Source organism: Ruminococcus sp. NATIVEDY160, assembly GCF_045819885.1.
In the GTDB taxonomy this organism is placed as follows: Bacteria; Bacillota; Clostridia; order Oscillospirales; family Acutalibacteraceae; genus Ruminococcoides.
Map to the genome: position 1 here is coordinate 745054 of NZ_CP162391.1, position 461373 is coordinate 1206426.

Annotated in this window: 444 protein-coding genes, 19 tRNA genes, 2 other RNA genes, 8 pseudogenes and 2 riboswitches (2 of these 475 cut by a window edge); of the genes and pseudogenes, 332 read left to right on the forward strand and 141 right to left on the reverse strand. The window is 48.0% G+C overall.

All coding sequences use genetic code 11. The features are described 5' to 3' along the window. From dxs to AB1I49_RS03700, 26 genes are all read left to right on the forward strand, one after another. On the forward strand, positions 1-852 hold the final stretch of the coding sequence (dxs, locus tag AB1I49_RS03575) for a 1-deoxy-D-xylulose-5-phosphate synthase (RefSeq protein WP_316609973.1). It extends 1044 nt beyond the left edge of the window; the window shows 852 of its 1896 coding nt (coding positions 1045-1896); the start codon falls outside the window, past its left edge; it ends in the stop codon at positions 850-852. Next, on the forward strand, positions 821-1624 hold the full coding sequence (locus AB1I49_RS03580) for a TlyA family RNA methyltransferase (RefSeq protein WP_186834148.1): 804 nt from the start codon (positions 821-823) through the stop codon (positions 1622-1624). The genes dxs and AB1I49_RS03580 overlap by 32 nt, the downstream gene beginning before the upstream one ends. 8 nt (positions 1625-1632) lie before the next feature. After that, complete coding sequence (locus tag AB1I49_RS03585) at positions 1633-2493, forward strand: NAD(+)/NADH kinase (protein WP_186834147.1); 861 nt, start codon at positions 1633-1635, stop codon at positions 2491-2493. Further along, positions 2490-2939: an arginine repressor gene (argR, locus tag AB1I49_RS03590; protein WP_316611399.1), complete on the forward strand. Its 450-nt coding sequence runs from the start codon at positions 2490-2492 to the stop codon at positions 2937-2939. Before AB1I49_RS03585 ends, argR begins: the two co-directional genes overlap by 4 nt. Before the next feature lie 18 nt (positions 2940-2957). Continuing rightward, a complete protein-coding gene (recN, locus tag AB1I49_RS03595; RefSeq protein WP_407721381.1) occupies positions 2958-4619 on the forward strand; it encodes a DNA repair protein RecN in 1662 nt (553 codons plus the stop codon). 17 nt (positions 4620-4636) lie between these two features. Further along, positions 4637-6682 (forward strand): single-stranded-DNA-specific exonuclease RecJ, encoded by a 2046-nt coding sequence (gene recJ / locus AB1I49_RS03600; RefSeq protein ID WP_407721382.1) that lies wholly within the window; start codon positions 4637-4639, stop codon positions 6680-6682. Continuing rightward, complete coding sequence (locus tag AB1I49_RS03605; protein WP_186834144.1) at positions 6679-8874, forward strand: RelA/SpoT family protein; 2196 nt, start codon at positions 6679-6681, stop codon at positions 8872-8874. Before recJ ends, AB1I49_RS03605 begins: the two co-directional genes overlap by 4 nt. 10 nt (positions 8875-8884) lie before the next feature. Further along, a complete protein-coding gene (dtd, locus tag AB1I49_RS03610) occupies positions 8885-9340 on the forward strand; it encodes a D-aminoacyl-tRNA deacylase (protein ID WP_407721383.1) in 456 nt (151 codons plus the stop codon). Further along, positions 9337-9963, forward strand: coding sequence for an MBL fold metallo-hydrolase (locus AB1I49_RS03615; protein WP_407721384.1), 627 nt, complete (start codon positions 9337-9339; stop codon positions 9961-9963). The genes dtd and AB1I49_RS03615 overlap by 4 nt, the downstream gene beginning before the upstream one ends. Before the next feature lies 1 nt (position 9964). After that, complete coding sequence (gene hemZ / locus AB1I49_RS03620; protein WP_407721385.1) at positions 9965-11416, forward strand: coproporphyrinogen dehydrogenase HemZ; 1452 nt, start codon at positions 9965-9967, stop codon at positions 11414-11416. Positions 11417-11494: 78 nt separating this feature from the next. Further along, positions 11495-11971 carry a hypothetical protein gene (locus AB1I49_RS03625; protein ID WP_407721386.1) on the forward strand — a complete coding sequence of 159 codons (477 nt, stop codon included), beginning with the start codon at positions 11495-11497 and terminating at the stop codon, positions 11969-11971. A 28-nt stretch (positions 11972-11999) separates the two neighbouring features. After that, positions 12000-13808 (forward strand): putative polysaccharide biosynthesis protein, encoded by a 1809-nt coding sequence (locus tag AB1I49_RS03630; RefSeq protein WP_186834139.1) that lies wholly within the window; start codon positions 12000-12002, stop codon positions 13806-13808. 46 nt (positions 13809-13854) lie between these two features. Next, positions 13855-14673 carry a nucleoside triphosphate pyrophosphohydrolase gene (mazG, locus tag AB1I49_RS03635; RefSeq protein WP_330055443.1) on the forward strand — a complete coding sequence of 273 codons (819 nt, stop codon included), beginning with the start codon at positions 13855-13857 and terminating at the stop codon, positions 14671-14673. Positions 14674-14675: 2 nt separating this feature from the next. After that, entirely contained in the window at positions 14676-14951 is a 276-nt protein-coding gene (locus AB1I49_RS03640) for an HU family DNA-binding protein (protein ID WP_186834137.1), read from the forward strand. A gap of 50 nt (positions 14952-15001) precedes the next feature. Beyond that, complete coding sequence (locus AB1I49_RS03645) at positions 15002-15244, forward strand: RNA-binding S4 domain-containing protein (protein WP_186834136.1); 243 nt, start codon at positions 15002-15004, stop codon at positions 15242-15244. 54 nt (positions 15245-15298) lie between these two features. Then, complete coding sequence (gene yabP, locus AB1I49_RS03650; protein WP_186834135.1) at positions 15299-15565, forward strand: sporulation protein YabP; 267 nt, start codon at positions 15299-15301, stop codon at positions 15563-15565. A 2-nt stretch (positions 15566-15567) separates the two neighbouring features. After that, positions 15568-16089: a spore cortex biosynthesis protein YabQ gene (gene yabQ, locus AB1I49_RS03655; protein WP_186834134.1), complete on the forward strand. Its 522-nt coding sequence runs from the start codon at positions 15568-15570 to the stop codon at positions 16087-16089. Beyond that, positions 16016-16408, forward strand: a complete 393-nt coding sequence (locus AB1I49_RS03660; protein ID WP_186834133.1) for a septum formation initiator family protein — start codon at positions 16016-16018, stop codon at positions 16406-16408. Before yabQ ends, AB1I49_RS03660 begins: the two co-directional genes overlap by 74 nt. Before the next feature lie 35 nt (positions 16409-16443). Continuing rightward, the gene (locus AB1I49_RS03665; RefSeq protein ID WP_186834132.1) at positions 16444-16938 is read left to right on the forward strand and encodes a S1 RNA-binding domain-containing protein; all 495 of its coding nucleotides are present in this window, start codon (positions 16444-16446) and stop codon (positions 16936-16938) included. 60 nt (positions 16939-16998) lie between these two features. Then, complete coding sequence (gene hpf, locus AB1I49_RS03670; RefSeq protein WP_186834131.1) at positions 16999-17529, forward strand: ribosome hibernation-promoting factor, HPF/YfiA family; 531 nt, start codon at positions 16999-17001, stop codon at positions 17527-17529. Between the two features lie 60 nt (positions 17530-17589). Next, positions 17590-18705, forward strand: coding sequence for a THUMP domain-containing class I SAM-dependent RNA methyltransferase (locus AB1I49_RS03675; protein WP_186834130.1), 1116 nt, complete (start codon positions 17590-17592; stop codon positions 18703-18705). A gap of 206 nt (positions 18706-18911) precedes the next feature. Next, on the forward strand, positions 18912-20417 hold the full coding sequence (locus AB1I49_RS03680) for an AMP-binding protein (protein ID WP_186834129.1): 1506 nt from the start codon (positions 18912-18914) through the stop codon (positions 20415-20417). 23 nt (positions 20418-20440) lie between these two features. Next, on the forward strand, positions 20441-20671 hold the full coding sequence (locus AB1I49_RS03685; RefSeq protein WP_399552655.1) for a phosphopantetheine-binding protein: 231 nt from the start codon (positions 20441-20443) through the stop codon (positions 20669-20671). A gap of 1 nt (position 20672) precedes the next feature. After that, positions 20673-21854 carry a diaminopimelate decarboxylase family protein gene (locus AB1I49_RS03690; RefSeq protein ID WP_186834128.1) on the forward strand — a complete coding sequence of 394 codons (1182 nt, stop codon included), beginning with the start codon at positions 20673-20675 and terminating at the stop codon, positions 21852-21854. 82 nt (positions 21855-21936) lie between these two features. Further along, positions 21937-23562 (forward strand): MBOAT family O-acyltransferase, encoded by a 1626-nt coding sequence (locus AB1I49_RS03695; protein WP_407721387.1) that lies wholly within the window; start codon positions 21937-21939, stop codon positions 23560-23562. 61 nt (positions 23563-23623) lie between these two features. Then, a complete protein-coding gene (locus tag AB1I49_RS03700) occupies positions 23624-24787 on the forward strand; it encodes a hypothetical protein (RefSeq protein ID WP_186834126.1) in 1164 nt (387 codons plus the stop codon). 13 nt (positions 24788-24800) lie between these two features. Here the strand turns inward: AB1I49_RS03700 and AB1I49_RS03705 are convergent, their stop codons facing one another. Genes AB1I49_RS03705 through AB1I49_RS03720 form a run of 4 tightly spaced genes read right to left on the reverse strand, consistent with a single transcriptional unit; the run spans position 24801 to position 30806 of the window. Beyond that, complete coding sequence (locus tag AB1I49_RS03705) at positions 24801-26987, reverse strand: ComEC/Rec2 family competence protein (protein WP_407721388.1); 2187 nt, start codon at positions 26985-26987, stop codon at positions 24801-24803. 20 nt (positions 26988-27007) lie between these two features. Beyond that, the gene (locus tag AB1I49_RS03710; protein ID WP_186834124.1) at positions 27008-27643 is read right to left on the reverse strand and encodes a redox-sensing transcriptional repressor Rex; all 636 of its coding nucleotides are present in this window, start codon (positions 27641-27643) and stop codon (positions 27008-27010) included. A 23-nt stretch (positions 27644-27666) separates the two neighbouring features. Further along, on the reverse strand, positions 27667-28875 hold the full coding sequence (locus AB1I49_RS03715) for an NADP-dependent isocitrate dehydrogenase (protein ID WP_407721389.1): 1209 nt from the start codon (positions 28873-28875) through the stop codon (positions 27667-27669). After that, positions 28875-30806 (reverse strand): aconitate hydratase, encoded by a 1932-nt coding sequence (locus AB1I49_RS03720; RefSeq protein ID WP_407721390.1) that lies wholly within the window; start codon positions 30804-30806, stop codon positions 28875-28877. The genes AB1I49_RS03715 and AB1I49_RS03720 overlap by 1 nt, the downstream gene beginning before the upstream one ends. A gap of 264 nt (positions 30807-31070) precedes the next feature. Between AB1I49_RS03720 and typA the strand changes: the two genes are divergently transcribed. The 9 genes from typA (at position 31071) to AB1I49_RS03765 (ending at position 43927) form a co-directional block, all read left to right on the forward strand. After that, entirely contained in the window at positions 31071-32891 is a 1821-nt protein-coding gene (typA, locus tag AB1I49_RS03725; protein ID WP_407721391.1) for a translational GTPase TypA, read from the forward strand. Then, positions 32888-33784, forward strand: coding sequence for a 3'-5' exonuclease (locus AB1I49_RS03730; RefSeq protein ID WP_407721392.1), 897 nt, complete (start codon positions 32888-32890; stop codon positions 33782-33784). The genes typA and AB1I49_RS03730 overlap by 4 nt, the downstream gene beginning before the upstream one ends. Positions 33785-34087: 303 nt before the next feature. Further along, positions 34088-34240: a hypothetical protein gene (locus AB1I49_RS03735; protein WP_186834119.1), complete on the forward strand. Its 153-nt coding sequence runs from the start codon at positions 34088-34090 to the stop codon at positions 34238-34240. 174 nt (positions 34241-34414) lie between these two features. Continuing rightward, positions 34415-35032 carry a hypothetical protein gene (locus AB1I49_RS03740; protein WP_316611102.1) on the forward strand — a complete coding sequence of 206 codons (618 nt, stop codon included), beginning with the start codon at positions 34415-34417 and terminating at the stop codon, positions 35030-35032. A gap of 75 nt (positions 35033-35107) precedes the next feature. Next, positions 35108-37483, forward strand: coding sequence for an HD domain-containing phosphohydrolase (locus AB1I49_RS03745; RefSeq protein ID WP_407721393.1), 2376 nt, complete (start codon positions 35108-35110; stop codon positions 37481-37483). A gap of 208 nt (positions 37484-37691) precedes the next feature. Then, a complete protein-coding gene (locus AB1I49_RS03750) occupies positions 37692-38600 on the forward strand; it encodes a leucine-rich repeat protein (protein ID WP_407721394.1) in 909 nt (302 codons plus the stop codon). 57 nt (positions 38601-38657) lie between these two features. Beyond that, complete coding sequence (locus AB1I49_RS03755; protein ID WP_316610788.1) at positions 38658-39233, forward strand: TetR/AcrR family transcriptional regulator; 576 nt, start codon at positions 38658-38660, stop codon at positions 39231-39233. A gap of 173 nt (positions 39234-39406) precedes the next feature. Further along, on the forward strand, positions 39407-41482 hold the full coding sequence (locus tag AB1I49_RS03760) for an efflux RND transporter permease subunit (protein WP_407721395.1): 2076 nt from the start codon (positions 39407-39409) through the stop codon (positions 41480-41482). Between the two features lie 15 nt (positions 41483-41497). After that, positions 41498-43927, forward strand: coding sequence for a hypothetical protein (locus AB1I49_RS03765; protein ID WP_407721396.1), 2430 nt, complete (start codon positions 41498-41500; stop codon positions 43925-43927). A gap of 58 nt (positions 43928-43985) precedes the next feature. On the opposite strand, the pseudogene AB1I49_RS03770 reads toward AB1I49_RS03765, so the two are convergent. The 3 genes and pseudogenes from AB1I49_RS03770 to AB1I49_RS03780 all read right to left on the reverse strand — a co-directional run. Next, positions 43986-44354 (reverse strand): annotated as a pseudogene (locus tag AB1I49_RS03770) (alpha/beta hydrolase-fold protein); the annotation flags it as partial. 195 nt (positions 44355-44549) lie between these two features. Further along, on the reverse strand, positions 44550-45938 hold the full coding sequence (gene ltrA, locus AB1I49_RS03775; protein ID WP_186834113.1) for a group II intron reverse transcriptase/maturase: 1389 nt from the start codon (positions 45936-45938) through the stop codon (positions 44550-44552). A 479-nt stretch (positions 45939-46417) separates the two neighbouring features. Continuing rightward, the gene (locus tag AB1I49_RS03780; protein ID WP_407721397.1) at positions 46418-50722 is read right to left on the reverse strand and encodes a leucine-rich repeat protein; all 4305 of its coding nucleotides are present in this window, start codon (positions 50720-50722) and stop codon (positions 46418-46420) included. 315 nt (positions 50723-51037) lie between these two features. On the opposite strand from AB1I49_RS03780, the gene AB1I49_RS03785 reads away from it, so the two are divergent. The 3 genes from AB1I49_RS03785 to AB1I49_RS03795 all read left to right on the forward strand — a co-directional run bounded on the left by AB1I49_RS03785 (position 51038) and on the right by AB1I49_RS03795 (position 57612). Beyond that, positions 51038-53224 carry a fibronectin type III domain-containing protein gene (locus tag AB1I49_RS03785; RefSeq protein ID WP_407721398.1) on the forward strand — a complete coding sequence of 729 codons (2187 nt, stop codon included), beginning with the start codon at positions 51038-51040 and terminating at the stop codon, positions 53222-53224. A 38-nt stretch (positions 53225-53262) separates the two neighbouring features. Further along, positions 53263-56181: a transglutaminase domain-containing protein gene (locus AB1I49_RS03790; RefSeq protein ID WP_316609409.1), complete on the forward strand. Its 2919-nt coding sequence runs from the start codon at positions 53263-53265 to the stop codon at positions 56179-56181. Positions 56182-56331: 150 nt separating this feature from the next. Then, complete coding sequence (locus AB1I49_RS03795) at positions 56332-57612, forward strand: carbohydrate-binding domain-containing protein (RefSeq protein WP_407721399.1); 1281 nt, start codon at positions 56332-56334, stop codon at positions 57610-57612. Between the two features lie 53 nt (positions 57613-57665). On the opposite strand, the gene AB1I49_RS03800 is transcribed toward AB1I49_RS03795, so the two are convergent. Then, complete coding sequence (locus AB1I49_RS03800) at positions 57666-58496, reverse strand: pyridoxamine kinase (protein ID WP_316609411.1); 831 nt, start codon at positions 58494-58496, stop codon at positions 57666-57668. A 175-nt stretch (positions 58497-58671) separates the two neighbouring features. Between AB1I49_RS03800 and AB1I49_RS03805 the strand changes: the two genes are divergently transcribed. The 12 genes and pseudogenes from AB1I49_RS03805 to AB1I49_RS03860 all read left to right on the forward strand — a co-directional run. Continuing rightward, positions 58672-59421 carry a GDSL-type esterase/lipase family protein gene (locus AB1I49_RS03805; protein ID WP_316612395.1) on the forward strand — a complete coding sequence of 250 codons (750 nt, stop codon included), beginning with the start codon at positions 58672-58674 and terminating at the stop codon, positions 59419-59421. Between the two features lie 9 nt (positions 59422-59430). Beyond that, the gene (locus tag AB1I49_RS03810) at positions 59431-59898 is read left to right on the forward strand and encodes a DUF4358 domain-containing protein (RefSeq protein ID WP_316609413.1); all 468 of its coding nucleotides are present in this window, start codon (positions 59431-59433) and stop codon (positions 59896-59898) included. Positions 59899-60038: 140 nt separating this feature from the next. Next, positions 60039-60854 carry a hypothetical protein gene (locus tag AB1I49_RS03815; RefSeq protein ID WP_407721400.1) on the forward strand — a complete coding sequence of 272 codons (816 nt, stop codon included), beginning with the start codon at positions 60039-60041 and terminating at the stop codon, positions 60852-60854. Positions 60855-60876: 22 nt separating this feature from the next. Beyond that, positions 60877-61050: a DUF4250 domain-containing protein gene (locus AB1I49_RS03820; RefSeq protein ID WP_316609417.1), complete on the forward strand. Its 174-nt coding sequence runs from the start codon at positions 60877-60879 to the stop codon at positions 61048-61050. 8 nt (positions 61051-61058) lie between these two features. Further along, positions 61059-61769, forward strand: coding sequence for a hypothetical protein (locus AB1I49_RS03825; protein ID WP_316609418.1), 711 nt, complete (start codon positions 61059-61061; stop codon positions 61767-61769). Between the two features lie 10 nt (positions 61770-61779). Further along, positions 61780-62040, forward strand: a complete 261-nt coding sequence (locus tag AB1I49_RS03830; protein ID WP_316609419.1) for a PqqD family protein — start codon at positions 61780-61782, stop codon at positions 62038-62040. Beyond that, complete coding sequence (locus tag AB1I49_RS03835) at positions 62040-62483, forward strand: S24/S26 family peptidase (RefSeq protein WP_316612399.1); 444 nt, start codon at positions 62040-62042, stop codon at positions 62481-62483. The genes AB1I49_RS03830 and AB1I49_RS03835 overlap by 1 nt, the downstream gene beginning before the upstream one ends. 71 nt (positions 62484-62554) lie before the next feature. Further along, positions 62555-64024 carry a Y-family DNA polymerase gene (locus AB1I49_RS03840; RefSeq protein ID WP_316609423.1) on the forward strand — a complete coding sequence of 490 codons (1470 nt, stop codon included), beginning with the start codon at positions 62555-62557 and terminating at the stop codon, positions 64022-64024. 13 nt (positions 64025-64037) lie between these two features. Beyond that, positions 64038-64217: a hypothetical protein gene (locus AB1I49_RS03845; RefSeq protein ID WP_405317901.1), complete on the forward strand. Its 180-nt coding sequence runs from the start codon at positions 64038-64040 to the stop codon at positions 64215-64217. A 118-nt stretch (positions 64218-64335) separates the two neighbouring features. Continuing rightward, entirely contained in the window at positions 64336-64533 is a 198-nt protein-coding gene (locus tag AB1I49_RS03850; RefSeq protein WP_316609424.1) for a spore coat associated protein CotJA, read from the forward strand. Continuing rightward, entirely contained in the window at positions 64530-64784 is a 255-nt protein-coding gene (locus AB1I49_RS03855) for a spore coat protein CotJB (protein WP_316609425.1), read from the forward strand. The genes AB1I49_RS03850 and AB1I49_RS03855 overlap by 4 nt, the downstream gene beginning before the upstream one ends. Next, a pseudogene (locus AB1I49_RS03860) lies at positions 64784-64975 on the forward strand (manganese catalase family protein); the annotation flags it as partial. The gene AB1I49_RS03855 and the pseudogene AB1I49_RS03860, both read left to right, overlap by 1 nt. Here AB1I49_RS03860 and AB1I49_RS03865 read toward each other — a convergent pair. The 3 genes from AB1I49_RS03865 to AB1I49_RS03875 form a co-directional block, all read right to left on the reverse strand. After that, the gene (locus AB1I49_RS03865; RefSeq protein WP_407721401.1) at positions 64915-66600 is read right to left on the reverse strand and encodes a recombinase family protein; all 1686 of its coding nucleotides are present in this window, start codon (positions 66598-66600) and stop codon (positions 64915-64917) included. The pseudogene AB1I49_RS03860 and the gene AB1I49_RS03865 sit on opposite strands and share 61 nt — an antisense overlap. Before the next feature lie 93 nt (positions 66601-66693). Then, positions 66694-66846, reverse strand: coding sequence for a hypothetical protein (locus AB1I49_RS03870; protein ID WP_330058382.1), 153 nt, complete (start codon positions 66844-66846; stop codon positions 66694-66696). Positions 66847-66993: 147 nt separating this feature from the next. Further along, positions 66994-67668, reverse strand: a complete 675-nt coding sequence (locus AB1I49_RS03875) for a relaxase/mobilization nuclease domain-containing protein (protein ID WP_407721627.1) — start codon at positions 67666-67668, stop codon at positions 66994-66996. 355 nt (positions 67669-68023) lie between these two features. Between AB1I49_RS03875 and AB1I49_RS03880 the strand changes: the two genes are divergently transcribed. Beyond that, positions 68024-68986 (forward strand): toll/interleukin-1 receptor domain-containing protein, encoded by a 963-nt coding sequence (locus AB1I49_RS03880; protein WP_407721402.1) that lies wholly within the window; start codon positions 68024-68026, stop codon positions 68984-68986. 685 nt (positions 68987-69671) lie between these two features. Here the strand turns inward: AB1I49_RS03880 and istA are convergent. Next, positions 69672-70892 carry an IS21 family transposase gene (istA, locus tag AB1I49_RS03885; protein WP_407721403.1) on the reverse strand — a complete coding sequence of 407 codons (1221 nt, stop codon included), beginning with the start codon at positions 70890-70892 and terminating at the stop codon, positions 69672-69674. A gap of 84 nt (positions 70893-70976) precedes the next feature. Between istA and AB1I49_RS03890 the strand changes: the two genes are divergently transcribed. Further along, on the forward strand, positions 70977-71321 hold the full coding sequence (locus AB1I49_RS03890) for a hypothetical protein (RefSeq protein ID WP_407721404.1): 345 nt from the start codon (positions 70977-70979) through the stop codon (positions 71319-71321). A gap of 336 nt (positions 71322-71657) precedes the next feature. Here AB1I49_RS03890 and mobQ read toward each other — a convergent pair whose 3' ends face one another. The 6 genes from mobQ to AB1I49_RS03920 all read right to left on the reverse strand — a co-directional run bounded on the left by mobQ (position 71658) and on the right by AB1I49_RS03920 (position 76544). After that, on the reverse strand, positions 71658-73352 hold the full coding sequence (mobQ, locus tag AB1I49_RS03895; protein WP_407721405.1) for a MobQ family relaxase: 1695 nt from the start codon (positions 73350-73352) through the stop codon (positions 71658-71660). 9 nt (positions 73353-73361) lie between these two features. Continuing rightward, positions 73362-73682 (reverse strand): hypothetical protein, encoded by a 321-nt coding sequence (locus AB1I49_RS03900; RefSeq protein ID WP_407721406.1) that lies wholly within the window; start codon positions 73680-73682, stop codon positions 73362-73364. Then, the gene (locus AB1I49_RS03905; protein WP_407721629.1) at positions 73664-73861 is read right to left on the reverse strand and encodes a DUF3847 domain-containing protein; all 198 of its coding nucleotides are present in this window, start codon (positions 73859-73861) and stop codon (positions 73664-73666) included. Before AB1I49_RS03905 ends, AB1I49_RS03900 begins: the two co-directional genes overlap by 19 nt. Positions 73862-73924: 63 nt before the next feature. Further along, positions 73925-75826, reverse strand: a complete 1902-nt coding sequence (locus AB1I49_RS03910) for a DUF4368 domain-containing protein (protein ID WP_407721407.1) — start codon at positions 75824-75826, stop codon at positions 73925-73927. Between the two features lies 1 nt (position 75827). Continuing rightward, positions 75828-76040, reverse strand: coding sequence for a transposon-encoded TnpW family protein (locus AB1I49_RS03915; RefSeq protein ID WP_399552728.1), 213 nt, complete (start codon positions 76038-76040; stop codon positions 75828-75830). 147 nt (positions 76041-76187) lie between these two features. Beyond that, complete coding sequence (locus AB1I49_RS03920; protein ID WP_407721408.1) at positions 76188-76544, reverse strand: cysteine-rich VLP protein; 357 nt, start codon at positions 76542-76544, stop codon at positions 76188-76190. 141 nt (positions 76545-76685) lie between these two features. Between AB1I49_RS03920 and AB1I49_RS03925 the strand changes: the two genes are divergently transcribed. The 8 genes from AB1I49_RS03925 (at position 76686) to AB1I49_RS03960 (ending at position 85396) form a co-directional block, all read left to right on the forward strand. Further along, on the forward strand, positions 76686-77402 hold the full coding sequence (locus AB1I49_RS03925; protein WP_407721409.1) for a hypothetical protein: 717 nt from the start codon (positions 76686-76688) through the stop codon (positions 77400-77402). A gap of 60 nt (positions 77403-77462) precedes the next feature. After that, positions 77463-77735 carry a DUF6429 family protein gene (locus tag AB1I49_RS03930; RefSeq protein ID WP_407721410.1) on the forward strand — a complete coding sequence of 91 codons (273 nt, stop codon included), beginning with the start codon at positions 77463-77465 and terminating at the stop codon, positions 77733-77735. A gap of 6 nt (positions 77736-77741) precedes the next feature. After that, the gene (locus AB1I49_RS03935; protein ID WP_407721411.1) at positions 77742-78662 is read left to right on the forward strand and encodes a hypothetical protein; all 921 of its coding nucleotides are present in this window, start codon (positions 77742-77744) and stop codon (positions 78660-78662) included. A gap of 18 nt (positions 78663-78680) precedes the next feature. Then, a complete protein-coding gene (locus AB1I49_RS03940) occupies positions 78681-79700 on the forward strand; it encodes a PDDEXK nuclease domain-containing protein (protein ID WP_407721412.1) in 1020 nt (339 codons plus the stop codon). A 479-nt stretch (positions 79701-80179) separates the two neighbouring features. After that, positions 80180-82021, forward strand: coding sequence for an HAD-IIA family hydrolase (locus AB1I49_RS03945; RefSeq protein ID WP_407721413.1), 1842 nt, complete (start codon positions 80180-80182; stop codon positions 82019-82021). Further along, positions 82005-82577: a flavin reductase family protein gene (locus tag AB1I49_RS03950; protein WP_407721414.1), complete on the forward strand. Its 573-nt coding sequence runs from the start codon at positions 82005-82007 to the stop codon at positions 82575-82577. The genes AB1I49_RS03945 and AB1I49_RS03950 overlap by 17 nt, the downstream gene beginning before the upstream one ends. Continuing rightward, the gene (locus tag AB1I49_RS03955; protein WP_407721415.1) at positions 82578-84320 is read left to right on the forward strand and encodes a RuBisCO large subunit C-terminal-like domain-containing protein; all 1743 of its coding nucleotides are present in this window, start codon (positions 82578-82580) and stop codon (positions 84318-84320) included. After that, positions 84317-85396 (forward strand): alkaline phosphatase family protein, encoded by a 1080-nt coding sequence (locus AB1I49_RS03960; RefSeq protein WP_407721416.1) that lies wholly within the window; start codon positions 84317-84319, stop codon positions 85394-85396. The genes AB1I49_RS03955 and AB1I49_RS03960 overlap by 4 nt, the downstream gene beginning before the upstream one ends. Positions 85397-85696: 300 nt before the next feature. Here AB1I49_RS03960 and AB1I49_RS03965 read toward each other — a convergent pair whose 3' ends face one another. From AB1I49_RS03965 to AB1I49_RS03995, 7 genes and pseudogenes are all read right to left on the reverse strand, one after another. Then, positions 85697-85906 (reverse strand): HNH endonuclease signature motif containing protein, encoded by a 210-nt coding sequence (locus AB1I49_RS03965; protein ID WP_407721417.1) that lies wholly within the window; start codon positions 85904-85906, stop codon positions 85697-85699. 113 nt (positions 85907-86019) lie between these two features. After that, positions 86020-86664: pseudogene (locus AB1I49_RS03970) on the reverse strand (reverse transcriptase N-terminal domain-containing protein); the annotation flags it as partial. 52 nt (positions 86665-86716) lie between these two features. Next, entirely contained in the window at positions 86717-86848 is a 132-nt protein-coding gene (locus tag AB1I49_RS03975; RefSeq protein WP_407721418.1) for a hypothetical protein, read from the reverse strand. 351 nt (positions 86849-87199) lie between these two features. Then, a complete protein-coding gene (locus AB1I49_RS03980; protein WP_407721419.1) occupies positions 87200-87532 on the reverse strand; it encodes a TnpV protein in 333 nt (110 codons plus the stop codon). Positions 87533-87652: 120 nt separating this feature from the next. Continuing rightward, a complete protein-coding gene (locus AB1I49_RS03985; protein WP_407721420.1) occupies positions 87653-87991 on the reverse strand; it encodes a relaxase/mobilization nuclease domain-containing protein in 339 nt (112 codons plus the stop codon). Further along, the gene (locus AB1I49_RS03990) at positions 87952-88269 is read right to left on the reverse strand and encodes a plasmid mobilization protein (RefSeq protein WP_407721421.1); all 318 of its coding nucleotides are present in this window, start codon (positions 88267-88269) and stop codon (positions 87952-87954) included. The genes AB1I49_RS03985 and AB1I49_RS03990 overlap by 40 nt, the downstream gene beginning before the upstream one ends. A 501-nt stretch (positions 88270-88770) precedes the next feature. Beyond that, positions 88771-90540, reverse strand: a complete 1770-nt coding sequence (locus AB1I49_RS03995; RefSeq protein WP_407721422.1) for a hypothetical protein — start codon at positions 90538-90540, stop codon at positions 88771-88773. Positions 90541-90789: 249 nt separating this feature from the next. Here AB1I49_RS03995 and AB1I49_RS04000 point away from each other — a divergent pair, with 249 nt between their 5' ends. The 5 genes from AB1I49_RS04000 to AB1I49_RS04020 all read left to right on the forward strand — a co-directional run bounded on the left by AB1I49_RS04000 (position 90790) and on the right by AB1I49_RS04020 (position 93958). Then, positions 90790-91965: a DUF6076 domain-containing protein gene (locus AB1I49_RS04000; RefSeq protein WP_407721423.1), complete on the forward strand. Its 1176-nt coding sequence runs from the start codon at positions 90790-90792 to the stop codon at positions 91963-91965. Continuing rightward, positions 91934-92770, forward strand: coding sequence for a hypothetical protein (locus tag AB1I49_RS04005; protein WP_407721425.1), 837 nt, complete (start codon positions 91934-91936; stop codon positions 92768-92770). Before AB1I49_RS04000 ends, AB1I49_RS04005 begins: the two co-directional genes overlap by 32 nt. 229 nt (positions 92771-92999) lie before the next feature. Then, positions 93000-93299: a type II toxin-antitoxin system RelB/DinJ family antitoxin gene (locus AB1I49_RS04010; protein ID WP_407721426.1), complete on the forward strand. Its 300-nt coding sequence runs from the start codon at positions 93000-93002 to the stop codon at positions 93297-93299. 128 nt (positions 93300-93427) lie between these two features. Next, positions 93428-93625, forward strand: coding sequence for a type II toxin-antitoxin system RelE/ParE family toxin (locus tag AB1I49_RS04015; protein ID WP_407721630.1), 198 nt, complete (start codon positions 93428-93430; stop codon positions 93623-93625). Between the two features lie 246 nt (positions 93626-93871). Further along, positions 93872-93958, forward strand: a tRNA-Leu gene (locus AB1I49_RS04020). A gap of 73 nt (positions 93959-94031) precedes the next feature. Here the strand turns inward: AB1I49_RS04020 and AB1I49_RS04025 are convergent. Further along, complete coding sequence (locus AB1I49_RS04025) at positions 94032-95477, reverse strand: hypothetical protein (protein ID WP_201427562.1); 1446 nt, start codon at positions 95475-95477, stop codon at positions 94032-94034. Next, positions 95467-96042: a hypothetical protein gene (locus AB1I49_RS04030; protein WP_201427563.1), complete on the reverse strand. Its 576-nt coding sequence runs from the start codon at positions 96040-96042 to the stop codon at positions 95467-95469. Before AB1I49_RS04030 ends, AB1I49_RS04025 begins: the two co-directional genes overlap by 11 nt. Positions 96043-96488: 446 nt before the next feature. On the opposite strand from AB1I49_RS04030, the gene AB1I49_RS04035 reads away from it, so the two are divergent. The 38 genes and pseudogenes from AB1I49_RS04035 (at position 96489) to AB1I49_RS04220 (ending at position 130438) form a co-directional block, all read left to right on the forward strand. Further along, positions 96489-96983 (forward strand): sigma-70 RNA polymerase sigma factor region 4 domain-containing protein, encoded by a 495-nt coding sequence (locus AB1I49_RS04035; RefSeq protein ID WP_407721427.1) that lies wholly within the window; start codon positions 96489-96491, stop codon positions 96981-96983. A 414-nt stretch (positions 96984-97397) separates the two neighbouring features. Further along, on the forward strand, positions 97398-98003 hold the full coding sequence (locus AB1I49_RS04040) for a sugar transferase (RefSeq protein ID WP_407721428.1): 606 nt from the start codon (positions 97398-97400) through the stop codon (positions 98001-98003). Positions 98004-98012: 9 nt separating this feature from the next. Continuing rightward, positions 98013-98690, forward strand: a complete 678-nt coding sequence (locus AB1I49_RS04045) for an aldolase/citrate lyase family protein (protein WP_407721429.1) — start codon at positions 98013-98015, stop codon at positions 98688-98690. After that, positions 98683-98841, forward strand: a complete 159-nt coding sequence (locus AB1I49_RS04050; RefSeq protein ID WP_407721430.1) for a hypothetical protein — start codon at positions 98683-98685, stop codon at positions 98839-98841. The genes AB1I49_RS04045 and AB1I49_RS04050 overlap by 8 nt, the downstream gene beginning before the upstream one ends. Positions 98842-98844: 3 nt before the next feature. Beyond that, positions 98845-99789 carry a D-2-hydroxyacid dehydrogenase gene (locus AB1I49_RS04055; protein ID WP_407721431.1) on the forward strand — a complete coding sequence of 315 codons (945 nt, stop codon included), beginning with the start codon at positions 98845-98847 and terminating at the stop codon, positions 99787-99789. Then, the gene (locus AB1I49_RS04060) at positions 99779-101383 is read left to right on the forward strand and encodes an asparagine synthase-related protein (RefSeq protein WP_407721432.1); all 1605 of its coding nucleotides are present in this window, start codon (positions 99779-99781) and stop codon (positions 101381-101383) included. The genes AB1I49_RS04055 and AB1I49_RS04060 overlap by 11 nt, the downstream gene beginning before the upstream one ends. A 7-nt stretch (positions 101384-101390) precedes the next feature. Continuing rightward, entirely contained in the window at positions 101391-102509 is a 1119-nt protein-coding gene (locus AB1I49_RS04065; protein WP_407721433.1) for a glycosyltransferase family 4 protein, read from the forward strand. Positions 102510-102523: 14 nt separating this feature from the next. Beyond that, on the forward strand, positions 102524-103579 hold the full coding sequence (locus AB1I49_RS04070; protein ID WP_407721434.1) for an EpsG family protein: 1056 nt from the start codon (positions 102524-102526) through the stop codon (positions 103577-103579). Between the two features lies 1 nt (position 103580). Further along, complete coding sequence (locus AB1I49_RS04075; protein WP_407721435.1) at positions 103581-104549, forward strand: glycosyltransferase family 2 protein; 969 nt, start codon at positions 103581-103583, stop codon at positions 104547-104549. 9 nt (positions 104550-104558) lie between these two features. Continuing rightward, entirely contained in the window at positions 104559-105467 is a 909-nt protein-coding gene (locus tag AB1I49_RS04080; protein WP_407721436.1) for a glycosyltransferase family 2 protein, read from the forward strand. After that, positions 105464-106576 carry a glycosyltransferase gene (locus tag AB1I49_RS04085; protein WP_407721437.1) on the forward strand — a complete coding sequence of 371 codons (1113 nt, stop codon included), beginning with the start codon at positions 105464-105466 and terminating at the stop codon, positions 106574-106576. The genes AB1I49_RS04080 and AB1I49_RS04085 overlap by 4 nt, the downstream gene beginning before the upstream one ends. A 12-nt stretch (positions 106577-106588) precedes the next feature. Then, entirely contained in the window at positions 106589-107671 is a 1083-nt protein-coding gene (locus AB1I49_RS04090) for a glycosyltransferase family 2 protein (protein WP_407721438.1), read from the forward strand. Positions 107672-107675: 4 nt separating this feature from the next. Continuing rightward, positions 107676-107984, forward strand: a complete 309-nt coding sequence (locus AB1I49_RS04095; RefSeq protein WP_407721439.1) for a hypothetical protein — start codon at positions 107676-107678, stop codon at positions 107982-107984. Beyond that, positions 107909-108637 (forward strand): glycosyltransferase, encoded by a 729-nt coding sequence (locus AB1I49_RS04100; RefSeq protein WP_407721440.1) that lies wholly within the window; start codon positions 107909-107911, stop codon positions 108635-108637. The genes AB1I49_RS04095 and AB1I49_RS04100 overlap by 76 nt, the downstream gene beginning before the upstream one ends. Before the next feature lie 14 nt (positions 108638-108651). Beyond that, positions 108652-109446: a glycosyltransferase family 32 protein gene (locus AB1I49_RS04105; protein ID WP_407721631.1), complete on the forward strand. Its 795-nt coding sequence runs from the start codon at positions 108652-108654 to the stop codon at positions 109444-109446. Positions 109447-109580: 134 nt separating this feature from the next. After that, positions 109581-110123, forward strand: coding sequence for a DapH/DapD/GlmU-related protein (locus AB1I49_RS04110; protein WP_407721441.1), 543 nt, complete (start codon positions 109581-109583; stop codon positions 110121-110123). Further along, a complete protein-coding gene (locus tag AB1I49_RS04115) occupies positions 110123-111133 on the forward strand; it encodes a glycosyltransferase family 2 protein (protein ID WP_407721442.1) in 1011 nt (336 codons plus the stop codon). Before AB1I49_RS04110 ends, AB1I49_RS04115 begins: the two co-directional genes overlap by 1 nt. Positions 111134-111136: 3 nt before the next feature. Then, positions 111137-112096, forward strand: coding sequence for a glycosyltransferase (locus AB1I49_RS04120; RefSeq protein WP_407721443.1), 960 nt, complete (start codon positions 111137-111139; stop codon positions 112094-112096). 17 nt (positions 112097-112113) lie between these two features. Beyond that, positions 112114-113091, forward strand: coding sequence for a capsular polysaccharide synthesis protein (locus AB1I49_RS04125; protein ID WP_407721444.1), 978 nt, complete (start codon positions 112114-112116; stop codon positions 113089-113091). A 78-nt stretch (positions 113092-113169) separates the two neighbouring features. Then, entirely contained in the window at positions 113170-113769 is a 600-nt protein-coding gene (locus AB1I49_RS04130; protein ID WP_407721445.1) for an acyltransferase, read from the forward strand. A gap of 6 nt (positions 113770-113775) precedes the next feature. After that, positions 113776-114774: a glycosyltransferase family 2 protein gene (locus AB1I49_RS04135; protein ID WP_407721446.1), complete on the forward strand. Its 999-nt coding sequence runs from the start codon at positions 113776-113778 to the stop codon at positions 114772-114774. Positions 114775-114776: 2 nt separating this feature from the next. Continuing rightward, positions 114777-115556 carry a 6-hydroxymethylpterin diphosphokinase MptE-like protein gene (locus tag AB1I49_RS04140; RefSeq protein ID WP_407721447.1) on the forward strand — a complete coding sequence of 260 codons (780 nt, stop codon included), beginning with the start codon at positions 114777-114779 and terminating at the stop codon, positions 115554-115556. Between the two features lie 5 nt (positions 115557-115561). Beyond that, the gene (locus AB1I49_RS04145; RefSeq protein ID WP_407721448.1) at positions 115562-117100 is read left to right on the forward strand and encodes an oligosaccharide flippase family protein; all 1539 of its coding nucleotides are present in this window, start codon (positions 115562-115564) and stop codon (positions 117098-117100) included. Continuing rightward, positions 117097-117834, forward strand: coding sequence for a 3-deoxy-manno-octulosonate cytidylyltransferase (locus tag AB1I49_RS04150; RefSeq protein ID WP_407721449.1), 738 nt, complete (start codon positions 117097-117099; stop codon positions 117832-117834). Before AB1I49_RS04145 ends, AB1I49_RS04150 begins: the two co-directional genes overlap by 4 nt. Before the next feature lie 7 nt (positions 117835-117841). Next, positions 117842-118615: a 3-deoxy-8-phosphooctulonate synthase gene (gene kdsA / locus AB1I49_RS04155; RefSeq protein ID WP_407721450.1), complete on the forward strand. Its 774-nt coding sequence runs from the start codon at positions 117842-117844 to the stop codon at positions 118613-118615. Then, complete coding sequence (locus AB1I49_RS04160) at positions 118615-119592, forward strand: KpsF/GutQ family sugar-phosphate isomerase (RefSeq protein ID WP_407721451.1); 978 nt, start codon at positions 118615-118617, stop codon at positions 119590-119592. Before kdsA ends, AB1I49_RS04160 begins: the two co-directional genes overlap by 1 nt. Next, a complete protein-coding gene (locus tag AB1I49_RS04165) occupies positions 119589-120065 on the forward strand; it encodes a KdsC family phosphatase (RefSeq protein ID WP_407721452.1) in 477 nt (158 codons plus the stop codon). The genes AB1I49_RS04160 and AB1I49_RS04165 overlap by 4 nt, the downstream gene beginning before the upstream one ends. Before the next feature lie 12 nt (positions 120066-120077). Further along, on the forward strand, positions 120078-120347 hold the full coding sequence (locus AB1I49_RS04170) for a hypothetical protein (RefSeq protein WP_407721453.1): 270 nt from the start codon (positions 120078-120080) through the stop codon (positions 120345-120347). Beyond that, positions 120344-120787, forward strand: a complete 444-nt coding sequence (locus AB1I49_RS04175; protein ID WP_407721455.1) for a hypothetical protein — start codon at positions 120344-120346, stop codon at positions 120785-120787. The genes AB1I49_RS04170 and AB1I49_RS04175 overlap by 4 nt, the downstream gene beginning before the upstream one ends. 94 nt (positions 120788-120881) lie before the next feature. Then, positions 120882-121946: an acyltransferase family protein gene (locus AB1I49_RS04180; RefSeq protein ID WP_407721456.1), complete on the forward strand. Its 1065-nt coding sequence runs from the start codon at positions 120882-120884 to the stop codon at positions 121944-121946. Between the two features lie 116 nt (positions 121947-122062). Next, positions 122063-123304 (forward strand): glycosyltransferase 61 family protein, encoded by a 1242-nt coding sequence (locus tag AB1I49_RS04185; protein WP_407721457.1) that lies wholly within the window; start codon positions 122063-122065, stop codon positions 123302-123304. 285 nt (positions 123305-123589) lie between these two features. Beyond that, positions 123590-124882, forward strand: coding sequence for a glycosyltransferase family 61 protein (locus tag AB1I49_RS04190; protein WP_407721458.1), 1293 nt, complete (start codon positions 123590-123592; stop codon positions 124880-124882). A 9-nt stretch (positions 124883-124891) separates the two neighbouring features. After that, entirely contained in the window at positions 124892-125767 is an 876-nt protein-coding gene (gene rfbD, locus AB1I49_RS04195; RefSeq protein WP_407721459.1) for a dTDP-4-dehydrorhamnose reductase, read from the forward strand. Then, positions 125767-126369 (forward strand): dTDP-4-dehydrorhamnose 3,5-epimerase, encoded by a 603-nt coding sequence (rfbC, locus tag AB1I49_RS04200; protein ID WP_407721460.1) that lies wholly within the window; start codon positions 125767-125769, stop codon positions 126367-126369. Before rfbD ends, rfbC begins: the two co-directional genes overlap by 1 nt. 87 nt (positions 126370-126456) lie before the next feature. Beyond that, the gene (locus tag AB1I49_RS04205; RefSeq protein ID WP_407721461.1) at positions 126457-128076 is read left to right on the forward strand and encodes an MBOAT family O-acyltransferase; all 1620 of its coding nucleotides are present in this window, start codon (positions 126457-126459) and stop codon (positions 128074-128076) included. 14 nt (positions 128077-128090) lie between these two features. Beyond that, complete coding sequence (locus tag AB1I49_RS04210; RefSeq protein WP_407721462.1) at positions 128091-129218, forward strand: hypothetical protein; 1128 nt, start codon at positions 128091-128093, stop codon at positions 129216-129218. Between the two features lie 46 nt (positions 129219-129264). Continuing rightward, positions 129265-129939 (forward strand): annotated as a pseudogene (locus tag AB1I49_RS04215) (DUF1919 domain-containing protein). Next, entirely contained in the window at positions 129896-130438 is a 543-nt protein-coding gene (locus tag AB1I49_RS04220) for an acyltransferase family protein (protein ID WP_407721463.1), read from the forward strand. The pseudogene AB1I49_RS04215 and the gene AB1I49_RS04220 overlap by 44 nt, the downstream one beginning before the upstream one ends. On the opposite strand, the gene AB1I49_RS04225 is transcribed toward AB1I49_RS04220, so the two are convergent. Further along, the gene (locus tag AB1I49_RS04225; RefSeq protein ID WP_407721464.1) at positions 130404-131408 is read right to left on the reverse strand and encodes a hypothetical protein; all 1005 of its coding nucleotides are present in this window, start codon (positions 131406-131408) and stop codon (positions 130404-130406) included. The genes AB1I49_RS04220 and AB1I49_RS04225 overlap by 35 nt on opposite strands. Before the next feature lie 87 nt (positions 131409-131495). On the opposite strand from AB1I49_RS04225, the gene AB1I49_RS04230 reads away from it, so the two are divergent. The 9 genes and pseudogenes from AB1I49_RS04230 (at position 131496) to AB1I49_RS04270 (ending at position 139581) form a co-directional block, all read left to right on the forward strand. Then, the gene (locus tag AB1I49_RS04230; RefSeq protein ID WP_407721465.1) at positions 131496-132032 is read left to right on the forward strand and encodes a hypothetical protein; all 537 of its coding nucleotides are present in this window, start codon (positions 131496-131498) and stop codon (positions 132030-132032) included. A gap of 541 nt (positions 132033-132573) precedes the next feature. Beyond that, on the forward strand, positions 132574-132798 hold the full coding sequence (locus AB1I49_RS04235; RefSeq protein WP_407721466.1) for a hypothetical protein: 225 nt from the start codon (positions 132574-132576) through the stop codon (positions 132796-132798). Positions 132799-132823: 25 nt separating this feature from the next. Beyond that, complete coding sequence (locus AB1I49_RS04240; RefSeq protein ID WP_407721467.1) at positions 132824-132994, forward strand: hypothetical protein; 171 nt, start codon at positions 132824-132826, stop codon at positions 132992-132994. A 237-nt stretch (positions 132995-133231) separates the two neighbouring features. After that, complete coding sequence (locus tag AB1I49_RS04245; protein ID WP_407721468.1) at positions 133232-134521, forward strand: ATP-binding protein; 1290 nt, start codon at positions 133232-133234, stop codon at positions 134519-134521. Positions 134522-134690: 169 nt separating this feature from the next. Beyond that, positions 134691-135482: a phosphocholine cytidylyltransferase family protein gene (locus AB1I49_RS04250; RefSeq protein WP_407721470.1), complete on the forward strand. Its 792-nt coding sequence runs from the start codon at positions 134691-134693 to the stop codon at positions 135480-135482. 2 nt (positions 135483-135484) lie between these two features. Then, complete coding sequence (aepY, locus tag AB1I49_RS04255; RefSeq protein ID WP_407721471.1) at positions 135485-136441, forward strand: phosphonopyruvate decarboxylase; 957 nt, start codon at positions 135485-135487, stop codon at positions 136439-136441. A 265-nt stretch (positions 136442-136706) separates the two neighbouring features. Continuing rightward, positions 136707-137777: a glycosyltransferase family 2 protein gene (locus tag AB1I49_RS04260; RefSeq protein WP_407721472.1), complete on the forward strand. Its 1071-nt coding sequence runs from the start codon at positions 136707-136709 to the stop codon at positions 137775-137777. A 35-nt stretch (positions 137778-137812) separates the two neighbouring features. Continuing rightward, a pseudogene (locus AB1I49_RS04265) lies at positions 137813-138031 on the forward strand (dTDP-4-dehydrorhamnose 3,5-epimerase family protein); the annotation flags it as partial. Between the two features lie 281 nt (positions 138032-138312). Continuing rightward, the gene (locus AB1I49_RS04270; protein ID WP_407721473.1) at positions 138313-139581 is read left to right on the forward strand and encodes an FRG domain-containing protein; all 1269 of its coding nucleotides are present in this window, start codon (positions 138313-138315) and stop codon (positions 139579-139581) included. 96 nt (positions 139582-139677) lie between these two features. Here the strand turns inward: AB1I49_RS04270 and AB1I49_RS04275 are convergent, their stop codons facing one another. After that, positions 139678-139962: a DUF6809 family protein gene (locus tag AB1I49_RS04275; RefSeq protein WP_407721474.1), complete on the reverse strand. Its 285-nt coding sequence runs from the start codon at positions 139960-139962 to the stop codon at positions 139678-139680. 231 nt (positions 139963-140193) lie between these two features. Here AB1I49_RS04275 and AB1I49_RS04280 point away from each other — a divergent pair, with 231 nt between their 5' ends. Beyond that, positions 140194-140253: a hypothetical protein gene (locus tag AB1I49_RS04280; RefSeq protein WP_330058408.1), complete on the forward strand. Its 60-nt coding sequence runs from the start codon at positions 140194-140196 to the stop codon at positions 140251-140253. Between the two features lie 138 nt (positions 140254-140391). On the opposite strand, the gene tnpC is transcribed toward AB1I49_RS04280, so the two are convergent. The 9 genes from tnpC to AB1I49_RS04325 all read right to left on the reverse strand — a co-directional run bounded on the left by tnpC (position 140392) and on the right by AB1I49_RS04325 (position 146622). Continuing rightward, positions 140392-141924, reverse strand: coding sequence for an IS66 family transposase (gene tnpC / locus AB1I49_RS04285; RefSeq protein ID WP_407721475.1), 1533 nt, complete (start codon positions 141922-141924; stop codon positions 140392-140394). 58 nt (positions 141925-141982) lie between these two features. Further along, complete coding sequence (gene tnpB / locus AB1I49_RS04290) at positions 141983-142339, reverse strand: IS66 family insertion sequence element accessory protein TnpB (protein ID WP_316611039.1); 357 nt, start codon at positions 142337-142339, stop codon at positions 141983-141985. Then, complete coding sequence (gene tnpA / locus AB1I49_RS04295) at positions 142333-142662, reverse strand: IS66 family insertion sequence element accessory protein TnpA (RefSeq protein ID WP_316611038.1); 330 nt, start codon at positions 142660-142662, stop codon at positions 142333-142335. The genes tnpB and tnpA overlap by 7 nt, the downstream gene beginning before the upstream one ends. A gap of 170 nt (positions 142663-142832) precedes the next feature. Next, a complete protein-coding gene (locus AB1I49_RS04300; RefSeq protein WP_407721476.1) occupies positions 142833-143414 on the reverse strand; it encodes a flavin reductase family protein in 582 nt (193 codons plus the stop codon). Then, the gene (locus AB1I49_RS04305) at positions 143411-144088 is read right to left on the reverse strand and encodes a cytochrome b/b6 domain-containing protein (RefSeq protein ID WP_407721477.1); all 678 of its coding nucleotides are present in this window, start codon (positions 144086-144088) and stop codon (positions 143411-143413) included. The genes AB1I49_RS04300 and AB1I49_RS04305 overlap by 4 nt, the downstream gene beginning before the upstream one ends. Continuing rightward, entirely contained in the window at positions 144081-144938 is an 858-nt protein-coding gene (locus tag AB1I49_RS04310) for an aldo/keto reductase (RefSeq protein WP_407721479.1), read from the reverse strand. Before AB1I49_RS04310 ends, AB1I49_RS04305 begins: the two co-directional genes overlap by 8 nt. A 23-nt stretch (positions 144939-144961) precedes the next feature. After that, entirely contained in the window at positions 144962-145597 is a 636-nt protein-coding gene (locus AB1I49_RS04315; RefSeq protein WP_407721480.1) for a flavodoxin, read from the reverse strand. A 16-nt stretch (positions 145598-145613) separates the two neighbouring features. Beyond that, on the reverse strand, positions 145614-146126 hold the full coding sequence (locus tag AB1I49_RS04320) for a flavodoxin (RefSeq protein WP_407721481.1): 513 nt from the start codon (positions 146124-146126) through the stop codon (positions 145614-145616). A gap of 10 nt (positions 146127-146136) precedes the next feature. Then, a complete protein-coding gene (locus tag AB1I49_RS04325) occupies positions 146137-146622 on the reverse strand; it encodes a flavodoxin (protein WP_407721482.1) in 486 nt (161 codons plus the stop codon). Between the two features lie 131 nt (positions 146623-146753). Here AB1I49_RS04325 and AB1I49_RS04330 point away from each other — a divergent pair, with 131 nt between their 5' ends. Beyond that, positions 146754-147614, forward strand: coding sequence for a LysR family transcriptional regulator (locus AB1I49_RS04330; RefSeq protein ID WP_216523799.1), 861 nt, complete (start codon positions 146754-146756; stop codon positions 147612-147614). Positions 147615-147665: 51 nt separating this feature from the next. Here AB1I49_RS04330 and AB1I49_RS04335 read toward each other — a convergent pair whose 3' ends face one another. The 13 genes and pseudogenes from AB1I49_RS04335 to acgA all read right to left on the reverse strand — a co-directional run bounded on the left by AB1I49_RS04335 (position 147666) and on the right by acgA (position 157108). Further along, positions 147666-147992 carry a putative quinol monooxygenase gene (locus tag AB1I49_RS04335; protein WP_407721483.1) on the reverse strand — a complete coding sequence of 109 codons (327 nt, stop codon included), beginning with the start codon at positions 147990-147992 and terminating at the stop codon, positions 147666-147668. Between the two features lie 28 nt (positions 147993-148020). Beyond that, positions 148021-148464, reverse strand: coding sequence for a GNAT family N-acetyltransferase (locus AB1I49_RS04340; RefSeq protein ID WP_216523821.1), 444 nt, complete (start codon positions 148462-148464; stop codon positions 148021-148023). Positions 148465-148516: 52 nt separating this feature from the next. Continuing rightward, a complete protein-coding gene (locus AB1I49_RS04345) occupies positions 148517-149674 on the reverse strand; it encodes a low temperature requirement protein A (protein ID WP_407721484.1) in 1158 nt (385 codons plus the stop codon). A 30-nt stretch (positions 149675-149704) separates the two neighbouring features. Continuing rightward, the gene (locus AB1I49_RS04350) at positions 149705-150322 is read right to left on the reverse strand and encodes a flavodoxin family protein (RefSeq protein ID WP_092968860.1); all 618 of its coding nucleotides are present in this window, start codon (positions 150320-150322) and stop codon (positions 149705-149707) included. A 1-nt stretch (position 150323) separates the two neighbouring features. Continuing rightward, positions 150324-151220, reverse strand: coding sequence for a DMT family transporter (locus tag AB1I49_RS04355; protein WP_407721485.1), 897 nt, complete (start codon positions 151218-151220; stop codon positions 150324-150326). A gap of 39 nt (positions 151221-151259) precedes the next feature. Further along, a complete protein-coding gene (locus AB1I49_RS04360; RefSeq protein ID WP_407721486.1) occupies positions 151260-151589 on the reverse strand; it encodes a cupin domain-containing protein in 330 nt (109 codons plus the stop codon). 6 nt (positions 151590-151595) lie between these two features. Beyond that, positions 151596-152234 (reverse strand): annotated as a pseudogene (locus AB1I49_RS04365) (sugar O-acetyltransferase). Between the two features lie 101 nt (positions 152235-152335). Next, positions 152336-153211: a DUF5131 family protein gene (locus tag AB1I49_RS04370; protein WP_407721487.1), complete on the reverse strand. Its 876-nt coding sequence runs from the start codon at positions 153209-153211 to the stop codon at positions 152336-152338. A gap of 33 nt (positions 153212-153244) precedes the next feature. Continuing rightward, on the reverse strand, positions 153245-154120 hold the full coding sequence (locus AB1I49_RS04375; protein ID WP_407721488.1) for an SIR2 family NAD-dependent protein deacylase: 876 nt from the start codon (positions 154118-154120) through the stop codon (positions 153245-153247). After that, the gene (locus AB1I49_RS04380; protein ID WP_407721489.1) at positions 154065-154832 is read right to left on the reverse strand and encodes a protein-ADP-ribose hydrolase; all 768 of its coding nucleotides are present in this window, start codon (positions 154830-154832) and stop codon (positions 154065-154067) included. Before AB1I49_RS04380 ends, AB1I49_RS04375 begins: the two co-directional genes overlap by 56 nt. Before the next feature lie 12 nt (positions 154833-154844). Continuing rightward, a complete protein-coding gene (locus AB1I49_RS04385) occupies positions 154845-155798 on the reverse strand; it encodes an alcohol dehydrogenase catalytic domain-containing protein (protein ID WP_407721490.1) in 954 nt (317 codons plus the stop codon). Next, complete coding sequence (gene acgM / locus AB1I49_RS04390) at positions 155795-156859, reverse strand: radical SAM/SPASM domain protein, ACGX system (protein WP_407721491.1); 1065 nt, start codon at positions 156857-156859, stop codon at positions 155795-155797. The genes AB1I49_RS04385 and acgM overlap by 4 nt, the downstream gene beginning before the upstream one ends. Positions 156860-156943: 84 nt before the next feature. Then, positions 156944-157108 (reverse strand): ACGX-repeat peptide, encoded by a 165-nt coding sequence (gene acgA / locus AB1I49_RS04395; protein ID WP_092976524.1) that lies wholly within the window; start codon positions 157106-157108, stop codon positions 156944-156946. Between the two features lie 197 nt (positions 157109-157305). Here acgA and AB1I49_RS04400 point away from each other — a divergent pair, with 197 nt between their 5' ends. Further along, complete coding sequence (locus AB1I49_RS04400; RefSeq protein ID WP_407721492.1) at positions 157306-157635, forward strand: winged helix-turn-helix transcriptional regulator; 330 nt, start codon at positions 157306-157308, stop codon at positions 157633-157635. A gap of 51 nt (positions 157636-157686) precedes the next feature. Here the strand turns inward: AB1I49_RS04400 and AB1I49_RS04405 are convergent, their stop codons facing one another. Next, the gene (locus tag AB1I49_RS04405; protein ID WP_216523807.1) at positions 157687-157848 is read right to left on the reverse strand and encodes a type II toxin-antitoxin system antitoxin; all 162 of its coding nucleotides are present in this window, start codon (positions 157846-157848) and stop codon (positions 157687-157689) included. Positions 157849-157959: 111 nt separating this feature from the next. Here AB1I49_RS04405 and AB1I49_RS04410 point away from each other — a divergent pair, with 111 nt between their 5' ends. After that, positions 157960-158397 (forward strand): DUF1273 domain-containing protein, encoded by a 438-nt coding sequence (locus AB1I49_RS04410; RefSeq protein ID WP_407721493.1) that lies wholly within the window; start codon positions 157960-157962, stop codon positions 158395-158397. A 453-nt stretch (positions 158398-158850) separates the two neighbouring features. Here the strand turns inward: AB1I49_RS04410 and AB1I49_RS04415 are convergent, their stop codons facing one another. Genes AB1I49_RS04415 through AB1I49_RS04425 form a run of 3 tightly spaced genes read right to left on the reverse strand, consistent with a single transcriptional unit; the run spans position 158851 to position 159610 of the window. Continuing rightward, the gene (locus AB1I49_RS04415) at positions 158851-159129 is read right to left on the reverse strand and encodes a DUF4160 domain-containing protein (RefSeq protein WP_186833338.1); all 279 of its coding nucleotides are present in this window, start codon (positions 159127-159129) and stop codon (positions 158851-158853) included. 3 nt (positions 159130-159132) lie between these two features. Next, positions 159133-159351 carry a DUF7723 family protein gene (locus tag AB1I49_RS04420; RefSeq protein WP_186833337.1) on the reverse strand — a complete coding sequence of 73 codons (219 nt, stop codon included), beginning with the start codon at positions 159349-159351 and terminating at the stop codon, positions 159133-159135. Continuing rightward, the gene (locus AB1I49_RS04425) at positions 159344-159610 is read right to left on the reverse strand and encodes a DUF7724 family protein (protein ID WP_186833336.1); all 267 of its coding nucleotides are present in this window, start codon (positions 159608-159610) and stop codon (positions 159344-159346) included. The genes AB1I49_RS04420 and AB1I49_RS04425 overlap by 8 nt, the downstream gene beginning before the upstream one ends. 272 nt (positions 159611-159882) lie before the next feature. Here AB1I49_RS04425 and AB1I49_RS04430 point away from each other — a divergent pair. Then, a pseudogene (locus AB1I49_RS04430) lies at positions 159883-160128 on the forward strand (manganese catalase family protein); the annotation flags it as partial. 41 nt (positions 160129-160169) lie between these two features. Here AB1I49_RS04430 and AB1I49_RS04435 read toward each other — a convergent pair. Continuing rightward, on the reverse strand, positions 160170-161621 hold the full coding sequence (locus tag AB1I49_RS04435) for a recombinase family protein (RefSeq protein ID WP_407721494.1): 1452 nt from the start codon (positions 161619-161621) through the stop codon (positions 160170-160172). A gap of 6 nt (positions 161622-161627) precedes the next feature. Here AB1I49_RS04435 and AB1I49_RS04440 point away from each other — a divergent pair, with 6 nt between their 5' ends. The 4 genes and pseudogenes from AB1I49_RS04440 (at position 161628) to AB1I49_RS04455 (ending at position 164236) form a co-directional block, all read left to right on the forward strand. Continuing rightward, on the forward strand, positions 161628-162503 hold the full coding sequence (locus AB1I49_RS04440) for a GH25 family lysozyme (RefSeq protein WP_407721495.1): 876 nt from the start codon (positions 161628-161630) through the stop codon (positions 162501-162503). A gap of 169 nt (positions 162504-162672) precedes the next feature. Further along, positions 162673-162885, forward strand: a pseudogene (locus AB1I49_RS04445) (manganese catalase family protein); the annotation flags it as partial. A gap of 96 nt (positions 162886-162981) precedes the next feature. After that, positions 162982-163557: a TetR/AcrR family transcriptional regulator gene (locus AB1I49_RS04450; RefSeq protein ID WP_316612149.1), complete on the forward strand. Its 576-nt coding sequence runs from the start codon at positions 162982-162984 to the stop codon at positions 163555-163557. Positions 163558-163570: 13 nt separating this feature from the next. Continuing rightward, positions 163571-164236, forward strand: coding sequence for a cytidylate kinase-like family protein (locus AB1I49_RS04455; protein WP_316610059.1), 666 nt, complete (start codon positions 163571-163573; stop codon positions 164234-164236). 50 nt (positions 164237-164286) lie between these two features. Here AB1I49_RS04455 and AB1I49_RS04460 read toward each other — a convergent pair whose 3' ends face one another. Further along, the gene (locus tag AB1I49_RS04460; protein WP_316612147.1) at positions 164287-164937 is read right to left on the reverse strand and encodes a hypothetical protein; all 651 of its coding nucleotides are present in this window, start codon (positions 164935-164937) and stop codon (positions 164287-164289) included. 172 nt (positions 164938-165109) lie between these two features. Here AB1I49_RS04460 and AB1I49_RS04465 point away from each other — a divergent pair, with 172 nt between their 5' ends. Genes AB1I49_RS04465 through AB1I49_RS04490 form a run of 6 tightly spaced genes read left to right on the forward strand, consistent with a single transcriptional unit; the run spans position 165110 to position 173836 of the window. Further along, on the forward strand, positions 165110-166678 hold the full coding sequence (locus tag AB1I49_RS04465) for a PP2C family protein-serine/threonine phosphatase (protein WP_316610063.1): 1569 nt from the start codon (positions 165110-165112) through the stop codon (positions 166676-166678). Beyond that, positions 166656-167069, forward strand: coding sequence for an ATP-binding protein (locus tag AB1I49_RS04470; RefSeq protein WP_407721496.1), 414 nt, complete (start codon positions 166656-166658; stop codon positions 167067-167069). The genes AB1I49_RS04465 and AB1I49_RS04470 overlap by 23 nt, the downstream gene beginning before the upstream one ends. Before the next feature lie 18 nt (positions 167070-167087). Beyond that, positions 167088-168857 carry an MATE family efflux transporter gene (locus AB1I49_RS04475; protein WP_407721497.1) on the forward strand — a complete coding sequence of 590 codons (1770 nt, stop codon included), beginning with the start codon at positions 167088-167090 and terminating at the stop codon, positions 168855-168857. Positions 168858-168870: 13 nt separating this feature from the next. Next, a complete protein-coding gene (locus AB1I49_RS04480; protein ID WP_186833329.1) occupies positions 168871-169176 on the forward strand; it encodes an STAS domain-containing protein in 306 nt (101 codons plus the stop codon). Between the two features lie 2 nt (positions 169177-169178). Then, entirely contained in the window at positions 169179-172166 is a 2988-nt protein-coding gene (locus AB1I49_RS04485) for an AMP-binding protein (protein WP_407721498.1), read from the forward strand. Continuing rightward, positions 172163-173836 carry a carboxylesterase/lipase family protein gene (locus AB1I49_RS04490; RefSeq protein ID WP_407721499.1) on the forward strand — a complete coding sequence of 558 codons (1674 nt, stop codon included), beginning with the start codon at positions 172163-172165 and terminating at the stop codon, positions 173834-173836. Before AB1I49_RS04485 ends, AB1I49_RS04490 begins: the two co-directional genes overlap by 4 nt. A 145-nt stretch (positions 173837-173981) precedes the next feature. Here AB1I49_RS04490 and AB1I49_RS04495 read toward each other — a convergent pair whose 3' ends face one another. The 9 genes from AB1I49_RS04495 to AB1I49_RS04535 all read right to left on the reverse strand — a co-directional run bounded on the left by AB1I49_RS04495 (position 173982) and on the right by AB1I49_RS04535 (position 184693). Next, the gene (locus AB1I49_RS04495) at positions 173982-174953 is read right to left on the reverse strand and encodes a helix-turn-helix domain-containing protein (RefSeq protein WP_407721500.1); all 972 of its coding nucleotides are present in this window, start codon (positions 174951-174953) and stop codon (positions 173982-173984) included. A 228-nt stretch (positions 174954-175181) separates the two neighbouring features. Then, positions 175182-176864, reverse strand: coding sequence for a vWA domain-containing protein (locus AB1I49_RS04500; RefSeq protein ID WP_407721501.1), 1683 nt, complete (start codon positions 176862-176864; stop codon positions 175182-175184). Continuing rightward, entirely contained in the window at positions 176851-177591 is a 741-nt protein-coding gene (locus AB1I49_RS04505) for a hypothetical protein (protein ID WP_186833324.1), read from the reverse strand. Before AB1I49_RS04505 ends, AB1I49_RS04500 begins: the two co-directional genes overlap by 14 nt. A gap of 34 nt (positions 177592-177625) precedes the next feature. Next, positions 177626-178765, reverse strand: coding sequence for a toxic anion resistance protein (locus AB1I49_RS04510; RefSeq protein WP_186833323.1), 1140 nt, complete (start codon positions 178763-178765; stop codon positions 177626-177628). A 154-nt stretch (positions 178766-178919) separates the two neighbouring features. Then, positions 178920-180620, reverse strand: coding sequence for a phosphoenolpyruvate--protein phosphotransferase (gene ptsP, locus AB1I49_RS04515; protein WP_186833322.1), 1701 nt, complete (start codon positions 180618-180620; stop codon positions 178920-178922). Positions 180621-180690: 70 nt separating this feature from the next. Next, on the reverse strand, positions 180691-180954 hold the full coding sequence (locus tag AB1I49_RS04520) for an HPr family phosphocarrier protein (protein WP_186833321.1): 264 nt from the start codon (positions 180952-180954) through the stop codon (positions 180691-180693). Positions 180955-181036: 82 nt separating this feature from the next. After that, positions 181037-182974 carry a PTS fructose transporter subunit IIABC gene (locus tag AB1I49_RS04525; protein WP_186833320.1) on the reverse strand — a complete coding sequence of 646 codons (1938 nt, stop codon included), beginning with the start codon at positions 182972-182974 and terminating at the stop codon, positions 181037-181039. A gap of 49 nt (positions 182975-183023) precedes the next feature. Next, the gene (pfkB, locus tag AB1I49_RS04530; protein ID WP_316609739.1) at positions 183024-183947 is read right to left on the reverse strand and encodes a 1-phosphofructokinase; all 924 of its coding nucleotides are present in this window, start codon (positions 183945-183947) and stop codon (positions 183024-183026) included. After that, complete coding sequence (locus AB1I49_RS04535) at positions 183944-184693, reverse strand: DeoR/GlpR family DNA-binding transcription regulator (RefSeq protein WP_407721503.1); 750 nt, start codon at positions 184691-184693, stop codon at positions 183944-183946. Before AB1I49_RS04535 ends, pfkB begins: the two co-directional genes overlap by 4 nt. Before the next feature lie 196 nt (positions 184694-184889). Here AB1I49_RS04535 and ybeY point away from each other — a divergent pair, with 196 nt between their 5' ends. Continuing rightward, positions 184890-185345 carry an rRNA maturation RNase YbeY gene (gene ybeY, locus AB1I49_RS04540; RefSeq protein ID WP_186833317.1) on the forward strand — a complete coding sequence of 152 codons (456 nt, stop codon included), beginning with the start codon at positions 184890-184892 and terminating at the stop codon, positions 185343-185345. Positions 185346-185420: 75 nt separating this feature from the next. Here ybeY and AB1I49_RS04545 read toward each other — a convergent pair whose 3' ends face one another. Next, a complete protein-coding gene (locus AB1I49_RS04545; protein WP_407721504.1) occupies positions 185421-186338 on the reverse strand; it encodes an aldo/keto reductase in 918 nt (305 codons plus the stop codon). Positions 186339-186679: 341 nt separating this feature from the next. Here AB1I49_RS04545 and AB1I49_RS04550 point away from each other — a divergent pair, with 341 nt between their 5' ends. The 14 genes from AB1I49_RS04550 (at position 186680) to AB1I49_RS04615 (ending at position 196693) form a co-directional block, all read left to right on the forward strand. Beyond that, positions 186680-186892 (forward strand): FeoA family protein, encoded by a 213-nt coding sequence (locus AB1I49_RS04550; RefSeq protein ID WP_186833315.1) that lies wholly within the window; start codon positions 186680-186682, stop codon positions 186890-186892. Between the two features lie 12 nt (positions 186893-186904). Further along, positions 186905-187126 carry a FeoA family protein gene (locus tag AB1I49_RS04555; RefSeq protein WP_186833314.1) on the forward strand — a complete coding sequence of 74 codons (222 nt, stop codon included), beginning with the start codon at positions 186905-186907 and terminating at the stop codon, positions 187124-187126. A gap of 33 nt (positions 187127-187159) precedes the next feature. Continuing rightward, entirely contained in the window at positions 187160-189583 is a 2424-nt protein-coding gene (locus tag AB1I49_RS04560; RefSeq protein ID WP_186833313.1) for a ferrous iron transporter B, read from the forward strand. 7 nt (positions 189584-189590) lie between these two features. Next, a complete protein-coding gene (locus AB1I49_RS04565; protein ID WP_186833312.1) occupies positions 189591-189752 on the forward strand; it encodes a FeoB-associated Cys-rich membrane protein in 162 nt (53 codons plus the stop codon). Between the two features lie 113 nt (positions 189753-189865). Further along, a complete protein-coding gene (locus AB1I49_RS04570) occupies positions 189866-191341 on the forward strand; it encodes a glycosyl hydrolase 53 family protein (protein ID WP_407721506.1) in 1476 nt (491 codons plus the stop codon). Between the two features lie 13 nt (positions 191342-191354). Further along, complete coding sequence (locus AB1I49_RS04575; protein WP_407721507.1) at positions 191355-191945, forward strand: HdeD family acid-resistance protein; 591 nt, start codon at positions 191355-191357, stop codon at positions 191943-191945. Positions 191946-191971: 26 nt separating this feature from the next. Beyond that, on the forward strand, positions 191972-192364 hold the full coding sequence (locus tag AB1I49_RS04580) for a DUF1893 domain-containing protein (protein WP_186833309.1): 393 nt from the start codon (positions 191972-191974) through the stop codon (positions 192362-192364). Between the two features lie 48 nt (positions 192365-192412). Then, positions 192413-193366 (forward strand): L-lactate dehydrogenase, encoded by a 954-nt coding sequence (locus AB1I49_RS04585; protein ID WP_186833308.1) that lies wholly within the window; start codon positions 192413-192415, stop codon positions 193364-193366. A gap of 146 nt (positions 193367-193512) precedes the next feature. After that, positions 193513-193588 (forward strand) — tRNA-Val (locus AB1I49_RS04590). Between the two features lie 5 nt (positions 193589-193593). After that, positions 193594-193670: transfer RNA gene (locus AB1I49_RS04595), tRNA-Asp, on the forward strand. A 5-nt stretch (positions 193671-193675) separates the two neighbouring features. Further along, positions 193676-193751, forward strand: a tRNA-Phe gene (locus AB1I49_RS04600). Positions 193752-193758: 7 nt separating this feature from the next. Further along, a tRNA-Gly gene (locus AB1I49_RS04605) sits at positions 193759-193834 on the forward strand. 157 nt (positions 193835-193991) lie between these two features. Then, on the forward strand, positions 193992-195914 hold the full coding sequence (locus tag AB1I49_RS04610; RefSeq protein WP_407721508.1) for a sensor histidine kinase: 1923 nt from the start codon (positions 193992-193994) through the stop codon (positions 195912-195914). Next, positions 195911-196693, forward strand: coding sequence for a response regulator (locus AB1I49_RS04615; RefSeq protein WP_407721509.1), 783 nt, complete (start codon positions 195911-195913; stop codon positions 196691-196693). Before AB1I49_RS04610 ends, AB1I49_RS04615 begins: the two co-directional genes overlap by 4 nt. 44 nt (positions 196694-196737) lie before the next feature. Here AB1I49_RS04615 and AB1I49_RS04620 read toward each other — a convergent pair whose 3' ends face one another. The 9 genes from AB1I49_RS04620 to AB1I49_RS04660 form a co-directional block, all read right to left on the reverse strand. Then, positions 196738-197280, reverse strand: coding sequence for a DUF308 domain-containing protein (locus AB1I49_RS04620; protein WP_407721510.1), 543 nt, complete (start codon positions 197278-197280; stop codon positions 196738-196740). Then, on the reverse strand, positions 197273-198442 hold the full coding sequence (locus tag AB1I49_RS04625; protein WP_407721511.1) for a DUF6765 family protein: 1170 nt from the start codon (positions 198440-198442) through the stop codon (positions 197273-197275). Before AB1I49_RS04625 ends, AB1I49_RS04620 begins: the two co-directional genes overlap by 8 nt. Next, positions 198435-198917, reverse strand: coding sequence for a hypothetical protein (locus AB1I49_RS04630; protein WP_201428908.1), 483 nt, complete (start codon positions 198915-198917; stop codon positions 198435-198437). Before AB1I49_RS04630 ends, AB1I49_RS04625 begins: the two co-directional genes overlap by 8 nt. A gap of 11 nt (positions 198918-198928) precedes the next feature. Continuing rightward, the gene (rpe, locus tag AB1I49_RS04635) at positions 198929-199573 is read right to left on the reverse strand and encodes a ribulose-phosphate 3-epimerase (RefSeq protein ID WP_316612737.1); all 645 of its coding nucleotides are present in this window, start codon (positions 199571-199573) and stop codon (positions 198929-198931) included. A gap of 17 nt (positions 199574-199590) precedes the next feature. Further along, entirely contained in the window at positions 199591-202254 is a 2664-nt protein-coding gene (locus AB1I49_RS04640; protein ID WP_407721512.1) for an HAD family hydrolase, read from the reverse strand. A gap of 18 nt (positions 202255-202272) precedes the next feature. Next, on the reverse strand, positions 202273-203022 hold the full coding sequence (rlmB, locus tag AB1I49_RS04645) for a 23S rRNA (guanosine(2251)-2'-O)-methyltransferase RlmB (protein ID WP_407721513.1): 750 nt from the start codon (positions 203020-203022) through the stop codon (positions 202273-202275). A gap of 80 nt (positions 203023-203102) precedes the next feature. Further along, positions 203103-203681: a DUF6512 family protein gene (locus AB1I49_RS04650; protein ID WP_407721514.1), complete on the reverse strand. Its 579-nt coding sequence runs from the start codon at positions 203679-203681 to the stop codon at positions 203103-203105. A gap of 325 nt (positions 203682-204006) precedes the next feature. After that, complete coding sequence (locus AB1I49_RS04655) at positions 204007-204516, reverse strand: spore maturation protein (RefSeq protein WP_316612225.1); 510 nt, start codon at positions 204514-204516, stop codon at positions 204007-204009. A gap of 1 nt (position 204517) precedes the next feature. Beyond that, complete coding sequence (locus AB1I49_RS04660; protein ID WP_407721515.1) at positions 204518-205102, reverse strand: nucleoside recognition domain-containing protein; 585 nt, start codon at positions 205100-205102, stop codon at positions 204518-204520. Positions 205103-205247: 145 nt separating this feature from the next. On the opposite strand from AB1I49_RS04660, the gene AB1I49_RS04665 reads away from it, so the two are divergent. Further along, positions 205248-205490 carry an AbrB/MazE/SpoVT family DNA-binding domain-containing protein gene (locus tag AB1I49_RS04665; RefSeq protein ID WP_316610125.1) on the forward strand — a complete coding sequence of 81 codons (243 nt, stop codon included), beginning with the start codon at positions 205248-205250 and terminating at the stop codon, positions 205488-205490. Between the two features lie 24 nt (positions 205491-205514). Further along, positions 205515-206114, forward strand: coding sequence for a 4'-phosphopantetheinyl transferase family protein (locus tag AB1I49_RS04670; protein WP_407721516.1), 600 nt, complete (start codon positions 205515-205517; stop codon positions 206112-206114). Positions 206115-206149: 35 nt separating this feature from the next. Here AB1I49_RS04670 and AB1I49_RS04675 read toward each other — a convergent pair whose 3' ends face one another. Next, positions 206150-206479, reverse strand: a complete 330-nt coding sequence (locus AB1I49_RS04675; protein ID WP_201428899.1) for a cupin domain-containing protein — start codon at positions 206477-206479, stop codon at positions 206150-206152. A 125-nt stretch (positions 206480-206604) separates the two neighbouring features. Further along, a riboswitch (SAM riboswitch) is annotated at positions 206605-206701 on the forward strand. 53 nt (positions 206702-206754) lie between these two features. Here AB1I49_RS04675 and metK point away from each other — a divergent pair. After that, the gene (gene metK, locus AB1I49_RS04680) at positions 206755-207939 is read left to right on the forward strand and encodes a methionine adenosyltransferase (protein ID WP_207752219.1); all 1185 of its coding nucleotides are present in this window, start codon (positions 206755-206757) and stop codon (positions 207937-207939) included. A gap of 42 nt (positions 207940-207981) precedes the next feature. Here metK and AB1I49_RS04685 read toward each other — a convergent pair whose 3' ends face one another. The 9 genes from AB1I49_RS04685 to AB1I49_RS04725 all read right to left on the reverse strand — a co-directional run bounded on the left by AB1I49_RS04685 (position 207982) and on the right by AB1I49_RS04725 (position 214611). Beyond that, positions 207982-208329 (reverse strand): type II toxin-antitoxin system PemK/MazF family toxin, encoded by a 348-nt coding sequence (locus AB1I49_RS04685; RefSeq protein WP_201428898.1) that lies wholly within the window; start codon positions 208327-208329, stop codon positions 207982-207984. Positions 208330-208447: 118 nt separating this feature from the next. Continuing rightward, positions 208448-208933 (reverse strand): hypothetical protein, encoded by a 486-nt coding sequence (locus tag AB1I49_RS04690; RefSeq protein WP_407721517.1) that lies wholly within the window; start codon positions 208931-208933, stop codon positions 208448-208450. A gap of 39 nt (positions 208934-208972) precedes the next feature. After that, complete coding sequence (locus AB1I49_RS04695; RefSeq protein WP_201428896.1) at positions 208973-209848, reverse strand: NAD(P)H-hydrate dehydratase; 876 nt, start codon at positions 209846-209848, stop codon at positions 208973-208975. 1 nt (position 209849) lies between these two features. Beyond that, a complete protein-coding gene (locus AB1I49_RS04700) occupies positions 209850-210395 on the reverse strand; it encodes a DUF6106 family protein (RefSeq protein ID WP_316610132.1) in 546 nt (181 codons plus the stop codon). 81 nt (positions 210396-210476) lie between these two features. After that, on the reverse strand, positions 210477-211277 hold the full coding sequence (locus tag AB1I49_RS04705) for a prolipoprotein diacylglyceryl transferase (protein WP_407721518.1): 801 nt from the start codon (positions 211275-211277) through the stop codon (positions 210477-210479). 72 nt (positions 211278-211349) lie between these two features. Further along, complete coding sequence (locus AB1I49_RS04710; RefSeq protein WP_201428893.1) at positions 211350-211685, reverse strand: hypothetical protein; 336 nt, start codon at positions 211683-211685, stop codon at positions 211350-211352. Between the two features lie 491 nt (positions 211686-212176). Continuing rightward, a tRNA-Arg gene (locus AB1I49_RS04715) sits at positions 212177-212253 on the reverse strand. Positions 212254-212311: 58 nt separating this feature from the next. Further along, a complete protein-coding gene (gene abc-f / locus AB1I49_RS04720; protein ID WP_407721519.1) occupies positions 212312-214213 on the reverse strand; it encodes a ribosomal protection-like ABC-F family protein in 1902 nt (633 codons plus the stop codon). Between the two features lie 41 nt (positions 214214-214254). Then, entirely contained in the window at positions 214255-214611 is a 357-nt protein-coding gene (locus AB1I49_RS04725; protein ID WP_407721520.1) for a DUF5658 family protein, read from the reverse strand. A gap of 128 nt (positions 214612-214739) precedes the next feature. Here AB1I49_RS04725 and AB1I49_RS04730 point away from each other — a divergent pair, with 128 nt between their 5' ends. From AB1I49_RS04730 to AB1I49_RS04765, 8 genes are all read left to right on the forward strand, one after another. Further along, positions 214740-215441, forward strand: coding sequence for an ABC transporter ATP-binding protein (locus AB1I49_RS04730; protein WP_201428784.1), 702 nt, complete (start codon positions 214740-214742; stop codon positions 215439-215441). A gap of 34 nt (positions 215442-215475) precedes the next feature. Next, positions 215476-219036 carry an FtsX-like permease family protein gene (locus tag AB1I49_RS04735; RefSeq protein ID WP_407721521.1) on the forward strand — a complete coding sequence of 1187 codons (3561 nt, stop codon included), beginning with the start codon at positions 215476-215478 and terminating at the stop codon, positions 219034-219036. A 127-nt stretch (positions 219037-219163) separates the two neighbouring features. Next, entirely contained in the window at positions 219164-222178 is a 3015-nt protein-coding gene (locus AB1I49_RS04740) for a fibronectin type III domain-containing protein (protein WP_407721522.1), read from the forward strand. A gap of 18 nt (positions 222179-222196) precedes the next feature. Continuing rightward, on the forward strand, positions 222197-223624 hold the full coding sequence (locus tag AB1I49_RS04745; protein ID WP_407721523.1) for an MBOAT family O-acyltransferase: 1428 nt from the start codon (positions 222197-222199) through the stop codon (positions 223622-223624). Positions 223625-223638: 14 nt separating this feature from the next. After that, positions 223639-225036: an alginate O-acetyltransferase AlgX-related protein gene (locus AB1I49_RS04750; RefSeq protein ID WP_407721524.1), complete on the forward strand. Its 1398-nt coding sequence runs from the start codon at positions 223639-223641 to the stop codon at positions 225034-225036. A 15-nt stretch (positions 225037-225051) separates the two neighbouring features. Then, a complete protein-coding gene (locus tag AB1I49_RS04755) occupies positions 225052-226068 on the forward strand; it encodes a resuscitation-promoting factor (RefSeq protein WP_201428789.1) in 1017 nt (338 codons plus the stop codon). A gap of 96 nt (positions 226069-226164) precedes the next feature. Next, entirely contained in the window at positions 226165-228738 is a 2574-nt protein-coding gene (locus AB1I49_RS04760; protein WP_407721525.1) for an NYN domain-containing protein, read from the forward strand. Between the two features lie 87 nt (positions 228739-228825). After that, the gene (locus AB1I49_RS04765) at positions 228826-230040 is read left to right on the forward strand and encodes an alpha/beta hydrolase fold domain-containing protein (protein ID WP_407721526.1); all 1215 of its coding nucleotides are present in this window, start codon (positions 228826-228828) and stop codon (positions 230038-230040) included. Between the two features lie 43 nt (positions 230041-230083). Here AB1I49_RS04765 and AB1I49_RS04770 read toward each other — a convergent pair whose 3' ends face one another. Then, positions 230084-230914 (reverse strand): tRNA lysidine(34) synthetase, encoded by an 831-nt coding sequence (locus AB1I49_RS04770; protein WP_316610115.1) that lies wholly within the window; start codon positions 230912-230914, stop codon positions 230084-230086. A gap of 190 nt (positions 230915-231104) precedes the next feature. Between AB1I49_RS04770 and AB1I49_RS04775 the strand changes: the two genes are divergently transcribed. Next, on the forward strand, positions 231105-232421 hold the full coding sequence (locus tag AB1I49_RS04775; RefSeq protein ID WP_407721527.1) for a GGDEF domain-containing protein: 1317 nt from the start codon (positions 231105-231107) through the stop codon (positions 232419-232421). A 77-nt stretch (positions 232422-232498) separates the two neighbouring features. Next, a complete protein-coding gene (gene spoVAD, locus AB1I49_RS04780; protein WP_407721528.1) occupies positions 232499-233515 on the forward strand; it encodes a stage V sporulation protein AD in 1017 nt (338 codons plus the stop codon). A gap of 25 nt (positions 233516-233540) precedes the next feature. Here spoVAD and AB1I49_RS04785 read toward each other — a convergent pair whose 3' ends face one another. From AB1I49_RS04785 to AB1I49_RS04795, 3 genes are all read right to left on the reverse strand, one after another. After that, complete coding sequence (locus AB1I49_RS04785; protein WP_316620484.1) at positions 233541-233669, reverse strand: DUF6774 domain-containing protein; 129 nt, start codon at positions 233667-233669, stop codon at positions 233541-233543. A 178-nt stretch (positions 233670-233847) separates the two neighbouring features. Further along, a complete protein-coding gene (locus AB1I49_RS04790; RefSeq protein WP_407721529.1) occupies positions 233848-235071 on the reverse strand; it encodes a nucleotidyltransferase domain-containing protein in 1224 nt (407 codons plus the stop codon). After that, positions 235047-235598, reverse strand: coding sequence for a VanZ family protein (locus AB1I49_RS04795; protein WP_407721530.1), 552 nt, complete (start codon positions 235596-235598; stop codon positions 235047-235049). The genes AB1I49_RS04790 and AB1I49_RS04795 overlap by 25 nt, the downstream gene beginning before the upstream one ends. A gap of 148 nt (positions 235599-235746) precedes the next feature. Here AB1I49_RS04795 and AB1I49_RS04800 point away from each other — a divergent pair, with 148 nt between their 5' ends. Then, complete coding sequence (locus AB1I49_RS04800) at positions 235747-236127, forward strand: DUF4339 domain-containing protein (RefSeq protein WP_316609857.1); 381 nt, start codon at positions 235747-235749, stop codon at positions 236125-236127. A 56-nt stretch (positions 236128-236183) separates the two neighbouring features. Here the strand turns inward: AB1I49_RS04800 and AB1I49_RS04805 are convergent, their stop codons facing one another. The 4 genes from AB1I49_RS04805 to hisH are packed head-to-tail and all read right to left on the reverse strand — an operon-like array spanning position 236184 to position 239993. Continuing rightward, complete coding sequence (locus AB1I49_RS04805) at positions 236184-236990, reverse strand: TPM domain-containing protein (RefSeq protein ID WP_407721531.1); 807 nt, start codon at positions 236988-236990, stop codon at positions 236184-236186. Further along, the gene (locus tag AB1I49_RS04810) at positions 236980-238605 is read right to left on the reverse strand and encodes a TFIIB-type zinc ribbon-containing protein (protein WP_407721532.1); all 1626 of its coding nucleotides are present in this window, start codon (positions 238603-238605) and stop codon (positions 236980-236982) included. Before AB1I49_RS04810 ends, AB1I49_RS04805 begins: the two co-directional genes overlap by 11 nt. A 15-nt stretch (positions 238606-238620) precedes the next feature. Further along, positions 238621-239376 (reverse strand): imidazole glycerol phosphate synthase subunit HisF, encoded by a 756-nt coding sequence (gene hisF / locus AB1I49_RS04815; RefSeq protein WP_316609862.1) that lies wholly within the window; start codon positions 239374-239376, stop codon positions 238621-238623. Between the two features lie 2 nt (positions 239377-239378). Beyond that, positions 239379-239993, reverse strand: a complete 615-nt coding sequence (gene hisH / locus AB1I49_RS04820; RefSeq protein ID WP_316609863.1) for an imidazole glycerol phosphate synthase subunit HisH — start codon at positions 239991-239993, stop codon at positions 239379-239381. A 185-nt stretch (positions 239994-240178) separates the two neighbouring features. Here hisH and AB1I49_RS04825 point away from each other — a divergent pair, with 185 nt between their 5' ends. The 27 genes from AB1I49_RS04825 to AB1I49_RS04955 all read left to right on the forward strand — a co-directional run bounded on the left by AB1I49_RS04825 (position 240179) and on the right by AB1I49_RS04955 (position 266526). After that, a complete protein-coding gene (locus AB1I49_RS04825) occupies positions 240179-241063 on the forward strand; it encodes a MurR/RpiR family transcriptional regulator (protein ID WP_316609864.1) in 885 nt (294 codons plus the stop codon). Further along, entirely contained in the window at positions 241053-242288 is a 1236-nt protein-coding gene (locus AB1I49_RS04830) for a BaiN/RdsA family NAD(P)/FAD-dependent oxidoreductase (RefSeq protein WP_316609865.1), read from the forward strand. Before AB1I49_RS04825 ends, AB1I49_RS04830 begins: the two co-directional genes overlap by 11 nt. Positions 242289-242302: 14 nt before the next feature. Next, positions 242303-242971, forward strand: a complete 669-nt coding sequence (cmk, locus tag AB1I49_RS04835; protein WP_407721533.1) for a (d)CMP kinase — start codon at positions 242303-242305, stop codon at positions 242969-242971. Beyond that, entirely contained in the window at positions 242971-243603 is a 633-nt protein-coding gene (locus AB1I49_RS04840) for a lysophospholipid acyltransferase family protein (RefSeq protein ID WP_407721534.1), read from the forward strand. Before cmk ends, AB1I49_RS04840 begins: the two co-directional genes overlap by 1 nt. Then, entirely contained in the window at positions 243584-245605 is a 2022-nt protein-coding gene (locus AB1I49_RS04845) for a bifunctional 4-hydroxy-3-methylbut-2-enyl diphosphate reductase/30S ribosomal protein S1 (RefSeq protein WP_407721535.1), read from the forward strand. The genes AB1I49_RS04840 and AB1I49_RS04845 overlap by 20 nt, the downstream gene beginning before the upstream one ends. A gap of 81 nt (positions 245606-245686) precedes the next feature. After that, on the forward strand, positions 245687-246259 hold the full coding sequence (locus AB1I49_RS04850; protein ID WP_316610204.1) for a hydrolase: 573 nt from the start codon (positions 245687-245689) through the stop codon (positions 246257-246259). 43 nt (positions 246260-246302) lie between these two features. Beyond that, positions 246303-248282: an NAD-dependent DNA ligase LigA gene (ligA, locus tag AB1I49_RS04855; protein WP_316610206.1), complete on the forward strand. Its 1980-nt coding sequence runs from the start codon at positions 246303-246305 to the stop codon at positions 248280-248282. Positions 248283-248367: 85 nt separating this feature from the next. Beyond that, positions 248368-249279: an ATPase, T2SS/T4P/T4SS family gene (locus AB1I49_RS04860; protein ID WP_316610208.1), complete on the forward strand. Its 912-nt coding sequence runs from the start codon at positions 248368-248370 to the stop codon at positions 249277-249279. Then, a complete protein-coding gene (locus AB1I49_RS04865) occupies positions 249269-249760 on the forward strand; it encodes a stage III sporulation protein AB (protein WP_316611796.1) in 492 nt (163 codons plus the stop codon). Before AB1I49_RS04860 ends, AB1I49_RS04865 begins: the two co-directional genes overlap by 11 nt. Positions 249761-249768: 8 nt before the next feature. Further along, the gene (spoIIIAC, locus tag AB1I49_RS04870) at positions 249769-249963 is read left to right on the forward strand and encodes a stage III sporulation protein AC (protein WP_316610237.1); all 195 of its coding nucleotides are present in this window, start codon (positions 249769-249771) and stop codon (positions 249961-249963) included. Continuing rightward, positions 249963-250355, forward strand: a complete 393-nt coding sequence (locus AB1I49_RS04875; protein ID WP_316611795.1) for a SpoIIIAC/SpoIIIAD family protein — start codon at positions 249963-249965, stop codon at positions 250353-250355. The genes spoIIIAC and AB1I49_RS04875 overlap by 1 nt, the downstream gene beginning before the upstream one ends. Further along, complete coding sequence (locus AB1I49_RS04880; RefSeq protein ID WP_407721536.1) at positions 250352-251458, forward strand: stage III sporulation protein AE; 1107 nt, start codon at positions 250352-250354, stop codon at positions 251456-251458. Before AB1I49_RS04875 ends, AB1I49_RS04880 begins: the two co-directional genes overlap by 4 nt. Then, positions 251455-251937 (forward strand): hypothetical protein, encoded by a 483-nt coding sequence (locus AB1I49_RS04885; RefSeq protein ID WP_407721537.1) that lies wholly within the window; start codon positions 251455-251457, stop codon positions 251935-251937. Before AB1I49_RS04880 ends, AB1I49_RS04885 begins: the two co-directional genes overlap by 4 nt. Continuing rightward, the gene (locus AB1I49_RS04890) at positions 251930-252379 is read left to right on the forward strand and encodes a SpoIIIAG-related protein (protein ID WP_316610217.1); all 450 of its coding nucleotides are present in this window, start codon (positions 251930-251932) and stop codon (positions 252377-252379) included. The genes AB1I49_RS04885 and AB1I49_RS04890 overlap by 8 nt, the downstream gene beginning before the upstream one ends. 14 nt (positions 252380-252393) lie before the next feature. Further along, positions 252394-252933: a SpoIIIAH-like family protein gene (locus AB1I49_RS04895; RefSeq protein ID WP_407721538.1), complete on the forward strand. Its 540-nt coding sequence runs from the start codon at positions 252394-252396 to the stop codon at positions 252931-252933. A 96-nt stretch (positions 252934-253029) separates the two neighbouring features. Further along, positions 253030-253464, forward strand: coding sequence for a transcription antitermination factor NusB (nusB, locus tag AB1I49_RS04900; protein WP_316610220.1), 435 nt, complete (start codon positions 253030-253032; stop codon positions 253462-253464). Beyond that, the gene (locus AB1I49_RS04905) at positions 253461-254405 is read left to right on the forward strand and encodes a tRNA (adenosine(37)-N6)-threonylcarbamoyltransferase complex transferase subunit TsaD (RefSeq protein ID WP_316610222.1); all 945 of its coding nucleotides are present in this window, start codon (positions 253461-253463) and stop codon (positions 254403-254405) included. The genes nusB and AB1I49_RS04905 overlap by 4 nt, the downstream gene beginning before the upstream one ends. Continuing rightward, positions 254392-255609 (forward strand): exodeoxyribonuclease VII large subunit, encoded by a 1218-nt coding sequence (gene xseA / locus AB1I49_RS04910; protein ID WP_407721539.1) that lies wholly within the window; start codon positions 254392-254394, stop codon positions 255607-255609. The genes AB1I49_RS04905 and xseA overlap by 14 nt, the downstream gene beginning before the upstream one ends. Positions 255610-255612: 3 nt before the next feature. Beyond that, positions 255613-259152, forward strand: a complete 3540-nt coding sequence (locus AB1I49_RS04915; protein WP_407721540.1) for a DNA polymerase III subunit alpha — start codon at positions 255613-255615, stop codon at positions 259150-259152. 113 nt (positions 259153-259265) lie between these two features. Then, positions 259266-261002, forward strand: a complete 1737-nt coding sequence (gene iorA / locus AB1I49_RS04920) for an indolepyruvate ferredoxin oxidoreductase subunit alpha (protein ID WP_407721541.1) — start codon at positions 259266-259268, stop codon at positions 261000-261002. A 1-nt stretch (position 261003) separates the two neighbouring features. Beyond that, positions 261004-261576, forward strand: a complete 573-nt coding sequence (locus AB1I49_RS04925) for an indolepyruvate oxidoreductase subunit beta (RefSeq protein WP_316610230.1) — start codon at positions 261004-261006, stop codon at positions 261574-261576. A gap of 86 nt (positions 261577-261662) precedes the next feature. Continuing rightward, entirely contained in the window at positions 261663-262970 is a 1308-nt protein-coding gene (locus AB1I49_RS04930) for a phenylacetate--CoA ligase family protein (RefSeq protein ID WP_407721542.1), read from the forward strand. A 26-nt stretch (positions 262971-262996) separates the two neighbouring features. Then, positions 262997-263425 carry an ACT domain-containing protein gene (locus AB1I49_RS04935; RefSeq protein WP_316610235.1) on the forward strand — a complete coding sequence of 143 codons (429 nt, stop codon included), beginning with the start codon at positions 262997-262999 and terminating at the stop codon, positions 263423-263425. Between the two features lie 345 nt (positions 263426-263770). Beyond that, positions 263771-264055, forward strand: coding sequence for a co-chaperone GroES (gene groES / locus AB1I49_RS04940; protein ID WP_216523128.1), 285 nt, complete (start codon positions 263771-263773; stop codon positions 264053-264055). A gap of 18 nt (positions 264056-264073) precedes the next feature. After that, positions 264074-265699 (forward strand): chaperonin GroEL, encoded by a 1626-nt coding sequence (gene groL, locus AB1I49_RS04945; RefSeq protein ID WP_407721543.1) that lies wholly within the window; start codon positions 264074-264076, stop codon positions 265697-265699. An 85-nt stretch (positions 265700-265784) separates the two neighbouring features. Then, positions 265785-266048: a PqqD family protein gene (locus AB1I49_RS04950; RefSeq protein WP_407721544.1), complete on the forward strand. Its 264-nt coding sequence runs from the start codon at positions 265785-265787 to the stop codon at positions 266046-266048. Continuing rightward, positions 266041-266526 (forward strand): S24/S26 family peptidase, encoded by a 486-nt coding sequence (locus AB1I49_RS04955; protein WP_316610999.1) that lies wholly within the window; start codon positions 266041-266043, stop codon positions 266524-266526. The genes AB1I49_RS04950 and AB1I49_RS04955 overlap by 8 nt, the downstream gene beginning before the upstream one ends. Before the next feature lie 25 nt (positions 266527-266551). Here AB1I49_RS04955 and AB1I49_RS04960 read toward each other — a convergent pair whose 3' ends face one another. The 3 genes from AB1I49_RS04960 to ssrS all read right to left on the reverse strand — a co-directional run bounded on the left by AB1I49_RS04960 (position 266552) and on the right by ssrS (position 269563). Continuing rightward, positions 266552-268357, reverse strand: a complete 1806-nt coding sequence (locus AB1I49_RS04960) for an ArnT family glycosyltransferase (RefSeq protein WP_407721545.1) — start codon at positions 268355-268357, stop codon at positions 266552-266554. After that, positions 268358-269326 carry an NAD(P)H-dependent glycerol-3-phosphate dehydrogenase gene (locus AB1I49_RS04965; RefSeq protein WP_316610618.1) on the reverse strand — a complete coding sequence of 323 codons (969 nt, stop codon included), beginning with the start codon at positions 269324-269326 and terminating at the stop codon, positions 268358-268360. Between the two features lie 47 nt (positions 269327-269373). Then, positions 269374-269563: non-coding RNA, 6S RNA (ssrS, locus tag AB1I49_RS04970), on the reverse strand. A 377-nt stretch (positions 269564-269940) separates the two neighbouring features. Between ssrS and AB1I49_RS04975 the strand changes: the two genes are divergently transcribed. The 14 genes from AB1I49_RS04975 to AB1I49_RS05040 all read left to right on the forward strand — a co-directional run bounded on the left by AB1I49_RS04975 (position 269941) and on the right by AB1I49_RS05040 (position 286930). Next, positions 269941-270621 carry a sugar transferase gene (locus AB1I49_RS04975; RefSeq protein WP_316611915.1) on the forward strand — a complete coding sequence of 227 codons (681 nt, stop codon included), beginning with the start codon at positions 269941-269943 and terminating at the stop codon, positions 270619-270621. 14 nt (positions 270622-270635) lie between these two features. Then, entirely contained in the window at positions 270636-272114 is a 1479-nt protein-coding gene (locus AB1I49_RS04980) for an O-antigen ligase family protein (protein ID WP_407721546.1), read from the forward strand. A 246-nt stretch (positions 272115-272360) separates the two neighbouring features. After that, on the forward strand, positions 272361-272843 hold the full coding sequence (locus tag AB1I49_RS04985; protein WP_316610621.1) for an LURP-one-related family protein: 483 nt from the start codon (positions 272361-272363) through the stop codon (positions 272841-272843). A gap of 14 nt (positions 272844-272857) precedes the next feature. Next, positions 272858-273343 carry an Lrp/AsnC family transcriptional regulator gene (locus AB1I49_RS04990; RefSeq protein ID WP_407721547.1) on the forward strand — a complete coding sequence of 162 codons (486 nt, stop codon included), beginning with the start codon at positions 272858-272860 and terminating at the stop codon, positions 273341-273343. After that, on the forward strand, positions 273343-274521 hold the full coding sequence (locus tag AB1I49_RS04995) for a pyridoxal phosphate-dependent aminotransferase (RefSeq protein WP_316611918.1): 1179 nt from the start codon (positions 273343-273345) through the stop codon (positions 274519-274521). Before AB1I49_RS04990 ends, AB1I49_RS04995 begins: the two co-directional genes overlap by 1 nt. Next, positions 274511-275380 carry a 4-(cytidine 5'-diphospho)-2-C-methyl-D-erythritol kinase gene (ispE, locus tag AB1I49_RS05000; protein WP_407721548.1) on the forward strand — a complete coding sequence of 290 codons (870 nt, stop codon included), beginning with the start codon at positions 274511-274513 and terminating at the stop codon, positions 275378-275380. Before AB1I49_RS04995 ends, ispE begins: the two co-directional genes overlap by 11 nt. A gap of 47 nt (positions 275381-275427) precedes the next feature. Then, the gene (gene spoIIR, locus AB1I49_RS05005; protein ID WP_316611920.1) at positions 275428-276024 is read left to right on the forward strand and encodes a stage II sporulation protein R; all 597 of its coding nucleotides are present in this window, start codon (positions 275428-275430) and stop codon (positions 276022-276024) included. A gap of 23 nt (positions 276025-276047) precedes the next feature. Next, positions 276048-279416 (forward strand): PD-(D/E)XK nuclease family protein, encoded by a 3369-nt coding sequence (locus AB1I49_RS05010; protein WP_407721549.1) that lies wholly within the window; start codon positions 276048-276050, stop codon positions 279414-279416. Then, complete coding sequence (addA, locus tag AB1I49_RS05015; RefSeq protein WP_407721550.1) at positions 279409-282993, forward strand: helicase-exonuclease AddAB subunit AddA; 3585 nt, start codon at positions 279409-279411, stop codon at positions 282991-282993. Before AB1I49_RS05010 ends, addA begins: the two co-directional genes overlap by 8 nt. An 86-nt stretch (positions 282994-283079) precedes the next feature. Then, positions 283080-283223 carry a hypothetical protein gene (locus tag AB1I49_RS05020; protein ID WP_316612072.1) on the forward strand — a complete coding sequence of 48 codons (144 nt, stop codon included), beginning with the start codon at positions 283080-283082 and terminating at the stop codon, positions 283221-283223. Between the two features lie 149 nt (positions 283224-283372). Beyond that, positions 283373-283603 carry a putative Se/S carrier protein gene (locus AB1I49_RS05025; protein ID WP_405317757.1) on the forward strand — a complete coding sequence of 77 codons (231 nt, stop codon included), beginning with the start codon at positions 283373-283375 and terminating at the stop codon, positions 283601-283603. Beyond that, positions 283600-284772, forward strand: a complete 1173-nt coding sequence (locus AB1I49_RS05030; RefSeq protein WP_316612075.1) for an aminotransferase class V-fold PLP-dependent enzyme — start codon at positions 283600-283602, stop codon at positions 284770-284772. Before AB1I49_RS05025 ends, AB1I49_RS05030 begins: the two co-directional genes overlap by 4 nt. Before the next feature lie 41 nt (positions 284773-284813). Beyond that, a complete protein-coding gene (cdaA, locus tag AB1I49_RS05035) occupies positions 284814-285680 on the forward strand; it encodes a diadenylate cyclase CdaA (RefSeq protein WP_407721551.1) in 867 nt (288 codons plus the stop codon). Continuing rightward, positions 285677-286930, forward strand: coding sequence for a CdaR family protein (locus AB1I49_RS05040; RefSeq protein WP_316610473.1), 1254 nt, complete (start codon positions 285677-285679; stop codon positions 286928-286930). The genes cdaA and AB1I49_RS05040 overlap by 4 nt, the downstream gene beginning before the upstream one ends. Before the next feature lie 44 nt (positions 286931-286974). On the opposite strand, the gene AB1I49_RS05045 is transcribed toward AB1I49_RS05040, so the two are convergent. Continuing rightward, complete coding sequence (locus tag AB1I49_RS05045) at positions 286975-288078, reverse strand: FtsW/RodA/SpoVE family cell cycle protein (protein WP_316610471.1); 1104 nt, start codon at positions 288076-288078, stop codon at positions 286975-286977. 128 nt (positions 288079-288206) lie between these two features. Here AB1I49_RS05045 and AB1I49_RS05050 point away from each other — a divergent pair, with 128 nt between their 5' ends. The 5 genes from AB1I49_RS05050 to AB1I49_RS05070 all read left to right on the forward strand — a co-directional run bounded on the left by AB1I49_RS05050 (position 288207) and on the right by AB1I49_RS05070 (position 292458). Then, positions 288207-289874 carry a formate--tetrahydrofolate ligase gene (locus tag AB1I49_RS05050; RefSeq protein WP_316612080.1) on the forward strand — a complete coding sequence of 556 codons (1668 nt, stop codon included), beginning with the start codon at positions 288207-288209 and terminating at the stop codon, positions 289872-289874. Further along, positions 289874-290311 (forward strand): tRNA (adenosine(37)-N6)-threonylcarbamoyltransferase complex ATPase subunit type 1 TsaE, encoded by a 438-nt coding sequence (tsaE, locus tag AB1I49_RS05055; protein ID WP_316612082.1) that lies wholly within the window; start codon positions 289874-289876, stop codon positions 290309-290311. The genes AB1I49_RS05050 and tsaE overlap by 1 nt, the downstream gene beginning before the upstream one ends. After that, on the forward strand, positions 290292-291011 hold the full coding sequence (gene tsaB / locus AB1I49_RS05060) for a tRNA (adenosine(37)-N6)-threonylcarbamoyltransferase complex dimerization subunit type 1 TsaB (protein WP_316610464.1): 720 nt from the start codon (positions 290292-290294) through the stop codon (positions 291009-291011). Before tsaE ends, tsaB begins: the two co-directional genes overlap by 20 nt. A 37-nt stretch (positions 291012-291048) precedes the next feature. Beyond that, the gene (gene rpiB / locus AB1I49_RS05065; RefSeq protein WP_316610463.1) at positions 291049-291501 is read left to right on the forward strand and encodes a ribose 5-phosphate isomerase B; all 453 of its coding nucleotides are present in this window, start codon (positions 291049-291051) and stop codon (positions 291499-291501) included. Between the two features lie 702 nt (positions 291502-292203). Further along, the gene (locus tag AB1I49_RS05070) at positions 292204-292458 is read left to right on the forward strand and encodes a helix-turn-helix domain-containing protein (protein ID WP_316618010.1); all 255 of its coding nucleotides are present in this window, start codon (positions 292204-292206) and stop codon (positions 292456-292458) included. A 945-nt stretch (positions 292459-293403) separates the two neighbouring features. Here the strand turns inward: AB1I49_RS05070 and pyrB are convergent. Further along, the gene (pyrB, locus tag AB1I49_RS05075; RefSeq protein WP_407721552.1) at positions 293404-294471 is read right to left on the reverse strand and encodes an aspartate carbamoyltransferase; all 1068 of its coding nucleotides are present in this window, start codon (positions 294469-294471) and stop codon (positions 293404-293406) included. 194 nt (positions 294472-294665) lie between these two features. Here pyrB and AB1I49_RS05080 point away from each other — a divergent pair, with 194 nt between their 5' ends. Beyond that, on the forward strand, positions 294666-294908 hold the full coding sequence (locus AB1I49_RS05080; protein WP_407721553.1) for a DUF4368 domain-containing protein: 243 nt from the start codon (positions 294666-294668) through the stop codon (positions 294906-294908). 104 nt (positions 294909-295012) lie between these two features. On the opposite strand, the gene AB1I49_RS05085 is transcribed toward AB1I49_RS05080, so the two are convergent. From AB1I49_RS05085 to AB1I49_RS05095, 3 genes are all read right to left on the reverse strand, one after another. Then, positions 295013-295099, reverse strand: a tRNA-Leu gene (locus AB1I49_RS05085). 42 nt (positions 295100-295141) lie between these two features. Then, positions 295142-295216 (reverse strand) — tRNA-Glu (locus AB1I49_RS05090). A 2-nt stretch (positions 295217-295218) separates the two neighbouring features. Further along, positions 295219-295295: transfer RNA gene (locus AB1I49_RS05095), tRNA-Met, on the reverse strand. Positions 295296-295472: 177 nt separating this feature from the next. On the opposite strand from AB1I49_RS05095, the gene AB1I49_RS05100 reads away from it, so the two are divergent. The 6 genes from AB1I49_RS05100 (at position 295473) to AB1I49_RS05125 (ending at position 303350) form a co-directional block, all read left to right on the forward strand. Further along, positions 295473-295548, forward strand: a tRNA-Thr gene (locus AB1I49_RS05100). Positions 295549-295561: 13 nt separating this feature from the next. Beyond that, positions 295562-295646 (forward strand) — tRNA-Tyr (locus AB1I49_RS05105). A gap of 469 nt (positions 295647-296115) precedes the next feature. Continuing rightward, positions 296116-301083, forward strand: a complete 4968-nt coding sequence (locus AB1I49_RS05110; protein ID WP_407721554.1) for a leucine-rich repeat protein — start codon at positions 296116-296118, stop codon at positions 301081-301083. Then, entirely contained in the window at positions 301080-301754 is a 675-nt protein-coding gene (locus tag AB1I49_RS05115) for a dockerin type I domain-containing protein (RefSeq protein ID WP_407721555.1), read from the forward strand. Before AB1I49_RS05110 ends, AB1I49_RS05115 begins: the two co-directional genes overlap by 4 nt. Before the next feature lie 103 nt (positions 301755-301857). Next, the gene (locus AB1I49_RS05120) at positions 301858-302130 is read left to right on the forward strand and encodes a DUF6809 family protein (RefSeq protein WP_407721556.1); all 273 of its coding nucleotides are present in this window, start codon (positions 301858-301860) and stop codon (positions 302128-302130) included. 482 nt (positions 302131-302612) lie between these two features. Continuing rightward, complete coding sequence (locus tag AB1I49_RS05125; RefSeq protein WP_407721557.1) at positions 302613-303350, forward strand: DUF4368 domain-containing protein; 738 nt, start codon at positions 302613-302615, stop codon at positions 303348-303350. Positions 303351-303431: 81 nt separating this feature from the next. Here the strand turns inward: AB1I49_RS05125 and AB1I49_RS05130 are convergent. Beyond that, positions 303432-303505 (reverse strand) — tRNA-Gly (locus AB1I49_RS05130). 144 nt (positions 303506-303649) lie between these two features. On the opposite strand from AB1I49_RS05130, the gene AB1I49_RS05135 reads away from it, so the two are divergent. Next, positions 303650-304108 (forward strand): TspO/MBR family protein, encoded by a 459-nt coding sequence (locus tag AB1I49_RS05135; protein ID WP_316609687.1) that lies wholly within the window; start codon positions 303650-303652, stop codon positions 304106-304108. A gap of 36 nt (positions 304109-304144) precedes the next feature. Here the strand turns inward: AB1I49_RS05135 and AB1I49_RS05140 are convergent, their stop codons facing one another. From AB1I49_RS05140 to AB1I49_RS05170, 7 genes are all read right to left on the reverse strand, one after another. Then, positions 304145-305071: a SufB/SufD family protein gene (locus tag AB1I49_RS05140; RefSeq protein WP_316609686.1), complete on the reverse strand. Its 927-nt coding sequence runs from the start codon at positions 305069-305071 to the stop codon at positions 304145-304147. Between the two features lie 12 nt (positions 305072-305083). Continuing rightward, positions 305084-305812 (reverse strand): ABC transporter ATP-binding protein, encoded by a 729-nt coding sequence (locus tag AB1I49_RS05145; RefSeq protein WP_316609685.1) that lies wholly within the window; start codon positions 305810-305812, stop codon positions 305084-305086. 162 nt (positions 305813-305974) lie between these two features. Next, positions 305975-306715 (reverse strand): ABC transporter ATP-binding protein, encoded by a 741-nt coding sequence (locus AB1I49_RS05150; protein ID WP_407721558.1) that lies wholly within the window; start codon positions 306713-306715, stop codon positions 305975-305977. Then, the gene (locus AB1I49_RS05155) at positions 306716-307750 is read right to left on the reverse strand and encodes an ABC transporter substrate-binding protein (protein WP_316609683.1); all 1035 of its coding nucleotides are present in this window, start codon (positions 307748-307750) and stop codon (positions 306716-306718) included. A 17-nt stretch (positions 307751-307767) separates the two neighbouring features. Further along, on the reverse strand, positions 307768-308538 hold the full coding sequence (locus AB1I49_RS05160; RefSeq protein WP_407721559.1) for an ABC transporter permease: 771 nt from the start codon (positions 308536-308538) through the stop codon (positions 307768-307770). Continuing rightward, positions 308507-308803 (reverse strand): thiamine-binding protein, encoded by a 297-nt coding sequence (locus AB1I49_RS05165; RefSeq protein ID WP_316609681.1) that lies wholly within the window; start codon positions 308801-308803, stop codon positions 308507-308509. The genes AB1I49_RS05160 and AB1I49_RS05165 overlap by 32 nt, the downstream gene beginning before the upstream one ends. Before the next feature lie 62 nt (positions 308804-308865). After that, a riboswitch (TPP riboswitch) is annotated at positions 308866-308976 on the reverse strand. 32 nt (positions 308977-309008) lie between these two features. Beyond that, positions 309009-309551 carry a hypothetical protein gene (locus tag AB1I49_RS05170; protein WP_316609680.1) on the reverse strand — a complete coding sequence of 181 codons (543 nt, stop codon included), beginning with the start codon at positions 309549-309551 and terminating at the stop codon, positions 309009-309011. 166 nt (positions 309552-309717) lie between these two features. On the opposite strand from AB1I49_RS05170, the gene AB1I49_RS05175 reads away from it, so the two are divergent. The 9 genes from AB1I49_RS05175 to pulA (AB1I49_RS05215) all read left to right on the forward strand — a co-directional run bounded on the left by AB1I49_RS05175 (position 309718) and on the right by pulA (AB1I49_RS05215) (position 323993). Next, positions 309718-311076 carry a hypothetical protein gene (locus AB1I49_RS05175; protein ID WP_407721560.1) on the forward strand — a complete coding sequence of 453 codons (1359 nt, stop codon included), beginning with the start codon at positions 309718-309720 and terminating at the stop codon, positions 311074-311076. A 307-nt stretch (positions 311077-311383) separates the two neighbouring features. Further along, positions 311384-313327: a threonine--tRNA ligase gene (gene thrS / locus AB1I49_RS05180; RefSeq protein WP_316609678.1), complete on the forward strand. Its 1944-nt coding sequence runs from the start codon at positions 311384-311386 to the stop codon at positions 313325-313327. A gap of 91 nt (positions 313328-313418) precedes the next feature. Then, positions 313419-313622 carry a 50S ribosomal protein L31 gene (gene rpmE, locus AB1I49_RS05185; RefSeq protein WP_092968808.1) on the forward strand — a complete coding sequence of 68 codons (204 nt, stop codon included), beginning with the start codon at positions 313419-313421 and terminating at the stop codon, positions 313620-313622. 66 nt (positions 313623-313688) lie between these two features. Continuing rightward, a complete protein-coding gene (locus AB1I49_RS05190; protein ID WP_316613003.1) occupies positions 313689-314324 on the forward strand; it encodes a YigZ family protein in 636 nt (211 codons plus the stop codon). Between the two features lie 98 nt (positions 314325-314422). Continuing rightward, positions 314423-316183 carry a DNA primase gene (gene dnaG, locus AB1I49_RS05195; protein WP_407721561.1) on the forward strand — a complete coding sequence of 587 codons (1761 nt, stop codon included), beginning with the start codon at positions 314423-314425 and terminating at the stop codon, positions 316181-316183. Between the two features lie 24 nt (positions 316184-316207). Then, positions 316208-317311: an RNA polymerase sigma factor RpoD gene (rpoD, locus tag AB1I49_RS05200; protein ID WP_399552656.1), complete on the forward strand. Its 1104-nt coding sequence runs from the start codon at positions 316208-316210 to the stop codon at positions 317309-317311. A 17-nt stretch (positions 317312-317328) separates the two neighbouring features. Continuing rightward, a complete protein-coding gene (locus tag AB1I49_RS05205) occupies positions 317329-317712 on the forward strand; it encodes a metallopeptidase family protein (protein WP_316609671.1) in 384 nt (127 codons plus the stop codon). A gap of 218 nt (positions 317713-317930) precedes the next feature. Continuing rightward, a complete protein-coding gene (pulA, locus tag AB1I49_RS05210) occupies positions 317931-320750 on the forward strand; it encodes a type I pullulanase (protein ID WP_407721562.1) in 2820 nt (939 codons plus the stop codon). A gap of 57 nt (positions 320751-320807) precedes the next feature. Next, positions 320808-323993: a type I pullulanase gene (gene pulA, locus AB1I49_RS05215; protein ID WP_407721563.1), complete on the forward strand. Its 3186-nt coding sequence runs from the start codon at positions 320808-320810 to the stop codon at positions 323991-323993. Between the two features lie 53 nt (positions 323994-324046). On the opposite strand, the gene AB1I49_RS05220 is transcribed toward pulA (AB1I49_RS05215), so the two are convergent. Together AB1I49_RS05220 and AB1I49_RS05225 are read right to left on the reverse strand one after the other, a co-directional pair. Beyond that, positions 324047-325336, reverse strand: a complete 1290-nt coding sequence (locus AB1I49_RS05220; RefSeq protein ID WP_316609232.1) for a sensor histidine kinase — start codon at positions 325334-325336, stop codon at positions 324047-324049. Then, entirely contained in the window at positions 325333-326007 is a 675-nt protein-coding gene (locus tag AB1I49_RS05225) for a response regulator transcription factor (RefSeq protein WP_316609230.1), read from the reverse strand. The genes AB1I49_RS05220 and AB1I49_RS05225 overlap by 4 nt, the downstream gene beginning before the upstream one ends. Positions 326008-326260: 253 nt before the next feature. Here AB1I49_RS05225 and AB1I49_RS05230 point away from each other — a divergent pair, with 253 nt between their 5' ends. The 3 genes from AB1I49_RS05230 to AB1I49_RS05240 all read left to right on the forward strand — a co-directional run bounded on the left by AB1I49_RS05230 (position 326261) and on the right by AB1I49_RS05240 (position 329633). Beyond that, entirely contained in the window at positions 326261-326980 is a 720-nt protein-coding gene (locus AB1I49_RS05230) for a polyphosphate polymerase domain-containing protein (protein ID WP_316617285.1), read from the forward strand. Next, positions 326973-327650: a DUF4956 domain-containing protein gene (locus AB1I49_RS05235; protein WP_316609227.1), complete on the forward strand. Its 678-nt coding sequence runs from the start codon at positions 326973-326975 to the stop codon at positions 327648-327650. The genes AB1I49_RS05230 and AB1I49_RS05235 overlap by 8 nt, the downstream gene beginning before the upstream one ends. 75 nt (positions 327651-327725) lie before the next feature. After that, complete coding sequence (locus AB1I49_RS05240; protein ID WP_407721564.1) at positions 327726-329633, forward strand: carbohydrate-binding domain-containing protein; 1908 nt, start codon at positions 327726-327728, stop codon at positions 329631-329633. A 130-nt stretch (positions 329634-329763) separates the two neighbouring features. Here the strand turns inward: AB1I49_RS05240 and AB1I49_RS05245 are convergent, their stop codons facing one another. Beyond that, positions 329764-330429 (reverse strand): helix-turn-helix domain-containing protein, encoded by a 666-nt coding sequence (locus tag AB1I49_RS05245; RefSeq protein ID WP_201428475.1) that lies wholly within the window; start codon positions 330427-330429, stop codon positions 329764-329766. A 133-nt stretch (positions 330430-330562) separates the two neighbouring features. Between AB1I49_RS05245 and AB1I49_RS05250 the strand changes: the two genes are divergently transcribed. From AB1I49_RS05250 to AB1I49_RS05315, 14 genes are all read left to right on the forward strand, one after another. After that, on the forward strand, positions 330563-331189 hold the full coding sequence (locus tag AB1I49_RS05250) for a histidine phosphatase family protein (protein WP_201428476.1): 627 nt from the start codon (positions 330563-330565) through the stop codon (positions 331187-331189). 30 nt (positions 331190-331219) lie between these two features. Continuing rightward, positions 331220-332278 carry a 3-isopropylmalate dehydrogenase gene (gene leuB / locus AB1I49_RS05255; protein WP_201428477.1) on the forward strand — a complete coding sequence of 353 codons (1059 nt, stop codon included), beginning with the start codon at positions 331220-331222 and terminating at the stop codon, positions 332276-332278. Positions 332279-332290: 12 nt separating this feature from the next. Further along, entirely contained in the window at positions 332291-333019 is a 729-nt protein-coding gene (locus AB1I49_RS05260) for a CpsB/CapC family capsule biosynthesis tyrosine phosphatase (protein ID WP_201428478.1), read from the forward strand. Between the two features lie 113 nt (positions 333020-333132). Further along, positions 333133-334413, forward strand: coding sequence for an EF-P 5-aminopentanol modification-associated protein YfmF (gene yfmF / locus AB1I49_RS05265; protein ID WP_407721565.1), 1281 nt, complete (start codon positions 333133-333135; stop codon positions 334411-334413). Then, complete coding sequence (gene yfmH, locus AB1I49_RS05270; protein ID WP_407721566.1) at positions 334410-335687, forward strand: EF-P 5-aminopentanol modification-associated protein YfmH; 1278 nt, start codon at positions 334410-334412, stop codon at positions 335685-335687. Before yfmF ends, yfmH begins: the two co-directional genes overlap by 4 nt. A gap of 1 nt (position 335688) precedes the next feature. Then, positions 335689-336579 (forward strand): prolipoprotein diacylglyceryl transferase, encoded by an 891-nt coding sequence (gene lgt / locus AB1I49_RS05275; RefSeq protein WP_201428481.1) that lies wholly within the window; start codon positions 335689-335691, stop codon positions 336577-336579. Continuing rightward, positions 336500-337354: a bifunctional methylenetetrahydrofolate dehydrogenase/methenyltetrahydrofolate cyclohydrolase FolD gene (gene folD / locus AB1I49_RS05280; protein WP_201428482.1), complete on the forward strand. Its 855-nt coding sequence runs from the start codon at positions 336500-336502 to the stop codon at positions 337352-337354. Before lgt ends, folD begins: the two co-directional genes overlap by 80 nt. Positions 337355-337498: 144 nt before the next feature. Beyond that, positions 337499-337807 carry a 50S ribosomal protein L21 gene (gene rplU, locus AB1I49_RS05285; RefSeq protein WP_316609218.1) on the forward strand — a complete coding sequence of 103 codons (309 nt, stop codon included), beginning with the start codon at positions 337499-337501 and terminating at the stop codon, positions 337805-337807. Beyond that, a complete protein-coding gene (locus AB1I49_RS05290; RefSeq protein ID WP_316609217.1) occupies positions 337807-338124 on the forward strand; it encodes a ribosomal-processing cysteine protease Prp in 318 nt (105 codons plus the stop codon). Before rplU ends, AB1I49_RS05290 begins: the two co-directional genes overlap by 1 nt. 4 nt (positions 338125-338128) lie before the next feature. Then, entirely contained in the window at positions 338129-338413 is a 285-nt protein-coding gene (rpmA, locus tag AB1I49_RS05295; protein ID WP_216523004.1) for a 50S ribosomal protein L27, read from the forward strand. A gap of 62 nt (positions 338414-338475) precedes the next feature. Next, positions 338476-339747: a GTPase ObgE gene (gene obgE, locus AB1I49_RS05300; protein ID WP_316609216.1), complete on the forward strand. Its 1272-nt coding sequence runs from the start codon at positions 338476-338478 to the stop codon at positions 339745-339747. 9 nt (positions 339748-339756) lie between these two features. Beyond that, positions 339757-340155, forward strand: a complete 399-nt coding sequence (locus AB1I49_RS05305; protein ID WP_316609214.1) for a Mini-ribonuclease 3 — start codon at positions 339757-339759, stop codon at positions 340153-340155. Positions 340156-340277: 122 nt separating this feature from the next. After that, the gene (locus AB1I49_RS05310) at positions 340278-342284 is read left to right on the forward strand and encodes a starch-binding protein (RefSeq protein WP_316609212.1); all 2007 of its coding nucleotides are present in this window, start codon (positions 340278-340280) and stop codon (positions 342282-342284) included. Between the two features lie 3 nt (positions 342285-342287). Next, a complete protein-coding gene (locus AB1I49_RS05315; RefSeq protein ID WP_316609211.1) occupies positions 342288-343103 on the forward strand; it encodes an enhanced serine sensitivity protein SseB in 816 nt (271 codons plus the stop codon). A 60-nt stretch (positions 343104-343163) separates the two neighbouring features. On the opposite strand, the gene AB1I49_RS05320 is transcribed toward AB1I49_RS05315, so the two are convergent. Beyond that, complete coding sequence (locus AB1I49_RS05320) at positions 343164-344627, reverse strand: DUF6937 domain-containing protein (RefSeq protein ID WP_316611346.1); 1464 nt, start codon at positions 344625-344627, stop codon at positions 343164-343166. Between the two features lie 217 nt (positions 344628-344844). On the opposite strand from AB1I49_RS05320, the gene AB1I49_RS05325 reads away from it, so the two are divergent. The 3 genes from AB1I49_RS05325 (at position 344845) to sigG (ending at position 346903) form a co-directional block, all read left to right on the forward strand. After that, positions 344845-345432 carry a hypothetical protein gene (locus tag AB1I49_RS05325; RefSeq protein ID WP_407721567.1) on the forward strand — a complete coding sequence of 196 codons (588 nt, stop codon included), beginning with the start codon at positions 344845-344847 and terminating at the stop codon, positions 345430-345432. A gap of 82 nt (positions 345433-345514) precedes the next feature. Beyond that, positions 345515-346048 (forward strand): phosphatase PAP2 family protein, encoded by a 534-nt coding sequence (locus AB1I49_RS05330; protein WP_316609207.1) that lies wholly within the window; start codon positions 345515-345517, stop codon positions 346046-346048. A 72-nt stretch (positions 346049-346120) separates the two neighbouring features. After that, positions 346121-346903 (forward strand): RNA polymerase sporulation sigma factor SigG, encoded by a 783-nt coding sequence (gene sigG / locus AB1I49_RS05335; RefSeq protein ID WP_316609206.1) that lies wholly within the window; start codon positions 346121-346123, stop codon positions 346901-346903. Positions 346904-346958: 55 nt separating this feature from the next. Here sigG and AB1I49_RS05340 read toward each other — a convergent pair whose 3' ends face one another. Continuing rightward, on the reverse strand, positions 346959-347747 hold the full coding sequence (locus AB1I49_RS05340) for an alpha/beta hydrolase (RefSeq protein ID WP_316609205.1): 789 nt from the start codon (positions 347745-347747) through the stop codon (positions 346959-346961). Positions 347748-347925: 178 nt separating this feature from the next. Between AB1I49_RS05340 and AB1I49_RS05345 the strand changes: the two genes are divergently transcribed. From AB1I49_RS05345 to AB1I49_RS05365, 5 genes are all read left to right on the forward strand, one after another. Continuing rightward, complete coding sequence (locus AB1I49_RS05345) at positions 347926-348849, forward strand: diacylglycerol/lipid kinase family protein (RefSeq protein ID WP_316611345.1); 924 nt, start codon at positions 347926-347928, stop codon at positions 348847-348849. A gap of 60 nt (positions 348850-348909) precedes the next feature. Next, complete coding sequence (locus AB1I49_RS05350; protein WP_316609202.1) at positions 348910-349365, forward strand: DUF4358 domain-containing protein; 456 nt, start codon at positions 348910-348912, stop codon at positions 349363-349365. Between the two features lie 96 nt (positions 349366-349461). Then, positions 349462-351672: an ATP-dependent helicase gene (locus AB1I49_RS05355; RefSeq protein WP_407721568.1), complete on the forward strand. Its 2211-nt coding sequence runs from the start codon at positions 349462-349464 to the stop codon at positions 351670-351672. Between the two features lie 12 nt (positions 351673-351684). Further along, complete coding sequence (locus tag AB1I49_RS05360; RefSeq protein WP_407721569.1) at positions 351685-352881, forward strand: serine hydrolase domain-containing protein; 1197 nt, start codon at positions 351685-351687, stop codon at positions 352879-352881. 72 nt (positions 352882-352953) lie between these two features. Further along, complete coding sequence (locus tag AB1I49_RS05365) at positions 352954-353796, forward strand: hypothetical protein (protein ID WP_316620034.1); 843 nt, start codon at positions 352954-352956, stop codon at positions 353794-353796. Positions 353797-353821: 25 nt separating this feature from the next. Here AB1I49_RS05365 and AB1I49_RS05370 read toward each other — a convergent pair whose 3' ends face one another. Continuing rightward, positions 353822-354394 (reverse strand): HAD-IB family phosphatase, encoded by a 573-nt coding sequence (locus AB1I49_RS05370; RefSeq protein WP_407721570.1) that lies wholly within the window; start codon positions 354392-354394, stop codon positions 353822-353824. A gap of 148 nt (positions 354395-354542) precedes the next feature. On the opposite strand from AB1I49_RS05370, the gene AB1I49_RS05375 reads away from it, so the two are divergent. From AB1I49_RS05375 to AB1I49_RS05420, 10 genes are all read left to right on the forward strand, one after another. Further along, positions 354543-355406, forward strand: coding sequence for a DUF5685 family protein (locus AB1I49_RS05375; protein WP_316611341.1), 864 nt, complete (start codon positions 354543-354545; stop codon positions 355404-355406). Further along, positions 355390-356013, forward strand: a complete 624-nt coding sequence (locus AB1I49_RS05380) for a J domain-containing protein (protein ID WP_316609196.1) — start codon at positions 355390-355392, stop codon at positions 356011-356013. The genes AB1I49_RS05375 and AB1I49_RS05380 overlap by 17 nt, the downstream gene beginning before the upstream one ends. A gap of 1 nt (position 356014) precedes the next feature. After that, on the forward strand, positions 356015-356566 hold the full coding sequence (locus tag AB1I49_RS05385; RefSeq protein WP_407721571.1) for a hypothetical protein: 552 nt from the start codon (positions 356015-356017) through the stop codon (positions 356564-356566). Positions 356567-356647: 81 nt separating this feature from the next. Next, on the forward strand, positions 356648-359101 hold the full coding sequence (locus tag AB1I49_RS05390; protein ID WP_407721572.1) for an SH3 domain-containing protein: 2454 nt from the start codon (positions 356648-356650) through the stop codon (positions 359099-359101). Positions 359102-359120: 19 nt separating this feature from the next. Next, the gene (gene proC / locus AB1I49_RS05395) at positions 359121-359918 is read left to right on the forward strand and encodes a pyrroline-5-carboxylate reductase (protein WP_316609192.1); all 798 of its coding nucleotides are present in this window, start codon (positions 359121-359123) and stop codon (positions 359916-359918) included. A 61-nt stretch (positions 359919-359979) separates the two neighbouring features. Beyond that, a complete protein-coding gene (locus AB1I49_RS05400) occupies positions 359980-360645 on the forward strand; it encodes a stage II sporulation protein M (RefSeq protein ID WP_316609189.1) in 666 nt (221 codons plus the stop codon). A gap of 21 nt (positions 360646-360666) precedes the next feature. Then, complete coding sequence (locus tag AB1I49_RS05405; RefSeq protein ID WP_407721573.1) at positions 360667-361629, forward strand: DUF624 domain-containing protein; 963 nt, start codon at positions 360667-360669, stop codon at positions 361627-361629. Next, positions 361630-362274 (forward strand): hypothetical protein, encoded by a 645-nt coding sequence (locus AB1I49_RS05410; RefSeq protein WP_316611336.1) that lies wholly within the window; start codon positions 361630-361632, stop codon positions 362272-362274. Positions 362275-362283: 9 nt separating this feature from the next. Beyond that, positions 362284-362688: a lipocalin-like domain-containing protein gene (locus AB1I49_RS05415; protein WP_316611334.1), complete on the forward strand. Its 405-nt coding sequence runs from the start codon at positions 362284-362286 to the stop codon at positions 362686-362688. A gap of 12 nt (positions 362689-362700) precedes the next feature. Then, a complete protein-coding gene (locus AB1I49_RS05420; protein WP_407721574.1) occupies positions 362701-363753 on the forward strand; it encodes an acyltransferase family protein in 1053 nt (350 codons plus the stop codon). Between the two features lie 32 nt (positions 363754-363785). On the opposite strand, the gene AB1I49_RS05425 is transcribed toward AB1I49_RS05420, so the two are convergent. Next, complete coding sequence (locus AB1I49_RS05425) at positions 363786-364016, reverse strand: hypothetical protein (RefSeq protein ID WP_316609182.1); 231 nt, start codon at positions 364014-364016, stop codon at positions 363786-363788. A gap of 228 nt (positions 364017-364244) precedes the next feature. Here AB1I49_RS05425 and pyrE point away from each other — a divergent pair, with 228 nt between their 5' ends. From pyrE to AB1I49_RS05460, 7 genes are all read left to right on the forward strand, one after another. Further along, positions 364245-364919 (forward strand): orotate phosphoribosyltransferase, encoded by a 675-nt coding sequence (gene pyrE, locus AB1I49_RS05430; RefSeq protein WP_316609181.1) that lies wholly within the window; start codon positions 364245-364247, stop codon positions 364917-364919. A 17-nt stretch (positions 364920-364936) separates the two neighbouring features. Further along, positions 364937-365620, forward strand: a complete 684-nt coding sequence (locus AB1I49_RS05435; protein ID WP_316609180.1) for a JAB domain-containing protein — start codon at positions 364937-364939, stop codon at positions 365618-365620. Positions 365621-365623: 3 nt separating this feature from the next. Next, entirely contained in the window at positions 365624-367576 is a 1953-nt protein-coding gene (gene uvrB, locus AB1I49_RS05440; protein ID WP_407721575.1) for an excinuclease ABC subunit UvrB, read from the forward strand. A gap of 125 nt (positions 367577-367701) precedes the next feature. Next, positions 367702-369687 carry a DNA gyrase/topoisomerase IV subunit B gene (locus AB1I49_RS05445; RefSeq protein ID WP_407721576.1) on the forward strand — a complete coding sequence of 662 codons (1986 nt, stop codon included), beginning with the start codon at positions 367702-367704 and terminating at the stop codon, positions 369685-369687. A gap of 13 nt (positions 369688-369700) precedes the next feature. Then, entirely contained in the window at positions 369701-371938 is a 2238-nt protein-coding gene (locus AB1I49_RS05450; protein ID WP_407721577.1) for a DNA gyrase subunit A, read from the forward strand. A gap of 105 nt (positions 371939-372043) precedes the next feature. Then, on the forward strand, positions 372044-372298 hold the full coding sequence (secG, locus tag AB1I49_RS05455) for a preprotein translocase subunit SecG (protein ID WP_216524123.1): 255 nt from the start codon (positions 372044-372046) through the stop codon (positions 372296-372298). A 98-nt stretch (positions 372299-372396) separates the two neighbouring features. Further along, complete coding sequence (locus AB1I49_RS05460) at positions 372397-372657, forward strand: pro-sigmaK processing inhibitor BofA family protein (protein WP_316610749.1); 261 nt, start codon at positions 372397-372399, stop codon at positions 372655-372657. Here the strand turns inward: AB1I49_RS05460 and AB1I49_RS05465 are convergent. Further along, entirely contained in the window at positions 372654-373256 is a 603-nt protein-coding gene (locus tag AB1I49_RS05465) for a DUF4364 family protein (protein WP_316610750.1), read from the reverse strand. The genes AB1I49_RS05460 and AB1I49_RS05465 overlap by 4 nt on opposite strands. Before the next feature lie 140 nt (positions 373257-373396). On the opposite strand from AB1I49_RS05465, the gene AB1I49_RS05470 reads away from it, so the two are divergent. The 10 genes from AB1I49_RS05470 to purD all read left to right on the forward strand — a co-directional run bounded on the left by AB1I49_RS05470 (position 373397) and on the right by purD (position 383190). Beyond that, positions 373397-373834, forward strand: coding sequence for an NfeD family protein (locus AB1I49_RS05470; protein ID WP_407721578.1), 438 nt, complete (start codon positions 373397-373399; stop codon positions 373832-373834). A 3-nt stretch (positions 373835-373837) separates the two neighbouring features. Beyond that, complete coding sequence (locus tag AB1I49_RS05475) at positions 373838-374743, forward strand: SPFH domain-containing protein (protein ID WP_316611449.1); 906 nt, start codon at positions 373838-373840, stop codon at positions 374741-374743. Between the two features lie 52 nt (positions 374744-374795). After that, positions 374796-376250, forward strand: a complete 1455-nt coding sequence (locus tag AB1I49_RS05480) for a putative ABC transporter permease (RefSeq protein ID WP_316609942.1) — start codon at positions 374796-374798, stop codon at positions 376248-376250. 131 nt (positions 376251-376381) lie between these two features. Next, positions 376382-376879: a 5-(carboxyamino)imidazole ribonucleotide mutase gene (gene purE / locus AB1I49_RS05485; protein ID WP_316609944.1), complete on the forward strand. Its 498-nt coding sequence runs from the start codon at positions 376382-376384 to the stop codon at positions 376877-376879. Continuing rightward, positions 376879-378321 carry an amidophosphoribosyltransferase gene (gene purF / locus AB1I49_RS05490; protein ID WP_407721634.1) on the forward strand — a complete coding sequence of 481 codons (1443 nt, stop codon included), beginning with the start codon at positions 376879-376881 and terminating at the stop codon, positions 378319-378321. Before purE ends, purF begins: the two co-directional genes overlap by 1 nt. A gap of 12 nt (positions 378322-378333) precedes the next feature. Next, positions 378334-379368: a phosphoribosylformylglycinamidine cyclo-ligase gene (gene purM / locus AB1I49_RS05495; protein ID WP_316609946.1), complete on the forward strand. Its 1035-nt coding sequence runs from the start codon at positions 378334-378336 to the stop codon at positions 379366-379368. Further along, on the forward strand, positions 379368-379994 hold the full coding sequence (gene purN, locus AB1I49_RS05500) for a phosphoribosylglycinamide formyltransferase (RefSeq protein ID WP_316609948.1): 627 nt from the start codon (positions 379368-379370) through the stop codon (positions 379992-379994). The genes purM and purN overlap by 1 nt, the downstream gene beginning before the upstream one ends. A gap of 12 nt (positions 379995-380006) precedes the next feature. Further along, positions 380007-380723, forward strand: coding sequence for an IMP cyclohydrolase (locus AB1I49_RS05505; RefSeq protein WP_316609950.1), 717 nt, complete (start codon positions 380007-380009; stop codon positions 380721-380723). Positions 380724-380735: 12 nt separating this feature from the next. Then, complete coding sequence (locus AB1I49_RS05510; RefSeq protein ID WP_186833165.1) at positions 380736-381914, forward strand: phosphoribosylaminoimidazolecarboxamide formyltransferase; 1179 nt, start codon at positions 380736-380738, stop codon at positions 381912-381914. Positions 381915-381924: 10 nt separating this feature from the next. Then, entirely contained in the window at positions 381925-383190 is a 1266-nt protein-coding gene (purD, locus tag AB1I49_RS05515) for a phosphoribosylamine--glycine ligase (RefSeq protein WP_316609951.1), read from the forward strand. A 44-nt stretch (positions 383191-383234) separates the two neighbouring features. Here the strand turns inward: purD and spo0A are convergent, their stop codons facing one another. Both spo0A and spoIVB read right to left on the reverse strand, forming a co-directional pair. Then, on the reverse strand, positions 383235-384005 hold the full coding sequence (gene spo0A, locus AB1I49_RS05520; protein ID WP_186833163.1) for a sporulation transcription factor Spo0A: 771 nt from the start codon (positions 384003-384005) through the stop codon (positions 383235-383237). A gap of 156 nt (positions 384006-384161) precedes the next feature. Continuing rightward, a complete protein-coding gene (gene spoIVB, locus AB1I49_RS05525; RefSeq protein WP_407721579.1) occupies positions 384162-385163 on the reverse strand; it encodes a SpoIVB peptidase in 1002 nt (333 codons plus the stop codon). 173 nt (positions 385164-385336) lie between these two features. Here spoIVB and AB1I49_RS05530 point away from each other — a divergent pair, with 173 nt between their 5' ends. Beyond that, positions 385337-387679, forward strand: a complete 2343-nt coding sequence (locus AB1I49_RS05530; protein ID WP_407721580.1) for an HAD-IC family P-type ATPase — start codon at positions 385337-385339, stop codon at positions 387677-387679. 1 nt (position 387680) lies between these two features. Next, the gene (locus AB1I49_RS05535; protein WP_186833160.1) at positions 387681-389015 is read left to right on the forward strand and encodes a CCA tRNA nucleotidyltransferase; all 1335 of its coding nucleotides are present in this window, start codon (positions 387681-387683) and stop codon (positions 389013-389015) included. Positions 389016-389051: 36 nt separating this feature from the next. Here AB1I49_RS05535 and AB1I49_RS05540 read toward each other — a convergent pair whose 3' ends face one another. Beyond that, positions 389052-390224 carry an NAD(P)-dependent malic enzyme gene (locus tag AB1I49_RS05540; protein ID WP_316611453.1) on the reverse strand — a complete coding sequence of 391 codons (1173 nt, stop codon included), beginning with the start codon at positions 390222-390224 and terminating at the stop codon, positions 389052-389054. A gap of 109 nt (positions 390225-390333) precedes the next feature. Between AB1I49_RS05540 and rnpB the strand changes: the two genes are divergently transcribed. Beyond that, positions 390334-390681: RNase P RNA component class A (gene rnpB / locus AB1I49_RS05545), an RNA gene on the forward strand. Positions 390682-390705: 24 nt separating this feature from the next. Here rnpB and AB1I49_RS05550 read toward each other — a convergent pair. Genes AB1I49_RS05550 through AB1I49_RS05560 form a run of 3 tightly spaced genes read right to left on the reverse strand, consistent with a single transcriptional unit; the run spans position 390706 to position 394048 of the window. Continuing rightward, complete coding sequence (locus tag AB1I49_RS05550; RefSeq protein WP_407721581.1) at positions 390706-392289, reverse strand: NAD(P)/FAD-dependent oxidoreductase; 1584 nt, start codon at positions 392287-392289, stop codon at positions 390706-390708. Beyond that, the gene (locus AB1I49_RS05555) at positions 392286-393491 is read right to left on the reverse strand and encodes an aminoacetone oxidase family FAD-binding enzyme (RefSeq protein WP_407721582.1); all 1206 of its coding nucleotides are present in this window, start codon (positions 393489-393491) and stop codon (positions 392286-392288) included. The genes AB1I49_RS05550 and AB1I49_RS05555 overlap by 4 nt, the downstream gene beginning before the upstream one ends. A 53-nt stretch (positions 393492-393544) precedes the next feature. Continuing rightward, positions 393545-394048, reverse strand: a complete 504-nt coding sequence (locus AB1I49_RS05560; protein ID WP_186833156.1) for a COG2426 family protein — start codon at positions 394046-394048, stop codon at positions 393545-393547. Between the two features lie 188 nt (positions 394049-394236). On the opposite strand from AB1I49_RS05560, the gene AB1I49_RS05565 reads away from it, so the two are divergent. The 30 genes from AB1I49_RS05565 to hisE all read left to right on the forward strand — a co-directional run bounded on the left by AB1I49_RS05565 (position 394237) and on the right by hisE (position 423508). After that, positions 394237-394716, forward strand: coding sequence for a VanZ family protein (locus tag AB1I49_RS05565; RefSeq protein WP_316609959.1), 480 nt, complete (start codon positions 394237-394239; stop codon positions 394714-394716). After that, on the forward strand, positions 394709-396073 hold the full coding sequence (locus AB1I49_RS05570; RefSeq protein WP_186833154.1) for an MATE family efflux transporter: 1365 nt from the start codon (positions 394709-394711) through the stop codon (positions 396071-396073). Before AB1I49_RS05565 ends, AB1I49_RS05570 begins: the two co-directional genes overlap by 8 nt. 44 nt (positions 396074-396117) lie before the next feature. Further along, entirely contained in the window at positions 396118-396456 is a 339-nt protein-coding gene (locus tag AB1I49_RS05575; RefSeq protein ID WP_186833153.1) for a hypothetical protein, read from the forward strand. 235 nt (positions 396457-396691) lie between these two features. Further along, on the forward strand, positions 396692-397054 hold the full coding sequence (locus AB1I49_RS05580; protein WP_407721583.1) for a site-2 protease family protein: 363 nt from the start codon (positions 396692-396694) through the stop codon (positions 397052-397054). A gap of 11 nt (positions 397055-397065) precedes the next feature. After that, the gene (locus AB1I49_RS05585; RefSeq protein ID WP_407721584.1) at positions 397066-398922 is read left to right on the forward strand and encodes a TIGR03960 family B12-binding radical SAM protein; all 1857 of its coding nucleotides are present in this window, start codon (positions 397066-397068) and stop codon (positions 398920-398922) included. After that, positions 398897-399556 carry a TIGR03936 family radical SAM-associated protein gene (locus tag AB1I49_RS05590; RefSeq protein WP_186833150.1) on the forward strand — a complete coding sequence of 220 codons (660 nt, stop codon included), beginning with the start codon at positions 398897-398899 and terminating at the stop codon, positions 399554-399556. Before AB1I49_RS05585 ends, AB1I49_RS05590 begins: the two co-directional genes overlap by 26 nt. A gap of 4 nt (positions 399557-399560) precedes the next feature. Further along, positions 399561-400238, forward strand: a complete 678-nt coding sequence (locus AB1I49_RS05595; RefSeq protein WP_407721585.1) for a hypothetical protein — start codon at positions 399561-399563, stop codon at positions 400236-400238. Between the two features lie 200 nt (positions 400239-400438). Further along, entirely contained in the window at positions 400439-401371 is a 933-nt protein-coding gene (locus AB1I49_RS05600; protein WP_407721586.1) for a tRNA modification radical SAM protein MnmL/YtqA, read from the forward strand. A gap of 26 nt (positions 401372-401397) precedes the next feature. Further along, positions 401398-401490: transfer RNA gene (locus AB1I49_RS05605), tRNA-Ser, on the forward strand. Between the two features lie 62 nt (positions 401491-401552). Continuing rightward, on the forward strand, positions 401553-402338 hold the full coding sequence (locus AB1I49_RS05610) for a cohesin domain-containing protein (protein ID WP_407721587.1): 786 nt from the start codon (positions 401553-401555) through the stop codon (positions 402336-402338). A 100-nt stretch (positions 402339-402438) separates the two neighbouring features. After that, the gene (locus AB1I49_RS05615; RefSeq protein WP_407721588.1) at positions 402439-403215 is read left to right on the forward strand and encodes a basic amino acid ABC transporter substrate-binding protein; all 777 of its coding nucleotides are present in this window, start codon (positions 402439-402441) and stop codon (positions 403213-403215) included. A 65-nt stretch (positions 403216-403280) separates the two neighbouring features. Next, on the forward strand, positions 403281-404009 hold the full coding sequence (locus tag AB1I49_RS05620) for an amino acid ABC transporter permease (RefSeq protein WP_407721589.1): 729 nt from the start codon (positions 403281-403283) through the stop codon (positions 404007-404009). Positions 404010-404016: 7 nt separating this feature from the next. Continuing rightward, the gene (locus tag AB1I49_RS05625) at positions 404017-404739 is read left to right on the forward strand and encodes an amino acid ABC transporter ATP-binding protein (protein WP_407721636.1); all 723 of its coding nucleotides are present in this window, start codon (positions 404017-404019) and stop codon (positions 404737-404739) included. 166 nt (positions 404740-404905) lie between these two features. Then, entirely contained in the window at positions 404906-405619 is a 714-nt protein-coding gene (pyrH, locus tag AB1I49_RS05630) for a UMP kinase (RefSeq protein ID WP_407721590.1), read from the forward strand. Positions 405620-405661: 42 nt separating this feature from the next. Continuing rightward, positions 405662-406216: a ribosome recycling factor gene (gene frr / locus AB1I49_RS05635; protein WP_186833143.1), complete on the forward strand. Its 555-nt coding sequence runs from the start codon at positions 405662-405664 to the stop codon at positions 406214-406216. Position 406217: 1 nt separating this feature from the next. Next, on the forward strand, positions 406218-406961 hold the full coding sequence (locus tag AB1I49_RS05640) for an undecaprenyl pyrophosphate synthase (protein WP_405318198.1): 744 nt from the start codon (positions 406218-406220) through the stop codon (positions 406959-406961). A gap of 28 nt (positions 406962-406989) precedes the next feature. Next, the gene (locus AB1I49_RS05645; RefSeq protein WP_186833141.1) at positions 406990-407820 is read left to right on the forward strand and encodes a phosphatidate cytidylyltransferase; all 831 of its coding nucleotides are present in this window, start codon (positions 406990-406992) and stop codon (positions 407818-407820) included. A gap of 4 nt (positions 407821-407824) precedes the next feature. Next, entirely contained in the window at positions 407825-408970 is a 1146-nt protein-coding gene (locus tag AB1I49_RS05650; protein ID WP_407721591.1) for a 1-deoxy-D-xylulose-5-phosphate reductoisomerase, read from the forward strand. Between the two features lie 58 nt (positions 408971-409028). After that, complete coding sequence (rseP, locus tag AB1I49_RS05655) at positions 409029-410441, forward strand: RIP metalloprotease RseP (protein WP_316619690.1); 1413 nt, start codon at positions 409029-409031, stop codon at positions 410439-410441. A gap of 8 nt (positions 410442-410449) precedes the next feature. Next, positions 410450-411493 (forward strand): flavodoxin-dependent (E)-4-hydroxy-3-methylbut-2-enyl-diphosphate synthase, encoded by a 1044-nt coding sequence (gene ispG / locus AB1I49_RS05660; RefSeq protein ID WP_186833138.1) that lies wholly within the window; start codon positions 410450-410452, stop codon positions 411491-411493. A gap of 9 nt (positions 411494-411502) precedes the next feature. Further along, entirely contained in the window at positions 411503-415864 is a 4362-nt protein-coding gene (locus tag AB1I49_RS05665; RefSeq protein WP_407721592.1) for a PolC-type DNA polymerase III, read from the forward strand. Between the two features lie 13 nt (positions 415865-415877). Continuing rightward, positions 415878-417245 carry an AI-2E family transporter gene (locus AB1I49_RS05670; RefSeq protein WP_407721593.1) on the forward strand — a complete coding sequence of 456 codons (1368 nt, stop codon included), beginning with the start codon at positions 415878-415880 and terminating at the stop codon, positions 417243-417245. Between the two features lie 148 nt (positions 417246-417393). Beyond that, positions 417394-418575, forward strand: a complete 1182-nt coding sequence (gene hisZ, locus AB1I49_RS05675) for an ATP phosphoribosyltransferase regulatory subunit (protein ID WP_407721594.1) — start codon at positions 417394-417396, stop codon at positions 418573-418575. Further along, on the forward strand, positions 418572-419201 hold the full coding sequence (gene hisG / locus AB1I49_RS05680) for an ATP phosphoribosyltransferase (protein WP_186833134.1): 630 nt from the start codon (positions 418572-418574) through the stop codon (positions 419199-419201). The genes hisZ and hisG overlap by 4 nt, the downstream gene beginning before the upstream one ends. After that, positions 419198-420490 carry a histidinol dehydrogenase gene (gene hisD / locus AB1I49_RS05685; RefSeq protein ID WP_316611467.1) on the forward strand — a complete coding sequence of 431 codons (1293 nt, stop codon included), beginning with the start codon at positions 419198-419200 and terminating at the stop codon, positions 420488-420490. The genes hisG and hisD overlap by 4 nt, the downstream gene beginning before the upstream one ends. Positions 420491-420502: 12 nt before the next feature. Further along, the gene (locus AB1I49_RS05690; RefSeq protein ID WP_186833132.1) at positions 420503-421558 is read left to right on the forward strand and encodes a pyridoxal phosphate-dependent aminotransferase; all 1056 of its coding nucleotides are present in this window, start codon (positions 420503-420505) and stop codon (positions 421556-421558) included. Beyond that, positions 421555-422133, forward strand: a complete 579-nt coding sequence (hisB, locus tag AB1I49_RS05695; RefSeq protein WP_186833131.1) for an imidazoleglycerol-phosphate dehydratase HisB — start codon at positions 421555-421557, stop codon at positions 422131-422133. The genes AB1I49_RS05690 and hisB overlap by 4 nt, the downstream gene beginning before the upstream one ends. Beyond that, positions 422134-422853, forward strand: coding sequence for a 1-(5-phosphoribosyl)-5-[(5-phosphoribosylamino)methylideneamino]imidazole-4-carboxamide isomerase (gene hisA / locus AB1I49_RS05700; protein ID WP_186833130.1), 720 nt, complete (start codon positions 422134-422136; stop codon positions 422851-422853). Further along, positions 422853-423167, forward strand: a complete 315-nt coding sequence (gene hisI / locus AB1I49_RS05705) for a phosphoribosyl-AMP cyclohydrolase (RefSeq protein ID WP_316609477.1) — start codon at positions 422853-422855, stop codon at positions 423165-423167. Before hisA ends, hisI begins: the two co-directional genes overlap by 1 nt. A gap of 8 nt (positions 423168-423175) precedes the next feature. Then, complete coding sequence (gene hisE, locus AB1I49_RS05710) at positions 423176-423508, forward strand: phosphoribosyl-ATP diphosphatase (RefSeq protein WP_186833129.1); 333 nt, start codon at positions 423176-423178, stop codon at positions 423506-423508. Between the two features lie 56 nt (positions 423509-423564). Here the strand turns inward: hisE and AB1I49_RS05715 are convergent, their stop codons facing one another. Next, positions 423565-423804: a hypothetical protein gene (locus tag AB1I49_RS05715; protein ID WP_316611470.1), complete on the reverse strand. Its 240-nt coding sequence runs from the start codon at positions 423802-423804 to the stop codon at positions 423565-423567. 136 nt (positions 423805-423940) lie between these two features. Here AB1I49_RS05715 and mtaB point away from each other — a divergent pair, with 136 nt between their 5' ends. Further along, positions 423941-425236: a tRNA (N(6)-L-threonylcarbamoyladenosine(37)-C(2))-methylthiotransferase MtaB gene (gene mtaB / locus AB1I49_RS05720; protein ID WP_407721595.1), complete on the forward strand. Its 1296-nt coding sequence runs from the start codon at positions 423941-423943 to the stop codon at positions 425234-425236. Here the strand turns inward: mtaB and AB1I49_RS05725 are convergent. Further along, a complete protein-coding gene (locus AB1I49_RS05725; RefSeq protein WP_407721596.1) occupies positions 425228-426436 on the reverse strand; it encodes a glycoside hydrolase family 10-like protein in 1209 nt (402 codons plus the stop codon). The genes mtaB and AB1I49_RS05725 overlap by 9 nt on opposite strands. A 22-nt stretch (positions 426437-426458) precedes the next feature. On the opposite strand from AB1I49_RS05725, the gene AB1I49_RS05730 reads away from it, so the two are divergent. Together AB1I49_RS05730 and AB1I49_RS05735 are read left to right on the forward strand one after the other, a co-directional pair. Further along, a complete protein-coding gene (locus AB1I49_RS05730) occupies positions 426459-426731 on the forward strand; it encodes a DUF1294 domain-containing protein (RefSeq protein WP_186833126.1) in 273 nt (90 codons plus the stop codon). Continuing rightward, entirely contained in the window at positions 426724-427605 is an 882-nt protein-coding gene (locus AB1I49_RS05735) for an RluA family pseudouridine synthase (protein WP_407721598.1), read from the forward strand. Before AB1I49_RS05730 ends, AB1I49_RS05735 begins: the two co-directional genes overlap by 8 nt. 39 nt (positions 427606-427644) lie before the next feature. Here AB1I49_RS05735 and AB1I49_RS05740 read toward each other — a convergent pair whose 3' ends face one another. The 6 genes from AB1I49_RS05740 to queA form a co-directional block, all read right to left on the reverse strand. Beyond that, on the reverse strand, positions 427645-429372 hold the full coding sequence (locus AB1I49_RS05740) for a hypothetical protein (RefSeq protein WP_186833124.1): 1728 nt from the start codon (positions 429370-429372) through the stop codon (positions 427645-427647). A gap of 2 nt (positions 429373-429374) precedes the next feature. Next, the gene (locus AB1I49_RS05745) at positions 429375-431483 is read right to left on the reverse strand and encodes a YARHG domain-containing protein (protein ID WP_407721599.1); all 2109 of its coding nucleotides are present in this window, start codon (positions 431481-431483) and stop codon (positions 429375-429377) included. A gap of 189 nt (positions 431484-431672) precedes the next feature. Beyond that, positions 431673-432056, reverse strand: a complete 384-nt coding sequence (locus AB1I49_RS05750; protein WP_186833122.1) for a TIGR04086 family membrane protein — start codon at positions 432054-432056, stop codon at positions 431673-431675. A 52-nt stretch (positions 432057-432108) separates the two neighbouring features. Next, positions 432109-432513 carry a preprotein translocase subunit YajC gene (gene yajC, locus AB1I49_RS05755; protein WP_407721600.1) on the reverse strand — a complete coding sequence of 135 codons (405 nt, stop codon included), beginning with the start codon at positions 432511-432513 and terminating at the stop codon, positions 432109-432111. A 78-nt stretch (positions 432514-432591) separates the two neighbouring features. Further along, positions 432592-433722, reverse strand: coding sequence for a tRNA guanosine(34) transglycosylase Tgt (gene tgt, locus AB1I49_RS05760; protein WP_186833121.1), 1131 nt, complete (start codon positions 433720-433722; stop codon positions 432592-432594). Positions 433723-433763: 41 nt separating this feature from the next. Next, positions 433764-434789 carry a tRNA preQ1(34) S-adenosylmethionine ribosyltransferase-isomerase QueA gene (gene queA, locus AB1I49_RS05765; RefSeq protein WP_186833169.1) on the reverse strand — a complete coding sequence of 342 codons (1026 nt, stop codon included), beginning with the start codon at positions 434787-434789 and terminating at the stop codon, positions 433764-433766. A 225-nt stretch (positions 434790-435014) separates the two neighbouring features. On the opposite strand from queA, the gene asd reads away from it, so the two are divergent. The 3 genes from asd to dapB all read left to right on the forward strand — a co-directional run bounded on the left by asd (position 435015) and on the right by dapB (position 437844). Beyond that, entirely contained in the window at positions 435015-436100 is a 1086-nt protein-coding gene (gene asd / locus AB1I49_RS05770) for an aspartate-semialdehyde dehydrogenase (protein WP_186833120.1), read from the forward strand. A 16-nt stretch (positions 436101-436116) separates the two neighbouring features. Then, a complete protein-coding gene (dapA, locus tag AB1I49_RS05775) occupies positions 436117-437013 on the forward strand; it encodes a 4-hydroxy-tetrahydrodipicolinate synthase (RefSeq protein WP_186833119.1) in 897 nt (298 codons plus the stop codon). 69 nt (positions 437014-437082) lie between these two features. Next, positions 437083-437844 (forward strand): 4-hydroxy-tetrahydrodipicolinate reductase, encoded by a 762-nt coding sequence (gene dapB / locus AB1I49_RS05780; RefSeq protein WP_186833118.1) that lies wholly within the window; start codon positions 437083-437085, stop codon positions 437842-437844. 89 nt (positions 437845-437933) lie between these two features. On the opposite strand, the gene AB1I49_RS05785 is transcribed toward dapB, so the two are convergent. The 6 genes from AB1I49_RS05785 to AB1I49_RS05810 form a co-directional block, all read right to left on the reverse strand. Beyond that, positions 437934-438010, reverse strand: a tRNA-Pro gene (locus AB1I49_RS05785). Between the two features lie 31 nt (positions 438011-438041). Then, a tRNA-Gln gene (locus tag AB1I49_RS05790) sits at positions 438042-438115 on the reverse strand. A gap of 74 nt (positions 438116-438189) precedes the next feature. Next, complete coding sequence (locus AB1I49_RS05795) at positions 438190-439182, reverse strand: ATP-binding protein (RefSeq protein WP_186833117.1); 993 nt, start codon at positions 439180-439182, stop codon at positions 438190-438192. Between the two features lie 14 nt (positions 439183-439196). Next, complete coding sequence (locus tag AB1I49_RS05800; RefSeq protein ID WP_201427525.1) at positions 439197-440213, reverse strand: DnaD domain protein; 1017 nt, start codon at positions 440211-440213, stop codon at positions 439197-439199. Positions 440214-440349: 136 nt separating this feature from the next. Next, positions 440350-441216, reverse strand: a complete 867-nt coding sequence (locus tag AB1I49_RS05805) for a Bax inhibitor-1/YccA family membrane protein (protein WP_407721601.1) — start codon at positions 441214-441216, stop codon at positions 440350-440352. Between the two features lie 14 nt (positions 441217-441230). Continuing rightward, positions 441231-442712, reverse strand: coding sequence for a DUF1846 domain-containing protein (locus AB1I49_RS05810; protein WP_201427527.1), 1482 nt, complete (start codon positions 442710-442712; stop codon positions 441231-441233). 196 nt (positions 442713-442908) lie between these two features. Here AB1I49_RS05810 and AB1I49_RS05815 point away from each other — a divergent pair, with 196 nt between their 5' ends. The 6 genes from AB1I49_RS05815 (at position 442909) to queF (ending at position 446686) form a co-directional block, all read left to right on the forward strand. Further along, a complete protein-coding gene (locus AB1I49_RS05815; protein WP_201427528.1) occupies positions 442909-443703 on the forward strand; it encodes a hypothetical protein in 795 nt (264 codons plus the stop codon). A gap of 181 nt (positions 443704-443884) precedes the next feature. Continuing rightward, positions 443885-444319: a 6-carboxytetrahydropterin synthase QueD gene (queD, locus tag AB1I49_RS05820; RefSeq protein ID WP_407721602.1), complete on the forward strand. Its 435-nt coding sequence runs from the start codon at positions 443885-443887 to the stop codon at positions 444317-444319. Further along, the gene (queE, locus tag AB1I49_RS05825) at positions 444307-444960 is read left to right on the forward strand and encodes a putative 7-carboxy-7-deazaguanine synthase QueE (RefSeq protein WP_186833111.1); all 654 of its coding nucleotides are present in this window, start codon (positions 444307-444309) and stop codon (positions 444958-444960) included. Before queD ends, queE begins: the two co-directional genes overlap by 13 nt. A 1-nt stretch (position 444961) precedes the next feature. Continuing rightward, positions 444962-445525 carry a GTP cyclohydrolase I gene (gene folE / locus AB1I49_RS05830; protein WP_407721603.1) on the forward strand — a complete coding sequence of 188 codons (564 nt, stop codon included), beginning with the start codon at positions 444962-444964 and terminating at the stop codon, positions 445523-445525. A 10-nt stretch (positions 445526-445535) separates the two neighbouring features. Then, positions 445536-446210 (forward strand): 7-cyano-7-deazaguanine synthase QueC, encoded by a 675-nt coding sequence (gene queC, locus AB1I49_RS05835; RefSeq protein ID WP_201427531.1) that lies wholly within the window; start codon positions 445536-445538, stop codon positions 446208-446210. Further along, positions 446207-446686 (forward strand): preQ(1) synthase, encoded by a 480-nt coding sequence (gene queF / locus AB1I49_RS05840; protein ID WP_186833108.1) that lies wholly within the window; start codon positions 446207-446209, stop codon positions 446684-446686. The genes queC and queF overlap by 4 nt, the downstream gene beginning before the upstream one ends. Before the next feature lie 28 nt (positions 446687-446714). On the opposite strand, the gene AB1I49_RS05845 is transcribed toward queF, so the two are convergent. Next, positions 446715-447194, reverse strand: coding sequence for a hypothetical protein (locus AB1I49_RS05845; protein WP_316611236.1), 480 nt, complete (start codon positions 447192-447194; stop codon positions 446715-446717). 68 nt (positions 447195-447262) lie between these two features. On the opposite strand from AB1I49_RS05845, the gene AB1I49_RS05850 reads away from it, so the two are divergent. Then, the gene (locus tag AB1I49_RS05850; protein ID WP_186833106.1) at positions 447263-447568 is read left to right on the forward strand and encodes a hypothetical protein; all 306 of its coding nucleotides are present in this window, start codon (positions 447263-447265) and stop codon (positions 447566-447568) included. Between the two features lie 18 nt (positions 447569-447586). Here the strand turns inward: AB1I49_RS05850 and AB1I49_RS05855 are convergent, their stop codons facing one another. Together AB1I49_RS05855 and AB1I49_RS05860 are read right to left on the reverse strand one after the other, a co-directional pair. Further along, complete coding sequence (locus AB1I49_RS05855) at positions 447587-448036, reverse strand: nucleoside deaminase (protein WP_186833105.1); 450 nt, start codon at positions 448034-448036, stop codon at positions 447587-447589. A 2-nt stretch (positions 448037-448038) separates the two neighbouring features. Further along, the gene (locus AB1I49_RS05860; RefSeq protein WP_316611237.1) at positions 448039-449076 is read right to left on the reverse strand and encodes a CPBP family intramembrane glutamic endopeptidase; all 1038 of its coding nucleotides are present in this window, start codon (positions 449074-449076) and stop codon (positions 448039-448041) included. A 141-nt stretch (positions 449077-449217) separates the two neighbouring features. Between AB1I49_RS05860 and AB1I49_RS05865 the strand changes: the two genes are divergently transcribed. The 15 genes from AB1I49_RS05865 to AB1I49_RS05935 form a co-directional block, all read left to right on the forward strand. Continuing rightward, positions 449218-449958 (forward strand): IspD/TarI family cytidylyltransferase, encoded by a 741-nt coding sequence (locus AB1I49_RS05865; RefSeq protein WP_186833103.1) that lies wholly within the window; start codon positions 449218-449220, stop codon positions 449956-449958. Then, positions 449948-451033: an NAD-dependent epimerase/dehydratase family protein gene (locus AB1I49_RS05870; RefSeq protein WP_407721604.1), complete on the forward strand. Its 1086-nt coding sequence runs from the start codon at positions 449948-449950 to the stop codon at positions 451031-451033. Before AB1I49_RS05865 ends, AB1I49_RS05870 begins: the two co-directional genes overlap by 11 nt. A gap of 147 nt (positions 451034-451180) precedes the next feature. Then, positions 451181-451876, forward strand: coding sequence for an IspD/TarI family cytidylyltransferase (locus AB1I49_RS05875; protein WP_316609022.1), 696 nt, complete (start codon positions 451181-451183; stop codon positions 451874-451876). A 1-nt stretch (position 451877) separates the two neighbouring features. Continuing rightward, positions 451878-452927 (forward strand): galactitol-1-phosphate 5-dehydrogenase, encoded by a 1050-nt coding sequence (locus AB1I49_RS05880; RefSeq protein ID WP_186833100.1) that lies wholly within the window; start codon positions 451878-451880, stop codon positions 452925-452927. Between the two features lie 12 nt (positions 452928-452939). Further along, the gene (locus AB1I49_RS05885) at positions 452940-453605 is read left to right on the forward strand and encodes a ribulose-phosphate 3-epimerase (protein WP_407721605.1); all 666 of its coding nucleotides are present in this window, start codon (positions 452940-452942) and stop codon (positions 453603-453605) included. A gap of 18 nt (positions 453606-453623) precedes the next feature. After that, positions 453624-455399 (forward strand): CDP-glycerol glycerophosphotransferase family protein, encoded by a 1776-nt coding sequence (locus AB1I49_RS05890; protein ID WP_407721606.1) that lies wholly within the window; start codon positions 453624-453626, stop codon positions 455397-455399. 68 nt (positions 455400-455467) lie between these two features. After that, positions 455468-455544 (forward strand) — tRNA-Arg (locus AB1I49_RS05895). A gap of 216 nt (positions 455545-455760) precedes the next feature. Beyond that, positions 455761-455837 (forward strand) — tRNA-His (locus tag AB1I49_RS05900). A 3-nt stretch (positions 455838-455840) separates the two neighbouring features. Continuing rightward, positions 455841-455916: transfer RNA gene (locus AB1I49_RS05905), tRNA-Lys, on the forward strand. Between the two features lie 68 nt (positions 455917-455984). Further along, positions 455985-456059, forward strand: a tRNA-Gln gene (locus AB1I49_RS05910). A 270-nt stretch (positions 456060-456329) separates the two neighbouring features. After that, complete coding sequence (locus AB1I49_RS05915; RefSeq protein ID WP_407721607.1) at positions 456330-457034, forward strand: hypothetical protein; 705 nt, start codon at positions 456330-456332, stop codon at positions 457032-457034. Then, entirely contained in the window at positions 457031-457840 is an 810-nt protein-coding gene (locus AB1I49_RS05920; protein ID WP_407721608.1) for a class C sortase, read from the forward strand. The genes AB1I49_RS05915 and AB1I49_RS05920 overlap by 4 nt, the downstream gene beginning before the upstream one ends. A gap of 2 nt (positions 457841-457842) precedes the next feature. Then, positions 457843-460290, forward strand: a complete 2448-nt coding sequence (locus AB1I49_RS05925; protein WP_407721609.1) for a type IV secretory system conjugative DNA transfer family protein — start codon at positions 457843-457845, stop codon at positions 460288-460290. A 19-nt stretch (positions 460291-460309) separates the two neighbouring features. Continuing rightward, entirely contained in the window at positions 460310-460537 is a 228-nt protein-coding gene (locus tag AB1I49_RS05930) for a helix-turn-helix domain-containing protein (protein WP_407721638.1), read from the forward strand. A gap of 549 nt (positions 460538-461086) precedes the next feature. Next, positions 461087-461373 carry the 5' end (the start) of a P-loop NTPase family protein gene (locus tag AB1I49_RS05935; protein ID WP_407721610.1) on the forward strand. 775 nt of this gene lie beyond the right edge of the window, so the window shows 287 of its 1062 coding nt (coding positions 1-287); its start codon is at positions 461087-461089; its stop codon lies beyond the right edge, outside the window.

Sequence of the window (461373 nt, forward strand, 5' to 3'; positions counted from 1 at the left end):
CTTACGGAATTCTCAAAGCAGTACAGGAACCGTTTCTTCGACGTAGGTATCGCCGAGGAGCACGCCGTCACCTTTGGCTGCGGCCTCGCCTCAAAGGGAATGCGGCCTGTTTTCGCGGTTTATTCTACCTTCCTGCAGCGCGCCTACGACCAGCTTATCCACGATGCGGCGCTCGGCAACAACCACCTCGTTCTCGCGGTTGACCGCGCGGGAATTGTCGGCAGCGACGGCGAGACTCATCAGGGCGTATTCGACGTTTCAATGCTCAATTCAATTCCGCAAACGACGATTTACTCTCCGACCTATTTCGATGGCTTAAAATCCGCGCTGAAATCAGCGATATATGTTGACGACGGACTTGTTTCCGTTCGCTATCCGCGCGGCGGCGAGCTTTACAGACCCGATGATTTTACGCACGAGAGCGTGGATTTTGACATTTACGGCAGCGAGGACTGCGATATGCTGATCGTCACCTACGGCAGACTTTTCTCCTACGCGCTGCGCGCAAAAGAGCGGCTTGCCAATGAGGGTATCGAGGTATGCATTCTAAAGCTGTGCCGCATAAAGCCCATAAACCGAAAGGCGATCGATTTTGCCGCGGGCTTCGGAAAGGTGTGGTTCTTCGAGGAGGGTATCCTCAACGGCGGCATCGCCCGTACCTTCTCGGATATGCTCAATCTGTGCGGCTTTGAAGGCAGCTACCATATTCGCGCTATCCGCGACGGCTTTGTAAAGCAGATGTCCGTCGACGAGGCGCTCCACATGCTCAGGCTTGATTCCGACGGCATGGTGGAAAACATCAAAAAAAGGAATTCTGTTCATGAAAAAAAGACTGGATATACTGGTATATGAAAAGGGCTTTGCCGAGAGCCGCGAGAAGGCAAAGGCGATAATCATGGCGGGCTTGGTCTACGCCGATAATCAGAAGGCGGACAAGTGCGGCACCTCTTATGACGAGAATGTCAGCCTAGAGGTGCGCGGCAGCGTACTTTCCTACGTAAGCAGGGGCGGTCTTAAACTCGAAAAGGCTATCAAAAACTTTGATCTCGACCTCAACGGAAAAATTGCAATGGACATAGGAGCCTCAACGGGCGGTTTTACCGACTGCATGCTCCAGAACGGCGCAAAGAAGGTATACTCGATCGACGTGGGTTACGGACAGCTCGCGTGGAAGCTACGCACCGACGAGCGCGTAGTAAATCTCGAGCGCACCAATATGCGCAAGGTCACCCGCGAGCAGGTGCCCGACGATATCAATTTCTTTTCCGTCGACGTGTCGTTCATTTCGCTCAGACTGATATTGCCCGTTGCGAGGGAGCTTCTCAGCGAAAATGCCGAGGCTGTGTGCCTGATAAAGCCGCAGTTTGAGGCGGGACGGGAAAAGGTCGGCAAGAAGGGCGTCGTCCGCGACCCTCAGGTACATATCGAGGTAGTCCGCGGTATTTATGACTTTGTCCTGCAAAACGGCTTTGACGTGCTCAATCTCGACTACTCGCCGATCAAAGGCCCCGAGGGAAACATCGAGTACCTCATTCATCTCAGAAAATCCGACGAACCGAAATCATACACAGAGGTCACTCCCGAGCAGCTTGTCGCAAGCTCTCACGCGGAGCTTGACAAATAGGAGCGACAATGAAAGCGGCTATTATTGTAAATCTCAGCAAGGAAAAGGCGATTTCCTGCGCCGAAAGGATAGTTGCGCTGATGCGTGAGCACGGCGCGTCCGTGGCGATGCCGATCGAGTGCAAGGGTCATTTCCGCTCGAGCAGCATTACATATTATTTTAGCTTAAGACAGCTTCTTGCTCACAGCGACGCGGCGATCACCGTCGGTGGTGACGGAACGATTATCCACGCGGCAAAGTACGCTGCTCAGACCGACACTCCGCTCATAGGCGTTAACGTCGGCAGGCTCGGCTTCGCGGCTGACGTTGAGACCGAGGAAATTGACAGTCTCGCGCGGCTTATCACGGGCGACTACAGTGTTGAGAACAGGCTTTTGCTAGATATTGAGGTCATCAAAGACGGAGTGTCACGGCATTATCTCGCCGTAAATGACGCTGTTGTGGCGCACGGACAGCTCTCAAAAATCATCGACCTCACTCTTTCGCTCGACGGCGAAGTGATTTCCAAGTACCGCGCCGACGGACTGCTTTTTTCAACACCCACAGGCTCCACGGCATATTCGCTTTCCGCGGGCGGCCCGATACTTTCGCCGCAGATGCGCTGTATTCTAATGACTCCCGTATGTCCGCACTCGCTGTTCTCACGTTCTGTGGTGTTTGAGGAGGACTCGCAGCTCACGGTAACGGTCAAGATCCCGCTAGACTGTTCCTGCGTTCTCACGGTGGACGGCGAGGAAAATATCGACATTCAGGAGAACGATTCCGTAATTATCCGCCGTTCGGAGCAGACCTTACGGCTTATGTCACTAAAAAAACGCAATTTCTATAAAAAACTCAACGAAAAACTCAAGGAGAGAGAGATAAAATGAAAAGCGGAAGACACGAAAAAATTCTTGAAATAATCGCGTCATCATCTATAGAAACCCAAGATGAACTGCTTGCTCGTCTCAGTCAGGCGGGCTACAAGGTAACTCAGGCGACGATTTCGAGGGACATCAAGGATTTGCGCCTTGTGAAAACCCTCGGAAGCGACGGCAAATACCGTTACAGCGCTTCTCACAGCAATTCGGCAGATATCCGCTCAAACTTCCTGCAGCTGTTCTCCACCTCTGTGCTGACTATCGACAGAGCGCAGAATATCGTGGTTGTCAAGACTCTCAGCGGCATGGCAAACGCCGTTTGTGCCGCTCTCGATTCCATAGGGAACAGCAATATTGTCGGAACCCTCGCGGGCGACGATACGATTTTTATTGCGTGCCGCAGCGACGAGAGCGCCGCAGAGCTGCTGGACTATCTTAAACAGCAGAAAAAATAAACCAACAGAGATGATAACATGCTACAGACATTGTACATTGAGAATATCGCGGTTATTGAGAAGAGCGCGATCGATTTCAGCAGCGGCCTGAACGTCCTCACGGGCGAAACGGGCGCGGGCAAGAGTATTATCATCGACGCGATCAACGCTATCATGGGACAGCGAACCTCGCGCGAAATAATCCGCACAGGCGCTTCCTCGGCGTTCGTCAGCGCTCAGTTCGATAACGTGAATGCTGCCGTCCGTCGGAAGCTTGAGGGATTCGGCTTTGATTCAGATGAAGACGAGCTGCTTTTGCAGCGAACCCTCAGCGCGTCGGGCAAAAGCACCTGCAAAATCAACGGCAGACCCGCGACCGCCGCAATGCTCAGAGAAATCGCGGCGGGCTTGATAAATATACACGGCCAGCACGAGAGCTACGAGCTGTTTTCTCCCGAAACCCACATTGATTACATCGACCGCTACGGCAGACTGATACCCGCGCTCGAGGATTACAAGGAGAAGTACAAGAGATATTTAATTCTTCAGAAGAAATTAAACGAAGCTAATTCCGACGAGAGCAGCCGACTCAGCGAAATAGATTTGCTCAGCTTCCAGTCGAAGGAGCTTTTTGATGCTGACATTCAGATCGGCGAGGAGGAAGCTCTGGATTCGGAGCGTTCCGCGCTGATGAATTTCGAAAAGCTGTCATCGCTTCTCAACCGTGCACATATGCTTCTCAGCGGAGAGGACAACAGCGGCTGCGAGCTCGTCGATATGGCGGCGAACGCCATGCAGAACGCCGCGAATTACAGCGCCGATTATGAGGAAATCAGCAATACCCTCACCGACGTATACTACAATCTCCGCGATTGTGCAGAGCTTGTCAGCGACGCGCTCGACAACCTCGAGAGTGACCCCGAAAGGCTGGAGGAAATCGAGGAGAGGCTCGACCTGATCAACCGACTGACAAGAAAATATAATTGTACCGCCGACGAGCTGCCTGCGTTAGCCGAACAAATGCAGAGCCGTCTGGAGGAATTGCTGAACTATGACAGAAACCGCGACGAGCTGATTGCCGCCTGCAAAGCCGCAAGGGAAGAGGCTGAGCAGTCAGCGCTCGCGCTTAGCAATAATAGACGAAAGACCGCTGCGGAATTTGCCGAGAAGGTAAAGGCGGAAATGTCGTTTTTGAATATGCCAAATGTGGAGCTAGTCCCGTATTTCGAGGAATCAGCGCTCTCGCCAAAGGGCATGGACAAGATGGAGCTGTTGATTTCCGCAAACCCCGGTGAAACACCGCGTCCAGTCGCAAAAATCGCCTCGGGCGGCGAGCTTTCCCGAATGATGCTCGCGATAAAAACAGTCCTCGCGGGCACTGACACCGTTGATACCCTGATTTTCGACGAGGTAGATACGGGCATTTCGGGCTCTGCCGCCGAGAAGGTAGGCCTCAAGCTGCGCGAGGTATCGTCGGAGTGCCAGGTTCTCTGCGTTACCCATCAGGCGCAGATCGCCGCGCTTGCCGACCATCATTATTTGATAAAGAAACAGGTTGAGCAGGGAAGAACCTTCACCGAGGTTCAGCCGCTCGACTACGACGGCAGAGTAAACGAGCTCGCGAGAATCATCGGCGGAGTAAACATCACCGACGCGGCGCGTTCTCATGCCGAGGATATGCTGCATATACATGACCATTAAGAAAGGAAGCGCTGATTTTGAAGCTTTGGAAGGTTGCGCCGCTCGACAGGGAAAAGGCAAAGCAAATCGAGCATGAAAATCAAATACCGCCGCTGATTGCAATGCTGCTGCAAATCAGAGGTTTTTCTTCCCGCGACGAGGTGCAGGATTTTCTCAGTAACAACAGCGTTATTGCCGATCCGCTCGAAATCAAGGACATGGACAAGGCGTCCGAGCGCGTCAGACAGGCGATAGACAGCGGCGAGCTTATCTGTGTCTACGGCGATTACGACGCGGACGGCGTAACTTCAACCGCGCTTCTGTATTCGTATCTTGAAACGGTCGGAGCGAATGTCACCTACTATATTCCGTCGCGCGAGACCGAGGGCTACGGCATGAACAAAGCCGCCGTGGATTTGCTCGCCGAAAAGGGCGTGAAGCTGATTGTCACGGTTGACAACGGAATCGCCGCGAAGGAGGAGATCGCCCGCGCAAAGGAGCTGGGCATCGATACGGTCGTCACCGACCACCATATGCCGCTCTCGGAGTTGCCCGACGCAGTCGCGGTAGTTGATTTGCACCGAAAGGACTGTCCGAGTAAGTTCAAGAGTTTATCGGGCGTCGGGGTTGTATTCAAGCTGATTATGGCGCTCGAGGGCGAGTACTGCGACACCGATATGCTGCTCGACAACTACGCCGATATTCTCAGCCTCGGCACGATAGGCGACATAGTTGATCTGCGCGGTGAGAACCGCGTATTTGTAAAGCGCGGACTGGAGCGGATCAAGAACTCCGACCGCCCGGGAATCAGTGCGCTCGTCCAGGCCTCGGGAATAGGCGACAAGCCCCTGACAGCAGGCAGGGTGTCCTTCACCCTTGTGCCGCGCATAAACGCCGTCGGCAGGCTCGGTTCGTCGGGCAGATCCGTCAGCCTGCTTCTCACTGAGGATTACGACGAGGCGGTTGAGATCGCCCAGACGATGACCGACGATAACACCGAAAGGCGCGAAATCGAGAACAGTATAGTTTCTCAGATTGACGAAATGATAAGAAATAATCCCGCGCTTGCCCGCGACAGCGTTATCGTCCTCGACGGCGAGGGCTGGCACCAAGGCGTTGTCGGCATTGTCGCATCACGCGTCAAGGAAGCCTTCGGCAAGCCCGCGATCGTCATTTCCCGCGACGGAGAAAATGCGAAAGGTTCGGGCAGAAGCGTAGAGGGCTTTCCGCTGTGCGACGCAATTGCCGCCTGCGACGAGCTTCTTACTCACTACGGCGGACACCCTATGGCGGCAGGGCTTTCGCTCGAGAGCAAAAACATAGAATTATTCCGTAAAAGAATTAACAAATACGCCGCCGGTTTTCAGAAAATGCCGTATGATACGCTGAATATCGACTGCAAGCTCAATCCCGCCTATCTTGATCTGACGGCTATCAGTGAGCTTGAGTGCATGCAGCCCTACGGCGCGGGCAACCCCACGCCTGTATTCGGCTTTTATAAAATGACGATTGATAATATAATTCCTGTTGGGAATAATAAACATCTCCGTGTTCTTCTTTCACGAAACGGAGCGGGCATCGCCGCGATGTACTTCTTTGTTACTCCCGATGAATTCCCGTATTGCAGAGGCGATGTGGTTGACATTGCCGCGACGCTCGAGATCAACACCTACAACGGGCTCAGTTCTGTTGCCGTTTACATCAAGGATATAAAGTACAGCGACGTCGACAGCGAACGGATACTTAACGCCAACCGAGCGTTCGAGACCTTCATCAGCGGAAGGGAGCTTCCACAGTCGGTTCTTAAACGCCTGCTGCCGGAGCGCGATGATTTCGCGGCGGTTTACAGGTACCTCAGGAATAACGGCGGATACAGATATCCGATCGATACCTTGCCGCACCGTCTGGGAGGAAAAATCAACTTCGGCAGGATCCGCGTGATCCTCGAAGCGATGAAACAGCTTTCACTGATCAATTATACAGAGGGAATGGGCATTTCAAGCATCACCCTCAATCCGACAAGCGGCAAGGTTAGCCTTGAAGCCGCACCCGTCATAAAAGCGCTAAAGGAGGCGATACAGTGAGCAGATTTTCAAACGTAGCGCATTACCAGGACTATTCTGAGCTGGAGCACATTCTCGAAACCTCGAACAACAATTGCGATATGGAGAAAATACGCTCCGCTTATAGCTTTGCCGAGAAGTGTCACGGCGACCAGCGCAGGGTTTCGGGCATTCCGTACATTCTCCATCCAACCTCGGTTGCCTGCATTGTCGCGGAGCTCGGTATGGACACAGATACGATCTGCGGCGCGCTGCTGCACGACACGGTCGAGGATACCTACGTTACCTTAGAAGAGGTAGGCAGACGCTTCGGCGCTGATGTTGCCAAGCTCATTGACGGCGTAACCAAGATCTCAAAGATCCCGTATTCTTCGCGCGAGGAGCAGCAGGCTGAGAACATCAGAAAAATGCTTATCGCGATGGCGGACGATATCCGCGTCATTATCATAAAGCTCGCCGACAGACTGCACAATATGCGCACTATGGACTGTATGCCCGAGCAGAAGCGCAGGGATAAATCCCTCGAAAACATGCAGGTTTTCGCACCGATAGCGCACCGCCTCGGTATCAAGGCGATCAAAGACGAGCTTGAGGATCGTTCTTTGCAGTACCTCGACCCGATTGGCTACAGCGAAATCGAAAACACCCTTCTAATGAACGAGGAGGGCAGAGATAAGTTCATTGAGGAAATCAAGGCTCAGCTCCTTGCAAAGACGAAGGATACCATCAAGAACGTCTTTATCAGCGGCAGGGTCAAGAGCATCAACAGCATTTACCGCAAGACCTTCATGCGCGGTCAGAGCATCGACCAGATTTTTGATGTTTTCGCTGTCAGGGTCATCGTTGACAACGTATCCGACTGCTACAATGTTCTCGGCGTTGTGCACGATATCTTCAAGCCGATTCCGAACCGCTTCAAGGACTATATTTCGATGCCCAAGCCGAATATGTACCAGAGCCTTCACACAACCGTGCTCGACAAGAATGCAATTCCCTTCGAGGTGCAGATTCGCACCTGGGAAATGCACTACACCGCCGAATACGGAATCGCGGCTCACTGGAAATACAAGCTCGGTATGGACAAAAACGGCAAGGTCGAGGACAGGCTGCACAAGAATATCGAGAACGTCAGAAAGATGATTCTCGAGCAGCTCCAGACCGAGGACGCGACAGATATCGCGCGCAATATCCGCAACGACTTCGAGGAAAACGACGTTTACGTCTTTACTCCGAAGGGCGATGTTATGAGCCTGCCCAGAGGTTCAACGCCGATTGACCTCGCTTATCTTATACACACTCAGGTCGGCCACCGCATGGTCGGTGCTAAAATTAACAACAAAATCGTATCCATTGATTATAAGCTGCGCACGGGCGACATCTGCGAGATTCTCACCCAGAAGGAGGAGCATCCCAACCGCGCGTGGATCGATATATGCAAAACCGCGTCAGCCAAGTCCAAAATCAGACAGTGGTTCAAGCACGAGAAACGTGACGAGAACATTGTCGAGGGCAAGGCTATGATCGAACGCGAGTTCAAGCGTCAGGGAATGAACCTCACCGAAGAGGAGTACCCCGAGTTTTTTCGCAGCGTTTCCGTCAAAAAGCAGTACAATACGCTCGACGACTTCTACGCGGCAGTAGGCTACGGAGGTATCCAGCTCTGGAAAATCATGCCGCGTCTGCGCGAGGAGTATCAGAAAACCTACGCGAGCGACCTCGAGAGCATAACCGTACCGCCAGTTCCAGAAAAGCGCAGCAAGGCGAGCTCAGGAGTTATCATCGAGGGCAACGACGACGTTCTTGTTAAGTTCTCGAACTGCTGCAACCCGCTTCCGGGCGACGAGATTATCGGCTATATTACACGCGGCTACGGTGTGTCCATTCACAAGCGCACCTGCACCAACGTGCCGAAGGACATCTCGCAGTCCGAGGAACCCGAGCGCTGGGTAAGCTGCTTCTGGGAGGAGCAGGTCGACGAGGCGTTCCGCAGTACATTACAGATCACAGCTACCGATCGCTCGGGTCTGCTCGCGGACGTGACGGTCAAGCTGTCCACAATGCACATCAACATTCACACCCTCAATTCCCGCGAGGTCAAGAACAACAAGGCGGTTGTCACAGTGACAATCGACGTTATGGGACGAAACCACCTTCGCGGCGTAATATCCAGGCTTTCGGATATTAACGGCATTGAGGAGATCAAGAGATTATAGGATATATCATATGAAAGCAATATTGCAGCGCGTAAAATTCGCGAAGGTTGAGGTTGGCGGCGTGACCGTCGGCGAAATCGGACAGGGCTTCCTCGTACTCCTCGGCGTAGCTAAGGAGGACGACAAAAAGGAGGCGGAGGTTCTCTCAAACAAAATCGCGGGACTTCGCGTCTTTACCGATGAAAACGACAAGATGAACCTCTCTCTAGATGATATCGGCGGCGAGGTGCTCGTTATCTCAAACTTCACACTCTGCGCGGACTGTTCCCACGGCAGGCGTCCGAGCTTTATAGCCGCAGCAAGACCCGAACAGGCAGAGCCGCTATATGAATATTTTTGCCAAAGGCTCCGCGACGCTGGCGTGAAGAAGGTCGCTCAGGGAATCTTCGGCGCTGATATGGCGGTGTCGCTGCTCAACGACGGCCCCGTCACCATCGACATTAACTCAAAGGATTTGAAACGATGATAGATATTAAACTTTACCATGTTACAGAGATCGCCACAAACTGCTGCTATCTAGTCGACGAGGCGACAGGCAAGAGCGCCGTCACCGACCCCGGAGCCGAGAGCAATGCGCTGATTTCTCAGATCGAGAAGGACGGCGGCAGGCTCGAATATGTGATTCTGACTCACGGCCACTATGACCATATCTGCTTTGCAAAGCAGCTTGCGGATAAGTTCGGCGCGAAAATCGTCACGGGCAAGCACAATAACGAATTTCTCAGCAATACCGATTACAACGGCACCGCTCGCCACGGCATTCCGTTCAAACCGTTCTCCGCGGATATCCTGCTCGACGACGGAGAAACCTTCAAGCTCGGCGAAACCGAGATAAAGTATCTTTACACACCCGGTCACACGAGCGGCTGCGGAGTGTATATTTTCGACGACGTTATGATAAGCGGCGACACGCTCTTCTGCGAGTCATACGGCAGAACCGACTTGCCGACCGGCGACGACATGAATATGATCGCCTCGCTCAAAAAGCTCAAGGAGCTAGACGGCGACTACCACGTAATCCCGGGTCACGGCCCGATGACTACGCTCGAGCACGAGCGCAGATGGAATCCTCTGATGAGGAGACTGTAATATGAATCTTTACGTCCGCAACAACAAATTCTGGTTCGAGCTCGAAAACTTAACGCGGCTGTTCTTCCCGAACGAAAAGATAAACGTTTTCAAGGACGATTCAGCCCTGGAGCTGCCTTATATCTGCGCAGAGCAGGGAGAGAATATTACCGTCAGCGTCCGTATCGGCGGTTTTGAAGCGGCAAAATCCGCGCCCGTGTCATCCGACGACGGCGAAAACGAGCTGAGTATGGTCAAGCTGCTCTATGTGATTCTCCGCGATTTCAGCGGAGTAGACCAGCCATGGGGACTGCTGACAGGCGTGCGGCCGATCAAGCTTCTGCGCCGCGTCAGGGAAGAGCTCGGTGAGGCGGCGGTTGAACGCCGTTTTCTCGACGATTACTTTGTCAGTCCGGAAAAGCTCAGTCTCGCGATGATGACAGAGGAGCACGAACAGAGGATCATCAGTCTTTCGCGGCCCGAGAGCTTCAGCCTGTACGTAGGCGTGCCGTTTTGCCCGTCAAGGTGCAGCTACTGCTCATTCGTAATGTCTTCGGTCGAGCGCGCGAAAAAGCTGATTCAGCCGTATACAGACCTGCTCTGCGAGGAGATAAAGGCGACGGCTCAGATCGCGTCGGATTTGGGACTGCGTCCGGAAAGCGTATACTTCGGCGGCGGAACTCCGACCACCCTCAGCGCGGAACAGCTCGATAAGGTTCTCGGAACGGTCAATTCCTCATTTGATTTGTCGAGTTGCCGCGAGTTCACTGTTGAGGCGGGCAGACCCGACACCATCACCGCCGAGAAACTTTATTCCTTAAAAGAAAATAAAGTTGACCGCATAAGCATAAATCCCCAGACGACAAATGATGAGGTGCTGCGTGCTATCGGCAGACGCCACACGGCAGAGGACTTTTTCAGGGCGTTTGCTTTGGCGCGCGAATGCGGTTTTAATAATATAAATACCGACCTTATCGCGGGACTTCCCGCCGATACTCCCGAGAGCTTCGCCCGTTCGCTCGACGATATGCTCAGGCTCGAGGCGGAGTGCGTGACGGTTCACACCCTCTGCATGAAGCGCGCGTCAACACTCACTCAGGACGGCAAGACCCTCAACCGTGAGGAAGCCGCCGCTGCGCGTGAGATGCTCGCTTACGCCAAAAAGCGCCTGACAGAGAGCGAGTACATTCCCTATTACCTCTACCGCCAGACGCGAATGGTAGGCAATCTCGAAAACGTCGGCTGGTCAAAGCGCGGCTGCGAGAGCCTGTACAACGTCTATGTCATGGACGAGACCCATACTATTTTAGCCTGTGGCTGCGGCGGAGTGACAAAACTGAAAAATCAGCAGACGGACTATCTCAAACGGATATTTAACTTCAAATTCCCGTATGAATATATAGACCGATTTGACGAAATTCTTAAAAGAAAAGCCGAGATACAGGGCTTTTACGGCAAATCAACCATTGAATAATATATTAAATAGTGCTATACTATTTGATAATAAATTTAAAGGAGCAAAGCTCCGAAATCAAACAGAAAGGTGATTATTATGGGAAAATTCGATGAAATTTTTGACGATGTAGTAGTTAACGCTAAAGCAGCGGCAGCTGTGGTTTCAAAGAAAGCGTCCACTGTATACGACACATCAAAGCACAAGATTACTGCCGCCGAAATCAGAGGCGAAATCAACAAGAAGCTCCGCGATATCGGTAAGTATACCTACAAGAAAGAGGTATTCGGCGTTGACACCTCCGCTGAGGTCTCTCAGCTGATAGCCGATGTAAAGGAGCTCAAGGAGAACCTCGACATCATCAACGCTCATATTGATTCCGTAAAGAATCAGAAGAAGTGCCCCCAGTGCGAGGCTAAAATCCCCAGAAATTCCATTTACTGCAACATTTGCGGCGCGAAGGTAGAGGAAGATGAGCCTGCTCCCGCAGCTCAGGAAGCTCCCGAAGCCGCTGCAGAGGTTGTTGAGGAAGCGGTTGAGACTGCAGCTGAGACAGCGGAAGAAGCCGCTGAGTAATCGAATCTGATTTATAAGGTGATTCAATTTGTCAAAAAAATATAACGCGGTTGCCAACGCGAGCCAAAGTGCCTCGCAAACCTTTGTCAAGGGAGCCGCGATACTTACCGTCAGCATGGTGGTTGTCAAGGTGTTCGGAGTCCTCGACAAGGTTATCCTCACCAACATCTACTCCATGTTCGGACAGAGCCTTGCCTCGATGGGAATGGGTATTTACAACAATGCCTACGAGGTATTCGGCGTTATTTTCACCGTCGCGACGGGCGGTCTGCCGATTGTTATCTCGCGCATGATTTCCCAGAATATGGCTGAGGAAAGGTACAAGGACGTCAAGCAGGTGCACCGCGTATCGATACCGCTGTTTTTGGTGGTCGGACTCGTCTGCACCATAGGTCTGATGCTTGTCAGCTTTCCCTACGCCTTCAAATTCGTAAAGTCGCCGTATTCGATTTACGCGATGCTCGCCTTGGCGCCGACGGTACTTTTCGGCTGTATCGCGTCAATTTACCGCGGCTACTTCGAGGGACAGCGCAATATGTTCCCGACGGCTGTTTCCGAGGTTATCGAGGCTGTTGTCAAGCTCGTTTTAGGCGCGGCGTTTGCCTATCTTATCATGTACTTCGGAATGGCGCATTACAAGGAGACGGGCAACTTCCTCTGGTTCGAGCTCCGCGATATCAACGAGGCTCAGAACACGATCCTCGCGTTTTCGGTCGCGGGCAATATCTGCGGTATCTCGCTTGCGAGCCTTTGCTCGAGTATCTTTCTGATTCTGAAGTACAAAATCGGCGGCGACGGCATTCCGAGGGAATATTTCGAAAGCTCGATCACCGCAAGGCGGCAGAAGGAAACTCTCGGAATAATTATCCGCACGGCGCTTCCGATTGTCGGCGGCGCGCTCGTTATGAGCATCGGTTCGCTGATTGATGCGGTTATTATCCAGAACGTGCTTTTCGGCCTTGCACAGAACAACGCCGACGCGCTTTTCCGCCAGTACCACGATTACTATCCGCGTGAGGTATTCTACGGCTTCAAGGATATTCCGCCCACGATTCACACCAGCCTTTGGGGCTGCTACGGCTCTTCTCTGACGCTGATGCAGCTCGTTACAGCCGTTACCCAGGTATTCGGCTCAAGCGCTATGCCTAACGTCACAAGCGCGTGGACAAAGGGTGACAAGGCGGAACTCAAGAGCTCGGTAGACACCGTCCTCAAGATGACGATGATGTTTACCCTGCCTATGGCGTTCGGACTATGCGTGCTTGCACACCCGATTATGGGCTTTATTTACGCGAGTCAGGATATCGTCGAGGTCGGCGGAAACGTCCTCACACTGATGGGTATCACGACCATCTTTACTGCGATCATCACACCGATATGCAGTATGCTCAACGGTATCGGCAAGGTCAAGCTGCCTATGATACTCTATACTATCTGCATGCTCATCAAAATCGGCACCTCATGGGTGTTCGTAAGCATTCCCGAGATCAACATTCAGGGCGCCACAGCCGGCTCAATGATTTCCTACGCGATCATCTGCGCTGCGGGCATGTACCTGCTGATCAAGCATTCAAAGGTGGTACCCGACTTCCTCTCAACAACCGTGAAGCCGTTGATTGCTGCGGTTTGCTGCGCGGCAGCCGCATACTTTGCGAATGCCTTCCTCGAGGGAAAGATGAACCACAGGCTCAGCACGATTCTTGCCATTCTTGCTGCGGTTATTGTTTATATTGCAATATTACTAGTATTGCGAACTTTTTCTGCAAAAGAGGTGCGGTTTTTACCAAAAGGCGAAAAAATCGCAAAAACACTTGAAAAATTACACTTAATTGGTTAAAATAGAATACTGTGGGTTGAAAACCCGCGCTATTCGGAGTAATAATATGGAATATCCTGTTAAAGAAAAGTACAACTTTGACGATCTGGTTGAGATTGTCAAAATTCTCCGTTCCCCGGGCGGCTGTCCGTGGGACAGGGAACAGACCCACAAGTCTATCCGCTCCAACTTCATAGAGGAGACCTACGAGGCAATTGAAGCCATTGACAATGACGACAAGGAGCTTCTCAAGGAAGAACTCGGCGACGTGCTCTTGCAGGTTGCACTCCACTGCGAGATGGAGAGGGAAGAGAACAGCTTCGACATCAATGACGTATGCGACGGTATCTGTAAAAAGCTGATTATCCGTCACCCGCATGTCTTTGGCGACAAGAATGCCGGGAATGCTACGGAGGCGCTGTCCAACTGGGACGCTGTCAAGATGAAGACAAAGTCGCAGACCACCTACGCTGAGGCGATGCAGAGTGTTTCGCGCGCTCTTCCCGCGCTCATGCGAAGCGAGGAGATCCAGCGCAAGGCGTCAAAGGTCGGTTTTGACTGGGATGACGCCGAGGGTGCGATGACAAAGCTGACAGAGGAGTGCAACGAGCTCAACGTTGCGATCACTCTCGGCAACGCCGATAACCAGATGGAAGAAATCGGCGACGTGCTCTTCACGGTAGTTAACGTCTCACGTTTCCTGAAGATCGACAGCGAGCACGCTCTCTACAAGGCTTGTGACAAATTTATCAACCGCTTCACAATGCTCGAGGAGCTCGCAAAAGAGCGCGGCATCGACGTAAAGGAAGCATCAATGACGCAACTTGATTCCCTCTGGGAGGAAGTTAAAATAATTCAAAAACAAAAGATTTATGGAGGTAATTGAAGATGAAAAAAACAGATCTTATCGCTGCTGTTGCAGAGCAGAGCGGTCTTTCTAAGAAGGATGCCGAGAAGGCAATCAACGCAACAATCGATACTATCATCAAGGCAGTTGCCGATGGTGACAAGATTCAGCTCACAGGCTTCGGCACATTTGAGCAGCGCCAGAGAAATGCCAGAACAGGCGTAGACCCCAGAACCGGTAACTCCATCGAGATTCCCGCTTCAAAGGTTCCCGCTTTCAAGGCAGGCAAGGGCTTCAAGGATATCGTAAACCAGTAATTGCTTTTCACAAAAGAGCCGCAAGGCTCTTTTTGCTTTAAGAGGTCATTATGAGATTAGATAAATACCTGAAGGTTTCGCGCTTGATCAAGCGCAGAACCGTGGCGAACGAGGCTTGCGACGCGGGTAAAATCGCGGTAAACGGCAAGATCGCGCGCGCGTCATACGACGTGAAGGTCGGCGACATAATTGAAATCACCCTCGGCGCGAGAAGCGTCAAGGTGAACGTCACCGAGGTAAAGGAAGTCGTCCGCAAGGAGGACGCCGAGACAATGTACAGCCCCGTGTCATAAATTCAACAAAACCTCCGTATACTGAAATGAATCGGTAGTACGGAGGTTATTTTTATGGAACCCGCAAAGAAAAAACATTCCCTGATGCTCGACAGCCGCAGCAATCTCGTGATAACGGGAGCCGAGGATGTCAACGGCTTCAATGAGGAAACCGTGTCGGTGCGCACGACCGACGGAACCCTGATAATCAAGGGCAGCGGCCTGCATATCGACAAGCTCAATCTCGAAACTGGCGATGTGTCGGTCGACGGAAAGATCAATTCATTGCAGTATCTCGGCTCGGACGGCAGACAGTCAAAGCTGTCTCGGCTCTTTAAGTAGATATGGAGCTGAGTTTTGCCCAACAGTCGGCGGCGTTTCTCTGGTCGGTTGCTTTGGGCGCGTCGCTTGCCGTGCTGTACGGAATATTCAAGTTTATTCGCTTTTCCTTCTCGCCCGGAAAGGCGGCGGTATTTCTGCTCGACGTTCTGTTTATGCTTTCCGCCGCTGTTTCATGCTTTTTGTTTTCGCTCGGCTTCATTCAGGGCTACGTGAGGTTTTACGTATTTATCGGCGCGGCAATCGGTTTTGCGGCATACAGAATGACCGTAGGAAGGCTGACATTTATCCTTTATAGCCGCTTTGTGCTCGTTTGTCGGAAAATACTAAACAAAATTTTGAGAAAATTAAAATTATTTGCAAAAAAGCTATTGAAAATCTGCCACAAGATATTGTATAATGTAGGAAATAGGAAAGTAACTGTACAACATTTTGATGATAAAGGAAATGAGTATGGCATTGAGAAAGAAAAAGCCCGTCACCAAGAAGGCGCAGGCAACAGGCGAGACCGCCGAGGCACCCGCTGAGGGACCGAAAGAGGTTGAACCTGTAAAGAAAAAGCGCAAGCTGCGTTATCTCCTGCTTTACGTTGCGGCAATCGGCTTCGCGTTCTATGCGGTCATCACCATTATTAATCAGAACGTGCGGATAGCCGAAAAGCGAGCGGAGCTCAGCGAGCTTCAGCAGCAGATCAACGTCGTGGAGATCCAGTCGAAGTATATCGAGAAGGTACGCGGCTACAAGGGGCAGGAGCTTTCGGACTATATGGAAAAAATTGCCAAGGAAGAGCTTGGTTACGTCGGCGAGGGAGAGAGGATTTTTATCAACGTCGCAGGCGATCAATAATAAATTTTGAGGAAAAACAGGGGTAAAAACAATTTATGGCGATTGAAGTCGGAATGATTCTCGAGGGTAAGGTTTCGGGAATCACAAAATTCGGTGCGTTTGTAGATTTGCCGAATTCCAAAACAGGTATGGTACATATTTCAGAGGTCGCGCCCACCTTCATCAACGAAATCGGCGATTTTGTAAAGGTCGGTCAGACCGTCAAGGTGAAGGTTCTCTCGATGAACGACGGAAAAATCAGTCTTTCCATCAAGCAGGCGCTTCCCAAGGATCAGCAGAAGAAACAGCCCAGGGGACAAAAGCAGCCCCGTGAACAGCACAGCGCACCCCGACAGCCCTACAAGCCGGCGCCGCCCGTAACCTCTCCGGGGGATTACGAATGGCAGAGCTCGCGCAAGAGCGCGCCGTCTACCTTTGAGGATATGATGTCCCGCTTCAAGCAGACAAGCGAGGACAAGATGAGCGACCTCAAGCGCGGAGGCGAGAGCCGCGGCTACAGCCGCAGAGGTAATGGCAACGGCAGAAGATAAGCCATTTTTGCGTTGCATAAACGCTACAATACAGGAAAATTTAATAAGGGAGGCAATTTTATGAGAATCGTCTACACAGCAAGAAAAGTTAACCTCAGAGACAACTTCAAGGAGAGAGTTGAGAAAAAGCTGCAGAAGTTCAAGAAGCTCTTTTCCGAAGAAGCGGTTGTAAATGTGGTTGTCACCCTTGAAAAGAACCGTCAGACTGTCGAAATGACCATCCGTGACAAGGCTATGGTATACCGCGCCGAGAGCACGATGCCCGAAATGAACGACGCTCTCGACCGCGTAATGGATATCATGACAAGGCAGATCCGCAAGAACAAGACTCGTCTTGAGAAGCGCATCAAAACCGGCAGCCTGAATGACATCATCGCCGATATTCCCGAGGGAGAGATCGAGGCGGAAGATGAGTACAAGGTAGTCCGCGCAAAGCAGGTTATTGTAAAGCCGCTCACTATTGAGGAGGCAATCCTCGAGATGAACATGGTCAATCACGATTTCTTCATGTTCCTCAACGCTGAGACGAATGACATCAACGTCGTATACAAGCGCAAGGACGGCAATTACGGTGTTCTTGAGCCGTCGTAACAAGAAAAATAAACATTATGGGGGCGGAGTTTCCGCCCCTTTTTCTTTAAGGAGAAAATTATGAAGCTCACTTTTTCTGCACCATGCATTTTCGGACTTGAGGGCATCTGCGCCAACGAGCTGAAATTCCTCGGCATCGGGAACGTCCGCGCCGAAAACGGCAGAGTCCTCTTTGACGGAGATTTCAACACTCTCGCAAAGGCGAGCGTAAACTCGCGCTACGCCGAGCGAATACATATTCTTCTGGCGGAGTTTGAAGCGACGACCTTTGAACAGCTCTTCGAGGGAGTAAGGTCGATAGAGTGGGAGAACTTCATCGGTATGAGCGACGCTTTTCCCGTCAAGGGCAGGTGCCTGAGCTCAAAGCTGATGAGCGTTCCCGACTGCCAGAAAATCGTGAAAAAAGCCGTAGTGTCCCGCCTTTCGGAGAGATACCTCCTCTCGTGGTTCGAGGAAACGGGACCGGTTCACCAGATTCAGTTTCTGATTATTAAGGACAGGGTCAGCGTCCTGCTCGATACCTCCGGAGCGGGTCTGCACAAACGCGGCTACCGCGCGGACTCAAACGACGCGCCTATCAAGGAAACCCTTGCCGCTGCTATGGCGGAGCTTGCGCGCGTCCGTCCAAATCACTTTGTCCGCGACCCGATGTGCGGCAGCGGCACGATCCTAATTGAGGCGGCGATGAAGGCAAAGAACATCGCTCCGGGCATGAACCGCTACTTCGCCTGCGAGCGCTGGAGCTGTGTGCCGAAGGAAGCCTTTGATCAGGCTAAGGCTGAGGCAAAAGAGAAGATACGCGCCGATATCGCCTTCCGCGCTCTGGGCAGCGACATCGATCCTCGCGCACTGGAAACAGCCGCTCACAATGCGGAACTGGCAGGAGTAGGGGAGTATATCAGCTTTGAAAAGCGCGACATCCGCGATTTCAGGCTGTCCGAGGGCTTCGAAACCGTCATCACCAATCCGCCATACGGCGAACGGCTCCTCGACGTCCGCGCTGCAGAGGAGCTTTACAAAATAATGGGAGAGCGCTTCTGCCGCGAAAAGGGCAAGAGCTACACAATAATCACGCCCGACGACGATTTTGAAAAAATATTCGGCAGACGAGCCGACAAGCGCCGCAAGTTATATAACGGCACGCTCAAATGTCAGGTATACCAGTTTTTTAAGTGACGTTCACTGGTGAATTCAGACAAATAATTGCATAATTTTTGGTAACAATAACAAAAATGCGATTAACTCATTGTAACCATTCAGAAAAATGCTAAATTATGTGAAAAAATCAATTAAATGCTTGACCATTTGACCTCGTTATATTATAATATTTAGTGAATAAAAAGACAAAACGGAAACATTTTTGTTACAAAAAGGGGAGAGCTATGGAAACCTCGGTACTTTGCAGACTTAATTCCGCAGTAGAAAAATACGGTGACAAAATCGCCTACAAGGATCCTGAAAACTCGCTGACCTTTAGTCAGTTCAATGATTTGACCAGATCAATCGGCACATATCTCGCGCGTCTTGTACCCGCGGGTGCGCCTGTAGTGGTTATGTCGGGCAGACACATCTTCACACCCGCCTGCTTCCTCGGCGTTGTCAGAGCAGGCTGCTTCTACGCGCCAATGGACGGCGACATGCCCGTGACCCGACTGAACCAGATTCTCGGCGTTATCAAGGCAGACTACATGCTCGTTGACAAAGCGCATCTCGATATTGCCCAGGGACTTGAGTTCCGCGGCACCATCTTTGTGATGGAGGATATTATCGATTACCCCGTTTCCGACGAGCTGCTTGAGCAGAGAGAAAAGACTCTCATCTGCACTTCTCCGCTCTATGTTATCTTCACATCCGGCTCAACAGGTGTGCCCAAGGGCGTTATCACCTCTCACCAGAGCCTGATGACCTATATCGACTCCGTAAGCAAGGTGCTCGATATCAACGACACTGACGTTCTCGGCAACCAGTCGCCGCTCGATTATATCGCCGCTATCAGAGATATTTATTTCCCGATCAGCCGCGGCGCTTCGACCTTTGTGATCCCGAAGAACGAGTTTGCGGTACCCACCGCGCTCTTTGAAACTCTCAACAGGGAGAAAATCACGGCTCTTTGCTGGAGCGTTGCGGGCGTAGAGCTTCCCGCGAAGCTCGGCGCGTTCGACGTGCTCAAGCCCGAATATCTCAAGAAGCTCTGCTTCTCGGGTTCGGTTATGCCCTGCAAGTACCTCAAAATCTGGCAGGAAAACCTTCCCGATGTACTCTATGTCAATCAGTACGGTCCCACCGAGGCGACAGCGTCATGCACCTACTACGTGGTCAAGGAGAAGGTGGACGACGACACCGTTCTGCCGATCGGAACTCCGTATGACAACTACAGAGTTACACTTCTCACCGAGGACAACAAGCCTGTTGCTACCGGTGAAACTGGTGAGATCTGTGTAAGCGGCCCCATACTCGCGCTCGGTTACTACGGCAACGCGGGCTACACCGAGAAGGCGTTTATCCAGAATCCGCTCAATCCCAACTACCGCGAGCTGATTTACCGCACAGGCGACCTCGGCAGCTTTGACGAGAACGGCATTCTGCACTTTCACGGCAGAATGGACAGACAGATCAAGCACCTCGGACACCGCATTGAGCTCGGTGAGATCGAGGAAGCCGCCCGCAAGATCGACGGCGTTGTCGATTGCTGCTCGCTCTACAATAAGCCGAAGGAGCACCTCTACCTGTTCTACACAGGCGACGCGACCTCCAAGGATATTGTACTCAGCTTCAGAAAGAACATGCCTGCATTCATGGTTCCCCGCAAGCTCGTCAACCTTGACAAGCTGCCCACCTTGCCCAACGGCAAGATCGATATGCAGACCTTAAAAACATATTTTAAATAATCATTTTAGAAGGAGAAATTGCTATGATGGATGAATTAATGGAAATCTTGGAAGAACTCAGACCCGACGTTGACTTTGCTAACGAAACAAAGCTTATCACCGACGGTATCCTCGATTCATTTGATATTGTTGCTCTCGTAGGCGAGCTCAACGATGCGTTTGATATCGAAATCAAGCCCAACAACCTCGTACCCGACAACTTCAACTCCGCAAAGGCTATGCTCGCGCTGATTGAAGAGCTCCAGGATGAATAATATGAACGAGAACAAACTCAGAGAAATCCTCTCACAGCTTGGAACGCCTTCCTACGTCTACGACCTCGACGCCTTCAACGCCCGCGCGGCGCTGATCCGCGAGCAGTTCGGCGACAAGGTAGGACTGTGCTTCTCTATCAAGGCTAACGCCTTTCTGCTCGGCAGACTGCCCGAAACCATTGACAAGATCGAGGTTTGCAGCCCGGGCGAGCTGACGATCTGCGAAAAAACAGGCGTTGATGTCAGCAAAATCATCTTCTCGGGCGTCAACAAGACGAAGGCTGACGTTGAACGCGCAGCCGACGACAATGTAGGCACCTTCACAGCCGAGAGCTTCCTGCATCTTCAGCTCATTAACGAAGCCGCGCTCAGCAGAGGCAAGGTTTTTCCCGTTCTGCTCCGTGTGACCGACGTAAAGGGCGGCACCCAGTTCGGTATGGAGGAGGGCGATGTGCTCGACCTTATCCGTAACCGCGCCGACTATGAGGGCGTTGAGATTGTGGGTATCCACTATTTCACAGGCACCCAGAAGCGCAAGGCTAAGCCTATCCTGCGCGAGCTCGACTATCTTGAGGAGCTTGTGCACAAGATCAAGGACGAGCTTGACTTCACCGTACAGCGCCTTGAATACGGCACCGGTCTTGCGGTCGATTACTTCGACGAAAACGCGGACGAGCTCGAAGCGGCACGTCTTGCCGACATCGCACCCCGTATCCGTGAAATCGGCGAAATCGCCGAGCTCACCGTAGAGATGGGCAGATTCTTTGCTGCACCCTGCGGTTACTACTTCACAAAGGTTATCGATGTCAAAACCTGCTACGGTGTGAACTATGCCATCGTTGACGGCGGTCTTAACCAGCTCAAATACGACGGACAGCTCCAGGGTATGCAGATTCCCGTTATTCTTCACCTCAAGGACAACGAAGCATCGGGCAGCGTAGCTCCGTGGACACTCTGCGGAAGCCTCTGCACCACCAACGACATTCTCGCCAGAGCGGCGGAGTTTGACTCCCTCGAAATCGGCGACACCCTCGTGTTCACCAGAACAGGCGCTTATTCCGCAATGGAGGGTATGGCGATATTCCTCAGCCGCGAGATGCCCGTTATCTCTGTCTATTCCGAGAAGGACGGTCTGACCGTTCTCCGCGAAAGACTCTATTCCGACGTATTCAACACCCCTTGAAAATAACCACGCTTGAGGCTGCCAAATCGGCAGCCCCAAGCTTGAGTTTTGTTTACGACACCCCTACATAGGAGATGTTAATTTGACCTATACATCATTAAACTTTATATTCTTTGTGTTGGCGACCGCGCTGGTGTATTTTGTACTTCCCTTCAAGAAGTACCGCTGGACAGTACTCCTCGCGGCGAGTATCTTTTTTTATTGCACCTGGAGCTACCAGCTCGGTGCATTCATGCTTTTCACGACTCTGAGCACATACCTGATAGCACTGTGGCTCAACAGGGTATCGGTTAAGTCCAAGGCTGTGCTCAAGGAGCACAAGAGCGAGTGGAGCCGCGACGACAAGAAGAAGTACAAGAACAAAACCAAGGTTCGAATGCGCCTGGTTATGACTCTCGCGTTGCTGCTCAACTTCGGCATTCTCGCGTTTCTGAAGTATTACAACTTCTTCGCGGGCAGCCTCAACGACATTCTCGGCGCGTTCAGCCTTGACTTCTCGGCGCCGAGCCTAAAGCTCATTCTGCCTCTTGGTATCTCGTTCTACACCTTCCAGTCGATGGGCTACATCGTCGATGTGTACCGCGAAAAGACCGCGCCGCAGAAGAACCCTCTCAAGCTGCTGCTCTTCGTTTCATTCTTCCCGCAGATCATTCAGGGACCTATCAGCATCTACGACCAGCTCGCGGTTCAGCTCTTTGAGGGACACGATTTTGATTTCACACGCTTCAAGCACGGCTGTGAGCTTATCATGTGGGGCTTCTTCAAGAAGCTCGTTATCGCCGACCGCGCCGTTATCGCAATCACCGCGGTAACTGCCGACTACAACAAGTTCGGCGGCACAACTCTGACATTTACTGTTTTGCTTTACGCTTTGCAGCTTTACGCCGACTTCTCGGGCGGTATTGATATTTCCCGAGGCGTCGCGCAGATATTCGGCGTCGATATGATCGACAACTTCAAGCGTCCGTACTTCTCGCGTTCAATCAACGAGTACTGGCGCCGTTGGCACATTTCACTCGGCGCATGGCTCAAAAACTATCTCTTCTATCCCGTGGCTATGTCCAACGCGTTCATCACCGCGAGCAAGAAGATGAAGGGTACGCGCTTCGGCAAGACCGCCGCAGGCGCTCATATCTCGAAGGTACTTCCCACCAGCGTAGCCTCGCTGATCGTATTCCTCGTTGTAGGTATATGGCACGGCGCGAGCTGGAAGTATGTTGCATTCGGTGCGTGGAACGGTATGATCATCATGGTCAGCATTCTTCTCGAGCCGCTGTTCATCAGTGCGAAGGACAAGCTGCACATCAAGGATACCAACATCCCGTTCATGCTTTTCCAGATGTTCCGCACCTTCCTGATCGTTCTCGTCGGCTACGTATTCGACGTTGCGCCCAGCTTCTCGCAGGCTATGCGCACCTTCTGGCTGTTCTTCACGAACCAGAACTTCAAGCTCGGCTACAGCCAGATAAGCGACCTCGGACTCGGCAAGAAGGATTATCTCGTCGTTCTTATCGGAGGTCTGATTATCTTCATCGCGAGCATAATTCAGGAGCGCGCCAAGAACGGCCTAGATATCCGTCACATGCTTGACCAAAAGCCGTTTATCCTTCGTTTTGCGCTGCTGTTTGTAGCCTTGATATCGATTGTAGTATTCGGCATCTACGGCTCCGGCTACAGCGCCGCGGACTTCGTTTACGCCCAATTCTGACGGGACGGTTAAGCCCGGTGGGCAACAATATTTTTCGTAATTACTAAAGGTAAGTGTATTTATGAAAGCAAAGCTATATATCACAAGAGCAATAAAAATATCGGCGTTTATTCTGCTGTCGGCGTTGGTTATCGGCTTTTTGCAGGAGTACGTGCTCTGTCACCACGACGCCAACCGAATGCGCCTTGACGCGTTTTACATCGAGGACAAGGATACGATCGACGTCGCGATGATTGGTTCGAGTGAGATGTACTCGGGCGTTTCACCTGCTCTGCTTTATGAAAAGTACGGCGTCACCAGCTTCCCGTATGCCACAGCCTCGAGCACGGCGGCTGCGATGAAAACGCAGATCAAGGAAGTTGAGCGCAATCAGTCTCCCAAACTGATCGTCATTGAAATCAACTGTTTCCTGTACGGCACAGACAACGAGGAGAAGGAGTCGAGTATCCGCAACTACATCGACAATGTTCCGCTCAACGGCAACAAGATCGAGTATATCGAAACGACTCCGGCTGTACGCGACCTCGGCAGACGCGAGTTCTATTTCCCGATTATCAAGTACCACGGAGTATGGAACGATTTCCCCGAGCCGTGGAACAAGATGACCTCGCGCTTTACCCAGGATATGCGCGGCTACACCTATCTCAGGGGCTACAAAACCACCGCGCAGAAGCTCAACGTAAACGAAAAGATTTACAATCCTACGCTGCCTGCCGACGAGACCCGCAACGACCTCGATCCGAGATACGAAGTGTTTCTGCGTGAGTTCCTCGATTACTGCAAGGAACAGAAGTATGATAACCTTCTCTTTGTACGCTTCCCGCATATCGTTAAGAAGGAAACATACAAACGCTTCACCCGCGGCAATGCGGCATTTGATATAATCAGCGAGTACGGCTTCAATTATATCAACTTCGAGCGCGATGAAAACGTGATGTCTTATACCGCCGACGATTACTACAACTACGACCACATGAATATTTACGGTTCGGTCAAGTTTACGGATTACTTCGGCAAGATCATCACAGAGAAATATAAGGTTCCCAAAACTGTTCTCGACGAGAAAAACACGGAGCAGTGGAACGAGTCGGTTGATTTCTGGCACAAGTTCTATGACTATACCGAGTACCGCTTTAAGCAGAACACCAAAAACAAAAAAATAGAGCTGTGGGAAACAAACGACCTTATCAATAAGGTTGAGGCTTACGCGGCTAAACAAAAATAATTGAAGGGCGCATTCAGCGCCCTTCTTGAATTTTAAATATGTAAGTTTTGTTTTTCAGCAGAATCAGCTTGTCGCTGATCTCACCCAACAGCTCAGCGTTTTTGTCATACCGCTTGTTTTGCTGTCCGGTGTAAATCAGCGTATGGCAGCTCAGAAGCTCCGCGTGGTACGACACATAATCCATGATGATATAATCCGCTGTCCGGTACTTTACGGGCAGCTTTTCTATATCTCCGTAATGGGGAACAAAGAGCAGGGTTCTGCTTTCAATCGTCAGGTACTGATATACAATACCGTCAATATTCATCACTTCGTCAACGGTACCGCTGTTAAGTACAAATGATATGCGGCTGTTCTCGGACAGCTCAAAGTCCGCGTCCTCGGATATTTCATCAGCGTATTTCTGATTGACAATTGTGTTTTTCAAGTCGAAGTGTTCCTCCAGCATCGTGAGATAAGAGGAATAGTTTACGCGGTTCGGGATTACCGCGTTATCAATAACGCTGTTGTATGCGTACAAATCATCGATAACATCGTCGTTGTAACGTCCGTTGCCGCCGCAGCACAGTATTGACAGGCTTCCGTCCTTGCTGACACCCGCGGTCAGTCCTCGATATGTTTGTTTGAGATAGATTTCCGTCGGGTGCGTGTCCGTCAGCACCTGCACTGACCAGCCCGTACCCAGAACGAACGCGGATATGAGGATAGAGGCGACGACGTATTTTTTCTTCGCGTGGATAAGATATCCGACAGCCACAAGCGCGCAGGTTACGCCCAGCCAGATGAAATAGTATAGCTTTTCTGTTTTTACGGAGGAGAACGGGATCGAAGCGACAAAGAAATTGATGTTCAGATGCGCGCCGCAGAGAACGTTCAGCAAAAGCGCGATCGGTTTCGCGAGAACAGAGATGAATGGGATAAAGTACAGCGCCAGCATAATTACCGACAGAATCAATATTAAGCTCGCAATCAGCGAGGTGATGATAGAAACGGGAACAACCAGCAGCGGAATCCGACCGATGAACAGCGTCAGAATCGGCATTACCCACAGCGCAGCCGAAACTGAAACAGCAATCAGGTTGACAATGAAATTCAATATCCATCGCAAAGGCTTTAACTTAACGGAACAGATGTGAAGCACCCGCGTAAGGAAACCGATGATTTTCGGCACCCACAGGACAATTCCGAGTGTTGTGGAAAACGACATCAGCACGCCCAGATCACCGACGACGAACGGATTCGGCAGCGCCAGTATCAGAGCGGCAATACCAAGCGAGTTTATGCTGTCTACCTTTCGATGCACTACGTCGCCGCAGTAGGCGAGGATTACCATAATACCGGCTCTCATAACGGAACGCGTAAATCCCGTCACCGCGGAGAACCCGATGACGACGACAAGGAAAATAATTAACCTTGGCAGCCGCGATATTTTAGTCCGTTTCAGCAGGATATTTATTAGTCCGCAGAGTACGGAGAGGTGCATTCCCGATACGACAATCAGGAACGAGGTTCCAGTGCGCTGAAAGTCGTGCTTGTAGGTTTTTCTCAGACCGTACTTGTCGCCGAGTAAAATAGCCTTGCACAGAGCTCCGCTGTCGCGGTTCAACAGCTTTGTCAGCGCACTCTTACATTTCATTCTTACGTTAACGGCGAGGCTGTACAGAGAGAAGTGCTTTTCTCCTGTGGTTCTCAGCTCAAAGCTGTTGTCCTGAGACGCGCTGAGAAAACAGCCCTTGCTGATCAAGTTCTCGCTTTCGTGCGCGGATACGAACAGCCTGCCCTCAACACAGTCGAATTCCTCAGCCTCAAAGTCGTTATAGACCGTGAGGTTGATTTTGACCTCTGCCTTTTCGCCGTTGATCTCCTCGGTTTGCAGCGGGATAACGATGATTTTGCTGCCTATGTTAATTTCATCGCATATATAGCCTTTGAATGATATTTCTTTATCGGAATAATTATCGACAACGGGCTGGTAGATATAATTCCGATAAAGAAATATACTCACAACCGCCAAAGCCGCGGAAATGCCCGCGAGCAGCATGGTTTTTCCGGTTTCAAATCTTTTTACAGCCAGAACAATGCCGCAGCCTGTGATCACAAAGCCTGCTGCCAGCAGAAAAACAGCGGATTTTGGCAGAAAAAAGGCGACCGCCAGTACAGCCAGATAAGTTGATCCGATTGTACCGAACAGCCGCTTCATTGTTTTTCTCCGGGAATGGTTTAATTGTGGTGGTTCATTCTGTAGCAAAGGGTCATGAGCTTGTCGCTCAGGTGAACATTCTCGACCACGGTATCGCTGTATCGCGTGGTAATATCATAGTGACTGAAATTCCAGAAGCTCCTGATTCCGAGGGAATAGAGTTTATCCAGTACCGTTTCCACATTTTCCTTGGGGATACAGAGAATCGCGGTGTCGACCTGATTGCCGCTGCAATAAGCCTCAAGCTCGTCGTCGTGTCGGATAACCATCTCACCGATGGTCTGACCGACCTTTCTTTTATCGTTGTCAAAGCAGGCGACGAGTTCAAAGCCCAGCTTGTCAAAGCTGAGGTGGTTGGCAAGCGCGGAGCCGAAGTTGCCAACGCCGATGAGTATCGCCTTGTAGCCGTTATTCAGTCCGAGAATACCCTTGATTTCGTCCTTGAGCTGGCTGACGCTGTAGCCGTAGCCCTGCTGACCGAAGCCGCCGAAGCAGTTCAGATCCTGTCTGACCTGCGACGCGGTGACGTTCATGATATCCGCGAGCTTGTTAGATGAGATCCTGTCGACACCTTGCTCGTCGAGCTCGGTGAGAAAGCGGTAATAGCGTGGCAACCGCCGTATTACCGACATGGAAATGCTGTCATTCTTTGACATACGCACGTATCTCCTTTGAGGGATTAAAGCATTGCCGTAAGACGTTCGTTGATTGCCTTGAGGAAGTCCTCGGTGTTTACCTTAGTTTTGTTTTGGAGTGTGGAAATCAGGTACAGGTCGCCTGTCATAATGCCGTCCTCGATAGTCTTGATCGTAGCCTTCTCGAGCTTTTCGGCAAATTCAGCCAGCTCGGGCAGCTTGTCAAGCTCGCCGCGCTTTTTGAGCGCGCCTGTCCACGCGAAGATCGTCGCGACAGAGTTTGTAGAGGTTTCCTCGCCCTTGAGGTGCTTGTAGTAGTGGCGCTGAACGGTGCCGTGAGCAGCCTCGAACTCGTAGATGCCGTCGGGAGAAACGAGCACGCTGGTCATCATGGCGAGAGAACCGAAGGCGGTCGCGATCATATCGCTCATAACGTCGCCGTCGTAGTTCTTGCACGCCCACATATAGCCGCCTTCACTGCGGATCACACGGGCTACAGCGTCGTCGATGAGGGTGTAGAAGTAGGTGATACCCGCTTCCTCGAACTTATCCTTGTACTCGTTCTCAAAGATTTCCGCGAAGATATCCTTGAAACGGTGGTCGTATGTCTTGCTGATGGTGTCCTTTGTCGCGAACCATACGTCGATATGCTGGTCGAGAGCGTAGTTGAAGCAGGAGCGCGCGAAGGAAGAAATGCTCTTGTCAATGTTGTGCATACCCTGGATAACGCCGTCGGACTTGAAATCGAAGATAAGGCTTCTTTCCTCGGTGCCGTCGGGCTTTGTAACGCAGAGCTCAGCCTTGCTGCCGCCCTCAACGCGCATTTCGGTGTTCTTGTAAACGTCGCCGTAGGCGTGACGCGCGATGCAGATGGGCTTTTTCCAGGTGGGAATGTAGGGGACGATGCCCTTCACGAGAATCGGGCTTCTGAAAACGGTGCCGTCGAGGATAGCTCGGATAGTGCCGTTGGGCGACTTCCACATGCTCTTGAGGTTGTACTCGTCCATTCTCGCTGCGTTGGGGGTGATGGTTGCGCACTTAACGCCGACGCCGTACTTCTTTGTAGCATTCGCCGCGTCAACGGTAACCTGGTCGTCGGTTTCGTTTCTGTGAACCAGACCGAGGTCATAGTACTCGGTCTTGAGGTCGACGTAGGGAAGAATAAGGATATCCTTTAACTGCTGCCAGATTATTCTGGTCATTTCGTCGCCGTCCATCTCAACGAGCGGCGTAATCATTTTAATCTTGTCCATTAGCTGTTCTCCTTGGTGTAATCGAGCAGACCGCCGGCGAGGATAATCGCTCTTGTGCGGTCGGAAAGCTCACAGTCTGCCTTGATAGTCTTGCCTGTGGTAGCGTTGACAACGGTTACGTCGCTGCCTGCAGCGATCTCAGCCTTGACATTTGGAAGCTCAAGCATATCGCCGAGCTTGATCTCGTCGTAATCAGCGGCGTTCTTGAAGGTGAGGGGAAGAATACCTGCGTTGATCAGGTTGCTCTTGTGGATACGGGCGAAGCTCTTTACGAGAACGGCCTTGACTCCGAGGAAGAGGGGTGCGAGAGCCGCGTGCTCACGCGAGGAACCCTGACCGTAGTTTTCGCCGCCGACAATAATGCTCTTGCCGAGGGTCTTGGCTCTTGCGGGGAATTCCTTGTCGCAAACGGTGAAGCAGTGCTCGGAAATTTTCGGGATATTTGAACGCAGAGGCAGGATTTTTGCGCCTGCGGGCATGATGTGGTCTGTGGTGATGTTGTCGCCCACCTTGAGCGAGCAGGAAGCCTCGATCGAATCGGTCAGAGGGCTGGTCTTGGGATATTCCTTGATGTTGGGACCTCTGAGGATCTCAACGCTGTCCATATCCTCAACGGGAGCCGGATCGATGACCATGTTGTCGTTGATGAGGAACTTCTCGGGCAGCGCGATGTCGGCAGCCTCGCCGAGGCATCTCGGGTCGGTGAATACGCCCTTGAGAGCCGAAACCGCGGCGGTCTCGGGAGAAACGAGGTAAATCTGACCGTCGGCTGTGCCGCTTCTGCCTTCGAAGTTGCGGTTGAAGGTTCTCAGCGAAACGCCCTTGCTGTTGGGCGACTGACCCATACCGATGCAGGGGCCGCAGGCGCTCTCGAGGATTCTTGCGCCGGCTGCGATCATATCGCCGAGCGCGCCGTTGAGAGCGAGCATATTGAATACCTGCTTGCTGCCGGGTGCGATAGCGAGAGAAACGTTGTCGGCAACCTTCTTGCCCTTGAGAATGTAAGCCACGCGCATGAGGTCGAGGTAGCTTGAGTTTGTACATGAGCCGATGCAGACCTGATCTACGGTCTTGCCCTCAAGCTCTTTGATCGTCTTGATGTTGTCGGGGGAGTGCGGACATGCTGCAAGCGGTTCAAGCTCGCTGAGGTTGATTTCGATAACCTCGTCGTAAACCGCGTCGGGGTCAGCGCTCAGCTCGGTGAAGTCCTCCTCGCGGTCCTGAGCCTTGAGGAATTCCTTTGTGATCTCGTCGGAGGGGAATACGGAGGTGGTCGCGCCAAGCTCCGCGCCCATGTTGGTGATGGTGGCTCTTTCGGGAACGGTCAGGGTTTTTACGCCCTCGCCGCCGTACTCAACGATTTTGCCTACGCCGCCCTTAACGCTCATAACTCTGAGTACCGCGAGGATGATGTCCTTTGCGGAAACCCACGGAGAGAGCTTGCCGGTGAGGTTGACTCTTACCATCTTGGGCATGGTGATGTAGTAAGCGCCGCCGCCCATAGCGACTGCAACGTCGAGACCGCCCGCGCCGATAGCGAGCATACCTATGCCGCCGCCGGTGGGAGTGTGGCTGTCGGAGCCAATGAGGGTCTTGCCGGGCTTGCCGAAGCGCTCGAGGTGAACCTGATGGCAGATGCCGTTGCCGGGACGTGAGAAGTAGATGCCGTGCTTTTTGCAGACGGACTGAATAAAGCGGTGGTCGTCGGCGTTCTCAAAGCCGGTCTGGAGAGTGTTGTGGTCGATGTATGCAACGCTTTTCTCGGTCTTGACTCTGGGAATACCCATAGCCTCGTACTCGATATATGCCATTGTACCTGTTGCGTCCTGAGTGAGGGTCTGGTCGATTCTGAGACCGATGTCGTTGCCGACTTTCATTTCGCCGCTCACGAGGTGCGCTTTAATGATTTTCTGTGCGATAGTATAGCCCATAAAATGTACCTCCATTAAGAGTAGTTTTGTTATCATTATAAAAATGTAACACCATGACAATTATATAACAATCTGTCGTTGTTGTAAAGCAAAAAATCCGTCCGCGCACACAAAATATTGTTTTTACCTGACAGATTTGGAAATTCTCTCAAAAAAATTGCCGCTTACGCAAAAAAGGTGATTGATTTTACAAGTTGAAATCACACCACCGCGGTGGTATAATTGTAGGGATGTAATTAAAATAAGTTTATTGGAGTTATCAGAATGAGTATTAGAAACGATTTAAGAAACATTGCCATTATCGCGCACGTCGACCACGGCAAGACCACGCTTGTTGACCAGATGCTCAGACAAAGCGGCATTTTCCGCGCTAACGAGAACGTAGAAGAGCGCGTTATGGACTCAAACGACCTCGAGCGCGAGAGAGGTATCACGATCCTCTCAAAGCCCACGGCGGTAATGTATAACGATATCAAAATCAACATCGTGGACACACCCGGACACGCTGATTTCGGCGGCGAGGTCGAGCGTATTCTCCAGATGGTAGACGGAGTAGTGCTCCTTGTAGACGCGTTTGAGGGCTGTATGCCGCAGACCCGCTTCGTTCTCAAAAAGGCTCTCGGCCTCGGCAAAAAGCCTCTTGTCGTCCTCAATAAAATCGACCGTCCCGGCGCGCGTCCCGAGGAGGTCGTCGACGAGGTTCTCGACCTCTTTATCGAGCTTGGCGCCGACGAGGATCAGCTCGAGTTCCCTGTAATCTACGCCTCTGCACGCGACGGCTATGCCACCGCCGATTACCACGAGCAGGGAACCGACATGAAGCCGCTCTTTGAGGCTATCATCAACGAGATCCCGGCTCCCGAGGGCGAAATCGACGCGGGCTTGCAGATACTCATTTCCAATATAGACGCCGACAACTTCGTCGGCAGAATCGGCGTAGGCCGCGTCGAGCGCGGTACCGTCAAGAACGGTCAGAGCGTGACCCTTTGCCGCACAGACGGCACCACCAAGGCTGTGCGCATCGGCAAGCTCTATCAGTTTGAGGGCTTGAAGCGCATCGAGTGCGACGAAGCGAGCCTCGGCGACCTCGTATGTATCAGCGGCATTCAGGATATCAACATCGGCGAGACCCTCTGCTCAAACGACTGCGTAGAGCCGCTTCCCTTTGTAAAAATCGACGAGCCTACCGTAACCATGAACTTTATGGTCAACAACTCTCCGTTTGCCGGCAAGGAGGGCAAGTACGTAACCTCCAGAAATATCCGCGACAGACTGTTCAAGGAGATTGAAACCAATATCGCGCTGCGCGTTGAGGAGACCGACAGCGCCGACACCTTCAAGGTATCCGGCAGAGGCGAGCTGCACCTCTCGATTCTTATCGAGACAATGCGCCGTCAGAACTACGAGTTCCAGGTTTCCCGTCCGCAGGTAATCACAAAGACTATCGACGGCAAGCTTCACGAGCCTATCGAGTTCCTCATTGTCGAGGTGCCCGATTCATATGTAGGCGCAGTAATGGAGAAGCTCGGCTCGCGTAAGGCGGAGCTTGTAAACATGGGAACGCGCGACGGCGGAGTTACCCACATCGAGTTCAAAATCCCAGCCAGAGGTCTTATGGGCTACCGTCCCGAATTCCTCACAGACACAAACGGCAACGGCATCATGAACCACGTTTTCGATGGCTACGAGCCTTGGAAGGGCGAGATCGTGACCCGTCATCAGGGTTCGCTCATCGCGTTTGAAACAGGCGACACCGTTACCTACGGACTGTACGCCGCACAGGAGAGAGGCAGACTCTTTATCGGCGCAGGCGTGCCGGTATACGAGGGAATGATCGTCGGCGCAAGCCCCAAGGCTGAGGATATCACCGTTAACGTCTGCAAGAAGAAGCATATCACCAACACCCGTGCTTCCGGCTCGGACGATGCTCTCAAGCTCACTCCTCCCACCGTTATGTCGCTTGAGCAGTGCCTTGAGTTCATCGCGGACGACGAGCTTGTTGAGGTAACGCCTAAGACCATCCGCATGAGAAAGCGCATCCTCTCGAAGGAGCAGAGAATGAAGCAGGCGTTCCGCAATAAATGAGTTACGTAATTCTTGATCTGGAATGGAATTCAGCCTACAGCTACAAGCTCAAGCGATTCGTAAACGAGATTATTGAGTTCGGAGCCGTGAGGCTGGACGATGAATTAAATATAGAGAGCGCCTTTTCCTCACTAGTAAAGCCAAAAATCGGCAGAAAGCTGAACGGAAAGGTCAGGCAGCTCACTAAAATTTCTATTACGGAATTAAAACAGGACGGCGTGAGCTTTTTGACCGCTGCTGAAAAGTTCGCTGAATTCCTCGGCGACAGCACGGTTCTGACATGGGGCACCTCGGATATTCACGCTTTGATCGAGAACTACTCGTTCTTTACGGGCGATTATCATATTCCGTTTCTGAAGAGCTACTGCGACTTGCAGGAATACTGCGAACGCGCGCTTGACCGCTACGACGAGGGCAACCAGATGGGTCTGGGAGCCTGTGCCGAGCTGCTGGGCGTTAGCTTTTCCGAGGAGGAACAGCACCGTGCCTTTGCCGACGCGTATCTCAGCCTTAAATGTCTTAAGGCTGTTGAGAACCGCTCGCCGCTCGAGAGCAGTATACTCAAGGCTGACTGTGAGGAATTCTACGAGCGCATGACCTTCAAGAATCACTTCATCACCGATCTTGCCGACCCCGAGGTCGATCGGAATGAGTTGAAATTTTGCTGTGACCGCTGCGGAAACCCGATGCGCAGGGTCAAAAAGTGGCGTTTGCATAACAAGAGCTTTTCCTCAGATTTCAGCTGCAAGAGCTGCAGCAGGAAATTTACAGGCAGGGTAGCCTTCAAAAAACGCTACGAAGGTGTAAAGGTCACGCGCAAAATTATTGAAATAGTTCCAAAAAAGAAAAAAGCACCGCCTCTCGCGGAGCAAGAAACCGTTCGCACTGATTAAGAGTGCGGGCGGTTTCACGTTATGCGGTAAAAACAGGAATTTTTATTCTGTTTCGGAATAATATGTATAGATGTGCATGCGCATGTGCGAACAATATTTCACACAACACAGGCAAAATAATAACAATAATTCCTTATGTATTTAGCGAGATATATGTAGTATCGAACAACAATTAATGGTATAATTATGATGAAAAGAATTATCTTTTATTTAAAATAAATTTCTGCTACACAGTCTCCCGCCATCGGCGTCAGCACATGCAGACAGCCTTATAAGCACACCAACAATACCAAAGAGCCAGATGTGATAAAGCCTGTTACCGAGACAATTACTATCGGCAACGGTGTTACTCTGTACGCTGTTTCTGCGGGCACCTACGCGATTGACAAAAACGCGAAGTCACTTTCGATCAGCGACGAGTATTTTGGTTCCTCCGACAGATATTTCTTCGGCTAGGATCCTGTAGCGATCAGCGACATCAGCAACGTCAAGGCTGAGAGCACAAAGGGCGAAAAGACCTACACTGTTCCCACGGGTTCCGTATCTCTCTGGGCTAACATCGTTAAGCCCGAGCCGGTCGTACCCAAGACAAACCTCAAGATTGTTGCTCCGCTCGCAATGGCAGTTCGCATGCAGGACGGCAACGTATACTACTCGGGTGATTCCGTAGCGGATATCGAGCTCGACAGAGTATACTCCTTCCAGATGTGCAGCGTTGACTGGAGCACAAGAGATACAAACGGCGAGAAGAAGGTTCACAAGCCTTACGAGACCTTCTATCCCAACAAAACGGCTCAGATCCACACAAATCACGGCGTGTATTCTGATGACGGAATCGGTCTTCGCGGTACGGTTGTACTGAATTTTGTCGTTTCCTCCACTGCAAAGAAGCAGGCGTGGGACGCTGACACAAAGACATTCACCATTCCGAAGGGCGACGCGGTTCTTCGCACAGACGTAAACAAGTGCTTCATGGCTTACCGCTTCCACTTCTCGAAGGGTGATTACAACAAGCAGACAGGAATTCCGAATGTAATTTATGACACAGGTAAGGAACACGAGAATACTCTTGAGGATTTCCGGTATAACAAGCCTCTGGAGTCGCTCTCTGTAAATCTGCCTCTCGGAGCTACCGTTCATGCCGACGCTTATATCAACTATACCAAGGTCGGCGATGACGAAGTATTTATCGAGATCGATTCGGAAAATCCCGATCGCTGCTATACAGACTACTATTGGCCGTACTAAAATAACCGTTTGAAACTATTCCTTGCCGTGCTATGCACGGCAAGGATTTAGCTTATTTTGCTATAGGTGATGAAAATGAGAACACTCAGAATACTTTCGCTGATGACCGCGGGAATTCTTTGTATTTCGGCGCTTTCGGGCTGCGGTTCCGATCCGACAGTCAGACAGACCGAGGAAACCAAGGAGAATTATCAGGTTGCAACGGAAGCGACGGGCGACGAAGCGGAAAATATCTACAAATTTACGGCATATCCTTCGGGAAAGACAGACCCTGTCACCTTTAAGGATGTTGAGGTTGACGTAAATGCCTTCGCGCTGCGCAGCCACGAACTCCCTCTTTTAGGCGTTTCACTGATAATTTTTATTGTGACCGTAGCGGTGTATTTTGTTGCGAACTATGTGTCCGAGGGAATAGCCAGACAGGGCGAGCTCTCCGGCTGGGAGTACCTCTATACCGACAAGGCGGGAGTAATTCCCGATGCTGATCTGCGCGTTTACAGCGCCCAGAATCCGATTGTAACCGAGAGCAGCGTGCGCAGGGACAACATATATTTTGTCAAGACGCTCGAACCCGAGGATGACAACCGGACTCTTATTATCCGAACCGACCATTCTCCCGTGATGATCCGCGTAAACGGCCGTGAGGTTTACAACAATATGTTTCAGGATTCAGCCTATGTCGGAAACTGCTACAACGCGGTAACTATCGGCGCTTCCTCGCGGCAGCAGGTTGTTGAGGTGTTCATGAAGCTGCCGTTTTCCGTTCGTTTTGAGGCGGAGCTTTTTCATGGAGAGCACAGCGCATTTTCTCCGACGGCAGGTTTTTTTGCGGGCGGAGTGCTGACAGTACTCGGAATCGTTTCGCTTGCTGTGCTCGCGATTCTCGGCATCGTTAACCGCAGGTGTTTCCGAGCGCTTGGAGCGGCAGGTGTTCTTGCTTACTGCGGCGCGGCGGTTATGATATACAATCTGCCCGAGGTAAGCTATTTTGTTAATCCGCCGATTTGGGTAAATATTGTCGCTGCAGTCACCCACACGACAATGATGCTGGGGCTGCTGCTGATAATCGGCTGGTTTTCACGCCTCCGCAAGCTGCTTGTAGGCGCGTTCTTCGCACTGGGTATAGGCTTGCTTCTGGTAATGATCGCGGTTGACCCGATCCTGATTTATATCAGCAACGCGGCGATGGGATTACTTACCGCGGCGGCGGTGGGTTACGCGGGCTACACCGCAATAGACTATGTCCTCAGGCGAACCCGGTACGCGACGGCAATTTTTGTGATTCTGGTTTACTATTTCCTGATGACGATTCTCGCGTCAGTGCTGTTTCTGCTGCACAGCACAAGTCTGTATATTTACACCGTCATAATACCGACTCTCGTTGTATGCGGAGTGATCGTGTATATATATTACGTGATGTTCCGCTTCGAGCGCAGAAATGCCGAGCTGTACAACCAGTCAAAGCGTTACGGTAATTCCATTGAAAATATCTCGCGGTTTATCCGTTCGATGCTGACCTGCAGCGACAGAGAGGCGTTTTACGAGACTGCCGTAAACGAAATATCGCAGCTTGTCATTCTGTTCAACGAGCGCAACAAGGATCTGTGCTGCTGTGTGGGTGTCCGCGAGGGAGACAGCTTTACCGAGAAGCTCAACTGCGGTGTCAGCGGTTGCCGCTATGATATTATCGAGCGGAACAGCGTTGTCAACCGCAGAAACTGCATTTTTTCCGATACCTACTTCGAATACCTTCTGGAGAAGGACGTGAAAAAGCAGGTAATATTCCATTTTGAAAATATCGTCGGCGGTCTGGACGTGTTCTTTGACAGCATGGTTGAGGCGGCGTACTGCGGCCTTGAAACCTCTTACGAAAACACATTTGGAACCAGTACACGGTCTGTCGACCTGATATTGGGCGAGCTCGCTGAGAACGCGGAGCTGAACAACGGATATTCCCTCGATCATCTCAGCCATATCTGCACGCTGACCCTTCGTTTTTGCAGGGCGATGGGTATGGACGAGGAGCAGGCACAGTCCATGTCTGTAGCGGCGAAGCTGCACGACCTCGGAAAAATCGCCATTCCGCTGAGTATCATCAACAAGGACGGCAGACTGACGGAGGAGGAGCAGGTCATTGTCGCCAGCCACACCGAGTTCGGCTACCTGATCCTGTCGGCTTACGATGAACCGCTTTTGAAACAGGCAGCTGAGATAGCGCGCTACCACCACGAGCATTACGACGGCACGGGTCAGAACGGACTTGCGGACGAAAAAATCCCGCTCAGCGCGCGGATTGTATCGATTTGCGATGTATTTGACGCGCTTATTTCCGAACGCAGCAACAAGAAGCCGTGGAGTAAGGAACGCTCACTGGCATACATTAAGGACAACGCAGGAAAGTTATTTGATCCAGAGCTTGTAAAAATATTTGTTTCACAGGTCGCGGATTAATCGAAAAAAACGGAGGTGAAGGGATAATGGGAACTGAAACAGAAAAGAACGGCGCATCCGGCCACATTTTTGACTAATTAATGTCTACTGAATAAATGCAACTTTCAAACTTCGGAAAAGCAACGATAACATCTCCGCCCTCAGCTTCTCAATCTTTCTCAGGTTGAGGAGCAGGACGGACATCTATGACGGTGACTTCGGCTTTGAGGTGAATACCTCCAAGGGCGAAGCAAAGCTCGTCAGATACAACGGAAACGGCGGAGCTGTTACGCTTCCCGAGTCTTTTCGGGATTATCCCGTAACTGTTATTGACAGAAATGCTTTTTCGGGAAACACCTCAGTCACGGAGCTGGTGTTTTCAAGCACAAACACCACCGTTGAGGAATACGCGTTCATGAACTGCACCTCTCTGGAATCCGTCACGATCCCCGAAAATGTCGTCACCTTTGGCGACAGAGTGTTCTCGGGCTGTACTTCTCTGAAAACCGTTAAGATGAATTCGGATATCGTCAGCATGCCGACGAATATGTTCTCGGGCTGTACCTCGCTTGAGGAGCTCACGCTGAATGACAAAATCGCGGAGTTCAGCTACGGCTGTTTTAACGGTTGCACGTCTCTGACTGATCTGGATTTCGTAACCAACGGTGTCTTGCTTCAATCCTATGCGTTCAACGGCACGGGAGCCGGGTCTGTAGTTCTTTCAGATTCGCTTCTCGCGATTCCGGACTATGCGTTTACAAATTGTCCGAATCTGAGGTATGTGACCATTCCCGAGAGCGTCGTTTTGATTCAGCCAAACGCTTTTGACCGGGAGAACGTGACCGTCCGCTGTTATGAGGATTCTTTTGCGCACAGTTATGCGTTGGAAAATAACATTTCCTTCGAGCTGCTCAAAAAAATAGTGCTCGGAGATGTCAACAACGACGGCGCTGTCAACATCAACGATGTGAGGGATATTCAGCGGAATTTGGCTGAGCTGGAAGAATTCGATGAGTATCAGCAGCTTGCCGCTGACGCAAACCAAGACGGCGCACTGGATATTTCCGACGCAACAGCGATACAAATGTACCTGGCTGACTATAAATTGCCTTATCCGATCGGACAGATTCTGAAGTAAAGATATCAGAAGCACTTGAAAAAAAGTGTAATTGTGCTATACTATTTAGAGAACCAAATGATTATGAGGTGTGGCATGACTTCGCTGACTAAGGACGCAATCAAAAAATCCTTTTTAAAACTGCTCAACAGCAAACCGATCGACAAAATAACCGTTAAGGAGATCGTAGAGGACTGCGGCATAAACCGCAATTCCTTTTACTATCATTTTGACGACATACCTTCACTTATGGAGGAGATTTTCAACGATCAGGCTGATGAGTTTGTCAGTCACACCTTTTCTCCCGATAACCTGTACGACAGCATCATGGAGGCGATCACGTTTTCGCTCGAAAACAAAACCGCCATTCTCCATGTTTTCAATTCTCCGAACCGTCAGTTTTACGACCGTTATCTGAACCGTGTTGCGCGCAGGACGGTTACGGAGTTTTTCGATAATTTCACGAAGGATTCAAAGCGCATCAGCGCGGAAGACCGCGAAGCGGTTGTCATGTATTACAAAAGCCTGCTGATAGGCTTTGTATTTGACTGGGTGTCCGACGGGGCTCAATACGACCTGTCATTGAAAGTCAAGCGAATCTGCGAGATTTTTGAAGGAACCATTGAGCTTGCGCTTGAACGGTGCTCAGAATAATTTAATTAGTTTAGTATTTCAGCCAGGCCGGAGTTATCCGGCTTGGCTTTTTCTGTTAGTCACATTTTAACTATTGTCTGAAAATCCGTCAATCCGATTACTTTGTCTGTTTATCCAAAGCGATGAATGAATATAAAATATATCAAGACAACAGATTAGGAGTGATTAAGAAAATGAAGCTTGGAAAAGCGGTTGTAAAATCCCGCGTTGTCATTCTGATCGCGGCATTGGTATTGTTGATACCGTCGGTTCTCGGAATGATATTCACGCGCGTAAATTACGACATGCTGAACTATCTTCCGGAGAACCTTGATACCGTCAAGGGTCAGAAGTACATGCTGGAGGACTTTCACAAGGGTGCGTTTTCGTTTTTGATTTTTGAAAACGCCGACGAGAAAACCATGAGAGAAGCGTCGGAAAAGATAAAAGAAGTCGACCACGTCGCAACAGTACTCAATTTCAGCGACATTGCCGACGGCGCTATTCCCGAGGAGCTGCTTCCCGACAAGATCTATGACGCGGTCAACGCGGGGGACAGTTCGCTGATGGCGGTGTTTTTCGACTCGTCAAGCTCGTCTGACGAAACAATTACAGCCATTGCGGAGATACGCAAAATCTGTGACGGACAGTGTCTTGTCTCCGGTATTTCGGCAATGGTCACCGATCTGCGCGACCTGTGCGAAAGGGAAGAGGCAGTTTATGTTGCCATCGCGGTTGTGCTCGCCGTTGCCGCAATGATGCTCTTTATGGACAACTGGATCGTACCGTTTGTATTTCTGGCAAGCATCGGAATGGCGATTTTGATGAATCTCGGCTCGAATTACTTTCTGGGAGAGATCTCATACATCACTAAGGCGCTGTCGGCGGTGCTGCAGTTAGCGGTTACAATGGACTACTCGATCTTCCTGTGGAGCAGCTACAATGAGCAAAAGCCAAAGTTTTCCGATAACAGGGAGGCGATGGCAAAGGCGATCCACGAGACCGTTACCTCGGTTTTGGGCAGCTCGATCACGACCGTCGCGGGATTTATCGCGCTGTGCTTCATGACCTTCACGCTCGGCAGAGATCTGGGAATCGTTATGGCAAAGGGCGTGGTGATAGGTGTGCTGGGCTGTGTTACGATTTTGCCGTCCATGATTCTGGTGCTCGACAAGCCGCTGTCTAAAACCATGCACAAATCCCTGATACCAAAAACCAAAAAGCTCGCAGCAGGTCTTGTAAAAATCTTTCCCGTATTTTTGATTCTGTTCGGTGCGCTTGCATTTCCCGCCTATTACGGTTACAGCAAAACAAACAGCGAGGTCTACTACGATATTTCAAAGAGCCTGCCGAAGGATATGGCAAACGTCATCGCCAACACAAAGCTCAAGGACGAATTCGGTATGAGCAATACTCATATGGTACTTGTTGATGCGAATTTGAACGAGAAGGAAATCCGCGAGATGAACGAGGAGTTCAAGAACACGGACGGGATAAAGTTCACGCTCGGTCTTGACAGTGTTGTCGGCAGTATGGTGCCCGAAGAAATGCTTCCCGATTCCGTAAAGAGCATCTTCAAGAGCGACCGCTGGCAGATGATGATACTCAGCTCGGAGTACACCACCGCTTCCGATGAGATGAACGCGCAGATTCAGCAGCTGAACAAGATCATCAAAGCGCACGACGAAAACGGACTGCTTGTCGGTGAGGCGGCGTGCACAAATGATCTGATCAACATAACGTCGGTTGATTTCGCGACCGTCAACCTGATATCGATTATCGCGATTTTTGTGATCATCATGATCGTAGAAAAGAGTATTTCGCTTCCGGTCATTCTGGTTGCCGTTATCGAGCTGGCAATTTTCATCAATCTGGGACTGCCGCATTATTTCGGTGAATCCCTGCCGTTTATCGCGCCGATCTGCATCAGCACCATTCAGCTTGGCGCGACGGTTGACTACGCTATTCTGATGACGACGCGCTACAAACGCGAACGTCAGCTTGGAAATGACAAGCGGACTGCGGTGACAACCGCGCTTGAAACATCAATTCCGTCAATCGTCGTTTCGGCAATGGGATTGTTTGCGGCGACCGTCGGAGTTGCAATATATTCCGATGTCGATATGATCGGCTCGCTATGCGCGCTGATGGCGCGCGGCGCGATAATAAGTATGTTCTGTGTTATCCTTATCCTGCCCGCGATGTTTATGCTGTTTGATAAGCTCATCGGGGTAACGACAATCGGATTCAGAGCAAAAAAGAGCAAATAGCAAGTGGAGGTTATGATGAATATTAAGAAATATCTGCCGAAGGCATTGTCGGCGGCAATGAGTCTTGTAATCCTTTGTGCAGGCGTCGGCACAGCCGCGTTCACCGCGGGAGCTGAAAGCGCAGGCACGGGTACTGCCGCTCAGGAAAGTGATACAAAGAAACCCGAGGGTACAACAGCAAGCGCGAACAAAGCGCAGTATAACAAGAAAGAAACCGTTTATGTTATCGCAGACGCACAGGGTACGCCCGATAAGGTCATCGTCAGCAACTGGATTCAGAACACGGGCGGTGAAAAGAAGCTGAAGGACAAAACGAACCTTAAGGACATCGAGGTGTTGAAGGGCGACAACAGCTTTACCATCAATGAAAACAACGTCTGCGAATGGGACGCGAACGGCGGAGATATCTACTACAAGGGAACAGGTTCAACCGAGCTTCCCGTCGGCGTAGGTATCACCTATGAGCTTGACGGCAAGGCTGTCAGCCCGACCGAGCTTGCAGGCAAAAGCGGCAAACTGAAAATGATCATCAACTATACCAACCGTGAATACAGCGAGGAGACTGTCAACGGCAAGAAAGAAAAGATCTATGTTCCGTTTATCATGCTTACGGGCATGATGCTTGACAATGAAAAGGCTGAAAATGTCAGCGTCAGCAACGGAAAGGTCGTCAATGACGGCACTCATACCTTTGTTGTCGGCTTTGCTGTGCCCGGAATGCAGGATACATTGCAGCTTGACAGCAGCGAGCTGGAAATCCCGTCGTCCGTTGAGATTACCGCAGACGTAAAGGATTTTGAGCTTGCCACAACTCTGACCGTTGCCGCGAACGATATGTTCAGCGATTTTGACGTCGACAAGCTCGACAGCAAGGCAAAGGACTTAGACGAAAAGCTCGACAAGCTCGTATCGGCGACAGATGATCTGCTTGACGGTTCATCACAGCTCTACAGCGGACTGAGCACTCTTCTCGATAAGTCAGGCGAACTGATTGACGGCGTAAATCAGCTCTACGACGGCTCAAAACAGATCAAGTACGGTGCAGAGAGCCTGAAGGACGGCGCAGCGGTGCTCAACAGCGGTGCATTACAGCTTGACAGCGGACTCGGAGAATTAAAGTCAGGCGCGGAAAAGCTCGATAAAGGAGCAGGCGATCTTTCGGGCGGCGCGGCTCAGGTTGACAGCGGCGCAGATTCTCTTGCGACAGGCGCCGCACAGCTCGACAGCGGCGTAGCTCAGCTTCAGGGATATATCGCGCAGCTTTCGGGCGGACTCAGCACAATCTCAGCCAACAGCTCTCAGCTCAACGGCGGCGCGCGTCAGGTGTTCAATACTCTGCTCTCCGAGGCAAACAAGCAGATCGCAGCGGCGGGACTCAGCGCTCCCGAGCTGACAATCGATAACTACAGCTCAGTGCTGGATTCTCTGATAGATTCCCTCAGCGAAGAAAACGCGAAAGCTCTCGCCGAGCAAACCGCACGCAATACCGTAACGGCGACGGTGGAGAGCCAGCGCGATCTTATCCGACAGGGTGTTGAAAACGCCGTCAGAAAGCAGGTCACCGAAGCGGTGCTTGCAGCGGCAGGATTATCAATGACAGCTGATGAATACGACTCGGCTGTTGCCGCGGGTCAGGTTTCCGAGGATATTCAAGCACAGGTCAGCGAAGGCGTGAGCACACAGATGAGCGCCATGCAGGGTACGATTGACGAAAAAACCGAAGCGCAGATACAGTCCATTATCGAAGAGAACGTGAACTCAGAGCAGGTTCAGGCGCAGATCAGCGAGGGCGTTCAGCGCGCTGCAGGCGGAAAGGCTTCCTTAAAGGCGCTCAAGCAACAGCTCGACAGCTACAACATCTTCTATAACGGCATTCTCAGCTATACCGCAGGTGTCGATCAGGCAAACAGCGGCGCTGTGCAAATCCTCAACGGCACTTATGCAGTGAAAAACGGCTCGGGTGAGCTTGCAAACGGTTCGTCACGGTTAAAGGACGGCACAGGTCAGCTCAATTCAGGCGCAAGTCAGCTCAAGGAAGGCTCAGCCGCGCTCAAAGACGGCACTGGTCAGTTGAAGCAAGGCTCCGAAAAGCTTGCGGCAGGAACAGGAGAGCTAAACGCGGGCGCTATTAAGCTGAGCGACGGAAGCGGCGAGCTTTTCAGCGGAATTGATACGCTTCACAGCAATATTCCTTCGCTTATCAGCGGAATCACACAGCTCAAGGACGGCTCCATGCGGCTCAATGACGGCATGAAGCAGTTCAAGGAGGAAGGCGTCGATAAGCTGAAAAAAGCGGCAGACGGCGACATCAAATCTCTCGTAGAGCGAATCAAGGCGATCTCCAAGGTTTCAAAGGGATATCAGTCCTACAGCGGTCTCTCAGACGGCGCACACGGACAGGTTGATTTCATCTTCAAAACCGCAGGAATTGAAAACAAGGATTAATACGGCACACAAAAACAAAGGAACCGGAATAATTGCTCCGGTTCCTTTTTTGCTGTATTTACTTTTGCAGAGGTTCAACCTTCTGAAACGCCATAGCTGACAAAAGCTCAGAAAAGTAAGCGCGCCAGTAGTTGGCATGATGGCCGCCGTACTCGTTGTAATGGAACGCCGTTTTGTCTGCGGGATAACCCATATCCTTCAGACGTTCATACATCTCGGTTACATACGGATCCGTATCTCCGCCGGCGGGGCCTGTGTAAAGGTAAATGAACGGAGTATTATCGGTAAAATCCTTCTCGCCGAGGAAGCTTCTCCATGCCGCGTCGTCATTAGTCCAGAACGAAGGGGAGAGAGCGCCTGCTGTACCGAATACTTCGGGATACTCCATGTTGATATAGAATGTTTCCAGACCGCCGAGCGACATTCCCGTTACCGCCGTGTAATGTCAATAAAACTGGGAATTTTGCGCATTTTGTTTTTACAGTAAAGTAAGCACTATTGTTTCAGCGCGTTTATTTGCGTCAGGGGATTTATTATGCGCTGTAAATCGAGTAGGAGGCTGCCCATTAATTGAGCAGCCGACCTCTCACACCACCGTGCGTACGGTTCCGTACACGGCGGTTCAATAGTTTGAGTGCAGTACCTTGTATCTGTTGAGTATGTCATCATACCCGACGGATGCAAGGTATTCGTTTGTTAATGACCTGTGCAGAATATAACTATCGGCAATTCGCCAATATGCTTTTCTGCTGTTCGCCCACTCCCACGCTTTAGAGTTGTTAATGCCAAGCCGCACAAGGTTATCGTGCTTTGTCTTGATTTTCTTCCACTGCTTCCAATATATCTGCCGTATTCTGCGCCTAATCCATTCATTAAGTCGCTTGATGTGGCTCTCCATATCGGCTATGGAATAGTAGCCAAGCCAGCCTGTTGTGTAACGCTTTAAGCGTTTGAGTATCATCTCCACCGACCTTGCCTGTTTGCGGCTCGTCAGTTCTCGGATTTTGTCCTTGAATCGCTTGATACTCTTTTGATGTGGGCGTATTCCTGCCTTTCGTCCTGTTTTGTACAATGAAAATCCCAGAAATTTCAGTCTGATCGGTGAGCCGACCTGACTTTTCGTTTGGTTGACTTTCAGTTTCAGTGTACCCTCCAAGAATTTCACGCAGTTTGCCATTACTCTTTCGGCTGCTCTGCGGCTTTTGACATAGATGTTGCAGTCGTCGGCATATCTCACGAATTTATGTCCCCTGCTTTCAAGCAGTCGGTCAAACGCCGTAAGATAAATGTTGCTCAAAAGCGGTGAAAGGTTACCGCCTTGCGGCGTTCCCTCTCTTGTCGGACTAATCAAGCCGTGCTCCATTACGCCGTTTCTCAGATACTTGCGGATTAATTGCACGACTCTTTCGTCCTTGATTTGCTCCCTTAGCATACCTATTAGAATTGCGTGGTTCACAGTGTCGAAATACTTTGCAAGGTCTAAATCCACCACATAGCGGTAGCCCTGTTCGTAGTATTCGAGTGCTTTGCTTATCGCCTGATGTGCGCTGCGTTTCGGGCGAAATCCGTAACTGCTGTCGGAAAACAGCGGTTCATACATCGGTTGCAGAACCTGTACGATTGCCTGCTGTATCATTCGGTCAACGACCGTTGGTACGCCGAGCTTTCGCACTCCTCCGTCCGGCTTCGGTATTTCCACCCTGCGCACCGCCTGCGGCTTGTACCTGCCGCTTTTCAGCGCGTTGAGCAATTCCCCGCGGTGTTCCTTTAGGTATGGCAGCATTTCCTCTACTGTCATTCCGTCAACTCCTGCCGAGCCTCCGTTTCTCTTGACTTTCAGGTATGCCTTGTTCAGATTATTTCTGTCAAGTATCCTTTCAAGCAAGTCCTCTGCACCGTCTCTTCTCTCCGTTTCAGTCAAAGCAATACTGCACGCTCCCCTGTTACTCTCTGTTTCCAACATACCCTCGCAGGGGCAGCCGGCTTGCGCCGTTTTCTGTGGTCTTTGCATTGCTCCTTCCTCCTTTCGTTTCCAAGACTGCTATTGTTCGGTCCTTCCCGAAAAATACCTTCGGTACTATGACCTCTGCTGACTTCTTGCAATTCAGCCGTACGTCACCGCACGGGTTCGGCGGGTGTCAATCTTCCTGTCCTTCGCCGCCTTGCAAGACCTCCCCGATTAAGAACAGTAACCTTCCTCTCATATATCTGCCGCATTTACACCACGGGGTTCGTGCAGTATTGGACTTTGTCTTGTTGAGCAGACTCGTCCGCCCCGCAAATGCCTTATATGCGATTTCTGTTCGTCAGACCGAGAGTTTGCCTTAGGCTTACTTCAGATTCCGCCTCACAACGGACACCCTTGCCCTCAGCTAACACTTCCTACTGCCAAGCGTGTAGCGGACTTTCACCGCCTAGTTACTGCCCATTTCGGGCAAACTCAAAAAACAGGGCTGCGCAGTGTGCGCAGCCCTGAAAGGTTGTTATAGTTTATTCTCCGAAGTGGTCAATTAATTCTGCGGCATATTTCTGTATCATTGTCGCGTCATTAATGGTGATCTCTCCGTCGCCGTCGGTGTCAGCGGCTTTTTTCTGATCGTCTGTAAGTTCAACGATTTCAGCTACAGCCTGCTGAACCAGCGTTGCATCGGTAACATCGATCTCGCCGTCGCAGTTTACATCGCCGAGAATGAAGGTCTCAACAATAGTCTCGGTAGTCACCTCGGCAGTTACTCCGCTGTAGCTCTTCGCGGAGTCTGTAATGTTGAACTTGATTTCCTTTTGAGTTCTCTTGCCCTTGACAGTGAAGGTATCGGCGTATTCATCGCCCTCGCTGAGATAAACGGGTTCAATGCTGACGTCCGTGAGTCCTTCGATCTGTACCGTATCAGCCGTAACGGTATCGGGAGCCATGAACTTGCTGAACTTCAGGGTGTAGGAGTTCGTTTCCTCGTTTTTCGAAACAGAAGCGACGGGGTGGGTGGTCTTGTCAACAAGGCTGAAATTCAGACCGAGCTTTTCGGGCGGAATCTCGAATTCCTCGGAGGTCTGCTCCTCGTAGCCTTCCTTCGAGATCGTTACCTTGAATTTGCCCTCGTCGGTGAGCCATGCGTAAGCGCCCTCGTCGTTTGTGAGGATCGGGTTCTGCTGCTCATAGTCTTCGGCGTTCCAGGGTTCCCACTCGTTTGTTTCTTCGTTGAGCTTGTAGATAGTCGCTGTCGCGCCTTCAACGCGGTTGCCTTCAACTGCCTCATAAACTATACCCGAGGGGTCGATAGCGTTTCTCTGTCTGCCGTCCTTTGATGCGTCGCGGTTGTACATATCTGCATCGTCGCCCGGAAGAACGGGGAGACCGTCGGGGCCGATGTAAGCGCCGCCGTGTGTCAGTCTGAAGAAGTTGTGATCGGTGTTGCCCCACTGCCACAGCGATTTGAGTCCGCCTACGGTTACGTCCTTGGGGATATTCTTCCATTTGCCGGTGACGATGTCCTTGAATACGTTTTTAAGGGTTTCGCGTCCGGTCTCGTGATAGTCGCCGAGGTTGCCGTGAGGATTGCCGTCCTTGTCGTAATAGAAGATCTCTTCTTTAGCGGCCTTGGTGCCGACAGGCTCCGGATTCTTGTCGCTTTTGCTTCCGTACAGGCGTGAGCGGTAGGAATCCTCACGCTTGCCGTAGAAGAAGAACAGGTTAAGAGCGCCGGGTACATAATTCTGTGTGGGGTTAAGCTCGTGGTCCGCGATGTCGAAATATCCTTCGCCGATCCACATGCCGGTTTTTGCATCGTAGTAGAGAGGCATGAACTTCCATTCGTCGCCCTTGTGGCTCATGAGAACAATGTCGCCGATATTCTCGTCGTTCTCGAGCTTGAATCTGAAGCGGAGCATTTCCTTGGGGTTAATGCTGACAACGGGGCTGGTGCCCTTGTTGAATACGTCCGTGATATCGTAGTCGTTCACCTGACCGCCGTGCGACTGGCTTGTTTCGTAGGGCGCGTTGAACTTTGTGATATTAACGGTCTCGTATGCCTTGACGATCTTGACCGCGCCGGGAACGTATGTAAATTTAATTACATCGCTCTTTGCGCTTCCGCTCTCTGCGTAAACCTCGAATTCATCTTCGTTGATTGCGGTCTTGCCGTCGGGTACGATATTGAGCTTGTCTGAGGTATATTTGCCGGTGTATTTGTTCGGGGTCACCTTGTAGCTGACGGTGCAGTCCTTTGTTCCGTCGCTCTTCAGGCGGTTGATCGTAACGGTAACGTCATTGTCGGCTGTTGCGGTATAGCCGGATACAATGATGTTGGAGTCTGTAATTGTTGAGGGCGCGAAGATAGAGAGCTTCGCGGTGGTGAACTGAACGTCGCCGACCGGCTTGCAGAAGACGGTGCCGTTGTGCTTGAACTCGATATCAGCGCTCAGATTCTTGACTGCGTCGCTTGAGTTTTTGATATAAGCCGAGAAGCGAAGCTCGCCGCGGGTTTTTCCGTCGGTCATATCAAAGCTCTTGTAATCGCCTGTGTATGAGCCGTTGTCAAAGTTGAAACCATCTGCGGAGAAGGAATTTGTAACGATATCGATACCGTTCGGGATATTCAGATACATTTTGCGCATCTGAGTATCATCTTTTTTCCAGTCGTCGCGGATATCGTACTTCACCGTGAAGTGAACGAGGGTGTTGTCCGAGCCGATGTTTCCTGTTGATTCAATGCCTGTGTTCGCGGGGTTGAATACATAGAAACGGGGATCTTTGAACTTCGGGCAATCCTTGAAGGTAGTGTTGTTGAACGAAACGTCCTCGGCGGCGGTAGTGAGCGTGGTGAGGTTGGAGCATCTCTCGAACGCGTAGTCGCCGATCGATTCAAGAGCGTCGGAGCAAACTACCTCTGTGAGGTTTTTGCAGTCCTTGAAGCTCTGATAAGGAATTGATTTGATCGACTGGGGAAGCTTCTGGTAGCTGATGCCCGACGCCTCAAAGACATTGGCGTCCATTTCGTTTACGGTTTCGGGAATGATAACGTTCTGCAGAATATCACAGCCGTAGAAGCACCATTGCGGAAGCTTTCTGACGCCCGCGCCGAATTGTACCGCGCAGAGATTGTCGCACTGTTCAAACGCGCTGTTGCCGATCGTTTTGACGTTGTCGGGAATGATAACTGCTTCAACGTTAGTTTCTCTTAAGCAGCTGTTTCCGAGCTTTACGATCGTATCGGGAATAGTGATGTCGGTCAGCTTATGAGCACCATAGAAAAGCTTATCGGTAAAGGTCGCGAGGCTCTCGTTGAACGTTACATCGGTGATGTTTGAATTCATGAAGGGACCGTCGGTTGTCGACAGGGTTTTGGGAATATATATCGATGTAAGGGCGCTGTATTCGAAAATACTGCTTTCCATTGTTTGGATACCCTCCTGAAGCGTGAAGCTTTTCAGAGAGGTCGTACTGCCGAACGCACGGCCTTTAATGGTTTTAACGCTTTTGGGGATTACCACGTTATCAAGCGATGTGCAGTGGCTGAAGGCTTCTGTTCCTATTGTCCTCAGTGTGGAGGGCAGGCTGATCGTTGTCAGCTTTTTGCAGCCGTTGCAAAAAGATGTCGGTATCTCGGTAACGCCCTCGGGTATCGTGAGGCTTTCAACCGCTGATTCCTGGAGCAGACCTTCAATAAGCTTGGTTGTTCCGTCTGCAAATTTTATGCTTTTCAGTGACGCGCAACTTCTGAACGAATAGCCGCCGGTCTGCAGGGAAGCGGGCAGGGTGATATCATTGACGGCTGTTCTCTCAAAGGAGTAGCTTCCGATAGCAGTCAGTCCCTCGTTGAAAGTCACCTTCCCGAGCCTTGAGCAATCCTTGAACGCAAAGTTTCCGACAGAAGTGATATTTGCCGGGATCGTGACTTCTTTCAGGTCTGTACACTGTTCAAAGGCGTTGCTCGGAATAGCAGTCAGACCGCTTCCGAAGGTAACCTTTGTAAGCTTGGGATCCTGATAGCAGATATACGCGCCCAGCTCCGTCACGTTGTCGGGGAACTCGATCGACTCCAGCGATTTCATCTGACAGAAAGCGTCGTCTCCGATCTTAGTGACTGTGTCAGGGATAGTCAGAGTTCTGAGAGAGTTGTTTTCTTCAAACATATCTCTGGGGATCTCGGTGATGCCTTCGCCGAAGATTACGGTTTCGAGCAGCTCGGTCTCAGCAAAAGACTCATTTGAATTTGTAACGGTCGTGGGAATGTAGATCTCGGAAACGACTGTGCCCGCGATAAAGCGGCTGCCCATTTTCTCAAGACCCTCGTGCAGTGTGACCGTGCCGAGGATCGGGCAGGCGCTGAAGGCTTTTTCCTCGATCGTCTTGACCGTTGACGGAATATCTACGGCCTGAAGACCGCGGCAGTTTCTGAATGCCTCTTTGCCGATTGTCTCAACGCTCGGTGAAAACTCAATGCTTTCGAGCATATCGCAGTCCGCGAATGCAGAGGTTCCGATCGTTTTGATGCCGTCGGAGATAATGACGCTCTCGATTTCGTCGTTATCCTGAAAGGCTTTCTCGCCGATCTCCGAAACATTCACACCGCCGAGCGCTGCGGGAACGGTCACATTCGACTCAGTGCCGCTGTACTTTGTGATTTTGGCGGTGCCGTCGCTCAGGACGCTGTAGGTGTAATCACCTTCGGCAGCAAATGCCGCTGTACCGAAGACGTTTCCGATGATGACCATACTAAGCAGTATAGTCAATACAAGCGTTACCGAAATGGCTTTTTTCAGTAAGCTTCTGGAAAAGTGATGCTGTTGGTTTACCATTTTGATTCCTCCTGTAATTGATAATTAAGGTGACAGACAGGTAAGCCGCCCGTGTCTGTCCTGAAAGGAGCTGAATGTGCGCTAAAAAATGAGCGCCATTAGCAAAAAAATTGGCAATTATATTATATCACAGTTGTGCGCATTTCGCAACCATTAATTTCACAAAAGCAAAAAATGCATGTTATACGTCGAGTATCATGACTGAAATTGCTTATTAATCTTTCGAATTTTGTCAATTTCTTCACAAATTTCCGTTGTCAATTGGAAAAAACTGTGATATAATAGGAAGGAAAATATACAAGAGGCGGTGCAACAATGAAAAAACACGCGAAAAGAAGTCTTTCTGTTTTTCTCGCGGCAATTACTCTTATTACCGTATTCTTTGCGGGAACGAATATCGGTTCCGTGAAGGCGGACGCTGCAAGCTGGAACGGCACAAATTACGGCGGAGGTTCCGTCGCGGGCTACCGTACCTTTCTCGAGGCGTTCGGCATAGATTACGATACCTATATGAAATGGATGGACGACCACGACGCTGACAGCCCCAATCCTAATTACTATATCGGAACGCGCTATGTTGGCTACGACCACCGCAATCCGAACGGTGACTGCGCAGGCGCCTACGGCTATTACGACTCTCCGGGCACACCGGCGCTTAACTGCACGGGCTTTGTCTGGCACGTGCTCTACAAATCCGCCGTGAATTCGGGCGCGTCACGCTCACAGATCAACTCGCTCCCGATCATGGGCTCGGTCACTCCCACATGGGCGAACCTCGGCGTATACCGTATATATTTCCGCACAAAGGAAGAGGCGCTCGCCTCGGGCATTCTCGAGAAGGGCGACCTGCTCTGGATGTACGGCACAAAGGATAACCACAACGCTATTTTCTACGGAGAAAGCTCCGACCATGACCGCTACTGGCATTCCGCAGGTCCTAACAGCTACGGCAGGATCGACGCTCCGGGTGATTTCCTCGGAATGTGGGTCGCCAAGGTAACGCAGCCCAATAACATCGAGCTTGCGATCAATCCGACAGGTACACATGCAGGCGCGTTCGGCGCGAAGTACTGCGTCTTTTCATCAAAGAGCGAGGCGGAGGCTGCGCGGAGAAATCCCTCGGATATGAACGCGTGGGATAAACGAATCGGCACCATTGCGCTCGACGGCAGCGGCAAGGGATATCTGAGAACCCAGTCGGCTCCTGCGATTTCAGAGCTGTGGGTCAACGGCAAGGCTCAGACAAACCTCGGCTATTTCAACTCGAACCATAAAAAGGTAAGCGCGAGAAATACATATTACGCCGTTCAGTGGAGTCCCGCGAAGGGAGCTGAGGCGGACAACACGATTTACGAATTCAAGGATTCGGGCAAGCGAACCTCAACGGGCTACCGTATTTACGGCTTCAAGATTCCGAAGAAGGTCGCGACTCCCGCGTTTACTAATATTGTCAGCACCTCCAAGGGCGTCAAGCTCAACTGGAACTCCGTTCCGAACGCGGACAAGTACCGTGTGTACTACAAGAACCGCAAGGGAGAATGGACGAGAATGGCTGAGACCTCGTCAACCTCGTATCTGGACACGGACGTAAACTTCGGCACTACATATACATATACTATCCGCTGCGTCGACAACGACGGCGATTTCATCAGCAGCTTCAACAGCGCAGGCTGGAAGCATACCCATCAGGGACTCGCGACACCGCAGCTTACAGGCTTTGAGAGCAGCGCTGAGGGTGTAAAGCTGAGCTGGAACGCTGTTCCGGGCGCGGAAAAGTACAGAGTTTACTACAAGAACTCAGGCGGCGGCTGGACGCGCTTCGGCGAGACCACTTCAACCACCTTCACTGACGAGATCGTCACGGCGGGCAACAGCTACACCTATACTATCCGCTGCGTTGACAAAGACGGAGATTTCACCAGCGATTATAATAAGAACGGCTGGAGATACACCTACACGGGCGTTGAAACTCCGCAGTTTGTCAGCCTGACGAGCGAAGCCAAGGGTATCCGACTCAAGTGGAACGCGGTTGCGGGCGCGTCAAAGTACAGGCTTTACTACAAGGGCAAGGACGGCGAGTGGAAACGGCTCGGCGAAACCGCCTCGACAGAGTTTGTCGACGATATTGTCACCGCGGGCAGCACCTATACCTACACTATCCGCGCGCTCAACGGCAAGGGCAGACTGATCAGCGGCTACAACAAGGACGGAAGCAGCTGCAAATACGAGGGCGTTGCCACTCCGCAGATCACGCGTCTTGAAAACACCTCAAAGGGCGTTCAGATCACCTGGGACAAGGTAGAGGGCACTTCAAATTACCGCGTATTCTACCGCTCAAACGGCACATGGAAGGGCTTGGGCAGCACATCTTCGGTCACAATGCTCGATTCCGACGTCAAGGCAGGCAACACCTACACCTACACGGTTCGCTGCGTAGGCGAGCACGATAACTATATCAGCTCATTCAACGCTGAGGGTACAAGTATTAAATTTGTCAAGTAATTGACTATGCAAATACACTTTTTCGGAGGCAAACATTCATGAAAAAACAGATCATTTCACTTCTGTCTGCGGGAATCCTGCTCTGCGGATTGTCGGTCTCGGCTTTAGCCGCTGAGAACGCCGATTTTGCCGCTGCGTCGGAGACAGAGGAGGCCGCGGCGTTCGCTGCGGACGACGAGGTCAGCGCGAATTACCCCGTGGTTTCGGACTTTGAGAACACCGCGACAGGTATCCGCGTTTACTGGAAGGCGTACAGCGGAGCCGCGCGCTACGGACTCTTCTACCTCGGCGCGGACGGCTGGCACGGCATCGCGACTACGACTTCGCTCAATATGGAGTACGAAAACCTCAAGAACGGGACCGCCTATACCTTCACCGTAAGAGCGCTCAACAGCAGCGGCGACTTCATCAGCGATTACAACCGCGACGGCTGGTCGCACACCTTCATGGCGCCGCCCGTTATCAGCGAGCTTTACAGCACCGACAGCGGAGTCAGCGTAAGCTGGAACGCTCTCAAGGGCGAGAAGAAGTACCGCGTATACCGCATGGACGACAGCCACGGCTGGGCGCGTATCGGCGACACGACCGAGACAACCTTTATTGACAAGACAGCCGCTTCGGGCACACGCTACAGCTACACCGTCAGAGCGATCACAGCCGACGGCAGCCGCGAGACGACGTATTTCAACCCGGGCAAATCGATCTATTATGTCGCGGCGCCAAGGGTCACCGAGATAGTCAACCGCGACGGCAGCGCCGATATCTACTGGAACGCCTGCAAGGGCGCATCGCAGTACAGGGTATTCTGGCTCGACAACGGCACATGGCGCGGTCTGGGCAACACCTCGTCGACGCGCTTTAGTCACAGCGGTCTCAGGAACAATGTCCCGACCACCTATACCGTCCGCTGTCTTGACGACGACGGAGATTTCATCAGCGCCTACAACGCCGCAGGCTGGACGAATACCTACCTTGCGCCGCCTGTTATCTCAAGCCTTAAGAGCACAGAGAACGGCGTTGAGGTCAAGTGGAACAAGCTCGCGGGCGCTGTCCGCTACAGAGTTTACCGCAGGGACAGCTCTCACGGCTGGGCGCGTATAGGCGATACCGCCGACGCAGCATGGGTCGACAAGACCGCCGCTTCGGGCAACCGCTACAGCTACACCGTCAGGGCGATCACCGCCGACGGCAGCAGAGAAACGAGCTATTTCAACGACGGCAGGTCAATATATTATGTCGCAACTCCCGTTGTGACCGAAATCGTCAACCGCAGCGGCAGCGCCGAGATTTACTGGAAGGCATGCAGCGGCGCGTCGAAGTACCGCGTGTTCTATTATGACGCGGCGAACGGTTGGAAGGGTCTCGGAAACACGAATTCAACCTCGTTTACTCACTCAGGTCTGAGAAACGGCAGCACATTCACCTATACCGTCCGCTGCCTCGACAGCAACGGCGATTTCATCAGTGACTACAACGGCGACGGCTGGAAGAACACCTACCTTGCGCCGCCTGTTATCTCTGAGCTCAACCGCACCGCGGAGGGCGTAGAGGTCAGGTGGAACAAAAATGCTTCCGCTGTCCGCTACAGAGTTTACCGCAGAGACAGCTCTCACGGCTGGGCGCGTATTGGCGAAACCACCGACGCTTCTTATGTTGACAAGACCGCCGCTTCCGGTATGACCTACGGCTATACCGTACGCTGCATCACCGCCGACAGCAGCAGAGAAACGAGCTATTTCAACGACGGCAAGTCGATTTACTATGTTTCAATGCCGAAGATCACCTCGGCGGAGAACGGCTTTGATTCGGTCATTCTTTACTGGAACGCCTGCAAGGGCGCGTCGAAGTACCGCGTATTCTATTACGATAAGAATGACGGCTGGAAGGGTCTCGGCAATACGACCGATACCTACTTTGTCCACGGAAAGCTGAAGAATAACGACACCTTCACCTATACCGTCCGCTGTCTTGACGGCGACGGAGATTTCGTCAGCGCATACGACAGGGAGGGCTTTACCCACACCTTCATGGCGCCGCCCGCGATCGGCAGCGTTACAAAGGCTGAAAAAGGAAATCTTGTAAAGTGGAACGCGGTCGACGGAGTGAATTTCTACCGCCTTTACAGAAAAACTCCCGAAAGCGGCTGGAGCAGACTTTCCGACTCCGTTGAGGGCACCGAGTTTGCCGATACCACCGCTAAGGCAGGCAACCTCTACACCTACACCCTCCGCTGTATGGACGATAAGGGCAGCCTGATCACCTCGTATATTGACGACACGAAGTATTACATCGACGGAAAGGTCGCAAACGGCACAGTTAAGGTAAACGGCAACACCTATTACTTTGACAACGGCTATTTCAGAAGCGGCTACCAGAAGATCGGCGGCAAGACCTATTATTATAATGAAAAGGGTCAGATCGAGAAGGACGCGATCGTCGGTTCCGCTTCCGAGGGCTATACCTACGCCGACGAAAACGGAGTATGTATTGAGAGCGAGGAGATAAAGCTCGCCGCCAAGTTCATGATGGAAAAGTGCAGCGGAAGCACCCGCAAGGAACGCTTCAAGTACGCATTCCAGTACATGGCGACGCATTTCCCGTACAGCCGCAGCTACGACCACCCCAAGTACGCGAGCGACGTAGCGCCTTTGGCGATAGATATGTTCAAAAAAGAGAAGGGCAACTGCTACCGCTACGCGGCATGCTACGCCTGTCTTGCCAAAATCGCGGGTTACCGCACGCGTATGTGCATAGGAAGAACCAGCAACGGAAGTCCGCACGGCTGGACGGAGGTTCTCGTAAACGGCACATGGTACATCTGTGACGTCGACGCTCAGCTTCCGCGTTACGGAAATCCCGCGTATACCGCGTATATGATGAGGAGCCACTACTGGGGCACTGTCGCGCAGTACAAATACGAGCTTACCTTCAAGGACGGCAAGGCTGTCTGGAGTTAACTAAAATAACAAATCGCACCGTGAGAAATCGCGGTGCGAAATTTTTTTAAAATACTTTTTTTATTTAAGGTTGGTTTAAGCAAACTCGTGTACACTTCTAATTACAGTAAGGAAAGCTACTGAAATTAAATCCCGAAAGGAGATATCACTATGTTAAAGAAGTTTACAGCATTATTCATAATCGCGATCCTCGCGGGTTCGCTTGCAGCCTGCAATATCAACGGAACCGGCACCGCCGAATCCTCGGCAGTCATTTCCGCCGTGGGCGTTGCCAAAGAATCAACGACACAGACGTCAACCGAAGCGGCAACCGAAAGTCAGAAGCAGTCAAAGCAGACAGAATCGATCATCACCACGGCGTATACCACCTCGAACGGCATGATCGACGCGGGCGAGATGTTCACCAACCGCGACCTCACCCAGACCGCCGACCTCACTGACGCGAAGTACTGCACCGTCAGCGACGGTCAGAACATCAGCATCACCTCCGAGGGCGTGTACGTGATCAGCGGCAGCGCATCAAACGTCACGATCACCGTTGACGCGGGCGACGAGGACAAGGTGCAGATAGTACTTGACGGCGTTTCAATCACCAACACAAGCTCACCCTGTATCTATGTTAAGAACGCCGACAAGGTATTTGTCACCACCACCTCGAGCGACAATACCCTTTCCGTAACAAGCACCTTCACCGCCGACGGCACAACCAACACCGACGCGGTCATCTTCTCGAAGGACGACCTCGTGCTCAACGGTCAGGGCACTCTCAACATCAGCTCGACCGACAACGGCATAAGCTGTAAGGACGACCTCAAGATTACGGGCGGCACTATCGTTATCAACTGTCAGTCAGACGGAATCGAAGCGAACGACTCCATCGCGATCGCGGACGGCAATATCACGATCAAGACATCGAAGGACGCTATCCACGCCGAGAACGACGAGGACAACAGCACAGGCTATGTCTACATCTGCGGCGGCACACTCGACCTTAACGCGGGCAGCGACGGAATCCAGGCGACAACCATTGCTCAGATCGACGGCGGCACACTCAACATCACCGCTGCCGAGGGAATCGAAGGCACCTTTGTTCAGATAAACGGCGGCACGATCAATATTTCCTCGAGCGACGACGGCATCAACGGCGCGAACAAGTCAAGCGCGTACTCCGTAACAGTCGAGATCAACGGCGGCGATATCACGATCTCGATGGGTCAGGGCGACACAGACGCTATCGACTCCAACGGCGACCTCTATATCAACGGCGGCACACTCAACATCACCGCGCAGTCACCCTTCGATTACGACGGTCAGGCGAATTACACAGGCGGCACGATGATCGTAAACGGCACCGAGACCACCACCATCACCAACCAGATGATGGGCGGCGGCATGGGCGGAATGCAAGGCGGCGGCTTCCGCGGAAGATAAGTCCAATATAATAAAAAAGCGGAGAGGCTGAGAAATCAACCTCTCCGATATTTTTAGCCTTCGAGCAATTCGATAAGATAGGGGATAGCGCGCTCAAAATCAACGCCGTACCAGCTTGAGCCGGGAGTATCCTTTGTGATTCTGATGCAGCGCGCGGTATACTCGGCAGCGATTCTGATGCTGTCCTCGATAGATTTGCCGCGGACAAGCGAGCCTGTGAACGCCGAGCTGAAGATATCGCCCGTGCCGTGATAAGCCGCGTCGATATGCTCCTGATTGTAATTGTAATAGGTTTTTGTTTCGCTGTCATAGAGCAGAACGCCGTAGTGACCGTCGAAGCGCGCGCCTGTCAGAACGACCTTTTTGGCACCCTGAGAAGCGAGCTTTTCAACAACGCCCTTGATGAACTCCTCGTCGTATTCCTCGCGGTAGGGAGTGCCTGTCAGGTAGCATGCCTCTGTGATGTTGGGAAGCACGATGTCAGCCTTTGCGCAGAGCTTAGCCATCTCCTTGGGGAAATCCTCGTCAAAGGCGGGGTAGAGCTTGCCGTTGTCAGCCATAGCTGGGTCGATGATAACGAGGTTGCCCTCGGTCTTGAGGTCGTCGATCAGCTTGATGACCTTTGCGATCTGCTGAGCGGAAGCGAGGTATCCCGTGTAGAACGCGTCAAAGGTGATGCCCTCGTTTTTCCAGTGCTCGGCTATAGGTAAAATCTGGTCGTCCAGATCCTTGCAGGTAAAGTTCTTGAACATTGTGTGGGTCGAGAGTACTGCGGTTGGAATGATCGCCGCCTCAACTCCAGTAGCGGAAATGATCGGAAGCGCAACCGTCAGAGAGCACTTGCCGACGCAGGAAATGTCCTGAATAGTGACAATTCTTTTCATAGTGGTTCCTCCTGTCTGTATTGTCGCCATGATTATATCAGATAACTGTACTTTGTCAAACGTACAATTATTACAAAAAGTTAGAGTACAGATGAAAATAATACGAGCCACAAAATTATTTACTTCCTGCCGAAAGTGTGGTATAATGACGAAAAAGGTGAAAGGTGTGGGCATTATGAAAAAGATACTGACTGCCATGCTCGCAGGAGCATTGCTTTTATGCACAAGCTGTTCGGGCGGCGAAAGCTCGTCTGAGGCGGAAACCGCAGCTGTGACCGAAGCATCAAAGCTCGGCTACGACGATGTCAAGGCTCCCGTTGACGCCAAATGGTTCGACGACGCGGTATTTGTCGGCGACAGCGTCACCCTCAAGCTCAATTACTACTGCGACGAACACCCCGAGGCTCTCGGCAGCGCACAGTTTTTCTGCGCGGGCAGTCTGGGCTTTGAGAGCGCGCTCTGGGATATCGACAGAGAGGACGCCGTCCACCCTTATTATAAGGGAAGTGTTCAGCTCGTCGAGGACTGTGTCAAGCTGACGGGAGCGAAAAAGGTCTTTGTCATGCTCGGCATGAATGACATCGGTAATTACGGGACTGACGGCGCGATGGAAAGCGCACGCAATCTTATCGGGAAGCTCAAGTCGAAGTCCGACGGAGCGCTGATATATCTCCAGTCTGTGACTCCTATCCTCGAAGGTCATGAATATGACGAACTGAGCAACACCCACGTCCGCGCCTTCAACGAAAAGCTGCAGGCGTTCTGCAAAGAGGAAGGCTATAAGTACCTCGATATCTACAGCGTTATGGCCGACGAAAACGGATATCTGCGCGCCGAATACTGCGGCGACGAGGAAGCTCAGGGTATCCACTTTACCGACGAAGCCTGCGGTATCTGGGCGGATTATCTGAAACAAAATGTCTGAGGTGATTATATGAAGAAGCTGATTGCCGCTGTGTGCGGGGTACTTGCGGCGACGATTCTCCTTTGCGCCTGCTCGCAGTCAAAGGTCAAGCCGCTCGCGCAGGTTTTTGATTCAATAAAGGAGCAGGTGACGCTCTCAGAGCTGAACGAGTTTCAGTTTGTGTCGGCTCTCGACCGCTACTACGGTATAACGTCCGACGAGGTTGTCGAATTTGCGGGCGGAATAAACAATTCGGGAGTCAACCAGGAAGAAATCGTCATGATAATGGCGTCAAACACCGAGGCTGCCGACCATATCCAGACAGTACTCGAGAACCGCAGACAGGCAAAGTACAACGAGAACAAGAACTACAACCCCGAGCAGGCTCAGATGATTGACAGCTGTTCGGTTGACAGGCACGGAATGTACATCGCCATGTTCATCTCGGAGAACGCCGACAAGATACGCGAGATCTACAACACTCAGCTTGAATTCTGACTAATGCGGCAGTCGCCATTGACCGCCGCAAAAATTTTTACGTAAAATGTCAAATAGATAGTGATTTTTTGTATAATCTGTGATATAATATTTACAGCAATTTTTTGCACTGATTTTACAAAAAAGGAGTTGTTGAACAAATGACAAAAAAGAAAAGAATACTTTCAGTGCTCTCGATCGCCGCGGCTTCGATAATGCTTGCCGCATCGCTTTCCGCCTGCGGCGGCGCTTCGGACAGCTCGGGTACTTCCTCAAGCGCTTCGGGCGAGGCTGCGAAGGGCTCGTATTCCAGCCTTGACGACGGTAAGACTGCCGCGAAGAAGTGCCTTTCCGAATATGATTCGGGCAAAAACGCCGCTGTATTTGCGTTCGCGAACGGCGCCTATTCCAAGGCAAATGACGCCGCCGGCAAGGTCAACGCTGACACAAGCGCCGAGGACGTTGAGAAGGCAGCTTCTGAGCTCGGTCTTGAAAGACTTGATATCACCGACGATAAGGGTACAGTTACGGCATGCTATCCCGAGGGCGACAAGGACAAGAGCATCAAGGAGATAAAGGATATCGCTATCTTCAATAAGGTCGTCAAGGGCATTTCCGACAAGTACATGAAGGATCCAGAGTACAACGCGGACAAGAAGTCCTATTACGTTCTCGCGGGCGTAAAGAAGGAAGACGGCGGCGTTTCGGTCATCGGCTATTACGACGAGTCTTACGCGGCTGTCTGCGGCGGCGACCTCGCCGAGAAGTGCGGCGACAACACCGTTGTTGTCAGCAAGGACAAGGTTATCAGCAGCTCGCTCGACGGCGTTGAAGCAGGCGCAAGCCTTGAGGATATCGGCGTAAAGAGCGGCGACTTCACGAAGGACAGCTTTGAGCTGACCGTTAAAGACAAGAAATACAACGCGGCGGCGGTCACAAAGGGCGATATTACCGCTATCGTTGCGATCCCCGCATAAAAATATTTATTGAGGTGAATTCATGATACCGCAGGATCCCATGATTTTGCTCAGCTATCTGAACACAAAGCTCCGTGACGAATATAAGTCGCTCGATTTGCTCTGCGACGATTTGCAGCTCGATAAATCTGACATAATTCAGAAGATGTCGTCGATCGATTACGCTTACGACGACGCGCTGAACAGGTTCGTTTAGGCGCTGATATGGAGCGTTTTACCCTAAAGCTCGCGGGCGTTGCTATCGGAGTGAGCTGTCAATATAATTCCACAAAAGAATATTGCCGCGATTATCTCACCGATGCAGCGCCCGATTTTTCTGTATCCGTCAGCGCTGAGGATATAGAAGCGGAAAGGCCGTATTTTGAAGAGGAGCGCAGTTCCCGATATCTCGAAACGCTCGCGCTCTACCGCAGGATAAGCGACGGCTTGGCTTCTTACGGCGTATTTCTTCTTCACGGTTCGGCCATTGCCGTCGACGGCGAGGTGTATATTTTTATCGCGCCGAGCGGAACGGGCAAGTCCACCCACACCTCACTCTGGCGAAGGCTTCTGATCCCTCGCGGACATGAGGTTGTCATGGTCAACGACGACAAGCCGCTGATCCGCGTGACAGCCGGTCGGGTTTTCGCTTGCGGCACTCCGTGGAACGGCGCGCACCGACTCAGTACGAACGTGTCGCTTCCTGTAAAAGCGATCTGCCTTCTGGAGCGCGGAGAGAGTAATTTTATCGAAGAGATATCTTCTTCACGGGCGTTGGCCGCGCTGTACCGTTCTGCATACCGCCCGAAGAAGGCCGAAGCGCTTGACGCGGTTCTCGGCATGCTCGATGAGGTCATGCGCGGTGTGCGTTTTTACCGACTTGAGTGCGATATTTCGGCTGACGCCGCCGAAACAGCCTATAATATGATGAAATAAGGAGATTTGTATGAAGCTGAAAAAAGAAATGCTGACTCATTTTATGGACGGGTCGCAGGTCATGGTATCGACCGATAAAGATGTTTTTTCGGGGATTGTCACCTCAAACAAAACCGCGGCGTTCATTATCGACTGCCTGAAAGAGGAAACAACTCCCGACGATATCAAGAAGGCGATGTTCGACAAGTATGACGCGCCGATGGATATCATCTCAAGCGACGTTGACGATGTGATTTCCAAGCTCCGCTCGATCGGGGTCATCGACGAATAATGAATATCGAGCAGTATCTGAGCACTCACGATTCTCTCGTCTATTCCAACAAGGGCGTCAGTATGCTGCCCATGCTCAGGCAGGGCAGGGACCTGATGATAGTCCGCCGCAAGCGCGAGGGAGAACGTCTGAAAAAATACGACGTCGCGATCTATATCCGACCGCCGCACGACTATGTGCTTCACCGAATAATCAGGGTTGACGAGGGCGGATATGTGTTTCTCGGCGACAACTGCGAGAACAAGGAGTACGGGATCCGCGAGGAACAGGTAATAGCCGTCATGACCGCCTTTGTTCACAAGGGCAAACAGGTCGATGTGACGGATAAGGGCTACATTTTTTATTCGCGCTTCTGGTACCTTATTTACCCGATTCGAAGGGCGGCTCGCAGGTCAAAGCGCTTTATCAAAAAAATATTACGTAAATTAACCGGCAGGAAATAATTTCTGCCGGTTTTCCTCTTGCAATAATCGAACAGATGTGCTATAATACATATGAAAGGCAGGTGCGGCATATGGAAGAGAGGCAGTACATCGCGATCGACTTAAAATCCTTTTACGCTTCCGTGGAGTGTGTGGCGCGCGGACTGGATCCGCTCGGCACTAACCTTGTGGTCGCAGATGAGAGCCGCACCGAAAAAACGATCTGTCTTGCGGTGTCGCCGTCGCTCAAGGCATACGGCATTCCTGGCAGGGCAAGGCTGTTTGAGGTGTACGAGAAGCTCAGCGAGGTCAACGCGAGGCGGCGCACCCACGCTCCGAACGGAAAGTTTCTGGGTGCGTCGCAGTTCAAGTACTTTGTCGACCACTGTCCTCACATGTCCGTCGATTTCATCATCGCGCGGCCGCGAATGTCGCTGTACATGAAGGTCAGCGCGCAGATTTACCGCGTTTATCTCAAGTACATCGCGCCCGAGGATATCCATGTCTATTCGATCGACGAGGTTTTCATAGACGCGACAAACTATCTCAGGACATATAAAATGACCGCCCGCGAGCTTGCGGACGTCATGATCCGCGACGTGCTCTCGCAGACGGGCATCACGGCAACCGCGGGCATCGGCACGAATATGTATCTCGCCAAGGTGGCAATGGATATCGTCGCCAAGCACATTGAGGCTGACCGCGACGGAGTGAGGATCGCGGAGCTCAACGAGAGGACATACCGCGAGCGGCTGTGGAGCCACCGCCCGATCACGGATTTCTGGCGCATTGGGCGAGGCATCTCAAAGCGGCTCGAGAGCTGCGGAATGTTCACGATGGGCGACGTCGCGCGGTGTTCTGTCCGCGACGAAGAACTGCTGTATAAGCTGTTCGGCAAAAACGCCGAGCTGCTGATCGACCACGCGTGGGGTTTTGAGCCGTGCACAATCGACGAGATCAAATCATATACGCCCGCGAGCACCTCTCTGAGCGTCGGTCAGGTGCTTTCGAAGCCGTACGATTTTGAGCACGCGAAGCTGATTATCCGCGAGATGTCCGAGCAGCTTCTCCTCGATCTTGTGAAAAAGGGACTTATGACCGACCAGATCGTGCTGACCGTCGGTTACGATACGATCAGCCTTAAGCAGGCGTTCAGCGGCGGGATAACGACCGATTACTACGGCAGAAAAATCCCGCGTCACGCCCACGGAACAGAGAACCTCGGCGGCTTCACCTCGTCGGGCAGGGTATTTGTCGAGGCGGCAGTCAGGCTCTTTGAGCGCATCACCGACAGGAATCTATATGTCCGCCGCATGTATGTCGTCGCGAACCATACAACGAGCGAAAAGGCCGTAAACGACAGCGGAAGAGCGGTGCAGCTCAGTCTTTTTGATACAGCGCCCGCAGAGAGGAAAGAGGATTTGAGGGAGAAAAAAATCCAGCAGGCTATGCTTTTGCTTCAAAGGCGGTACGGCAAAAACGCCGTGCTCAAGGGCATGAACCTTAAGGAGGGCGCGACCGCGATCGAGCGCAACGGACAGATCGGCGGTCACAGAGCGTAACAGGGGAGAAACGATGACAAAAGACACTTATGAGGATATAATCAACCTGCCGCGGCATGTTTCGGAGAGGCACCTGCCGATGTCCCTGCATGACCGTGCGGCACAGTTCGCGCCGTTCGCGGCGCTGACAGGCTACGAGGCGGCGATCGAGGAAGCAACCAAAAAGGGAGCCGCTGATATCGGAGAACAGTAGAATAAGCATGAACAGGGGAGACGCGCGCGTCTCCGTTTGTTTTCTCACGATTCCGACCGTGGAACATAGTATGTAATGCAAGGTCTGATGCTTGTATGAAAACGAAAGGAGAATTCAAGTGAAACTCGATGACTTCATCAACGAACAGTACGGAATATCAAAGCTGCCCGAAACGCCTGTTTACGCGATGGCATACGTGCCGTTCCAGCAGGAACAGCCGAAGGTATACTCGCCCGATCAGGGTTTGGTAGCGGGTACGATGTTCCCGTCTCTTGATAAGCCGTTTTACGGCGGCAAATGCGGTGATGTAAAATGACAAAGAGAGAAACGCTGCTCAAAAAAATCTCGACATATCAGTTCGCGGCGCTCGATATGCAGATATATCTCGACACCCACCCCAACGACCGTGCCGCGCTTGAAAAGGCGGAGAAATACAAGGCGATGGCGAGACCGCTGATCGAACAGTACGAGGAGCAATACGGCCCTCTCACCAAGAAGGTCACCGATACCAACAGCTGGACATGGGTCAAAGGCCCGTGGCCGTGGGAAAGCGAGGATGACTGCTGATGTTTATGTACGAGAAGAAGCAGCAATACCCCGTCAATATCAAAACCCCGAACCCGAAGCTCGCAAAGATCATAATAACCCAGTACGGCGGACCCGACGGTGAGTTAAGCGCCTCTATGCGCTACCTCAGTCAGCGATTCACAATGCCTATGCCCGAATTAAAGGGCACGCTGACCGATATAGGCACCGAAGTCCCTCCGTTTGGTAAAATTTTTTGATTTTGTTCAATTCGCTCAATTTCAGCCTTTCCTTTTAGTATTTTTGCCTGCCATTTTTCGGGAATGAGCTTCAAATGAATGTCAAGCGTCCTGTCCTTGTGAACATAAATCTTATCCACAAGGTTCCGGTAGATGATATCGTCCCATTCCTCGCCGACCGCTACGCTGTTGACGTATTCGGTTATGCTCTCAATGATTTGTGATTGATTGGCGACAAGCGCGCTGTTCGCTTTTTCTTCGTTTAGTTTTGCAAGCAGCGATGCGTGTTCCTCACATAAGCGATCACTGGCTTTTTTGTAGTCAGACGTTTCGATATCGCCCGACAGACACATGTCGAGCAGTTTTTCTTTTTTGGCTTCGAGCTTTGCGATTTCCTTTTCAAAATATTCCACGTTGTTTTTATCGGCGCAGGAGCGCAGTACTTCGCTGACTGTGTCAAGCACACTGTCAAGCAGCTCCTCGCGGTTGCCCATCACGTCGCGGATAATGTGCGTAAGAATCAGCCTGACGTCCGCGTCGCGGATATTGACGTTATCGCAGCCGACGATTTCTCCGTTTTCAAGCGTCTTGCGTTTGCCCTTGTGGTCTTTGGTGACACACGACCAGTTCTCGTATTTGGTACCGTTAGGGCATTTCTTCTGCGAATGGCAGAATGTTGAGCCGCATTCCGCGCAGATGATTTTGCCCGACATCGCGTAGCGGTTGGCAAAGCCGTTCTTCGTGTAGTGCATGTTGTGACGGCGTTCCAGCTCGCGCTGAGCCGCTTCAAACCGTTCGCGCGGAATAATCGGCTCGTGGTGGTCTTTGATGACAACATAGTCCAGCTCTCCATTGTTGGTTTTCTTTTTGTGTGAGAGATAGCTTGCAGTGTAGGTTTTTTGCTGTACCAAATCGCCGCAGTACTTCTCGTTTCTCAGCACGCGGAGAATGACGGTGTACGACCATTCTTTCATGAAGCGCGAGGTTTGGATTCCCGCTTCACGCAGCTCGTTAGCGATCACATGACAGCCTTTGCCTTCGTAGAGGTACTTATGAAATATCAGTCGGACGATTTCCGCGCCTTCCTCGTTAATGATCAATTTGCCGTCGCGAACATCATAGCCGAGCATATCACGTCCGAACACAACGCCCTGTTCCATACGCCTGCGCTGACCCCATTTGACGCGCTCCGAGGTCTTTCGGCTTTCCTCCTGAGCGAGAGACGACATCAGAGCCAATCGAAACTCGTGGTCGGGCTGAGAGGTGTCGATGTTATCGTTGAGGAAGAACAGGCGGATGCCGTACTCTCTCAGCTCGCGCGTGTAGGCGATGCTGTCGAGCAGGTTACGCGCGAATCGCGACACCTCTTTGGTGATGATCATATCGAATTTGCCGTTACGTCCGTCCTGAATCATGCGGTTGAAGTCCTCGCGCTTGAAGGTGTTAGTGCCGGTGATGCCCTCGTCAACATAGATTTCAACCAGCTCCCACAGGGGATTGCGGCTGATGTATTCGTTAAAGTACCGCTGCTGACTTTCGAGTGAGTTTGCCTGGTCCAGCTTGTCGGTCGACACGCGGCAGTAGGCTGCCACGCGGATCACTTCGTTTTGTTTTTTCATAATAGTGCGCCTCCTTTAGCAACACAGTATATCTTTTATTTTCAAAAAGTCCAGATATTTTTTCGGGACGGCAGAATTTGCCGCCCCGAAGTATTAAATTCTCTTTATACATTCCTCACATTGTTTCTGAGTGAGTATTCCCTTTTCCTTGAGAGAAAGGAAGATTGCTTTTTTTATTTCGTTTTCCAGTTCTTTGCATACGATTATCTGCTCAGGCTGTTCGGTCATCATGATTTCCGTTTTCACGACAATCACCCGAAAAATCCTATGCTCGCGCAGATTTTCTTATGCGGTCATCACTCCCTTCGTGAGAAATAGGGTAGAGGTTTCGATTTTTGTTTTCATAGATTTCCTTTCCTCGCCGTATTAAATGCGGCGAATTGATAAGATTTATTACATAGAAATACCCTGCTCGCGCTCGTAGTCCTCGCGGGTGCAGTAGGTGTAGAACGCCTCGTTGCAGATCCTTCTGCCGAGGATCTTTTCGATTCTTTCTTTTTCCGCCGTGCTCATTTCGTCGATATACTGCGGCTGATAATAGTAATCATCGGGCACGGTTGAGAGTAAATCGCCGAGCAGATTGATCAGACCGTCGCTGTACGTCATGGTATAGCAGTCTGGGTGATTCGGTGTAACGTAGTCGAAGTACGGATCGATTATCGCACTGTCACAGCCGCCAAGAGCAAAATATATCTCGAGATTATCCTTGAGGAACCTCTCGTCGAAGAGCTTATTATCGCGTACTTTCCAGCCCTCCGGCGAGGTGAACGTGATATACTTGTACTTATCTTCCCACTGTACATCGTAGCCGTGATAGCGCATGTACTCGATGAACTCTTTCTTGGTAGCCGAGTGTCCGAGGGCATACTCCGCAACTTGAAGCAGATCGCGTTTCCATTTTGCGTGGCGCGGATTCTTGGTTTTGACCTCCGTGACGCTCAGCCCGTACTCAAGGCAGAGCTGATTGGAGTACTCCTTTGCCTGCAGCATTTCGTTGCAGCTCTGGTGAAACATCTTGCCGTTTTCGTAGTTGACGCTGTTCATAATCAGGTGATTGTGAGACGAGATTTGTCAAGGGTACTTTCTGCTAAAGATACACTTTATTTTCTAAACACATTAGACAAAAAATGGTATGTGATCTATGCTTCCTAATAATGCTTTTAACTCAAGGATTATTCACAATTCTGTATATGGTTTTTTGTGCTTAATAAATAAATATTATTAGGCATTTTCTATATTGAAATTTTCGATTATTAATATAAAAAGTAGTCGCTATATGATATAATAATTAAAGAAATGTAAGTCGTTCACTTTTCGGTAAAATACAAAGGCGATTTTTTGGGGGATAATTGATTACATAGTAGTGCCTATCATGATGCGCATTATCAAATTAGCATAACATTAAAAAACTTAGGAGGTTAAAATGAATAAGAAAAAACGAAGCTTATTATTCATAAGTCATGCAGAGAAAGATGGTAAAATCGTATCTGACTTTGTCGATTTACTCTATGATATAGGATTAAAAACCGAGGATATGTTTTGTAGCTCAAGAACAGATTTGGATATAGCTGTAGGCGAGGATATTTATGATTATCTAAGAAAAACGTTAGATTCGGACAATGTTATTACCGTATTTATGCTTTCTGACAACTATTACAAAAGTGCTGCTTGTCTAAATGAAATGGGCGCAGTTTGGTTAAAGCAGAGTAGTTACTATACATTTTTGCTTCCAGAATTTGAATACAAAGATATTAAAGGAGCTATAAATCCAAATGTAAAAGGAATAAAACTTGACATTACTAATAAACGTCTAAATGGTGATTTAACAAATTTCAAAAAGAGAATTGAAAAGGATTTTGGAATTAAACCGTCTGATAGTATAGAAATCAACAGATGGGAAAAACAACGAGAACAGTTTATTGATTCCATAAATCATTACTCTACCGAAGTTAAAATAAACCTTGCAAATTATCAAGGATTTTGTATCAATGAAAATAACTTTGGAGGATGTAGTGTTGCTTATGATAAAACAACAAATATTATCCAAACTAAATTTGATTTTTCAAAGACTAATTCACAAATATGCTCTGTCGTTTTCTTTGTTGGAGAAATAAACGCTTTTAATAAGTTTCAACAGAATAAACGTTTGTCTTTCAAACTCAAAGCAGACAATGAATTTAGTGTTACTGTTGAGCTAAGAATAAAGAATCAAGACGTTCCACACATAATTAAGACAACAAAAGATTGGATTGATTATTCTATCCCTTTAAAAGAATTTGGAGGGGCAACAGATAATTGGAAAGTCTTAACAGAGATAAAATTTTTAACGCATCGAAAAGATATTGATGCTGAATCAATTTACATCAAAGACATAGTTTTAACATAATAATTATACACTCTTAATACAATAGAACCGCCTATAGAAATCATTGGATTTGTTCTATAGGCGGCTTTTATGTTGTAAAAAAGGAATCTGAAATTGTTCTGTAAATTTTTGTAACACAACAAATCGCGATGACGATAGCAGAAAATCGAAATCGAATAAGATATATAATACAGAAGCAAGTTTCCTAAATCCGAGAACAACTAGTTTTTTGAGCGACTAAAAATGGAGTAAAATGTTTGTTCTCTTAAGAATGTTTTGAAAATGCAAGTCAAATAGATGATTAGTAGCCTCAAAGTTATCTTTTGATTTGCGACAGACCCATCTACAAAAACGTATAAAAGATAGAAAACTTCTGCATTGTTCACATTTTTGTATATTATTTTTTGTTTGATATTCACTAAAAGAAAAAAGGATATTCTCTGTTTCGCCAAATAGCATCTTAATTAACGCGGTGTTACAATATACATATCAACATTTCAGGATGAAACAATATCAAAATTATGCTTCTTTATAGTTATTGCTTTGCTATCTGGTGGAAAATTGTTGTATTATATGTTATAATGAAAACACAAAAAGATTTAAAAGAAAGAGGTTAATAAAGTGATTAGAATTGCTGTTTGTGATGATGAAGAAATTGTTTGTTCTGTTCTGGAGACTTAGCTCATTAAGGTTGTTCTGTAAAACGTTAAAGCTTGTCATATATTTCTAAATTCCTTTCCGCAATTAGTTTGATTTCGTCCTCGTCGAGATGCTTAAGCGAGCTTCGACGTGCAATTTCAAGGTAGTCAAAATGATTAAAATTCATCATCTTGTCGCTCTTCTCCCAATGCCTGATAAAGTGGTCGTTAAAGGTAATATCAAAGCCCGAACCGGTATCCGAAATATTAACCTTTTTGCCGATATACTCAGGCGGAACGGAATATTTTTTCCCTTCATAAGAAATCATGGATTCCGAGCTGACTTTTCTTTTTACGGTATCTTCAAAATAGCCTGTCAGTATGTCGAGGTTGGTTTGGATCAGAAACGGCTTTTCCAATTCCAATAAATCAAAGGGCTTTTTCCCTGTAGCCTGACAGACAGAGGAATTGATTTCGTAATTCAAATCCGCGGCAATACGCCGGATATCATCAAAGCAGGTGATGTCTCCGCTGTACACTTTAAGGCGGTTCATCAGCTTTGCGGTAACCTCCACCTTGCCTTTTGTTTCGGGACGGTAAGCAACACAGGCTTTGGGCACGAAGCCGCAATCCTCAGCGAAAACTTTAAAGTTTTCGTTGAATACAGGCTCACTGTACTGTGTACGGGCTTTGTCGATGATGGAGCGCATGTTGTCAAAGAGTATCTCATGCGGTACACCGCCGAGATACTTGAACGCACAGGCGAGGCTGAACTCTACCTGCTGCAGATCCCTCGTCTCGGTCACCATAAGGAATTTAGTTCTTGAAAATCCCAGGATTAACAAGAATACATTAAACTTTATCGTTTCACCGTCCTTTGTTTTGAATTTAAGCGATTCTTTCCAGTCTACCTGAGCTTGCACTCCCGGGTCGGTTTCAAAACGGATAACAGCGTCTTTCTGTTTCTCGATGTTCAGATTGTGAATGTATCTCTTGATTGTCGAATAGCTGCCGGTGTATCCGTGTTCTTTGACAAGGTAATGGTAAATAGCTATCGCGGGAGCTGTTGTTTTTACCTTTTCCTCAATAATATGTTCAAAACCGTCTGTCTTTTTCTGATAAACTCGCTGTGACGGTTTCTCTCCGTTTTTAGCAAGCTCCACATATCTGCTGACTGTTCTGCGGTCACAGTTGAACTGCCTTCCCAGCTTGGAACAGTTAACCTTCATTTCCGATTGTTCTTTCATTATGTACTTCACCCTCTCATAAATATCTTTTCTAAAATTCATCTTCCCACCTCCTGTGGGAAGTATACTCCTCTCTGGAAATGGTTTCTACCTTATCTTTTTTGTACATTTTGAGTGAGCGATTTTGTGCATTTTCAGTTTAGCATTTATATCGATATAAAGAAGGCTGAACAGAAATCTTCTGTACTTTCTCCTGTGAATGCAGTTGAAAATGTAAAAAACTATTTTAATAACATTATTATGGATTCAGAGATAGACATTCAAATGATTAAACTGGTATATATTAAAAAATGTGATTTTGAAAAGATTAAAGATCTTAAAGTTGAGCCGGTTTGGTTTATTTATGGAAACTATAAGAATACTTTGTCTGAAAGTTCTGATCAAAAAGATATGTTGATAAATGATACTTACATCACTTTAATCAGTGCAGTTACCGGTGAGACTATCCCTATTGTATCGATTGGAAGGTAGTGAAAGTCTATGAAAGGTATATTTTTTTCATGCTTTAAGCGGGCATTTTTATCTAAAGGATTTGCTATATCGATTATTGGTACGATGATAATGTGTTACATTAGTGCCAGAGATTACATTGTTCCCGATACAAACTCAGCATACATAATTGATTTGATTGTCTTTACAAGGCTGCATAAGAAAAACCGCAAATTCCGGATAGACTAAATCTAACCAAAATCTGCGGTTATTCATATTATTTTGTGAAAAATATTTTATTTATTTCTCTATCCTCTTGACGGGATGCAGTTCAGATGACTTTGATATGCTCGTCTATGTGCTTTTGCTATATCATGATTACCTTTCCTGTTCGTGAGGTTTTATGTTCCTCTGTTTTTGTGCTTGCTTGCGTTGCTGAAAAGAGTATTCACGAACGGCTCGCAAATCAATATCATCGTCGAGCTTCATATCTGCGTCACGGATGCTGCTGAAAAATGTGTTGCGAGAGAAATACTCGCCGTATGAATTCGAAATCTGATTGAGAGCGTTTCGCTCTTTATCGGAACGAATAGCCAAACGTGCTTTGCCAAATTCGCCTACATTGAATTCTTGGGCTTGCTCCTTGTATTCAGCGTATTGCTGTAACGCTTCGTTCAGCTCGGCGGTGTATTTTCCTTCTCGTTTGTCCAACTCTGCGAGGGCGGATTTCATTCGATCAAGGCTGTCATTGACCGTAGATACATCTTTATCATCGGTACGCTCCATAGCGGCAAGCAGGCGAGCTTTTTCGGATTTCAGTTCTTCAGTTTCTTCCGTCAGCTCGGCGATACGGCGAGCCAAATCACGGTGAGTGATGACCTTGATAACGGGAGTGGATTTCTTCTCCGCTTGAAGCTCCTTCCGTTCTTTCTTCTTTGCGGAGATCTGCTTTACAATACCCTTGTAGCTTTCATAATTTGCCTTCAATTCCTTAACATAATCGGTAATATTGCGCTTTCCGATTTTGGTGTGCAGGATATGATAGCTGATAACGATAACCTTTTCACGCAGAGATTCCATAGCTTCGGCAAGAGTTGGAACAGTGTTTTTGACCGCCTGTGAGATCTTTGCAAACGCAGCTTTCAGCTCTCGTAGCATAACGTTATCCGCTTTGATTTGACGGTTGATTTCACAGCGGTCAGCGGTGAATCCTCTGCGCTCCATCGCTTGTGCGACATAACCTTCGTGGATTGTCGGTTGCTCGTCGATCCCTCTGGCGGCATGGCTGCGGTGGTCAATATGAACGTCGGAGCGATTCGCTTCGTCGAGATATTTATTCGAGATCTGCGCCCAATTCTCTCGCCAAGCGACGAGCTGCTCGTCGCTGTTCCAACGGGCGGTGATCGGATTCTGACGTCCGAATTTCGTACTTTTCGGATATTTATTGACTCGCTCATAGCCGTGTTGCTCCGCTTCTGACGGCGGCATATACATCTTCTTTTTGCCAACAAAATATTGATATTGCTTCTCCCAGCCCTGTGATTTTGCTTGCAGAAACTCGGCGGCTGTGAAGCCCTTTTCCTCTCCGTTACGCTTGCACAGGTATTCCTTTTCGGTTTTGTATTGCCACTTGCCTTTGTCGTCCAAAGGTCTGACGGTAAGCATAATATGAGCGTGAGGATTGTGACCGTCGGTGTCGTGGATAGCGACATCGGCGCACATTCCTTCTGCAACGAAGTTGCTTTGTATATACTCTGCCAGCAGATTGATCCATTGTTCTTTGTTGAGTTCAACAGGCAGAGCAATCACTAACTCACGGGCGAGCCGGCTGTCCTTTGTCTTTTCGGCACGTTCAACGGCGTTCCATAATTCGCTCCGATCCTGCCATTCCTGCGGAGCGTTTTCGGGTAAAAAAATATGCTCCCACACAAGACCGTGCTTGCGGGTGTAATCGTGGAGCACACCGTCATAGTCGTTCAAAATCTTGGAGCAGCTCATATATGCTGAAGCAGCTACAGCACTTCTGCCTGTGCTGCGGCTGATAACTTTTGCTTCTAAATGATAAATCGCCATAACATTTTATCAAGCCTTTCTAAAGTGTTTTTTGTTTCTTTTTATAAAAAAGAAATTGGGTGTCGCCGCAGCGATACCCACGATGTCAAGGCTGTGGTACAGCGTTGACAATGCGGTTGTCGGACAGGCAACCGCACGGAAGGTGACGGCTTTGCGGCGGCTTCCGCAAGGCTCCGACGGAGCCGCAACCCTCGGAGAGCGCACGTCTGCTTTAGCAGTACCACCGCCCATTTTATGGGTGGTGAGTAAGTGCGCCCTTCGGGATAAAAAAAGAAACGCTCCGATTTCTCGAAGCGTTCCACTGATAATGATTATTTGATTAGACTGCATAGATAACCCTCCAACTGTTCCAATGACATTTGCCTAACTTGCGGTATAGCTTTCTCTAAAATGGCTCCCTCTTGGATGAGCCGATGTGTTCGTGCTGCTCGCTCCTTTACACGGTTACGAGCCTGCGCTTCTTCCAGTCTGTGCTTTGCCTGTAAATAATCTTTCTCAGTAAAATTCATCATATAATTTTCCTCCAATCAAAAAGGCGGCTTGTGAAATTGCTCTCACAAGCTGCCGCAGCGTTAATTGTTATTCTGTTTTTGTTCTTTATGCTTTTGCCAACGTTTTCTGTTGTAATTCCTGTTACGGCATTTCACACAACAGAATTTTGCATTGGTTGATTTTGAAATAAATGTCTTTCCGCACTCCCAACACTTCACCTCAAAATTCTTGCCGACGATGTGCTCGCCTGATTTGATTTTTTGGTAAAGCTCCCGTTCATATACACGCTTTTTCCTGAGCTGTTCCTGTCGCTTGACTTCTTCCTCACTCAACTCCGGTTCGGGAATTTCAAACTGTCCGATAAAATTCAGATAGATGTCAACGTCCTGCATACGCTCTCCGTCAATATAGTACGGAGCGTGAACTAAAATCCTATCTATGAATTCATTGATCATCGGCGTAGTCAGCTCGGAGAAGTCGGTGTACTTTTTCGCCAACGTAAGGAACTGTTCTGCACGGACGGTATCTTCTTCAAAAGTTGATAGCTGTTGTTCGGTCTCGGTCACAAAAGCGGACAACTCTTTTTGTTCCGCTTCGTATTCCGCAAGCAGGCTGTCAAAGCGTTCCTCGGTGATCTTGCCGACGGCGTAGGATTCATACAGCTTCTTGATGATTCCGTCAAGCTCGTTAATTCTTCTGCGGCTCTTGTTCAGCTTGCGCTTTGCGTCTTTGACCGCTTCCTTTTGCCGAAGCTGCGAAGCGGAACGAATATCATCTAAGAATTTATCCTTATCCTTAATAGCCGAAGCGCAAGCCGCTTTGATTGTTTCAAGAATGAGAATACGCAGCGCCTTTGTTGAAATGCGGTGTTTAAAGCACACGGTGTCCTTCTTGCGAAAACTCAAAGTATAGGTTGAGCAATCATAAGTGTCACCCGGGTACTTTTTCTTTTCGATGTCGCCGCGTGTGCGGTGGTTATACATCTTTGCTCCGCAATCAGCGCAGAACACAAGACCTGTCAGCGGATTGGCTTCACCAATCGTATCGACACGTCTCGGCGTTTTGATCAGCTTTTGCACAAGCTCCCAAGTTTCTCGGTCAATGATCGCTTCGTGCGTGTCCTTGAAAATCTGCCAATTCTCTTTTGGATTGGCAACGGACTTTTTATCCTTATAAGATTCTTTATGCGTACGGAAATTGACTGTATCTCCCGCGTACTCCTGCTTAGACAAGATAGCTTTTACGGTTGCTTCATTCCAAGAATACGGATGCGAAATTTCGGTTTTGTATTTCCAAAGCCCTGTGCCTTGCCTTGCGTGATAAGCGGCAGGCGTTTCAATTCTTTCGTTGTAAAGAATCGTTGTGATTTCAAAAGGCGTTTTGCCCTCAATTGTCAACCGATAAATACGGCGGACAACCTCGGCGGCTTCTTCATCGATCAGCCAATGGTTTTTATCGTTCGGATCTTTTTTATATCCGTAGATAGCAATGTTCGTCAGCGGTTTTCCCGATTCGCCTTTTGTGCGACAGGCGGCTTGCTGCTTGCGGCTGAGATCACGCAGATACCACTCGTTCATCACATTGAGGAACGGCGCAAATTCGTTGCTGTTCCGGTCGTCGCTGTCAACGCTGTTGGCGATAGCGACAAAATGAACGTGGTATTGGCGGAACATTACCTCGGTGTAAAAGCCTGTCTGCAAATAATCTCTGCCGATTCGGGACATATCCTTGACAAGAACGTGCGCCACCTTGTCGGCTTCAATATCTGCAATCAGCCTTTTCCAAGCAGGGCGGTCAAAGTTGCCGCCCGAATATCCGTCGTCGGTATAATGGACGAGGTTTTCATACCCCTGTTGCTTTGCGTAGCTTTCTAGGTATGATTTTTGATTGATGATGGAGTTGCTGTCCCCGGCGAGTTCATCGTCACGGGACAATCTCTCATACAATGCCGTTATTTTTCCTTCAGTCTGCTTTGCTGCCATATCAGGCGCTCCTTTCAGACTGTCGGCTCATTTGTGGTAAGCTTATTATACCACAAGCCTCGTCATTTTTAAAGGCTTCATTGCGAACAATTCGCAAAATTTTATCTTCCATTGTTTCGCCGTTATCCTTGCAAAACACCTTGACGTTATAGGTGGTCTTGCCGATACGGCGAATCATCGTTGTATAGTTGTTGGTCAATATATTACCTCCCATTGAATTTTATAATTGATTTGTGTATAATGAATTTAGTCAGTTCCTTAATCTGTAACCCCTAAAGTGAAACATTAATAAAAACACCTTACCTACGCAAAAATGCTCTCCAAAAGCCGCGTGAACAGTGGCTTTCAGAGAGCAAAAGCGTTACATTTCAGCTTTATTCGCTCGGTGCTTTCTAACACGTTCTGCCGTTTGCCGACGGCGAGCTTCTGCGGCACATTGCTCTGAACAATACGCCTTTCGTCCAACAGAAGCAAAGAGCTTGCCGCATTGTTGGCACTTCTTAGTGGGTATGCCTTTGAACAAAGCGAATAATTCAGCGTCAGTAGGCAATACGGCTTGCTCGTAATACTTGCACAGCTTGCTGTCGTTAAAGCCTACGCTGAACATATAGCACTCCGTTTCAAGCGGTAGGCAACCATATTCTTTACTGTAATTGGCACAGCAGTTGGTAACGTGCTTTTTAATACGATTCTTATCTCTTTTTGATAACTCTGCCATAGCGTGTCCTCCTTCTTTAATGATAGAAGTAATCTGAAATCAATAAAACAGATTACCCCTCCATATATAGGAGAAATTCGGCACGGTTTGCGGAACTGTTTTTGAAAAATTTTTTAAAATATTTTGGGAGGTGAATTTGCGGTGGATGATTATGAAGAACTATTAGTCGAGCAGGAAGAAGAACAGCTCGCCGAAGCATTAGCTGAAGAACATCAAGCTGAATTAGAAGTACAGCTTGAACAAGACGAGCAACCGCCGCAAATCGACGAGCCGCCCGAAACCAAAAAGCTGAAAAGAGATTTACAGCGTGAAGCGCTCGCCAGATTGGAGAACGCCGCAAGGACAACCGCTGATTTTCAGAATGTGGTATCTTGGTGGAATCGACTTGACAGTAACCGTGAGCGCAGGGAGCGTTATCACGAAGTCAGCCGAAGCGGCTTGGATATTCCGCTTGATTACGGTGCTGCGCTTGATGGTGAGATTATTCCTTACGATATCAACGATGTATTGATAAAGCAAATCCGCAAGGGCGATTATATCGACGCAATCTTTCATTGTCCGTTTGAGATTAACGAATTGGTGACCGACGGCGAGCTTTCAAAGATATTGAACAAATTATCCGACGATCACAAGGAGATCATCTTTAACAATATTGTGCGTGGGACAAGTACAAAAGCTCTCGGCAAAATCAGAGAGCAATCCGACCGTAATATCCGCAAGGTCAGAGCGACCGCCTTGAAGAAGATACATAAAGCATTACTAAAGGTGCTATTGAGCCGCAAAGAAAAAGGGTTTCCTCTCACGATGGAAGAAAAGCAGTTAATAGAAAAAGCCCTTGACGGTAGCAAGAGCAAGTAGTATAATAGTAATATATTATTTTGATTTCAGATTACATAGCGTAATGACGAGGTGAATATAATGGATAAGATTACAGCTGAAAAAGCACAGAAAGAATTAACGATGATATTATTGTACCTTTCACGTTTTACGGAAGGCAGCAGATTTTCCGACGGCAAAGATTTTTATGCTTGGAAAGGCTATGATTTTGACGTTCTTAACAGCTTGGACGATGAAGATTATATCCGTCAGGGCGATCGCCCTTCACGAAGAAAATCTGTTTATCTGACCGAAACAGGAATCGACTATGCCAAAGATCTTTTAGAAAAATACGGAATAGCAGATTGGGAATGATATTATATGAAAATGTTTGAACATTCCAATTCGACTTGGGTTAGGTACAGTGAATATGAGTGGAAGCAAGCCGAGGACGGCAAGCTGTATTTGACCGCCTGCTCCAACGCACAGCCTACAATATACGATCCGTTGAAGGAGTATCAGCAGTTAGTTTTGGATGCTCTGTATATCGGGCGCTTGGGTATGAAGCAGGAGCAGGACGATGAAGAAATACAAGCCGAAATAAAAGCCTTTGCGGAAAAGTATGGGCTGTTCGGATTGATGACGGCGTTACCGACCACACCTTCTTTTATGGACTATGAAGCGGTGTATTTGCCTAAAAACCGTTTTATAAAAAAGGAAACGATGTCCACCGAAGATTATCTCAATCTGTTCTTTCCCTTTGACAAACTTGATGTAGTAAAGCGCAGCGTTGAATCGTTATGGAATATAGAAGGCGACAATATGATGATGGCGCTCGCTATGACAATGAGCGACAGACAGATGGCGGTCAATATGAGCTTTCAGCGTCAGTATGCAGAGAGCTATGAGTGGATGAAGCAGGTGTTTACCGATTGGGCATTTAATGCCACAACAGTGTTTCTGTATTACAATGACTATGATAAGCTGGACGATGACTACAAACAGCTTATGCGGCAGAGTATCCGTGCATTTGACGGCAACGCTCCTGTCTATCACATCGAGCTGCTTGAACAACCGACGCTTGTATGGGATTTCCATTCGCTCCTGCTTGGCGTACAAATGATGTTATCATTTATGCTGACGGATGAACACAATCCTATGAGGGTGTGCAAGAAATGTTCCAAATTCTTTGTAGCAAGCCGCCCAAGCGCTATCTTTTGCAGCCCACGCTGTAAGAATCAATATAACGTGTATAAGAACAGGGCGAAAAACAAAACGACTGATGAAGATGAAACAAACTAATTGGTAAGGTGAAAGAAGATGGCAAATGAGATTATTACAAACAGCAGCAATTCAGAGAACACATATAACTCAATACGGCACAGCATTATTACTGCACAGCAAAAGGTCTATACTGCGGTCAATTCCGCTATGGTATTGGCTTATTGGGAGATCGGTGAGCAGATATATAAAGCCTGCGGTGATAACGACAGGAGTGAATACGGCAAAAACTTAATTAAGTATCTTTCCGATAAGCTCACTATTGAATTTGGCAAAGGCTTTTCGGAAACCAATTTAAGGAACATGAGGAAGTTTTATCTGTGTTTTTCAATTCAGCAGACACTGTCTGCTGAATTGAGCTGGTCGCATTATCAAAAGTTAATGCGTATTGACGACAGAGTGCGTAGAGAGTTTTATACAGAGGAATGCATCAAATCCGGCTGGAGTGTCAGACAACTCGACAGGCAAATCAACTCATTCTTTTACGAACGACTATTATCAAGCCAAAACAAAGAATCGGTATCATCTGAAATTGAGCAGTTGGAGCCGAAACCGGAGTATGAGAAGATTATCCGAGATCCGTATGTGCTTGAATTTCTTGACCTGAATCCGAACCCAAACTTCTATGAAAAGGATTTGGAGCAGGCGTTGATTAATCATTTGCAAAAGTTCCTGTTAGAGCTTGGTCGTGGTTTCTCCTTCGTAGCAAGACAAAAGCATATTACCTTTGACGGTGAGCATTTTTATATCGACCTTGTATTCTACAACTATATTCTGAAATGCTTCGTGCTGATAGATTTGAAAGTCGGAAAGCTGACACATCAGGATTTGGGGCAAATGCAAATGTATGTCAACTACTATACACGGGAATTGATGAATGAAGGCGACAATCCCCCGATTGGCATTGTCCTTTGCGCCGATAAGAGCGATTCGGTAGTAAAGTACACCTTATCCGAAGAAAATACACAAATCTTTGCTTCAAAATACAAGCTCTATCTTCCTACGGAGGAAGAATTCAAGAAAGAGCTTAATCTTGATGATTATGAAAAGCTGAATTAGCTTATATATGATATTGAAAACTCCTGCAAGAACAACAACTTGCAGGAGTTTTCGCTTTTGAGATGATTGTTACATAATCGTAAACAAAAGTTACGGTGTTCACAAAATTGTATATGAAATTTAGTGCTATTTCTCCAATTTTTCCATAATTAATTCTATATGCCAGTCAATATTAATTCAATGAATAAAGTGATATAATAATATTTAGATATCAAGTTGTTTTTTAACAGATAAATATGTTTTATGAGAGGTTAACGATGCAAAAAAGGTATTACTTTTGTTGAATGTATTTCAACACTTTGCACAATTATTATTTGTATTAATAAATTAGTTGTTTTCTTTAGCAAAGTGCAAATCAATAAAGAAAAAAGGCATAATGTTATATAATCTAAATTAAGCCGAGATTAATTCTTTATAATGTTTTTTCATTCACTTTTTTCAAGGAAACACATTATCTGGAAAACAAGGTGTGAAGACACATGGTCAATTGCATTAGTAATTATACTGACTTAATTAATATAAATTGGGAAAGTATTGAACGAAATCATGATATATTCATGTCTAAGGACTGGTTATATATATGGTTAAAGTATTACGGAGATAAGAAGGATTATAGAATATACTATGCTACAGACGAAAGTAATGAAATAAAAGCGGTATTTCCCATAGCTTTCATCAAAGAAAAAGATATTATTACATGCACGCAAATATATGATTCGTGCACTGATTATTCCTATATTATTTGTGATAAACGCTCAAATAAGATTGCTTTGGAATTAATTAATTTCATTTTTCAAAAAGAAACATTTGAAAAAATGATTATTAATAATATACTTATGCAAAGTGATACTTTAAAGATTCTTTTAGAGATTGCTACAAAAAACAAGAAAGAAAGCAAGATAGCTTTTTGCGAGGATAATTATTATATATCAACATCTGGGGATTACTATGATTATTGTCAAAAGAGATCAAAAAACTTGAAAACAAAAATAAAGAAAATAAAAAAGCAAACGAATTATATTTTTCAAGTTGGGCTTGAATATAATGAGGAAATCCTTAACGAAATGATGGAAATTCATCGCCAGCGTTGGAAAGATAGTATGCAAGCCTCAACTTATTTTGATAGTAGAAGAGAAGGATTTGTAAAAGACATATGTCAATTTTTTTCATTAAAAAACAAACTTAGAATATTTATTTTAAAAGATTCCAATACAGGAAAAATAGTGGCTTATCGGTTTGGCTTTATAAATCAAAAAAAATACTATGATTGGAACACGTCTTTTGATATAAATTACAAACAACAATCAATAGGCATTTTATTATGTAATTATGTAATACAATACTGCTTTGAAAACAATATTGAAGAATTCAATTTTTTAAGAGGTGGAGAAAACTATAAAAAAGCGTTTTCAACCGGGAAGAGAGAGCTGGTAACTATAAATATTGACAACACTTTATATACAAACAAAAAAAACCACTTATCTCCTCAAGAGGGCATAAAAGAGGTTTTAATGGATAAAAAGGGATTCATTTTTGATCTCGATGGAGTAGTTTATGCAGGAAACAATCCTATAGATAATACAATTAGATTTATTAACTATTTACAAGAGAAGAATTATTCTGTTGGCTTTTTGACCAATACTAGTTCAAAATCTATCGATGATATAAGAAAAAAGCTTAATCATTTCGGAATTCGAGATCCATTTTATATTGAAACTTCAGCTTCTGCAACTGCACAATACCTAATAGATAATAATATCCGCATCTGCGCTGTTTTTGGAGGCGGAAAAGCTCTTCCAAATGAAATGGAGATAAGAAATATTGAAGTGGTTGATATCTCTTCTAGGCAAAAAAATATAGAAGCGCTTGTTATAGGGTATTCAACAGATTATGATTATGAAAAACTAATTCATATAAATGCCATAATAGCAAAAGGAGCTAGACTTATTGCCACAGATGAAGATAGGATGTTTTCACACAACAAGAAATGCCTTCCAGGAACAGGGTGGATATTGTCCTCAATTGAAACTGTCAATAATATTCATGCCACTGTCATTGGAAAACCTAATGACATCGCTTTATCATATTTATTGAGAAAAATGTCTCTACAAGCTTGTGAAATCGTTATCGTTGGAGATAATTTAGATAGTGATATAAAATCTGCAAAGTTAAGCAATTCACAGAGTTGTTTGCTTTTGGGAGGGGTTAGTAATATGAATGACGTTGCTCGATTGGATGCCAAAAGCAGACCTGAAATTGTATTAGATGATTTAAATAAATTAAAACCATTTATGGAGGAATTGTATGAAAGGAAAAATTAATATCTTAAGTAGCGTAAAAAAAATAAATTACTTAACACCGCCTTCACACATTGTTTTAGTTTCAACCATCTCGAAAAACGGAATCCGAAATGTAGCACCGTTTGGAATGTTTATGATTGCTTCTTCAAAGCCACCAATGGTAGCTATTGGCGTTTCACCGAAGAGTGATACATATAGGAATATAGTAGATACAAAAGAATTTGTAGTTGGTATTCCTATGTATGAGTGTTTAGATAAACTTTACAAAGCAGGAGACAAACTTCCTCCAGAGAAAGATGAATTCCAGTATTCAGGGTTAACGCCATACAATTCTAATAGTATTGCCCCTGCAAAGATAGTGGAGTGCTGTGTTAATATTGAATGCAAATTAAACTGGCTAAAGGAATCAGGAAATCATTTCCTAATCTGTGGCGATGTTATTGATGCTGATATTAACAAAGAACTAATAACATTTGTTGAGGATAGTATTAAGTTGAGAACCTCGCTTGATTGTGCTTATCATATAACAAGTTCAAACTTTGCTGTTGGGTTTTGTGAGATTAAGGATGTTAAGTAGATGCTACATGTATATTTAAGAATTCGTTTTTCTGATTCGATTTCAGTAAATGATGGTAAAAAACATCTTATAAAGGTATTATCAACAGGTAGCTCAAAAGACATTGTTGTTAACTCAAAATCCCAAAATATGCTATGTGGTTTTCATAAGGAACTGGAGTGCAAGATTATTCAGTTCAACGAAGATAAAAGTGTTGATATGGAGATGGTATTTCCTTACTGTTTATCAGGAGCTAACGTTGGTGTTTCAGAATTGATAGGTTCATTATTATATTGTTCTGTTTTTTCTTTCATTGAAAGATACGTTATACTTGACTTTAGTCTAGACGAAACTAGCGAACTATATAAAGGGCCAGAGTTTGGAATTCAAGGAATTCGAAATAAATCTGGAGTGTGTCAGTATCCTCTCTTAGGAACGATTCTAAAACCCAGAACTCGAATTGATATTGCTCGCCAGAACGATGTACTTAAAGAAATACTTGAAACAAAGCTAGTAGACTATATAATAGATGACGAACTAGTAGTAAACCCTCTTTGTTGCAGTTTTAAAGAGAGAATAAGAAACTATAGTGATTTACTTAAGTCAATAAAGAACAATAACAACAAAAATATTCTATATTGGATCAATGCCTCCGCTGATATCGAATTAGCTCAAAATATAATCGAGTATTCAATAAATCTTGGAATAAATACTTTTTGTCTTAATCCTATATCTATGGGCTTTAGTGCTGTAAAGTATATTATTGACAAATTTCGGGGTAAAGCATTATTCATGATAAATAATGTTGGGCGTGGTGTGATAACAAGGAAAAGTGATTATTATATATCCGAAAAAGCGTTGGCCAGATTATCGAGACTGATTGGTGCAGATGCTGTTTATACAGGTCCTATCAGTTCAAATTATCCGTATGACATTCAAATACTTAATGAAGAACGCATAGCTTTACAAAATGATTTTTGTGGTTTCAAACCTTCTTTTGCTGTTACTTCAGGAGATATTGTTAACTGTGTTAACATTACAGATAATATAAAAGCTATTGGTTCCAACATTATGGTACAAATGGGAAGTGGGATTTTAAGTTATGATTACGGCGATAAACTAAATGCTTATAAATTTGTTGCCGATTATGCACTAAATGATGCAATTGCTAATGAAATAGCTTTTGCTTTTTCACAAAAAAAACATGTAGATTCTTTAGAAGGAGATTATTATATGAAAACACAGGATCCTAATATAAAAAGAGCAAAGCAGTTAAATGAACTTTTACAAAAACAGCTTTACCTTAGAAACGAGTATAAAAACGCCTTAACTTTAACCAGAGATCCCCAAGAAACGACTAAGTTTAATACGGAGCTTGATAAGTGTGAAGATACGATAATTGATTTTATGATTAGTTTGCTTAATTTATCAGATGTACTAGACAATATTGATGAGCATCTTTGTAAAGAAGTCTTAGTAATTACTCAGTCTAGAATCGTAGAGGGTGAGGAAGAAAATCAAATTATAAATGAGATTATTCAAACGCTCAAAAGTGAAAACGTAGTCCAAATTGTTGATAATGAAACAAATAAAAAAATAGATAATCTTGATATAAACGCTTCTATAAATAATAAGATTGAGCTCACAATACCTATTATTCCTTTATTGCTAAATTATAAAATGGAATTATCATTAGAGGTTAAACAGCGACTAAATAACACCATTAAAAAACTTTTAAATCTAGTTAAGAAAGAAAAAAAATGAGTGTATTCTTATTTGTTTTAGACGGCTTGGGCGTATTTAATGAAAATTCATTATCAACATATCAGAACCTAACTAAAAAAATATCTATAAATAACAATCAAATAAACTTTTTGTTGAACGCAGGATTAGATAGAGCACTAACCGGTAAATATAATCTGTTATTTCCTAAGTATTGCTATGCAGGTTCGCTAGAAGGTCATAGGGAAATGTTTGATTATTATTCAAACGAAGAATACACTATATGTGATGGAGGTCTATCTAAAGAAATACTTGATGATTTATATATTGAGACGCGAATAAAATGTATTGGAAATATAAAAGGCAGAGGGAAAGACTTGATTCCTGTATTATCAAAAAACAAAGATCAAAAAAGTGTTATACTTTACATCGGTATTGATAGTACAATTTCATTAGCATATGATGTAAAAGAGTTCCGTTTTTCAGACATAGTAAGCTATGCAAATAAGCTATTGAGAATGTTGCACGATAAAAAAATAAACATAAGGAAATTAATTATTCGTGGCTACATAAATCATTTTTCTGATTTGCGAGTAAGAAAAGAAATATTTAAAAAAGTTGATTTTGATGAAAAACTATCCAAACTAGGTTTTTCAAAGTGTTTTGTTAATCCAAAGGTTCAAGATATTTTATGTCTTTCAGGCCCAGAAATCATCCACGCCAATTGTGATAATGAATGCTACAATTACATTTTAAGTAAAAAAATAGCGAGTAATTCACTATACTTTATCAATTTTCCAGATTTTGACTATTATGCACATCAGTGTTTATATAGCAATTGTAAAAATGCCTTAGTAAAGTTTAATGGCTTTTTGCCAGTTTTTCTTAATAAACTGAGTAACAATGATTATGTAATTATCACAAGCGATCATGGAGTAAACTTTATTAATTCCGACTTAAGTAATGCTCATATTAGAGAGGGTGTTTTATTCCTTTGTATCAATGACGGTAAATCATTTGTTCTTAATAGGCAAACTGGATTAGATAATATATATAAAACCATACAAAAAATACAGAAAAACAAAACAATTAGTACTCATTATTCTTTACTTCCATAACTCATTATTTTCATGTTCAATTCTTTGTAATATATTATGCGATATAAGATTACAACATTGAACATATGAATGAGTTTAGGTACATTGAACTATATGATAATATAATCACATTGAAAAATACATCCGCTGCCGAAAGTAACTGTCGACAGCGGGATTTTTCTATACATATACGATTTCATTTAAGACGATTTCTTCTGCGCGGTTGCGTATATTATGTCGACTAAGTCGGCGAGATTACTCTCGCTTTCTCGTCTAAGAACCGTACGTGAGAGTTTCCCCTCATACGGCTCAAGTATTTTATCACGCCAAAGCGCGGTAACATTGGATATGTTTAAGGCAGTCGCCGTGCACATAAATCATATTGTCGACAGCGTTTGTGCCGCCGTCCTTGCGCGGAGTTTTAAAGTGTATTCTTCTTTCTTCCGCCAAGTCAATAGATTTGGAGCAAACAGGGCATATGCCTTTTTGATTTTTCCATACAGTCTTGAATTTTCCCGACAATCTTCTCATTCCGTTTTGAAACTTACGTTTTTCAAAATATTCAGGCTCCAAATAAGGATTTGCGCTTGCCCGAATTTTTACGTGTCTGGTTATCGGTGTGTGTGCTGCTTCCTTCAATTCGGTTTATCCATTGGGATGTTTTCCAGCAGCCATTGATGACTGATGTGGTCAAAGCATCCCTTGATATCTCCCTCTAATATCCATTGTGCTGCATTGCGGCGGGACAACAACTGAAAGAGGTGTTCGCACGCGTCCTGACAGCACCTGCCTTTTCGGAATCCGAACGAGCGGCGGTCTGCTGTTGTTTCAGCTATGGGCTCTAACGCAAGCGCATACAGCGCCTGCATTGCTCTGTCGTACATAGTTGGAATGCCTAAGGGTCTTTTCTTGTTTTTGCCCTTCTTTTCGATATACACTCTCCTCAGCGGTTTTGCTTTGTAGTGCCTGTCCGTCAGCGAGAGCGCGGCTTGCATTTTCTCGGCGGCTGTTTTCCACAGCTCTCCGTCAACGCCAGCCGTTCTCTTTCCTTTGTTCGTCGTGACACGCTTTACAGCTAATAGCTTTGCATAGAAAGAATGCGTCAGCAGAAACTGTAATCTTTTGACTGTATTTTGTTTGTTTTCCGATGTTGCCTTAGCAATTCTGAATTGCAGTCTGTTAACATATTCCTCTGCCTGCTTCCAGTTGATTGAGTTCCACTGTTTTTCAAGCCCGGATTTGTCAGATAACCTCTCGGATTTCTCCGTCGTTGAGTTATTACCTTTCACAGATTTGCCCCCTTTCATGCCATAAAATACCTTTGGACAAGTCTGCGCCCTTTCAGGCTACGGCAAATTTTGAACCGCTATACGCCGTCGTTACAACAGCGCCGTTCGCTTTTTGTCCTGTTCCTTTGCCCTCTGTGTCGTTTCTTACCCTTGCGGGAGCGATACCTCTGTTGCAAAGGAACACATAGGGTTTACCGTGTTCCGTTCAGTTAATACTGCGAATGCCTTAGGAGCCATCTATGAGCCGGGAGCATTTTGTCCATTCACGATAGGGTTAATGAAGCCCCTTCGCCTGTCTCCGTACCTTTTGGTTCAAGCGTTTCAGCCCGTTTCGCTTGTCGTAGCGTGACGACCCTTACGATGATTAACTTGTGTTCTCCATAGCATTCTTATCCTTGCAGTTCATCCGCCTTGGGCTGGCAGATTATCCACGTTGTCATGTGAGCTTCCCACCCTCGCGTTACCGCTTGCGCAGGTCACATTAGGATTACCCCGAATGGATAGGGCAGCATTTCTGCAATTAACTGTACGACTTTCACGTCACACTCATACGACGCACCCAAGCCATTTGGTCGGCTGCTTTGAGCGCCTCGGTCACGCCTTCTTGTTTGGCGATGGCTTTGACGAGGGTATCCATACGCTCGTTACATTCCTTTTCAACCTCTGCCAAATGCGGACGCAGTTTACATGAGGTCAAAAGATTGTAGTATAGGATTCTATGGTGTTCTTTCAGATAACGCCTGCGGCGTTGTCCCCATATACCAATCTCGTAATCGTCCTGATCCGGTACAGTAAGATTAGGGAGCAGATAATCTCCCTGCCGGCTGTATGTACCGCCGAGCTGTTCAAAAATAGTTTTCTGTTTCATGACAGACTCCTTTCATAGTAATAGTTTTACAGTTCGGATTGTAGATTATACTCCTTTCCTATAACTGCTTTTCAATTTACCACAAATGAGCCGCAGTCATATGTACTAAGGTAGTAGAAACTACCCTTTACATAATAGCTCTTGGATGGCGTTGGTGTTAACATGGGTAGCGACGACGATCTGAAAGCCCGGAAAGTAGTCCGCAAATTTCAAGCCGATCTCGTGAGCCGTCTCGGGAGTGAGGTCGTCGTCGGGCGAGAATGACTGCACAATATGGTAGTAACTCCTGCCGTCCTCCTTGTGAAAACGCTTCTTAACAAACCGAAATTCGTCGAGAGCACTCTCGGGAGAACAGTTTACACCACTGACAAGTTTGCTTTCGGTCGCTTCGTCGCGCATGACATAGTCGAAGATATTATTCAGCGGACTTCCTGCAGGAGCGAATTTAACGATTGCCATATCCGCGCCACCTCCTCTCTCGTCTCGCTCAAATCGACCTCATAAGCGAAGCCGGAGTTGACCGCGCGCGTCAGTTGGTTGAGATTATTTCCGATTTTTCTCAGCTCGGAAGCGAGCTCGTCGACGCCTTTCACAACAATAATTTTCTTATCCAACGCACAGTCACGCAGATACATGCTCGGCGTTCGGTAGGAAGAATACGCCTTTTCTTCAATCATTTCTCTCTGCTCGGGCGTGACACGGCAGGAGAGAATTTCTGTTTTCGCTTGTTTTTTCATAAAAATATACCTCCAAATAGTTTTTTAAAGGGGTGCGGGCCTTGCCCGCATCTGCCTTCGCGGCCGCCGGAAACCGGCGGTCGTAATACGAAGGCGAAACTGGCAATAAAGTAAGAAAAGCCGAGGCTCGGAGCCCTCAATTAACGACCGGCGAGGACTAAGCTGTGGAGTTGCCGTAGGCAACGGAACAGATTAGACGAGTGGAAGTTAATTGAGGAACAGCGGAGAGCAACGAGGCTAGACATCAAAAAGTCAGCATAAAAAACTTTCCCTCGCTTCGACAAAATTCGCTTGAATTTGATATGCGGTTTTTGTAGAATAGGGGTACTGTATTGTGGGGCAATCCGGGCAACCGTAATCAATTCTCGGAGTTCATCAGCTTTTTCGGAATCACCCCGGGGCAACGCCGAGGCAATAAATCGCCCCGGTTATCACCCCGGCAGAAAAGAGATAGTCCAGTGTTTGCGAGCCTTTCCAAACCTTATCACCCGAATCACCCCGTTATTCACCCAGACCAACGATATAGTCAAATTCCGATTTTGGAATCCAAATCAATCGTTTGGTTTTGTTGTTGATGTTTATGGATCTGGTATTTTTTCCCGACTTCTTTTCCTTTCGCGATATACCTTCCTCCGCAAGTGCTTTCAGTAAATCGTTCTTTAAAATCGTGAAATTCTCACCCTGCTTATCACAAAGACTTTTCACCATTGTATGAGCCGCGTCGGCATTCAGGTAATAGTTTTTATCATCCTCATAACCGACGAATCCATTCGGCAAATAATCCGGAGGATTAAATCTGTTCAGTACAAATGCCTGTCCGCTTTCAATCAGAGAATATAATTTCTGAATAAATACATGCGTCGGCTTGTCCTGTTCAATATTCATGCTCTGCTTCTTTGCAAGCTCATACAGACAATCTCTGCAACGCATATATGTCGATTGACAATCTTCTTCGGAAATAATTTCATAGTCCAGCAGAAAAGATAGAAAGTATTCCATACCTATCATAAGCCACGCGAACATTTCAGGCACTCTGCCGTGACAGAGGATTCCTGAGCTCGAAAATTCATCACGGTAACTCTCAAAGAGATGTTTTAGATTTTCAACAAATGACTGCACGGCGTCCTTGCCTTTCAGGTACCGCGACTTTATCCACTCTGTGTAAGCCAGCATACAGCTGCGCAACGTGCCTTTTTCCGCTTCACGCTGAAAGGAAGAAAGGTTTTTCAAATCAATCATTCCGTCGCGCAGCTCTAACGAGAAATATCTTGCTGTACCGCTCTCGCCGATATCGGGAGCTCGCTCGGCTGTGATAATGGCGTTGCCCTGAGGCGGACGCGACTCCATTGGAGTGGAATCGGATTTCAATTTTCCTCTGCCGATACGGTCGCCGTAACCGCGCATGACTAACTGAGCAGTTTCTGTCAGCCTGTTGACTTCTTTCCTGACGCTCGGATGAAAATCATCAATGCAGGTCAATACATCCTTCAGCGAAAAAGCATTGTACATAATGCTATTGGCAGTGTCACGGAAAGAGAGCGGCAAATCCGAACCTGAAAATCTTCCGTAAAACGAAAGGCATAACGCCGCCAGCGTACTCTTGCGCGTTCCGGTTTTACCGAGCAGACAAAGAACAAACTTCGGCTCATAATTAGCCTGATGAAGAAATTCATTAAGCGGAGTGAGAAAAGTGAAAGCCAGCAACGGCAAAGTGATTTCATCGGGTGCAAATGAGAATTCACTTGTCATAAAAAATGCGCTTGACAAATCGGAGATTTTCCAATCAGTTGCTTTTTCATAGCGACTGAGCTTACCCCGTAAGCTGACATCATACTTTCCGTCGTTCGGCAACAAATATTCCCACTTACCGTCGATATGCTTCCAGCCGGTAACATGGTAAACGTGTATTTTCTCCGCATTCTCCGTTGTAAGCTGAATAGCGTGACGGACGGTTTCCTTTATGCTTCTTTCGGGTTCAAGAACGCAATCCGCTCCCCAGCGTTCTATCAACCAGTTGAAGTTTCCAAGCTCAGAACCTGACACATCAATCTCCGGAAGCAATCTGCCGCTCGAATGAACGCCGCCTAAGCGAAGCTCATACTTTTCTTCTACGCCGTCGTCAACGCTGACCTCTTTGACGATATACGGCAAAAAGTTACTGAGCTTCTTTGTTGTGATTCCGCTTTTGGTGGTTACCTCTTTGTAAAGGCAGCCGTTAATAACCTTGTACGGCAGCGGATACTGTACAGGGCTTGTGCTTGAATTACTCATCTGTAATTCCTCCTTAAAATTATTTTGTGAATACAAAACTCCCGCCTAGGAAAAGTGGGAGTAGTATTCATTTTTTGCGGATTGACGATCCAGCCTTAACCGGCATTCGGCTAAATCATCCTTCCACTCTATCAATGTCAAATATTTTAAAAAGTCCGTATTTTGATATGACAAGTCAAAAATCTTTCCAAAAAGGGGTTGTGACAATCGAACAGTTGTGCTATAATATTATCGAACGGAGGTTCTAATATGAAGTTTATCGAAAATTCAAACGAGGGTTACCACCTCTATAACCGCTTTTCAGCAGACTTCTCCGACGATACAGTCAGACTAAACAACCGCAACTATCCGCTGGGAGCGGTCAGTAAAATGGCGGCGAATATATCTAAGAGTGAAATGGACGAAATTTTGAAGCTCGGCGGTAAAGCACTGAACTGCTATCAAACGATATCGGTTTTGGGATACAACCGAAACGTCTTTCTCATTCATAAGGACGTAATTCTGGATATGCTGTCATATATGAAAAAGCTTGAGATTTTTCAGTGCTTTGATTATGAGGAATCCAAAAGTCTGATTGATGATTTATTATCGGAAGAGTCTTTAGACCAATATGAGGATTTTCTTAGTACGGAAAAACCTCTTACCGAGGAAAGGGTTATTGAGCTGAAGAAAATAAAAAAGCGTTACGCTTACGCTATTGAGTTGGGTCTGATTTATGCCTATATCGGAATCGATACCGCCAACTTCGCCACAGCTGTTCAAAACTTTACTGTGATGTTTATGGAGAAAGCATCGCGCCAAAAATCCGAGCTTGCAAAAACTGCTTTCGAACTATTTAACGATGAGTTATTTATGTTTTTTCTTGAGCAGTCAAATCCCGCTGTTAAATCTATGTGGGGCTTTTCCGTTAAGTCTATGAATACGGTCGTGCCGGTGATTGACGAGGTGAATGGAGAGTATAAAATCCTGCGCAGAGTATATTTCAGCCGTATGATGGATTTCTTTGTCATGGATTTTTTCGAGGCGCTTAGCCACGGGCATTACCTTTGGCAGTGCGGTATTTGCGGAAAATATTTTTTGATGACGACCGCGCACCGGCAGTTATACTGTGAAGAGAAAAATCCGCAATATGATGTGCCGTGTAAATATGTCGCCAAGCATCCGGAAATCACAAACGGGAAAAAGGAATCACAAAAGAAATCGGATACACCTATTCGTATTCTATGGAAGAAAAGAGATAACACCATCAGACAAAGAAAAAGCCGCCACAAATACAGCGACGCTGAATTTGAAGCGGCAAAAGAATATATTATGGATTGCTATGAACAAGCGCAGACTAATTTTGATTATGCGGCAGAGCAATACGAAAAGGATATGGAATTAACAGCGATTGATGAATATGTACGGAGAATCACGGATGTATGAGTTGGATTACATGCACGAACGGTTGGATTGGAATGAATATTTTACACGATATAAGGAAACGGGAGATATAAAATATTACAGGGAGTTTCTTCACTTTTATGAGCCTGTGTTGGATAGAAAAACAAAGCGATTTATTGAACGGTACGAGTTAGATGATTATCGAGCTGAGGATTTGAAGCAGATTTTTTCTTTTCTGCTGTGGGAAGAATTGCAAAACTATGATTCCGATATTCCTCTGTTGCAAATGATAAAGTACAAGGTACAGACTGCGTGGCAGGAGTACGTTAGGGTAAATTGCGGCAATTTTAAAATTGATAACCGTCATCAGTATTTACTCCTGAAAAAGATAGCGTATCTTTACTATCGGAAGAAAGATAATAATAATTCTCTATCAGAAATAATCTCCGAGATTGCGGCTGAGTTGAACCTGACAGAGGAAAGCGTTGAGAATTACCTTGTTGCGGTCTCGACCTTCAAGCCAAAGTACAACGCGGATTTCTATGCAAATGATGATGAAGATGATTTCTATTCCTCTGCTGTGGACTCTGTTGCAAATGATTTGGATACGGAAGCGTTGTATTTTAAGTTGCTGCAACAGGAAAAGCTCAATAGCGCGCTTGCCGATCTTCGCAAGCCGGATAGGTTGTTGATTGAATATGTCTATGGCATTTGTCCTAAGTGTCTGAAAAATAAAGAGAAGAAAACCTTGCGTGAAGCGTCGCTGCTGTTAGGCTTGACCGAGGACGGCGCGGAAAAGAAGCTGAAAAACATACTGAATAAGCTGAAAAAGAGCATGGAAGAGTAAAGGCTGCGGGCAGTGTGCTCCGCAGTCTTTTTTTTGCCCACAAACCGCGACAAACCGCCTGTGTGGGCTTTGTTTGCGAGGTCGGGTAAAACGTGCCCCACCGATTCTTTCGCGCGACACGGGGCGAAACAGGGCGCGTAAGGTGATGCTTGTTATTGTTTTAATAAAATATGTCTTGCAATTTGCACTACAGTGTTGTACAATTAAATTGAAAGATGGTTGATTTATTATGATGAAAGATGCAACTGTCAGCGCACGTGTTCAGTCAGATATAAAAACAGAAGCTGAAGAGATATTAAAAAACCTCGGCATTCCTGTGTCCGTTTTAATCAATTCTCTGTACCGTCAAATTATTTACAGGCACGGAGTACCGTTTGAGCTAACCGTTCCTGCTGCGCCTGCGACAATGCATATATTAACAAAAGAAGAATTAGACAGAAAGCTTCAGCACAGCTACGACCAATCATTAAACGGTCAAGGTGTATCCGCCAATCATTTTTTTGATGAGCTTGAAAGGGATTTGACGTGATGGAGCACTATAACGTTATTATCACACCCGATGCCGCAGTGGATTTATCTCAGCTTAAAAGCTATATCGCCTATACGTTGCAAGCGCCGGAGACCGCTATGAAATATATTCACGGATTACGGTAAGAGATTGAAAAGCTCGAATCGTTTCCGGGCGCTACTGCGCCTGTTTCGGATGAACCGTGGCATTCGCGCGGAATCAGAAGAATAATTTACAAGAAATATTATATCTATTACAGAATAGATGAAAACGCAAAGTGCGTATATATTTTGAACGTGATTTACGCAAGACGTAATCCGCTTAACGCGCTTTCAGAATACAACTAAAAAACAGCTGTGGAGCGTATTGAGCCACAGCTGTATTTGCGCCCACAAACCGCGACAAACCGCCTGTGTGGGCTTTGTTGGGCGAGGTCGGGTACGTGCCCCACCGATTCTTTCGCGCGACACGGGGCGAAACAGGGCGCGTTAGGTTTTCTCACTGCTCATAGCTTCAATCATCAGATGACACCCCTTCGGTGCAGCTGAAAAATCCCGTCGCTTCCACACTAACACCACAACAATTTTATACTCGCAGGTATGGCGGAATTGGCAGACGCGCATGGTTCAGGTCCATGTGAAAGCAATTTCATGCAGGTTCAAGTCCTGTTACCTGCACCAAACAGTAAAAATCCGAACCTTCTCCCAGTTGGAGACGGGTTCGGATTTGTGCTTTTGTTATGATGTTTTTTAATTACAATGTATTATTAAACAAAGACATTTGAGGATTAGATTTGTTTGTAATGAGCTGATTAATAAAATGTTCAGAGCACTTATCTTTGAAGAAATTCAACAAAATCTCTTTACTCCAACTCTCAAATAATAAATCTCTTCTTTCCAAAAACATTTGCTCTAACTCTATAAATGAAATAAAGTTTCCACTCTTACTTGTACCCCTTTTTTGAATTATTTCATATCTATCTAAATTCAATTTTTTCTTTTCATCTAATTCTATTATCCAACCAATTGCTAAATGTTGACTGCTTTTTACTCCATAACTTGGAGTGTATAAAACAAAAGGTTGATAATTATCTATACAATATGAAATACCGATTTCTTCCAATAATTCTCTTTCCAATGTGTTTTTGGCCGTGGAAACAAAATTATTTTTTTTATTATTTGTTTCATCTTCCTGCCTCATGTGTCCGCCGGCATATAATAATAGTTTTCCAGACTCTGGCGAATACTTAGAAGTACTTTGTTTAGTTTTCTTTATACACAGTATTTTGTTTCTCTCTAAATTTGTTATTACAGCAATAGGAATAGGTTGTATAAATTGCTCATTACTCTCAACCTCATCACGGTTAGCAAAACTATATGAATCTAATGAAGACTTAATTGTTTCAAAATCATTGATTCCTTCTCTTAAGGTGATTTCACTTTTAGGAATGTAACCGATTTTTTCGATTAACATATCTTTTAACACCTCTAATGTGCTAAGTGTAACTTCATATCCCACATCATTTTGTTCTTTATCAGTAGTATCAATCTGATGTGTTGCTCGAAATTCACTTCTATATTCATCAATAGTATCCTTAACTGATTTCAAATATTGTTCAAGAACATTTTCCCGCATAATACTTCCACGTTTAGTTGTGAGTAGATTAGCGTATTCTCTTTCAATGGATTCTTGGGGAGAAACCATAAAAACGTAAACCAAATCAATGTTTTTTTGCCACCTATATATTGTTGCAAATTTCGTTAATACATTATATTCATATTCACTCATATTATGTTGAGTTTTTAACCATCTAAACCAGCATAAAGCATCAAATATTCCTCTATCTGAAATAATTATATCAATATCTTCTCCGTTTCTAGCTCTATCCATTTTTTCGTTAATTTCGTTAATAGCAGATGTACAGGTCCATACATTAAATATGGGATTATGCTTATCGCTTATTGGACTAACACTTGCTCTCTCACTTAAAACCGAAGTTTTAAATCCGTTTCTTTTCAAGAATAAATTTAAAGAATTAATACAAGAAGTTTTCCCTGCTTTGGGACTACCACAGAATTCTATTACTATGGGTCTGCGCTGACGATGTAGTTTTTTTAATTTTAACACTTCGCTTGCTAACTGCTCAAGTTCAATTATCTTCTCTTTGTTCTTTTCTATATAAGTATTGTCATTGTTCATTGTTTTTATTCTCCTTAATTATATTATTGATAACATTTTCACCATATCTATCTAATTTTAGAATTAGTTTTCCATTGCTATATCCAACAAAAAAAGATATTATTACAGAAATTAAAAAGAAATTGCTGTTATCAAATTCCTGACCTGCATTCACAAAAAATATACCACTTATTATTCCTATATTTATTATTATCGATAAGATACCACTTATAATTGGGCGGAAATAAAAATAGATTTTTGCACCAAGTTTTCTGTAATAAGTGTTTTCTAATAGAATTGAAGAATCATTAACTAGATTTTGAATCGCTGACTTATATAATTTCCTAATGTAATAAATTGTGGCTCCTAACACTCCACTTGGGAAATCAAACATCAGAATTCCTATCAGTTTTGAGAATCCGTTATTATGTATTTCAAAATTAAATACTAAGGAAAAACATAACCAAAAAAAAGATAGAATTAATACTGTAATATAATAAATAAAAAGATGTTTTATTTCATTCTTTTCTAGAAAAATCCATTTTTCTTGATTATCTAATTTATGATTGTTCTGCATTTCACTCATGATAGTCACCTCTAAGTTTTATACATTTATAATTCTATCATATATTTTTCATACTTTCCATTTATTAATTTGTAGAATTTATATTTTGGTTTTTGTTGATAATATACCAAAAAACTCATACAATTTTGTGAACAATGTTTTGAACTGCCATGTGATTAAAAATCGAGATAATGAATCAATCAATATTCCATGTTTTTTTATTTTACATCTTCATTTCCTTCCTCTGCTGTAACCACTCCGGTTTATTTCTCCGCCCTACTTTACTTTCGAGGAGAGCCTGGAACTATGAGAGGAAACATTTTGCGAGGGATTCAAATTCATACTGTAGCATGTTGCTTTATTTTGCCAATATACAACATCACGGCATGCCTTTGTTGCAGTTGATAAAATATGATGTGCTGTCAGCATGGCACGACTATGTGCGAATCAACTGCGGCAATTTCAATTTGGATAACCGTCATCAATATGCGGTACTGAAAAAGATAGCGTATATGTACTTTCAGAAGAAAGAAAATGATAAACCGCTGTCACAAATTATTTCCGAAATTGCAGAGGAAATGGATTTGTCGGAAGATAGCATAGAAAACTATTTGATTGCCGTAACCACTTTCAAGCCAAAGTATAACGCTGATTTTTACGGCAGTGATGAGGACGAAGATTACTATTCTTCTGCGGTGGATTCCGCTGATAATTGTTTATATACAGAACATATCTTTTTCAAGTTATGCCGACAAGAAAAGTTATTGAACGCCCTCGCCAAACTCAACAAGAAAGACCAGATGTTGATAGAGTACATCTACGGTATCTGTCCGCAGTGTCTGAAAAACAAAGAGCGAAAAACAATCCGCCAAGTGTCCTTGCTGCTCGGCTTGACCGAGGACGGCGCTCAAAAGAAACTGAAATCAATTCTAAATAAGCTACGAAAGCTGCTACAAGAGTAAAGGCAGTGGAAACATTCTGCGTTGTTTCCACTGCCTTCAATTTTGCCCCACAAACCGCGACAAATCGCCTGTGTGGGCTATGTTCGTCGTGGTCGGGACATTTTTCGAAGGTTTTGTTTGAGCGACACAGGGCGAAATATCGCGCGTTTATTTTTTCAAAAACAACTGGCTTTCTCTAACCGATTGACTTTTACTATAGAAATATACGGATACTAATGTACAGTAACAATATTTTACCTAAAATCAACCCCATGAAAACAATAAATGCAACATTGTCCGGCAATAATTGACAATGTATTTTAACGCTTGACATAAATAGAAAAAATGATATAATATTATAAGATATATTAATTGGTTACTTATGGGCTTGAGGCGTAATCTGAGAAAAGCCGCGTAAAAATTGACGGGGTTACTATGTATAAAAATTTTTTTAAAAGATTAATAGATGTTATTCTGTCGGTTTTGGCATTGATAGTATTGAGTTGGCTCTATTTGATTGTTGCCATCATCATAAAAGCCACATCCAAAGGACCGGTTCTGTTCAAGCAGGAGCGCATCGGAAAGAACGGAAAAGTGTTCAATATTCTAAAATTCCGTTCAATGAAAGTCGGAGCAGAGAAAACCGGTTCCGGCGTGTATTCCGGCAAGGGAGATCCGAGAGTTACCAAGGTAGGAAAGTTTATCCGTGCGACAAGTATCGATGAACTTCCTCAGTTAATAAATATTTTAAAAGGCGATATGGCGCTTATCGGCCCCAGACCTCCGCTGACTTACCATCCGTGGAAGTGGGAGGAGTACACCGACGAGCAAAAGCGTATGTTTGAGGTTCGTCCGGGCATTACCGGTTGGGCGCAGACGCACGGCAGAAAAGACGTCGAGTGGCACAAGCGCATTGAGCTGAACGTGTGGTATGTCGACCACATTTCCTTCGGGCTGGATTTCAAGATTTTCTGGCTCACGATTTTCAAGATTTTTACGAATGCAGATAATGAAAACAAAGGCGAAACAGTGAAGAAATAAGGTTGCATTATGGCGCTGAAATTAATGTACATTACGAATAAGCCTGAGATTGCGCAGATTGCGGAGTCGTCGGGCGTCGACAGAATTTTCGTTGATATGGAATACATCGGCAAGGCAGAACGCCAGGGCGGATTGGACTCCGTGCAGAATCACCATACGGTTGAGGATGTGCGTACCATGAAGCAGGCGGTTGAGAGTGCCGAGGTTTTGGTGCGCGTAAACCCGATTCATGAGGCGACTGATGAGTATACTTCATCCAAACAGGAGATTGACGATGTCATTCAAGCCGGCGCGGATATCATTATGCTGCCATATATCACAAGCGTTTCGCAGGCGGAAGATTTCCTGTCCTACGTTGGCGGCAGGGCCAAAACCATGCTGCTGATTGAAACGCCGCAGTCCGCTGAAGCTTTGGATGAAATTCTGGAGCTTGACGGCATCAACGAAATCTACATAGGGCTAAACGATTTGAGCCTTGGTTATCATAAAAAGTTTATGTTTGAGCTGCTCGCCGACGGCACGGTGGAAAATCTGTGCCTAAAGTGCAAGCTGAAAGGAATTCCCTACGGCTTTGGCGGCGTTGCGTCGCTCGGCAAGGGAATGTTGCCCAGCGAGTACATTATCCGCGAGCATTACCGTCTCGGCTCTACTTGCGCTATTTTGTCGCGCAGTTTCTGCAATGTATAAGGTAAAGCATATCGGTATTATCAGCTCGACCTTCATCGACGGAGTAAAGGAAATCCGCGAGCTCGAAGCCGAGTGCGAAAGCAAAATGAGCTATTTCAGAGAAAATGAAAGGGTAGTTGCAGAGCGCGTTCACGCGATTTGCGAGGGATAAGCGATGAATTTATTGGTGACAGGCGCATGGCCTGACGGCAAAAATTGCATAGCAGAGCTTGAAGCGATGGGACATACCGTCACCTTTATGCAGTACGAAAAAGATGCGTTACCCTGCTCTTATGATTGGGCAGAAGGCGTTATCTGCAACGGTTTATTCCTAACCCACCCGATTGAAAAATTCACAAATTTACGATATATCCAACTGACCAGCGCGGGCTTTGACAGAGTAGATATGGACTATGTCAAGGCACACGGCATTGAAATTCACAACGCACGCGGCGTCTACAGTATTCCGATGGCGGAATTCGCCCTCTGCGGCGTGCTGCAACTTTACAAACAAGCGGCGTTTTTCCGAGAGAATCAGAGAAAACATCTTTGGGAAAAGCACCGCGGTTTGCTGGAATTGGCAGGCAAAAAAGTCCTGATAGTCGGCTGCGGCAGCGTGGGGAATGAATGCGCGAAGCGGTTTTCAGCACTTGATTGTGATGTGATTGGCGTTGATTTACTGGCTAATGAGGATAGTCCTCAGGACGTATTGCATATATTACCGAGCAGGGGCAGATTTTACTCGGTTATTAAACCTATGAATCATTTTAATAGTGAGCTCACAAAGGCTGATGTTGTTGTATTGACACTGCCTCTTACGAAACAAACGCTTCACATGATGGATAATTATAGATTAAGTTTGATGAAAGATGGAGCAATATTAGTGAATATTGCTCGCGGGGCAATCGTTGATATAAATGCATTGCTGCTTCATATAAATCGGATTGGCGGAGCGGTTCTGGATGTTTGCGAAGAAGAACCGCTTGACGAAAAATCCCAATTATGGGACAACAAGAATATTATCCTTACTCCTCATAATAGTTTTATCGGGGACCATAACAAAGATAGAATTAAAGCGTGTATTATAGGAAATTTGCGGAGGAAATATAATGTCAATTAAGATTTTAAGAGATGAAATAAAATCTGAATTAGACAATAATTCTAAATATCGAGAGATGCTTTTTAGAAGAGGCTATCTTCTTACAAATAAAAAGCTAAAGAATCTTGAAGAGTACCCTTTTTACGGGATATGGAGCGAGCATAAAGTCGACAATTACTTTCTATATGTACAACGAGAACAGACCGTATATCTACAAAGTGATAATCAATTAACTTCGGTTATTATCGGCCATGCTTATAACCCTTTTGACATGCAGTATCGGGAGGAAGAATTGTGTTCTAATTTAATTAATGCATATACAAAAGGGCTAGAGTCATATTTTGATAAGGTTTCTGAACTAACAGGACTACATGTAATTATGCTTTTTGATAATGGAAAGCTGATTGCTTGTCAGGATGCTTGTTCATTAACAGGATGTTATTTTGGAAGGATAAACAACCATATTTATGTAACGGAGCACCCTCAACTGATTGCTGACTTGTGCGATTTAAAAATGGATCCGAATGTCGAAAAACTGGTTGAAACAAAGTGCTATAACATCGGCAATAGGCATTTGCCCGGTAATGTTACACCGTATAAAGAACTGAAAAGACTTGGTGCAAATACTTATTTGTTCTACGATGGTGCTTTTTCTATTAAGAGATTTTACCCGATAAGAAACCATCCTGAGTTCACCAATGATGAAGATAAAGATACTAACATTAGAGAAATCGGAAGATTAATTCATAACGGCATTGAATGTTGTACCAAAAAATGGAAAAGATGCACAATATCACTTTCCGGTGGAACTGACAGTAAGACTACATTAGCTTGCGCGAATGGTTTATATGATAGGTTTTCGTATTTTAGTTTTCATTCTAAACCGCAAGAACTGGTAGATGCCGAGGGTGCTAAAAAGATTTGTGATAATTTAGGATTGGAACATACTTTATACCATATTCCGGAAGAAAATAGCAGTTTTTCCGATTTTGATTTTATAAAAAAATTACTTCAACATAACACAAACTATTTTGTGAATCTGGCAGATAATGAAATTAGAAAATATATATTTCTCCATGATTTAAATGCGTACGATATAGAATTAAAATCATGGGCTTCTGAAGTGGCAAGAGCTTTCTTTGAAAGAAAATATGAGATAAAAATGCCGACGGTATTAAACGAAAGATGCGCTAGTGTGTTTCAGACAAGATTTTTTGGGCATCCGGGATTGCTAAGGTGGTCGGATAAAAAGTATGCGGAGTTTTTGCAGGAGATTGGGTTGGAAAAACCATTATACAACTATGAACATACTGATTTGTTTTATTGGGAAATCCGCATGGGATGTTGGGGAGTTTCAGTCATTTCTTCCCAACAGTTGTATCATAGAATGACTATGCCAATGAATAATAGAAAGATTTTGGAATTATTTCTCAGTTTCCCGCATGATGAAAGAAAATCCGACTCTGTTCATAAGAGAATTATGGCAAGTATGAATCAGAAGGTTGTTGATGCTGAAGTGGAAATACCTAATCTGTATTTTCATGGTTATCGTATATGGATGGAAAAACTGTTCTTTAAGATGAGAACAACCTTTTATCGGTCAAAGATAAGGTGATTGAAAAATGAAAGTTTTGCTGACTGCGACGGTGCAGAGCCATATTTGCCAATTTCATAAGCCTTTGGTTGAGGTGCTGCACGCTCATGGTTGTGAGGTTCACGTTGCGGCGCGGAACAATCTTGCCGAAAAGAACGGCTTGAAGCTTGACTTTGTTGAGAAGGTTTTTGATATTCCCTTTTCCCGTTCTCCAAAGAGTAAGGATAACCTGAAAGCAGAGAAAATGCTCAAGCAGATTATTAACAAAGGACATTATGACGTTATCCACTGCAATACGCCAATGGGCGGTATTGTTACTCGAATCGCCGCAAAACAAGCGAGAAAAAGCGGAGCAAGACTGATTTATACAGCACATGGTTTTCATTTTTATGAGGGTTCTCCGAAAAAGAACTGGATGATTTACTATCCGGTTGAAAAGTATTTCTCGCGAAAGACCGACACTTTAATCACCATCACTCATGAAGATTACCGCTTGGCAAAGAAGAACTTTCACTGTCGCGTAGAGCATATTCACGGTGTAGGTGTAGATGAAAAGCGCTATTTCCCTGTTGGTAAAGATGAGAAATTTCGACTCAGAAAAGAAATGGGCTTTGGCGAGGATCAAAAGCTTTTGCTCTGTGTAGGAGAGTTGCTACCTAACAAAAACCAGAAAATGGCGATTTATGCCATGCAGAGAATAGTAAAGCAGTATCCTGACGCTATCCTCTTTATTGCCGGCAATGGCTCAGAGAAAGAAAACTTAGAGAATGAGATAAAGCAGTGTGGTTTAGAAAACAACGTTAGAATGCTTGGCTATTGCACTCACTTGCAGGACTACCAGCATATTATTGATGTTCTTGTTGCATGTAGCTATCGTGAAGGCTTGCCTCTCAATATTGTTGAGTCAATGCTGTCAGGTAATCCTGTTGTTGCAAGTATCAACAGAGGACACAAAGAACTCATTCATGATGGTGAGAACGGCTATCTCGTTAGTAAAGATGATTCAGAAACGATGGCTGATAGAGTTTTAGAGTTGTTTTCGGATAATCAAAAAGCTGAAGAAATCCAAAAACGCGCGTATGATTTTGCAATGGATTACAGCTTTACTTCAGTCAAAAAAGAGTTGGAAGTAATTTATTTTAATTAAGCTTGGATGATTAAATGACTTTTAAAAGTGATATCTGGCTGCTTCTTTGGATAGGTTTAGTAGCTTTAGTAGCATATGCTGCAAAACTGAAAAAAAAAGAAACCGTTCTTGGGCAGGAGACAGAACGGTATAGTCTGTTGTTTGCTATTATTACTTTTTTGCCGGTTTTTTTGTTTGTGAGTGTTGGAGAAATACGAAGCGATATATGGTTATATTTAAGTAGTTTCGATAGATTATCTATGTCAATAAATGAAGTGTTTCAAAACTGGTGGACAAACAAAGATCCCGGTTTTACTCTAATCGAAGTTATTATAAAGCAAATTTTTGGTAATAATCGTGATGCTTTTAGAATTGTATTTGCATTAATGCAGAGCATTCCGCTCGTTCTTGTTTATCGAAAGTATTCTGTAGACTATGTTCTTTCCGTTTTTTTATTTATCACTATGGGATACTACAGCGGATGGATGATGAATGGCCTTAGGCAGTTCTTGGCAGCTTGTATTATTTTTGCAGCTACACCTTTGCTAATCAAAAAGAAAATAGTACCGACAGTTTTTATTATTCTTCTTGCAATGACAATTCATACTTCGGCTATGATGATGATTCCAATTGCACTGGTAGTTTGGTTTGAACCTTGGAAAAAAGGTATACTTATAAGTTTTATTGTTTTTGTAGTTGCTCTGTTTGTTTTTGTAAATACTACGGATATGTTAAACGAAGAAATCTTAAAATATGATGATGGAGCAAATCCAATTCGCATAGTTATCAGCGCGATACCTGTTGTGATTGCTTTTGTTGGAAGAAAAAAGATTGAATCCGCTAATAATCCTTTGATAAATATTTGCGTAAATATGTCTGTGTTCACAATGCTAACATTTTTTGTTGCGACTTTTACAAATGGTGTAGGAACAGGTCGATTACCTATATATACAGGATTATTTAATTTAATATTAATTCCATATTTAGCAAAAAATGTTTTCGATGAGAAGATTTCGAAAAACATAAAGCTGTTTTTTGTAATCTTTTATATAGCCTATTTCTTCTATAGCATGTTTACAGGAGCTCAATAAAATGGCAGTTAAATTTAGTATTATTATACCGGTATATAACGTGAAGAAATATCTGTCAGAATGTATAAATAGTGTATTATCTCAAACATATGATGATTATGAAATTATATTGGTTGATGACGGATCTACCGATGGTTCCTCTGCTTTATGCGATGAATTTCAAACTCAAGATAGACGAATAAAAGCGATTCACAAAGAAAACGGTGGCTTATCTTCAGCTCGAAATTGTGGGATTCAGCATGCTAAAGGTGAGTATATTTTATTTTTGGACAGTGATGATTTTTGGAATGATAAAAACGCCCTATCAACAATTGCCGAAATGACGAATCGAAATGTTGATTTGGTTTGCTTTGGCTATCGCGAGTATGTGGATGGACAAGGAGATAATGGGGTAGGAATAGACTTTTATGAATTTGATTTACAACTAACAGATAAGGACGCAGTTTTAAAAGAAATGATTTCAAAAGGCGTTTACGTTTCCTCTGCTTGGTGTAAAGCTGTAAAACGTTCTGTGATTATTGACAATAAACTTATGTTTGTGGAAGGTATTACTTCTGAAGATGTAGACTGGAGCGCTAGACTGTTGAAATGCATAAACAATGTCGCTGTGTTTCCAGAGAGCTTTTATTGCTACCGACAACGTAACAGTTCAATTGTACATAGTATTAAATATGAAAATATTGAAATCTTGACAGATAACATTATTAGGTGTGTTGAATTGGGAAAAGATATACCCGAGGGAAGAATGAAAGCACTCTACTATAATTATGTTTCATATCAGTTTATAACTTTTTTGAAATTGACTTTGCTTTGTGAAGATGATTCCAGAAATAATAAATTGCGAAAGAAAATGAAACAATACCAATGGTTATTAAAATATCATCTCAATAAAAAAGTAAAAATGGTCTATTTGGCAAATAAAATATTTGGTTACAATATGATTTTTCGATTATTAAAAATATATTCTTAAGGAATGTTTATGGAACATTTAACGATTTTCACACCTGCATATAATCGAGCAACGCTGTTGGAAAGATGTTACAGGTCTTTGCAAAGACAAACTAACAAAGATTTTATATGGTTTGTAATTGATGATGGCTCAACTGATAATACGCGCGAAGTAGTCAGCAAATGGATTTCAGAAAACAATGATTTTGAAATCCGTTACTATTACAAAGAAAATGGCGGTTTACATACTGCATACAATGAAGCAATAGCGCATCTTGAAACTGAGTTGGCTGTTTGTATTGATTCAGATGATTACATGCCGGATAATGCGGTAGAAATCATACTTAACTTTTGGCGAAAAAACGGCAGTGATAAGTATGCCGGTATTACCGGGTTGGATTTTGATGCGAATACTAATAAAAACATCGGCGGTTATTATCCCGAAAACCAGAAATCCATAAACTTGATTGATGTTTTAGTAGGAAGATATCCAACAGTTTATGGCGACAAAAAGCATGTTGTGCGTTCTGCGTTATATAAACAGGTTCCGCCGATGAAGTCATTTCCCGGGGAGAAGAATTTTAATCCTCACTATTTTCATTTAGAGATATCGCGTAATTATGATTTTTTGATTGTCAATGAAAATCTTTGCTATGTAGATTATCAGGACGCCGGTATGACTAACAATATGATGTGGCAATACTACAATAGCCCAAATAGTTTTGCGGAAATTAGGCTCCATTATCTTTCGTTTGATAATCTTCCGCTAAAATTCAAGCTAAAGAGTTGTGTGCATTATGATTCTTCTTGCGTTTTAGCAAAAAGAAAACACTTTATTCGTCAGTGCCCATATCGATTTATCGCAACTCTTTGTGTACCGTTTGGGTTTATCCTGTCTAGAATTATTTTGCTTAAAAATCGAAAGAAGAAAGACCAATGAAAAAAGTTTTGTTTTTCATACCTAATCTATCAGTTGGCGGCGCCGAGAAAGTTTTGGTTAATCTCGTCAACAATATGGACAAGAACATTTTCAATATTACAGTACAAACGCTTTTTGCCGGCGGAGTTAATGAGCAGTTCTTGAATGAAGATATAAAACTAAAGCATTGTTTTAAAAAGACTTTCAAGGGAAACAGTAAAATTCTCACTTTATTCAAGCCCGAAACCTTATATAATCGGTTTATTAAGGAGCATTATGACATAATTATCTCATATCTCGAAGGTCCTACAGCGCGAATTGTTTCCGGGTGTACAGATAGAAACACTAAAATTGTTTGTTGGATACATTGTCGATTTGATACACCGGAAACTACGGCTGTAGGATTTCGTAGCTTTGAAGAGGCGAAAGTGTTATATAACCGATTTGATAAGATTGCTTGTGTTTCTAATTGGGTAAAGGAATATTTTTGCAAAGCTGTAGATTATAAAGGTGATATTGAAGTTTTATACAACACCAATGAAACCGAAGACGTTTATAAAAAGTCTTTGCTTCAGGTTAATGATGTGTCTTTTGATGGAGACTGTTTTAAATTGTGCTCTGTAGGAAAAATTGAAACCGTTAAAGGCTATGACAGGCTAGCGAGAATCCATAAGAAATTATTGGATAGCGGTATAAATAATAAAGTATACATATTAGGCGAAGGTTCTCAAAAGGGAGAAATAACAAGTTATTTAAAACAGAATGGATTGGAAAATTCATTTTTGTTTTTTGGATATCAAACGAATCCATATAAATATGTTTCAAAATGTGATTTATTTGTTTGCAGCTCGTTATCGGAAGGTTTTTCTACAGCAGCAACAGAAGCGCTTATTGTTGGAACTCCGGTTTGTACAGTTGAAGTATCTGGCATGAAAGAAATGCTTGGTGAGAACAATGAGTATGGTGTTGTAACCGAGAACAGCGAAGAAGCGCTATATGAAGGAATAAAAATGTTACTGGATAACCCTGATTTACTCGCTCATTACAAGAAGCAAGCAGAAATCAGAGGAAAAGAATTCAGCACAGAAAAGACTGTTAAAGCTGTACAAAAAATGCTATATAGTCTTTGAGGAGAAGTAAAAATGTGCAGAATGAAAATAAGCGTTATTATACCATTCTATGATAAGCGCGAACAAGGAAGAGAGTTATTAAAACAAGCTGTTGACTCTGTGCTCTCACAACCGTATAAAAATATAGAGGTAATAATTGTAGATGATGGATGCCGGGTAGACAACAGGCGCTATTTTGAGAGTTTACAGTTAGCAAACGTAAAGTATTATCGCAAAAATAATACTGGGGCAGGTGATTCCAGAAATTATGGATTGAGAAAATCAGCAGCAGATTACGTTGCATTTTTGGATCATGATGATAGATGGGTAGAAGGATTTCTCGATGTTACGATTGTCGGTGAATTAGAGAAGAATTATGATGTATATGGATTTTCATATTTTTGTTGTAGTAGTGATTTATCAAGAGGAACAAAAATGTCAGTTGATGCAAAATTGATTGGTGGGGGTGCATGTGCAGTAAAAAGCTCGTGGAACCATCATTCAAGTTTTATATTTAAAAGAGATTTTTTGCTATCACATAATATAGAATACGCTCGTATTGACAGAAACGAAGATGAAATTTTTCGAATAAAGGCTTTATATTTTGCAGATAGAGTTTTTTTTTTCGACAAGACAATATTCTACTATAGAAATAACCCCAGCTCTGTTACACATCAAAATATTAAAACGGAAGAATTGTATGTACCCTTAATTAATGAATATATTAAGTTAAGAGAATTTTTTATTTGTAAATTTCCGAATGATAATGAAATAATTGGTATTATGAATGAGTTGATATGTGTATATAGTATAGAGGCGATAGAAGATGTTTGTGCGTCAAATCGAAAATCTAGTGAGATTCAACGTGTGACAGAACAGCTATTACTTAATGAATATATTTGTAATTATACGAAGTATATTAAGAATAAACAGATTATTAGTCGTATTTCGAGATTTTTTAATGAAAAAAAGGATTTTATTGATTGTCAAAAAAGAAAAGGCGCAAAGAGAAGATGGATTAATCATATTAAAAGAATCCCAATCGTTAATAAGTATTACTATCAATATTCAAAAAAGAGATATCCAATAAAGATTGTAAATAGTTATGGAAAATAGTTTTATGAGTTCAGTTTTCCAGATTAAGCTAATCATTTGGGATTTAGATGATACCTTTTGGAAAGGCACTCTTTTCGAAGGCGGAGTCATTATTCCTGATGAACATATCAATTTAATAAAGAATCTGACGGATGCAGGTATTGTTAATTCCATTTGCAGTAAAAACGATTGGGAGCCTGTTAAAGCAGAGTTAGAAAAAGTCGGTTTGCTTGAATATTTTGTGTTTCCTTCTGTTAATTGGGAACCCAAGGGACAGCGTATCAAAAAGTTGATTGCCGATTTGATAAGATCGCTTGTGTTTCTAATTGGGTAAAGGAATATTTTTGCAAAGCTGTAGATTATAAAGGTGATATTGAAGTTTTATACAACACCAATGAAACCGAAGACGTTTATAAAAAGTCGTTACTTCATGTTGATGATGTGTCTTTTGGTGAAGACTGTTTTAACTTGTGTTCTGTTGGAAAAATCGAAACCGTTAAAGGCTATGACAGGCTAGCGAGAATCCATAAGAAATTATTGGATAGCGGTATAAATAATAAAGTCTGCATATTAGGCGAAGGCTCTCAAAAAAAAGAAATAACAGATTATTTAAAGCAGAATGGATTGGAAAATTCATTTTTGTTTTTTGGATATCAAACGAATCCATATAAATATGTTTCAAAATGTGATTTATTTGTTTGCAGCTCGTTATCGGAAGGTTTTTCTACAGCAGCAACAGAAGCGCTTATTGTCGGAACTCCGGTTTGTACAGTGGAAGTTTCCGGTATGATAGAAATGCTTGGCGAGAACAATGAGTATGGTGTTGTTACTGAAAACAGCGAGGAAGCGTTATACGAAGGAATAAAAATGCTCTTAGATAATCCTGATTTACTCGCTCATTACAAGGAACAAGCCAAAATTAGAGGAAAAGAATTTAGTACAGAGAAGACTGTTAAAGCAGTGGAAAATATGCTTTTTTCATTATAGCTCATAGGAGGAAAATAATGGTTCCGAAAGTGATTCACTATTGCTGGTTCGGAGGAAACGAAAAACCAGATATTATTAAAAAGTGTATTCAGTCATGGAGAGAAAAGTGCCCTGATTATGAGATAAAAGAATGGAATGAAAGTAATTTTGATGTTACTATCAATCGTTATATGTATGAAGCTTATCAAAATAAAAAATGGGGATTTGTACCAGATTACGCACGCGCGTGGATAATTTATCATTATGGTGGTATATACATGGATACCGATGTTGAATTGTTGGATAACATGGATTCTTTTCTTAACTATGATTCTTTTATGTTTTGGGAGTCGGAGATTTTTTTCAATTTAGGTATGGGTTTTGGCGCGGAAAAAGGTAATCAAATTATCAAAGCTGTAATGGATGAATATGAGAATAGAGCATTTATTAAACCTAACGGCAAATTGGATATGTTACCATCACCTGCAATAAATACAAAATCAATTAGAAATACCATTCCAGAAATTCGATTGGGAAATTATGATCAAATAATTGATAACAATGCTTTCTTATCTTATAGCGCATATTCAAGATTAATGAAACATTACGGAACCGCTACTTGGACGGATAAACCAAATTTGAGCATGGACGTTTCTCAAAAGGTATGGAAGGACACAAAACTTAAACGTTTCTTGCGTAAACCATCGCGATTAGAATTTGTGGAAAATCATTTCCCCAAAAAACTATATAATGCATATATATTTTTTTCGTATGATTTCTTGGAATTTGGTGGAAAGTTCTTTATAAAAAAGTATGTTTTTCGGAAATGATAGATTTTGACGTAGCTAAAAGCACTTTAACACAGATAATATTGGATACAAAAAGATTGGCAAAGAGAATAATTAACGCTGTATTATTCGACAAGTAGTGTAAAAAATGCTGTTAAGTTTATAAGAAAAAGATTATGAATGTATTAAAAGAATGGATATACCGCTTGCGCGGAGAATACACAACTGAAAAATTGATTTCAATGGGTATGAAAGTTGGGAAGAATTTTGGGCGTCTAAACGGAGTTATTCTGGATCCGAGTCATTGTTGGCTGATTGAAATCGGAGATGATGTCACATTGGCGCCGCGTGTTCATATTTTGTGCCATGACGCAAGTACCAAGACCTTTATGAATTACACTAAAATAGGCAACGTGACCATTGGAAACCGTGTTTTTATCGGAGCTGAGTCTGTTATATTGCCGGGAGTGACAATTGGAGATGACGTCGTAATCGGGGCAAATAGTACCGTGACACACGATATCCCAACTAATTCTGTTGCGGTTGGTTCTCCGGCGAGAGTTATTTGCACTTTGGAAGAGTATATTCAGAAAGAAAAAGAGCGTATGAAATCCGCGCCTGTATATGATGAATCATATACTTTAAGAAAGGATATACCTATGGAGTTTCGTTTGAAACAAAAAGAAGAATTAGACGGTAAAATAGGTTACGTAGATTGATGAAAGAAAACAAAATATCAGTAATTGTCCCGGTATACAATATTGAAAAGTATATTGTAAAGACAGTAGAAAGCATTAGAGATCAAACGTATAGGAATCTTGAAATCATTTTAGTGGATGACGGTTCTTCTGACAGTAGCGGCAGGATACTTGATGAGATTTCTGCTCAAGATAGTCGGATAAAAGTGATACATCAAAAAAACGGTGGTGTGACTTCTGCTCGTATTGCAGGAATAAAGATTGCAACAGGTGAATGGATTGGTTTCGTAGACGGCGATGATTTTATCGAACCGGATATGTATCAACGACTGCTTGAGAATGCGTTGAAGTATTCTGCTCAAATATCGCATTGCGGCTATCAAATGGTATTTCCGAGCCGTGTTGATTACTACTACAACACAGGCCGTCTTGTGCAACAAGACAAGCTAACAGGTCTTTATGACCTGTTAGACGGTTCATTTATTGAACCGGGGCTGTGTAACAAGCTTTTCCACAAAACCTTGTTCCACAGCTTGTTACACGAGGGATTAATAGATTTATCAATTAAGAATAACGAAGATCTGCTGATGAACTATTATTTATTTAAAGCCGCCTCAGCAAGTGTATTTGAGGATATTTGTCCATACCATTATATTTTGCGCAAAGGTTCAGCAGCAACATCAAAGGTAAACGAGCATAAGCTGTACGATCCTATAAAAGTACAAAAATTAATCCTTGATGATGTTAGAAATAATAAGGATCTGGCTAATGTAATATACGGAAGAATGGCAGGAACTTATATTAACGGTGCTGCCATGACTAATCCGGGCAAAGAAACGTATATTGATGAATATATTAAAATGTGCCGTCAAGAGTTAAAAAAGATTAAAGAGCCATTTTTGGCGGGAAATAGGAGTAAGATTTCAAAAATCCGATATCATCTTTGTAGTTTTTCTCCCACATTATATCGTGTATTTTATAAGGTGTACGCAAAGGCAAGAGGAACTGATAATAAATACGAAGTGAGATAGATTATGGATAATCCGCTAATCAGCGTTATTGTACCAATATATAACGTCGAAGAATACTTGAATAGATGTGTTGAGAGTATAGTTAACCAGACATATCAAAATCTTGAGATAATCTTGGTAGATGACGGCTCACCCGATAATTGTCCGCAAATGTGTGATGGTTGGGCGAGCAAAGATAATCGAATCAAGGTAATACATAAAGAAAACGGCGGCTTATCCGACGCGCGGAATGCTGGGTTGGATATAGCTACAGGTGAATATATTGCATTTGTTGATAGCGATGATTTAGTTTCGTATACATTTATCGAAGATTTGTTAAATGCGATTCTAACAACAAAATCAGATTTGTCAGCATGTGATGTTGAGAGTTTTATTGATGATACAGATGTGAATCTTTCAGAAGATGCAGTAGGAAAAGTAGCTACATATACTTCTGAACAAGCATTATCCCAGCTAATTATGGGGCGGGGATTTAGAGCAGTAGCATGGAATAAACTTTATCATTCATCATTATTGAAAGGTGAATGTTTCGAGTTTGGAAAACTCCACGAGGATGAGTTTTTTACTTATCGAATTCTTGATAAATGCAAACAACTGGCTTTTATAAGTGTTCCTTTATATAAATATCGGCAACGTGAAGGGAGCATTATGTCTGTTAAATCGGATAGACATTTAGATATGCTTGAGGCTGGATTACAGAGACTAGAGTTGTTGAAGAATAAGTATCCTGAACTATACAGTCAGGATAAAATTACATTTTGCATAGGATGCTTAAATTGTTATTCACAAGCGGTGCAGGGAAATTTTGAAAACTCTGAAGCGGCTAAGAAGAAGATAAAAATGTTTCGCAAAGAAATACACTTCTCACTATCTGAGTTTAGTGATTTGAGTTTGAAAGATAAATACTACGTGTTTGCGTCTCACCCAAGTTTAGCTTGGATAAGCTCCAGAATTAGACATTAATAGTTAGGATAAACTGTATGGGTTTACTTGGAAAGATTAATAAAAAATATCGGTATATTCAAAGTAATTGGGAAGCAGATATTCGCTTTTCAAAGAAGTATGCAAAACTAAGAAGAAAAGATATTATAAGTTCAACAATTGGTTTGAAAAATATTTCAGACCAAGCGTCCAAGCAAATAGAACAATATATACTTAATCTTCTTGCTGATACAATTCATGAAGTTATTAATAAATACAAATACTTGGAAATATCAGGAGATCCCGTTCCTGATCCGCCAATATTTGTATGTTGGTGGACAGGATTAGAGTCAGCACCGGCTATCGTTAAGCAGTGTGTAAAGAGTATATATAAAAATGCTGGGAACCATCCAGTTAATTTTATAACAGAAAAAAATTACTCGGACTATATTAGCGTTCCGGATTTCATTATTGAGAAAATGAAGTCCGGTAAAATGGGATTAGCGCATTTTGCTGATTATCTTCGAGTGTCGCTGTTAGAAAAATATGGTGGTCTATGGCTTGATGCAACTATTTATTGTTCACAATCTATCCCGGAAAGTTTTTTTGAACTATCATTTTTTACGCTCAAAAGCCCCTATAAATTAGGATATTTGTCCAAATATCAATGGGTAACATTTTGCTTAGGAGGATGGCGAGGCAATCAGTTTTATTCTTTTATGAAAGAGGCTTTTGAAGAGTATTGGTCTAAGAATGATTACGCGATTGACTATCTGTTTTTTGATTATTTGATTTATTTGGCAAAAGAAAACTGTCCATACATAAAGCAACTTATGGATTCTGTGCCTGAAAACACACCCCATAGGGATGATTTGCAAGCTGCTATGAATGCAGCGCTTCCGGCTGAGCAGTTTAGCCAAGTTATTCAAGAGGATACCGAGATATATAAGTTGTCGTGGAGAGAAACTTATTCTGAAAAAACAAATGATGGTAAACAAAGTCTGTATGCCTATTTCTTGGATATGGAGATTTTATAGAAATGAGACAGAGGATTATTAACTTCTTATATAGGCACAAATCATTATTATGGTTACTGTGGGTTTATCACCGGATAATTGGTCGAAACAAATTTATTATTCGGGGGGAATTATCTTCAGATAAATAATTCAAATTTTATCAAAAGTGTGTTTGAATGCAGAGAAGGACATGAAAACACTGTTATTCTTGGAACAAATACCTTTATGAGTAATAGCATACTGTTAATCAAAGGCTCTAATAATATAGTAGAGATTGGTTCGGATGGGTTCATAAATGGCTTAGTGATAACAGTTGAGGGTGACAATAACAAGGTTCATATAGGAGACAAAGTATTCGTATTAGATGATACAAGGATGATTACGGTAGATGGTTCAACTTTGCATATTGGAAACGAGTGTATGTTTTCAGATAGAATTGATATTCGAACAACTGATAATCATGCAATAATTGATATGGATACAAGTAAAAGAATTAACTTTGAAGAAGATATCATAATAGGCGACAAAGTCTGGATAGGAACCGGAGTGAATATTTTAAAAGGAAGCGTTATTCCAGATGGCGCTATTGTAGGTGCACGAAGCGTTGTAACTAAACAGTACCAGCAGAATAATTCAGTGATAGTCGGCAATCCTGCGAGAGTGGTGAGAAATAATGTTCGATGGACAATGGAGAGATAAAACTTAATGATAAGTGTAATTGTTCCGGTATATAATTGTGAAAATGTATTGCATTATTGTATAGACAGCATTTTGAATCAGACGTATAAAGATTTTGAATTAATCCTTGTTGATGATGGTTCAACTGATAAAAGCGGTAAGATTTGCGATGAATACGCAAATAAGGATTCACGTCTTCGAGTTTTTCATAAAGAGAACGGCGGTGTTTCTTTAGCAAGAAATTTTGGAATCGATAATGCAAATGGTGATTATATATGTTTCATTGATAGCGATGATTATGTAAACGGGGATTATCTGGAATTATTAATGCATACTAAAAGCAAATACCCGGAAAGCGACAATATTTGGTGCTGTTTTACGACAGTAAATTCATATGGAGGGAATCCACAAAATAGTAATTGTATAAAAACAGACAAAGACTATGTTGAATTTGATAGAAGTCAAATTATGACTTTGCATGAGAAATGGTTGGATGCGGGACCGGTTTGTAAGTTATATTCAAAAGAAGTTATTGTTAAAAACCGTATCCGTTTTAATGAGTCAATTTCATTAGGAGAAGATTTAATCTTTAATTATGATTATATTGATAAAACAAATGGACAAATTATGGTTAAAAATGTTCCATTATATAAATATGTACAAATGAGCGATGAAAGTTTAAGTACAAAGTATTATCCGGACTTATTTGGTATATACAAGCACAACAATAGCATGATGTGGGATTATATTGTGCGTTGGGGTTGTGATGATGAGCAAAAGCAAATGTTTTATAACTCCTGTTTTTACTTATACGAAAGAGTTTTAACGAATACTTATCATAAAGATAGTGATTGCAAACACAAAGTTAGATATAATACTAGGATTTTGAAAAGTGAAGAGTTCACTAAATCGCTTTATCATTCTAACTGTTTTATTCATCCAGCTTATCGTTTCGCGTATAAACACCAATCTTATTTTATGGTAAGAGCATTAGATATAATCTTAAAAATTAAAAAGGCAAAATAGAAATGAACCCAATCAAATCAATAAAAGAGCGACAAAAAGGATATGTTATTCGCAACTTTTCCAAGAGTAAGTATGCGAAGAAACTTAAGTTATTTCATAATATTTATAGAGGCGAAACATGTTTTATTATAGGTAACGGTCCCAGCTTGAAGGCTGAAGATTTGGAAATGATTTACCAAAAAGGGATTCCAACATTTGCATTTAACCGAATTTATTTGATGTTTGATAAAACGCAATGGAGACCGACGTATTACATTTCGCAAGATGAAAAGACATTAAAGAATTGCACCAAAGAAGTCAATCAAATGAATCTATCGTATAAGTTTATCCCGATTTTTATTGAGTTCTACCATGACGTGCATATTGATAATGCAATCTTGTTTCATCTTGTTTCATCCGGCACGGAATATCCGGAGATGTCAGATGATATATCGTCTTTTGTTGGCGATTCTACAACCGTAGCTGTTACTGCAGCGCAGTTTGCTGTATACATGGGATTTAAGAAGATTTATCTAATTGGTGTAGATCACAGTTTTTCAACGTATCAAAATGATAAAGGTGAAATTATTCAAGATAACAACGCAAGGGATTATTTCACCGATGAATACAACAAGGACAAAGCAGAGCTTTATGTTCCTAATATAGATGCAAGTACGCGAGCATTTATATCATTAAAGAGGTTCTGTGATGAAAAGGTTATAGAAGTATACAACGCAACCCGCGGCGGTAATCTTGAAGTTTTTCCACGAGTGGATTTTGATGAAGAAATAAAGAGGTTGTAAGAATAATGGCAAAAAGTCAATTAAGAGTCGGAGCAGTAATGTCATATATTAATATGGCATTGGGTTCGTTAATACCAATGTTCTATACTCCTGTTATGCTAAATTTGTTAGGGCAAAGTGAGTATGGACTTTTTAAATTGGCAAGCACAGTTACCTCGTATCTTGGGTTAATTTCTTTTGGCATTGGTTCGGCAGTTGTTAGATATTTGGTCAAATATCGAGCTGAAGGAGATAAAGACGGCGAGGAAAGAATGTTCGGTTTATTCAACATTATTTTTCTTGTTCTTTCCGCAATTACATTAGTTGTTGGTGTTGTGATAGCATTTAATGTTGGATTAATTTATGGTCAATCGCTGTCAAACGAACAGCTATTTGAAATGACAATTTTGGTACTGATATTGACAATCAATACCGCAATTTGTTTTTCGGCTACACCATATACGGCTGTTGTTACCTGTCACGAAAGATTTATTTTTTTACAGATAATAAATATAATAACTACTGTTTTAACACCGATTGCCAATTTATTCGTATTATTTTTGGGATTTAAATCAATCGGAATGGTGGCATCATCGTTTGCGTTAACTATTGTAATTAGAATAGTGTATATTATTTATGTAAAATCATCAATTGGTATAAAACCAAGATACAAGAATATGCCAACGTACCTTGTAAAGGAACTGTTGATTTTTTCTTTTTGGATTTTTGTCAGCAATGTTGTAAATCAACTATATAATGCCACCGATACAGTAATTATTGGCGCGGTTCCTGCCTTGGCTACTGTCGGAGTCGCTATATACAATGTTGGCGCAACGTTTACAAATATGATGCAGAGCTTTACAACTGGAATCAACAGTGTACTTACACCAAAAATTAATACAATGGTATTTACCGGTAGTTCAAATGCAGAATTGACAGATATGGTTATTCGGTTTGGCAGATTGCAAGCGTATATTGTCGCACTGGTTTGTAGTGGCTTTATAGCTTTCGGTCAGCAGTTTATTAAATTGTGGGCAGGATCTGATTATTCAGAGGCATACTGGGTTTGTTTAGCTACTATGATTCCTATCTGTATACCTCTTGTACAAAGCGTAGCATTAAATATCATCGTTGCTCAAAATAGACACCGTTTCCGTTCATTAGTTTATTTGGGTATAGCTATAGTAAATGTTATTGGTACTATACTTTGCGTTAATCAGTTTGGCATTATAGGTGCTGCTGTTGTTTCAGGTGTTGCGTACATTATAGGTCCCGGTTTGATTTTGAATTGGTATTACTGGAAAAAGATTGGTTTGGAAATCCCACGTTTTTGGAAAGAAATTGTTAAATTATTCATCATTCCGACCATAATAGCTGCAGTTACGATATTTATTTTGAATTTTGTGACGCTGGATAAATGGATAACATTGTTAATTGGAATTATTATTTATACTTTGGTATTTGCAATAGTCAACTGGTTTATTGTGATGAATGACTACGAGAAAGATATCTTCAGAGGACCGGTGCTAAAAATAGTACGCAAATTCAGGAGGAAGAAAGCATGAAAATTATCGGAATGATACCCGCGCGCGGCGGGTCAACAAGATTTAATAACAAGCCTTTGGCGTTAATCTGCGGCAAGCCCATGGTTTACTGGGTTTGGAAGCACAGCAAGGAAGTATCCGTATTTGATGAAGTATACATTGCAACCGATAGTGAAGAAATCAAATCTGTAGCTGAGGGCTTTGGCGCGAAGGTCATTATGACTTCCGATAATTGCGAAACGGCGACCGAGCGTTTGTGGGAGGTTTCGCATAAGATTGATGCTGATCTCTATGTGATGGTCAACGGCGATGAGCCTTTGGTGCTTGCGGAGGACATTGTGAAGTGCATTCCCGAAACAATCCCGGAGGATGGCTTCTATGTATCCAACCTCATGACCGATTTCTCCAACCCGGTTGAGGTGGTCGATCCGACCAATCTGAAAATCGTCACCAACAAGGACGGTGTTTGCCTGTTCATTTCACGCGCACCTATTCCGTTTCCGAAGGGCGAGATGAACTATGCTTATCAAAAATTTGTTGGTGTAGGTGCTTTTACACACGCTGCGCTTGAATACTATCACGATACACCGCGCGGTCCTGTTGAAAAGATTGAAGAGAACGATTCGTTCCGTTTCATTGAGAACCGCAAGGATTGTTATTACATCAATGCTCACTGCAAAACACTTTCGGTCGATACACCGAAGGATAGAGTGCAGGTTGAGCGCTACATGATTGAACACAACATGGCAGAGTGAGGTACATATGTTTAGTTTAATTGCAGGTCCTTGCGTCATTGAGTCAGAGGAGATGGTGCTCTCCATCGCCAGGCAGATGAAGGACATCACGGACAAGCTCGGAATTCCCTATACCTTTAAGGCTTCTTTCGACAAGGCGAACCGCACTTCTATCAGCGGATTCAGAGGCCCCGGTATTGAGGAAGGTCTGCGGATTCTTCAGAAGGTGAAGGACACTTACAATCTTCCGATTTGCACGGATATTCACGAGCCGTGGCAGGCTGAAAAAGCGGCGGCGGTTTGCGATATTCTCCAGATTCCGGCGTTTCTTTGCCGTCAGACTGATTTGCTCGTTGCAGCAGCAAAGACCGGAAAATGTATCAATATTAAAAAAGCGCAGTTTCTTGCTCCGTGGGATATGAAGAACTGCGTGGAAAAGGTGCGCCAATCGGGAAATGATAACGTCATGCTCTGCGAGCGCGGCACGACCTTTGGTTATAACACGCTTGTTGTCGATATGACCGGCTTGCGCGTGATGAAGGACATGGGTGTTCCGGTTATTTTTGACGCGACGCACAGTGTTCAAAAGCCCGGTGGCAACGGCACCAGCACCGGCGGCAACCGCCAGTATGTTGAATATCTTGCGAAGGCGGCGGTTTCAGTCGGCGTAGACGGTTTGTTTATGGAAACACATCCCGACCCCGATAACGCAAAATCCGACGGTCCGAACATGGTACCGCTCGGCGAAATGGAAGAATTACTGAAAAAGCTTCAAAGAGTTTACGAAGCGGTGAATGAATAATGGATAAAAAGTATGATTACATAAGCGAAGCGAAAAAAGTTTTTGATAAGGAAATCGAAGCGCTCCAAAAAACGCGCGACGCACTCGGCGAGGATTTTGAGACAATTCTCAACCTGATTCTCAATTGTGAGGGTAAGCTGATTCTCACGGGAATGGGTAAGCCCGGTCACATTGCAACGAAAATGTCTGCGACATTTGCGAGCCTTGGTATTCCGTCCTTCTTCATGCATCCGGGCGAAGCCATGCACGGTGATCTCGGTATGGTAGAGAAGAAAGACGTTGTCATGCTGATGAGCTATAGCGGCGAGAGCGAGGAAGTCACGCGCTTGATGCCCGTTCTCAAAGAAATCGGCTGCAAGACAATTGCAATTACTGGCAAGCCGCAGTCAACCTTGGCGCAGGAGTGTCAGTATCATTTCTTCTTCCCGGAGTTTGAAGAAGCGTGTTATCTGCACTTGGCGCCGACCTCAAGCACAACAACGCTGCTCGTTCTGGGCGATTCTTTAGCGGTCATTGCGTCAAGAGCGATTAATTATACAAGAGACGACTTCGGACTTCACCACCCTGCCGGCGCACTCGGCAAAAAGCTGCTTGTCAGGGTGAAAAACCTGATGTACTCAGGTGACGAGGATGCGGTCGTTTTGGAAGGTTCAACGCTCCATCAGGCAATAGTTGAGATGAGCAAAAAAGGCTTGAGCATGGTGACGATTATTGACACCGAAAACAACATCAAAGGCATTATCACCGATGGTGACCTCAGACGAATGCTCGATAAGAATGTAGATGTGTATAACGCTGTTGTCGATGACCTCATGACCAAAAATCCGACCACTGTTGATTACCGCGAAATGGCGGTCAATGCCCTGCAAACCATGAGTGACAAGAAAATCACCTGTATGCCTGTTGTGGACGAGGAAAACAAGCTTGTCGGTACAATTCTTATGCAGGATATTTTTAAGGCAGGGATTGTCAGATGAAGATAAAGCTCTTAGTCATGGACGTTGACGGCACCCTCACCGACGGAAAAATCTACATGGGCGAAAACGGCGAAGTGATGAAGGCATTTAATGTCAAGGATGGCTACGCCATTGCTCATATGCTCCCTGAAATGGGCATTATCCCAGTTATCATTACCGGCAGGAAGTCAAAGATAGTTGAAAACCGCGCAAAAGAAATCGGTATAACTGAGCTTCATCAGGGTGTTAGAGATAAGTTAGCAGTGCTAAAAAATGTTGCAGAAAAATACAATGCTTCACCAGATGAAATAGCTTACATTGGCGATGATATCAATGATTTAGATTGTATTGAGTATTGCGGGGTTACTGCTTGCCCGGTGGACGCGGTTGATGGGGTGAAACGAAAAGTGACATATGTTTGTAAGAAAAACAGTGGCGAGGGTGCTGTGAGAGAATTTATATGTAAAATAGAAGAAAATATACAGGATGCTTAGGAGGAGTTAATTATGAAATATGGAGATATTATCAACAACTATAAGGTTAGAATTCTTTCTGCAAATAATAAAGACTTAGAAACCGAAAAAGTGATTCAAGAAATTACCAATAATTCAACAATATTAGGTGTACATTTAACTGATTCGGACAAGGCTGATATTCTTAATTGTTTGCTTGAGGAATTACAAAGACATAGCTTTGAGAATTTCTCGTTAGACAACAAAGAGTATTTAACATTAATTGATAAAGCTATTAAGCTTGTAAGTGAGAAACAAGAATGAGTATATATGAAGTTATCGCGATAGTTATCTCAGCCGGTGGTATTGTTATTAGCATCATTTCTTTGATTAAAGCGCATAAGGCAGATAAAATATCGCAGGGACAAATTGAACTTAATATTCATCAGTTGATTTCCGGTACAAAAAAGGATGTTTTAGATTTGACACTAATGGTTACCGAGAAATTATCATCTGACCAAGAAAAAACAAAAGAAATTCTAAACCAAGCCTTAGAATCTGCTAAGGAACAGAACTTAAACGCCTATGAAGAAGCATGTGCTAAATACTTGGATAATAAAGTTGATAAGGAAAGATTTAAAAAGAACTATATTATTGAAATCAGACAGTTAGTAGAACGAAATTCGGATAAGTACAATACGACCTCTCCATATAAAGCAACGCTTAAGGTGTATAATGAGTGGAATAATCTGGAAGGGAAATAGATGAGGCTATATTGAAATGAAATATGCTTTTACGTGATTTATGGTTTATAAACATACAGAGATTTGACAGTTTACTTCCGAAAGAGAAAAGAATATGAGAATCAAAAAACAAAATATTTCAAATTCTGATTTGTTAACGTTAATTAGTAAACACAGATTACCGATTATGGGTTTTTCTGCGTTATATATTTACTTGTTTCATGAGTATTTGACATTATTTCATAGCTATAGACCGTTTTTGCTTTTACAGGAATGGATTCGTGGATTTGGATATATTGGTGTGGATATTTTTTTCTTACTTTCCGGTATGGGTTTGATATATTCAATACAAAAAACAAATTTGGCAGGGTATTATTATCGAAGATTCAGAAGATTGGCTTTTCCGTGGATTGTTATGGCGATAACGATAATGGTTGTTGATCAGTGGAGTTTGGAACGGTTTTTAAAGAATATATCAGGAGTATCGTTTTTTACAGAATCAATTTATGCGTATTTATGGTTTGTACCGGCAATATCTGTTTTTTATATTGTATTTCCTTTGTATTATTACTTTTTTAGCCGACAAAACAGCAAATTGATTTTTACTTTGCAAATAATAGCGGTTTGTTTTCTTCTTACATTGGTTTCTCTTGGATTCCTGAGAGATGATATGTATTGTTTTATCAATCGTATACCAATTTTTGTTATTGGTATTTATCTTGGATGGAAATCCAAAAACGGAACACTTGTTTCCTCGAAAGCTATTGTTATTTTAATGGGTGTTTTATTATTAGTTGGAATATATCTAACAACCGGTTATCTTTATTTCGATTTTCCAAAACTAATTCCAATTTTTGAATACAGCTTTCCAAGCGTATTGATAGCAATTCCATTGACGTTTTTCTTAGCCAAAGCTTTCAGTATAATAAAGAATAAAAAGGTTGGCAAGCTTATTTATAAAGCGTTTGCTTTCTTGGGTACAATTTCATTGGAACTATATTGTGTTCAAGAATTTTTAGGGGCAAAAATTGTTCCGTTATTAAATGATAAAATGGGTCATTTTCTTATCAATATAGTTTTATTTGCAGTTGTTTTAATAGCAGCAATTATTTTATCGGTATTAGGAAAGCTGTTTTGGAAAGTTTTTGATGGGGTTCATGAAAGATTATTTGTAAAATAGTATTCTGAGATATGATAGAATAGCGCAGTATAAATCAAGGGTTATTATTCAATAATAGAAAATTAATTTGTTAATATGGAATCATTTTTACTTTGTTATTAATATTGGAGAGGTTTATGAGTTTTGTTTTAGATTATGTTTATCCTTCAAAAGCAAAAGCGATTGCCGAAGCAAGGGATAAATTTCACAAAGTTGATAGCGCGATTGTAGAAACTTACGATAATGCGACTATTCTTCCTGCTGTAAAATTTGATGACTATGATGTGTCACATGGTCGCGGCGGTGTGATGGACGAAAACGGCAAATACGTTGAACTGTCAAAACAAAAAGCCAGAGTTCAAGGTTATTACAATCCGTCTAAATATGGTATAGAAGAATCAAATGAAACGGTTGTTTATTGTGGTTTTTTTAATAAAGTTTGGGGACATTTTATAACAGAGGTTGTTTCTCGGCTATGGTATGCCCTGAAAAATGATAAGAGCGTAGATGCGTATGTTTTTATTGATTCTCTTGATGGCAATAAGCAATTCTCAGGTAATTACTTTGAGTTTTTAAAATTGCTTGGAATTTCAGATAAAGTAAGAATAATCAATAAACCTACAAAGTTTAAGAAAGTTATTGTACCTGAAGAAGGGCTGGTGTATAACGACCACTATACTCAGGAGTTTATTGATTTATATCAATTTATCAACAAAAAGGGACTCGAATTGTACTCTGGTGAGAAATATGATAAGGTTTTTTTCTCAAAAAGAAAGCTACCGATTAGTGCAGAGTCTAATCTTAATGAGAAGTTCTTAGATAATTATTTTAAAAAGAATGGATACAGCATCTTTTACCCTGAACAGTTATCTTTGATTGATACAATAGGTATCCTACAAAATGCCAAGTTTTTTGCAGGTATAGCCAGTTCGTTATTACATAATCAATTATTTGGAACATCAAGTCAAACAACCATCTGTATAGAGAAGCAGGCGTTTTATAATCCGTATCAGGTGATGGTAGCAAAAATTACAGATAGTAAAACTGTTTTTATCGACGCGTGTAGGAGTATATTTACTGTTAGTACAGCAGGACCTTTTATTTTTGATTATACAAAATTTCTTGATAAATTTGCTAAGGATAATAATATGATTCTTGGGAAATCTATGTCAGAATGGAAATTTAAGCGATTGTTTAAGAGATATTTAGCGTATTATTTTGATTTTAACGCTGAATTACCGCCAGACTGGATGTATCGTCAGTATATTATAGATATGACTCGAGAGGCGTATAATGATACAGTAAAATCAAAAAAAGTATTTCGAATGTCATTATACAATCGGATAGTTCTTAAAATAAAGAAAACAATTATTTCATAATATTGAGATACCATAAAAATGGTTTTGTTAGCTATGTTAAGTATAACGGAAAACAAAAATGATAGTGACTATATAATTTTTGCAAAAAGGATTATGCTTTTTTCTGTTTTGTTTTTATAAAAGCATAGTGAATGTAATTAAAAGAAAATATAATAAGGAATTATAAAAGATTTATGTTTTTTTATTTTTTTTATTTCATTGTTTTGGGTAATAAACACATGATTTTATATTGATACCGATAAAACAGATTGTGTTAATGCCAATAATTTGTGAATGAGGATAAAGATGTCAAGTAAGATTAATTACAACTATTTACGTTCCACGAAAGCGGAAAAAGTGAAAGAAATGCATAATAATAGATTTGAAACAAAAAATGATTTATCAACAGAAGTCTATGATAATGCAACAATAATTCCTTTGAAAAACATGAATGATTCAGACGCTTTTTGGGGACGAGGAGGGGTATTGGATTCTTCGGGGGAGTATGTTGAGTTGTCAAAGATTCCCAGATTAATAGATGGCTCATATCAAGTTGATAATAGTGATTATATCGATGAAAAAGTAGTTTACTGTGGCTACTTCCGTCACCACTGGGGAGAGTTTATTGCTTATTGTTTGCCGAGACTTTGGTATGTTTTGAAAAATGATATCACTATTGACAAATATATATTTTTTACTAATGAAAATACTGACTATTCACTGTCTGGAAATTATAAGAATTTAATTGAACGATTGGGTATTATTGAAAAAGTTCAAATCATTTCAAAACCAACAAAGTATAAATCTGTTATTGTACCTGAATTGAGCTATGATACAAGCAGTAAATACTATTCCAAAGACTATTTAGGATTGTTTGAGTTAATAAACAAGAATTCCCACAGCAATCTTACAGAAAAAAACGAAAAGATATATTTGACTAGATCTTCGTTAAAAAAAGCGTCCTCTATGGAAAGCGGAAATGATATGTTGGATGATTTCTTTTCTAAAAATGGCTTTACGATATTATCACCTGAAAAAATATCATTAGATGATCTGATATACTATTTGGATAACGCCAGCACGATTGCATGCATTTCTGGGACACTGCCGCATAATGTTTTGTTTTCTACAAATCAAGGAAAAGATAAGAATGTGATAATAATTGAGCGAAATGCAATGTTTAATTATTTTCAACCCGAAACAGATATTATGACTAATGCAAATGTTACATTTATAGATGCAAATATTTCCTTATATCCTGTCGAACTTTCGTATGGGCCATTTATATATGCAGCAAATAAATATCTTAAGAAATTTGCTGAGGACAACAATTATATAATACCAAATGAAAAATTCCAGACAGAAAAATATAAAAAACAGTTGTTTAAGGAATATATTGGCAGATACAAAAATGAGTATGGTTTATGTTTGTATATGCCTTTATGGAATCTACGATGTTCAAATGCAATATTTGAAGCATATCAGGATGGCGAGGCATATTTCGAGGATTATCTGAAAGGCAAAAAGTATTATAAAGCAAGCCAATATTTTTCTATAGATTTTTTAAAACGAATTGTTAAGAGGATAATACGAAGATAGGTGCATTGAATGAATATTTTTGTTACCGGCGTCGGCGGTCAGCTTGGATATAGTGTTTTGAACGAACTAAAGCGCCGTGGATATGAAGTGTTCGGTTCTGATATAACTGAATCATCCGATATAAAATTAGATATTACAGATAAAACAGCAGTTGAAACGGTATTGAATGAATTACAACCTGAAGCTGTGATTCACTGTGCTGCGTGGACAGCGGTAGATGCAGCAGAGGACAAAGAAAACAAAGAAAAGGTTTATGCCGTAAATGTAACCGGTACGAGAAATATAGCAGAAGTCTGCAAGCAGCTTAATTGTAAGATGGTTTATATCAGTACCGATTATGTTTTCAACGGACAAGGAACAGAGCCTTGGCAGGCAGATTGCAAGGATTTTGTACCGCTCAATTACTACGGACAGACAAAGTTAGAGGGCGAGTTGGTTGTTGCAGAGTTGCTCGACAAGTTCTTTATCGTTCGTATAGCGTGGGTATTCGGCTTGAACGGTAAGAATTTTATCAAGACAATGATTAATGTCGGCAAGAAATACGATACCGTTAGAGTTGTCAATGACCAAATCGGTACTCCAACCTATACATATGATTTAGCACGACTACTGGTTGATATGATCGAGACTGATAAGTACGGATATTATCACGCTACTAATGAAGGCGGCTATATCAGCTGGTATGATTTCTGTTGCGAGTTTTACAAACAGTATGGCTTGGAAACGAAAGTTGTTCCTGTCACGACGGAAGAATACGGCTTGAGTAAGGCAGCAAGACCGTTCAACAGCCGACTTGATAAGAGTAAGTTAATAGAAATGGGATTTGAGCCGTTGCCAACATGGCAGGATGCGGTTAAAAGATATTTGGAGGAAGCAGATTTGTAATGGGACAGATTAAAGTTACAAAAGCACCAATTGAGGGTTTATACATTATTGAGCCTACCGTACATGGAGATGCTCGCGGCTATTTTATGGAGACATACAACCAGAAGGATATGAAGGAAGCCGGTCTTGATATGGTGTTTGTGCAGGACAACCAGAGTATGTCAAAGAAAGGCGTTCTTAGAGGATTGCATTTTCAGAAGCAGTATCCACAAGGAAAGCTTGTGCGTGTGTTTGAGGGTGCTGTGTTTGATGTTGCAGTTGACTTACGCAAGGACAGTTCTACATATGGTCAGTGGTATGGAGAAATATTAAGTGCTGATAATAAAAAGCAGTTTTATATTTCCGAAGGCTTTGCTCACGGATTTTTGGTGCTGTCTGATACTGCTACCTTCTGTTATAAATGCACAGATTTTTATCATCCCGGCGATGAAGGCGGATTGGCTTGGAATGATCCAGAGATTGGAATTGAATGGCCTGATTTAACCGGTGAATACCAAGGTAATTGTAAAGGTGATGGATATGCGATGAGCGATGGAACGCCGCTGAATTTGTCGGACAAAGACCAAAAGTGGTTGGGTTTGAAAGATACATTCCAGTTTTGAGTTTAGATTATTAGTTCCCTATATTTTGCTAATCAAAAGATATAATTTAAGTAGATACTTGATTTAAAACACCGAGGAGAGTTCCTGTTGTCCTACGCATCATTCAACTTCATCGCATTTGTTGCCTTAACGGTACTGGGATATTTCGCCTTGCCGCTCAAAAAGCACAAATGGATTATACTATTAATTTCAAGTTACATATTCTACTTGTTTGCCGGATACAAATATGTGGCGTTTATTCTGTTTACAACTGTCAGCACTTATGCAATTGCGCGATGGTTGGATAGGATTTCTCTGCAATCGAAAGAAACACTTAAAGCGAACAAGCAGGATTGGGATAGAGATACCAAGAAACAGTTCAAGAACAAAACCAAGCGGAACAAGCGTTTAGTAATGGCTTTGTGCTTGGTGTTGAATTTTGGTATCCTTGCCTTTCTGAAATACTATAATTTCTTTGCCGGCAGTTTGAATGATGTGTTTGGTTCATTTGGAATGAGCTTTTCGGTGCCAACGTTAAAGTTGTTTTTGCCGTTGGGTATTTCGTTTTACACATTCCAGTCTATGGGATATATCGTCGATGTATACAGGGAGAAGTTTCCTGCGGAAAAGAATATTGCAAAATTTGCCTTGTTTGTATCATTCTTTCCTCAAATTATCCAGGGCCCGATTAGTTTCTATGACCAGTTGGCGCATCAGCTTTATGAGCCGCATAAAATGGATTTTACACGGTTCAAATATGGATGTGAGTTGATTCTTTGGGGGTTTTTCAAAAAGCTGGTAATAGCTGACCGTGCTGTTGTTGCCATTAATACAGTTGTTGCAGATTACAATTCTTACAATGGTACAACGCTGACCTTTACGGTTTTGCTCTATGCCTTACAGCTATACGCTGACTTTTCGGGCGGTATTGATATTTCCCGCGGTATCGCGCAGATTCTCGGAATTGATATGGCTGAAAACTTCAGGCGTCCGTATTTTTCAAAGTCAATTAATGAATACTGGCGAAGATGGCATATTACGCTGGGCGCTTGGATGAAAGAATACATCTTCTATCCGCTTTCGTTGTCGAGTGTATTCTTAACAACAAGCAAGAAGATGAAAGCCACTAAATTCGGTGCAACCAAAGCAGGCGCTCACATCGCAAAGGTATTGCCGACGGCGTTTGCTTCATTGATAGTATTTCTGATTGTTGGTGTGTGGCATGGTGCCAGCTGGAAATACGTCGCGTTTGGCTTGTGGAACGGCGGCGTAATCATGCTGTCCATATTGATGAAGCCGCTGTTTGATGGCGCTCTACAGAAACTACATATCAATCCGAATAACTTCTTTTGGAGATTGTTCCAGATGCTGAGGACGTTTGTAATCGTCTGCATAGGCTATGTATTTGATATTGCTCCGAGTTTTAGGCAATCTATCTCTTCAATTAAAAAAATCTTATTAAATCAATCTGTTTCAAATGGTTTGATAGAAATAAACTCATTGGGTTTAGATAAGTGGGGTTTTGCTTTAGTTGGGGTAGGATTTGTTGTTTTGCTTATTGCAAGTGTTTTGCAAGAGAAAATAAAGAAGTCGTTACGAGAACAGTTGGACAATAATTATTACTGGGTAAGATATTGTGTTATATTAATCGGGATTATTGTTGTTTTGACTTTTGGAATATATGGGCCGGGTTATAATGCTGCTGACTTTGTATATGCACAATTCTAATAGGTATTGATGTGATGAAGGTTTATATTAAAAGAACAATTAGTATTATTTCTATTATTGCGATAGTTATCTTATATATTTTAGTTTCTGAGAACCTTTTTCTCTATAGGGAGAGTGATTCTCAGGCAAGGTTTGATGGCTTTTACTTAGAAGATAAGAACACTTTAGATGTAGTGTTGATTGGCTCAAGTGAAGTATATAATGATTTTAGTTCAGCAATAGCATATGATAAATTTGGTTTTACAAGCTATCCTATTGGAACACCGGCGCAAAACGGTATTTTTATTAAATATCAAATGAAAGAAGTGTTGCAGTATCAGAATCCTAAACTGTTTATTGTAGAGGTAAATGGCTTTTTAGGAGATGACTCAATATCTGATTCACAAATTAGAAATGTTTGTGAAAATATTAGACTTTCTGATAATAAGGTTTCGCTTTTGAGTAGTTTGAATTGTTGTGATGATGTTTATACATATTATTTGCCGTTTTTTAAATATCACAACGATATTAATGTAGGAACTTGTATATATAATTGCAACAATAGGATGAATCAGTTTGGGTTAGGATATTCGTTGTTAAAAGGTAATTATACAGGAACCTATTCTTGGCAAATAGATAAAGAAGTGGGTTTGGAGGATTCTACTATTAAGGTAGAACTAACAGAACGAAATAAAGATGATCTAATTGATTTATTAGATTTTTGTAAGCAGAATAATTTAAATGTGTTGTTTGTTCGCTTTCCAAGAATTCAAACGTCCAGAACAGCTGAAACTCTTGGGAGAAGCAATGCAATAGAAGATATTATCTCTACATATGGCTACGATTATTTGAATTTTGTCTCGAAGATAGATTGTAGTGAAGTATTAAATCGTAGCGATTTTTATAATAGCGAACATTTAAACATAGAAGGTCAAGAAAAATTCACTCTATTTTTTGGAAACGTTTTATACCAAAAGTATGGTATAAAACGCACGAATCTAAACGAGGAGCAAAAGAATAAGTGGAACAATAGTGTTATTTACACAAGAAAGTTTTATTCATTAGCAAATAAAAAGCTGCTTGAGAATTCGGATAATGTTGAAAAGTATTTATATGAAGATATAAAAACAATGGATGAATTAAATTATTTAGAAGTTAATTAATTTATTCGTTTTGTAGTTGTTTATGTATTGAAGATAGGAAAAGAAAATGCATAGATTAAAGAATTATTTGTTGGAAAAAAGTTACCTGATTTCAAATGTGTTTTTAAGGAATTATCAAAAAGTATACTACCACCGTCTCAGAAAGAGATTAAAGAATAGAGATTTTTCTTTGTTTTCTCCAAATTGTTATGCTGGTTTGATTTATCATCGCTTGGGTTTACAGTTTAAGTCGCCTACAATAAATATGTTATTTCCCAGCAAAAAAGAATACTTGAAATTTGTTTCTGACTTAAAACGCTATTTATCGCTTGACTTAGTTGAGAGCGAAGATGAAAGGTTTCCATATCCGGTAGGCATGCTTGGAGATGTAGAATTGGTATTTAATCATTACAAATCGTTTGAATAAGCAAAGAATGCTTGGGATAAGAGAAAGCAACGTGTAAATTTCGATAATATCTTCATTATATTTGATGATTATGTTGATGCTGAGTATGATGATTTAGTAAGATTTAATCAGATTCCTTGCAGAGGAAAAGTAATCCTTACAGCAAATGAATACCCTGATTTAGATAATACTATACAGATTAAAAAATATAGCAAGGATCATATTATGAAGGCGTATTTGTTAGAAAAAAGTCGTTGGACAGGCAAATGTCCGGCAGATAAAGATTTTGACTATGTCAGATGGCTTAATGGAGAAGATATTTTTCATGCGAAATAGAAACGACACAGTTGATTTATTCAAGTTCATATCCTCGATTTTAATCATTGGTATTCATACAAATCTTTTTGTTGATATTAATGATACTTTGAATTTTGCTTTTGTGGATATCGTTTGCCGTTTGGCAGTGCCTTTCTTTGCTGTTTGCTCTGGATATTTCTTGTCTAAATCATTAGCGAAGAATGAATATGGAGCAAAACCGATTAAAAAGCAAGAATGGAAGATGATAAAGCTTTATGCTTTGTGGACTCTTTTGTATTTGCTCTATTCCATTCCGACATGGATAAAGACAGGCTGGATGTCATTTGGTGCATTTAAGGATTATGCGCTTGCAACTGTAACCCAAGGTTGCCACTATCACTTGTGGTATCTAATCAGCTTGATTTATGCGCTTCCTTTATTTTATCTGTGCGTTAGATTTATAAAAAACAGAAAAATCCCGACTTGCACACAGCACCTAGTAATCAAGTGTTTAAGCCAAATTGATCGCGATATTTAAGCGATTTAGGATTTTTAAAAACCAAATCAATGATTTTCTCTACTTTTTCGAGGTGGTCTGACGGTGGATTGATAACGAAGGAGTAGAGATTCAGGTAGTCCTGTATATCATCACGGCAGAACCCACTGTGTGCGTTAAGAAACATTTTGAGTAGCATATGTACTCGGTTCACAGGGTCGAGAGGGTTTTCACTATCGGCAAGACCTTTCAAGTCTTTTGAAGCGTAACAAACGCTTTGCAAAGATAATTCACTGACTAATTTCTTATGTGTGTTTTCTTTGTCGTGAATCAAAAGCGAATTAGGTTGTATGTGGTTTTGAAACGCTTCATAGCTTCGTTTCTGCGAAGGTTTACCGTATCCTTCCATTATGCAAACGGTATGCTTTTTGTCTGTTGCGACTCCTATACAGATTTGATTGCGTGAAAGACCTCTCGGCAGTGTTCCGTCTTCTTTGTGCTCTCTATCGCTCATAATAACGGAATAGTAGGTTTCATCAAGCCAGACAGTATCGGATAAAACAATGTTTTTCTGCCATTCTTCCAACGTTAAAAACAGTTTTTTAAGCCAATATTTTGATGTTGAGATAGCATTGCGATTGTTCCATGAATCTGCATTCAAGCTGACATACCGAAATATGTTTAAGCAGTACTCAATCCATTCACTAATCGGAATCTTTCTTGAATCAAAGATCGTTCCTGTTGTTGGTTTGAAATACTTACCACATCTACACTTGTATCTTCTTATCCCGATAGAATCAAAACCTTTGCACACAAAATCATCGGAACTACAATACGGACATTTTGCCGGAATATATGAATTTACCATATCTGATTCACCGGCATCAGCTAATCTTGGGTGCCGTTCTTCATAACGTGCAACATAATGCATTTGCAAATACTCCTGTGTAGCGGTTAAATCGTTGTGCTCGTCCCATGGTGTTCTTTTGCGTGATCTGCTCCTGTTTTTCATGCTTGTCACCTCCTGCCGAAGTGACTTCATTATACTATCGTTTAGGTGCTGTGTGCAAGTCGGGATTTAAACAGAAAATTGCTTTTTGTGATAATGATAGTGCTTTATATTATCAAAGCATTGTCTTATGGTTATAGCCCATGGCTGCCGGGATTTATGCAAAGTGCATTCCAAATCGGGAACAAGTTTAGTGCGCTGTTCGATGCGGTATTCTTGTTATTACCGTTGATGTTGTTAGGATTCTTTATCTCACAGAAAAAGATTCCCTTAAAGTTATCATTGATTGGATTTATTGTATCATTTAGCTTGTTAACAGTTGAAGCCTTTACATTAAAAGCATTTGGACAAGAAAGTGTCTCTTTCATATTTTTGACATTTCCTACAGCATACTTCTTGTTTTCTTTGATTTCACAAATGAATTGGAATTTGAATGGTAAAGTATGCACGTTGCTTGGCTCTGCAAGCTTAATGATTTATTGTTTCCATCCAATGATTGTAGAACTGTTTATCGATATTGTACCAAGTTCAATTTTACTGTTTGTGATTACAACGATTATATCGGCTGCAGTAGCTTTGATGTTTGTAATAATCAGAACAAAGATTAGTTCAAGAAAGCAAAGATAACAAGTTAATTAAGCGTGACTTTATTTTTTTCAAACTTGACTTTCCTTTCCGCCTATGCTATACTACCAAAAACCGCATAGGAATGGGAAAAATCAGGTTTCACCGACGTGGTGTAACCATCCGTACCAGATACAAGAATTAGAACGAAATAGCGAAAATTTTGTTAAAAATGCACATATATGTTCGAAAAAGGCTTATCTCAGAAAGAATTTAAGCAAAAGTTATGCTATTTGAGGTAAATGTGTATCCCGCTCTGAGAACCGCAGCTGCACGGGCGTTGAATCATTCCATTGCTGCTTGCATAACCGTGATTGTTGCGTTTCTTTAGTCACGGTCTTGCCGAAGCAAACTAAGATGACTGTACAAATACTGAAAATCTGTTCAGTGAAGAGTTGTTCAGTGCTCAAATAGAATCAAATCTGTGTGGATTGTTTGCATAAAGAATCTATCCTCTCCATTCCTTTTCTCTTGAGTATGCCGTCATAATATGGTAGACTATGATTAGTAAACAATAGAGAAAACACAGAAAGGATGGTCAGCTATGAGCACAAAAGAAATAGCTTTTGAAATATTTAATCGCTTAAGTGAAAAACAGTTACAAGGGTTTATTGCGTTATTTAGTGATATGTATCCTGTGGGCGACGATGATGCTCAAAAAAGAGAAAGAGCTTTTGAAAACTTGCAGAAATTAAGACGTAATATACCGGATATTGATGAAAAGAAAGAACTGGATGAATATAGAACAATGAGGTTCGGTAAGGTATAACAGAATAGCAGGGAGGTGTTTCTTTGTGAGTAATGAAGAAAAGATTATTGCGGAAGTAAACAGCTCAATGACGATGGAAGGCATGCCCCTTACAACAAAGGATAAGATTCGCATCAGATACTTATTATCCAATCCGGATAATTTGGAAACAATGATAAATGAATTGGTAAAAAAACACACGGTATCTTATCCTTAATAATGGTTATTCACATGATAGATTATAGCAATTCTCATGAATGTGATGAACAATACAGTTACCTTGTTGTATTGATTACAAAGGCATACAGTTTATTGTATTCTCTGAAGTTTTTAAACTAAAGTGCAAATGCGCCTTAATTTCAATGGGAGCTTGATATTATTCTAAAACCGAGGTATAATATACTTGAAAGTTAGGGGAAAATACCCATAAGTTTTAAGAATGTGGAGGCTTGCAATGCAGAAGGTTATTAAGCGTGACGATTATCTCGGAAGATTGATTGATAAAAAGGAAAACGGACTGATCAAGGTCATCACCGGAATAAGAAGATGCGGAAAGAGCTTTCTGCTGTTTAATCTGTTTTATGACTATCTGATCAACAGCGGAGTAAATGAGGAACAGATCATTACCATTGCTTTGGATGATGATCTTTTTGTAGATTATCGGGATCCTGGTGAATTGTCAAAATATATTCGTGGAAAAATCGTCAATAAGGATATGTACTATATTCTCATTGATGAGGTACAGTATGCGATTTCAAAGGACGAGCTTAAGAATCCTGATAACATCAGGCTTTATAATGTTCTCAACGGTCTTATGCGGCTGCGTAATGTCGATATATACGTAACCGGAAGTAATTCCAAAATGCTCACGAAGGATGTGTTGACGGCTTTTCGCGGCAGAGGTGACGAGGTCAAGATCTATCCAATCTCGTTTAAGGAATATTATTCTTTTGTTGGTGGAGATAAATCTGACGCGTATGAAGAATATGCGCTGTACGGTGGTATGCCGCTTGTCTTAAGCAAAAAGAGTGATGCGGAAAAGATCAGCTATTTACAGAATCTATTCTCAGAGGTATATTTCAAAGATATTACGGAGCGTTATGACATTGAACTACCCGACGTGCTGAGTGAATTAACAGACGATTTGTGTTCTTCAATTGGTTCTCTTACCAATGCAAGTAAGATTGCGAACACTCTGCGAGCTGTCAAAAACATAAAGGTAACAAGCACAACGGTTTCAAATTATCTGAATTATTTGATAGAGTCATTTTTGTTCAGCAATGCGAAACGCTACGATGTAAAAGGGAAGAAGTATTTTGAGTATCCGTCAAAGTATTATTGTACCGACATCGGACTTCGTAACGCAAGATTGAATTTCAGGCAACAAGAAGAAACGCACATAATGGAGAATATTATCTATAATGAGCTTCTGTGCCGTGAGTGTTCCGTTGATGTGGGTGTAGTAGAAATCGTGGAAACGCACGACGGCAAAAGAACCAAAAAGCAGTGTGAGATTGATTTTGTAGTAAACAGAGGTACAAAAAAATACTACATTCAATCTTCGCTGAATGTTTCGGAACCGTCAAAACTGGAAACTGAACTCAGACCGTTGAAAAATACCAAAGATTTCTTCAAGAAAATCATTATCAGCAAAACCGCGATGAAACCATGGACTGATGAGGAAGGAATCCTTCATCTCGGACTTTATGAGTTTTTGCTGAACGAGAATTCGCTCGATTTGTAAATTGAAAGAGAGCTTCAGGAGAAAAAGAACATTCTCCCTTGACTTTCCTTCCACCTCATGCTATACTACCCCAAAACTGCATAACTAAGCCCAAAACACCCCTTCGGTGTAACTGAAAAATCCAGTCTTGTTCCACTCCAACACCACAAAAATTTATATACTCGCAGGTATGGCGGAAGCATTAATTTTGAACTCCGGCCTCGGTAGCCGGATGGGAGTTTTGACATCGGAACACCCAAAATGTATGACACAAATATCGCACAGCGATACCATATTAAGTCGTCAGTTAAGGCTTATCGCGCAAGCAGGCATCACGGAAGTTATCATGACGACCGGCTATTATGACAGTATTCTTGAGGAATACTGTGAGAGCCTTGATCTGCCGCTACAATATACTTTTGTCAAGAATCCTGTCTATGACAAAACCAATTACATATACTCTATTTACTGTGCGAGGGAATATCTGGATGATGACATTCTCCTGATGCACGGGGATTTAGTATATGAAAACACTGTATTTGATGATGTTCTTAAAAGTAAAGACAGCTGCATGACCATCAGCTCCACTTTGCCGATTCCGGAAAAGGATTTTAAGGCGGTTTTGTCAGAACGAAGAATCTGCAAGATAGGTATAGAATTCTTCGATAATGCTGTCGCTGCACAGCCTTTGTACAAGCTAAATCGTGACGATTGGCGTGTTTGGCTTGACAGGATCATCGCTTTTTGCGAGAACGGCAACACCAAATGCTATGCGGAAAATGCTTTTAACGAGGTTGCAGAATCCTGCAAAATCGTTCCGCTGGACGTGCAGGACAGGCTTTGCGCCGAAATTGATAATCCAACGGATTTGAAAAAGGTTTCCGAACAGCTCAAGATCATTGAGAACCGCACGGTTTATATGTGCTTTTCTACTGACATCATTCACAGCGGTCACATTGCGGTCATGAAGGTAACTGTGTAGGATTGGCGGCAGGCTATCACCTGGCAACAGGAAAAGTACCGGTCGTCTATATGCAGAACAGCGGCGAAGGCAATATCATCAATCCGCTAGCGTCGCTTTTGAATGATAAGGTTTATGCAATCCCGATGATCTTTATCATCGGCTGGCGCGGTGAGCCCGGTATTCATGATGAGCCTCAGCATATCTATCAGGGTGAAGTAACCGTCAAGCTGATGGAGGATATGGATGTAAAGACCTTCATCATCGGCAAAGAAACCACAAAAGATGAACTGAAAGCAGCTATGGAGGATTTCCTTGCTTTACTGAAAAACGGTAAGCAGGTAGCGTTTATTGTCCGTAAAGGCGTGTTGGAAAATAGCGAAAAGGTTGTCTATAAAAATGACAACACCATGACGCGCGAGGAAATCATTCAGCATATCGTACAAGTGACAGGAGAAGACCCGATCGTCTCCACAACTGGCAAAGCGAGTCGTGAGTTGTTTGAAACAAGAGTAGCAAACGGTCAAAGTCATCAATACGATTTTCTGACAGTTGGATCCATGGGTCATAGTTCGTCAATTGCGCTTGGTGTTGCACTGAATAAGCCGGACAGAAAAATCTGGTGTATCGACGGTGATGGCGCCGTTCTTATGCACATGGGTTCTATGGCAGTAATCGGCGCAAACGCGCCGAAAAATCTTGTCCATATCGTCATCAATAACGGCGCACATGAGACTGTCGGCGGTATGCCTACAGTAGCGTCAAACATGGATATAGTCGCCATTGCGAAAGCCTGTGGTTATCCGAATGCAATCAGTGTGAGCAGCTTTGCACAGTTGGACAGAGTTTTGAATGAAGCTAAATCAAGAAATGAGCTCAGTTTGATTGAAGTAAAGTGTTCGATCGGAGCGAGAGCAGACTTGGGTAGAACTACTACGACGGCGATTGAGAATAAAGAAAACTTTAAAGGATTCCTTTAATAGATAAGGGAAGATGATGAAAGGGATTATTTTTGTAGGTGGATTCATGTTTCCTGAGTGCGGAATAATCATACCGTCGAATCGCTACTTTTCATGCCTAATGTGGTGTTTTTCTATTGTATATACTTTTCCTTTTCCAACGGATTGATGCTTTCTAGAGAGCACAGCGCTTTGGAAGATGAATTATGTTATAATCTCAAGGAATAAAATAAAAAAGTTCAAAATCTACTGATGTTATTATGAGCGAAAGAGGAAAAAAACCATTATGAATATAAAAGATGATTGTTTTTTTACTATTATAATTTGCGCTTATAATGAAGAAAATCATTTATCAAAAAGCGTTGATTCTATATTGAAACAGACATTTGAAAATTTTGAAGTTATTATTGTAGATGATGGCTCAACTGATAGAACTATTCAGATTTGTAGACACTATCACAACAAAGATAAAAGGGTTCGTTTTTTTCAACGCTCAAATCATGGTTTGTTTCAATCAAGAATATATGGAGTTTCACATTCTATTGGAAAATATATTATGTTTTGTGATGCAGATGACTATTATGTTTCCAAAAACGCTTTTGAATATATATACTGTATTCTAAAGGCAAATAATTGTGATATGTTACAATTCGGTTACTATAATAAATACCATTTGCTTAAATCTAATAAGACAAATTATAACGATGAATCTGTTGGAAAAGATATATTTAAGTCTAGAGATTATCCTCAATTAATATGCAGTCACTGGAAAGAGTCAAAATTGAATAATCCTGTATGGAATAAAGTATATAATAATAAGTTGTTTCAAAATCTTCCCTCCGAGTTGAAACAGCAAAGAATTTTTTGGGGAGAAGATCAAATACTAAATCTGTTTCTACTGGAAAAATGCGAGAAAGTGTATTTTTGTTCTAAGCCGTTATACTGCTATCTATCTAATGTTGGTGCTACAAAAAAATGGAGAAGAGAAACAATGCATGACTTGGATATAATAAAAAAATACCAACTTATGTTTGTGGAGAAATGTGGCACTGAAGAGAGAAAAATGTATAAGAGAGAGTTGTTTGCAGAAGTTGCGGCTTGGTTTTTAATCCATTTGGAGTTAAGTATTCCTGTGTTGACTCGTCCTGAAATGATTGATTATATAAACGAAATACTAGAGTTGCCGCGTTTTCAGATTACAAGGCACTACTATTTAAGCGAAAACGATGAGAAATGGGAAGCGGTAGATTTGCTTAGGAAAGCTGATCCAGAGGAATACTATATTGCTGCCAAAAAAAATTACTTGACGAATAAAAAGAAAAATGTAATAAAAAAACTAGCAAAAAAGATTATATAAAGCATTTCAGTGCTTTAGTAAACTATGCTTTCATGGCAACCTTCTGCTATTAGTGCACTGATTTCTATCATCCCGGCGATGAGGGGGGACTGGCTTGGAACGATCCAGGAATCGGTATTGAGGGGCCGGATTTAACAGGAATATATCAAGGAAACTGCAAGGGTGACGGATATGCGATGAGCGATGGAACACCGTTAAACCTTTCTGACAAAGATCAGAAATGGTTCGGATTGAAGGATACATTTCAGTTTTAACGAAGATAATAAGGTGTTTGACCTGCTTAAAGAAATTTAATTCCGTCAATGTCGTTGATTTAGTCCGCAAAATAGATAGCTGTTATCAACGATAGCAACTTTAGCACAACTCGAGGAGAGGGATCTTTATAGTTGTAATCGGTAAAGAACCGGTTGATGAACTGTATAACCTTTACACAATACATATCTTTTTCGGTGTCTGGAGAAGATATTTTAGTTGTCTGAATCAGACTGACGTTTTTGTGATAGTATAATAATGTTAGCTAACAGGTAATAAGACTATGGATAATAAAGATAAAGAATTATTAAGTAAGATTGTTGAGCACCAATTTACAAGGACAGCTTTGCAAACTGTTATATTTAATAAGTTATTGTTTGATGGATATGTATGCTGTAGTAATGGATTATATCCCAGCAATAAAAAGGTGTTGTTAGATGTATTGCCAAAGCAGTCGCCCATTAATGATTTAATCAACACCAAACCAAAGACTTACACGGAGCTTTTTGATAGAATAGAAGCTATAAAGATTAAGATAAATAATGGTAAACCCCTTTCTTTTACTGAAAGCCAAAGTATCGTATATGCAATACTTGAAACAGGGGATAGCAAACAGAAAGCAGATGTTGTATTTTTTCTGTTAAATAATTCTGTGGAACAGACTAGATTCTATCAACATGGTGAGTTTATTATTGAAAATGACACAGAACTGGTAAACATAGAATCGTTAGATCAATTTATTGCGCAATTGGAGAAAATACCTGAAAAAACAAACCTGTTATTTCGAGAACATACCAATATAAATTATAGTATTCAACCTTCTATCTTCCGTGCGCCTAAATTTTACAAAAACGAATATATGATGTATCAGGAATTGGTTATTCGTTGCCCCGAATATTTTATATCCTGTAATTCGCATCTCGACTTTTTGGTTGAAATGCAGCATTATGGACTACCAACTCGCTTGCTTGATTTTACATTTAATCCGTTAATAGCCCTTTATTTTGCTTGCGAGAATCAATCAAACACCGGTGAAATTATCATTTATTCGGTAAATAATTCAGAATTGTTTTACGGTAAAGATGAGAAAGTCGCGATATTGTCCAGTCTTCCAATGTTTACGTATAAGAAACAAAAGCAGATTTTTAAGTCTATTTCAAATGATTCCGATAACTCGGTTGATATACAAGAATTAATTGATGAGGTTAGAGTAGAACGTCCAACTTTTTCAAGAAAGCTTACAGTATCGGATATTCGTGTTCCAATTTTTGTAAAGCCTTCAAGAAATAATAAACGCATTGCTCATCAAGAAGGAGCTTTTCTTTTGTGGGGGTTGGATACAGTACATTATGATGAAAAATTCAAAGGGGAGTTTGTTGGTGATCAAGAGAAATACCGACTTCAGCAAAATGATAAAAAAGTTGTTTTTTATATACAGTCTAAGAATAAGGGGAAAATTCTAAAAACGCTAAATCGTATTGGAATAAATAAGGCGTTTATTTACCCTGAAATTGATGATGTAGCAGATTATTTAAAAAGTACAATTGAATGAGAAATATTGCATAATGGTTTTCTATTCTCCCTTGACTTTCCTTCCCACCCATGCTATACTACCCAAAAACCGCATAACCAAGCTAAAAACACCCCTTCACCGAAGGGGTGTCATCATCAGCTTGACAGCCAAAGAGAAACCTCGACGAAACGCATCGCGCTCGCCGAGGTTCATAAGTTCAGTGTGGTTGTCTTTGATTTTTTGGAGTATGGCGTTCTGCTGCTCCGTCAGTGTAGCCGATAAATCCTGCTCATGGCGAATCACCAGCTTTGCGGTAATGTCGTACTCACTTCCGCGCACGACTTCATATTCGTGCGGGGCTATGTTGCCGTAGTAGAGATTTTCGAGTGTGGTCATATTCTCACCGTCCTTTCTAAGCACAACAGGATACCACAGAAACAGAAAAAGTCCAGAGAAAAAGAATAATCGGTCTGATAAACACCAGACCGATTAAATCTTACCTTAATTCTACTTCATATTCCGCAAGTAATATCTGTAAATGTGTTGCGTCGGCGATGTTGATTTCATTATCGCCATTAGCGTCAGCTAAAACCAACTGTTCGCCTGATAGTGTTTCCAGCTCTGCAAAACCAAATGCTGTGGGTGCAGAGAATGAACAATATCCGCAATCGCGCAGCAGAAATTGTGAACAATGAATTAATATATACATAAAGTTAACCCGACAGTCTCATTAAGAATGACGTAACCGTCAAATGAGGTAAAGAAACATCCGCCACAGAAACCGATTTGGTACTATGGCGGATGAGATTATTCAGGGATGTTTTCAGTTGAGGGAGTTGCATTGGTGCGTCAAGCATTTGGCACGTTCCACGGCAACAGGCAATCCGGGGATTCGCCCGGATTCAAATTTGGCGCTTTGGTGAAGATGTATTTCAAGTAGGTGTACGGCTCCAATCCGTTTTCTTTTGCCGTTTCGATGATGCTGAAAATGGTTGCGCTCGCTTTCGCGCCGGACGGCGTGTTGGCGAACAGCCAATTCTTCCTGCCGATCACAAACGGCTTGATGCTGCGCTCGGCGCGGTTGTTGTCGATTTCCAGCCTGCCGTCTTCAATATATCGGCGCAGGTACGGTTCCTCCTCATTCAGGTAATAAATCGCCTTGCCGAGCTTACTTTTCGGCGCGATGCTGTCGAGCGTTTTTGCCCACGCAAAGAATGCGTCCAGAAGCGGTTTTGCTTGCTCCTGTCGCTCTTTCAGCCTGTTCTCAAAGCTGAGTTTTTTGATTTTTCTCTCAATGGCGTACAGCTTGTTACAGTAATCCAAGCCGGTTGCCGCCGTCGAGCCCTTGCGCTGTTCTTCTTTCAAAACCTCCAGCGCCTCGCAGAATTTCCGCCTCGCGTGTGCCCAGCAGCCGACGACGGTAACGCCGTCGATCCCTCGATACGCCGTGTACCCATCAGTGTGAAGCCACCCTTTGAATCCCTTTAGGAAATTCTTTGCGTTCTCAGCCTTTCGGTTTGGCTGATAATCGTAGAGCACGATCGGATTCTCGGCACATCCGCTTGTTCTGTACAGCCACATGTAGCTCTTGCCCGGCGTTTGTTTTTCCTTTGGGCGCAGTACCTTAAGCGTGGTTTCGTCGGCATGAAGAACATTCTCGCGCAAAAGCAGCTCTTTCAGCCGGTCATACAAGGGCTCAAGCCACAGCTTTGAAGCGGTGATGAACCAGTTAGACATCGTCTGACGCGATAGCTCAATGCCCTTTTGCTTGAGCTCCTGCTCCTGCCGGTAGAGCGGAGAGTGCATGACAAACTTTTGCGTCATCAAATGAGCAACAGCCTCCGCAGACGCAAAACTGCCCTTGATGACAGGGTTCGGCTGCGGTGTTTCCACGACAGGTGTATCCGCTTCATTCTCATGACATTTCTTGCAGGCATAGGTGTAGTAAACATCCTCACGGATGACTACCTTCGCAGGAATCATCTCAAGATGCTTTGTGACCTTTCTGCCGATGACTTCCATTTCTTCGCCGCATTCGGGGCACTTCTTCTCCTCTTCGCTGAGATCGTGCTCGACGACGTAGGTCTCGACATTCTCGGGGAGCTTTTCGAAGCAGCCGGTCTTCTTCCTGCGCGTATGCTTTTCGACGGTGATTTCTTCGGTTTTGCTCTCAATGTCCTCAATTAATTCGGCTTCATTAAAGAGCAGAGAGATACCGTCATAGAGCTGTTCCGTGTGTTCCGAGCTTGAACCGAAGGTTTTCTTTTTGATGATCTGCAGCTGTTCTTTCAGCCAGTTGAACTCCGATTCAATCTGCTTAAGTGAGTCATATTCAGCTTTGGTAATCGTAACAGTCTCGCTGTTTTTCACTTCGTTTTTCATGCTCTTATTATACCACAAAAAGAGCGAAAAGTACAGTGTTTATGCGGAATTTCTGCGATTATCCGAACTTTATTTTTTCAATTTTGCGGTTTGCTTTCGGCTGCTGAATATTCAGTCCTTCCATTAACCAGCGGTACTGCTGCGGTGTGATGCTGAGCGCTTCGTTCTCACTCCGAGGCCACTGAAATTTGCCTTTTTCAAGGCGCTTGTAGAGCAGCAAAAAGCCGTCCCCCTCCCAGTAGAGCGCTTTGATCCGGTCGGTTCGCCTGCCGCAAAACAGGAACAGCGCGTCTGTGCAGGGATCGAGCTGAAACTGCTGTTCCACAATCGTCGCCAAGCCGTCAATGCCGCGGCGCAAGTCCGTGTAACCGCATGCGAGGTAAACCTTCTTCGTGCCGCAGAAATCGTTCAGCATGACTTCAGCGCCCGAATGAGCGCGGTAAGCGTCGCTTCGTCGGCACCGTTATGAATGTCCGCGCGGACTTCTCCGATATGTACTATGGCGACAACGCTCTCCTTCCGGTATTCGTTTGCAGGCAAGGAAACCTCTACAAACTGATTACGCTGTTGCAGAGCGTTCCAGACCTTTTGCTGACGGTAATGAAAAGTGCTAACGGCAATGCCGTTTCGCTCGCACCAGCTTCGCACACTCAATCCGCTGCTGCGGCACTCCTCGACCTGACGTGACCACTCTGCGAGATTGCTGTTTTCCTTGATAACTCTGATCCCATTTGACACAATACCACTCCCATGCAATTCGTGTACGATCGAATCCAATCGAATACAACGGAATACAATCGTACACTTTGGTTTTGTCTCTATTATTGCATGAGAGCGCTTGATGTGGCAATACGGTTGCGGATTTGACGGTTACAGAATGACTGTCGGGCTTTAGTATATTTAGGTTATTAACCCTGCGCCGCCATCATCATATCCTTGCCCGCGTTCCATGCTTTGCCGACTTTTTCGCCGCTGACGTAATAGCCGCTTTGGAACTGATCGAAGATCAATGCGTTCAGCTTTTCGGGATTAACTTTGCCGTTGTCGTCAAGGACTTTTCCATCAGCGCAGACATTGACGATTGTGCCGACTACCGCGTGGAGATGTTCTGTTTCAACTATCTCGGCGAGCTCGCACTCCATTGTTAAGGGGAACTCTTCAACGACCGGAGCGTTGACGAACTTGCTCTTTGTCGCGTGACAGCCCGACTTTTCAAACTTATCAGGCATCTTGTTACCGGTGGCGATACCGAAGAAGTCCGCCTCAGCCATATGAGCCTTGTCCGCAAGCGCGACGGTGAACGCTTTGCTGAACCTTATATTCTGCGTAGTCTTGTGACCTTCGCTGATAATGAGGGCGATTTTATCCATACCACAAATCGTACCCCAAGCCGCGTTCATCACACAGGGCACTCCGTTTTCATCATAAGCCGCTACCATCAGCACGGGCATCGGGTATAAAGCGGGCATTGAGCCTAAATCTTTTTTCATTTTGTTTTCCTCCTGAGTTTCAATAATTTGCTTAGATAATTGCCAATGACGGCAAATAAAGTCATCACCGCTAAATAGTCGGCGATGAACAACACTCTCGATTCGCTGAAATCAAAAAACGCGAACATCGTCCTGCCACTCATATATCCCCAAAAACCTCTTTTGATAAATACATAGATTCCGTATGCGGCGATCAGAATAAACACTGCGCGTCCGCTCCACTTCATTACATCAAAGCTCTTTTTGCTTTTCAACGGTCGGATTATCTGCTCGGTATGCAGTCCGAGGTGCAGGCTCAGCAGCACATAGCACCAGTAAGCACAAATTATATGAATTGTCCGAGCTGTTGCCGCTACTCCTTTGAGCTGCAAAAATGTATAGATGTGCTTTGACATACTTATACCCGACAAGGGCTGTAAAAACATCACTATCAATAATATGAAATTGAATGCGGTGATAAATATCCGATAGACGTTGTACTTTCCGTGCGGGATAGCTTTCCACCATTTCAAGTGTAGTATATGATGGACAATAAACAATATGAATATTAATGTTCCAATTATTTCGTGGAACTCTTCACCAATCAGGGAGTACGCCATCAAAAGCGGCATTAACACCACCATTGACAAGTCAATGATGATGTTAGCTGTTTTCTTTTTGTTTCCTTTAGTCATTGGCGTGAATATCATAAGCGCTGAGAAGCCATTCGCCTACGCCCGGGGCGTCGGGATCGTGATTGCCCTTGCCTGTATCGAGCGCGCGGATAGCGTTCATCTCGTCTTCGGAAAGCTCAAAGTCGAAGATTTCCATATTGCTCTTGATACGCTCGGGCTTTGTAGATTTTGGAAATACGATAATACCTTCCTGATTCTCAAATCGAAGAATAACCTGTCCCTCGTTCTTTCCGTATTTTTCAGCAATTTCTGTGATAACAGGATTGGTAAGCAAATCAGCTCTGCCCTGACCGAGCGGAGCCCACGCTTCGAGCTTAACATCGTTTTCGGCGATGATTTTACGCAGTTCCTTTTGCTGACAATACGGGTTGAACTCGACCTGATTGACAGAGGGCATTGTATCAAAACTGGGGACAAAGCTGTTCCAGATTTTCGGCGTCATATTGCTTACGCCGATAGAACGAATCTTGCCTGCTTTCTTCGCTTCTTCCATCGCTTGCCACGCTTCGTCAACCTTGCCGTAAGGCTGATGAATCAGGTACAAGTCCATATAATCGGTGCCGAGCTTTTTAAGCGATGTGTCAATCGACATTTTTGCGTCCTCATACGCGAAATCCTGAAGCCACATTTTACTTGTGATCCAGATTTCTTCGCGCGGGATTCCGCTGTCCTTAACAGCCTGACCGACTTCCTGCTCATTGAAGTAAGCAACAGCCGTATCAATGTGACGTATGCCGAGCGAGAGCGCGGTCTTGACCGCTTCGTAGGTACTGCCGTCGGGTGGAATCTGAAACGTTCCAAATCCGATTGCGGGGATTTTATTGCCGTCGTTTAATGTAATGAAATCCATAGTTAGCCTCCTGTATAGTATAATCAGTAGCCCAGACCTGTGAGCCATTCTGTAACCTTATCTTTTGAATCGCTATTTTCAATGTCACCGCCGCGGATTGGCAGACCTTCCAACACTGTCGCGTTGGGTTCCTCGGTTTTTATTTGGTCATAGGTGCCGCTGTCTCCCGAGCCCTCGTGGGTATTGAAGGGAATGATTGTTTTACCGCTGAGATCGTAGGTATCGAAGAAGGTTTGCATAATCATCGGCAGCTCGTACCACCAAATCGGATAGCCGATGAAAACCGTATCGTAGCTTTCGGGGTTGAATTGCAGCTGCTTAAACTTCGGACGGTCGCCGTTGTCGCGCTCGGCTTTTGCCTTGTCAGCCGTTTCGTTGTAGTCCTCAGGATATGCCTCAACAGGCTCGATTCGCTCCATATCGCCGCCGATCTTGTCGTGAATATAGTTCGCCATTGTTTCGGTGTTGTTGCTCCAAGAGAAATAGACGATTAGCGTTTTACCGTCAGCCGAAGTGTTGCTGTCATTTGATGTGTTGTCTGCTTTGGTTTCCGATGTTGAAGTTTCTGCTTTAGAGCTGTTATCGCCGCTTGTTTCGCCGCACGCAGCAAGGGAAAATACAAGAATCGATGCGAGAAAGATCGCTATCACTTTTTTCATTTAGTTGTCCTCCGTATCATATGCATTTTTCAGCCCAATTCTCAACCTGCTCTTTGGACGAGGGTGCGCTGCCGCCGTGAACGGCAAGGCTTTCGCCGATTTTCGCGCCCTTGCAGGCGTTTTTTATAGTTTTAGGAACACCGCCTAAGCCTGAGCCCTCGTGGGTAACAATGTAGTGAACGGTCTTTCCCGTGAAGTCGAGCCTTTCAAGCTGGGTATACATCGCCATCGGATAGATACCCCACCAGTTCGGACCTACCACAAAGATGTTGTCATACTCGGATATATCGTCGAGGTACTCTTTTAACTCGGGACGAGCCTTCGCTCTGAGCTCCGCTTTCGCTTCTTCAATACAAACCATATAATCGGTATCATAGGGTTTGACGGTATCGACCTCAAAAACATCCGCGCCGACGGCATTTTTGATAAACTCGGTGATCAGCTCGGCATTGCCTCTATCAAGATGTTTGATTGAGCCGTTTACATAATTCTGTCCGCGTCTTGAATAGTAAATAATCAGGTTTTTCATACTGTTCTCCTTATATGTTCAATGATTTAAGCCATTTTGCTACTTTATCTTTACAACCGCGCTCAGCTTCCGACATTTCGATTGGTAAGCCTTTGAGGACGGTTGCGTTTGGTTCAAGCTCTGCAATCGTGCTGTATGTGCCTCCGTCACTTGAACCCATATGAGTATTGAACGGGATGATTGTTTTTTCCGAAAAGTCGTACTTATCAAAAAGGGTGTAAATTATCATCGGGAAAGTGTACCACCACATCGGGTAGCCGATAAAAATGTTATCGTAGCCGTCAACGTCGATCTCGTTTTTGATAGCGGGACGCATATCCTCATCGTGTTCCTTTTTTGCGTAACGCGCGAGAGAGTTGTAGTGGTTACGATTGCTGTCGTAGGGTGTGACAGGCTCGATCTCAACTAAATCCGCGCCTGTCTGAGCGGCGATTTCCCGCGCGACTGCCTTTGTGCTTTCGTACACAGAAAAGAATAACACTAAACTTTTTGACATTTTATCCACCTCAGTTATATGTTTCTATTGATTGCAATTATATTATATGTTATAATTCAGTAAAAGTAAAATGCTTTTTAGTTATGAAAATATAACTGTTGGTTATATGCTTGGTTATATGTGAGGTTATTATGATCGAAATCTATCTGCTTGAACAATTAGCCGCGTTCGCAAAATGCGGCACACTCTCAAAAGCCGCCGAAGAACTGCTCATCAGCCAGCCCGCGCTGAGCCGCTCAATGAAAAAGTTAGAGGACGAGCTGGGCGTAAAGCTCTTTGTGCGTGAGAATAAAAAAATCTCTCTGAATGAAACGGGAAAGCTCGCGGCGGCTCTCGCTCAGTCGCAGGTGAATCAGAACAGGGAAATGATAAGCCGTATTATTGAATTTGACCGCAGTCTGCGTTCGATTCATATCGGCTCGTGCGCGCCTCAGCCTATGGCGGAGCTTATGCCGATTCTTCAGGATCACTTCGGAGATATGACGATTTCCTCCGAGCTCGTGTACGGAGAAAAGCTTATAAACGGGCTGAAAAAAGGCGTATATAATCTGGCGGTTTTCAGGGAAACGGTCAATGACAAGACTCTGTTCTTTCAGCGCTACATCTCCGAGCACCTGTATATCTGCGTTCCCGAAACTCACAGGCTTGCCGATAAAGACAGCGTAAAATTCTCCGACTTAAACGGCGAGCGCTTCCTGCTTTATCAGCATATCGGATTCTGGAAAACCGTGTGTGAGGAATATATGAAGGACACGACCTTCCTGATCCAGCCCGACCGTGACACCTTCGCCGACTTGGTGGGAAACACTGACTATCCCGCTTTCGCATCCGACAGAATTATCGCCGAGGACTACAGAATGGAAGGCAGAGTGTTCATACCAATAGATGAAGAAAAGGCACGCTACACCTTTTATATCGCGTGCCGAACTGAGGACAAGAAAAAGTACGCCGCCTTTTTCAACTCTGTCCGTGGCGAGGTCATCGGCAAATAATATCGTTTTACGGAAGAACAGACCGAGTTGTTATGCTCGGTCTGCTTTTTACTATTTTCTTATAAATTGATTTTCCGATTCGGGTGTATCCGCGCTGATGTAACGCTCCGCTTTCATATGAAGGTCGTACTTCTTACGCAGCGCGGCGATTTGCGCCATCATCGGGGAGGCGTGGTGAATATCGAGCGCATCCTGACTGCTCCAACTGTCTATCAGCAGGATAGTCTCGGGATCGTTCATCGGGAATAAATATTCATAGCGCTCGTTGCCGTCCTCGTTCCTGATAGTTTCGGCAATACCGCTCGCTTCCATTTTTTCGGCGAATTTCCTCGCGGCGTCGCCCTTGCCTGTATAGTATAGATTAATAGTTATGCTCATATCTTTTCTCTTGCGTTTGAACTATGATTTATAGCTCAATATAATACGGACAGATATTCTCAAAATGTCCGTCCTTCATCCTAAAGCCGTTAGGGATAACGCCAAGCTGTTTAAAGCCGATTCTCTCGTACAGGTGACGAGCGTGGATGTTTGATTCAACAACGGCGTTGAATTGCAGAATCATAAATCCGATATCCTTTGCCTGCGCGATACAGTCAAGCACAAGCTTTTCGCCGATATGCCGACCTCGGCATTTAGAGCTGACAGCGTAGCTCGCGTTGCAGATATGCCCGCAGCGCCCGACATTATTCGGGTGCAGGATATACAAACCGACAACCTCCCCGCTGTCATCGACTGCAACTCCGCAATAGCTCTGCTCGGCAAAGAATTCCGCGCCTGTTTCCTCGGTCAAAAGCTCCTCCTGCGGAAAGGCGATACCGTCCTCAACTACTTCATTCCATAGGTTTATCATCTGACATATATCATCATTTTCATATTTACGGATTATCACGTTTTTACTCCTTTTATGTTTCTATTTTTGGATTCACGCTGTTAATCTGTTTTCCGTACCTGTAGATAATCAGGAAAAGCACGAATACAAACGCGACAGTTATTAAGATATTTATCATCATATTTTCCCGAAGCAGCATAAGTGTTATAAACACCGCACTTATCGCTCCCGCTTTAATGAACAGGATGTTGTACTTACTGCAGCGTGCCTTTGCGTGTCGGTTGCCGAGCGCGAACAGACAAATAAAATACAGTATCAGCGAACCGATAAGGAACAGTATCTTCGGAATCAGGCTGATTTCGGTTTCACGCATAAACTCCAGTCCGTTTGTGATGTTGTTCATCGAAAAAATAAGGAAGATGTGCAGCAGCATATATCCGAGTCCGTTAGTCCGCTTATCCCTGTCGATGATATTGTCATAAAACATACCGTAACTTAAGAACAGCCCGACTACAATCAGAAAAGCCATCAGAGCGAAATAAGTACCGCTGACTGAAAAGCCTCCCTCAAAGTAGGAAGAAATAGCGATAATCATTTCTCCGAAGGTAAAGACAACATAAAGCATAGCGCGCTCGGAAAGATGCGGAAAGTCAACGACATCGGCACTGTTCTTCTGACCGAAAATCAAAACCGCGCCCATTCCGAACAGTATAGCCGCCAGCGACATCCATGTGTTGCCGAATGTCTGATAGAAAAATATATCCGACGCGACTATAGCGGCTTCTATAAAGAGGATAACAGCCATATGAACAATATGATTTCGGTTATGAGCGTTATCCTTTTGATTACGCAGTTCAAGCAGGTATTGCACACCGATATTTATGAGAATCAGCGCCCACGCGATATGATACTGCGTATGATACGCCTGCCAGTCGGTTCTCGTTCCTTCGCCGATAAAATACAGCAGGAACATATTCACAAACATAAAAATATGCTCCCTTACGCTGTGCCGACCGTAAACATTTATGTAGTAAGTGCTGTAGTTCCAAATCTGGATGATGGCGAGCGTCGTCATCACATAGGAAAGAAACGCGGGCATTGTGACAAAGCCGTTATCAAAGATATGCAACAACTGATTATTCCGCCCGATGATATATACGAAAATCAGGTCATAAATAAGCTCGATGTATTCGACCTTTTTCTCTTTTGGCTGCAAAATCTCCCGAATCATTTGTGTTCCTTTCAAAGCTTATCAGAGATTCTATCTTATAAAATGCGTCGGCTGCCATTTTTCTTTTTCAGGCAGACCGTATTGTTTTTTGCCGAGAGCGATGCTCTTCATCAAGAATGTCATATTACGGGCAAGCACCCTCATCGTTTGCAGTCCTTCCGAATCCTGTTCAGCCTGACCTTTTTCTCTGCCGTGTACGGAGTTCCAATACTGGCTTGACGCTACGGGCATTCCGCAGATGGTAAAATACTTGTTCAGCTCATCAAAGGTTGCCGAGCAGCCTCCGCGTCTCGCTACGGCTACGCTTGCGCCGACCTTCATGGTCTTGTCAAAATGAGTGCTGTAGAAAAGTCTGTCAAGGCAGGCGATAAGCGTCGCGTTCGCCGAAGCGTAGTAAACCGGGGTAGCGACAACAAGCCCGTCAGCCTCCTCAAACTTCGGTGCAAGCTCATTTACAACATCGTTAAATACGCATTTGCCGTTCTTGAAGCAGGTTCCGCAGGCGATGCATCCGCGTATGTCTTTGTTTCCGATTTGAACAACCTCGGATTCCACTCCTTCGTTATCAAAAATCTTTACCATTTCGTTAACTGCGATCGTGGTGTTGCCGTTCACTCTGGGACTGCCGTTGATAATCAATACTTTCATATTATTCTTTCTCCTTAACAATTCTATTTTTCTTTTTTAAGCTAACGCTCTGAAGCAGTATTCCACCGATTATCAGTACGAGCGCAAATACCGCGTTAATTGTGATTTGTTCTTTTAAAACGAACCACGATATGATAATCGAAATAAACGGCACAAGGTAAGCGAGGTTTGCTATTTTGGCGGAATCGCTTGCGTCCTTTAACGCAATCGCCCACAGCAGATACGCCACAGCGTTGACTACGATCCCGAGCCACGCTATTCCTAACCACTGCACTCCGATAATTGGCTGCCATTTTTCAAAAAACAAGCTCAGCACAAACGAGCACACCGCAGTCGTAAACCAGATCCACATCATAGTGACATTCTGATTAAGGCTGTGCTTTTTGTTGAGCACCGAAAAAAGTCCGTAACAGACCGCCGCCGTAACGCACGCGATGATTCCGAACAATCTGTTGCCTGAAGTATTATCATTGCTGCCGAGCGTGAGCACTACGATCCCCGCGAATGACATAAGCATAGCAATAATCTTCTTTGCCGTAAACTTTTCTTTGAGGATAATACAGGCGAATATCACTATCATCACCGGCCACAGATAGTTGAGGATACAAGCCTCCTGTGAGCCGAGCTCGGCGATTCCGTAATAGTAAAGCGCCGAGTACATAAACAGCCCCAGAAAACCCAAGCCTGCAATAGTAAGGTAATCCCGAACTTTGTAGCTTGTCATCTCTTTTATTGAGCCGTTAATTATATTCAGAATCAGCAGGAACACAAACGCAAACGCGCTGCTTATCGTGAGCGCTTGAAGCTTCGGGATATCCCGAAGCACGAGCTTTACAACCGTCGCGAGCGTCGACCAGATAAGCACAGTCACTCCTGCGTATATATAGCTTTTTTTCATATATTACTTCCTTTTTGGGTTTCTATATTGAAACAAAACTTATTTTGCAACTACGATCGTGAGCATTTCCAAATCGTCATCGCCTGTGTTTATAATGGTGTGTTCAAATCCTTTCGGGCAGATGTGCATAACGCCCGCTTTCAGTTCTTCTTCCTCACCGTTACAAATCGCTTTTCCCGTACCGCTGATGATATAGTTGAGGTCGTCTCCTGAGTTTTGCGTGTGAGTTCCAATACTGCCGCCTTTATGGATTCGGGTGGGAATAATACGATAGTTTTCGTCATTGTACATCTTCACAGTCATCATTCCTGTGCCGTCGTTCATACACGGAATTTTTATCTCCTGAATTTCGTTAAAATCTATTAACATAGTTTGTTATCCTTCCCCGCCGAAGCCGTTGACAACAATATCATCCCACGCTTCTGCGTCGATTTCTTCGTCCTTGAACAGCTTTTTTCTGTCGGCTTCGGTGATAGTTTTTATAACTTTGCACGGGTTACCCACAGCGATACTCCACGGAGGAACATCACGGGTAACTACGCTGCCTGCGCCGATGACTGAATTTGAGCCTATCGTAACGCCCGGAAGAACTACCGCATTGCCTCCTATCCAAACGTTATCGCCGATCGTGACGGGTTTTCCGTATTCATAGTATGAACGGCGCGTATCGGGATGTACGGGATGTCCTGCGGTATAAATCGCCACATTCGGCGCGAGCATACAGTTATCGCCGATTTTTACCTTCGCTACATCTATAATCGTACAGTTGTAGTTTGCGAAAAACTCCTTGCCGACCTAAATATTAAAGCCGTAATCGCAGTAAAACGGCGGATTAATAAACGCGCCGTCCGACTTGCCGAACAGCTGTTTAACTACTTCCTTTATTCCGTCAAAATCGGAACGGTCCATAAAGTTGAGCTGCTGTAAAATCTTACGGCACTCTTTCTGCTGAGCGAATGCTTCGTCGTCGCAAACATATGCCATACCCTTGTCTCTGCGTTCAATCTGATTCATAGCGTCCTCCAAATATTTACTGATTTTATGATAACAGAAATCAGAATAATTGTCTACAAAAATCTCCACTTGGAAATGTTAAAATCCAAGCGGAGGTAGTTTTATTCTTTACACTTGCCGCAGCGGGTACAGCCGTTGCAGATTGGTTTCATTCCGCAGGTCTGGCATTTGTCTCCAAAATAGGGTTCATAATAATCTTTGTCGGCGATTTTGAAGCCGAGTTGACGGGTTAGCGTGAAGTCAATCGGCTTACCCTTGAAGCTCAGTCCCGATTTATACGCCTGATTCGCCTGTAACTCACTGCCCTCAATTTGATAGGTCTTGCCGTCCTTGACGAAGCGTCTGCCTGTGCCGATAAAGGCAAAGGTGACGTTATATTCCTCACACTCGTCACGGAGCCGCTTTACCCACTCATAATGACACGGACGGGCTCCTGCGTAATTTTCGCCGTCGCAGATCACCTGTTCAAGCTGTCCGCTTTTGAGGTAATCTTTAATGCTGATCTCACCTATAAACGGCGCGCACATAATTCCCTTGTGCTTGAACGGCAGCGACAACAGGATCGGGATTCGCTCGTCGGCTCTTTTTTGGTTCTCACAGCTGACGTTGAAAAAGACATTCTCCCAGCCGTCGCCCCAATCGTAGGGTAAATGGTCTTTCACTCTTTCAGGTCGTTTCGTCAGCAGGAAGAAAATAACGTCGGGGCGCTGACGGATGATGTTCCACGCTTCATCACGCCATTCGTCTGCTTCATCAAGGAAAAAGTCTGAGGTCATACACACGCGGAGCTGTTCGCCGCTTTTGATTTTGAAATGTCCGCTTTTGTCCTTTGACAAGGGATAATTGAAACCGGATTTAGTGCGGTAGATATCCGCGCCGTTCTTACCGCGCTGCGCGTCGAGAAAGTACATATAGCAGTTCTCGCAGCCCTCGCTGCACTTTTTGCAGCCGTGCCACGGATTCCAGATGTCGTGCAAAACCTCACCTCCTGTTTTGTTATTTTTCCGGATTTATTCACCCAAGTCTTTGATGACCTTGCCGATGTCGGAATTGACACAAACAGATTGATCAACGATTTCATCAGGACAATAGCTTTCGCCGAGATTGACACAAGCATAAACGGCGTTTTTGTTCTGTGCTGTCAGCTGCCAAAACGGATATTTGATAATACCGGGGGTATTGCCGCCGACTCCCAATTCAAGATAAACGATGTTTTTACTCTTGTTTTCATTGATGAAAGAGTTATACCTCTCAGCCGCCCTGTGCCAGCCCTCGTCCTCAACGAATTTGTCATCGCTTCTAAGGTTCATTGTCATCGGCTTTCCGCATACAGGACAGTGTGGGATCTGATCAGACGGGACTTTCATATTCTCCTGCTGTTCGATCATTGATATTACCGCATCATAGTTATCGTAGGTCTTGTCGTGACAGGGAACGGAGCATTGGAACAAACCGTAATCGCCCTGCGTGTAGAACAGCCGCTCCTTATCGAAGCCTGCCATCTGGAATTGGTGATCGACATTCGTCGTCAGGACAAAGTAGTTTTTATTCTTAACAATCTTCAAAAGATCATCATACACAGGCTTAGGCGCTTTTTCGTAGCGGTTGATTGAAATAAAACGGCTCCAATATGCCCAGAACACCTCCGGAGGATACCGCATCACCATAAAGCCGCCGGAATACATATCGGTGATCCCGTACTTCTCTGCAAAGTCGGAAAAGTGCTTATAAAAGCGTTCTCCCGAATAGGTAAAGCCTGCCGATGCAGAAAGTCCTGCACCCGCGCCGATGACAACCGCGTCGGCGTTGTTTAGTTTATCTTTGATTTGCTCAATCTGCTGAGAGTAATTCTCGGTAGATTTGTTTATCTGAATCTTTGAAAACATTGAATATCACCTCAATCTCGTGTTTCTTTTGATATTCTTTAACGGTATTGACCGCAATCTCAGCCGCTTCTTTTTGAGGAAATCCGAAAACGCCTGTTGAGATACAGCAGAAAGCAACACTCTTACAGCCGTTTTCCTCGGCGAGCTTCAGGCAGGAGAGATAACAGCTTTTGAGCAGCTCACGATCCTCTTTTGTCAGAGCGCCGCCGACGATAGGTCCGACGGTGTGAATAATATATTTACAAGGCAGATTATAGGCAGGCGTGATTTTTGCCTGACCAGTCGGCTCTTCATAACCCTGCTCCGTCATTATTTCATTGCATTTGCAGCGCAGTTGTACGCCCGCATAGGTGTGGATCACGTTGTCGATACAACCGTGATAGGGATTGAAACAACCGAGCATTTGACTGTTGGCGGCGTTGACGATAGAGTCGCATTTCAACGTGGTGATGTCACCCTGCCAAAGATAGATATGATCTTGAACCGGCTCTAAATCCGCAATATCGGTTATACCTTTGCGGCGGTTTTCTTCCTGCAAATACTCGTCTTGAATCCTCAGGGATTCCTCGCTTATCTCTCTCGGCATACGGATATTGAACAGCGAGCGGAGCAGTCGCTTTTGATTATATTCATCTGTAGGTATTTCAATTCTTTCTCCGCGTTCGGATAAAAGAGTATTGATTAAAAACAATCGTCTTTCTGCCTGCGTCATAACATCACCTTCTCAAACTTCTACTACTATTTTACCATTCACCTTTCCGCTGTCAAGAGCGATACACGCTTTATTGATATGGTCTAAATCAAACTTCGCTCCGATCAGCGGCTTCAGATGATGCTCGTCCATAAGGCTGAAAATATCCTGAATCATTTTCTGTGTCGGGTAGTTTGAGAAAAAGCCTGTCAGATATACGCCGTTGGGAATATCCTTTATCGGGTCGAAGCCGTTCCATTCATACACCTTGCCGAGCACGCCTGTGTTGCAGACGACCGCGCCTTCGTCAAGAGCGAACATCGTATCTCTGAGGGCTTTGATCCCAACAAGCTCAAGCGCTTTAGTAACGCCGCTGACCTTGCCCTTTATCGTGCCGTCATCAAGAATACACTCATCACAGCCTGCTTCTTTTAAAAGCGGCAGTTTATCCTCTTTGTGGGTAGTACCGACAACAGTACAACCGAGAGCTTTGGTAAGTTGGATCGCCGCATAACCGAGAGCACAGGTCGCACCCCTGATAAGAAGCTTATCGTCGGGCGTGAGCTGCAGGCATTGGAACAGTGAGCCCCAAGCGGTAAAGTAGGTTTCGGGGATCGCTCCCATTTCTGTCCAAGACAGATTGCTTTCGACAGGGAAAACGTGATGAACAGGAAGCAGGGCGTATTCGGCATAACTGCCGCCAAAAGAACGTCCCATACCGCCCATCAGGGCGACAACCTTTTGACCGATATTAAATCCGCTGTCGGACGGGTCGGCAATCTCTCCGGCGCATTCAATACCGGGAATGATCGGCTTGTTGATATAATCTTTTTCTATTTCAAATTCTCTTAAAATCTGTTCCGAGTGATTCAGTCCGAACGCTTTGATTTTTACAAGCACCCAACCGGGCTTTACCGTGGGCACTTCTACCTCTGACAGAACGATATCCTCTGCCTTTGTCGGCTTCGTCAATACAACTGCTTTCATTTGTCAACACTCCTTAACAATCCGTTTTCTTCACTCGCCCAGCACTGCGGATCATCGGCGTAGAAGTCGCCGTTTGTACCTTTTGCTACTGCAGGACAACCTCTGCACCACGCGAGCAGCTTGCAGCGGCTGCATTTGCTGAACTTATCGAAATCTCTGTAACACTCCATCGAAGTCAGCCAAACATCCGCAAGCCTGTCCTCAAACACATTGCCGACCTTGCTTTCCGCAACTCTGCGGCAGGCGAAAATATCGCCTGTAGGAAGTATCGTAATATGACACGCTCCGCAATTACACCCTCCGTAGATCATACCCTTTTCGGCGTTTTCGGGAATCGTGAACTCACCTGTTTCATATTCATAAAGCGTCCAGAGGTGGTCTTTTTTATTGAAATAAGTCTGACAGCCTTCCGCTTCATACTCCTTGAACTTCTTGTCGCAGGCTGCAAGCAATCTGCGGTACTCCTGCGCGGTCATACTCGCGTCAAGGTCGCCGCCGCTCGGCACATAACGGGAGAAGGCAAAGACATTCGCTCCCGATTCTACAACCGCGTCGATAATGCCCGTGACCTCGCTCATATTTGTCTTGGAAACCGTCGTCATAACCACGGAACGGATACCCGCCTTATTGATACACTTTACCTTTTCGAGCGTGCAGTCGTAAGAGCCCGGCTTGCGGAACCAGTCGTGTGTTTCACGCAAGCCATCGAGCGACAGCTGATACTTCTCACAGCCGAACCATTTTAACTCTCTGCAAACTTGGTCGTTGAGGTGGAACGGATTGCCGAGGATCGTAAACTTGATATCGTGGTCGTGGAACAGCTCAAGCAACCGCCAAAAGTCAGGGTGCAAAATCGGATCGCCGCCCGTCAGATAAAAGTACGGCGTGCGACTGAACACCTCGCAAAAATCAAGGCAGTTGTAGAAGGTGTCCTGCATCTGTTCCCACGTCATTGATTTCAAACAGGTATGTTTGCCGTCTGAAAAAATGTAGCAGTGCTTGCACCGCTGGTCGCACTCATCCGTGATATGCCATTGAAAAGAAAAATAGGGCTTACTCATAATACTAACCTCGCATATATAAACAGCATTTGCTGATATTTGCATAATCGCCCTCCGAGTAATCAGAGGGCATTACGGACAAAATTATTTGTCACCCGCGCCGCAGGCTGAACCGCAAGCGGAAACCTTTTCGGCAGTGCCGCAAGCAGAAGCCTTCTCCGCAGTACCGCAAGCCGAAGCCTTTTCAGCAGTTCCGCAGGCAGAAGATTTGCCGCCCTTTGTCCAAGAAGCAATGTTGGATAATGCCATAATCGTTCTCCTTTCGCTTATTTGCAGCGTTTTATTGCTTACAAGTTTATTTTACAGTACGGAGAACAATGTCACAAGTACGCACTTTTCTATTACTCAGTCACCTTTTTGTAACTACTCGACAAACCGGTTTCGGTCTGTTATACTGTATTCAGATAGGAATGTTACACTATTTAATAAACCTTTGGAGGTGCAGTATGAAAACAAAAGCCGAATTGCCCGATTGTCCCGTCGCAACAACCGTGAGCTTGATCGGAAGCAAGTGGAAGCTGCTGATACTTCGTAATCTTCTCGTCAGACCGTGGCGGTTCAACGAACTGAGAAAAAGCCTTGACGGAATCAGCCAGAAGGTGCTGACCGACAGCCTGCGTTCGATGGAGGATGACGGTATCATCACCCGCACCGTTTATCCCGAGGTACCTCCGAGAGTAGAGTACGCCCTGAGCGATCTCGGCGAGAGTATGCGCCCGATCATCAAGTCGATGGAAACGTTTGGGATCGATTATAAGGAACAGTTTGAAAAATAATAACGACCGATAAAATGAGCAGGACAGCCATTGGAACCGTCCTGCTCATTTTTATATTTCAATTTTCCCGTGTTTTTCTTCATACTTCTCAATCGCGTCACGAATCAGAATCAATATCTGACTGTTCGCCGAGCGACCTTCGTAGTCTGCTACAACGTGCAGTTTATTGAGCATTTCTTCATCAATTCGTATAGATAAACTCTTTACAGCCATAATAAAACCTCATTTCATATTTATTATGACTTTATTTTATGCCTATAATGTGTTATGATGTTTGATATAGGCGCATAATATGTCTAATATATATCTAAAGAGGTTATCAGAATGAAGTCGTGCTGCGGGTTCGGGCATAGGAACGTATTTGAGAATATCGGCGATAGATTGGATAGCGCGGTTGAAGCGGTAATACAACAGGGCTGCAAAGTATTCTACACCGGAGCTATGGGAGAATTCGACAGTCTGTTTTCCTCCGCCGTCCGCAAGGCAAAGAAATCTCACCCGCATATTAAGCTGACTTGTGTGAAGCCATATTTTACGAATGATATAAACGCCGACAGGGATTACTACGACGCTATGTATGATGACGTAATTATTCCGCTCGAGCTTATCGGGGTTCACTACAAAGCCGCTATCAAGGCTCGCAATCGGTGGATGATAGACAACAGCGACGTTATTCTGATTTACACCGTTCGCAACTACGGCGGCGCGTGTGAGGCAAAGCGATATGCACAGCACGAAAACAAAGCGATAATTATCATTTAAGCTTTTGCCATACAGCTTATCGTAAAGCTCTTGCTTGACTTTTAGTACTTTTGCACATAGAAAAACACCGTACATACAAATTTGTTCTGTACGGTGTTCTGTTTTAGGCTTTCAATCGAATATTTCTCCATTGATCCAAAGTATCGCCGTTATTCATGATGATGTTCGAAACTATTAAATTGAATACACCCTGACATCAAATACTTTTGACTTATGCTTGTCTTTTTCCAAAGCTGGTCTAATAATCTTGTTATTTCTTCTTGTATAGCAGTAAAGCAGATAAGATTTAAGGTGATTTGGGGGCTTTAATTCTAATTTGTCATTATAACTGCCCGTTTTTCCGCATCGAGGGACTTCGGTAGGAATCTATCCGGCAAACGCTCTGAGATTAAATAATGCAAAAAAAGAAAACCGCCTGAAAGTCACAGACGGTAAAACAGTATGTTGATTCAATTATACGCCATAAAAGCCTTTGTCGCTGTAAGTAAGCCATGTCAAATACATTTCTTTGTAATTCATTTTAATAAAGCTGCGGATTTTTGAAATTTCTCGGTCATTCAAAATCCCTTTGGACTCTACTGTCGTATCACCGTTGCTCATTACAAAGAATTTAGCGGAACCTGCTTCGGTCAATTTTTTATCACTTGCGTGCACATGCATTGCTTCAACAATACAGTGGGATGTAAAATACAAATAGTATCCGCAAACCATGAAGGAGTAATATTTCGGCATCGTTTAATCCTCCAAAAACATTTTATTTCTTCTTAAATAATCCGCAGCAATTTCTATCTCAATATCATCCATACTGGATTCTATCACGTTATCGTCCGAGTCGAAAACGCAAGCGGTTTTGCGTGACAAATTAACAACCTGTATGCCTGCCGGAATGACGGTAAAAGCGTATCCGTTAACAATCATTTTCGCGTTTTCGGCAATTTTAATCATATCAGTCATAACTAATATTCACCTCTTTGATATTCTTCAGAAATTCACTTGGTTCAATACACAGATTATGCAGTATCGGAATCAGGTCGATATACTCCTCAGTTTCAACTCCGTTGTATATAGCCAGCACAACCAGATACCCGTTGTCCCACTCCAATATCTTTGTATATTTTTCAAGACAAACCGGAGCAGCGAAGCGAATTCTTGTGCCGTTATATGTGAAAGATGTAAAACACTTATCGTTGGATAACGTAGCAACAGTATTCATGTCAAGCACCACCTTATAAAACTATTATACTATGTCCATTTCATAAATTCAATATGAAATATAGCTTTTATACTGCATACAAATTCACATCATACTTCTTCGCTCGCGGCTTGTCTGTTTCGCTGTATGGGTTGATTTCCCGTCCGGTTCTTCTGTTTGTACAGAAGAAACTGTAGCTTTTGAACGCTTTATGTAGTTTTATTTCCGAATTAGAATTATAATCTGCGTATATTTCTGAATTCGCATTAAAACCACTGTTTTTACCGTGTTGAGTGTCCTCGATAGGCACTGAGGAGCTGAACCATCTTGAGATGATAGGTGCTATTGTATATCAGCTGACTAAGAACCTCACCGAGGAGCAGATCAAGGCGGCCGGCTTTGAGGATTACTTTGTTGACCACACGACGGGCATCTATCCTCAGTCCGCGTCGGGAGTTCCGTGGACAGCGGCAGGCATGCAGAGCAAGGGCGACGCGATTACCGACCTTCACGAGAACATGGCGGCTGAGCAGAAGGCTATCAATCTACCACATAACTATAGATCAATCGCTTATAGTTATTAAAAATTCCAATGGATATTGATAATTCGATTGTTTTTATTGCCGCCAACTTCAATATAGTCTATAAGTGTATTGACAGTTGTGTAATCTAATTCTTCAATATCCTTGAATTGTTGCAAAAGCTCGTATTGAGATTTAGAATTAGACAACTGATAATCTATATCATCAATTTGTGAATTTAGCTTTTTAACATCATTTTCTAATGATTGTTTCTCAGTATTAAATTCACGTTTTAATGATAGAAAATCTTCGACTGAAATAACTCCGTCTAATTTATCAATATATGCGTCTTTGATACGAGCGTCTAAGTTTTCAATTTTCTGGTTTATTGTAAAAGCAAGACGTTGTAATTTTTCTTTTTTCTGTTGTAATCCATTTGAAGGGTTTATCTCACTTAAAACATAATTATCGTCTACATATGTGTTATACAAGATTTTAATTTGTTTTAATACTTCTCTTTGTAATACTTTTTCTGAAACAAATGTTCCTGTACATCTATTGTCAGCAAAGTAAGCAGTATTACAACGGAAATATCTTTCGTGATGAGTGTAATAAATCCTCATGGCACTTCCGCAACGTAAACAACGAACTTTTGTAGCAAAGATATTTGGCTTACCAGTTCTCCCACTTTTGGGCTTACTGGCTCTTAATCTTTGTACTCTGTCCCAAACATCTCTACTGATAATTGCTTCGTGTGTCCCTTCAACAATATCCCATTCTTCTCTTGGTTTGTTTCTTTTCTTATTGGATTTGTAGGATACGTTTTCTTGTACCCCCTGTACTGTATTGCCAATATATACCTCATTTGAAATCATGCGTTGGACTGAATACGTGTGCCAAATATCAGAACATTTTTTATTGACATTTTGAAATGGTTGTCCATGTTGTTGTTTGTATGTTGCAGGGTTAGGTATATGTTCTGTATTAAGCCTTCTTGCAATAGTTGTAACACCATATCCTTGTAAGTACAAATCAAAAACATATTGAACGATTTCAGCAGCTTCTTTATCAATGACAAGATGATTTTTGTTGTTCGGGTCTTTGATATATCCATATGGAGCGAAAGCACCAACCCATAAACCTTGTCTGCGTTTAGAGGATAGTGTTGCACGAATATTATCGGATAAATCTTCAAGATACCACTGATCTACAAGAGAATTAATTTGTCGTGATTTTCTATTTGCTTTGTTAGAAGAATCGTTATTATCAACAATACTCAAAAATCTAATACCCCAAACAGGGAAGAGTCTATTGATATATTTTTCGATCATTTCCATGTCACGAGCAAATCTTGATTGAGTTTTGCAGATTATCACATCAAATTTATTTTCTCGTGCATCATTAATCATGCGATTGAAATCAGGTCTATCTCTATCCGAGCCACTAAAATCTTCGTCATTATAAATGTCATAAACAATCCATTCTTTTTGACGACAATAATCAATGAGCATATTCTGTTGGTTTATAATAAAAATAAAGGCGGATGGACATCTTCTAATCTTACTAATGTTGCGACTATTGTATTAGACGGATTGAAGAACCTTGGTTATTACCCAATCATCTATACTGGCTACGAAGAGCTTGCGATGATGAACAACCATATCAGAAACGATTATGATTGTTGGTTCGCACAATGGAGTTCTCGACCGAGCGCGTATAAATATAATCGTATGGGTATGTGGCAATACGGTGGAGAAACGAATTACATTGATAGCCCGACAATTTCTGGTGTTGGCGTAATCGACCAAGATATTGCTTATAAAGATTACCCAACTATCATTAAGAATGGTGGGTATAATGGATTTAAGAAATCGAGCGACAAAGACGTAGCTCCGACACCTACACCATCTCCCACTCCGACTCCTACCCAAAGCGATGATGATAAGAAGATTGAAATTCCATCTATTAAGTATCGTGTACGCACTAACGGCAAATGGTGGGGCGAGATTACAGACCTCACAGACTATGCTGGTGTGGAGGGTGCACCGATTACCGACGTTATGATTAAACCAACGAAGGGAACTGTAAAATATCGCGTACATATTTGTGGCGGCAGTTGGTTGCCGTATGTAACTGGATATGATGTAAATAACGATGAGAATGGTTATGCTGGTGACCTAAAGCCTATTGACGCTATCGAGGTATACTACTATACTCCTTCAGATGTGGCGAAGAGCACTGGTTATTTACGTGCAAAATACAGAGTATCCCCGTCGTATTCCGCAAAATATTTTGATTGGCAATACGACAACGAAACAAGCAACGGACAGGATGGGTATGCTGGTGCATTTGGTAAAACCATTGACAGATTACAGATTACATTAAGTAAGTAATACTTGAAAGTTACTTGAAAATACTTGAAGGGTGTATGGACTTATCAAAAAACTCTATACGTTCCTATCGAGTATAAAATTAGGGTGTAGAGAAATTCATCTCTACACCCATTTTTTTACGATTAAGGTTTATATGATTTCATTATGTAGCAGATTCATAGCCTTACGAGAGCAGAAGGCGAGAACGACATACGACAACATTCTCCGCTTCTGCGACGACTATGATGTAAAGGACGCTATCCGTTTCCTGAGAGCGCGTGAGGTCGTGCACTATCAGCGCTTCGGCGAAAACCTCAGACTGCTGACCGACAAGCTTGATGAGAAAAACTTCTACGCTTTCAATCCCGAATTTGACAAGGCGTGTTTTAAGAAAAAGAAGTAACAAAAATAAAAAATTAATATTGTTGTACTTGACAAACTAACAACGTTAGTATTATAACGACTAACGCTGTTAGTTTTGCTTTTTTTGGAGGTAATAATGAGCACAAAGGGATTAACAAAGGAAAAAATCATCGCGGAGGCGATTGCCTATATCGAGGAGAGCGGGCAGTCAAGGATTTCTCTGCATGAGCTGGCTCGCAGATTGGGGATAAAAACGCCTTCTCTCTACAACCACATCAAGAACACAAGGGATTTGCGGCACGAGATTTTCAGACATGCTATCACAATGTTTGTCGACAATCAGAACGCCGCTACCGAGGGCAAGCAAAAGGATGAGGCGGTTATGGCGTTTGCTGACGCGTACTTTTCGTTTGCGAGGGAGAATAAGGGTCTGTACCGACTGATCATGTCAATGCCGCAGGACAACGACGACACCGAAAAGGAGCTTGCGGTTCCGCTGCTCGAAACAGCAATCAGACTGTTGCGTGACTACGGCCTGAGCGACGAAGAGTGTATTCACTGGCAGCGAGTATTCCGCGCCACGCTGCACGGGTATGTATCTCAGGAGGATCTGGGGTATTTTTACTATTATAAGGACACGGATCTGGAAAAAAGCCGTCAGCTTGCTGTTCAGTGCTTTCTGACGGGGCTTCACGCGGAAATAAATGCTTAAAAGAGGCGCAAAAATGCAAAAGAAAAACGAATTATTCACAACCATGCCCGTCGGCAGGGCAGTCGCGAAGCTGGCGGTGCCAACAGTAATCAGTCAGATCGTCGTCATACTGTACAGTCTGGCGGATACCTTCTTCGTCGGACAGATCGGCGCTCCTAACCAGCTTGCGGCGCTGAAGATACCCTGCTGCGACAGCGAGCTGATTGAGAAAATCGCGATAGAAACAGGCTTTGCGAAGGAATACGTCGAGAGATTCGGCGAGTACGCTGTATCTGACAGCCTGTACGATAACGCGCTCGCGGGCAGAACCTACGACGGTAAGTCCGACGCGGACAAGCTCTGGCTCGCTCAGAAGGACGTTATAACGCGGCTTGCGAAGGAAGGCTCATGCGTGATAGTCGGCAGGTGCGCGGATTTCATCTTGCGCGATATCGCAGATTGCCTTTCGGTTTTCATTCACGCGTCCGACGAGAAGCGCGCTGAGAGGATAGTGTCAGTTTACGGTCGGCGCGAGGAAGCTCCGGCAAAGCGCCTGCACGACAAGGACAGAAAGCGCAGAGCGTACTATGAGCTGTACACCGGAACCTCATGGGGAGATATAGCAAATTACACGATCTGCCTTGACAGCGGCGTACTGGGAACAGACAAATGCGTTGAGATCATAAAAGGTTTATATTAACACAAACAGGAAAGAGCCGGTCACAGTGAATGTGACCGGCTCTTGTTGTTTCAGTTCACGGCGAGCATCTTTATAGCTTTTCTTAAGTACAGCATAAATATTAAATACTGCACTACCGACATGATGTTAAAGAATATCTGCAATAATGAAACGATAATGAACGACGAGTTATCGTTGAAAATCAGGATAGCTATATTTGAACAGGTTTCGATTACATAGAAAACGCTGAAAAGCGTATATAACCTGCTGCCCGTCTGATCCATTTCCTTTTTGTCGAGCTTCAGGGACAGGCTGCGGATTCCCTGAATGACATAGATGATCGCCAGAAAGCTCGTGAGCGTAGTCAGCAGACCTGTAATAGTGCCTACAGCGTTGTCGCCCGACCAGATCATTCCTATGATAGAGAGTGCGACGCCAAACAGGATAGAATAAAGCGCGACCTTGAAGTTTTCGTTCTCACCGGACGCCTTCAGAACTCCGATAATTGTCAGCGCAAACCCTGCCAGTAAAAATATGACGGCAAGTATCGCGATGATCAAAAACGGAGCCAACAGCAGCTCTTCTTCCGGGAAGTTTATGTAAATATAATAGTTTATCATGTTGCCGATAGCTGATGCAGTCGAAAAAACACTGGCAAGCATAAATGAAATCTGCGCCAAAAATACTATTTTGATACCGCGCTCGGCTTTTGGAAATGTCATATATAACTCTCCTTTTCAGAGTACTAGATATAATAACCCAGCTTATTATATTGTAAAGTGAAAAAAATGTTTTGTCAATGTACAAACGCATAAAATTATCCAAAATAATTACTTGATTTTACGCTATTTTTTGTTATAATATATTATGTATTATTGTTTATTGGAGGATATCGTGGAAAACGTAAGACAAATACCTACAAAGCTAAACAAGCTGAATTGGATTGTTCCCGCGTGCTTCGGATGTTCGTGCGCGCTGTTGGCGGCGGCGATCTCGCTTCTTATGGTCAGGGGCTTCGACAACATGGAGCACAGCTGGCTGTTCAGCATAGGCGCGGATTTGTTCTGCATGGCGGTATGCGTTATGCTTTGCTTCAGCTGCGTGCTGAACTTCAAACGGAGAAACGAGCACACGAGGGTTTTTGTCGGTCTGCTGACAACCAACGCGATGGCGATGTTTCTGGACGAGGCGGCGTGGCTTGTGCAGGGCATTCCTCAGTTCAGAACACTCAATTTGATAATAAACGTGTTATTTTATATGAACGGCGTTGTTTTGATTTACGAGTTCTGGCAGTACGTGCGGCGAGTTCTCAAGATGGAAAACAGCCTGATGAGGGCGGCTGACAGCATACTGAATCTGCTGCTTATCCCGACGCTGCTGCTTTGTCTTGTTAATTTCTTTTATCCGCTGTACTTCATGGTTGACGAAAACGGCTGGTACCAGCGCTGCGACAAGTGGTACATAAGCCAGCTGTATATGTTCGTCGCGCTGCTGATAGTAATTCTGGAGCTGCTGATGTCGAGGGCGTCGAAGAAAGACAGGCTGGTCGCTTTTTCGTTCGTCGTAATTCCTCTGATAAATCAGCTGCTCACGCGGTACACATTCGGAATCTCGACACAGTACGCCGCGATGCTCGTATCGATCGTCCTTATTTACGGCGTGCTGTTCGCGGAGCGTGAAAAGACGATCAACTCGACGGAAATGGAGCTGAACGTGGCGACGCGGATACAATCCGATATGCTTCCGAACACCTTTCCGTTTTTGCCTGACAGGACGGAATTTGACCTGTTTGCCTCGATGACTCCCGCAAAGGAGGTCGGCGGTGATTTCTACGACTTCTTCATGGTTGACGACGACAGGCTGGCGCTTGTTATTGCCGACGTTTCGGGAAAGGGAATACCCGCCGCTCTGTTCATGATGGCGTCAAAGATTCTGATAAAGAACTGCGTGATGACGGGCAAAAGCCCGGGAGAGGTTCTCAGAACCATAAATAACCAGATCTGCGAAAACAATCAGGAGGAGATGTTCGTCACTGTCTGGCTGGGTATTCTTAATCTCAGTGACGGCACCCTCGTTTCGGCTAACGCGGGTCACGAATATCCTCTGCTCAAGACTCCCGACGGCGATTTTGAGCTGGCCAAGTCGAAGCACAGCTTTGTCGTAGGCGGAATGAAAGGACTGAAATACCGTGAAACCGAGCTGAAGCTCGAACCCGGCGCGAAGCTGTTCCTGTACACCGACGGAGTTCCCGAGGCGGAAACAAAGGGCGAGAAGCAGTACGGCTACGACAGGTTCCTCGCTGTTGTCAACAGGCACAAGAACGGCACTCCTAAGGAGCTGCTCGCGTCTGTAGAAACGGATGTTAAGGACTTTGTACAGGAATATCCGCAGTTTGACGACCTCACCATGCTTTGCGTGCATTATATCGGAAAGGATGATAATGATGAAAGAGCTGACGATTGAAGCGGCAGTTGAAAACATAGATAAAGTTACTGCTTTTGTGACAGAGGAGCTTGACAAGCTCGATTGTCCGATGAAGGCCGAAACCCAGATCGCGATCGCGATTGATGAGCTGTTCGGAAATATCGCACGCTACGCTTATTCTCCCGATATCGGCAAGGCTACGGTCAGGTTTGACGTCGACGAGAATCCGCTCTCGGTGATTATCACCTTTATCGACAATGGCGTTCCGTTCAATCCGCTTGAGCAGACAGAGCCTGACGTTCACGCTTCCGCTAAGGAGCGCAAAATCGGAGGCCTTGGAATCTTTTTGGTTAAGAAAACCATGAATATGGTTGAGTACGAATACAAAGACGGTCAGAATATTTTAAGAATAAAAAAGAACCTTGAATAAGACAAAAGAGATGAAAGAATGAAAAACAACGGAAAAATAATCAGTAAGCTGTTCCGCAATTCGGTGATAAGTATAATTGCGGCGGCGATTGCCACAATGCTCGGCATTGTTATCGACGGTATTATTATCGGCAGGTTCCTCGGATCCGACAGCATGGCGGCATACGGACTTGTTACTCCGATAATCAACCTTGCCACCGCGTTCAGCGGCATTCTGGCGACGGGCGCTCAGATCATCTGCGCGCAGTATCTTGGCGCGGGCAGCAAGCAGAAGGCAAGACGCGCGTTCTCGATGTGCATGGTCATCACGGTGATTATCTCGCTGTTAATGGCTGCGGGAGTCCTGATTTTCAGGTATGATATCAGCCGGCTTCTCGGCGCCCGCGGAAACGCTTCAAATCTGCTCGAGCCCACCGCGGATTATCTTCTCGGTATCGTGTTCTCGTTCCCGTGCGTGCTGTTCCTGTTTGAGTTCAACTCGCTGATGAGGCTCGACGGCGACGCAAACCGTGTTGTTGTCGCGGTTGTCGTCATGACGGTGCTCGATGTCGCGGGCGACCTTGTCAACGCGCTCGTGATTCACGGCGGTATGCTCGGCATGGGTCTTACAACCTCTATCAGCTATGTAGCGGCGCTGATTATTATGCTGCTCCACTTTACAAAGAAGGATATAATCTTCAAGTTCTCGTTTAAGGGACTTCGCATAAAGGATCTGGGAGATATTATCGTTACAGGCTCGTCCTCGGCGGTCGGCTCGGCGTCCTCGATGCTGCGAAACGCGGTTCTCAACCAGATTATGGTCGCGTCAATTATGTCCAGCACAGCGGTCGCTGCTCTCGGCGTAGTAAATACCGTTTTCAACTTCACCTCGTCGACAATGCTCGGCATTGCGATGACGACCGCGATAATCGCGGGCATGATTCTCGGCGAGCAGGACAGAGTCGCTGCGGAATCGCTAGTCAAGGTGACGATGAAGGCTACTCTTATCGTAGGAGCTGCGCTGACGGCGATACTTATGATCTTCGCCGATTTTATCGCAGGCGCGTTCGGCGGTGCTGACGGCGCTCAGATGGTCGCTATGGCTACAAAGGGTCTGCGAATCTATGCGCTGAGTATCTTTTTCTACGGACTCAACGTCGCATTCATCAACTACACTCAGGGAATGCGCCGCACGGTCGTTTCAGACATCTTCTGCTTCCTCGTCAACTTCCCGTTTATCGTGCTTCCGGCGCTCGCGCTCTTCGGTGTTCTCGACGCCGACGCGGTATGGTGGTCGTTCCTTATCGGCGAGTCAATCAACCTCGTCTGCATTATCGTCTACGCGGCGATCAGGAAGCGCGGATTTCCGTTCCGAGCGAAGGATTACCTGTTTCTCAGGGACGGCTTCGGCGTTTCGGAGGATAATCTCCTCGACTTCTCTGTAACCGAGCAGTCGCAGGTTGTTCCCGCCTCAGAGGGAGTGGCGAAATTCTGTGAGGAAAAGGGCGCGACGCCCAAGGAATCCATGATGCTCTCGCTTTTTGTAGAGGAGCTGAGCAACAATATCATTAAGTTCGGGTTTGCCGACGGGAAGAGTCACAGCATAGATATCCGCGTTATCAAGCTCGACAACGGCTGGACGCTGCGTATGCGCGACAACTGCAAGCGGTTCGATCCGACCGAGTGGATCAAGCTTCACGAAACAGACGACAAGACAAAGAATATTGGTATCCGTATGGTGTGCGGTATGGCAAAGAAGGTAGAATACCTCAGCACTATGGATTTGAATAATATTACCATTACAATATAAAGGAGAAATCAATATGAACATCAAAAGAAAAAAGGACAGCAGCAATCTCTTTGTAACAGTAAACGGCAGAATCGACACAGTAACCGCGCCCGAGTTTGAGGCGGGAGTAAAGCCCTACCTCGACGGCGTAACAGATCTGACGATCGACTTCAAGGAAGTAAACTATGTTTCTTCCGCGGGACTCCGCGTACTGCTTTCACTCCAGAAGAAGATGATGGCTCAGGGCGAGATGAAGCTTGTCAACGTCAGCGAGGCTGTAAACGACGTATTTGAGGTCACAGGCTTTGACGAGATCCTGACATACGAAATGGGTGAGTAAGTATGAATATCATTGAACTGCTTGAGCAGTATACAAGAGAAAAGCCCAACGCTGCAATCTTGTTTGACGAGGCTCATTCCAAGGGTATTACATACGCTCAGCTCGACGAGATGAGCGGCAGGATATACGCCCACCTCAGCGCAAAGGGAATAGGCAGGGAGGACTTTGTTCTGATCAATCTGCCCAGAGGTATTATGCCCGTTATCGCGATGATCGGCGTCTGGAAGGCAGGCGCGGCATGGGCGCTGGTTGAGGATACATACGCACCCGACCGAATCGACTATATCCGCAACGACTGCGGCTGCAAGTACGAGCTCAACGCCGAGTGCTGGGACGAGCTGATGGCTACAGAGCCGAAGACAGGTCACGCCGTTACCGACGACCACGATGCCGCCTACGCGATTTATACCTCGGGTACTACAGGCAACCCCAAGGGCGTTCTGCACGAGTACGGCAACCTCGGCAGAGCGATCGAATCCGTCCGTCTTAACGGAGAGAACCCCTTCAACGGCAAGGACAGACTCGCACTCCTCGCGCCGATGAACTTTGTCGCGTCCGTAATCGTTATCCTCGAGGTTCTCAGTATCTGCGGCGGCAAGATGTTCATTGTAAGCTACGCCACGATCAAAAACCCGATGGCGCTTAAGATGTTCTTTATCGATAAGCGCATCACGATCACCTTCCTGACTCCGTCCTATGTCCGCATGCTCGGCAACCAGACAGGCCCGTTCCTCAGAATGCTCTTTGTCGGCAGCGAGCCCGCGAACAATCTCTATAACAAAAACCTCGATCTTGTCAATATTTACGCCGCGTCCGAGAGCGGATTCGCGGTAGGCGTGTTCAAGATCGACAGGGAATACGAGACCTGTCCGATCGGCAAGCCCGAGATTGAAACTAAAATCACCCTGATCGCCGAGGACGGCACAGAAGCCGAGGACGGCGAAATCGGCGAGCTCTGCTTTGAAAATCCCTTCGTCCGCGGCTATATCAACCTTCCCGAGGAAACCGAGAAGGCGTTTGTAAACGGCATTTATCACACGGGTGACCTCGCGCGCAAGGAAGCCGACGGCAACTACGTCCTGCTCGGCAGAACCGGCGACATGATCAAGATTAACGGCAACCGCATTGAGCCTGCCGAGATCGAAGCGTCCGTAAAGCAGGTGCTCGGAATTGACTGGGCAGCGGCGCGCGGCTTTGAAGAGGGCAACAAGAGCTATCTCTGCGCCTATTACACCGCCGACGTCGAGGTCGACACCAACTACATGCGCGAGGAACTATCGAAGCGCCTGCCTTATTACATGATACCTGCCTACTACATAAAGATCGACAAGGTGCCGCTCAAGCCGAACGGCAAGATGGACAGAAAGGCTCTGCCCAAGCCCGACACCTCCGACTTCAAGACAAGCTACGCCGCGCCCGAGAACGAGATCCAGCGGAAGCTCTGTACCGCTATGGAAAAGGTGCTCAAGCTCGATCAGGTCGGCATCAACGACGATTTCTATGAGCTGGGCGGCGACTCGCTCGGTTCTATCCGCGTAATCACCGAGAGCGACCTGCCCGGACTTAACGCGGGCGAGATCTTCCGCGGCAGAACTCCCAAGAATATCGCAGCTCTGTACGAGGCGAACCACGCTAACGACGACGGCGAGGCTCCCGAGCAGAAAAACGCCCGAGCGATGGAAACAGACCATCCGTTGACAACCGAGCAGCTCTACATGGTTGACTATCAGCTTTACACTCCGAAATCCACCATGTACAACCTCTTCTCGATGCTCAAGGTAGACAAGGATATGTTCGATATGCAGAAGATGGCTGAAGCAATGCACACAGCTATCCGCAACCATTCGGCGCTGCTGACCACCTTCCACTTCAACGAGGACGGCGAGATCGTTCAGCGCTATACGCCCGAAGTATTGCAGGATATCCACGTTGAAAAAATCAGCGAGTTTGAGTTCGCCACCTTAAAGGACAACCTCGTTCAGCCGTTCAAGATGATCGGCGGCTGTCTGCACCGCTGCCGCGTATTCGAAACAGAGAAGAGCGGCTATGTATTCTTTGACGTTCATCACACGCTTTTCGACGGCACCTCGCTCAAGGTATTCATGGGCAACGTCGGCAAGGCGTACATGGGCATGCAGCCCGAGCTGGATCTGTACTATCTTTTCCTGCAGAACCGCGAGGACGCAGTTGAGTCCGAATTCTACGAGGAGAGCCGCAAGTACTTTGAGGAGCGCTATGAAGGCGTAGAGTGGTCGAGCTACCCGAAGGTTGACCACGAATCGCGCGAAAACGAGATGGGCGAGCTGTTCGCACCTCTCGGAATCGAGCAGCCCCAGATGAAGGCGGTAGAGCGTCAGTACAAGGTCAGCCGCAACGAGTTTTTCATCACCGCGGCGATTCTGTCAATCGCGATTTACAACAAAGAGAACGACATCAAGATTTCATGGATATACAACGGCAGAGAGGACATGACCGCGATGAACACAGTCGGTCTGCTGTTCCGCGACCTTCCTGTCGGCGTCCGCTTAAAAGACGAGATGACACTCCGCGAGCTGTTCGCAGAGGTTCACACCCAGGTTCAGAAGGGCATTGAGCATAGCTGCTATCCCTATGTAGATATCCACAACCAGGTCGGCGGTGAAGAGGCTGCGTATCTGCTCTATCAGCGCGATATCCGCGACATGGGCGGCCTTGAGGGAATGAACGTCGAAACAATCGATGTCCGCCAGAACCAGGCGGCTTCACAGACGGTTCTCGATATGGAGATCCTCGACGGCGCGGACGGTCTTATCCTGATGATCGACTACACCGCGAGCCTCTACGACGACGAGAGCATGAACGTCTTCAAGGATACCTACCTCAGAGTCGCTCAGGGCTTGGTTACCCACAACTCTCAGAAGGACGTTACAATCGGAGAAATCCGCAATAAATACACCAATAAAAAGAACTTCTTCGAGACGATTGCCGGCATATTCAGGAGAAAGAAATGAACCTGAACAGAAAAAACGACGCAAAAATCATTATTCGCCACCGCTACGGCGTCAATCAGCGCATAACGGGTGAGTATGATACCGACCTCGCTGTAAAATGCCGCAACGGAGTGTTCGTCGGCGGAAAGACAGGCGATGTGATCGCCTTCAAGGGAATCCCCTTCGCGCAGCAGCCCACGGGTGAGCTGCGCTGGAAGGCTCCCGTTCCTCCCGCGAACAGCGACGGCGTTTTTGAGGCGTACTACAACGGAAAATCTCCGATCCAGACCGAATGGAAAACCGAGCAGGCGTCATACTATCCTCAGGGCGAGGACTGCCTATATCTCAACATATGGGTGAACCGCACCGACGACCGGACGGATAAGCCCGTCATGGTATTCCTCCACGGCGGCTCCTACGGCTGGGGCGGCACCGCCGACCCTCTCTACGACGGCAAGGCGCTTGTCAGCAAGCACCCTGATATTATTCTCGTCACGGTGGGTTACCGCACGGGTCTGATGGGCTTCGTTGACTTCTCATATCTCAAGGGCGGCGATGAATATCCCGACGCACCGAATCTCGGAATTCTCGACCAGATTGAGGCTCTGCGCTGGGTTCATAACAACATCAGGGCGTTTGGCGGCGATCCCGAGAACGTGACTGTATTCGGCGAGTCCGCAGGCGGCGGAAGCGTTTCGCTGCTGCCGATCATTCCTCAGACGAAGGGTCTGTTCCGCCGCGTAATAGGGGAGAGCGGTTCGGTCGCTCTGACATTCTCAAAGGAAGAGTGCCGCGAATTCACCATGCGCCTGATAAAGGAGAGCGGCGCGAGGTCTATGGACGATCTGCTCTCGATGGACGAAAATCAGCTTCGCGCGCTCAACGAGAAGGTAAATTACTATAACAACTTCCCTCAACGCGACGGAAGGCTGATTCCTGAGAATCCCTATGAGCCTTATGAAAACGGCGCGACCGCTGACGTTGATATTCTGATCGGCACCAATTCGAACGAGATGAATTACTGGATAGGCGAGATCGGCGGCGTGGTTCCTTTCCGTTTCAGCATACCCGTGAAGTTCGAAAACGACATGAAACTCCTGCCCAAAGAGGATAAGGCGCGTGCAAAGCAGTTTATGTCAAGGCTGCACGGTCACAGCATGTGGCGCATGGCCGAGTTCTACAACGAGATGATGTTCCGCCTGCCTGCTATTTATCAGGTGCAGGAGCATTCCAAGAACGGCGGCAAAGCGTATATGTACTACTGGACTGTGCCTTCCGCAATGCCGCTGCGCAAGGCTTGTCACGCCGTAGAGCTTGCATATGTCTTCGGCAACCTCGACGAAACGATCTACACCGGCGAGCGAGCCGACGAAGCTCTGTCGGATATGGTGATGCAGATGTGGACGAACTTCGCGCGCACAGGCGACCCGTCGGTCAACGGACTCGGCTGGTTCCCGTACGACGAAAGCTCGCGTGTATCGATGGTGATTTCGAAGGAGCCGCACCTGAAATCCGACGTGCTCCGTGAACAGCGTGAGCTTCTGTCACCGCTGCTGCATTACATGATCAATCCGTCATACGCGACGCTTGACTATAACGTGCCCTTTGTCCGCAAAGCTATCTTGGGCGGAGTCGCAGCAGCAGCCGCCGTTGCAGGTATAGCGATTCTCGTCAAGAAATTACTCGACTGACAAAATATAAAACCATAAAAGCCTGTCGCTTCCATTGCGGCAGGCTTCTTTGTATATATAGAAAAATCCCCCGAGGAGAAGACGGACTCGGGGGATACAGGGTGAAGGATTCTCAAAACAAAATCCCGGAATAAGCAAAATAAAATTATGATCTGAGGTTTTTGCGGCGGTATGTCAGCGGAGTTATACCGTAATATTTCTTGAATGCGTTGCTGAACTTGGTGTGCTTTGCGTAACCGACAGCGTCCGAGATATCTCCGACCTTCATATCGGTTGTAGCGAGCTTTTCGGCAGCCCACTCCATTCTGACCTTTGTCTGATACTCTTTGAAGCCGTAGCCATAAACCTTCTTGAAGTATTTCTTAACGGTTGTGTCGCTGGTACCGTATTTTTTCGCAAAATGTGTCGCGGTGTGTTTTGAACCGAAATCATCGGTCAGGCAGCGGTAAATGTCCTCGGCAATAAGAAGCTGCTTTTCAGAAACGTCAGTGTGTTTATCGGTGCTTATCTCCTTGAGGTCAGTACCGAGATTATGTCCGATTTCAACGGTGAGCGCGATGAGCATGATCCCGTCAGCTCTGCTTAAACCTGAATTCAGGAGCTTATCAAGGGTTTGCTCTGTTGTTTTAGAATAGTTGAATACATAGCCGTTGCTGTCGAATATCTCCTCTTCGGGGAGACACATCTCTTCAACAACAAAGCGGAGCATTCTGAGCATTGCGCTTTCTTTTACAAGTGTATCAACCTGCATGATGATTTCAACGCCTGAGAAATTATCGCTCGTGAACAAAAAAGACTTGTCGTCGCCGATGCCGTAATCCATCATCACCTGACCCGAAAGAAGTATGCCCTCGGAACCGTTAACAAAAAAATGACAGCTTCCGCGCTTGCAAATCAGTGTGCGGAGATACCGTCCTTCGTCACCCTTTCTGAATCCGAGCTGCCAAAGGTCGGGAATCTCGGAGGAATGAATATCAAAAAAGATGATTTGCATGCTTTCAAAGGGGTGATAAGAAAAGATATAGCCCGCGCCGTTTGGCAGTGAAAGTTCGGTTCTTTTTTTGTGTTCGCTTTTTAAAAATCCTGCATTGTTCAGGTGACTGATTTTATCTGCCATTGAATTTCCACCTCAAAAAAAGGAAAAAATATCCATTTATTCCTAATTCTAAATTTTAACATAAAACATCAGTAATTACTACCCACTTTCAAAATATATGAACCTTTTAGAATAGACATTTTCGGGTTTTTGTTAAAAAAATTTTTGTTTAGTATAAATATTCGTTTTCAGACAGGAAAAAGCGCCGCCCACGGATTGTCCGTAGGCGACGCTTTGATAGATGAAAAATTATAATTCAACGTTGAACAGGTTGCGCATGTGGTTTATCAGATCGTCCGAGGTCGCATTGATAAGCGACGCTTCGTTGATTCCGCTGAGACGTTTCAATTCGTTGGTTGCCTGAGAATCCGATGTGAGGTTGTAACCGATGGTGTAGACGGGGATTTTCAGACCGCCGACGATCGGAGCGACGCGGTCAAGACTGTAGCCTCTGTTTTGTTCGCCGTCAGAGAGGACGAATAGCATCATCTTCGCGTTCGGAATTTCCTCCTTCTTGTCGACCATCATCTTGAGTGCGACAAGAACCGCGTTGTAGGTGGCGGTGCTGCCCTCGATGTCGAGCGCTTTTACCGCTCCCGAGAAATACGCTCTGTGCTCGTCGTCGAAAACGTCAATCGGAAGATTGATGTGGACGTTATCTGCAAACGAAACCAGACCGATGTAGTTGTCAGAGCTGATATAGGACGAAGTGGCGAGTAATGATTCTTTTAAGGAATTAATTGGTGAGCCTGCCATGCTTCCCGATACATCAGCGACGAATACCGCGATAATCGGCTGACCGCCGTCCTTGCTCTGCTTCCAGATTTTCTGGGCAGCGAGATAACCCGCGCCGTCCATTCCGTTCGGCTGACTCTTGTATTCGTTGTGGAGGTTAAAGCCCTTTTTGTCGGCGAGGCTCTGCGATTCGCTGCTCAGGCAGAACTCTGTAAACAGCTTTGCCGCTTCCTGCTTTTCTGACGAAACGTAGTCAAAGGTATAGAGCGGGTGGTCGTGGCGGATACCCGCGGGGGTGTAGACGTAGTTTTTCAGCTCAGGTGTGTTGTGATAAGCCTGCTCCTCCATGACCATCGCTTTGATAATACCCTTGGTCGCCTGGTCACGGAGAACTCCGGTGGTGTAGGCGACAGGCGGCGACTGCTTCTGATAGTCGATCAGCTTTTGCTGAGCCGTCTGCGACAGCGGATCATCCCTGTCGAACGCGTAGAGCATCGAGGTGAGGATATTCAGTCCCGTTGACGAGGTGTAGGGGTTTGTGTATGCAAAGGTCAGATCTCCTGCGAGAGAAGCGTTGAGAACATTCTCGAGTGTGACCTCGCCGTATTTTTCTGTAAAAGAATCATAAGTTTTCTTTTCCATAAGAACGCCTGCGGTGTTGCCTGCGATCCTGTCGGCGAGCTCAACAGTTCCGACGCCCTTAGCGGCGAGCATAAGCCCCCATGCTTCCGAACTGGGTGCGTAAACGTCGGGTTTGTAGTCGCCCTCGGTCATATAGGTCAGAACCTCGCCCGAGGTGATCCTGCGGACGGTAACGCTGACGGATTTTCCGCCTACGGTCACGCCGCTGCGGTTAAAGTTCTCGGCGACAATGTTCATCCAGTCGTCGGGAGAATCAGAGCTGAATTCGGTGGCGGCTGCAATTTCGATATTGATAGAGCCGTTTCCTTCCACGGTCAGAGGGAAGGTTTTGATATCTGCGAGCGTAGCCGACGCCGCTTCGTTCTTGTAAATATCGAGCTGCGGCCTGACCTCGTCGGTTTGTATCTGGTCGTTGAAAGCCTTCAGCTCTTTTATAGCCTCGTCATAGGAATAAACCTTCTCGCTGCCTGATTCGTATTTGGTGCAGCCTGCGGCTATTCCCGAGAGCATCGCGAGCGAGAGCACGCCCGCTACGATTTTTTTAGTGTTTTTCATTATTGCCTCCCATAGACGACTTCATGACTTTCAGCCATGCGTCAAGCTCGCTTCTGTCACTGACGCCGCTGCGGTTGTAGTTGTTGATGTAGGCGACGGAATATCTCAGAAGAGTGGCGACGGTTTTAAGTTCCTCCTCATTTTCGGCGAGGGAGGAGTTGATGATGTTGCCGTCGAGCTCATTGACGCTGCTTTTGCTGTCCTCGACGAGGATACAGCAGTTGATGATATTGCGGATATTGCGGCAGATGCGTTTCTCGCTCTCGTCGATGATCTCAATCGTGTCCTCGAGATAAATTGCCTCGTTTGCCTCAAGCAGACTCCTGTGACGCGCCTGATAGGTGTCGATCCTGTCCATCTGCTCCAGACAGGTTTCGACAAGCGTGTTGAGGTTAGGATTTTTGCGGCGGAGCTGTTCAAGGCGGATACGTGTTTTCTCGGGGTTGAGGCTGTCCTTCGCGTAGTCTGAGAACTGCTTTCTGTCGGTTTCGCGGTCATGCTCGAGCTGCTTCTGATTGCTGCGGCGCTGAACGATTGCGGGAATAGTGCCGCCTGCCAATGCTGTCACGCCCGTGCAGAGCGTAACGGCGGAAATGGTGGAGAGCAGGCTTACGCCGCGAATGCCGATTGCAACAATCATAGATGATGAAGCCAAAAGCCCCGCGGCAATTCCGACGAGTCCGATCGCGGAAAGTATCGCGCCGAGTATTCTGAGCGCTTTCAGCATAATTCATCACCTCTTTCGTTAAAAAATCTTTTCATTAATTTCCTGCGGTAGCGGAGAGAATGCCCTGTACAAGCTCGCGCTCGGAGTTTGCGATAACCTGAACCGCGGCACGGCGGTCCTGAGCGCCCTTCTGCTCGATCGCGATGTAGTCGAGGACAGCTCCCGTGATTTCTTTGTTTACATAGTCGATGGTCTCAATGTCAATAATGCTTCTCTGCGAGGACTTCGCTGATTCAACTACGCCGAGGTGGAACTGAGCCGCCTGTTCTCTGAGCATCTTGTTTGTGAGGTCGTCAACCGCGTTGGCAGCCTGAGCCGCCTGCAGATTGTTGTTGATGGCGATCGACATGGCGATTTTCTTTCTCCACAGGGGCATGGTGTTTACGATGCTGCTCTGGAGCTTGAGGGTCATATCCTGGTCGTTGTGCTGGATCATGCGGATCTGCGGAGCGGACTGCAGACAGCTTGTACGTGTGAGACGGAGGTTGTGAACCTGCTTCTCAAACTGGTCGAGGTTCTTTGCGAAGTTGTCGGCGAGCATAGCGTCCTCGGGCAGACCCGAAGCCTGAGCTTTAGCGTAAAGCTCGGCAAGTTCACCGCTGCGCGCGTCCTCAATCGCAATCTCAGCAGCCTTGATATACATGGTCAGAGCCTTGAAGGTGTTCCAGTTCTCGTCGTAGAGCGCGTCGAGCATAGCGATATCCTTCTGCAGGTTCAGCTTGTGACCCTCGAGCTGCTTTTCGATGCGCTCAAGCGTCTTTTCGGCGCTCTCGTTTCTTGTGCGTGTGGTGATAGCGGCGCCCTTGATCTTCTTGAAGAAGTTCGAGAGAAATCCGCCCTGATCCTTGCCGCCTTCGACGCCGTCCATAGCGACAACCATTTCAACGAGCAGGTTGCTGATTTCGCCCGTGTTCTTGGTCTTAACGTCCTGGAGGGTTTTGGTGGCGATTGCGGCGGACTGCTTTTGAATGGTCGCACCGTAGTTTGTAATGATTTCGGACTTGTGCAGGTCGATTTTCTTTGCAAAAGCCTCAACCTGAGCCTGCTCCTCGGCGGAGAGCTTTTCTACCTCGCTTAATACCTTTTGAGCTGCAAGGGCGTTTTCCTGCTCCTGAACAGGATCTGCAGCGGGTTCCTCGGGCACTCCGTCAAGCACTAACTGAATATCAGACATAGTTTATTCATCCTTTCATAAATTAAACAAAAATATAATTTTCTTTTAAATTTTATTATAACAAAAACGCTTGAATATTGTCAAGAGATTGGTTATAAAATATTGTCCCCGGACAGGAATCCTGCCCGGGGACGGAAGTAAATGAAGAAAAAGATTATACAACTGTGTTGAGATATTCGGTGATTTCAGCCTCGGTGGTCATTGCCATTACCTTTTCGGCAACAGCGTCTGCCTCCGCCTTTGTCCACTTGGAGATGTTCTTTCTGACTCTGAGGACGGAAGGCGCCGAAACGCTGAATTCGGTAAGTCCGAAGGAAATCAGCAGCGGAATCATCATCGGGTTGGCGGCAGCCTCACCGCACATACCGACGGGGATATTGTTCTCTCGTGCGTTCTTGATAATACGGCGGATCATGCGCAGAACGCTGGGCTGGAACGGGGAATAGAGGTAAGAAACATCGCCGTTGCCTCTGTCAGCCGCCATAGTATAGCCTGTGAGGTCGTTTGTGCCGATGCTGAAGAAGTCTGCTTCCTTCGCGAGGAGATCTGCGATCACACCGGAAGCGGCGGTCTCTGTCATAACGCCGACCTGAATGTTCTCGTCGAATTCAATGCCCGAAGCTCTGAGGTCGTTCTTTGCTTCCTCAACAAGCTCCTTGCCCTGACGCAGCTCTTCGATCGCCGTGATAAGCGGGAACATGATGCGGATATCGCCGAACGCGCTCGCTCTGAGGATCGCCTTGATCTGCGACTTGAACATATCGCGGTTCTTCAGGCAGTAGCGGATAGCGCGGAAGCCCATGAACGGGTTCTCTTCCTTGGCGAGTCCGAGATAGGGGATATCCTTGTCGCCGCCGATGTCGAGTGTACGGATAATGAGCGGCTTGCCCTTGAGAATCAGGCTCGCCTGCTTGTACGCTTCAAACTGCTCGTCCTCTGTGGGGAGTGAATTTCTGTCCATGAACAGGAACTCCGTGCGGAACAGACCTACGCCTTCGCCGTCAGCCTCGACAGCCTTAGTCGCGTCCTTGGGAGTACCGATGTTGCAGAACAGCTCGTATTCCTCGCCGCTTGCAGAGAGGGTCTTTTTGCCTCTGAGACTTTCGAGTTCACGGCGTTCTCTGAGGAACGCTTCGCGCTTCGCGGTGTATTCTTCGATTTGCTCTTCGGAAGGAGCTGTGATAACATCGCCGCTCTTGCCGTCGACAATGACCTGCTCACCGCTCGACAGGCTCGAAACCGCGTTCGGTACGCTGAGTACGGCGGGGATTTCGAGCGCTCTCGCCAGGATAGCGGAGTGAGATGTCTGTGAGCCTGTTTCCGTGATGATGCCGACGATGTTGTCCTTGTTGATGCCGGCCGTCATCGAGGGGGTTACTTCCTTGGCTACTAGCACTGTGCCTGCGGGAGCGTCGCTGATCTTGACCTCCTCAATGCCGAGGAGAATCGAGAGCAGACCGTCGCGGATATCCTTGACGTCCGTAGCTCTCTGCATGGTCAGGTCGTCGCCCGTTGCGGAGAACATGTCGATGAACATCTTGCAGATCTGTTCAACCGACGCCTCGGCGCACTGATGAGCCTTGATCAGGTTCTCGATTTCGCCGCCCATGAACGGGTCGCGGATAATAGCGATGTGACCGAGCAGGATCTCGGCCTCCTTCTCGCCGGTGGACTTGCGGATATTCTCCGCCTGCTCCATGGTGTTGCCGCAGAACTTGTCTACGGCATCGCGGTAACGTTGAAGCTCCGCGTCTATGTCAGTAACCTCTTTCGGTATATAATCAAGCGACTGTTCGACGACAATCATGACTCTGCCGATACCGATACCGTCGGAAGCGCCAATACCTTTTAACATTTACAATCACCTCTTGTTTAGGTACTAATATTGTAGGGCGACCGCGAGGATCGCCCCTTAATACGTGGTTTTATTCGCCCAAGCCGCTCTCGATCATCTTTACGGCTTCGTCAAGAGCCTTATCCTCTTCGGGACCGTCGCAGATAAGCTCGATTTCGCTGCCGCACTTGATGCAGGCTGCGATAATGTTGAGCAGGCTCTTAGCGTTGTAGTTGTTGCCGTTAAAGTTGATGGTTACGTTGCAGGGGTATTTGCCCATAGCGGTTGCAAATACGGAAGCGGGACGCATATGAAAGCCCTGTGCGTTAACGAGTGTTACTTTCTTTGATACCATATGTCAAAACTCCTTTATGTTCATTTTGCGGGGAGAGCGTCGGGCTCTCCCCGATAAAAATATTATTGCTTAATAAGTCAAATTATTTCTTGATAGGTCTCTTGAGGATGGCGAGCATGAGCATACCGAGAACGGAGCCGATAGCGAGCGCCAGGAAGTACAGAGCGGGGTTGCCGATGGTCGGGAGTACGAAGATACCGCCGTGAGGAGCCATCAGTGTGCAGCCGAAGAGAGCGGAGAGTGCGCCGGCGGCAGCGGAGCCGACGATGCAGCTCGGGATAACCTGGAGCGGATGACCTGCGGCGTAGGGGATAGCGCCCTCGGTGATGAAGGACAGACCCATGATGAAGTTAACGGGGCCGTTCTTTCTTTCTTCGTCAGTCCAGCGGCTTCTGAAGATAGTGGTGGAGAGAGCGATAGCGATTGGAGGAACCATACCGCCGATCATAACCGCAGCCATGATCATGTAGGTAGCGTTGTTGGGTGAGTTAGCGAGCAGACCTGCAGCGGTAACGTAAGCAGCCTTGTTGAACGGGCCGCCCATGTCGATAGCCATCATGCCGGCGAGCAGAGCGCAGAGCGGAACGATGAGAGCGGGGTTCTTGGCCATCTCGGTAACGCCGTTTGTCATACCTGTGTTGATGATACCCATGATCGGGTTGACGGCGCACATCATAACGCCTACGATGCCGAGACCTGCGAGAGGATAGATAAGTACGGGTTTGATACCTTCAAGCGCGCGGGGCAGGTGGTCGCACAGCTTTTCGAGCATCTTCATCAGCCAGCCTGCAACGAAGCCTGCGAGGAGAGCGCCGAGGAAGCCGGATACGGAGGTGCTGTCACCGCCGGGAGCCGCGAAGGTCGAGCCGACAGCTGCGAGAGAGCCGCCTACAAAGCCGACGAGCAAGCCGGGACGGTCAGCGATTGACATTGCGATAAATCCTGCGAGGATAGGAAGCATGAAGCCGAACGCCACGCCGCCGATTGACTTGAACCAAGCCGCGACGGGAGTTGCGGAACCGAAGTTGCCGTCCTGAGGAGCGCCCATTGCGGCGTCGATCAGGAATGCGATCGCGATAAAGATACCGCCTGCTACAACGAACGGAAGCATATGCGATACGCCGTTCATCAGGTGTTTATAGAGCTTTCTGCCGAAGCTCTCGTTGCCGCCGCCGTCTGAGGACGCCGCAGCAGCCTTGTCGGAATGGAATACGGGAGCCTGACCGTTGATGATCTTGTTGATGAGCTCCTCGGGCTTGTGAATGCCGTCGGCAACCTTAGTCGAGTAAACGGGCTTGCCGTCGAAACGTGCGGTCTCAACGCTCTTGTCGGCAGCGATGATGATACCGTCGCAGTTCGCGATCTCCTCGGCGGTCAGAACGTTCTTGGCGCCGCCGGAGCCATTGGTTTCAACCTTGATGGTAATGCCCATCTGTTCGCCTGCCTTGGCAAGAGCCTCGGCAGCCATGTAGGTGTGAGCGATACCTGTCGGGCAGGCTGTTACAGCCAGTACGCGGTAGCCTGATTTAGCTTCCGCTGCGACAGCCTTAGCCTCGTCGGGGAACTGCTTTGTTTCCTGATCGTCGATGATCTTCAGGAACTCGTCGGGAGTTTTCGCCGCCTTGAGCTTCGCGGTGAAATCCTCGTGCATAAGCATCTGCATCAGTCTTGCGAGAACCTCGAGGTGAACGTCGCCGTCGGTTGTCGCCGCTATCATGAAGATGAGCTTGCAGGGCTGACCGTCGGGTGAGTCGTAGTCAACGCCGTTCGGAACGGTGATGGCTGTCAGAGCGGGAGCCTTGACCGCTTCGCTCTTGGCGTGGGGAATAGCAACCTCCATGCCGATGGCGGTTGTGCCCATTCCTTCGCGGGCGATGATGCCTTCCTTGTAGGCTGCGGTGTCTTTCAGGTTACCGCATTTCTCGTGCAGGCCGACCAGCAGGTCGATTGCTTCACTCTTGGAGCTCGGTGACGCGCCCAGAGCGATGCCTTGTTTTTTCAGCAAATCGGTAATACGCATTATGTTTCCTCCTTGATTTTTATTATATTATACGCTGTACTCTTACAGCTTATGGCTCTTTGTAAACCTCGTCGAACTTCTTGAGAAGCTCGACGATTTTTTCCTTTGTCGCGAGTCCCGGAAGGAATGCAGTTGCATTGCCGCAGACGCTTCCGAGCTTGAGGGCGTATTCATAGTTCTTTTCCTTCTCGTAACCGGCAACGAAGCCCGCTACCATCGAGTCGCCCGAGCCGACGGTGTTGATGACCTTTTCCTTGAGAACGCCCGCCTTATGCTTGTTTCCGAATTCATCGATCAGCATAGCGCCTTCGCCGCCGAGCGAGATAAGCACGTTCTGAGCGCCCATCATCTGGAGCTCCTTGGCGTATTTCTCAATGTCATCCTCGGTCTTTACCTCGACCTCGAAGATCTCCGAAAGCTCCTGGCGGTTCGGCTTTATCAGGAAGGGCTTATACTTGAGGGAGTTGACAAGCAGCTTCTTTGTCGCGTCAACTACGATCCTGACCTTCTTGTGCTTGATCCTCTCGAGCATTCTCTCATAGATGTCGTCGGGCATTGTTTTCGGAACGCTGCCCGCGATAACGAGGGTGTCGTCGTTTGCGATTCGGTCGATCTTCTGGAGAAGTCTCTCGAGCTCTCTGTCGTCGATGTGAGGACCCTGACAGTTGATTTCGGTTTCCTCGCCTGCCTTGATTTTGACGTTGATGCGCGAGATGCCGTGCTTCAGCTTGATGAAATCAGTGATTATCCTGTCGTTGCGGATACCCTTTTCGATCGCCTCTCCGGTGAAGCCCGCCACAAAGCCGTAGGCGGTGCTGTCGAGGTCGAGCTCCGCGAGCACGCAGGAAACGTTGATTCCCTTTCCGCCGTAGTAGTACTCCTCGCTGGTGGTGCGGTTTGTGATACCGTTGACCAGCTTGTCAAGCCGTACAATATAGTCGATTGACGGATTGAGCGTAACGGTATAAATCACTTCATTACCTCCTTTATGACTGTTTCGTTTGCAAATCTATTGTCGGGGATGTGATCCGTGATGATGCAGCACTGCTTGAGCTGTGCGAACGATACGGAAAACAATCTCCTGAATTTCGTTCTGTCGGCGAGGATAAAAGCCATGTAGCTTGTGTTTATCGCCACTTCCTTGATGCGCGCTTCCTCGAGGTCGGGTGTCGTGTAGCCCGCCGAGAGGTCAATGCCGTTTGTGCCCATAAAAGCCTTCGAGAAGTTCAGGCCCTTCATCGAGAGAATGCTTTCGGCGCCTACAACAGCCTCGGTCAGCGGTTTTATCTTGCCGCCGAGCATGTACGTGCTCAGACCCTTTTGGATCAGCTTGCGCGCGTGTGAAATGCCGTTGGTGACGTAGGTTGCTTTGTCGTTGTCTATAAAATCAATAAGACGCGAGGTGGTGGTGCCTGCGTCGATATAAACAAAGTCGGTATTGTTGATAAGCCCGGCGCAGTACTTCGCGATTTCGGTTTTTTCATCATACATAAGGTTCTCGCGGGTGTGGACATTGTCCTCGTACATTCCGCCCGATTGGGTGATAGAGGTCGCACCTCCGAAAACCTTCTTGATTTTACCAAGCTCGTCGAGAGCTGTCAGGTCACGCCGGATAGTGGATTCCGAGGTGTCGAGCAGCTGCGCCAGTTCCGCAACGGTAACGGCGTTCTTGTCGTTGATGATGCTCAAAATTGACTGATATCTTTCCTGGGTAAGCAACTTCAATCACCTCTTAATACCATTATAGCACATAAATTATCAAAGTCAAGCAAAACTATTCAAAAATAATCAAAAAAACTATCAACTCATGAAACATTATTATCTAAAATGCGAATTTACAAATCTGCGGAAATTTTATATAATATGTATACAGTCGAAAAGCAGGCTGAATATCGCGAAAGGGGGATAATAAGTTATGGCAGAGAAAACCAAGGTTGTGATCACCGATATCCAAAAGACAGTGAAGGTGCCCAAGGGACTTCGCATGCTTATCCGCAGGTGTTGTCTTGCGACGCTCATACTCCAGGGCTACAGCGCTTCCGCTGAGATCGACGTCATCTTTACCGACAATGAGGAAATCAGAAAAATCAACGAAAAAATCTTCGGCTGCAGCAGCGTTGAGAATATGCTCTATAAGCCGATGAACGAGGACGGTGTATTGGGTGCCGTCTATGTATCGCTTGAACGTGCAAGCGAGCTCGCGCAGACTTATTTCAGTTCCCTTCAGAGGGAAGCGGTGTATTTGACAGTGCTCGGGGTACTAGGTATTCTCGGGTGCGACCCTGAGGACGAGGGAAGCAGAGCCCGTGAGGAAATGATTATGTATGAATTGGGGTTCCCGATGTCCACGGCGTATACGCTCAGCAAATAAAATAACAGACATCGACGACAAAAAGCACGCCCGTCTTTCGGAAGGGCGTGCTTAATCTTTATATATACTATTATATCAGGGCAACAGATGACCTGCGGAGGTGTAGAGCCTGTACCACTCGTCGCGTGTGAGGGTGATGTCGGAAGCCGCGGCGACTTCTTTGATACGGTCAAAGTTCATCGTGCCGGCGATCGTCTGGATCCTTGCGGGGTGACGAAGTATCCACGCCGCCGCGATCGCGGTCTTTGTGGTGTTGTACTTCGCGCTGATCTCGCCGAGCGCCCAGTTGAGGTCGGGATAGGTCTCGTTGCTGTCTACGAATGAGCCGTTTTTGCCTCTGAACGGAGCCCATGCCTGAACGGTAATGCCGTGCAGACGGCAGTAGTCAAGCAGGTCGCCGTTTCTGTCAGCGCCGCCCTCGGTGATCATATTCGCCTCGATACCTGTTGAAACAAGGCTTGAGTAGGGGATACTGAAACGCATCTGGTTGCAGTGGATCTCCTGTCTAACGCAGGTCTTGAGCAGCTCTATCTGAGAGGGGCGGTGGTTTGATACGCCGAAATAGCGAACCTTGCCCTTGCTCTCGAGCTCGTCAAAAGCCTTTGCGACCTCTTCGGGCTCACAGAGCGCGTCGGGACGGTGGAGCAGGAGAATATCAAGATAATCGGTGCCGAGCCTATTCAAAATTCCGTCGACCGATTTGATGATGTGCTCGTATGAAAAATCGTACATCACGCCGCGGATAATTCCGCACTTTGACTGGATAATCATTTTATCTCTCGGAACCGAAACGCTCTTCGTAGCCTCGCCGAAAAGCGATTCGCACTCGCCGTCGGAGTAAACGTCCGCGTGGTCAAAGAAATTTATGCCCAGATCGCAGCAGTGCTCGATATAATAGGGAATAGCGTTCTTCTCGAGGTTATTCATTCTCATGCAGCCCAGACCGATAACGGGCACCATAAGGTCGGAGTTGCCAAATTTTACGGTTTTCATATTAATCTCCTTTTAGTCTGTCGCTGTTTCTCTCTGACGGGTGCTGATGCCGCGCGGAGAGATCGGAAAGAAAATATCAAATGGGAATATATCCCGACTGTTCATAATATAATTATATATGCCAAAATATCGCAAGTCAATTGTCTGTGCAGAAATTATTTAAGTTAGTCTGTGCTAATTTATTATTCGAAAATCCTTGACAAAGTCTTAACATTCCGATATAATTAATTTTGAAAAAGCAGATATTTCTGCTGCTTTTTTACACGAATCGGTTAGTTTTGACTAACCTTTTTATCAGCCAAACGGTTAGCATTAGCTAATCTTGCTTAGGAGATGATGAAATGGTGCCATTGATTTTTGCGAATTCAGGCGACAGCTTAATAATAAAAAAGGTCGGCGGCAATCGTGATACAAAGAAGCATCTTGAAAACCTCGGCTTTGTTGTCGGCGGCGAGATTTCCGTAATCAGTGAGAACGACGGAGATCTTATCGTCAGCGTCAAGGAGTCGCGCGTAGCCGTCAGCAGAGAGATGGCGGAGAAGATTATGGTATAAGGAGATTATTTTATGAATACACTCAAAAACGTAAAGATAGGAGCGACCGTCAGGGTCATTAAGGTTCACGGTGAAGGCCCTGTCAGGCGCAGAATTATGGATATGGGCATCACGAAGGGCGTTGAAATCACCGTGCGCAAGGTAGCGCCTTTGGGCGATCCGATGGAGCTTACCGTGAGGGGCTACGAGCTCACGCTTCGCAAGGCGGACGCGGATATGATAGAGGTAGAATAAGGCGCGAAAGGCGCAAATGAAAGGATAATATAAATGGAAATCAAAATTGCCCTGGCGGGCAATCCGAACTGCGGTAAAACGACGCTGTTCAATGCGCTCACGGGTTCTAACCAGTTTGTGGGCAACTGGCCGGGCGTAACCGTTGAGAAGAAGGAAGGCAAGCTAAAGAAGCACCCCGACGTGATTCTCACCGACTTGCCGGGTATCTACTCGCTTTCGCCGTACACCCTTGAGGAGGTAGTGGCGCGAAATTACCTTGTTAACGAAAGACCGGACGCGATCCTCAATATCGTCGACGGAACCAATATAGAGCGAAACCTTTATCTTACCACTCAGATGACCGAGCTTGGCATTCCCGTTGTAGTCGCGATAAACATGATGGACGTTGTCCGAAAGAACGGCGACAAGATCGACATTGCCGAGCTGTCAAAGGCTCTCGGCTGCCGCGTGGTCGAGATCTCGGCTCTCAAGGGCACGGGAATCAACGAGGCTGCCGAGGAGGCGATTGAAGCGGCGAAAAATGACAAGACCGTTCCTCAGCACGCATTCAGCGGCGCGGTTGAGCACGCTCTCGCTCACATTGAGGAAGCCGTTATTCATGACCTTCCCGAGGAGCAGCAGCGGTGGTATGCCGTCAAGATTTTTGAGCGCGACGAGAGGGTGCTCGAAAAGCTCAACATTCCCGGGGACGTTCTGAAGCATATCGAAAAGGACATAGCTGCCGCCGAGAAGGAGCTTGACGACGACGCGGAGAGCATCATCACAAACGAGCGATATGTCTACATAGGAAAGATAATCAAGCGCTGTTATCATAAGCACAATCAGGGCAGGCTCACGACCTCTGACAAAATCGACAAGGTCGTCACCAACCGTTACGCTGCGCTGCCGATTTTCGTGCTTGTAATGGTTGTGGTTTACTACGTATCCATCAGCACCGTCGGCACGGCGTTCACAAACTGGGTGAACAACGGAGTGTTCGGCGACGGCTGGCACCTGCTCGGAATGGGCGACACGGAATACAGCGAGGACTACGAGGACTACGGAAAGGAGCATTTCTTTAATCAAAAGGAAATCGGCGAAATGCTCCGCGAGGCGGAAAAGACAGAGAAGGAAGTCTCCCACGGTCAGACGACAGCGGCAAGAACCCTGCGCGTTGATTTCTTTGCTGACGAACCGAGCCTTGAAAAATTCGCCGCGCACTATGAAACCTACGGTTCAGCGGTTGTTGCACTGGGCTATGACCTCGACACCTTGGTTGACCCGATTCTTGATGAAGCGCCCGATCCGTCCGAGTACGGCGTGTGGGTCAAGAGCGTTCCGACGCTCGCTCAGGAAGGGCTTGACGCGATCAACTGCGCCGACTGGCTCAAGGGTCTGATTATCAACGGTATTATCGGCGGCGTAGGCTCGGTACTGGGCTTCCTGCCGCAGATGCTCGTGCTCTTCTTCTTTCTTGCTTTCCTCGAAAGCTGCGGCTACATGTCGCGTATCGCCTTCGTTATGGACAGGATTTTCCGCAAGTTCGGACTCTCGGGCAAGTCGTTTATCCCGATGCTTATCGGCACCGGCTGCGGAGTTCCGGGCATCATGGCTTCGCGCACGATCGAAAACGAGCGCGACCGCCGCATGACTATAATGACAACCACCTTCATTCCCTGCGGCGCAAAGCTGCCTGTTATCTCGATGATCACAACGGCGCTTTTCGGCGGCGCGTGGTGGGTAGCGCCGAGCGCGTATTTTATGGGCATGGCGGCTATAATAGTTTCGGGCATAATGCTCAAAAAGACAAAAATCTTCTCGGGTGATCCCGCTCCGTTTGTCATGGAGCTTCCCGCATACCACCTCCCGACATTAAGCAACATTCTGCGTTCAATGTGGGACAGAGGCTGGTCGTTTGTCAAGAAGGCAGGCACTGTTATCCTGCTCGCGTCTGTCATTATCTGGGCAGGCTCACACTTCGGCTGGACGAACGGCGTGTTCGGCTTCAGCACAGATATGGCGCTCGCGGACAGTATTCTCGGCAAAATCGGCGATGCAATCAAGTGGATATTCATTCCGCTCGGCTTCGGCAACAGCACAGCGAGCGTAGCGACTATAATGGGACTTATCGCGAAGGAAGAGATCGTCGGCGTATTCGGAGTACTCGACTTCATCAGCATGACAAAACTCTCGGCGTACTCCTTCCTGACCTTCAATCTTCTCTGCGCACCGTGTATTGCTGCTATGAGCGCAATCAGAAGAGAGATGAACTCAGCCGCGTGGACGGCATTTGCTCTCGCGTATCAGTGCCTGTTCGCTTACGCTGTGTCGCTGATGATCTATCAGCTCGGCTCGGCATTCTTCGGGAATATGAATCTTATCGGTCTTATCGCGGCGGTTATCGTGATGGCTCTCATCATTTACCTGCTCGTCAGACCTTACAAGGAACCGAAAAAGCTAAATGTAAAGCTCAAGTGAGGTATATATGGAATGGTTAGCTGCTAATTGGGGCACCATCGTTGTCGGCACGGCAGTCGCGGCGGTTTTAGCCCTGATAATTATAAACAGAGTAAAGAAGAAAAAACAGGGTCAGTCAACCTGCGGCTGCGGCTGCGCAAACTGCCCGATGAAAAATCAGTGCCATTAATTTTTCAGCCATATCGGTTTTCGGTATGGCTGTAATTATTTACCGAAAAATATTGACGTTGCTTCCGTATTTGTGTTATCATTGTTATATAAAGTGATTCGGAGGGGCGAATTATGGTCAAAAAGGCTTTTTCTGCCGTGCTGACGGTTCTTGCGCTTATCTGTTCCGCATTTTTGCCGTCGTTCGCGGCACAGAGCGGTAAAATTGACTTCAATAATCCCGATTTTATCCGCGGAATGGACATATCCTCCGTGCTTTCTCTTGAGCAGTCGGGCGTTAAGTTTTACGATGAAAAAGACAGCGAAAGCGACCTGTTCAAAATCCTCGCTTATCACGGGGTAAATTATATCCGCGTCCGCGTCTGGAACGACCCCTTTGACGGAAACGGCGCGGGCTACGGCGGCGGTAACTGCGACGTTCAGTCCGCGGCTGAAATCGGCAGACGTGCTGCAAAATACGGAATGAAGCTCCTTGTTGACTTCCATTATTCCGATTTCTGGGCTGACCCGAAAAAGCAGCAGGCGCCCAAGAAATGGCAGAATTATTCTTTATCGGAAAAATGCACCGCGCTTTATGATTTCACTCTGGATTCGCTGAACAAAATAAAAGCGGCAGGCGCGGATATCGGCATGGTGCAGATCGGCAACGAAACCACCACGGGCATAGCAGGAGAGTACAGCTTTGAATCCATGTCAAAGCTATTTGATTCGGGAAGCAGGGCGGTCAGGGATTTTGACAAAAACGTCCTTGTCGCGCTTCACTTTACAAATCCCGAGCGCGACTGTCATGTTAAGTACCTTGCCGATTCGCTCAACAGATACGGCGCTGACTACGACGTTTTCGCAACCTCATACTATCCGTTCTGGCACGGCAGCCTGAGCAACCTGACGACGGTTTTATCCTACGTCGCTGACACCTACGGCAAATACACCCTCGTCGCAGAGACCTCATATCCCTTCACACTCGACGATACCGACGGCTTTCGGAATACCGTCAACAGCGGCGCGAATTCCTCGGGCGAAAACCTGCTCTGGAGCTTCACGCCACAAGGTCAGGCGGACGAGGTTAGAGCTGTGATGAACGCCGTAAACGACGTCGGAGAAAGGGGACTCGGCGTCTTTTACTGGGAAGGCGCGTGGATCACCGTCGGCGATACAACGGGACTGAGCGGCAGCGCTTATTCAGCCCGATATAAAGCAAACAGCAAGCTTTTGGAAAAATACGGCTCAGGCTGGGCTTCGAGCTTCTCGGCGGCATACGACCCCGACGACGCAGGCAAGTACTACGGCGGCTCAGCGGTTGACAATCAGGCGTTTTTCGACGCTCATGGCAGGGTACTGTCCTCGCTCGATGTTTTCGCGTCTGTCACGGGAAAAATATACGGTGACGCTGATAACGACGGCGATATCACTGTGACCGATGTCACCGGGGTTCAGCGTATCACAGCGGCTCTCGTGACTCCCGATGCTCTGACAAACCGCGTTTCCGACGTGAACGGCGATGGCGTTGTCGATATTGTGGACGCTACGGAGATACAGAAGTACATTGCGGGCTATAAGTCCGATTATCCGATAAATAATCCAATCTAAGGAGGCAAATAATATGAACACCATCAAAAACAATATCCCGATTATCCTGATGCTGATTTTTGAAATCGCAGTTGGCGTATTTCTGCTTATCAACCCCGAGACCTTCACAACCATTGTGGTGATTTGCTTCGGAATCTTCCTCACGGTAGTCGGTCTGATTTATCTTATCCGCTATTTCAGCGCGCGCAAGAAGCAGGAGGAGAGTACCTTTACTCTTATCTGGTCGATAATCCTGCTTGCGATAGGAATATTCACAATTTCAGCTCACGGTCTGATCATGTCCTTCTTTGCCTTTATCGCGATACTCTACGGTGTGATACTGCTGATTTCGGGCTTTATAAAGATCATGGGATATTTCAACTCAAGAAAAGCCAACCAGCCTGTTTCCGCTTTCAGCATCATCAGCGCGATAATTTCTGTAATCCTCGGCGGCGTTATTCTTGTTAACCCATTTGAAACCACTCACTTTCTATTTATGTTCGCGGGAATCGCGATTCTCGTGTCGGCACTGTTTGACATCATCACTCTGATTTTTGTCGCTCGCGCAGGCAGACAGGTGATCGACGACGGCTATGTTGAAGCGACGGTTTATGACGAGGACTAATAGACAACAGTAAGAGGTGAAGCAAAATGATAACCGAAATGACCTATGCGCGTCAGATGCTCAGCATCGGCGGCTATAAACTCGTCGTCTGCGCGAAGGACAGCGTCCATGTTTCCGAGGATAGCGGACTTGATTCGCTGCTTTCACTTGTCGGAGAGGACACATGGATTGGTGCTGCCGCAGCCGACAAGGTTGTCGGAAAAGCCGCGGCGATGCTCTTTGTACTCTTAAGGGTGAAGTCTTTGTACGCGGAGGTTATCACGGAAACCGCTAAGGCAGTGCTCGAGGCGCAGGGTATCGAATGCGTGTACGGAACGCTTGTTGAGCGTCTTATCGATGCCGACGGCAAGGTGTGTCCGTCAGAGCTGGCGGTTGAGAATGTCGTCGATCCTTCCGACGCACCCGCAGCGCTTAAATAAACAATAATTTTTTGGAAATATTATCTTTGTAACAGGGAGTGATTATTTATGGTAGAAATGAACAGCAGAAAGGCGGCAATCATCGGCTGCGGATTTGTAGGCTCGGCATCGGCATTTTCACTTATGGAGAGCCATCTGTTTTCCGAGATCGTGCTGATCGACGCTGACAAGGACAGGGCAGAGGGTGAAGCTCTCGATATAAGCCACGGACTGCCTTTCTCAAAACCCATGCAGATTTACGCGGGCACTTATCAGGACATCAGCGACGCCGCCGTCGTAATTGTCACCGCGGGCGCGGGTCAGAAGCCGGGTGAAACAAGACTCGATTTGGTCAAGAAGAACGTCGCGATCTTCAAGTCGATTATTCCGGAAGTAGCCAAGTACAACCGCTCGGGCATTCTTCTGATAGTCGCGAACCCCGTTGATATCCTGACCTACGTCGCAAAGCAGCTCAGCGGATATCCCTCGAACCGCGTGTTTGGCTCGGGAACCGTTCTCGATACCGCGAGATTGAAGTATATGCTCGGCGAGCACCTCGGGGTTGACAGCAGAAGTATCCACGCCTTCATAATCGGCGAGCACGGCGACAGCGAGATCGCCGCGTGGAGCAGCGCGAATGTATCGGGCGTTCCGCTCTTCAAGTTCTGCAACATGCGCGGACATTTCCACGAGGAAGAAACTTCGCGCAGAATCGCCGAGGAGGTCAAGAACAGCGCCTACGAGATCATAAAGCGCAAGAAGGCGACCTACTACGGCATCGCGATGTCGGTAAAGCGCATCTGCGAGGCGATTGTAAGGGACGAGAAATCGATCCTGCCTGTATCGAGCATACAGAATTCGGAGAAAATCAACGGCGTCGCGCTCAGTATGCCCGCGATTGTCGGCAAGCATGGCGTTGAGGGTCAGGTCCCGATTGAACTCAGCGATGAGGAGCGCGCAGCTCTGCAGCGTTCTGCCGACACTCTTAAGGCGGTACTCAACGACGTTCTTGAAGAGGAATAGGAAGTAAGTAAAGGTCGGGTCTTGTGTTGGCCCGACCTTAACGATGCGGAAATAATTACATATTTTTTTGAAAAACATATTGACAAATCAGCGGTTCTGTGCTAAACTATTTACTGTTGCCGAGAGAAGCAGCGGCAAAGGCAGTTGGGAGTTTAGCTCAGCTGGGAGAGCATCTGCCTTACAAGCAGAGGGTCACAGGTTCGAGCCCTGTAACTCCCACCAATAATGGCCCGGTAGTTCAGTTGGTTAGAACGCTAGCCTGTCACGCTAGAGGTCGACGGTTCGAGCCCGTTCCGGGTCGCCAAATTTGCCTCTGTAGCTCAGTTGGTAGAGCAGGGGACTGAAAATCCCCGTGTCGATGGTTCGATTCCGTCCGGAGGCACCATAAATATGCGGATGTAGCTCATCTGGTAGAGCGCCACCTTGCCAAGGTGGAGGTAGCGGGTTCGAGCCCCGTCATCCGCTCCATTGAAAAAAGAGAGTACCAAAGGTACTCTCTTTTAATTTTTCAACAAGAGAGGACAATGTATTTTGCGCCTTCGTTTTCATTGACATTTATCCGTTAAATTGATAAAATTAATATAATATCACTAAGCGACACGCACACGGAAATCAGGTGAACTCAATGCGTAAGGCTCTCAAAAGCAAACGGTGGACAATTATCTCTCTTTCTCTTGTATTAATAATGCTTATCGGACTCATCGTCCTCGGCGCGATAAACTATTACAGGTTTGATTTTTTCGATAAAAAGTCAGTATTTCTCGACGGCTCTTATTCTGTTGACGACGGAGAATGGACGCCGATCGACCCTGACACGCCGATTGTCAACCACGGCTTTCATAAGGTTGTATTTAAAGGAAAATTGCTACCCGAGCTTGAGTTCTTCACGAATATCAATATTTCAACCAAAAACATCTGGTACACCCTGAAAACCGCCGACGGAACACCTCTCGTCGAACATGTTTACAGAGATAAAGATGAATATCTTGAAAGTGTTTATAATGTCTATACGCAGAGTGCCGACGATCCTGACGACCCGTTTCTTGATAAGGAGTACTTCAAGGAGCATTATCCGGTCTATTACTCACTCGAAATGTTTTATCCTGACACACCCGGCTACTATGTTCAGACTATTGATATGGATTATCTGAAGGAAATGGGCGTGACTATGGATACCGAATTGGTTTTGGAGCTCGATAACCCGTACCCGATTTCACGAACCAATCTTTCGGACACGCTCGAGGTCACTCTGAGCTTTGCTAACGGCAGTTACCTGCAATTCTTTTTTGATTCTCTGCCGTCGCTTTTGTTGTTTGTTCTGGTGTGCTTTTTCGGTGTGTTCCTGTTTCCAATCGCGGGCTTCATTCTCGGCAAAATCAATTATAAATACCTGACCTTCGGCGTACTCTGCCTGTTCTGGGGCTTGTATATGATAGCTCAGAGCATCAGTGAATACATGAACCTGTGGATAATCGACAGCACCGTCTGTATGATGTTCGAGATACTGCTGAATTATTTCTTTATCATATCCGTGTTTTTCTATCTGAGGGCGAATCTCGAGCGGTCGGTAACGCGAATAATCGCAACGGTAACGGTTACTTTCTATCTTTTAATGGTGATAGCCGCTGTTATCAGTCATTTCGCGGGATTTGTCGACCTGTACGGCTCAACTCCGAATATTTACATCTTTACCGCGGTTTGTACGATAATAATAACCGTGCTTCTGATTATCGAGGCTCGGAACAACAAGCAGGCTGTATTCATTCTCGCCTCATGGACGCCGCTTACGCTGTCGATTATTCTAGACGTGCTTAACCGCTGTTTCAGCTTTACTGATATTCACTTCTACATCTTCGGAAGCGCGATAACAATGCTTTACCAGATAATCCGTCTGATTCGCGATCTGAAGAAGCAGTATAAGGAAGCTATCCGTTACCAGCAGATGCAGAAGGAGCTGTACGAGGCGAAGGTTTCGATCATGGTCAGCCAGATCCAGCCGCATTTCCTTTACAATTCGCTGTCGAGTATCGCTATGCTTTGCAAGCTCGACCCCGACACCGCTCAGAAGGCGACGATCACCTTTACAAAGTATCTCCGCGGCAATATGGATTCGCTCAAGCAGACGTTGCCTGTGCCGTTTGAGAGGGAGCTTGACCACCTCGAAAAGTATCTGTATATAGAAAAGCTGCGTTTTGCCGACAAGCTGAACATTGCCTACGACATTCAGTGCACCGATTTTGAGCTGCCGCTTTTGTCGATCCAGCCGCTTGTTGAGAACGCAGTCAAGCACGGAGTCGGAATGAAGGAGGACGGCGGCACCGTTACAATCGCCACTCGCGAAACTGACAAGGCGTATGAGGTCATTATATCCGACGACGGCGTGGGCTTTGATACCGAAGCCAAAAAGAACGACGGACGCTCGCACGTCGGCATGGAAAACACTCGCAGGCGCTTGAAAGATATGTGCAACGCCGATGTTGAGATTACAAGCGTTATAGGCGAGGGAACAGTCGCCAGAGTTATAATTCCAAAGGAGAATAATAAATGAGAATATTGTGTGTAGACGACGAGCCTCTGATGCTTCAGATGCTCGAAATGGCAGTAAGGGAAGCCGAGCCCGACGCGGATATTACGGCGTTTTCGAAGCAGACCGACCTGCTCAACGAGGCAAAAACAAACGGCTGTGATATCGCGTTTCTCGATATACATATGAGAGGAATGAACGGCGTTGAGCTTGCGAAGGAGCTCAAGGCGGTTAACCCGAAGATGAATATAATCTTCGTCACGGGCTACAGCGAGTACACGGGCGCGGCAATGCAGCTTCACGCGAGCGGCTATATCATGAAGCCCGTAACCGCCGAGGACGTTGCGCGAGAGCTTTCCGATTTGCGATTCCCGATCGTACCGAAGGACAACGCGCTCTTGAAGGTTCAGTGCTTCGGCAACTTTGACGTATTCACTCCCGACGGCACGCCCGTCCACTTTGAGCGCAGCCGTTCAAAGGAGATCTTCGCCTATCTTGTGCACCGCCACGGCAGTTCGTGTACGATAAAGGAGATCGCCGCTGCTCTGTTTGAGGACGAGCCATATGACAAGAAGCAGCAGGCGTATCTGCAAATCCTTATTTCCGCCATGATGAAGAGCCTCAAGAAGGTCGGAGCGGAGAAGGCGATAAACAAGAGCTACAACAACCTGTCCGTAAACGTCAGCACACTCGACTGCGACTACTACCGCTTTGCCGAGCTTGACGCGGGCGCTGTCAACGCCTACGCGAACGAATACATGAGCCAGTACTACTGGGCGGATTTCCTTTTCAATGAATTTTAAAAGAATAACACCGTTCTTCTCTGACAGGGAAGAACGGTGATTTTTTATTGGATATAAACAATAGCGGTTCGTCTGAACGCGTTTACAAATCTCATAACGGCGGCGTAACCGAGGTTGATGCAGTAGCCGTAGACCATAATGGTTTGTTCGCGGAATATGATCCCGATGATGAACAGCGCGATCGTAGCCGCAACGCTGATACAGCCGCTGATGAACTTCAGCTTCCACGACGGAGCGCCGTTTTTCTTAGCTTCAAGCGCGCGGAGAATATCTATAGCGCCCGAGAACGCGAAAACGCCCATCAGGTATATCATGATCCAAACTGTCGATATCCGAATCAGACTGAATGTAAACAGTGCGAAATCCAGCACGATGATGCTTTGGTACAGGAAGGTTTTTCCCCCGACCATGTGACGCGCCATTTTCGCGTAGTACCACAGCATTCGGAAGCCGTAGAAAACCAGAGAGAGAGAGAGAATCAGAGCGACAATGCTTAAGCCGCTTTCGGGTACGGCAAGCAGGATCAGTATGAGCAGGAGAAGTGCGACTCCAGCCAGAAAGCTTTTGACACGTTGAAATTTACTCATTTTTTGCACTCTCCTTCCTGTTCAGCAGCTTGCGGAAATCGCGGATTCCCTTGAAGCCCTTGCTGCTGTACTCGATGGAGTAGCCCGCGAGCTTGTTGCCCGACTGGAAGATCTGGTTGGTCACCATGCTTTTCTGCGCGAGTGCGCCGATGATGAATTTGCCGAGGAAGGTGTCGTCCTTTTTGTCGTCGTCCGCGTCAAGGTATTCCTTCTCGATTTTATCGACGTCGATTTCCTCGAGCGAGTGACCCGACAGCTTCCTGCCGAGCTCACGCCAGTCATCTGTAGAGTCGAGCTGAACGGTGTGCAGAATACGCCGGATATCGTCCATAATAGGCTCTGCCGCCTCGGTATCGTATTTGCCTCGCTCGAACGAGGGATTAACTCCGCGCAGGAATTTGAGCGCGTAGATCATCTGACAGAACGCGTTGAGATAATCGGCGGGATTATCCTTGACGATCTCCTCATACTGCTTCCATGCGGGGAGATACTTGTACTTCACAAAGCAGTAATCGGGCAGATGTCCCGCGCGTCCGTGACCGAGACTCATGATAGAGTTTTCGTTGTTGTAGTAAACGGTGTTTGTATACGCGCTGTGTTCGGGGTCGTCGGGCGCGGAAGGATTGTGGCGGAAGTTCACCTTTCGTTCCACTTCGCCGTTCTCACTCTGAACCAGCTCAAAGCAGTGGTAGTTTATATTGTTTATAACGAGCGACGGCGTGCCCGCGAAGTACCTGTGAGCCCATGTGTCTGCGAGAACGTGCATCGCGATACCTGCCGCCTGCTCGCTTTTGCCTTTGGCGAGGCTGACGGTTTTCTCGAGCAGTTCGCTGTTCGGGTTGCAGATAAGCCTGTATTTGTTAAGGTATTTCTTTGAGCATTTCTGCTTTGGCTGAGCGTACAGATCGCCCGGCAGGAAGTGGAACGACGCCCAGATCCTTGTGATGTCCTGCAAGCCGATGATATCTGTCCGCGCGTCCATCAGCTCGAGCTGCAGCTGAGTGGTGGCAGCCGACTGAGGAGCGTGCAGCTTTGAGAGCATTGTTCTGGTGCATAGGTCGACCATCTGTGAGCTGTATCCGATGACCGCGCTTTCCTCATGCGAGTAGCCCGCGAGAATAGCCGCACAGTATGTGGCGTAGCAGTGAAAATCCTTATTCATGCGCACCTCCGCGAACCCTGAGCAGCTTTTTAAGCTTTATGCTCGAAATAATGATCTCAATAATCAGCACGATAGAAGTCGTATCGATAAGGAGCGTAATGATCTTATTCAGCAGTCCTTCGGTTGCGCTGAACATAGCGGTTATCTCGGTGATCACGCCAAACACGTACAGAAGGATTGTGATTATGGCGGTGATCAGATAAAACCAGCCCTTCTTTTTGCCGCGGCCCTCAGACCGCGCGGAAAAACCGATGACGCAGCGCAGAATGAAGTCAAAAATCGCGACAGTCATAACGATAATAAAAAATGCGATCCTGTAGATGTCATCGGGAATTTGACCGGTTGAGTCAATGATATTCGGAATGTCGACCGTGCAGAGAAGAAAGTATTTGATGACCGTCCAGATGCCAAACGCGATCGTGCCGGTGCCAAGCGTAATAAGATTGTTTTGCAGGCGTCTTATGGTTGCGTCCATGCCAACTCTCCTTAATATGCAGCAAGCCTTTTGATGGCTTGAGAGGGATTTTCTGCTTTGAAAACAGCGGTGCCCGCGACGGAGACGTCAACGCCAGCCCTTGCGACCTCGGCGATGGTTGCGTCGCCTATGCCGCCGTCGGCTTCGATCAGAACATTTAAGCCGCGTCTGTTGATTTCAGCCTTGATAGCCTCCACCTTAGGCATCATGTCAGCCATAAAGCTCTGTCCGCCGAAGCCGGGCTCGACCGTCATGACAAGCACCAAATCGAGCCTGTCGAGGTAGGGGAATACCGCCTCGGCAGGTGTTTTGGGCTTGAGCACCAAGCCTGCCTTGATTCCGCGGCTTTTGATTTTGTCGATAGTCTTGTCGATATCGGAATCGCTTTCGATGTGGAAGGTGATGATGTCCGCGCCCGCGTCGGCGAAGTCGTCGATATACCGCAGCGGATCGCTTATCATCAGATGAACGTCAAAGGGCTTGTCCGAGAAGGGACGAACCCATTTTATTATGGGAGCGCCGAAGGTGAGGTTCGGGACAAAATGACCGTCCATAACGTCGAGGTGCATCCAGTCCGCGCCTGCCTTGTCCATGCGCGCGATTTCCTCACCCATTTTTGAAAAGTCGCAGGATAACAGCGACGGAGCAATCAGCATAATAATATCTCCCTTCGTTACGGCTTCTGGATAGCGGGCGCGGCGATTGCGGCGACGCCCCAGAATACCGCATAAATCAGCACCTCGAGCGAACCCATAACGCCGATATTTGCGTACAGCGAGAGGACAGAGGCGATGAGAATACCGAGGACAATTGCGATTAGCTGGATCATGATCGCCAGCGAAATGTTGCTTTTGATTTTAACGCTGCCCGAAACAGCTCTCGCGAGTGAAGCAGCCTTGCCGCCCGTGATTAGGTATGAGCGCGAGGTTTCCTCGGTGGTTGTCTGTGCTTCCTTGAGCACATGACCCAAGCCTGTAGGCAGCACCTTGATGCTGCGGTAGAACAGACCGTAGAGCTTTGCCACGAGGTCGTCGGTGATGTTATAGTCGGTGGTGCGGATAAGGAAGCTGATGCCGTTTGCCTCGGCGCGCTGCAGTTCTGCCTGGAGCTCCTGATCGGCGTGGTAGTTTGTGACGACCATAGCGACCAGCCTGCCTGCGCGCGAGATATATGTGATCTGTCTGCCCTTTGAGGTGTAGCGTTCCTCGTATTCGGGAGTCGGGGTTTCAACGCTGTATTTGTCCATCAGGTTGCGCGAACCGACGAGAATGCGTTCGCCGTTGATCCAGCCGACAAGACCGAGCTCGTCCTCGTAGAGCACGGACTCAACCTCGGGAAGGCTTTCGCCTGTTTCGGAGATAACGGAGTCAAAGGCGTTCGCGAGCGGATTCTGCGCTTCCTTGAGAACCGCGATACCGCAGAGCAGGGACTCGTCGACGTTGTATTCCTCGTATGTCTTGATGCCCTCAAGCTCGATGCAGTCGGTGGGGAAGAGCTCGTTTGCGTCGAGCATAATCGCGGTGCTGTCACAGAACTGCTTGATCGACGGATAGCCCGAGAGCATCGCGCCGTAGCCGAGCAGGTTCTTGCACAGCCTTTTTACGGGGAAATTGACCGCGAGAAGGGTTGAAACGGGGATAGCGAGCGCCGTGATAAGAGCGAGAGTGTTTATCGCGCCGCCGAAGGAGAGCTTGACCACTCCGTAGAACAGCGCTATTACGACCGCGATGACCGAGGTGATAGGCGCGAGCTTTGACGCGAGATCCTCGCTCGGGTCGGGCGCGTAGGAAATTTTAAGGAAATTGGCAGGGAAGCCTGTCTTGTGCTGATAGGCGATAAGAGCTCTGTCGGCAGCGGTGCCGCTGAGCATCTTGCCTGCGACGTATTCGTTGTTGTATATCTTCGCGGCGTACTTCTGTCCCTTTGAGGAAACGAAGCGGAAGTTGTCCTTGACGCGGAGCACCATGATCAGCTTGCCCAGATTGTTCGTGAAAAATGCGAGCAGCACGACGACGCAGTAGTAATTGACGCTGAAAACGGTCATGTCGCCGAGCATGAAGAACGATGCGATCGTCTGCAATACCGCCGCGACGCCTGCAACGGCAACTGCGGTGTCGGAATTGCCCTTGAACCTCAGCAGCGGAGTCAGACCGCTCATGATAGCGACTCTGTTCACAAATACCGAGAAGCCAACGAGCAGGAAGTTGAATACCGCGTATGCCGCTGGAGCGACGGGTACGGCGGAGATTATAGCGTCGGGGAAGATTCTCGTAACTACGGTCAGAATGAAGGACAGCAGCGTTACAATGCCCATGATAAGCGTGCGCGAGAACAGCTTGCGGATATTGTGGTTTAGCTCGAAGAGAATACTCTTCTCGTCGTCCTCGCCGGTGTAGTCCTCAATGGTTTTGGATTTTTCCTGAGGGATATCATCGTCATCGGACTCGTCCTTTGAGAAGAAGCCGACAACTGCCGAGAGAATCTTCTCCTTGGTTGAACGCTCGTCCTCTTCCTTTTCTTCCTCCTCGACCTCGGGCTTCGGCTCGGGACGGATAACGTGCGTGATGACCGAGGGGTTCTTTGAGCGGATATACTCCTCGTACTCGGTGGTCACAACCTCGGAGAAGCGGCCTGCCTTGATGTTGAGCATATCCTTCGGATCCTCGGGACGGTAAATCGGTACCTTCGCCACGACCCTCTCGAGCGGCTTTTCGGGCTTTTCGGGAGCTTCTGCAGCTTCCGGCTCGGCTTTTTCGGGTGCGGCGGTTTCGGCAGGCTGTTCCTTTTCGCCGTTCTCACCGTTCTTACCGTTCTCACCGTCGGGAACCTCTATGTCGATAGAAGTAATGTTTTCGATCACGGGGCTTTCACGGAACGCGTCGGCGGTGCTGAGCACCTCACCCGAGAACCTCGTATCCTCGGCGTATTCGGGAGTAAGTGTGACGATTTTTCCGGGTTCCTTGGCAGCTTTTTCGGCCGCCTCGCGTTCAGCCTTTTCTTTAGCCTCACGCTCGGCTTCCTCGGGAGTCTGCACCTTTTCCTCGGCGCCGTCCATGATCAGCTCTGCCTGCATCGTAGCGGCGTTTTTATCTCCGACGATAGTGTTGTCGTCGGCTTCTTCCTTGTCGAGGTCAAGCGGGTTAGCGTTTGTCAGACGCGGCTTCATGTCAGCGTTGCTGAAAATATCCGCAACCTTAGGTTTAACACGGTATTTCTGAGCGGTGCGCTTCATTTTTTCGCGGTCAGCCATCTCATGGGTCTCCGCGAGGATATTCTCGATCTCGAGTTCCTTAAGAAGCTGTTCCTGCTTCTCCGCGTCCTTATTGAAATCTGACAAGGCTTTCACATCCTTTCCTTATCTGTCTTTCATAGCCTCGTACATCAGAATGCCTGCGGCAACAGATGCGTTGAGGGAGTTAATCTTGCCTTTCATGGGCAGGGAAACTATCACATCACATTTTTCTCTGACAAGCCTTGAGATGCCCTTGCCTTCATTGCCGATGACAATAGCGCAGGCTCCCGAGAAATCGCACTTTTCGTAGTCGGTTCCGTTCATATCGGCGCCGAAAACCCACACGCCGCGCTGTTTCAGCTCGTCGAGCGTGTTCGCGATATTGGTGACTCTCGCTACGTTCATGTATTCAACAGCGCCCGCGCTCGCCTTGCCAACGGTGTAGCTAAGCCCTGCGCTTCTGCGTTTGGGGACTATTACGCCGTGAACGCCCGCGCATTCGGCTGTGCGGATGATCGCGCCGAGGTTGTGCGGATCCTCAAGCTCGTCGAGCACGAGGATAAACGGAGCTTCATTTCTCTCTTTGGCTGTTTTGAAAATATCGTCAACAGTGCAGTAATCCCTGACGGCTGCAAAGGCGATGATACCCTGATGGGTTGAGCCGCCGCTGAGATAGTCGAGCTTTACGCGGTCGACCTCCTTGATCGGGATCTGCTTTGCTTTAGCCTTGGCGAGAATCGCCACAACAGCGCCGTTTTTTTCGCCCTTCGCAATGAGTATCTTATCGATCGGGCGGCTGCCGCGAATGGCCTCGCTCACGGGATTTCTGCCGGAAATAACGTCGGTTTTTACATCATTTTGTTTTTCGTTCATATGAATCCTCTTGTCACATAATTATACATTTTAATATTATATCACAGATTTCGGAAAAAACATAGGGTTTTTGAAAAAAATTACGACAGATAATAGGCTCCCATGTCGAAATATTCGGGAATCAGTCCGTAAAGCCCTGTTTTGCTGTCCATAAAGATGATATTTTCGAGCGGAAACGGCGTCAGGCTGAAATAACAGGCGAGAAAGAGGAACAATAAAAATACGCACGGCGCGAAAAAACGTTTCAGCTCAAGCTCTGAGTAAAACAGCCGCAGCGATACCGCCGTACAGATGCAGAGTGATATCAGACACATAGCCGTAAATGCGGCGCTGTCGGTTTCGAGCCCGAATAAGCGCAGCACAAGCGACCCTGCCAGTAGGGTAGTGGTTAGCAGATACAGCGCGGAGGTTTTAACAGCGGCGAGGCGGTGAAGCGACGGCTGCAGACTGAGCGCTTCGAGGATACCCCAGAGCAGATACGAGAGCAGAAGCGGCTTTATGCACTCCCACGGGCTGTTGTTTACGGAGCCGAAGAGCACACCGATAAGTCCTTTTCCGCTGAGCTCGTACAGCTTTCCCGCGAGGATCGCGTACAGCGAACAGAACAAAATTCCGCCAATTTCCATTTCTTTCAGGTATTTAGCGCGTTCAGGGTTCATTTTTGACACCTCGTAACACTTATGACAATATTGTATTATATTATTTTAGAATTAAAAGCGGCTCAAAATAATTCTGTTTCGGAAGATATACAGACCGTATAATTCTTGTTTTTCAATAAAATGTGGATAACTCTGTGGAAAATGTGTAAACATACCGCTTTTGAAGGTTTTAAAACCGCTGAATACGAAGCGATTATTCAAAAGTCAAGGGTTTTCTTACAATTCCACATAAAATATTTTGTGAAAATACGGCTCGCCTGCAATTACAAATAGTTATAAACTTCTGTCAATGGCGTTTGAAGTCAAAACAAATTACAGTTCTGTTTTAATAAAAAAACAGCCGCACAGTCACTACGCTCATCACCAGCGCGGTAAAATCGGCTGCGAGAGCCGCAGGCAGGGTGTGTCGTGTGTTTTTGATATGAACCGAGCCGAAGTACATTGCCGTCGCGTAAAAAGTCGTTTCGCTAGAGCCTGCGAGCACAGAGGCGACCCTGCCCGCAAAGCTGTCCGTGCCGCAGTCCTCAAAGACACTGAGCAGCAGAGCGGTCGCTCCGCTTCCGGATACGGGACGCAGCATAGCCATCGGCACTATCTCGGGTGGAAATCCGAGCCTTTGCGCAATCGGAGATATCGCAGAGCAAATAACGTCTACCGCACCGCTTGATTTCAAGAGGCTGACCGCGAACATCAGTCCGATGATCGTCGGCGCGATATTATAGAGTGTCCGTATTCCTTCTCTCGCTCCAACCATGAATATGTCAAAGACGGGCACTCGCCGTATCAGTCCGAACAGTACTATCACGCAGGCGAATATCGGCATAGCAAGCTCCATCTTACAATCTCCTTTTTCTCTTGTTAAGCCCGACAGCTATCATGAGCGCGACAGAGAGCGCGCAGGCAGAGCTCAGCCATACGGGTACAAGTATCTCAAACGGCGCGTTGCTGCCATAGGTTTGCCGCAGAGAGCCGAGCATTGTGGGCAAAAGCTGCAGCGAGGCGGTGTTCATCACGACAAAGACTATCATCTCGTCGCTCGCGGTGTCGCTGCTGCCGTTGAGTTCATTCAGTTCGTGCATAGCCTTCAGACCGAGGGGAGTAGCCGTATTTCCGAGCCCGAGCAGGTTGGCGGTAATATTCATCGTAATACTGCCGAAGGCGTCGCTTTCCTTGTCTAGATTTGGAAAGAGCGGACGGAGCAGCGGAGAGAATATCTTGGCAAAAATGGCTGTCAGACCGCTTTCCTCGGCGATTTTCATTATTCCCGACCACAGTGTTATCACACCTGCGAGGGTGAGCAGGAGCTGTACCGTCTGAGCGCCGCTGTCAACGATCGCAGCGCTCAGGTTTTCGCCTTTGCCGAGAAAGATTGAGCACACAACGCTCAGGAGCACGAACGCGCTCCAGATGTAATTGAGCATATCATCACCATACAAGTTGTTACTATGTTATCCGCAATAACAGAACATTGACATTGATGTCGATAATTGACAAAAATGCCAATTTATGGTAGAATAAAGCTACAAGCAGGATAATTGTAAAATTGATATTAAACGGAGAGACATTATGATTTTTACTAATTTCAGAGAAATTGACAAGCTCGGCAGAATCGTGATCTCCAAGGATATCCGAAAGCATCTGGGAATCGAACCCGGGGACGTTCTGCAAATCAACACAGAGGGCGAAAGCATTATTATTAAGAAGGCGGAGAAGAAATGTATTTTCTGCAACGGCGAGGACGAGCTGCGCGAATTTGAGGGTAAGACCGTCTGCGCAGGCTGCCTTGAACGCCTTCGCGCTCTATCCTAAATATATAGGTGACGGTGCGTAATTATGAAGCTTTATTTGTCAAATATTTCAGATGTTCTGCCTCGTCACAGGGATTTGCTCACCTATGAGCGGCTCATGAAGGCAGAAAGATACAAAATGCCCGATGATAAAAAACGCTGTATCGCGGGCGGTGTATTGCTGTGGCATTTTTTAGGCGACACCGCTATCACCGATAACGGCTACGGCAAGCCTGTCGCGTCTGACGGCACGGCTTTCAACCTCTCGCACAGCGGCGAATGGATACTTCTGGCTGTCGGTGAGGGAGAGGTCGGCTGCGATATAGAACGCCCGGAGCACGTCAGCTATGAGAAGATGGGCAGGATCGTTTTCACGGAGAACGAGCTGCGCCTTATTAAACAAGCCCGCGATAAAACGGGCGAGTTCTTTAAGCTCTGGACAAAAAAAGAAGCCCTGCTCAAATGTATGGGCGAGGGCTTTCACCGTCCCGCAAAATCTGTCGACGTGAGCGGAGATTCCTTTGTTGACGGCAACAGGAAGTATTATCTAAGAACCGTTGTGTTTGCCGACTATGTGATTTCCGCGTGCGCGGCGGATACGGACTTTGAGATGGATATTGAGTTCGTTGATTTAAGACAATTATAAAAAAACGGCTGTCGTGTGGCAGTCGTTTTGTGGTTTTATTGATTCGGAACTACAGCGAAGAACACTAAGTCCTCATCGCTGTCGTTGATCAGACTGTGCGAGTGACCCTTCGGGCAGTAATGGCACTGACCTGCCTCGACCGCGAGCTTTTCTCCGTCGTAGAGAACGGTGCCTTTGCCGCTGAGAAAGTAGATGATCTCGCTGTTGGTGTCGTGCAAATGCTCGCCGATCGTCGCTCCGGGTACGAGGGTACCGTGCAGAAAGCGGTTCAGACCGTCGTAGTGCATCTTCGCCGTGAAGAATTTCTCTCCGCCCTTGAAGTTCGGGATATTCTCGCTTTTCTCGTTTTTAATATCAAAAATCATATCAACACTCCATTTTTCATAATTTGCAATCATTTTATCACATTCCTTGCCGCATATCAACGAAAAATAAAAAAACTCTTGCTTTTTTTCCGCCTTCGGAGTATAATAAATGACAGTTGAATAAAACCTTATCAAGAGTGACGGAGGGACAGGCCCTGTGAAGTCCGGCAACCTGCCATAAGGCAAGGTGCCAAATCCTGCGGTTTTACCGAAAGATGAGTTTATTGTGCGCCTTTCGGAAGAAGGGCGCTTATTTTTTTACTGGAGTGATTAAAATGGCAAAGAGATTGTTTTCTTCGGAGTCCGTAACAGAAGGACATCCCGACAAGGTGTGCGACTGCGTTTCAGACGCGGTGCTCGATAAAATCCTGGAGCAGGACAAGAATGCTCACGTAGCCTGTGAAACCACCGTTACCACAGGCGTTGTACATATCATGGGCGAGATCTCAACCACCGCGAAGGTGGATATCGCCGCCGTAGCGCGCGACGTTATCAGGGAAATCGGCTACGACAACCCAGAGTACGGCTTTGACGGCAGCGGCTGTGCAGTGCTCGTATCAATGGACGCTCAGTCACCCGATATCGCAATGGGCGTCAACGAGAGCTATGAGCTGCGCGACGGCGAGGACGACGCCGACAATCAGATCGGCGCGGGCGATCAGGGCATCATGTTCGGCTATGCCTGCGACGAGACAGAGGAGCTCATGCCGCTTCCAATTTCTCTTGCGCATAAGCTCGCGAAAAAGCTCACCGAGGTCAGAAAGAACGGCACGCTTTCATATCTCCGTCCCGACGGCAAGACTCAGGTCACTGTTGAGTACGACGGCGACAAGGCGGTCAGAGTCGACACTGTCGTTGTTTCGACCCAGCACGACGATGACGTTACCACCGAGCAGATCCGTGAGGATATGATCAAGTACGTTATCAAGCCCGTAATCCCCGAGGTTCTCCTCGATTCCGAGACAAAGATCTTCGTAAACCCCACAGGCAGATTCGTTATCGGCGGTCCTGTCGGCGACGCGGGTCTTACAGGCAGAAAGATCATCGTCGACACCTACGGCGGCTTCTCACGTCACGGCGGCGGCGCTTTCAGCGGCAAGGATCCGACAAAGGTTGACCGCAGTGCGGCGTACTACGCGCGTTATATCGCAAAGAACATCGTCGCCGCGAAGATCGCAAAACGCTGCGAGGTTCAGCTCGCTTACGCTATCGGCGTAGCAAAACCCGTGTCCATCATGATCGACACCTTCGGCACCTCGGAGTTCAGCGACGACGCTATCAGCGAGGCGGTCGGCAAGGTGTTTGACTGCCGTCCCAATTCTATTATCCGCCAGCTCAACCTCACCGAGACAAAGTACAGACCATTGGCGGCGTACGGTCACATCGGACGCGAGGATCTGGGCGTAAGCTGGGAAAAGACAGACAAAACCGAGGCGTTGCTCAAGGCGCTCAACGCATAAAAACAAAAAGCAGGGAAACGGACTCTCCGTTTCCCTGTAAATTTATCCCTGCAAGCCGAAAGAAATCGATATGGCATTGTCAATGGCGTTCATCGAACGCGCGTCGACGGTGCCCATTTTTTCTTTAAGCCTGCGTTTGTCGATGGTTCGCACCTGCTCGAGCAGCACGACGCTGTCCTTTGACAGACCCGATGTATCTGCGTGCAGCGGTATGTGTGTCGGCAGCTTTGCTTTGGACTGCTGGCTGGTGATAGCCGCCGCGATCACGGTGGGGCTGAAACGATTCCCGACGTTGTTCTGCACGATCAGTACGGGACGGATACCGCCCTGTTCCGAGCCGACCACGGGGCTTAGATCCGCGTAATAGATATCTCCGCGACGTATATTCAAGGCTTTTCACGCTCCAAAAATTTTTTGCCGTTCCCGGCTTGTATTTTTATTTTTGACAGCCGGGTTTTGCTTTATTCAGTTATTACATATTATTTTACGGCGTGAAATGTGTGCGGTTTTAAAGTGCGGCTGCGTCCTCAAATTCAATTTTGCCGCTGCTGTTTTCAAGCGAAACAAGATACCCTTTCTCGTCGGAAACAAGCTCCCAGCTGCCGATTTCCGCCTTACCGTCAGACAGACTCAGCCGTCCGTTTTCCTGTTCGCGGCAAATAGCGTCGAGGACGTTTTTAAGCTCCGCGGGCAGCGAGGGAGAGGGCAGGTACGCTTCGTCTGCGGTGCACTGCAGTCCGTCCTTGCTCAGATGCAGCTCGCCGTCGCTGTAGCCGATCGACAAGCCATTGAGCGTTTCGGGAGAGCTTAGGTGAAGATTCATTCTGCCCTGACGGTTGTATGTAAGGCTGCCGCTCAGCTTTTGTCCACGGTAATCGGCATTGAAGTCGGCTGTGAAATCCGTCACGAGCTGTGCGTGCTTCGCGCCGGCGCAGCCCGGGAGCATAATCAGCGCGAAAAAAAGGACACATAATGCTTTCAAAGATTTTGTCATAAGACACCTCCTTGTGCATTATATGTCCGTATTTTTTTATCATGACACCGAGCAAGCCCTGAGCGCCTCGGAAATGCATTCGATCATGTCCGACGGGAGCATAGAGATTTTTCCCAGCTTTTCAGCCGCGATGTCGCCCGCAAGTCCGTGAAGATATACCGCCGCCGCTGCCGCGTCAAACGGCTTTGCACCCTGAGCGAGCAGCGCGCCCGCGATACCCGCGAGAACGTCTCCGCTTCCGCCTGTCGCCATGCCGCTGTTTCCGGTGTGGTTAACAAGAACCCTGCCTTTGGGTGACGCTATCACGGTACCGGCGCCCTTCAGAACGGTAGTTACACCGTATCTTTCGGCAAATCGTGCCGCGAGGTTTTCTCTGTCGGCGTTTACCTCGGCGGGCGTTGACTTTATCAGCCTAGCGAATTCCCCGGGGTGAGGGGTAATGACGATATCTGCCTTTGCCTTTTTCAGAATTTCGGGGTCGTCGGCAATGCAGTTGAGCGCGTCCGCGTCAAGCAGCACCGGATTCCCACAATATTCTATAAAAGAATTAACAATCTGCTTTGTATCATTGCACACCGACAGTCCGCAGCCGATAACAACAGCGCTGCAACGCTTCGCTTCCTCGAGCAGCTTGTCAATGCAGTCTGCGCTGAGCTTTCCGTCGGGTGTTTCGTCAAGCGGTAAATATACGCTCTCCGGGATTTTCATGGCGACGATAGGATAGATGCTTTTCGGCAGAGCGCATTTATGCAGTCCGATTCCCGTTCTGAGAGCAGCCTTTGCCTCGAGCATTGCGGCACCTGCCATACCGTAGCAGCCGCAGATACTGAGCAGAGTGCCTATAGTTCCCTTGTTGGCATCGTCGGGACGGTTCGGGATCGCGCGCCTGAAAGTGTTTTTATCCGTCAGTTCCATATCAATAGTTATTTTTCCGGTAGAAGAGTCTGATGACGAGCTTCTTGTCGAGGTGTGATTTCATGCCCTCGAGAATGCTCTCGTTCGGTGTGAAGATAAGCAGACACTTTCCGAAAGCGGGGCTGTTGAACGCAGCGAAATAGTTCTCGTCCTTCGAGTCGATGTCGCGCGCGGCGACAAAGGTTTTTGTGAAGCGCATTTTGTCAATGACCTTCTCGTCCTTTGTCAGCTCGGTGATCTCGTTGATCGGCACTCTGCAGATAGGCTTGCGTTTTCTGAGCGCGATGATTTTGGAGATGTCGAGGTCATTGCCCGCGACTGAATACTCATACTCTACCTTCTGCTGCGAGAAAACATACCAGACTCCGTAGATGCCGCCCATGAAAAGAAAAATGCTGATCATAAAGATGTACTGGATATGCGTCATAATCGCCAGACCCGCGCCGATAAACGGAATCATGATCAGCACGACGACAGAAATGATTTTGATAACCAGCTGTTTAGCCTTGTTTACTCTTTTGACAACCTGTTCGTTAAAGCCTTCCATATCAAAGCTCCTTTTTATTCATATTAACTAATATATGATATCACATAATAATTTTTTTTGCAAGAGAAAAGCCCGCACTGATTACTCAGTGACAGGCTTTTTTCTGAAACGACAGATTGTAAGGCCGATTATCGCGGTAACAAAAAGCAGAATGCTTATCCACTGCGAGGTCGACAGCCCGAAGAGAAAGCCGCGGATCTCGTCGCCTCTGAAAAACTCAAGTGTGAAACGCACGACGGGATAGACGAGCATATAAATGAAAATCAGCTTATCCGTCATGATTGATTTCTTGAACAGATAGAGAATGAACAGGAAAATCAGCAGGTTCAGCGCCGATTCAAAGAGCTGAACCGGAAGGCGGTTGACGTCGTTTATATCAGGGTTTATTGTGTTGCCGTGAACGGTGAAGCCGAACGGAGATTCAATTCCGTAGCAGCAGCCGCCGAGAAAGCAGCCGATTCTGCCGAAAACGTGAAACAGGGGAGTGAGCACGGCGTAGATGTCGAGCAGGTTCCGCGCCTTGATTTTCTTGTCGAATTTGCAGTAAACTCCGATTGCCGCGATGCCGCCGAGAAAGCCGCCGTAGAACACCATGCCGCCGATCGCGTATATCATAACGTCTCTGAACTTGTCGAACCAGAGCTCGCCGATATTCTGAAACGCCTTGATGATGAGATCGAGGTGGGTGATACCGTAGACGATATGCGCGCCGATGAATATGCCCGCGCCGATCGAGAGAAGGATCAGCAGGAAGTCGTAGATGTCGCGGCCGAAGCGCTTGATAAGGTTGTTGCCCACAAAGGTGCAGGCGACAGCGCCGAGCACGACCATAATTCCGTAGGTGCCGACCTCCCAGCCGAAGATGTGAAAAGAAGGAAACATTCGATAACTCCTTAATAAAACAATACAGCCAGCCACAGGCTGACTGTAGATTGTTTATAAGTTTTATTTTGCTTATTGAGCAGCAGCGGAAGCAGCGCTCTGAGCAGCGCTCTCGATTGCCTTCTGAACGCTGGGATCGGAAGCAACACAAGCGGTGCAAACGGTGCAGGTGAGGAAGCCGATGAACGCAAGTGCAAGACCTACGATGGAAAGAACAAGACCAACGGTGGGAACGGGTGATGTCTGTCCTGCTTCCTTGAAGCTCTTCTTGGAAAGGATCGCAAGAATCAGACCGACGATAGCAGCGATGAGAGAAACTATGTTGAAGATGGGAACATAGAATGTTACAATCGCGAAGGCGCCGAGAACGATAGCTACGATACCAAGTACCTTATTGCCTGTTTTCATTGTTATATCCTCCTGAAAAGATTTTATTATGCAGCAATTTTAACTGCTAAGATGATTATATGATATTTAATTTTTAATGTCAAGTATTGTTCTATTTTTTTGTTGTATATTTACAAAATTGTAACTTGTCAATTAAACACAGTTTTTATATTGCCTAAAATGGAAATATGTATTTTTGTGTCTTTTTGCAGAGAAAATGACAGGTTCGTCTATTGTATTTTCATATGATACAATTATTCGGGCTAAAAACAGTCCGCAGGACTGTTTTCTTAACGCCCGTTCAAATCCCTTCGGATACTTAGCCGCCCGAAGTACGTTCTATAATCCGAAAAGTTCCATCTCGCCTTATGCGGTGTGTTTTGGTCAAAAGTATCATCTGCTCGTCGGGCTAAAAACAGTCCGCAGGACTGTTTTCTTAACGCCCGTTCAAATCCCTTCGGATACTTAGCGGACAAAAATTTATGGGGTACCTTTGGGTACCCCATAAATTTTGGCCCGCCCGAAGGGATTTGAACCCCCGATCTCCGGAATCGGAATCCGTTGCGTTATCCAGCTGCGCCACGGGCGGATATTGCGCGGATTTACCGCGCTTAAATTATTATACACTATTTTGAAAACTTAGTCAATCATTCAGACAATTCTTCCCAGATTTCGTAAAGACTTTCCTGCTGTGCCTGCAGCTCCTCGAGCTTGTTTGTCAGCTCAATCAGCTTTTCATAATCAGAGGTGACGCTTTCGTCGCCGAGATGAGTCTGGATTTCCTTCATCTGAGCGTCAAGGCTTTCGATTTCCTCCTCGGTCTTGCGCAGCTTTGTGCGGCGTTTGCGTTCCTCGCTTTGACGCTGCTTGTTGAGAAAATATTCATTCTGGGGCTTTTCCTTTTTCTCGGCGGCCTTCTCCTGAGCTTCGCTTTCCTTTGCAGCCTTTATGCGCTCGAGGCAGTAGTCGTAGTTGCCGAGGTATTCCTTCATTCCGTCCTGTGTAAGAACGAGAACCCTGTCGGCGAGCTTGTTAATGAAATATCGGTCGTGGCTGATTATGAGCAGAGTGCCGCTGTATTCGGCGAGCGTTTTTTCAAGCTCCTCGCGTGAGGCGGCGTCAAGGTGGTTTGTCGGCTCGTCGAGCAGGAGAAAGTTGCTGCCCTGAAGCATCAGCTTGAGCAGAGAAATCCTCGCTCTTTCGCCGCCGCTCATCTTTGACAGCGGCTTGAACACCTCGTCGCCTTTGAACAGGAAAGATGCAAGCGCAGAGCGCACCTCGGTCTGCGTCATATTCGGGAACCTGTCCCACACCTCGTCAATTGCGGTTTTGCTCAGGTCGAGATTTTGCTGCAGCTGGTCAAAGTATCCTGTCATCACATTCGCGCCGAGGTCAAATTCACCTCTGTCCTGCGGCATTCTTCCGTTGAGAATGCGGAAAAGCGTGGTCTTGCCGCAGCCGTTTGCGCCGAGAATAAATACTCTTTCGCCCTTGCGGATATGTATGTTCACATCTCTGAACAGCTGCTTCTCGCCGAAGGATTTAGCGAGATTGCGGCATATAAGCACATCGTTTCCGCTCTCGAACTTCGGCTCAAAGCGCATACGCATTGTTTCCAACTCGCTTTCGGGTGTGACGAGCTGCGCCTTGATGCGGTCGGCTTCCTTCTGACGGGAGGCGGCGGTGATGAAGTTCCTCTCACGTCCCCAGCGGCGCTGTTGCTCAACAATGCCCTCGATACGCCTGATTTCCTTCATGTCGTTTTCGTATTTATTTTTCAGAGCCTCGTTGAAGGCTTCTTTTTTGCGGATAAATTCCGTGTACGCGCCCTTGTAGCACATGATTTTTCCGTGCTCAAGCTCGATCGTCTTGTTCGTGACGTTGTCGAGGAAGTAACGGTCGTGGCTGATAATAATCATCGAGCCCTTGAAATCTCTCAGGAAGTCCTCGAGCCAGCCGACAGCCTTGATGTCGAGGTGGTTGGTCGGCTCGTCGAGGAGAAGCAGGTTGCTGCGCGAGAGCAGGAGCTTTGCGAGGCTTAGCTTTGAGCGCTGACCGCCGCTGAGGTTGCCGACGGGCATAGTGAAGTCGTCCTCAGAGAAGCCCAGCCCGAGAAGCGCCGAGCGCGTGCGGCTCTTGTAGGTAAGACCTCCCTGAGCTTCATATTCCTCAATCAGCCTTGTCTGACGTTCCACGAGCGCGTCGAGGTTGCCTTCACCGGCGTCGATCGACGCTGTTACGGCGGCGATTTCGTCCTCGGTTTCGCTCAGATAGTCAAAAACAGACAGCAGCTCGTGAAAGATATCCATTCGCGGGTTGTTGCAGGCGTGCTGCTCCATGTAACCGACGCGCACGCTTTTTTCAAAGGCGATAATGCCTTCGTTCGGATCGATTTCTCCGTTTAGGGCGCGGAAGAGAGTGGTTTTTCCGACGCCGTTAGCCCCGATAAAGCCCACCTTGTCGTGAGTCTCCACATCAAAGGACACGTCGGAAAACAGCGTTCGCTCTACAAAGCTGACGCTGAGATTTCGCACCGATAATGCGGGCATATAATCACTCCCTTATTTGCATACTATTTTTATATTGTAGCCTAAAATCCCGAAAAGAGCAAGACAAAATTAAAAATATGCCAGAGATTAACGAAAGAATAGGCAATAATGCCGATAATTATCAGCACGTTTGCGAATTTATTCTCCGCTTCACCCGTCAGCTTAAAGAGCACTCCGCATAGGACTATCAGCGCCAGCGGAATCACGCCTTTAATCAGCAGGGTAGACCCGAATCCGCTGAGTACGGGCTGCATAATCGGGTTAGCCTCGGTAAATCTTCCGCTTCCGATAAGCGCCTCCGTGCATATCCAGTCGATCAGGTTGAGCAGATACAGAAGTCCGAGTTTTGTGTAAAACGAAACTCCGCTTTTTTGCCGTGCCGCGGTCTTATCTGTCATAGTAATCACTCCTTGGGTTTATCATTCGCTCCGTTTGGTTTTTTATTCGCAGAACAGAATATTTGAATATTGAAAATGGATATGAATTATGATATAAATATACTATAAAAACAGTAGGAGTTATCATTATGTCGCTTGTGGAGTTCAGAGACGTTTATAAACGCTACCAAATGGGAGAAATCACGATCAACGCCGTCGACGGCATATCATTTTCGGTTGAGGAAGGCGAATTTGCCGTTGTCGTAGGCGCGTCGGGCGCGGGAAAAACCACTGTGCTCAATATCCTCGGCGGAATGGACAGCTGCACCGAGGGCGAAATCATCGTCGGCGGCCGCAATGTCAGCCGTCTCAGCGACAGACAGCTCATAGAGTACCGCCGCTACGACATCGGATTTGTATTCCAGTTCTACAATCTCGTTCACAACCTCACTGCAAAGGAGAATGTCGAGCTTGCAGCCCAGATTTGCCGCGACCCGATGGACAGCGAAAAGGCGCTCGAGAGCGTCGGTCTGCTCGAACGAAAGGACAATTTCCCGGCGCAGCTCTCGGGCGGCGAACAGCAGCGAGTCAGTATCGCACGCGCGCTCGCAAAGAATCCCAAGCTGCTGCTCTGTGACGAGCCCACAGGCGCACTCGATTACAACACGGGCAGACAGATTCTCGCGCTGCTGCAGGATACCTGCCACAGGCAGAAGATGACCGTCATGCTGATTACCCACAACAACGCGATAACTCCGATGGCTGACCATGTAATAGAGATGAAAAGCGGCAAAATCGTCCGCGATGTATATAATGAAAACCCGAAATCCATAGACGAGATCGAATGGTAATACATTAAAAATATTCCGGAAAGGAGGCGGCAGTATGACACGGGCGTTGATCAGGAACACATTCAGAGAGATAATCGGCACAAAGGCGCGTTTTTTCTCGATTATGGCGATCATAGTGCTCGGCGTCGGCTTTTTTACGGGCATCAAGGCGACAAGCCCTTCTATGTACAATCTCGCCGAGAATTATTATCGTGAAAAGAGCCTGATGGATTTCCGCCTTGTTTCCACAACCGGCTTTACCGAGGACGATGTGAAGGCTGTTTCCGCGGTCGAAGGCGTTCAGAGCGTAATGCCGTCATACTTCTTTGACCTTATGACCGCCGCTGACGAGGGCGGCGATTTGGTTCGCCTGATAGCCGTGCCCGAAGATTATCTCAAAAACCCGTCGCTCAACGATATTGTAATCAACGAGGGCAGAGAAATCAAAAGGAGCGGCGAGATCATCACCGAGAGCGTTGCGTTTGCTAACGCGAAGCATCAGCTCGGCGGCAAAGTCCGTTTCGCGCCGATGGCAGGCGACAGCAAGGTCACTGATATGCTGTACAACACCGAGTACACCATTGTCGGCAAGGCTGAGTCGCCGCTGTATATATCCTATCAGCGCGGCATTTCGCAGATCGGCAACGGCAAAATCGACGAGTATATGTACGTGTCCGCCGAGGATTTCAAGATCGACCGATATACAGAGCTGTATGTCAAGGCTGACTACTCCGACGGCGTTTCCGCGTTTTCAGATGAATATATTGAAAAGACCGACGAGCTTCAGGAGAAGCTTGAGCAGGCGGCGTCCGAGCGCGAGGAGGCGTTTCAGGTCGAGGTCATCGATAAGGCAAAGTCAGACCTGGCCGACGCGAAGGAGAAGTACAACTCAGAGAAGAGCGACGCCGACAAAAAGCTCAGCGACGCTGAAAAGCAGATTCGTGAAGGTGAAGCGGAGTACGACGAAAAGATAGCCGACGCAGAGCGGCAGCTTAAGGACGCTCAGGAAAAAATCGCGGACGGCGAAAATGAGCTTGCCGCGGGAGAATACGCTTATTACACCAAAATCAGCGCCGCGGATAAGCAGCTGGACGAAAAACGCGCAGAGCTCAGTGACGCGGAGAATAAGTATAAATCCTCGCTTGCAGAGGCGCAGGAGAAAATTGCTTCCGCTCAGGCTCAGATAGACAGCGGCAGAGCACAGCTCGAGGCAGGACAGGCAGAGCTTGAGAGCAAGGCGGAGCTGTTCGCGTTTTTGGAGAAGGCACAGCAGGCAGTTGAAACGGTAAACGAGGCGATAAGCAGACTGCAGGAGCTGGGACTTCACGAAAAACTTACCGGGATTATCGACGGCACAAAAACCATAATCGACGATCTTACAAAAGAGAAAAAGCTCACACCCGAAGAAGCGCAAAAGCTGCGCGACGCTCTCGACAAGGCGCAGGAAATTATCGACGGCGCACAGACGCTGACCGATCAGGTTCAGGCGATACTTGAGAAGGCGGACGAAGTGCTCTCGGGTCTGAATGAGGAATACCGCAATGCCGAAGCGCTGCTCGAGCAGATGAAGCAGAAGCTCGACGACGCTCAGGCGGAGCTCGACAAGCAGGCGGCTGAGGGTCAGGCACAGCTTGACGCGGCAAAGGCTCAGATAGACAGCGGCAAGGCACAGCTCAGCGCAGCATCGGCGGAGCTTGAAAGCCAGCGAGCGAGCGGACTTGCGAAGCTCCAAAACGCGCGCTATTCATTGCAGCTTGCAAAGACTGAGTACGCAAACGGCGTATCTGAGTTTGAAGCCGAAAAGCAAAGCGGCCGCGAGAAGCTCGACGACGCGAAGGCAGAGTATAATAAGAACAAAAGCGAAGCGGATAAGAAGTTCGCCGATGCAAAGAAGCAGATAGACGAAGCGCAGGAGAAGGTAGACAGCCTCAGCCCGTCGCAGTGGTACGTGTTTAACCGTGACGATAACCCCGGTTACTCAACCTTTTCACAGAACGCCGACAGGCTCGACGCGGTCGCGTCTGTATTTCCGCTTTTCTTCCTGCTGGTCGCGGTTCTCGTCTGCGTGACGACAATGACCCGCCTGATTGAGGAAAAGCGTACCGAGATCGCGACGCTGAAGGCGCTCGGTTACTCGAACGGCTCGATTATTCTGAAATATGTAATATATTCCATGCTCGCCGCCGTATCGGGAAGCATCGTCGGCATCGCCGCCGGAGTGCTGACGCTGCCGTTTATCATCTTCAACGCCTATAAAATAATGTATTACATCGGCGATATCACGCTGGTGCTCAATATTCCCGCAATTGTACTGGGAATACTCGCCGCGGTTATAACAACCACCGCCGTTTCGATTATCGTCTGCGCTAAGTCGTTGCACCTCAAGCCAGCGCAGGCAATGCGCCCGAAGGCTCCGAAGCCGGGCAAGCGCATTTTGCTCGAATATATCACTCCGCTCTGGAAGCACATGGGCTTTACCGCGAAGCTGACCGCGCGAAATCTCTTCCGCTACAAAGTCCGCATGTGCATGACGGTTCTCGGTGTCGCGGGCTGTACCGCGTTGATTGTCGCGGCGTTCGGTCTGCTAAACAGCTTCGACCCGCTGACCGAGGTGCAGTTCGGCGAGATTTACAAGTACGACGTCATTGTCGCGCCAAAGGACAGCGGCACCGCTGAAGATCTGGAGTATCTTGAGGAGCTTTCCGACAATACGGGCTGCGCGACAGGAAACCTTCTGGTTTCACAGAGCGACGTCACAGTCTGTTACGGCGGCAAGGAAAACAGCGAGTCGACCTATCTCTGGACGATGTCTGATCCGCAGAATTTTGATAATATGGTTTCTATCCGCACCAGGAAGGATCACACTCCGCTGCCTTTGGATAACAACGGTATTATGGTAAACGAAAAGCTCGCGTCTATCCTCGGCTTTTCGGTCGGCGATACGATCACCCTAAAGATAGGGGATAAGACCGCCGAGGCTAAGGTCAGCGGAATCTTCGAGCAGTATATCTATAACTACCTCTATCTCACGCCGGATTATTACCGTCAGCTCTTCGGTACAGAGCCCGAGTACAACCTGATGATCACCTGCCTTACCGACAAGAGCGATGAAACTCAGAACGAGTTCAGCTCCGAGCTGCTTGCGGACGACAGAGTGACCGCCGTTTCGTTTATGGGCGCGAATATCCGGGACTTCAAGAATATGCTCAACTCACTCAACATGGTAGTCGTCGTTATGATTGTCTGCGCGGCGGGACTTGCGTTTGTCGTGCTCTACAATCTGACGAATATCAATATCGCCGAGCGTGTGCGCGAGATTGCAACCTTCAAGGTTCTCGGTTTCTATAATAAAGAGACCTCGCGTTTTATATATAAGGAAAACCTCATACTGACGGTTCTGGGAATACTCGCGGGACTTCTGCTCGGTATTCTGCTGACAGGCTTCATTATCCGCACGGTAGAGGTCGACAATATCATGTTCGGCAGAGATATCTATTTTACAACCTATCTTTACGCTTCGGGACTGACGCTGCTGTTCTCTCTGATAGTAAACGCAGTCATGAGCTTTAAGATAAAAGCTGTCGACATGGTAACCAGTCTGAAAAGCGTTGAATAAGAAAAAACTTCACACGAGGGTTATTTCCTGTTGAAAATGTATATTTCTTGTTGAAATATGGGGAATTATGTGTTATTATATAATTTAGGCTTTTATATCTCAGAACAGATAACAGGGAGGAAATGATATGAAAAAACCGATTGTTGCGTTTTTCGCGGCACTCATAGCGATATCCGCGTCGGGTTTTGCCGTATCCGCAGCTCAGACCGACAGCGGTATGAACGTCGCCGAAGCGTCTCAGCAGGCGCAGGCTTCATGCCCCGTTGTGACGGATTTTTATAATACCGCCGACGGAACGGAGGTCAGCTGGAAGGCTTATCCGAACGCCGCGCGCTACGGACTGTTTGTATGGAACGGCGATAGCTGGAAGGGCATTGCCACTACCTCAGGGCTCAGCCTGACCCACAAGGGACTGAAGAGCGGAGAGGTTTACCGCTATACCGTCCGCGCAATCGGCAGCGACGGCGAATTCTGCAGCGACTTCAACCGCGAAGGCTTTGAAAACACCTTTATCGCGCCGCCCGAGATGACGGCTGTGCGCAACTCTGAGAAGGGCGTTTTCCTTGAGTGGACGAGCCGCAAGGGTGCCGAGAACTACCGCGTATACCGCAAGTCGGGCAATTCGGGCTGGTCAAGGCTAACCGATACCGCCTCAAACTTTTTCACCGATGAATCGGCAGTATCTGGCACGACATACAGCTATACCGTCCGCTGCATCACCGCCGACGGCAGCGAGTGGACGAGCTACTACACCGACGGCAAGTCCGTTCGCTATATCAAAGCGCCCGTGATTACCGATTTCGCAAATACCGCTACAGGAACGCGCATTTACTGGGATAAGTGCGGCGGCGCGTCAAAGTACCGTGTGTTTTATCTCGACCGCGACAATGTCTGGAGAGGTCTCGGAAGTACCTCGTCCAACAGTTTCACGAGCGAGGATCTGCTCTCGGGCGAGAGCTACACCTACACCGTGCGCTGCCTTGACAGCGACGGAAACTACATCAGTGATTATGACCACGAGGGCAAGAGCTACCTCTTCCTGACAACTCCGAAGATCACCTCTCTCAATCCCGTCACCGAGGGAGTAGAGGTCAGCTGGGGAAGTCTCGCGGGCGCCGTAAATTACCGCGTCTACCGTAAAACAGCCGATACCGACTGGCGCAGGGTAGGCGATACCACAGCCACGACCCTCGTTGACAGGAACGCTCCTTCGGGCGTGCAGGTAAGCTACACCGTCCGCGCGATCACTGCCGACGGCAGCGACTGGACGAGCTACTTCAACAGCGGCAAGTCTATCACCTATATCAAAACTCCCGTGATTACGGGCTTCTATAATACCGCAAACGGCACCGAGATCATGTGGAACAAGTGCGGCGGCGCGGCAAAGTACCGCGTGTTTGTCCTTGAAAACGGAAGCTGGAAGGGTCTAGGCAACACGACCTCCGAGAGCTTTGTGAATAAAAATGTAAAGTCAGGCGAGAGCTACACCTACACGGTTCGCTGCCTTGACAAGAACGGCGACTTTATCAGTGCTTATGATAAGGACGGCAAGAGCTTTATTTTCCTCACTCCGCCGGTAATCAGCAGCCTTGACGTTACCGAAAACGGTGTTGTGATCAAGTGGAACGCCGACAAGAACGCGAAGAATTTCCGCATTTACCGCAAGACCGGCGGCTCCGACTGGAGCAAGCTTGCGGATACCGATTCGAGAACTTACACCGACAGAACCGCCGCCTCCGGCAAGGAGTATTCCTACACCGTCCGCTGCATAACCGCCGACGGCAGCGAGTGGACGAGCTACTACAACAGCGGAAAGTCCGTCATGTTCGTCAAAACTCCTCAGGTCAAGTCCTTTGAGAACGTTTCCGAAGGCGCGAAGCTCAGCTGGGACAAGTGCGACGGCGCGTACAAGTACGGCGTTTTCTATCTTGACGGCGAGAACGGCTGGAAGGGCATCAGCTCAACCACCGATACATATTTTATCGACAAGACCGTCAAAAACGGCGAGACCAGAACCTACACCGTCCGCTGCCTTGACAAAGCTAGCAACTTCATCAGCCCGTTCAACAGGACAGGCTGGACAAACCGCTATTTCGCGCCGCCTGCTATCTTGAGCGTAAGCAATGCGGTCAAGGGAAATAATATCAAGTGGAACGCTGTTGACGGCGCCGCGGGTTACCGTCTGTACAGACGCACAATAAGCTCCGGCTGGGCAAGACTTTTTGATTCTACCCCCGAAACCTCCTACAATGATCTGACAGCCGAGAAGAACAACGCCTACGCCTACACTCTCCGCCTTGTCAATGAAAAGGGCGAGCTTATCAGCTCCTACATTGACGATACAAAGTTCTACTACAACGGCGCTGTCGCTAACGGCACGCTTTCGATCAACGGCAAGTCATATGTATTTGTCAACGGCAAAATCCGTCAGGGCTATGTAAAAATCGGCAATGACACATATTACTATAATTCCGACGGCGTAATGCTGAAGGATTGCCTTGTCGGTTCATCAGCCGAGGGCTTCCGTTACGCCGGCAAGGACGGCAAGATCGATTTCAACTTTACAGGCGTTACAAAGAACTCCTACGGTTACTGGTACCTCGAAAAAGGTACTCTCGACTTCACGATAAGAACCGGCGTGACCTACGGCGGCTATGACTGGAACGTCGAAAACGGCAGAGCCACGAAGGTCACCACCGAGAAGGACAAGACCTATCACCGCGCTTTCCTTCTCCTTGACAAGGTCTGCGACAGAAACATGAGCAAGAGCGATAAGCTCTGGAAGATGTTCCGCTATATCCAGAATGCCTACACCGAGTTGAACCCCAGAATCCCGCACTATCACGGCGACGGCTGGGAGGTTCTCTACGCCAACGATATGCTCGTCTACGGCAAGGGCAACTGCATCAGCTATGGCTCCGAGTTCGCCTTCCTCGCAAAGGCTATCGGCTATGACAACTGCTACGCCTGCCACAGCGGCGGTCACGGCTGGGCAGAGATCGAGGGTAAGGTCTACGATCCCGAGTGGGGCAGACACTTCTTTGACCACACCTATTTCGGCATCGACTACTACAACAATCCTACCAGCGTGAATTACACCGTAATCAAGGGCGGCGCTGCATGGATGCACGTCAAGATCTAGTCGGAAGGAATATCTTAAATGGTTTTTAGTTCACTCGTTTTTCTCAGCGTGTTTCTGCCCGCGGTGTTTCTTCTCTACACGGTGATACCCTCGCTCAAGGTCAGAAATATCCTGCTTATTCTCGCGAGTCTCGCGTTTTACGCCTACGGCGAGCCTGTATATGTGCTCCTGATGCTTTTCAGCTCGGTGCTCAATTACCTGTGCGCGCGGTGGGTGGAGCATAATCCCCAAAAGAAAAGCAAGGCGGCGCTTGTCACGGCGATTGTCGTCAACCTCGGCATTCTCGCCGTGTTTAAGTACACGGGAATGTTTGTCACCACCTTCAACTCCCTTACAGGCTTGCAGGTGCCCGTTCCCGAAATCGCGCTGCCGATCGGCATCTCGTTCTTCACCTTCCAGGCGCTGTCCTACGTCATCGACGTATACCGCGGCGCTGTTGAGGTTCAGAAGAACTATCTCAACATCTTACTCTACATAACCTTCTTCCCGCAGCTTATCGCGGGTCCCATCGTAAAGTACCGCGATATCAACCGTCAGATCACCGACCGACACCAGGATATCGATAAGATCGCGCGCGGTCTGAGACGTTTTATCTGCGGTCTTGCAAAGAAGGTATTCATCGCAAACACCATGGGTCAGGTCGCCGACGTTTTGTTCGCGCAGGACGTGAGCACTCTCGCTCTGCCTTCCGCGTGGCTCGGCGCGGCAGCCTACCTGTTCCAGATTTACTACGATTTCTCGGGCTATTCGGATATGGCTATCGGCCTCGGTCTGATGTTCGGCTTCGAGTTCAAGGAAAACTTCATGTATCCCTACGGTGCAGTTAGCATTCAGGACTTCTGGAGACGCTGGCACATTTCGCTCTCCACATGGTTCAAGGAGTACCTCTATTTTCCGCTCGGCGGCAACCGCAAGGGTAAAGCGCGCACCGCGCTCAACCGCCTGATCGTATTTTTCTGCACAGGCCTCTGGCACGGCGCAAACTGGACGTTTGTCCTCTGGGGACTCTGGCACGGCTTGTTCCTCCTGCTTGAGGAATACGTTCCGGTCATGCGCAGGCTCCCGAAGGTGCTTGGCCACATCTATACAATGCTGGTCGTAATACTCGGCTTTGTCCTTTTCCGCGCGGACACGATTTCCTACGGCTTCGCCTATATCGGCAGAATGTTCGCGGGATTCGACTTTTCTCCGTCCGCTCTCAGTGTCGCGCTCACACAGCTCACACCCTGGTTCCTCGTCATGCTGGTCGTTGCAATCATCGGCTGCGCGCCTATCCGTCCGCTGGCTGATAAGATCCGCGCCAATGTTTACGGCGGCGCTGAGCTTTCAAAGGCATGGAAGGGCGTACAGGCAGTTCTGTATGTTCTCGCCGCGGCAGGTCTTGTCTGGTGTATGCTCCGCCTTTCCTCGGGCGCGTACAACCCGTTCATCTACTTCAGATTTTAGAAAGGCGGCGTGACATGAAAAGAATATTACTTATAATCTTCACCGTGTTCTGCGTCGCTGTTTGCGCTGTACCGTCGGTCGGAATGATTTTCCGCCCGACAGACAAGCCGATAGGCAACGAGCGCCAGTCCGCCGCTCCGACGGTCACAAACAAGGACGGCAGCTTCAATTTCAGCTACTTTACTCAGCTCGGCGGCTATTATGAAAAGCACTTCGCTTTCCGTCCCGAGATGATACAGGCTGACGCTATGATTCAGTCGAAGGGCTTCTTCACTTCTAACATCAACACCGTCCTCGTTGGCAATAACGACTGGCTGTACTACACCTCGAGCACCGACGATTACCTCGGCAAAAACACCCTTTCCGATAAAGAAATCAACGGCGTTGTAAATAACCTCAAGCTGATCCAGCGTTACTCCGAATCAAACGGCGCTCATTTCCTGTTTACGGTCGCGCCGAACAAGAACACGCTCTATCCCGATAATATGCCCTATACCTACAGCGCGAAGGTGTCCGATACCCATAACAGGGATTTGCTCCATTCCGCGCTCAAGGACAGCGGCGTGAACTACTGCAACCTCTTTGAGCCTCTGTCCGAACAGAGCGAAACGCTCTATTTCGCGCGTGATTCCCACTGGAACAACAAGGGTGCTCTGCTCGCGTACAACACGGCGCTTGACACACTGCAGAAGCCTCACGACGATTATTCCGCCGCCGAGGTAACGCGCAAGAAGGACTTTACGGGCGACCTCAGCAAGATGCTCTATCCCGTATCTTCCGAGCCGGAGTACAATTACTACTACGGCGCTGAGGAAAAGTACACATACACCACAGATACCAAGTCCGTCGAGGATACCCTGATTCAGACGACAAACCCGAACGCTTCGGGCGCTCTCTATATGTACCGCGACTCGTTCGGAAACGCGCTTGTACCGTTTTTCGCGTCCGCTTACGGCAATGCGATCTTCACAAAGGCGTTCCCGATGAATATCCGTCAGGATATTGCAGCAAACAAGCCCGATACCTTTGTCATGGAGCTTGTCGAGCGCAACATCAAGTGGCTGATCACAATGCCGCCGATGCTGCCCGCGCCCGAGCTGAGCTACTATAAAGCCTCGGGTACGGTTGAGGGCAAGTTGAATGTAAGTGTTAAGCCCTGCGATTACGCCGCGGAATACACTCAGATTTCCGCTCTTATTGACAGCGCGGATTTAAGCGGCAGCGAGGAATACAATATCACCGTCAAAGACCAAAGCGGATTAGAAAGGACCTTTGAGGCGTTTTCCTATAAATCCGAGGACGGCGAAGGTTGCCTTGCGTATCTGCCTTCCGAGAGCTTCCCGGCGGACAGCTCGTACGAAATCAAATTAATGGTAAAAAACAAGGACGGCTTCTTTGAGCTTCGTTCTTGATAGGAGGAATATATAATGAAAAGATTAACAACTGCCGCGCTGGCGGTACTGACCGTTCTGGTAATGGTATTTTCACTCACGGCATGCGGAGGAAAGGCCGTTACTTTGACTGTTCACGACAAGGACGCCAAGACCGAGGTTGAGGCTAACGTCGGAATGACCGTTTCACAGGTTCTCGAAAAGGCTGAGATCAAGCTCGGCGAGAAGGACGAAACCGAACCCGCCAAGGACGAGAAAATCGCCGAGGATATAAAGGAAATCACCGTTAAGCGCTACGCCAAGGTAACCGTCAAGCTCGGCGATGAGTCGAGAGAGATCGAGATGACAGGCGGTACTGTTGCCGACGCCATCAAGAAGTCAGGACTTAACACCGACGGCTGCGAGCCCGACATCGACAAGGACAAGTACCTCGAGGACGGCATGGTTATCAACATGGTAAAGGGCACAAAGGTCACACTTACCGTTGACGGCAAGACAAACGACGTAGCTACCAAGGCAAAGACCGTTGAGGACTTCCTCAAGGAGCAGAAGGTTACTCTCGGTGCGGACGACGAGGTCAGCGAGAAGCTCACCGCCGAAATCAAAGACGGCATGAAGATCGTCGTTAAGCGCGTTGAGTACAAGACCGAGGAAAAGACCGAGAAGATCGAGTACAAGACCGTAGAGAAGGAAAGCGACAGCCTCGAAGCCGGCAAGGAAGAGGTTACCCAGGAGGGTAAGGACGGCGAAAAGACCGTTACCTATAAGGTCAAGTACGTAGACGGCAAGGAGGACAGCCGCGAGAAGGTAGAGGAGAAGGTCACCAAGGAAGCGGTTGACAAGGTTGTCACACGCGGTACCAAGGCAGAGTCCTCTCAGCAGGAGCAGCCCCAGCAATCACAGCAGCAGGAACAGCCTCAGCAGTCACAGCAGGAGCAGCCCGCGGGCAAGACCGTTGTCAGCAAGGAGAACTTCCCCGATTGCGACGGTTCGGGTCACGGCTACTACGAGATCCACTACTCCGACGGTTCCGTTGAGTACCAGCAATATTAATAACCATCAAGCCGGCAGCTTTCTGTCGGCTTTTGTTTTACATTTTTTCGCATTTATGGTATCATGGTTTCAGACAGATTTTCAGGCGGTGATTCTATGAAAAAAATCGCGGTGGGTATTCTCGCTCATGTCGATTCGGGCAAGACGACCCTCTCCGAGGCGCTGTTATATACGTCGGGCGCTCTCAGCAAGCTCGGCAGGGTAGACCACAGGGATTCCTTTCTCGATACGAACGCTATTGAGCGCGAACGCGGCATTACAATATTCTCAAAGCAGGCTATACTCTCCTGCGGCGACGTTGAGTTCACTCTTCTCGATACTCCCGGGCACGTCGATTTTTCGGCAGAAACCGAGCGCACGCTGCAGGTGCTCGATTATGCAATTCTCGTAATCAGCGGCTCAGACGGTGTTCAGAGCCATACACAGACGCTTTGGAGGCTTCTACGCCGCTACCGTGTGCCGACGTTCATTTTTGTCAACAAGATGGATCTTGACAGCGCAAGCAGGGAGGTGGTGTTCTATCAGCTCCGCACAAAGCTCAGTGACGGCTGCGTTGACTTCGGAAATCAGGACGAGTTATTTGAAAACGTCGCCTTATGCGACGAGGAGCTTCTCGTGAAATTCGAGGAGGATACGCTGAAAAAATCAGATATTATTGAAGCGATAAAACAGCGCAAGGTTTTTCCGTGTCTTTTCGGTTCCGCACTCAGATTGGACGGCGTGAAGGAGTTTCTAGACTGCCTGTGCGAATATACCGAGATGCCAGGTTACGGCGCTGATTTCGCCGCGCGCGTGTTTAAAATCTCCGAGGATTCCTCGGGTAACCGCCTGACCTTTATGAAAATCACAGGCGGCACTCTCAGGGTCAGAGAGGTTGTAAAGAGCGATAACAACAAGAGCGGCGAGAAGGTGAATCAGATTCGTGTCTATTCGGGCGAGAAGTTCGCCGCCGTGGACGAAGCCGCCGCGGGTACGGTCTGCGCCGTTACGGGACTCAGCTTTACGCGGACAGGCGACGGTCTTGGCAGCGAAAAAAACGCCGCATTGCCGATGCTCGAGCCAGTGCTCAATTTCTCGGTTATTCTGCCTGATAATATTGACGTGCACACTGCCCTCGCGAAGTTACGCATTCTCGAAGCAGAGGACCCGCAGCTAAACGTCATCTGGAACGAGCGGCTTGGAGAGATCCAGCTCCGTCTGATGGGTGAGATTCAGCTCGAGATCCTCAAAAGAGTAATAAATGACAGATTAGGTTTTGAAGTAAATTTCGATAAAGGAAATATAATTTATAAAGAAACCATTACCGATACGGTTGAAGGGGTTGGTCATTTTGAGCCGCTCCGCCACTACGCCGAGGTTCATCTCATTATGAAGCCGGCAAAACGTGACAGCGGAATTGCAATTCGCAGCGAGTGCCGCGAGGACAGCCTTGACAAAAACTGGCAGCGACTTATCCTTACACACCTCTCCGAGAAAACCCATCTAGGTGTTCTCACGGGTTCACCGATCACCGATATGGAGATAATTCTCGCGTCGGGCAAGGCTCACGCCAAGCATACCGAGGGCGGTGATTTCCGTCAGGCAACCTACCGCGCTGTCCGTCATGGTCTGCGCTCGGCAAAGAGCATTATCCTCGAGCCTGTGTTTGAATTTACGCTCGAGGTACCGGTTGAGTGCGTCGGAAGGGCGATGACTGATATTCAGCGTATGCACGGCGACTTCGATCCGCCCGAAACCACAGAGGACAGCGCAGTTATCACAGGTACCGCACCTGTATCCGCCATGCGCGACTATCAGCGTGAGGTGGTGCAGTATACGCGCGGAAAGGGCAGGCTGCAGTGCTCGCTCAAGGGTTACGCGCCGTGTCACGATCCCGACGAGGTAATCGCCGCCATTGGCTACGACTGCGACGCGGATACGGATAATCCCTGCGGTTCCGTATTCTGTTCTCACGGAGCGGGTCATAATGTTAAATGGAACGAGGTCAAAAAGTATATGCACCTGCCGAGCGCGCTTGAGCAGCCAAAGCAGAAGCCGCTTACACGAGAGAGAATGATTGCCGAGTGCAGCACGCAGGAGGATATTTTCATTCTCGACAAGGAGCTCATGCACATCTTTGAGCAGACCTACGGTCCTGTCAGAAGGCGCACGTCAGGCGAGAGCAAGCGTCATTTCGCGGCACCGTCAGAACCGAAATATCAAAAGAAAAAGCCGTCCTACGACGGCACGGAGTATGTGCTCGTTGACGGCTATAACGTGATTTTCGCGTGGGAACACCTCAACGAGCTCGCCGAGACTAATATCGACGGCGCGAGAAGCGCACTGATCAATATACTCTGCAACTATCAGGGCTTCCGTCAGTGCGAGCTGATAGTCGTGTTTGACGCCTACCGCGTAAAGGGCAGCCACCGCGAGGTCGAGCAGGTGAACGGGATCAGCGTCGTTTACACAAAGGAAGCTGAAACCGCAGATATGTACATCGAAAAAACCTCCCATCAGCTCGCCAAAAACAACCGTGTGCGAGTTGTCACCTCAGACGGATTGGAGCAGCTTATCATTCTCGGAAACGGCGCTCTCAGGGTTTCCTCTCGCGCTTTTCTCGACGAGGTAAGGAATGCCAAAGAGGAAATCAGGCGGATAATCAGCGAGGAGAATCAGTCACATATATGATACTGCCCAATATATTTTTGAAATAATAATTGTTTTTTTGTCGAAATATGTGGTATAATATTATATATGTATTTAGGAGGTAATATTATGAATAATATTGTCAAGTCGGCTATTTCCACAGCCGCAGGAAAAATCTTTAAGCTGAAAACCTCACAGAAAATCGCAATCGGCGCTGCTGCCGCTGTTACCGCCGCTGCTACGGGTCTTGTTATCGCCAAGAGCGTTCAGGCAAAGAAGCAGGACAGAAGTGTCAAGAGCCTTGTTCTTGAGGACGCCACAAGAGCTTTGCCCGTTTCCGTCAAGAGAGAACCGAGCTTCGAGGAGAGCATGGAAAAGAGCTCAAAGCCCTTTGTGCTTCCGCAGGCGGTCAGAAAGAGAATCGGACTCCGTGAGCTCGACGATTTCGAGGATACATTTGTTCTCGAGCCTAAGAACAAGACGACCGACGACGTGATTTTCTATTTCCACGGCAGCAATTTCTGGTACAACCCCTCGCGCTACCACTACGCTTTCATGAGAAGGCTTTCAAACAAGCTCGGCGCACAGCTCATTCTTCCCGTATATCCCAAGGCTCCGGCTCATACCGCGGTGGAGATTCAGCAGATGCTTATCGACCGTTATCTCTACATAGTGAGAGGCAAGGGTATTCCCGCCGAGAACGTAGTATTTGTCGGCGACGCGGCAGGCGGCGGTCTGGCTCTGGCTATTCTGCAGAAGCTCAGATATCTCGCGCTTCCCATGCCCAAGCAGGCTTTCCTGATTTCTCCGTGGCTCGATATCACCAACAGCAACCCCGAGATGGAGGAGATTCAGCCGAGCGACCCCATTCTCAATATCGAGAAGCTCGCCTTCAAGGGTGAGAAGTACGCGGGCGACCTTGACCTGACACACCCCGCAGTCAGCCCGATTTACGGCGACCTCGTCGGTCTGCCCAAGCTGACCGTATTCGCGGGTACACGCGAAATTTTCTGCGCCGATGTCAGGAAGCTGCGCGAAATCGCCGAGGACAAGAACCTCGATATCGACGTTCATATCTACAAGAACCAGATGCACTTCTTTGTAGGTCTGCCGATTCCCGAGGGAGAGGAAGCGATCGGTATTATCGCTTCCGAGCTTTACGGAGCCGAGGAGGACGACAGTCTGATGGATATTTCCGACCTTGACGAGTCCGAGCTTGCTGATGCTATTGTGAGCGAGGCTGAAACTGAGGACGGCGAAGGCGAGATCCCTTCCGTAGAAGAGCTTAACGCTATCGCAGAAGATGCTGTCGACGAATTCACCGAAGCCGAGATTGAGGACTAACACACAAAAATAATCAACGCCCCGACAAACGTCGGGGCGTATTTTAATATCTGTCCAGAAAGCTGTATTCCTTGCCCTTTGTCTTGAAGCCGACAAAGGTGTCGAGGTGAACCCGGTGCAGACTGTTGAAAATACTTTTCTCGATATTTGGGTTAGTCTTTTTAAGCTCGCGGATAAGCTCTTTGATTTCCTGCCTTTTTGTGCCGCCCGTTTCCTCAACAAACTTCGCGTCGGTAAAGCGGCAGGCGCATTGAATGAAACGCAGACCGTTGTATCTTGTCCACGCGATGATATCGTCTTCGTGAACGCAGTAGAGCGGTCGGATAAGCTCCATTCCTTCGTAGTTGGTGCTTTTCAGCTTTGGAATCATGCCCTGCAGCTGAGAGCCGTAAAACATAGCCATAACAGTTGTTTCAATCACGTCGGAGAAGTGGTGCCCGAGTGCGATTTTGTTGCAGCCGCGTTTTTGCGCCTCATGATAGAGGTGTCCTCTGCGCATTTTCGCGCACAGGTAGCATGGGTAACGGTCAACCTTTTCGGTGATATCAAAAATATCTGTGTTAAAAATTTCAACCGGCAGCTCTAGCAGCTCGGCGTTCTTTTTTATCTGCAGCAGATTTTCTTCGTTGTAACCCGGGTTCATCACGAGAAAAATCTGTTCAAACGGCACCTCGCTGTATCTTTGAAGCATCTGCATCAGCTTTGCTAGCAGCATTGAATCCTTGCCTCCGGAAATACAAACGGCGATCTTGTCGCCTTCCTTTATCAGTTCATAGCGCTTTACGGCGGCGACAAACGGATTCCAGATCTTTTTGCGGTACTTTTTTGTTATACTGCGCTCAACCTGTTGAGCGAATGTGAGTTCTCTTTTCATACTATCTCCTCGATTCAAGAGAATTATAGTAAAAAATCGCTTGGTTGTCAATATGGGATAAAATTGCTGATATGATAAATTGTCATGACACGTATTGACAAAGTGTAAATTATTGCACACAATACCAATTGTTTGCGACATAATTATATATTATAATATATATAAGGTATATAACGAGGTGGTGATTCGTATGCTGACTGATAACAAGTTGCTGCGTATCAAAAACGGAGTTTTGCTCCTCCTTGCTGTTATCTGTCCGATTGTGTGCAGACTTATTTCGATTCCTCTTCCATCGGTGATGACTGAGTGGGACAAGACTTCTCTCTATATTCGTAACATGACCGGTTATCTTCGCGATAACTATATTTCACTTGCGTTTTTCGTTGTATTTTTAACATCGGGATTGACCTCGCTGCTTCTGGGTAAACTGATTCACAGAAAGTTTGACCGCAACAAGGAAGCTTCGGTAATCAGTTTAAGAGCGGGATTATTTTTCCTTATCGCAGCGGCGTTTTTCCTTACGGACGCGAATACAATGTTCGTTCTGCCCGGCTCACGTGAGCTCTCGGGTTATATTTCGTGCGCGAGTCTAATGCTTATGCCGCAGCTGTTTATCGCCTGCGTCAAGCTGGTATACAAGCGCAAATGGATTATTCTGTCGGAATGGATCTTCCTTATTTTGGAGGCAGCGTTTTTCATTCTCGGTATGCTGCAGGCGCCGCAGGAGTACGTGACATTGACAGTTCGCGTTTTAGGCTTTTTGTTCTGCTTTTTCGTTATGTCCAGTGCGTTGCTGCATATCAGAACGCTGTCAGGCAAACAGACCGACGGCAAGCATCTTGCAATGGTGCTGTGTGTTGTTCAGATAGCGCTGATTATTTCGGGACTTGTATTTTATATCGTCCAGCAGAGAAAACTATTTATGCTGTGCTGTGGTCTGGCACTATCGATTTATGCGTATATCGTATTTTCGGAAATGCTGAACATTGCCGCCCGCAGGTATATAAAGACTTCTGATTACGAGAGCGTGCGCAAGATGGCTTATATCGACAGCCTGTGCAATATCAATAACCGAAATGCCTTTATTCTAGAGCAGGAGGCCAGCTTTGACTGCGATGAGCTGTGTTACATTGTCTTTGACCTCAACAATCTCAAGCGGATCAACGATAAATACGGTCATGCCGAGGGTGACAAGATAATAAAGAAGGCGGCTGAGATAATCTCACTTTCATTCGAGGACTTCGAAAAATGCTTCCGGATCGGCGGCGACGAGTTTGCCGTGATTGGACGTTACAAAACTCTTGCTCAGATTGAGAAGGCGCTTCGCAAGTTTAAAAATCATATTAAGGAATACAACAGCAAATCCAATCTGAAGCTCGACCTCGCATACGGCTACGCCCGCCGCGAGAATACAGATATCAGTACATACGAGTTGTTCAATAAGGCAGACAAGGAAATGTACCGCTTCAAACGCCGCGGAAAGGCGCTTATAAAAATGAATGCATAAAACAGGGAGCTGACGCGAGTCAGCTCCTTTTTGCATGTTTTTGCAATGATTTCACATACTATTTGAGAGGTGATATCATGAAAAGAATCGGAAACAGAACTCTGATTTTTGAAAATACTCCCGTAATCAAGGGATACGCGTCTGTTGCGGGAAAGAAGGAGTACGAAGGGCCTCTCGGAAAATTCTTTGACAGAATTATATTCGACCCATACAACGGCATGGAAACCTTTGAGGATGCCGAGAGCAGCTTTCAGGCCGAAGCAGTCAGTTTAGCGATTGAGAAAAGCGGAGTGACTACCGATGAGATTGATTATATATTTGCGGGCGATTTGCTGAATCAATGCACAGGCTCGAGCTTTGGTATACGCGATTTTCAGCTGCCTTTTCTCGGGCAGTACGGCGCGTGCTCAACGATGGGGCAGGGGCTTATTATGTCGGCTGTGTTCACAGACAGCGGCGCCGCGAGAAACGCTGTGTGCGCAACCTCCTCACATTTTTGCGCGGCAGAGCGACAGTACCGCTTTCCGCTCGAGTACGGCAGTGTGCGTACGCCGACAGCTCAGTGGACGGTAACTGGAGCCGGCAGCTGCGTTGTCGGAAGAGCAGACAGCGGTGTATCAATAGCCGCGGCTACAGTCGGAAAAATAACGGATTATCAGGTCACAGACCCAAACAATATGGGCGCCGCCATGGCACCTGCTGCGGCGGATACCATAGCGTCCTTTTTCAGGGATACAGATACCTCGCCTGAAAATTACGATTTGATCCTTACAGGCGATTTGGGTCTTGTCGGCAGCCGAAGCCTTTATGAGCTGCTTTTCGCTGAAGGTTTTGATATCAAGAGCCGGCACAACGACTGCGGGTTGATGATTTTTGACCGTGAAGCACAGGACGTACACGCGGGCGGTTCAGGGTGCGGCTGCTGCGCGACGACGTTTTGCTCAAAGATAATGAACGATTTAGAGAACGGGATTCTTTCAAATATTCTTTTTGTTCCTACAGGCGCATTGCTCAGTGCGACTACCGCTGAACAGAAGAAAACGATTCCGTCCATCGCGCACCTGATTGATTTAGTTTCTCCGATGTGTTCTTAATAAACAGTATCGTATAGGGAAAATTTTATTGATTTGCTTCGTTTGTTGGAAAATTAATACGGCTGCATAAATCTCTTTGCGCGGCAATGGTCGCAAGCGTATCGCCTAGCTGCACAAGCACAGAGGACCACAAGGCAAGCTCTTCGTCGTTCAATCAGCAGGCAATGGTGTTTGCAGCAGCTGTAACCGCGGCTGTTATTTCACAGGCGTTCATTTTTATCATCTTCCTTAAACTTTATTATGATATTATATGCAAAAGCAGAGCCGGGGAAACAAAATCCTCGGCTCTGTAATTATAAACCTGTTACAGTCAAGCGTGACTGTTTTTGCTTTTATTCTGTTTCAAACAGCTGCATCTGGCTGTAAATATCCTTGCGCTTTGCCGCTTCGCGAAGCATGACAGATGTACCTTTGTTCTTGCGTTTCCCGGTTATCAGCAGGCCGATATATTTGCCGCCTTCGGCAACCCAGCCAATAGGCAGAAAGAACCTGTGTCTGTCAATCCAGCCGTAGTCATTATATACCTTGCGGTTCAGGGTACTCAGACCCTGAGAAACAATGCTTTTGTCATCAACGGTGTTTTCACCGCGGTTTGAAATATATTTTATCTCGCGGTATCGGTTCATATCCTTCTTGCCGAAGTTTCCGCCGTTTAGGATATCAGTTATGACATTTTCCAGCTGCTTTTTGTCAATCGAATTATTCTGTGCCCATTTCTTTTCCGATATTCCGAGATATTCCTGAGAGACAAGCGTCATGATCTGAGCGAACCGCCACAGTCCGAAGCTTTTGAGTTTATCTTCAAAAAGCTCTGTAAATTCATCGTTGCCCAGCCGCTCGACAAAAACAGCCCAGTCGCAGAGGTGGCGCAGTCCGATTCCTTCACTTGTCATATGCGAGATTATGTGCAGCAGCATGATCAGGCCGTGGTGAAAAGTGTCCGGTATGCGGCAGACAGCGCCGTCCAAGGTGACCGTGACGGAAGTATCGATTATTCTTTCGGCTTCCTCTCTGATCATTTTTCCTGCTGCATTATTGGGAATACCGTTAATGCTGCGGTGCTGTTCCCAGATGCTGAGTGGCTTTCTCTGAAAGGCGATGTGCTTTGAAGTATCTTCTTCTCCGTGGTCAATCTCAAAGCCTATGCTCATTACCGCCAATTTTGCTCTTTCAAAGTCGGTTTCTCTGACAAGAAAGTCCACATCTCCCATATCCCTGAGCGAGGCTTCGGGGTAGTAGTAAGCCGAAGCGAGTCCTTTTATTGCGGAGTAGGGAATATTGTTTTCCGTCATCAGTCTGTGAAGCTCGTCGTGCTCAAAGAAGTTCGCTGTGTTTTGCAGTACGTTTCCGAGAAACTGCTCGTTTTTCTGAGCGAATTTTTCAGGTGAGTATTTGATGATTGCATCGCGGAGGAATGGGAAAATCATGGTATATACAGTTTGCTGCGATGCTTCTTTAATAATCGCAGGCAGCTCGTTCTCATCGATCTGAGGCTTTGCTCCTCCGAATAACTGATATCGGACAATACCGATCAGCTTTTCCTGATGTGTTTCCATTTGTTGCTTCTCCGTTTATTGATAAGCTTTTTTATTGCAGTGTAAATCAAAAATGCCGTAGCTCCGGCAAATGCGCCGATTGTATTCATAATAACGTCGTCCGTTTCACAATGTCCGAGTGAAAAGAAATACTGACACGCCTCTACGCACGCAGAGATAACCATTCCCGCCGGCACGGTCAGCAGCACCTTGTGCCTTAAGCGCTCCGGAAGAGCGAACGGGGTACTTAGTCCGAAGGGGATAAACAGGAATATGTTCATCTGCATAGACCTGAGTATTTCAGGCTGTTCCTTGATCTTTGTGAATGAGATGAAAGGAATCAGACTGAGTTCTCCGCCTTGTGAACGTTTGTAAATTGTAAAAAACAGAATTAATCCAACCGATAGAACGCAGCATATTGTACTGATGATTCGCCGGGGTTTCTTCGGCAGAAAAAGCATCATTATCAGCCAGATAAGGTACATTCCCGCCATTTCGAGATATACAATATTCATCGGCTGCGCGTAAAAATGTAAAAAATTTATCATTGATATCCGCCATTCGTTTTGATATAGATATTGTAAAGGAAAATTGCTCAAATGTCAATTAATTTGCGTTATCTGATTGAACAGGCAACGGGAATGTGTTATACTGAGCATGTAGAAAACAATACAGATATCTGATAAGGAGGCAGCGATGTTTTACTGGTTTTATCCGATGAACGGCTTATACACCTACAATATGGGTACCGCAATGGGCAGACTGCTAATGGATATGCGCGCGCAGATTCCGCAGAAAAGCTCTGATGTTTACTACGCGGTGATCGGCGGCGAGAGCAAGGGTCCGTTTTCATTTGACGAGCTGCGCGAGCTGATCCGCGAAAAACAAGTCACCCGCGAAAGCTATATCTGGAAGCCGCAGATGGCTGACTGGGATTTCGCTGCGAACATCTCAGAGGTCAAGCCTCTTGTGAGCTTTACTCCGCCGCCGGTACCGAAGACTGTTGAGGGAGAGGACGCGGAACCGCAGAGTGATGCCGGCAATAATGATGTAACCGAAACAGATCTCACAGAATAAAAATGACTGCCGAAACCGTTCATGGTTAAGGCAGTCTTTTATTGTTTGGTATTTAATCAGAAGGACGAACCGCCGCCACCGCCGCAGCCTCCTCCTCCGCCACCGCAGCTTGAGCAACCGCCACCGCCGCAGCTTGAACCGCCGCTGCAGCCGCCGCCCGACGACGAGCTGACGTAGATTTTCTCTCTGCGGGTTTCATAAACGCTGACAGGGCCGACAACTGCGTTGCCTGCGGTCATTACTCGCGCGTGCTCGTAATCCTTGCTGAGCGGATTGTGTCGCTTCGAGAAGGCGATGCTGAGAGCGATGATCACTCCGAGCATTGAGGCGATCACAGCGTAGCTTGTGTACTTCATCGGCTCGCTGATGAATTCGCCTTTAATTGTCTTGTACATCTGACAGTACGCTTCCTTTGCGAACATGTAATAGTCCTTCGAGGTAGCGTAATGACTTGCGTTGTCGGTAATGGAACGCGCCTTTGAGTCTGTGATGTACTGGTACATTGTACCGTATGACTGAATAACGACCTTGCGAGTATTCATGTTTATCATCAGGATCGCCGCGCTGTCAAGGTCATATAGCGAGCGGCGCTTAACTCTCGCCTGGTCAATGTAATCGGTTTTGTGAACATCTGTCGACCAGAAAATGATATTGCCGTATTCGGTCAGAGGAGTCATTTCCTCGATCAGCTTTGCCTCTTCGCTCTCGGTCAGAAGGTCGATGTCGTCGATAATGATCGCCTGATACGAGGTTTCGGGGTTGGTGTACTGAGCGTCCTGCCGCTGAGCAGCTCCGACGGGTAATACGCAGCAGAGAATGAGCAGCGCGGCGATAACGGTTGAAACAAAGATTTTAGTTTTCATCGTAACGCGCTCCCTTCTTGTTGAACTGGGGCAGGGGTCGCTTTGCGACGTTAGTCTGGAAGTGAATGTGGAATAGAGCCAGACCGAACAGCTCTGCCGCCGCGACAAAGCAAGCGCCGTATGAAACTGCGTTGTAAGCGGGGTCAATGTAAACGATCATTGCGCCGATTGCGATGCTGAGATACATAGCCAACTTGAGCCAGACGACCTTTCTGAGGAAGGATTTCGCTTCGGTTATAACGCGCGTACGCAGAACCGAGGTGTTGTCCGTTGCCATTTTTTTGATCAGACTTGTATACGCAGCCTGCCTGAAATGCGCGAAGAGCATAATGACAGCGGTTGCCATCATCGGAATAATACAAATGAAAAAGCGATCCTTTTCATATGAGCCGTCGGTTATCGCGCCGATAAACGCAAATAGACAGACTATCAGCGAAAGAGTGTAGCCTCCTGTGGCGACCCTTGTTCGGGTGCCGCCTTTGCCCGATACGGTGCGGTTGAATGAGTTTTGCAGATAAAACATACCCGCGTTCATAAGTATAAGGCAAAGTCCTAATGTGCCGTTCGCCTTTATTGACGGAATAGACGGAATCACGTTCATCAGCAGCGCGATAATTCCGAAGATTGCCGCTGACAAGCCAAGTGCGAAAAGAAGGATCCTCAGAGGACTGAGCGGAAGGTCTGCGGCGACCTTTCCCGTCTGTCCGTTGACAGTGGCGTATGTGATCTGCTTGCCGTTGCGGTAGCTCATGAACCAAACGGGGTTGAGGGTGCGTTTTGCAGACTCTATGTTGACCTTGGCTCTTACCTCGTCGGGATTTGGAGTAATCTTGAGATTTTCACAGCAGCTCTTGACCGCGTTGTCGTTCACCAAGATATTAACGGCGTCATCTTTGGTTTCGAGGTTAATCGCGGAGTCGTACTCGTGAGCGCTGACGTCGCCGGATTCGGCGTAAAAGCCGCTGAGATAGCCCGGGGCAAAGGGCATCTGCTGACGGTACTCATACGGCGCGAGAGCGTCGCTGATGTCGTCGTCAAAATTTATGGACGCGTCGCGGGAATAGCCTTCCAGCGCGAGGTTTGAGTTACCCACAACGTCGTAGTGTATGATTTCGTATGTATTGAGGGAAACGTGCTGCCGCCCGGACTGAGCCGGAACGCGGAACTGACCGCTCATAACTGCGCGGTAGCTCCAGTAGGGCATATATATACCGCGGAAGCTCTCGATAAGATCTGACTTGCTGTACTTGCGCGAAACAAAGGGATGACGGCGCACTTCCTTGCAGTACGCTTTTTTGCAGTCCTCCTTTGTGACCTTGAAGGGAATGATGTAGTCGGGCTTCCATTCCTGACGCATCTTCTCGTAGATCATCGACGCGCCGCCGCAGTACTGGCAAAAGCCTACGGCGTCGTTCTTGTCTGTGGTGAGCAGCTCCGCGCCGCACGAGGGACAGATATATACGTAGCTGTCAAACTGCGATGAACGCGCGTCGTCACGAGAGCTGTTGTCGGAGAGCTTCTGTGTTTCAAACAGGTTTCCGCAGTGGTCGCACGCCATTTTCTGAGAGGCGATATCGAACCGAAGGGCAGCTCCGCAGGTGGGACAACCTACCATGCATTATCTCCTTTCTCAGATCCTGACGGGGATATTCTTGACCGCCAGATATTGCTTGAGCTGAGGGATAGGGATTTCTCCGAAGTGGAAGAGCGAAGCCGCGAGCACAGCGTCAGCCTTGCCCTCGGTAAACGCGTCGTAGAAGTGCTCGAGCGCGCCCGCACCGCCGCTCGCGATAACGGGGATATTCACTCGCTCGGAAACCGCTCTTGTCAGCTCGAGGTCATAGCCCTTTTTCTGGCCGTCCTCGTCCATGCTTGTGAGCAGAATCTCGCCCGCGCCGAGCTCAGCGCAGCGAAGCGCCCATTCAACGGCGTCGATGCCCATAGGAGTTCTGCCGCCGTTTATGTATACCTCCCAGCTGTCGCCGCTGCGTTTAGCGTCGATTGCCGCGACAACGCACTGGCTGCCGAATTTATACGCCGCCTCGCTGATAAGCTCGGGACGGTGTACAGCCGCGGAGTTTACTGACACCTTGTCGGCGCCCGCTCTGAGAAGCGCGTTGAAATCATCAACGCTGCGGATACCGCCGCCAACGGTGAAAGGAATAAAAATACTGTCAGCTACCTTTTCAACCATGTCGATGGTGATATTCCTCGAGTCGCTCGATGCGGTGATATCGAGAAATACAAGCTCGTCGGCGCCCTGAGCGTCATACTGCTTTGCGCATTCAACGGGATCGCCCGCGTCAACGAGGTTTACAAAGCTCATACCTTTTACGACCCTGCCGTTCTTGACGTCGAGGCAGGGAATAATTCTTTTTGCGTACATAATCAGCCCTCCACAATCGCAGCGAAGTTTCTCAGGATCTTGAGGCCTGTTTCGCCGCTTTTTTCGGGGTGGAACTGCGTCGCGAACACATTGTCCTTTTCCACCGCCGCGTCAATCATTACTCCGTACTCAGTCTGAGCCGCCACGATATCTCTCTCGTAGGCGTTGAGGAAATACGAGTGAACGAAATATACATACGGATTCCGTTCGATTCCCGTGAACAGTCTGCTCGAGGGGTTGATTTCGATGCTGTTCCAGCCCATGTGCGGGATTTTCAGTCCTTCTTTTTTCGGGATTTTGCGAATGCTGCCCGCGAAGATGTTCAGACCGTCAGCCTCTGGACTTTCCTCACTTGCAGGGAAGAGAAGCTGCAGTCCGAGACAGATGCCAAGGAACGGCTTGCCGCTGGCGATAAACTCCTTAACAGCCTCTCTGATACCGAGCTTTTCCATGTTGTCTACCGTGTCGCCGAAGGAGCCTACTCCGGGGAGAATAGCGCCGTCCGCTGACATGATCTCGTCTTTTTTATTTGTGATGAAGCAGTCGCAGCCGATATGCCTGAGCGCCTTGTAAACGCTCTGAATATTGCCTGCGCCGTAGTCGATAATTGCAATCATTTTACCGTCCTCCTTATCTTATATAATAATATTATCATAGTAAAAGTTCTTTTGCAACCAAAACCTTTAATAACGTCAGAAATCTTTCAGGGATTTGGAAATTTCCTTCAAAAAATATTGAATTCTGCAAGTGAGTGTGATAAAATGAAATACGTATGAGAATAAATTAAAGGAGTATCATAATAATGATAACACACCTTTTGACAAGAATAGATCTGATGATGAACAGCTTCTCGAAGGGACAGAAGCGCATTGCGCTGTATATCGAGGAGCATTATGATAAGGCGGCGTTCATGACCGCCTCTAAGCTCGGCGAAACCGTCGGCGTTTCCGAGAGCACAGTCGTCCGTTTTGCCACAGAGCTTGGCTACGACGGCTATCCGCGCCTGCAAAAGGCGATGCAGGAAATGATCCGCAACAAGCTCACCTCGGTTCAGCGAATTGAAGTCACCTCGAGCAGAATCGGCAACAGCAACGTCCTCGACAGCGTGCTCAATCAGGATATCGACAAGATCCGCCGCACGATCGAGGAAACCTCGCACGAGGACTTCAACCGCGCGGTCGACGAGATCTGCAACGCGAAGAGAATCTACATCTTCGGCGTTCGTTCCACAGGCGCGATCGCGGGCTTTCTGGCGTATTATTTTGAGCTGATTTTTGACAACGTGGTTCTGATAAATACAACCTCGGCGACCTCTACCTATGAGCACATTTTCCGCATTACCGAGGACGACGTTATGATCGGTATTTCATTTCCGCGCTACAGCTCGATGGCTATTGAAGCGATGGATTTCGCGCGTTCACGCGGAGCTCACGCCGTGGCTATCACCGACAGCATGGCGTCGCCGCTCGTGCAGTCCGCCGACTCGATACTGATCGCGAGAAGCGATATGGCGTCCATTGTCGATTCGCTCGTCGCGCCGCTCAGTCTGATCAACGCCCTTATCGTCGCGACCGTCCTCAAGAAGAAGGACGAGGTTTCGGAGACCTTCCACGCGCTCGAGGACGTATGGAATCGCGAGGGCGTTTATACCAACCACGACGAAAAGGCAGAGAAAAATGGTAAGTAAGAAGGTTCTTGTCGTCGGCGCGGGTGCTGCGGGACTTATCGCCGCAGGTACAGCCGCAGAATACGGCGCCAGCGTCACACTGATAGAAAAGAACCGGCGCGTCGGCAGGAAGATCATGATCACCGGCAAGGGGCGCTGCAACATCACAAACAACTGCGACGTCCAGACCTTTATCCGCAATGTTCCCGTAAACGGCAGATTCCTGTATTCGGCGATCAACCGATTTTCTCCCGAGGACACGATCGGCTTTTTCGAGAGTCTCGGCTTGCCGCTGAAAACCGAGAGAGGCAACAGGGTATTTCCCGTTTCCGAACGCGCGGTAGACGTTGTCGATACGCTGCGCGAATATGTATTGAACAGCGGCGTGAAGATAGTCAATGACACCGCCGTTGCATTGATTTTGGAGAACGGAGAAGCCCTCGGCGTTAAGTGTGAGGGACAGAGTTATTATGCCGACAGCGTTATCGTCTGCTGCGGCGGCAAGAGCTATCCGCTGACAGGCTCGACGGGCGACGGCTATCTTCTCGCAAAGCAGGCAGGTCACACCGTGACAGAGCTTAAGCCTTCACTCGTTCCGCTCGAGAGCAGCGACCACGAATGCAAATCGATGCAGGGGCTTTCGCTCAAAAACGTGTCACTAAAAATCATCAATAAAAATTCCAATAAAGAATTATACTCCGACTTCGGCGAGATGCTGTTTACGCATTTCGGTATCAGCGGTCCCATGGTGCTTTCCGCAAGCTCCCATATCCGCGATATTCCGCCGGATACCTACACGGCGGTGATCGACCTCAAGCCTGCCCTCGACAGCGAGCAGCTTGACCGCCGTCTGCAGAACGAATTCAAGGCAAACTCCAACAAGGACGTTTCCAATTCGTTCTCGAAGCTCTTACCAAAGAAAATCATTGTCCCCGTGTTAAAGCGCTGGGGAGTCCCGTTTGATAAAAAATGCAACGCCGTTACGCGCGAGGAGCGGCACGCCCTGTGCGCGATCCTCAAGGGCTTTACGGTTCCGATAAGCGGTTTCCGCCCGATAGAAGAGGCGATAATCACCTCGGGCGGCGTGAAAACCGACGAGATCAACCCAAAAACCATGGAAAGCAAGCTCGCAGCCGGGCTGTATTTTGCAGGTGAGGTGATCGACTGTGACGCGTACACAGGCGGCTTCAATCTTCAGATAGCATGGAGTACCGGCAGACTCGCGGGCGAGAATGCCGCAATATAGAAAGGAAGTTTTGTATGTCAACCGCAATCGCATTGGACGGCCCCGCAGGAGCGGGCAAGTCCTCTATCGCACGAAGAGCCGCTAATGAGCTCGGATATATTTACGTGGACACAGGCGCGCTCTACCGCACCGTAGGCCTTGCCGCTTCGCTCCGCGGCATTGAGCCTGTCGATTCTCCCGAGGTGGACAAGCTCCTCTCTGAGATCAAGGTTGAGCTGACCTTCAACGCTCAGGGTGAGCAGATCGTTCTTCTCGACGGCAGGGACGTTTCGGGTGAGATCCGCACTCCCGAGGCTTCAATGACGGCGTCAAAAATCTCTGCGATTCCCGCCGTAAGGGCGTATCTCCTTGATTTGCAGCGCGATATGGCAAAGACAAACGACGTTATCATGGACGGCAGAGATATCGGCACTGTCGTTTTGCCCGACGCTAAGGTAAAGATCTTTCTCACCGCTTCTCCCGAGGCACGCGCTCAGCGCCGCTATAAGGAGCTTATCGAGAAGGGCATGGACGTTAAATACGAGGATATACTTCAGGACGTTATTACGCGCGATTACAATGACTCCCACCGCGAGATCGCGCCGCTAAAGCCTGCCGAGGGCAGCGTCACTGTCGACACAACAGAGCTCGACTTTGAGCAGAGCGTCGACAAAATCATCTCAGTGATAAAGGAGAATCGCTGATGGCACAAAATAAGGTCTTATACACTATCGGCAAGGGTATCTGTATGCCGATTTTCAAGCTTTTTTACCGTTTCAAAACAATAAACGCCGATAATATCCCCTCAGAGGGCGGCGTTATCATAGCGAGCAACCATATCTCAAACTCCGACCCGCCGCTTCTGGGACTTTCCGCAAGGCGCAGGATGTACTTTATGGCGAAGGTCGAGTTGTTCAAGAACAAGTTTTTCGGCGCGCTTATCCGTGCGCTCGGCGCTTTTCCCGTTGAACGCGGCGCCGGCGACGGCAAGGCGATAAAGACGGGCGAGGATCTGATTAAAGAGGGCAACGTCATGACTATCTTTATCGAGGGCGGACGTACAAAGACAGGCGGCCTCATGCGTCCGCGAAGCGGCTGCGCGCTTGTTGCCCAGCAGATGCAGGTTCCTGTTGTACCCGCGTGTATCACGATCGTCGGCAACCCGAAATTCCTCTTTTCAAAGCGCGTGATCGAGTTCGGCGAGCCGCTGACCCCAGAAAAGCTCGGACTGACCGTCGACGGCGGCAGACGCGAGCTTAAGGACGCGTCAAATATGATAATGGGCGAAATCAAGAAAATGAGGGAGAGAGCTCTCAATGAGTATAAAAAAGGCTGATTCGGCGGGCTTCTGCTTCGGAGTGAACCGCGCGATAAGCATGGTAAAGGATCTGGTTGACCATGACGTCAAGGTTTGCACCCTCGGCCCGATCATACACAACATGGAGGTCGTCCGCGAGCTCGAGCAGCATGGCTGCCGTCCCGTCGAGAGTATCGGCGAGATAAACGAGGGCGAGATTCTTGTTATCCGCTCGCACGGCGTTCCGAAGACTGTTATCGACGAGCTCGATAAGAAGGGTATTGAGTATCAGGACGCGACCTGTCCCTTTGTAAAGAAGATCCACCGCATCGTAAGCGAGGTAGTCGTTGGGGAAGAGGTTGTTCTGATCGCCGGAAATGCGAGCCACCCCGAGGTCAAGGGTATCATCGGCAACTGCAAAACCGATTGTTATACATTTAACAATGAAGGTGAATTGGACAACTTGCTTATAAATATTCTGAAAGAGAATAATAAATTGGTAAAAGTTGTGGCACAGACAACATTTGACACAAAAGAATGGAAAAAATCTGTAAAAAAGATAAAAAAACTATGTACAAATTCAAAAATATTTGATACAATATGTAATGCTACGTCAGTTAGGCAGAGTGAAGCGGATGAAATAGCCGCTCAGTCGGACTTTATGGTAGTCATAGGCGACCGCCACAGTTCCAACACAGCCAAGCTTTTTGATATATGCAAACGCAGATGCGGGAACACGGTGCTTATCGAAACTGCCGCCGAGCTGGATATGAATCAGGTTCGCGCTGCCGAGAACATAGGCGTAACTGCAGGTGCTTCAACGCCTGCAAAGATAATAAAGGAGGTACTGGATACAATGAGTGAAGAAATCAAATCCGGTGAAACAACAAATTTAGAAGAATCTTTTGAGGAGCTGCTTGAAGAATCCCTCAAAAACTTAAATACAAATGAGAGGGTAATGGGTACTGTCATCAGCATTGCGCCGAATGAAGTACAGGTCGACGTCGGCAGAAAACAGACCGGTTTTGTTCCTGTGTCTGAGCTGTCAAATGATCCCAGCGCGAAGCCTGAGGACATCGTCAAGGTTGGCGACGAAATCGAGCTTCTTATCATGAAGACAAACGATCAGGAAGGCACCATCATGCTTTCCAAGCGCAGAGTAGACGCGCAGAAGAGCTGGGAGGAGCTTCAGGAGAAGGTTGACTCTCAGGAGATCCTTACAAGCAAGGTAACAGAGGCTGTCAAGGGCGGCGTAATCGTTCTTTACAACGGCGTAAGAGTATTTATCCCCGCTTCACAGGCGACTGCGAGCCGTGACGAGAGCCTTGAGGATCTCGTAGGTCAGGACGTTGACTTCCGTCTTATCGAGGTTTCACAGCGCGGCAGATACAAGAGAGCTATCGGTTCTATCCGCAGCGTACTCAAGGAGCAGAGAGCTGCTCAGCGCGAGGAGTTCTGGAAGAACTGCGAGGTTGGCAAGCGCTACACAGGCGTTGTCAAGTCTCTGACAAGCTACGGCGCGTTCGTAGACCTCGGCGGCGTATTCGGCATGATACACATTTCCGAGCTGTCCTGGACACACATCAAGCACCCCTCAGAGGTTGTTAACGTAGGCGACACCGTTGAAGTTTACGTTAAGGACATCAACGAGGAGACAAAGAAGATTTCTCTCGGCTTCAAGAACGCCGACGACAATCCCTGGGAGATCCTCAAGAGAGATTATCCCGAGGGCACCGTTGTTAACGCAACCATCGTTGGTCTTACCACCTTCGGCGCGTTCGCTAACATCATACCCGGCATCGACGGTCTTATCCACATCTCACAGATCGCCAACAAGAGAATCGACAAGCCCGCTGACGTTCTGTCCGTAGGCGACACAGTTGAGGCTAAGATCACCGCTATCGACTTTGACAAGAAGCGCGTAAGCCTTTCCATGAGAGCTCTCCTTCCCGAGGACGAGCAGGCTCCCGTTAAGGCTGCCGCTGAGGTCGCTGAGACTGTTGAGGAGGCTCCCGCTGAGGAAGCTGCCGACGCTGAATAATTACATATTTTAAGGTTATTCTAATGCGGTAACTTCCCTGCGGAGGTTACCGCGTTTTGTTTCTAAGAAGGAGGGAAGAGCATGACGCCAAAGGAAGAATTTATACAGATTTATAAGGAAAACATAACCCGCAAGGGCGCTGACGAGCTGCTTGAGTGGCTGCAGCGCACGGATTTCTTTACCGCACCCGCGAGCGCGCGCTATCACTGTGCCTGTGAGGGCGGACTTGTTATCCATTCCGTCAGTGTGTTCAACACAATGATGGAGAAGCATTTTGACGAAGAGACCGACAGCGTTGAGAGCTTTGCGATCTGCGCGCTTCTGCATGATCTGTGCAAGGCGCAGTTTTACAAGGTGTCCACCCGCAACGTCAAGAACGAGCAGACAGGTCAGTGGGAGAAGGTGCCGTATTTCGCAATCGAGGATCAGTTCCCGTACGGCCACGGCGAGAAGTCCGTATTCCTGATCGAGCGCAAAATGCGCTTGAAAATCGAGGAAGCTATGGCTATCCGCTGGCACATGGGCGAGTTCGGCGACAAGAACAGCAACGTCATCAGTCAGGCGTATGATAAATATCCCCTGGCTGTAAAGCTGCACCTCGCGGACCTGGAATCGACCTTCCTTCGCGAAAAAGGCTATTCTCAGGTAAAATAAACTTTCGGGGCGGTCTTTACCGCCCTTATTTACAGGTGATAAAATGCAAAAGCAGGCTGCCAGGAGCAGAATTGACGAGCTTGTAAAAACGCTCGAATACCACAATAACCTTTACTATAACCAGGACTCTCCCGAAATCTCTGACTACGAGTACGATATGCTGTTGCGCGAGCTGGAGAATCTCGAAGCTGAGTTTCCCGAGTTCCGCTCGCCGGACTCTCCGACGAACAGAGTAGGCGGCAGTGCGGGCGAGAAGTTCTCGCCTGTTGTTCACGCAGTACCTATGGAGAGCCTACACGACAGCTTTTCCGAGGAAGAACTGCGCGATTTTGACCGCAAGGTGCGCGAGGTCGCACCAGCCGCGAGATATGTAGTCGAGCCTAAGTTTGACGGCCTTTCCGTTTCCTGCGAGTACCGAAACGGCGTGTTTACGCGCGGCTCAACAAGAGGCGACGGCACTACGGGCGAGGACGTGACCGATAATCTCATGACAATAAAAAGCCTTCCGAAGCGTATCGCGAACGCTCCTGCGTTCCTCGAGGTTCGCGGCGAGGTGTATATGTCCTTCAAGAGCTTTGACGAGCTCGTCAGGAGGCAGGAGGAAAACGAGGAGAAGCCCGCCAAGAATCCGCGGAACGCCGCAGCAGGCTCTCTGCGTCAGAAGAACGCCAAGATAACCGCCGAGCGCGCGCTCGATATATTCGTATTCAACATTCAGCAGGTCGACGGCATGACGCTGACCTCTCACCGACAGAGCCTTGACTACCTCTCGGAGCTTGGCTTTCCGACTTCGTTCTACACCGTCTGCGACACTATCGACGAGGTGATTGAGGAGATACGCAAAATCGGCGACAACCGCGGCGAATATGACTACGCTATCGACGGCGCGGTCGTAAAGGTGGACGACTTCTCTGTGCGAGAGCAGCTCGGCAGCACCGCGAAGTACCCGAAATGGGCGGAAGCCTACAAATATCCGCCCGAGGAGAAGCCGACAAAGCTGCTCGATATTGAAATCAACGTCGGCAGAACGGGCGTGCTCACTCCCGTGGGAATCTTTGAGCCTGTGCTTCTGGCAGGCACAACCGTCAGCCGCGCGACTCTGCACAACAGGGATTTCATCGAGGAAAAGGGCATCTGCGTCGGCGATACCGTCATTATCCGCAAGGCAGGCGAGATCATTCCCGAGGTTCTTTCTGTCAGCGAGCACGCCGAAAACGCCGTGCCGTTTGAGTTCCCGAAGGTCTGTCCCTCCTGCGGAAGTCCCGTTTCCCAGGACGACGAGGCGGCTATCCGCTGCACAAACACCGACTGTCCCGCACAGCTTACGCGCCACCTGATTCACTTTGTCAGCCGTGACGCTATGGACATCGACGGCTTGGGGCCTGCGGTTCTCGAGCAGCTTATCGCCGAGAACCTTATCAAGTCGCCTGCGGATCTGTACCGCCTGACCGCTGACGATATCATCGCTCTCGACCGAAAGGCTGAAAAGTCTGCCAATAATCTGATAGCTGCGATAGAGAAGTCAAAGGATAACGAGCTGTACCGCCTTGTTTTCGCCCTCGGAATCCGCAATATCGGTCTGAAGGCGGCGAAAATCGTCTGCGAAAACTTCCTCACTATCGACGATATCATGAATGCGAAGGCTGAGGATTTCGAGAAAATCGACGGCTTCGGCAGTATCATGGCTCAGAGCCTTGAGAACTATTTCGGACTTGAGAGCACAAAGGAACTTGTTTCACAGCTGAAGGAGCTCGGGCTCAAGATGAAGCCCTCCGAACAGAGAGCGTCGGGCGGCATCTTTGAGGGCAAGACCTTTGTCCTTACGGGTACTCTGCCTACGATGAAGCGCAGCGAGGCGTCAAAGTTGATCGAGCAGCACGGCGGAAAGACCTCGTCCTCCGTTTCCAAGAAAACCTCGTACGTCCTCGCGGGAGAGGAAGCCGGCAGCAAGCTGACAAAGGCTCAGACTCTCGGCATTCCTGTCCTCAGCGAAGATGAATTTCTGAAAATGATAAACGACTGATTATATGACCTGTCTTAAACGGCAGGTCTATTTTTTTGCCTGTCCGCATAGAATTAACTGTAGTCAAACGAAAGGAATGATAAGCATGAAGGAAGATTTATTCCGTTACCGTCAGGCGCTTTCCTGTCTTGCACAGCCCTTGCGCGGCTATTTGCTCGACAACGGGAATGTGCTTGCGGATAAAATCACCGAAGTCCGCCTCAGGGTCAACCGTCCTGTCTGTGTTCAGTGCACGTCAGAGCGGCTGTATATCACAGCTTCGGGCAGGCTCAGCCCGTTTTATTCCGACTCTCTGCTTAAAGCGGACAGGCAAATGCTCGAGAGCGCGGTACATACAATCTGCGAGTATTCGGTTTACAGCCGCCAGAATGAGATATCCGAGGGCTTTGTCACACTTCGCGGCGGACACAGAGCAGGCATCTGCGGCACCGCTGTTATGCGCGGCGGCGTGATCTCAAACATCCGCGATATCAGCTCGCTCAACCTTCGCTTTGCCCGTGAGGTGCGCGGCTGTGCGGATAATTTGCTCCGAAGGATTTCGAACATAAAGAGCGGCGTTCTTGTCTGCGGTGCGCCGAATTCCGGCAAGACCACCTTTATCCGCGACCTCGCGCGGCAGCTGTCATACAGATACAAAATCTCGTTGATTGACGAGAGATATGAGCTTGCCGCCTGCGTCGGCGGTGAACCTCAGAACGACGTCGGCTTGTGCGACGTTTACTGCGGCTACCCGAAGGCTGCGGCGATGATTCAGGCGGTGCGGAGTATGTCGCCCGAGATAATAATATGCGACGAGATAGGCTCCGCTGAGGAATTTGACGCGCTTGCCGAGTGCCGCCGCTGCGGAGTTTCGGTTATCGCGACGGCTCACGCGGAGAACGCTGACAGCATGATCTTCGGGCAGCTTCTCGATACAAATGCCTTTTCGACCGCTGTTTTCCTGAAGGACAGAGAGGTGTCCGCAGTTAAGAGCCTCGGTGAGCGCCGTGCCGCTTAAAATTTTTGGCTGTCTGCTGCTTGTCGCGGCGGCGTTTTCAACGGGTGCGCTGCTCTCGAAAAGGCTGTACAGGCGGCGCGACTTTCTGAACCGCTTCAAGACCTTTTTGCAGGCGCTCAAAACTCAGCTGCGGTTTCACGGCGGAGATATTTTTTCGCTTGTAAACTCCTGCATAGGGCAGTCACAGCTTCCGATGATGTTCGTGAGTGACGAGAAGCCGTTTGAAATCTGCTGGAATGAAGCCGCTGAGTGTATCCCGCACTCGTTTTCGCTGACCGGTAACGACATCGCGCTCATTCGTGACTGCGGCTCACAGCTCGGCAAGACAGACCTTGAGGGACAGCTGAGTCATCTCGGGCTGATCGAAGCGCGTCTGGATTCTCTTATCGCGGAAGCCGGGGAGAGCATCGGCAAAAAATCAAGACTATATAAAACCATGGGTTTCTTCGTCGGGGCGTCGGCGGCGATTCTCCTGTTGTGAGGTTTATGATGGACGTTGAGTTGATTTTCAAAATAGCGGCGGTCGGCATAATCGTGGCGGTGCTGACACAGCTTCTGATCCGCAGCGGCAGAGAGGAGCAGGCTATGCTGACTTCTCTTGCAGGGCTTATCGTGGTTCTGACGCTAATAGTCAGCCAGATAAGCGGCTTGTTCAAGATGATAAAGCAGCTATTCGGATTCTGATGAATATTCTCAGTGTCTGTGTGCTGGCGGTGGTAACGGTCATTTTTATCGCCGCTCTGCGCCCGAAAAACGCCGAAATCGCTCTGCTTCTCGGGGTTGGCTGTTCGGTGCTGATACTCGTCTTTGTGCTCTCACAGGCGCAGTCAGTCGTCAATACCGTCAATTCCATTGTCGCCGCCGCGCAGATAAGCACGGGATATATCGCGATTCTGCTTAAGGTCATCGGAATCTGCCTTGTCACGGAATTCGCCGTCAACACCTGCCGCGACGCGGGCAGTCAGGCGCTTGCAGGCAACGTTTCGCTCGCGGGCAAAATCCTCGTCACCGTCACCGCCTTGCCGCTGTACGCGGATATTCTCAACGCCGTCATAAAATTATTATCATATTCATGAAGAAGTTAATTATTATTCCTGTTTTTATCATAGCCGTCTGCGTTTCCGCTTTTTCCGTCCGCGCGGAGGAGATAAATTACGATATGTCGGGGATATACGACAGCCTCTCGGACGACGCGAAGGCACATATGCTCTCGCTCGGCGCAGACAGCGCGGACGCATCAGACCTATCTGATTTGTCCTTTGATACCGTCTTGGCGGAAATAGGGAAGATGGCTGCCGAGAATCTCGGCTCGCCGCTGAGGGGTCTGATTTCGATTACCGCGATGCTCCTGATCTGCTCAATGCTGACAGCATACAAGGGTTCGCTGAGTACCGATATGGGTACAGCACTCGATATCATCCTTGCACTTTGTCTCAGCGCGGCTGTGGCTATACCCGCGGCTGAGCTTATCAAGACCGCGGGAGACGTGATCGTCAACGCCTCGAATCTCATGCTCGCGTACATACCCGTCACAGCGCTGCTTCTGACCGCGTCGGGCAGTATCGCGGGGTCTGCCGCCTACTACGCGTCCATCATCGGCTTGGGCGAAGGAGTTTTACAGCTCAGCTCGCGTGTGATAATCCCGTTTATGTACATGCTCCTCGGTATCTGTATCGCGGGCGGCGTTTCTTCGGGAGTTAACCTCGGCGGCTTTTCAAAAACGCTCTCAAAAGCTTCAAAATGGCTGCTGGGCTTTATGATGGCGCTGTTTTCGGCTGTTCTCGGTATCCGTCAGGTGCTTTCTAACTCGCTCGACAGCGTATCCGGCAGAGCCGCGAGATTCGCCGTCAGCTCTTTTGTACCGGTTGTCGGCTCCGCGATCGGCGAGGCTCTCAAAACAATTCAGGGCAGCGTTTCAGTGCTCAAATCGGGCGTGGGAGTGTTTGTTATTATCGCCTTGGCGGTGACCTTCCTGCCGCTGCTGCTGCGCGCAATGCTATGGATATTCACCCTATGGATTGGACGTTGTGCTGCCGATGTGATGAACCTGCCGCAGGGCTCGAGAATGCTCGGCGGCTTGTCTGAGGTGCTGTCTGTCCTCGTTGCCCTGCTTATATGCGTTATGACAGTCTATCTGATTTCCACCGCACTTGTTTTTACGATAGGAGGGAGTCTGTGAATGGACTGTCCGCCGCTGTTGTTACCGCCTGTGCCGCTTCTCTTATCGGCGCTGTGGTGTCGGGCTTTGTGACCGACGGCGGCATCAAGAAAATCCTCGGGCTTGTGCTCGGCGCGTTCACGATATGCGCGATGATCGTTCCCGTGAGCCGTGCCGCGTCGGATTTCTCCGTTAATATAGAAAATCACCAATCCTACGGAGAGCTGACGGCGACCGCCGACGAAGCCTGCCAGAAGCAGCTTGTCAACACGACAAGACAAAACCTCGAGGTTACCCTCAACGCTATTCTCAACCAGAACGGCATCTATCCGGAAAAGGTTGAGGTGATCCTCGCTTTTGCGGACGAGAACAGCATAATTATCTCTCAGGTCAGCATATATATCAGTAACAGCGATATTTCACAGACGGCGAAGATCTCTCAGCTAACCGAACAGAGCTTTCAGATCAAGCCCGATATTATCAGGAGCGAAGATGAATGAAGTAAAAATCAAAGAGAAGATCACAAAGCTCGCTGACAGCGGCATGCTTAAAAAAATCATATTCATCGCGGGAATCGCGGGAATCGCCCTGATTTTACTCTCGAGCGTAGATTTTTCCGCGTTCTCGCACAAAGAAAGGGATGAGGAGTTTTCGGTAAAGACCTACAGCACAAAAATAGAGAGCGATCTTGAATCGGTCATATCCAAAATTCAGGGCGCGGGAAAAACCAAGGTGCTGCTGACGATTGAGAACAGCGTTGAGTACGTCTATCTCGAGGACAGCACCACAAAGACAAAGGAAGTTGAGCCGCTTATTCGCGGAGTGCTTGTTGTATGTGAGGGCGGTGACGAGCCTGTTGTGGTCGAGCGGATTACCGAGGCGGTAACAAAGGCGCTCGACATCTCGACGGCAAAGGTATGTATTACAAAATTATCAGAATAAAGGTCGGTAATGCTATGAAATTTCAGAAACGATATGTTATCTCGGCGGCGATACTTCTCGCCTTGGGCGCGGCGGTGTATGTGAACTGGCAGTTCAATTCCACGGCGGCGTCAACCCCGAAGGAGCTTGGTGCGGCCTCGTATGTGAACGCGACTGTCGCGTGCACCTATGACGAGGCTGTCGAAACCTCCGCGCTCTCGAAGGAGCAGCGAAATTACTTTGCCACCGAGCGCACAAAGCGTCAGGCTACTCAGGACAAGGTGATCGACGAGGCAAAGGAGATATTTAACCTCGAGAATGCCGATGAGGGAGAGGTCAGCGAGGCGCAGAAGAAGGTCGAGCAGATCCTCAAGAACTTCACCATTCAGGACAGCATCGAGAGTATCATCAAGGCAAAGGGCTTTTCGGAGTGTATGTGCTACATCAGCGACGACGGAGTGACCGTTGTGGTGCCCGAATCGGAGCTTAACGACTCGACCGCGCTGATTATCGACGACGCGGTGATTTCACACTACGACGTGTCCTACGAGAACATTTCAATAGTCGGCGCGTAATGATCAAAGAGGCGGATTTTTCCGTCTCTTTTTGTTTACATTCCCGACCTTATGTGCTATAATATAATTGAATAAAAATGTAAAGTTGGTTGTATTATGTGTGAAACAGAAAACAATGAAGTAAAGCTAACAAGAAGCGAAGCGAGAGAACAGGCGTTCATGCTTCTTTTCTCAAAGTCCTTTGACGACGAGCCTCTTGAGGAAACGATTGAGGATAACGCCGAGATGTTCCGCGGTGGCGTCTGCGGCTATGCGCAGGCGGTTGTTTCGGGCATGGAGGTCAAGGGCGAGGAGGTCGACGCGGAGCTTTCCAAGTACCTCAAGAAGGGTTGGACGCTCAAGCGCATCTCAAAGCCTTCGCTTGCTATCCTGCGCCTTGCGGCGTATGAGATCCTTTACCTCGACAGCGTGCCCGACGGAGTTGCTGTCAATGAGGCGGTAGAGCTTGCGAAAAAATACACTATTGACGAGAGCGGTTTTGTAAACGGCATTCTCGGCTCATTGGTTCGCGCGAAAGAGGCAGAGAAATGAGCCTGTTTCTCGGAATCGACACTTCGAATTACACAACTTCGGTTGCGCTTTATGACTCCGCGACAGGTGAGATCGCGCAGAAAAAACAGCTCCTTCCCGTAAGGGAGGGTCAGCTCGGTCTGCGCCAGAGCGACGCTGTCTTTCACCACACCGCACAGCTCCACACGCTTTTCGGGGAGCTGCTTGAAGGTGTGAACCCAAGAGAAATAGCCGCCATAGGCGTGTCCACGCGGCCGCGCCCGGTTGACGGCTCGTATATGCCGTGTTTCACAGTCGGAGAAAACACGGCAAAAATTTTATCCGCCGTGCTCAGGGTTCCGCTCTTTGTGTTTTCGCATCAGGAGGGACATATCGCGGCGGCTCTGTACAGCGCGAAGAGAGATGATTTGTTTGACAAGGAGTTTCTCGCCTTTCACGTCAGCGGCGGCACGACCGAGGCGGTTATCGCAAAGGGCGACGGCTTCGGCTTTTCGGTTCAGATGGCGGCAAAGACTCTTGACCTAAACGCGGGACAGGCTGTTGACAGGGTAGGGCTGATGCTCGGACTGCGCTTTCCGTGCGGTATGGAGCTTGAACGCCTTGCTGAGCAGAACACTGAATCCGTTAAGGTTCGTCCGACTCTCAAGGGCTGTGACTGCTGCCTGAGCGGAGTTGAGAACCGCTGCAAAAAGCTCCTTGAAAGCGGAAAGAGCAGGGAGTATGTCGCGGCGTTCTGTATCGAAAGTATTCGCGTAACGCTTTCCGCCATGACAGACGCGATTTTTGAAAAATACGGCTCTATGCCTGTTGTCTACGCGGGCGGAGTCATGTCGAACAAAATCATTAAAAATTCTTTTGAAGAAAAATACAACGCGGTTTTTGCCGAGCCTGTTTTTTCCTCGGACAATGCGGCGGGAATCGCATATCTATGTTTCAGGAAGTTTGAAAATGTATACACCTAAATTCACAAGTCCGCCGGTGCTGACGGTCTCGCAGATTGACAATTATATCCGCAGTGTTGTCCAGAGCGACCCGCGATTGATGAACGTCATTGTTACGGGAGAAATCACCGATATGAAATCACCGTTCTCGGGTGCGAAGCATAATTATTTCATGCTCAAGGACAGCGGCGCGGTGATAAGTGCCGCTATGTTCATCGGCGACGCGCGCAGAGTTGTTTTCCGTCCCGAAAACGGCTTGAAGGTAATCTGCCGCGGCAGGATAGACTTTTATCCGCCGAGCGGCAGACTTCAGCTTATCATCGAGGATATGCAGCCCGACGGTATCGGCGCGCTCAGTCTTGCCTTTGAGCAGATGAAGAAAAGGCTCGAAGCCGAGGGATTGTTTAAGAAGGAACACAAGAAGCCGATTCCGAAGTTTCCGCGCACAGTCGGTGTTATCACCTCGCCGACGGGCGCCGCTGTCAGGGATATTATACACAATCTATACAAGCGCTTTCCGTGCGTGGATATGATCCTTTACCCGACTCTTGTACAGGGCGACGCCGCACCGGCGCAGCTTGTCAGAGCGGTGCAGGAGCTTGACGCGTCGGGCTTGTGCGATACGATCATCATAGGCAGAGGCGGCGGCTCTATAGAGGAGCTGTGGGCGTTCAATGACGAAAAGCTCGCTCGTGCGGTTTATAACTGCAATACTCCGATAATCTCAGCCGTCGGTCACGAAATCGACCACACTATCTGCGACTTTGTCGCCGACGCAGCGGCGTCGACCCCGACTGCCGCCGCGGTTCTCGCGGTTCCCGACCGGGCGGATCTCAAAGCAAATTACAACGCGCTCCATAAAAGCATGAATTCCGCCGTGAACAAGCTGCATGACAGACAGGCAAAGCACCTGACCGAAATCAGACGCATGATGGACGCGCTCTCGCCGCAGAAGTCCTTTGACAGGTATGACGGAAAACTCAGGCTGCTTGAGCACCGCATGCAGAACGCGGTTGATAAGAAATTGAGCAAGGGTGAGCATGCCGTTAAATCAGCGGCTGTAAAGCTCGAGAGCCTCAATCCGATCGCGGTTCTCGCTCACGGTTACTCAATCGTCGAATCAGACGGAAAGCTGATAAAAAGCAAAGAACAGATAGGGAAGGGCGACAAGCTCACCCTGACCTTCTCGGACGGAAAAACAACCGCCGTCGCCACAGGAGAATAAATTATGGCATTCACACATCTCCATGTTCATACCGAATACAGCCTTCTCGACGGCGCGTGCCGCATAAAGAAGATCGCCGCCGCCGCGAAGCAGAAGGGCTTTGATTCCCTTGCAATAACCGATCACGGCGTCATGTACGGCGTGATTGATTTTTACCGCGCCTGCAAAAAGGAGGGTATTCACCCCGTCATCGGCTGCGAAGTATATGTCGCGCCTAAATCGCGGTTCGACAAGACAAATTCCTTTGAAAAATACTACCACATGGTTCTCCTTTGCGAGAACAACACCGGCTACCATAATCTGATCAAGCTCGTATCAAAGGGCTTTACCGAGGGCTTTTACTCAAAGCCGCGTATAGACGACAGCCTTCTCGAGGAGTACCGCGAGGGCTTGATATGCCTGTCAGCCTGCCTTGCGGGCGAGATTCCGCGGAAGCTGTCCGCGGGCGATTACAAGGGCGCAAAGCAAAAGGCGGAGTATTACCGCGACCTCTTCGGCAGAGAGAACTTTTATATTGAATTGCAGGATCACGGGATCGAGGAACAGAAGCGGATCATTCCCGACCTTGTCCGTATCGCCGACGAAATAGGGGTAGGACTTGTCGCGACGAACGACAGCCACTACATCGAAAAAGAGGACAGCGTGATTCAGAGCATACTATTGTGTATCCAGACAAACCGCACCCTCGACGACCCCGACAAGATGGAGTTCAAGACGAACGAATTCTATCTCAAGACTGAGGACGAAATGCGCGAGGTGTTCTCAAAATACCCACAGGCGCTCGAGAATACCCACGACATCGCCATGCGCTGCAACGTTGAGTTCGAGTTCGGCGTCCGCAGGCTTCCTCATTACACGGTTCCGAATAACGAGAACCATCTCGATTACTTCCGCCGTCAGTGCTATAAGGGATTGAACAGACACTACGGCGACAATCCCGACCAAAGCCTTATCGACCGCCTCGAGCACGAGATCGGTATAATCAACAGAATGGGCTTTGTCGATTACTTCCTGATCGTCAATGACTTTGTGCAGTACGCAAAGTCAAACGGCATTCCCGTCGGCCCCGGCAGAGGTTCGGGTGCAGGCTCGCTGTGCGCCTACTGCATCGGCATCACGGAGGTAGACCCGATAAAATACAACCTGATTTTTGAGCGCTTCCTCAACCCCGACCGCGTAAGCATGCCCGACTTTGATATCGACTTCTGTGCCGAGCGCAGAGGAGAGGTCATCGATTATGTCGTGCGCAAATACGGCGAGGACAACGTCGTCCAGATCATCACCTTCGGCACTCTCGGCGGCAAACAGGCTATCCGCGATATCGCAAGAGTAATGGGCTTGCCGTACGCTGTGGGCGATGAAATCAGCAAGATGGTTCCGCGCGAGGTCAATATAACGATCAGGCGCGCCATGGAGCTTAACCCCAAGCTGCGCGAACGCTATGACGGAAACCCTCAGATAAAGGAGCTTCTCGATTATGCCATGCGCGTTGAGGGTATGCCGCGCCAGTCGGGTATGCACGCGGCAGGCGTAGTTATCACGGAAAATCCCGTTTCGGACTACGTTCCGCTCTCGAAAAAGGACGACAACGTCGTCACCCAGTTTACCATGACCACCATAGAGGAGCTTGGCTTGCTCAAAATGGACTTCCTCGGACTTCGCAACCTCACGGTTATCGACGACGCGGAAAAGCTGATCAGGCGGTCGCACCCCGATTACGATCCCGGCTCTATCCGTGACGACGACCCCGCGGTCTATGATTTATATTCAAAGGGACTGACAGAGGGCGTGTTCCAGTTTGAGAGCAACGGCATGAAGAGCGTGCTGACCCGTTTGAAGCCCGACAGCATCGAGGATCTGATCGCCGTCGTTTCGCTTTACCGCCCGGGTCCCGTTGACAGCATTCCGACGTATATCGAGTGCCGCCACAACCCCTCAAAGGTCAAATACAAGCACCCTCTGCTCAGGGATATTCTCGGCGTGACCTACGGCTGCATCGTCTATCAGGAGCAGGTCATGCAGATTCTCCGCACCCTCGCGGGTTACAGTCTCGGCAGGGCTGACACCGTCCGCCGTGCAATGAGCAAGAAAAAAGCTGATGTAATGGAGCACGAGCGCGAGGTATTCATCAACGGCGAGGTCGATGAGAATGGAAATGTTATTACCGAGGGCTGCCTGCGCAGGGGCGTGGACAGACGCGTCGCGGAGTCGCTTTTCAACGAGATGGAGAGCTTCGCGCGGTACGCGTTCAATAAATCCCATGCCGCCGCCTACGCGATTGTTTCATACAAGACCGCGTGGCTCAAGGTTCACTATACGCGCGAGTATATGGCGGCGCTTCTCTCGAACTTCCTCGACGACCAGAGCAAGCTCGCCAAGTATACAGGCGAGTGCAAAAACTTCGGTATACGTGTCCTGCCGCCGCATGTTAATTACAGCATGCCCGGCTTTTCGGTCAGCGGAAAGGATATCCGCTACGGTCTGCTGGCGGTAAAGAACATCGGCAGGCAGTTTATCGACCAGATAGTCGTCGAGAGACGGTACAAGCCCTACAGCTCGTTTTATGACTTCTGCAAGCGCAACCACGGCAGGAACATGAACAGCCGCGCGCTCGAGAGCCTGATAAAATGCGGCGCTCTCGACGGCTTAGGCGCGAACCGCCGCCAGATGCTCACCATGAGCAAGACGGTTCTCGACGACCTCGACTACGAGTCAAAGCATAACCTGAACGGTCAGATGTCGCTGTTTGACATGGGCGCTCAGGAGGTCAAGTCCTCTGAGCCTGTTGTGCCCGACCTGCCCGAGTTCCCCGAGGACGAGCTCATGCGAATGGAGAAGGAGATCGCGGGCATGTACATTAGCGGCCACCCTGTCGATAAATACTCATTATTCTCTGAAAGAATAGAAGCTGACAGCATCGGCGATATCATTGCCGATGAATCCGAGTATCACGACAGACAGAAGGTAACTGTTGTCGGCATTATCGCCAAGGCGAGCACCATTCAGACCAGCACCCACAAGCTGATGGCGTACGCGACGGTGGAGGATCGCTTCGGTTCGGTTGAGCTTGTGATTTTCCCGAATGTCTACGAACGCTGCTCTATTCATCTGATCGAGGGGAATGTCGTTGTTGTCAAGGGCGCGCTCGATTTCAGAGAGAATCAGGCGCCAAAGATCATCTGCGATACGGTTGACAAAGCGCGCCCGAACGAGGAGTGTGAAAGCACCCCTCAGTCCGCGCAGAAGCCTGAGCAGAACATAAAGCCCTCAAATCAGAGCTTTTCAAAGCCGCAGCAAGGCGGAAGCGTTATTCCGAAGAACCCGACAGCGCTCTATATCAAGATCGACGACCTCAACACCGAGCTGTACCGCCGCGCGAAGCGTGTTATCGACATTTTCGACGGCAGAACGCCTGTGATCTTCTATCTCGCGGACACAAAACGGCAGGTAAAGGCGCCTGCCAATATGTGGGTAAGCCTCAATGAAGTGATGATACGCGAGCTGAAATACCAGCTGGGAGAAAAGAACGTTGTCGTTAAATAGAAATTGTTAATGAATACTTGTATTTGTATTCGTTATATGTTATAATATAGTTTAATTTGAATAAAAACTGCTGTGCTTATTGTACAGCGGTTATAATGGAGGATCAAGTTTAAGTGAAAAAGTTAATGTTAGGCAACGAGGCTGTAGCCAGAGGCCTTTACGAAGCGGGCGTCAAGGTAGTATCGAGCTACCCCGGAACGCCTTCTACCGAAATCACCGAATTTGCCGCAAAGTATGAGGAAATCTACTGCGAATGGGCGCCCAACGAGAAGGTTGCCGCAGAGGTCGCGTTCGGCGCTTCTCTGCGCGGTGTGCGCAGCGCCTGCGCCATGAAGCACGTAGGTCTCAACGTTGCAGCTGACCCGCTCTTTACGCTCTCTTACACAGGCGTTAACGGCGGTATGGTCATTTTCGTGGCTGACGATCCCGCTATGCACTCTTCTCAGAACGAGCAGGATTCACGTCACTACGCTATCGCCGCAAAGGTTCCTATGCTCGAGCCTGCGGATTCCGCCGAGGCAAAGCTCTTTGTCAAGGAAGCGTTTGAGATTTCCGAGAAGTTCGACACACCCGTCATCGTTCGCATGTGCACAAGAATCGCGCATTCACAGGCCGCTGTTGAGCTCGAGGACAGGGTAGAGAAGGAGCTTCCCGCCTACGAGAAGAATCCCCAGAAGTACATCATGGCTCCTGCTAACGCTATCCGCAGACACCCGTTTGTCGAGGAGCGCATAAAGAAAATCGCTCAGATGTCTGAGACAAGCTCTCTCAACCGCGTTGAGTACGGCGGAACAGAGAAGGGCATCATCTGCTCCGGCACCTGCTACCAGTATGTAAAGGAAGTTTTCGGCGACACCGTTTCCGTGCTCAAGCTCGGTATCGTCAACCCGCTTCCCACAGAAATCATTAAGGACTTTGCCGCTAAGGTTGACAAGCTCTATGTTGTTGAGGAACTCGACGGCATTATCGAGTCACACCTCAATTCCCTCGGAATTCCCTGCGTCGGCAAGGAGATGTTCTCACCGATCGGCGAGTATAACCAAACCACTATCCGCGAGGCGTTCGGACTTCCTCAGCCCGAAAACGTTACTCTCGACACAACGGTACCCGTACGTCCGCCCGTAATGTGCGCGGGCTGTCCTCACCGCGGACTGTTCTACACCCTCGCAAAGCATAAAATCACCTGTCTCGGCGACATCGGCTGCTACACCCTCGGTTCTGCGGCTCCGCTGTTCGCTCTCGATTCGACCCTCTGCATGGGCGCTTCCGTTTCGGGACTTCACGGCTTCAACAAGGCGGGCGGCGCTGACAGCGAGAAAAAGACTGTCTGCGTTATCGGCGACTCAACCTTCATGCATTCGGGCATGACAGGTCTTGTAAACGTCGCTTACAACGGCTCAAATTCCACCGTTATCATTCTCGACAACTCCATTACAGGCATGACAGGTCACCAGCAGAACCCGACAACAGGCTACAACATCAAGGGCGAGCCTGCGCTTGCCGTAAACCTCGAGGCTCTCTGCCATTCAATCGGCATTGACAGAGTCAGAGTTGTGGATCCCTATAACCTCAAGGAGTGCGAGGAAGCTATCCTCGAGGAGCTTGCCGCTGACGCGCCCAGCGTTATCATTTCGCGCAGACCCTGTATGCTCCTCAAATACGTAAAGGCAAAGCCGCCTGTTACCGTTAACAAGGACAAGTGCGTAGGCTGCCGTCAGTGCATGAAGCTCGGCTGTCCCGCAATCAGCATCAAGGATAAGAAGGCTGTCGTGGACTTCACCCAGTGCGTAGGCTGCGACGTCTGCACCCAGCTCTGCAAGCTCGGCGCTATTGAGAAAGGAGACAGATAAAATGGAAACAAAGAATGTAATGATCGTCGGTGTAGGCGGTCAGGGAAGTCTCCTCGCAAGTAAGCTCTTAGGCGCTCTGCTTGTCGCGGAGGGCTACGACGTAAAGGTCAGCGAGGTTCACGGTATGAGCCAGCGCGGCGGTTCCGTCGTTACATACGTCCGTTTCGGCGACAATGTATATTCTCCCGTTATCGCCAAGGGCGAGGCGGATTACATCATTTCGTTCGAGAAAATCGAGGCTGCGCGCTACGTTGAGAATCTCCGCAAGGACGGCAAGATCATCGTAAACTCACAGATGATCGACCCGATGCCCGTAATCACCGGCGCCGCTGAGTATCCCGAGAACGTCCTCGACGAGCTCAAGGAAAAGGGCGTGTTTGTCGACGAGATCGACGCGCTTTCACTGGCACAGCAGGCAGGCAACGCCAAGAGCGTAAACATCGTGCTCATGGGCAGACTTGCAAAGTACTTCCACATCGAAAAAGAGAAGTGGATCGAAATGATAAAGAAAACCGTAAAGCCGCAGTTTGTAGACGTAAATCTCAAGGCTTTTGAGTTGGGTTATAACTATTAAGGCGGAGCCGCGAACGGGAAACCGCGGCAGTGCATTTAATATAATGGGTTTATATTAGGAATAATAAAACAAAGGAGTGACCGCCAATGGGCAAGTATTACCAGCCCGAAATCGAAACCGCCTCCCGCGAGGAAATTCTGAGAATTCAGAATGAAAAAATTGTGAAGCAGGTCAAGCACGTATACGAGAATGTACCGTATTACCGCGACCTCATGGACAAGAAGGGCGTAAAGCCCGAGGATATCAAATCCGTAGACGACATCAAGAAGCTGCCGTTCCTCTCAAAGGCAGACCTTCGCGAGGCTTATCCCTACGGTCTGCTTGCGACAGACCTCAAGAACTGCGTCCGCATTCAGTCGACCTCAGGAACCACGGGAAAGCGCGTTGTAGCCTTCTACACCCAGAATGATATCGACATCTGGGAGGAGTGCACCGCCAGAGCCATCGTCGCCGTCGGCGGCACAGAGGACGATGTGTGCCAGGTTTGCTACGGCTACGGCCTGTTTACGGGCGGCGCGGGACTTCACGGCGGCTCACACAGAGTCGGCTGTCTGACACTTCCCATGTCGTCGGGCAACACCGAGCGCCAGATCCAGTTCATGATGGACTTAGGCTCCACTATCCTCTGCTGCACACCCTCATACGCTGCGTACATCGGTGAGACCCTCGCCGAGATGGGCTACAAGCCCGAGGACAACAAGCTCAAGGCAGGTATCTTCGGCGCGGAGCCGTGGACGGAGGAAATGAGACGCAATATCGAGGAGAGCCTCGGCATCAAGGCTTACGATATTTACGGTCTGACCGAAATCAGCGGTCCCGGCGTTTCCTTCGAGTGTGAGGAACAGCGCGGAATGCACATCAACGAGGACCACTTCTATGCCGAGATCATCGATCCCGATACGGGCGAGGCTCTTCCCGAGGGCTCAAAGGGCGAGCTCGTATTCACCGCTCTCGACAAGGAAGCCTTTCCGCTTCTCCGTTACAGAACACGCGATATCTGTGTGCTGACCCGCGAGAAGTGCTCCTGCGGCAGAACTCACGTCAGAATGTGCAAGCCCATGGGAAGAAGCGACGATATGATGATTATCCGCGGTGTAAACGTATTCCCGAGCCAGATCGAAACCGTTCTGCTCAATCAGGGCTACACACCCAACTATCAGATCATCATCGACCGCAAGAACAACAGCGATACCTTTGATATCAACGTCGAGCTCAAGCCCGAGTTCTTCTCGGATATCGTTTCCGAGAACCTCGCCAAGGAAAAGAAGCTCGAATCCGCGATGCGCACCATGCTGGGCATCGGCCCGAAAATCCACCTTGTGCCGCCTAAGTCAATCACCCGCAGCGAAGGCAAGGCTGTCCGCGTTATTGACAAGCGCAAGCTGCACGACTGATCCCGTTATCGGAGAAAGGAACAATTATGGCAATCCGACAAGTTTCCGTTTTTGTAGAAAACCGCCCGGGCAAGCTGCATGAAACCCTCAAGATGATTGCTGACTCGGGACTTAATATCCGCGCTCTGAGCATTGCCGAGACAAAGGACTTCGGCATTCTCCGCCTGATCACCTCCGACACACCCAAGACAATCGAGGTTCTCAGCAAGGAGTCTATCATCAACACAACCACCGTCATCGCCGCAAAGCTCGAGGACAGGGTAGGCGCACTCTGCTATGTGCTTGATTTTCTCGCGCAGGCTGAGGTCAATATCGAATATATCTACGCCTTCACAGCCTCCGAGGATTTCGGCGCGTACGTTGTTATCCGCGTAGACGACGCTCAGAAGGCTGAGGAGGTTCTTAAAGCGCACAACATTCCCACACTCTGTGAGGACGACATCAAGGACATCTGAAAAGCGCGTTTCGGCGGTATGGCAGTCAGAACCGTCCGGTACTATGACAAGCGCCGTATTCTGACCCCGTCCTGCGGACACAAAGGCTTCTGCGTAGAGATCGCAAGACCTAAAGAAAACAACTAAAAGATTCACTCCCCGAACTGCCGGGGAGTGTTTTGTTCTATCAGGAAAGCCGCGCGCATATAATTTAAAATACCCTTGTTTTTCACTGTTTTGAAAAAAAGTCAAACAAAGTCAAGAAAACCCCTTGACATTTCCGAAAAATGGTATACAATAGTATTAGCACTCAGGAAATGAGAGTGCTAATAACTTTATATATTAAAAATAGGAGGCTATTTTTTTATGACTATTAAACCCTTACTTGACAGAGTAGTACTTAAGGTTGAGGAAGCGGAGGAAAAGACCAAGAGCGGTATTATCCTTTCCTCAGCGGCTCAGGAGAAGCCGCAGTTTGCCACAGTTGTCGCGGTAGGCCCCGGCGGCGTTGTTGACGGCAAGGAAGTTGAAATGTACGTAAAAGAAGGCGACAAGGTAATCGCGTCCAAGTACGCGGGCACCATGGTCAAGCTCGACGGTGAGGAATACACCATCGTCAGCCAGTCCGACATTCTCGCCAAGGTTGAATAATTCAGGAGGTATATGATTATGGCTAAGCAGATTGCATACGGTGAAGACGCAAGAAAGGCTCTGATGAAGGGCATCGACCAGCTTGCGGACACAGTTAAGATCACACTCGGACCCAAGGGCAGAAACGTCGTTCTCGACAAGAAGTACGGCGCGCCCCTTATCACAAACGACGGCGTAACTATCGCCAAGGAAATCGAGCTCGACGATCCCTTTGAGAACATGGGCGCTCAGCTCGTAAAGGAAGTTTCCATCAAGACAAACGACGTTGCCGGCGACGGTACAACGACTGCCACACTTCTCGCTCAGGCTCTCATTCGCGAGGGCATGAAGAACGTTACCGCCGGCGCTAACCCCATGGTACTCAAGAAGGGTATCGCGGACGCAGTTAACGTAGCTGTTCAGGCTGTCATCAAGAACAGCCAGCAGGTTTCCGGCACAGACGACATCGCTCGTGTCGCTACCGTTTCCTCACAGGACGAGTTCATCGGCAAGCTTATTGCCGAGGCTATGGAGAAGGTAACCACCGACGGCGTTATCACCGTCGAGGAGAGCAAGACTGCCGAGACCTACAGCGAGGTCGTAGAGGGCATGATGTTCGACAGAGGCTACATTGCTCCCTACATGGTAACAGACACCGACAAGATGGTTGCCGAGCTCGACAATCCTCTGATTCTCATTACAGACAAGAAGATCTCGACAACCCAGGAGATTCTCCCGATTCTGGAGGCTATCGTACAGTCAGGAAGAAAGCTCCTTATCATCGCCGAGGACGTTGAGGGTGAGGCTCTCACAACTCTCGTACTCAACAAGCTCCGCGGCACCTTCACCGTTGTTGCTGTCAAGGCTCCGGGCTTTGGCGACAGACGCAAGGAGATGCTCCAGGATATCGCTACCCTCACAGGCGGCACAGTGATCACCTCTGACCTCGGTCTTGAGCTCAAGGACACAACTGTTGACCAGCTCGGTACAGCCCGTCAGGTCAAGATTGAGAAGGAGAACACCATCATCGTTGATGGTGCAGGCGACAAGGATGCTATCAAGGGCAGAGTTGCTCAGATCCGTCAGCAGATCGAGACCACAACCTCCGACTTCGACCGTGAGAAGCTCCAGGAGCGTCTTGCAAAGCTCGCGGGCGGCGTAGCCGTTATCAAGGTCGGCGCTGCAACAGAGATCGAGATGAAGGAAAAGAAGCTCCGCATCGAGGACGCTCTCGCCGCTACAAAGGCTGCCGTTGAGGAAGGCATCGTAGCAGGCGGCGGTATCGCTTGCATGAACGCTATCCCCGCTGTCGCTGAGTTTGTTGACACACTCGAGGGCGACGCTAAGACAGGCGCTAAGATCGTTCTCAAGGCTCTTGAGGAGCCGCTCCGTCAGATCGCCGCGAACGCGGGTCTTGAGGGCAGCGTGATCGCCGAGAACGTCAAGAGAGAGAACAAGGTCGGCTACGGCTTCAACGCTCTCACAGAGGAGTACACAGACATGGTTGCCGCGGGTATCGTTGATCCTACAAAGGTTACCAGAAGCGCGCTTGAGAATGCTTCGTCAGTCGCTTCCATGGTTCTCACCACAGAGAGCCTTGTTGCGGATATCAAGGAGCCCACACCTCCCGCACCCGCAGCACCCGACATGGGCGGCATGTATTAATAATGAATAAACGTCAAGGGTACGCTTTGTACCCTTGATTTTTTTTCGCCCATGTATTATAATGTCACTGTTAGGTGGTGTAATTATGAAAATAAAAGAAGATTTTGTACTCCGCAAGGTTGCGGATTCATATGTTGTCGTTCCCGTTAACAAGCTGACGCTTGATTTCAACGGTATCATTACCCTCAACGAAACAGGAGCGGTTCTTTTTGAGAAAATGCAGAAGGGTACAAGCAGGGAAGAGCTGATAGAAAACCTTCTTGCCGAATACGACGTTTCTCCCGAGAAGGCGGCGGCTGATGTAGATAAATTCATTCAGAAAGCAAAGGATGCTGATGTCCTTGAATAAAGAGGTTCAGCTCGACGAGGTGATAGCGATCATCTCCGAGAAGCTAAAGGCGGGCGGAACCGTGACCTTCACTCCGAACGGAACAAGTATGCTGCCGATGCTGCGCGACGGCGAGGACGTTGTTGTGCTCAAGGGCACCGAGGGAAAAAGGCTGCATCTGTTTGACGTACCTCTTTACCGCAGGGATAACGGGCAGTACGTGCTGCACCGCGTTATAGATTTTTGCCGCGACGGGTCTTACGTCATGTGCGGCGACAATCAGTTCGCAAGGGAAAAGGGGATCCGCGACGACCAGATCATCGCGGTAATGACGGGCTTTTACCGCAAGGGCAAGACGTATTCCGCAAATTCATTTCTGTACCGTGTGTATGTCAATTTCTGGTACTACACGCGGCCGTTCCGTCACACCTATTCGTTCGGAAAGAGCAAGGCGTCGCGCCTGTTCAAGAAAAATGACAGCCAAAAAGACAAAGAATAAGGGACTGCAGCGGCAGTCCCTTTGTTTATATCTGTTCGTTTGTCTGTTCGTTTTCCGCGGCTTTTTTCTCAGATGGTTCCGCGGCTGTTCCTTCCGTTACCGCTTCGGTGAAATCATCGGTTGTTTCCTCATCGGTTTCGTTCGCAGCGACAACAGTTTTGCTTGACTTTTTGTTGATATTCGAAATCAGCTGTTTAATCTTTGAGTAATCCGAAAACAGAATTGTATCCAGTGCGAATGCCGCCGTCGGCAGCAGCAGGGGAATGTAGGTCGCAGAATACTGCGATTTTGCCTCAAACAGCACATGGTATCCGAACGCGCCGAGAACTACAAGCGGTAAAAGCACGGTCTCAACGCCTGACTTCCGGCGGATAAAAAGCATATATATTCCCAGCGCAAACAGCAGGAACACGATCTGCATGTAGAAATTAAAGTGCAGATGAAGGAGCTGTCCGGTGCTTCCGTCGTAAATTCCGTTTGCCAGTCCGCTTGGTTCAAATGAGTGACCCTTTACCTGGCTTACCCAGATACATTCATAGCTTGGCTCGTTCCACTGGCTGAGAATTTTTTTGCTGTAGAATTCAAAAGCGTAGTTCAGATTTGTTTTAAACGCGTTCGTGCGCTGAGAGATATGCTCGCCCGCGATTTTGTTGCCCGCTTCCGTGTCGTAGTTGCCTTGCTCGTAATCATCAATCGCGGTTGTTGTATACCAGCCCGGAGCCATACCGGATTCCTGCATTCCGAGATCGAGATACATCGTCTGAGAAACGCCGCTCTCGATTTTTGTGTTGGCGCGAGCCTCGTAGCTTTTTATGATAAGCGGAGTCACGCCTATGCAGGTAACGCAGACAGCGAGTGCAAAGGCGAGGCTTTGCCATTTCTTATCCCTGATTGTGTGAAGGATCAGCATGATAACAAATGCCGCAAGGAGAATCAGGCAGTTGTACTTTACAACAATTGAGAGTGTCAGCAGCAGTCCCGACGGGATAAGCCAGACATATCTGTTCGTTTTGAAATACTTGATCAGGAAGAATGACGCCCAGATTCCCAATGACATACCGAGAACGTTTCCGTATACGAATGTGCACATCATTATCGGCTGCAAACACGCCGCGAGGAGAATGATCGCTATGAACTCAATACTTCTTTTCTTAAACAAGAGCCTTGTGATCTTGGCGAGCGCGAAATACGTGGAAGCGAGGAAAAGCACGTTCAGAACCTGAACGGGGATTGAGCTGTCGGTTCCGAAAATCCTGTAAATGATCTCCGAGAAGAGTACAAAGCCGAGCTGGAAGGGGTAGAAGTTGAAGTATGAATGTCCGTTGAAATAATCAGCCTGATAAAAATCGGTGTTGTTGAACAGCGGAGAAAAGTCGTTTTTTGCGGCCTTTGTCGCCGCTTCAAAAATATTAAGGCTGTCCGCCGCGGGCATTGATGTGACCGAGAAAACCCACACAAGCCCCAGAATGACCGTCCACACGGCGAGCGCGGCTTCTATCAGTTTTATGTTGACCTTTGCAAAGAAGTCGCAGAACCGCCGCAGCCAGAATAAAATCGCGATAAAGATCACTGTAAACAGAACGTTCAGAAAGATGTTGTCAGCTTCAAATATGACTTTCTCGTTATAGAAGTCGGCAGGATCGAAAACACTTGTCTGAAAGAAGCTCATTATTGCGATGTAGCCGAATGCCATGAATATGAGCAGACAGATGATATTTACGACCGCAAGCTCGATTTTGCTTTGTTTTTTCTTATCGGCTATCGTGTCCGGCTGAGGGTTGGCGCCGCTTAATCCTGCTCCCGATATAGTTTCTGTTTCTATTTCTGTCATTTAGATGTTAAACTCCTTTTTCACAGAGCGCTCGAAAAGCTTTCTGATACAGTCCTCAATGTCAGCGCCCTCAAAGAGCACGTTGTAAACGCTCTCTACAATAGGAAGGTCAACATGGTATTCCTGACCTAGCAGGTAGAGAGCCTTTGAGGTCATAACGCCCTCTGCGAGCTTTTCGAATTTTACGCCCTTTACAAGATCCTCGCCGAAGCGTCTGTTGTGGCTCCACGGTGAAAATAGGGTAGCCTCGTAATCGCCGAGGTGGCACAGACCGTAAGCGGAGAACTCGTTGCCGCCGAGCGCCGCGATAAGTCTTGCAATTTCGCGGGTGCCTCTCGCCATGAGCGCGCCCTTGAGAGAGGTGTAGTTCAGTCCGTCAAGAATACCCGCGGCGATGCCGATGACGTTCTTTGCCGCCGCGCCGATCTCGCTGCCGATGAGGTCGGTGCCGAGATAGAAGCGTATAAGATCGCTGTTGAATTCGCTGACAAGCTTCTTCTTGACCTCCTGGTTCATGCTGTCGATGACCATGCAGTTAGGGATTCCGCGCACATAGTCCTGAGGGTGTCCGGGGCCGACCCATACGGCGATGGGAGTCTTGCTCTCGTCAACAAAGTCGCCGACGACCTGGCTCAGACGCTTGCCCGTTGTAACCTCAACGCCCTTCATGCACAGAACGATGGTTTTGCCGTCGAGGTTGTTTTTTGCGATATCCGTCATATATGATCTGAGGTGCTGGGAAGAGATGGAGATGACAATTACCTCAGCGTGATCCACAGCGGTTTTAAGGTCGCTCGTCATTTTGATCGACTCGGGAAAGCTGAGATAGTCGTTCTTGTGCGTATCCCTGAGTCTGATGAACTCAGGGGCGTTTTCAAGACCGCTGCTGATAACGTCGTGTCCGATTTTGTCAAGATACCATGCGATGCAGCTGCCCCAGCGACCGCATCCTAAAACTGAAACTTTCATAATATCATGCTCCTGTATGTAAAAAATGTCAATCGGTTTTGGGCATAAAAAAACCCGCCCGACCGTATGATTTAAATAATAACCTGCCTACGAATAGAACAGGTGGGTGCCCACCTTTGTGCTTCAGGCTCCCTTCTTCCAAAAAGTGGGAGGTCTGCACACCACGCAAAGAGTAGGGCTCCCGATTTAAGTGTTGTAGGGTTATTTGTAAATCATTCACGCATCGGGCAGGCAATGTACCAACCCAAAAATATTATATGAAGGAAAGCGGTTTATATAACTTTCTTTCTTTATCTATATTTTACATGGTTTTAGGCTTGAAGTCAAGAGTTATTACAATTTAAAAATAAATATATATATAACTAACTTTTTTCAAAAAAAGTATTGACATTTCACAACTGATATGATATATTATACATGTTAAATAAATTGTGACTTCCTTTCTATGTGCTTGATTACTCCATAAAATTACCTAAAAACCGACGGAACGCAACCGTCGGTTTTTACGTTTCAGAAATAATTAGTGAAACTTTTGATACTTTTATTGTGTTTTGCCGCCGTCGGGGTTATAATCTAATCGGGACAATATACTTTTATGATTACAGGGGTTTATTATGAAAGCATTTGATAAGCTGCCCGAGGAGTTTCAGAACGACGAGGTCAGGCAATATTACGATATTCTCAGCAAAAAGCAGGCGTCCGTAATTTTCAAGAGAGCGTTCGACCTGTTTGTTTCCGTGATACTGCTGATATTTTTGATCATTCCAATTGCCGTTATCGCCATCGCGGTCAAGTGCGATTCCAAAGGCCCTGTCATGTTCAGACAGGAGAGAGTGACGAAGTACGGCAGGCGTTTTAAGATATTCAAATTCCGCACCATGGTCGTAAACGCCGAGAGCCTCGGCACAATGGTAACGACCGACAGCGACTCCCGTGTTACGCGCATTGGCAGAAAGCTGCGCAAGTACCGCCTTGACGAGCTGCCTCAGGTGTTCAATGTTCTTTCGGGAAGCATGACGGTTGTCGGAACACGCCCCGAGGTTCCTAAATACGTCGACATGTATGAAGATAAGTACTATGCCACGCTTTTGCTTCCCGCGGGAATCACTTCGCTCGCTTCAATTATGTACAAGGACGAGGAGAAGCTGCTCGCGTCGACCGAGGACGCGGACAAGGTATATGTTGAAACCATTCTCCCCGAGAAAATGAAATACAATCTGGAATACACCGAGCATTTCAGCTTTGGCTCAGATGTCAAGCTCATGTTCAAAACCGTCAAAGAGGTATTTTCCTGATTCAGAGGTGAACCATGTCAGCCTTTAAAACCAAGCTAAGCGATTCGTCCCTGTTCAGAACGCTGTATATAATTGATTTATTTTTCTGCATGGTGTCATTCCTGCAGATACCCGCGTATATATTCCTTGTTTTTCTGTTTTGCTGGGGACTGCGTCTGGTATATCTGAACCAGAAACGCTACAACACCTTCTTCAAGCTGCGATTCGGCATTTGGATAGGCGCGTTTCTCGCGTTTTCGCTTATTTCGGTGCTTATAAACTTTTCATTTACGATTCTATTCAGCGTGCTGATGTTTCTGCACGTCATGATATGCTTTTTCCTTTTTTACGGAATGCACACCGAGCCCGATCTTGACTTTAAGGAAGAGCTTTTTATAATCGGACGCGTGATTATCGTATGCACAACGCTGTTCAACCTTATCGGATTCTTCTGCCTGCTGTTCGGCATTTCGTTCAACTGGAATTTCTACGATCTTCACTGGGTATATTTCCCGATTTACGAGAACCGTTTTACAGGCTTGTTTGTCAACCCTAACCTTCTCGGCTTCGTGTCCGTCGTAACGATCGTGCTGTGCCATATGTTCAGCAAAAACAGCCTGCGCGGTGAGGTTAAGGCGCGCGGCTTCGGCAGGGTATTTCTCTATTCCTGTATGATCGTCAACCTGTTCGCGCTGATTCTCTGTGACTCAAATGCCTCGTTTGTGCTGGCTCTGGGCTATGCCGTCGTTTACCTCGCGTACATATTCTTCGATACGCGCGAAGGGCTGACGCCTTCAAAGGTGTTCATAAAAATAATCACTCTGCTTCTCGTATCGGCGGTATTTGTCGGCTCGTCGATGATATTCCGTACGGTATTCAAGGCGGGCTTTGCCGCGGTAACGGCAAAGACAAACGCGCTTGTCGACGTTCTCTTTGACGAGGAAGAGATCATTCACGACATAACGGACGGCGATTCATCTCCCGAGGAAAAGAAAGGCGCTGTTACCTTCGACCATGAAAATACCAACATCGACAGCGGCAGGTTCAAGCTGTGGCGCGAGTCGTTTGATTTGTTCAAGATTTCGCCGATCATCGGCATTGCTAACGGAAACATAGTCTTTTACAGCGAGGAATACCTGAACGGCACGCTGAAATACAGCTATCACAATAACGACCTGCATAACGGCTACCTGACTATTATCGTTTCAACAGGCGTTCTTGGTGCGCTGCTGTTCGGCACATTCGGCTTCCGTTTTGCAAAGCATGCCGCTCAGCACCTGTTCCTGCGGCGAAAAACCGTCCGAACAGAGATATATCCGTGCCTGTTCGCTTTTCTCGGAGCGTATCTTGTCTACGCGCTGTTTGAAAAGGCTCTGCTGTATGACATATCCTTCATGGTCATGTGGTTCTGGCTGATGATGGGCTACACGAGCTGCTACGTCGCGAAATACGAGCACCTGATCGAAACCCAGTATCTTTTCCACCAGAAACGAATTCGCAGAACAATGCTATAATACTGAAACCTGATAAAAAGCAGACAAACTTTGCGGTCTGTTTTCCGCTATACTTCGTTGTCGTCCTTGCAAGGCGCCAGCCTTGCGGCGTCCTTCGCCTCGTCTGGCGAAAAATATTCCCGCAAATCTAAGCCTGCTCCTTATCAGGAATCAGTATAAAACTACTTGTATAATTCACAAAACTGATGTATAATAACCATAGGTGTATCAAAATGCCTATGGTTATTTTTTTCTGACGGTGATAGTATGACGCTATATTTGAGAAGAGACGTTTCCGCGGGCAACAGATGCTTCACTGTGTCTGACGCTTTAGGCGCGGAAAAATACTTTGTGTCGACTCCGACGTCGGGTCTGATGACGAAGTTCAAGCTCGTCATAACAGACACCACGGGGAATGAAGCCGCCAGAATCAGGCGGATACCGCTTGTCGGCACAATGACGTATGTGCTGCGTTTCGGCAGAAAGCACGTCACTCTCGTGACCGTTCCGACCACAAAGGGCATTTCGGCGTATTTCTACGGAAGCAACTGGCACATAGTCGGAGAGTTTGCCGCGAAGAATTTCAGCATCATCGACGTCGACAAGACGCTGATTTGCGAGCACAGGAATCACGCCGACTACTGTGAGATTAATATACCCGGCAGCGGAAATGAGCTGTTCTGCGTCGCCGCGTCGGTATGCTCGAACCTTATCAACACAATCGACAGTCCTGCGCTGCAGGCTGTATAATACGGGAGGTAAAAATGATGGATAAACTTTTACAGCTTTTAAGCACAAATTCGCAATTCACAACGGGCGAAATCGCCGCTATGCTCGGCGAGCCCGAGGACTATATCAAGGCTCAGATCAAGGAATACGAGAATCAGGGCATCATCAAGGGCTATCAGGCTGTCGTCAACTGGGAAGGTATCGAGGACAGCTTTGTCGAGGCTCTCATTGAGCTGAAGGTAACCCCTAAGAAGGAGACAGGCTTTGACGAGATGGCTAAGATGTGCATGGCTTTTGAGGAGGTCGAGTCAGTTTATCTTATGGCAGGTGTATATGACTTCGCGCTTATTGTTCGCGGCGAGACCATGCAGGACATCGGCATGTTCATCGCGAAGAAGCTCTCCACGATCGACGGAGTTATCTCCACAGGCACTCACTTCATCATGCGCCGCTACAAGGACAGAGGCATGAATGTTTTCAATGAGGACGCTCAGGCTGACGAGAGGAGTTTAATTCTCTGATGGAATATTCAAAATATATGAACAGCGGTATCCGGTCGGTCAGCCCGTCGGGAATCCGCAAGTTCTTTGACATTGCCAACGAAATGCAGGACGTAATTTCCCTGAGCATCGGCGAGCCTGATTTCCAGACTCCGTGGCATATCCGCGACGAGGGTATCCGCAGCCTTGAGAAGGGCAAGACATGGTACTCTCCGAACCGCGGCTTTGCCGATCTGCTCAAGGAAATCTCAGGCTACTACAAAAGGCGTTTCGGCATTACATATTCTCCGACCACACAGACCCTTGTTACCGTCGGCGGCAGCGAGGCTATAGACCTCTGCTTCCGAACCATGATCGAGCGCGGCGACGAGGTAATTATCCCGCAGCCGTCGTTTGTATGCTACGAGCCGCTGACCGTAATGGCAGGCGGTGTGCCTGTTATCATCAACACAAAGAACGAGGACAATTTCCGCCTGAAGGCAGACGACCTGCGCGCAGCGATCACCGACAAGACAAAGCTGCTTGTGCTGCCGTTCCCGAACAATCCGACGGGCGCTATCATGGAAAAGCACGACCTCGAGGAGATCGCCAAGGTGTGTATCGAGAAGGATATCTTCGTCCTTTCCGACGAGATTTACTCAGAGCTCACCTACGGCGGACGTGATCACGTTTCGATCGCGTCAATCGACGGAATGTATGAGCGCACGATAGTGATCAACGGCTTCTCAAAATCCTACGCCATGACAGGCTGGCGTCTGGGTTACGCGCTCGGACCCGACGAGATTATCGCCCAGATGACAAAGCTCCACCAGTACGGCATTATGTCCGCACCGACCACAGCCCAGTATGCGGCGATCGAAGCGCTGAAAAACGGCGACAGAGATGTAGACCGCATGCGCGACGAGTACGATATGCGCCGCCGTCTTGTTGTCGATTCCTTCAACGATATGGGACTAACCTGCTTTGAACCGCTCGGAGCGTTCTATGTATTCCCGTGCATCAAGTCGACGGGACTCAGCTCCGACGAGTTCTGCACGCGCCTTATCATGGAAAAGCACGTCGCGGTTGTACCGGGCACAGCCTTTGGTGAGTGCGGCGACGGATTTGTCAGAGTATCATATTCCTATTCTCTAAAGCACCTCAAAATCGCGCTCCAGAGGATCCGTGAGTTTATCGAGGAACTTAAAAATGGAAATTAAGGTCAAGGCTCCCGCGAAAATCAACCTCACCCTTGAGGTTCTGGGCAAGCGTCCCGACGGCTACCACAATATTTCTACCGTAATGCAGGCGGTTGACTTGTACGACGTTATCACCATCACCGACAACGACAGCGGCAAGGTGACGATTTCCTGCAACTACGAGGGTGTGCCGTGCGATGACAGCAATATCTGCGCGAAGGCGGCTTACTGCTTCTTTGACTACTGCAAAATGGACGTCAAGGGCGTTCATATCGATATCAACAAGACGATTCCCACACAGGCGGGACTTGCGGGCGGCAGCAGTGACGGCGCTGCGGTGATAATGGGACTGAACGCGATGTTTTCTACTATGCTCAAGTCCGATGAAATGCGCGCGATAGGCGAGAAGGTAGGCGCTGACGTACCGTTTTGCATCGAGGGCGGCACAAAGCTCTGCACGGGAACGGGTACTACGATAAAGAAGCTCCCGACCTTCCGCTGTTCGGATATCGTCATCTGCAAGCCCGACACCGTCAGCGTGTCCACCGCAGAAGCATACAGCAAGGTCGACGCACTCTCGCCGCACCCGTCCTACACCGACGAGATGGTCAAGGCGCTCTACAGCAGGGATATGTTCATGATCTCCACGACGATATTCAACGACTTCGAGCTTGCCCTGCAAATCCCCGAGGTGAACGAAATCAAGCGCGTCATGCTCTCCTGCAAGGCGAGAGGCGCGGGCATGAGCGGCTCAGGCTCTGCGGTGTTCGCAATCTTCACTACCTCCGGCAGGGCTAAGAAATGCTATGAGCAGCTCAAAGAGAAATACCCCGAAACATTCCTGTGCAAGCCCGTAAAAATCGGCTGCGCGGTTGATTAAAGAAACAAAACCTGTCCATACTCACTTTGAAAGGACAGGTTTTTATTATGAAATTATTTATCAAGGCGCTCTGCTTATCATTTGTATTCACGGTAGTATATTCGATGATTCCTTTTCACGCGGACTGTCAATGTATCTCAGATGACACCTTCCGACTTCATATCCTCGCGAATTCCGACTCTGACGCCGACCAGTCGTTAAAGCTAAAGGTTCGCGACAGGGTTCTGGAGTACACCGAGGAATTGTTCAAAAATGCCCAAGACAAGACCTCCGCGGAAAATGCCGTCCGTGACAATCTGCAAGCTATAGCTGACACAGCCTACGCCGAGGTTCTCGAAAACGGCTTTGATTATCCCGTGAAGGCAGAGGTCACGCGAATGTACTTTACCACGCGCTATTACGGGAACTACACTTTGCCGTCTGGTATGTACGACGCGCTGAGGATCTCGCTCGGAAAGGCTGAGGGACATAACTGGTGGTGCGTGATGTACCCGTCGATTTGTCTGTCGTCGGCGACTGAGCGCGAGGACAGAGCAAAACAGGTTTACACCGACGGTGAATACCAGATTGTAACAAATGAACAGCCCGAATATAAATTCAAGATTGTAGAGCTGTTTGAACAGCTCCAAGCCTTGTTCAGATAAACCCAAAGAAAGAGGTGATCATATTGCTGCGTTTTATTCTCGGCAGAAGCGGTACAGGCAAAACGCGCGAGATGTACCGTCAGATTATGGAAAAAATCAAAAACGGCTGCGACAGGCTGATTGTACTTATACCCGACCAGATAAGCCTCGAAACCGAGAAGGAGATACTTTCTCTTCTCGGCGCTCCCGATAAGCAGAAGGTGAACGTTTTCGGCTTCAACAAGCTCTGCCGCTTTGTTTACGAACAGACTTCAAATCCACCGAAGGCTCCTGTTGACAACGGCACCAGAGCCGTTCTTATGAGCCGCACACTTGACGACCTCGACGGTCATCTTCGCCTGCTTAACCCCCGCAGCAACCGCAGTCTTACATCGCTTATGCTCGACACACTCCTCGAGTGCAAGAAGAACTGCGTAACTTCCGAACAGTTGCGCGAGGCGGCAAACGGCGCTGTCGATGAAACACTCAAAAAGAAGCTGCTCGACACCGCCGACATTTTTGACGTGTTTGGCGGCAGGCTATCTACGTCGCACGTCGATCCGCTCGACGATATTGACAGGGTAAATGAGCTGCTGTCTGCTCACCCCGAGGTTTTCAGCGGCTATACGGTGTTTATCGACGCGTTCAGCGGCTTTACCGCACAGCAGATGAAACTCGTCGAGCACCTGATGCTCAACTGTGAGGAGCTTGTGATTTCTCTCGCGCTCGACCCGATCTTGGAGTCTGAGGACGGAGTATTTGCCACAACCGCGCAGACTCACCGCAGACTAAAACGCTTTGCAAAGGAGCAGAGCGTAAAAATCCTCACTCCCGTCAGACTTGAAAAGACAATCCGCTTCCAAAACGATGAGCTTAGCTTTCTCGAAGAGGGAGCCTTCCGCGGCGCGGAATTTACCGATAAATTCGACAATCCGCCCGAGTGCATATCTCTCTACGCGGCGGACGATACATATGATGAATGCGAAACCGTCGCGCGTCAAATCAAGCGGCTTGTTATCGAAAACGGCTGCCGCTACCGCGAAATCGCCGTAATCACCCACGACACAAAGCTATACAGCGGCATAATCAATGCGGTTTTTGACAAGTATCAGATACCGTATTTCCTCGACGAACACAAGGATTTGGACGTAAAGCCGATCGCGCGCGCCGTAAACGCGATTTTCCGTATTTTGCTCGAGCGTTTTGAGCGGTCTGACGTTATGCTGCTATTAAAGAGCGGTCTGCTGCCGTTTACACAGAGCGAAATCCGAGACTTCGAGGACTATGTTTTCGTCTGGGATATCGACAACGCCGCGTTTCTCAGCGAGTTTACAAAGAGCTCGCGCGGTTTTGGCGAGCCGCTCAAGGAGGATTTCAAGCGCGACAACGCAGAGCGCGTCCGCAAAACCGTTGTTGACGCACTTCTCTCGTTCAAGGAAGCCGTAAAGGACAAAACCGCGGGAGAAGTCACGGAACTGCTCTATGATCTGCTGACCGAAAAGCTCGACGTCCGCAGCGGCATGAACGGACTTTGCCGCAGACTTGAGCACGGCGTTTCCGGGAGCCTTTCCGACGAGCAGGTTCGCATCTGGGAGCTGTTTGTCAGGGCTCTCGACAGACTTAAGGACGCGGTGGGTGATGAGCGTATGCCGCTTCGCCGCTACTACGAGCTGCTTACTCTCGAGCTGTCCGCGATCGAGTTTGCCGAGATACCGCGTTTTCTTGACTCGGTTATTATAACAAACGCCCAGCGAGTCCGCGACCCGCACTATAAGGCGGTATTCCTAATCGGCTGTACCGAGGGCAGCTTTCCCGCGAATCCTCAGAGCGCAGGTTTGTTCTCCGACTACGAGCTGCAGGCGCTCTCCGACAACGATCTCAAAATCACCGAAAATCCGGTTGACTTTGTGAATCTCGAGATTTTCATGGCTTACAACTGCATGGTATCATGCTCCGACAGGCTTTTTCTGAGTTACCCGAAGCTCGCTCTTTCCGCCGCGAACGAGGAGAGCGCGGGCGGCAGGCTTAAACCTTCTGTTCTTATTGACGAGGTGTGCAAGCTATTTCCGAAGCTCAGTCCGGCAATAAGAACCCGCGTTCCGTACGAGGATATGCTCGTCAGCATGGACACGGCGTTTGAGGCGTATTCGCTTTCTTTGAGCGACAGCGCAGCAGATTTGTCCGGGCTGCGCGAGGTGTTTGCTGATAATCCCGACTACAGCCCCAGACTCAAAGCGGTCGAGAGCGCTGTTGAACACAAGCCGTTTGCAATTAATGACGCGGATAATGCCGACAGGCTTTTCGGAAAGGTTCTCGATAACTCCGCTTCAAAGGTTCAGACCTACTACAAGTGTCCGTTTCGCTATTTTTGCGCTTACGGACTGAAAATCGACGAGAAGCGACGCGCCGAAATCAACCCGATTGAGCGCGGAAACCTTGTCCATAAGGTGCTCGAGCGCTTCTTTAATACATACCGCACAAAATCCGAATACGGAGCACTATCCGACAGCGAGATAAAGGCCTTTGTCACCGCCGAGTACACCTTATATCTTGATACATACATGGGCGGCGCCGAAGGCAAGACAGGCGCGTTTTCCTTCCAGTTCGATATGCTGATGGAAAAGACCGTCAAGGTTATCCGCTTCATTATCGACGAGCTGAAAAACAGCGCCTTTGACGTTGAGGACACCGAGCTCGATTTCCCGAACGATATCCACAGCTACAGCTACATTCTGCCAGACGGCCACGAAATACGTATCCGCGGCAAGGTCGACAGGGTAGACAGCTCCGTTCAGGACAATGAAAAATATATCCGTATCATCGACTATAAATCAAAGTCCGAGTCCAAAGGCTTCAGTCTTACCGAGGCGTATTACGGGCTTGATTTGCAGATGCTTATCTACCTGATTGCCATTACGCGCAACGGCGGCTACCGCTACGGCGACTTCAAGCCCGGCGGAGTGCTCTATTCAAACGTGCTTTTCGGTCAGTTCAGCGAAAAGGAAGCAAAGGGCAAGACCACGGACGACCTGATACGCGACGCGTTCAAGCTGAAGGGTCTGTATGTTGATGATGAACGCTTAAGCATCGCCGACAAGAATAACTTCAAGCCGCAGTCGAGCACAAAGGTCAGTCCCGAGGAGCTTCAGACAGTATTCGGCAAGGTCGATCTGCTTATCAGGGAAATGGGCGAGAGCCTTTACAGCGGAATAATTCCTGCTCAGCCGCTTAAAATCGGCAGCAAAACCACATGTGAATACTGCGCGTATGAGGACGCTTGCTCTTATAATATGAACGAACCTAAAATAAATGCCTTTGCTGCGGTAAGGAGCAAAAAGCGCGAGCATATCCTCGCACAGATGAAGGAAGATGTTGACGCGGCAAACGAAAGCGAGGTGAACGGCGATGCCTGAGAAGAAAATTAAATGGACCGGCGACCAGCTCAACGCGATAAATTCCGACGGTACTGTTCTCGTGTCGGCGGCGGCAGGCTCGGGCAAAACCGCTGTTCTCGCCGAACACGTCCTGAAAATGATTACGGGCGATAAAAATATCGACGTGGACAGACTGCTCGTACTCACCTTCACACGCGACGCCGCAGCGGAGATGAAGCGCAGAATACAGGAGAAGCTCGACGGGCTGATTGTCAGCGAGGGCGCATCGGCACAGCTTTTGCGCCAGAAGCAGAAGCTCTATTCAGCCCACATTTCCACAACTGACAGCTTTTGCTCGTCGCTTGTGCGCGAGCATTTCTCGGTATTGAATATAGAGCCCGATTTCCGGATCGCGAGTGACGACGAAATCATGACCATCAGCAACAAGGCGCTCGATACAGCCTTTGAATCGTTTTTTGCGGCGAATTCTCCCGATTTCCGCAGTCTTTTGCGTTCGTTTGCCTCGGGCGGCGACGACAGCGGACTAAGAGACGCTGTAATCATGGTTCATGATTTTTTGCAGAACCAGCCCTTCCGCACTCAGTGGCTCGACGAGATGGTAAAAAGATACACTGTCATGCCGTTTTGTCAGACCGAGTGGGCGCAGGAGATTTTGAGGAGCCTGCCCGAAGAGCTCGACTCAATGCTTTCTGATATCACCGCTGCAATTAACACAAACAAGCTCACACCGGCGCTCGAGGAAATCCTGCTTCCGCTGCTCGAAAAGGACGGCAGGAGCATTATTGAACTCAGAAACGGACTGGAAAGCGGCGGCTACGGTGAATACTGCGAGAGGGCTAAGACTCTCTTTGGTACAGACTATGAGGAAAATCCCGAAATCAGCGAGAAGCTCCAGAAGAACAAGAAAACCCCGATAAAGAATATTTTCGGCTGCCGCGCCCAGATACGCACGAAGGTTCAGTCATATATCGGCGCCGACGAAGAGATTGAGGAGCTTTCCGGTCAGATGGTGACGCTGAGCGAACTTGTTTCGGCATTCAACCGCGAGCTTGCCGTTCTCAAGGACAGGAGAAATATCCGCACCTTCTCGGACGTAAGCGCCTTGACGGTAAAGCTGCTTGCTGAAAACTGCAAAGCGGACGAAGCGGAATTTTGTACAGGCGGATTCTATTACAAACGAACAGAGCTTGCGAAGGAGCTCTCCTCGAGATTTGCGCAGGTTATTGTTGACGAGTACCAGGACGTTAACCTGATTCAGGAGGTTATCTACAACTGCATTTCAAGCGGCGGCGACAATCTCTTTATGGTCGGCGATATCAAGCAGAGCATCTACGGTTTCCGCCAGTCGAAGGCTAAGCTCTTTAACGAGCGCAAAAACCGTTACGCTCCTTTTGACAAAGCTAACCCGAGTTATCCCGCGACGATTTACCTGAGCGAGAACTTCCGCAGCTGTCAGCAGGTGTGCGAGACCGTAAACTATATTTTTTCGCGCATTATGGCTGATTACAAGCCCGAGGAATATCTCAATTTCGGGGCGGAGGGCTACGTGCGCGATCCAAAGCGCGACACAGAAATCAGCCTGATTTACCACGATAAAATTGACGAAAGCTCCTCCGTTACCGCTCTCGAGGCGCGCTACACGGCAGGCAGGATCCTCGATATGATAAACAGCGGTTACACCGTACACGAAAAAAACGGGGACAGACCGCTGCGGTACGGCGATATCGCGGTTCTTATGCGCGCCAAAAGCGCCGCGGATTCAGACGACGAGTCAAAGCAGAAGGGAAGCGCGGAGTTCGTCAAGCAGCTCGGCAAATACGGAATACCCGCGTATTGCGAGGAGAGCGAGAACTTCTTTGATGCGCGCGAGATCAAGCTCGTTCTCAATATCCTTCGTGTTATCGACAATCCGTCCGACGACGTCGCGCTTCTTTCGGTGCTTGTCAGCCCTGTATACGGCTTCACACCCGACGATCTGGCGGTTATCCGTCTCGGCAGCGGCAAGGCGTCGCTGTACCGTTCGCTTAATATCTGCCGCGAGGACGACAGCGAAACAGGCAGGAAATCCGCGCGTTTTCTTGATGAATTAAAGCGCTTCCGCGACCTTGCGTCGGTCAGCACGGTCGACGAGCTGTTAGAGTCGGTATATGAACGCACAGCCATAATCGCCGTGACCACCGCTGTCAACGGCGGAGCGTATCCAGCGAGAAATCTCGACCTGATGCGCGTTTACGCCAGAAAGTTTGCTTCAAACGGCTACAAGACACTGTCAGATTTCAACGGCTACATCGACCGCCTTCTGAGCAACAATCGCAAGCTTGCCTCGGCGTCGCAGGTCAAGGGCGACGCGGCGGACTGCGTACAGGTCATGAGCATACATAAGTCGAAGGGTCTGGAGTTTCCGATATGCTTTCTGGTTGACACCGCACACAAGTTCAACGAGATGGATTTCCGAAAACATGTCATGACAGACAGCGAGGCGTATGTCGGAATAAGACCGATGAAAAACTTCGTCCGCACGCCTACCTTTCCGTACCGCGCGATCACGCTCAAAAAACGCCGCGAAAACACAGATGAAGAAATGCGTTTGCTCTATGTCGCTCTGACCCGAGCGAAGGAAAAGCTGATTATTGTAGGCACGGACAAAAATATGGACAGCTCCGTAAAGAACGCGGCGGCGAAAACGCTTAAAGGAGAAATCAACCCCGGGGATATTTACTCGTGTAAGAGAATGCTCGACTGGATTCTTTTTACGGCGGCGGTAAATCCGTCCACACGCGCGCTCTTTGACGAGAACCGCACGCCGGGTGAGAGCGAATCAAACTGGCTTCTGCATAAAATACAGACCGAAAAGGAGCTTTTCCCGTTTGAAGAAGCTCAGGACAGAGAAACAGTCGGTGAAACTCAGAGCACGGACTCACGCGGCTATCGTTCGATTCTTGAGAAGAACCTTTCCTTTGAGTACCCCGACTCCGACATAATCGGCGTGCCGCAGAAGGTAAATCCTTCTCAGGTTTCTCACAGTGAAAACCGTGAATACTCAGGCAGAGCGCTTGTTATTCCCGCCTTTGCAAAGGACAGCGCGAAGCTCAGCCCGACCGAAATCGGAACGGCACATCATGAATTTCTACACTACTGCGATTTTGTCGCTGCGCGGGATGATCTGGAAGCGGAGATAAACAGACTTCTCAAGACGGAGAAACTGACTCAGCGCCAGTGCGACTGCCTTGACCGCGGAAAATTAGCGGAGATTCTGCAAAATCCTCTGTTCGAGCGCGTGTTAAGCGTGCCTGAAAGCAACGTGTACCGCGAGAAGCAGTTCACGGTCTTTGTCCACCCGTCGCTAACCTGCGAGGGAGAGTTCAAGTCAGACAGACGGCAGATCGTCGACGGCGAGGTGGATCTGGTATTTATTGAAAACGGAGAGCTTGTGATCGTCGACTACAAGACAGACAGAGTCCGCGATGTTGAGGAGCTGCGCCGCCACAAACCGCAGCTTGACTTGTACGAGGAAGCGATGAGGCAGGTACTCGGACTTCCTGTCAGGGAAAAAATCATTTTCTCGATCACTCTTAATCAATCGGTTTCGGTTTAGAATTTCGGTATTTGTATTGAATTTCAAATCCTTTGTGATATAATAGCTTTCAGAACCATCACCTGAAATTCCGAAGGAGTACTGTCATGGACGACAAATTGATAAATCCTATTCCCGAGTTTGTCACCGCCGAAGAACGCGAGTCCATTCTTGCTTACCGTAAGCTTTCAAAAGGAAGAAAAGGAAGCATTTGTGAAAGAGTATCTCCCGAATTTTCAACCAAAGGATAAAGAGGAATAAAACATTCGGCCTTCCGTAAAGTCCCGCGCAGAGACTTCGGAAGGCCGTTTTTATGTATGAAAGATTTATCGGATAACTAAAACACCGCCGCTTTCATATATTATATTGTAGGGAGGAAAACTATACAGAAGGTGAAATAATGGAAAACAAATTAATAATGTTCGGTTCTATGACGCCGATGATGCGCGCCAGGGAGCTGCTGCGCCGCCACGGAATACGCGGAATAACCGTGCGCACTCCCGCGCATTTGCGTCGCGGCTCCTGCGGCTACAGCCTGAAGCTCCGTTCGGACAGCGCTGAGCGTGCAGCTGAGCTGCTCAGGGAGAACCGCATACCGTTTGTCGGTGTAGCCGCCGCTGATTACAGTTGATATATTTCGATAACGGAGCGACGACCTTTCCTAAGCCTCAGTCGGTTGTGCGCGCAGTCTGCGGCGCTGTGACCTCACTCGGCGCAAATCCCGGGCGAAGCGGCCACAGCATGTCCATGAAGGGCGCGCAGATGATTTATTCCTGCCGCAGCGAGGCCGCGGAGTTTTTCGGACTCAGCGAGCCCGAGCGCGTGATATTTACCCATAACTGCACCGCGGCACTCAATACGGTGATTCAAGGCGTGCTCAAAAGGGGAGACCACGCGGTGATTTCGTCGCTTGAGCATAACGCCGTAGTCCGTCCGCTCGAGGAAATGAAAAAGAACGGCGTTGAGTATTCGGTCGCTGAGGTTTTTGAGGGCGACGACGAGCAGACTATCCGCAGCTTCCGTTCACAGTTTCGGAAGAACACAAGGCTTGTTGTCTGTACCCACGCCTCAAACGTGTTCGGTACAAGACTTCCCGTAGAGCGTATCGCGGCGCTTTGCAGGCTCAACGGAATTCTGTTCTGTCTTGACGCGGCTCAGAGCGCGGGCGTGCTGCCGATAGATTTGTCGGACGGCTGTATCGATTATCTCTGTACCGCGGGTCACAAGGGACTGTACGGGCCTATGGGCACGGGACTGCTGCTGATAAACTGCGACACAATGCCCGACAGTCTTATACAGGGCGGCACGGGAAGCTATTCCTCAGACCTCAGTCAGCCTGAGCAGCTGCCCGACAAGTACGAGAGCGGCACTCCGAACGTCGCGGGTATAGCAGGACTTCGTGAGGGAGTGCGGTTTGTCCGCAGCAGGGGTGTTAAAAGTATTTCAGAACACGAAATGCGGATTGCGCAAATGATTTATGACAGGCTGCAAAGGACGGACGGAGTTCAGCTCTATACAATGCGGCCTGAAATATCGAGCCATGTACCCGTGATATCATTCAATGTCGGCGGTATGGACAGCGAGCATGTGGCGCAGCTTCTCAATGACCGTTACGGTATCGCCGTACGCGCAGGGCTTCACTGCGCGCCTTTGGCACATCTCAGCAAGGGCACCGAGAAACGCGGGACAGTGCGTGCGGTTGTGTCGGCGTTCAATAACATGCGCCAGGCGGAATATTTCTGTCAGTGCGTCAATAAAATTGTCAGTTATAATGAAAAAAAGGTTGCATTCGACAATTAAAATGTGTTAGAATAGAAAGGAAGTATGAAAGGAGGAGAGGTATGGAGTTTTTCGAGCATTTTCTGTCCGTAATCAAGACAATAAAGGTACGCGACGTTATCGATATTCTCGCGATTGCGCTGATTATTTTCGGCCTTTTCCGTCTGGTTCGCGAAACCCGCGCCTTCCAGCTCCTTAAGGGTATCATTTTCCTCTTTGTCATTTACTTCCTTGCTTCTCTGTTCCAGCTCGTCATGTTGTCCTCGCTTCTACGCGCGCTGTTTGAGGCTTCGGTTGTAGTAATCGTCGTTATCTTCCAGCCCGAGATACGCAAGGCGCTCGAGCAGCTTGGCAGAAACAAAACATGGAAAAAGTATTTTTCAGGCTTCTTCTCGAGATTCGGCAAGTCCGACGAGTGGGTAGAGGCGGTCAAGAAGTCCATCGAGGACGCTGCCGATACATCTGTGCTTTTCTCGCGTTCCAAGACAGGCGCGCTCATGGTTTTTGAGCGCGAAACCATGCTCTCGGATATCGCGGCAACGGGCACGATAATCGACGCGCAGACCTCGGTTGCCCTGTTCGGCAATATCTTCTTCAACAAGGCGCCTCTCCACGACGGCGCGAGCATAATCCGCGACGGCAAGCTCCACGCGGCAGGCTGCATTCTTCCGCTTACCGACGACAAGACCGTCGATATCAACCTCGGAACCCGTCACCGCGCCGCACTCGGCATCAGCGAGCAGAGCGACTCAGTTGTGCTTGTTGTAAGTGAGGAAACAGGCGTTATTTCCCTCGCGGTAAACGGCGTGCTGACGCGCGACTACACGCGCGAGACCCTTGTGCGCAAGCTCAATGAGCTTCTGCTTGACGAAACTCCGGAGGACGAGAATAATAACCGCAAATTCGGCAGAGGGAGGAAGAAAGATTGAAAAAGCGAAGCCTCTCTCAGTTGATATTTTCTAAAAACTATGTAATTTTCATTCTCGCCGTGATAATCTCCATCGGTATCTGGACTTATATGAGCCTTAATTCCTCAAACGATACCACCGTCACGATCAGCAACGTGCCGATTCAGATGGACTTGTCCGAAAGCTCGCGGAAGCTGGGACTTCAGATTTTTACCGACGAGAAGCAGACCGCTTCCGTAACGGTCACGGGCAACCGCACGATTCTCGGTTCGGTAACAGAGTCCGATCTGACAGTAACAGCGGCGGCAAGCTCTGTAAATTCCTCGGGCAACTTCACGCTTCCGGTTTCTGCGGCGAAGAAGAATCTCTCGAGCAACTTTCAGATCACAGGCTCAACTCCGTCGAGCGTCAGCGTAATGGTTGATTATTACAAGGAGAGCACCTTCCAGATTCAGGATAAAATCCTCTTTGGCGTTGCCGACGGCTACTACGGCGCGACCTCGCTGCCGTATAATTCAATTACCATCTCAGGACCTCAGACAGAGGTTATGAAGATAAAGCAGGTCGCTGCTGTCGCGAGCGTCGAGGATAACCTCCTCGAAACCACCGACGTCGAGGCGGACATCGTTCTTTATGACGAGAACGGCAACGAGCTGTCACAGAAGCTGCTGACCATGAGCTTCCGCACCCTGACCGCAACTATCTCCGTTCTCACCGAGAAGAGCGTCAAGGTTGAGGCGGGCTACGTCAACAAGCCGAGCGGACTTGATCTGACCAACCTTGTTGAGATCCACCCGTCGGGAATCCTTCTCGCCGGTCCCGATGATGTTATGAAAACCCTCGTTTCGGTCAAGACGGAGGAGATTGACTTCTCCACGCTCTCCGACGAGGCAGTAACCTTCAATACCCTCGCGATAAACATTCCCGAGAAGTGCAAGAATATCAGCAACAACGCCACCGCACAGGTCAAGATCGACCTCAGCGGCATGACTAAAAAGACATTTGACGTCGATACCTTCAAGGTTGAGGGACTCTCGAGCGCATACAAGGCTGAGGTCACCTCGAAGAATATCAGCGTAACAGTCATCGGTCCGAAGTCCGAGATCGAGAGTCTCGACGCTGACAAGATCACCGCCACGATATCCGCGACGGGTACTGCGGTCAAGACAGGCTCGGTTGAAATGCCCGTAACCTTCCGCTTCGACGGCGCGAGCAGCTGTTGGGCGTACGGAAAGTACACCGCGAATCTCAATATCTCCGAAAGCAAATAAACCAAACGGAAAGGTTCACATGAGCCTTTCCGTTTTTGCATTGTTCAGTATTTGTGTATTCTCACGCTCTGCACAAGCCCGATACAGATAAATGTGCTTATCAGAGAGCTTCCTCCCGCGCTGAAAAACGGCAGCGTCACGCCGATAACAGGAAGCAGTCCCAGCACCATTCCGAGGTTGAGCACAGCCTGCGCGGCAATAACCGCAAACGCTCCGGCACAGATTAGTGAGCCTTCATTTGTGGTTGCTTTTTTCGAATTCAGAATTATAATCAGCATTATCGCGAACAGCAGAGCGATTATCGTCAGACAGCCTATAAATCCAAGCTCTTCACCCGCGACAGTGAGAATGAAGTCGTTTTCCTGCTCGGGCACAACAGCGGACGCCACTCTCTTGCCGTTTAGCCATCCTGTGCCGAACAGACCGCCGCTCGCAAGCGACAGCCTGCCCTGATATTGCTGATAGGCGTAGTCCGCCATAGCCGTGTTTTCCGCGTCGAACAGAGAGAGCAGGCGGTTTTTCTGAGCGTCGTTCATGACGTACCGCCAAACGAGCGGCAGACCTGCGGCGGCGATACCTCCGAGTATCGCGAAGTATCTAAGCTTTACACCGCCGAGCAGCATCATAACCGGGAAAACAATTCCGAAAACCAGAGCCGTACCGTCGTCGCCCTGAAAGTGTATCACCGCTATCGGCAGCGCCGCATGGAGCAGCAGCGTCAGTACCGCCCACGGCTTTTGCAGTAAATTTTTTTCTTTCAGCAGACAGATATGATAGGTGAAGGTTATGATAAAGCACGGCTTGATAAATTCCGACGGCTGAACCGTCATTCCGAAGGGAAGGGTGATCCAGGCGGTGTCGTCGGTGCCGCTGACTCTCATGCCGAAGAGAAATACCGAGCCGGCTAACACTGCCGCCGCTATTGCCGCGAAGTACCATTTTTTGATTATTATCCTGTAATCCGCCTGAGCAGTCACAAACGCCGCCGCAATTCCGATTCCCGCAGCTATGAGCTGCGGACGGAGATAATTATATGTTCCTGCTCTCTGAAGACTGAAAATCAGCAGTGCGCCAAAGACCGTCGCTGTTGCAGTCAACAAAGTCAGCAGACGGTCGGAATTTCTGAAATCGTCAGTTAATCGTTTCAAATCAATCGCCTCGGCACTATTATACGGAAAAATCCTTGTCATTTACAAGCCAAATTTGCAAATAAGAATAATATTGTTTCCCGATTTTGATATAATAAAATGAAATATACTTTTCGGAGGTGCATTTTATGCTGTCTGATATTGAAATTGCTCAGCAGGCGACACTTTTGCCTGTCAAGGAAGTGGCGGCACAGATTGGAATTACCGAGGATGAACTCGAGTTTTACGGAAAATACAAGGCAAAGCTTTCTGACGAGCTCAGCGCACGCGTCAGCGCAAATCCCGACGGCAAACTGATTCTCGTTACCGCTATCAACCCGACCCCTGCAGGTGAAGGTAAAACCACTACCACCGCAGGTCTGGGACAGGCTATGGCTAAAATCGGAAAGAAGGCAATCATTGCCCTGAGAGAACCTTCTCTCGGTCCCGTATTCGGCATCAAGGGCGGCGCTGCAGGCGGCGGCTACGCTCAGGTACTCCCGATGGAGGACATCAACCTTCACTTTACAGGCGATATGCACGCGATTACCTCTGCGAACAACCTTTGCTGCGCCATGCTCGACAACCATATGCAGCAGGGCAATGCTCTGGGCATCGACCCGCGCAGAATCCTTTTCAAGCGTTGTCTTGACATGAACGACCGCGCACTCAGAAATATCATCGTAGGTCTTGGCGGCAAGGTCAATGGCATTCCCCGTGAGGATCACTTCATCATTACCGTAGCTTCCGAGGTTATGGCTATTCTCTGCCTTGCCTCAGATATAGACGACCTCAAGCGCAGACTCGGCAGCATTCTCGTTGCCTACACATACAGCGGCGAGCCCGTATACGCCCGCGACCTCAAGGCAGACGGCGCTATGACGGCTCTCCTCAAGGACGCTATCAAGCCAAACCTTGTACAGACCCTCGAGGGTACTCCCGCAATCGTACACGGCGGCCCCTTCGCGAATATCGCTCACGGCTGCAACAGTGTCCGCGCTACAAAGCTCGCACTCAAGTTAGCTGACTACTGCATCACAGAGGCAGGTTTCGGTTCCGACCTCGGCGCCGAGAAGTTCCTCGACATCAAGTGCCGTTTTGCAGGCTTGAAGCCCTCGGCAATCGTTCTAGTCGCGACCTGCCGCGCTCTCAAATACAACGGCGGCGTGCCGAAGGCTGAGGTGTCAGCTGAGAACCTTGAAGCTCTCAAGGCAGGTATTGTTAACCTCGGCGTCCATATAGCGAACATGCGCAAGTATAATGTACCCGTTGTCGTCGCGATTAACCGTTTCGGCACCGACAGCGAGGCTGAGCTTAACTACATTGAGGAATACTGCAAGGCTAACGGCGCTGATTTCGCTCTTTCCGAGGTGTTCGGCAAGGGCGGCGACGGCGGCATAGAGCTTGCGAATAAGGTAGTTGAGGCATGCGAGAAGCCCTCTGACTTCAAGCCTCTCTATCCGGACGAGCTTACCGTCAAGGAGAAAATCGACGCGATTGCCAAGAATATCTACGGCGCGGCGAGAGTTAACTACACAACACAGGCTGAGAAGGCTATTGCCGAGGTTCAGAAGCTCGGCGCGGACAAGCTGCCCGTCTGCATTGCCAAGACACAGTATTCACTTTCCGACGACCCGACTCTGCTCGGCGCGCCGAAGGACTTTGAGATTACCGTCAGAAACGTCTCGCTCTCGAACGGCGCAGGCTTTGTCGTAGTATACACGGGCGACATCATGACGATGCCCGGACTGCCCAAGACTCCCGCGGCTCACAGCATCGACGTTAACGGCGACGGCGAGATTACAGGCTTGTTCTGATGAACAGATTTATAACAAACAGCGCTGAGGAAACCGAACAGCTGGGTGAACGTATCGCCTCAAAGCTCAAGGGTATGGAGGTCATCGCTCTGTTCGGCGGTCTGGGAATGGGAAAGACAGCGTTTACGCGAGGTTTAGCCCGCGGTCTGGGCGCTGACGATGTTGTTTCCAGCCCGACCTTCGCGCTTGTTAATGAATACAGCGGCAGGGTGCCTGTTTACCACTTCGATATGTACCGCGTCACCTCGTGGGACGATTTGTACTCAACGGGATTTTTTGATTATCTCGACACAGGAGTGCTTGTTATCGAGTGGAGCGAGAATATCGAGGGCGCGCTGCCCGAAAACGCGCTGAGAATAACGATCTCCCGCGGAGAGAGTGATAATCAGCGAATATTTGACATAGAAGGTGTAACACTTGAAGATATTGGCGGTTGACACCACGGCTAAGGCGGCGTCAGTCTGTCTTGCCGAAGAGGATAAAATCATCGGTTCGTTTTTTATCGACACCGCCCTGACACACAGCAGAACACTCATGCCAATGCTCGAGGCGCTTCTCGACAACACCGAAACAAAGGCGGACGAGCTTTCCGCCATTGCCGTAAACGCAGGCCCCGGTTCATTCACCGGAGTACGTATCGGCGTTGCAGCGGTCAAGGGACTTGCATTTGCGCACAATGTTCCTTGCGTTTCGGTATCGACCCTGGAAAGTATGGCGTATAACTGTATCGGCGGCGACTGTATTGTCTGCGCTGTTATGGACGCCCGCTGTTCGCAGGTGTACAACGCGCTTTTCCATGTGAAGGGCGCGAGTGTTGAACGGCTTTGCGATGACAGAGCATTGGCTCTGAGTGATTTGAAGGAAGAGCTGCTGAGAATTGACGGCAACATTGTTCTCGTCGGCGACGGCGCGTCATTAAGCTATGCTTATCTAAAGGACGTCGTTCCGAATATCACACTGGCTCCGATGAACAGCCGCATTCAGACAGCCTCGTCGACCGCTTTGGCAGCGTTCGGGAGCTTGAGCAGGGGAGAGACCCTGACTCCCGCCGAGCTGATGCCTGTCTATCTCAGACTGCCGCAGGCTCAGCGTGAGCTCAATAAAAGATTATCCGAAAACCCCCTCAGCGGTCATTGATCATCGCGTTTATACAAATATAAGGAGAGAGATACACATGATAGCGCTTGGATGCGATCACGGCGGCTTTAACCTGATATCCGCCATAAAAAAACACTTTGACGAACAGGGCATTGCTTACAAGGATTTCGGCACTTACAGTGAGGACAGCGTTGATTATCCCGTTTACGCCTGCAAGGTAGCAAACGCGGTTGTCGGCGGCGAGTGCGAGCTTGGTATTCTTTGCTGTGGAACGGGAATCGGTATTTCCATGGCGGCGAACAAGATCAAGGGCGTTCGCGCAGCGGTTGTAAGCAACGACTTTGGCGCCGAGATGACACGCCGTCATAACCATGCAAATATCCTTTGTATGGGCGGCAGAGTAACGAGTGTAGAGGACGCTCTCAGATATACTGATATATTCCTTAATACCCCGGAAGAGGGCGGCAGACACGACAAGAGAGTTGCTATGCTGACAGAGTTGGATAACGGCAGAACATCGTTTGACTGATAAATAATAGTTAAAACAACTAATCTTTCATATATAATATTGTGCAGAATACTGCTTGATAATACTTCAAATAAGTGTTATCATAATATCTTAATGAAAGGTATTTTTTCAATAAGGAGATTGAATATGAAAGAAACATATAATACCCCTGTTGTTGATATTGTATTTTTAAATGATGTTGACGTTATTACATATTCGAAGGACAATCCTGCCTCTGATGCAGGATCGCCGATTATTATTTGATTTCTCGTATTTGTAAGAAATAATTGAAGAAGATAAAAGCACTGTGGATTCATTTTGTGAGCCCATAGTGCTTTTTGTTTGGTATATTCATTTGATCGTTTACAATGTTGTGCTGTAATTATTCTGTAATAACTTGTAGTAAAATCGGCAAAAAACGACTTATTCACATCATTAACACGAATTAACACTCGTACTATAAGTTCTTAACACTATTGACATCTTTCCGCATCAGCAAAATAAACTGTAATATAATACAACTGCATTATCTAACTATATAGATAAATTATTAATAATCAACAACAGTTAAACGAATTGTAACTGAAAAACACAAAAAATTTCATTTTTTTAAATTTATTTACAAAAAGGGCTTGTTTTTTTTCTAATAAAGTATTATAATAGGTACATAATGTTTTTGGAGAATTTTCAAAAAGAATTAAAACGATTTGGAGAGAGTAAAAAATGAGACTTCGTAAGCAGGAACTTGGAGACCGTAATCTGGTAGGCAACCGCGTGGAGCTTGTCAGAAAGCAGAAGGGTATGAAGCAAAAGGAATTGCTCGCGCAGCTTCAGGTCAACGGCGTAGATATGAACGCTTCCGGACTTTCAAAGCTCGAGGGTCAGATTCGATTTGTAACAGATGTTGAGCTGGTGGCTCTTGCCGACATTCTTGAGGTATCGGTGGATTACCTGCTCGGCAGAGAAACCAAGTCCTAAAAGGTAAAGAGTTCTGTGAGCGTGCATGGCACGCTCTTTTTTCTTTGCAGATAGCATTATATCCGCATAGGGAAGGAATAGTTTAAAAAATTAAAAACCCGATCTCTCGGGTATTTGCAGCGAATTTTTACAACTCACCTTTTTTATTATAACACATTTGAAAATCAAGTGCAAGAGTATTTTTAAAAATAAAATTTAAAAGATTTTTATTAAAACACTTGACAATGTTAAAACTATGCTGTATAATATAGACAAAGAAAAGACAAAAGGAGGTCTTAATATGAAAGCTAAGATTCCTTACAACTATCGTATCATGACCTACATTCGGAGTTTGCCCCCCAATGTATGAATCCCGATTTCGTCGGGACTAAGCTTGAATACTTTATCGGAGTCGGTCAGCGAATCATTTAATTGTTTATGAAACAAAAAATTACATTTTCGGATTACGACTTGAACCGTTAGCTGCCAAGATGCTTGTTCATCATCTAATTTAACTTTCATTTCATATATTTCGTCACAGCAGCCTCGGATAAAGGAAGCATTCTTTACTCAATGAAAATTGGGATGAAAACGGACTTCTTACAATTTAATATAAAATAAACTGGTTTGATAATTAATTCTTTTGTTTTCTGAGGACAGACCGATGAGAATTTGATTTTTGCAGCATTAGCTGTCGGATATAAATTTCAGAATTGGAGATTAATCCCATGCGCTAGGTAAATTTTGAACGGCTATTCTACGAACGGAGAAAGGTCCAATGTAATACTTATCTTGAATTCGGTGAATTTATTTACGGAGATGAGTCCAAAGAACAGTTAAGCCTCTTTTACCAAACCCTGCAGGGTAAGGAATTAATTTGAAATGATTAAGCGGTGACGCGTTGTCACCGCTTTTCGTTTTGCGTAATGCAGTTACGGAATCGGTATTACCGACCCCGTTTTTGTTTTAGTCCATTCTTTTATCACAGAAGTCACACATCTGCATTCCGAGTTTTTCATAGCTGCGTCGGGGGAGATAATCCTCGCTCTGAGTAATGCACCTTGCGTTTTTGCAGTGGTGTTCGGAGACAAATGTATCCCTTTCGTTGAGAACAAAGTCCTCGTCCTGGAGCAGCAGAAGAATCAGCGCCATTCTTCCGAACATTCCGTACTGAGCCTGTTTGAAATACAGTGCTCTCGGATCGTCGTCGATTTCAACGGTAATCTCGTTGACCCTTGGCAGCGGGTGAAGGATAATCATATCCTCGCGCGCGTTTGAAAGCTTTTCCTTATCAAGAACGAAGACGTCCTTCTGCGCCTGATAATCCTCCTCGCTTCCAAATCTTTCTCTCTGAATCCTCGTCATATACAGCATATCAAGGTCTTTGACAGCTTCTGCCAGACTGTTTGAGATCTCGTATCTGCAGTGGTTCTTTTCGAGTATATCAATAATATATATCGGCACGCTCAGCTCGGGAGTCGAAATCAGTACAAATGAATTGCCCTCATACTTTGAAAGCGCCTTTATCAGAGAATGCACTGTCCGACCGTTGAGTAAATCGCCGCACACGCCTATTTTGAGGTGATCCAGTCTGCCTTTCTCACAGCTGAGCGTAACAATGTCGGTCAGAGTCTGAGTGGGGTGGAGGTGACCGCCGTCGCCGCAGTTGATAACCGGAACCTCAGAGTAAAGCGAGGCTGCCATTGCCGTACCTTCTGTCGGATGCCTGATGGCGATGATGTCTGAGTAACCGCTTATGACGGCGATTGTATCCTTTAGATTTTCGCCCTTTGCAACAGAGGAGTTCATCGGATTGTCAAAGCCGATAGTTCTTCCGCCGAGCTTGAGCATTGCGGTCTGAAAAGACATCTGAGTGCGTGTGCTTGGCTCATAGAACAGTGTAGCCAGTATTTTTCCGTCGCAGGCATGGCGGTAGTCCGCAGGACTCTGCATAATTTTCTTTGCCTTTTTGACGAGCTTATCGATTTGCTTTACCGACATAGCCTCAAGGTCAATCAGGTTTTTGTTGGTCATTTTCTCACAACCCTTCCGTATTCTAAGGAATATTGTAGCACATTAATCCGGAAAATGAAACATTTAAAAGAATAATATGAGTTGTATTTTTTAGATAATGCCTTAAATTAATAAAAAGTTACGACTGTTTTGTAAAAAATAAATACAAATAAATAATAAATACAGTGTCGAAACAGCTAAAAGTAATGAATAGATTGAGAAACTCGTTAAAAAATATGGAGATGGAAACTCTCACCGCACCAATGCTCCGAGAACTGATCGACCATATCGACGTGTACGAAAAGAAAGGCGGCAAAAAGAACTACACCCAGCGTATAGTTATCTATTACCGCTTCGTAGGCTTCTTGGAGTTACCAGAAACCGACGGAAACAACTACAAAGCCAATACCCGAAAGGGCGTAGATGTGGAGTATATCCCCACAGCAAAGTCCGCATAAGAGAAAAGTGAGCAGGCGCAAAACCTGCTCACTACATACAAATCAGAAGGAATTGAATAAAAGAATGAGTGTCCATAACTTAAATCCGTTATGAACACTCATACTGGTGCCGGTGACCGGACTCGAACCGGTACGGATTTTACTCCGAGGGATTTTAAGTCCCTTGTGTCTGCCTATTCCACCACACCGGCGAAGGATATGAATTACGCCCCTCACAAACGTAAGGGGCGCAATGGTGACCCGGACGAGAATCGAACTCGTGTTACCGCCGTGAAAGGGCGGTGTCTTAACCGCTTGACCACCGGGCCGTTGGTAGCGGAAATAGGACTCGAACCTACGACACTTCGGGTATGAACCGAATGCTCTAGCCAACTGAGCTATTCCGCCATCTCTGCTGAAATTCAGCCTTATTATTATACGATATATTTATCTTTTTGTCAATAGGATTTTGAAAATTCCTGAAAAATATTATTGTCAAAATATCTTGGAATTAATTAAAAAAGGGGTTGACAAACGGGTCATTTTGTGTTATATTATTAGAGCACTTGAGAAAACAATGAACACGCTGGTGTAGCTCAGTTGGTAGAGCAGCTGATTTGTAATCAGCAGGTCGGGGGTTCAAGTCCGTCCACCAGCTCCAATCAATTTAATATGGGAGAATTCCCGAGTGGCCAAAGGGGGCAGACTGTAAATCTGTTGCGTCATGCTTCGGTGGTTCGAATCCACCTTCTCCCACCATCAGAAAAGGAACATCAGTTGATGTTCCTTTTTGATTATGCAAGCCAAAACAGAGTCTGTTTTCATGGAAAACAAAAACGGAAGTACAAAAGGCTGATACTAATAAGGATGATTTGAAATCACAAGAGAAGCAGCCGATTGGGAGCCTAAAACAGGACACCGTACAGAGTAAATTATTCTGTGCGGTGTTTTTCTATGTGCAAATGTACTAAAAGACAATATGAATTTTTGGATTGCATGACACCTTTTAAATATGGTATAATATAGGTGCGACATAATTTCATTGATTACACAAAGACTAAGTGTGTGTTTTTACCGTTTTTCTTTGGTAAAAATGCACGCTCTGTAGTCATACTTGTCTTTGTGTAAAAGCGTGTATTGAAATTGTGTCGCAGCAATATACGGAGCAGTGCGTTTTTCGTGCGTGCAGCTTCGGTTGTACGCACTTTTTGTTTTAGGAGGGAGCTCTATGAAAAAAGTAATATCGGTATTTTTGGCAGCTTTATTTGTATTTAGCTGTATTAATCTGTCATTCATACCGGTTAATGCAATCACAGACTACACGACCGGTGTAACGGAAGATGGATTTGATTATATCATCGACAACGAAACTGGTGAACTGACCGTAACGTGGGTAGAAGATTACAGTATAACAGATTTAGTTATTCCCTCATATATTGATGGACACCCCGTTACCGCTATCGGCGCACACTTTCTGGGTGATACTCAGTATGAAAATGTTAGAAGCGTTGTGATTCCGGATACTGTAACAAGAATTGAGTATAATGCCTTTGCCGACCGAGAAACTCTAGAGTCTGTTGTTATGTCAAAGAACATAGAATATGTTGGCGATTGCGTATTTGCTAACACCGAGTTGACGAACAACGCAGAGAACTGGGGTGACGGCGCTTTGTATATTGGGAATCTTCTGTATGGCGTTTCACTTGATTATTCCGGAGTGTTTACTATTAAGGATGGAACAACCTCAATCGCTCCATTTTGTTTTTCTTCGCGCAGTTCATGGCATGGATGTGACGGGATAACTGATGTCATAATACCGGATTCAGTAAAATATATCGGTTTGCGCGCTTTTTGTGGATGTACAGGATTGGAATCAATAACGATCCCAGACTCCGTTACTTATATCGATAACGTTGCTTTTGATGGGTGTAGTAATTTAACAGACATAAACATTGATGCCTCCTCTTTGAAATATATAGGTCAAGATATACTCAGAGAAACAGCATACTACTATGATGATGCCAACTGGCAGAACGATGTTTTGTACTTAGATTCAGCTGCGCTATGTGGAAGAAACACTATTTCAAACCTGAAAATAAAAGAAGGAACAGAAATTATTGCCGACTATGCGTTTGCTTGTAACGACAATATTGTTTCTGTCAGTCTGCCGGACAGCATGAGAATCATCTGCGATTTAGCCTTTGATGATCTGCACGCTTTGCCGTCGATTGAATTACCCGACGGAATAGAATATATCGGAAAAAGTGCGTTTGACGGTTGCGATTTGCTGACTGAGCTGGATATTCCTTTCAGCGTTAACTATATCGGGTTATTTGCTTTCAACCGCACAGATAAGCTTGAAAAACTGATAATCAGGAATCCTCATTGTACTATTATTGATAATCATGAAGAATACGCCGGCGGTGCTTATTCGGTTAATACAAATACGACGGTATACGGCGAAGAAGGCTCCACAGCGGAGACTTTTGCAAATAATAACGGTGTGGATTTTGTAGCGTTGTTCTCACAATCGGGAAAAACCGGTAGTAGGTGCATGTGGACATTTGATAATGTCTCCGGAACTCTTTCAATAAGTAATACGAGTAATTATTATGATAGTATAGATAGTTATACTTATGGAAAAGCTCCTTGGTTTTCTTTCAGAGAGTCAATAAAAACGGTTATTGTTGAGGGAATGGTATATTCCGTTGGCGCAAATGCTTTTGCCGGTTGTGAAGCACTTGAAACAGTAATTATGCCAGAAGTATACGATATTGGTGATTATGCATTTTCAGGGTGTATATCGCTTAAAAGTATAGAATTATCTTCAAAAAACAGTACCTGTGCCAATATTGGAAAAAATGCATTTTCCTGCTGTACTTCGTTAACTAAAATCATTATTCCATATTCAAATGTAAATATCGGTGAATATGCGTTTTACTGTTGTGAAAATTTGAATACACTTGGTCTATATTGCTATGCGACTATTGGCAATAACGCCTTTGCATATTGCACAAAGCTCGTTTCGATTTATATGGTGGACAACGGAAGCCCGCTCTCAGGTACTATTTCGAACAACGCATTTTCTGGTGTAACAGCCAATGTTTATTATTTTGACAATTATTCACCTTCTCAAGACAGTAGATTTGGTGGACAATTCAATTATATAAAAATGACCTCCGGTATAATAGGCTATAACGCTTACTGGCATTATGATCAGTCAAATGAAACACTAACTATAAGCGGTACAGGTAAATTGTTTGAATATACATCTGGAAGTGACCTGCCGTGGATGGTATATAATTATGGTGGCGGATATACATATGTAAGCAATATAAAAACGATTATTATTGAAAATGGCATAAATGAAATACCGTCGTATTCCTTTGAGTATATGCGTAATGTCGAATCCGTCAACTTGCCAAACACCTTGCTGAGACTTCAACCGAACGCTTTCAACAATTGTGAATCATTAACAGAAATAACGCTTCCTGCTTCACTTGAAAATGTTGACGGAAAGTGGTACTGGTACAGATGTCCCAACCTCAATGATGTATACTACGTTGGTACCGAACAGGAATGGAATGAAGTGTATGCTTTTACAAACGGTAATGATGATTACCGTATAACTCCACACTTCCTCGTTTATCATCCTGCGACACAATCCTGTACTGTAGCCGGATATCCGGCGCACTATGAATTTGACGGCACTTCAAACACCACCTTCTACGATTTAAATAAAGTTGCGATTCCTACTCCCGAGCCAGACAAACTTAATCATCACTTTAACGGTTATTGGACTAAAGATTCCAATAGTCATTGGCATACTTGTACGCTTTGCGGAACAGCTATTTCAGACAAAGCTGATCATAAATTCGATAATGCTTGTGATGAAATCTGCAATATTTGCGGGTATAAGAGAACAATTGAGCATAATTACTCTACTGAATATACCTCGGACGAAAACTCTCATTGGAGAGTTTGTAAGGTTTGCAGCGATAAAACTGACTTTGGTTCACATATTTGGGACGAAGGTAAGGTTACAAAGGCTCCTTCCTGTACGGATATAGGAATTAGAACCTACACTTGCTCTGTTTGCAAAAAAACGAGAACAGAAGAAATTGACGCAACAGGGCACACTGTAGTAATCGACAAAGCAAAGCCCGCGACCTGTACCAAAACGGGATTGACTGAAGGGTCGCACTGCTCTGTCTGCGGTGAGATTATAAAAGCGCAGGAAATAATTCCCGCGACAGGACATACAGAAGTAATTGATAAAGGCACAGCTCCGACGTGTACTGAAACAGGCTTGACCGAAGGCTCTCACTGCTCTATCTGTGATGAAATCATAAAGGCACAGGAAATAATTCCCGCGACAGGACATACAGAAGTAATTGACAAAGGCAAAGCTCCCACCTGCACCGAAACAGGTTTGACCGAAGGCTCTCACTGCTCTGTCTGCGGTGAGGTTATCAAGGCACAGGAAATTATTCCGGCGATAGGACATACAGAAGTAATTGACAAAGCAAAAGCCCCGACATGTACCAAAACCGGCTTGACCGAAGGCTCTCACTGCTCTGTCTGTGGTGAAATCATCAAGGCACAGGAAATAGTTCCCGCGACAGGACATACTCCTGCGGTTGACAAAGCAAAGTCTGCAACCTGTACCGAAACAGGATTAACCGAGGGCTCTCACTGCTCTGTCTGCAGTGAGGTTATCAAGGCACAGGAAATAGTTCCCGCGACAGGACATACTATGGTGATTGACAAAGCCAAAGCTCCCACCTGTACCGAAACCGGTTTGACCGAAGGTTCTCATTGTTCCGTCTGCGGTGAAATCATAAAGGCACAGGAAATAATTCCCGCGACAGGTCACACAGAAGTGATTGACAAAGCAAAGCCTGCGACCTGTACCGAAACCGGCTTGACTAAGGGTTCTCACTGCTCGGTATGCGGTGAGGTTATCAAGGCACAGAGCGTCATTCCCGCAACAGGACACACAGAAGTAATTGATAAAGGCAAAGCTCCGACGTGTACTGAAACCGGCTTGACAGATGGCTCACACTGCTCTGTCTGCGGCGAGGTTATCAAGGCACAGAGCGTCATTCCCGCAACAGGACACACAGAAGTAATTGATAAAGGCAAAGCTCCGACGTGTACTGAAACCGGCTTGACAGATGGCTCACACTGCTCTGTCTGCGGCGAGGTTATCAAGGCACAGAGCGTCATTCCCGCAACAGGACACACAGAAGTGATTGACAAGGCGAAACCCGCGACCTGCACTGAATCAGGATTGACCGAAGGCTCACACTGCTCGGTATGCGGTGAAATCATCAAGGCACAGGAAATCATTCCTGCAACGGGTCATGATTGGGGCAACGGAACCGTTACCAAAGCTGCCGACTGCCACCACGACGGAGAAATGACATACTCCTGTTCCAAATGCCAAGAAAAGAAAACAGAAGTAATCCCCATGTTGGAGCATCAGTGGGATGACGGCACAGTCACAAAAGAGCCGACATATACCGAACCCGGAGAAATCAAATACACCTGTTCGCTGTGCGGAGATACCCTCACCGAATCCGTTCCGTGCAAAGAAAAGAAAGGAAAGCTGACCATCTCCAATGAAACGGTACGAGCAGGCGACGAGGTTACGGTGAAGCTTTACCTTGATGAAAACCCCGGAATCACAGCGCTCAGTATTAACGTCAATTTCCCGAATAGATTCATTTTGAAGGATGTTCAATATATGGGATTGTTCCCGAATCAGCCAAGCAGCTCACCGATGAACTATAACCCCTTCACCATTTCGTGGGCTTCACCGACGAGCACTGATATTGACAATACGGGTTTGTTTGCCATTCTGACATTTGACGTCGGAATTGATGTTCCGCTTGCCGACTATCCGATCACTGTTACATATAATGCAGAAAATGTTTTTGACAGCGCCTTTGTCAACGTTCCGCTTGATATTGAAAATAGCACTGTCTCTGTACTGAAGCCAACGCCCGGCGATGTAAACCGCGACGGCAACATCAATATGAAAGATCTTGTATTGATTCAGCAGCTGATTAACCGTTGGGACGTTCAGATCGTTGAGTCTGCCGCCGATGTAAATGATGACGGCGAAATCAACATGAAGGACTTGGTGCTCCTCCAACGCTACATCAATGGATGGGAGGTCGTGCTGAAATGAAAAAAGTAACGGCGGTGCTTCTCTCCGCAATTATGCTGTTTATCTGCTCTGTAATATCTTCAAACGCGGCGGATAAACCGATTTTTCAGACAAACATAGTTCGCGGGAATCCCGGCGAAATCGTAGAGGTTAGTCTCGACCTTCTGAATAACCCCGGAATAACTGCGCTGAGTATTGATGTTGACTATCCGACAGAAGATTTGGAATTAACGGAAGTTAAAGGCTGCAGTTTGTTCAGCGACGACATATCCACCGGTAACACAAAAACCAATCCATTGAGGATTTCCTGGTTTTCGTCTGATTCTCAGAACAAAACAGACAGCGGCACTCTGGCAAAGCTGTATTTCCGCATAAAAGGCAACGCGTTGCTTTCAAGAGTGAATATCAGCTATAATCCGGAAAATGTATTCAATAATGCTTTGCAAAACCAAACTTTCAGCATAAAGAACGGTTGGGTATTGGCAGGCGACGCAAAGATAGGAGATACCAACGGCGACGGCTCCGTAAATATCAGCGATGCGACCGAAGTTCAAAAGCACCTTGCGCAGCTTCTGACGCTGAGCGGCGACAGGCTTAAGGCTGCCGACGCGGACGGAGACGGTGTGGTAAATATATCCGACGCGACGCATATTCAAAAATACCTCGCGCAGCTTATTGACCACTTAGGATAAAACAATTGAATCGGTTCGGTTATTTGCCGGACCGGTTCTTTTTTTCTGGACTTTTATAAACCCATGTGATATTGTGTCTTGCTGGGAAAGCGAGGTGAGCACAATGACCACTCTGGAAGATTTCTACTACGGGAATATCATTCCGCATGAAATCCCGATTATCAAAGGCAGTGAGTACGATACCGCAAACAGGCTCGTTGTCCGTCACGATGAAGCGCTGACAGCGACACTGACGGAACAACAGAAAGAAACATTTCAAAAATTCAAAGACAACTACCTTGAGCTATTGACCCTCGGAGAACGCGACGTGTTTATCCGGGGGTTTTCTCTCGGCATCAAAATCGCGGTTGAGGCACTTAACTACGGCAAAATCTGACGCGCCCTGTTTCGCCCTGTTTCGCGCAAAACAAAAAAATCGGGGAAGTACCCGACCTCATCGAACAAAGCCCACACAGCCGATTTGTCGCGGTTTGTGGGGCGCAAAAAGCAGCGCATAGATTGGCATAACGCTAATCTATGCGCTGTGTTATCTAATATTTCAATCTCTCTAACGGTACGCAGAACAGCTGGTCGTAAACCGAAGCCTGATGAACACACCAATCACTGAATCGGTTCACACTAAACACCACAAGGGAGACCTCGCTGCATAGGCTCCCATAGTTGCTGCTGACGTTGATGTAATGCTCCAACTGTTCCTTGGTGATCTTTTCATCGAAAGAATGCGGAAATACACAAACCAGCGTTTTGCCGTTGTTTTCAATAATACAATCAATCTTGAAACGGAATCCGTCCTTATGCTTGAGATAGGCGGGTTTCGTTTTTCCTTTGACATACCGATCGATAAACCAACTGTTATGGATGGGTGAAATCAATAAATACAGCGGACTCATCTACTGCGCCGACTGCGGCAGAAAACATTATCTCTATCGGGGAAGAACGGTCAAGCGTGAGAGCTACAGCTTTATCTGCGGAAACTATCACAAGCACGTCGGTGAAGAAAAATGCACACCGCACTCAATCAGAGAGGTTGTGCTCGACGAAATTGTGCGTGAAGAAATCAACAAGGCGCTCTACTACGCGAGGAACAATACGAAGGAGTTTACCGATTACATAAGCAAAAAGACTTCCTCACAGTACAGAAAAGAGTTGAACGCCAAAACTGCGGAGCTGTCAAAAGCAGAAATGCGTATTGTTGAATTGAAATCGCTGTTCAAGCGATTGTATGAGGATAACGTCCTCGGGCGTATCAACGACGAACAGTACAGAATGTTATCCGCTGATTACAATGATGAGCAGAAGGAGCTTGAAGCGACTATTCCTGACTTGCAAAAAGAAATTGATACACTCAAAAATGAATGTACCAATGTTCAAAAGTTCCTTGACATCGTCAGGAAATATGTATGTGTTCAGGAACTGACGCCGGAGGTACTGAGAACCTTCATCAGCAAGATCGTTGTTCACGAGCGTGAGAAAAAGCACAGCCAGACCTCTCCGCAGCAAATCGATATCTATTTCCGCTACATCGGAACATTCGCTCTGCCGGGGGAAATCAACCAAGCAGAAGAAAAAACGCATGACGAAAGGCGGACAGCCTGAACTGTCCGCCTACGCATAGGGCACCGCCTTAAACTGAAAACATCCTTTTCGGAATCAGCCTAAAGTACTTCCGTTTTTATCTGGAGCGGATGAAGGGAATCGAACCCTCACGATCAGCTTGGAAGGCTGAAGTTCTACCACTAAACTACATCCGCATATCTGCAACAATATGTATTATAGCATTCTTTTATTTCGTTGTCAAGATTATCTGTGTAAAAAATCCTGTAATCTGTTTTGAATATTCCGCCTTTCCGTTTAATATACTAATAGTAAATACATTTAGAAAACGGAGAGATAATATGTCAAAGCTGCGAAATTATGCTTCAGCGATCGCGGTGCCGCTGCTTCTTGGAGCGGCGGTCGGATTCCTCACAATGAGTTCTATGGATTATGATACACTCAATCATCCGCCGCTGTCACCGCCCGGGATTCTTTTCCCGATTGTCTGGACTATCCTTTATATACTCATGGGCGTGTCCTATGGAATGATAAGACAGACAGGCAGACCGGAGTCTTCGGATTCGCTTATCTATTATCTGCAGCTCGGTGTGAACCTGCTGTGGCCGATTGCGTTCTTTTTGCTCAAATGGCGTCTTTTCGCGTTCTTCTGGATTATCCTTCTTGACGTATTGGTGCTCGTCATGGTGTTCAAATTCTACTCGAAGGACAGAACCGCAGGTCTGCTTCAAATACCATATGCCGTGTGGGTGATTTTTGCGACCTACCTTAATCTCGGCGTGTATCTTCTGAATAAATAAAAAACAGGCGGCAGTTTATCTGCCGCCGTTGATGTATCAGCTCAAAAATCCGTTGATAATCTGCTGTTCGGCTTCCGCTTCAGTCAGACCGAGGGTCATCAGCTTGATCAGCTGGTCGCCCGCGATTTTGCCGATAGCCGCCTCGTGAACGAGCATAGCGTCCACGTTGTTTGCCTCAAGAGAGGGGATAGCGAGTATTTTGCCGCTGTCCATAATGATCGAGTCGCATTCTGTGTGGCCGCTGCAAGGAGCGTTGCCGGCGATACAGGCGTTAAAGGTTTGCTCAGAGGTATCTCTTGCGACCGAGCGCGAAACAACGTCGGCTGTAGAGCCTTCACCGTTTAGAGAAACCTTGTAGCCGCTGACAGCGGTCTGGCTGCCGTGAGTCATCAGACGCTCCTTTATAAGCAGCTTGGCGCCTGCTTTGAGTTCGGCAATCGTCATGCGGTCTGTGGAGTCAACGCCCTTGATCTGCTCCATCTCCATTTCCATCACTCCGTTTTCCTCCATGTATACCTCGGTGACGGGGTTGAGAATGCGCTTGCCTTCGCCGTTTCCGGAGCCGTAGTGCTTCTCTACGTACTTAATGCGCGAGTTCTTGCCGACATAAAAGCGGTGAATGCCGTCGTGCTGAGAATCGTGCGCGCCGCAGTTGTCGATGCCGCAGCCCGCTACGATGGTTACATCGCAGTTGTCGCCGATGAAAAAGTCGTTGTATACCTTCTCCTTAACGCCGCTCTCGCTGATAACGACGGGAATGTGCACGTTTTCACCCTTGGTGTCGGGTTTGATGAAAATGTCGATACCCGAACCGTTTTTCTTTGAAACAATGTTGATGTTTTCGGTTGTGTTTCTGCCTGCGAGACCGCTGTTGACGCGGAAGTTATACGCACCCTGAGGTTCGTCAGTGATGTCGGCGACCTCGTTTAGAATCATTTTTGAAATATCGTCTAAGCCTAACATTCCATAACCTCCTTACTTTAGTCTTTCACAGGCGTCTACCGCCGCTGTTGTGCCGATCAGTTCGGGAAGAATATCCTCGACGCTGCCTTGCTTTTTGATCGTGCCGCCCGAGAGCAGAACGATTTCGTCGGCGATGCGAAGAATTCTTTCCTGATGTGAAATAATGATGATTGAGCTGTCCTTGATTTCCTTCTGCATATTCTCGAAAATGCGGATAAGGTTCTGGAAGCTCCAGAGGTCAATGCCTGCCTCAGGCTCGTCAAATACGCTCAGCTTTGTCTGGCGCGCGAGCAGCGTTGCGATTTCAATTCTCTTGAGCTCGCCGCCCGAGAGGGAAGAGTTGATTTCGCGTTCGATATAATCCCTTGCGCAGAGTCCGACCTCAGAGAGGTAGTTGCACGCTTCCGCTATGGTAATATCTTTGCCTGCCGCGAGTCTGAGCAGGTCATGGACGCGAATACCCTTAAAGCGGACAGGCTGCTGAAAGGCAAAGCTGATACCGCGTTTAGCACGTTCGGTGATAGACAGTTCTGTAATGTCCTCGCCGTCAAAAATAATCTGACCCGAGGTGGGCTTTTCAATGCCCATAATCAGCTTTGCGAGCGTGGATTTGCCGCTGCCGTTCGGGCCTGTAATAACAACAAAACGGCTGTTGTCAATTTTCAAATTCAAATCGTGCAGAATTTCCTTCTGCTTTCCGTTTTCCTCTACGCTGAATGAGAGGTTTTTCAGTTCCAGCATGTTTTCTTCTCCCGTATAGTTATTCTTTTGATAATTATATAACAAAGACGGACAAAAAGCAAGTAAAAACGGGCGCCATTTCACTCGCTGTACTGTATTGCGTTAAATGTAATAAGAAATGCCCCGCCCGGCAAAGCGCCGGACAAGGCATTTATGTAAAGCTTAGCACAGCTTACTTATTATTTGTCGTTTGTACTGTAAAAATTCATCTGTCAGGTTGAAATCAGACCTTCTCGGTTTCGGTTCGTTTATGATAATCTCGTCGGTTATTGTACCGGGCTTGCCGCCGAGAAGATAAATTCTGTCTGAGATCAGAATAGCTTCGTCGATATCGTGGGTGATAAACAGAATCGAGAGGTCGATTTTTTCCATAACATTCAGGAACCAGCGGTGCATTTCGCTTTTTGTGAGAGTATCGAGAGCGCTGAACGGTTCGTCGAGCAGCGCGACGCTGCTTGATGCCATATATGTTCTCAGTAGCGCGGCTCTTTGCCGCATACCGCCCGAGAGCTCAGACGGATACATCTTCTGGGTGCCCTCAAGTCCGAATTCCGCGAAATACGGGTTGACCTTAGCGATAGCTTCCTTTTTCTTTACGCCCCTGATAATCAGAGGCAGAGCGGCGTTTGCCTCAATTGTGCGGTAGGGAAGGAGCAGGTCCTTCTGCAGCATATAGCTGATTTTTCCCGGTACGCCTGTGATATCCTCGCCGTCGAGCAGGATTTCACCCTGCTGCGGACGGTTCAGACCCGAAATTACGTTGAACAGCGTGGTTTTGCCGCCGCCGCTCACACCGAGCAGGCAGACGATCTCGCCTTCGCCGACGGAAAGCTGAATGTTTTCGATTACATTGACCTTGTTGTCGTAGGAATATGTGATATTCCTGGCTTCAAGCCTGTTCATTTATTTCTCCAGATACTCGTTTGTAAAGCCTGTGTTCTCGGGAATCTCCACTTCGAGGAGTTTCTTCTCGTTAATCCAGTTGTAGAACGCATTCCATCTCGCTGCGTCAATGTAACCCCACTGCTCAACCTCAGCCTTGTACTGATCGGCCATATATTTCTGGCTTTCGAGAACCAGTTCTTTGTCAAGCTCGGGAGCTGCCTTGACGAGAATGTCGGCTGCGTCATCAATATTTTCAATGCTGTACTCGTAACCCTTTTTCAGAGCGGTGAGGAAAGCCTTTGTCTTGTCGGGGTTTTCGCTCATCCAGTCGGTGTTGCCCGCAATAACGGGAGTGTAATAGTCGAATACGGGGTTGATGTCCTTGAAATAGAAGTAGTCGGTGTCTACGTTCTTGAGCTTTGTGGCGATGCCTGCCCAGCCGTAGTAAACCCATATAGCGTCTACGGACTTGCTCTGCAGAGCGGAGGCCTCGTCGGTAACGGTGCTGGGAATCAGCTCGACCTTGTCGAAGTCACCGCCGTCGTCCTCGATAACCTGCTTAAGAGTCGCCTTCTCAATCGGCAGATCCCATGTTGCGTACTTCTTGCCCTCAAGACCCTTAGGTGTGTCGATGCCTTCGCCCTTGCGGGAGATAATACCCGAGGTGTTGTGCTGAAGTACAGCCGCGACAGCCTCAATGGGCATCTTTGTGTCGCCTACAACGGTGGGAAGCATGGTGTCCTGGAAGGTCATGCAGAACTGAGCCTTGCCTGTGCCGACAAGAGCCTCGGCGCCGTCCTCAGGCGGCTGAACGATTTCGACCTCAAGACCTGCCTCGTCAAAGTAGCCCTTTTCCTGAGCTACATACAGACCTGTGTGGTTTGTGTTGGGCGTCCAGTCGAGCACAAAGGTGACTTTTGTTTTCTCGGCGGAAGCGGCGGTTGTTGCCGTTTCGTTGTTTTCACTGTTGCTGTTGTTGGCGCTGCCGCAGCCTGCCATACCGAGTGTGAGCATCGCAGCTGCCATTACAGCGGCAAGAATTCTTTTTTTCATTAGTATTACTCCTTTTATTATCCCTTTTTGTTATTCCAAGGCATGCATTTCTTCTGCAAAATCTTAACAAGCCACATCAGGATCATGCTGAGAGCCGAAATCAGGAATATGACGGCGAACATCTTGTCAAAGGAATACGCCTTTTTAACCCTTGTCATGTATACTCCCAAGCCGTTGAAGCCGCCCAGCCATTCGGAAATGACGGCGCTGACAACCGCGTATGAGACTGAAATTTTGAGACTCGCGAAAAAGTCTCCGAGTGCCGCAGGGAACTTGACGTAACGGAAAATCTGTTTGTCGCCCGCGCCCATCGAGCGCAGAAGGCTGACGGTGTCCCTGTCAACCGACCGAAAGCCGTCCAGCATGTTGACAGCGATGGGGAAGAATACCACCAGCACTATCAGAATGATTTTCGGCAGCATCTCGTAGCCGAACCAAAGCACAAGCAGAGGTGCTATGGCTACGGTGGGGATCGTCTGCGTCAGCACGATCAGCGGATAGAGCGCGTGTCTGATAACCGAAAACCTGTCCATCAGCACCGCGAGACCGAAGCCCACGATGATACCGATGATCAGGCCGATGAAGGTTTCGAGCAGCGTTACGCCCGCATGACTTAGCAGAAGCGGAAAGTCCGCTATCAAAGCTTGTACGACCTCAACGGGCGATGGCAGCATGAACGAGGGTACAAGCTCCGTCATGCTCACCACCTGCCAGATAATAAGCAGAATCAATATCGCTGCGAGCGGCGGTACGATCTTATTGGTGGTGTTTGGTAACTTTCTTTTCAATTGTCAGCACATCTCCCTCGGGCTTGTACGTTACTTTGATGTATGCGAGCACGGAAGGCGCACCTGCCCTGATCGCGATGTGCTGGCACTCCTTGACAATATCCATCAGCTCGTCGTAATCACCCTCAATCGCGGTTTCAAACGGGCCTACATAGTAGTTAAGTCCTGTGCTCTTGATATAGTCGATGACTTCGTCGACAATGCGGATAAGCTCGTCGTCGTTCTTCGCTTCCGGCAGAGTCTGGATTGCTACGCTTGCGTTCATTTTACATTTCTCCTTATTATTAGTATAAAATAAAAGCGCTGCGGATAGCCGCGGCGCTCAAAATTACGTTTTGAAACGAGCTTCCTACGTCGGCATTATCCGAATCAGGTTAGAGGGTAAGGACGAAACAGCCCATTCTCAGCCCGCTTCAGCGGACACCCCTGCGTTTATTTCATACCTAGCATACAACGAATTTCCGCTGATGTCAAGCTTTAATTTCGAAACCTGTCAGATAATGCAGCAGAGCCTCCTCGGCGGAAAAGCCTCGCCTGCAGAGGTAATCCACACCTCTGAGACTCACCCCGGCGCATACACTGTTTTTTTCATAGTCAGGGTCAAGACAGTCCCACGGTGACGCGGTTGGAATCAGATAGGGATATTTTTCATTGGAAACAGTCGCACCGTTTGACGATTCTGCGTATGGAATATACATTTTACTACCACCCTTTTGTATGTATAGTTCTCTGTTGGAATTATAATAATGCTTTGCAAGTAAATAATATTCATTATCAGAATTATTATCGGAGGCTTTTACAGTTGGATAATCAGTATTTGCCAGAATTACCATTGCCTTTACGGCTTCATCACAAAAATCATCTTCGCAAAGCTCTGCGGCAAGGGCTATTATTTCGTCATTACTGTTATCTGCGGTACTGTCAAAGCGCTGATTATCTCTGCACACAATTATCGCGGGAATAAACGCCATGACGATGAGCAAAAGGGAAAAAACCGCGATTTTTCTTTTCAAATCCAAATCAACCCTTTATTTCGCACAAGAATTTTGTTACTCATGCACCATACTTTGTAATTAAATATTTCTTGACAACAGCGCGTGTTTGTCTTAAAATATAATATGTACGTATTTGGGGAAAAATACCCCTGTATAGCAGCTCATTTTCAGAACGGAGAGTTTTATGAAAGTAAAATTTACGCTGATTCCCTTTATTCCCGCTGCTCTTGCAATGATTATTTTCCGCGTTATGAGTATTTTCGGCGCGGACGACAGCGGTCATTTTTTGGGAATGGACAAAATGGCTGTGTCTTACACAGCAATCGGAATTGCGGCAGTACTCTTTGTCGCGTGTATTATCATCAATATATTCGACAGGAAAACATCGCCTGTTTATCCTGTCAAAAAGAATATCGCCGCGGCTATATTATCTGCTCTTTCCGGAGCGATGGTGATAGCAAGCTCCGTAGCGACCTTTATGAACAGCACAACTGATTCGGAATATTACGTTATGTCGCTCATCAGTGCGATCGCGTCTATTCCCGCAGGTATTGCGTTTTTCCTGATGACCCGCATTCATTTACAGGGCAAAACCGTCGTTTCCGGACTATCCACTCTCTTTGTATTTCCCGCTATCTGGGGTTGTACCGAGATTGTATATGAGTTTCTTGAGGCGACAAAGGTGTCTATTTCCGCGACGGACATGACTCCGTTGTTCTGCTTTATTTTCCTTTCTCTCTACTACTTCTCGCACGCGATGGTGCTTTCGAGAGTCAAGGGCAGAAGTCCCGTCAAGGCTTGCTTTATTTACGGCTTACCTGCTGTTGCGCTTGCGCTTTCATACAGCATTTACCGTCTCTTTACCGGTATTCAGGAAGGCGGCGGATACACTTCCGTACTCAATGCGGGAATGTTCTTTGTGCTTGGTGCGTATGCGATTTCGTTCATCACAGAGATGGCGTTCAATTCGCTCACTAAGGATGAGCTCAAGGTGATTGACGGACTTCCCAACTCGGACGAAGCTACAGAGGAAGAGAAGAAGTACATCAAAACCGAAAGCTATGATGAGTTGGTTTTTTCGGATGATAAGGCAGGAACTGCTGAGGCAAAAGCCGATTCCGAGTCTGCGGATAATCCCGAGCCTGCAGCTGACGTCAGACCGTCTGAGTATTATCTGAATGCAAAGGGTCTTGACGATTTTATCATCGGTTATCAGGCGCCTGTAGATGACGAGCCCGTTCCTTATCTCACCAGTGCAGAAAAGGCAAAAACCAATGACAGCGATTTTGTGGTCGGTTACGGCGATAATTCTCAGAAGGCATCGCAGGAACCGCAGCCCGAGCCTGTTGCTGAAGCAAAGCCCGAGCCTGCTGTTGAAGCAAAGCCCGAGCCGGTTGTAGAAACTAAGCCCGAGCCTGTTGTTGAAGCAAAGCCCGAGCCTGCTGTGAACAGAAGACCTGTTCAAAAAGCTCAGCCTGCTCCTGTGAAAAAATCACGCAGCGATGTTGCGGATCTGCTCGATGAGCTTGACAGCAAAATCTGAGTTGACAAACGGCTGATTCGGTGATATTATATTAAATAATAAAAAGCGTTGAGAAGGACATGAGTCTCAGAAAGCCGCTTTCAGAGAGCAGGGCGTTTGGTGAAAGCCTTGTATCCGGCACTGTTGCTTACCGCCTTTGAGCCCGTGCAGGAAATGGCGCGGCGTATTAACCGCGTTAAGGTTTTTGAGGACAGCGCAAGCTGTCGAACTTGGGTGGAACCACGAGTAACTTCGTCCCAATATTCCTTTATGGAATATTGGGGCTTTCTTTTTATAAACAATTATTTCAGATAAAGGAGAATGAAAGATGATTAACATTGAGTTAAAGGGCGGCGTCGTCAAGGAGTTTGACGCAGGAGTATCGCCCGCTGAAATCGCAAAGTCAATCGGCATGGGTCTTTATAAGTCCGTATGCGCTGCCAAAATCAACGGCGAGGTATGTGACCTGCGCACCCCTATCAATGAGGACTGCAAGGTTGAGCTGCTGACCTTCGACGACGCGGAAGGCAAGAAGGCATTCTGGCATTCGGCTTCACACGTTCTTGCACAGGCGGTAAAAAGACTTTATCCCAATGCAAAATGCGCGATCGGTCCCGCTATCGACAGCGGATTCTACTATGACTTTGATGTCGAGAAGCCCTTCTCGGCAGAGGATTTGGAAAAGATCAAGGCTGAAATGAAGAAGATTGTCAAGTCCGGTCTTGAAATCAGCCGTTTCGAGCTTGCTCCCGATGAGGCAATCGCTAAGCTTACAGAGATGGACGAGCCTTACAAGGTTGAGCTTGCCAAGGAGCACACGGACAAGGGCGAGAACATCAGCTTCTACAAGCAGGGAGAGTTTGTTGACCTCTGCGCGGGTCCTCACCTCATGAGCGTCGCTCCGATCAAGGCGGTTGAGCTCACAAACTGCACAGGCGCATACTGGCGCGGCGACGCGAGCAAGGCACAGCTTTGCCGCGTATACGGCGTCGCATTCCCGAAGGCTTCAATGCTCGAGGAGCACCTGACACAGCTTGCCGAAGCCCGCAAGCGCGATCACAACAAGCTCGGCAGAGAGATGGGCTTCTTCACAACAGTTGACTATATCGGTCAGGGACTTCCCATCTTGCTTCCAAAGGGCGCGAGAGTGATCCAGCTTCTCCAGCGCTTTGTCGAGGACGAGGAACAGAAGCGCGGCTGGCTGCTTACAAAGACTCCCTTTATGGCTAAGAGCGACCTCTACAAAATCAGCGGACACTGGGATCACTATCAGGACGGCATGTTCATTTTCGGCGATCCCGACAGCGACAGCGAGGTATACGCTCTCCGTCCGATGACATGCCCGTTCCAGTATCAGGCATATCTCAACAAGCAGCGTTCCTACCGCGACCTGCCGCTCAGATACAACGAGACCTCAACTCTGTTCCGCAACGAGGCTTCGGGTGAAATGCACGGCTTGATCCGTGTGCGCCAGTTCACAATTTCAGAGGGACACCTCATGTGCACACCCGAGCAGCTCGAGGACGAGTTCAAGAAGTGCGTAGAGCTTGCGGCTTTTATGCTCAAGACAGTAGGCTTGTATGAGGACGTTTCCTACCGTTTCTCCCAGTGGGATCCCGACGACCGCGCCAAGTATATCGGCACTCAGGAGGAGTGGGATAATGTTCAGGATATGATGGGCAAGATCCTCGACCACCTCGGAATCAAGTACGAGATCGGCGTCGGCGAGGCTGCGTTCTACGGTCCGAAGCTCGATATTCAGATCAAGAATGTCTACGGCAAAGAGGATACCCTGATTACAATTCAGATTGATCCGTATCTCGCTGAGAAGTTCGACATGGAATATGTTGACCGCGACGGCGAGAAAAAGCACCCGTTCATTATCCACCGTACCTCGATCGGCTGCTACGAGAGAACTCTCGCGCTTCTTATCGAGAAGTATGCAGGCGCGTTCCCGCTGTGGCTTGCTCCCACACAGATCAAGTTGCTTGCTGTTGCAGACAGACACCTCGACTATGTTTACGAGATCAAGAAGCAGCTTGAGGCTGAGGGCTTCCGCGTTGAGGTTGACAGCAGAAGTGAGAAAATCGGCTATAAGATCCGCGAGGCGCAGCTCGAGAAGGTTCCCTATATGTTCATCGTAGGCGACAAGGATATCGAGGCAGGCACAGTTTCTGTCCGCCACAGAAAAGAGGGCGACCTCGGCGCAATGCAGCTCTCCGACTTCATCGCTCTCGCTAAGGAAGAGATCGAAACAAAGGCTATCAAGTAAAAATATCGCAAATTTGAAAAAAACTCTTGCAATTTGTAAATAGATGTAGTATAATCTATCTGTTAATTGTGTAAAGAAGTAGGTGAAAAGAATGAAAGAAAACATCCATCCTAAGTATGAGCAGACCACAATCACTTGTGCTTGCGGTAATGTAATTGAAACAGGATCAACAAGGAAGGACATCCGCGTTGAAATCTGCTCAAAGTGCCATCCTTTCTACACAGGAAAGCAGAAGCTTGTTGATACAGGCGGACGTGTTGACAGATTCAAGAAGCGTTTCAACATTGCGAAATAACATTTTTCGAAGCTCAAAGGCGGCACGCTTGTGTCGCCTTATTTTCGTTTGAGGAGGGGAACTGCCGTGAATAAGGATTACAAGACCGTTGCGCGTGAGGCGAGCGACGAATTTGTCGAGAAGCGTTCGCGCTTTATCGGCTACGTCAAGCCCGTCAAAACCGAGGAAGAGGCTGTGGCTTTCATCAATCAGAAGCGCAGCGAGCACTGGGACGCGCGTCACAATGTCTACGCATATTCCTTGCGCGAGGGCAATATCAAGCGCTACAGCGACGACGGCGAGCCATCGGGCACGGCAGGTATGCCTGTGCTCGACGTAATTGTCAAAAATGAGATCTATGATGTCTGCGTTGTCGTTACCCGTTATTTCGGCGGCGTGCTGCTGGGTACAGGCGGTCTGGTGCGCGCGTATTCGCAGGGAAGCAAGATCGCCCTTGAGTCCGGCGGAATTGTTTTGATGCAGTCATGTTCGCTCTGCGGGGTTTCGTGCAGCTACAACCGCTACGGCAAGGTCAGCTCTCTTGTTATGGAAAACGGCGCGACAATAGACGATACAATATACGAATCGGATGTAAAAATCAAGTTCCACATTCCGCCTGAGCAGCTTTCGCAGCTTAACAAGAAGCTTGCGGACGCGACCTCGGGCGAGGTGCAGGCGGAATCTGACGGAGAATCATATTTTATGACGCCGCTAAATTCCTGAATATTTTTTGAAAAAAATAAAGGATATCGGAAAAAAACGGCGTAATAATATTTAGAATACCATTTTTTCAGGAGAACTGCGGGAAAGGAGGCGTTTTTTTGGCTTTTCCCGAGGGCTTTATTTACGAGTTAAAAGCGAGAAATGATATTACCGAAGTCATTTCCAACTACATAAGTCTTAAACGGCGCGGCAGGAACATGGTCGGCCTGTGTCCGTTTCACGGTGAAAAAACGCCGTCTTTCAATATATATACGGAAACAGACTCCTTCTACTGCTTTGGCTGCGGTGCGTCGGGCGACGTTATTTCATTTATAATGAAAATAGAAAACCTCGATTACCTCGACGCTGTGCGTTATCTTGCACAGCGCGCGGGCATAGAGGTTCCCGACAATTCCTACGACAGCAGCATGAGCAATCTGCGCAAGCGGATTTTTGAAGCTAACCGCGAGGCGGCGCGTTTTTATTACAGGACGCTTATTTCTCCCGCTGGCAGAACAGGACAGGATTATCTCCGACGCAGAATGCTCACGGACGCGACTATCCGCCACTTTGGACTGGGCTTCGCTCCTGACAGCTGGACTGCTCTCAGTGACTATCTTATCGATAAGGGCTTCAAGCCCGACGAGCTTATAAGCGCCAACCTTTCGGTAAGGCGGCGCAACGGCAAGGGCGTTATCGACCGTTTCCGCGGACGCGTTATGTTCCCTATTATCGATTTGCGCGGAAATGTAATCGCCTTCGGCGGCAGAATCATGACTGACGAAAAGCCGAAATATCTCAATTCCTCTGATACTCCCGTATTCAAGAAGAGCGAGAACCTCTTTTCACTTAACAACGCTAAGAACTCCGGCAGCAGAGCGCTGCTTCTTTGCGAGGGCTATATGGACGTGATTTCCGTCAATCAGGCGGGCTTTCAGAACGCTGTCGCGTCGCTGGGAACGGCTCTTACCTCGGAGCAGGCGAGCCTTATGAAGCGCTACGCCGACGAGATCATTATCTGCTATGACGCTGACGAAGCAGGTCAGAAGGCGACGGCAAGGGCGATTCCGCTGCTTCGCGAGGCAGGGCTCAACATCAGGGTACTCTCGATCCCGAACGGCAAGGATCCCGACGAGTTCATCAAGTCAAAGGGTGCCGACGGTCCGGCAGCGTTCAAGGCGATAATCGATGCGAGCGGCAACGATGTTGATTACCGTCTGCAGAAGCTGAGAGCGGACTATAATCTTACCACATCAGAGGGCAGGGTAGGTTATCTCGAAGCCGCGGCAAGGCTGATTTCGGATATTAAAAGCCCGATTGAGCGCGATGTCTATGTTTCCAAGCTCTGCAAGGAGTTTGAGATCGATAAAAACGCATTTAATTTGCAGATAAATAACCTCAGCAGCCGCAACAAGCGTGAGAACCGCAAAAAGGAAATGCGGAAAATCCGCTCCGAGCTGAACGGTACGAATGATAAAATCGACAAGGAGCGGCATACTAAGCTGAGAAGCACCAGTGCTGAGGAGAGTCTTTTGGCTCATCTGATAAATAATCCGGACTCGCTTAAGGCGATCCGTCAGTACATCTCGGCAGAAGATTTTCAGAATTCGCTGATGAAGCGTTATTTTGAGTATTTCAGTGGCAGAATAGATTCTGGACTTGACCCGATGAACAACGTAACGGCAGATTTCAGCGACGATGAGCGGTCGAGGATATATCAGATTCTCTCGAAATACTCGGGAATCTCACAGACTCCGCAGGCGCTTTTCGAATGCATTCAGATCATCAAATCCGAGAGCGAACGTCCGAAGGATACCGCCGGTATGACAGACGATGATATCTCAAAGCTGTTTGCGAATATGAGGAAAAATAAAAAATAATTGGAATAGAAGGAAAGGATGTGTGTGCGTATGGCACAGCAGGAAAAAAGGTCACTGGTAAAGGAGCTTGTCGAGTTAGGCAAGCAGAAGGGTTCGCTGACTAACCAGGATATTCTCGACGCAATCGGCGAAGCCGATATGGATCCCGAAAAGCTCGAAAAGCTCTATGACGCAATTGAATCTCAGGGTATCGAGATTATCGAGGACATGGTCGATATCAAAATCGAGGATATCGAAATCCCCTATGAGGAATCCAAGGACGACGACTCTTCCGCACCTGTATCCGATACGGGTCTTGCCATCGACGACCCTGTCAAGGTGTACCTGAAAGAAATCGGCAGGGTTCCGCTGCTTTCTTCCGATGAGGAAGTTGACCTCGCAATCCGTATCTCAAACGGCGACGTAGCCGCGAAGCAGCGCTTGAGTGAAGCCAACCTCCGTCTTGTTGTCAGCATTGCCAAGCGCTACCTCGGCAGAGGAATGCAGTTCCTCGATCTGATCCAGGAGGGCAACCTCGGTCTTATCAAGGCGGTTGAGAAGTTCGACTATACAAAGGGCTTCAAGTTCTCCACCTACGCGACATGGTGGATCCGTCAGGCTATCACCAGAGCGATTGCCGACCAGGCACGCACGATCCGTATTCCCGTCCACATGGTTGAAACCATCAACAAGGTCAAGAAGGTTCAGAGCCAGCTTCTCCACCAGAACGGTCACGAGCCCACTCCCGACGAGATCGCAGAAGAGATCGATATGCCCGTTGACAAGGTGCGCGAGATCATGCGTGTAGCGCAGGAGCCTGTTTCTCTTGAAACTCCTATCGGCGAAGAGGAGGACAGCCACCTCGGAGACTTCATTCCCGACAATGACGCTCCCGCTCCCGCTGACGCCGCTTCACACACAATGCTCAGAGAGCAGCTCGCCGACGTGCTCTCAACTCTCACACCCCGTGAGGAGAAGGTTCTCCGTCTCCGTTTCGGTCTTGAGGACGGCAGAAGCCGCACCCTCGAGGAGGTAGGCAAGGAGTTCAATGTGACCCGTGAGCGTATCCGCCAGATCGAGGCGAAGGCTCTCAGAAAGCTCCGTCACCCCTCGCGCAGCAGAAAACTCAAGGATTACCTTGATTACTAATATTCCTTTTTAGAATTATGTATGAATTTGAAGATGTCGCTCAGATGCTCGATCAGATAGCGGACGCAATGCCGTACGAGCTGTACCGCGACTTGAACGGCGGCATTTCGCTTCTGCCGCAGACAAAAATCCATCCGCAGGCGCTTCACAACGACCTGTTCATTCTCGGCGAGTACATACGCAATTCCCTCGGCAACGCGATCGTTTTTTACTACGGCTCAATCGTCCGCATATACGGACATGTCGGCAGGGAAGAGCTCTACCGCCAGCTGACGCGTATCCTACACCACGAGGTCAGGCACCACAACGAGTATCTCGCGGGCACGGACGATCTCGGAATCTGGGACGAAGAGCAGATAGTTGATTATCTTAAGCGTAACGGAGTAAAACCGAATAAGTAAAATTTTACGGACAGGCTATTTCAGTCTGTCCGTTTACTTGTGCAACATTTACATAATTGGAGTAAAATTTTCTACAACCTAAATAGATTGCCTAAAGAGCAAATTTCTTATAAAGAATTATTATTGCTGGCTGTTTGTGATACAATGATAATGATAAAATGCGCCAAATAGGAGGCATTGCGTTGAAATTCAAAAGATTGATATCAGGAGTATTGAGTATGATAATGATGAGTGGACTGTGTGCGACCGCGGCTAACGCGGCAGGTGAGAAGGACTATCAGGCATACGCGGCAAAGCTCGACAAATGGGCTTATAACGGCACCGATTTGGGAGCGACTTTTACCGAAAAAGGCACTACCTTTAAGCTCTGGTCGCCTTATGCTGACGGCGTTACCCTTACTGTTTACGAAAAGGGCAGTGAGGACGAGGGCGGCGAGACAGTCGCGACCAAGGAAATGAGCTTTGACAAAAAGACGGGCGTCTGGGAAGTAGGCGTCAACGGAAACCTCGCGGGTATGTACTACACCTACACCGTCAAGCACGGCGACGACGAGTATGTGACGGGTGATATATACGCGAAGGGCTGCGGCGTAAACGGCAAGCGATCGATGGTAGTTGACCTCAGCAAGACTAACCCCGACAACTGGGAAAACGACAGACATATCTTTGTTCCTCATGCTACCAACGCTTCCGTTTGGGAGATTTCCGTAGCTGATTTTTCCTCCTCGGAGAGCAGCGGCGTAATTGACTCTCACCGCGGAAAATTCCTTGCGTTTACCGAAAACGGCACCACGATCGACGGCGTTCAGGGCGGAACTCCGACCTGTGTTGACTACCTCAAAAAGCTCGGTGTAAAGTACGTCCAGATCATGCCGATGTACGACTTCGGCTCCGTTGACGAGAGCAAGGACATTATGGAGCAGTACAACTGGGGTTATGACCCTGTAAACTACAACTGCCCCGAGGGTTCATACTCAACCAACCCATATGACGGCAATGTCCGCATCAAGGAATGTAAGCAGATGATTCAGGCGCTCCATAACGCGGGAATCGGCGTTATCATGGACGTGGTTTACAACCATACATATTCCACTGATTCATGGTTCCAATACAGCGTCCCGAATTACTACTACAGAATGAATCCCGACGGAACCTTCTCAAACGGCTCGGGCTGCAGCAACGACACCGCTTCCGAGCATCTGATGTTCCGCAAATATATGATTGACTCCGTGACCTACTGGGCAAAGGAGTACCACATTGACGGCTTCCGTTTTGACCTTATGGGTCTGCACGACGTAACCACGATGAACTCAATCCGCGACGCGCTCGACGGACTTTATGAGGACGGCAGCGGCAAGCAGATCATCATGTACGGCGAAGCATGGAACATGGAAACCAACGCCGACACAGGAACCGTGATGGCAAACCAGAATAACCTCAAGCAGCTCAACGCTCGCATCGGTGCCTTCAACGACGGTATCCGTGACGCGATCAAGGGCAAGGTTTTCGGCGGCGGCGAGGGCTTTGTACAGAAAGGCAAGAACCGCTCCGGTATCAAAACAGGCTTCCTCGGTCAGTCCGAGGCGAGTACAGGCTGGGCGAGCGCGCCTACACAGTGCGTGACCTACGCGTCCTGCCACGACAATCTCGCGCTTTACGACAAGCTCGTCGATTCAGTTTACGGCGACGGCACATACCGCGACCGCCACGAGGATCTTGTCGCGATGAACAAGCTCTCGGCGGCGATCGTAATGACCTCTCAGGGTATTCCGTTCTTCCTCGGCGGCGAGGAATTCGCTCGCAGCAAGGACGGCGACGAGAACTCATTCTCTTCGTCACGCGAGGAAAATATGCTCGACTGGAAGAGCCTCGAAAACTACAGCGATATAGTTGAATACTACCGCGGACTTTTCAAAATCCGCGAGACCTTTGCAGCGCTCACCGACAGCACCGCGACGACCGCAAATAACGTCACCACTCTTGAAAATCTGCCTGCAGGCGTATGTGCCTATGTTGTACCGAATACGGAATCAGGCAAGTGGAACAAGCTCTGTGCTGTTTTCAACGGCTCGGACGATGATCAAAACGTAAGTATTGAGGGCGAATGGATCCAGATCGCGAACGAGGAATCGGCAGGTCTGAGAAACCTCGGCACAGCCTCGGGCAACCTCAGCGTAAAGGCGCATTCAGCAGCTATTTATGTTGACAAGAGCAGCTACGAGAAGGCGGGTATCACCGACAGCGAGGGTATTGTATTTATCAATTACTACGATAATTCAACCAAGGAAAAGCTAAAGACGCAGGCGGTATCCGACGCTATAGGCAAGACCTTTGATGTTAACGCACTTGCCGCGGCGCTCAATTATGATATCAAATCATCATCGGGCGATACCAGAGGCGAGTTTACGGATTCCGTCAAGCACGCAGATGTTTATGTAGAAAAATACGCGGGCAAGATGTGCGATGTTACGATCCGATTTATCGACGATATAAACGGCTCGGAGCTTGAGGATTCGTTTATTATCCGCAACAGAGAGGGCAATGCGTACTTCACACCGCGTCTGCCAAGTATAGAGGGCTACCGTCTTGTTCTTGACCAGATGCCCGATAACGGCGCCGGCGAGATGAAGGGCGAGAAAATCACCGTTGATTATAAATACACCAGAGTAACCGACGATACCGACGCTTCTGTCTGCGTAGTCAACGCGGTTTATATGGCGGACGACGGCAGGATCATCGAAAAGAGCACCATCACCGGCTCGGCAGGAGAGGAGTACACCCTTCCCGATAACGAGTACGAGGATCTCAATCTGATTGAGCTTCCCGAAAACTTCACGGGCGTTTTCCGCGAGGGTGAAATCAATGTTCTGTTCCGCTACTCTTCACGTCCCGACCCATATGCCCAGGCGCTCAAGTATGTAATCATTGCTCTCGGAGTGATCGGAGTACTTTGCGTTGTATCCGTATTCACCTCGCGCTATTCACGCAGGGAGCGCCTGAGAAAGAAAATGGATATCATTGAAAATACGGACGAATAGGTCAGATATTTCCGCTCCGTGCGGAATCAAGATAATTATAAAAAGGAGAGAATATCAATGAAAACAACAAAAAAGATTGTTGCTTCCGTTCTTGCCGCGTGTATGCTGGCGTCAACGAGCGTGATAACGTCTTTTGCGGCTGTTGATGACGATACGGTCGGCGTTACGCACGATTACATCAAGGCCAACGAAGCGATTGACGCTGAGTACACGTACAGCAAGGACGACCTCGGAGCAAAGTATACCCCTGAGTCCACGACCTTCAAGGTATGGTCGCCGACTGCAACCGAGGTAACGCTCAATCGCTACGCCACCGGCTCCGACAAGGAAGCAGGCGCCAAGAAGCACGGAACCGTCACCATGGAGAAGCTGATGGACGGCGACAAGTGGACGGGCGTATGGACAACGACAGTCAGCGGCGACATCAAGAACACCTATTACACCTATTCAATCAAAGCTGCGCATCCCAAGTCAGGCGCAATGCAGACAGCCGAGACACAGGACGTTTACTCCGTTGCAACAGGCGTTAACGGCAAGCGTTCAATGGTTTGCGACCTCGAATCCACCAACCCCAAGGGCTGGGAGAAGGACGGTCATGTTCTTCCCGACAAGAGCACCGACAGCTACGTATGGGAGCTTCACGTCAAGGACTTCTCATATGATAAGGGTTCGGGCGTCAGCGAGGCGAACCGCGGCAAGTATCTTGCCTTCACAGAAGAAGGAACGACCCTGAACAGCGCTGGTAAGATTTCTACCTGTATCGATTATCTCAAGCAGCTCGGCGTAACAACCGTTCAGCTCAACCCCTTCTATGACTTCCAGTCAATCAACGAGGCGGGCAGTGACGATCAGTTCAACTGGGGCTACGATCCTCAGAACTATAACGTTCCCGAAGGCTCATATTCCTCAAATCCCTACGACGGCAACGTAAGAATCAACGAGTGCAAGCAGATGATCCAGGCTCTCCACAATGCCGGCATCAGCGTAGTTATGGACGTTGTTTACAACCACACCTACGCAAGCGACAAGGAAGGCTCATGCTTCCAGGCTACCGTACCTGATTACTACTACCGTCAGACCGCGACCGGAGCATTTTCCAATGGTTCAGGCTGCGGAAATGAGGTTTCCTCTGAGCGAGCCATGACCAGAAAGTATATTGTTGATTCCTGTCTCTATTGGGTCAACGAGTACCATGTTGACGGCTTCCGCTTTGACCTCATGGGTCTTATCGACACCGAAACCATGAATATTATCCGCGACGAGCTCGACAAGATCAGCCCGAAGCTCACCATCTGGGGTGAAGGCTGGACAGGCGGTACCTCCACCTATGCAACCAACACCTGCACAGGCCAGAAATTCTATCCCGCTGAACAGAAAAACGCATCTAAGCTCAACGAGCGCGTTGCTTTCTTCAACGACAAGATCCGCGACGGTATCAAGGGCTCTGTTTTCGATATCAATGATAGGGGATTCATCGCAGGCAACCAAAAAGCTGCTAAGGATATCCGCTACGGCGCAAGAGCTAATTCAGCTGCAAAGAACGGCTGGCTGGCTCAGTCTCCCGCACAGTGCGTAACCTATGCCGACTGCCACGACAATGCTACCCTTTACGACCAGATCATCGCTTCCGCGGGTCTGGGCAACTACGGCGAGAGAAATGACACCGCTGTTGCGATGAACAAGTTTGCTGCGGCGATTCAGTTTACCGCTCAGGGCGTGCTCTTCAATCTCGCGGGACAGGAGCTCGGCAGAACCAAGTACGGCGACACCAACAGCTACAAGAGCTCACCCGAAATCAATAAGATCACATGGAACAATATCGTTGATTATGCCGACCTCGTATCCTACTACAAGGGACTGCGCTTAATCAGAGAGAACTTTGCTCCGTTCACTGCAGCCGACAAGAGCTATCAGAATGCCTACACCTTTGACTATCCCACCAATCTTTCTCAGGAAACGACAACAGTTTCATACACCGTTCAGAATGATACCGAAGGTCAGTGGAATAAGATTGCTGTTCTCCTTAACAGCGCGTCCAAAGAATTGACAGTCAGACTTTCCGATACATCTGTTTCCGACTGGGTTGTAATCGCGGACGGCACACAGGCAGGCGTTTCAAAAATCAGAGAAGTAAAGGGCAGCTCCTTCAAGGTAGACGCGAACTCTGCTGTTATCGCTGTTGACAAGGAGAGCTTCGAGAAGAATCCTATTAAGTCCGATATGGGCAAGGTAGAGGTTGAGTTCCTCCACGTTAACGGCAGACGTCAGCTTGCAAAACCCGTTGTTCTTCAGGGCGAATACGGCACATCGTATATTGCTTCTCCTTCCGCGGGCGTTCCTGCTGTTTATGTTCTCGACAGTGTTGAGGGCGAAACCTCAGGTGTATACAGCGAGGAAACCAAGAAGGTTACATATCTCTACAGAGACTATGTTCCCGAAAATCTTGAGAAGTTCGGCGATGTAAACGGTGACGGTGAAGTTAATGTTGCCGACGTAACCGAGTATCAGCGCTTCCTTGCTGAAATTGTTAAATTCCCGCCTGAAAAGGTTGCAGGTCTTGACTTTAACTATGACGGAGACACCAACATTGCAGATGCATCTATGCTCCAGAAATATCTGGCAGGATACGTTGTATCCTCCGGCGAGGTAGTAATCAACTATTTGTATACAGACGCTGAAGGCAAGCTGCAGAACCTCGTAGCTCCCATCACCATTCAGGGAAGAGTAGGCGATGAGTTCACGAGCTCCGAGTATCACGTTATCGGCTATGCCATTGACAAGACAAGATATCCCGAGATAACCGAAGGCAGGATTCCTTACGGTTCTACACTTGAGATCAACTATTACTATGTAGCAGGCAGCCTTGATGTTAAGCTCCACGTAAAGCATAACGGAACAGAGACATGGGCTCCTACACTCTGGATCTGGGGTGCTGGCCTCGACGGTAAGGATAAGGGCAACTATTCGCCTGATGACAACGCAAAGTGGCCCGGCGTTAAACTCACCGACGAAGACGAGGACGGCTGGTTTGATTACGGCTTTACCTATCGCGGCGCAGGCAGCTACAACGTTATAGTGTCCAATGCCGGCAAGACGCAGACAAAGGACTACAAGGGCTTTGTAGACAACGAGATGTGGCTCGTTATCGACGATTCCAAGCTTGAATCAGGCGATTTTGTCACCTTCTATACCGACAATCCCGATACAAATCCCAACGCGCCTATTGCACAGACTCTTTATTAATCAAAATAATTGCGGCGGTCTCTGATGAGGCCGCCGCTTTTTTGCGTGAAGGATTATTTTGTTTTGAACACTGCCGTAAAGGTCGTGCCGTCGGTCTGATTGCTCTGCACAGTGAGCTTTCCGTTCATATTCTGAACTATGTTTTGTGCAATGGAAAGCCCGAGTCCGTAGCCCTTTGTTGTGCGTGATTTTTCCGCGCGGTAGAAACGGTCAAAAATGTGGTCTATATCTTCTTTTGCGATTACGTTTCCGCGGTTGTTGACCGAGAATTCAACTGTATCATTTTTCTTGCTGAGAATTATTTTTATAACGCTGTTTTCGTCGGAGTATTTCACGGCGTTGTCAATCAGAATATGAGCGAGCTGGTTGAGCTGTGTCTGATTTCCGTCTATGGTGATGTCAGGCGCGATTTCTGTATCTATGAGCACTTCCTTTTCAAAGGCAACAGGCTCAAAGTTCAGAGCGGAGCCTTCGACGATCTCGCTGAAATTGACCTCCGACAGCTGCAGCTGGTTTTCTCCGGCGTCGGATTTCGCGAGGAAGAGCATCTGGTCAATCAGCTGTTTCATGTGCTGAGCTTCGTCCTCTGTGCTCTCAAGCCACTTTTGTTCCTGTTCGACCGTCGAGCTTTTGTGTGACATCATTATATTGTTATTAGCAAGAATAACCGTCAGCGGAGTTTTCAGCTCGTGAGAAGCGTCAGCGACGAACTGTTTTTGCTGCTCCCAGGCTTTTTTGACGGGTTTTACCGCAAGCCACGAAAGCCCTAAACTGATGAACAGTATGATAATCATGCTGCCGAGGAAAAGACCCGTGTTGATAAAGATTGAATTTCTGAGATTTTCAAACAGCGAAGTGTTGCTCGCAAAGACAATCAGGGTGTTTTCGAGGTCGTTCCTTTTGACGTACATCAGGCTGTACTCGTTGATCTGTCCCGATTTTTCCTGTCGTGCCACCGCGATTTCAACGCATTTTTTCAAATCGTCCTCGTCAATGGTGACGTTGCTTTCGTTGGTGCTGATGATATTACCGTCATTGTCAATCTCAACCACAACGTATGATGAAATCTCCATCGGCGCGTTGTCGTGAATATCCGGTTTGTTTTTGTAGCTGTCCTTTTCATTTTTGTCAAACGGCATCTCACGTTTACCGCTGTCATCGGTAGCGGGTTCAAACCCCATTTCCTTGCCGTTTCGCTCGACGACCCTGTCCATTCCATGCTCGAGCTCGTTGTAGGAGTTCGAGAAATTGTTGATACAGACGGTCGTGAAAATTCCGATAAGAACAATTCCGATAAGCCCCATATTAATCAGGGCAATGCGCCATCTCAGTTTTTTGATCATGACTTCTGCTCCAATCTGTAGCCTACTTTTTTGATAGCCTTTATTTCGGTAGATGATTGTATGAAGTTCAGCTTGCGGCGCAAAAAGGAGATATACGCCTCAACGTTATTTGAGCCCGCGTCTGAGTCATAGCCCCATACCTTTGTGATGATATCTTCCTTTGAGATGATAATATCGCGGTTCGCAATCAGCAGCTTCATTATTTCAGCCTCCTTGAAGTTCAGGTGGACTGACTTAGCGCCCTTGCTGAGCATGCTTGTGGAGGCGTTGAAGTTAAAGTCGCCGTAGCCTGTTTCGTCGAGCATAACCTCGCCTCTGCGCCTTGTCAGAGCCTTGACGCGAGCGAGCAGCTCCTCGGGAGCGAATGGCTTGGTCATATAATCGTCGGCACCCTGATTAAGACCGGTCACCTTATCGCTGACAGTGTCCTTTGCGGTGAGCATCAGTATTGGAGTTTCAATCTTGTTTCGGCGAAGCTCTCTCGCGACCTCAAAACCGTCGCGGTAGGGGATCATGATATCGAGAATAATCAAATCATAAATACCGCTCATTCCGTAGTCAAGGCCGTCGTTTCCGTCATAAACCACGTCGGCCATATATTTTTGTTCAACCAGAATCTGTTTAAGCGCTTCCGCCAGGCGCTTTTCGTCTTCAACGATCAAAATCTGCATAATTCTGCCTCCTAATAATAGTATTTTAACATCTATTATTCTAAAGGACAATACTTAAAAAATCCTTAATAAAAATAAAAATTTTTAAAAACTTTTTTAAGGATTTAAGCTATTTTTAAGTTTTAGACCTTATACTACAGTCAAACAAAGGAAAACAACCGAAAGAAAATTAAAAAAGCTTAAAACTTTTAAGTGTTTTTTAAGGTTTGGGCGTTATCCTTAAACCAAGCTAAACGAAAGGGAGGCAAACAACATGAAAGTTCAGACTATCTTTGAGAGAACAGAGATTAAATATATTATCACGTTAAAGCAGCGCGAAGCGCTTCTTAAGCTGATCAGCTCCTACATCAAGCCCGACGAATACGGCGAGAGCACGGTGTGCAGTCTTTATTTTGACACAGACGATTTTCTTCTTATCCGCAACTCAATGGATAAGCCCGTCTACAAGGAGAAGCTCAGACTCCGCAGCTATTCCACACCAAAGCGCGACAGCAACGTGTTCCTTGAACTCAAGAAGAAGTACAGAGGCGTTGTTTACAAGAGAAGGCAGACGCTCAGATACTCCGACGCGATGGATTACATTCTCAACGATGAGCTGCCGAACGACTCGCAGATCATGCGTGAGATCGACTACACGATGGCTCGCTACAAGAACCTCAAGCCGAGAATGTTCATCGGTTACGACAGAACAGCATTCTACAGCAAGACCGACCACGAGCTCAGGATCACCTTTGACAAGAACGTCCGCTTCCGCACCGAGAATCTCGACCTCGCGAAGGGCAGCTACGGCGAGAAGATTTTGCAGCCGAACCTCTGTATCATGGAAATCAAATCTCTCAACACAATGCCCTTATGGTTAACCTCAGCGCTCAACGAACTCAAAATATTCCCGGGTTCGTTCTCAAAATACGGAACAGCCTACAGAATAGTCACAGAAAGAAATCAAATGATGGGAGGAACAAACTGTGCTTAATCAAATTTTTTCAGCTATCTACTCAGAAACCTTTACACCCGACATCTATCTCATATGCACGGCAGTTTCTCTGGTGCTCGGCGCGATAATCGCTTTCACGGCGAGCTTCAGAGCCAAGCAGAGCAAGAGCTTTCTGTTGGCGTTATTCCTGATTCCCGCAATCGTGCAGACAGTCATCATGCTGGTGAACGGCAGCGTAGGCACAGGCGTCGCGGTAATGGGCGCGTTCTCACTGGTAAGATTCAGAAGCGTCGCGGGTTCCGCGAAGGAAATAGTCAGCATCTTCCTTGCGATGGCAACAGGCTTGGCTACGGCGATGGGCTACATCGGACTGGCGGTATGCTTTGTAGTGATTATCTGTATCGTAATGATTATCGCTTCAATTGTGCACCTTAAAGAGAAGGATGACCTTGTACGCGACCTCAAAATCACGGTTCCCGAGGATCTCAACTATGCTCACGAGTTTGACGATCTCTTTGATGAGTACACCCACAATTCAAAGCTTCTCTCCGTCAAGACCTCAAACATGGGCAGCCTTTACAAGCTGATTTACCGCATTGAGCTTATCCATGAGGACGATGTCCAGAAGTTTATCGACGAGCTCCGCTGCCGCAACGGCAATCTTGAAATCGCGGTTATGATGCCCGCAGTCGAGGAAGCAAGACTTTAATTCAGCAACAATAATACCGCACAGCCCGTCTGTGCGGTATTTCCAAGAGACGTTTTTGAAATCGGGAGATATGAAATGAAAAAAAGAATTATGTGCGCGATTATCAGCGCAATGCTTATAGTGTCCTTTACCGCATGCAGCACTCAGGGCGGTTCGGGTTCACAGACCTCAACCGCAGATACGGCCGCGAATAAGAGCGCGGCAGCTTCGGACGAAATCAAGGACGGAGAATATGACCTCAGCTTTTCCCAACGCGACGCCGATTCCTCCTATGATGAAAGCGCCGCGGCAAAGATAACCTTCACCGATACCTCAGCCGAGTCCTCGTCCGGTTCGGCTGAGGTAAGCGGAACAACAGTAACGATCAAATCCGAGGGTACCTACATTGTTTCAGGCAGCTGTAAGGACGGCAAAATCGTCGTCGACGCGGACGAAAAAGCCAAGGTTCAGGTGGTATTTAACGGAATCGATCTGACCTCAAGCACTTTTCCGTTTGTTGTAAAGAGCGCCGACAAGGTGTTTATTACACTTGCAGACGGCAGCGAGAATACTGTTTCCGACGGCAGCAGCTACACCGAAACCGTAGGGGAGACCAACGTTGACGCGGCGATTTTCAGCAAGGAGGATCTCAGCATCAACGGCGGCGGCAAGCTGACAGTAACCGGCAGCTACAAGCACGGTATTCTCAGCAAGGACGACCTTGTAATTGCCGGCGGAACGGTTTCTGTCAAGGCGGCTTCAACGGGCGTTGAGGGCAAGGACAGTCTCAAAATCAAGGACGCAGACCTCACCGTGGAAGCAGGCAGCGACGCCATCCGCGCGACCAATACGGAAGATACAGCCACAAAGGGCTTTGTATATATTCAGAGCGGCAAGCTCACACTCACATCAGAAAACGACGCAATCCAGTCAAGCTCACTTCTCAGAGTAGACGGCGGCGACTTCAATATCACAACGGGCGGCGGCTCTGAGAGCGGCAAGACCCACACAGAGGAAAATTTCGGACGCGGCGGCAGAATGCAGATGTTCTCCTCAAACTCCGATTCAACCGATACCGACAGCGCAAAGGGTCTGAAATCCGCCGACGCGATTAAGATCAACGGCGGCACGATCAATATCAATTCCTCAGACGACGCGCTTCATTCAAACAATTCGCTCAGCGTAGACGGCGGCGAGCTGAAAATCAGCTCGGGCGACGACGGACTCCATTCCGATACTACTCTCACCATCAACAGCGGCAAGATAGATATTTCAAAGAGCTACGAGGGCATCGAGAGCGGTGAAATTACCGTGAATGACGGCACTGTTATTGTCACCTCCTCCGACGACGGCTTCAACGCGGCGGGCGGCAACAACGGCACGGAACGCCAGGGGATGTTTGATTCTGATTCGAGCAAGGTTCTCACCATCAACGGCGGCTATGTTTACGTCGACGCGAACGGCGACGGACTTGATTCAAACGGCGTACTGAAAATCAACGGCGGCACGATCCTTGTCAACGGCCCGTCAAACGACGGCAACGGCGCACTCGACTCAGGTTCTTCGTGCGAGGTTTCGGGCGGTACGATTATCGCCATCGGCAGCAGCGGCATGGCTGAATCACTCACCGCGAACGGACAGTGCTCGATCATGACCGACATCGACTCTCAGGCGGCAAATACTACAGTCGCGCTGACCGACAGCGAAGGCAATGTCCTCGCTTCGATCAACTCAACCAAGCAGTTCAACAATGTTGTCGTTTCAACTCCCTCAATCAAAAAGGGCGAGAGCTACAAGCTTGTGTGCGGCGGAACGGTTGACGGCGCCGACAGCTACGGCTTTGCTGACAGCGGCAAGGTAAGCGGCGGCACAACCGCGGCGGAAATGACTATGGATTCCGAGAGCTACTCAAACGGCGGCAGCCGCATGGGCGGCGGAATGGGCGGAATGCGCGGTAATATGCAGCCGCCTGACGGAAATATGCAGAACAAACCCCAGTTCTGATATTTCTGATAACGAATTATGATAACGACGAAATTTTCATAAACATCTCCTTGAACCGGGTTGCCTGTATGGTGACCCGGTTCTCCCTTTTAAAACAAAAAGCTGCCCGTGAAACCGGACAGCTCAATATTTAATTTGAACTTACGACCTTGCGCACATTCCTCTCGGAGAACTGAATAAGATTGAACAGCGATGAAGCGCCTTTGTCGAAGTAGCTCGAAATAATGTCTGGCGATAGCGCGAGCGAGAGCTTGTTGCGTTCGATTACCGCGTCAATCAGCTCGAGGTCAAGCAGCATTGAGGCAGAGGTAAGGTTTTTATAGCGGTTGCGGTCAAGCGAGAACATAGTCTGGGTATTGCTCCTGTCGGCACAGTAGATTGCGCGGAAAACCTGGTACTCGGCGCACATAAGGTAGTTGCTGACGGCATTAGTCAGCCGTTTTTCGCCTATTTGAGCGAGCAGGTCGAAAATCACCGCTGTGGTGTTGGTAATCAGCTTTTTGTTGACCTGATTGATCATATTGCCCTTCATATGTCCTATTTCGTCCGCGTCGGGGAAGTCGTCCGCAGTTACGGAGGCGGGCTTGCGCTGTACGGTTCTGCCGAGGAGATAATCCGCAGAAACGTCGTAATACTCCGCGGTTTTCACCAGAAAATCCAGTCCGCACTCGCGGATTCCCTTTTCGTAATGTGAGAGCAGAGCCTGGGAAATACCCAGATCCGATGCTACCTGCTTTTGGCTGAGTCCGCGTTCCTTGCGCAAAAATGTAATAATTCTCGGAAAATCGCTATTCAAGACTTGACACTCCGTTTCATTTGATAGTATAATAATTTAGTTATAGATTGCCGTTTTTTACTTTATACATATAGTATAGCCTAAATTTGACAATTTGTAAATATATTTTGAATACGCTGCACAGGAGAATTATATGAAATCCTATGTTATTCATTTCATACGCCACGGCGCGATTGACGAGACGCTATCGGGAAAATACATCGGTTCGACCGACGTGCCGTTGTCGGATAAGGGCAGGGAAGCTCTGCGCAAGCTCGAGCGTGAATGCCGCTATCCGTATACAAAGGTAGTGTTCACAAGTCCCTTGAAGCGCTGCACCGAAACCTGCCGGATTCTCTATCCGGAGCTCAGCCCGCTGTCGATTGCCAATCTTCGCGAATGTAACTTCGGCGAGTGGGAGGGCAAGACCGCTGAGGAGCTCAGGAACGATCCCGTGTTTGAAAAGTGGCTTGCGGGCGACAGCGAAGCAGCACCGCCTCACGGTGAGAGCAACGCTGACTTTATCCGCCGCATCTGCAAAATGTTCGAGAGCATAGTCGAGGGTCTGATGAAAACAGGCACCACCGACAGTGTGATTGTCACCCACGGCGGCGTTATTATGACTTTGCTCGCGGTTTACGGTCTGCCTCAGGCGAAGCCCTTTGAGTGGACAATGGACAACGGTTACGGCTATTCAATCCGCATTACCCCGATGCTTTGGCAGCGCGACAAGGTTGCCGAGGTTTTCAACCGAATCCCCATGATTGAGGACGAAGATTAATCAGATATTAACGAAAAGGAGTTTATTAATATGGCAAATTATAAGATTACATTATTAAAGGGCGACGGTATCGGCCCCGAAATCGTAAATCAGGCAGTAAAGGTGCTCGACAAGGCAGCGGAGAAGTTTGATTTCACCGTTGAGTACGACGAGGCTTTACTCGGCGGCTGCGCGATCGACGCCACAGGCGTTCCGCTTCCCGAGGAAACCGTAGCGAAGTGCAAGGCTTCCGATTCCGTAATTCTCGGCGCTGTAGGCGGTCCCAAGTGGGATAACCAGCCCGGCAACAACCGTCCCGAGGCAGGTCTTCTCGGCATTCGCGGAGCACTCGGACTATTCGCGAACCTCCGTCCCTCCGTTATCTTCGGACCGCTCAAGAGCGCTTCCCCGATCAAGGACGAGATCATCGGCGACAATATGGACATCATGATCGTCCGCGAGCTCACCGGCGGTATCTACTTCGGCGAGCGCGGCAGAGATGATGATTCCGCGTGGGATACAGAGAAATATTCCGTTGCGGAGGTTGAGCGCATCGCGCGCGTTGCCTTTGATATGGCTATGAAGAGAAACAAGAAGCTCACCAGCGTTGACAAGGCAAACGTCCTCGAGTCCTCGCGCCTTTGGAGACAGACCGTTATCAACGTTTCCAAGGATTATCCCGAGGTAGAGCTCAACCATATGTATGTTGACAACTGCGCGATGCAGCTTGTCCGCAATCCCAAGCAGTTTGACGTAATCGTCACCTCAAATATTTTTGGCGACATTCTCTCCGACGAGGCTTCAATGATTGCAGGTTCAATTGGAATGCTCGCGTCAGCCAGCCTTTCGGGCGGCAAGCTCGGTCTGTACGAGCCTATCCACGGTTCAGCTCCCGATATCGCGGGCAAGGGTATCGCCAATCCTCTCGCGACAATCCTTTCTGTGGCAATGATGCTCCGATACTCTCTCGCACAGCCCGAGGCGGCGGAAGCAATCGAAGCGGCTGTAGCAAAGGTTCTCGAGACCGACCGCACTCCCGATATCTATGAAGAAGGACTTAACAAGGTCAGCTGTGAAGAAATGGGAGACCTTGTTTGCGCACAGCTGTAAAGGAGGCGTTTTATGCAGCTTTATGATATGCATTCGCATATTTTACCTGCCTTTGATGACGGCGCGAAAACCGTCGAGGATAGTCTTGCGCTGATTGACTGCCTGAAAAGGCAGGGAGTCCGCAATATTTGCCTGACCCCACATTTTTATACACACGAGATGGGCGTGGAGGATTTTCTCTTTTCTCGTCAGGAGGCGTTCGAGAGATTTAAGCCTTATATTCCCGACGACGTCAATATAGTTCTCGGCGCTGAGGTATATGTGACGCATTATCTTTTTAACAACAACGATTTGTCAGGCCTTACATACGGCAACTCAAAGTATATCCTCACTGAATTTGCCTACAGCTCAACCTTTAATGACCGTACGATGCAATTCCTGGATATGTTGATGCGAAATCACGGGCTTATACCGGTTATTCCTCATGTTGAGCGCTATGAATATCTGATTGATAATCCCGAAGTTATCCGGGAAATGCAGGACATGGGCATAATAATCCAGACAAATATCAAAAACTACGTCTCAAAAGCTCCGTTTTTCAAAAGGCGCAAGCTGTTGAAATACATTGCTAACGGCTGGATTGATATTCTCGGCTCAGACGCGCATTCATTTTCTCACAACACTCCCGAGGATTTCTCCGAAGCGATGAAAACTATTGCGGAAAAGTGCGGAGAGGATACTCTCGCGCGTATGATGAAGAATTCAGAGAAAATTTTCAGCAGAGCCATATTCGGAAACTGATATTATCACCGACAGACTATTTTGCCTGTCGGTGTATTTTTTTGGAAAAAACCTTTTATTGTCAATGAAAATGTGGTATACTATTTAATGATTATATTTTTGGAGTTGATAAGATGAGTTCCATTAACAGACTGAATATAGCCGAGGGAGTTTATTTTAACAGCGTCAGAGACAGTCGCTTCAAAACGATGAAGCTATCCGCAAATCTTTTTGTGCCTCTGAGCGCCGAAACCGCTTCGGCAAACGCTTTGCTTGCAGGCGTTCTCTCGCGTTCCTGCAAGGCTTATCCCGATTTTACCGCTCTCAGCCGCAAGCTGAGCGCTCTCTACGGTGCTGAATTGAGCGTATCCACAACAAAGGTCGGCGAAAACCAGGTGATTTCCGTATCTGCCTCGGGACTTGACGACCGCTACGCACTGGATGGCGACAGCATCGCCGCCGAGCTTTCGGCGCTGCTCTGCGGAGTAATTTTTGAGCCGAATGTAAAGGATGATGCTTTTGTTTCCGAGGAGGTTGAGCAAGAGCGCAGACAGCTCCTCGACGTGATTGATTCCGAGTACAACGAGAAGCGCATATACGCTAACGGCAGAATGATTGAGATCATGTGCGCCGACGAGATGTTTGGCGTCAAGCGCTACGGCACCGCGGAAAAGATCAAGGAGACGACAGCGCAGTCACTTTACCTGACGTGGCAGAATCTTCTCAAGACCGCTGTTATTGAGATCATGTATATCGGCGACAGCGCTCCCGACAAGGCGGTTGAGGTGTTTACGGAGACATTCTCAAAGATGAATCGTCAGCCCGCCAAACTTCATACCGAGGTTATCCGCGAGGCAGGTAAGATAAAGCGCGAAACCGAGGCAGTGGACGTTTCTCAGGCGAAGCTCGTCATGGGCTTCCGCGCAGGAGTCGCTGTCCCCGAGAAGGAGATTACCGCCACGGCTCTGATGTGCGCGATCCTCGGCGGTACTGCCACCTCAAAGCTGTTCTGCAACGTCCGCGAGAAGCAGAGCCTTTGCTATTACTGTGCTGCGCGTTACGACAAGCACAAGGGCGTTGTTGTTATTGACAGCGGTGTCGAAACAGAGAACGTCGAGAAGCTTGAACGCGGTATTCTGAAGGAAGTCGAGGACATGAAAAACGGCGTCATTTCCGACTTCGAAATCGACTCAACAAAAATGGCTATGATCAACGTATACCAGTCGTCCAACGATACCGTCAGCGGAATAGAAGCGTGGTATTCATCTCAGCTGCTGCAGGACGGCTTCAAGACGATCGAGGAGGCCTGCGCGAAAATCAACGCCGTTACAAAGGAAGAGATCGTCGCCGCCGCCAACAAGCTGCAGCTCGACACGGTATATGTACTGACTAATCAGCAAGAGGTGAAATCATGAACATGACGGAAATCAAATCCGCGCGTGCGGGCGACAGCTACTATAAGATCATGCACAGCTCAGGTCTGACTGTTTATGTCTATCCCAAGGAGGGTTATCAGTCAGCCTACGCGATTATCGGCACCAAGTACGGCAGCATCAATAACTGCTTTTCGGTAGACGGCGGAGAGAAAATCACGGTTCCCGACGGAATCGCCCACTACCTTGAGCATAAGCTCTTCGAGAGCGCCGAGGGCGACGCCTTTACGCGCTACGCCGAAACAGGAGCCAGCGCTAACGCATACACCAGCTTTGAAAAGACATGTTATCTGTTCTCGTGCACCGATCGTTTTGACGAGAGCCTAGTGATCCTTCTCGACTTTGTACGCGACCCGTATTTTACTCCTCAGACCGTTCAGAAGGAACAGGGGATAATCGGTCAGGAAATCAAGATGTACGACGACGCACCCGACTGGCGGGTTATGTTCAATATGCTCGAGAATATGTACCACACCCACCCTGTGAGAATTGACATCGCGGGTACCGTGGAGAGCATCGCGGAAATTACCGCCGAGAAGTTATATGACTGCTACAACGCTTTCTATAACCTGCACAATATGGCGCTTTGTGTTTCGGGCAACATTACCGTTGAACAGGTCATGGCTATCTGCGACAAGATGCTCAAGCCCTGCGAAAAGCACGAAATAACAAGCTATTTCGAGGACGAGCCTTACGAAATCGTGAATCCTTACGTTGAGCAGAATTTCCCCGTTCTGATGCCGACCTTCAACCTCGGCTTCAAGGAAAAACCCGACGCGCTCGACGAGAAGAAGCTCGCCCGGACGGATATCCTGCTTTCCATGCTCGCTTCACCGACGAGCAAGCTCTACCGCGAGCTGATGGACAACAATCTTATCAACAATTCCTTCAGCTATGAGCTGTTCGAGGGTCCGGGTTACTGTGCCGTGATTTTCGGCGGCGAGTCACGCGCACCCGGACAGGCTGCAGAGATGATAAAGCAGTATATCGCAAAGGTCAAGACCGAGGGACTTGACAGAGAGGACTTCGATATCGCGCGCAAATCCGTTTACGGCGACATTGTTTCCTCACTCAACTCCGTAAGCTCTATTTCAAATACGATAATGAGCTACCATTTCAGTGACAATGAGCTTTTTGCCTATATCGACGCGGTGGCTGACACGACCTTCGAGGAGGTCAGCGAAAGACTGTCCGAGATGCTCGACGTTTGCAACTGCACCCTTTCAGTGGTCAAGAGCCCGGATACGGAGGTTTGATATGGAAAATTTTCACGTTCAGTTTCCGAACCTCGGCTGGGAGTTTGACATCAGCCGTGTGGCGATTTCGCTGGGTTCTTTCAAGGTCTATTGGTACGGCCTGATAATAGCGACGGGACTTATGCTCGCGATTCTCTACGCCTACAAGACAGCTCCGCGTTTTCAGCTCAATTTCAACAAGCTGATGAACTGTGTTTTTGTCGGACTTGTTACCGGAATAATCGGCGCAAGACTGTATTTCTGCATTTTCAAGTGGGATTATTATTTCACACACCCGATAGAGATATTTTATATTCACGAGGGCGGCTTGGCGATATACGGAGGCATAATCGGCGCGATAGCGGGCGGACTTGTCGTCGCGAAAATCCAGAAGATGCGTTTTTTGCCGATTCTCGATGTTGTTATGATTGGCTTTCTTATCGGTCAGGGACTCGGCCGCTGGGGTAACTTCTTCAACCAGGAGGCTTACGGCACCGTGACCAACCTGCCGTGGGCTATGATGAGCGAGGGCACTCTCAATCAGCCAGTTCACCCGTGTTTTCTCTACGAATCGCTCTGGTGCCTGCTCGGCGCGCTGCTTCTGCACCTCTACAGCAAGTACCGCCAGCGCTACGCGGGAGAGATATTCTTCATGTACCTCGTCTGGTACGGCTTTGAGCGTATGTTCGTCGAAGGACTCCGCACCGACAGCCTTTATCTTCCGTTCCGGGTATTCGGCATGGATATCAGGGTATCGCAGGTGCTTTCATTCGCGCTATTTGTAACAGGAATCGTCATTTTAATTATCAACAGACACAAGGAGGAACCATTCTATGCAGATTATAGACGGCAAAAAGGTATCGGCAGAGGTAAAGGAGAGAGTCAGACAGCAGACGCTTCAGCTGAAAAATGATTACAACATCACCCCGGGCTTGGCGGTTGTAATCGTCGGCGACGACCCCGCCTCCAGAGTGTATGTTAATAACAAGAAAAAAGCCTGCGAGGTTGTCGGCTTCAAGTCCGAGGAGTACGCTCTGCCTGCCAAAACGACCCAGGAGGAGCTGCTCGACCTTGTAAAGACCCTCAACACCAAAGAGGACATCAACGGCATTCTCGTACAGCTTCCGCTGCCGAAGCACCTCGATGACAAGGCGGTTATAGAGGCGATTGATCCCAAAAAGGACGTCGATGCTTTTCATGCGGTGAACGTCGGCAAAATCATGCTCGGCGAGTACGATTTCCTGCCCTGCACACCCGCGGGCGTAATGGAAATGCTCCACTCCTATGACATTCCCGTCGAGGGGAAGGAGTGCGTTGTCATCGGCAGAAGCAATATCGTCGGCAAGCCAATGGGAATGCTTTTGCTCCACGAGAACGGCACAGTAACCATCTGTCACAGCCGTACAAAGAATCTCGCCGAGGTTTGCAGACGCGCCGATATTCTTGTCGCTGCGGTGGGAATCCCGAAGTTTGTCAAGGCCGACATGGTCAAGGACGGCGCGGTAGTGATCGACGTCGGTATGGACAGAGATGAAAACGGAAAGCTCTGCGGCGATGTTGATTTTGAGAACGTCAAGGACAAGTGCTCGTTCATCACACCCGTACCCGGAGGCGTAGGCCCGATGACAATTTCGACACTGATGAAGAATACTCTCAAAGCCTGCAAGCTCCAGAATAATATCGAATAAAAGAAATAAATATTGATACTTGACATATATCTTGTTTTGTGTTATAGTATATAAGCCGCATATTGTGGGTAGGGTATAAGTGCGCTTATCCCGCAAGACATTATGCACCCACAGATAGCGAGCCCATTGTAAAGGATTGAAACTATGTACGCAGTAATTCAGACAGGCGGCAAGCAGTACAAGGTTACCAACGACGAGGTAATCTTCGTAGAGAAGCTTGAAGCTGAAGCAAACGACACCGTAACCTTCGACGTAGTAGCAGTCGGCACAGACGACGGCGTTAAGGTTGGCACTCCCTTCGTAGAGGGTGCAAAGGTTACAGCAGAGGTTCTTAAGAACGGTAAGGGCAAGAAGATCAGAGTGGCCACCTACAAGCCTAAGAAGGGCGAGAAGAGAGCTAAGGGTCACAGACAGCCTTACACACAGGTTAAGATTACTTCTATCGAGGCATAATGATTGAAGCAATCTTCACGGTAACGGATAAGGTGATTCAAGGTTTTGAGATAAGCGGTCATTCGGATTATTCCGAAGAGGGCAGCGATATCATCTGCGCGGCGGTCAGCTCCGCGGCGTATATGACGGCGAATACTTTAACCGACGTTCAGTCCTTAGCGGCTGAAATTACCGAACAGGACGGACTGATGAAGGTCAGCCTGTCACCGAAGGACGCAAAGGCGGCTGAGGTAGTCCTCAACGGCTTTCTGCTCCATCTAAACGCTCTTTCGGAGCAATATCAAGATTATATTAAAGTTAAAATTTCGGAGGTGTAAGGTAATGCTTAAGATAAACATTCAGTTATTCGCTCACAAAAAGGGAATGGGTTCTACAAAGAACGGCCGTGACAGTGAGTCAAAGCGTCTCGGCGTAAAGCGCGCAGACGGTCAGAAGGTTCTCGCGGGCAACATTCTCGTAAAGCAGAGAGGTACCCACATTCATCCCGGTGCCAACGTAGGCAAGGGCTCTGACGATACACTGTTTGCTAAGATTGACGGCGTTCTCAGATTTGAGCGCGTTGGCAAGGACAGAAAGCGCGCAAGCGTTTATCCTGTTGAGCAGTAATAGCAGCTTAGTTGGCTCTCTCAAAAGCGCATTTTGAGAGAGCTTATTTTTTGAGGTAAATTATGTTTGTAGATAAAGCTCACATCAAAATCAAGGCGGGTGACGGCGGCGACGGTGCTGTTGCGTTTCACCGTGAAAAATACGTTGCCGCGGGCGGTCCCGACGGCGGCGACGGCGGCAAGGGCGGCGACATTGTATTTCTTGCCGATACCAACCTCAGCACGCTCGCCGATTTCCGCTATAAGCGCAAGTACACCGCGCCTCGCGGAGAGAACGGCAGAGGCGGACGTTGCCGCGGCAAAAACGCCGAGGATCTGATTATCCGCGTGCCTATGGGCACCCTCGTCAAGGAGGAAAGCACCAACCGTATTCTCGCGGATATCTCCGACAACGAGCCGCACGTCGTCGCAAAGGGCGGCAAGGGCGGCTGGGGGAATCCGCATTTCGCTACTCCCGTCCGTCAGGTACCGCGCTTTGCAAAGCCGGGTCTGCCCGGAGAGGAGTTCGACGTCGTGCTCGAGCTCAAGCTGCTTGCAGACGTCGGTCTGGTAGGCTTTCCTAATGTCGGAAAGAGCACGCTCATCTCCGTCGTTTCACAGGCAAAGCCCGAAATAGGCAACTATCATTTCACCACTATCACTCCCGTTCTCGGCGTAGTGTCAATGGGCGAGGGCTCGAGCTTCGTAATGGCTGATATTCCCGGTCTTATCGAGGGCGCGTGGCAGGGTACAGGTCTCGGTCATCAGTTCTTGCGCCACGTGGAGCGCTGCCGTATGCTCGTCCATATCGTCGACGTTTCGGGCAGCGAGGGCAGAGATCCGATTGAGGACTTCAAGACCATCAATTCCGAGCTTGAAAAGTTCAATCCCGAGCTTGCTCGGCGCCCGATGATTGTTGCGGGAAATAAGTGCGACATGGCGACCGATGAACAGATCGAGGAATTCAAGCAGTTCGTCAATTCCGAGGGCTACGATTTCTTCCCGATCATGGCGGCTATTCGTTACGACGTCGATCCGCTGTTGAAGAAGATTCAGGAAATGCTCTCACAGCTTCCGCCGATTACCCGATATGAGGCTGAACCCGCACCTGTTCTCGCTGTCGAGGACTTTGAGGATCACACCGTTTCTATCCGCAACGACAACGGTATCTTTGTTGTCGAAGCCGACTGGCTGCTTCAGGTTATGCGCGGCATCAACTTTGACGACTACGAGAGCCTTAATTATTTCCAGAAGGTTCTTGTCAACGGCGGTGTAATCGACGCCCTGCGCGAGCACGGCTGCACAGACGGCGACACCGTTTCGATTTACGATATCGAATTTGACTTCACCGACTAAGGAGCGCCTATGGAAGAGATAAAACGCACCGCAGCTGACGGGTATTCTCCGCTGACGCTCGCATTTATCGGCGATGGGGTATATGATCTGCTTGTCCGCGACTACCTTGTCCGAAAGGCGAACCGACCCGTCGGTGAGCTTAATAAAATCAAGGTATCGCTCGTAAACTGCGAAAGTCAGGCTGCTTTTGCCAAAGATTTAATGCCGTGCCTGAGTGAACGCGAGCAGGCGGTATATAAGCGCGGCAGAAACGCCGCTCCGAAGTCCGCTTCAAAGCACGGTACCCTTGCCGACTACCACAGCGCGACAGGTTTGGAGGCGCTGTTCGGATATCTTCACATCAATGGAGAGCAGGAACGCATAAACGAATTATTTTCATTAATTATAGAAAATCAGGACTGTCAGTAGGCAGCCCTGATTTTTTACAGAAAATTTCTTGTATAAAAATGCTAAAATACTATTTCAAATTATCATCATTTATGTTATACTATTATTTGTATTGATAATATAAAGAAAGATGGTGATTATTTTTGCATAAAAGAATTATAGCTTCGGCGTTTGCCGCGCTTATTCTCGCGGGTACGGCGGCAGCATTTGCGGGCTGTCAAAAGGGAAATGAGCAGCAGGCGCAGAGCGGAAGCTTCAAGCTCGCCGATAAGGTAGCTGACGGAGCGATTCTGCAGGCGTTCAGCTGGGATTTCAACACGATCAAAAAATCAATGGCTGACATCGCTGCTGCAGGTTTTACAGCGGTGCAGACCTCTCCGATCAATGCATGTCTTGAGGGAGAGGACGGCGGCATGGAGCTGTACGGCGACGGCAAGTGGTACTACCACTATCAGCCGACCGATTTCAAAATCGGCAACTACCAGCTCGGCTCGCGCGAAGAATTTACGGAGATGTGTCAGGAAGCCGACAAGTACGGTGTAAAGGTTCTGGTGGACGTTATCGCGAACCACACTACACCTCAGCTTGACAAGGTCGCCGATGACCTCGTAAAGGCTGGCGGCGGCAGCTTTGAAACGCTTTTTCACAAGAACAACGACAAGGACATAAACAATTGGGACGACAGACTTGAGTGTACTACAGCGAAGATGGGCGGCTTGCCCGACATCAATACCGAGCGTCCGTCCTTCCAGGATTATTTCCTCGAGTTTATCAATGACTGTATTTCCTGCGGCGCCGACGGCTTCCGCTACGACACTGCCAAGCACATCGGTCTGCCCGACGACCCGAAGGAGGACGACGGCTTCGAGAACAATTTCTGGGAGCGCGCGGTAACAGAGATCGACAACGCCGACAATATGTTTATTTACGGCGAGGTCTTGCAGGGCGGCAACGACAGGCTCGATGTTTATATCGACACAATCGGCAGAACTACCGCGAGCACCTACGGCGGCAAGATTCGCGGCGCGGTATCGGGCAACTTTATCGATACCTCGTCTGTTTCCGATTACTGGATCGGCAAATCCGACCCTTCCAAGATTGTAACCTGGGTAGAGTCGCACGATAACTACATCAACGACAGCTCGTGGCAGTCGCTCGACAACGACCACGTAATTCTCGGTTGGGCTATCATCACCGCGCGAAAGGACGGCACTCCGCTGTTTTTCTCACGTCCCTACATGAGCTCATGGGAGAATATCTGGGGCATGAACCGCATCGGCGCGCAGGGCGACGATATGTACAAGGACAAGCGCGTATCCGCTGTCAACTTCTTCAGAACCGCGATGAAGGGTGAGGAGGAGAACCTTGTCAATCCGAACTTCGACTCAACTGTTCTGATGATTGAGCGCGGAAAGAAAGGCGTTGTGCTTGTAAATACCTCGGGTGAGGCTGAGGTGAATTTTGACACAAACCTCGCTGACGGCACCTATACCGATCGAGTTGACGGCAAGACCGAATACACCGTCAAGGGCGGCAAGCTAAGCTGCGAGAGCAAGCTTCCCGAAAACTCCGTTGTGGTGCTTTATAACGACGGTTACACCGAATACGCTCCGTGCGCGAACACAGGCGTTGCCGAGGGCACCTCGTTTGTTGTCGGCGGCGAAAGCACTGAGCTTACACTGACACTTGAGAACGCCGAAACAGGTACCTATACCTACAACGGCGAGAGCAAGTCGTATAAGGACGGCGACAAGTTGACAGTGAAAAAGCCCGCAGAAGGCGAGGTAGCTGTTGTTGAGCTTTCCGCGGAAAACGAGAAAGGTCTGCCCACCTACGAGCGTATCGAAATCACCTTCCGTGAGGAGTATAAAATCGACAAGGGCGCCAAGGTGTACTTTGAAAAGCCTGAAAGCTGGGGCGACGAGGTTTACGCCTATATTTACGACGTAGACGAAAATGAAAACAAGGTATGGCCGGGCAAGGAAATGACCAAGGAAGACGACGGCAAATACAGCTATACTATTGAAAGAAATTGGAACAGTCCGCTGATTATCTTCAACGACGGCGACTACACAGACAGTGTGCAGTATCCCGAGGGCAAGGGACTTAAGGTTGAGGCGGACAAAACATACAGCGTCAAGGAGGACTAACACATGAGTGAGATGAAGGTAGAGGGAAGCAAGATCCCCGCGGAGGATATAACCAACCCCGAGTTAAAGGAAGCAATCGAGGCGATGCAGGCTGAGGGCAGCAAGCAGAACATCGACAATATGATCAACAAGGTGATTGAAGCCAAGTTTATCCTGCCTGCACGCGTAACACAGATACCGAGTGCGAGCACAACGAACGGAAGAACCGTTATGAATAATCAGACGCAGGTTCAGTTCAGACTTCTTGAAAATACCAAGAAGGAAAAGTTCTTCGGCGTATTCACTGACATCGAGGAGCTTTACAGATGGAAGGGCAACGAGGAAGCTCAGAAGGTAGTCACCGACTTTGACAGCATTGCCCACATGGTTATGGATCCGAAGTCCAATGTTCTCGGCTTTGTTATCAATCCCTTTGGCAAGAGCGTGACCTTCCCCAAGAACATGGTCATCTCCATCAAGCAGCAGAGAGATTACATGAGAATGGAGAACAACACCCTCAAAAATGGCTCGCAAATCAAGCTCGGCGAACCGAAGGAGTACCCGATTGATATGATGGCGGCGCTGATCAACCATTTCAGCACAGAGCCGGGCGTTAACGCCGCTTTCCTGCGAATGATTGAGCAGGACGGTCAGCTCAGCTACTTCATCGTTGTTGACTTTGTCGGCAACACCCAGCAGGTATTTGAGAGTATTTCAGAGGTAGCTCAGCCATACCTCGACGATGAGATCCAGCTCTCCATGATGCCGTTCTCGATGGAGTTCGCGAGAAATGCAGTCAAAGGTATTGAGCCGTTCTACATCAAAAAGGAAGAAGATTAAATACAAAAGAGGCTTTCGCGGTTATGCTGCGAAAGCCTCCGATTGTTTTATGATTAAACCTTATTTCTTCATACCCATCGCGATCTCAACAGCCTTGTACGCGCCGTTGTACAGCCCGATGGAGTTGTTGATTTGAATTGCCTCGCACATCTGAGTCAGCAGCTCCTTTTCACCCAGGAACATATCAATCATCTGCAAGGTGTGTGGGATATCCGTGCACTCGAGAGTACCGTCGCCCATTTCCGCGGAGTGGATTGCGCCCCATTTTTCATGGCCGCCGATTCTCTTTAGAAACAGCTTTGGAATGGGGTAGAACGCCAGCTCACTCGGCTTGGTGAGCAGAACGTCAGCCGAACGCATCAGCAGATTTGTGCAGTAAACCGCCTCGAAGATGTTTTCGTGCCAGAACGCGTGAATGCCGTAAACATCGCCGTCAATCGCCTTTTCCGCGAATTGCTTTGTGTCCTCCCAGTTGCCGAAATGGGTTTTGCTTGCAACATCAAGGTATTTGGTTTCTTTCAGCAGTTCTTCCCAGACCTGCTTGTAGTCGCCGACATTAACATAAATAACCGCTTTCCTGCGGCGCACATACGGCATCAGGTGCTTGATTACCGCGCCGAACAGCTCTCTTTGTGCGCCTGCTCCGCCGATAGTAAGCAGGAACCGCATCGGCTTGTTCTGGCTCTTTCGCATGAGGCGTTTTCGGCAGTCGTCCTCGAGGTTTGCGACAAGCTCGTGGTCGATATAGTGTCCCGTATAGACCAGGCTGTCTGCGGGCATCGGCTTAAGGACTTCCTTTTTTCGCATGCCGTTGAGTATTCTGTAGCCCATATATGCCTGATGCGTCTGAACGGTATGAACGCTTCCCTCGGCAAGGTGCAATGCCATCGGCCAGTTATCGGGGATAGCGTTGACAACATATTGCATTCCGGCGTGGATAGCCGCCTGAGCAGGCCAGACATGAGTTCCGATTATCGGCAGATCTTTAGGGATATTTTTGAAAACCGCCGCCATCAGCTCGGCGTTTTTCTGGTCTGACGAGTTGTAGCTGAGCTGGCGGAAGCCCTCGTAGTTCATAGGCTCCCAGACCGCCTTGTTGAATGCGCGGCTTTTTTGCGATATTCTGGAGCCGAGGGAATAGAGGTCGTTCTGAGCGCCGATGACCTTTGTGCAGGTGGTTTCCGAGAATGAGTTCAGATCCATCCAGTACGGGGTATATCCGAGCGCTTGAGCGGCAGACGCCATTGCGATTGAGATGCGGTAATGACCGAAGCCCATGCGGATGTTGCCAACGATAATTCCCTTTTCAAGGTCAAAAGGCTCATTGCTTTTTCCTTCGTTGACTCTGATGTCGTACACACCGAGGGAGTCGTGAAGCGTTGAGTTTGGCAGCAGCTTTACAGAGTAGTCGCTGCTGCTGTCATCGCCGTATTTTTTCGTGTATTTTTGTTTGGTTCTGAGCGCTTTTCTGTAATCCGCTTTGCTGATTTCGTTTCCGAATATGCGTTTGCTTTTGTCGTTCATGATTTTCCTCTCTTTCCCGTATTCATACTGATATTCAGACGAAAAAAGTTTAAAAAGGTTAATATTATATTATCATAAAAATAATAGATTTGCAACGAAAAGTGAAAAAATATTATTTAAGATGTTGTAACCGCTATTCCGCAGATTGTTGACATCAGGGATATTTTCGGGTATAATATATTATATGTAATTATAATCAGTGGAGCGAGGTGGGCTGATGAGGCGGCAATGTGAAAACTGCGGTAATTACCTGAATGAAACAGATCGCGCTTGTCCTGTGTGCGGAATTCCAGCGTCTTTTCCTGAGGACAAAGTAAAAGCCGCGTCGGACGAATTTGACAGCCTTGTCCGCAGCTCTAATCCGTCGGTAAAAAGGCAGCGGTATGTTACCCTTTCGACAGTTGTCATTGCTGTTTTGTCAATAGCTCTTTTGCTTGTTACCTTATCTACCTGTCTTGGCGGCTCAAAATTGTGCAGCAAGCCGATGAATTATAATAAGGATTTGGGTTACTACAACTACAATAATACGGTTTATTATAATCAGGGCGGAAACTGGTACGAGTATGACCCGGCGCTTGGCTGGATTCTCGCAGATCCAAGTGATGATTTTCTCGATCATTACGACAATTATTATGAGGGTCAGATTAATAACGGTTCGTCTGATGTCTCGGATTTCCGTGACAGCGAATACTATGACCCAAACGCCGGTCTGACTGAGCAGGACGGCGATATGTGGAACCGTGACAATGGACAGAACCATCAGGAATACAGCAATTTGGATTCCGACATGGATGATGATTGGTAAAAAATCCCACTATGCAAACCGTGAAATAAGTGTTATAATTGTATTATCAGAGTTTTGAATTGGCTATCGGGAGTAATGAACTATGTTTGCCAGAATCAAAAGCCTTGACTATAAGGTGCTCAACAATATCAGCAGGCTTCATTGTCCGTCGCTGAATATAATAATGAAAACAGCTTCGCGTTCCGCCAACGTAGGCATTATATGGTGGCTTATCACGCTTCCTTTTCTTATCCGTCCCGAATGGCGCGCGACAGGCTTCAATTTCGTTGTAGCTCTCGCGTTCGCGCATGTAATGGGCGAGGGCTTGATCAAGCATGTTGTAAAGCGCATCAGACCTTGCCACAGCCTCGATGACGACGAACAGCTCATTAACCGTCCGAGGTTTTATTCCTTCCCGTCGGGTCATACCACCGCATCGTTCGCGATGGTCGGCGTTTCGGTGCTGCGCTGCCAGGTCATTACTTTTGTGCCGATAATAATACTGGCTTCGCTTATCAGCTTCTCGCGCATATATCTCCGTGTACATTATCTTACCGACGTAATCGCGGGAGTGCTTCTCGGTACGAGCTGCGGAATGCTCTCTGTTCTGTTTTTCGCGGCAATCGGTCTGTATTAAAATCTTATATGTGAATAACCAAACGCCCCGTGGCAATAATTCTATTATAGAACTATTGTCGGGGGCGATTTTTTGCAGTACGGAAAGGTTGAAATCTGCGGTGTTAATACCTCAGAGCTGAAGGTGCTAAGCGAGGAACGCAAGCGAGAGCTTATGCAAATTATCCGCGGCGGTGACAAAAAGGCGGCTAAGCGTGCGCGCGATGAGATGATAGAGGGCAATCTGCGGCTGGTTTTAAGCGTTATTCACCGTTTCCGCAACCGCGGCGAGGAGCTTGACGACCTTTTTCAGGTTGGAGTAATAGGTCTTATAAAGGCGATAAACAATTTTGACCCTAAGCTGGACGTCAAGTTCAGCACCTACGGAGTGCCGATGATTCTCGGAGAGCTCAGGCGCTACCTTCGCGACAACAACAGTGTGCGCGTTTCGCGGTCAATGCGTGATACCGCCTATAAAGCCATGCAGATAAAGGAGAAGCTGACTGCCGAGCAAAACCGTGAGCCGAGCATGGACGAAATAGCGCGCCGTATGGGAGTTCCGAGAGAGGACGTTGTGCTCGCTCTGGAGGCGATTGTCGAGCCGGTATCCCTCTACGAGCCGGTTTTTTCCGACGGTGCGGACACAGTGTATGTCATGGATCAGATAAGCGATACGGGCGATGATTCCGCGTGGCTTGAGGAGCTTGCAATAAAGGACGCGATAAAAAGCCTTTCCGACAGGGAAAAGCGCATTCTCGGTCTGAGGTTTTTCAAGGGAAAAACCCAGATGGAGGTCGCTTCCGAAATCGGAATATCCCAGGCTCAGGTCAGCAGAATTGAGAAAAGCGCGCTAGATACCATCAAAAAAAGCATATGAAAAAGCTCCTCATTTTCCGGTCTGCAAAAATGAGGAGCTTGAGTATTTATTAAGGCTAAAAGTCCGCGCGCCGCTCAAGGAAGGTGTGAAGAAAATCTCCGAAAATCCGTTCCCAGGCGGATTCATGGTGCTTTTCTTCAAACAGCACAACCTCGTTCAGCTTGTCAAACGGATAGCATTCCGTCAGGATCTCGTAGGTTTTCTCGACGCTTTCAAAAACATTCATCTCAAGCTCGTCGCCTGCGCCCGTGTAGATATACAGATACGGAAGGCATTCGTTCAGCTTTGAGTATATCCAGCTTTTCATATCCTCCTCAGAGTAAAGCAGAAAAGCGGGAGAGAGGACGCCTGTGGCACAGAATAAATCAGGGTGGGAGAGTGCTGTAAAAAACGCCTGCAGTCCGCCCGAGGAGCTTCCGCAGATTGCGGTGTCGGTTCTTGAGCGCTTTACGGGGAATTTTTCTTCCACAGCCGGCATGACGGTATTGACGATGAATCCGTCAAAAATCTCACCCTGAGGAGTTGTGAGATCGGGCAGTTTTTCGGGACAGATAATTTCTCCGATGCTTTTCGGGGTGAGCTCGCTGTCGCGAAGGTGTGAATCATTGAATATTCCAACAATAACGGCAGTTTTGCCGCTGTTTTTGATTTCGGCTCTGATGGTTTCAGGGATTTTCCAGCAGCCCCAGACAGCGGTTTTTTCATCAAAGAGGTTTTGTCCGTCCGTCATGTAGATTACGGGCAGGGTTTCATTTTCCTCATGCTCGGGAACGAAAACGCGAACCAGACGGTCGCCGTGGTCAGGGTAGGGAAGAAATAAATCGGTGAATTGCTCCTTAATCATACTTTACCTCCGTAGCGCCGAAAAATCGGTTTGTTAATAATATTATCTCATACAGAGTGGCGTTTTTCAAGAAGAAATTGACCTTGCAACCTATTAATTTATTCTTGAAAAATTACTGAGGTTATGATATCATCAAGTTAATGGATATTATTGCATAAAAAAATTCCGGAGCCTGAACATGAAAGCAATACTGATTGTCAATCCCGTTTCGGGACGAACGATGATAAGTGAATACATCGACGATATACTGTTGGTATTAAAGAAAAAGAGAATTGAGACAACTACGTTGATGACGAAACGCAAAAATGACGCGATGAATTTTGCGCGCGAGTACGGCGAGAACATCGATCTGATTGTCTGCTGCGGAGGTGACGGCACTCTCGGCGAGGTTGTAAACGGAGTGGCTCCGCTCCAAAACCGTCCCGCGATAGGCTATATCCCAACAGGCACGACTAACGACTTTTCCAAGAATATGGGACTTACCTCGGATATCCTTATGTCGATAATCGATCTCAACCACGGCGTAGTTCAGGAGCTCGACGTAGGTAGGTTCAACGAGAAGTATTTTATCTATGTCGCGTCCTTCGGGTTGTTTGCCGAGAGCTCATACGCGACTCCGCGCAACCTCAAGCAGCGCTTCGGACATCTCGCTTATGTGATTACCGGCACAAAGGAGCTTGTAAATCTCAAATCATACCATGTAAAGCTCTCGGACGATAAGGGCAACACCTACGAGGACGACTATGTCTACGGTTCGGTCAGCAACTCAACCTCAATCGGAGGACTGATGCGCTTTGACGAGGAGCTTGTCAATCTGCAGGACGGGCTCCACGAGGTTGTGCTTATCCGCCGCCCGAAAAATATTTTTGAGTTTAACGATATTGTCCGCGCGGTGCTAAGCGGCAGGTACGATTCAGACCTGATTACAGTTTTCAGCGCATCCAAGGTGACCTTTGAGTGTGAAGAAGAGATTGACTGGTCGCTTGACGGCGAGCACGAGCGGACAAATCAGCCTGTTACGGTTGAAAACGTTCACCGCGCCATTCGGCTGGTTTTTCCGAAATCCGTTGACATTAGTCACAAAAAATCGGAAAGTTATTGACAACTCAAAAAAATATACTATAATATAATGGTACATTATTGTAAAAGGAGAAAAACGTATATGAAAAGAATTATTGCACTGGTAATCGCTGCAATCATAAGCGTGTCCGTACTTGCGGGCTGCGGCGGCGGTTCCGACCTTAACAAGGTTATGTCCGACATCAACAGCACCTACAGCCTGAACCTCAAGACACTCGAGAGCAAGGATGACCTTTCCAAGTACTATTCCATCAAGCCCGAGAGCGTAAAGCAGTTCGCCGCGGAGATTGATTCCAACAACAACGCGCCTGTAGAGATCATCATGGTAGAGGCTACCGATGCCAACGCTGCAACCGAGATTGAGAAGGCTCTCGCAGCCCGTTACAACTCCATTGTCAGCCAGTACGCTTCCTACACTCCCGAGAAGCTCGACATGGTTAAGAACTGCAAGGTTACAAAGGACGGCAATTATGTCAGCCTTATCGTTGCCGATAACGCAGCCGAGATTCTCCAGAAGTATCAGGACAGCATTAAATAAGAAACCTTAGGGGCGGCTTGTCCGCCCTTTCTTTTATCACTTTACAAGGACGAAGTCAGAATAATGCAAAATGATTTAAAGCAGCAGTTTTCTTTTATGAATCAGATGCAGCAGCAGGCGGTTTTCGCGACGGAAGGGCCTCTGCTGATACTTGCGGGAGCGGGCTCCGGCAAGACCACTGTTCTCGTTAACCGCATATCCTATATACTCCGGTCGGGACTCTGCAAGCCGTGGAATATCCTGGCAATTACCTTTACCAACAAGGCTGCGGGCGAGCTTAAGGAGCGTATCTGCAATACCGTTCCCGAAGGCGGCGCCGATATCTGGGCGGCGACCTTCCATTCCACCTGCGCGCGTATTCTTCGCCGTTACGGAGACAGGCTCGGTTATTCGAGCCACTTCACCGTGTACGCGACCGACGACCAGAAGCGGCTTGTCAAGGAAATCATGAAGCAGCTTCAGATTGACGAAAAGCAGCTGCCAGTCAGGAGCGTGCTGTCAGATATTTCGAAGGCGAAGGATAAAATGCTGACTCCTCAGCAGATGAAGAAGGACGCGGAGTACGACAGCCGCAAGGTTTTCGTCGCCAAAATCTACGAAATATATCAGTCGCGTCTGAAAACGGCTGACGCCATGGATTTTGATGATTTGCTCTGCAAGGCGGTCGAGCTGTTTGAGCAGGAGCCCGAGATCCTCGGATTTTATCAGAACCAGTTCAAGTATATCATGGTTGACGAGTATCAGGACACCAACAAGGTGCAGTATAGGTTCGTATCCATGTTAGCTCAGAAGTACGGCAATATCTGCGTAGTCGGCGACGACGACCAGAGTATCTACAAGTTCCGCGGCGCTACGATCGAGAACATTCTTTCCTTTGAAAAGACCTTCAGCAGAGCGCGGGTTATCAGACTTGAGCAGAACTACCGCAGCACACAGAATATCCTCGACGCCGCCAACGGAGTTATTTCCAACAACACGATCCGCAAGGGCAAGACGCTCTGGACGGAGAACCCAAAGGGTGAGAAAATCAATATACATACCTGTGACAGTGAGCGCGACGAGGCGGCTTTTGTTACAAAGACGATTATGGACGGCGTGGCGAACGGCAGAAAGTACTCCGATTTCGCGATACTTTACCGCACCAACGCCCAGTCGAACGCCATTGAGCAGTCGCTTTCACGCAGCGGCATTCCTCACCGCATCATCGGCGGTCACCGCTTCTACGACCGCGAGGAAATCCGCGATATGGTGGCTTATCTGCAGGTAATCAATAACCCTCATGATGATATCCGTCTAAGCCGTATCATCAACGTACCGAAGCGCTCGATCGGCGCCAGAACCGTTGCGGTTGCAGCCGAAATCGCTTCAGGCCTCGGCGAGAGCATTTATACGGTAATCAAGGACGCGGACGCTTATCCGCAGCTTTCACGCGCGGCGTCAAAGCTCAGGGAATTTGTCAGACTGATTGACGGCTTGATCGAGGCTGAGGCAAGCGGTGATTATTCTCTTGCGGAATTATACAATCTGATTATCGAGCATACCGGCTATGAGAACTATCTCCGCGTCGAGAAGGAAAACGCTGATGTGCGCATCGAGAACATCGAGGAGCTTTCCTCAAACATCATCAAATTCGAGGAGGACTACGGCGACAAAGCCGACCTTTCCAACTTCCTCGAGGAAATCTCTCTTATGACAGATATCGATAATTACGACGCCGACGCCGACACCTGTGTTATGATGACTCTCCACAGCGCTAAGGGTCTGGAGTTTCCTGTTGTATTTATTACGGGCATGGAGGACGGCTTGTTCCCGTCAAACGCCTCAATCAGCAATCCCGAGGAAATCAACGAGGAACGCAGACTTGCCTATGTAGGCATAACACGCGCCAAGGAAAAGCTATATCTTACCAAGACGAAATACAGAATGCTTTTCGGTTCCACGACATACAATAAGGACTCACGCTTTTTGGGTGAAATTCCGTCCGAGCTTGTCGAGCGTACAGGTGAGGGCAGACTGAGAACCTCGTCCGCCTTTTCTTCTTCGGGAACTGGCGGCAAGATCAGCGTCGGAGTTGGTAAGGGCGCAAAGCCGATGGCTGGTGTGCCGAGGGCAGGAGCGTATCAGCCGCCCGCAGCTAAGTCGGGCATTACCTACAAGGTAGGCGACGTTGTACTTCATAAGCTGTTCGGCAAGGGCATGATCATGACCGCCGAGAAGATGGGAAACGATACCCTGCTTGAGATCGCCTTTGACAAGGCAGGCACCAAAAAGCTGATGGCGAATTTCTGTAAGATGGAAAAAATATAGAAGGTGATGGATTTGTCCAGACTCATCAAGTCAATATTATGTATGTCGCTTGCGGCGTGTATGCTGCTTTGCGGCTGCGGCGCTCCGCAGGAATCACAGTCCGAAACGACCGCCGAAACCACGGCTGCGGCAACTACTGTACCAGCGAAGCCTGCGGCTACAATCGACGAGACAGCAAACGTCAAGCGCTATGATTTCCTCTCAATAAAGCAAAAGACCGACGAGATAAACTCCGCTTTCAACGGCTATGTTTCAGAGAGACGCTTCAAGGGCGTTATCTATATGAAGCTCGGTAATGACTTTGAGTATCTCAGCGCGACGGGTTCATCTGACGCCAATAACCACAAGAACAACTCGATCAACACGCGTTTCTATATCGGCGCGCTTACAGAGCAGATGACAGCAGCGGCAGTTTTGTCATTAGTTGACAGTGACAAGCTGAGCCTTGACGACACCATCGACAAGTTCTTTCCCGACTACAAATACGGTGAAGATATTACTGTCGATAACCTGCTCAACATGACCTCGGGAATCCCGAACTATATTGTACGCAGCGATATCAGCGACATGGCGGCAAATTTGCACATTGCCATCAACGACGATATAAAAGAGGACAATTCGTTTGATGAAAACAAAAAAATCATTCTGGATTGGATACTCTCGCAGGATTTGCGTTTTGAGCCGTCCTCTTCCTTCGAAAATTCCGACAGCAACTACTATCTTTTAGGTGAGATCATTGCAAAGGTAAGCGGCGAGAGCTATGAGGATTACATCAATTCCGCGATTTTCAAGCCTCTTGCGATGAACGCGACCTCATTTGACGGCGGCGATAAGCTCGCGCTTCCGTATGACGGCAACGCAGAGGGCGATAAGCTCTGCTACAGCGGAGTTGGATATTCCGCATGCGGAATGATTTCGAACATCTCTGATTTGCTCAAGTGGACTGACGGCATATTCTACGATAAAATCATCAGCGATGAATCGATAAACAAAATGCGCACCCCAACCGAAAACGGCTATTCATGCGGTATGTATATAAGCGGTGACAGACTTTCCGCTTCGGGCCGCTGCGGAGCATATTCCTCAATGCTGAGCTATACCACCGACAAGAGCGAAATTTTCGTTTCTCTCTCGAACTACAACTTTTCAGACCCGTCATTCCTGCGCGGATTATTCAGAAAATATCTGTCCAAATTCTCGGCGGGATAATCACACAACCTGTTGACCTCCATACTATGGTATTACAGTCAGACTGTAAATACTTATATGGAGGTTATTTTTATGTCGGAAGTCAGCATTGATAATGACGCTCAGACCACGCAGAACGGCGACGGTCAGGAAGTCCAGTTTGAACCCGTCTGCATAGAAGTACCGCGCATTTATGACAGCTGCGGCGCAAAGGATTGTCTGAGAGATCTGACGGTATTCTTCACCGCCGAGGATCAGGATCTGGTTGAGACAGCAGCCTCGGTTCGTGTGACAAAGGCGAGCGTTCTCACCGCTAACATTTCGGTCGATTCCGTTGCCTTTAACCGCGGATACTACGCCGTCGATGTCGTTTTCTACATCGCAGTCGGCGCCGAGGTTTACACGGGCAGAGGTACGCTGCCCGCGACGGTGACGGGACTCGCAACCGCCTCAAAGCGCGTTGTGCTTTACGGCAGCGACGCGAACGCGAAGATTTTCTCGGGGGATAAGACGCCTGAGATTGACGCGAGCGACTTTGACAGCTGCAACGGAGCCGTCAGCACCGCGCCTAAGGTGACAGTTCAAGTTTCAGCGCCGATGGCGCTCGCGTCCTCAGTGGAGCCGGTGACCGCGCCCGATATCCTGCCGTTCGTGCCCGAGGCGGTCGCAAACTACTTCGGTGAGGAGCTCGTCGTGCCGACTGCCCAGCATATCCTTGTAACCCTCGGAATCTTTTCTATCGTCCAGCTCAGCAGAAATGTGCAGCTGATGATTCCTTCCTACGATTTCTGTGTTCCGAGAAAGGAATGCGCGGCAAAGACAGACGACCCGTGCGAAGTGTTCAGCAAGATAGAATTCCCGACGGAATCCTTCTTCCCGCCCAGTACCGCCGATACCGATTCGGGCAGCGCTCCGTTCGGCTGCGGCTGCGAGTAATTAATAAAGAGGAACTGATTTTTTGTCAGTTCCTCTTTTCAAATATCCAGTCAGTGAGCTCTTCGCCCTTGACAATATACGCTTTTTCCGCGATTTCCGCGAGGGGAGTGTCGCTGTAGCTGTCAGAGTAAAACTCCTCGATTTTTCCATTCGGAAACATTTCGTAGAATCGCCTGACCTTTTCTTTTCCGTGACAGTTGATACCGTCGTAGATACCTGAATATTTATCCACGCGCGAAGCCATCAGATATCGTATTCCGAGTATTTGGCAAATCGGTTCAAGCAAAAATTCGGGCGACGCGGAGATAATAACATCGTCGTCCTTTTGCTGCTTTAAGTAGTATTGTTTGATTTTCGCACGGCTCTTTTCCCAGAAATCCTTAACGTCGCGGTCAATATCGCAGTTTCTCAGAAAGCGGTACATTACCTGCTTGAAATCCGTCTTGCTGCCTTTTCTGAATAGATAGAATTTAAGGAACGCACCGAGTAGCGAGGGAGCAAGAAGGAGGATTTTTTTATGCCGTTTCAGCGAAAAAAGATAAAAATCGGCGGTCGAATCTCCGCCATATATCGTTTTGTCAAAGTCGTAAACATTCATTCATATCACCGCTTTAATTATACACTTGTTTCTGCCGTGAATCAAGCCCTGCCAAAATTCGATTATAGAAAAAATAATTTGACAAACTATTGAAAAATTCCGATACATATGGTATAATTATAAACCAAAAAGTATTATGGGAGCGTATATGTTCGGATATCTGCAAATCGACAAGGCGGAGCTTAAGGTCAGGGAATATGAAGCGTATAAATCCGTATACTGCGGACTGTGCAAACAGCTCGGCAGGGACTACTCGATTTTCGCGCGTTTTGCCCTCAGCTACGACTGTACCTTCTACGCAATTACTTTGATGTCGCTGCGCAGGAGCTGCAGCGGTTTTAAGGACGGAAGGTGCCGTTTCAATCCCCTGAAAAAATGTAAGTATGCCCGCTGTGAGGACGATTGCTACAGCAAAGCGGCGGCGCTGACGGTGATTTCGGTCTACTATAAGCTTTGCGACGACATCAGCGACAGCGGCTTTTTCAAAGCTCTCGCAGTACGGCTGATAAAACCGTTTTTCTCACGCTGGAGAAAGAAAGCTGCCAAGCGCTACCCTGAGCTTGATATAATTGTCCGTGATATGCTCAATTACCAGATTGCGGTCGAGCAAAAGGACAAGCCTTCACTTGATGAGGCGGCACATCCGACCGCATATATGCTTGCAGAGATAATGAAGTCAGAGGGCAAAACAGAATCCGACGCCCGGGTATTGTACGAATGCGGCTATCATCTCGGAAGATGGGTTTATCTGATGGATGCGGCGGACGATTATGAAAAAGACAAAAAGCGCGGTAACTTCAACCCGTTTTTGTCGGTTGAAACCGATGCTTTACATGAATATATGGGCGCGGTGCTCAGCCAGTCGCTGGCGAGAGCATATGACGCGTACAACCTTCTGAATCTGTATGATTTCAAGGGTATTCTCGACAATATGATGCTGTTCGGATTTCCGCTAAGACAAAACAGCGTGCTGTCCGACCAAAGGGAGGTAAGAAATGAGCAATCCATATGAGGTGCTGGGAGTTTCACCGAGTGCCACGGATGAAGAAATAAAAAAAGCGTACCGAAATCTCGCGAAGAAATATCACCCGGATAATTATGCCGACAGTCCGCTCGCGGACGTTGCCGAGCAGAAGATGAAAGAGGTCAACGAGGCGTACGATGAAATAAACCGCATGCGCCAGAAGGGCAAGGGAACAGGTTCTACGGGATCGTCCTCATACAGCAGCTCTGGCTACAATTCCTCGGGCTACGGCTATTCAAAATACAACAGCGTACGCATTTATATCCAGCGCAACATGATAAACGAAGCTGAGAATGTTCTCAACGGCATTCCCGAAAACGAGCGCGACGCGGAATGGCACTTCCTCAGAGGAATGTGCTTCTACCGCAGAGGCTGGAGCGACCAGGCAAACGTTGAATTCCAAACGGCGGTCAATATGGATCCTAACAATCAGGAATACCGCACCGCGGTCAACAATATGAACGCTCAGCGCACCTACAATTACGGCGGCTACAACACTGCGAACACCTACGACTCAAGCGGATGTTCCGTATGCGATATCTGTTCGGCGCTTATGTGCGCGAACTGTATATGCAGCTGCTGCAGGTCATGCTGATATGAAGAGTCCGATTCAGAAGCCGACCTTCAAGATCGCTCTCTGCGCGATTATTGCCGCGCTTGCGGTCATGCTGATGCTGATCACATCGCTGATTCCCGTCGGCACCTACGCTCTGCCGTGCTTTGCCGGAGTTTTGCTTATCGCGATTGTGATTGAGTACGGCGCGAAATGGGCGCTGGGAGTTTACGCAGTTGTGTCCGTTCTTTCGTTTTTTGTTGCGGGCGACAAAGAGGCTGTGCTGTATTTCGCGATGCTTTTCGGCTATTATCCGGTGCTAAAGGCGTTTATCGAGGGTAAGCTGAAAAGCAAGCTTGTGCAGTATGTTCTCAAATTTGCATTGTTCAACGCGGCGGCGGTCGGCTCGTTTTTTATAGCGACAAAGCTGATGGCTGTTCCCGCGGAGGAGTTTACTTTCTTCGGAATTTATATGCCGCTCGTGTTTTTGGCGTTCGGCAACCTGTTTTTTCTGCTGTATGACTTTGCGCTTACAACGTTTGTCGTGTTTTACGTCAGAAAAATCCGCGAAAAACTGCTCCACATATTCAAATAATCCGTATGGATTGTTGCAAACAATGTCATATTGTGTTATAATTTCTTTATAGAATTATTTTATTGGTAGGAAGGTGAAAATATGAAACAAAAGGCAGTTGTCAGAATTGTCTGTATTGTGCTCGCCGTTATTCTGGCAGCGTCAGTTTTTGCGATTGCCATACCTATGATTACCGCAAACGCGGCGGCGAAGCCAGTCACAGGCGGAAGCGGCTACATTTCTGACGATTATGTCAATCTGCGCTCGGGCGCGGGCACAGGTTACAGCGTGCTGACCTGTATGCGTGAGGACACAAAGGTCACCTTTGAAAGCGGCGACCTCTACAGCTCGGACTGGTACAAGGTCACCGAGAAGGAAACAGGTAAAACAGGCTATGTTCACAAGGACTACGTCACCGCTACGGACAGCGGCAGCGGCAGTTCCGACGCCGAGGTTAAGGCTGATGATTCGTCGTCCGGTTCCTCGTCCTCAGGCAGCGCGACAGGCTATATCAACGACGACTATGTAAATCTCCGTTCGGGCGCGGGTACGGGCAATTCGGTTTTGACCGTGATGCGCAAGGACACAAAAATCACCTTTGTCAGCACCACCGCGAAGAGCGGATGGTATAACATCAAGCTCTCCAACGGCACCACAGGCTGGGTGAGCGGTGATTATGTGACCGCCGACAAGTCGTCCTCAGGCGGCAATTCGGGCAGCGGCTCGGGTCCTTCGTCGTCCGCGTCGACGGGATATGTCAGCGAGGACTATGTTAATCTCCGCAAGGGCGCGGGTACCGGTAACGCGGTTATTACCTGCATGCGCAAGAATACCAAGTTCACACTCGTAAGCGAGAAGCCTACCGGCGACTGGTACAATATCAAGACCTCAGACGGAGATACGGGCTGGGTTATCAAGGATTACATAACCATCGAGAAGAACAGCTCCTCGGGCGGCAGCTCGTCCTCAGGCGGCAGTTCGTCATCGGGAAGCCTCAGCCTCTCGAATACCTCTGAAACGATCTACACAGGCAACCAGCTTGCCATAACCGCCAAGGGCGGCTCGGTCAAGTGGTCAAGCTCCGACACATCAGTCGCGACAGTAAACTCAAACGGCGTTGTTACCGCCAAGAGCTCGGGCTCTGCGAAGATCACAGCGACCTCGGGCAGCTCTTCCGCAAGCTGCAATGTAACCGTCAAATCGGGCAGCAGCGTAAACATCTCCTGCACAAGCATAGAGAATATGCGCCGCGGAAAGTCTGTTCTGCTCAAGTCAACAACCTCGGGCGTAAAGTGGAAATCCTCAAATACCAAGATTGCCACAGTCGACGGCGGTGTTGTCGACACACAGTCCCAGAACGGCTTTGTCACTATCACCGCCTACACCTCAAGCGGTGCGGCGACCTGTTTGATTGAGGTAATCGGCAGAGATAATATCCGCTTTGTATACGCGACTCCGAACTCCGCTCCCAAGGGCTCGAACGTAACCTTCAAGGCGATTACCGATACCGACCGCGTAGGCGTATACTTTGTCGTCACAGACGGTTCAACCTCATACACTGTCAACGCCTCAAAGGAAAAGACAGAGTCGGGCACAATTGTCTGGTCAGGTTCCCAGAAGCTCAATTCCTCGGGCAAGTGGACATTTAAGGCTTATTCGAAGTTTGTCGACTACGACAAATATCTCACAACACCCGTCAATGGTGAGGGAGAGGTATTTGTCACAAATTCAACCGACAGGACTACCACTGTCACGGGCGAAAGACGAGCGAGCGACGAGGTTATCAAGCTGATTTCGGTATTCGAGGGCTTCCTGCCTGAGATTACCGCCGACGCTATCATCTCTGACCCCACAGTCGGTTACGGCAAGGTTATTACCACCAACGAGCAGTTCTACAACAACGTCACGCGCACAGAGGCATACGCCTATCTCTGCGAAACCGTTAATTCGGGCGGTTATACCACACGCACAAACGCTTTCCTTACTTCTAACGACGTCAAGTTCAATCAGCAGCAGTTCGACTCGCTTGTTTCATTTGCTTATAATGTCGGTTCGTACGCTATCACGAATGACAGTGATTTGCGTTCCGTACTTCTCGATACGGGAACAGGCGCTTCATCTGCCTCTGTCAAGTCAGGCGGCAGCGGTTTTGTCAACGATGATTATGTAAACCTTCGTTCGGGCGCGGGCACGGGTTATTCCGTAGTTTCAACACTGAGCGAAAACACCAAGTTTACCTTTGTTGACGGAAAGCTCTACAATTCGAGCTGGTATAAAATCAAGCTCTCAAACGGCACGACTGGTTATATCTACTCGCAGTATGCCTCCGCTTCGGGCGGTTCGGGCAGCCGCGACCTGAATAACGTCAGCAAGTCACGTTATGTTTCCAATTTCTTCCAGTGGCACCACGCCGCGGGCGATTGCTGGTGGGGACTTCTCTACAGACGAATTGACGAGGGCGAGATGTTCTTCTACGGCGACTACGAGAACGACGGCTGGCTCAACAAATACGGATTCAGCTATTCCTGCTCACGCAGCAGCGGATTCAGCATTTAATAACTAAGAAGGATAATTTATGAAAAAAATCGGATTTATCGGCGCGGGCAATATGGCGACCGCAATTATTAAGGGCATCATCGCCCGCAACGGAAACGCTGACAACATTAATGTTTTTGACGTCAGCGAGGAAAAACAAAATTTGATGAAAGAGCTTGGAGCCGCGGTATGCGGCTCCTGCGCTGATGTAACGGCGAAAAGCGATATCATCGTTTTGGCGGTAAAGCCTCAGCATTACGCCGAGGCGATCGCGTCGCTCAAGGACGCGGCTACCGCGGAAAAGACCTTTGTTTCCATCGCGGCAGGCATCTCCATCAGCTATGTTCAGAACGCTCTCGGCAAAGCCTGTCCTGTTGTCAGGGTAATGCCCAACACACCTCTGCTTCTCGGCAAGGGCGCTTCCGCACTCTGTCCGTCGGATAATATTTCGGAAGAGGACAAGCAGATCGTTGAGGAGCTTTTCGCGGGCAGCGGAGTTTGCGAGTATATCACTGAGGAGCACATGAACGAGATCATCTCGGTCAACGGCTCCAGTCCCGCATATATTTACCTCTTTGCCAAGGCTATGGCGGATTACGCCGAGTCATGCGGCATTGATTACGACAAGGCAATGAACCTTATCTGCGCGACCCTTGAGGGTTCGGCGGCGATGCTCAGGGAGAGCGGCGACAGCGCCGATGTGCTGATTGAAAAAGTCAGCTCCAAGGGCGGCACTACAATCGCGGCTCTCAACAAGCTGCGCGAGCACGGCTTCACCGAGGCTATCCGCGATGCGATGCAGGCTTGCACCGACCGCGCCGAAGAGCTCGGCAAATAAGAATATTTCACGGATTTTCCTCATATGCTTTAACGGACAAGTTAAAGAAAGGAATGTTTCCGTGAAAGGCATTGTATTTTCGTTCAAAAAATCTCATTCGACGGCGAAGCGGCTGCGCTTCCACATGCCCGACGTTGTTTCCGCGTTCAGAAAAAGCGGTGTGACGGTTATGTTTGTCATTCTTCTGCTTTCGGGTCTGGCTTTCGGAGCTGCGTACGCGCACGGCGCTGATGATTCGACGCTGCAATCTCTCGATTTTCTGTTTACGACCAACCTCGACGCCCGCATGAGCAAGGGCGCTCTCGGGATTTTCAGCGCGTGTTTCGCCTCGGATTTTATCTTTGTCACAGCAATCTATCTGTTCGGACTTGCACCGTGGGGACTGCCGTTTCAACTGTTTACAGTGCTATTCAAGGGCTTCGGCACAGGACTGACCGCGGCGTATCTGATAATCAAAAACGGGCTTAACGGCTTAGGATTCTATCTTCTGGTGCTTTTGCCGGGAACCTTTCTGTTTTGTATCGCGCTTACGGGCTTTTCGGCTCTGGCGTTTCCGTTTTCGATTCGTCAGTTCAAGCTGCTTGTATCAAAGAATCTGCCCGACGGTGTGCTGCGCGAACACTTTTTGCGATACAGCTCGCGGTTCGTTTCCGCGCTGATTATGACATTTTGCGCCTCGCTTCTCGACACCGTCCTCTGGACGCTGTTCGCGGAAGCGTTCCGGTAATTTTTTCATTCGGAGGAACTTATGGCAAATGAAAACAAAACCCTGCCGATAGCGCGGGTATTCAGCAACCTCTTTCACGGTTTTCCGAAGCTGTTGCTGACCAATCTTTTGTTTGCGATACCTGCCGCCGTATTTTTCGCGATATTTTATGCGGTCAATACGCTGACAGGCTTAAATTCGTTTTTTGTAATTCTGTTTACGGTGATCCCTTTGTTTCCATTTTACGCGGGTGTGGTAAGTGTAACGCTTCACCTTGCAAAGGGAGAGACGGATGTTGACGTATGCAGGACATTTTTTGCCAACGTCAAGGAGAACTTTCCGCGTTTTCTGGTTCACGGCGTACTTTTTTATATTGCCGCGTTCTTCACATACTACTCGATAACGCTCTACTTCCGTATGGGTGCCGAGAACGGAGTCTTCTATGTGCTGATGGCATTCTGTATTCTTATCGGAATATTGCTGATGTTCTTTTTCTATCACATTCCGGCCATGACAGTCAGCTTTGAGCTTCCGATGAAGGCTATTTACCGCAACGGACTTCTTATGAGCTTCGGCGAGCTGAAATCCAACCTTATTGCGACCTTCGGGTTGTTTCTGTTGTTTGTTGTTGCCTCGTCATTTCTGATTTGCTGCGGCGGCAACCCAATAGCTATCGCGATTGTCACCGCTGTTCTCGGATTGTTTATCCTGCCGTCGGTTATGGCGTTCATAATCAATTCCGCGATTTACAAGAGAATGTACGCGATGATTACCGACCGCGAGGCACAGTCCCGCAAGGTGGACAAGCGTCTCAGCGAAAAATACACCGAACTCGAAAATCTGCGCCGCAAGAAAGCGGAGGAGGATACTGCCGAGCAGCTTCGCAAGCTCGAAATCGACGAATCCGCAGATGGCGACGAATATATATTTTTTAACGGAAAAATGATTAAACGCAGCGTTTTACTGAAAATGAAACATGCTGCCGAAGAAAGCTGGGAAAAGTAAATGGCAGGTAAACACAGCCAAAAGGGTTCAAACGCACCTCTTGTTATTTTGATTGTCGTAGCTGTTATCGTTGTCGGCGCGATAGTCGGAGGAGCGATTTTTCTGATGAACGGCGGTTTGTCAATATTTAATAAGCAGGAGACGACAGCTCCTGTCACCACTGATGTGACTGCGTCAGAGGCTGTTCCGACAACGCAGGCAGATCAGGCTCAGACCACAGCGCCTGCCGAAACAAAGGCTCAGACTGAGGCGACCACCGCTGCGGACGAGGGCGTCCACACAGAGGACACTCCGATTGATATTGCGGTTCCCACAGATCCGGGCGTTGAGGTGAGCTATTTCAATGCAACCTTCATTCCGAACGGCGATGTCGACGACAATCTCACAGGCGGCAAAGCCACTCTGCGCGAGGTATTCGGTTCGGGCTACAGCGACGGCGTCCTGAGCTTCAACGAGGACGGCACCTTTAAGGATACACTGATTTCGAGTGAGTCCAACCGCGGCGCTTATGTTGTCCAGGACAAAACCATTCACGCGACCTACACTAATGACAAAAATATGCGTATCGAGGTAACCGAATGGGACGGCGGCACTCCCTCGAAGTTCAATATTCAGTACGGAGATTACACCGTGTATTTCGGGTAGGTGAAAGCCATGAAAAAAACGGCACTTATTTCCGCTTTTGCCGCGGCGCTTCTTTGCCTGATTATATTTTCCGCGTGTAACGGCTCTGTGAACCTCAGCAACACCCTTTGGGTTCCTGATTCGGCGAATAACGCGAGCGGCGACGAGGTAGATATCCGTGAGGTTTATAATTCCCATTATTCAAACTATCAGGGTACCCTCAGCTTTTCGTCAAACGGTACCTTTGAGCTTTGGCTCAGCCCCGGCGACCCGTCGGACGGCACTCACACGGGTACATATGAGCTTTCGGGAGACAAAATCAACGTTCTGTTTGACGACGATACCCAGTCGCAGTTCGATATTGTTACAAAGGGCGGCACACAGTGCATTGTAGTGACATATGACGGCTACGATGTTTATTTTACAAAGCAGTAAGGAGCTTTCATTTTGAGTACGGAAGTTAAAACTATTCCCAACGCGAAGGAACGCATTTATCTATATGACAACGTCAAGTGCCTCGCGATTATCCTTGTTGTCATAGGACACGCCATCAACTATCTGACGGATTTTGACGGCTACACGCTTGAAAAGGGCATGTATGTGATGATCTACTCATTTCATATGCCGCTTTTCCTCTTTGTCAGCGGACTGTTCCTCAAGCCGATGAACGCGGAGACGAAATTCCCGAAATACAAGATTCTCGCGTTTGTCCTTATCGGTCTGGTGCTTCGTATGATTACAGCTGTTGTCCGCATTTGCACCGGACTTCCGCCCGTATACGCGACCTTTGAAATCTACGACACCTACACATGGTTCATGTGGGCGATGGCGGTATTTACCGCGCTCGTCTGGGCATTCCGCAAGTTTGACGGAAAGTTTGTCATGCTGTTCGCCTTGCTGATCGGAATCATGGCGGGCTTTGACAGCAACCTCGGCGACGAGTTTGCTCTTATGCGTATCGCGGTATTTTTCCCTGTATTCCTGCTGGGCTATTACCTCGACCCGACAGAGCTATACAGGTTCCTTAATAAGAAGAAATTCAAAATTATCGCGGCGGCATTTCTTGCTGTCTGCCTTGCGGCATTCCTGTTCCTTCTGTTTTTCCACCGCGACTTCCTGTTCTCACTCAGACCGATTTTCACGGGAAGAAACCGCTATACCTCGCTTGACAGCAGATGGCTTTTTGGCCCGCTTTACAGAATATTTGCCTATGTGCTGGCTGTCGGAATCAGTCTTGCGCTGATTTGCATTCTGCCGAACAAAAACCTCGGTTATATTTCCGGCATCGGTGCGAAAACCCTACAGATTTATTTCTGGCATAAGAGCTTCCTGATTGTTTTCGAGGAGCTTCATGTATACGAGAGTATCGAGAGATTCACAGGCAGTCTGGCGGCAACGGTAATTTATCTGTTGATCGCCGTCGGCTTGGTGTTCCTCTGTTCGCTGCCGTTTTTCTCATTCCCGACAAAGCAGATTCTCGCTATCGCGAAAAAACAATAAGAATCACAGCTCCCGCTTCGGCGGGAGTTTTTTTATCCGCTCAAAACGTACCACCGCACGCTGTCAAAATATACATCTCTGATTTTGCCGAGGATAATGCAGGTGTATTTAATACCTGTGGCGCCTTTTGTGTCGGTCTTGAAATACCTCACGTCTATAACCTCGCTTATCGGGTATTCGGCTCCGTTATCCCAGATAATTTTTATGGGAAGCATAGTTCCGTCACGCTCAAATTTAGCGTCAATCCGAATATATTTTTTCATAGTTTTCATCTCACGCAATCGAATAGATGTTTGCTTTATAAGTATATTATAGAACGTGCGTTCGAAAAAGTCAACAGGGAATTATTGCTGAAATTATAATTGTAAAATGCTCAACACAATATATTCGGTTACATAAATGTAAATTCTGTGGACAAAATCAATATCTTGTGGTAAAATAAATTATTAATACCAATCAAACAAATATTTGATGTTTTACGGAGGTCTGTTATGGAAGCGTACAAAAAGGAATTTATTGAATTTATGGTAGACTGTCAGGTTCTGAAGTTCGGCGACTTCGTAACCAAGAGCGGCAGAAAAACCCCGTTTTTCGTTAACACGGGATTTTACAGAACAGGCGCACAGCTTCGCAGACTCGGCGCGTACTATGCCGAGGCGATCAAGGGCGCGTTCGGACTTGATTTCGACGTGCTGTTCGGACCCGCCTACAAGGGAATTCCGCTTTCTGTAGCCGCAACTATCGCAATCAGCGAGAAGTATGACACCGATATCCGCTATTGCTCCAACCGCAAGGAGGTCAAGGATCACGGCGACAAGGGAATTTTGTTGGGCAGCCCGATAAATGACGGCGACAAGGTCGTTATTATTGAGGACGTTACAACCGCAGGCACCTCTATCGGCGAGACTCTGCCTATCATAAAGGCTCAGGGCGATGTAAATCCCATCGGCCTTGTTGTTTCGGTTGACCGCATGGAAAGAGGCCAGGGTGAAAAGAGTGCTCTTGCCGAGATCGAGGAGACATACGGCTTAAAGACCACCGCTATTGTCACAATGGCAGAGATAGTCGAGCATCTTTATAACAGAGAATACAAGGGCAGAGTCATCATTGATGACAAGCTCAAGGCGGCGATTGACGCATACTATGAGCAGTACGGCGTAAGATGATTTGACGGTGATTTGTCATGGGAGATAGCAAAAAATCCGAACATTCCGGACACAGGGAGCGGTTAAGGCGACGCTTTATCGATAACGGACTCGATGGTTTTGAGGAGCACCAGGCGCTAGAGCTGTATCTGTTTTATGCGATTCCGCGCAGGGACACAAATCCGCTGGCACACAGACTTCTCGAGCGTTACCGCAATATCGGCGGAGTGTGCGATGCTCCGATCGACGAGCTGGAAAGGGACTTTGGGCTTTCCGAGAGCGCGGCGGCGCTGCTCAAGCTCCTGCCCGAGATGTCGCGTCTGTATAACGAGTCAAAACTGTCGGATACTAACCTTATCGACCCCGAAACGGTGGGTGATATGATTGCGCGCCGTTTTATCGGCAGAACCAGCGAGGCGGTAGCGCTTCTTCTGGGCAGCGCGAAGGGCAAGATTCTCTATTTTGACATAGTGGCGAAGGGTTCGGTAAGCTCTTCGGATTTTCCGCTCCGCAGGATAGTCGATCTGGCAATCCGCCACAACGCGCGCACAGCCTATATCGCTCATAACCACCCAAGCGGTTCTTTGCTTCCGTCCCGCGCCGATATTGATGTAACGAAGCTGCTGGACAGCACTTTGTCGTCCGTCGGCGTTCACCTGTTAGACCATTTTATCGTAGCGGACAACGAGTATGCCTCGCTGCGTGAATACGATTTGATATAAGTTATGGATTTTAAGCTTCATTCAAAGTACAAACCAACGGGCGACCAGCCCCAGACAATAGACAAGCTCGTTTCGAGTATTCAGGCGGGCAACAAGGAGCAAACATTGCTCGGCGTAACGGGTTCGGGCAAGACCTTTACAATGGCTAATGTCATTGAGCGCCTGAACCGCCCGACGCTTGTTCTCGCGCACAACAAAACCCTTGCGGCACAGCTGTGCTCGGAGTTCAAGGAGTTCTTTCCCGAAAACTCTGTCGAGTATTTTGTGTCGTATTATGACTATTATCAGCCCGAGGCATATGTCGCCCAGACCGACACCTATATAGAAAAGGACAGCTCAATCAACGACGAGATTGACAAGCTGCGCCACAGCGCAACCCTTGCGCTGTCCGAGCGCAGAGATGTGATCATCGTCGCGTCAGTGTCCTGTATCTACAGTCTCGGCAACCCGATTGATTACCGCAATATGGTAATTTCTCTGCGCCCTGGAATGGAAAAAAGCCGCGACGAGCTTGTCAAGAAGTTGGTTGAGCTGCAATACGAGCGCAATGATATCAATTTTATCAGAAACAAATTCAGAGTCAGAGGAGATGTGGTGGAGATTTTTCCCGCGTCGTCCAATGATTCTATAATCCGTGTCGAGTTTTTCGGCGACGAGATTGACCGCATCTCCGAGATTAATCCGCTGACAGGCGAGCTTAAAGCGATTCTGCGGCACGCCGCGGTATATCCCGCCTCGCACTACATTGTATCGCGCGACAAGATGCAGACAGCGCTTGCCGAGATAGAGCGCGAGCTTGAGGAAAGACTGGCATATTTCCGTGAAAACGGAAAGCTGCTCGAGGCTCAGCGCATTGAACAGCGCACGCGCTACGATATGGAAATGCTCCAGGAAATAGGCTTTTGCTCGGGCATTGAGAACTATTCGAGAATTCTCTCGGGCAGAGCGCCGGGTTCGTCGCCGTATACGCTGCTCGATTATTTTCCAAAGGATTTCCTGCTCTTTGTCGACGAGTCACACGTAACTCTGCCGCAGGTGAGAGGAATGTACGCGGGTGACCGCGCACGCAAAAAGAGCCTTATCGATTACGGTTTCCGCCTGCCTTCTGCATACGATAACCGTCCGCTCAACTTTGACGAGTTCTACGAGCGCGTAAATCAGGCGGTATTTGTCAGCGCGACCCCGGGTGACCTCGAGCTTGAGAAGAGCAAGGTCGTCGCGGAACAGATCATCAGACCCACGGGGCTTCTCGACCCCGAGATTTCCGTCCGTCCCACCGAGGGACAGCTTGACGATCTGGTGTCAGAGATCAATATCCGCACCGAGAAGAAGCAGCGCGTTCTCGTCACGACACTCACCAAGAAGATGGCTGAGGACTTGACCTCGTACCTCGAAACAATGGGAATCAAGGTGCGCTATATGCACCATGATATCGACACCGTGGAGCGCATGGAGATCGTCCGTGATTTGCGCCTCGGAGAGTTCGACGTGCTCGTCGGAATCAATCTTCTGCGCGAAGGACTTGACATTCCCGAGGTATCCCTTGTCGCGGTGCTCGACGCCGACAAGGAGGGCTTCCTGCGCAGTACACGCTCGCTTATCCAGATTGTCGGACGTGCCGCGCGTAACAGCGAGGGCATGGTAATTATGTACGCCGACAGCGTCACCGAGTCGATGCGCGTAGCGATTGAGGAGACCAACCGCCGCCGCGAGATTCAGAATGCCTACAACGAGGAGCACGGCATCGTTCCTCAGACCATCGTCAAGAAGGTCAGCGATATAATCGAGATTTCCACTCACAGCGACAGTGAGTTCAAGAATACAAAGAAACTGAGCAAGGCGCAGCGCCAGCAGCTTATCGATAGCCTGACAAAGGAGATGAAGGCTGCCGCGAGACTGCTCGAGTTTGAGCACGCGGCGTATCTCCGCGACAAAATCAAGAAGCTCAGAGGTTGATTTTTGGGCTGACGCAAGACGCGCGTGAAAGGCTATGCTTTATAATCACCGCAGATTCCCGCGGGAAGCTGCGGTGTTGACCTGTATAAACGGATAAAACGAAAAAACGAACAAGGATGAATTGAATGGCAAGAAAAAAGACGAATGAATACGGCAACGACAGTATTACCACGCTGAAAGGCGCCGAAAGGGTTCGCAAACGCCCGTCAGTAATTTTCGGCTCGGACGGACTCGAGGGCTGCCAGCACTCGGTATTCGAAATTCTCTCTAACTCAATCGATGAAGCGCGCGAGGGCTACGGCAAAAAGATTGTCGTAACCCGTTTTGCTGACGGTTCAATCGAGGTTGAGGACTTCGGACGGGGCATTCCCGTCGACTACAACGAGAAGGAAGAGCGCTTCAACTGGGAGCTTGTGTTCTGCGAAATGTACGCGGGCGGCAAGTACAACAATAATGAAGGCGAGAGCTATGAGTTTTCTCTCGGTATGAACGGCTTGGGACTTTGCTCAACCCAGTACGCCTCTCAGTATATGGACGTAGATATCCGCCGCGACGGCTTCCGCTACACCCTGCATTTTGAAAAGGGCGAGAATATCGGCGGACTGAAAAAGGAACCGTACTCAAAGCACGACACAGGCTCCAAAATCACATGGAAGCCTGACCTCGAGGTATTTACAGACATTGATATTCAGCCCGAGTACTTTCTCGATGTAATGAAGCGTCAGGCGATTGTCAACGCGGGCGTGGAGTTTGTGTTCCGCAATCAGACCGACAGAACCTTTGAGACGACAACCTTCAACTATGCCAATGGCGTTGTAGACCATGTCGCGGAGCTTATCGGTGAAAACGGACTCACCACCGTTCAGCACTGGGAAACCGAGGTCAAGACCCGCGACCGCGACGATAAGCCGGAGTATAAGTGCAAGATGAACATTGCCGTAGCCTTTTCAAATAAGGTCAACGCCACCGAGTATTACCACAATTCAAGCTGGCTCGAGTACGGCGGCGCACCCGACAAGGCTGTGCGTAACGCGTTCGTCTATCAGATTGACAACTACTTAAAAAACAACAATAAATACAACAAATCCGAGGGCAAGATCAAGTTCGACGACGTTGAGGACTGCCTTGTCTGTGTAATTTCCTCGTTCTCGAGCGTTTCTTCTTATGAGAACCAGACAAAGAAGGCGGTCACCAACAAGGGTATTCAGGACGCGATGACAGCCTTTCTGCGCCAGAGCCTTGAGATTTATTTCATCGAAAACCCGCTCGAGGCGGAGAAAATCGCCGAGCAGGTGCTCGTCAACAAGCGCAGCCGCGAAAACGCCGAAAAGACCCGTCTTAACATAAAGAAAAAGCTCTCGGGCAACCTCGACATGACCAACCGCGTCGAGAAGTTTGTCGACTGCCGCAGCAAGGATATTTCTGTAAGAGAATTATTTATCGTGGAGGGCGACTCTGCTAAAGGCGCCTGCGTTCAGGCAAGAAATCCCGACTTTCAGGCAATTATGCCGATTCGAGGCAAGATCCTCAACTGCCTAAAGGTCGACTACGACCGCATTTTCAAGAGCGACATCATCACCGATCTGCTCAAGGTGCTCGGCTGCGGCGTCGAGGTCAAGTCCAAGGCAAACAAGCACCTCGCGACCTTCGACATGGACGCTCTGCGCTGGAACAAAATCATCATCTGTACCGATGCCGACGTGGACGGCTTCCATATCCGCACAATGCTTCTGACCATGATATACCGCCTTGTGCCGACGCTGATTCACGAGGGCAAGGTGTTCATCGCCGAATCTCCGCTGTATGAAATCACCACTAAAAATGAGGTTTATTTCGCCTACGACGAGATTGAAAAGGACAAATTCATCGAGCAGATAGGCGAGGAGAAGTTCACGATTCAGCGAAGTAAAGGTCTCGGTGAAAACGAACCTGACATGATGAACCTGACAACAATGAATCCCGAAACCCGCCGCCTGATCAAGGTCATGCCCGACGACGCGGCTCAGACCGCCGAGATTTTTGACATCCTCATCGGCAACAATTTGCAGGCGCGTAAGGACTACATTGTCGAGCACGGTAACGAATACATCGATAATCTTGACGTAAGCTGAGGAGGAAGAAGAATTGGCACGAAAAAAATCAACCAAAGCTCCAAAGCCCGCCAAGACAAAGGGCGTAATCAACGGCGCGGGCGAGGTAGTGGAGCAGCCGATTGTTTCTACGATCCGCGAAAACTTCATGCCCTACGCGATGAGCGTAATTCTCTCGCGCGCTATCCCGGAAATCGACGGCTTCAAGCCGTCCCACCGCAAGCTGCTTTTTACCATGTACAAGATGGGCTTGCTGAACGGCGCGCGCACAAAGTCTGCGAACATCGTCGGCGCAACGATGAAGCTCAACCCTCACGGTGACTCCGCGATTTACGACACAATGGTTCGTCTGTCGCGCGGTTACGAGGCGCTTCTGCACCCGTATATCGACTCAAAGGGTAACTTCGGTAAGTTCTACAGCCGCGACATGGCATGGGCTGCGTCCAGATATACAGAGGCAAAGCTCGCCGCGATCTGTAACGAGCTTTTTCGCGATATCGACAAGGATACCGTAGATTTTGTCGACAACTACGACAACACAATGAAGGAGCCGACTCTGCTTCCTGCGACGTATCCGTCGGTGCTGGTCAACGCCAACACCGGTATCGCTGTAGGAATGGCGTCCAACATCTGCTCCTTTAACCTCCGCGAAATCTGTGAAACAACGGCGGCGCTTATCCGCGACCCCGACCATGATATAAAATCCACTCTGCCGGCTCCCGATTTCAGCGGCGGCTGCCAGATTATATACGACGAAAAGGCGTTCACTCAGGTCTATGAAACAGGCAAGGGCAGTATCCGCCTGCGCGCGAAGTACGTCTACGACAAAAGCGCGAACTGCATTGATGTGCTCTCGATTCCCGCCTCAACCACCTGCGAGGTCATCATTGAGAAAATCATTGACCTCGTAAAGCAAGGCAAGGTCAAGGAAATCTCCGATATCCGCGACGAAACAGGTCTTGACGGTCTCAAAATCACAATTGACCTCAAGCGCGGCACCGACCCCGACAAGCTGATGGCAAAGCTCTTCAAGCTGACCACCCTTGAGGACAGCTATGCCTGCAACTTCAACGTGCTTATCGCAGGTGTACCGCGTGTTCTTGGAATCAGGGAGCTGCTCGACGAGTGGATTGCCTTCCGCATTGAGTGCGTCAAGCGCCGTACCTTCTATGATCGCACCAAAAAGGCTGAGAGGCTGCACCTTTTGAAGGGACTTGAAAAAATCCTTCTCGATATCGACAAGGCGATCAAGATTATCCGCGAGACCGACGAGGAGGTCGAGGTTGTACCTAACCTGATGATTGGCTTCGGCATCGATCAGATTCAGGCGGAGTATGTAGCCGAGATCAAGCTGCGACACCTCAACCGCGAGTATATCCTCAAGCGCACCAAGGACATCGAGGATCTGGAGCGCGAGATAGCCGAGCTTGACGACATATTAAAGAGCAAGGCGCGTATCAAGACGATCATCGTCAAGGAGCTTAGGGCTGTTGCCGACAAGTACGGTCAGCCGCGAAAGTCCATGATTATCTACGAGGACACCGCAGTCTACACAGAGGAGGCAGAGGAGGTACCCGATTACGCCTGCACCTTCTTCTTCACAAAGGAAGGCTATTTCAAGAAAATCACTCCTCAGTCGCTGCGAATGAGCAACACCCACAAGCTCAAGGAAGGCGACGAGATAACTCAGGAAATCGAGTTCTCCAACAACTGCGATCTGCTCTTCTTTACCGACAAGGCTCAGGTATACAAGACAAAGGCGAGCGAGTTCTCAGACACAAAGGCTTCTGTTCTCGGCGAGTACGTCGCGGTGAAGCTCGGAATGGACGAGGGCGAGAATGCCGTCTATATGGTAGCGACAAAGGACTACAAGGGAATCCTTCTGTTTGGTTTTGAGAACGGCAAGGCGGCAAAGGTTCCGCTGGAGGTTTATGCCACCAAGACCAACCGTAAGAAGCTCACCGGTGCATATTCGGATAAGTGTCCGCTTGCGGGAATGCTCAAGCTCAGCGAGGACGGGGAAGTGCTCTTCAAGTCGTCCTCGGGCAGAATGCTTCTCGTGCACACGGGCGCTCTGGCAATCAAGACGACCCGTTCGACGCAGGGCGTGGCTGTCATGAAGCTCAAGAAGGGACATCGTCTGTTTGAGCTTCAGCCATACTTAGAGGGAACCTTCGTAAAGCCGCAGCGTTACCGCACAAAATCGCTGCCGGCGCTCGGCGCGCTGCCTACAAATGACGACTTGAAGGACGAGCAGTTAACACTTATCTAAAAAATTTAAAAAATATCTTGATATTTAAAAAAATTTATGGTAATATATATAAGTTGAATAATGCAGAATAGCGGCAGGCCCGCTAAATGAAAGGACGATATAGTTATGAACGCTTGGGGTATTGTACTCGGCATCTTGCTCGCGATTGTATCCATCGCAATTATTGTAGTAATCATTCTTCAGGAAGGTAACCAGCAGGGCATCGGCGTTGTTACCGGCGCTGCGGATTCCTACTTCTCAAAGAACAAGGCACGTTCCATCGACGCATTTCTTTCTCGCTGGACGAAGGTGTTTGCTGCGGTATTTGTTCTGTTTGTAATCGCTCTTAACGTGCTCAGCTATTTCAACCTTCTCGGCTGATAGCATATTTTCCCAAAACAAAGCATATGATAGACCGTCGGTAACCGGCGGTCTGTTTTTTTATTCACAGTCAGTACATACGAATCGGAGATGTTCATATGCCTTGGTGGGGAATAGTCATAATATTTTTCGCTACATTCATCGTGTTTGCGCTGCTGCATTTCACGGCAAAAAATAAACGCCCGTTCAGACGGGCGTTGTTAAGTATGGCTTTGGGAGCGGGTACGCTGACAGCGATCAACCTTACCGCGGGATTTACGGGAGTATATATTCCCGTCAGTCTGCTGTCGGTACTTGTTTCCGTAATCGGCGGAATACCCGGAGTAACTCTGCTTCTCGCGCTGAATCTGTTTTTTTAGCTCTGCGAATAAATATCCTCAAGCGCGTCGTCGATAGCCTCGCGGTTTTTGGTCATGAGCGCGAGCATGGTTTTGTAGACGGTCACAGGGTAGCTTAGGAAGTTCTTCTTCATCAGCTGTGCCATCTCTTCGTCGGGAGCGTAGAGTGTGAAGGAGAATAAATCCGTATCTCCGCCCGAAACGCGGCAGTTTACCTGAAAACCGTCGCCTGTTTTAACTATGTCAACAAAGTTCTCGCGCAGGGTTTTTCTTTCGGCAAGCAGCTCAACGGCGCAGCGCAGAGCTTTCTCCTTGACTGAGTAGGCGAGAGTACTCTCCAGCTGTTCGGCGACCAGTTTGCCGTTATCGGTCAGGCGGTAGGTCTGTTCGCCGTCGACAATCTCGTCCTCGGCTAAGTTTTCACTGCGTTTGAGCTCGTCGAACGCCGCCTTGACCTCAAAGAAATTAGCCAACTCATATTCGCGGATCGCCTCAGTAATAACACTCTCGGACATTTTATCCTTAACGCTGTTAAAAAGATAACACATAAGCACTTTGATTTCATGCTTGCTTCTCAGCCCCCCAAGAGCGATTCCTTCGTCGAAGGTATCAAACGCCATAAAACTCACCTTATTTCCGATTATTTTAATATCTGAACCTATTATAGCATATAATAACAGAAACGGCAAATGTATTTTGCACAAAAATTATTTGACGTAGCGCAAACATTATGCTAAACTATAGTGAAGGAGGTCGAACAATGGAAAAATATATGCCTTTTATATGGATTGGCTTCGCGATTGTCATGGCGGTTGTTGAAGCGTCCACCACACAATTAGTTTCACTATGGTTTGTACTCGGCGCTGTCGCCGCGGCAATATCTACGATATTCACACCGTCCATCTTCGTGCAGCTGGTGGTATTTCTTGTTGTATCGGCGATGTCGTTGCTTATTACAAGGCCGCTGGTCAGGCGATTCCGCAAGAACAGCGATAAGGTCGGCACCAACGCGGACAGGCTGATAGGTCAGTTCGGTATCGTGACAAAGGGAATTGCCGATCCGTTTTCCGTCGGACAGGTAAAGGTGCTCGGCGAAACATGGAGCGCACAGTCAGAGATAACCCCGATTGAAGTCGGCGCTAAGGTGGAGATCCTCGAAATCGAGGGAGTCCGCCTAATTGTAGAAGAAAGGAAATAACTCATGCAGGGAATTATCGGCATTTCGGTTGTAATAGCCGTATTTTTGATTATATTGATCCTCATAGTCCGCAACATCAAAATCGTGCCTCAGGCTCACGCATATGTGATCGAGCGTCTGGGCACATATCACGCAACATGGCAGACAGGACTGCACCTCAAGGTTCCGTTTGTCGACAGAATCTCCAAGAAGGTTTCTCTCAAGGAGCAGGTAGTCGACTTTCCGCCTCAGCCCGTTATCACACGCGATAACGTCACAATGCAGATTGATACGGTCGTGTATTTTGAAATCACCGACCCGAAGCTCTACACCTACGGCGTTGAACGTCCGCTGAGCGCGATCGAGAACCTCACCGCAACAACTCTGAGAAACATCATCGGCGACCTTGAGCTCGATAACACGCTCACCTCGCGCGATACGATCAACGATAAGATCCGCATTATCCTTGACGAGGCGACCGATGCGTGGGGTATCCGCGTTATCCGCGTTGAGCTCAAGAACATACTTCCGCCGCGCGAGATTCAGGACGCGATGGAGAAGCAGATGAAGGCGGAACGTGAACGCCGCGCCAGAATTCTCGACGCCGAGGGTGAGAAGCGCAGCCAGATTCTCGTAGCCGAGGGCCTTAAGGAAAGCGCTATTCTCAAGGCGGACGCTGTCAAGGAGCAGAAAATCCGTGAGGCTCAGGGTGAGGCAGAAGCGATTCTGACCGTACAGAAGGCTAACGCCGACGCTCTCAGAATGCTCAACGAAGCCGCGCCTACCGACAAAATCATTCAGCTCAAATCCCTTGAGGCGTTTGCAAAGGCGGCTGACGGCAAGGCTACAAAAATCATTATCCCGTCCGATATCCAAGGACTTGCGGGCAGCGTTGCCGCGATCAAGGAAGTCTGGAAGGACGAAAATTAATCTACGGGCGCGCTTTTACGGCGCGCCTTTATATAAGGGAAGGGTGATGTGATTGTACTGGATTGAGCTGCTCTGGTATTTTATAATTACTTCGTTTTTGGGCTGGCTGTTCAGCTGTATATATAATTTCTTCAACGAAAAGAAATTCTATAACAAGGGCTTTCTGACGCTGCCGTTTTCACCTACATACGGCGCGAGCGCGGTTCTTTGCTACCTTGTGTTCAATCAGCTCAGCGACCATCTTTTTATAATGTACATAGGCACGACGCTTCTGCTGTCGTTTTTTTCCGTACTTGTGGGACTTGTCGGAGAGAAAATCCTCGGCTGCAAGCCGTGGGACTATTCGCACATGAAATTTGCAATCGGAAGCTACATCACGTTTCCTTTTGCTCTGTTGCTCGGTTTGGGCGGCACGTTCGCGGTCAAGATTCTGATTCCCGTAATCAGACTTCAAATCCGTTACCTTCCCGATTACATGAGCATGATTATCGCGCTCTCAATTGCGGGAGTGATCCTGATTGACTACATTTTCTCTTTTATCACTATTTTCCGTCTTAAGAAGCGCCTGAGCAAATTCAGGGAGGACAACAAGCTTCACGATGAAATCAGCGAGGAAGAGCTGTCAGAGCTTGAGAAAAACTACAACAGGATTCTGACCAACAACATTCTGCGCAAGCGTATGACCTCGGCGTTTCCTGAGCTTCGCGGTTCCGCCTATGTAAAACAGGTGACGCAGAAGCTCGACGAAATCAAAGCGGACAACATGAAACAGTACACTGCTGTCTATGAGAAAGAGGAGGATAAGCCCTTTGCCTCGGGTTTCTGCTTCGAGAAGCTGTTTATGCTGTTTTTGATCGGCTCGTTTATCGGCACCTGCATTGAAACGGTCTACGCTTTTTTTGTCGAGGGTCATTTTGAATGCCGCGTCGGAGTGGTTTACGGCCCGTTCATTCCCGTATACGGAGGCGGCGCATGCCTGCTGACCACCGTGCTCTACAGGCTCTTCAAGCTGAGTGATACGCTGATTTTTATTATCAGCGCGGCACTGGGCGCGTTCTTTGAGTATATCTGCTCATGGGGGCAGGAAACCTTTCTCGGCACCGTTTCATGGGATTACAGCGATATGCCGCTCAACATCGGCGGCAGAACCTGCTTGCTATACGCCTGCTTCTGGGGTTTTCTGGGACTTATCTGGGTGAGATATCTGTATCCGTTCATGTCAAAGCAAATCGAGAAGATACCCAAAAAGCAGGGCTCGGTTATTTTGGTTGTTCTGTTTATCTTTATGCTCTTCAACGGAATCATGACGGTTATGTCAATTTACCGCTGGAACGAGAGAATAGACGGCGTACCCGCTTCAAACGCCGTAGATGTGTATTTTGACAAGCATTTCGATGATGACCGGATGAAGTTTTTGTTTCCGCACATGCGCGATTCCGAAAGTCTGGAGGAGCTGCAGAGCGACTCAGCGACACCCGATTCAGCCACACCTGACTCCGCACAGTAAAATATGCTTTTACAAGGACAGAGCAATCTGTCCTTTTTGTTTTTAATTCTTTTACGCTATTGCAATTCAGAGAGTTTTTCGATATAATATATGAGTTAAACTATAATCAAATAATTGTCAGGAGCGAAGTTATGAAAAAGGTAGCAATCATCATGGGTTCAGACAGCGATTTTCCCGTTGTTTCAAAGGCAATAAAGAAGCTTAAGGAATTTGACGTTCCGTGCGAGGTTCACGTTATGAGCGCGCACAGAACACCCGACGCGGCGATTGAGTTTTCAGCCAACGCTAAGAAAAACGGCTTCGGCGTGATTATCGCGGCTGCAGGCATGGCGGCTCACTTGGCTGGCGTGCTCGCGGCAAAGACCACACTTCCCGTTATCGGAATTCCCTGCAAATCCGCGCAGCTCGACGGAATGGACGCACTTTTGGCGACCGTGATGATGCCCACAGGCATTCCCGTGGCAACGGTTGCGGTTGACGGCGCTGCTAATGCCGCTATTCTTGCGGTTGAAATGCTCGCTCTCTCAGACGAGGTTCTCGCACAGAAGCTGGAGGACATGAAGGCAGATATGGAAAAGGGCGTTGCCGAAAAGGATAAGGCAATGCAGGCTAAGGTGGCGGAGCTTTGATGAATTATATGGAAATCCCGCGTTCCGAAAAGGCAATGGACGAATGCGGCGTATTCGGTTTTTACAACAATAACGATATCGACAGTATTGCGCTGACCCACGACGCGCTTTACGGTCTGCAGCACCGCGGACAGGTGAGTGCAGGCATTACTGTCAACAACGGCGGCAAGTTCTCGACGATCAAGGAGCTCGGAATGGTTTCCGAGGTTTTCCCTCAGAGGGTTCTCGATAAGCTCTCGAGCGGAAAAATCACCGTCGGTCACGTTCGCTACACATCGAACCAGAGCCTCGACAGAGCCGCTAACCAGCCGCTCGTGCTGCGCTATAAAGAAGGCTCACTCGCGATAGCCAGCAACGGCGCGATAACTAATTTCCCTGAGATACGCAAGGAGCTTGAGCGCGGCGGCGCGATTTTCCAGTCCAACTCAAACGCCGAGCTTATGGGCTATGTGATCGCTACAGAGCGCTGCTCGACAGACAACCTCGAGGACGCGGTTCTCAGCGCTATGTGCAAGCTAAAGGGCGCGTTTTCAACCGTTATTTGCGCGCCCAGCCGTTTGATTGGCTTCAGGGATATCTACGGCTTCCGTCCGCTCTGTATCGGCAAGCTTCAGGACAGCTACATCATCACCTCTGAGAGCTGTGTAATCGACAGCGTCGGCGGAGAGTTTGTCCGCGACGTTCAGCCGGGCGAGATGGTAGTTATCGACGAGGACGGCTTCCACAGCTATTTTTGCGATAAAAAGAGCGAAAAAACCTCGCTTTGTATCTTTGAGTATGTTTACGTCGCCAGACCCGACAGCGTTATCGACGGTGTGAGCGTTCACACCGCGCGTCTGAGAGCGGGCGAGCTGCTCTATAAGGAATATCCGATAGAAGCCGATATGGTTTGCGGCGTTCCCGATTCGGGCATTATCGCCGCCGAGGGTTATGCGAAGGCATCGGGAATTCCGTTCGGCATGGGCTTTATGAAGAACAAGTTCATCGGCAGAAAGGTCGGCACGGGCATGGAAAAGAAAAAACGCCTGATGCAGACCAAGCTCACCGCCCTTAAATCAAACGTCGAGGGCAAGCGTATTATTGTAATCGACGACTCGATTATCCGCGGCGAGACCACAAAGCACATCGTAGGTCTGCTCCGCGAGGCGGGCGCGACTGAGGTTCATATCCTCATCAGTTCGCCGCCGTTTATTTCACCCTGCTATTACGGCATTGATATCCACGACAAGGAAAATCTTATCGCCACCAAGCACAGTGTTTCCGAGATTCAGCAGTCAATCGGCGCGGACTCTCTCGGCTATCTCAGCGTAGAGAGCCTTCGCGAGACCGCAAAGGACGCCAAAATCGACCTTTGCGACGGCTGCTTCACCGAGAAATACGCGGCGGAGGTGCCGACGACGTTCTTTGTCGATAAATACGCAAATAAAATCAAACATAAGTAACGGAGGATTATTATGGAAAGCTTTTCAGAAAGTTACAAGGCGGCAGGCGTTGACATCACAGCCGGCTACAAGAGCGTGGAGCTGATGAAAAAGCACGTTGCGCGCACAAATACCCCGGGCGTTGTTTCGGGTATCGGTGGCTTCGGCGGACTGTTCAAGCCCGATTTCGCGGGCATGGAGGAGCCGGTTTTGATCAGCGGCACCGACGGCGTGGGCACAAAAATCAAGCTCGCCTTCCTGCTCAACAAGCACAACACCATCGGTATTGACTCCGTTGCCATGTGCGTCAACGACGTCATCTGCTGCGGCGCGAAGCCGCTGTTCTTCCTCGACTACATCGCTATCGGAAAGAACATTCCCGAGAAGGTAGCGTCAATCGTCGAGGGTATCGCCGAGGGCTGCGTTCAGTCCGAGTGTGCATTAGTCGGCGGCGAAACAGCCGAGCACCCGGGTCTTATGCCCGAGGACGAGTACGACGTTGCGGGCTTTTGCGTAGGTATCGCGGACAAGCCCAAGATGATTGACGGCTCAAAGCTCAAGTCAGGCGACGTTCTTATCGGTCTGCGTTCGTCAGGCGTTCACTCAAACGGTTTCTCTCTCGTCAGAAAGATTTTCAATATCAACGAGGAGACGATCAATAACACCTATCCCGAGCTCGACAAGCCTCTCGGCGAAACCCTGCTCACTCCCACAAAGATTTATGTAAAGCCTATCCTCGCTCTCATGAAGGAGGTTGAGGTCAAGGCTGTTTCCCATATCACGGGCGGCGGCTTCTACGAGAACATTCCGCGTATGCTCAAGGACGGCATGACCGCTAAGGTCATCAAGAACAACATTCCCGTTCTTCCGATTTTCAAGCTCATGCAGCGCGTCGGAAACATTTCCGAGCACGATATGTACAACACCTTCAACATGGGCGTCGGCATGATCGCCGCTGTAGCCAAGGAGGACGCTGACAAGGCTCTTGTGGTTCTGAAGGATAACGGCGAGGACGCTGTAATCCTCGGCGAGGTAATCGAAGGCAGCGAGGGAGTTGTGTTCGCATAATGAAAAACATTGCAGTATTGGTTTCAGGCGGCGGTACAAACCTGCAGGCGCTCATTGACGCTCAGAACAGCGGCAAGATCACGGGCGGAAAAATCACCTGCGTGGTTTCCTCAAATCCCAACGCCTACGCGCTTACGAGAGCCGCGAACAATGATATTCCCACAGAGGTAATCCGCCGTAAGGATTTTGATACCTTTGAAGCGTACGACGAGGCACTGACCGCGCTGCTCAAAGCTAAAAACGCGGATTTGATTGTCCTCGCGGGCTTCATGACTATCCTCGGCGGTAAGATTATCTCAAATTTCCAAAATAGAATTATAAATATCCACCCCGCGCTCATTCCTTCCTTCTGCGGCGAGGGCTACTACGGACTGCGCGTCCATGAGGAAGCCCTGAAAAAAGGCGTGAAGGTCACGGGAGCTACGGCACATTTTGTAAATGAAATCTGCGACGGCGGCCCGATAATTATCCAGAAGGCTGTCGAAGTTAAAACAGGCGACACCCCCGAGGTTCTCCAGAAAAGGGTAATGGAGCAGGCCGAATGGCTTATTCTTCCTCACGCGGTAGACCTCTTTTGCAACGATAAGATAAAGGTAATCGGTAACATCACCGAAATTCTTGAATAAACGGAGGCAAAAATGAAAGCGGTATCACTCACCAAAGAAATTTCTTCCACAAGCTATCCCGGCAGAGGCATCGTCCTCGGCAGAAGTGCGGACGGCAAGAAGGCAGTAATCGCTTACTTCATCATGGGCAGAAGCGAGAACAGCAGAAACAGAATATTTGTAGAAACAGCCGACGGAATCAAGACAGAGGCGTTTGACCCGTCCAAGCTCGTCGATCCTTCTCTGATTATTTACGCGCCTGTTCGCGTTCTCGGCAACAAGACGATCGTTACCAACGGCGACCAGACAGATACTATCTATGAGCTTATGAACCAGCAGCTCACCTTTGAGCAGTCGCTTCGCACACGTGAGTTCGAGCCCGACGCACCCAACTACACACCCAGAATTTCGGGTATCGTAAAGTGCTCCGACGGCAAGATGAACTACGCGCTTTCTATCTTAAAGAGCGCTGACGGCAATCCCGACTGCTGCGAGCGTTACACCTTCTCTTACGACGCACCTCTCGCCGGCAAGGGTCGTTTTATACACACCTATATGGGCGACGGCAATCCGCTCCCGAGCTTTGAGGGCGAGCCGACTTTGGTAGAAATCGGCGACGACGATATCGACGCTTTTGCCCAAAAGGTATGGGACGCTCTTGACAGCGACAACAAGGTATCGCTCTTTGTCCGCTACATTGACGTAGAGACAGGCAAGGCTGATTCCAGAATCATCAACAAGAATAAGTAAGGGGATATAAAAATGAACGAATTACTCTTAAAATACGGCTGTAATCCTAATCAGAAGCCGTCAAAGATTTTTATGCAGGACGGCTCTGAGCTGCCCGTAGAGGTGCTCAACGGCAAGCCCGGCTACATTAACTTTCTCGACGCGTTTAACTCATATCAGCTCGTGCGTGAGCTCAAGGCTGCAACGGGACTTCCTGCTGCAGCTTCCTTCAAGCACGTAAGTCCCGCGGGCGCTGCGGTTGCTACCGAGCTTTCAGACACCCTCAAGAAGATTTATTTCGTAGACGACCTCGAGCTTTCTCCGATCGCTTCCGCATACGCTATGGCCCGCGGCGCTGACAGAATGTCCTCCTACGGAGACTGGGTAGCTCTTTCAGACACCTGCGACGTTCAGACCGCAAAGCTCCTCCAGCGCGAGGTTTCCGACGGCATCATCGCTCCCGATTACACTCCCGAGGCGCTTGAGGTTCTCAAGACAAAGCGCAAGGGCAGCTATAACGTTGTAAAAATCAATCCCGACTATAAGCCCAACCCCGTAGAGCACAAGGACGTTTTCGGCGTAACCTTTGAGCAGGGCAGAAACGAGCTTGTTATTGACGAAAATATGCTTCTTCAGAACATCGTTACAGAGAACAAGAACCTCACAGAGGAAGCAAAGCGCGACCTTCTTATCGCTCTTATCACCCTCAAATACACCCAGTCAAACTCCGTATGCTACGCCAAGGGCGGTCAGGCAATCGGCGTAGGCGCAGGTCAGCAGTCCAGAATCCACTGCACCCGTCTCGCAGGAAACAAGGCTGACATCTGGTACCTCAGACAGCATCCGAAGGTAATGAACCTGCCCTTCGTAGACAATATCCGCCGTCCCGACAGAGATAACACTATCGACGTATATATCTCCGACGATTATGAGGATGTTCTTGCAGACGGCGTTTGGGAGCAGTTCTTCAAGACTAAGCCCGAACCCCTCACACGCGAGGAAAAGAAGGAGTGGCTCTCAACCTTCAGCGGCGTATCTCTCGGTTCAGACGCGTTCTTCCCGTTCGGCGACAATATTGAGAGAGCAAAGCGCTCAGGCGTTGAGTTCGTAGCTCAGCCCGGCGGCTCGATTCGCGACGATAATGTTATCGACACCTGCAACAAGTACGGTATGACCATGTCCTTCACGGGCATCCGTCTGTTCCACCACTAAGAGGTAAAATATGAAAATATTAATGATTGGCTCGGGCGGCAGGGAACACGCCCTGATTAAAAAGCTGCTCGAAAGTCCCAAGTGCACCAAGCTGTATTGCGCTCCCGGCAACGGCGGTATTTCCCGCGACGCCGAGATTGTGAACATCGGCGTTATGGACAAGGAGAACATGGTTAAATTCGCCAAGGACAACGCCATTGATCTGGTATTTGTCGCGCCTGACGATCCCCTCGCCGCAGGTATGGTCGACGCGTTCCAGGCTGAGGGTATCCGTGCCTTCGGTCCCAACGCAAACGCTGCGATTATCGAGGCTTCCAAGGTTTTCTCCAAGAACCTGATGAAAAAGTACGGCATTCCCACTGCCAAGTACGAGGTTTTCGACGACCCCGAAAAGGCTATCGCGTATGTCAAGGCTGAGAACACAGTTCCTGTTGTAGTCAAGGCGGACGGTCTTGCTCTCGGCAAGGGCGTAATCATTGCCCAGACGATTGATGATGCTGTAGCGGCGATCAAGTCCATCATGGAGGACAAGCAGTTCGGCGATTCAGGCAACAATATTGTAATCGAGGAATTCCTTACAGGTCCTGAGGTTTCGGTTCTTGCCTTCACAGACGGCAAGTGCGTAAAGCCCATGGTCAGCTCCAAGGATCACAAGCGCGCATATGATAACGACGAGGGTCTTAATACAGGCGGTATGGGTACCGTCAGCCCGAATCCTTATTACACCGACGCTCTCGCCGAAGAGTGCATGGAGACGATTTTCAAGCCCACAATCGAGGCTATGAACAAAGAGGGCAGACCCTTCAAGGGTTGTCTGTACTTCGGTCTGATGATGACTCCGAACGGGCCTAAGGTTATCGAGTACAACGCACGCTTCGGCGATCCCGAGGCTCAGGTCGTTCTTCCCAGACTAAAGACCGATCTGGTTGACATCTGCGAGGCTGTTATCGACGAAAAGCTCTCCGACCTCGACATCGAGTGGTATGACGGCGCTGCGGCGTGCGTCGTAATGGCGAGCGGCGGATATCCCGTTTCCTACAAGAAGGGCATCGAAATGTTCGGTATGGACGATAAGGGTCAGGTAGACGGCGCAATTGTCTATCACGCGGGCACAAAGTACGAGAACGGAAAGTTCTATACAAACGGAGGCAGAGTTCTCGGCGTAACCGCAACGGCTGCAACGCTTGACGAGGCTCTCGAAAAGGCATATGCCGCGGTTGACAAAATCAGCTTTGAAGGCATGCACTTCCGCCACGATATCGGACGTACAAAATAAGATAAAGACAACACCGCATTTCGTTTTGAAATGCGGTGCGTTTTTTAAGAGGCGTTTTTAAGCTGCAGGCGCAGTCTGTCAGAAATCATCGCGATAAATTCGCTGTTGGTGGGCTTACCTCTGTCGTTGTGAATAGTGTAGCCGAAGTACGAGTTGAGCACGTCTACGTTTCCGCGATCCCAGGCAACTTCAATCGCGTGACGAATAGCGCGCTCCACCCTTGACGAGGTGGTATCGTACTTTTTCGCGACAGCAGGGTAGAGCTGTTTGGTTACGGCATTGATTATTTCAGGGTTTTCTACCGACATCATAATCGAATCCCTGAGGTAATGATAGCCCTTGATATGAGCGGGAACGCCGATCTCATGGAGAATCTGCGTCACCTTGACCTCAATGCTGTAAGCGTCAAAACGGATAGGCGCGAGAAACAGCTTGTCAGAGGATTTTTGGGTCAGGAGAGAGATGTTCTCGCAGAGCTGACCTACGTCATACGGCTTTAACATAAAGTAATCTGCTCCGGCATTCATCACCTCACGCTCCAGTACAGAGCTGTGGAATGACGAGAACACAATGAATACCGGCGGCTTATCGCTTTGTCGTTTGATGCTGCGCATAACTCCGATAGCGTCGAGGCGCGTCATGAACGCGTCCATAACAACGACATCGGGTGATTCGCTTCGGATTCTGCTGCAAAGCTCTTCTCCGTCCTTTGTACAAAAGACGGCGGAAATATTGCAATCCTGAAACCTTTTTAAATTCTCCGACGAAAAATCCGCCGCTTCCTCGGTAATAATCATTTTCTGGCTATTGTCCATGTTCATAATCTCCTAACTTTTTGATTGTGAAATAATATTACCATAAAATGGTAAATTTGGCAATAGCTTCCGAGAAATTTTTTCACATTTTTTTCAGGCTTCATTTTTCGACAATTAAGAATCAGTAAAACCAGCACAATATATAGTTAGACCAACTTAATTGCACACCATAAATTGTGCTGCTACGCCATAACCCTCCTCGGGATTGTTCAGAAATACGTGAGTGACAGCGCCGATCAATTTGCCGTTTTGCACAATAGGGCTGCCGCTCATACCCTGCACGATTCCACCGCATTCGTCAAGCAACCGCTTATCTGTAACTTTTATGACAAAATTTTCATTATTTCGCGGATCATCGTTGCGGATACTCGTTATTTTGAGATCATAACTCTCCGGACGGTCGCCGCTTATGGTTGTAATGATCTGAGCGTCACCTGTCTGGATTTCATCAAACTCCGCGATTTCAAACCTATCTCCGCTGAGATAACTATTGTCGATAATTGTTCCGTAAATGCCGTTTATCGTGTTATTTGTCACTGTTCCGAGCGTTTTGTCGGTAAAGTAACCGTTCAGGCTGCCTGCCTTTCCGGTGCTGCTCTTCTCTACCGAGCTGATGCTCGCGCCTACGATTTCCGCTTCACCCAGCGGCATCATCGCTCCTGTGTCACGGTCGCATATTCCGTGACCGAGAGCGGCAAAATAATTATTATCGGGATTATAATACGTCACTGTACCGATCCCCGCGCAGCTGTCGCGAACCCAGGCGCCGAGCAGATAAGTGCCCACGGTATTCGCCTGAGGCTTAACGGTTTTGCATAGCTCCTTGCCGTCGCGTTCAATAATGAAGCTCATTCCTTTTCCGCCGCAGCCAGTTGCAGTTTCCTGAAGATCCTCGTTTGTTTTAATTTCAATTCCGTTTACTTTTTTAATAACGTCGTCAACCTGCAATCCGCCTTCCTTCGCAGGACATACATAGTGACTGCCGTTGAAGAATTCCTCCAGTTCAATAACCATCACTCCGTCGTTATAGAATTTTACGCCAAATGGCTGACCGCCGAGTATAACAGTACTACTTTCGGCTGACGCGGATACGGGTACTCCCGTGATAAACATTGCAAAAGCCAAAACGAATGCGGTTGTTCTTGCAAATTTTTTCAAATAATCACCTTCTTTCTGTTGCCCAAATTAGCTTTTGCATTTATAATATAAGAAAACGGTGTTTTTTATTATTCAATGAAACATTGGAAACGCTTTTTTACGAAAGCCCGACAATCTGTCTTTTTTTCAAATTATTTTCAATTGTATTTAATTTTTCAAATTTGAGGTTTAAAATGTCAGAATCAATTCAAGGACTGACCTCTGCCGAGGTCGCCGAACGTCAGAGGCAGGGCAAGACTAACGCCGCCGTAACACTTAAAACCAAGTCAATAAAACGTATATTTTACGATAACATATGCACGCTTTTCAATCTGATAAACGTCGTGCTCTTTGTATCGCTGCTTTTGGTAGGCTCATATAAAAACCTTCTTTTTATCGGCGTTGTTTTTTTCAATACGATCATCGGAATTATCCAGGAAATCCGTTCAAAGCGGAGCGTAGACAAGCTCACCATTCTTACCGAAACAAAGGCAGAGGTGCTCCGCGACGGAAAAACGGTTCAGATTCCCAAGGAAGAGCTCGTCCTTGACGACATTATCTTTCTCTCGCGCGGCAATCAGATTCCTGCCGACTGCGTTGTTGTCGACGGCTCCTGCAAGGTCAATGAGAGTTTGTTGACAGGCGAGTCGGATCTGATTGAAAAAGCAGAGTGCGACGAGATGCTCTCCGGCAGCTTCATCTCCGCCGGAAAGTGCTGCGCTCGCGTCGCGAGAGTCGGCGCGGACTGCTACGCCTCAAAAATCAACAGCGAAGCCAAGTACATCAAGAAGAATAACTCCCGGATTCTCAGATCCTTCAAGTTCATAATCAAGCTCTGCACAATTATCATTTTCCCGATAGGCGCGCTGCTCTTTTGCAGCCACCTGTTTTTCCAGCACGCGGGCTTGCAGCAGTCTGTTATCAGTACGGTAGCCGCGCTTGTCGGCATGATTCCCGGAGGTATGATTCTTCTCACCAGCTCTGTTCTGGCGGTGTCAATTATCCGCCTTTCCCGCAAAAAGGTACTTGTCAATGAGATGTACTGCATTGAAACGCTCGCGCGGGTCGACGTTATATGCCTCGACAAGACGGGTACTTTGACTGCAGACGCGATGCACGTTTCAGATTTGATAACGATAAACGCAGACGAAGCAGAGATAAAAACCGCGCTTTCGTCCGTACATCACGCAAGTGAGGATATAAACGCCACGCTGCAGGCAATCGCGGATTATACAAATGATATCAGTCCCGTAGTGTGCAACCGCTTCACACCGTTCTCCTCAGAAACAAAGTGGTCGGGCGGCGAGTTTGCCGACGGAAAAACATATATTATAGGTGCTGCGGAATTTGTATTTTCTGATAAAGAAAAATACAGAGAGGTTTTTGACCGCATTTCCGAGATTTCTGACACCGTCAGGATTATCGCGCTCGTAAAGAGTGACAGGCCGATTGATGGTCAAAAGCTGCCCGACGATTTATCTCCGATGGCACTTGTACTTATCAAGGACACCATGCGCGAAAACGTCAACCAGACAGTCGATTATTTCAAGGAACAGGGCGTTACTCTCAAGGTGATTTCGGGCGACAGCGTACAGACCGTCCGCAATATTGCGAAAGAAACAGGCATTGAAGGTGCTGACCGCGCGGTTGATATGACGGAAATCAAGACCGACGAACAGCTAGACGAGGCAGCGGAGAAGTACAATATCTTCGGCAGGGTAACTCCGGCGCAGAAGAAGAAGCTTGTTCTTGCTCTCAAAGCCCACGGTCATTCCGTTGCGATGACGGGCGACGGCGTAAACGATGTTCTTGCACTGAAGGAAGCGGATTGCTCCGTAGCCATGGCTTCGGGCAGCGAGGCGGCGCGAAATGTATCTCAGCTCGTTCTCGTAGATAATGACTTTGCCGCAATGCCAGAGGTTGTTGCGGAGGGCAGACGTACCATAAACAACATCGAGCGAAGCTCCTCGCTTTATCTTGTAAAGACGATCTACTCAATCCTGCTCGCGCTGTTCTTTACATTCACCGCTATTACTTATCCGTTCGAGCCGATCCAGCTCACACTTATAGGAGCGCTCACCATCGGATTCCCGTCGTTTGTTCTCGCCTTGCAGCCAAACCGAAATATCGTCAAAGGCAATTTCACTCTGAATATTATTGCTCGTGCCTTACCCGCGGCTATATCTGTATTCCTGAATGTTGTAACAGTCGCGGTTCTCAGCCTGACTCAGCCGATTTCCCATGCGGAGATATCAACAATCGCGGTTTATGTCACCGCGCTGTCATGCCTGCTGCTTGTTATCAGACTTTCACTGCCTCTCAACGCCCTGAGAAGCACCATGCTCGTTCTGAGTACAGCGGGACTGACAATAGCGTTTATCTTCTTCGGAAAGCTTTTCAATCTTGTTTTCCTAAGCCCGAACGCGATTATTATTCTCTGCGTTCTTTCAGCGCTTACCCTTGTTATTTTCAACCTGATGTATTCGATTGCAGACCGGTTTATTCGGAAAAATAAAAATCAGACAATCAAGAGATAATATGAAGATACCTCAAAATGCTAAATTGATCATTCACAGACTTCAAAATGCGGGCTTTGAGGCTTTTGCCGTCGGCGGCTGTGTCCGTGACAGCCTGCTCGGATTTACTCCTCATGACTGGGACATCTGCACCTCTGCAAAGCCTGAGCAAATCAAAGCCTGCTTTGAAGATTTCAATACCATCGACATCGGCATCAAGCACGGAACAGTCGCGATTATTGTTGACAAAGAGCCGTTTGAAGTAACCACCTATCGGGTTGACGGAGAATACCGTGACAACCGACATCCCGAGAGCGTGACATTTACATCTAACCTCAGAGAGGATTTGGCACGCCGAGATTTCACCGTCAATGCTATCGCCTACAACGATGAATACGGCATAGCAGATTTTTACGGCGGCGAAAGCGATTTGAGAAATCGCCTTATTCGCTGTGTCGGCAATCCCGATGAGCGGTTCCGTGAGGACGCTCTGCGTATTCTCCGCGCGCTGCGGTTTGCTTCGTGCTACAGCTTTTCTATTGAGAACAAAACTGCAGCCGCGATTCACCGCAATTCTGAGCTTCTGAATAATATCGCCGCCGAGCGCATTCAGTCGGAGCTTGTACGACTGCTTTGCGGCGATGGTGCGGAGGATATTTTCAACGGCTTCCGCGACGTGTTCGCTGTATTTATCCCGGAGCTTGCCGAAACCTTTGACTTTGATCAGAAAAACAAGCACCATCGCTACGATGTTTTTCACCATATAACTCACTCCGTCGGACTAATAGAGAGTGACCCGGTTCTCAGGCTTACAATGCTTTTTCACGACATCGCAAAGCCGCGCGTATGCACGACCGATAAACACGGCTCGCGCCACTTTAAGGGTCATCAGTTAGTCAGCGCCGATATCGCGCGTGAGGTTCTCAGCCGTCTGAGATTTCCGACAGATACGATTGAAACCTGCGTAACTCTGATTATCTGTCACGACGTCCGCTTTAACGGAACGCTTGCGCAGGTAAAGCGAGTCCTGAATAAAATCGGCGTGGAAAACATGCGCCGCCTCTTTAAGGTGCAGTACGCCGATACGCTCTCGCAGTCTGATTATCTGCGCGGGGAGAAGCTCGCGAAAATCGATACCGCCAAAGCCCAGTTTGAACAGATTATGGCAGAAAATCAGTGCTTTTCTCTGAAACAGCTCGCGGTAAACGGCAGAGATATAATCGACATGGGAGTTACCGGCGGCAAACAAATCGGCAGATTGCTGAATTTACTGCTAGACAGCGTAATTGACGGAACGCTTCCTAACGAAAAAGCCGCCTTGCTGGCGGCGGCAAAAGAATATTCTGTAAAAGAATAAAAACCCGACCGTTCGGTCGGGTTTGTTTTATGTATTTTAGATTCTTGCAACGCCTGATTTGATTGCGGCGTTCTTTACAGCCTCAGCAACGGTCTTGCCGACGCGCGGGTCAAACGCGTGGGGAAGAATGTACTCAGCGCTGAGGTGTTCGTCGTCAACAAGAGAAGCAATCGCGTAGGAAGCCGCAACCTTCATCTCCTCGTTGATGTCGCTGGCTCTGCAGTCGAGCGCGCCGCGGAAAATACCGGGGAAGGCGAGAACGTTATTGATCTGGTTCGGAAAGTCGCTTCTGCCTGTGCCGACAACAGCCGCACCTGCTTTTTTCGCGAGGTCGGGCATAATTTCGGGAGTGGGGTTAGCCATAGCAAAGAGAATCGGATTCTCAGCCATCGACTTGACCATATCCTCGCTTACGCAGCCTGCGGCGGAGATTCCGAGGAACACGTCCGCACCCTTCATAGCGTCGGCGAGAGTACCTGTCTTGTGGTCGAGATTGGTGATTTCAGCCATCTCGCGCTTGACGGCGTTTAGTTTTTCGTCGCCCTTGCAGATAATGCCCTTGCTGTCGCAGAGGGTGATATCCTTTACGCCCATGTTCATCAGGTGTTTTGCAATCGCGATGCCTGCCGCGCCTGCGCCGTTCATAACGACTTTGATGTTCTCAAACTTCTTGCCGACGAGCTTGAGCGCGTTGAGCAGACCCGCCGCAACAATAATTGCGGTTCCGTGCTGGTCGTCGTGGAAAATCGGAATATCGCACTTTTCCTTGAGCTTCTGTTCGATCTCAAAGCATCTGGGAGCGGAGATGTCCTCGAGGTTAATGCCGCCAAAGGAGCCGCTGATGAGATAAACTGTGTTGACGATTTCATCGACGCTCTTGCTTCTTACGCAAATCGGGAAAGCGTCAACGTCGCCGAACGCCTTGAACAGTGCGCATTTTCCTTCCATAACGGGCATGCCTGCCTCGGGACCGATATCGCCGAGACCGAGAACCGCGGTGCCGTCTGTAATAACGGCGACAAGGTTGTTTCTTCTTGTCAGCTCGTAGCTTTTGTCATAATCCTTCTGTATTTCGAGGCATGGCTCGGCAACGCCCGGGGTATAGGCGAGGGCGAGCTCCTCGGAATTAGATATCGGAACGCGCGAGATAACCTCGATTTTACCGTTCCAGTCATAATGCAGTTTAAGTGATTCCTTTCTGATGTCCATATGATTACTCCTTTCTTAACCTACAGTATTATAAACCAGATGAAGCTGATTAGCAAGTGAAAAATCAAAATATTTGACAATTCGCGGGATTTGATATATGATAATGATGCGAGTGCGCCGAACAGCCGCGGGCAGAATCCGAAAGGATCTGTGCGAGGAAAGTCCGGGCTTCACAGAGCGATAATAACGGCTAACCGCCGCCGGGGGCGACCCCAGGGCCAGTGCAACAGAAAATAACCGCCCGATTTTCGGGTAAGGATGGAAAGGTGAGGTAAGAGCTCACCGGAGGGTGGGAGACCACTCTGCCGTGTAAACCCTATTTGAAGCAACACCGTGGAGGGACATATACGCTTGCTCGGCGTGTCCCGTGGAGGTGGCATTGAGCAGGCTCGGGTAACCGACTGCCAAGATAGATGGCTGTTCAAGACAGAACCCGGCTTACAGACGCACTCGTTCAGGCTGTCGCTTTGCGGCGGCCTTTTTACTTTTCAATGACCTTTTCAGCGCACTTAATTCCGTCAACCGCGGCTGATATGATACCGCCCGCGTAACCCGCGCCTTCACCGCAGGGATACAGCCCTTTCAATCCGACGCTCTCAAGCGTATCGACATTTCGCAAAATGCGGATAGGTGAGGAGCTTCTTGTTTCAAGCCCCGTCAGCACGGCGTCGGGATTGTCAAAGCCTTTCAGCTTTCTGCCCATACTGATAATCGCTTCTTTCATCGACTGCGAAATCTCCTCGGGCAGAATGGTATTCAAATCACTCAGTGTAAAGTCAGGTCCGATGCTCGGCAAAACCTCGCCGAGATTATCGGACTTTTTGTTATTAATAAAATCTCCGACTTTCTGAACAGGCGCGCTGAAACCACCGCCGCCGAGTGCAAACGCTTTTTCCTCAAGTTCGCGCTGAAAGTACATTCCGCCGAGCGGACTATCGCTGCGGTAATCCTCAGGAGATACTCCGACGAGAAGAGCGGCGTTTGAGTTGCGTTTGTCACGGGCATACTCGCTCATGCCGTTTGTGCACAGCCTGTTTTGCTCGCTCGATGCGTTTACGACCTTTCCGCCGGGGCACATACAGAAGGTGTATGCGCCGCGGCCGTTAGAGGTATGTACGTTCATTTTGTAATTCGCCGCGCCGAGAGCCTTGTTGCCTGCGAATCTTCCGTACTGAGAGCGATCAATCTCTTCGCGCAGATGCTCGATTCTCGCGCCGACAGAGAAAGGCTTTGCTTCAATCGGAAGCTTCTTTTCGTACAGCATTTCAAACGTATCTCTCGCGCTGTGACCGATGGCAAGGATAACGCTGTCGGTTTCGATAATGTCAGTCTTGCCGTTGGATTCAACGACCGCGGCGGTTATTTTGCCGTCAGCTGAGTGAAATCCGGTCAGCTTTGTTTCAAACATAACCCTGCCGCCGAGTTCGATGATCTCCTCACGCAGCTTTTTTACGGTCAGCTTCAGCTTGTCCGTGCCAATGTGCGGCTTAGCGTCATAAAGGATTTCTTTGGGCGCGCCGTGACCGACAAACTCCAGCAGAACCTTTCTCTGACGGCTGTCCTTTGTACCCGTGTTCAGTTTTCCGTCGGAAAATGTTCCCGCGCCGCCTTCTCCGAACTGTACGTTCGACGAGGTGTTGAGCGTTCCGTCCGTCCAGAATTTATTAACGTCAGCGGTTCGGCTGTCCACGTCCTTGCCACGTTCTATCACAATCGGATTCGCTCCGCTTTGAGCGAGAATCAGCGCGGCGAACAGTCCCGCGGGTCCCATTCCGACCACAAGGGGAGAAGCGCCGCCTTTCCATTTCGGAACGTCGTATGTATATGGCTGAACCTTAGACGCGTTTTTCGCCTTTTTCAGTACGTTGTCCTCATTTATATTCAGAACCACGTCGACCGCGCAGAGAAAGAAAATATTATCCTTTTTCCTTGCGTCAACCGAGCGGCGGAAAATGCTCACGCTCTTTACCGCGCTGTTATCAACCCTCAGCTCGCGACAGATTCTCTTTCTGACTGCCGCGTCGTCATAATCAAGGGGGATATGTACGTTGTTAACTCTTATCATAGCTGTTCACCAACAATCATGCCGCTGATAAAGGCAAAGTGCAGGTTAAATCCGCCGCATTCGCCGCATATGTCAACCGCTTCGCCGCAGACATAAAGATTCCGCACCTTTTTGCTCTCAAAGCATTCGCTTAATTCATTTGCCTTAACGCCGCCTTTGACGCACTGAGCGTGTTCAAATCCGCTCAGCTCTGTGACAGCAAAATCCATGCTTTTTAATGTTCTGGCTGCCTTTTTGATTTCAATATCTGTCAGTTTACCACAGAGCCTTGAGAAATCCTTCATTCCGCTCTGCTTCATAACCGCCTGTGAAAGTCTTTTTTGGAGAATACCCGTCATCAGATTGTCGGCGGTCAGACCTGCAAATAACTCTTTGTTCGATATCAGAATATTATATAATTCCTTTTCAGAATAATCGGGCAGCAGATCTATTGAAATAATATCTCCGTTCTTTGCGTAAAGAGATAGGTTAAATACGCAGATGCCCGACAAGGCTCCATCCGCGAACTGTATCTCGCCGCATTCTGTTTTTACAGGCTTGCCGTTTCTCAGCAGGCTGACGTTTCCCGCTGCGCGCAAACCCTTGAGAGATTTTAATACATCGGATTTTACCTGAACAGGGCAGAGGGCAGGCTGAAACGGCTCAACCGCAAGACCGAGATTTCTCAGATAATCCGCGCCGCTTGCGTTTCCGCCGAGCTTCGGAGCCGCCTTTGAGCCGCATGCGATAACGATTTTTTTGCCAAAGAACTCACTTTCCGCTGTTTTGATATGGAATCCGCCGTTTTCGTGCTTCAGGGTTCTGATCTGTTCGCCGCAGAAAATTTCAACTCCGTATCTGTTGCATGCAAATCTTAGTACGTCGAGCACAGAGCTTGCCTGCCGCGAAACAGGATATACCCTGCCTTCGCTGTCGGCAAAGGTGAGCAGACCTAGGGACTTAAACTCTCTGAGCAGAAAGGTTGCGTCATACTTCTCGAACAGAGACTTTGCGTTAAGGCTGCCGACGTATTTTTCGGCAAAAATACGTGTGTTCGTCAGGTTGCATCTGCCGTTGCCGGTTGAAAGAAGTTTCTTTCCGACACGGTCGTTTTTCTCGATAATCGCGATATTCAGTTTCGGGTTTTGCCGTTTCGCGGTGATAGCGCACATCAGACCGGAAGCTCCGCCGCCGACAATAAGCGCGTCAAAATTATATGTCATTATTTTCACCTAAAAAACAGGGCAGCGTCTGCTGCCCAATTTTGTTACTATACTTATTTCGGAGCGAGGCAGGAAAAAATACCGCCCGCGCCCATGCTTACGAGCAGGCTTGCAGTACCCATGATAACGCCCGCGATCAATACGCCGCACATAACCGCGATAGAGCTTTTCTTAAAGCCCATGTCGAGGAAGCTTGCCGCGAGAGTACCCGTCCATGCGCCCGTACCCGGGAGAGGAATGCCTACGAAGAGCATAAGAGCGATAAACAGACCCTTTCCGGCTTTAGCCTTGAGCTTTTCGCCGCCTTTTTCGCCTTTGTTGTAGCACCAGGTAAAGAACTTGCCGATGTATTTTTTGTCCTTACCCCAGATAAGAACCTTTCTGGCAAAGAAGTAAATCAGCGGAACAGGCAGCATATTGCCTATAACGCAGATAACATATGCCCAGAAGAGCTGCCAGCCTTCCATACCCATGCCTACCGCAACGGGAATCGCGCCTCTCAGCTCAACAATAGGTACCATTGAAATAAAGAAAATGATTAAATAATTCAGAAACATAAAATTCTCCTTTTCAATCAGTCAACTCAAAGTATAACAGAATCAGCTGTTTTTTTCAATAGCTAAGATGGCAAGTTTTTGGCTGTAAAATCAAATCTTTCCGTAAATTCTGACACATAAGGTTAAAAAGTATTCATATTCATTGACATTCACTGTATTTGATGTAAAATATACAAAGGAGTGATGAAATGAATCATAGAGCATCTGCCCGTTTTCGGGCCATTATTTTAGTTTTAACCGCAGCGGCAATTGTCTTTGCCTTTGTGCATTCCGCGATGTCATCAAATATCTCATCACAGGAGAGCAGGTGGGCATATGTGTTTCTTAACGGTATTTTGAAGGCATTCGGAGCCGGTTATCAGCTTTCGGAGCATTTTGTCCGTAAGCTTGCGCATTTTTCGGAATACACAGCTATCGGAATGCTTCTGACAAGCTGCGCCTATTCCTTTGACCGTTTTAAGCCGTACCGCTATCTGGCGTATGTATTCTTTGCGGGACTTGGCACGGCTTTTGTTGACGAAACGATCCAACTCTTTTCGGAAGGACGCGCGGGAATGATAACCGATATGTGGATTGATTTTTCAGGTGTAGTTCTAGGCACCGCGATAATGCTGCTGTTTTATTTTGTATATCAACGAATCAGAAGGAAGAAGATGAAGCATGAGTAACGAAGTAAGAACGGAAAACAAAATGGGCACAAAGCCTATGCTGCCGCTCATTCTGACGATGTCGCTGCCCGCGATGTTTTCAATGACTATTATGGCGATGTATAACGTGGTTGACAGCATTTTTATCGGCAACTACGATCAGGCTGGACTGACTGCTATTTCTCTCGCGTATCCGCTGCAGCTGTTTCTGATTGCGGCCTCAGTTGGTACGGCTATCGGCGTTAACTCACTCGTTTCACGAAAGCTCGGCGAGAAGGATTTCAATATGGCGAATTCCGCCGCGACCCACGGACTTGTGACCTGTCTGTTTACATACGCTGTATTTTTGCTGCTCGGGCTGTTCGCGGTCAAACCTTTCATGGGATTGTTTACTACGGACGCGCACACTGCCGACTGCGGTGTTCAGTATCTGACAATAGTTCTCTGCTTCTCGGGCTTTGCGACTGTCCAGATAATGATAGAGAAAACCCTCCAGGCAACAGGCAACATGATTTATCCGATGCTGTTTCAGCTTCTCGGCGCGGTGGTAAATATTATATTTGACCCGCTTATGATTTTCGGCATCGGTATTTTTCCGGAATTCGGTGTTGCGGGTGCGGCAATCGCGACTGTTTTCGGACAGTTCTGCGGCATGATATTCTCAGTTATAGTTCTTTTTAAGAAAAATCATGAGGTAAAGGTAAGCTTTAAGAATTTCAAGCTCAACGGAGCTATTATCAAAAATATCTATGCTGTCGGTTTACCTTCTATTATTATGCAGTCAATCGGTGCGGTTATGATGCTTGGCATAAATACGATATTTATGACTGCAGGCTCCGCTGTTTCCGTCACGGTTTTCGGTATCTACTTCAAGCTACAGAGCTTTGTGTTCATGCCGTGCTTCGGACTCAACCAGGGCGTAATGCCTGTCATCGGCTACAACTACGGCGCGCGCAACAGGAAACGCGTTTATTCCGCGCTCAAGTGGGGTCTGATTATTGCGGTTATAATCATGTCGGTCGGAGTTCTGCTGATGTGGCTGATTCCGGACGTGCTGATTTCTATGTTCGGCGGCGGTCAGGAGCTCATGAAAGTCGGCGTTCCCGCGTTTAAGACTGTCAGTCTTTGTTTTCTTCCCGCAGCGGCAGGTATCTTGTTTACAACGCTGTTCCAGGCGGTGGGCAAGGGTGTACGCAGCCTGCTCATGTCGGTATGCCGTCAGCTCGTCATTCTGCTTCCGGTAGCGTTTATACTGGCAAAGACAATCGGAGTCAGCGCGGTGTGGTATGCTTTCCCGATTGCGGAAGTCGGCTGTCTTATTCTTGCAATCTGCTTCTTCTTAGATTTGGTAAGAAACGATTTCAAAAAACTCAACTGATTATTTTTCACCTCGGCGCATATATTTGCACTGAGGTGATTTTTTTGGAAGAAAACAGGAATTCGATAACCTATGACGATAACTGGCAGAGCGTGAGTGAGAGCGAGGTGCCGGTAATTCTCGACCCCGCACAGGCATCGGAGGACGATGTACCCGAACCCAAGTCGGTCGCTCCGCCGAAGCAGCTGCTTCTGACGTTACAGCTTGTGATTTGTCTGCTGATAGCGCTTGCAGCCTTTGTGATGAAAAGCATTGGCGGCGAGCTGTATCAAACCGCGCACGAATGGTATGTGAGCAATCTCAATAATACGGCGATTTTTGACGGCAGGGAGGATTATAATCTCGGAATACTGACCGAAAAGGCGACTGCTGATGAGGTTTAGGCTTTGCGGAATACGAGTTGAAATATCCTATCTGCTTCTGTGTCTTGCGGCAATGAGTGTAATTCTCGGAATATTTCAGAGCTTCTGCTGCTGTGTTTTGGCTGTGATAATCCACGAGAGCGGGCACCTTATTACAATGCGTGCTCTGGGATATTTCCCTGAGAGAATTAAGATTTTGCTCTTCGAAATATCCATCTCCGACCCCTCAAGGCAAGAGAGAAGTGCGCGTGAAAACATGCTGATAATTTTTTTCGGTCCCGCCGCGAATTTTATTTGTGTTCTGCCGCTTTTTCTGGTATACTTATGTGGAACGGAAAAAATTCTCCCTTTTGCGGCGGCAAATCTGTCTGTCGGACTGTTTAATCTGCTGCCCGTGATGTCGCTCGACGGCGGACAGCTTCTGTTTATCCTGCTGTGCCGAAGTCGCACTCCCGAACAGGCGGAAAAAATCGTCTGCCGACTGACATTTATCTCTGTTTTCCCGATAGCCGCGCTGGGATTTGTGATTTTGTTTCATTCTCACTACAACTTTTCACTGCTTTTTGTCTGCGTGTATCTGATATTCGCGCTTTTTACCAGGCAGGAAAAATACTACTGACGGAGGTTGCCATGGTCAGCAAGGAAATCGAAAAACTGCTCTTAAAGGTTCAGAAGCCCGGCCGCTATGTCGGCGGAGAGCTGAACGAGGTCATCAAGGACAAACGCAAGGTGGACGTAAGATTTGCCTTTTGTTTCCCCGACACATACGAGGTCGGAATGTCGCACCTTGGAATGAAAATACTCTACAGCCTTTTTAACAGTGTGGATTACATCTGGTGCGAGCGTGTTTTCGCGCCGTGGATAGATATGGAAGAGCTGATGCGCGAGCGTCAGATTCCGCTTTATGCATTGGAGAGCGGCGATCCCGTTTCGGATTTTGATTTTATCGGCTTCACACTCCAGTACGAGCTGAGCTACACTAATATGCTTAATATGCTGAAAATGAGCAATGTGCCGATCTATTCGCGCGACAGAACCGAGCTGAAAAACATTGTCGTTGCCGGCGGTCCATGCGCCTGCAACCCTGAGCCGATTGCGGATTTTGTGGATATGTTCTTTATCGGCGAGGGAGAAGAGGTCGACCTCGAGGTCATGGAGTTGTTCCGTGAGTGCAGGGCAGAGGGCAGATGCAAGTCGGAGTTTCTGGAGCGCTGCGCCCAGATCGAGGGCGTCTATGTGCCTTCCTTATATGAAGTCAGCTACAATGACGACGGCACTATTGCTGCTTTTACTCCGAAGGGCAATGCTCCCGCGGTGATCCATAAGCGACTGATGAAGAAGATGGACGAGAGCTTTTATCCCGACAATTTCGTCGTACCTCTCGTCGAAATAGTCCATGACCGTGCAGTGCAGGAGATATTCCGCGGCTGTATCCGCGGCTGCCGTTTCTGCCAGGCGGGATTTATATACCGTCCCGTACGCGAGAAATCGCCTGAGGTTATCAACGAGCAGTGCAAAAAGCTCTGCATGAATACGGGCTACGACGAGGTGTCGCTGTCATCGCTGAGCTCGAGCGACTACAGCCAAATCGTTCCGCTGCTCGAGAAACTGACAAGCTGGTGCGGTGAGGAAAAGGTCAGCATTTCGCTGCCGTCGCTGCGCGTCGACGGCTTCACCGACGAGATAATGAATAAGATCAAAACCGTCCGCAAGAGCGGTCTGACCTTTGCTCCCGAGGCGGGCAGTCAGCGTATGCGCGACGTTATCAATAAGAATGTTCAGCACGACGAGCTTATGCAGACCTGTGCCACAGCGTTTGCGGGCGGCTGGACAACCGTAAAGCTCTACTTTATGATCGGTCTGCCGACGGAAACAATGGACGACGTCGCGGATATCGCGCACCTCGGTCAGTCGGTTGTCGATACATACTATCAGACGCCTAACCGCTCAAAGGGCAAGTCTGTGCGAGTAACGGTTTCCGCGTCATCATTCGTTCCGAAGCCGTTTACACCCTTCCAGTGGGAGCCGCAGGACACTATTCCCGTTCTCCACGAGAAGCAGGCGCACATCAAGGAGAGCATTACTACAAAGAAAATCACGTTTAACTACCACGATGCGGACACCAGCTTTCTCGAGGCCGTATTCGCACGCGGTGACAGAAAGCTCGCTAAGGCGATGGCTCTCGCATGCGAGAGAGATTTCCATTTTGACGGCTGGAGCGACTGCTTCGATCTGCAAAAATGGCTGGACATCTTCGAGGAGTGCGGCATAGACCCTGCGTTTTACGCTAACCGCCGCCGTTCCTTCGACGAAATCCTGCCGTGGGATCACATCGACTACGGTGTAAGCAAGCAGTTTTTGATCAAGGAGTGCCAAAAGGCATACAATAACACAACAACACCGCACTGCCGCTTACAGTGCAGCGGCTGCGGCGCGGCAAAATACGGGGAGGGAGTTTGCTTTGAGAAACGTCAGAATCTGGTTTAAAAAGGACTTTGAGTGCCGCTACATCTCACACCTCGACCTCAACCGCACTATGCTCCGCGCGCTTCACAAGAGCAAGCTGCCGATCTGGCATACCGAGGGATTCAATCCGCACCCGTTTGCGACATTTCCTTTACCACTATCGCTCGGCTTTCGCGGTGTGAACGAGTGCATGGACGTCAAGCTTGAGGACGATGCATTTGATATTAAGACAATTCCCGACAGGCTTAATCCTTGTTTGCCGCGCGGTATTCGTGTGTTCGACGCGACAGAGGTCGTTATGAAGGCGGGCAAGGTCGCTTACGCGTCATTCACGATGCGTATTAGTGCGGACAGGCTCTCGTCGTCTGTAGTGACCTCTCAGCTCCGTGAGCTTCTGAGCCGTGAGCACATCGAAATCGAGAAGAAGTCAAAGAAGGGCATGAAAACGGTCGATATAAAGCAGGGTATCCGCAGCTTTGAGCTAAAGGAGATGTTCGACTGCGCGCAGCTTGACGTGATTCTTTCCGCGGGCAGCAGCGACAACGTAAACCCTCAGCTCATTATTTCAGCCCTGCAGCGTGAAAACGGCGTTGAGTACGACGCAGACATTACCCGAAATGACTTATTTAATTCCGAATTAGAATTATTCAGGTGAGATTATGTTTGAATTTACAATTAATGAAGCCGAGCTTCTGAATGGATTCCTGCGCGATTTTTCCGCCTATGTAAATAAATCCTACAAATTCACGATGAAATTTCTCGCCGGTCCCGAGCGGAGTGATTTCAGCGAAAATGATAAGCTCGTGCTGATTTCGGTCAACAAATCTGTCTATCAGAACCTCTACAGCTTTCTGCGGCTGAATGACAGCAATATGCAGTATGCGGCGTTCAGCTGTCTTGAAAGCGCGGTATATGCCATGCGGCTGTTCAACGTGATCGCGCCGTACACTGAGTATCGCTACAAATTCCTCACTGACCCCGAATTTTCATTAACGGAATGCGAGGACGACCTGGCAGGCGATGAGGGAGAGTTTGACGAAAATACAGAACATTTTTCTTTGAAAGAATTTTGTGAAGGTATTCACAAGGTAAATGCCTTCGAGCTGAAAACCGCGTCGATTTCCTCTCAGCTAAACGATGGAAATATTTATCTCGGGTTATCCTGCGGCAAGACTCTCAGCGCCGAGCTTCAGGACGAGGTGCGAAAGAACCTCATAGGTGCGTTTGTGGCTCTGTCAAAGTACGCTAGAATGTTCGAGAGCGATGGAGTTGATGAAGAATTGAAGGCGCTCGAGGACAGTCTGTACGAGCGTTTTCTTGAATATCTGCGTAAATAGCGAAGAATCGTCAGTCTTTCAATAAAACTTTCACCTATGTTTTCACAAAACTTCAAATAGTTTTCACAAACAGCCTGTAATATATAATCACAGCAACAAGATAGGCTGTAAACAAAGCTTACCACCAGTTTTTTCATAGATGTTCCTTTTATTAGTAGAAAGACCGACCGTGAGGTTGGTCTTTTGCTTTGTAATGAAATATGTATTATTATTCCTTAAACGAATATTTAAAAAAGACCTTTGGTGAGAAGGTATACAAGATTTCTCTTGACGGCGGCATGACCTGCCCGAACCGCGACGGTACTCTGGGCAGACGCGGCTGTATTTTTTGCAGCGGCGGCGGTTCGGGAGAATTCTCGGCTGACAGGAATCTGAGCATTACTGAACAGCTCGAGCAGGCGAAGACACGTATCCGTCAAAAGACCGATTGCAGGAAGTTTATCGCATATTTTCAGCCTTTTACCAATACCTACGCCGACGTTTCATATCTGCGGCGCATATTTTACGAAGCGATTCTTCCCGAAGAGATAGCAGTGCTTTCAATTGCCACCCGACCCGATTGTCTGGGAAGAGATGTACTTGAACTGCTCTCTGAGCTGAATAAAATCAAGCCTGTCTGGGTTGAGCTGGGTTTGCAGACCGTTCATGCGCAGTCTGCTGAGTATATCCGACGCGGTTATCCTCTTGAAACCTTTGATGAGGCAGTATCTGATCTCCGTAAAAACGGCGTGAGCGTAATCACCCACGTTATTCTTGGACTGCCGAACGAAACGAAGGAAATGATGCTTCAAACCGTGCGTTACGCAGGGGAGAGAAGCGACGGAGTAAAATTGCAGCTTCTTCACGTTCTCCGCGGCACAGACCTTTTAAGTGATTACGAGAATGGTGAGTTTGAGACGCTTAGTCTTGAGCAATACCTTGACATTCTATGCGACGCAGTCGAGGTTCTGCCGGAAAATACCGTTATTCACCGTCTGACCGGCGACGGCGACAAAAAGCTGCTCGTCGCGCCCTTGTGGAGTGCGGATAAAAAGCGCGTATTAAATGAAATGAACCGTGAGTTCAGGCGCAGAGATGTGGTTCAGGGAAGAAAATATAAAAATTTCGGAAAACCTCTTGATTTTTCCAAATGAATTTGGTATAATAACCAACGGTGTTTGGAGAGATGTCCGAGCTGGCCGAAGGAGCATGATTGGAAATCATGTGTACGGTAATCACCGTACCAGGGGTTCGAATCCCCTTCTCTCCGCCAAAGTTGCCCCCGTAGCTTATGCTTCGGGGGTTCGTTTTTTATTTGCATTTTTGGTTAATGTTATGAAGCGCGTTCTTGTTTTACTGATTATCATTTCTTTATTATTTTGTACGGTGACAGCGTCAGCGGCGTCATCTGTTTCCTTCCGTACTTCTGACTGCGAAACAGCGCGGAACCGTGTTTTTACCGTCAATGTCTGCGCGGCGTCAGGCAGCCCGTTGTGCGCGGCGCTGTTTGATATTACATATGATTCATCGGCGTTTGATTTTCGCGGCGCGTCAGTCCAAAAGCCCGCGCTTGTTGAAACAAACAGCGGGGACGGACGAGTCAGACTTGATTATCTGAACGCCGGCGGTACCGACTGCAGCGAAGAAGCCGTGATTTTTACTTTGTCGTTCAAGTCAAAGAAAGCCGGTACATATACCTTTGGCTATACCGTATCGCAGTGTGTTGACAGCGACGCCGAATTTATGTCGGTAGGAGAGGTAAGGTCCGGTGTTATAACCGTAACGGGAAGCGGCAGCACATCTCAGAGCAAGTCGTCAAATTCATCAAAGTCCTCTTCGTCAGGCAGCGGCAATTCAAAATCCTCTTCGAGCGGAAAGAGCAAATCGGGTTCTTCCGGGAAAACCGAGAATACTACGGAAGCAACGGTTCATGATTACGGCTCATTTTATGATTTCACCGACCACGACAGCTCAAATGTAAACCTTGTCGCAGTAGCGGTACTCTGTGCGGTCAGTATGGCTTTGTCGGCAGCGGCGGTACTCGGGATTCTGAAAGTCCGCTCCGTAATCAAACGCCGAAAAGCCGACGCCAATGATGATAAATCAAAAAGTGATGAATAAATCGTGATTTTTGTTGAATAATTTTTCATAATCGCTTGATTTTTGGCAAACTTTCTGCTATATTAATATTATTGTTGAAAAAAAGGAGAGAAAATTTATCATGAAAAAGATTTTATCCGCAGTTTTAGCAGTTGCAATGCTCTGCACCTGTGTTCTCATGTTCACGGCGTGCGGCGGCAACAATTCATCTGCTGCTTCCGACGCTTCCTCAAAGACCGAGGCTAAGGAGCTTCACATGGCGACCAACGCAGCCTTTGAGCCTTACGAGTACAAGGAAGGCGGCGAGGTAGTTGGTATCGACGCAGACATCGCGAATGCTATCTGTGAAAAGCTCGGCTGCAAGCTCGTAATCGACGACATGGATTTCGACGCAATCATCACCGCAGTTACCTCAGGCAAGGCTGACTTCGGTATGGCAGGCATGACCATCACCGACGAGAGAAAGCAGTCTGTAGATTTCACCGATCCCTACACCAACGCTGTACAGGTTATCATCGTCAACGAGAAAGACAGCCCCGTAGCAAGCGCTGACGACCTCAAGGGCAAGTCAATTGGCGTACAGATGGGTACCACAGGCGACATCTATGTTACCGACATCGAGGGCGCCAAGGTTGAGCGCTTCAACAAGGGTGCCGACGCGGTTCTCGCTCTTACTCAGGGCAAGGTAGACGCTGTTGTTATTGACAACCAGCCCGCTAAGGCGTTCGTTGCTCAGAACGCCGGTACAAAGATTCTTGACGACCCCTTCGAGAACGAAGAGTACGCAATCTGCCTCAAGAAGGGCAGCGAGCTTACAGAGCAGTTCAACAAGGCACTTAAGGAGCTCAAGGATGACGGTACAATCGATACCATCATCAAGAAGTACATCAGCGAGTAAAATTTTTGAATCGCGACGGGCAGGTACTTGTGCCTGCCCGTTTGATTTGAGTAAGGGTATATTATATGGATTTTTTTGAAAGTATCGCTCAGAGCTTTATCAAAACCTTTATCACCGACGACCGCTGGCTTCAGCTGCTGAGCGGTCTTGGCGTAACGATTCTCATTACGCTTGTGGCGGCTGCGATTGGTATAGTTCTCGGCTTTTTGATTGCAATGGTGCGTTCCACCTACGATATGCAGCTGCAGGGAAGAAAATGTTCGAATCCTTCCGACTATATCCTCAAGGTATTGAACTTTATCTGTAATTTCTATATCACAATCATCCGCGGCACACCTGTCGTTATCCAGCTGATGATTATGTATTTTATCGTATTCGCAAGCTCGCGCGACGGTATTATCGCGGCGTTCATTTCCTTCGGTATGAATTCCGCGGCATATGTTGCCGAGATCGTCCGTTCGGGCATCATGTCGATTGACAAGGGTCAGTTTGAGGCGAGCCGTTCAATCGGTTTTGACTACAAGAACACAATGATTTACATAATTATCCCTCAGGCGTTCAAGAACATTCTTCCCGCTCTGGGCAACGAGTTCATTGTGCTTGTAAAGGAAACCTCTGTCGCGGGTTATGTAGCGCTTCAGGATCTGACCTACGTCGGAAATATGATCCGTTCGCGTACCTACGAGGCGTTTTTCCCTCTGATTACGGTCGCGCTCATTTACCTGATTATTGTTCTGATTCTCTCGTTCCTGCTGAAGAGACTCGAAAGGAGGCTGCGCAACAGTGACCACTGATAATGTATTGATTAAGGTTGACAACCTCTGTAAATCCTTCGGCGACACCGCCGTTCTCAAGGGCATCAACGCCGAGATCGACAAGGGCGACGTAATGGTTGTGATCGGTGCGTCAGGCTCCGGTAAATCAACATTCCTGCGCTGTCTTAACCTTCTTGAGGAACCCACCTCAGGCTCGATCTTCTTCGAGGGCGTTGACATTACAGACGCTTCCGTCAACATTAATATTCACCGCCAGAAGATGGGAATGGTTTTCCAGCAGTTCAATCTGTTTCCTCACATGACAGTCCTGCGCAATCTCACCCTCGGCCCGATTAAGCTCCTCAAGCAGAGCAAGGAGGAAGCCGAGGCAAACGCGATGAAGCTTCTCGAGCGTGTTGGTCTTGCGGACAGAGCTGACGCGTATCCGTCACAGCTTTCGGGCGGACAGAAGCAGCGAATCGCCATAGTCCGCGCTCTTGCGATGAATCCAGATGTTATGCTCTTTGACGAGCCGACCTCTGCTCTCGACCCCGAAATGGTAGGAGAGGTGCTTGAGGTTATGAAGCAGCTCGCAAAGGACGGCATGACAATGGTCGTTGTCACTCACGAAATGGGCTTTGCGAGAGAGGTCGGTACAAACATCGTCTTTGTTGACGAGGGAGTAATCGTCGAGCAGGGAGCACCTTCCGAGTTCTTCGAAAATCCCAAGTCACCCCGACTTAAGGAATTCCTTTCAAAAGTTCTTTAATTCTTTATAAAAATAATAAACACAAACGCGGTTTGATTTTGTCGGACCGCGTCTTTTTTTGTCCTTGAAACTTTGGTGAAAAGACAAAATATTTAGTGTTTTTGCTTTACATCACTGCCAATATATAGTATAATATAACTAAATATAATTGATGAGGTGTTAAGATATGAAACCCAAATACAAGCGTATTTTATTAAAACTCTCGGGCGAATCTCTCGCGGGCGAGGACAAGCACGGCATTAACTTTGATACAGTTATGCGCATTTGTGAACCGATTAAGAAATGTAACGAAAAAGGCGTACAGATCGGCATAGTTGTCGGCGGCGGCAACTTCTGGAGAGGCAGAAGCTCGGGCGATATGGACAGACCCCGCGCTGATCACATGGGAATGCTCGCTACAGCTATCAATGCTCTCGGTGTATGCGACGCTCTCGAGCAGCTCGGCATACCCGTACGTGTTCAGACCGCTATCTCCATGCCTCAGGTAGCTGAGCCCTATATCCGCAACAAGGCGATCCGCCACATGGAGAAGGGCAGAGTAGTTATCTTCGGCTGCGGAACCGGCAACCCGTTTTTCAGCACCGACTCCGCGGCTTCTCTGAGAGCTGCCGAGATCGAAGCCGATATCATTTTCAAGGCTACAATGGTTGACGGTGTTTATGATTCCGACCCCAAGACAAATCCCGACGCCAAGAAGTACGACACTGTTTCACATCAGGAGGTTCTCAGCAAGGGACTTAACGTAATGGACAGCACCGCTGCCGCAATGTGCAGGGATAACAACATTCCGATTCTTGTATTCAGCATCGAGGATCCCGACAACATCTACAAGGCTGTCTGCGGTGAAAATGTCGGCACAGTCGTATCGAACGACGAATGATCAAGGACTTAATTTCATTTTATATTTTAGGAGGAGATTAACATGAAAGAACAGCTCAAAAAAGCAGAGGAGCGCATGAACAGACGTCTTGACCACCTCTGCACCGAATATGCCGAAATCCGTGCGGGAAGAGCAAATCCCGCCGTTCTTGACAAGGTTAAGGTCGATTATTACGGAGCTCCCACTCCCGTGAACCAGCTTGCCGCGGTTTCCGTGACCGAGGCGAGAACCCTCACGATCCAGCCGTGGGACGCTTCTATCCTCAGACAGATCGAAAAGGCTATCCAGAAGTCCGATATCGGCATCAATCCGATGAACGACGGCAAGATTATCCGCCTCCAGTTTCCGCCTCTCACAGAGGACAGACGTAAGGAGATCGTCAAGGACGTTCAGAAGCTCGCCGAGGAAACCAAGGTTCAGGTGCGCAACGTCCGCCGCGATACCATTGAAAAGCTCAAGGCTATGAAGAAGTCGGGAGGGCTCACCGAGGACGATCTCAAGCTTGCCGAGAAGAAAACCCAGGAATTAACCGATAAATTCACCAAGAAGGTTGACAGCGTTTCAGCCGATAAGCAGAAAGAGATTTTGGAGCTGTAATATGGCGTTTTTCGGTCGAAATAAAACCGAAACCGAAGCAGTTGAGCTTGTCCTTCCGAAGCACGTCGGAATTATCATGGACGGCAACGGACGGTGGGCAAAGAAACGCGGTCTGCCGCGCAAGGCAGGACATACGGAAGGTGCTCGCACCTTCCGTAAAATCACGCGTTACTGTTCGGAAATCGGTATCAAATACCTCACGGTCTACGCTTTTTCCACAGAAAACTGGAAGCGACCGGAGGACGAGGTCGGCGCGCTAATGAAGCTTTTCAAGTCGTACCTTGAGGAAGCTATCTCAGATTTCAAGGACGATGATATTGTCGTGCGCTTTATCGGCGACAAAAGCGGCTTTTCTCCGGAGCTTCGCGCGCTTATGGACGAGAACGAGGAGTGCTCGCGTGAACGCGAAGGCATGGTTCTCAACATCGCGATGAACTACGGTTCGCGCGACGAGATTGTCCGAGCTGTCAGGAGCATTGCGGCTGACGTAAAGAGAGGCGAGTTGAGCGAATCGGACATTTCCGAGCAGCTTATCTCTGACAGGCTCTATACCGCGGGACAGCCCGACCCCGACCTGATTATCCGTCCGAGCGGAGAGTACCGCATTTCAAACTTTATGCTCTGGCAGTCGGCGTACACGGAGTTTGTGATCATGAACAAGCTCTGGCCTGATTTCCAGAAGTCCGATTTGGACGAAGCGCTGCGCATATATTCTCAGCGCAACAGGCGTTACGGCGGCGTTTGAGCAGCCGCGCCTTGAGAGGAGCAAATTAATGAAATCACTGAAACCGAGACTTTTGACCGCCGCGATCGGTATACCCGCCGTAGTTTTGATAATCTTCCTGTCAGAGCTTTGGCGACCTACCTTAAATCTGGTTGTGAGCGGTGTAACGGCCGTAATGATAGGGGAATATCTCAACGGTAAGGGAATGCTGAAAAACTATCCGATATCCGTCGTTTGCATTTTAGCGGCGTTTCTTCTGACGCTGTTGTGCGCGACCGCATATGTTTACCTGATACTGGTTGTCTTTATGCTGGCGGCGTTCATGGTGCTGATTATCCGTCACAAAAAATTCAGCTATATTGACTTTTGCTACGCGGTGTTCGGAACTCTTCTGATAGTTTTCGGTATGAGCGCGATGGTGCTTGTTTGCAGCAACGGTATCAGCGTGACCTTCGGGTTCTTTGTTGTACTAATGCTTCCGTGGATGGCTGACGCGGGCGGATTTTTCGTCGGCGCGAGCATGGGAAAGCACAAGCTCTGTCCCGAAATCAGCCCCAAAAAGACTGTTGAGGGCGCAATCGGCGGCGTTTTGTTCTGCATGATTTCCGCTGTGGCGCTGGGACTTATTTTCCAGCTCTGGGTATTTTCGGCGGTTTCGGTCAATTTCATTTCGATGGTAATAATCGGCGCGCTCGACGCGGTATTTTCCATCGTCGGCGACCTCAGTTTTTCACTCATTAAACGCAGTCTCGGCATTAAGGACTATGGCACGATTTTTCCGGGTCACGGCGGTTTTCTCGATCGCTGCGACAGCATAATCTTCACCGCGCCTATTGTTCTGTTGATCAGTCAGTATATGCCGATATTAAGCTTAGGGTAAAATTATGAAACATAACCTTTCAGTATTGGGTTCCACAGGGTCAATCGGCACCCAGACGCTCGACGTTGCAGAGAAGCTCGGCCTTAACGTCCGCGCGCTGACAGCAAACAGCAATATTGACCTGCTGGAGAAACAAATCAGAAAATTCAAGCCTGAGCTTGCCGTTGTATTCCGTGAGGATAAGGCGGCTGAGCTGAGGGATAATATAAAAGACACATCTACAAAGGTTCTCGCGGGAATGGACGGTCTTATCGCTGCGGCTACGCTCGACAGTGCCGATTTGGTCCTCAATTCCGTAGTCGGCATGGTCGGCTTGCAACCCACGATTGCCGCGGCAGAGGCAAAGAAGGACATCGCCCTTGCAAACAAGGAAACTCTTGTCGCGGGCGGTGATCTGGTGACCGATGCTGTTCGCCGTAACGGAATCAGGCTATTGCCCGTCGACAGCGAGCACTCGGCGATTTTCCAGTGCTTACAGGGAAATCCGCCCAACAAGGCGCTCAAGAAGCTGATTCTCACCGCTTCGGGCGGTCCGTTTTTCGGCAGAACCACAGAAGACCTTCGCGGCGTCACCGTGGAGCAGGCCCTCAATCATCCTAACTGGAGCATGGGCGCGAAAATAACCATCGACTCCGCGACTATGATGAACAAGGGACTTGAAATCATCGAGGCGGCGCGTCTGTTTGACGTATCGGGTGATGATATCGACGTTGTTGTACACCGCGAGAGCATTATTCATTCTCTCATAGAGTACACCGACAACTCGGTAATCGCGCAGCTCGGCGTGCCTGATATGCGCATTCCGATCCAGTACGCGATTACGTATCCCGAGAGATACGAGTCGCCCGTCGAGGAACTGAACCTCGCGCAGATCGGCAAGCTCACCTTCTTTGAGCCCGATTACGAGACGTTCAAGTGTCTGCGCGCGTGCAAAAAGGCTCTCGCAATGGGCGGCGTAGCCACGGCGATCGCAAACGGCGCGAATGAGGAAGCGAATATGCTGTTCAGAAAAGGCAAAATCAGCTTTCTTGAAATCGGAGAACTTGTTATGGGTGCGGTCGACAGCATCGAAAACAGCACGCCTGCGTGCGTAGACGACATTCTCACTGCCGACAGACTTGCAAGGCAGTACGTTACCGACAGGGTATAAACAGGGTATACAGGGCAAGATTCGTTGCGGAATCTGATATGGAGTTGACTTATATTAAATGCAGTTTTTAATCACGTTAGCGCTAATCGTAATCGGCGTACTTCTCTTTGAATTCATTATTTTCGCCCATGAGTTCGGACATTTTATCACCGCCAAAAAATCCGGCGTTCAGGTAAATGAGTTCGCGCTCGGCATGGGACCTAAGCTCTTTGGCTTCAAGAAGGGCGAAACCCAGTATTCGCTCAGGCTTTTTCCGATAGGCGGCTACTGCGCCATGGAGGGAGAGGACGCTGAGAGCGATAATCCGCGGGCTTTTACAAACGCGAAAATCTGGAAGCGCATGATTATCATTGTCGCCGGAGCTTTCATGAACTTCGTCGTGGGCTTATTGCTTATGTTCGTTGTTCTTGTTCAGCAGCCGTCCTTTGAGAGCACGATCATCAGCGGCTTTGCGCCTAACGCCTTCACCGCGAGCAGCGGCTTGGAGGTCGGTGACAAAATCGTAGGCATAAACGGCTATCCTGTCTGGAACATAAAGGATCTGCAGTTTGCCATTCAGACGATGCAGTGCAAAAGCGTTGATCCCGATTCCCTCGAGGTTTACAAGGAGGACTGCGCAAATCTTCCCGTAAGAACCTTTGTCGAGCTTGTAAATAACGACGAAAAGTATTACGGCGCGAAGCTGACAGACGAAGAATACAGCGAGCTTTATCAGATTCTGCTCAAATCCGCCGATCCGATTCAGGCGGCGACGACCAAGGAAGAGGCGTATGACGCGGCAAAGGCTTCAATTGACTCGCTCTATGCCTACAAAGACATCAATAAAACCGAAAAATACACATATCCCGAAATAGAAAAGCGCGACGAGCGTTTTCGCTATACCGCCGACGTAGAGGTTGAGCGCAACGGTGAGAAGCTCACGCTTGAGGGTGTGCAGTTCTACACAGAATATAAATCCGAGGAAGCGGCAAAGGAAAAGAATACAAAGGAAACAGTAGTCCGCTATGATTTCTCCGTTGAACCGATCGAAAAGAATTTCGGCACGGTTCTCGGGCAGACAGTCAGCCAGACCGCCAGCCTTGCAAAGACAGTCTGGCAGTCGATTGTCATGCTGGTTCAGGGCAGGTTCAGTTTTACTGACCTTTCGGGTCCTGTCGGCATTACCAAGGCAGTGTCAATGGTAGCGTCCGAGGGTCTCAAGGTAAACTTTATGAGCGCTGTTAACAATATCATATTCATCATGGCGCTTATCACCGTCAACCTCGGCGTAGTCAATCTTCTTCCGTTTCCGGCTCTCGACGGCGGACGCTTTGTAATGCTTGTTATTGAAGCTATTATCCGCAGACCTATTCCGCGTAAATTTGAGTATATCATCAACGGAGTGGGACTTGCGCTGCTTCTCATATTCATCGCGGTAATCTCCGTCAAGGACGTATGGCAGTTAGTTACAGGAACATTTCCGGGTATGTAGGAGGAAATATGAGCAGTAAAATTCAGGTACAGGCAGGAAATCTCAAGATCGGAGGCGGCGCTCCCGTAAGTGTGCAGTCCATGCTCAACGTCCCCTCCACAGACATAGAAGGCTCTGTCCGTCAGGCGATCGCTCTTGAGGAAGCGGGCTGTCAGGTAATCAGAGCCGCAATTCCCGACATGGACGCCGTTCGGCTGATTCCCGCGCTCAAGGAAGCGGTCAAGGCACCGATCGTCGCGGATATACATTTCAATTACAAATTAGCGCTTGAGGCTTGCGCCGCGGGCGTCGACAAAATCAGAATCAATCCGGGCAATATCGGCTCGGACGACAGGGTCAAGGCTGTGGCGGACGCATGCCGACAGCGCTCGATCCCCATAAGAATCGGCGTAAACTCAGGCTCGCTCGAAAAGGAAATCCTTGCGAAGTACGGTCATCCCACTCCGCAGGCTCTATGCGACAGCGCGCTTTATCACGCCTCTCTGCTGGAAAAATTTGACTTCAACGACATCGTGCTTTCAATGAAAAGCTCGACTGTCTCCACAATGATACAGGCTTATGAGCTCGCGGCCGAGCAGTGCGACTATCCGCTGCACCTCGGAGTAACCGAAGCGGGCACCGAGCGAATGGGCATAATCAAATCCGCCGCCGGCTTAGGCGCGCTGCTTACTCGCGGTATCGGCGATACTATCCGCGTTTCGCTGACCGCCGACCCCGTCAGGGAGGTATATGCAGCCTTTGATATTCTCAAGGCGCTCGATATGCGCGAGGAGGGCGTTCAGTTCGTTTCGTGCCCGACCTGCGGAAGAACCCGCATCGATCTTGTCGGAATCGCGAACGAGGTTGAGGAGCGTCTGCGCGGCTGCAAAAAGAACATCAAGGTCGCCGTTATGGGCTGCGTGGTAAACGGCCCGGGCGAAGCCAAGGAAGCCGACATCGGAATTGCAGGCGGCGAAGGCTGCGGCCTTGTTTTCAAGAAGGGCGAGATTTTGTATAAGGTTGACGAGGATAAGCTCGTCGACGCCCTTATGGATGAAATTGAAAAAATGTAAAGGAAATATATGAAAACATTAGGAAGTATATTTGGTTCGTCGGTGGGCAACACAAAAATACCCGATCGAATAACCGGTGGTGTGGTCACGCGCGTCAACATAATCAACGAGGTGCGTCTGATCACGCTTTGGGTACATTTCAGTGAACTGATACCGCTCGACGACCTTATCCGCACCGAGAAGCTGTACGCGAAATCGCTCGACTCCTCGGTTGTGATAAAGCCGCACTTCGGCAGGGAGCTTTTTACCGTAAGGTATTTTTCCGAGCTTTACAAGGCGGCAAGACGTGAAATACCCAGTATAAACGGCACTCTCAACAACGCCGACGTCAAACAGGACGGCAAGAATCTCAGGATTACCCTTTACAACGGAGGAAAGGCGATTCTCGATGCAAAGGGTTTTGACGGAGTGCTTTTACGGCTTATAGCCGAACAATTTGATTTATCCTTTAATTTGATATATGACGGTCTCCTTGAGATGACCGAGGACAATACCGCCTACCAACAGCAGATGCAGAACGCGCAGAAGCAGGTTCAGCGTCAGCAGCTCGAGCAGGCGGTTCAGACAGAAGCCGCAGACGCGGAGGTTTCGGAAAATGTCAGGGCAAAGCAGCAGGAAGCCGCGGCCACAGAAACCGAGATCCGCGAGGGAAAATTTGCCACTCCGCAGCTTATTGAATCCTCTATCCGTCCTCTGTACGGAACAAATATTCGCGGCAAGATGATCCCAATCAGCGAAATAGCCATGGATTCGGGCAAGGTCACTGTCTGGGGCGACGTTTTTGAGCTTGAAAAACGCGTTACAAAATCGGGCGACAAGAATATCTTTACGATCAATATTACTGATTACACCGGTTCAACAACCGTCAAGGTGTTCAATACTATCCGTGAGTCCGCTGTTGTCGACTCAATCCGCAAGGGCGATACAATCGCCGTTATGGGCGACGTTGAGTACGACAAATACGCGGGTGAGCTTGTTGTAAACGCCCGTGCGATCGGTACCGCCGAGAAGGTAAAGGTTGTCGACAAGGCTCCCGAGAAGCGCGTCGAGCTTCATCTCCATACAAATATGTCCCAGATGGACGCGCTCACACCAGCGAGCGAGCTGGTGAAGCGAGCCGCCGCGTGGGGTCACAAGGCGATCGCGATTACCGACCACGGTGTTGCGCAGGCGTTTCCAGACGCGATGAACGCCGCCGAGCGCATAAATAAGGACGGGGAGAAAATAAAAGTCCTCTACGGCACCGAGGCGTATTTTGTCGACGATCTTGTCGAGTCGGTATCAGGAGAGCAGGACGAACCGCTGAGCGGCACGTTTATTTGTTTTGATATCGAGACGACGGGCTTGTCGCCGTTAAAGGACAAGATTACCGAAATCGGCGCGGTAAAGATTGAAAACGGTGCAGTTACGGATATCTTTTCGACCTTTGCCAATCCCGAGATGCCGATTCCCGCAAAAATCGTTCAGCTCACGGGCATCACCGATGCAATGGTAAAGGACGCGCCGTCGCAGTCTGAGGCGGTTTCAGCCTTTCTCGAATTCGCTGGCGACAGCATTCTGGTCGCCCACAACGCGCCGTTTGATACCTCGTTTATCCGCAAGGCGTGCGAGAATATGGGTGTTGAGTATAACTACACGTCCATAGATACCGTGGCGATTTCCAGAGCGATTTTGCCCGATATAAAGAACGTTAAGCTCGATACTGTCGCGAATTACCTGCGTCTGGGCAAGTTTAACCACCACCGTGCGACAGACGACGCTGATATGCTGTCAAAGATATTTGTCAGCCTCTGCGGACGTCTTGAAGCGGATTACGACATTCACTCGACCGCCGAAATCAATACAAAAATCGCGGGCGGTGATTTCAAGAAGCTGCCCAGCTACCACCAGATTATTTTAGCAAAAAACAAGGTGGGCTTGAAGAATCTCTATAAGCTGATTTCTCACAGCCACCTTCAAACCTTCTATAAAAAACCGCGCATTCCCAAAAGCCTGCTGGTCAAGCACAGGGAAGGGCTGATTCTTGGTTCCGCGTGCTGCGAGGGACAGCTCTACAAGAGCATTCTCAAGGGCGCTCCGTGGGGAGAGATCAAGCAAATCGCTTCTTTCTACGATTACCTCGAAATCCAGCCTGCGGGCAACAATGCCTTCATGCTCCGCGACGGCACCTTCAAGAACGTCGACGAGCTTCACGAGATCGACAGAACCATTATCCGTCTCGGCAAGGAGCTCGGAAAGCCCGTCTGCGCGACCTGCGACGTCCATTTCATGGATCCTCACGACGCAGACTTCCGAAAGATTTTGCAGGCATCGCTGAAATTCAAGGACGCCGACAACCAGCCGCCGCTGTTTTTCAGAACCACAGCCGAAATGCTCAAGGAATTTGAATGGCTCGGCAAGGATAAGGCGTACGAGGTTGTTGTCACTAACCCCAACAAAATCGCCGATATGTGCGAGAGCATACGCCCGATTCCAAAGGGCACCTTTCCGCCGAACATCGAGGGTGCGCAGGAACAGCTCATCAGCATTACATGGCAGCGCGCCAAGGAAAAATACGGCGATCCGCTTCCCGAGATCGTAAAGGCGAGACTTGACAAGGAGCTCAATTCAATCACAACCTACGGCTTCTCGGTGCTTTACATGACCGCACAGAAGCTCGTGGCCGACAGCGAGGCTCACGGTTATCTCGTAGGCTCGCGTGGATCGGTAGGTTCCTCGTTTGTTGCGACCATGTCCGGTATTTCCGAGGTTAATCCGCTCTGTCCGCACTACGTCTGCAAAAAGTGCAAGCACAGCGAGTTTATCACCGACGGCAGCTACGGCTCGGGCTTTGATATGCCCCACAAGAACTGCCCGAACTGCGGTACTCTGATGGATCAGGACGGCCATGAGATCCCGTTTGAAACCTTCCTCGGCTTCAAGGGCGACAAGGTTCCGGATATCGACCTCAACTTCAGCGGTGAGTACCAGTCAAAATCCCACCGCTACACTGAGGAGCTGTTCGGCAAGGACAACGTATTCAAGGCGGGTACTATCTCGACCGTCGCTGAAAAAACCGCGATCGGCTTCGTAAAGAAGTACCAGGAGGAACGCGGTATTTCCATGCACAAGGCTGAGCTTATGCGTCTTGCCAAGGGCTGTACAGGCGTTAAGCGCACAACGGGTCAGCACCCGGGCGGCATGGTTGTAGTGCCGAGGACAAATGACGTTTACGACTTCTGTCCTGTTCAGCACCCGGCCAACGATATGACCTCGGATAATATTACGACCCACTTCGATTTCCATTCTATTCACGATACTATTACAAAGCTCGATGAGCTCGGACACGATGTTCCGACCATATATCACTATCTCGAGCTGTTCACTGGTATCCCCGTAATGGAGGTATCAATGAGCGACGAAAAGGTAATGTCGCTGTTCACCTCCACAGAAGCCCTCGGAGTAAAGCCCGAGGATATCGACTCCGAGATTGGCACCTTCAGTATTCCCGAATGCGGCACAGGCTTTGTTCAGGGAATGCTTATCGAGGCTAAGCCAAAGACCTTTACCGACCTCCTGCAGATTTCGGGACTTTCGCACGGCACCGACGTTTGGCTCGGCAACGCGCAGGATCTCATTCACAACGGAACCTGTACGATTTCCGACGTTATCGGTACCCGTGACTCGATTATGACATACCTTATGCACAAGGGTCTTGACGAGAGCATGTCATTCAAAATCATGGAGATCGTCCGTAAGGGCAATGCGACAAAGCTGCTCACGGAGGAGCATTTCAAGGCGATGCGTGAGCACAACGTTCCCGAATGGTACATTGATTCCTGCATGAAAATCAAGTATATGTTCCCGAAGGCGCACGCCGCGGCATATATGATTGCGGCATTGCGGCTCGGCTGGTACAAGGTTCACAGACCGCTCGAGTATTACGCGGCGTATTTTACAGTTCGCAGCGACAACCTTGACGGCGCGGTCGTAATGCAGGGTCATTCAGCCGTAAAGGAAAAAATGAGTCTTATCAAGCGCAAAATCGGTATGCATGAGGCTTCCGATAAGGAAGAGAAGGAGTATGGTACCTACCAGATCGTCAACGAGATGTTCGCGCGAGGTATCGAGGTACTTCCCGTTGATATCTACCGTTCAGATGCCAAAATGTTTACAATAGAGGACGGCAAAATCCGACTGCCGTTCTCATCTCTGCCCGGTGTCGGAGAGGCGGCGGCTGTATCGCTTGCCGAAGCCGGAAAGCAGGGAGAATATCTCTCTATCGAGGATATGCAGGTGAAAACAAAGGTCACCAAGGCTGTCATCGAAACGCTTCGGGAGTCGGGTATCCTTAATGACCTGCCCGAAAGCTCACAAATGTCTCTTTTTTAAGGAGTGATAACCATTGAAAAAGCTGCTGACGCTAAAGAACGTGCTTATTGCCATCGCCTTTACGGTGCTGCTTTTGCTCGTAAAAGACAACATGGACGTGGTATGGGGTATCCTCGGTAACATATTATCGATCCTGTCACCGTTCTTCCTCGGCTTTATGATTGCCTATATTTTGAATTTTCCGTATAAGTTCTTCTACGGCAAGGCATTCAAAAAGATGGGCTCAAAGCACAAGATATGGCTGAATTTCAAGAAGCCGCTCTCGGTAATCTGCACATACATCATATTTTTTGCGGTTATCGCCGCCTTAATAGGCATTGTTGTTCCGCAGATTGCAGCCAACCTGAGTACCCTGTATGAGAATATGCCTAAGTACATGCAGACGGGTTACAACTATATTGATCAGCTGTTTAAGTTCCTCAACACTCATCTGCACACCAATTTCAGTCTGGACGCGACGGTCACAGAGCTGCAGACAAGACTTACAAAATTCCTCATGAGTCTTGACTTTTCCACCACCGCGGACGCGACAAAGAATGTCCTCGGTATTGTGGGAAATATCCTCACAAACACAGCATCGGGACTGTACAATTTCCTCATGGCGATTATCATTTCCATCTATTTCCTCGCCTCAAAGGATCAGCTCTGCCGTCTTGTAAAGCGTCTGGCGGTTGCCTTCATTCCCATGAAGTTCCTTCCGCGCGTGTATGAAATCGTTGACGTAACCGACACAAAATGCGGTCGTTTTCTGGTTGGCGATATTCTTGACGCGGGACTTATCGGAATTTTGACTTATATAGTAATGTCGATCTTCCATCTGCCTTACGCTCCGATGATTGCGGTTCTTGTTGGCGTAACCAACATCATTCCGTTCTTCGGCCCGTTCCTCGGCGGCATTCCGAGCGCATTGATTCTTTTCCTCGTCGACCCGATTTACGCGTTCTGGTTTGTAGTGATCCTCATTGTTATCCAGCAGCTGGACGGCAATATTTTCAAGCCGAAGATCATTGGCAACCAGCTCGGCATCTCGAGCTTCTGGGTACTGTTCAGCGTAATCGTCGGCGGCGCGCTTTTTGGATTGCCGGGCTTCATTCTCGGTACCCCGATTTATGCCGCTATCTACACTCTTATCGGCAAGCGTGTCCGCAACCGCATTGATGAAAAGGGTAAGATCGCGCAGGAAGCTCTTGATTTTGATGTACTTCATTATACGGAGATTGCAGCCGAGCAGAAGAAGCTTCGCGCCGAGAAGGAACAGGAGCAGATGGATAAGTTAAAGAAGCGCCTGCACCTCGATAAGTTTCTCAACCGCGAATCTGATGATGAAGAAGACGCTGATAATAAATCAGAAGACACAGAAAGCGAGAATACAGAGAAATAAAAAACTTCTCACAATTCTTAATAATTCATGCAAAACAGCGAAACCGCACAGTCAAAGTTTTGATTGTGCGGTATTGCCTTGACAGGGCACTTTTATTATGGTAATATATTAACGCATTATCACACTAAAGCGTTTTATGGAGTAAGAAATGAAAAAGTATTTAAAAATTACCCCCGAAGGAACAAAGGATTTTCTCTTTGCCGAGTGCTCCGCGATGGACGACATCTGCGGAAAGATCGAGCAGGTATTTGTAACAAGGGGTTTCAAGAAGGTAATAACCCCGGGAATTGAGTTCTATGATGTTTTCTCCGTACCCTGCAGCGGCATTTCCCAGGAGGAGATGTTCAAGCTCACAGACAATAAGGGAAGACTTCTGGTTGCACGTCCCGATTCAACTCTGCCGATCGCGCGCATGGTTTCATCGCGTCTTAAGAGCAGCCTGCTGCCCGTAAGACTTTATTACAAACAGGCGGTTTACCGCAACCAGCCGACTCTCACAGGCCGCCGCACAGAGTTCATGCAGATGGGTGTTGAGCTTCTCGGAGCACAGGGTCTGAGAGCTGATCTGGAGATCCTCACCACAGCCATCAGCGCGGTTTCGGCAGTCGCCAACGATTTCCGCATCGAGCTCGGTCATGCAGAGGTGTTCGACGCGCTTGCCGACGGCCTTGATATCGATGAGGATTACAAGGAAAAAATCCGTGTTTCAATCGAGAGCAAGAACTATTCTGCTCTAAACAATCTCCTCGATAAGCTCGAGCCGAGCAAGTCGGTAACGGCTATCCGCAAGCTACCCTCACTTTTCGGAGGAGAAGAGGTGATCGAGCAGGCGGCGCATATCTGCGAGGGCACGAAGGCGCAGTCCGCTCTTGAATACTTACATACATTATATAAGAACCTTTCGACCCTCGGTCTCGGCGACAAGGTTATCATCGACCTCGGTCTTGTTCAGCGCAACGATTATTATACAGGCTTTGTGTTTGCGGGATATGTCAACGGCATCGGCGACGCTGTTATCACAGGCGGCCGCTACGACAAGCTCCTCTCGGAGTTCGACGCTCCCATGGGGGCTGCGGGCTTTGCCATCGACACAGACGCGCTGACCATTTTAAGACTGTCCGACGAAAGCATAAGCTACTCGGACAACCCCGATGTGCTTGTTTTTGCCTGTGACGGGGCTGAGATGAAGGCTATCGAAGCTGTCGCAAGATTTAACGCCGACGGCAGGAAAGCCAGATTCAGCGTACTCCCGACATTGGAGAAAACGAAGGCATTTGCCGCAGCCCGCGGTATCGCGGAGGTCATCAGCGTAGGGGAGGAAGAAGAATGAAACCGTTGAGAATAGCTCTGACAAAGGGCAGGCTCGAAAAGACAACAGTCGAGCTGCTCGAAAAAATCGGTTATAACTGCGACGAGGTCAGAAACAAGGGCAGAAGGCTTATCCTTCCTGTCGGCGACAACGACTTTGAGGTGGTTCTCGCGAAGGCGGCTGACGTAATTACCTACGTTGAGCACGGCGTATGCGACCTCGGAGTAGTAGGCAAGGATACTATACTTGAGAACGGCAGTTCCTTCTATGAGCTGCTCGACCTTAACTTCGGCAAGTGCCGTTTCGCGCTCGCAACAAAGAAGGATATCGATTTCTACAGCGGTTATAATACGAAAACAATCGCTACGAAGTACCCGAACGTGACGCGCGCGTTCTTTGACGATAAAAATATGGATGTGCGGATTATCAAAATCGAAGGTTCAGTTGAGCTTGCTCCGCTTGTAGGACTTGCCGACGGAATCGTCGATATCGTAGAAACAGGCTCAACCCTCAAGGCAAACGGTCTTGAGGTCATTGAGTGGGTAACAGACATTTCCGCGCGTCTGATTGCCAATACAGCCAGTCTCAAGCTGCGCAAGAAGGAAATTGAGGCATTACAGAAGAAATTGGAGGCAGTTACCCAATGATTACCACAGTAAAAGCAGACGGCGTACAGGAGTACGCGTTTATAGATACTCTAAAAAAGAGAGCGCAGAATTCGGACAAGAACGTAATTCCCGTAGTATCCGAGATTCTCGAAAACGTCCGTGAGAACGGCGACAAGGCGGTGCGCGAGTACACCGTAAAGTTCGACGGCAAGGCTCCCGAGCACACCGAAATCACCGCCGAGGAAATCGATAATATCGTTAAGCTTTGCGACCCTGAGCTGCTCGAAACCTTCAGGAAGGCGTCCGACAACATTGCGGACTTCCACCGCAGACAGGTGCAGCAGAGCTGGCTCACCACAAAGACAAACGGCGTGATCATGGGTCAGCGCGTGCGCGGCTTAAAGCGCGTCGGCATCTATGTTCCTGGCGGTACGGCTGTTCTTCCGTCATCGGTACTGATGAATGCGATTCCCGCGAAGCTTGCGGGCGTTGAGGAGCTTATCATGGTAACTCCGCCTCAGAAGGACGGCACTCCTAATCCCAATATCGTTGCCGCTGCAAAGCTCGCAGGCGTTGACAGAATGTTCCTTATGGGCGGCGCTCAGGCAGTCGCGGCTCTCGCGTACGGCACAGAGACAGTTCCGAAGGTCGACAAAATCGTTGGCCCCGGCAATATCTTTGTCGCTACCGCAAAGAAACTTCTCTTTGGTACCGTCGACATTGACATGATCGCGGGTCCCAGCGAGATTCTCATTATCGCCGACAAGACCGCCAATCCGAAGTTCCTTGCAGCCGACCTCATGAGCCAGGCTGAGCACGACAAGCTCGCTTCCTCGATTCTGCTTACCGACAGCGAGGAGCTTGCCAAGCAGACAAAGGCAGAGCTTTCCGTTCAGGTTGAGAAGCTCTCAAGAAAAGAGATTATCGACAGCTCACTTGGGAACTTCGGCGCGATCATCGTTTGCAGCGACATGAAGCAGGCGGTTGACTTTGCCAACGAGCTTGCACCCGAGCACCTCGAGGTATGCTGTGAGAATCCGATGGAATATGTAGGCAAGCTCGACAACGCGGGCTCGGTATTCCTTGGCAATTACAGTCCCGAACCGCTCGGCGACTACTTCGCGGGACCGAACCACGTACTTCCGACCAGCGGCACCGCCCGTTTCTTCTCGCCGCTGTCCGTTGATGCTTTTATAAAGAAATCCAGCTTTATTTACTACACCGAGGACGCTCTTAAAGCCGACGCAGAGGACGTTATCCGCTTTGCCGAGGCTGAGAGCCTTACCGCGCACGCCAACTCCATAAAGGTGCGCTTTAACCTCGATTAAAGGACGAGTATAATGTATACGTTAAATAAAAAGATAATAAACCTTGTGCCGTATGAGCCAATCAGCGGCACATATGATATCCGTCTTGACGCGAACGAATGCCCGGACAATCTTCCTGAGTTTATCCGTGAGGATATCAAAGCTGAAATCGACAAGCTCGCTTTCAACCGCTATCCCGACCCGATGGCGAGCTCTGTTGTTGAGGCTTTCGCGTCATACTACGGCATAAATTCCGCGCTTGTCACCGCGGGCAACGGCTCCGACGAGCTTATTTTCCTGATTGAAGCCGCTTTTCTCGAGAAGGGCGACAAGATGCTCGTTGTATCTCCCGACTTTTCGATGTACAACTTTTACTCCTCGATCTGTGAGGTGGAGTGCGAGACCTTTGTCAAGAACGACAATCTCGACATTGACGTTGACGCACTGATTGAGAAGGTAAACAGCGACGGAATAAAGCTCTTGATGTTTTCAAATCCCTGTAACCCCACCGGCAGAGGAATCACCGCCGATGAAGCGCGCAGGCTTGTCACATCTGTCGATGCGCTTGTTATTCTCGACGAAGCTTATATGGACTTCTGGGATCAGTCCTTGCTCAGCGAGGTTGAGAAGTATTCCAACCTGATTGTTTTCCGCACCGCGTCAAAGGCAGTCGGTTCAGCGGCGCTCCGTCTGGGCTTTGCCGTAGCCAATGAAACGATTTCGCGCGCTGTCAAGGCGGTAAAATCGCCTTACAACGTCAATAGCTTTTCTCAGGCGGCAGGCGCGGTAATCTTCAAAAACAAAGAATATTTGCAAAACCGTCAAAAAACGATTGTCAAAAACCGCGAAACATTGTATAATGGTTTGATGGAACTCGGAAATGCGCAGGAGGATTTCACTCCGATCGAGAGTGTCGCAAACTTCGTGTTTGTCCGCACCTCCCAAGCCGAGAAAATCTTCGCTTACCTCAAGTCAAAATCCATCGTTGTCCGTCTGATGGGCAGTTATCTCCGCATTACGGCAGGCACCGGGCAGGAGGTAGAGCAGGTTCTTAATTCTATACGAGAATATTTTGAGGTGACAGCATGAGAACCGCGACCGTAAACAGAAAAACAAAAGAGACTGATATCAAGCTGTCTCTCTGCCTTGACGGAGGAGAGGTCAGCATCAGTACAGGCGTGGGCTTTTTTGATCATATGCTCAACTCCTTCGCGACACACGGCAGATTCGGCCTGATTGTAGACGTGAAGGGTGATTTGGAGGTTGACGAGCACCACACCGTTGAGGATACGGGCATTGTACTCGGCAAGGCATTTGCCGAGGCATTGGGAGATAAAGGCTCAATCGAGCGTTTCGGCAGCTTCTATGTTCCGATGGACGAAGCGCTCGCTTTCGCTTCCGTTGACGTCAGCGGCAGACCGTTTCTTGTGTTCGACGCCGACTTTCCGCAGGCGCGCTGCGGCGATTACGACTGCGCCATGACCGTTGAGTTTATGCGCGCGTTCGCGTTCAACGCTGGAATCACCCTGCATCTTAAATCAGTTTACGGCGACAATTCCCACCACATCACCGAGGCACTCTTCAAGGCGGCGGCTCACGCAATGCGTCTGGCTGTAAAGGAAAACGCTTCGGGCAAGCCGTTATCGACAAAGGGAGTGTTATAATTGTATATTTTACCGGCAATTGACATATATCAGGGCAGCGCTGTCCGCCTATTAAAGGGCGACTATTCCACCGCGAACAAGGTTGCTTCATCGCCCTATGACGCGGCGCGTTCGTTCGCCGAGGCAGGCGCTTCGATGATGCACATGGTTGACCTCGACGGCGCAAAGGACGCCAAGCTCGTTAACGCCGACTTGATCGCTGATGTTGCAAAAACTTCCTGTCTATCGGTCGAGGTCGGCGGCGGTATCCGCGATATGAAGGCGGTTGAATATTATCTTTCGCGCGGAATTGACCGTGTTATCCTCGGTTCGGCGGCAGTAAAGAATCCGCAGCTTGTAATTGATTCGGTCAGGGAGTACGGCGACAGGATCGTCGTCGGAATCGACGCGAAGGACGGAATGGTCCGCGCGGAGGGCTGGCTCGACAACAGCGAGATCAACTACATAGAGCTTGCGAAGCGCATGGAGGACGCAGGCGTCCGCACGATAGTCTTTACCGACATCGATCAGGACGGCACTCTTGCGGGGCCTAATCTCAGGCAGCTTGGCGAGTTGGTCAAAAGCGTAAGCTGTAATATCATCGCCAGCGGCGGTGTAGCTGTACTCAAGGATATCCTCAATCTCGCCGAGCTGAAGGTTTACGGCGCGATCTGCGGCAAGGCTATCTACAGCGGCACACTTGACCTCAGACAGGCAATAGAAATGACGGAGAAGAAATGATGGATCTCGATAAATACTTTGTAAAATCGGAGCTTATTCCCGCGATTGTGCAGGAAAAGTCCACGGGCGAGGTACTAATGCTCGCCTACATGAACCGCGAGAGTATGCAGCTGACGCTTGAAACAGGCTTTACATGGTTCTGGTCGCGCAGCAGACAGGAGCTCTGGAACAAGGGCGCGACCTCAGGTCATCTGCAAAAGGTTATAGATATTTACGCCGACTGTGACGACGACACTCTTCTCATCACGGTTGAACAGACAGGCGCTGCCTGTCACACCGGAAGCCACAGCTGCTTCTTTAAGAAATTGAAATGAGGTTTAATATGAACGACAGAGAAATTCTCGCCGCGCTTTACGCGACGGTTGAAAACAGACGCGACAACCCCAAGGAAGGCTCCTACACCTGCTACCTGCTCGACAAGGGTCTGGACAAGATCCTGAAAAAGGTGGGCGAGGAGTGCAGCGAAACGATCATCGCGGCAAAGAACGGCGACAACAGCGAAACCGTTTATGAAATCGCCGATCTGATATATCACCTCACCGTTATGATGGTGCAGCAGGGCATTCCGCTTGAGGACGTTCTCGCAGAGCTTGACAAGCGCAGCGAAAAGACAGGCAACCTCAAGACCTTTCATCAGGTAGATAAGAATAGCTAAAAAATAAAGGGCGTGCATTGCACGCCCTTGTGATTACTAAAAGAGTATTGAATTTCTTAGCCGACTCTGCTGAGAACATAGCTTGAAAGCGCGTTTTTGAGGCTTTCGGAAGGTTCGTTTTCCATCAGCAGCTCGATAGGCTTATGAATGTCGAGAGAGAAAACTCCGATGAGTGAATGAGCGTCTACGGTGATATCGCCGCTGCGCATCATCATCTGGCTGGGATAGTGAGAGAGAATTTCGAAAATCTCCATTAAACCGTTTTTGTTCATTGCTGAAATAGGCAGTGAATACATAAGCGCACCTCATTATCTGAAAATAGCTTGTTGATAATCTTTATGACAGTAATATAATACCACTTAAACGGCAAATATTCAATCAATTATTACAAAGTTTTACAAAATCAACATTTTCAATAAAAAGGAATCCATAATGATGAATTTTAATGTAGTAACGCTGGGCTGTAAGGTCAATCAGTACGAATCTCAGGCTATGCGTGAAGACTTGATTGCCCACGGATATCTGCCGTCGGACGACAGGGAAAAGGCGGACATCACCATCCTAAACAGCTGCACCGTAACAGCGGTAAGCGACGCCAAAAACCGCAAGCTGATCAACCGCCTTCGCCGCGTAAATCCCGACGGAATTATTATCCTTACAGGCTGTATGCCGCAGGCTTTTCCCGAGGAAACAGAACGGTTCACAGGCTGCGATATCGTTCTCGGCAACCGCGAGAGAAAGCGCCTGATTCCCGCGATAGAGGAATATCTCTCAAACCGCGGCAGACTCGTCGACATACCCGCCCATATTTCAAAAGGCGCTCAGTTTGAGCCGATGACGGTGTCGTCCTTCAACGAGCATACCCGCGCCTTTATCAAGATTGAGGACGGCTGCAACCGCTTTTGCTCATACTGTATTATTCCTTACGCGCGCGGCAGAGTCCGCTCAAAGCCCGTTGATGAGCTGAAGCGCGAGCTTGAAACTCTCGCTTCGAATGGCTACCGCGAGGTTGTGCTGGTGGGAATAAATCTCTCCGCTTACGGTCAGGGCGAGGATTTTGACCTTGCCGATGCTGTGGAAGCCGCTTGTTCTGTTGAGGGCATCGCCCGGGTCAGACTCGGTTCACTTGAGCCAGAGCAGATGACCGAGCCGCTTGTGAAACGCCTTGCGGCGCAGGAGAAGTTCTGTCCGCAGTTTCATCTTTCGCTCCAGAGCGGCTGTGACGCGACACTAAAGGCGATGAACCGCCACTACAACAGCGCGGAATATATGGAGATTGTCAACCGCCTGCGAAATGTTTTTGACAATTCGGCTATGACAACGGACGTTATGGTAGGCTTCGCAGGGGAAACGGAGGCGGATTTTGAGGCGTCGATGGCGTTTGTAAAGTCCGTAGGCTTCGCTAAGGTTCACGTTTTCCCGTACTCGCAGCGCAAGGGCACTAAGGCTGCGGACGCGCCAAATCAGGTTGACCCTGCCGAGAAGGAACGCCGCGCAAAGCTGATGGGAGAACTTGTTTCCCGCGAGAGGGAAGAATTCCTTAACTCTCAGGTCGGCTTGACAGAAGAGGTTCTTTTTGAGCGGATCCGCAAGGGATATCTCGAGGGCTATACAAAGAACTACACTCCTGTTCATGTCATTTCCGACGACCATTCGCTCTGCGGCGAGGTCTGCAAGGTAAGATTGGTTTCCGTCGGCGATGACTGTTGTATGGGCGAGTTAGTCTGATTTCAGCTCATTGCACAGATTTTTGATTTCCTCGGCTGCGTCCGCGTTTTCAAGACTCGAATAGCTGTAGAGCATAAATCCGGAAAACTCATTTTTCTTTTTCAGAATATTATATTCGGCTTTCAGAATATCATTCTTTTCAAGCCAAGTACCCTCGTCCGCGTCTGTACCTGCTTTGTAGCCCGCAAGACCGGCGTAAAGCTGAACGCCTTCGGCAAGCGGCAAATCGCACCAGTCCTGTGCTGCCTGTTCAAAACCTAGCTTCGGATTGTCAAGGCTGAAATACAGCTGAGGACAGATGTAGTCGGCGAAGCCCTTGATACAGCACCAGCTGACAACATCGGCAGAAAGATTTGCGTTGTTGTCGAGGTTCCCTTGAGGAGAAATACCAAAAGTAACGTTTCTACCGCAGTTTTGCAGCCGCAGGTAAATCTCAGATAAAAGTATGTTCACATTAAGCTCGCGCCACCTCTCAAGACTCAGACCGCTCGACGGGTGTGAGTCAAGATACTCCATATATTCTGGATAGTCTGTTTCTCCGATATCTGCAGGGTAGAAGTAATCGTCAAACTGTACGCCGTCGATATCGTAGCTTTCCGCTATTTCGAGCACACCGTCCTCAATAAGCTGTCTTGCGTCTGCATTTGATGGGTCGAGGATAATCCCGCTGTCTGTTTCAATGCACAACTCGGGATGTTTGACGAATATATTATCATCACAAAGCTCGTTCGGGACGTTGTTAACTTTAACTCGGTACGGATTTACCCACGCTTGAATATCCAGTCCGAAGTTGCCGCAGATCTCGCACATCACTTTTAGCGCGTCATACCCGGCTGTTTCTCCCTGGATACCCGTCAGTACATGCGACGCGGGGTATAGGTCGGAGCTGTAGAGAGCGTCGGCAAAGGGTCTTACCTGCACGACAAGCGTGTTGAAGCCTTGCTTCTTGCAGGTGTATGCCATATGCGCGAATTTCTCGCGGAAGGCTGATTCACTTTGATTATCCTCGTTTTCCATGCTCAGCTCCATATAGGTAATCCATACTCCGCGCATTTCTTGTTTTGGTCTGGCTTCCTCTGCGGTGGCGGCGACCTGCAACGCAGGTTCCTCGCTTTTCGGCGGAGTCAGTACGCTGAACGCAACTGATAATCCGAATAAAATAAAACTGACGACAATCGGTACAATTTCTTTTACCTTCACATTTCTCAACCTCGGTGATATTATGATTTACTTATTAATTTATCTCGCGCTGATAAGCCTTATCTCTGTTATCCTGACGGTCAGCGACAAGCGCCGCGCGCGCAAGCATAAATACAGAATCCGCGAAAGTGTACTGCTGCTCTTTTCGGCGCTCGGCGGAAGTCTTGCAATGTTCATTACAATGCTGCTTATCCGCCACAAGACAAATCACATGAAGTTCATGCTTGGCATTCCGCTGATTATCGTAATTCAGCTTGTCGCGTTTTTTGTGATATGGGGGTTTATCCATGGCTGAGCCGCTTCGATTTACCGTTCCCGAAGAATGCGGCGGCATGGTCGCAAAGTGGTTCCTTAAGAGCCGCTGCGGACTTTCTACAAGAATGATAACACGCCTTAAGCGAGAAAAAGACGGAATCCTGATGGACGGCAAAATTTTACGCACGATAGATCGCGTTACAGCCGGCGCAGAGATAATAATCAACCTTCCCGATGAAAGCAGTTCATTTATTGAACCGATAGAAGGCAGCTTTGATATCCGTTATGAGGACGAGCACATTTTAGTTGTAAACAAGCCGCCGTTCATGCCTGTACACCCGGTTAAGCAGCATCAGACAAACACACTCGCGAATCTTGTAACCGCATATGCGCAAAAAAACGGCGCGGAATTCGTTTTCCGCGCGCATAACCGCCTTGACCGTAACACCTCGGGACTTGTGCTGATAGCCAAGGATAAATATTCTGTTTTTCAGCTGCACCAAGCGGTGCGTAAGGTTTACTTCGCGCTTGTCCACGGCAGGCTTGAGGGAAGAGGCACCATAAACAAGCCTATAGGTCTGCATGACGACTCAAAAATTGTCCGCCATGTAGTTGAGAGCGGCAGCCCTGCGATTACGCACTACAAGTCTGTTTTCAGCGGTGACGACTACTCTCTTATCTTGCTGGTGCTCGAAACAGGAAAGACGCATCAGATCCGCTGTCATATGAGCCATCTCGGTCATCCGCTGCTCGGCGACGATTTGTACGGCGGTTCTCTCGATCTGATAAACAGGCATGCTCTCCACTGCGGTGAAATGAGCTTTTGTCACCCGGTGACAGGCGAAGAAATCAATATTACCGCACCGATTCCCGATGATATGCAAACGCTGATTGACAAGTTGATAGAAAAATAACAAGAGGAAAGGCAGAAACCTTTCCTCTTAATTGTTTGTTCAGTTTTCAGATCTCTCAACAACTACCTCATAAATCTTGAAGTTATCCAGCTCCTTGACAAGAGAATAGGAGATAGTTTCATACTTATCGGCGTAGTTGAGGTTAAAATACTTTTCCTTTTTGAAGGTAATGTTTTCATCAATAACGTATATTTTGTGATTAGAGAGCAGCGCCTGATAGATGTTCTCGGGCAGATTGCGCTTTCTGAGCATTTCCGTTTTGTGGAAGTACCCGAAGCTGTCAAGGTTTTCGAGATATCCGTAGCGGAAGCCCCACAGCGGGTGGATATAGTTTTCGGTGTAGTGGTCAAAATCCAACATGCTGTCATTGTCCATAACGTAGTAGCAGTCGGGGTTTCGATTGATTTCAGTAATCAGATTCCACGGAGCGTCGTCCTCCTTGTCGGGGTGGCTGAATACATAAACGGTGGTATATGCCGCAAAGAGAGCGACGAGAACAGCACAGGAAATTATCATATATCCGTTGCTCATACGCAGCTTTGATGAGGGCTTCTGACTGCGCTCGACTTCAAAGTTAAATGAGAAGAGCAGCAGAACGATCATAAATACCCAGATTCCGTAAATCCGGTGGTCGGCGCCGTCAAAAAGATAGCGGATTACTACGCTTGAGCCTAAGGCGGTTATGGCGTAGAACAAAGGGAAGAACGAGAAACGGTTCTTGTGATAGACGATAAACACCGCTGATATCAAAAGATACACAAGTCCCGCAATAGCGAACGCGTCAAAGCGGGCAATATGTCCCCAGATGTCGTTGAAAACATCTCCGAGAGCGTAGAGAACGGTTTTCTCGCTTTTTTCGAGCTGCAGATTATGAACCATTTTCAGACTGTCGGTAGTGAGCATTTTGTCAGCGTCGTAGTAGTTCATTTTGAGCAGCTCATACTCGCAGTTGTCGTCAATTCCGACCGAAGCGAATTCGTCCTGGTTCTCGGTAAAGTCCGGGAAGGGAAGAGTGTCGACCGCTTCGCTCAGATGCGCGTACTCGTAATATTCAGCACTCTCATCTGTTGAGTGGTTAATGGAGTATGAGAACTGATTCGCGCCGAGTGCGAGCAGAGTGATGAAGATAAACATCAGCAGGAATGGGCGGAAGTACCAGAAGAACTTCTGAAAGTCCAGACGGTACTTTTTCTTCGCCATCATATCGCCGAAGAAGAATGCGATTGCGAACGCGAGCGCGACGAAGAAATAGACATAACAGTAAAACGTACCGAGCAGAATCTCTGCCACACCTGCCCAGCAGGAAAGGGTATACCGTTTGTTGCGGATAGCGTTGAGCACGAGAAGGAATCCGCCTGCAAGAAGCAGAGCCGAGGTTTTGGTGCTGTCGATTTCCGAGTAGTGGTTCAGCGCGAAAAGAATGTTTATTACCATGCTGAACACAAACGCCTTGCGGTAGTTATACTTGTCCGCGAGCACGAAGGTGATTGAGGTAAACGCTGCGAAAGACAGCGCGACCTCGACCATTACAAATGCGTTGATGTCGGTAATCGCATACTGGATTGTGCCGACGATCACCGCGAGAATGTAATTTATCGTGTTGCTGTAGTAAAAATGGTCACGGCAGATCAATATTGAATTGTAATAGTCGCTGCTGTTGGCGTAGGAGAAAGTTGTAACCCAGATGCAGAGAATAGCGATAATCAGGTTAAGCGCAACTGCGAACAACAGCTTGCTTTTCAGCAATTTCAATATTTTCTCTTTCATGATTATCTGTAGCCTCTCGCGTGCTGTTCGTTGTAGATGAGGTTGATATTCTTGGTTTCGTAATCATTGAATACAACCTTCTGAGAGAACTCGGAAGCGGTGTATTTCGGGGTGTACCATGACTGTGAGCGGAAGTATTCATTAAGAGAGGAATCGGTAAAGATTCTGCCGCGGCGTGCGTAAATCTCGTTGAAGGCAATGTTGAGCTCGCTGTGGCTCATGCTCTTGACCTCGCTCTGGCTGAGATAAGATGTGTTGTACTTGCACGCGCTGAAGGGCACGTTATCGTCGGAGGAAGAGCTTGAGCTGCTCTGACGCGGAGCCTCGGTCGCGGGTGTTTCGGGCGATGATTCGGGACCTGTGGAGATATCAACGATTACGGTGGTGCCCTTCTCAACAGAATGACCGTCGCCGGGTGTCTGGGCGATGATAAGACCCTCGTCGTATTCGTCGCTGGGTCTGTGTCGGCCTTCGCTGATCTTCAGTCCGTCCGCCTCGAGCATTTCCTTAGCCTGCTCAAAGGTGTATCCGCGGACAACCTTGACGGTTACGTATTCCGCAGCCTCGGATTTTTCGGTGTCAGATGAAGAGGACGAGGATTTTGTAGTTGAGGGAGCGGTTGTCGCTGCGGCGGTAGTTGACTGGGTGCTCTTTGTCGCGTCTGAGGCAGAGGTGCTGCCCTGAGCTGCAGTTGCGGTAGTCGCGGTCGCTGCTGAATCGTTTGACGCGCCGAAGGGATTGCTGCCGAAGAAGCCGTTGTTGCAGGCGATCAACCCGAGCGCCGCGAGGAGCGCGAGGATAATGCAGATACCTACGATAATCGCGATAATAAGTCCTTTTCTGCTTTTCTTTTCATCTTTATAGTTATCGTTCTCGGTAACAGCGGCGAACGGATCAAAGTCCTGAATCGCAACGCTCTTCGCTGACGGCTTTACGTCCTCATAATCGTCAAAGTACGAGCCGTAATCCTTTTCCTTTGCGCCCGAAGGCTGGTCGATGGTGAATATCTTTGTCTGGTTTTTGTAGTCGTCAAAGACTCTGTTGTCGATTTCAGGCTCCTGATACGAGGGCTTGATGTCGTCGACGGATTCAGCTTCGTCAGACGCTTTATCCGTTGTATCATTCGCAGCGTCGTCAGCGGAACCCTCGGGCTTTTCCTCGGGAGCAGCGTCAACAGGGGGAATAGGAGCGACTACCGGAATAACCTTTGTGTCACCGTCGGTCTTTTTATTTTTCTGCTCAAAAATGTTGCCCTCAAAGTCTGTGCTTTCGGGTACGATCATTTCAGGTTGATTTTCTGACTCATTTTTAATGGAAAGCAGAGCGTTTTTGATATTGCCCGCGTTTTTCCAGCGGTTTTTGTTTTCGGGCTGGCAGGCGATGTGAATAACACTCTTTAGCTTCTGACTGCCGTTTGCTGTCGGGGGAACATTCTCGCCGTTCAAACGTTTTTCGGCTGCTTTTTCGGGCGAAAGACCCTCGTTTTCAAAGGGCAGCTTGCCGTTGTTGCACATGCCGTACATCAGCAGACCGAGAGAATAGATATCTGTAGTGAAGTCAGCCTGACCGCCGTTTTTGATCTCGGGCGCGAGATATCCTGCGTTGTCGTCAAGGCTCTCCGCGTCCATAAATCCGCCGAGCTTGTATTTTCCGTCAGCTGTGACATAGATGTTTGAGGGCTTGATGTCGCCGTGATAGATGTTGTTAGCCTCGAGCTTCTCGAGGATCTCGCTCATTTGAATACCGAAATCAACAACCTCGTTCTCGCTGAATTCCTTATTGTTGAGCTTGTCCGAGAGGGGAATGCTGCCGTCGGTGACAATATAGAGCTTCAACTGCTTTTTGTCGGGGTTGTCCTCAACACATACGTCTACGTAATTAGTGATATCGCCGAGGGCTCTTACCGTATTGACAAAGCCGGCTTCGTCCTTGATAAAATCGATATCTTCCTGGTTATACAGCTCGTCCGCGAATTCATAGTAGGCGAGTTTAGCCTTTACGCTGTCATCGTTTCTGTTGACAAGACTGTAAATTTCGCCTTCATCGGTGTCCGAAACAAGAGCGAGAACCTTCCAATCGCTCAATGCTGCGGGCAATTTGATTTTAGCCATGTTACTAACTCCTTTTCATATGTATTTTTCTTAATTCGAATTAAAAATTGATATTCTATCGTATTATAACATATATTTATTTATTTTTCCACTGTTATTTCCAATTTGTAAGAAATAGTTATAATCCATGTAAATTATTGCAGTGGTCAGCGTCTCAAAAAACTGAGTCACTGACCACTGCAATTCACTCTAAAAACCTTTTTTCTCTTTGACTCCGCATATCCCGCCCGCGATTCCGCCGAGGATTACAGCGGCAGCACGGATTCCCGTCAAAGCGGTGACGGATTCTCCGCCCTTTGACAGACCCGCAATTGTAATCAACAGGAATATAACCGCGCCCGTTATCGCTCCGACCACCAGCCCGGCGCCGTGATTGAGCTTAGCCGCGACAAATCCGCCGCCGAGCGCGCCGAGTGCTGTGACGGCAACCATAATGTAATCCGTCAGCTCAGCGCCGAGCAAGCCCGAAGTCAGCATGATTACCGCGAAAATACACATCAGTATCACGCAGCCCAGTACTCCGCACAGACTGCCCAGGGAAACGGATTTTATCAGCTTCTTTTTGTCAGACATAAAAAACCACCCCGAATATCATCTTGTAAATGATATTCGGGGAAGTAAAGAATTATTCTTTTGTGTCGTCTTCCTTCTTCTTTTTGAAGAAGCTGAAGCCCTTCTTCTCGGCAGCCGCGGTCTGCGGGCCTTCCTTTACGGTGTCAACGGTGGAGATGCACCACTTTTTGAACTTCATCTTGACTCTGTCGGAGCCTGTCTCGATGATGATAGCGTCCTCGTCGTCCTTGATCGCGACGACTCTGCCCATAATACCGCCGATAGTTGTAATTTCGTCGCCGATTTCAAGGGAGTTTCTCATCTGAGCTTCTTCTTTTTTCTTCTTGGAATTAGGACGGATCAAGAAGAAGTAGATACCTGCGATTACTGCTGCGTAGATTAAAATCATGACCCACATGCTGTTGCCGCCGAAAAGGCCGCCTGCCTGCTGTGCGTCAGCTGCTGAATACATAAACATATAACTTCATTCCTTTCAACACAATAAGTTGATTATAACAGCAATTCCCATAGATTGCAAGCCATTTTTGAAATTTTTTTAAATTCTCACGCCGAGAATGTTCCTGTATTTTTCATAGAACGCCGTAAACGTGCTGTTGTCGAGCTCGGTACGGATAATTTCCATGAGATTGTTGTAAAAATACAGGTTGTGCATTACCGCGAGCCGCATTCCGAGCATCTCGCCGCTTTTAAGCAGGTGACGGATATATGCCCTTGAGAAATTGCGGCAGGTAGGACAGTCGCAGTGCGGGTCAACAGGGTTTTCGTCAAGCTCGTATTTCGCGTTGTTGAGGTTGCGCACGCCGTCCCATGTGAACAGCTGACCGTGTCTTGCGTTGCGGCTCGGCATGACGCAGTCAAAAAGGTCTACGCCGCGGTAAACCGCCTCGAGAATATTGACGGGAGTACCCACACCCATCAGATAGCGGATTTTGTCTTTGGGAGCGAAAGGCTCGACCGCCTCGATTATCTCATACATAACCTCGGTAGGCTCGCCGACAGCCAGTCCGCCGATTGCGTAGCCGTCGAGGTCAAGCTCTGCGATTTCCTTCATGTGATTGATTCTCAGGTCGCGGTAGGTGCCGCCCTGATTGATGCCGAACAGCATCTGCTTCGGATTAATCGTGCCTTCGGTCTGATTAAGCTCGTTCATTTTTGTAACGCACCGTTTCAGCCAGCGTGTAGTTCTCGCAACGCTGTCGCGGGTGTACTCGTAGGGCGAAGGGTTTTCTACGCACTCGTCGAACGCCATAGCGATTGTTGAGCCGAGGTTAGACTGGATTTTCATGCTTTCCTCAGGACCCATAAATATTTTGCGTCCGTCGATATGTGAGTGAAAGGTTACACCTTCTTCCTTGATGTCGCGGAGCTTCGCGAGAGAAAAGACCTGAAAGCCGCCGCTGTCGGTGAGAATCGGGCCCTCCCATCGGGTGAATTTATGCAGACCGCCGAGCTCTTTTACCTTGTCGTCTCCGGGACGCAGGTGAAGGTGATATGTGTTGCAGAGCTGCACCTGACATTTAATATTTTTTAAGTCGAGAGCCGAAACAGCGCCTTTGATCGCGCCGCATGTGGCGACGTTCATAAAAGCCGGAGTCTGAATCGTCCCGTGAGGAGTGACAAATTCACCTCGTCTGGCTGTTCCTTCGGTTTTTATTAATCTATACATATTTCCTCCGGAAATAGAATTATTCTAAAATTATAACTGCCTTATAATATGCACATCGCATCGCCGAACGAAAAGAATCTGTACCTTTCCTCAACAGCGGTTTCGTATGCTTTCATAATTTTGTCGTATCCCGCAAACGCAGAAACAAGCATAATCAGTGTGCTTTCGGGCAGGTGGAAATTTGTGATAAGTCCGTCGAGCACCTTGAACTCATAACCCGGGTAAATGAAGATATCTGTAAATCCCTCGCAAGCCTTGATTTCGCCGAACTGAGTAGCGACGCTCTCGAGAGTGCGGCACGAGGTAGTGCCGACAGCGATGACCCTTCCGCCGTTCTGCTTTGTCTGACGGATAAGTTCGGCAGTTTCAGCCGGAATCTCGTAGTGCTCGCTGTGCATTTTGTGGTTAGTAACGTCGTCAACCTTAACGGGACGGAAGGTGCCAAGACCGACATGAAGGGTGACGTATGCGATTTTTACACCCTTAGCGCGGATCCTGTCCATAAGCTCCTCGGTGAAGTGCAGTCCGGCTGTAGGCGCCGCCGCCGAGCCGAGCTCGTGACTGTAGACAGTCTGATAGCGCTCTTTGTCCTTGAGCTCTTCTGTAATGTAAGGGGGAAGAGGCATCTGACCGATTTTGTCGAGCGTGGCAAAGAAGTTTTCGTCGCAGTCAAAGTCCACCACTCTGTTGCCGTCGTCCCTGACCTCCGCGACCTCGGCTCTCAGCAGACCGTCGCCGAAGCTGAATTTCGCTCCGACCTTGGCTTTTTTTCCGGGCTTACATAGAGTTTCCCAGCGGTTGCCGCTGATTTGTCTGAGAAGAAGGAACTCGACTCTCGCGCCTGTTTCGTCCTTAACGCCGTAGATTCTCGCCGGAAGTACGCGCGAATCGTTTGCAACCAGCAAATCGCCTTCGCCCAGATGGTCAATAATATTATAAAAATGCTCGTGCGATATTTCGCCCGTTTCTCTGTCTAGAACAAGCAGGCGTGAGCTGTCGCGGGGCTCAACAGGAGTCTGCGCGATCAGTTCCTTAGGCAGGTCATAGTAAAAATCACTTGTTTTCATAGTCATCACCGAAAAAGTTAAAATATTGAAATACAATTACGCCGCAAAATAATTGACAATAAGCGCGTAAAATGGTATATTATAGAGTGAGGTATATTTGGAGTAATCAGTACCTTAAACGAAACGAGGTACTGAAACCTCGGCAGTCGCCGTTTCTATAATAATATAAATTTTCGAAATAGGCAACCGCTTTTTTAAATTTTGTAAAAATTCGGAGGAATCACAGTGAAAAAGTACAAGGTAGGAATCATCGGAGCAACAGGTATGGTAGGACAGCGCTTTGCGCTTCTTCTTGAAAATCACCCTTGGTTTGACGTAACCGTATTGGCAGCGAGCGCAAGAAGCGCGGGCAAGAAGTACGGCGACGTAGTTGAGGGCAGATGGCATATGGCTAAAGAGCTTCCCGAGAAGTACAAGGATATGGTTATCACCGACGCCGAGAAGGTTGAGGAGGTTGCCGCTCAGGTTGACTTCTGCTTCTGTGCCGTTAACATGAAGAAGGATGAGATCAAGGCTCTTGAGGAACGTTACGCGAAGGCTGAGTGCCCGATCGTTTCCAACAATTCCGCACACCGCTTCACTCCCGACGTACCGATGGTTATTCCTGAGATCAACGCGGACCACATCAAGATTATCGAGGCACAGCGCAAGCGTCTCGGCACAAAGCGCGGTTTCGTAGCTGTCAAGTCCAACTGCTCGCTTCAGAGCTATGTTCCCGCTGTTAATCCCTTGAAGGAGCTCGGCGTAGACAAGGTATTGGCTTGTACCTATCAGGCAATTTCAGGTGCCGGAAAGACCTTCAAGACATGGCCTGAGATGATCGACAACGTGATTCCCTATATCGGCGGTGAGGAAGAGAAGTCCGAGAACGAGCCGCTGAAGATCTGGGGTCATATCGAGGGCGACAAGATTGTAAACGCCGACGATATCTCCATCACCTCCCAGTGCATCCGTGTCCCCGTTTCCGACGGTCACACCGCTGCCGTATTCATGTCCTTCAAGGACGGCGTTAAGAAGCCCACCGTTGAAGAGATCATCAATATCTGGGAGAACTACAGCGGAAGAGCTCAGGAACTTGAGCTCCCCAGCGCACCCAAGCACTTCCTGCACTACTTCACAGAGCCCGACCGTCCGCAGATCAAGAGCGAGCGTAACCTCGAGAACGGCATGGCGGTATCTGTGGGACGTTTAAGAGCTGATACCCAGTACGACTACAAGTTCGTTTGCATGTCGCACAACACATTAAGAGGCGCGGCAGGCGGCGCTGTATTACTCGCCGAGCTCCTCTGCGCCGAAGGTTATATGGATTGATTCGGAGGAAAATTTTATGTCAGACCACATTTTCACAGGATCGGGCGTAGCTTTGATTACCCCGATTACTTCAGACGGCAAGGTTAATTACCCTGTCCTTGAGCAGCTGCTTGAGTTCCACGTCGCCAACGGTACCGATGCGATAATTGCATGCGGTACAACGGGGGAGGCTGCGACTCTTTCCGAGAAGGAGCACTGCGAGGTACTGTCGTTTGTGTCTGAGAAGATCAACGGAAGAATTCCCGTTATCGCAGGCACAGGCAGCAATGATACCTCAACTGCTGTTATGCTCTCGCGTGAGGCGCAAAAGACAGGTGCCGACGCGATTCTCAGCGTAACACCCTATTACAACAAGACCTCACAGGCAGGTCTGGTAAAGCACTTTAACGTGATTGCCGATTCTGTAGATATTCCTGTGATTCTTTACAACGTACCCTCGCGTACAGGCTGCAATATCCAGCCCAAGACCTGTCTTGAGCTCAGCCGTCACGATAATATCCGCGCTATCAAGGAAGCGAGCGGCAATATCTCTCAGGTAGCGCTGATCCGCTCTCTCTGCGGAGACAACCTCGATATCTATTCGGGCAACGACGACCAGACCGTACCCTTCATGTCACTCGGTGCTCTCGGCGTTATCTCGGTTTTCGCCAATATCTGCCCGACAGAAATGCATCAGATTTGCCAGCTCTGCCTCGAGAATAATTTTGCCGAGGCTCAGAAGCTGCACTTCCACTATCTCGAGCTCATGAACATTATGTTCAGCGACGTCAATCCCATTCCGATCAAGACCGCTATGAACCTTTACGGTTTTGATGCGGGCGAGTGCAAGCTGCCCCTCGTACCCATGAGCGTAGCAGGTTATCACGACCTCAAGGATTGTCTTGCAAAGTACGATTTGCTCGATAAGGTATAAACTATAGAGATCAAAAAGGGCGGGCTTTGTCCGCCCTCTTTTCTAATCAATTCAAGGGGGAATTTCAAAATGACTAATATAGCCATAGTCGGCTGCAACGGAAAGATGGGTTATTTCGTAGCTTCTGCCGTAAAGGAAAATCCCGAGGCTCAGACGCTTTTCGGCATCGACGCCTTCGGTGAGAATAAGCACGATTTTGCCGTATACAAGAGCTTTGACGAGGTTCAGGAAAAGCCCGACGTGATCATTGATTTCTCTAATCCCGCCGCTCTCGACGGAATGCTCGCCTTTGCCGAGAAGCACAGCGTACCCTGCGTAATCTGCACCACGGGTTACTCGACCGAGCAGGTTGAGAAAATCAAGGCAGCAGGTGAGAAGATAGCGATTTTTTACTCCGGCAACATGTCGCTCGGCATCAATCTTCTGATTGAGCTTTCAAAGCAGGCGGCAAAGGTACTCGGCGGCAGCTTTGATATCGAGATTCTTGAGAAGCACCACAATCTCAAGCTTGACGCTCCCAGCGGAACGGCTCTGATGATTGCCGACGGTATTTCCGAGACGCTTCCGCAGGAGCCGCAGTACATATATGACCGCCACACGATGCGCAGGAAGCGCACCAAGAACGAAATCGGTATCCATTCTGTACGCGGCGGCACAATCGTCGGCGAGCACGAGGTGATTTTCGCGGGACACGATGAGGTAGTTACGATCACCCATCAGGCGCAGTCCAAGGAAGTATTCGCTGTAGGTGCGGTAAACGCCGCTGTATTCCTCGCAAAGCAGGGTGCGGGTATGTATTCAATGTCCGACCTGTTAGCGGATAAGTTTTAATTAAATAAAAAATTAGCCGGCTCGGAACAACAGTGTTCTGAGTCGGTTTCTATATAAAGAAAAAGAGACGGCTGAAAAACCGTCTCTGATGGTCGAGGTGACAAGATTCGAACTTGCGACCCCATCGTCCCGAACGATGTGCGCTACCAAACTGCGCTACACCTCGAAAAAAACAGCCTCGAGAAACTCGAGGCTATTGGCAGCGGAATAGGGATTCGAACCCCAACAAACAGAGTCAGAGTCTGTCGTGCTACCGTTACACCATTCCGCTAAGTTGTTTGCATCCCGTATGCAACGTCTATTATTATATATTATTTTTGCCTGTTTGTCAAGGGTATTTTTAAATTAATTGCTTCTTTTTTTCAGAATTCTGATATCTCTGCCAAAAAAGTTCAGCTTTTCCGCTTCGCCGTTCAAACGTGACACCAGTCTGTTCGAATAAGTCTTCTCCAGCTCGCGCATTGTGAAGTTTGTGTTTATGATAACGGGCTTGCGTGTGAGCAGGCGGGAGTTGATCAGGTTGTAAATGTGCGAAACTGAGAACTGGCTGATAAATTCCGTGCCGAGGTCGTCGATAATCAGCAGGTCGCAGTCTGTAGCCATGTCGAGAAGTTCGTCGGTTTCACTTCTCTGGCGCATCTGACTTTCGTAGTGAGCAATAATAGCGGGCGCTGAAACATAAATAACGCCGTAGCCTCGTCTGATAACCTCGTTTGCTATCGCCAGGGAGAGGTGGGTTTTGCCGAGTCCTGTCGCACCGCACATCAGCAGGCTCTTTGATTCGGTTGTAAAATTATTTGCGTATCCTTTACAGTAGCGAACGACGCGTTCCATGTGCTGACGCGGATTTATTCCGTTTACGTCTGTTTCATCGGGGTAGAGGTCGAGCTTAAAGCTGTCAAAGGTCGAAAGCCTGAGCGGAGCGTGGCGGTTCAATTCCTCACACGCACATTCGGTAAGTGTTTGCTTCAGACAGGTGCAGATAAGCGTTCTGCCGTTCTCATCGTAATATCCTGTATCAGAGCATCGCTTGCAGGTATAATCGGGCTCGAGCGCGTCTGAGGTGTATCCGTTTGAAACCAGAAGCTGATTAAGATCATCCTGCATCGCAAGGTTCTCTCTTTTCAGCTTTTCAAGCTCCGCATTAACATTGCCGCCTGAAACAACAGCTCTTGCGGCTCTGATTCCGCTGGCAGCTATTCCTTTTTCAAGCTCGGCTGCTCTCGGAAGCTTTGCGAAAATCTCCGCGCGTCTGAAATCCGAATCGCGTTTTGCAGCCAGTCGTCTTTGAGCCAGCTTATCGGCTGCCTTTTTTTGAATTCTGATGCTGTATCCCATGGCAAACTCCAGTTTTATTCGTAATCTTCAAGTCTGTTTATCTGTTCAAGCTCGTCGATATCATAAGAGCTTGAGGTTGAGGCAGGCTCTTTTTTCTTTTTTGCGTTTTCAAAATCAGCAAGGTCGTTTTTGTTCTGAATGCCGTTGTTGTGCCAGCGCTTCAAAATACCGTCTATGTAGTTGAATTTCATTTCACCTTTTGAGTCCACACAGCGCTCATACGCTTCACGCAGCATATCGGGAGAGAACTTCCAATCTGTGACCCATGTGCTGCAATAATCGAGCTGTTTTTTGCTGGGTGAGCCGGCATTTTTCAGACCGAATGCCGAGGCGACGATTGAATAGCATTTTGTACGCTGAGTAGCAAGCCTTATTTTATTGTCTGCTTCCTCAACAGAATTAACGCCGTCGTTTGCCCATGAAACGCCGAGCCGTTCAATCGTTCTCATGTTGCCCTTGTCAATACTGATTGCGTACTGGATAAGCATGAGAATAACGTCGAGAGGCAGTCCGCAGGTGTCCTTGAGCATCAGCAGGGTAGAGATATCCGCGTTTGATAGCACCTTGCCGAGGGCGGTCTGAGCTTCGCTGACAAGAATTTTCAGCTCTTCGTCGACTGCCAACTGCTGAACCGTAAACACATAGTCGGGTTTTTGCGGTTTTGTAACAGTGAAACGGGGTTTTTCGGGTTCTGTCGACGGCGCTTCCGCGACAGTTTTTTCTTCGAATACAGGCTCGTCCTGTGTTGTTGATAATTCTACTATAGAATTATTAACAGGCGTGTAAACCTGATCGCTTTTTTGCAAAATACCCATATTGACCCAGTAATCCAGAGCCTCGGGAATATCAGTTACATTCACGCCCGTACAGGCAGAGATATCCTTGTTATCAAGCTCCTTGTCAGCGTTTCGCAGCACATAGAGCAGTACCTTAAGCTTTACGCCGTCAGAGAATTTAAGACCCTCGTCGACAATTTTTGAGGGCACAGCGAAAACGGAGCGCCATGCTCCGAGATTTATCGTTACCGACATTCTATCTACTTCCTATATCTTATTCAAACTTTAGTATACCATATAAAACCATGTTTGAAATAAGAAAATAGAATTATACAAATTTTTGTCCCGATAAAAAACTGCCGCCGAGAAACCTCAGCGGCAGATAATTTTTTTAATTTTTGCTGTGACCGACGATCTGAATGAGCAGGTCAAGGATTTTAACATAAATCCAGAGAACGGTGAAGGCAAGGCCAAATGCCGCTGACCACTCGTATTTTGCGGGAAGCTTGTTTGTTACAACGTGATCGATTGTGGCAAAGTCAGTGATAAGGAACAGGCTCGCGATGATAATAGAGATAATCGTAAGTCCGAGAGAAATCCAGAAGTTTCCGAGAATGCTCGCTACAAAAGGTCTGGTAAAGGGAATGAGGTATCCGAGGAAGCTGATGATCGAAACGCTTATCATTGTGACGAAAAGTGAGAGCATAACCATTCTGAATTTCTTGGTTACCTTGATAATTTTTGCCGAATAGAGGATTCCCATCGTCAGAACGATAGCGACTGTAATTACGAGCGCCAGAAGACCGAGATACTCATAACCCTTGATGACGGTAAATACGATAAACGAAATCACGAAGCCCTGGCAGAACGAGTAAATCGTGCCGGTAACAGGGATAATCGGTCTTGCAAACGCGGAAATGATCTGAGTGATTATTGCCAGAATAGAGGCGCCTACGAAAAATCCGAGCTGCATGAAGGATGTGCTGACCTCAAAGCCCTTGTAGTTGAATGCCAGTTCCTGCGGCTGGTTTGCGAAGACAGTCGCGTTCATAACCAGGTACGCCATCATTCCTGCGACGGTGACGAGAAGGAAGAAGGCTGTCTTGATCGTGATTCTGCCGTAGCCTGCCGCTTTCTCATCGTAGCCGGCTCTTTCCTCAACCTTATTCAGACGGTTGATAACGGGGTTCGATCTGAAAAAGGATTGCTTTTCTTTTGCGGCTGTGCTGCTGGCGTTGTTTTTGTTCGTGCTATTCATAATTTACCTCCTGTTTATTTTCTGTAAAGCCTGTCTGTTTCATAGGCAGGCTCAGTGGTCAAACGGATGCCGAGCTTCTTGAGAGTGCGGGTATCTGTTTCCGAGAGGATAACAGTCGCATGAGCTTCGGTGTCACGCAGCTTCGGCAGCTGTGCCATAGCGAGCTTTGCGGTCGGATTCGTTACGGCAGACATCGAAAGAGCGATAAGGATCTCGTCGGTGTGGAGCCTGGGGTTGTTAGAGCCGAAGTTCTCAACCTTCAGCTTCTGGATAGGCTCGATTACCGCCGCGTCGATGATATCGACCTCTTTCGGGATTTTCGCGAGAGATTTGAGAGCGTTGAGCAGCATTGCGGCACAGGCTCCAAGAAGATTAGTCGTCTTGCCCGTGAGGATCCTTCCGTCAGCCAGCTCAATAGCCGCTGCGGGCGCGCCTGTAGCCTCGGCTTTGTCAAGGGCGATGGCGACAACCTTGCGGTCGTTGGTAGTCAGTTTGTTCTGTTTCATCAGCAGACCGATTTTGTATGCCTCGTCAACAGCTCCGACGCCCTTGGTGTGATTGCAGAGAGCGGCGTAATAGCGGCGGATAATCTCCTGATTCGCGGCGGCACAAACGGCTTCGTCGTCGATAATGCAGTTGCCCGCCATGTTAACGCCCATATCGGTAGGCGATTTATAGGGAGATTCTCCGAGAATCTGCTCGAACATGGTGTTGAGAACAGGGAAGATCTCAATATCGCGGTTATAGTTTACGGTGGTTTTGCCGTAAGCCTCAAGATGGAACGGGTCAATCATATTTACATCGTTCAGATCGGCTGTAGCGGCTTCATAAGCGACGTTAACAGGGTGCTTGAGCGGAAGGTTCCAGATAGGGAAGGTTTCAAACTTTGCGTAACCAGCCTTAACGCCGTGCTTGTGCTCGTGGTAGAGCTGAGAAAGACAAACCGCCATTTTTCCGGAACCGGGGCCGGGTGCGGTGATTACGACCAGCTTTCTGGAGGTCTCAACAAAATCATTCTTGCCGTAACCCTCGTCGCTGACGATCAGATCCACATCGGTGGGATAATTCGGGATAGAGTAGTGGTGGTAAACGTTTATTCCGTTGCCGATCAGATGCTTTTCGAACTTTACGGCTGTGGGCTGTTCTGCAAAACGTGTGAGCACGACGGAATTGACGCACAGGCCGCGGCTGCGGAACAGATCGATCAGACGGAATACGTCAAGGTCGTATGTAATGCCCAGATCGCCGCGAACCTTGTTTTTTTCGATATCATCGGCGTTGATTACAATTACTATTTCTGCTTCATCTTTGAGCTGCATGAGCATCTGCAGCTTTGAGTCGGGCTTAAAGCCGGGCAGAACCCTTGAAGCGTGGTAGTCGTCAAACAGCTTGCCGCCGAATTCGAGATACAGCTTTCCGCCGAATTTATCGATTCTGTCACGGATATGCTGCGATTGCGTTTCCAGGTATTGATTATTATCAAATCCTATTTTCATATCTTAACCTCCTGAGAGATAAAACTCTGTTTAATTATATCACCTATATTTACAAAAATCAATTATTTTTTCATAGCGGGTGCATAACGAATTTATCGGAAAATAAAAAAATTATAAGATAAAGAGTGACTTTTCATTAATGTTGTGATATAATAACCATGTATTTGCCTAAACAGGTATTTTTAGGAGTGAAAATATGAAAAGAATAATCGCAGTTTTATTGTCCGCGCTCGTGCTTTCAACGGCTGTTATGACCGGATGCGGACAGTCGTCATCATCTTCATCATCTCAGTCGTCAGCGGCAACCGAAAAGACCGCCACATCAGCCACATCAGCGGCGTCGTCAAAAAGCTCGGGCTCAGAAAGCTCAAAAACCGACAGCTCAGCAGAGGAATCCTCTGTTGCGGGAGGCTGGAATATTGACGAAGACGTCAAGCCTGTTGTTACAAAGGAACAGAACGAGGAGTTCAGGAAGTCGATCAATTCCTTTGACAGCCTTAACATGGAGCCTGTTGCTTTGCTCGCTCAGCAGGTTGTAAAGGGCACCTATTCAGCTTTCCTTTGTCTTGACACGACCGTCGCCGACAATCCTGTTACAACATGGGATATTGCGGTTACATACACCGACCTCTACGGAAAGGCCAAGCTCACTTCCATTATCGAGGTTCACCCCGATAATGTTAAAACCGCTGAGTCAGCGGGCGAAGCTCTTGTGGATTCGTGGGAGACCGTCGAAATTACCGAAGGCGCTGTTCTGGAGGACTCACTCAAGGAAGCTCTCGACAGTGTTATGACCAAGGAATACACGCCTATAACGGTTCTGGGCACACAGGTCGTATCGGGCACAAACTATGTTCTGCTTGTTCAGGAAAAGGAGGACGGCAAGCCCGTGAACTATGTGGTCGAGCTCAACGTCGACTCCGAGGGAAAAGCCGAGCTTGTAAAAGAGGCTGTATTTGATTTGAATTACTACCTGTCAATATATAATTGACAAAGCGGATTTTAATGCTATAATATCTATGGAACCGAAGTTCCCGACAGTTCGTTTGCGCCATCCTGTCGTTAAATAAAACCAGGGCATCTGAAGCGCGGGATAACTGCGCCCTGCAATAATAATTGTATTGAGATGCGTCTGTCTTGGCAGGCGCATTTTTATTTTTGGAAGTGAAAGAATGTATCTGCTGAAAACAAAAGCAGCGTTTGACAGCGCGCATTTTCTGTCGGGCTATAACGGCAAATGTTCAAATATCCACGGCCACCGCTGGACGGTAGAGGCTTGCGTCTGCAGCGAAAAGCTGATCGATAAGGGAGAGAAGAGAGGAATGGTTATCGACTTCGGCGACCTCAAGCGCGAACTGAGAGCGCTTGCCGACAGCTTTGACCACGCGCTCATTATCGAGAAAAACAGTCTAAAGCCAAAAACAATGGAAGCGCTCCGTGATGAAAACTTCCGTGTTATCGAGTTTTCGTTCCGTCCGACAGCCGAGAACCTTGCAAGATATTTTTATGTGGCTCTGCGCGAGAAGGGTCTGCCTGTCAGGAGCGTAACCGTATATGAAACGCCCGATAACTGCGCTGTTTACGAGGAGGAGCCATGCTTGAGGTAGTTGAAAGGTTCGTAAGTATCAACGGCGAGGGAGCTCACGCGGGAGAATTGGCGGTTTTTATTCGCTTCAAGGGCTGCAATCTCTGCTGCTCATACTGTGATACGGCATGGGCAAACGAGCCTGACGCAAAAGCATCACCGACCTCAGTAGAAGAGCTCGTCAGATGGGTTAAATCCGTCAACGTCCGTAACGTCACCCTTACAGGAGGCGAACCGCTGCTGCAAAAGGATATTGAGCCGCTTGTTGCCGCGTTGAAGGATTGCCGCGTCGAGATAGAAACAAACGGCAGTGTGCCGTTCTCACGGTTAGCGGAGATTGAACACAGACCCGTATTCACAATGGACTACAAGCTGCCCGGCAGCGGTATGGAAAATCACATGAATACCGCAAACTTCGCGCTGCTGAACAGTCACGACAGTGTAAAATTCGTTGTCGGAAGCGAAGAGGACTTGAACAGAGCGGCTGAAATAATAGATAGATTTAAGCTAATCGACCGCTGCCACGTTTATTTCAGTCCCGTATTCGGCAAAATCGAACCCGCGCGTATTGTTGAATTTATGACCGAAAGAAACCTGAACGGTGTCAGAATACAGCTCCAACTCCATAAGTTTATCTGGTCGCCCGAAAAGAGAGGTGTTTAATATGGATACAAAGGCAATCGAAGCACACGTAAAGGGAATCCTCGAGGCAATCGGTGAGGATCCCGACAGGGAAGGCTTGCGCGAAACTCCCCAAAGAGTCGCGAAAATGCTCGGGGAAATGCTTGAGGGCATAGCGTATTCCAACCACGAAATAGCCGAGATGTTCGGCAAGACCTTTGATAATGACTGTCTGCCTGAGTCAGAAAACGCTGTTATAATGCGCGACATAACCGTATTCAGCTATTGCGAGCACCATCTCGCGCTGATGTATGACATGAGCGTCAACGTCGCCTATGTTCCGCGCGGCAAGGTTCTCGGACTGAGCAAAATCGCGCGTATTTGCGATATGGCTGCAAAGCGTCTGCAGTTACAGGAACGTATCGGAAGGGATATAGCTGAGATCATATCCGAAACGGCGGACACTCCCGATGTCGGCGTTACGATCAGTGGCTGTCACAGCTGCATGACCGCGCGCGGCATAAAGAACTCAAACGCAAAAACATATACTACTACATATCTCGGGGCGTTCAGGGACGACGCGGCTCTCCGTGAGCTGTTGAGATGAGGAGAATAATATGAAGGCTCTTGTTTTATTCAGCGGCGGAGTTGACAGCACGACCTGTCTTGCGCTCGCTGTGGAAAAATACGGAAAAGAAAACGTCCTTGCTCTCTCTGTCAGCTACGGACAGAAGCACAGCAAGGAGCTTGAGGCGGCTCAAAGAATAGCTGAATACTACGGCGTACAGCTGAAAAGGCTCGATTTATCCGTCATATTTGAGGATAGCGGCTGTTCTCTGCTCAAAGGCTCGGAGGACGAAATCCCAAAGGAAAGCTATGCCGACCAGCTCTCCAAGACCGACGGAAATCCCGTGTCCACATATGTTCCTTTCAGAAACGGACTGTTTCTCTCGGCAGCGGCTAGCGTCGCGCTTTCAAACGGCTGCGGAGAGATATATTACGGCGCTCACAGCGACGACGCGGCAGGCAACGCTTATCCCGACTGTTCGCAGGCGTTCAATGATTCCATGAACATGGCGATATACCTCGGCAGCGGAAATCAGCTCAACGTAACAGCGCCGTTTATCGGAATGACAAAGGCTCAGGTCGTTGCTCAGGGATTAAAGCTGGGCGTACCGTACGAAATGACCTGGAGCTGTTATGAGGGAAAGGAAAAGCCCTGCGGCGTATGCGGCACGTGCCGCGACAGGATCGCAGCGTTCAGAGCAAACGGAATCGAGGATATTATATGAGAAATGACAATTTAACCTTATTAGGCAATAAAAACGTTCAGTACTCGTCGGACTATTCTCCCGAGGTGCTCGAAACCTTCCGCAACAAGCACCCCGAGAACGACTATTTCGTAAAGTTCAACTGTCCGGAGTTTACGAGCCTGTGTCCGATTACGGGACAGCCCGACTTTGCGACGATTTATATTTCATACATACCCGACGAGCTGATGGTGGAAAGCAAGTCCTTGAAGCTGTATCTGTTCAGCTTCCGCAACCACGGCGACTTTCATGAGGACTGCGTGAACATCATCATGAAGGACTTGATAAAGCTGATGGACCCGAAATACATCGAGGTCTGGGGAAAGTTCTTGCCGCGCGGCGGAATTTCCATCGACCCGTATTGCAACTACGGCAGAAAAGACACCAAGTGGGAGAAGCTCGCCTGGGAACGTCTTTCAATGCACGATATGTACCCCGAGCAGGTCAATAACAGATAAAAAAAGCGCCGTCGAAGGCGCTTTCAATTTATAATATATATCCCGTTACGAACCGCATCGGCGTTATTTGTAAAAGGTCGAAGCTCAGCGCCTGATCTGATGAAACGAAATTCATGGAGCGGTACTCGCCGTTTTCGCTGCAGATGCAGTAAAAATGCAGTCCTCTGAAGCCTTTGTTCCACGCGCAGACGATGCCGATTTTGCCGTCAGTCAGGGAATTTTTGAAGTGCTTAACCGAAATATAATTCTTAAAAGGAATATTATTCTTTTTGAAGTATCTTTTCAGGCTGAACGGCTTTGTCCCGAATACTCCGAAAAGCCATGGCATTCCGAGCTTTTCCATGGCGCGCAGCAGGTCTGAAAACTCCGCGTCGATTCCCTTGAAAACAAGCGCGTTGTAGAGCGCAACGACACCGCAGCCCACCTTTGAAACAGGCTTGCGGCTTTTGCCGTAGCACAGCTGAGAGATTGGATTGTTGCATTGTCCGTAAATAAATTCCCTCTTCATAAATACGCACCTTGTGTTTTTGGAATTTTGTGATATAATATCAAATAGAAATTTTTAGGGGAGAGATTATGAAAAAACTGATCATATCGGTACTTATTGCCGTTTCTCTTATTTGCTTTTCAGGCTCTGTTTCAGCCGCTTCGCCCGACGAGGCGGTAATGATCTCACAGCAGGACGGCCTGACTCCGCTGTACACCACAGCGCCCGACAGTTCGCTCAAAGACCATTCCAACCGCATGAGCCGCGAACAGGGAATACTTTTTTACACACAGACAACCGCTCTCGCACTGATAGCGGGTTATCTTATTCTATTTAAGGTAAAGGGTATTCCTCACGGCGAAAAAATGCACAGACGAAGAAGAAAGGACGGCTGACTGCCGCCCTTTAATTTTTTAGCGCAGACGCTTAAAGAAGCTCTTCAGCAAGCCGGCACATTCCTGTTCCATTATTCCTCCGCTGTAAGCGGGTTTGAAATTGAACGGCATCTCGAACAGATTTGTAATAGTGCCGCAGGCGCCGTTTTTGAAATCGTACGCGCCAAAGTACACCTGGGGAATATGCGCGTTAAGAATCGCGCCCGCGCACATTGGGCACGGCTCAAGTGTTACATAAATCTCACAATTCCACAGCCGCCAGCCGCCGAGTGCTTTGCAGGCGTTGTTTATCGCGTCAATCTCCGCATGGAGAAGGGCGTTTTTTTCTTTTTCGCGGCGGTTCCTGCCGGTTGCGATTACCTCGCCGTTTCTCGTAACAACCGCTCCGACGGGCACCTCGCCGTCGTCGTACGCTTCCTTTGCCATTTCAAGCGCCAGAAGCATGAATTTATTGATATCCGTACTCATGTTTATTGGTTAAGTGGTGTTAAACAAAGGATTGTAAATGTCAGAAAAACGCTCATTGAAATCATGACTCCGGGATTGACCAGAAACGCGCTCATTTTGTTTTTCAGCGTGAGCAGCTCAGCGCCTTTTTCAATCGGCTTTTCTTTGTCGCTCAGTGAAAAACTTACCTTTTTGCTACGGGCGAGATAAATAAACGAGAGAACTCCCGAAACAAGGAAAAGCAAAACGATAATCAGCTGGATAATTGTAAGCTCTCTTTCGTCCGGATTGCTGTTAGTGTAGAGGATCGTGAACAATATGGCGTAGAAATTATTCATGAAATGAAGCAGGATAGACGGCAGAATTGAATCGGTGATGATGTCGATATATCCGAAAATCAGACCGACGGGCAAGGTGAAAACGATCTGAGTTGTGTTTGAGTGCATTGCGCTGAACAAAATTGCCGAAGCGACAACCGCGAAGGCTCTGCCGTATTTTTTGAGCGAGCCCATAACCAAACCGCGGTACGCGAATTCCTCGGCAAAAGCGGGAACAATAGCTACGGAAATGATGTTCAGAATTATCTCGAACGGAGTCATCGCGGAGGATTCGACGCTGCCCGCGGTATTTTGCAGACCGAAAATCGAAAGGTTTGTTTCAAAGATATCGGCGGCATAATTAGAAGCCATTGCAACCGCCATTCCCATAAGTATCAGCGGAATGAGCGTAGTAGCGCCGACTGTTGTTTTGCCGAACGCTTCCCTGAACTTAAAGCCCGTTGCGGCAATAAACAGAATACCCGGAATAAACGCCGCGCCTACGCTGATAAAAATGTCCTGCAGCTGTGTCAGCGTCTCGTCTGTGCTTATACCGAGAGTCTGAAACAGAAGTAATAAGCCTATGGATAAGACGTACATCGTGGCAGTGTACGTGAGCGCGTAAAAACCGACGGCGGTGCATCTTTTTCTGAGCTTTTTTTGGGTGTCGCGTCTTATTGTATCCTCTGTAATTACAGGCCTTGGAATATACTGCCTGTACTGAGGGTAAGTGTATTGCTGCATATTATCAACTCCGCGTTTTATTGTACCATAGAACGGCGTTTTTTTCAAGGATAACATTACAAGAATGTAAATTGACAAACAGCCCCTTTGGTGGTATTTTGAAAGTGGAATATTCTGTCGTTTCAGAAAGGATTGAGAGATATGGTTACCGCGATGCTTTTTGCCGGCGGTATCGGCGCGAGAATGAAGTCGTCAGACCTGCCGAAGCAGTTTTTAGAGGTAGGCGGAAAGCCGATCATCGTTCACACAATGGAGCATTTTTCAAGGCACCCTATGGTTGACGGTATTGTGATCGCCTGCAAAGAGGATTGGATCGAGTACCTTGTGGAGCTTATCGAGCGTTTTTCCGTCAAGAAGATACGCTCTATAGTACCCGGCGGAGAAACAGGCTTTGCTTCTATCCACAACGGAGTTGTCGCGACTGCCGCTTTTTCGACAGAGCCCGAGGATATCATTCTCATCTGCGACGGCGTCCGCCCGATGCTGTCCGACCGCCTGATCACGGACTGTATTCTCGAGACCAAAAAGTACAAGACTGCTGTGCCCGTTACCCCGAGCATAGATTCTCTTCTGTACAGTCCCGACGGCGAAAACTGCAAAAAGAGCTACGACAGAAACACGATGTACGTCACGCAGGCTCCGCAGGGCTATATCATGGAGCGCATTCTCTGGGCGCATGACGAAGCCGAAAAGCGCGGAATAACCAACCCGATTTCATCAAGCGAGCTGTTTATCGAGCTGGGAGAGAGCGTCCATCTGTTCAAGGGAGAGCGTTTTAATATCAAGGTGACGACTCCCGAGGATCTGGTCACGCTCCGCGCGCAGTTTTATTACGAGAATTACAAGAAATTTGCCAAGGAAGAATTGAAGTATGGATTATAAAGTAAAGGATTGCGTCCTTCAAAGCATATACAGCGACGCCTATGAGATCGCGAACGCCGAAATTCCGTGGGACAAGCTCGTCGGTTCAACAGTACTTATCACGGGCGGCGGCGGATTTATCGGCGGCTATCTTGCGCTCGCGCTTCTCACAAGAAACGACGTCTACGGCTCAGATATCCGCGTTATTTCACTTGTCAGGAACGCCGAAAGAGCAGAGAAAAAGTTCGGAAAGCTTCTCAGACGCGGTGATTTTTCATTGTGCGTACAGGACGTAAACGAGGAAATCAAGGCTGAGCGCGCGGATTATATCATTCACGCCGCAAGTCAGGCGAGCAATATACAGTTCGAGAACGACCCCGTCGGCACAATCACCGCCAACCTTACGGGAACCGCGAATGTTCTTGATTTCGCAAAAAAGAGCGGCGCAAAGTCGACTCTCATCGTTTCAAGTCTTAAGGTATACGGAATTATTTACGGAAGTCAGGATAAAATCACCGAGGACGACAGCGGCTATATAGATTTTACTTCGTACAAAAACTGTTACGCTATGGGCAAGCGCGCTTCCGAAACCATCGCCGCGAGCTACTGCCGCGAGTACGGAATGAATGTCAAGTTAGCAAGACCTGCCTATATCTACGGCGCGGCGACTCTCGACGACGACAGGGTATGGGCGCAGTTTATCGCGAATGTTGTCAGAGGGCAGAATATCCTGCTCAAGAGCAACGGCGCCGCCAACCGTTCCTTCTGTTATGTCACCGACACGGCGACGGGACTTCTGACGGTGCTGCTCAAGGGTGAGAACGCCTTGCCGTACAATATTTCATGCGAGCTTTCGGATACAACGATACGCGGCTTTGCAAGGGCGGCCTGCGCGGCTTTTCCGGAGAGAAACATCAGCCTGAAATTTGCGAATCCCGCTGACGAGCAGGAACCTCAAAATCAGCCATCGCCGCTATGTCAGGTACCCGAAATTCTCGACAATAAGCGGCTCAAATCGCTCGGATGGCAGCCAAAAGTGTCGCTTACAGAGGGTATAAAAAGGGCAGTTGCTGTATTAGAAGAGCAAACAAAGTAGTAATTTCGTCTATTATACACAATCTGTTGTGTTCTTGTTGACAACAGCACAAAATGTGTGATATTATACAATAGTATAGATAAACTGTTTATTGTCCCTTTTAGTCGGATAATAAGCTTTTAACCTGTTAAGAAAATGGGGGTTATGATGAATACCGCTATTATTCTCGCCGGCGGTGTCGGCAGCCGTATGGGCGTCGACAGACCGAAGCAGTTTTTGATGGTAGAGGACAAGCCGATTATTTCCTATTGCTTTGATATCTTCCAGAAGCATGATGAAATTGACGCCATGGTTGTTGTTGTCAGCGAACAGTGGCAGGGTTTTGTTGAGGAGTACGCCGCGAAGTTCGGCGTGAGCAAGATTTGCGGATACGCTCCGGCGGGAAAGACCCGTCAGCACTCCATTTACAACGGACTCAAGTGCATCGCCGAAAACGCGCCCGATACCGATATTGTTATCGTCCACGACGCGGCGCGTCCGCTTGTATCTGACAGGATCATCTCCGACTGCATTACAGGCGCAGCGGAATACGACGGCGCAATGCCCGTTATCACCGTCAAGGACACAGTTTACCAGAGTGCCGACGGCGCGAAAATCGACTGTCTGCTCAAGCGCAGCGAGTTGTTTGCGGGACAGGCTCCCGAGAGCTTCAAGTTCAAAAAATACTATCAGATACATAACGAGGTCAGTGACGAGGAAATCGGCGCTACTGCGGGCAGCAGTGAGATCGCTTACCGCCACGGCATGGAGATCCGTATGGTAAAGGGAAGCGAGCGCAACCTCAAAATCACCACTATCGAAGATTTGGAAACTTTTGAAACAATACTGAAAGGCGGCAATTGATATGGATACTATGAAGGCGAGAGTGTTAAGAGCTGTCGGCAATCTCGAGTACTGCGACTATCCCATGCCCGAGGTCAAGCCCGACGAGGTGCTTTTCCGCGTAAAGGCTTGCGGCATCTGCGGCTCAGATATCCCCAGGATTTTTGTAAACGGCACCTACCATTTCCCGACAATCCCCGGACACGAGTTCTCGGGTGAGGTCGCGGGCGTAGGTGACGAGAAATACAAGGATTTGATCGGCATGAGAGCTACCGTGTTCCCGCTGATTCCCTGTAAGACCTGCGAGAACTGCAACGACGGCAAGTACGAGATGTGCAAGAGCTACGATTATCTCGGCTCGCGCAGTGACGGCGCTTTCGCCGAGTATGTGAGAGTTCCGGTGTGGAACCTCGTTCCGATTCCCGACAGCCTTTCCTTCGAGGAAGCAGCTATGACCGAGCCCTGCGCCGTTGCGCTTCACGCGCTCAGACGCGCCCAGATTGAGGTCGGCGACAACGTGGTTATCTTCGGACCCGGCACGATCGGTATGCTTATCGCACAGTGGGCGAGAGCATGGGGTGCGAGAGTTCTCCTTGTAGGCACCGACGTAAACAACTGGGATTTCATCGAGAGCATGGGCTTCACCGAGTACTGCAACTCCTCCAAGGAGGACGCGATCGAGTGGGTAAAGAAGATGACAGGCGGCGTCGGCGCGGATATCGCAATCGAAGCTGTCGGCATCGCGCTCACAGCCTGCAACTGCCTTGAGGCTGCGGCTTCGGGCGGCAAGGTGATCTTTGTCGGCAATCCGCACGGCGATTTTACCTTCCCTCAGAACACATACTGGCAGATCCTCAGAAAACAGCTTTCCATTTTCGGCACATGGAACTCAGCCTACAGCGACACTCACAAGAGTGACTGGAACCTTGTTGTAGACGCTATGGCTAAGGGCATGATTGACGCCAAGAAGCTGATTACACATAAATTTGACCTTGAAACCATGGATAAGGGTCTTGATATCATGAAGAACAACAGCGAATTCTTTGCTAAAATCATGGTGGTAAATCAATAAAGAGGTATTGATATGAATGGAATGTTGTCACCTTCTCTGATGTGCGCCGACGCGCTGAATTTGCAGTCGGAGATAGAGGCGCTTGATAAGCTCGGCGTTGAATATATTCACCTTGATTTCATGGACAATCACTTTGTCCCGAATATCACTCTGAGCGCCGATCTGATCAAGGCGGTCAAGAGTGTGCTGGTGAATATGAAGCGCGATATTCACATCATGGCGTATCAGCCCGAGCAGTTCTTTGACAGAATGGATATCGGACAGGGCGATATTGTCGCCGTTCACTATGAGGCGTGCGACAATCTTCACGAGGTCATCACCGACATCAGACAAAGAGGAGCAAGCCCGTTTGTCGCTATCAGTCCGGACACAAAGCCCGACGTTCTCGAGGATTTTCTCGACGAAATCGACGGCGTATTGCTTATGACCGTATACCCCGGATTTGCGGGACGTCCGATTGTTGAGGGCAGCTTTGACAAAATCAAGGCAGTCCGCAAGCTGCTCGACAGCAGGAGAGAGGGTATTCTCCTCGAGGTCGACGGTCACGTAAGCTGGGATCTGTGCGCTGAAATGCGCGTCTGCGGCGGCGATATGTTTGTGGCGGGTTCGTCCTCGCTCTATCAGAAGGGACTTGACCTTGCGGAAGCTGTTGAACGCATGAGAGCGTTAATTTCTTAAAAAACTAGGGGTGTATTTGTGGAATATCAGATTGAAGTAAAAGAGTTATCTATTGCCAAGAATAAAATGACTCTTACGATTATGGGAACGATTTCCGATCCGACCATCAATTCTCATTTTCTTTCAAATCCCAAGCTGGTGTTACATTTCAATAACGGCAAAGAGGACAGACGTATTCCGTTTGTCCTTTCGAATGTAACCCACATTGACGGAAAATGTTTTTTCTCGGGCAGATATAATTACCGTCTGGATCTGCTTTTCTGGAAAACCAGAAAGGAATGCCTGCCCTTTGAAATGTTCCTCAATCTCGGCTTTGCCGATTTTTACGAGGAAAAAATCCCTGTTGACCTGACTCCCGAGCTTTCGGAAACCGACAACAGGAATTTCAAGTATACGATTCACGGAAACAAGGTAGAGTTTCTGCCGGACAGGAAGAGAATCCAGCACAATCCTGTTGCGAAGTTCTTTGTTAAGCTTTTCAACGGAATTCTCAAGACAGTTCTCTTTATTCTCTCCATCGCGCTGATTCCGTTCTTTATCCTGGAGGCGCTTCTGCGCATGACAGGTATTATGAACCTGCCCGCGCGTTTCAATGACGAAAACCCGATCAAGCGTTTTGTAGCCTACATATTCTGGCGTTTTTCAAGAGTATCCACCACAGACCTCTCTATCTGGAAGGTAAAGAGATGGATATTCAGAAGATGCTTCGGCTTCTACAAGACCTTCTACAAGGTTCAGGACAAGAAGATTTCCTTTATCTCACTCAGACGCGATGATCTGTCAGGTAACTTCGCCTTTGTATACGACCAGCTCAAGGGTGATGACAGCCTCGACATCAACTTTATTCTCAATGAGCACACTATCGCTTATATGTCCTTCAAGGAGATCCGCGCATTTACGAAGGCATGCGCGACAAGCAAGTTAGTTGTGCTCGACGAGTTCACACCTCAGATCCACTATATCGATTTGAGGGAAGAGACCAAGCTGATTCAGCTCTGGCACGCCTGCGGTGCGTTCAAGACATTTGGCTTTACACGTCTTTCCAAGCCCAAGGGCTCGCCTCAGCCCACAAGAAACCACAGAAGCTACGACTTTGTCACCGTCAGCTCAACATACTGCAAGAAGTGCCACTCCGAGGGCTTCGGTATTGCTACCGATAATGTTGTTGCGACAGGTATCCCGAGAACAGACGTGTTCTTTGACGAAAATTACAAGGCGGCTGCGCGCAAGAAGTTCTACGACGCTCATCCGACCTTCAAGGGCAAGAAGATCATTCTCTTTGCGCCGACATTCCGCGGCATGGTCAAGGAGACCGCGTTCTATCCCACAGAGATGTTCGATATCAACGAGGTATGCTCCAAGATTCCCGAGGACTATGCGATTATTATCAAGCATCATCCCTTTGTCAACGACGTTCAGCCGATTCCCGACCGTTATGCGGACAGGGTAATTGACCTTTCGGCTGACAATGAGCTCAACGACCTTCTCTTTGTTACTGACGTAATTATCACTGACTATTCATCTCTCGTCTTTGAGGCGTCTCTGATTGACATTCCCATGATCTTCTACGTCTTTGATCTGGAAAAGTATATCAACGAACGCGACTTCTACTTTGACTTCAAGCTGTACGCACCGGGTAAGATCGTTTATTCGACCGAGCAGCTTATTGATTCGATCCGCAAAGAGGACTATTGCACTGAGAAGATTCAGCCCTTCGCGGATATGTTCTTCGATTATCGTGACGGCAGATCAACACAGAGAGTAGTCAAGCTGATTTACGATAATCTTAAATAAATTTCGAAAACCTATTGACAAAACTGGGCTTATTCGGTATAATATAAAGGCTGATGAAAATCAGATATGCGCCAATAGCTCAGCTGGATAGAGCAACTGCCTTCTAAGCAGTAGGTCAGGGGTTCGAGTCCCTTTTGGCGCGCCAATAGCGCCAAAAGGCGACTCGAAGGCGACCGTGCCCGCATTGCGGGTAAAAACGTCATGGTATGACGTTTTTAGGGAGAGAGCAGATGATGCTCTTTTGTTCGCACTGAACTACGCAAGCGAGAAGGACTTTTCCAAAAGTACAATGTACTTTTGGCGCGCCAATAGCGCCAAAAGGCGCGACAAGTGGCACCAAATTAATTTTGGTGCATATATGGTGGGATTAGCGTAGTTGGTTAACGCGCCAGTTTGTGGCACTGGAGACCGACGGTTCGAATCCGTCATTCCACCCCACTTGACTCATTAGCTCAGTTGGCAGAGCACTTGACTTTTAATCAAGGTGTCCGGAGTTCGAATCTCCGATGGGTCACCAAATGCCGCACAAGGGAACTTGGGCGGCTTTGTTTTAGTCAGTTTTCTGCCAACTGAGCTTAATTATTTTGGGCTGTCGCCAAGCGGTAAGGCAACGGACTTTGACTCCGTCATCCGTGGGTTCGAATCCCGCCAGCCCAGCCATAAAGGATATGCAAAAAAGATATATCCCCGAAAAAGCCCGATTTTATCGGGTTTTTTCACGTTTTAGGGGCGTGATATTTTTGTCACGAAACGTAGATGTAAATCGGTTATTTCGCAGTTTGTCGGGAACCGAACTTCCGTAGAACAACAGAAAACAAGAATATGGGCAGCAGGCAACAGAAAATGTTGTCTGCTTTTTTTGAGCCAATCGTTTAGAAATAAGCGGTTGGCTCTTTTTTTATTTCTCAAAAAGTAAGGAGTGTGAAAACATTGATATTTACAGAAAACCGGTATGACCGCAGCATGGAACAAATGATGAAGGGCATACCAAACTTTTACCCGAGAGGCTCGGGAATCGTAGTGACCGGCAATTTTCGCTATACTGCCAACATGTGTAATTGCAAATGGTGCGAATACTATGGTGGAAAGAAAAAAGGATGTTTGGTTCCAAAATGCGTTTGCTTAGAGGAACGGATTTCCGTTGGCATTGCATCTGTCAAAGAAATCATGACTGAAACCATGTCTGAAATCAAGCATGGCGGTTTCCTTCGCAGGCTCAGGAGATATATAAAAGAAAGCGAGGCTATACCAATGACATTTATTAATGAAAAACATCGATTGACTTTTGACGAGGCCCTGACCAGACTCAACAAATACGACAGAAAGAACACGGCGCTTATGTCGGCACTCTATCTTCTGACAGCAGATTACCGCCTGTGGCTTCAAACAAAACGATTTGTAGAGAATCACAGCATCAGCTTCGGCAAGCTTCGTCCCAAGAACTGCTCCGAAGAATCCTATCCCCTCTACTGCGCCGCGAAGGATTTGTACCTCGGCACCAAGCACATCACCATAAACGACCTTGCCGACAATAAGCTGATTGGCAGCAAAACCTTTGCGCTTATTTGCAACGCAATGGCGATTCGGAAGTTTGGGCTGGGAGCTGTCAGATATATCGATGAAGCGGAAAAATGAAACGAAGAATCCTATTAGCTGTTTCTATTCTGCTGGTATTCGTCGGATTAGCTATGCTCATTGCCCCGAGAGTCTCCAATCAAGTCGGCAAACAAATAGCTCATTCAACCATTGAGGATTTCAAATCACTGAAAAGTGAAGCAACCGCAGACGAGATAACTGACGAAAAGCGCTCTGAGCAAAGCAAAATCAATCAGGAGCATCAAGGTTCACAAAAGAGCGGTGAAACAGAGCTTGGGGAAAACCGAGAAAACATCCCCAAAATTATCAAGCCGGATTTCACTCGACTGTATATGGATAGCATTGCCTATAACGAGGCTCTGAAACAACACCAGGCAGAACTGCTTATCAATGAACAGGCATACCAAAAACCATCGCTTAATTTGAGCAGTTATGGAATCGAAAGCAACGTTTATGGATATGTTTCCGCGCCGTCAATCGGCTTGGAACTTCCTATCTTTCTCGGCGGCAACGATGACAACATGGCTCTCGGCGCTGCGCACATGACCTACACCTCGCTCCCAATTGGCGGCAAAAGTACCAATTGTGTGCTGTCAGGACATTCGGGATATATCGGCAGAATCTTTTTTGACTACTTACCCAACCTAAATATCGGCGATGAAATCGTTGTAGAAAACTACTGGAACACCCTCACATATCAGTTGACCCGGAAACAAATTTACAAAAGCTATGAATCGGCAGCCTGCTTTATTACCGACGGCAAGGATTTGCTTACGCTGATTACTTGCATATCAGACGGACACGGCGGCTTTGACCGGTTCTACGTTATAGCGGAAAGGAGCTAAATATGAAATACTATTACCGTACACGCGACAGCCCCCAACTCCCGTTCAAATTCACCATTCCAGAAGAAAGGAGAGAACAATTGATTAACACTATCAAAAAGGTGATTGCCGTTCTGCTTGTATTCACCGTCATTGTCCTTGCGGCGTGTTCTGTTGACTTATCCCCGGTCAAGGCGGCTGAAATCGGCAACAGCGTCAATTTGGATGGCTACGGAGAATACATCTCCAACGATGAACTCGGAGAATTGGTGTCCTACGGCGGATATATCTCCAAAAGAGAATATGCCGCGCAGCTTTCCGACAATTCCGTCGGTGCAAGCTACAATCCAAGCTTTGCCGGATGTTACGATACCAACGGATATCAAATCACCGTCAGACGAGCGATGGCTGGTCAATATGTCGGAGAATCAGCTTTAATGATTTATGTGAACGGTTCGAGAGCATATTGCATTCAGCCTGGGACGGCACTGAATACCGGCTCATCTCTGACGCAAACAACCTCAAGCGGCGTGTGGGCAAGCTTGTCGGCAAATCAAAAAGAAGCGGTCAACGTCGCACTGTGTTACGGCAGAGAAGGAAACTTTTCAAATATAAAGGGAAGCTCAAGCATCAATTCAAACCAATGCTACATTGCGACGCAGCTCATCATTTGGGAGATAATCAAGGGCGAGAGAAATCCAACCGCGCCCTACGCACTGAAGGGCAATGGCTACCTCTCTATGTACTATGCTGACGGTCACAACGGTAACATAGCCAACGCATATCATAAAATAGAAAGCGCAATGGCGTCGGCAAAAGCAATACCCTCTTTTGCAGGAAAATCATCTTCCAATGCACCGCTTTACACGCTGAACGCAACCTATAATAACATCAAAAAAACATGGAGCTATACACCGCTGACGCTGACAGACAGCAACAGCGTATTATCCCAATTTACCGGTTTCAACAATAAGACGCTTGACGTCGGCAACGCAACAGTAACAGTGAAGGTGAGCGGAAACAAAATAACGCTGACGCCGTCGGCAGGAAAACTGAACGCTACGTCGAAAGAAGTTATTCTTCAATCATCGAAAAGCGGTGTTCCGAAATCCGGCGAGACAAAGCTGATTGCATACGCTTCATCCTATCAGGATGTTGTGTCCGGCGGTTCGGTTTCAGCACCATCGGCATATTTCACTGTGAGAGTTACAGTCACAGAAAATGCTAAGTTGGATTATGATTTCCATGTTCGTAAGGTTATCGGTACACAAAATGAGTATGACAATCGTGATGGGGATGTTATTGACGGAGTTGTATCAACCTCCGAAAATCTCAAAGGATGGTATTTCCGTGTTGAAGTATCAAATGTTTCCACCTTTTACCGATATTACAACGTAAGATCATTTATTCTGGGCCCGACAGACGAGGCAGGACGGACACAAACAGTCGGTGAATATGTGATGGAACACTTCAACTACAGTATGGCTTCGGTTATGTCAACTGCTTTGTCACGTTTGAATGCGTTTCTGGATTCCGAATTGGAACAACTCCTCTGCTTTGATACAGAGATAGACGCAGAGGATTTTTGCAATCACAAGTCCGCCATATTTATTATTATGCCGGAGGAAGACCCCGGCAAGTTTTTTATGGTATCGCTTGTAATCCAACAGCTCTACCGCGAGATACTCGCCGTCGCTGATGAGAACGGCGGCAAGCTGAAAAACCGCGCCGTATTCTTCTGCGATGAGTTCGGTACGCTGCCTAAGATTGAGTCAGCGGAAATGATGTTTTCGGCGGCTCGTTCCCGGCGTTTGCAGATCGTTCCCATCATCCAATCCTTCTCTCAGCTCGACAAGAATTACGGCAAAGAAGGTGCAGAGATCATTGTTGACAACACGCAGATTACACTGTTCGGTGGCTTCGCCCCGAACAGTTCCTCGGCAGAAACCCTCTCCAAAGCACTCGGAAGCAGAACCGTCATGTCCGGTTCGGTGAGTAGGGGAAAGGACAATCCGTCTCAGTCTTTGCAGATGGTAGAGCGAGCACTGATGACGCCTGATGAGTTGAAATCGCTTCCAAAGGGCGATTTTATCGTCATGAAAACAGGTGTTCATCCCATGCGTGTACATCTGAAATTGTTCTTCAAGTGGGGGATAGAGTTCGATGAGGACAATCCCTATATCGTACCCGAGAACGGTAATCGCAAGGTGGAGTATGCGGAGAAACAGGAAATTCAAAACGGCATTATGCAGAAGTATCACCCGGAATCCGTTTTTGATGCTCCCGCACCGTCTGAGAAGGTCACTGGCGGCAGTCAGGCTCAGGAGCAGATATCTGTCAGAGAAACACCCAAAAGAGATATTCCTAGACGAAATACCGACAGCAAAAAGCGCGGTTCGGGTGAAAGTCCATCACTGCCTGAGTTACCAGAGCACTCTATACAGGAGGTGAGAAGCAATAGGCCGTCTTAGTTTTCTCTATTGCTCCGACCTGCCACACCGGGCTGTTTCTGTCTATATCTACCTTGATGACAGAGCCAACAAGGACGGTGAATGCTGGCCGTCTATCACAACTATCGCCAAGGAGCTGAAGCTCTCACAGTCGACTGTCCGCAGAGCGTTAAGAGATTTGCGTAAAGCAAAGCTAATTGAAACCGAACAGCGTTACCGCAAAAAAGGCGGTAAAAGCAGTCTGCTGTACAAGCTCAAAGGAAAATAGAAAAGAAGCGGATGACCAGTGCCATCCGCTTCCGATTACTTTTTGCTAACAACAGGCGGCTTTGCCTGAACAGGAGCCGCGTCAACAAATAAATCCTTATATCCGTTTTTGATTCGCTTGCACTTCATGCAGTATATTCGTTTTCCATCCTTGGAGATTGATTTGAGGTATCTTGCTTCCCAACGTCCATCTTTCCTTTTGTAAATATTTGTACCTTTTTTGGCGTATATATCACCCTTTCTTTTTTGTTATTTATAACAATTATAATCTGACGAAAAATCTGACAAGAAAAGAATTGAAAATGCAAATAGTTATTATGTGTTTTGAACAGAAACGGAATAAAAGAAATAAGAAATTTCAAAATATTTGAATTAATCCTAAAAACTCTATTGCTTAATTCGACAAAACGTGTTACAATATTGTTGGATTTATATATAATTTGCCTTTCACAGATTAAAACAATCTGCGAAGTATTATGCTCAATCGAACGATTGTTTTTGTGTTGCTGATTGAGTTGCGAACAGATTTTTTTCTTTTGGAGGAATCATCATGAGAATCAGACTAGCCATTTTGGAAAAGGACGTTAGTTATCTTAATCGTATTGTAGCAGTATTTAATCAAAAATATTCAGATAAAATCCAAGTTTACTCATTCACTGAAATAGAACCAGTGTATCAAGTTTTAAGAGAAACAAAAATTGATGTTTTATTAGTAAGCGAATATTATAATTTTGATATTAGTCTTGTTCCTTCAAGGTGCGGGTTTGCGTTTTTTGTTGATTCGCGCGATATTGATACCTTAAATAATCAGAGAACCATATGTAAATATCAAAAAAT

Bases quoted from the DNA above. Each gene is read 5' to 3' on its own strand.
- AB1I49_RS04665 (WP_316610125.1), top strand. From the start codon at position 205,248: ATGATTTTTACTAATTTCAGAGAAATTGACAAGCTCGGCAGAATCGTG.
- AB1I49_RS03675 (WP_186834130.1), top strand. From the start codon at position 17,590: ATGAAGCTCACTTTTTCTGCACCATGCATTTTCGGACTTGAGGGCATC.
- AB1I49_RS03830 (WP_316609419.1), top strand. From the start codon at position 61,780: ATGAAGCTGAAAAAAGAAATGCTGACTCATTTTATGGACGGGTCGCAG.
- AB1I49_RS05730 (WP_186833126.1), top strand. From the start codon at position 426,459: ATGATTTACTTATTAATTTATCTCGCGCTGATAAGCCTTATCTCTGTT.
- AB1I49_RS04485 (WP_407721498.1), top strand. From the start codon at position 169,179: ATGAATATCATTGAACTGCTTGAGCAGTATACAAGAGAAAAGCCCAAC.
- AB1I49_RS05070 (WP_316618010.1), top strand. From the start codon at position 292,204: ATGAGACTTCGTAAGCAGGAACTTGGAGACCGTAATCTGGTAGGCAAC.
- purE (WP_316609944.1), top strand. From the start codon at position 376,382: ATGAAAAAGGTAGCAATCATCATGGGTTCAGACAGCGATTTTCCCGTT.
- AB1I49_RS05885 (WP_407721605.1), top strand. From the start codon at position 452,940: ATGAATGGAATGTTGTCACCTTCTCTGATGTGCGCCGACGCGCTGAAT.
- AB1I49_RS05645 (WP_186833141.1), top strand. From the start codon at position 406,990: ATGAAATCACTGAAACCGAGACTTTTGACCGCCGCGATCGGTATACCC.
- uvrB (WP_407721575.1), top strand. From the start codon at position 365,624: ATGGATTTTAAGCTTCATTCAAAGTACAAACCAACGGGCGACCAGCCC.
- AB1I49_RS04320 (WP_407721481.1), bottom strand. From the start codon at position 146,126: ATGAAAAACCTGATTATTTACTATTCAAGACGCGGACAGAATTATGTA.
- AB1I49_RS04690 (WP_407721517.1), bottom strand. From the start codon at position 208,933: ATGACAAAATCTTTGAAAGCATTATGTGTCCTTTTTTTCGCGCTGATT.
- tgt (WP_186833121.1), bottom strand. From the start codon at position 433,722: ATGTATAGATTAATAAAAACCGAAGGAACAGCCAGACGAGGTGAATTT.
- purD (WP_316609951.1), top strand. From the start codon at position 381,925: ATGAAAATATTAATGATTGGCTCGGGCGGCAGGGAACACGCCCTGATT.
- ispG (WP_186833138.1), top strand. From the start codon at position 410,450: ATGAGCAGTAAAATTCAGGTACAGGCAGGAAATCTCAAGATCGGAGGC.
- AB1I49_RS04730 (WP_201428784.1), top strand. From the start codon at position 214,740: ATGTCGCTTGTGGAGTTCAGAGACGTTTATAAACGCTACCAAATGGGA.
- addA (WP_407721550.1), top strand. From the start codon at position 279,409: ATGCCTGAGAAGAAAATTAAATGGACCGGCGACCAGCTCAACGCGATA.
- AB1I49_RS03645 (WP_186834136.1), top strand. From the start codon at position 15,002: ATGAGATTAGATAAATACCTGAAGGTTTCGCGCTTGATCAAGCGCAGA.
- spoVAD (WP_407721528.1), top strand. From the start codon at position 232,499: ATGAAAAGAATCGGAAACAGAACTCTGATTTTTGAAAATACTCCCGTA.
- AB1I49_RS04340 (WP_216523821.1), bottom strand. From the start codon at position 148,464: ATGATAAACCTATGGAATGAAGTAGTTGAGGACGGTATCGCCTTTCCG.
- AB1I49_RS03825 (WP_316609418.1), top strand. From the start codon at position 61,059: ATGGAGCGTTTTACCCTAAAGCTCGCGGGCGTTGCTATCGGAGTGAGC.
- AB1I49_RS05850 (WP_186833106.1), top strand. From the start codon at position 447,263: ATGAAAAAACTGATCATATCGGTACTTATTGCCGTTTCTCTTATTTGC.
- AB1I49_RS04845 (WP_407721535.1), top strand. From the start codon at position 243,584: ATGAGTATAAAAAAGGCTGATTCGGCGGGCTTCTGCTTCGGAGTGAAC.
- AB1I49_RS05800 (WP_201427525.1), bottom strand. From the start codon at position 440,213: ATGTCGGTAACGATAAATCTCGGAGCATGGCGCTCCGTTTTCGCTGTG.
- AB1I49_RS04735 (WP_407721521.1), top strand. From the start codon at position 215,476: ATGACACGGGCGTTGATCAGGAACACATTCAGAGAGATAATCGGCACA.
- AB1I49_RS03685 (WP_399552655.1), top strand. From the start codon at position 20,441: ATGATGGATGAATTAATGGAAATCTTGGAAGAACTCAGACCCGACGTT.
- AB1I49_RS04840 (WP_407721534.1), top strand. From the start codon at position 242,971: ATGGCACAAAATAAGGTCTTATACACTATCGGCAAGGGTATCTGTATG.
- AB1I49_RS04495 (WP_407721500.1), bottom strand. From the start codon at position 174,953: ATGGCAGATAAAATCAGTCACCTGAACAATGCAGGATTTTTAAAAAGC.
- AB1I49_RS04965 (WP_316610618.1), bottom strand. From the start codon at position 269,326: ATGAAAGTTTCAGTTTTAGGATGCGGTCGCTGGGGCAGCTGCATCGCA.
- AB1I49_RS03585 (WP_186834147.1), top strand. From the start codon at position 1,633: ATGAAAGCGGCTATTATTGTAAATCTCAGCAAGGAAAAGGCGATTTCC.
- acgM (WP_407721491.1), bottom strand. From the start codon at position 156,859: ATGAGTAAGCCCTATTTTTCTTTTCAATGGCATATCACGGATGAGTGC.
- AB1I49_RS05875 (WP_316609022.1), top strand. From the start codon at position 451,181: ATGAATACCGCTATTATTCTCGCCGGCGGTGTCGGCAGCCGTATGGGC.
- AB1I49_RS04210 (WP_407721462.1), top strand. From the start codon at position 128,091: ATGAAGGTTTATATTAAAAGAACAATTAGTATTATTTCTATTATTGCG.
- abc-f (WP_407721519.1), bottom strand. From the start codon at position 214,213: ATGCCCGCATTATCGGTGCGAAATCTCAGCGTCAGCTTTGTAGAGCGA.
- mobQ (WP_407721405.1), bottom strand. From the start codon at position 73,352: ATGGCGATTTATCATTTAGAAGCAAAAGTTATCAGCCGCAGCACAGGC.
- rlmB (WP_407721513.1), bottom strand. From the start codon at position 203,022: ATGAACGAAAAACAAAATGATGTAAAAACCGACGTTATTTCCGGCAGA.
- AB1I49_RS03690 (WP_186834128.1), top strand. From the start codon at position 20,673: ATGAACGAGAACAAACTCAGAGAAATCCTCTCACAGCTTGGAACGCCT.
- hemZ (WP_407721385.1), top strand. From the start codon at position 9,965: ATGAATCTTTACGTCCGCAACAACAAATTCTGGTTCGAGCTCGAAAAC.
- AB1I49_RS04420 (WP_186833337.1), bottom strand. From the start codon at position 159,351: ATGACTGATATGATTAAAATTGCCGAAAACGCGAAAATGATTGTTAAC.
- AB1I49_RS04250 (WP_407721470.1), top strand. From the start codon at position 134,691: ATGGCGGAAGCATTAATTTTGAACTCCGGCCTCGGTAGCCGGATGGGA.
- frr (WP_186833143.1), top strand. From the start codon at position 405,662: ATGAAAGAACAGCTCAAAAAAGCAGAGGAGCGCATGAACAGACGTCTT.
- ltrA (WP_186834113.1), bottom strand. From the start codon at position 45,938: ATGCAAAGACCACAGAAAACGGCGCAAGCCGGCTGCCCCTGCGAGGGT.
- AB1I49_RS04740 (WP_407721522.1), top strand. From the start codon at position 219,164: ATGAAAAAACCGATTGTTGCGTTTTTCGCGGCACTCATAGCGATATCC.
- AB1I49_RS04070 (WP_407721434.1), top strand. From the start codon at position 102,524: ATGACTTTTAAAAGTGATATCTGGCTGCTTCTTTGGATAGGTTTAGTA.
- AB1I49_RS04620 (WP_407721510.1), bottom strand. From the start codon at position 197,280: ATGAGTAAATTTCAACGTGTCAAAAGCTTTCTGGCTGGAGTCGCACTT.
- AB1I49_RS04755 (WP_201428789.1), top strand. From the start codon at position 225,052: ATGAAAAGATTAACAACTGCCGCGCTGGCGGTACTGACCGTTCTGGTA.
- argR (WP_316611399.1), top strand. From the start codon at position 2,490: ATGAAAAGCGGAAGACACGAAAAAATTCTTGAAATAATCGCGTCATCA.
- AB1I49_RS03930 (WP_407721410.1), top strand. From the start codon at position 77,463: ATGGATAAGATTACAGCTGAAAAAGCACAGAAAGAATTAACGATGATA.
- AB1I49_RS04545 (WP_407721504.1), bottom strand. From the start codon at position 186,338: ATGAAAACCGTAAAATTTGGCAACTCCGACCTTATGGTGCCCGTTATC.
- AB1I49_RS04455 (WP_316610059.1), top strand. From the start codon at position 163,571: ATGCAAAAGAAAAACGAATTATTCACAACCATGCCCGTCGGCAGGGCA.
- AB1I49_RS04550 (WP_186833315.1), top strand. From the start codon at position 186,680: ATGGTGCCATTGATTTTTGCGAATTCAGGCGACAGCTTAATAATAAAA.
- AB1I49_RS04110 (WP_407721441.1), top strand. From the start codon at position 109,581: ATGAATGTATTAAAAGAATGGATATACCGCTTGCGCGGAGAATACACA.
- AB1I49_RS03835 (WP_316612399.1), top strand. From the start codon at position 62,040: ATGAATATCGAGCAGTATCTGAGCACTCACGATTCTCTCGTCTATTCC.
- AB1I49_RS05370 (WP_407721570.1), bottom strand. From the start codon at position 354,394: ATGAATGTTTACGACTTTGACAAAACGATATATGGCGGAGATTCGACC.
- ptsP (WP_186833322.1), bottom strand. From the start codon at position 180,620: ATGTTAAAAGGTATTGGCGCTTCCGACGGTATCGGTATCGGCAGAGTC.
- pulA (WP_407721563.1), top strand. From the start codon at position 320,808: ATGAAAACAACAAAAAAGATTGTTGCTTCCGTTCTTGCCGCGTGTATG.
- AB1I49_RS04125 (WP_407721444.1), top strand. From the start codon at position 112,114: ATGGGTTTACTTGGAAAGATTAATAAAAAATATCGGTATATTCAAAGT.
- AB1I49_RS04960 (WP_407721545.1), bottom strand. From the start codon at position 268,357: ATGACAGAAATAGAAACAGAAACTATATCGGGAGCAGGATTAAGCGGC.
- AB1I49_RS05135 (WP_316609687.1), top strand. From the start codon at position 303,650: ATGTCAAAGCTGCGAAATTATGCTTCAGCGATCGCGGTGCCGCTGCTT.
- AB1I49_RS05220 (WP_316609232.1), bottom strand. From the start codon at position 325,336: ATGATCAAAAAACTGAGATGGCGCATTGCCCTGATTAATATGGGGCTT.
- AB1I49_RS05880 (WP_186833100.1), top strand. From the start codon at position 451,878: ATGGATACTATGAAGGCGAGAGTGTTAAGAGCTGTCGGCAATCTCGAG.
- AB1I49_RS04565 (WP_186833312.1), top strand. From the start codon at position 189,591: ATGGAATGGTTAGCTGCTAATTGGGGCACCATCGTTGTCGGCACGGCA.
- mtaB (WP_407721595.1), top strand. From the start codon at position 423,941: ATGATGAATTTTAATGTAGTAACGCTGGGCTGTAAGGTCAATCAGTAC.
- AB1I49_RS05375 (WP_316611341.1), top strand. From the start codon at position 354,543: ATGTTCGGATATCTGCAAATCGACAAGGCGGAGCTTAAGGTCAGGGAA.
- AB1I49_RS03905 (WP_407721629.1), bottom strand. From the start codon at position 73,861: ATGAATTTTACTGAGAAAGATTATTTACAGGCAAAGCACAGACTGGAA.
- AB1I49_RS05640 (WP_405318198.1), top strand. From the start codon at position 406,218: ATGGCGTTTTTCGGTCGAAATAAAACCGAAACCGAAGCAGTTGAGCTT.
- obgE (WP_316609216.1), top strand. From the start codon at position 338,476: ATGTTTGTAGATAAAGCTCACATCAAAATCAAGGCGGGTGACGGCGGC.
- AB1I49_RS04775 (WP_407721527.1), top strand. From the start codon at position 231,105: ATGCTGACTGATAACAAGTTGCTGCGTATCAAAAACGGAGTTTTGCTC.
- mazG (WP_330055443.1), top strand. From the start codon at position 13,855: ATGGAATATCCTGTTAAAGAAAAGTACAACTTTGACGATCTGGTTGAG.
- AB1I49_RS04145 (WP_407721448.1), top strand. From the start codon at position 115,562: ATGGCAAAAAGTCAATTAAGAGTCGGAGCAGTAATGTCATATATTAAT.
- AB1I49_RS04675 (WP_201428899.1), bottom strand. From the start codon at position 206,479: ATGATTTTTGATATTAAAAACGAGAAAAGCGAGAATATCCCGAACTTC.
- AB1I49_RS04560 (WP_186833313.1), top strand. From the start codon at position 187,160: ATGGAAATCAAAATTGCCCTGGCGGGCAATCCGAACTGCGGTAAAACG.
- AB1I49_RS04325 (WP_407721482.1), bottom strand. From the start codon at position 146,622: ATGTCAAAAAGTTTAGTGTTATTCTTTTCTGTGTACGAAAGCACAAAG.
- AB1I49_RS05735 (WP_407721598.1), top strand. From the start codon at position 426,724: ATGGCTGAGCCGCTTCGATTTACCGTTCCCGAAGAATGCGGCGGCATG.
- hisD (WP_316611467.1), top strand. From the start codon at position 419,198: ATGATTACCACAGTAAAAGCAGACGGCGTACAGGAGTACGCGTTTATA.
- AB1I49_RS04115 (WP_407721442.1), top strand. From the start codon at position 110,123: ATGAAAGAAAACAAAATATCAGTAATTGTCCCGGTATACAATATTGAA.
- AB1I49_RS04150 (WP_407721449.1), top strand. From the start codon at position 117,097: ATGAAAATTATCGGAATGATACCCGCGCGCGGCGGGTCAACAAGATTT.
- cdaA (WP_407721551.1), top strand. From the start codon at position 284,814: ATGGAGTTTTTCGAGCATTTTCTGTCCGTAATCAAGACAATAAAGGTA.
- spoIIR (WP_316611920.1), top strand. From the start codon at position 275,428: ATGAAATTATTTATCAAGGCGCTCTGCTTATCATTTGTATTCACGGTA.
- AB1I49_RS04175 (WP_407721455.1), top strand. From the start codon at position 120,344: ATGAGTATATATGAAGTTATCGCGATAGTTATCTCAGCCGGTGGTATT.
- AB1I49_RS05550 (WP_407721581.1), bottom strand. From the start codon at position 392,289: ATGATAAGAGTTAACAACGTACATATCCCCCTTGATTATGACGACGCG.
- AB1I49_RS05740 (WP_186833124.1), bottom strand. From the start codon at position 429,372: ATGAAAGAGAAAATATTGAAATTGCTGAAAAGCAAGCTGTTGTTCGCA.
- AB1I49_RS05165 (WP_316609681.1), bottom strand. From the start codon at position 308,803: ATGAACGCAAGCGTAGCAATCCAGACTCTGCCGGAAGCGAAGAACGAC.
- AB1I49_RS04625 (WP_407721511.1), bottom strand. From the start codon at position 198,442: ATGAATAAGGATTTTCACTGCTACGCCACATACTGTGCGGCTATTCTC.
- thrS (WP_316609678.1), top strand. From the start codon at position 311,384: ATGATTAACATTGAGTTAAAGGGCGGCGTCGTCAAGGAGTTTGACGCA.
- purM (WP_316609946.1), top strand. From the start codon at position 378,334: ATGGAAAGCTTTTCAGAAAGTTACAAGGCGGCAGGCGTTGACATCACA.
- AB1I49_RS05225 (WP_316609230.1), bottom strand. From the start codon at position 326,007: ATGCAGATTTTGATCGTTGAAGACGAAAAGCGCCTGGCGGAAGCGCTT.
- AB1I49_RS04630 (WP_201428908.1), bottom strand. From the start codon at position 198,917: ATGGACGCAACCATAAGACGCCTGCAAAACAATCTTATTACGCTTGGC.
- AB1I49_RS04520 (WP_186833321.1), bottom strand. From the start codon at position 180,954: ATGGTATCAAAGAAAGTAACACTCGTTAACGCACAGGGCTTTCATATG.
- yajC (WP_407721600.1), bottom strand. From the start codon at position 432,513: ATGTTTATGTATTCAGCAGCTGACGCACAGCAGGCAGGCGGCCTTTTC.
- leuB (WP_201428477.1), top strand. From the start codon at position 331,220: ATGGCAAATTATAAGATTACATTATTAAAGGGCGACGGTATCGGCCCC.
- hisB (WP_186833131.1), top strand. From the start codon at position 421,555: ATGAGAACCGCGACCGTAAACAGAAAAACAAAAGAGACTGATATCAAG.
- rpmA (WP_216523004.1), top strand. From the start codon at position 338,129: ATGCTTAAGATAAACATTCAGTTATTCGCTCACAAAAAGGGAATGGGT.
- AB1I49_RS05530 (WP_407721580.1), top strand. From the start codon at position 385,337: ATGTCAGAATCAATTCAAGGACTGACCTCTGCCGAGGTCGCCGAACGT.
- AB1I49_RS03795 (WP_407721399.1), top strand. From the start codon at position 56,332: ATGTTAAAGAAGTTTACAGCATTATTCATAATCGCGATCCTCGCGGGT.
- queF (WP_186833108.1), top strand. From the start codon at position 446,207: ATGAGAAATGACAATTTAACCTTATTAGGCAATAAAAACGTTCAGTAC.
- AB1I49_RS04895 (WP_407721538.1), top strand. From the start codon at position 252,394: ATGAAATTTCAGAAACGATATGTTATCTCGGCGGCGATACTTCTCGCC.
- AB1I49_RS04975 (WP_316611915.1), top strand. From the start codon at position 269,941: ATGAAAGCATTTGATAAGCTGCCCGAGGAGTTTCAGAACGACGAGGTC.
- AB1I49_RS04425 (WP_186833336.1), bottom strand. From the start codon at position 159,610: ATGAATACTGTTGCTACGTTATCCAACGATAAGTGTTTTACATCTTTC.
- rfbC (WP_407721460.1), top strand. From the start codon at position 125,767: ATGGGACAGATTAAAGTTACAAAAGCACCAATTGAGGGTTTATACATT.
- AB1I49_RS04305 (WP_407721477.1), bottom strand. From the start codon at position 144,088: ATGACTAAAGGAAACAAAAAGAAAACAGCTAACATCATCATTGACTTG.
- rseP (WP_316619690.1), top strand. From the start codon at position 409,029: ATGCAGTTTTTAATCACGTTAGCGCTAATCGTAATCGGCGTACTTCTC.
- secG (WP_216524123.1), top strand. From the start codon at position 372,044: ATGAACGCTTGGGGTATTGTACTCGGCATCTTGCTCGCGATTGTATCC.
- AB1I49_RS04300 (WP_407721476.1), bottom strand. From the start codon at position 143,414: ATGAAAAAAGATTTAGGCTCAATGCCCGCTTTATACCCGATGCCCGTG.
- AB1I49_RS05290 (WP_316609217.1), top strand. From the start codon at position 337,807: ATGATTGAAGCAATCTTCACGGTAACGGATAAGGTGATTCAAGGTTTT.
- AB1I49_RS04505 (WP_186833324.1), bottom strand. From the start codon at position 177,591: ATGCTGAAAGCGCTCAGAATACTCGGCGCGATACTTTCCGCGATCGGA.
- AB1I49_RS03615 (WP_407721384.1), top strand. From the start codon at position 9,337: ATGATAGATATTAAACTTTACCATGTTACAGAGATCGCCACAAACTGC.
- AB1I49_RS04750 (WP_407721524.1), top strand. From the start codon at position 223,639: ATGAAAAGAATATTACTTATAATCTTCACCGTGTTCTGCGTCGCTGTT.
- AB1I49_RS05580 (WP_407721583.1), top strand. From the start codon at position 396,692: ATGCTGATAATTTTTTTCGGTCCCGCCGCGAATTTTATTTGTGTTCTG.
- AB1I49_RS05145 (WP_316609685.1), bottom strand. From the start codon at position 305,812: ATGCTGGAACTGAAAAACCTCTCATTCAGCGTAGAGGAAAACGGAAAG.
- AB1I49_RS03745 (WP_407721393.1), top strand. From the start codon at position 35,108: ATGAGAACACTCAGAATACTTTCGCTGATGACCGCGGGAATTCTTTGT.
- AB1I49_RS05385 (WP_407721571.1), top strand. From the start codon at position 356,015: ATGAAGAGTCCGATTCAGAAGCCGACCTTCAAGATCGCTCTCTGCGCG.
- AB1I49_RS03810 (WP_316609413.1), top strand. From the start codon at position 59,431: ATGAAGAAGCTGATTGCCGCTGTGTGCGGGGTACTTGCGGCGACGATT.
- AB1I49_RS04790 (WP_407721529.1), bottom strand. From the start codon at position 235,071: ATGGAAACACATCAGGAAAAGCTGATCGGTATTGTCCGATATCAGTTA.
- AB1I49_RS05380 (WP_316609196.1), top strand. From the start codon at position 355,390: ATGAGCAATCCATATGAGGTGCTGGGAGTTTCACCGAGTGCCACGGAT.
- AB1I49_RS05535 (WP_186833160.1), top strand. From the start codon at position 387,681: ATGAAGATACCTCAAAATGCTAAATTGATCATTCACAGACTTCAAAAT.
- AB1I49_RS05870 (WP_407721604.1), top strand. From the start codon at position 449,948: ATGGATTATAAAGTAAAGGATTGCGTCCTTCAAAGCATATACAGCGAC.
- spo0A (WP_186833163.1), bottom strand. From the start codon at position 384,005: ATGGACAATAGCCAGAAAATGATTATTACCGAGGAAGCGGCGGATTTT.
- hisG (WP_186833134.1), top strand. From the start codon at position 418,572: ATGAAACCGTTGAGAATAGCTCTGACAAAGGGCAGGCTCGAAAAGACA.
- AB1I49_RS05860 (WP_316611237.1), bottom strand. From the start codon at position 449,076: ATGCAGCAATACACTTACCCTCAGTACAGGCAGTATATTCCAAGGCCT.
- AB1I49_RS05365 (WP_316620034.1), top strand. From the start codon at position 352,954: ATGTCGGAAGTCAGCATTGATAATGACGCTCAGACCACGCAGAACGGC.
- AB1I49_RS05470 (WP_407721578.1), top strand. From the start codon at position 373,397: ATGGAAAAATATATGCCTTTTATATGGATTGGCTTCGCGATTGTCATG.
- AB1I49_RS04935 (WP_316610235.1), top strand. From the start codon at position 262,997: ATGGCAATCCGACAAGTTTCCGTTTTTGTAGAAAACCGCCCGGGCAAG.
- AB1I49_RS05750 (WP_186833122.1), bottom strand. From the start codon at position 432,056: ATGTCTGACAAAAAGAAGCTGATAAAATCCGTTTCCCTGGGCAGTCTG.
- hisE (WP_186833129.1), top strand. From the start codon at position 423,176: ATGAACGACAGAGAAATTCTCGCCGCGCTTTACGCGACGGTTGAAAAC.
- AB1I49_RS05350 (WP_316609202.1), top strand. From the start codon at position 348,910: ATGAAAAGAATTATTGCACTGGTAATCGCTGCAATCATAAGCGTGTCC.
- AB1I49_RS03680 (WP_186834129.1), top strand. From the start codon at position 18,912: ATGGAAACCTCGGTACTTTGCAGACTTAATTCCGCAGTAGAAAAATAC.
- AB1I49_RS04610 (WP_407721508.1), top strand. From the start codon at position 193,992: ATGCGTAAGGCTCTCAAAAGCAAACGGTGGACAATTATCTCTCTTTCT.
- AB1I49_RS03740 (WP_316611102.1), top strand. From the start codon at position 34,415: ATGCAGGACGGCAACGTATACTACTCGGGTGATTCCGTAGCGGATATC.
- rpiB (WP_316610463.1), top strand. From the start codon at position 291,049: ATGATAGCGCTTGGATGCGATCACGGCGGCTTTAACCTGATATCCGCC.
- AB1I49_RS03840 (WP_316609423.1), top strand. From the start codon at position 62,555: ATGGAAGAGAGGCAGTACATCGCGATCGACTTAAAATCCTTTTACGCT.
- AB1I49_RS03755 (WP_316610788.1), top strand. From the start codon at position 38,658: ATGATTATGAGGTGTGGCATGACTTCGCTGACTAAGGACGCAATCAAA.
- AB1I49_RS04050 (WP_407721430.1), top strand. From the start codon at position 98,683: ATGTATAAGGTAAAGCATATCGGTATTATCAGCTCGACCTTCATCGAC.
- AB1I49_RS05610 (WP_407721587.1), top strand. From the start codon at position 401,553: ATGAAGCGCGTTCTTGTTTTACTGATTATCATTTCTTTATTATTTTGT.
- AB1I49_RS03950 (WP_407721414.1), top strand. From the start codon at position 82,005: ATGAAAGGAAAAATTAATATCTTAAGTAGCGTAAAAAAAATAAATTAC.
- AB1I49_RS04660 (WP_407721515.1), bottom strand. From the start codon at position 205,102: ATGCTCAATTACATCTGGAGCGCGTTCGTGCTCCTGAGCGTTGTGTGC.
- AB1I49_RS04010 (WP_407721426.1), top strand. From the start codon at position 93,000: ATGATGAAAGATGCAACTGTCAGCGCACGTGTTCAGTCAGATATAAAA.
- AB1I49_RS05505 (WP_316609950.1), top strand. From the start codon at position 380,007: ATGAAAGCGGTATCACTCACCAAAGAAATTTCTTCCACAAGCTATCCC.
- AB1I49_RS03640 (WP_186834137.1), top strand. From the start codon at position 14,676: ATGAAAAAAACAGATCTTATCGCTGCTGTTGCAGAGCAGAGCGGTCTT.
- AB1I49_RS05115 (WP_407721555.1), top strand. From the start codon at position 301,080: ATGAAAAAAGTAACGGCGGTGCTTCTCTCCGCAATTATGCTGTTTATC.
- AB1I49_RS03995 (WP_407721422.1), bottom strand. From the start codon at position 90,540: ATGAGTAATTCAAGCACAAGCCCTGTACAGTATCCGCTGCCGTACAAG.
- AB1I49_RS04060 (WP_407721432.1), top strand. From the start codon at position 99,779: ATGTCAATTAAGATTTTAAGAGATGAAATAAAATCTGAATTAGACAAT.
- typA (WP_407721391.1), top strand. From the start codon at position 31,071: ATGAGTATTAGAAACGATTTAAGAAACATTGCCATTATCGCGCACGTC.
- AB1I49_RS05795 (WP_186833117.1), bottom strand. From the start codon at position 439,182: ATGGGATACAGCATCAGAATTCAAAAAAAGGCAGCCGATAAGCTGGCT.
- AB1I49_RS04575 (WP_407721507.1), top strand. From the start codon at position 191,355: ATGAACACCATCAAAAACAATATCCCGATTATCCTGATGCTGATTTTT.
- AB1I49_RS05690 (WP_186833132.1), top strand. From the start codon at position 420,503: ATGTATACGTTAAATAAAAAGATAATAAACCTTGTGCCGTATGAGCCA.
- yfmH (WP_407721566.1), top strand. From the start codon at position 334,410: ATGAACATGACGGAAATCAAATCCGCGCGTGCGGGCGACAGCTACTAT.
- AB1I49_RS04555 (WP_186833314.1), top strand. From the start codon at position 186,905: ATGAATACACTCAAAAACGTAAAGATAGGAGCGACCGTCAGGGTCATT.
- kdsA (WP_407721450.1), top strand. From the start codon at position 117,842: ATGTTTAGTTTAATTGCAGGTCCTTGCGTCATTGAGTCAGAGGAGATG.
- AB1I49_RS05325 (WP_407721567.1), top strand. From the start codon at position 344,845: ATGAGGCGGCAATGTGAAAACTGCGGTAATTACCTGAATGAAACAGAT.
- AB1I49_RS03815 (WP_407721400.1), top strand. From the start codon at position 60,039: ATGACAAAAAAGAAAAGAATACTTTCAGTGCTCTCGATCGCCGCGGCT.
- AB1I49_RS03985 (WP_407721420.1), bottom strand. From the start codon at position 87,991: ATGGCAATCGTTAAATTCGCTCCTGCAGGAAGTCCGCTGAATAATATC.
- acgA (WP_092976524.1), bottom strand. From the start codon at position 157,108: ATGGCATTATCCAACATTGCTTCTTGGACAAAGGGCGGCAAATCTTCT.
- AB1I49_RS04810 (WP_407721532.1), bottom strand. From the start codon at position 238,605: ATGGTAGGTTGTCCCACCTGCGGAGCTGCCCTTCGGTTCGATATCGCC.
- purN (WP_316609948.1), top strand. From the start codon at position 379,368: ATGAAAAACATTGCAGTATTGGTTTCAGGCGGCGGTACAAACCTGCAG.
- recN (WP_407721381.1), top strand. From the start codon at position 2,958: ATGCTACAGACATTGTACATTGAGAATATCGCGGTTATTGAGAAGAGC.
- AB1I49_RS04335 (WP_407721483.1), bottom strand. From the start codon at position 147,992: ATGAGCATAACTATTAATCTATACTATACAGGCAAGGGCGACGCCGCG.
- AB1I49_RS04450 (WP_316612149.1), top strand. From the start codon at position 162,982: ATGAGCACAAAGGGATTAACAAAGGAAAAAATCATCGCGGAGGCGATT.
- AB1I49_RS03940 (WP_407721412.1), top strand. From the start codon at position 78,681: ATGGCAAATGAGATTATTACAAACAGCAGCAATTCAGAGAACACATAT.
- AB1I49_RS05865 (WP_186833103.1), top strand. From the start codon at position 449,218: ATGGTTACCGCGATGCTTTTTGCCGGCGGTATCGGCGCGAGAATGAAG.
- AB1I49_RS03780 (WP_407721397.1), bottom strand. From the start codon at position 50,722: ATGGTAAACCAACAGCATCACTTTTCCAGAAGCTTACTGAAAAAAGCC.
- AB1I49_RS04725 (WP_407721520.1), bottom strand. From the start codon at position 214,611: ATGACAGATAAGACCGCGGCACGGCAAAAAAGCGGAGTTTCGTTTTAC.
- AB1I49_RS04040 (WP_407721428.1), top strand. From the start codon at position 97,398: ATGTATAAAAATTTTTTTAAAAGATTAATAGATGTTATTCTGTCGGTT.
- AB1I49_RS05465 (WP_316610750.1), bottom strand. From the start codon at position 373,256: ATGGCGTTTGATACCTTCGACGAAGGAATCGCTCTTGGGGGGCTGAGA.
- proC (WP_316609192.1), top strand. From the start codon at position 359,121: ATGAAAAAAATCGGATTTATCGGCGCGGGCAATATGGCGACCGCAATT.
- AB1I49_RS03720 (WP_407721390.1), bottom strand. From the start codon at position 30,806: ATGGGCTATACTATCGCACAGAAAATCATTAAAGCGCACCTCGTGAGC.
- AB1I49_RS04075 (WP_407721435.1), top strand. From the start codon at position 103,581: ATGGCAGTTAAATTTAGTATTATTATACCGGTATATAACGTGAAGAAA.
- queA (WP_186833169.1), bottom strand. From the start codon at position 434,789: ATGAAAACAAGTGATTTTTACTATGACCTGCCTAAGGAACTGATCGCG.
- AB1I49_RS04375 (WP_407721488.1), bottom strand. From the start codon at position 154,120: ATGTTTTCAAAGATTCAGATAAACAAATCTACCGAGAATTACTCTCAG.
- ybeY (WP_186833317.1), top strand. From the start codon at position 184,890: ATGGCAGAGAAAACCAAGGTTGTGATCACCGATATCCAAAAGACAGTG.
- AB1I49_RS05665 (WP_407721592.1), top strand. From the start codon at position 411,503: ATGAAAACATTAGGAAGTATATTTGGTTCGTCGGTGGGCAACACAAAA.
- AB1I49_RS04770 (WP_316610115.1), bottom strand. From the start codon at position 230,914: ATGAAAAGAGAACTCACATTCGCTCAACAGGTTGAGCGCAGTATAACA.
- AB1I49_RS05620 (WP_407721589.1), top strand. From the start codon at position 403,281: ATGGATTTTTTTGAAAGTATCGCTCAGAGCTTTATCAAAACCTTTATC.
- AB1I49_RS03705 (WP_407721388.1), bottom strand. From the start codon at position 26,987: ATGAAGCGGCTGTTCGGTACAATCGGATCAACTTATCTGGCTGTACTG.
- AB1I49_RS05125 (WP_407721557.1), top strand. From the start codon at position 302,613: ATGGGTGAAATCAATAAATACAGCGGACTCATCTACTGCGCCGACTGC.
- AB1I49_RS04765 (WP_407721526.1), top strand. From the start codon at position 228,826: ATGAATAATATTGTCAAGTCGGCTATTTCCACAGCCGCAGGAAAAATC.
- AB1I49_RS05150 (WP_407721558.1), bottom strand. From the start codon at position 306,715: ATGAACAGGCTTGAAGCCAGGAATATCACATATTCCTACGACAACAAG.
- AB1I49_RS05110 (WP_407721554.1), top strand. From the start codon at position 296,116: ATGAAAAAAGTAATATCGGTATTTTTGGCAGCTTTATTTGTATTTAGC.
- AB1I49_RS05240 (WP_407721564.1), top strand. From the start codon at position 327,726: ATGAAAAAAAGAATTATGTGCGCGATTATCAGCGCAATGCTTATAGTG.
- AB1I49_RS03790 (WP_316609409.1), top strand. From the start codon at position 53,263: ATGAAAAAACAGATCATTTCACTTCTGTCTGCGGGAATCCTGCTCTGC.
- AB1I49_RS04890 (WP_316610217.1), top strand. From the start codon at position 251,930: ATGAATGAAGTAAAAATCAAAGAGAAGATCACAAAGCTCGCTGACAGC.
- AB1I49_RS04905 (WP_316610222.1), top strand. From the start codon at position 253,461: ATGAGCCTGTTTCTCGGAATCGACACTTCGAATTACACAACTTCGGTT.
- AB1I49_RS03955 (WP_407721415.1), top strand. From the start codon at position 82,578: ATGCTACATGTATATTTAAGAATTCGTTTTTCTGATTCGATTTCAGTA.
- AB1I49_RS05020 (WP_316612072.1), top strand. From the start codon at position 283,080: ATGGACGACAAATTGATAAATCCTATTCCCGAGTTTGTCACCGCCGAA.
- AB1I49_RS05650 (WP_407721591.1), top strand. From the start codon at position 407,825: ATGAAACATAACCTTTCAGTATTGGGTTCCACAGGGTCAATCGGCACC.
- AB1I49_RS03865 (WP_407721401.1), bottom strand. From the start codon at position 66,600: ATGAAAAAACAAAACGAAGTGATCCGCGTGGCAGCCTACTGCCGCGTG.
- AB1I49_RS05330 (WP_316609207.1), top strand. From the start codon at position 345,515: ATGTTTGCCAGAATCAAAAGCCTTGACTATAAGGTGCTCAACAATATC.
- istA (WP_407721403.1), bottom strand. From the start codon at position 70,892: ATGAATTTTAGAAAAGATATTTATGAGAGGGTGAAGTACATAATGAAA.
- AB1I49_RS03665 (WP_186834132.1), top strand. From the start codon at position 16,444: ATGGCGATTGAAGTCGGAATGATTCTCGAGGGTAAGGTTTCGGGAATC.
- AB1I49_RS05405 (WP_407721573.1), top strand. From the start codon at position 360,667: ATGGCAAATGAAAACAAAACCCTGCCGATAGCGCGGGTATTCAGCAAC.
- AB1I49_RS03625 (WP_407721386.1), top strand. From the start codon at position 11,495: ATGGGAAAATTCGATGAAATTTTTGACGATGTAGTAGTTAACGCTAAA.
- AB1I49_RS04270 (WP_407721473.1), top strand. From the start codon at position 138,313: ATGGATAATAAAGATAAAGAATTATTAAGTAAGATTGTTGAGCACCAA.
- AB1I49_RS03845 (WP_405317901.1), top strand. From the start codon at position 64,038: ATGACAAAAGACACTTATGAGGATATAATCAACCTGCCGCGGCATGTT.
- AB1I49_RS05390 (WP_407721572.1), top strand. From the start codon at position 356,648: ATGAAACAAAAGGCAGTTGTCAGAATTGTCTGTATTGTGCTCGCCGTT.
- AB1I49_RS04160 (WP_407721451.1), top strand. From the start codon at position 118,615: ATGGATAAAAAGTATGATTACATAAGCGAAGCGAAAAAAGTTTTTGAT.
- AB1I49_RS03805 (WP_316612395.1), top strand. From the start codon at position 58,672: ATGAAAAAGATACTGACTGCCATGCTCGCAGGAGCATTGCTTTTATGC.
- AB1I49_RS05435 (WP_316609180.1), top strand. From the start codon at position 364,937: ATGGGAGATAGCAAAAAATCCGAACATTCCGGACACAGGGAGCGGTTA.
- AB1I49_RS04350 (WP_092968860.1), bottom strand. From the start codon at position 150,322: ATGAAAGTATTGATTATCAACGGCAGTCCCAGAGTGAACGGCAACACC.
- AB1I49_RS04525 (WP_186833320.1), bottom strand. From the start codon at position 182,974: ATGCGTATTACCGATTTGCTGAAAAAACAAGGCATCGCTCTGGGCGCG.
- AB1I49_RS04135 (WP_407721446.1), top strand. From the start codon at position 113,776: ATGATAAGTGTAATTGTTCCGGTATATAATTGTGAAAATGTATTGCAT.
- AB1I49_RS04930 (WP_407721542.1), top strand. From the start codon at position 261,663: ATGGGCAAGTATTACCAGCCCGAAATCGAAACCGCCTCCCGCGAGGAA.
- AB1I49_RS03965 (WP_407721417.1), bottom strand. From the start codon at position 85,906: ATGAGAAGATTGTCGGGAAAATTCAAGACTGTATGGAAAAATCAAAAA.
- AB1I49_RS04315 (WP_407721480.1), bottom strand. From the start codon at position 145,597: ATGAAAAAAGTGATAGCGATCTTTCTCGCATCGATTCTTGTATTTTCC.
- rfbD (WP_407721459.1), top strand. From the start codon at position 124,892: ATGAATATTTTTGTTACCGGCGTCGGCGGTCAGCTTGGATATAGTGTT.
- AB1I49_RS05340 (WP_316609205.1), bottom strand. From the start codon at position 347,747: ATGATTAAGGAGCAATTCACCGATTTATTTCTTCCCTACCCTGACCAC.
- hisF (WP_316609862.1), bottom strand. From the start codon at position 239,376: ATGTACGCAAAAAGAATTATTCCCTGCCTCGACGTCAAGAACGGCAGG.
- AB1I49_RS05320 (WP_316611346.1), bottom strand. From the start codon at position 344,627: ATGAACGACAAAAGCAAACGCATATTCGGAAACGAAATCAGCAAAGCG.
- AB1I49_RS03945 (WP_407721413.1), top strand. From the start codon at position 80,180: ATGGTCAATTGCATTAGTAATTATACTGACTTAATTAATATAAATTGG.
- AB1I49_RS05615 (WP_407721588.1), top strand. From the start codon at position 402,439: ATGAAAAAGATTTTATCCGCAGTTTTAGCAGTTGCAATGCTCTGCACC.
- AB1I49_RS05745 (WP_407721599.1), bottom strand. From the start codon at position 431,483: ATGGCTAAAATCAAATTGCCCGCAGCATTGAGCGATTGGAAGGTTCTC.
- purF (WP_407721634.1), top strand. From the start codon at position 376,879: ATGAATTATATGGAAATCCCGCGTTCCGAAAAGGCAATGGACGAATGC.
- ligA (WP_316610206.1), top strand. From the start codon at position 246,303: ATGCAAAAGCAGGCTGCCAGGAGCAGAATTGACGAGCTTGTAAAAACG.
- AB1I49_RS04355 (WP_407721485.1), bottom strand. From the start codon at position 151,220: ATGAAAAAAAGCTATATATACGCAGGAGTGACTGTGCTTATCTGGTCG.
- tnpC (WP_407721475.1), bottom strand. From the start codon at position 141,924: ATGAAAAACGAAGTGAAAAACAGCGAGACTGTTACGATTACCAAAGCT.
- AB1I49_RS05460 (WP_316610749.1), top strand. From the start codon at position 372,397: ATGCCTTGGTGGGGAATAGTCATAATATTTTTCGCTACATTCATCGTG.
- cmk (WP_407721533.1), top strand. From the start codon at position 242,303: ATGTCAACCGCAATCGCATTGGACGGCCCCGCAGGAGCGGGCAAGTCC.
- queE (WP_186833111.1), top strand. From the start codon at position 444,307: ATGCTTGAGGTAGTTGAAAGGTTCGTAAGTATCAACGGCGAGGGAGCT.
- AB1I49_RS04705 (WP_407721518.1), bottom strand. From the start codon at position 211,277: ATGTTTCCTTCTTTTCACATCTTCGGCTGGGAGGTCGGCACCTACGGA.
- AB1I49_RS04415 (WP_186833338.1), bottom strand. From the start codon at position 159,129: ATGCCGAAATATTACTCCTTCATGGTTTGCGGATACTATTTGTATTTT.
- AB1I49_RS05345 (WP_316611345.1), top strand. From the start codon at position 347,926: ATGAAAGCAATACTGATTGTCAATCCCGTTTCGGGACGAACGATGATA.
- AB1I49_RS04030 (WP_201427563.1), bottom strand. From the start codon at position 96,042: ATGAGTGAAATGCAGAACAATCATAAATTAGATAATCAAGAAAAATGG.
- metK (WP_207752219.1), top strand. From the start codon at position 206,755: ATGGCAAAGAGATTGTTTTCTTCGGAGTCCGTAACAGAAGGACATCCC.
- AB1I49_RS04470 (WP_407721496.1), top strand. From the start codon at position 166,656: ATGATGAAAGAGCTGACGATTGAAGCGGCAGTTGAAAACATAGATAAA.
- spoIIIAC (WP_316610237.1), top strand. From the start codon at position 249,769: ATGGACGTTGAGTTGATTTTCAAAATAGCGGCGGTCGGCATAATCGTG.
- tnpB (WP_316611039.1), bottom strand. From the start codon at position 142,339: ATGCTGAACGATTTCTGCGGCACGAAGAAGGTTTACCTCGCATGCGGT.
- pulA (WP_407721562.1), top strand. From the start codon at position 317,931: ATGATAATGATGAGTGGACTGTGTGCGACCGCGGCTAACGCGGCAGGT.
- AB1I49_RS04860 (WP_316610208.1), top strand. From the start codon at position 248,368: ATGAAGGAAGATTTATTCCGTTACCGTCAGGCGCTTTCCTGTCTTGCA.
- AB1I49_RS05595 (WP_407721585.1), top strand. From the start codon at position 399,561: ATGTTTGAATTTACAATTAATGAAGCCGAGCTTCTGAATGGATTCCTG.
- AB1I49_RS04380 (WP_407721489.1), bottom strand. From the start codon at position 154,832: ATGACGCAGGCAGAAAGACGATTGTTTTTAATCAATACTCTTTTATCC.
- hisH (WP_316609863.1), bottom strand. From the start codon at position 239,993: ATGATTGCAATTATCGACTACGGCGCAGGCAATATTCAGAGCGTTTAC.
- AB1I49_RS05230 (WP_316617285.1), top strand. From the start codon at position 326,261: ATGAAAGTTCAGACTATCTTTGAGAGAACAGAGATTAAATATATTATC.
- AB1I49_RS04830 (WP_316609865.1), top strand. From the start codon at position 241,053: ATGGTAAGTAAGAAGGTTCTTGTCGTCGGCGCGGGTGCTGCGGGACTT.
- AB1I49_RS05815 (WP_201427528.1), top strand. From the start codon at position 442,909: ATGAAAAGAATAATCGCAGTTTTATTGTCCGCGCTCGTGCTTTCAACG.
- hpf (WP_186834131.1), top strand. From the start codon at position 16,999: ATGAGAATCGTCTACACAGCAAGAAAAGTTAACCTCAGAGACAACTTC.
- AB1I49_RS05175 (WP_407721560.1), top strand. From the start codon at position 309,718: ATGAAAGTAAAATTTACGCTGATTCCCTTTATTCCCGCTGCTCTTGCA.
- AB1I49_RS04825 (WP_316609864.1), top strand. From the start codon at position 240,179: ATGATAACACACCTTTTGACAAGAATAGATCTGATGATGAACAGCTTC.
- AB1I49_RS05315 (WP_316609211.1), top strand. From the start codon at position 342,288: ATGAGTGAGATGAAGGTAGAGGGAAGCAAGATCCCCGCGGAGGATATA.
- hisI (WP_316609477.1), top strand. From the start codon at position 422,853: ATGGATCTCGATAAATACTTTGTAAAATCGGAGCTTATTCCCGCGATT.
- groES (WP_216523128.1), top strand. From the start codon at position 263,771: ATGACTATTAAACCCTTACTTGACAGAGTAGTACTTAAGGTTGAGGAA.
- AB1I49_RS03715 (WP_407721389.1), bottom strand. From the start codon at position 28,875: ATGGACAAGATTAAAATGATTACGCCGCTCGTTGAGATGGACGGCGAC.
- pyrE (WP_316609181.1), top strand. From the start codon at position 364,245: ATGGAAGCGTACAAAAAGGAATTTATTGAATTTATGGTAGACTGTCAG.
- AB1I49_RS04180 (WP_407721456.1), top strand. From the start codon at position 120,882: ATGAGAATCAAAAAACAAAATATTTCAAATTCTGATTTGTTAACGTTA.
- AB1I49_RS05475 (WP_316611449.1), top strand. From the start codon at position 373,838: ATGCAGGGAATTATCGGCATTTCGGTTGTAATAGCCGTATTTTTGATT.
- yabP (WP_186834135.1), top strand. From the start codon at position 15,299: ATGGAACCCGCAAAGAAAAAACATTCCCTGATGCTCGACAGCCGCAGC.
- folD (WP_201428482.1), top strand. From the start codon at position 336,500: ATGCAGATTATAGACGGCAAAAAGGTATCGGCAGAGGTAAAGGAGAGA.
- groL (WP_407721543.1), top strand. From the start codon at position 264,074: ATGGCTAAGCAGATTGCATACGGTGAAGACGCAAGAAAGGCTCTGATG.
- AB1I49_RS04875 (WP_316611795.1), top strand. From the start codon at position 249,963: ATGAATATTCTCAGTGTCTGTGTGCTGGCGGTGGTAACGGTCATTTTT.
- AB1I49_RS04055 (WP_407721431.1), top strand. From the start codon at position 98,845: ATGAATTTATTGGTGACAGGCGCATGGCCTGACGGCAAAAATTGCATA.
- AB1I49_RS04235 (WP_407721466.1), top strand. From the start codon at position 132,574: ATGAGCACAAAAGAAATAGCTTTTGAAATATTTAATCGCTTAAGTGAA.
- AB1I49_RS05260 (WP_201428478.1), top strand. From the start codon at position 332,291: ATGCAGCTTTATGATATGCATTCGCATATTTTACCTGCCTTTGATGAC.
- yfmF (WP_407721565.1), top strand. From the start codon at position 333,133: ATGAGTTCCATTAACAGACTGAATATAGCCGAGGGAGTTTATTTTAAC.
- AB1I49_RS05855 (WP_186833105.1), bottom strand. From the start codon at position 448,036: ATGAGTACGGATATCAATAAATTCATGCTTCTGGCGCTTGAAATGGCA.
- AB1I49_RS05845 (WP_316611236.1), bottom strand. From the start codon at position 447,194: ATGAAGAGGGAATTTATTTACGGACAATGCAACAATCCAATCTCTCAG.
- AB1I49_RS04120 (WP_407721443.1), top strand. From the start codon at position 111,137: ATGGATAATCCGCTAATCAGCGTTATTGTACCAATATATAACGTCGAA.
- AB1I49_RS04000 (WP_407721423.1), top strand. From the start codon at position 90,790: ATGAAGTTTATCGAAAATTCAAACGAGGGTTACCACCTCTATAACCGC.
- AB1I49_RS04580 (WP_186833309.1), top strand. From the start codon at position 191,972: ATGATAACCGAAATGACCTATGCGCGTCAGATGCTCAGCATCGGCGGC.
- AB1I49_RS03920 (WP_407721408.1), bottom strand. From the start codon at position 76,544: ATGGCAGAGTTATCAAAAAGAGATAAGAATCGTATTAAAAAGCACGTT.
- queD (WP_407721602.1), top strand. From the start codon at position 443,885: ATGTATCTGCTGAAAACAAAAGCAGCGTTTGACAGCGCGCATTTTCTG.
- AB1I49_RS04850 (WP_316610204.1), top strand. From the start codon at position 245,687: ATGACGCCAAAGGAAGAATTTATACAGATTTATAAGGAAAACATAACC.
- yabQ (WP_186834134.1), top strand. From the start codon at position 15,568: ATGGAGCTGAGTTTTGCCCAACAGTCGGCGGCGTTTCTCTGGTCGGTT.
- AB1I49_RS03880 (WP_407721402.1), top strand. From the start codon at position 68,024: ATGAATAAGAAAAAACGAAGCTTATTATTCATAAGTCATGCAGAGAAA.
- AB1I49_RS04990 (WP_407721547.1), top strand. From the start codon at position 272,858: ATGATGGATAAACTTTTACAGCTTTTAAGCACAAATTCGCAATTCACA.
- AB1I49_RS05140 (WP_316609686.1), bottom strand. From the start codon at position 305,071: ATGTTAGGCTTAGACGATATTTCAAAAATGATTCTAAACGAGGTCGCC.
- AB1I49_RS04500 (WP_407721501.1), bottom strand. From the start codon at position 176,864: ATGAAAAACACTAAAAAAATCGTAGCGGGCGTGCTCTCGCTCGCGATG.
- AB1I49_RS03960 (WP_407721416.1), top strand. From the start codon at position 84,317: ATGAGTGTATTCTTATTTGTTTTAGACGGCTTGGGCGTATTTAATGAA.
- AB1I49_RS04995 (WP_316611918.1), top strand. From the start codon at position 273,343: ATGGAATATTCAAAATATATGAACAGCGGTATCCGGTCGGTCAGCCCG.
- AB1I49_RS05305 (WP_316609214.1), top strand. From the start codon at position 339,757: ATGGAAGAGATAAAACGCACCGCAGCTGACGGGTATTCTCCGCTGACG.
- AB1I49_RS04400 (WP_407721492.1), top strand. From the start codon at position 157,306: ATGAAAACAAAAGCCGAATTGCCCGATTGTCCCGTCGCAACAACCGTG.
- AB1I49_RS04225 (WP_407721464.1), bottom strand. From the start codon at position 131,408: ATGAAAAACAGGAGCAGATCACGCAAAAGAACACCATGGGACGAGCAC.
- AB1I49_RS05155 (WP_316609683.1), bottom strand. From the start codon at position 307,750: ATGAAAAAAAGAATTCTTGCCGCTGTAATGGCAGCTGCGATGCTCACA.
- AB1I49_RS05925 (WP_407721609.1), top strand. From the start codon at position 457,843: ATGAAATACTATTACCGTACACGCGACAGCCCCCAACTCCCGTTCAAA.
- AB1I49_RS04045 (WP_407721429.1), top strand. From the start codon at position 98,013: ATGGCGCTGAAATTAATGTACATTACGAATAAGCCTGAGATTGCGCAG.
- AB1I49_RS04800 (WP_316609857.1), top strand. From the start codon at position 235,747: ATGTTTTACTGGTTTTATCCGATGAACGGCTTATACACCTACAATATG.
- AB1I49_RS04080 (WP_407721436.1), top strand. From the start codon at position 104,559: ATGGAACATTTAACGATTTTCACACCTGCATATAATCGAGCAACGCTG.
- AB1I49_RS03915 (WP_399552728.1), bottom strand. From the start codon at position 76,040: ATGGGAGGTAATATATTGACCAACAACTATACAACGATGATTCGCCGT.
- AB1I49_RS04245 (WP_407721468.1), top strand. From the start codon at position 133,232: ATGCAGAAGGTTATTAAGCGTGACGATTATCTCGGAAGATTGATTGAT.
- AB1I49_RS03855 (WP_316609425.1), top strand. From the start codon at position 64,530: ATGACAAAGAGAGAAACGCTGCTCAAAAAAATCTCGACATATCAGTTC.
- AB1I49_RS05555 (WP_407721582.1), bottom strand. From the start codon at position 393,491: ATGACATATAATTTTGACGCGCTTATTGTCGGCGGCGGAGCTTCCGGT.
- rpe (WP_316612737.1), bottom strand. From the start codon at position 199,573: ATGCTGATTGCTCCGTCGCTGTTATCCTGCGACTTTTCAAAAATGGGT.
- dapA (WP_186833119.1), top strand. From the start codon at position 436,117: ATGTCAGACCACATTTTCACAGGATCGGGCGTAGCTTTGATTACCCCG.
- dtd (WP_407721383.1), top strand. From the start codon at position 8,885: ATGAAAGCAATATTGCAGCGCGTAAAATTCGCGAAGGTTGAGGTTGGC.
- AB1I49_RS04345 (WP_407721484.1), bottom strand. From the start codon at position 149,674: ATGATTCGGGAGATTTTGCAGCCAAAAGAGAAAAAGGTCGAATACATC.
- AB1I49_RS03820 (WP_316609417.1), top strand. From the start codon at position 60,877: ATGATACCGCAGGATCCCATGATTTTGCTCAGCTATCTGAACACAAAG.
- AB1I49_RS03990 (WP_407721421.1), bottom strand. From the start codon at position 88,269: ATGAAAAAACAAGCGAAAACAGAAATTCTCTCCTGCCGTGTCACGCCC.
- AB1I49_RS04475 (WP_407721497.1), top strand. From the start codon at position 167,088: ATGAAAAACAACGGAAAAATAATCAGTAAGCTGTTCCGCAATTCGGTG.
- AB1I49_RS04615 (WP_407721509.1), top strand. From the start codon at position 195,911: ATGAGAATATTGTGTGTAGACGACGAGCCTCTGATGCTTCAGATGCTC.
- AB1I49_RS05410 (WP_316611336.1), top strand. From the start codon at position 361,630: ATGGCAGGTAAACACAGCCAAAAGGGTTCAAACGCACCTCTTGTTATT.
- AB1I49_RS03730 (WP_407721392.1), top strand. From the start codon at position 32,888: ATGAGTTACGTAATTCTTGATCTGGAATGGAATTCAGCCTACAGCTAC.
- AB1I49_RS04950 (WP_407721544.1), top strand. From the start codon at position 265,785: ATGAAAATAAAAGAAGATTTTGTACTCCGCAAGGTTGCGGATTCATAT.
- AB1I49_RS04795 (WP_407721530.1), bottom strand. From the start codon at position 235,598: ATGATAAATTTTTTACATTTTTACGCGCAGCCGATGAATATTGTATAT.
- AB1I49_RS05025 (WP_405317757.1), top strand. From the start codon at position 283,373: ATGGAAAACAAATTAATAATGTTCGGTTCTATGACGCCGATGATGCGC.
- AB1I49_RS05510 (WP_186833165.1), top strand. From the start codon at position 380,736: ATGAACGAATTACTCTTAAAATACGGCTGTAATCCTAATCAGAAGCCG.
- AB1I49_RS04490 (WP_407721499.1), top strand. From the start codon at position 172,163: ATGAACCTGAACAGAAAAAACGACGCAAAAATCATTATTCGCCACCGC.
- AB1I49_RS04310 (WP_407721479.1), bottom strand. From the start codon at position 144,938: ATGGATTTCATTACATTAAACGACGGCAATAAAATCCCCGCAATCGGA.
- AB1I49_RS05445 (WP_407721576.1), top strand. From the start codon at position 367,702: ATGGCAAGAAAAAAGACGAATGAATACGGCAACGACAGTATTACCACG.
- AB1I49_RS04385 (WP_407721490.1), bottom strand. From the start codon at position 155,798: ATGAAAGCAGTTGTATTGACGAAGCCGACAAAGGCAGAGGATATCGTT.
- AB1I49_RS03660 (WP_186834133.1), top strand. From the start codon at position 16,016: ATGGCATTGAGAAAGAAAAAGCCCGTCACCAAGAAGGCGCAGGCAACA.
- AB1I49_RS03785 (WP_407721398.1), top strand. From the start codon at position 51,038: ATGAAAAAACACGCGAAAAGAAGTCTTTCTGTTTTTCTCGCGGCAATT.
- AB1I49_RS05570 (WP_186833154.1), top strand. From the start codon at position 394,709: ATGAGTAACGAAGTAAGAACGGAAAACAAAATGGGCACAAAGCCTATG.
- AB1I49_RS04745 (WP_407721523.1), top strand. From the start codon at position 222,197: ATGGTTTTTAGTTCACTCGTTTTTCTCAGCGTGTTTCTGCCCGCGGTG.
- tsaE (WP_316612082.1), top strand. From the start codon at position 289,874: ATGAACAGATTTATAACAAACAGCGCTGAGGAAACCGAACAGCTGGGT.
- AB1I49_RS03800 (WP_316609411.1), bottom strand. From the start codon at position 58,496: ATGAAAAGAATTGTCACTATTCAGGACATTTCCTGCGTCGGCAAGTGC.
- AB1I49_RS04585 (WP_186833308.1), top strand. From the start codon at position 192,413: ATGGTAGAAATGAACAGCAGAAAGGCGGCAATCATCGGCTGCGGATTT.
- AB1I49_RS05425 (WP_316609182.1), bottom strand. From the start codon at position 364,016: ATGAAAAAATATATTCGGATTGACGCTAAATTTGAGCGTGACGGAACT.
- AB1I49_RS04570 (WP_407721506.1), top strand. From the start codon at position 189,866: ATGGTCAAAAAGGCTTTTTCTGCCGTGCTGACGGTTCTTGCGCTTATC.
- ispE (WP_407721548.1), top strand. From the start codon at position 274,511: ATGGAAATTAAGGTCAAGGCTCCCGCGAAAATCAACCTCACCCTTGAG.
- AB1I49_RS04170 (WP_407721453.1), top strand. From the start codon at position 120,078: ATGAAATATGGAGATATTATCAACAACTATAAGGTTAGAATTCTTTCT.
- AB1I49_RS03710 (WP_186834124.1), bottom strand. From the start codon at position 27,643: ATGTCAAAGAATGACAGCATTTCCATGTCGGTAATACGGCGGTTGCCA.
- AB1I49_RS05050 (WP_316612080.1), top strand. From the start codon at position 288,207: ATGCTGTCTGATATTGAAATTGCTCAGCAGGCGACACTTTTGCCTGTC.
- AB1I49_RS04190 (WP_407721458.1), top strand. From the start codon at position 123,590: ATGTCAAGTAAGATTAATTACAACTATTTACGTTCCACGAAAGCGGAA.
- queC (WP_201427531.1), top strand. From the start codon at position 445,536: ATGAAGGCTCTTGTTTTATTCAGCGGCGGAGTTGACAGCACGACCTGT.
- AB1I49_RS05120 (WP_407721556.1), top strand. From the start codon at position 301,858: ATGACCACTCTGGAAGATTTCTACTACGGGAATATCATTCCGCATGAA.
- AB1I49_RS04655 (WP_316612225.1), bottom strand. From the start codon at position 204,516: ATGGAGCTTGCTATGCCGATATTCGCCTGCGTGATAGTACTGTTCGGA.
- AB1I49_RS04165 (WP_407721452.1), top strand. From the start codon at position 119,589: ATGAAGATAAAGCTCTTAGTCATGGACGTTGACGGCACCCTCACCGAC.
- AB1I49_RS04700 (WP_316610132.1), bottom strand. From the start codon at position 210,395: ATGGAAGGCTTTAACGAACAGGTTGTCAAAAGAGTAAACAAGGCTAAA.
- AB1I49_RS04915 (WP_407721540.1), top strand. From the start codon at position 255,613: ATGGCATTCACACATCTCCATGTTCATACCGAATACAGCCTTCTCGAC.
- AB1I49_RS04005 (WP_407721425.1), top strand. From the start codon at position 91,934: ATGAATATGTACGGAGAATCACGGATGTATGAGTTGGATTACATGCAC.
- AB1I49_RS04710 (WP_201428893.1), bottom strand. From the start codon at position 211,685: ATGAAAACAGGCAATAAGGTACTTGGTATCGTAGCTATCGTTCTCGGC.
- AB1I49_RS04085 (WP_407721437.1), top strand. From the start codon at position 105,464: ATGAAAAAAGTTTTGTTTTTCATACCTAATCTATCAGTTGGCGGCGCC.
- AB1I49_RS03900 (WP_407721406.1), bottom strand. From the start codon at position 73,682: ATGCAGTCTAATCAAATAATCATTATCAGTGGAACGCTTCGAGAAATC.
- AB1I49_RS05415 (WP_316611334.1), top strand. From the start codon at position 362,284: ATGAAAAAAACGGCACTTATTTCCGCTTTTGCCGCGGCGCTTCTTTGC.
- AB1I49_RS04805 (WP_407721531.1), bottom strand. From the start codon at position 236,990: ATGAAAACTAAAATCTTTGTTTCAACCGTTATCGCCGCGCTGCTCATT.
- AB1I49_RS04510 (WP_186833323.1), bottom strand. From the start codon at position 178,765: ATGTCTGATATTCAGTTAGTGCTTGACGGAGTGCCCGAGGAACCCGCT.
- AB1I49_RS04410 (WP_407721493.1), top strand. From the start codon at position 157,960: ATGAAGTCGTGCTGCGGGTTCGGGCATAGGAACGTATTTGAGAATATC.
- AB1I49_RS04220 (WP_407721463.1), top strand. From the start codon at position 129,896: ATGTCAGATGGCTTAATGGAGAAGATATTTTTCATGCGAAATAGAAAC.
- AB1I49_RS05560 (WP_186833156.1), bottom strand. From the start codon at position 394,048: ATGTTTCTGAATTATTTAATCATTTTCTTTATTTCAATGGTACCTATT.
- AB1I49_RS05810 (WP_201427527.1), bottom strand. From the start codon at position 442,712: ATGAAAATAGGATTTGATAATAATCAATACCTGGAAACGCAATCGCAG.
- AB1I49_RS03935 (WP_407721411.1), top strand. From the start codon at position 77,742: ATGAAAATGTTTGAACATTCCAATTCGACTTGGGTTAGGTACAGTGAA.
- AB1I49_RS04330 (WP_216523799.1), top strand. From the start codon at position 146,754: ATGATCGAAATCTATCTGCTTGAACAATTAGCCGCGTTCGCAAAATGC.
- AB1I49_RS05600 (WP_407721586.1), top strand. From the start codon at position 400,439: ATGTATTATTATTCCTTAAACGAATATTTAAAAAAGACCTTTGGTGAG.
- xseA (WP_407721539.1), top strand. From the start codon at position 254,392: ATGTATACACCTAAATTCACAAGTCCGCCGGTGCTGACGGTCTCGCAG.
- AB1I49_RS05205 (WP_316609671.1), top strand. From the start codon at position 317,329: ATGTATGAATTTGAAGATGTCGCTCAGATGCTCGATCAGATAGCGGAC.
- AB1I49_RS03910 (WP_407721407.1), bottom strand. From the start codon at position 75,826: ATGGCAGCAAAGCAGACTGAAGGAAAAATAACGGCATTGTATGAGAGA.
- rpmE (WP_092968808.1), top strand. From the start codon at position 313,419: ATGAAAGAAAACATCCATCCTAAGTATGAGCAGACCACAATCACTTGT.
- AB1I49_RS05585 (WP_407721584.1), top strand. From the start codon at position 397,066: ATGGTCAGCAAGGAAATCGAAAAACTGCTCTTAAAGGTTCAGAAGCCC.
- AB1I49_RS05715 (WP_316611470.1), bottom strand. From the start codon at position 423,804: ATGTATTCACTGCCTATTTCAGCAATGAACAAAAACGGTTTAATGGAG.
- AB1I49_RS04760 (WP_407721525.1), top strand. From the start codon at position 226,165: ATGAAAAAAATCGCGGTGGGTATTCTCGCTCATGTCGATTCGGGCAAG.
- AB1I49_RS05355 (WP_407721568.1), top strand. From the start codon at position 349,462: ATGAATCAGATGCAGCAGCAGGCGGTTTTCGCGACGGAAGGGCCTCTG.
- AB1I49_RS03760 (WP_407721395.1), top strand. From the start codon at position 39,407: ATGAAGCTTGGAAAAGCGGTTGTAAAATCCCGCGTTGTCATTCTGATC.
- AB1I49_RS04980 (WP_407721546.1), top strand. From the start codon at position 270,636: ATGTCAGCCTTTAAAACCAAGCTAAGCGATTCGTCCCTGTTCAGAACG.
- AB1I49_RS04670 (WP_407721516.1), top strand. From the start codon at position 205,515: ATGAAGCTTTATTTGTCAAATATTTCAGATGTTCTGCCTCGTCACAGG.
- AB1I49_RS04480 (WP_186833329.1), top strand. From the start codon at position 168,871: ATGAACATCAAAAGAAAAAAGGACAGCAGCAATCTCTTTGTAACAGTA.
- AB1I49_RS03765 (WP_407721396.1), top strand. From the start codon at position 41,498: ATGAATATTAAGAAATATCTGCCGAAGGCATTGTCGGCGGCAATGAGT.
- AB1I49_RS04435 (WP_407721494.1), bottom strand. From the start codon at position 161,621: ATGCTCATTGATTATTGTCGTCAAAAAGAATGGATTGTTTATGACATT.
- AB1I49_RS04140 (WP_407721447.1), top strand. From the start codon at position 114,777: ATGAACCCAATCAAATCAATAAAAGAGCGACAAAAAGGATATGTTATT.
- AB1I49_RS04460 (WP_316612147.1), bottom strand. From the start codon at position 164,937: ATGACATTTCCAAAAGCCGAGCGCGGTATCAAAATAGTATTTTTGGCG.
- AB1I49_RS04090 (WP_407721438.1), top strand. From the start codon at position 106,589: ATGTGCAGAATGAAAATAAGCGTTATTATACCATTCTATGATAAGCGC.
- AB1I49_RS04260 (WP_407721472.1), top strand. From the start codon at position 136,707: ATGAATATAAAAGATGATTGTTTTTTTACTATTATAATTTGCGCTTAT.
- lgt (WP_201428481.1), top strand. From the start codon at position 335,689: ATGGAAAATTTTCACGTTCAGTTTCCGAACCTCGGCTGGGAGTTTGAC.
- folE (WP_407721603.1), top strand. From the start codon at position 444,962: ATGGATACAAAGGCAATCGAAGCACACGTAAAGGGAATCCTCGAGGCA.
- rplU (WP_316609218.1), top strand. From the start codon at position 337,499: ATGTACGCAGTAATTCAGACAGGCGGCAAGCAGTACAAGGTTACCAAC.
- AB1I49_RS04650 (WP_407721514.1), bottom strand. From the start codon at position 203,681: ATGAACCCTGAACGCGCTAAATACCTGAAAGAAATGGAAATTGGCGGA.
- AB1I49_RS05565 (WP_316609959.1), top strand. From the start codon at position 394,237: ATGAATCATAGAGCATCTGCCCGTTTTCGGGCCATTATTTTAGTTTTA.
- AB1I49_RS04185 (WP_407721457.1), top strand. From the start codon at position 122,063: ATGAGTTTTGTTTTAGATTATGTTTATCCTTCAAAAGCAAAAGCGATT.
- pyrB (WP_407721552.1), bottom strand. From the start codon at position 294,471: ATGACCAACAAAAACCTGATTGACCTTGAGGCTATGTCGGTAAAGCAA.
- pyrH (WP_407721590.1), top strand. From the start codon at position 404,906: ATGAAACCCAAATACAAGCGTATTTTATTAAAACTCTCGGGCGAATCT.
- AB1I49_RS03700 (WP_186834126.1), top strand. From the start codon at position 23,624: ATGAAAGCAAAGCTATATATCACAAGAGCAATAAAAATATCGGCGTTT.
- AB1I49_RS04065 (WP_407721433.1), top strand. From the start codon at position 101,391: ATGAAAGTTTTGCTGACTGCGACGGTGCAGAGCCATATTTGCCAATTT.
- AB1I49_RS04695 (WP_201428896.1), bottom strand. From the start codon at position 209,848: ATGGAACTGACGGATAAAAACACTTTCAGGCGCGCGATCCCGAACCGT.
- AB1I49_RS03980 (WP_407721419.1), bottom strand. From the start codon at position 87,532: ATGAAACAGAAAACTATTTTTGAACAGCTCGGCGGTACATACAGCCGG.
- AB1I49_RS05920 (WP_407721608.1), top strand. From the start codon at position 457,031: ATGAAACGAAGAATCCTATTAGCTGTTTCTATTCTGCTGGTATTCGTC.
- AB1I49_RS04985 (WP_316610621.1), top strand. From the start codon at position 272,361: ATGACGCTATATTTGAGAAGAGACGTTTCCGCGGGCAACAGATGCTTC.
- AB1I49_RS05250 (WP_201428476.1), top strand. From the start codon at position 330,563: ATGAAATCCTATGTTATTCATTTCATACGCCACGGCGCGATTGACGAG.
- AB1I49_RS04880 (WP_407721536.1), top strand. From the start codon at position 250,352: ATGAAGAAGTTAATTATTATTCCTGTTTTTATCATAGCCGTCTGCGTT.
- AB1I49_RS04025 (WP_201427562.1), bottom strand. From the start codon at position 95,477: ATGAACAATGACAATACTTATATAGAAAAGAACAAAGAGAAGATAATT.
- AB1I49_RS05540 (WP_316611453.1), bottom strand. From the start codon at position 390,224: ATGGACATCAGAAAGGAATCACTTAAACTGCATTATGACTGGAACGGT.
- AB1I49_RS04925 (WP_316610230.1), top strand. From the start codon at position 261,004: ATGGAAACAAAGAATGTAATGATCGTCGGTGTAGGCGGTCAGGGAAGT.
- AB1I49_RS04405 (WP_216523807.1), bottom strand. From the start codon at position 157,848: ATGGCTGTAAAGAGTTTATCTATACGAATTGATGAAGAAATGCTCAAT.
- AB1I49_RS05805 (WP_407721601.1), bottom strand. From the start codon at position 441,216: ATGAATAGCACGAACAAAAACAACGCCAGCAGCACAGCCGCAAAAGAA.
- AB1I49_RS04360 (WP_407721486.1), bottom strand. From the start codon at position 151,589: ATGTTAATAGATTTTAACGAAATTCAGGAGATAAAAATTCCGTGTATG.
- hisZ (WP_407721594.1), top strand. From the start codon at position 417,394: ATGAAAAAGTATTTAAAAATTACCCCCGAAGGAACAAAGGATTTTCTC.
- AB1I49_RS04095 (WP_407721439.1), top strand. From the start codon at position 107,676: ATGAGTTCAGTTTTCCAGATTAAGCTAATCATTTGGGATTTAGATGAT.
- dapB (WP_186833118.1), top strand. From the start codon at position 437,083: ATGACTAATATAGCCATAGTCGGCTGCAACGGAAAGATGGGTTATTTC.
- AB1I49_RS03580 (WP_186834148.1), top strand. From the start codon at position 821: ATGAAAAAAAGACTGGATATACTGGTATATGAAAAGGGCTTTGCCGAG.
- nusB (WP_316610220.1), top strand. From the start codon at position 253,030: ATGTGTGAAACAGAAAACAATGAAGTAAAGCTAACAAGAAGCGAAGCG.